This is a genomic window from Pseudomonas sp. FG47 (genome assembly GCF_057809115.1).
This window is the reverse complement of record NZ_JBMDJI010000001.1, coordinates 1-450323: the sequence shown is the minus strand read 5'-3', so window position 1 is coordinate 450323 and position 450323 is coordinate 1. Positions and strand designations below refer to the sequence as shown.

Genomic DNA, 450323 nt, shown 5'->3' with positions numbered 1-450323 from the left:
AGCAAACCGGCGCGGATCTCGTCTTCGCTGCGCCAGACCTTTTCGTTGGCCAGCATCAATTGCGACACGCTCAGGTCGTTTTGCCTGCACAAGCGCAGCAGTTCGGCGGCGCTGTTGAAATCGTAGGGCAGCACGGTCTGGTCGGCATCCAGCACGCCGCTGGCGGCCTGGGCGGCATCGACGACGAAGCCGCCGCCCACCGAATAGTAGGTGTCGCGGTGCAATTCGCCGCCCTGGCCTTGGGCGATCAGGGTCATGGCGTTGGGGTGATACGGCAGGTTCTCGTCCAACAGCAGCATGTCGCGGGCCCAGACAAAGTCGATGGGCAGGCGGTTGTCGAGCTTGAGCACGTTGGTTTCGCGCAGGTCGGCGATACGTGGGGTGATCTGCGCCGGGTCGATGGCGTCGGGCCACTCGCCCATCAGGCCCATGATCGTGGCGCTGTCGGTGCCATGGCCGACGCCGGTGGCCGACAGCGAGCCATACAGCCGCACCTCGATGCGCCGCACCTGCTCCAGCTCGCCGCGTTGGCGCAGCCCCTGGACGAACAGCGCGCCGGCGCGCATGGGGCCGACGGTGTGCGAGCTGGAAGGCCCGACACCGATCTTGAACAGGTCGAACACGCTGATGGCCATTGTCGGATCACCTCTTGCTGGGCTTGTCTGGACGCGCCATACGACACCTTGCGCAACTGCTAGGCTGAATCGTCGAGCCGCCTCGGAATGCTCGCATCATCGGGCTTTTGCCCAGCCCCTCGCCGTCTGCAACCGACGTACTTTTGTCCACCAGCGCCGCTGCTGATCCGCTGCTGCGCGCGCCGTTTTCCAGTGGCCGGACGCCGCAAAAACCCAGGGGTGGGGGTGGAAAAACCCAGTTGCGACATCGTCCGTACTGGATGCGACCCGTCCTGTACTGGATACGACGCCACCAGTAGGCGATTGCCCGACGCTGGAGGATTATCGAAAGCGACTCGTATTGCACGGCCTCGCATCCTGCCCTCTGCAGGCCTGGTCGATCGGCGCCACAGAACGCACCGACGGCCCTCGCGAACCCGAAGATAAAATCACAGGAGTCCACCTATGAAAGCTTCACCCTCGCTGTTGCTGGCTGCGTTGCTATCCACTGCGCTGCTGGCCCAGGCGGCAGAACCCGAGCAATGCCAGACGGTACGTTTTTCCGATGTCGGCTGGACCGACATCACGGTGACCACCGCGACCACCAGCGTCGTGCTCGAGGCCCTGGGCTACAAGACCCACACCACCATGATCTCGGTACCGGTGACCTACAAGTCGCTGGCCACCGGCAAGGACCTGGACGTGTTTCTCGGCAACTGGATGCCGACCATGGAGAACGACATCAAGCAGTACCGCGATGCCGGCACCGTCGAGACCCTGCGCGCCAACCTGGAAAACGCCAAGTACACCCTGGCCGTGCCCCAGGCCTTGTATGACAAGGGCCTGAAAGACTTCGCCGACATTCCCAAGTTCAAGCAGCAGCTCAAGGGCAAGATCTACGGCATCGAACCGGGCAACGATGGCAACCGCACCATCCAGAAGATGATCGACGACAACGCCTTCGGCCTGAAGGACGCCGGCTTCCAGATCGTGCAGTCCAGCGAGGCGGGCATGCTGGCGCAGGTCGACCGGGCGCAGAAGCGTGAAGACGCGATCGTCTTCCTCGGCTGGGAACCGCACCCGATGAACACCCGCTTCAAGATGCAGTACCTGACCGGTGGAGATGCCTATTTCGGTCCCGACTTCGGCAAGGCCACCGTGCTGACCAACACCCGCAAGGGCTACGCACAGGAATGCGGCAACGTTGGCCAGCTGTTGAAGAACCTGTCGTTCGAGCTCAAGGATGAAAGCACCATGATGGGCTATGTCCTGGACGACAAGATGAAACCCGAGGCGGCCGCGAAGAAGTGGCTCAAAGACAACCCCGGCAAGCTCGATACCTGGCTGGCCGGCGTGACCACCGTGGATGGCAAGCCCGGCCTTGAGGCGGCCAAGGCCAAGCTGGCGCAATAACGACTTATGCAATAGCGCTATCTCGGGGCGGGACCGTGCCGCCCCGGACTGATTTCAATCTTTGCAGGTGGAAGCTCGCTATCATGCTTATCGATCAGAAAATACCCCTGGGGCAGTACATCGCCTCATTCGTCGAATGGTTGACCCAGAACGGCGCCAGCTACTTCGACGCCATCGCCCAAGGCCTGGAATTCATGATCCATGGCGTTACCAGTGCCCTGACCTGGTTCAACCCGTTCGTGCTCATCGCCCTGTTCGCCGCCCTGGCGCACCTGATCCAGCGCAAATGGGCGCTTACCGTCTTCGTCGCCCTGTCGTTCCTGCTCATTCTCAACCTGGGCTACTGGCAGGAAACCATGGAAACCCTGGCGCAGGTCACCTTCGCCACGGTGGTCTGCGTGGTCATCGGCGTGCCGCTGGGCATCGCCGCCGCGCACAAGCCAATGTTCTACACAGCCATGCGCCCGGTATTGGACCTGATGCAAACCGTGCCCACCTTCGTCTACCTGATCCCCACCCTGACCCTGTTCGGCCTGGGCGTGGTACCCGGGCTGATCTCCACCGTGGTGTTCGCCATCGCCGCGCCCATCCGCCTCACCTACCTGGGTATCTGTGACGTGCCGCAGGAGCTGCTGGACGCCGGCAAGGCCTTCGGCTGCTCGCGCCGCCAGTTGCTGACCCGCATCGAACTGCCCCACGCCATGCCGAGCATCGCCGCCGGCGTGACCCAGTGCATCATGCTGTCGTTGTCGATGGTGGTGATCGCCGCCCTGGTCGGCGCCGACGGCCTGGGCAAACCGGTGGTCAATGCCCTGAACACCGCCGACATATCCCTGGGCTTCGAGGCAGGCCTGGCCATCGTGCTGCTGGCGATCATGCTCGACCGAATCTGCAAGCAACCGGAGCTGCCGGTAAGGGGTGAGGCATGAGCATCATTCGTTTCGAAGACGTCGACGTCATTTTCTCCAGCAAGCCGCGCGAAGCGCTGGCGCTGCTCGACCAGGGCAGGACTCGCGAAGAGATCCTCAAGCAGACCGGCCTGGTGGTCGGCGTCGAGAAGGCCAACCTGGATATCAAGAAAGGCGAGATCTGCGTGCTGATGGGCCTGTCCGGCTCGGGCAAGTCGAGCCTGCTGCGCTGCATCAACGGCCTCAACACCGTGAGCCGCGGCAAGCTGTTCGTCGAGCATGAAGGCAAGCACATCGACATCGCCCACTGCACCCCGGCGGAGCTGAAGATGATGCGCACCAAGCGCATCGCCATGGTGTTCCAGAAGTTCGCCCTGATGCCCTGGCTGACGGTGCGCGAGAACATCAGCTTCGGCCTGGAAATGCAGGGCCGCCCGGAAAAGGAACGGCGCAAGCTGGTCGACGAGAAGCTCGAACTGGTGGGCCTGACCCAGTGGCGCAATAAAAAGCCGGATGAGCTGTCCGGCGGCATGCAGCAGCGTGTTGGCCTGGCCCGGGCACTGGCGATGGATGCCGACATCCTGTTGATGGACGAACCCTTCTCAGCCCTCGACCCGCTGATTCGCCAGGGCCTGCAAGATGAGCTGCTTGGCCTGCAGGCCAAGCTCAGCAAGACCATCGTGTTCGTCAGCCATGACCTGGACGAAGCCCTCAAGCTGGGCAGCCGCATCGCCATCATGAAAGACGGGCGGATCATCCAGTACAGCAAGCCGGAAGAGATCGTGCTCAACCCGGCCGACGAGTACGTGCGCACCTTCGTCGCCCATACCAACCCGCTCAACGTGCTGTGTGGGCGCAGCCTGATGCGCAGCCTGGACAACTGCAAGCGGGTCAACGGCTCGGTGTGCATCGACCCGGGCATCGATTCCTGGCTGGACTTGGGCGAAGGCGGTTCGATCAAGCGCGCGCGTCAGGGCCAGAACGGCCTGGACCTGCAAAACTGGGCACCGGGGCAGGATGTGGAATTGCTCGATCGGCGGCCAACCCTGGTCAACGCCAATATCGGCATGCGCGAAGCGCTGCAGATTCGTTATCACACTGGCAACAAGCTGGTGCTGCAGGATAACGACAAGGTGGTGGGGATTCTTGGGGATACCGAGCTGTATCACGCGTTGCTCGGCAAGAATCACGGGTGATGCAATTGGGGCCGCTTTGCGGCCCTTTCGCGGCACAAGGCCGCTCCTACAGGGGAACGCGTATCCCTGTAGGAGCGGCCTTGTGCCGCGATAGGAGGGCGAAGCCCTCCCGGCGATCTGTCAGCGCACGACGATCCCACGCGAAGCCATGTAGGCCTTGGCCTCAGGCACCGTGTACTCGCCAAAGTGGAAGATACTGGCCGCCAGCACCGCGCTGGCATGCCCTTCCAGGATGCCATCGGCCAGGTGCTGCAGGTTACCCACGCCACCCGAGGCGATCACCGGGATCCCCAGCGCATCGCTGATGGCCCGGGTAACCCCCAGGTCGAAGCCATTCTTCATGCCATCCTGGTCCATGCTGGTCAGCAGGATCTCGCCAGCCCCCAGGCCTTCCATCTTCTTCGCCCACTCCACCGCATCCAGCCCGGTAGGCTTGCGCCCACCGTGGGTGAAGATTTCCCAACGCGGCGTTTCGCCCGGGCCGGACACCTTCTTGGCATCGATGGCAACCACGATGCACTGCGAACCGAAACGGTCCGCCGCCTCGCCCACGAACTCTGGGTTGAACACCGCGGCGGTGTTGATCGACACCTTGTCGGCACCGGCGTTGAGCAGGTTGCGGATGTCCTGCACGGTGCGCACGCCACCGCCCACGGTCAGCGGGATGAACACCTGGCTGGCCATGCGCTCGACGGTATGCAGGGTGGTGTCACGGCCATCGACGCTGGCGGTGATGTCGAGGAAGGTGATCTCGTCGGCACCTTGCTCGTTGTAGCGCCGGGCGATTTCCACCGGGTCGCCGGCATCGCGGATGTTCTCGAACTTGACGCCCTTGACCACCCGGCCGTTGTCCACGTCCAGGCAAGGGATGATGCGCTTGGCCAGTGCCATGGTCGCTCCTCAGCCTTGGTAGTTGTCGCAGAAGGCCTGGGCCTCGGCGACGTCGAGGGTGCCTTCGTAGATGGCACGGCCGGTGATGGCGCCGATGATGCCCGGGGCCTTGGCGTCCAGCAGGGCCTTGATGTCGCCCAGGTTGTGGATGCCGCCCGAGGCGATCACCGGGATGCGGGTGGCTTCGGCCAGGGCCTTGGTGAAGGGCACGTTGCAGCCTTGCATCATGCCGTCCTTGGCGATGTCGGTGTAGACGATCGAGGAGACGCCATCAGCCTCGAAGCGCTTGGCCAGGTCAATGACCTGCACCGAGCTGACTTCGGCCCAGCCGTCGGTGGCGACGAAGCCGTCCTTGGCGTCCAGGCCGACGATGATCTTGCCCGGGAAGGCCTTGCACGCCTCGGCGACGAACTCAGGCTGCTTGACCGCCTTGGTGCCGATGATCACGTGGCTGACGCCGGCCTTGACGTAGTGCTCGATGGTTTCCAGCGAGCGAATGCCGCCGCCGATCTGGATCGGCAGGTTCGGATAACGCTTGGCGATGGCGGTGACCACCTCGCCATTGACCGGCTGGCCTTCGAAGGCGCCGTTGAGGTCGACCAGGTGCAGGCGGCGGCAGCCACCCTCGACCCATTTGGCGGCCATGCTCACCGGGTCGTCGGAGAATACCGTGGAGTCTTCCATGCGGCCTTGGCGCAGACGCACGCAGGCACCGTCCTTGAGATCGATAGCGGGAATAATCAGCATGTGAGGAACCTGTCTAATCGTTGGAATTCAGGGCTTCTCGAGCGCCCACAGGTCGCTTTCGATGCTCTCGAACCGCTCCTTGAGGTGCAGCTGAACATCGCTAATCGCCCTGTTGTAGTAGTGAGGTGCAATCTCTTTGCTGAACAGCTCGAGGACCTCGGCCACCTCGAACGACCCCAGTTGCAGCTCGAAGCGGTCTTCGAGAAAGCGCTTGAGGGTGTCGAGCGCCTCGCGCTCCTGCTCGGGGGCCAGGGTGATGCTCGGGGCCTTGGTCTTCGCTCTGCTCATTTACCAGCGTCCGTCCCAGGCCACGAAGTTCTGCAGCAACTGCAGGCCATGGGTGTGGCTCTTCTCCGGGTGGAACTGCACGGCAAAGCGCGAGCCCTCGGCCAGCGCGGCGGCGAAATCGACGCCATAGTGGCCGCGACCGACCACCTGGCTCGGCTTGCCGGCATTGATGTAGTAGCTGTGCACGAAATAAAAACGCGCGCGGTCCGGAATGTCATGCCACAGCGGGTGGTCGTTGGTCTGGCTGACTTCGTTCCAACCCATGTGCGGCACTTTCAGGTGCTCGCCGTCTTCCTTCAGGTCCTTGCCGAAGAAGCGCACCTGGCCGGGGAACAGGCCGATGCAGTCGACGCCGTCGTTTTCCTCGCTGTGCTCGAGCAGCGCCTGCATGCCCACGCAAATGCCGAGGAACGGACGGTCCTGGCTGACTTCGCGGACCAGGCTGTCGAAGCCCAGGCGGCGGATCTCGGCCATGCAGTCGCGGATCGCGCCAACGCCGGGGAACACCACGCGGTCGGCTTCGCGAATCACCGCGGCGTCACTGGTCACCAGCACCTTGCCGGCGCCTACATGCTCCAGGGCCTTGGCCACCGAGTGCAGGTTGCCCATGCCATAGTCGATTACGGCTACCGTCTGCATTTACAGGCACCCTTTGGTGGACGGCATCTGCCCGGCCATGCGCTCGTCGAGGGTAATGGCCATGCGCAGCGCGCGGCCGAACGCCTTGAACACGGTTTCGATCTGGTGGTGGGTGTTGTGGCCACGCAGGTTGTCGATGTGCAGGGTCACCAGGGCATGGTTGACGAAGCCCTGGAAGAACTCCTGGAACAAGTCGACATCGAAGCCGCCCACGGTGGCACGGGTGTAGGGCACGTGCATCTGCAGGCCAGGGCGGCCGGAAAAGTCGATGACCACCCGCGACAGCGCTTCGTCCAGCGGCACGTAGGCGTGGCCGTAGCGGAAGATGCCTTTCTTGTCGCCGATGGCCTGGGCGAACGCCATGCCCAGGGTGATGCCGACGTCCTCGACGGTATGGTGATCGTCGATATGCAGGTCGCCCTTGCACTCGATATCCAGATCGATCAGCCCATGGCGGGCGATCTGGTCCAGCATGTGTTCAAGGAAAGGCACACCGATTTCGAATCGGGCCTTGCCACTGCCATCGAGGTTGATCGAGCACTTGACCTGGGTCTCCAGGGTATTGCGCTCGACGGAAGCCTTACGTTCGACCATCACCAGCTCCGCAAAATCATTAGGCGAAAAGGGCTCCATTATAGGCCCAGAACGCGCCGGCTTGAAACGCGGATGACATATGGCAGGGCTAGCAATTACGGGGGTGGGACAGTGCTACAGGTCTATACAACCGGCAGTTCGCCGGCAAGCCGGCTCCTACGAGCATTGCATCACCCCGTAGGAGCCGGCTTGCCGGCGAACCTGCGCTGTCAATCAATGAAACAGGACAGCCGTCTTCTGCAAGGTAACCCACACCCCCCAGGCCAGCGGAATCACCACCACCGCCCAGGCCAGCAGCACCAGCGGCAGGCTGCCCGGCGCCGCATGCCACTCCAGCGCGCGCGCCGAGTCGGCGCCCTTGTCATGGCTCAGCGCCCGCTCGGCCGCCAGCTCGGCGTCGGTCATGAAGTACTTGTCCGCCACCGGCCGCACCAGCAGGTTGCAGACAAAGCCCAGCACCAGCAGGCCGGCGAGGATGTACAAGGTCATGTCGTAGGCCGCGGCGCGCTCCACGCCCGCCGCCAGTTGCGCCTCGCGCAGGTAGGTGATCAGCACCGGGCCGAGCACGCCGGCAGCGGCCCAGGCGGTCAGCAGGCGACCATGGATCGCGCCGACCATCTGCGTGCCGAACAGGTCCGCCAGGTAGGCCGGCACCGTCGAGAAGCCGCCGCCGTACATCGACAGGATGATGCAGAACGCCGCGACGAACAGCGCCACGTTGCCCAGGTGCCCAAGGTTCGGAATCAGGCCGTAGAGCCCCACGCCCAAGGCGAAGAACACGAAGTAGGTGTTCTTGCGGCCGATGTAGTCCGAGCACGACGCCCAGAAGAACCGCCCGCCGATGTTGAACAGGCTCAGCAGGCCGGTGAAACCAGCGGCGATGGCGGCAATTTGCGCCAACTGCGCGGCACTCAGCTCACTGAAGGTCAGCTCGTTGCCCAGCAGCTTGCCGGCGAACACTTCCTGCAGCAGCGGCGAGGCCATGCCAAGGATGCCGATGCCGGCCGAGACATTCAGGCACAGCACCAGCCACACCAAGGCGAACTGCGGGGTCTTCCAGGCCACGCTGACATGCACGTGGCGGTCGGTGACCATGGCGTTGGCCTTTTTCGCCGGCGGCGTCCAGCCTTCAGGCTTCCAGCCGGTCGGCGGCACGCGGTAGGCCAGGGCGCCGGCGGTCATGAACACAAAGTAGATCGCGGCCATGGCGACGAAGCTCTGCCATACCCCCACCTCGGTGCTGCTGCCGAAGTGGCCCATGAGCGCGGTGGCCAATGGAGCGCCCACCATGGCGCCACCACCAAAGCCCATGATCGCCATGCCAGTGGCCATGCCGCGCTTGTCCGGGAACCACTTGATCAAGGTCGACACCGGCGAGATGTAGCCCAGGCCCAGGCCGATCCCCCCGATCACCCCCGAGCCCAGCCACATCAGCCACAGCTGGTGGGTCTTCACGCCGATCGCCGAGATCAGCAGGCCGCCGCACCAGCACAGCGCCGAAACCAGCCCGGCCTTGCGCGGGCCGGCGTGCTCCAGCCAGCCGCCGAGCACCGCGGCCGAGCAGCCGAGGAACACGAAGAACAGGGTGTAGATCCAGCTGAGCATGGAGATCGGCCAGTCGCACTCGGCGCTGAACAGGCGGGCGACGAAGCCCATGTCGGCGGCGCAGGCTACCGGCGCGCTGACGCCCAGGGCCTGGGACAGCGGCAACCAGAACACCGAGAAACCATAGGCCATGCCGATGCACAGGTGGATGGCCAGGGCCGCCGGCGGCACCAGCCAGCGGTTGAAGCCCGGGCGGGCGATGATGCGCTCCTTCGACAGGAAGCCTGGCGCACTCGCCACTGCCCCCGCCGTGATACTGCTATTCATGGATTGTTCCTTTTGTAGGTGGGCTATGCGCGTGGACGGCTCTGTAATTGGCTGCACGCAAGGCAGCCCGGCCGTTTGCGGCATCGCCCGCGACAATGGGTCGCGGGGGCTCCACGGGCGGCGCAAGATTACCAGCAGGCGGTGACATGAAAGCAATCTGATATCGTGTTTTTTTCGACAACTGAAACGGTATTGCAACCGGGTTCGCCGACAAGCCGGCTCCTAGGGGGTTCGGCAGGAGCGGGGTTGCCGGCGAACCGGTCCACCCACGCACGGTCGAAACGTCGAATGCGCAGAGCCAGGCGCCACGGCGCTATACTCGCCGCTGAATTTCACTTTCGGACTACAAGGACTCGCCCATGAAAGCGTTCGGCAAAATCCTGGGGCTGGGGCTTCTCGGGTTGTTGCTGATCATCGTGGCGCTGGGCTTCGCCCTGAGCCACCTCTTCGATCCCAACGACTACAAAGACGAAATCCGCCAGTTGGCCCGTGACAAGGCCCACGTCGAGCTGACCCTCAACGGCGACATCGGCTGGAGCCTGTTCCCCTGGCTGGGCCTGGAGTTGCACGAGGCGAGCATCGCCACGTTGAACAACCCCAAGGTGCCCTTCGCCGACCTGCAGATGCTCGGGCTCTCCGTGCGCGTGCTGCCCCTGCTGCGCCGCGAAGTGCAAATGAGCGACGTGCGCGTCGAAGGCCTGAACCTGACTCTCACCCGCGACGCCAACGGCCATGGCAACTGGGAGGACATCGGCAAGCCGCTGCCCGACCCGACCGAGGCCAGCGCGCCAGCCGCCACGCCAGGTGAAACGCCAGCCAGCGAAGCGGCCAAGCCTGCTACCAGCGAGCGCGCGGTCAAGCTCGACATCGACAGCCTGACCGTGAACAACGCCCGGGTGCAGTACACCGACGAGAAAGCCGGCCAGAGCTACAGCGCCGAAAGCATCCAGCTGAGCACCGGGCCGGTCCACGAAGGCGCCAACATCCCGCTCAAGGCCAGCGCCTTCCTCAGCGCCAGCCAGCCAAACCTCAAGGCACGAACCGAGCTGACCGGCGAGCTGCGCTTCGATCGCAAGCTCAAGCGCTACAACCTCGAGGACATGCGCCTGTCTGGCGAAACCTCGGGCGAGCCGCTGGCCGGCAAGACCATGACCTTCGCCGCCCAAGGCCAGGTGCTGGTGGACCTGGCCGCCAACGTCGCCTCGTGGAGCGGCCTGAAGGTCTCGGCCAACCAGCTGCGCGCCCTGGGCGAGCTGAACCTGCGCGACCTCGACAAGACGCCGCAGGTCAGCGGCGGCCTGTCCATCGCCCAGTTCGACCTGCGCACCTTCCTCGATGGCATCGGCCACCCGCTGCCGGCCACCGCCGACCCAGCCGCGTTCAAGAAGCTGGAGTTGGTCACGCGCCTGCAAGGCACGGTGAACAGCCTGGCCCTCGAAGACCTGGCGGTGAAGCTGGATGACAGTACCTTCAGCGGCCGCGTGGCCGTGGAAGACTTCGCCAAGCAGGCCCTGCGCGTGCGCCTGAAGGGCGACACCTTCGACGCCGACCGCTACCTGCCGGCCAAGAGCGAACAAGCCAAGGGCGCCAGCGCCGCGCGCCAGGCCGAGGTCAAGCAACAAGAGGCCACGGCGGTGGCCGGCGCCGGCTCCACGCCGCTGCCCAACGCCCCGACCCAGGTCGCCTGGAGCACCGACAAGCTGCTGCCAGTCGACCGCCTGCGCGCCCTCGACCTGCAGGCCGAGCTGGCCTTCGGCGCGCTGACCCTGAACAAGCTGCCGATCAGCGATGCCCAGCTCAACGCCAGTGGCCAAGGCGGCCTGCTGACCCTGCAGACCTTGCGCGGCGGCCTGTACAACGGCACCTTCGAAGCCAAGGGCAGCGTCGACGTGCGTCCGGCCGTGCCGCAGCTCGGCATCAACACCAAGATCAACCGCGTGCCGGTTGAGCACTTCATCAAGCGCGAAAGCCCGGACCAGCCGCCGCCGGTCAAGGGCCTGCTGACCCTGAACAGCGACCTCACCGCCACCGGTAACAGCCAGAAGGCGCTGGTCGACACCCTCAATGGCAACGCCAGCTTCACCATCAACGACGGTGTGCTGGTCAATGCCAACCTGGAGCAGCAACTGTGCCAGGCCATCGCCACCCTCAACCGCAAGCAGCTCAGCGGCGAGCCGCGTGGCAAGGACACGCCGTTCCAGGAGCTGCGCGGCAGCCTGGTGATCCGCAACGGCGTGGCCAGCAACCCGGACCTCAAGGCGCGTATTCCGGGCCTGACCGTCAACGGCCACGGCGACCTAGACCTGCGCGTGCTGGGCATGGACTACAACGTCGGCGTGGTCGTCGAAGGCGACCAGCGCGCCATGCCCGACCCGGCCTGCCAGGTCAACGAACGCTATGTCGGCGTCGAAGTGCCGCTGCGCTGCCGCGGCCCGCTGGAGCTCGGCGCCAAGGCCTGTCGCCTGGACCAGGACGGCCTGGGCAAGGTCGCCGCCAAGCTGGCCGGCAACCGCCTGAAAGACAAGATCGACCAGAAGCTTGAAGAAAAACTCGGCGACAAGGTCAGCCCGGAACTCAAGGACGCGCTGAAGGGGCTGTTCAAACGATGAGCCCTCAGCAGTTCTCCAGCGCCGTGCTGGATTGGTACGACCAGCACGGCCGCCATGACCTGCCCTGGCAACAGGGCATCACCCCGTATCGGGTGTGGGTCTCCGAAATCATGTTGCAGCAGACCCAGGTCAGCACCGTGCTCAACTACTTCGACCGCTTCATGCAAGCCCTGCCCACCGTGCAGGCGCTGGCCGAGGCGCCGGAGGACGAGGTGCTGCACCTGTGGACGGGCCTGGGCTACTACACCCGCGCGCGTAACCTGCAAAAGGCCGCGAAGATCGTCGTCGAGCAGCATGGTGGCGAGTTCCCGCGCAGCGTCGAGCAGCTCACCGAGCTGCCCGGCATCGGCCGCTCTACCGCAGGCGCCATCGCCAGCATCAGCATGGGCATTCGCGCGCCGATCCTCGACGGCAACGTCAAGCGCGTGCTGGCCCGCTTCACCGCCCAGGCCGGCTACCCCGGCGAGCCTAAGGTGGCCAACCAGCTATGGGCCAGCGCCGAGCGCTTCACCCCGATGACCCGGGTCAACCACTTCACCCAGGCGATGATGGACATGGGCGCGACGCTGTGCACCCGTAGCAAGCCCAGCTGCCTGATCTGCCCGTTGCAGCGCGGCTGCGAGGCGCACCTGCACGGCGAAGAGACCCGCTACCCCGAGCCCAAGCCGCGCAAGGCCTTGCCCCAGCGCAAGACGCTGATGCCGCTGCTGACCAACCACGAAGGCGCGATCCTGCTTTACCGCCGGCCCTCCACCGGCCTGTGGGGCGGCTTGTGGAGCCTGCCGGAGCTGGACAACCTCGAACAGCTCGACGACCTCGCCTACCAGCACGGGCTGCGCCTGAACGACCGCCAGGCCCTGGCAGGCCTGACCCACACCTTTAGCCACTTCCAGCTGGCGATCGAACCCTGGCTGGTGCGTGTCGACCCCGTCGGCGCGCACGTGGCCGAGCCCGACTGGCTCTGGTATAACCTCGCCACCCCGCCGCGCCTGGGCCTCGCCGCCCCGGTCAAGAAGCTGCTGCAACGCGCGGCCGACGAACTGATTGCAGGAGACAAGCCATGACCCGCACCGTGAAGTGCCGCAAGTACAACGAAGAACTCCCAGGCCTGGACCGCCCGCCTTACCCGGGCGCCAAGGGCCAGGACATCTTCGAGCACATCTCGCAGAAGGCCTGGAAGGAGTGGCAGGACCACCAGACCATGCTGATCAACGAGAAGCGCCTGAACATGATGAACGCCGAGGACCGCAAGTTCATCCAGGCCGAGATGGACAAGTTCTTCGCCGGCGAGGATTACGCACAGGCCGAAGGCTACGTGCCACCCTCGAATTGACCTCAAAAATCGTAAGCGACGGAATTAATTTAAATTTTTTTGAAAAAAGTCGTTGACGGCCTCTGAGAAAATCTATTTAATTCACCCCGTCGCCCAGATAGCTCAGTCGGTAGAGCAGAGGATTGAAAATCCTCGTGTCGGCGGTTCGACTCCGTCTCTGGGCACCACCTTCAGCTTCTGGTGGTTGCAAAGTTACCCGAAGCGACACAAGAAACCCGCCTAGTGCGGGTTTTTTGTTGCCTGCGATTTTTGTCTCACGCTCCTTCACCCGCGGTTGATCGATATCAAAAAGCCACCCGCCCTGCGCTCCTAGGATGACAGGTGGACATTCGAACGACCCCGCAAGGACCTCCATGAGCGAAGAATCCGCCACCCTCCCCCTGCCGTCGCCAAGCGACAGCGCCAGCAGCGTCAAACCCGTTCCGCGCACGCGCCGCCCACGCCAGCGCAAGCCCGCCGCCAGCACCGCCGCGCCAGAGACCATCACCCAGGTAAGCCAGCAACCCGCCGCCCTGGAAGTGGCCAACGCGCGCAAGGGCAGCAGCGAGGACAGCACCTCGGCGCGCCTGCCGGCCAACTACCCGTACCGCACGCGCATGCGCCGCCAGGACTACGAGAAGGCCAAGCACGAGCTGCAGATCGAGCTGCTCAAGGTGCAGAACTGGGTGAAGGAGACCGGCCAGCGCATCGTCGTGCTGTTCGAGGGCCGCGATGCTGCGGGCAAGGGCGGCACCATCAAGCGCTTCATGGAACACCTGAACCCGCGCGGCGCGCGCATCGTCGCCCTGGAGAAGCCTTCCGAGCAGGAAAAGGGCCAGTGGTACTTCCAGCGTTATGTGCAGCACCTGCCCACCGCCGGTGAAATGGTGTTCTTCGACCGCTCCTGGTACAACCGCGCCGGGGTCGAGAAGGTCATGGACTTCTGCACCCCGCTGCAATACCTGGAATTCATGCGCCAGGCGCCGGACCTCGAGCGCATGCTGTGCAATAGCGGCATCCTGCTGTTCAAGTTCTGGTTCTCGGTCAACCGCGAGGAACAGCTGCGCCGCTTCATCTCGCGGCGCGACGACCCGCTCAAGCACTGGAAGCTCTCGCCCATCGACATCAAGTCGCTGGACAAGTGGGAGGACTACACCGCGGCCAAGGAGGCGATGTTCTTCCACACCGACACCGCCGATGCGCCGTGGACGGTGATCAAATCGGATGACAAGAAGCGCGCGCGGATCAACTGCATCCGCTACTTCCTGCATTCGCTGGATTATCCAGGCAAGGACCACAGCGTGGCGCATGCGCCGGATGCGTTGCTGGTCGGGCGCGCCTCGCGAGGGTTCGAGGAAGACGAGCCGGCGGTGCTGGTCAGTTAAGCCCCAGGGGCTGCTGCGCAGCCCTTTCGCGACACAAGGCCGCTCCTACAGAGGTTACGCGATCGCCTGTAGGAGCGGCCTTGTGTCGAGAAAGGGGCGCATGGCGCCCCCGGCGATCTCGAATCCCCCTTGGGTTTCCCTGGCAACTACGCTTCAATACGCGCCTTTACCCGTTACCCCAAGGACCTGCCGCCCATGGCCACCAACAGCAAACAACAGAAACGCGCCAAGCGCGCCGCCACCAAGGCCAAGCAAAACCGCATGGTGCGCAGCGGCCAGGCGGTCAAGACCAGCGCCGGCGACAGCGCCAGCGTCGAGCAGGTGTTCAACAAGGCCATGGAATCGGGCAGCTACAACAGCCTGTTCGACAAGATGAAGGAAGCCCAGGAAAACGGCCTGGTGCCAATGATCTCGGTGTTCCTGGTCGACCCATTGCTGGCACTGGTACTCAAGGGCCACAAGGAAGAACACGCCACCGACTACATCGTCATGGTGTTCACCGCCTACCGCAAATGGCTCGACGGCGCCGACGAGGACGCGACCATGGCCTGGCTGGAGAGCGACGAGTTCCAGGATGCCTACGTTACTGCCTCGGAAGTGGTGGCCAAGCAGCAGCAACAGCAGAAGCAGTTCGGCTGACCTTCCGGGCCCTGTTCGCCAGCAAGCCGGCTCCTACACACGCGCCGCGTAGGAGCCGGCTTGCCGGCGAACAAGGCCCGCCCAGGCAAACAAAAAGGCCGCGCCCCTCACAGGGCGCGGCCTTTTCATTCAACCAGCAGATCAGCTATCCAGCGCCACCCGCGCGGCAGTGCCACGCTTGCGGTGCACCAACAAGCCGGCGGCTACCACGCCGATGCTGAGAATGGCCGTGGCGATGATCTCGGCACGGTGATCCTCACGCAGGGCCATCACCACCAGCACGGCGACGATGAAGGCGATGGTCGCCCAGGTCAGGCCCGGGAACATCCACATCTTGAACGAGATCTTCTCGCCCTTGGCTTCACGCTGGGCGCGCATGCGCAGCTGCGACACGGCGATCACCAGGTACACCAGCAGGGCGATAGCGCCGGAGCTGGCCAGCAGGAACTCGAATACCTCGGCCGGGGCCAGGAAGTTGGCGAACACGCACAGGAAGGCCGCGGCGGTGGACAACAGCACCGCCCAGTGCGGGGTGCCGGCCTTGGTGGTGCGCTGGGCAATGGCCGGGGCGTCGCCACGCTTGCTCAGGGAGAACAACATGCGCGAGGAGGTGTACAGCGCCGAGTTCAGGCAGCTGGTCACGGCGATCAGCACGACGATGTCGACGATCAGCTTGGCGTTCGGCACGCCGATCAGGCTCAGCACGGTCTGGTAGGAGCCTTTTTCCGCCAGGGTCGGGTCGTTCCACGGCACCATGGCCACCACCAGGAAGATCGACACCAGGTAGAACAGGCAGATCCGCCAGATCACCGAGTTGGTGGCCCGGCTGATCTGCTTGCCTGGGTCCTTCGATTCGGCGGCGGCGATGGTGACGATCTCGGTGCCCATGAACGAGAACATGGTGGTCAGCATGGCCGCCAGCACGGCGCCCAGACCATTGGGCATGAAGCCCTGGGTGTCGAACAGGTGGCTGACGCCGCTGACCTGGCTGCTCGGCACCATGCCGAACATGGCCGCGCAACCGACGACGATGAAGCCGATGATCGCCAGCACCTTGAGCAGGGCGAACCAGAACTCGAACTCACCGTAGTTCTTCACGCTGAACAGGTTGGTGATGGTCAGCGCCAGGGTAATGATCAGGGAGAATGCCCACAGGTCCACCGACGGGAACCAGGCATGCAAAATGGCCGCGGCGGCGTTGGCTTCGAGCGGGATCACCAGGACCCAGAACCACCAGTACAGCCAGCCGATGGTGAAACCGGCCCAGCGCCCGATGGCGCGGTCGGCATAGGTGGAGAACGAGCCGGTGTCCGGCGAGGCGACCGCCATTTCACCGAGCATGCGCATCACCAGTACCACCAGGGTTCCGGCGGCGGCGTAGGCCAGCAGCACGGCCGGGCCGGCAGCAGCGATGGCGTGGCCGGAGCCGACGAACAGGCCGGCGCCGATCACACCGGCAATGGACAGCATGGTCACATGCCGTTGCTTGAGCCCCTGAGCGAGGTCATTGGAATTGTTACCGCTCATAAAACTACCTTTGTAAGGAGGTGGACTACACGAATGACTGCCAGCACGCCCGGGATGAAAGTGGGCAACGCTGCATTCAGTGGTTTCCAGATGGCAATAACTGGGCCAGGTGAGAATCGCTTTCGTCTGAAATGCTTCAGCGGCCAATAACGGCGCGGCTTGCAGGGCATAGTGCCAAGGCTTGACCGAAAGGCCATCAAATTGCCGTGCCAAGTGCAGATTACTGAAATACTCACTTACAAACGCACCAAAGGCGCTCCCCGGTAACACCTTTGCACAAATGATGAGCAGAAAAAGAGCAACCCAGCGGCGCAACCCAGCCCAAGGATAACCGGCAAAGCAGTACCACCCGGCCAAAAACGGCTTCCCAGAGCGGGCCAAAACTGGCACCATCGCGCCTTTTTTCATCAAGGCTCCGGTGCTGGGCAAACGCCCTTGCGGATATCCTGGCGACAGTCCACTGCAGCGATGCGACAAACTGTCCCACCAGCGACCAGAGCCCCTCGCGACCCCGTTGGCCGTCGTTGCGCCGCTATGCTAGCTTGGCGCTCGCCAGGAAGGCCGCCAACAGCTGGGAACGCACCCGTATACATGAGGACCGCACATGGCCCAGGCCACGCCCGCGCTGGAAATCCGCAACCTGCACAAACGCTATGGCGAGCAGGAAATTCTCAAGGGCATTTCGCTGACCGCGCGCGACGGTGACGTGATTTCCATCCTGGGGTCGTCCGGCTCCGGCAAGTCCACCTTGCTGCGCTGCATCAACCTGCTGGAGAACCCGCACCAGGGCGAGATCCTCGTCGCCGGCGAGGCGCTCAAGCTCAAGGCGCAGAAAAACGGCGACCTGGTCGCCGCCGACAACCGCCAGATCAACCGCCTGCGCAGCGAGATCGGCTTCGTCTTCCAGAACTTCAACCTGTGGCCGCACATGTCGATCCTCGACAACATCATCGAGGCGCCACGTCGTGTGCTCGGCCAGAGCAAGGCCGAGGCCATCGAGCATGCCGAGGCCCTGCTGAACAAGGTCGGCATCTTCGACAAGCGCCACAGCTACCCCGCACAGCTTTCCGGCGGCCAGCAACAGCGCGCCGCCATCGCCCGTACCCTGGCCATGAAGCCCAAGGTCATCCTGTTCGACGAACCAACCTCGGCGCTCGATCCGGAAATGGTCCAGGAAGTGCTTAACGTCATCCGCGCATTGGCCGAAGAAGGCCGTACCATGCTGCTGGTGACGCACGAGATGAACTTTGCCCGCCAGGTGTCCAGCGAAGTGGTCTTCCTGCACCAGGGCCTGGTCGAAGAGCAGGGATCGCCGCAACAGGTCTTCGAAAACCCGACCTCGGCGCGTTGCAAGCAATTCATGTCCAGCCACCGCTAACGGAGCAACACGAATGCAGACCTACAAGAAATTCCTCCTGGCCGCTGCCGCCACCCTGGTGTTCTCGGCCAATGCCATGGCAGCCGAAAAGCTGAAAATGGGCATCGAGGCGGCCTACCCGCCGTTCAACAACAAAGATGCCAGCGGCCAGGTGGTCGGCTTCGACAAGGACATCGGCGACGCCCTGTGCGCCAAGATGAAGGTCGAATGCGAAGTGGCCGTCTCCGACTGGGACGGCATCATCCCGGCGCTGAACGCCAAGAAGTCCGATTTCATCATCTCCTCGCTGTCGATCACCGACGAGCGCAAGCAGGCCGTTGACTTCACCGACCCCTACTACTCGAACAAGCAGCAGTTCATCGCGCCGAAAAACGTCGACTTCAAGACCGACCGCGCTTCGCTCAAGGGCAAGACCATCGGCACCCAGCGCGCCACCCAGGCGGCTACCTGGCTGGACGATAACGGCGGCATGGACGGCGAGTTCAAGGTCAACCTGTATGACGGCCAGGAAAATGCCTACCTCGACCTCACCTCGGGCCGCGTCGATGCCATCCTCGCCGACAAGTACGCCAACTACGACTGGCTGAAATCCGAAGCCGGCAAGAACTACGAGTTCAAGGGCGACCCGGTGAACGAGAGCGACAAGGTCGGCATCGCGGTACGCAAGGGCGACAACGAGCTGCGTAACAAGCTCAATGCTGCGCTGAAGGAAATCGTCGCCGACGGTACCTACAAGAAGATCAACGACAAGTATTTCCCGTTCAGCATCTATTGATTCGCCCCGACAGGCATCGTCGCCCTGGCGATGCCTGTCCCTTGAACAAACTTACCCATGAATATCGACCTGCACGGATTCGGCCCGGCCATGATGGCCGGCACCCTGATGACCGTAAAACTGGCGCTCTGCGCCTTGCTGCTGGGGCTGGTCCTGGGCCTGCTCGGCGCCCTGGCCAAGACCTCGTCGGTCAAGCCGCTGCAATGGCTTGGCGGCTTCTATTCCACGCTGGTGCGCGGCGTACCTGAACTGCTTTGGGTGCTGCTCATCTACTTCGGCACCGTCGGGCTGATGAACAGCCTGGGCGAAGCCCTGAACATGCCGGGCCTGGAGCTCAGCGCCTTCGCCGCCGGCGTCATCGCCCTGGGCCTGTGCTTCGGCGCCTACGCCACGGAAGTGTTCCGTGGCGCGATCCTGGCCATCCCCAAGGGCCACCGTGAGGCGGGGCTGGCCCTGGGCCTGTCCAAGGGCCGCATCCTGTCGCGGATCATCCTGCCGCAGATGTGGCGCGTGGCCCTGCCGGGCCTGGGCAACCTGTTCATGATCCTGATGAAGGACACCGCGCTGGTGTCGGTGATCGGCCTTGAAGAAATCATGCGCCACGCGCAGATCGGCGTGACCGTGACCAAGGAACCCTTCACCTTCTACGCCGTGGCCGCCTGTATCTACCTGGGCCTGACGGTGATTGCCATGACCGGCATGCACTTCCTGGAAAAGCGCGCCGCTCGCGGCTTCGTGAGGGCTGAATAAATGAACTGGGAAGTCATCATCAAGTGGCTGCCACGCCTGGCCCAGGGCGCGACCCTGACCCTGGAGCTGGTGGCCATCGCCGTGATCGCCGGGCTGATCCTGGCCATCCCGCTGGGGATCGCCCGCTCCTCGCGCCACTGGTACGTGCGCGCCCTGCCCTACGGCTACATCTTCTTCTTCCGTGGCACGCCGCTGTTGGTACAGCTGTTCCTGGTGTACTACGGCCTGGCGCAGTTCGACCTGGTGCGCGACAGCTCGCTATGGCCGTACCTACGCGACCCGTTCTGGTGCACGGTGCTGACCATGACCCTGCACACCGCCGCCTACATCGCCGAGATCCTGCGTGGCGCGCTGCAGGCGATCCCCAAGGGTGAGATCGAGGCGGCCCGGGCACTGGGCATGTCGCGCGCCAAGACGCTGTTCTACATCATGCTGCCGCGCGCCGCGCGCATCGGCCTGCCGGCCTACAGCAACGAAGTGATCCTGATGCTCAAGGCCAGCGCCCTGGCCAGTACCGTGACGCTGCTGGAGCTGACCGGCATGGCGCGGACCATCATCGCGCGCACCTACCTGCCGGTGGAGATCTTCTTCGCCGCGGGCGTGTTCTACCTGGTGATCTCGTTCGGCCTGGTCCAGGGCTTCAAGCTGCTGGAGCGCTGGTTGCGCGTGGATGCCTGCCAGGGGCGATAAGTAAGACAGTGAACCCGGGGCCGCTGCGCGCCCCATCGCGGCACAAGGCCGCTCCTACAGGCGGGACGCAATGCCCTGTAGGAGCGGCCTTGTGTCGCGATGGAGCGCACCGCGCTCCCTCTCGATAGCGCCGCGGTGCTCGCATGCAAACCACTTCCCATCTCCAAGGCCAGCAGCTCATCGAGCGCTTCCAGGCCCTCGACCACTTCCTGACCCAGCACCAGCAGCTGTGGCGCCCACGCCCCTTCACCCAGTTGCGCCTGGACTGGGAAGCCCAGCACCCCGAGCTCGCCACCTGGCTGCGCAACCGCACCCTGGAGCAGGCCGAAGCCGCCCAACAACACCTTGAGCAATTGCCAGCCCCGGCACCCTTCCCGCAGCTGGCCGCCCAGGCCTTGCAGTTGTCCGCCGTCGGCGAACTGCCCGATGCCGGCCTGCATCCAGCCGGCCACCGCCTGGACGTCAACGTCCCTGGCCGCAAATGGCAGCAGATCGAAGCCTTCACTCGGCGCCTGGCCTTCAGCCAGCCCCCGCGCCACTGGCTCGATTGGTGCTCGGGCAAGGGCCACCTGGGCCGCCGCCTGCTGCAACCCGGCCAGCACCTGACCTGCCTGGAGCACGACGGCGAACTGGTCGCCGCCGGCCAGGCCCTGAGTGATCACCACCACCTGCCCGCTCGCCATCTGCGCCAGGACGTGCTGGCAGCCGACAGCGCGCGGCACCTGGACCAGGACAAGAGCGCGGTGGCCCTGCACGCCTGTGGCGATTTGCATGTACGCCTGCTGCAACTGGCCAGCCAGCAAGGCTGCCGGCAAGTGGCGATCGCCCCGTGCTGCTACAACCGCATCCAGGGCAACAGCTACCAGCCGCTGTCCACAGCCGCCCAGCAATCGTCATTGCACCTGTCGGCGGCCGACCTGGGCCTGCCACTCAGCGAAGCCGTCACCTCCAGCGCCCGAGTCCGTCGCCAGCGCGACGCCTCCATGGCGCGGCGCCTGGGCTTCGACCTGTTGCAACGCGCGCAACGCGGGACCGACGATTACCTGTCGACCCCCTCGCTGGCCATCAGCTGGTTGGAGAAACCGTTCGAGCAGTACTGTCGCGACCTCGCCGAGCTGCGCCAGGTACCGCTGCTCGGCGAGCCCGACTGGGCAGCCCTGGAAGCCGCCGGCTGGCAGCGCCTGGCCGTGGTGCGCAACCTGGAGCTGGTGCGCAACTTGTTCCGCCGACCGCTGGAGATATGGCTGGTGCTCGACCGTGCCTTGTACCTTGAAGAACAAGGCTACGCAGTCAATGTCGGGTTGTTCTGCGACTACCCCCTGACCCCACGCAACCTGCTGGTGCTAGGCGAACGCGACGGATAGCCGCACAACGCTTGAAAACCTGTGGATAAGTCTGTGAACAAGCTTGTGATGAAAATCACGAAATCTTGGATCCCGGGGCTATTTGCGGCGCTTTGCTTATTCCGTTGAAATGCTGAAAACCAACAAAAACAGGCCTTTGCGCAAAGACCGGTGGTCACGCCAGTCGGCATGCCTTTCGCGCAACCGGCAAATGCCTCTTGTGCATAAGCGTTTTCGCCAGAGCTGTTTTCACGCCAGTTTCAAGAGGCTCATGCCCACCAGCAACAGCACCAAACCGAGCCAGCCACGCCCGGCCAAACGCTGGCCGAACAACGCCCAACCCATGGCCACGGTGGCGAGAATGCCGAAGCCACCCCAGATGGCGTAGGCCAGCGACAGCTCGATGTCCTGCACAGCCTGGGCCAGGGCGGTAAAGGCCGCCAGCACGGCGATGATCGAGGCCACGCCCAGCCCTTTGCGGCGAAAACCGTCGGAGTACTTGAGCAGCAGGTTGGCCAGCACTTCCAGCACGATGGCCAGGGCCAGCCAGGCGAATGGCATCAGCATGGCAGTGCCTCCCCTTCAGCCGTGGTCGGTTTGCTGCGGGTACCGGCTTTTACCAACAGGATGCCGGCGATCATCACCGCCAGCCCCAGGGCCTTGGTCCAGCCCAGGCTTTCGCCCAGCCACAGCACGCTGACCAGGGTAATCAGGACAATGCCGATACCCTCCCACAACGCGTAGGCCACACCCACCGGCACACGCTTGACCGCCAGGGCGAGGAAGAAATACGACAGGCAGATCATGCCGTACATGACGACATAACCCATCACGGGGAAATGCGTGGCGGCGAATTTCATCGACGCCGTGCCGATCACCTCGGCGGTGATGGCGACGCTCAGATAGATCCAGGAACGCATGATGCCCTCCCATGGGCGACAGCGACCGGGCGCACAGGCACCGGCAGAAAGAAATGTTTACGGCTGCAGAGGGAGGGTGGCGCTAGAGGTCGCCGGTCCAGTGACGTTCACGAGAAACCAGGCGGGAAGAAGCGAGGAGCTTGAAAGCTTTACTGTTCAACATAATGAACACAAGATTAGCTCAGGTGATCGATTAAGTCAAAACGATAGCTAGAGACTAATAATTTCTCGCGCCTGCATTGCGTCTTTCAGAAAATCTCCCTTAAAGCTTGCTGAAAGCTTCGTAAATTATATTCCCCGCCCGGCTTCGTCGGCAGCCCGCGCTTGCGCAGCCGCAGGTTGCGCAAGCAGGGAGCAGGCCTGCTGCCATGCTCGCGCGACACCGCCATGCCCTCGGCGCCCAGCGCCACGGCCCCGCCCTGCGACAAAGCGTCGCCATTGTCACAGATCAAGAATTAATTATTGTTTTACGATAATTTATCAAGAATAATCCGCCCCGTTCATCACTGTACGGAGGCACCCCATGAACAGTAGATCCGTGGCCTATGCGCGTTCGCGCCTACGGGCCATCGGCGTATTCGCCGCTTATATGGCCTGGACCACCGCCGCACTCGAACTGCTCGCCACACCACTGCTGTGCATTTTCGATTACCCGGACATGCAGGCGGCCTATCTGCAAATCCACGGCGAGCACATGCCCTTGCTGCTGGAGCCCGGCTATCAGGCATCGACCCTGGCGATCAGCCTGGTGCTGGCAGTCGAGATGATCCCCACATTCATATCGGTCACCGCCCTGGGCTTGACCGGCCTGTTCTTCCACCGCCTGTCCCGCGGCCAGACCTGGACCTCGGCCAACATCAAGATGCTGTGGTGGGTCGGCCTGCTGTGCATTGGCACGCCATTGCTGTGGCCGGTGACCTACACCCTGCAAGGCCTGGCGCTGGCCATCGACCTGCCGGCCGGCGAGAGAAGCTTCAACGTCTCGATCGGTGTATCATCGCAGGCTGTCTACGAGATCATGAAAGGCATCCTGCTGTGTGCCTTCTCGCTGCTCATGCGTGACGCCAAGACCATCAGCGATGAACACAACTGTTATGTCTAACCGCCTCCTATGCCGATAATCATCCGCCTCGACGTCGTCATGGCCCGGAACAAGATGCGTTCCAAGGACCTGGCGGAAATCATCGGCATCACGGAAGCAAACCTGTCGCTGCTGAAGAACGGCAAGATCAAGGGTTTCAAGATCGAGACCCTGGAGAAGCTGTGTCGCGCCCTGAACTGCCAGCCTGGCGATCTGCTGGAGTTCAGCGACGAATGATCAAGGACTGCAACACCCATGGCACTTTTGCACAATGGCCTGGCCGCCCTGGTACTGGCCTGCCTGGCCCTGGCCCTCACCGGCTGCGGCCCGAGCTACACCTATAGATACTCGCCACCGCCCAGCGCGCATGGCATGAACTGCATCAACAGCTGCTCGATGGAGCGCAACCACTGCAAGCAGATGGCCCGCTTGCAGGAAAACAGCGAACGCGCGCTGTACCAGGCCGAGATGCGCACCTACGAGTACTGCCAGAAAGGCAAGAGCAAAAAAGAAGCGCGTCACAGTTGCCACTACCCGAGCTACCCGTTCAACACGGGCAGCAGCTACAGTTGCGGGTCTGATTACGACTCCTGCTACATGGCCTGCGGCGGCACCATCCAGCGCATTTTGATCAAAGACTGAACCCGGAACGGACTCGAACATCGTGAAACACGTGAAATCCCTCGCCCTGCTGACCGCCCTCCTGGCCATGACCGGCTGCGCCAACGACTTCCCGGCCAGCAAGCCAGCGCCACTGGACTGGAACATGCCCGGCATGCAACTGGGCGGCGACCGCGGCCTGCCGCTGCACAAGGCCGACGGCAGCTGCCGCAAGCGCGGCTGCGACAACAGCAAGCTGATTTTCAACCCCGGCAAAATGGAGCCAGGCGTCAACTCCATGCACCGCGGCTGGTAAGAAAATTCTCCTTTCTGCGCGGTGACTTAGGGGATTGTGCGATGGATGCGAGGAAGTGGTTTACAGCCGCGAATCCATCGCTATAATGACGCCCCTGTGCCGGTATAGCTCAGATGGTAGAGCAACTGACTTGTAATCAGTAGGTCCCGGGTTCGATTCCTGGTGCCGGCACCATTCAAGGTTCCATAGAAAGCTTTCAAAATCTCTGGAACCCCCGGAAAACCCGCCTTCTGGCGGGTTTTTCGTTTTGGCGTTCCGTCGGATTCCGAGGGGAGCCAGCGCTAATAAGGGTAGTTTTAAGGATAGAGGTCCGTTTCTATATCGGAGACTACCCTTATGGCCCGCACCACTGCCCCGCTCACAGACACCACCTGTCGCACCGCAAAGCCCAGAGAGCGCGAGTACAAGCTCTTCGACGGCGACGGTCTTTACCTCCTTGTGCAACCCAACGGCCGCAAAGGCTGGCGGCTCAGATACGTGAAACCCGATGGTCGCGAAGGCCTGACCGCCCTCGGCAGCTATCCGGTGGTCGGGCTTGGCGACGCACGCCGCAAGCGCTTCGAGATCAAGCAGCAGCTCGCCAACGGCATAGATCCCATCCATTACAAGCAGCAAACAAAGACCCAAGCCGTGATCAATGGCCGCACCTTCGAAAGCGTTGCGCTCGACTGGCACGCCAGCATGGTGCCCAAGTGGGCTCCCGGCCACGCCAAGACTGTGCTCAGCCGGTTGAAGACTCACGTATTCCCTTTGTTAGGTGCCAGGGCAATCGTTGAGTTGGACACCCACGACCTCATGCAGCCACTGGAGGCTGTGACGAAGCGCGGCACCATCGACGTGGCGCTCAGGATCAAGAACTACCTGCAAAGCATCATGCGTGAAGCCAAACGGCTGCGACTGATTACGGCGAACCCGGCTCATGACCTCGATGGCTCGATCAAGACACCACGGGTAACTCACCGACCCGCACTACCCTTATCGCGGCTGCCAGAGCTACTGGCATGCATCGAGGACTACAGAGGTCGCCCGCTCACGCGCCTCACGGTGATGCTGTCGTTACATGTATTCGTACGCTCCAGCGAACTGCGTTTCACCCGTTGGAACGAGTTCGACCTCAAGCGCGGAATCTGGGAGATTCCCGACACCCGCCCGGCGCTGGACGGCGTGCCGTTTTCCACAAGGGGTACGAAGATGGCCGGGGACATTCACGTTGTACCCTTATCGCCGCAGGCAGTGGCCTTGCTTGAGCAGATCCACGCGATCACCGGCAAGTTCGAGCTGGTGTTCGCGGGGGATGCCAAACCGTGGAAACCGATGTCCGAGAACACGGTGAATGCCGCGCTCAGGACGATGGGCTACGACACCAAGGTGGATATCTGCGGCCACGGGTTCCGGGCCATGGCGTGCAGTGCGCTAGTCGAGTCCGGGCTGTGGTCGGAGACAGCTATCGAGCGGCAGATGAGCCACAAGGAACGCAACAACGTGCGCGCCGCCTATACCCACAAGGCCGAGTTCCTCGAAGAGCGCCGGATGATCATGACTTGGTGGAGCCGGTTTCTAGAGGCAAACCGTGAGGAGCATGTCACCCCGCATGAGTTCGCCAATCAGTCAGGGGAGAACGTCACGCGCCTTCGCAGTGCCAAGAGGACCGAGTAACCCGCCGCGCCACCGCCTCAACTTGCTGTGAAGTTACCCACAGCACCGCATGAAGCTCCTCCGCGCGGGTCCTTTCAAACGGGGCTGCAAAGCCGCCCCGTTTAAAAGGACCATACCTAAGAAAAAAACTGCTGGCACAGCTTACGTCTGTGGAAAACCACTGATGTCCACCGGGGGATAGTTTTATCCACAGGCGCTAAATCCCTGATATCACGCTGCTTGACGAATATTGTTCACAAGCGTAGACCGGGAGTCGCAAGCGCTGTCGATGACAGCACCCCAGGTGGCCCGAACCTTAAAAGTCACGCCGCTCCCGCGGTGGTTCACCCGCAAGTACGATTCGCGTCCGGCAGCTCGTACGGTCACTACCCATGTGATGGATGCCAACTCAATATCGTTGCCCCTGCGGCAACCACCCTACCCATCTGCTCAGCAGCAACCTATCCGCTTGGCCATTTCGCGTGCGCCAACCTGCGCCCGTCTCTTTCTCCTGGAAAGAGACGGGCGCGTCTAACACTGCTGCAGCCCCCATCGCATTTGGCTTTGCGGCAACTTCACTCGTGACAATCGGCGTGACAAACGCCGATGTCACCAGCAACAGCGCTGTAGATGATGGTGCCGCAGACCAAGGAATGGACTGCACCTGACTGACAGTCAGGCATGCCCCGGCCATCGCACCGCTGCGTTCTCCCGGCTCAGGATCTCGCGGCACTGGTCTCGTCAGCCAATGCAGCCTCCGCCCGCCCGCCGGTAACGGTGCTCAGGAGGCCAGATCATGAGATGCCCTTGCTCCCGGACGTAAGGAGCCGCCAGTCCCACGTTAGAGGACATCCCCACAGGTCGCAGGGGCCTTGATCCCTGATAACACTCAACATTCTTGGCGGGATGACGTGGGGCGAGGATCGGAGAACGGTAGATGAGGTGATCAACATGGCGTTGGTAGGTAGACGCGATGGCCGCAATTTCGGTTACGGCAGGCAACTGAGCTACGCAGGGCCGCAGGCGTTGAAAGACATGTTCGGCGGCGGCCACTACGGCACGGTCAAGGCACACTGTGATCGGTGGCAGGCATTCGTGAAGTGGTGCCGCTCCGAACAGGGACCGGGTATCAACGATGCGCGGCAGATTGATCGGAAGGTATTGGCGGGCTATGCGGCGTATCTGCGCGACATGGTTAGGCGCGGTGACCTTGCCGTCAGCACCGCACAAAATCGGCTATCCAGCGTTAACAGGACCATGGCGGCGCTTCGCGGTGATCATTACCTGAAGTTGCCAAGTCCGAGCAAGGCATTGGGTATGCAGCGCATCGGGGTCCGACATTCAGTGCCGCAGGGCCAAGACCGCGAACAGGTTAAACAGATCGTTGATGCGCTTTGCAATCGTCATCATTTACGAGCCGCTGCGATCGTTCTGTTGGCGCGAGCCACCGGTATGCGCTTGCGAGAGGCCATCTTGGCTGACCTGCCACGGCTTAGCCGAGATGCTAACGCCCTAGGCAGGATCAACATTCAGGATGGCACCAAAGGTGGCCGCGCCGGCGCCTCAGCGCCACGATGGATTGCGGTGGACCACCATGTTCAACAGGCACTTGGATTTGCACGGCAGGTGTCGCCTGCGGGTAGCCGCAACCTGATTGCGCCACACGAAAGTTACCTGAATCTTCTGCAAGTAATCACTCGCCCTGCGCGGGACATCCTGCATGCACACAACCTCAAAGGCTTCCATGAACTACGGGAGGCGTACGCATGCGAGCGATACGAGCAAATCACCCGACACCGCGCGCCTATCAACGGCGGCCAATGTTGCCAGGTAGATCGGAACCTTGATCGTGAGGCCCGGAGGCAAATCAGCTATGAGTTGGGGCACGGTCGAATCGATGTGGTCGCGGCCTATATTGGAGGACGGACATGAGCAAGCCATTCGATATAGAACTATTCATGTCTGCGATGCTGACGGGTTCGCATGCAACCCAGAAGCGACATTTGCGCCAAGCGAAAATCATCCAAGTGGAAATTGCAAAACGCTGGCAACGAGATACACCGTGGGCTTGGCAGAAGAAGCATGTGACCTGGTTCCTCGAACATCGTCTGAATCGTCACAGCAAGGCCACTCGATATTACTATTTGCTGACTGTCCACCTAATCGCTCAGCGCTTGGAAAAAACATGGAAATTCAATCTTTAGCTAATCCCCAGCTACGGTACAGTCACTACTATCACTATCGCACCTAAAGAGACAATCGATCTTTTCTCTAAGCGACAAGCCAAGATCACCAAATTTTTTGGGGTATACTCCCATTCCTCCAGCTCGCACTGTCTAAAGGGTATCAAGGTCCGCCTTGAGTGCTGCAAGAAGCTTTTTATTCAATTCCACTGTACGCTCATTAAGCCCGAGAGCATAATTACTAACCTCAGCAGGAATTCGCTTAGTACGCCTAAAATCTTCACTAAAAACATACCCAACCATTTTTTCAAGGTACAACTTTGACTGACTTATGTTTGTTCGAAGCTCATCCAACAGGTCAAGAATCTCTTGACTTGCATTTAACTTCACACCATTAATCTGAGCAAAAAGCTTAGCTTCCTGGGCCCTGACAGAACCGATGATACTCGTAGCTTTATTATTAGCATCTACAAACAATTGACTCGAAACACCTAAGTCACTTGCGAAGCATGCGGAGATCATCGGCAATAGTTCTTTCTCAATAATTTCAATATTAAGTCCTCGAAACGCATCAATTTCATCCATAAACCTGTGATATTCGCGACTTTTGCTTTCATACTTATACTTCCGCTTCTGCACATCAATTTCATGATCTCTTTTTTGCTTATCAAGCCTTTCAGCACTCTGCTGCTTAAGACCTTCTATTTCTTTAGCGTGAGCTTGTTTAACTCTCTCTGTCTCTAAGGTATATTCATGTATAACTCTCTGTTTTTCTTCCTCGATACGCCCAGCATCTTCGATCAACGCTCTGTTTTTAGCCTTCTCCTTATAAAGCGTTTTAAAAAAAATAACCACGCAGGTCGCAAGCAAGGACAAAACCGCAAAAAACATGTATTCCATAATTAGCATAGCCACTTCGACATATTTTATTTATAGCATGGTTGACAAGGTAAGACTGCAGAAACAAGCCCTTCCGACTGTACGCCATACATACTGACTTTTTCGCTCCATGGCATCTTCTAAAACCAGCGCGGCTTAACGCAAAATCCTGAACACTTGCCCTAGCCGAGTTACAGCGCTTAGATCAGCCACTAACCAAGATCACCCTCAATATCTTTACGACTATAAAATGCCCATTTTTCATATTTCACTGCATCAATTGAAGCTGCTTCATTAATTGCTCCTGCCAACTTCTGCTTGAGTTGCACCGCAGTAAAACCATAAGCAGCCCCTCTCCCATCAATAGCGTCTTGAATTTTACGGACACCTTTCAATCTCGAATGTGGAACAGAAAGCCTAGCTTTATGTGAAATAACACCGGTGATATGGGCTGGCACTCCAAAGCGAAAAATCTTGGTTTTCTCTTTTGCTATTTCATAGCCAAAGCGACTGGCGAGAATTTTTAGTTCGGCTTGAAAGCCTCCAGAAATCTGACCCCCTGAAAAAGTTAGATCATCAATATAACAGGTAAAATTCAATCCATACTTTACCGCCAGCTCCTCACACTTATCAAACAGGCCTTTAGCTGCCCAAAATGAAAGAAGAGGACTGAGTGGGCTTCCGGTCGGCATTACGCCGTTCCAAGTTGTCAGCGAGGCAAGTCTTCCCGCAATATCAGTTGGACAGCACATAACATTAAGAAAGAAGTCGTGCACAAGACAGTAGCGGGTAGATCCATAAAAATCTTTCAGATCAAATGTCGCTGTTTGTCGAGCTCCAAGATGAATAGCTGCGTTCGTTTGGTACGAACGGTGCTTTACTCCGCCTTGAACGTAGTCAGGATATTGGACACGACGAAGTATAAACAATATCCTCTCGTGTAGTTTCCGGAGTCGATACTTAGGCTCTTGAACGGCCCGTTTTTTTCGAGACTTCCCAGTAAATGGATTCGGAGCCAAAACCTTGGTGAATATTTTGTAGTTATTTTGTGACTCAAGTAACTCTTCAAGCTCGATTGCACTAATCTTTAGCAATTCAGCCAGCCGCCTCGGCGAGCCTACTTTATATAAACCACACTGGTGAATTGGAAGTTCATTATCGGGCTTTCGTTTTTTCCTTGTACTTTTCTTTAGCTGCATTTCGATCCTCATTCCATTCAAGTAACGAAATAATAGTTTTCGCCAAGCCGAAACGCAGATTATCAGTAGCTCGAGGAGAATCGATATTCTCAGAAAAAAATAAAATTGAAGATAGCGGTATATCAAAGTATTCGCTATATTTTTTGAGCAACTCAATAGATGGCTGCTTCTTTCCAGACTCGATCTCGGACAAGTGAGAGTTTGATACTCCCAACCGAGAGCACAACTCTGTTTGAGACAAGTCGTAGTAAGAACGAATTAGCTTAAGTGCTTTACCTAACATTTTGCACACCTTTGATGAGTGTGACACCAGCGGGGTAGGCTACTCATGGAAGAATGCGATGATCTTCGTCCAATTCCTGTCAATCATCGACAGTAGCGGCACAAGAATCTTAATCACACCAAAGCAGGTTTTGAGCAACCTCAAACGCTGCTTTCTCTTCCGTTTCACCAGGTACAGTTCTTCGGTTTTCTCGTCACGTGGTTGCATATTGAATGCTCCTGTAAGGGTTTGCGCCAGCCCACAACATGTGGAACCGACCTCTCGATGCAACCTTTACAAGCCAAATGACCGATGTTTGAACTGTATTTTTCCCCCTCGCTGAAATCACCAGGCTTCGACGTCTCGACGAAGCCTACAAGACCGCACCACATACGCGCACGGTAGCGACCGCACACGCCCGGCCCAAAATTTAGAGGTTCAAAATCAACCCCCACAGTGCCTTAGCACCTACAAACAATCGAGAAATCATCGACCGCAAAATCATCTTGGCAGAACATAATGGGCTAGTCAAAAAATATTTTCGCTCACAGCGAAAACGCACGACACTGCCACGCCCACCACCAGACACAGCCCAGATGCTGCTGGGTACTGCGAGGATATAGTGGAACAGAAGCAGGTCTCCCCTCACAGGTTAATGAAGGGGTCGAAAGGCTGCCATGCCTTCAGAACAATCGTGTCTCAGCTCAACTCTTCTTGTATCTAGATGGCTCTGAAGAGGGAAAAAGGATAGTTTTAGAGATATGATAGTGATCCAAGATAGTTAAAATACATAAAAATCAGTTAGTTATAGTATTTTTCGACTCCTGGTGCCCTCCCAAAAGCCTCGCCCTCCATCGACGCTTTTTCGTTTCAGCTCTCCCGCCCCCCTGCGACACATCGCCCACCCCACCCACTTCTTGTTTTCGCTCAATAAACCCTACTTTCAAAGCGGCTATTCCTGTGCCCGACGATTCCGTCAACTTAAGGAGAAGCCCCATGAGTGAGCAAGAAGGCGTTGCCCTGACCCGGCGTGGCATACTCGCCGGCAGTGTGTTGCTGGGCGTCGGCACCTCGGTGCTCGGCGCTGGCCTGGGCCAGGCCGCAACCGCCGCCCCCGCTGCCAGCACCGGCCCCGCCATGGACCTGGCCAAGCTGGAGCGGGTCAGCGTCGAGCTGGTGCCGCCGCCGCAGGTGCATGCCCACAGCCAACGGGCGCCGGGCAAGCCGCGGATCGTCGAGTTCCGCATGGTCATCGAGGAAAAAGAGCTGGCCATCGACACGGCCGGTGCCTACATCCATGCCATGACCTTCAATGGCTCGGTGCCGGGGCCGTTGCTGGTGGTCCACGAAGGCGACTATGTGGAGCTCACCCTGGTCAACCCGGCCAGCAACAGCATGATGCACAACATCGATTTCCACGCCGCCACCGGCGCCCTGGGCGGCGGCGAGCTGACCCATGTGAAGCCCGGCGAGCAGGTGAAGCTGCGCTTCAAGGCCGACCGTGCCGGGGTGTTCGTGTACCACTGCGCGCCGGGCGGGGCGATGATTCCCTGGCATGTGGTGTGCGGCATGAACGGGGCGATCATGGTGCTGCCGCGCGATGGCCTGAAGGATGCCGAGGGCCGGGCGCTGAAGTACGACAAGGTGTGGTACATCGGCGAGCAGGACTACTACATCCCCCGCGACAAGGACGGCAAGTACAAGCGCTACGCCAACCCCATGGCCAGCTTCGGCGACATGAGCCAGTTGATGAAGGGCCTGGTGCCCAGCCATGTGGTGTTCAACGGCAGCGTCGGCGCGCTGACCGGCAAGCAGGCGCTGACCGCCAAGGTTGGCGAGACGGTGCTGATCGTCCATTCCCAGGCCAACCGCGACACCCGCCCGCACTTGATCGGCGGCCATGGCGACTATGTGTGGGCGGCGGGCAAGTTCGCCAACCCGCCGCAACGCAACCTGGAAACCTGGTTCATCCCTGGTGGCGCGGCGGGGGCGGCGTTATACACCTTCCGCCAGCCTGGGTTGTACACCTACCTCAACCACAACCTGATCGAGGCGGTGATGCTCGGCGCGGCGGCGCATGTGCAGGTCGAGGGCCAGTGGAACGACGACCTGATGAGCCAGCTGGAAGCACCGGGGCCGATCCGCTAGCGGCATTGACCCCGGTCAAGCCCCTTGGCCATGCGCGGCATAGCCTGAGCGCAGGCACCCACTTCATGGAGGGAGACCATGGCCAAGAAATTTCCCAGCAACCCCAGCCACCCGGAACGGATCTGCTGGGGCTGCGACCTGTACTGCCCGGCCAAGGCGCTGGCCTGCGGCAATGGCGCGGAGCGGACCATGCACCCGGTGGAGCTGTTCGGCGAGGATTGGGATCAGCTTGATGAGCGGCTGGATCAGCCGATAGCTCTAGCGCAGGATCTCCCAGCCAACAGCGCTCAAAACGCCGTGCTCACCGTCAACGCCAGATTACGCGGATCGCCGTAGATCGCCCCGGCATAGAACCCGTAGCGGGTGTAGTAGTGCTTGTCGAACAGGTTGTTGGCGTTGAGGCTGACGCTGGTGTCGTCGGTGAGCTGGTACTTGGCCATGGCGTTCCAGATGGCATAGCCCGACCAGTTCACATCGCTGGCACTGCGGCTCACGCCGTTGCTCGGCTGGCCGGCCGGCGAGGAGATCGCGCGGATGTTGCTCTGCGCGGTAACGCCAGCGCCCAGGGTCAGGCGCTCCAGCGGGCCGGACAGGCGATAGGTGGTCGAGGCCTTGAACAGGTGCGACGGGTCGCTGCGCCCGTCGCTGTCCAGGCGTCGGAAGTGCAGGTAGGTATAGCCGGCGTAGACATTCCAGTTGGGGCTCAGGGCGCCGGCCACTTCCAGGTCGATACCGTCGGTTTCCTGGCCGGAACCAGCCTTGTAGGCGGTGGCGCCGGTCGGGGTCAGCAGGTCGCCGTCCATGACCGCCTTGTTTTCCTGCTTGGTGCGAAAGTAGGCGGCGGAGGCGTTCAGGCGGCCATCGAACCATTCACCCTTGATGCCGCTCTCGTAGCTCTGCCCACGGATTGGCTCGACCTTGCTGCCGCTGGCGGTCTCTTCGGTCTGCGGGTTGAAGATATCGGTGTAGCTGGCGTACAGCGAGTAGGTGTCGTTCAGGTCGTAGACCACGCCCATGTAGGGGGTGACGATGCCATTGTTCTGCTGGTTGCTGCGCACGCCGCTGACGTTGCGGGCGGTGGCCGAGTAGTCGGTGCTGCGCACGCCGAGGATCACCGACAGCGGGTCGCTGAGGCTCAGGCGGGTGGCGGCATACATCCCTTGCAGGCGGGTGGTGGTCTTGCTGTGCAGGCCGGTTCTCGAGGCCAGCATGGCATAGTCGTCATCCACGCCGTCGAGCCAGTTGCTCAGGCCCAGGCCGTTGTTGGCGCGGAACTGGCAACCGACGCCGCTGTTCACCGTCTTGCCGCCACCGACCATGCTGCAGCTGTACTGCGGCGACCAGGCCACGGTGCGGCTGTCGTTGTAGCCGACCATCGCCTGGTGGGTGCGGCCGAGCAGTTGGAACGGGCCGGACAGGTCGATCTGCGCCGATTGCTGGGTGGTGTCGGTGGAGCTGTGCAGGCCGTTGAGCACCGCGCCGCTGCCATCCTGGTCCCAATAGCCGCCGTAGACGCCACGGCCAGCTGAGTTGACCTTGGCCAGGCCGCGATGGTTGAGGGCCTCGCCGCTGCTCTGGGCGACCTTGAGGTCCAGGCTCCAGTCGTTGTCGAAGCGGTGGGCCAGCGAGCCGAAGGTGGTGCGGGTGATGTATTCGCCGAAGCTCCAGCTCGGCACCAGGTTGGTGCTGCGCGGCAGGTCGGTCTTGCTGCCGTCGCCGTACCAGATCGGGATGTTGGCGCCCCAGCCGCCACCGACCACCTTGTTGTATTCGTACTGGTAGCCAGCGCCGAGGGTGGTGGCGTCGTCCAGGTCGAACTCGAAGTTGGCCAGGGCCGCGCGGGAGCGCTCGGACTGGTTGTCGCGGAACGAGTTGGCGTCCTGCTGGGTCATGACGAAACGCGAGCGCAGGCGACCGTCCTCGCTCAGCGGCAGGTTCAGGTCGGCGCCCAGGCGGCGCTTGTCCCAACTGCCGTAGGTGGCATAGGCGCTGCCGCCGAAGGTCTTGCCCGGCGCCTTGCGGATCAGGTTGACGGTGGCCGACGGGTCGCCGGTACCGCCGAGCAGGCCGTTGGCGCCGCGCACGATATCGATGCGCTCGTACAGGTCCATGTTCAGGGCGTTGCCGCCGCCACTGAAGTCCGAGCCGCCGGGGAACTGCAAGCCGTCGATCTTCCAGTTGCTGATCGAATAGCCGCGGGCGCGGAAGTCGGTGCGCCCACCCACTTCCATCTTGCTCATGCTCACCCCGGGCGTGGTGTCCAGGGCCTGTTCGATGGTGTGGATGTCGCGGTCGTCCATCTGCTGGCGGTTGATGCTGGTGACTGACTGCGGGGTCTGGCGCGGCGTCAGCTTCAGCCCGGTCGAGCTGCGGGTGCTTTCGACGGTGTAGCCGATCTGGCCGCTGTCGTCGGCCAGCGGCAAGGCGCTGCTGTCGATGGTGGTGGCATCCAGCTCCACGGCCTGGTTGGCAGCCGTGGCGGTGGATGACAGCCCAAGGGCAACGAAGAAGGCAAGCGGGGTGAGGCGACTGCCGCCTCGGAGAACGGGGTATGCGTCGGTCATGATGCTCTGTCGTACCATTTGGGAAGGCTTCGTATTCGCAGATGATTTTTTGTTACGATTCTAGGCATCCGCCCCTTCGGCTCCATGGATGGCATGTACGGGGATGTAATCGAACGTAATGAGCGGCCAAGCGCTCCCTTGCACAGGTACCCCCGCACCATGAGCACGACCTTGCTGGTCGTCGACGATGACGACGAGATTCGCGAACTTCTCTGCGATTACCTGGCCGATGCCGGTTACCAGGCCCTGGCCGCCGCCGACGGCGAGCAGATGCGCGCGCAGTTGGCGCGCCATGCCGTGGACCTGGTGGTGCTGGACCTGATGCTGCCCGGCGAGGACGGCCTGAGCCTGTGCCGGCAGTTGCAGGCCCAGCCCGGCCTGGCGGTGATCATGTTGTCGGCCAAGGGCAGCACCCTGGACCGCATCATCGGCCTTGAGGTGGGTGCCGACGATTACCTGGCCAAGCCCTTCGAGCCACGTGAGCTGGTGGCGCGGATCAAGGCCGTGCTGCGCCGCCCGCAACGCCTGGAGGCCGCGTCGGAAGAGCCCGCGGTGGAGCCCCAGCGGTTCGCCGGCTTTCGCCTCGATCACGTCAAGCGCCTGCTCACCCTCCCCGACGGCCAGGCGCTGACCCTGCCCCGCTCCGACTACCGGGTCTTGCGCGAACTGCTCGAGGCCAATAACCGCGTGGTCTCGCGCGATCAACTGACGCGCAGCGCGTTCGGCCGCGAGCATTTACCCGACGACCGTTCGGTGGACATGTGCATCAGCCGCCTGCGCCAGCAATTGCGCCGCGCCTCCAGCCAGGGCGCGCAAATCCTCACCATCCGCAACGAAGGCTACCTGCTGAGCCTGGCCCGCGAAGCCCTGGGTGCCTGAGGTGCGCTGGCTCCGACGGCTGTGGCCACGCACACTGTTCGGCCAGTTGCTGCTGATCATGATCAGCGGCACCCTGGTGATCCAGTTGCTGTCCAGCAGCATCTGGTTCGACGTGCGTTTCGCCCAGGTGCTGGAAGCGCCGGTGCGGCTGATCGCGGCGCGCAGCGCGCCGTTGATCGCCCAGGCCGACTGCCACGGCGCGGCGCTCGCGCTGCCTCGTCACTACCAGGTGCGTTGCGCCGAAGCCGTACCGCCAGCCGAGCATGACGAGCGCCGCGGCCATCGACGGATCGAGCTGCTGCTGCACCAGGCACTGGCCTACGAACTGGGCCGCGACCCTCAGGTCCGCTTGCTCAAGGTGCAGCTCAGCGACGAACAGGGCCAGCCAATCGTCTGGCGTAGCCTGTTCGGCCTGCGCACCGCCCAGGCCCACCTGGAATTCGCCGTGCCCCTGGCCGACGGCCACTGGCTGACCATCGATGGCCAGGAGCTGCAGGGCTGGAGCGGCGAGTCGGCCTGGGTGCTGATCAGCGACTATCTGTTGCGGGTCTATGCCTTGCGCATCGTCGCCGTGCTGCTGGTGTGCCTGCTGGCGGTGCGCTTGTGCCTGCGCCCGTTGCGCCGCCTGGCCGATGCTGCCCGGGGCTTGGGCCACAACCTCGAACAGCCGCCACTGCCGCTGGATGGCCCGGAAGAAGTGCGCCAGGCCGCCCAGGCCTTCAATGCCATGCAGCAACGGCTGATCGGCATGGTCAACGACAAGGCCTACTTCCTCGCCGCCGTTTCCCACGACCTGCGCACCCCGCTGACACGCATGCGCCTGCGCCTGGAACGGCTGGAGGACGGCGAACACAAGGAGCGCCTGCGCCACAATATCGCGCAGATGGACGGCATGATCGGCCAGGTGCTCGACTACCTGCGCGCGGGCGAGCAGCAGAACCTGCAGCAGGTCGATCTCGACCGCCTGGTGGCGCGGCTGTGCGCCGACCTTGCCAGCATCGAGGAACCCTTGCCCATTCATGGCCAGGCGGGCCAGGCACGGGGCGACGCCCTGCTGCTGCAGCGTTGCCTGCAGAACCTGCTGGTCAATGCCCTGCGTTATGCCCAGGATGTGTCGGTCACCCTGGAAAGCACCGGCCATGAGCTGTGCATCCACGTCGACGACCGCGGCCCCGGTATCGCGCCGGGCTTGCTGGCGACCGTCACCGACCCGTTCGTGCGTGGCGAAGGCTCGCGCAACCAGGCCTCCGGCGGTTACGGCCTGGGGCTGAGCATTGCCCAACGCATCGCCGCCAGCCATGGCGGTGAACTGCTGCTGCGCAACCGCGCAGACGGTGGGCTGCGAGTCAGCGTGCGCCTGCCCGCCGGTGGCCCGGCCTGACTACTTGCCCTCGCCCTGGAGGATCTTCAGCGCCGCCTCGGCCAGGAAGCCCGAGCGGCTCTTGTGTTCGGGGTGGTTCTGCACGTAGCTGTCGATGCGGGTGAGCAAGTAGGCCGGCAGGGTGATGTTGAGCTTCTCGGCCTTGCCCAGGTAGCGGGTGATATCGATATCGATCAACGCCCAGGTGCAGCCGGCGTAGGCCGGATTGGCCGCATGCGCGGCGACCTTGCCGGCCTTGGGGATCTCCTGCTGGTCCTGGGCGAGCAGCTCGAGATGGCCCTCGATCGCCTCGCGGGCCATGGCGATGGCGTTGTCGAGGTCTTCACCCGCCGAAAAGCAGCCAGGGATGTCCGGCACTTCAACGCCCCAGGCGTACTGGTCGTCACCGGGAAGGATGGCGATGGGAAACAACATGGGATTAAGCCTCCTCGTCAGCTGGCGTAGACGATCCGCGCCTGGCGCAGGATGCTGGCCGCGGTGGCGGGCAGCAGGTCCTTCTTCGGATGCGGGATGGTTACCAGCCCAGGTTTGTCAGGGTGCTTGAAGTGATGGTGGCTGCCTTTGCAACGCACCAGGTACCAACCATCCGCCTCGATCACCGAAATCATTTCACGGCTGTTCATGAACCCATTCCTTGGGCTGGCCGATTGGTGGTTAGTATAACCACCAACCCGACATTATCAACACCATACCCACTGCGGCGACGAGCGGGCGATCCGTGGGCAAGTATGGTGATGGGAGCCAGAGGCGGGAGCAGAGAAGTAATGCGGGATCTTGCCGCCCCTAGCGACGCGCCTGGCGCCGCTGCTGGCGATACTCCGCCAGCCGCTTGCGCATCTCTTGATAGCGCTGGCTGTTGAGCAGCAGCAAGGCCACCAATGCCGCCAGCAGGCTGCCGGTGTAGATGAACAAGTTCGGTCTGTGGCCATAGGTGGGCAAGGTGATCAGCATGCACGCGATGCACATGCCGGCGATCAGCCAGGTACCCCAGGCCCGCCCACGCACCACGGCGCCATGGCCCAGGGCGAACAACGCAAACAGGCCATAAAGGCCCAGGGGGAACAGGCCATCCTGCGCACAATTACGGCAGTAGGTGCTCCAGGCCAGGGCGAAGGTCCAGGCAACGGCGATGATCGAGGCGAAAAACGCAGCGATGAACACGCCGAAGTAGCGTCGGAGAAAGTCCTTGAGTTGCATCTGATACGTCATGCGTCAGCGCCTCAGCTGACGCAGCTCTATCAGGCGCTGGCGCATTTCCCGATGGCGGCCACTGTTGAAGACCAGCAGCGCGAGCAGAGCAAGCACCAGCATGATCGCCAGCATCAGGGCATTCAAACCGCTGCCGAACAAGCTCAGCGTCATCAACAAGGCCACTGCCGGCACGGGCAGGACCAACCACATGGCCCAGGTAAAGCCACGGACCATCGCCAAATGCCCGGTACACAACAACAAAGTGGAAACGGCACTGGCCAGCAGGGTGTACGAGGGGTTGTCCGGGTGATGACGCCAATGGCTGTCGATCCACAGGGTCGATGACAACGCCGCCGATATCAGGCACATGAAAAAGCCCAGCAAGAACATCGCGAAGTAACGACGCATGAAAGCCTGGAACTCTGCCGGCGTCATCTTCATTCGATTTCCTCGTATAACCCCACGGCGATGCTCTGTACCGTCGCACTGCCCGCCAGTCCCAAGGTGGCGCCGAGCGAGTCGCGCATCAGGGTCTGCGTGGCATGGCTGATCTCGGTCGGCGTGTAGCGCTTGGTCATGGTCCCAGCCGCCTGCTGCAACTTGATCTGCTTGGCCGTCAGGCTCGGGTGCTTGATCGACAGCAGTTCATCGGTCAGCGCCTTGCGCTGCTGACGGCTGAGGGTCCTGGACAACTCCAGCCAGCTACGGCCCGTAGCGGCCTTGTGCACTTGCAGGTACTTCAACGTGGTCAGGCCCGACGCACCGACACCCAGCAGCGAAACACCATCAAGTACCTTCGAGGCGGCTTGATACCACTGGCTTTCATCGAGGGCATCGTTTGCCGCCGGGTTGGTCACTTCACGCACCGTGCGCATCACACCGATGCCGCATTGCAGGCTGCTGGCAGTGGCTGCGGCGCCACCGACATAGGTCAGCACCAGGCTGGTACCTCCGGAAAACGGCGCGGCAATGGTGCCACTGAACACCACGAACCAGCCAATCACGGCACCTGCGCAGGAGAGCGTGGTGTTGACCGCCTCCTTGACCACCCGCGACTCACGCGGGTTGTGCTGCAACTGCTGGGTGTACTGGTCGGGGGTCTGGTACTTCTTGATCTCGCGCAGGATCACGCGCTTGGGGCGGATGCTGCAGATCGGCTGGAACTCACGCAAGGTGATGACGTTGTAGTCGGCGTCGATGTACACCACGCCCGCCCCGACAATCCGTGGGTCGGCATCGATGGCGGCGAACATCTGCGGCAGGTTGATCCGCCCCTGGATGCGCTGACGCGCCATGAATTGCGAGGTGTTGCCCAGGCGGGTGGAAAGCAGGTCTGTCACGAATCGGTTTCCTTACACAAAGATCAGGGCCTTCAGGGCAAGTCGCATCGGCGCACAGCTGCTCCCACAGAAACAGCGCAGGCCGCTGGCACCGAGATTTCTCAATCCGGCGCGATCCCTGCGGGAGCGCTTCAGCCGCGAACACCGGCATAGCCGGTGCCAGCCACCGCGCCGCCTGGTTCGCCAGCAAAGCTGGCTCCTACATGTTCCGCGCGGAGGATGTGGGAGCCGGCTTGCCGACGCGGCCGCGGTATCAGACGTTAGGGCAAGGCACCGGCGCCCAGTCACCCATGTCCGGGTTGCGGCACATGGCGTTGACCTGGTCGGCGCCGGCCTTGGCCACTTGCTGGGCCTCGGTCTTCTTGCCGTTGGCGTTCTGCAGGGTCTTCTCGGTGGCTACCGCTTCCTGTGGCACCTTGGTGTTGGTCTTGGCCGGCTGAACCTTTTTAACGTCCTTCTTCTTGCCGGTGGTTGCCACCTTCGGCGGCTCGGCCACGGCCACCACTTCGGTGCGCTGTACGCCCACTTGCTTGAGGTCCTGCTCGTAGGCCTGGGTGTAGTTGTTGAGGTTCTCACCAAGACGGCCGTTGACCGTGGTCAGCAGGTTGTTCGACTCCTGCAGGCCGGCGACGATCTCGGCCAGGCGCTTGCGGCCCTCGGTGTCGTTGATGCGGCCCGACTTGCGGTTCTGGATCAGGCTGGCGAACTCGCGCTGGTAGCAGCTTTGCGACGACTTGGCGTAGGCGGTGGTGCGGTCCAGGTCGGCAGCGCTCTTGTCGATGTCGGCGGCGTAGGAGGCAATGCGCTGCTTGTCGTCGCTGATCTGCTTCTGACGCTCGGTGTAGTAGCCAGCCGCGCCGCCGACCAGGGCACCACCGGCGGCGCCGATGGCGGCGTTGCGGCCGCGGTTTTCCTTGTCGACCAGGGCGCCGGTCAAGGCACCGCCGACCGCGCCGAGCAGCGCGCCGGTGGTGACCGAGCGGGTCATGTCACCGTCGGTGGAGCGCAGGTGCTGCACCGGCTCGTAGCAGTTGGGGTAGTACTCGACCTTGGTCGTGGCGCCGACCTTGGACGCCGGCGAACTGGCGCAACCGCTCAGCAGCACGGTGCTGAAACCGGCGGCCAGCAGCAGCGCGGTACGGGCCTGGGATGCGGTGATCAGGGGTTTGCGGGTGAACATGGTCTGGTTTCTCTTCTTGGGTTTCTCGGTAACCGGGGGCGTCTGCCGCCCGGGAGTCCTTTCTACGGAAGCTGTCCTTAGGGTCGCGGGGCGGCCGATGCCAGCAGCTCCTTGAGGATCGTCGCCGGATCGGCCCGCCGGTTCTGGCGGTACTCCCCGACGTGGCGGACGAACAGGGTGGCGCGGGTCACCAGGCTGTTGCCCAGGACCGGCTTGCGATTGAGTTCTTCCTTGACCCGCTGGAACTGCGCCTGGATCACCGCATCGGTGTAGCGCGTGCCACTGGCCAGGTTGTCGATGTAGATCGCCACGGCGCCGTCGAGGGCCGCGCGGCCATTGGCGATGGCCGCGCCGTACATGCGCGCGCTGGTCTGGTCGCCGGCAGCCTCGGCCTTGGCCTGGGTGTTCTGCAGGTTGGTCAGGCGGATGTTGTAGTTGTTGACGGTCTCGGCCACCAAGGCGGCGGACTGGATCAGGTTGCCGGCGGCTTCCTCGCGCTGGCGGGCGATCAGCGAGACATTGCGCTTGAGCTCTTCGTTGACCAGCCCCAGCTCGGCTTGCTGGCGTGGGTCACTGGCGGCGGCGATGATGCTGTCCAGGCGCTTGGTCGGGTCCTGGGCGGCGTCGATGTCATCGGTCAGGCTGGCCAGGCGGCCTTCCTTCTGCCACTGCTCGAACAGCTCCTGGTAGCGCGAGCGCGGCGCCGACAAGGCGCCGATGGCGACCCGGAAACCGGTGGTCTCGTTGCGCTGCTCGGTGCCATCGGCGCCGAACAGCGGGTACTCGCGGCGCATGCCGGTGAACAGCGTGCCCTCGCCTTCGAGGTAGTTGCCGCCCTTGACCACAAAGCCGCCGTAGGCGCCTTGCAGGCGGCCGGCATGCACCAGCTGGAACGACTCCTGGACCATCTCGGCGGCGTTGCCGATCACATCGAACAGGCCCAGCGGGTTGGGTTGTTTGCTGCCGATCGGCATCAGCCGCGCCGCCTGGCCGGTGCCGCCGGCCACCTGGTTGAACACCGCGAAATCGCCCAGCGGCCCCTCGCTGTCGGCGCCCTCGACCTTGCGCGGGAACAGACGCCCTTCCAGCTCCTGGCGGCTGACCGCCGAACCACCACGGGCAGCGAACTCCCACTCGACTTCGGTGGGCAGGCGCACGAAGCCCGTGCCGCCATCCTCGGCCTTGCTGCCACGGCCACTGACCGGCAGCAGGTCGCGGTGATGCTTCATCAGCCAGGCGCTGTACACCGCGGCGAAGCGCTCGGCCTCGAAGCGCGACAACTTGACCTTGGGCAGACGCCCCGCCGCATCGTTGCTCGCGTCACAGGCCGGGGCAGCCTCGCCGCTGGCCAGCGACTGCGCCTGGGCCATCACCTGGGCATACTGGCGCGCGGTAACCTCGTACTTGCCGATGAAGTACATCATCGGCGTCAGCGGGCTGCCTTTGTCGACCTTCGGCAAGGTCGGGCCAACGGCCTTCTGCCACTGCGGCGCCAAGTCCTGCAGGCTGAACTGGCCATTGATGAAGTCGCGTCGGTAGCCCGAGATGAACGACTGCTTGTAGCCGGCCTCGCCTTCGCTGAACGGGTAGCCGAGGTTGACCTCACGGTCGTCGAGGCTGCCCTGGGCCAGCACGTAGACACTGCGCAAAACCAGCTCGCCGCCACAGGGCAGCGGCAGGCTGACATCGCCCGGCAGCGGCTTGGGGTTATCAAGCTTGCTCTCACTCCCAGCCTGGGACTGGGCGACCGGCTTGGCCTTGTCGTCGCCATCGGCCTGGGAACAGGCGCCCAGGCTCAGTGCGGTGAGGATCAGGGCAGCGGCCCCGAGGCGGCGGTCAGACATCACGGATTCCTTGGCAAGCCTCGATGCGCGCCACCCGCCAGCCGCCGAGGGCGGCGGCGGCAGTGCTGGCCAGCAGCACGGCGCACAGCGCAACGAGGTAGTGCATGGGTAACAGGTGGCTGGCGAATTCGCCGGGCACCTGCATGAAAAGTCGGTTCAGGCCGTGCTCGGCCAACAGGTACAGCAGGCCCGCCAGGGCGGCGGCGAACAGCCCGCCGTACAGCGCCTGGAGCATCACGAACAACAGCAGCGCGGCGGTGCCGAAGCCCAGCAGGCGCAGCACCGCCAGTTCGCGTTGCTTGCGCTCCACCGCCGCCACCGCGCCCGCGGCGATGGCCGCCACCGCCCCGGCCACGGCCAGGCTGGCGATGATCCAGAACACCAGGTCGAGGTTGCGGCTGAGCGACTGCACCTGGGCGATCTGCGTGGCCTGGGTCGACACCAGCAGCTTGCGTTCGGCGAAGAACTGGCGCAGTGGCTCGACGTCGGTCAGCTCACGGGCGTACAGGCGGAACGCCGGGTAAACCCGCTGCGCCACGGAGCCCTGCGCCTCGCCCTGCCAATCCAGTGCCGGCACCGCGCGGCCATCACGGTAGTCCTCGACTGCCTCGAGCAACTGCAACGATGCGAACAGGCCATCGCGCTCGAACGCGGCCAGGGGTAACACGCTGAGGACCTGCAGGCGCGTCTGCCGCCATTGCATCTGCCCGGCCTGCTGGCGGCTGAAGCTGGCCTGCAGCTCGTCTCCGGCCCTGGCGCCAAGCTTTTGCGCAGCGGTAAAGCTCAGCACCACCTGTTGCAGCCCCGACGGGGGAGCGACCTGGGCCAGCAAGGGATCGCCCTCGGCGCTGGGCAGCATCTCGACCATCAGGCCACGTCCGTGGGCGGGCAGCAGCAGTTCGGCGGTGGCGGCGATCTGCCGGGTCCGGGGGATGACGAAGGCCACTCCCGGGCGTTGTGCCAGTTCCTCGATGAACTCGCCGCGAAAGCGTCCACCGCCCAACGGAATGATCTCGCGCACGCCCGGATCACGCTGCAGGCGCTCGGTCAGGCTGCCGACCAGGCCGAACTTCAGGCCGAACAGCACCAGCAACGGCGCGATCACCGCCACCAGCGCCAGCACGCCACAGGCCGACAGCCGCGCATCGTTGCGGTAGTCCTGCCAGGCCAGCCCGGCGATCAGCAACGGGCGCATCAGGCGGCCCTCGCCAAGGTCGCGGTGACGCCACCGTCGACATCGCGCTGGCAGCTCATGCGCAGCAGGCTCAAGCCCGCCGCGCGGGCCAGGTTTTCATCATGAGTGGCGACCACGCAGGTGACCTGGCGTGCATCGGCCTCGCGCAACAGCAGTTGCATGACCCGTTCGGCGTTCACCGGGTCCAGCGCGGCGGTCGGCTCATCGGCCAACAACAAGGCCGGGCCATGGGCCAGGGCACGGGCGCAACTGACCCGCTGGCGCTGGCCGAGGGACAACGTGGCCGGTTTCTTGGCCAACTGGTCGTGCACATCCAACGCCTCGGCCAGGCGTTCGACGCTGCCGTCATCGCCCAGCCCGAGCAATTGCCGTGGCAGGCGGATATTGCCACGCACATCGAGAAAGCCCAGCAATCCACCGGCCTGCAACACATAACCCAGATGGCGGCTGCGCAACGCCGCCAGGCGGTCGAGCTGGCGTTCGCGCCACAGCCCGGCCACGTCCACGCCGCCGACGCAAAAGCCTGCCGCCGCATCCGGCGCCAGCACCAGCGCCAGCAGGTCGAGCAAGGTGCTCTTGCCACAGCCGCTGGGGCCGACCAACGCCACCCGCTCACCCGCCGCCAGGTGCAGCTGGTCGACCTGCAGGCTGTAACGCTGGGCGCCCTGCCCGCGCGTCTTGCGCACCCCGTCCAGGCGAATCATCACGGCAGCGTCGACAGCGGCACACGGTACAAGGCGTCGCCCGGCTCGGCCTTGCCGAAGCGCACCCAGTTGGCCATGTCGTTGTGGAAGGTTTCGTACAGGCGGATCTTCGAGTCGAGCTCGTCGATGAAGTCCTCCTGCTCGGCCACCGACAGCGACAACCACAGGTCCTGGGTCATCGCCAGGGACTTGCTGCGGTACGGCAGGCCATCGAGATATTCACCGAGCACGCCGCCCTGGGCCAGGTTGGCGCCCTTGCGCAGGGCGCCGGGATCGCGGCTCATGTAGGCGCTGGCGCTGGCGATCTCGTTGAAGAAATCCCCCGGCGAACTGCGGGTCTTGCGCGCGGCGTCGACGATCAGCTTGAGCGACTGCTGCAGGTCGTTGAGCTGCAGCTTGGTCAGCATCACGCACACCTGCAGGGTCGGCAGCGCCGGGTTGGTCAGGTCGCGATCGGCGGTCCAGGCGCTGACCAGTTGCGGCGCCTGGCTGGCGCCGTGCCGGCCGAGGAAGTCCATGTGCATGGCATAGCCGATGGCCTGGGACTTGGCCGTCAGGCCCGAGGCCGAAGTCAGCAGCGGCACCGCCTGCGGTTGCTGGTTGCGCACCTGGTGCACCAGCTCGGCGAAGGTCGAGCCAATCTCGCGCACACGCTCGCCGAACACACCCACTTCGCCGCCCGGCACGCCCACATAGAGGTCGCCAATCTGCGGGTTGCTGTCGGCGGTGAGCACCCGGTACTGGGCCTGCGCCGCGCCATGGTTCTTCACCCCGGCCGGGGTCAGCAGGTGCAGGGCGTAGATCTTGATCTGCTTGCTCAGCGCCGCCTGGCGCACTTCGGCTTCGTTCATCTGGGTGCTGCTGAACGGGTCGTTCTTGCGCAGCGCGCCGGCATCGCTGACCAACAGGATGATGCGCCCACCGTAGCCGGACCAGTCCATGCCTTCGACCGCCTGCATCACGCCGGCGAAGGCGTCTTCGTTGAACGAGTGGCTGGAAACGCTGGTGGCCTTGACCTGGGATGCCGCCTTGAGGAAGCGTGCCGGGTCGCGGCCCTCCTCCAGGCTGACCAGGGTCTTGCTCAGGTAATCGAGGCCGGGGGTGCGCTTGACGCTGTTGCGAAAGCCCACCAGGCCGAAGCTGACGCTGTCCAGTTCGCCACGGGCGGCCAGTTGCTGCTGCAGCTCGCTGACCACCTGGCGCACGCGGTCGATGTAGGGCTGCATCGACACCGAGGTGTCCACCACCAACACGATACCGGTGCGGAAACCTTGCTCGCCCACCGCTGCCACGCCAGCCGCCTTGGGCGCGCTGTCGCGGGCACTGGCGCCAGGGTCGATGGAGGCAATGTTGAGCAACTGCACCGGCTGGCCATCGGCATCGAAGCTCTCGCGGTAGTCGAAGATCGGCATCAGGTAGAACTGGTTCTGCGGCACGGCGCTGGCCGTCGGCTCCAGGGCCATCACCTGCGGCACCTGGTCGGGGCTGTTCTGCGCCTTGAGCAAGCTGTCGCGGGCCTTGGCGGTGTCGTCGAGCAGGTGCTGCACATCGTCCACCTGGCGCATGAACATCACCGGCGCGCGGCCCGAGCGTTCGGTGAACTTGAGCACCAGGCTCTGCTTCCAGTCGCTGGTCTGCTCGGCCGGCAACCAGCCGTCGCGCTGGCCATCGCTGGCGGCGCCCACCTGCAACCAGGCTTTGCCCGCCACGTCCTTGCGCTGATACACGTACAACACGGAAAACGCCGGCAGCTTCTCACCCGAGGCATCGCCGGGCTGGGCCTGCAGTTGTGCGTCGGGCTTGGTCAGCACCCGCTGGAACAGGGTCTTCTTGCCAGGCATCAGCAACGGGCGGCCATCGTCGTCGGGCGCTACCGCTTGCAGCGTTGGCTGGGCGGGGGCGGCGGTGTCCACCGGGGCCTGCGCCAGCGGCGGCTCGAGCGCCGGCTCGTCGCTGCCACCGAGCAACCAGAAGAACGCGCCACCCAGGCCCAGGGCCGCCGCGATGGCCACGGCCAGTACCGCCTTGGCGGGTTTGTTCGAGGCGGATTTCACCAGCGGCGCGGGCTGTGGCCTGGGCTCTGGCTTGGACTTGGGCTCGGGGCGCGGCGCAGGCGCGGCCACGGCGCTGGGGATTTCGATGGACACAGGCTCTGGCGCCAGCGCTGGCGTTACCACCAGCGGGCGAACCACCGTGCTGTCGCGCTCATCCACCGCTGCCGGCAGCGCCAGGCGATCCAGCGCGGCGAGCAAGGCCGCGGCATCGGCAAAGCGCTCGTTGGGGTCCTTGGCCAGCAGGCCACGCAGGATGTCCTGGTAGCGACCGTGCTCGATCGGCAGCTCCGGCAACGGCTCGGTCAGGTGCGCCAGCGCCGTGGACAGCGCATCGGTGCCGTTGTACGGCAGCTTGCCGACCAGGATCTCGTACAGCACCACGCCCAGCGCATACAGGTCGGCGCGCCCGTCGATCTCCATGCCACGGGCCTGCTCGGGGCTCATGTAGCTCGGCGTGCCGACGGCGAAACCGGCCTGGGTGAACTGGGTGCGGTCGTCCAGCGACTTGGCGATGCCGAAGTCCGACAGCACCGCGGTGCCATCGGCGCGGAACAGGATGTTGGCCGGTTTGACGTCGCGGTGCACCAGGCCCTGGGCATGGGCGTAGCCCAGCGCCTGGGCGATCTGGCGCACGTAGACCAGCCCCTGTTCAGGCGAGAGACCTTCGCCGATGCGCTCCTTGAGCGTACCGCTGGGCAGGTACTCCATGGCCATGTAGTACAGCTCGCCGACATTGCCGATGTCGTGGATGGTGGCGATGTTCGGATGCGCCAGCCGCGCCAGGGTGCGGCCCTCGCGCAGGAAGCGCTCGCAGAAGGTCGGGTCGGCGGCCAGGCTCGCCGCCATGATCTTCAGCGCCACCTTGCGCTCGAGCGAGCGCTGGGTGGCCAGGTACACGCTGGCCATGGCGCCCTGGCCAAGCTCGCGGTCGATGTCGAATCCGGGGATCTGCATATTCATGGTGTCTTCAGCTCGCCTTCACGACCACGGCGGTGATGTTGTCGGGGGCGCCCCGGGTCAAGCCCAGGTGCACCAGGCTGCGCACCACTTCGTAGGGGTCGGCGTGACCGAGCACCTCAGCGATCTCGTGGTCCTCGGCGGTCTTGTTCAAGCCGTCGCTGCACAACAGGTAGGTGTCGCCGGGCTGCACTTGCAAGGCGACGGCCTGCAGCTCGATGTGGTCCTCGACGCCGATGGCGCGGGTGACGATGTTGCCGCGAGGATGCACACGGGCTTCGGCTTCGTTGAGCAGGCCGCTGTCCTGCAGCTCCTGGACGTAGCTGTGGTCGTGGCTCAGGCGCTCGATACGGCCGTCGCGCAGGCGGTACAGGCGGCTGTCGCCGGCCCACAGGCCGATGGCCTGGTCGCCTCGGGCGGCCAGCACCACCACGGTACTGCCCATCATCGCCACGCCACGGCGCGCGGTTTCCTCGCGCACGATGCCATTGACCCAGGCGAGACCGTCGCGCACTTCGCCGGCAAAGTCGTCCAGTGAATCGAGCCTCGGCAGGCTGCGCAGGCTATCGACCGCCAGGCTGCTGACGTAGTCGCCGGCGGCATGGCCGCCCATGCCATCGGCCACCGCCCACAGGCCGGCCCAGGTCAGTTCCAGGCAAGCGTCCTCGTTGATCTTGCGCACCATGCCGACATGGCTGTAGCTGGCCGCGGTGTATTGCAGGTCGGTCATGCGTGCGCTGCCTCGCTACCCAAAAGAAACCCGGCGAAATCCTCGCTGCGCGGCAAGCCCGCGCAGCGCATCAAGCCCGGGGCGATACGCTCAGAGCCCCTGCCCCACCACAGGCTCATGCCCTCGCAGGCGCATTCGGCCAAGGCCAGTGCACGCCCTTGCGGGGTGGTCGCATCCAACCGCTGCAAACCACCCACAGCCACACGCGGCCCCTGTAGGAGCGGCCTGGTGCCGTGAAAAGGCGGCAAAGCCGCCTCAAAACGCTCAAAGGCAGCACCTGGCTCAAGGGTCGCCAACAAAGCAGCCTCAACCGCTTCAAACCATTGGTCATCCCCGGCCACCACAGGCGCCAACGGCTGCCCCGGCTCCAGCACCTGGGCCACGGTCAACGGAAAATACCGCCCGACCCGGTCGATGCTCGGCATCAATACCCCAACCACCGCATCCGGCCCACACACACCCGGCGCCAGGGCAAACCGCCACAAGGGGCTGACCAGGTAAGCCTCGAGCCAACGCTCGCCCAGCGCCTGCTGGCTGGCCTGCAACCCCGCCGCCAGCCACTGGTCCCAGGGCTGGATGAAACCTTGTGGCAGGCCACGGCTGACGAAGTCGCCGCGGCTGGCCAGCTTTCCGTAGAAACCCAGGTCGCTCACAGATGCTCCGGCAGGCTGAAACCGCTGAGCACTCGGCTGCGGAACGGGTTGAAGGCGCTGCTGGCACGCAGCTCGTAAGACACGCTGGCGCCATCGACGCGCAGGCGCAGGTTGAAGCGCTCCGGCGAACTGCCGGCCACCAGGTCGGACTGGTCGAGCAGGCGGAACCAGGCCCAGGGCCCTTCCACGGTCAGCCCGGAGCGGCCAGCGGCCGAAGGTGGCGAGATCGACAGGCGCACCACGCCGATGCTGTTGGGGTTGGGCCACTGCAACGCCACTGGCCGGCTCGGCCCGTGGTCGTAGCTGACCTGCTGGCCGTCGAGGTCGAGCAGGAACTGGGTGATGGTGGCATCCATCGCCACCGGCTTGAGCTCGAAGCGCACCCCCGGCTGCACGCCGTTGCTGTTGCGGAAGAACGCATCGCGGATGCTCGCCGCGCGCTGGAAGGTGTACAGCACGTTGCTGCTGATCCCCAGCTTCTGCGCCGCGCCCGGCTGCCAGCTCCAGGGCGTGCTGGAGGTGTTGACGTAGGGTTGCAGGTACTTGCGGAAGTAGTTGTCCATTACCCCGCCAACGCCAAAGAACTGGCCGAAATCTTCCAGCGTGGCGTCGCGCGCGCTACCCGCTACCAGCGGGTAGCGCCCGCTGAGGGACTGGCGGTAGACGCTGACCACTTCGCTGGCCCAGGCGGCGTTGAGCTGGTTGCGCACACCGCCCATGACCAGGTTGTGGGTCGAGCCAAGCACCGAGCCCACCAGGTTCTGCACCACCTTGGGCTGGCGCGCGGCGCCCAGGGCGACCCGCTGCGCCGCGGCCTGGGCCTGGTTCTTGGCCTCGCCCAGCAGCGCGTCGCCGCTGGCGCCGACCATGGCGCTGACTTGCACGTACAGGGCGTTGAGGTCGGTGAGCAGGCCATCGATGGCCGCCGGCTGGCCTTCGCCGGTGTCAACCAGGGCGGCCAGTTCGGCGAAGTGCGCGGTCACCGGGTCGACCTCACGGGCGGCGGGGTTGTCGCTGGGCAGCGGCGCATCGCCCAGCAGGCCGCCGAGGCGCTGGCGCAACTGATCGACGCCGGCCTGCTCGGCCTTGGCCTGGACCTTGTCGAGGGTGGTCGGCTGGGCCAGGTTGGTTTCCTTGGCCACCGACTGCAGCAGCTTTTTCATCGGCGAAGTCGGCCCGGACAGCACCCGCAGCACATCGGCCGCCTGGCCGACGCTGGTGATGGGCACGAAGTCCAGGTCGGCCAGCAGCGCGTCCCAGTTGCGGATGTAGTCCTGGTAATACAGCTGCAGCACATCGTCGGCCAGGCGCTTGGCATCGCCCGCTTCGCTGGCCTCGCGGCCGAGCACCCAGCGCTCTTCGGCCAGGGTCTCGCTGTGGGCCAGGCTGGCGGCGAGGAAGGCCTTGCGGTAGCCCTCGACGGTGAAGATACCCGGCAACGGCTCGCTCAGTGGCTTGCCGTTCTTGAAGCGAAACACCAGGGCGGCGTCGCGCCCGGCGGCATCGCTGACCCGGAAGTCGCTGACCCCAGCCGGCAGTTTCTGCCGTTTGACCCGGTCGTAGACCCGCTGGGCCACCGGCAGTTGCTGCAACTGGCGACGGGTGTCGTCGATCAGGCGTTGGTCGAGGCGGGCATTGGGTGGACGCTTGTCGAACAGCGCCGCCAGGTGCTGCGACAGGGCCTGTCGCAAATCCGGGGCCAGGTCGCGGGGCAGGCTGCGTTCCCAGTCGAGGGTGATCCAGGCCTTGATGAACTCAGGGTCGTAGTGCTCGCCGTCAGCCAGCATCAGGTAGGCCTTGAGCCCTTCGTACAGGTAGTCGGACGGGCCACCGGCGTACAGCTGCTCCTCGATGCGGGTGACCAGGCGCGGGGCGAAGATGGCGATCAGCAACTTGCGGTAGACGCTGTCGGACTCACCTTCGAGCATGTCGCCCTGGTACAAGCCCAGGCCCTCGGCCCAGCCCGGTGGATCGTCGGCCAGCCGGCGCACGGCATTGAGCAGCGGCAGCACCTCGACCACGTTGCGCTGCGCCGGGCTCAGCTCCTGCACGCTCTTGCCCAACGGCTTGAGGCGGCTGTCGACCTCGGCGATATATTGCTGGTTGGCGCGGTAGCTCAGGGTCCACAGGGTGCCGACCACCAGCACCAGGGCCACGCTCAGGGCCAGGGCGCCACGGGCGATCCATTTGCGCCGCTGCTCGACCTTGGGGTTGCTGCCAACCAGGCCGCGCTCGGCGAAGGCCACCGCGCTGAACAGCTTCTCGATGAAGTAGCTGCGCCCGCTGCCGCTCTGGCGCGCCAGGTGCGCGCGGTCCAGGCCCATGCTCTGGGCCATGCTGCCGATCAGGCGGTCGATCGGGCTGCCCTCCTGGGTGCCGCTGGTGAAGTACACACCGCGCAACAGCGCGCGTTCTTCGAAGGCATTGGGCTTGAAGATACCGTCGAGGAAGCTGGTGAGGTTGCCGCGCAGGGCGGCGAACTGCTGGACGAAACCGTACACCAGGTCGCGCCGCGCCGGGTCGCGCTCCTGTTGCAGGCGCTCGACCAGGCGCTGGTTCAAGCGCTGTTCCAGCAAGCCGAACTCGCTGCCGAACCGGGCCAGCGGGCCATCGCCCTGCTGGCCGTCATCCAGGGCGAAGGTCATGCCCCACACCTGGGCCCGCTCTTCCTTGCTCAGGTTGTCGAAGAACTCCATGAAGCCCGGCACCAGGTCGAGCTTGGTCAGCATCAGGTAGATCGGGAAGCGCACGCCCAGCTGGCTGTACAGCTCCTGGATGCGCTTGCGGATGGCCACCGCGTGGGCGGCGCGCTCGGCCTCGCTGCCCAGCAGCAGGTCGGACAGGCTGATGGCGATGAACGCGCCGTCGATCGGGCGGCGCGAGCGCTGGCTCTTGAGCAGGTCGAGGAAGCCCAGCCAGGCGGCCTTGTCCACCTGGGCATGGCTGTCCTGGGTGGTATAGCGCCCGGCGGTGTCGAGCAGCACCGCCTGGTCGGTGAACCACCAGTCGCAATTGCGCGTGCCACCCACGCCGCGAATGGCGCCCTCGCCCATCTGCGCCGCCAGCGGGAAGTGCAGGCCGGAGTTGACCAGCGCGGTGGTCTTGCCCGAACCGGGCGGGCCGATGATCACGTACCAGGGCAGCTCGTACAGGTTGCGCCGCTCGTCACCGCCCAGGCGCGCCTTCTTCAACAGCACCAGGGCCTCGTCCATGCGCTGGCGCAGGGTCGCCAGCTCCTCGGCGGTGGCGGCCCTGGCAGGGTCCGGCGCGGTTTCGGCGGCCAGGCTTTCCATGACTTTCGCCGCCTGCCGACGGGCCTGGACGATGCGCCATACACGGTAGGCGATCCACGCCGCGAACAGCAGGAAGATCAGCACCACGCGCGGCGTGACCGGCGCCAGCACATCCAGCAATGGGCCGACGAACCAGATGATCAGGCTCAGGGCCAGCAGGCCCAGCAGCGGGATCACCCAGCGAATGACAAAACTGAAAAACGCCTTCACTCGACGCCCTCCGCCAGAACGGTGATTTCTACCCGGCGATTCTTCGCCCGGCCCTGCGCGCTGTCGTTCGACGCCAGCGGCTCGGTGTCGCTCAGGCCCTGCGCGGTGAAGCGCCCAGGCTGGCCGGTACGGGCGGCGAGGATGTCCTTGACCTCCTCGGCGCGGGCCTGGGACAGCGCCCAGTTGGACGGGAAGCGCAGCGTGGCGATGCGCTGGTTGTCGCTGTGGCCAGTGACTTTCACGTTGCCTTTCACTTTCGCCACGGCCTCGGCGATGCGCAGCATCAACGGCTCGAAGTCACCCTTGATGCTGGCGCTGGCCGAGGCGAACAGTTCGTCGCCACGGATGGTCACCACCGAACGGTCCACCGCGTCCTCCACGGCGACTCGCCCGGCCTTGATGTCTTCGGCGAGGAAACCGGCCAGGCGCGGACGCTCCACGGGCTTGGGCTGCACCACCGGGCGGTCCATGGCCTGCACCGGGATCTCACCCAGGGCGTGGATGCCGCGGAACACCGGCTCGGCATCGGCGGCCAGCTTCAGGCGCAGGCCGAACAGCACCAGCAACAGCAGCGCCAGGGCCACCGCCAGGCCGACCCAGGGCGGCACGAACTGCGCCAGGCGGTCGCGGGCCACGCTGACACCGCGCCAGTGCGGCGACAGCTCACGCTCGATCTCGCCACGGGCGCTGCGGATGGTCGCGGCGGTGCGCTCGCGCAGGGCCTCGAGCTGGGCGCGACCACCGTTCATCACCCGGTAGCGGCCTTCGAAGCCGAGGCTGGTGCACAAGTACAGCAGCTCCAGCAGGTGCAGACGCTCGCGTGGGCTTTGCAGGCAGTGTTCCATCAGCTGGAACACCTTCTCGCCACCCCAGGCCTCGTTGTGCACGGTGATCAGCAGGCTCTGCTTGCCCCAGTCGCTGGCGCTGCCCCAGGGGGTGCTGAGCACGGCCTCGTCGAGGGCGGTGCACAGCGCATAGCGCGCCAGCAGCACCTCGTTGCGCGGCACCCCTGCGGCTTCGGCGCGTTCTTCGAACTGGCGCAGGTAGGCCAGCAGTTGCGCGCGCAGGCTGGCCGGCGCCGGGTGGGCGATGGTGTTGCGCAGGCGCGTGAGCAGCGCCAGCAAGGGACCGGCCGCCTGCTCCAGCGGGTTGAGGCCCTCGGCCTGGCCGGCGGCCAGCGGCTCGGCGGGCACGTTCAGCGCTGGCGGTGGCGTAGCGGGGGTTGGCGTGGCCGGTTGCGGGCCACGGCCACCGGGGCGCGGCATGAACTGGGTGCGGTCGAAGGCCTGCGGATCGTCTGGTTGCATCGCGGCTTAGTCTCCGTTCCTTGGATAGGGGGTGGCATCGGGGGCCGCGTTGCGGCCCTTTCGCGGCACAAGGCCGCTCCTACAGGCGTTCGCGCTCCCCTGTAGGAGCGGCCTTGTGCCGCGAAAGGACCGCAACGCGGTCCCAGCATCTTCAAACATCACGCCATCACCCCCGAATCGCCCAGAAGGCCAGGTTCAGGCCGGGGAATTCGCCGGCGACGTAGAAGGCAAAACCACCGGAATGCTGCAGCTGCTTCCAGTGTTCGCTGCCCCGGTCGAGCTCGAAGTAGGTGGAACCGGCGTGGAACGGAATCTGCCGTGGCGCCACGGGCAGCGGAAGCAGGCCGATACCCGGCAGTTGCAGGTTGACCAGGTCGCGGATGTGCTCCACCGAGCCGATCTTGCTCTGCTGGCCGAAGCGGCTGCGCAGGGTCTCGCTGGGCACGTCGGCGCGCACCACCAGGATGAAGCTGGCGCTGTCGAGCAAGCTGCGGTCGGCGAGCATGCCGACGTGGATGCCATAGGCCTTCTCGACCAGCGGGATGGCCACCGCCTTGCTGTCGATCAGCATCGACAGCGCCTCGCGCAGAGCCGCCATGACCGGCGCGAAGGTCGCCGCCAGGTCGTCGTGCTGGTACACCGGGAAGGCCTCGGGCCGACGTCCGTCGCGGGTGAAGGTGGCGAACTCGCCGGCCAGCGCCACCAGCTCGCTGTACAGCCGCTCGGGGTGCAGCGGGGTCAGCTGGTTTAGGTGCTCGACCAGCGGCTGGGCGCGGTTGACCAGTTGCAGCAGCATGAAGTCGGCTATCTCCGAAGCGCCGCCGTTGGCCGAGGCCACCACGCGCCCGGCCAAGGCCTCGCCGCGCTGGTGCAGCAGGCCCAGCAACTCGCCGCGAAAACCCGACAACGCGTTATTGGCGGTGACGTCGAGCAGCGGCGGGATGTAGCTGTCGTCCAGCACCAGGGCGCGGTCGGCGCGCTTCTCGCGCACCCGCACCACGCCGAGCGCGGCGTAGTCGCTCAAGCCATCCTCGCCGCGCAGCAGGCGCAGGGCGCGGCTGCCCAGGGCCAGGGGCGCGCGGTTCTCGAACGGCGCGTTGTCGTCGCGCACCTCGCTGACCCGGCTGATGTAGCGCGCAGCGCCCAGCGCTTCACCGTCGTCGACGGTGTCGCGGGCGCCGGCACGCTTGAGCGGCAGGCCCAGGTAGATCACGCCATCGCGCAGCTCGTCGGGAATCTCCAGCGGCGGCGGCGGCAGGTCGTCACGGGGGATGTCGAACGGCGTGCCGTCGGGCAACAGGCCACGGGCACTGAGAATCGCCAGCTTGCCCTGGGCCAGCAGGCCCTGGTCGACGAGCAGCTCGGAGAAGCCCCAGGCAGCGGCGCTCAACGGCCGGCTGCGGGTATCGACGAAGTGCTCCAGGTAGCGGTCGTGCTGCTGGAAGTGCTGGGTCGTGATGAACATCCCTTCCGACCAGACCACGCGATTGTTCCAGGACATGCAGTACTCCGATTGCCTAGCGGGCAGGTTCAGGTTGTGGGGTGGCCACGGCGCTGCGCACGGCGCGCACATCGAGGCTGATCTGATAATCGCGGGGCGGCACCGGCAGCACGCTGCGCCACTGGGCCTGGTCGATCTCGCGGTAGCCGACCACCAGGCCGACCTGGCGGGTGGCCGGGTCGAGCGGGCGTTCCAGGCGCAGTTGCTCGCCAGGTTGCAGCAGCACTTCGTCCTGGTCGATCAGGTCGGCGGCCAGGGTCGCCGAGGCGCGCTCAGCCAGGGCGAAGTAGTCGGCGCGGCTGAACGCGGCGCTGTTCTTCAGCTCGAAGATGCGCACCCGCACCGGCGCCGGGATGCCACCGGCGCCGGGGTTGAGCCCGGCGGCGGCGCTGAAGTACAGGGTGATGCCCGTGGCCGGCGCCGCGGCGGGGGCGGCGGCTTCGAGCGGCGTGTCCTTGCTGCAGGCACTGAGCAGCACGATGGCCAGGGCTGCGATCAGTCTTGTTGCACTCATCCTCGTCCTCATGACGTGTTGTGTTCTTCCTGGCCCCGGCGTTTGCCTCAGGGGCGTTGCATGCGTTGGCTGTGGGCCTGGTAGGCGCGGCTGAACTCGCGGCCGAACAGGTCCTGGAAATCGTCCTCGGCCTCGCGGGAAAGCTGCTGGTACAGCGTGGTGAACTGCTGCCAGCAATGGGCCTGGCGCGAACCGCCGAACAGCTTCGACAACCCGGCGGCAGGGGCCAGGCGCTCTTCCAGGCGCGCCGGCTCGAAGCGCGCCAACAAGTGCTTGAGCGCCGCCTCGACCCCGGCCATCACGGCCAGCTGGTGCGCGCGCAGGTCGTCGAAGCTGTCGCGTACCGCCTGGTCCGGCGCCATGAATGCCTGGCTGGCGTGGCGCAACAGCAACAGCAGCGCCTCGTCGGCATTGGGGGCGAACTTCAGTGGGTTGTTCTGCACCGGGGCGATGCTGGTCTGCTGCATGCGGAACTCGCCCTTGAGGCTGCTGCGCGCGCGCAGTACATCGATCAGGCCCTCGACCATCAAGCGGTAGCTGCGGCCGATGGCTTCCATCTGCGCGGCGGCATCGGCGGCGTCGATGCGCAGGTGCTCGATGCCGGCGCCGCGCAGGAAGGCCTGGAGCAAGGCATCGCCAGCGCCAGCCTGGGCCGCTGCCACAGGGGCCGGCGCCACCGCTGCGGGCGGGGCCGCGACGGGCGCTGCGGGCGGCTCTGGCGCCGGGGCTGGCGGCGCGGCCGGCGTTACCTGGGGTGCCGGTGCCGGGGAGTCATCGAACAACGCCCAGTCGGCGGGAATCACCCCTGGGGCAGCCGGCGCGGCGGCAGGCGCGGGCGGCGGCGCCACAGGCGTTGGTGGACGGAAATCGTGCTGCTGGGCCGGCACATGGTCCGGCTGGCTCACCGGCGCCACGCTGGCCGGGCCAAGAAAATCGAACAGGTCCGGCAGGGTGTCGTGGCTCGACGCCCCTTGCAGGAAGGCCGCTGGCGCGCCGGCGATAGGCGCGCTCGGCGCCGCCACCTGGTTGGCCATCAACGCCTCGAAGCTGTGTACCTCGGGCTGCCCGCCCAGGGGAATGGCCAGGCCGGCATCGATGCGCGCCTGGATTTCGTAATCGCCAATTCGAATAACTTCGCCGTCCATCAACGGTTCGCTGTTACCCCGGCGCAGGCGAATACCGGCGTGTACCAACTCCACGCCGTTGGTGCTGTTGTCGGTCAGGTAGTAACGGCCATCCTTGAACTGGATGACGCAATGTTTCGAAGATACAAGGCGCTCGGGATCGGGCAATACCCAATCATTATCCGTGGCTCTTCCCACCGTAATGGCACCGGTTTCCAGCAACTTCTCCGGACATTGTCCTGGGGTGATCTTGTGGTAACTGGTGATGGTCAGGCAAAGTGCCATCATGCCTCCTTGCATATATATGAAACACTTATCCATCCATTTGAGTGGATGTGCAAGCCCGACCCAGCAAACCGGCCAACCCCGTGTGAACGCTGGGTTATCGCCGAGAAGCCTCATTCCGGAAGGTCGTATTAAACCCTATCGGCAAGGCACTTTGATGGCACCTGACCAATGGACACGAAGGCTTGCCAACTGGTTCACAGTCGCCCCCTCGCGGCGCGTAGCTTACCTTGACAGCAATTTGGAAATAAACCATAAATGCGCAACTTGAGAGTGCCAAAGTGATATCACACTGATATCAACTTCGCATTCTTTGACAAGTTTGTGCGCCAGTTCACAGTTGCAACTTGGCGTATACGAAGCCCGTGCCAAGGGCCGATATGGAGATCGAATTCTGGTGAACTCGCCGCTGCTGCTCGCCGCTGTTTCCGCAGACTTTCCCTGTGGCGACGATCTCGAATACGACGCCGATTTCCTGCAACTGGAACGCGATGCCCAGGGCCGCCCCGAGCGTGTGATGGGCGACGCCGTGCAAGCGGCCGAACCGCCCCAGTGGCGCGCCATCGAACAGTCCTGCAGCGCCCTGTTGCAACGCAGCAAGGACCTGCGTATCACCCATTTCCTGGTCCAGGCCAACCTGGCCTTGCACGGCCTGCCGGGCCTGGCCGCCAGCCTCGAGCTGATCCGCGACCTGCTCGGCGAATACTGGCTGTACCTGCACCCGCAACTGGACGCCGCCGACGACAACGACCCCACAGTGCGGGTCAACGCCTTGGCCGGCCTCACCTGCGACACCAACATCGCCCTGCTGCGCGACGCCGTGCTGGTGCGTTCGCGCGCCTTCGGCCCGGTGACCCTGCGCGCCGCCCTGCATGCCGCCGGCGTGCAGCACTTCGCCAGCGAGCAACTGAGCGCCGAGGAGCTGGGCGCCGCCCTGCGCGACGCCGACCCCGAGCAGCTCGCGCAATGCCGCCAGGCCCTGCAACTGGCCCGCGAAGCGCTGGACAGCATCGAAAGCCGGGTCAACGACCAGGTCGGTTCGGCCAGTGGCGTCGACCTGTCCGCCCTGCGCCAGCCACTGCGTCAGGTCCAGCAGGTGCTCGCCGACTACAGCCCGGAAGGTGCCGCGGCCCCGCTGGACGCCAGCGCCGACGAGACTGCGCCGAGCCCCCAGCACGACCCGCAGCCCACGGCCAGCGCCACTGCCGCCGCGCCGCGCCCAGCCACGCGCCCCGGCGAAGTGAACAGCCGCGACGACGTGCTGCAAAGCCTTGACCGCCTGCTCCAGTACTACGCCCGCCACGAGCCCTCGAGCCCGCTGCCGGTGCTGCTGCGCCGGGCGAAGAACCTGGTCAACGCCGATTTCGCGACCATCGTCCGCGACCTGATCCCCGACGGGATGTCGCAATTCGAGAACCTGCGCGGCCCGGAACACGACTGACGTCGCTCCGGCCGCCTAAACACCGACGCCCGCAACAAGCAGAGCCGCCCTACCGGCGACCAGGAGGAACAACGTGGCGAAAGACAGCTCCCAGAAATTCATCGCGCGCAACCGTGCGCCGCGGGTACAGATCGAGTACGACGTCGAGCTGTACGGCGCCGAGAAGAAGGTCCAGCTGCCCTTCGTCATGGGCGTGCTCTCCGACCTTGCCGGCAAGCCCGCCGAGCCGCTGCCGGCAGTGGCCGACCGCAAGTTCCTGGAGGTCGATGTCGATAACTTCGACTCGCGCCTGAAGGCCATGAAGCCGCGCGTGGCGTTCAACGTTCCCAACGAGCTGACCGGTGAAGGCAACCTGAGCCTGGACATCACCTTCGAGAGCATGGACGACTTCAGCCCCGCCGCCGTGGCGCGCAAGGTCGACGCCCTCAACCAGCTGCTCGAGGCCCGTACCCAGCTGGCCAACCTGCTGACCTACATGGACGGCAAGACCGGCGCCGAGGACATCATCCTCAAGGCCATCAAGGACCCGGCCCTGCTCCAGGCCCTGGCCAGCGCGCCGAAACCCGCCGACACCGAGCCGAAGGCCTGAGGAGACCGACCATGACCGATCCGTTGCGCGACAGCCAGGCCCCACAGGCGGCCACCCAGGACCCGAGCGAGTTCGCCAGCCTCTTGCTGCAGGAGTTCAAGCCCAAGACCGAGCGGGCCAAGGAAGCCGTGGAGAGCGCCGTGCGCACCCTGGCCGAGCAGGCCCTGGCGCAGACCAACCTGGTGTCCAACGATGCCATCGGCTCGATCGAGCAGATCATCGCCGCCATCGACGCCAAGCTCACCGCCCAGGTCAACCAGATCATCCACCACGACGACTTCCAGAAACTGGAAAGCGCCTGGCGTGGCCTGCACTACCTGGTCAACAACACCGAGAGCGACGAGCAGCTGAAGATCCGCGTGCTCAACATCTCGAAGAACGACCTGCACAAGACCCTGAAGAAATTCAAGGGCACCGCCTGGGACCAGAGCCCGGTGTTCAAGAAGCTCTACGAAGAGGAATACGGCCAGTTCGGCGGCGAGCCTTACGGCTGCCTGGTGGGCGACTACTACTTCGACCAGTCGCCGCCGGATGTCGAGCTGCTGGGCGAGGTGTCCAAGGTTTGCGCCTCGATGCACGCGCCGTTCATTTCCGCCGCCTCGCCGACGGTGATGGGCATGGGCTCGTGGCAGGAGCTGTCCAATCCGCGCGACCTGACCAAGATCTTCACCACCCCGGAATACGCCGGCTGGCGCTCGCTGCGCGAATCGGAAGACTCGCGCTACATCGGCCTGACCATGCCGCGTTTCCTGGCGCGCCTGCCCTACGGCGCCAAGACCGACCCGGTCGAGGCCTTCGCCTTCGAGGAAGACACCGACGGCGCCGACAGCAGCAAGTACACCTGGGCCAACGCCGCCTATGCCATGGCGGTGAACATCAACCGCTCGTTCAAGCACTACGGCTGGTGCTCGCGCATCCGTGGCGTGGAATCGGGCGGTGAAGTACAGGGCCTGCCGGCGCACACCTTCCCCACCGACGACGGTGGCGTGGACATGAAGTGCCCGACCGAGATCGCCATTTCCGACCGCCGCGAGGCGGAGCTGGCGAAGAACGGCTTCATGCCGCTGCTGCACAAGAAGAACACCGACTTCGCCGCCTTCATCGGCGCGCAGTCGCTGCAGAAGCCGGCCGAGTACGACGACCCGGACGCCACCGCCAACGCCAACCTGGCCGCGCGCCTGCCGTACCTGTTCGCCACCTGCCGCTTCGCCCATTACCTGAAGTGCATCGTTCGCGACAAGATCGGCTCGTTCAAGGAAAAGGACGAGATGCAGCGCTGGCTGCAGGACTGGATCCTCAACTACGTCGACGGCGACCCGGCGCACTCCACCGAGACCACCAAGGCCCAGCACCCGCTGGCGGCCGCCGAAGTAGTGGTCGAGGACGTCGAAGGCAACCCGGGTTACTACAACTCGCGCTTCTACCTGCGCCCGCACTACCAGCTCGAAGGGCTGACCGTGTCGCTGCGCCTGGTATCGAAGCTGCCTTCGGCCAAAGGGGCCTGACAGCCCAGGGGCCGCTTTGCGGCCCTTTCGCGACACAAGGCCGCTCCTACACAGAGGGCCTGTGTCATGTGCTGAGTGAGAGACCGACGCAGCTTCTGTAGGAGCGGCCTTGCGTCGCGAAAGGGCTGCGCAGCAGCCCCAACTGCACCAAACCGCCAACCTGACGCGAAATCCCGAGGACATCATGGCTGTAGATATTTTCATCAAGATCGGCGACATCAAGGGCGAGTCCCACGACAAGGCCCACAAGGACGAAATCGACGTGCTCAACTGGAGCTGGGGCATGTCCCAGTCCGGCAACATGCACCTGGGCAGCGGCGGCGGCTCGGGCAAGGTCAACATCCAGGACCTGTCGATCACCAAGTACATCGACAAGTCCAGCCCCAACCTGATGGCCCACTGCTCCAGCGGCAAGCACATCGACAAGGTCAAGCTGACCGTGCGCAAGGCCGGCGGTGAAAGCCAGGTCGAGTACCTGATCATCAACCTCGAAGAGGTGATCATCAGCTCGCTGAGCACCGGCGGCTCGGGCAGCGATGACCGCCTGACCGAGAACGTGACCCTGAACTTCGCCAAGGTCACCGTCGACTACCAGCCGCAGAAAGCCGACGGCACCAAGGAAGGCGGCCCGATCAAGTACGGCTGGAACATCCGCTCCAACGTCAAGATCTGATCGACCGCGTGCGCGGCGGCCCACCCGGCGCGCACGCCCCCTCCCACGTCTCACCCGCTCACGGTGAACCTTATGGCCAAGCCTTCTTTCATCAACCTGTGGAATGCCTACCCAAAGGTGTCCTCGCCCTGCGACGGCCCGTGGGACAATCAGTGCGCCATCCGCATGAGCATCGCGCTCAATGGCGAGATGGGCCTGAAGGTCAACAAGTCGACCTACACCGAACCCAAGTGCGCCCATGGCCATGCCCGTGGCGCCGAATCCCTAGCCAACTGGCTGGAGCGCCAGCTCGGCCGCCCGCAGCGCATCGGCGGCAGCGCCCAGGAACGCGAGACGCTCAAAGCCAAGACCGGGATCATCTTCTACAAGGACTGCTTCGCCCGTGCCGGGCAAAGCCAGGAAAACCGCACGGGCGACCATATCGACCTGTGGAACCGCGGCCTGACCAAGGGCTTCTCCGACCAGAACTACCAGTCCAAGCAGGTCTGGTTCTGGGAACTGACATGAGCCGCGCGGCACTGGCAGGCGCCCTGCTGCTGGCCCTGAGCGCCTGCGCCGATGCCGAGCTGCTGACCGAGGCCACGCTCGACGGCCAGCCCGTGACCCTCGCCGAGCGTGCCGGCCAGTGCGTGCTCAGCCGTGGCGAGCAAAGCCTGGCGCTGGACATGCAGTGGCCGTGCAGCCTCAGCCCGGACCGCGCCGGCAAGGCTAGGGTCGAGCAGTTCAACGGCATGCCGATCATACTGGTCACCCACGTGCAGCCGCATCCGACGCTCAAGGGCGAATGCCTGAAGACCTCGCGCGCCGTGCGCCTGACCCAGGCCGGCCTGGAGGCGTCCACGCCGGCGCCGAGCGCCTCGTGCGACACCGGCTTCGAAGACCAGAAAATGTTCACAGGGATGTTCCAGTGGTAGCCGAAATCGCCACCCGCGACCGCCTGCAGCCCTCGCTGCTCGATCGCCTGACCGACGACGACCCGGGCAACCCGCAGGAAGCCCCGGACAAGCGCGTGCTCAGCCTGCAGCAGCTCAAGGCCTCGGTACTGCGCGACCTGGCCTGGCTGCTCAACACCACCTCTTTGCTCGACAGCACCGACACCCTGAACACCCACGCCGGCGCCTCGGTGGTCAACTATGGCCTGCCGGCCCTGGCCGGCAACAGTGCCTCGAACATCGACCTGAACGCCCTGGAGCGCATCATCCACCAGGCCATCGCCACCTACGAGCCACGCATTCTCGCCCATACCCTCAAGGTGCGCGCCCAGGCCGCCCCCGGCGAGATGAACGCCAACGCCCTGAGCTTCGAGATCGAAGGCGACCTGTGGGCCCAGCCGGCGGCGCTGCCGTTGCTGCTGCAGACCGACGTCGACCTGGAGTCCGGCCATGTCCGGGTGGCGCCCGCCGAGCGCCGGAGGCGCGCATGAACCCGCGCCTGCTCGAGCTGTACAACCAGGAGCTGCAGCACATCCGCGAGGGTGCCGCCGAGTTCGCCAAGGAGTACCCGAAGATCGCCGGGCGCCTGACGCTGTCCGGGATCGAGTGCGCCGACCCTTATGTCGAGCGCCTGCTCGAAGGTTTCGCCTACCTCACCGCGCGGGTGCAGCTCAAACTCGACGCCGAGTACCCGACCTTCACCCACAACCTGCTGGAAATCGCCTACCCGCACTACCTGGCGCCGACCCCGTCGATGACCGTGGTGCAATTGCAGACCGACCCCGACGAAGGCTCGCTGGCCGCCGGATTCCAGCTACCCCGTGACAGCGTGCTGCGCGCCAATCTCGGACGCAACTCACAGACACCCTGCGAGTTTCGCAGTACCCAGGACGTCACCCTGTGGCCCTTGCAGGTGGCCCGGGCCGAGTACTTCGGCAACCCCGGCGCTGTGCTCGGGCGCCTGGCCGCCAGCGAACCGAAAGCCCGCGCCGGCCTGCGCCTGAGCCTGCGCAGCGGCGCCGAAATCCCGTTCGCCAGCCTGCCGCTGAGCCACCTGCCGCTGTACCTCAACGGCGCCGACGAAACCCCGTTCCGCCTCTACGAGCAGCTGCTGGGCAGCGCCTGCGCGGTGTTCGTGCGCCAGCCGGGCGCCGAGTGGGTCGAACGCATACCGGTCGAGGACGCCTTGCTGCCATGCGGCTTCGACGACCGCGAAGCGGCGCTGCCGGTGGTGCCCCAGGCATTCCAGGGCTATCGCCTGTTGCAGGAATACTTCGCCCTGCCGCAACGCTTCCTGTTCGTCGATTTCGCCGGCCTGGAGCGAGCAGTGAAACGCTGCAACGGCCAGGATCTGGAGATCATCGTGCTGTTCGAACGCTTCGAGCAGAGCCTGGAAAGCAGTGTCGACGCCAGCCAGTTCGTGCCGTTCTGCACCCCGGCGATCAACCTGTTCCCGCGCCGGGTCGACCGCATCCACCTGACCGACCGGGTGCATGAGCACCACGTGATCGCCGACCGCACCCGGCCTACCGATTTCGAGATTCACTCGTTGCAACGAGTCAGCGGCCACGGCACTGGCCCGGACCAGGAGTTCCTGCCGTTCTATGCCGTGCGCGACCCATCGCGCTATGGCCGCGACCAGGCCTACTACATCGTCCGCCGCGAGCCACGGGTGCTGTCCAGCGAACAGCGGCGCAATGGCACGCGCTCCAGCTACATGGGCAGCGAGACCTTCGTCAGCCTGGTCGACGGCCAGCAAGCGCCCTACCGCCATGATCTGCGCCAGCTGGGCATCAGCGCCTTGTGCAGCAACCGCGACCTGCCGCTGTTCATGAACGTCGGCGACGGGCGCAGCGACTTCAGCCTGGCCGACAGCGCCCCGGTCGCCGCCGTGCGCTGCCTGGCCGGCCCCAGCCGGCCCAAGGCCAGCCATGCCCACGATAATCGCGCCTGGCGCCTGATCAGCCAATTGTCGCTGAACTACCTGTCGCTGGCCGAACAAGGCCAGGGCGCCGCCGCCCTGCGCGAACTGCTGCGCCTGTACGGCGACCCGCAGGACAGCGCCCTGCTGCTGCAGATCGACGGCCTGCGCGAGGTCAGCAGCAAACCCTGCACCCGGCGCCTGCCGATGCCCGGGCCGATCGTCTTCGGCCGCGGCCTGGAGATCACCCTGACCTTCGACGAGAACGCCTTCCGCGGTACCGGGGTATTCCTGCTCGGCGCGGTGTTCGAACGCTTCCTGACCCGCTACGTGTCGATCAACAGCTTCACCGAAACCGTGCTGCGCACCAGCGAACGCGGCGAGATCATGCGCTGGACCGCCAAGCCCGGGCGCAGGCCGACCCTGTGAACACGCTACAGGCCATGCAGGCCGAGCCCTGGGCCTACGATTTCTTCCAGGCGCTGCGCCGCCTCGAGGCGCAGAACCCGGAACTGCCACGCTTCGGCCACTCGCTGCGCCTGGCCGACGAACCGGTGCGCCTGGGCCAGCGCCTGGACTGCGGTTTCGCCCCGGCGACGCTGGCCTCGGTCACCACCCTGGACGACCAGCCGGCGCGCCTGGAGCAGTTTTTCTTCGGCCTCGGCGGCCCCAACGGCCCGCTGCCGCTCCACCTGACCGAGTACATGCGCGAGCGCCAGCGCAACCATGCCGACCCCACCAGCAAGCGCTTTCTCGATATCTTCCACCACCGCCTGTTGAGCCTGTTCTACCGCGCCTGGGCCGAGGCCCGGCCGACGGTCAGCCACGACCGCCCGGGCGACGACTACTGGGCCGCGCGCCTGGCCGCCTTGAGCGGCCGTGGCCAACCGGAGCTGCAAGGCCAGGGGCCGCTGGCCGACACCGCCAAGCTGCACTGGTCCGGTCACCTGGCCGCGCAGACCCGCTACCCCGATGGCCTGTGCAGCATCCTGGCGGGCTACTTCGGCGTGCCGGTGAAGCTCGAGGAGTACGTCGGCCAGTGGCTGGAACTGCCCGAGCGCAGCCAGCTCGGCGTGCGCGCCAACCGCCTGGGCGTGGACCTGTGCCTGGGCCGCTACGTGTGGGACCGCCAACACAAGTTCCGCCTGTGCCTCGGCCCGCTGACCCTCGACCAATACCACGCGCTGCTGCCCGGCGGCCAAGCGTTCGTCGAGCTCGCCGCCTGGGTCGCCGAGTACCTGGGCCAGGAACTGGACTGGGACCTCAACCTCATCCTCGCGCAGGGCGAAGTGCCCGCGCTGCAACTCAATGCCGGCCAACGCCTGGGGTTCGACACCTGGCTCGACCGGCCATCGCACGATGCTCGCGACCTGAAGCTGGCTCGGTACTACGCCGACCAGCCGGTCAACGCCCCGCCAACAAGGAGTCAAGACCATGGGTGAAATCAGCCGCGCCGCGCTGTTCGGCAAACTCAACAGTGTCGCCTACAAGGCCATCGAGGCCGCCACGGTGTTCTGCAAGCTGCGGGGCAACCCCTATGTCGAACTGGCGCACTGGCTGCACCAACTGCTGCAACTTCAGGACAGCGACCTGCACCGCATCGTGCGCCAGTTCAACGTCGAGCCGGCACGCCTGGCCCGCGACCTGACCGATGCCCTCGACCGCCTGCCGCGCGGCTCGACCTCGATCACCGACCTGTCCTCGCAAGTGGAAGAAGCCGTCGAGCGCGGCTGGGTCTACGGCAGCCTGATGTTCGGCGAAAGCCAGGTACGCACCGGCTACCTGCTGGTCGGCATCCTCAAGACGCCGAGCCTGCGCAATGCGCTGCTGGGGCTGTCCAGCGAGTTCGCCAAGCTGAAGATCGAGGCCCTGAGCGAGCGCTTCGACGAGTACGTGGGCGACTCGCCGGAAAACAACCTGGCCGCCAGCGACGGCTTCAGCGCCGCCGCCCCGGGCGAGGCCAGCGGTGCCGTGGCGCCGGCGGCGATGGGCAAGCAGGAAGCGCTCAAGCGCTTCACCGTCGACCTCACCGAGCAGGCCCGCAGCGGCAAGCTCGATCCCATCGTCGGCCGTGACGAGGAGATTCGCCAGTTGGTCGACATCCTCATGCGCCGCCGCCAGAACAACCCGATCCTCACCGGCGAGGCCGGCGTCGGCAAGACCGCCGTGGTCGAAGGCTTCGCCCTGCGCATCGTCGCCGGCGACGTGCCGCCGGCGCTCAAGGACGTCGAGCTGCGCAGCCTGGACGTCGGCCTGTTGCAGGCCGGCGCCAGCATGAAGGGCGAGTTCGAACAACGCCTGCGCCAGGTCATCGAAGACGTGCAGGCCTCGCCCAAGCCGATCATCCTGTTCATCGACGAAGCCCACACCCTGGTCGGCGCCGGTGGCGCCGCCGGCACCGGTGACGCCGCCAACCTGCTCAAGCCAGCCCTGGCCCGTGGCAGCCTGCGCACCGTGGCGGCGACCACCTGGGCCGAGTACAAGAAGCACATCGAGAAGGACCCGGCCCTGACCCGCCGCTTCCAGGTGGTGCAAGTGGACGAGCCGAGCGAAGCCAAGGCGCTGTTGATGATGCGCGGCGTGGCCTCGACCATGGAGAAACACCACCAGGTGCAGATCCTCGACGAGGCGCTGGAAGCCGCGGTGAAGCTGTCGCACCGCTACATCCCGGCGCGTCAGTTGCCCGACAAGTCGGTGAGCCTGCTCGATACCGCCTGCGCCCGCGTGGCCATCAGCCTGCACGCGGTGCCGGCCGAGGTGGACGACAGCCGTCGGCGCATCGAGGCACTGGAAGTCGAATTGCAGATAATCGCCCGCGAAGCGGCCATCGGCGTCAACACCGCGCAACGCCAAGCCCAGGCCAACAGCCTGCTGGCTGAGGAGCGCGAGCGCCTGACCGGCCTGGAAAGTCGCTGGGCCGAGGAGAAAGCCCTGGTTGACGAGCTGCTGGCCACCCGTGCGCAACTGCGCGAGCAAGTGGGCGTGGTCGACCAGGAAGTGGACGTGCAGGGCAGCCATGAACTGCGCGAGAAGCTCATAGACCTGCAACAGCGCCTCACCACCCTGCAAGGCGAGAGCCCGTTGATCCTGCCGACCGTGGACTACCAGGCGGTGGCCTCGGTGGTCGCCGACTGGACCGGCATCCCGGTGGGGCGCATGGCGCGCAACGAGATCGAGACCGTGCTCAACCTCGACAGCCACCTGGCCAAGCGCATCATCGGCCAGGACCACGCGCTGAAGATGATCGCCAAGCGCATCCAGACCTCCCGCGCCGGCCTCGACAATCCGAACAAGCCAATTGGCGTGTTCATGCTCGCCGGCACCTCCGGCGTGGGCAAGACCGAGACCGCCCTGGCCCTGGCCGAGGCCATGTACGGCGGTGAACAGAACCTGATCACCATCAACATGAGCGAGTTCCAGGAAGCCCATACCGTCTCCACCCTCAAGGGCGCCCCACCCGGCTACGTCGGCTACGGCGAGGGCGGCGTGCTGACCGAGGCCGTGCGCCGTCGGCCCTACAGCGTGGTGCTGCTCGACGAAGTGGAAAAAGCCCACCCCGATGTGCACGAGATCTTCTTCCAGGTGTTCGACAAAGGCGTGATGGAAGACGGCGAGGGCCGCCAGATCGATTTTCGCAACACCCTGATCCTGCTCACCACCAACGCCGGCACCGAGCTGATCGCCAACACCTGCAAGGACCCGCAGGCCCTGCCTGACCCGGAAGCCGTGGCCACCTCGCTGCGCAAGCCGCTGCTGGAGATCTTCCCGCCGGCGCTGCTCGGCCGCCTGGTGACCATCCCCTACTACCCGCTCAGCGACACCATGCTCAAGGCCATCACCCGCCTGCAGCTGGAGCGCATTCGCAAGCGCGTGGAGGGCACTCACAAGGTCGGCTTCGCCTACGACGACGACGTGGTCGAGCTGATCGTCTCGCGCTGCACCGAGACCGAGAGCGGTGGCCGCATGATCGATGCCATCCTCACCAACGGCCTGCTGCCGGACATGAGCCGCGAGTTCCTCACCCGCCTGTTCGAAGGCAAGCCGCTGGCCAGCGTCAGCATCAGCCGCCGCGACAACGACCTGCACTATGACTTCGGCGCCGCCGACTGACAGGACCGACCATGCTGTTCAAGCAGTTCACGCGCCTGGCGCAAATCAACAGCCCCCTGGGGCCGGACAAACTGATCCTTGCCGAGATGGGCGGCAGCGAGGAGCTTGGCCGCCTGTTCGACTTCGAGCTGCAGCTGACCAGCGACGACCCGGCCATCGACCTCAACCAGTTGCTGGGCAAACCGATGAGCCTGAGCGTGCAGCAGAGCGTCGGCAGCTCGCGACACTTCCACGGCATCGTCGCCCGCTGCAGCCAGTCGGTGGACCAGGGCCAGTTCGCCGCCTACCGGGTCACCCTGCGCCCCTGGCTGTGGTTGCTGACCCGCACCAGCGACTGCCGGATCTTCCAGCACCTGAGCGCGCCGCAGATCATCAAGCAGGTGTTCCGCGACCTGGGCTTCTCGGACTTCGAGGACGCCCTGAGCCGCAACTATCGCGAGCGCGAATACTGCGTGCAGTATCGTGAGACCAGCTTCGACTTCGTCAGCCGGCTGATGGAGGAAGAAGGCATCTACTACTTCTTCCGCCACGAACAGGAGCGCCACGTGCTGGTGCTCGCCGACGCCTACGGCGCGCACCAGAAGGTGCCCGGCTACGAGACCGTGCCCTACTACCCACCAGACGGCCAGCACCGCGAGCGCGACCATATCAATGACTGGCACCTGGCCCAGGAAGTCCAGCCGGGCTCCCTGGAGCTCAACGACTACGACTTCCAACGCCCCAGCGCGCGCATCGACGTGCGCTCGGCGATGCCACGCCCGCACCAGGCCGGCGACTACCCACTGTACGACTACCCCGGCGCCTACGAGCAGACCCAGGACGGCGAGCACTATGCCCGCACCCGCCTGGAATCATTGCAGAGCCTGCACGAGCGCGTCGAGCTGCGCGGCAATGCCCGTGGCCTGGGCAGCGGCGACCTGTTCAGCTTGAGCAACTTCAGCCGCCAGGACCAGAACCGCGAGTACCTGATCGTCGCCGCGCGCTACTACGTGCACCAGGAACGCCTGGAGAGCGGCGGCGGCAGCGGCGCGGCGCAGTTCGAGAGCAACCTCAGTTGCATCGACGCGCAGCAGAGCTACCGCCAGGTGGGCAGCACCCTGCGGCCGATCGTCAAGGGCCCGCAGACGGCCGTGGTGGTAGGCCCCTCCGGCGAGGAGATCTGGACCGACCAGTACGGCCGGGTCAAGGTGCACTTCCACTGGGATCGCCACGACCAGTCCAACGAGAACAGCTCGTGCTGGATCCGCGTGTCGCAAGCCACGGCGGGCAAGAACTGGGGCTCGATCCAGGTACCGCGGATCGGCCAGGAGGTGATCGTCAGCTTCCTCGAAGGCGACCCCGACCGGCCGATCATCACCGGGCGGGTGTACAACGCCGAGCAGACAGTGCCCTACGACCTGCCCGGCAGCGCCACGCAAAGCGGCATGAAGAGCCGTTCGAGCAAGGGCGGCAGCCCGGCCAACTTCAATGAAATCCGCATGGAGGACAAGAAGGGTGCCGAACAGCTGTACGTGCACGCCGAACGCAACATGGACAGCGTGGTGGAGCAGAACCAGACGTTGTCGGTGGGCATCAGCCGGGTCAAGACCGTGGGCATGATCGAGACCGTGACCATCGGCCAGGATCGCCTGCGCTCGGTGCGCCAGCGCGACATCCTGCTGGTCGGCGGCGACAAGCGCGACAGCGTGCACGGCAACTATGTGATGGATGCCGGCGACCAGATTCGCCTGGTCTGTGGCGACAGCGTGATCGAGCTGAAATCGGACGGCACCATCAATATCAGCTGCACCCAGTTCAACATCCATGCGACGGCGGACGGGATCATCAATACCGATGGCAAGCTCGACCTGAACCTGGGGGGCGGCCCGCAGGCCAAGGCCTCGGGCCAGGGTGACAAGGGCGAGATCGACGGGCGGGTGAAGCAGGTGTTCAAGCAGTAACGCCAAAGGACTCATCGCGGGGCAAGCCCGCTCCCACGCCATGAGCATCGCCACGCGCCTCGTGGGTGCGGGCTTGTCCCGCGACAGGGCGCGAAACCGACAACCCTTTGGCCCCAGGTAATAGTGTTTTACCAATCGGCCTGGTTTTCCGCCGCTGCGCTTTGCCTATCCTAGGCCGGTCACCCTGTCTGCGATGGCCCCATGAAAGACTCGTTCCCCAGCCGCTACGCCTGCCTGGCCCTGTGCCTGCTGTTCACCCTCGCCAGCCTGCCTTTCCTCGCCCAGCACGACTGGCTCTGGCCACTCTCCGTGATCACCGCCCTGCTCAGCCTGGTCGGCCTCAACGATCTGCGCCAACAGCACCACGCGGTGCGCCGCAACTACCCGATCCTGGGCAATATCCGCTACCTGATCGAAACCATCCGCCCGGAGATCCGCCAGTACCTGCTCGAAGGCGACGACGACAAGCTGCCGTTCTCCCGCGCCCAGCGCTCGCTGGTCTACGCCCGGGCCAAGAACGAAAGCGCCGAGAAGGCCTTCGGCACGCTAAACGACGCCTACAAGCCGGGTTTCGAGTTCATCAGCCATTCGATGCTGCCGGTGCAGATGCCCGACCCTGCCTCGTTTCGCATCCGCATCGGCGGGCCGCAGTGCGGCCAGCCGTACTCGGCGTCGATCTTCAATATCTCGGCGATGAGCTTCGGCGCCCTCAGCGCCAACGCCATCGCCGCGCTGAACAAGGGCGCGCACCTTGGTCGTTTCGCCCACGACACCGGCGAAGGCAGCATCAGCCCCTATCACCGCGAGCACGGCGGCGACCTGATCTGGGAAATCGGCAGTGGCTACTTCGGCTGCCGCACCGAGGATGGTCGCTTCGACCCCGAGCGCTTCGCCACCCAGGCCCGCGACGCTCAGGTGAAGATGATCGAGATCAAGCTCAGCCAGGGCGCCAAGCCGGGCCATGGCGGCATCCTGCCGGGGCACAAGGTCAGTGCCGAGATTGCCGCGACCCGCGGTGTACGTGAAGGCGAGGACTGTATCTCGCCAGCGGCGCACAGCGCCTTCCGCACGCCGTTGGAGTTGCTGCAGTTCGTCGCCCGCTTGCGTGAGCTGTCTGGCGGCAAACCGGTGGGTTTCAAGTTCTGCCTGGGCCACCCGTGGGAGTTCATGGGCATCGCCAAGGCCATGCTGGCCACCGGCATCACCCCGGACTTCATCGTCGTCGATGGCAAGGAAGGCGGCACCGGCGCGGCGCCCCGGGAGTTCTCCGACAACATCGGCGTGCCGCTGCGCGAGGGCTTGATGTTCGTGCACAACACCCTGGTCGGGCTGAACCTGCGCGAGCGCGTGCGCATTGGCGCGGCGGGCAAGCTGGTCAGCGCCTTCGACATCGCCAGCGTGCTGGCCATCGGCGCCGACTGGGTCAACTCGGCGCGCGGCTTCATGTTCGCCATCGGCTGTATCCAGTCGCAAAGCTGCCATACCAACAAGTGCCCGACCGGGGTGGCCACCCAGGACCCGCTGCGCCAGCGCGCGCTGGTGGTGCCGGAAAAGGCCGAGCGGGTCGCCAGCTTCCACCGCAATACCCTGCATGCCCTGGCCGAGATGCTCGCCGCCGCGGGTCTGGATCACCCCGCAGAACTCAAGCCCAAGCACCTGGCGCGACGCATCAGCCCCAGCGAGATCAGCCTGTTCTCGCAGTTGCACACTTTCCTCAAGCCAGGGGAATTGCTCAGCGGCGCGATCGCCAGCGAGTTCTACGCGCGGATGTGGCGGATGGCACGCAGCGACAGCTTTGCGCCGGAGACGGGCGAGGCGGCGCAGGCAGCGATCGCTCCGCGCCGCAAAGAAACAGCCCCGGCATAGGCCGGGGCTGCGGGTGACGCGGGATCAGGATCAGAAGATGCTGATCGGGTACTCGACGAATACGCGGACTTCGTTGCCGTCGTCCATGTAGAAGTCGGCGACGTTGCGCGAGGTACGCAGGAAGGAGCTACGCAGCTTGACCGACAGGTCCTTGGCTGGGCCTTCCTGTACGACGTAACGCAGCTGGTTGAAGATTTCGCGCTCTTTACCTTCACCATTGCCGTGGGTGTTGATGTTATCACCACGCACGTAGGCGACCTTGTAGGTCAGGCCGGGCACGCCGAAGGCGCCGAAGTCCAGGCCGTAGCCAATCTGCCAGGAACGCTCGTCTTCTGCGTTGAAGTCGGACCAGTAGGAGTTGGCCAGGTAGATGGTCGAGCCACCGTCGCCGAAACCACGATCATTCTGGTAACCACCGTAGTTGTAGCCGGTATCGCCAGTGCTGCGCTGGTGCGCGATGGTCACCGAGTGAGGGCCGTACGCATAGGTAGCCGCCAGGCTCCAGATGGTGTTGTCCCGGTCACCCTCACGCATGCCCAATTTATTGATGAGCTTCTTGTCGAGCTTGGACTTGTAGCCATTGAAGTCCAAGGTCAGGGACTGGTCCGCCGCAATCGGGTAGACGTAGTTCATGCCCAGGTAGTGCTTCTTCATCACGTCTTCGTTGTCGGCGGTATACAGCGACGCGGTGAAGTTGTCGGTGAACTTGTAGCTACCGCCGAGCACGTTGATCGACTTCAGGCCACCGCCGTCACGGCGTTCGGCACTCTTGCGCGCTTCCTGGGTGAAGCGGCCAGCGTTCAGCTCCAGGCCTTTGATTTCCTTGGAAGTGATGAGGGTGCCGGTGAAGCTTTCCGGCAGCAGACGACCATCGTCGTACTGCAGCACTGGCAGGGTCGGCATCTGGTCACCGTACTTGAGCACGGTGTTGGAGATGCGGAACTTCACGGCTGCGCCACCACGGGCCAGGTCATGCGGACCACTGGCGTTATCGTCGGCGTTCTTGGTGTTGTGTGGCTTGAAGAAGTCGACACCGCCACCACCGTTGTGGCCCTTGCCGCCATCCAGACGCACCGCGTACAGGCCGAATGCATCGACACCGACACCGACGGTACCCTGGGTGAAACCGGAGGAGAAGTTGGCGATGACGCCCTGGCCCCATTCGATCTGGTCGTCGGTATTGTGCTTCTTGTCGCGGTTGATGTAGGCGTTGCGCAGCAGGACGTTGGCGTGGCTGTCTTCGATGAAGCCCTTGCTTTCGGCCTGCTCATTGGCCTGTGCCTGGGTCGCGGCGATCATCGCCAGGGCGACCAGGCTGATCCTGGTTTTCAACATGTTTATTTTCCTTATTAAGTATTCAAAAACGCTCTGCATTAGAACGCCAGGAACCAACGCCCCTTCGTAGGTTCGACGCTATGCGGATCCAAGCCGGAAGGCCCGTCGATGGTCTGCAACGGGCCTTGCAGCCGCATGGCCAAGTCATGGCCAGCAGGCGTAGACGCCGAATCCTAGCCTTGCCTGCTTATACATGTCAAAAAATCGTGAAATGCAGGTTGATATAACCAAAAACCAGGTCGGCGCTGGTGCATTTCCATGCATATCTGCCGTGGGTCAGCGCAAATTTGTCTCTTTTGTGCAAAGCCGGCGACAAACGCACAACTGTCATATGGATCGCGCGACGTTGACCCCTTCGCTGGCAAGGCCAGCGCCTACAAAAAGCATGCATCACGGCGTAGGAGCCGGACTTGCAGGCGAATAGGAGAATTCGCAAAAACCACCCGAACGAATGTTACAAACTGATACATATGTAAAGACAAGCCTTTACAAATAGGCGAGCAATAGCAAATAGCAAGCATTACCATTCGCGCCCAATTTCTCACTAGCCAACCCGGACGCCCGTAATGCTTGCCCCTTGCCGCCTTTCGCCCCTGACCCTGGGCCTGTCGCTGCTGTGCAGCGCCGGCCTGGCCAACGCCGCCACCACGACCCTGCCGGAAACCGCGGTCACCGCCGACAGCACCCGCGAGGAAGACAACCCACGCGTGCGCGAAGTGACCACCGCGACCCGTACCTCGACCCCGGCACGCTACGTGCCCCAGGCCATCGACTCGGTGAAGACGCGCAACGTGCTGGACTACGGCAGCAGCAACCTGGGCAAGGCGCTCGAGGGCATCCCCAACGTCAGCAGCAGCGCCGACACCCGCTTCGACAGCCTGCGCATCCGCGGCTTCGACGCCAGCAACGACTTCTACCTGGACGGCGTGCGCGACGATAGCCAGTACACCCGCGACCTGCACAACATCGAACGGGTCGAGGTGCTCAAGGGCCCGGCGGCGGTGCTGTATGGCCGTGGCAGCCAGGGCGGCATCGTCAACCGGGTGAGCAAGGCCCCGGAACACGGCCGCCGCTCGACCGTCGAGGCCCAAGGTGGCAGCCAGGACCTGCGTAGCCTGTACGCCGACCTCAGCGCCGACCCCAGCGACACCCTGAGCCTGCGCCTGAACCTGGGCAACGAGGACAAGAACAGCTTCCGCGACGGCATCGACGGCAACCACCGCCAGTTGTTCGCGCCGTCCATGAGCTGGCAGCTGAACCCCGACCTGAACTGGCTGGTGCAATACGAGTACAGCCGCTACAACCGCACCCCGGACCGTGGCATCCCAGGCAACCCGCTGACCGGGCGCCCGGCCGACGTCAGCCGCAAGACCACCTACGGTGATACCCAGCGCGACTACATCGACGACCGCGCGCAATCGCTGCGCTCGCGCCTGAACTACGACCTCAACGACCAGTGGCAACTGCGCCACACCTTCAGCCTGTTCAAGCTGGAGAGCGATTTCGACAATACCTACCTCACCGGCTACACCCCCTCGACCGGCATGGTCGGGCGCCAGCGCTGGTTGCAGGACCTGAGCACGCGCAATATCTACAACACCGTGGAGCTCGAAGGGCATGTGCAGACCTACGGTCTGGAGCACACCCTGCTGGTGGGCCTGGAGGTCGGCGAACAACGTCGCCATTCGCGCCTCGACCAGGGCGTCGGTGTGCCTGGCGCGCCGATCAGCGGTTCCACCGCGGGCAATCAACACAACGGGACGATGAAGCTGTTCAGCAACAACGTCACCGATGTCGACAGCACCGGTTTGTACCTGCAGGACCAGATCCGCCTGAACGATCAGTGGCAAGTACTGCTGGGCGGGCGCTTCGACCGCTTCGAGGTGGAAACCACCAACAAGATGCGCGGTATTGCCGAGACACAGAAGGACACTAGCTTCAGCCCACGGGTGGGTGTGATCTATACGCCTTGGCGCGATCACTCCTTCTACGCCTCCTGGAGCAAGAGCTATTCCCCGGTCGGTGGTGGCCTGATCGGCATCACCCCTGGCGCTGCCGGCAATACCAACCAGACCGATCCGGAGCTCACCCGGCAGAAAGAGGTTGGGGTCAAGAGCGAGTGGTTCGATGAGCGCCTGAGCACCACCCTCGCCGTCTACGAACTGGAACTGTACAACCGCCGTACCCGCGACCCGCAGAACCCGGAAATCATTCTGCTGAGCGGCCTGCAGCGCTCGCGCGGCATCGAGCTGACCGCCACTGGCAATGTGGTTGGCAACTGGTACGTACGAGGCGGTATCGGCCTGCAGGATGCCACCATCGTCAAGGACAACAACGGCCAGGAAGGCAACCGCATCAACGATGTGGCCAAGCGCAACGCCAGTCTGTTCGTGACCTGGAAGCCGGAGCTGGGCTGGTACGCCGAGACTGGCCTGACCTTGGTCGGCGACCGCTACGCCGACAACGCCAACAGCATCGTGCTGCCAGGCTATGGCCGCTGGGATGCCCTGGCTGGCTACCGCACCCATGACTGGGATGTACGCGCGGCGCTGAGCAACATCACCGACAAGACCTACTACAGCTCGGCTACCAGCGGTTCGCAGATCCAGTTTGGCGACCCGCGTAGCCTGGTGGTCACCGGCAGCTACACCTTCTGATCGGCCCAACCCAACCTGTAGCAGCGGCCCCCAGCGGCTGGCGGATTGCGCAGCCTGCTGGTCGCCGGGACGCGGACCTCAGCCTAGAAACGAAACGCCACCGCTTGCGCGGTGGCGTTTTTTATTGCAACGGGATCCTTCCCGGTCAGTGCCAGACAGCCAGCAGAGCTTCAAGCTCGGCGTCGCTGATCAGGCCCTGTGGATATCGCCCGTCCAGCAGGCGTCGTGGGTCGGTCGTCCTGACCCGGTTGCTTCCATGGTGTTTCAACCACTGCGCCAACATCTTCAGCGACCGGTGATTCACTGCCAGTGGGCGCAAAGCCGACTCACTTGCTGCATTCATTTCAACACGCACTCCCTGGGGCCGTGAGCGGCTAACTTACGTAAGGTTTGTGACAGAAAGGTGTGCCTCTCCTCTTCCTGAAACACAGGGGAAAGCCAATACAAAAGCTATGCCATTAACCCCGCCAGCGGTCGTCGCCCACAAAAAAGCCCGTCGACGGACGGGCTCTTTGCCACCAGGCAGATCAGCGCTTGAACGGTGCCGGTTGCTGCTGGGTGAGGCAGTGGATATTGCCGCCACCGAGCAGCAGTTCGCGCCCTGGGATCATCACCACTTCGTGGTCCGGGAACACCTTGGCCAGGATCGCTCTGGCCTGGGCATCGGCCGGGTCATCGAAGCTCGGGGCGATGATGCCGCCGTTGACGATCAGGAAGTTCACGTAGGAACCGGCCAGGCGCACCGACGGGTCGCGCTCCTGGCTGCCGACCACCTGGTCGACACCGGCGCATTCCTCGGCCGTGGCGAACAGCGGGCCGGGAATCGGCATCTTGTGCACCACGAATTCGCGGCCCTTGGCGTCGCGGCTGTTTTTCAGCACGTCATAGGCGGCGTGGCAGCGCGCATAGTTGGGGTCCTGGGGATCATCGGTCCAGGCCAGTAACACTTCGCCGGGGCTTACGTAACAGCAGAAGTTGTCGACGTGGCCGTCGGTCTCGTCGTTGTACAGGCCATCCGGCAGCCAGACGATGGTCTGCACCGCCAGGTGCTCGCGCAGGATGTCCTCGATCTGCTCGCGATTCAGGTGCGGGTTGCGGTTGCGGTTGAGCAGGCATTCCTCGGTGGTGATCAGGGTGCCTTCGCCGTCGACATGAATCGAGCCGCCCTCGAGCACGAAGCCTTCGGTGTGGTAGCGCTGCACGCGCTCCATCTCCATGACCTTGGCCGCCAGTTCTTCATCGCGGTTCCATGGCGCGTACAGGCCACCGTCGAAGCCACCCCAGGCGTTGAAGCCCCAGTCCACGCCACGCACCTCGCCTTGGTCGTTGATCACGAAGGTCGGGCCGGTGTCACGCACCCAGGCGTCGTCGTTGCTGATCTCGACCACACGGATGTTGGGCAGGTCGAGCTGGCGCCGGGCGTTCTCGTACTGCCCGGCGGAGACCGCCACGGTCACCGGTTCGAAGCGGGCGATGGCCTTGGCCAGGGTGACATGCGCGGCCTGCGCGGGCTTGCCGCCCAGGCGCCAGTTGTCCGGGCGCTCCGGCCAGACCATCCACACCTGGGTCTGCGGGGCCCACTCGGCGGGCATGTGGAAACCATCGGCGCGGGGGGTCGAGTTGAGGGTCTTCATGGGTAACCTCTGCGAAGGCCCGGGGCCAGGGGCGCCCGGTCGGTGAGCGGATAAGGTGCAGGCCCGCCAGTATAGGCGGCAGGGCATTTGCTCGATATTACAACCGATAAATATCGACTTTAAAGCGCTTTCGTTAAAATATTTTGCCGAAATAAAGCCAGTCTGACCGATAACAATCGAACAGACTGGCTGACAAAAGATCACAGGCCTTCGCTGAGGATCCGCTCCACGCTGTCGACGAAGTAGTCCACGCTCGCCCGCGTGGTGCACATCGGCGGCTTGATCTTGAGAATGTTCAGGTGGTCGCCGGTCGGCTGCATGAAGATCCCCAGATCGCGCAGGCGATCGCACAAGAGCATGGTTTCCTCGGTTGCAGGCTCCAGGGTCTGGCGGTCACGCACCAGCTCCAGCCCCAGGTAGAAACCCGACCCATGGGCCGCGCCGGCCAGCGGATATTTATCGACCAATGCCTGCAATCGCGCCTTGAAGTGGCGCCCCACTTCCCGGGCGTTGTCCCACAGGCCTTCGTCACGCATCACATCGAGCACCGCGATACCGATACGGCAACTGACCGGACTGCCGCCGGCGGACGAGAAGAAATAGCCCTCGGCCTCCAGCGCCTCGGCGATCTCCCGACGGGTGATCACCGCGCCCAGTGGCTGGCCGTTGCCCATGCCCTTGGCCATGGTGATGATATCGGGCACCACGCCTTGCTCCTCGAAGCCCCAGAAGTACTCGCCGAGGCGTCCGTAACCGACCTGCACCTCATCGGCGATGCACACGCCGCCACGCTGGCGCACCTGGGCATAGGCCTGGCGCAGGTAGCCCGGCGGCAGCGAGATGCCTCCGGCATTACCGTAGACCGGCTCGCAGATGATGCCGGCCAACTGGCGGCCACGGGCATCGAGGTCGGCAAGCTTGGCCTCGACATCGCGCAGGTAGTCGGCGGCGCTGTCGGCCCCGCGGAAGCGGCCACGGAAGGTGTTTGGCGCTTGCACCGGGTGCACCCAGTCCGGGCGGGTCTCCAGGGCCTGGGGGTTGTCGGCGATGGAGGTGGAAATCGCATCGGTGGCCACTGACCAGCCGTGGTAGGCCTCCAGCACGCTGAGCAGGTCGCGCCCGCCGCTGTAGGCCCAGGCCAGGCGGATCGCCAGGTCGTTGGCCTCGGTGCCGCTGTTGACCAGGAACACCCGGTCGAAGCCCGGTGGAGCTATCTCCAGCAGGCGCTCGGCAAACTCGGCGATGGCCGCGTAGTGAAACCGCGAGTTGGTGTTGAGCAGCGACCACTGGCGCGCCGATTCGGCGACCATGCGCGGATGGCCGTGGCCCAGCACCGCGACGTTGTTGAGCATGTCCAGGTACGCGCGGCCCTGCATGTCGAACAGGTAGTTGCGCCAACCGCGCTCGATCTGCGGCGGCTGGGCGTAATAGTGCTTCTGCGAGCGGGCGAAGCTGGCATCGCGGCGTGCCAACAGGGCCTGAGGGTCGGCCAGTGGCTCGGCGTCGCAGTCAAAGCCCAGTAACGCCCGTGGCGAGGGGCATAGCGCCAGCCAGGCGGCGGCTCGCGATGGCGTGGTGAAGAACGGCGGTTGCAGCGCCGCCGCCAGGCAGAGCTGCACACTCAGGAAGCCACAGGTCGCGCCTAATGCCTGGCCCTTCGCCAACGCCTGGCCATCGGCCGGCGCCGCTTCCAGGCCATTGAGCCACAGGCTCCAGCGCGCCGTGCGCAGGCAGCCACGGCCATCGCCGCTGCGCTGCCAGGTTCCAGCTGCGGGGGCCTGCAAGGCGGTGCCGGGCGGCAGGTTGAGCTCAACCCCCAGGGCACAGGTGGCCGGTTCTTCGGGGCGGTCGATATGGGTTTGCGACAACCGGTATTGGCCATGCAGGCTACAGGCCGGGCCGGGCTGGGCCGCGAGCAGGCGCTGGTCGAAGCCGGGTTGCTCCCAGTTGCCGGCCTCGCAATGCGGGCTGAGTACGCCCAGGTCGACCCGGGTTACCGCGTGCCCGACCAGGCTCGGCAGCAACCGGGCGCAACCGTTGAGATCCACAGCATCAGGGCCACGCCCCGCCGCCTGCAATATCGCCACCTCCATCAACTCGGCAGGCACCGCGCAGGCGGTCTCGAGGATTTCCCACTCGTGGTCGATGTTGTCGCGGATGTACTGGTTGCCGGGGTCGATCGCCAATTGTTGCTCGCTGCTGAGCACCAGTACCGCGGCACGGTTCAGGACCAGCGGCCACAATGCCCGCAGTTCGGCGTCCTGTAGCGGGTTGAGCGCCTGGTAGGCGCTGACCGCCGGGAGGATCCGTAGTGGGTCGCCTTCGGCATGGTGCAGCAAGGCCGCGCAGGTCACCGACAGGTCGGCAATACGCCAGGTGCGCAGCAGATCGCCGAAATCGATCACGCCCCGCACTTGCCACTGGCGCGCCTGGTCCCGGCTCCAGACCACGTTGTCATCGGTGATGTCCAGGTGCACCGCCTGGATCGGCAACTTATCGAGCAACGGTTGCAAACGTTCGGCGGCCTCACGTGCAACCTGCTCGACCCGGGCTCGGCGCTGGCCATCCTGCACCGCCGGCAGCAAATGGCCGATCAATGCCTGGGCGTGGCGCGGGTCCCATTGCAGCGTGCGCTCAAGGCCCGGGTGGTCGAAGCCGGCCAGCGCCAGGTCGACCTTGGCGCACAGCGCGCCCAGCTCGGCGATCACCCGCGACGGCAAGTGCTTCAGACGCGTCAGCGGCTCGCCGTCGAGGTATTCCAGCAGTCGCACCCGCAATGCCTGGCCCTCGATATCCAGCGCCAGCAGCCCCTCGCCATTGCTGGCCGGGCGCACGGCCGGGACCGGCAGCCCCTGCCCGCGCAGGTACTCCAGCGCCGCATGCTGGGCCTCCAGCTCCACCTGGGCGTAGCTGCCATGGCAGGCCTTGAGCACAAAACGCGCTTGCCCGCAGTCGACCCGCAGGTTCAGGTCCTGCTGGCTACCCAAGGCCTGCAGGCTGCCTTGCAGATCGTAGTGCGCCCGCAACAAGGCATGGGCCTGGGCCTCGCCAAGCAGGGGGGCAGGCAGGCTGGAACGCTGGAGCAGGGTCGAGAGGGACATGCAGGAAGCCTCGTTTTTTCCCTGTATATCGCCATCAGTCAGGCCGCTTGGCAAGCTGCCAGCGGACAATCAGCGCGTCACCCTCGCTGCACAGCCCAACGCCTGGGCTTGCCCTGTCCACGCCATGGACAGGCGCGAGGCCCCATGGCAGCAACACGAAGCGCTGATCGACTGCCTGAAGTAGCGCATAATTGCGCCAGACTTTTCTGGCGCAATGACCGCGATGATTCCAAGACCCACGCCTCCACGCCGCCCGCGCTGGCGCAGCCTGGCCTTGCTGGCGCTGTGCCTGGCACCGCTGCTTTGGCCGCTGCACCACCTGGCGGAGCGTTACTACCAGGACGAACTGGCCTCGCAGAACCGCCAGACCCTCGACCTCTACGTGGCCAACCTGCTCGGCACCCTGCACCGCTACGAGACCCTGCCGCAGATCCTCGGTGACCTGCCGGCGCTGCGCGGCGTGCTGGCCGACCCGTTGCGCCTGGAGTCGGTGACCAACGCCAACCGCCTGCTCAAGGACATCGCCCACCAGACCGGCGCCGAGGTGATGTACCTGATGGACGTCAGCGGCAACACCCTGGCGGCCTCCAACTGGGACAAGCCGGACAGCTTCGTCGGCCGCAACTTCTCGTTCCGCCCGTACTTCATAGAAGCCATGGACGGCCGCCTGGGGCGCTTCTTCGGCCAAGGCACCACCTCGGCCAAGCGCGGCTACTTCTTCGCCGCCGCCGTGCACGACCGTGAGCGGGTGATCGGCGTGCTGGTGGTCAAGGTCGACCTCGATCACACCGAAACCCTGTGGGGCCGCACCCCGGAGCAATTGCTGCTGACCGACCAGAACGGCGTGGTGGTGCTCACTTCGCGACCGGACTGGCGCTTTCGCGCCACCCGCGCGCTGAGCGATGCCGAACGCCAGGCGATCATCGCCATCCAGCCCTACCCGACCCAGGCCCCGCAACCGCTGAGCCTGAACCCTGAGGCCTGGTTGATCCAGACCCGCAACATCCAGGAGACCGGCTGGCAGGTGAGCATCCTCGCCCCACGCCAGCTGGTGGACCGCTCGGTGCAGACCGTCATGGCCATCGGCGCCGGCGCATTGCTGGTGACCATGCTGCTGGCCGGCCTGGTCATGCAGCGCCGACGCCACTACATCGACCGCATCGACTTCGAAGCCCGCGCCCGCCAGGAGCTGGAAAAGCGCGTGATCGAACGCACCGCCGACCTGGAGGGCCTCAACACCCGGCTCAAAAGCGCCGTGCTGGAACGCGAGAATGCCCAGCAGGAGCTGGTGCGCGCCCAGGACGAACTGGTCCAGGCCGGCAAGCTGTCGGTGCTGGGCACCATGTCGGCGAGCATCAGCCACGAGCTCAACCAGCCGCTGGCGGCGATCCGCAGCTACGCCGAGAACGCCGAGATTCTCCTCGACCACCAACGCACCGACGATGTGCGCGGCAACCTCAAGCTGATTGGCGAGCTGACTGGGCGCATGGCCTCGATCATCACCCACCTGCGCGCCTTCGCCCGCCGCGACCAGCACGCCCCGGAAAGCGTGGCCCTGCAACCGGCGCTGGACGACGCCCTGGCACTGCTGGCCAAACGGCGCCGGGCCATGGCCGTGGAGCTGGTGCGCGACCTGCCCGAGGCCACGTTGTGGGTGCAGGCCGGCGAAACGCGGCTGCGCCAGGTACTTGGCAACCTGTTGGCCAATGCCCTCGACGCCCTCACCGAAAAAGCCAACCCGCGCAAGCTGTGGCTGAGTGCCGAACGCCAGGATGACTGCGTCTACCTGTACATTCGCGACAATGGCCCAGGCTTCAGTCGCCAGGCCCTGGAGCACGCCAAGGAGCCGTTCTTCACCACCAAGACCCGCACCCAGGGCCTGGGGCTGGGGCTGGCCATCTGCGAAAGCCTGATGCACGCACTGGGCGGCGAACTGCTGCTGGGCAACCACCCGGAAGGCGGCGCCCTGCTGACCCTGCGCATGCGCGTGGCCAAGCCCGGCGCCAACCTGCAATCCTCGGAGGACACCTCGGCATGACCGAGACACTGATCGACAGCCGCGCCCAGGTGATTCTGGTCGACGATGACCCCCACCTGCGCCAGGCGCTGAGCCAGACCCTCGACCTGGCCGGGCTCAAGGTAGTGGCGCTGGCCGAAGCCCAGGGCCTGGCCGCGCGCATCGAGCAGGACTGGCCGGGGGTGGTGGTCAGCGATATCCGCATGCCCGGTATCGATGGCCTGCAACTGCTCGAGCAACTGCATGCCCGCGACAACGAGTTGCCGGTGCTGCTGATCACCGGCCACGGCGATGTGCCGCTGGCGGTGCAGGCGATGCGCGCCGGGGCCTATGATTTTCTCGAGAAACCCTTCGCCAGCGACGCCCTGCTCGACAGCGTCCGCCGGGCCCTGGCCCTGCGCCGCCTGGTGCTGGACAACCGCAGCCTGCGCCTGGCCCTGAGCGACCGCCAGCAACTGGCCACGCGCCTGGTCGGCCAGTCGCCGGGCATGCAGCGCCTGCGCGAGCAGATCGGCGCCCTGGCCGCAACCCGCGCCGATGTGCTGATTCTCGGCGAGACCGGTGCCGGCAAGGAGGTGGTGGCCCGCGCGCTGCATGACCTGTCGAGCCGCCGCGACGGCCCGTTCGTGGCGATCAACGCCGGCGCCCTGGCCGAGTCGGTGGTCGAGAGCGAGCTGTTCGGCCATGAGCCAGGGGCGTTCACTGGCGCGCAGAAGCGCCGCATCGGCAAGTTCGAGTTCGCCAACGGCGGCACGCTGTTCCTCGACGAGATCGAGAGCATGAGCCTCGACGTACAGGTCAAGCTGCTGCGCCTGCTGCAGGAGCGGGTGGTCGAGCGCCTCGGCGGCAACCAGCTGATCCCACTGGATATCCGCATCATCGCCGCGACCAAGGAAGACCTGCGCCAGGCCGCCGACCAGGGGCGCTTCCGCGCCGACCTGTACTACCGCCTGAACGTCGCGCCACTGCGCATCCCGGCACTGCGCGAACGCGGCGACGACATCCTGGTCTTGTTCCAGCACTTCGCCGACGCCGCCAGCACACGCCACGGCCTGCCGCCGCACAGCCTGCAACCGGCGCAACGCGCGCTGTTGCTGCGCCACGACTGGCCGGGCAACGTGCGCGAACTGCAGAACGCCGCCGAGCGCTTCGCCCTGGGGCTGGAGCTGGCCCTCGACGGCCAGGTGCCGAGCACCAGCGCCGGCACTGCACTGCCCGTGCCCGGCGGCAACCTCAGCGAACAGGTCGAGCAGTTCGAGCGCGCGCTGATCGCCGCCGAGCTGAACCAGCCGCACAACTCCATGCGCAGCCTCGCCGAAGCCCTCGGCATCCCGCGCAAGACCTTGCACGACAAGCTGCGCAAGCATGGCCTGAGCTTCGAAGGCGCAAGCGGCGGGCACGACGACCAGGAGGACAACCGTCAATGAGTAGCGATAGCCAGTACCTGCAAACCGTGCTGCACGGCGATATCCCACTGACCCGCGAGATGGGCATGCAGGTGCTCGACTGGCACCAGCACTGCCTGCGCCTGCAACTGCCGCTGGCGCCCAACGTCAATCACAAGAGCACCATGTTCGGCGGCAGCCTGTACTGTGGCGCGGTGCTGGTGGGGTGGGGCTGGCTGCACCTGCGCTTGCGCGAACTGGGCATCGGTGACGGGCATATCGTCATCCAGGAGGGGCAGATCAGTTATCCGCTGCCGGTCACCGGGGCTGCCGTGGCGCGTTGCCCGGCGCCGGACGAGAAGGCCTGGGCGCGGTTCCTGGCGATGTATCAGCGTCGCGGGCGGGCGCGGCTGACGCTGGAGACGCTGGTGTGCAACGAAGGGAGTGATGAGCCTGCGGTGAGGTTCAGCGGGCAGTACGTGTTGCACCGTTGAGACCTCACAGCCCCCTTCGCCGGCAAGCCGGCTCCTACGTTACCCCTGTAGGAGCCGGCTTGCCGGCGAAGGGCCGCAAAGCGGCCCCGACAATGTCAGCTATTGATCTGAGCAGCCAACCGAACTAACGCGAGGCGCCACTCGGCTCCCCCAGGCAACGCCAGGAAAAACGGATTGAGCAACGATTCGCGCGGCGGATAGCGCAACGGCGATCCATCCAGCCCGATCACCTCGCCGCCAGCGCCTTCCAGCACCCCTTGCGCGGCAGCGGTATCCCATTGCGAAGTCGGCGCCAGGCGCGGATAGCAATCGGCGGCACCTTCGGCGAGCAGGCAGAACTTCAGCGAACTACCGATATTGGCCAGTTCCAGCTCGCCCACCGCAGTCCCCAGCCCCGCCAGCAAGGCTTCCTGCTGCGGGCTGGAATGCCGGCGGCTGGCGACCACGGTGAAGCGACCCTGCGCTGGCGGCGTGTTGCGCACCTGGATCGACTGCGCGGCACCTTTACCCTCCCCACGCCAAGCCCCCAGGTCGCGACCGCCGTAGTAACAGCGGCCACTGGTCGGCATGGCCACCACGCCAAACACCACTTCGCCGCGCTCGATCAGCGCGATGTTGACGGTGAATTCCTCGCTGCCGGCGATGAACTCCTTAGTACCGTCCAGCGGATCGACCAGCCACCAGCGTTGCCAGCTTTCACGGGTCGCCAGCGGGATGTCGCAGTCTTCTTCGGACAGCACAGGGATCTCGGGCGCCAACGCCAGCAGTCCATCGGCAATCACCCGGTGCGCCGCCAGGTCGGCAGCGGTCACCGGCGAGTCGTCGGCCTTGTTGCTCACCGCCACGTCGGCGCGCCAGAACGGCAGGATCGCCTCGCCCGCGCGCAAGGCAAGTTGCACCACGCCCTGCATCAATTGCCGGTCGCTCATACGCTCAGCGCCCCACGCTGGATCAGCAGGTCACGGGCCAGGTACAGCGCCGCCAGCGCCCGGCCCTCGGTGAACTGCGGGTGCATGGCCAGGGCCGACAGTTCGCGCAGGTTGACCTTGTCGACCCGCATCGGCTCGGGCTCGTCGCCCTCCAGGCGCTCTTCGTACAGGTCGGTGGCCAACACCACCTGGATCTTCTGGCTCATGTAGCCGGGCGACAGCGACAGTTCGGTCAGGTGCTCCAGCTGGCGCGCGCCAAACCCGGCCTCTTCCTTGAGTTCGCGGTCGGCGGCGGCCAGCACGTCTTCACCCGGCTCGATCAGGCCCTTGGGCAGGGACAGTTCGTATTCGTCGGTGCCGCCGCAGTACTCCTCCACCAGTACCGCATGCTCGGCGTCGAGCATGGCCACGATCATCACCGCGCCATAGCCGTTGCCACGCCCGACCAGGCGCTCGTAAGTGCGCTCGGCACCGTTGGCGAAGCGCAACTGCACGGCTTCGACACGGAACAGGCGGCTGCTGGCGACAATCTCGCGATTGAGGACGGTGGGTTTCTGGCGCATGGGGCGGCTCCTTGGCGTGAACGGGTTACTATACCGTGGCTTGCCGACTGATCGAGAGTTTCCCATGCCCGTTCTTCCCTGGTCCGCCATCGATACCGTCCTGCTGGACATGGACGGCACCCTGCTCGACCTGCACTACGACAACCGCTTCTGGCTGGAGCACCTGCCCCAGCGCTATGCCGAGCTGCATGGCGTGAGCCGGGCCATGGCCGAGATGGAGCTGCAACCGTTGTTCGAGCGCCACGCCGGCACGCTCAACTGGTACTGCCTGGACTTCTGGAGCCGCGAGCTGCGCCTGCCGATTCGCGCGCTCAAACAGGAGATCGCCGAGTTGATCGCGCTCAAGCCCGACGCTGACACTTTCCTGGCCGCCGTTCGTCAGGCAGGCAAGCGCGTGGTGATGATCACCAATGCGCACCGCGATTCGCTGTCGCTGAAACTGGAGCGGGTCGAGCTGGCGCCGTATTTCGAACGGCTGATCAGCTCCCATGACTACGGCTACCCGAAGGAGAGCCCGCAGTTCTGGGACGCATTGCAGGCGGACATCGGCTTCGACCCGGCGCGCAGCCTGTTCATCGACGACACCCTGGCGATCCTGCGCAGTGCCCGGCAGTTTGGCGTCGGGCATTTGCTGGCGGTGCGTCAGCCGGATAGTCAGGGCAAACCGCGGGATACCCAGGAGTTTGCGGCGGTCGAGGATTATCGGGATTTGTTGACTGGGCTATAGGCCCTATCGCGGGGCAGGCCCGCTCCCACGACGAAGCACTCATGGGAGCGGGCTTGCCCCGCGATGCGATCAATCAGGAATACGCAGCACCTGCCCCGGATAGATCTTGTTGGGGTCCTTCAGCATCGGCTTGTTCGCTTCGAAGATCTTCTGGTACTTGTTCGCATCACCATACACCCGCTTGGAGATGGCACTGAGGGTGTCGCCCTTCTCAACCTCGACGAACCGCGCCGCCTGAGCCACCGGTCCAGTCACGGTGATCTGGTCGTCCACCGAGGCCACGCCGGCGATGTTGCCCGCGGCCAGGATGATTTTCTCCTTCTCTTCCTGGCTGCTCACCTCGCCCTTGAGGATCACCTTGTCGCCCTCTACAGTGGCGGAGATGTTCGGGTTGCCCAGGCCGATGTCCTGGACATGCTTCTTCAACTGCTCCTCGGCATTGGCGTTGCCCGGCGTCAGCAGGTCGATCAACTTCTCGCCGGCTTCCTTCACGAAACTGAACAGGCTCATGTGGCGCTCCTTGATGATGAATCCATGGAAGCAGCAGTCTAGGCCAGGATCGCCCAACCCGCCGCCCTGCGACTGATCGACGCGCTCTATCACGGAATAGACGCTAGCGATTAGACGCCCTCGGCCCAGAGGCCTAGGCTGGTGGGGTCAAACTGCCAGCCGGTATTCGCCCCGATGAACAGCAAGCCACCGGTCTGCGCGGCGTCCACGCCCCTCGCCCTGCCCGCCGCCAGCAACACCTACGACTACGTGCAACTGTCCGACGCAAGCCGCGACAGCACCCCGTTGGCCGAGGAAGTCGCCCTGGCCATCGTCTACAACGGCCTCAACCAGGCGGTGATGCTGGTCAGCCCCACCGACCTGGAAGACTTCGCCGTGGGCTTCAGCGTCGGCAGCGGCATCGTCGCCAGCACCGATGAAATCTACGACGTGAAGCTCTCCGGCAGCGGCTCGGCGTTGTACGCCGACCTGCAGATCTCCAGCCGCGCGTTCTGGAACCTCAAGGACCAGCGCCGCCAGCTGGCTGGCACCAGCGGCTGCGGCTTGTGCGGTGTCGAAGCCTTGGAGCAGGCGCTGCCCGAACTCAAGGTGCTGCCCGGTGCGCCGCTGCCACCAGCGCACTGGCTCAACGACCTGCGCCAGCGCATCGATGCCTTCCAGCCCCTCGGCCAACATTGCGGCGCGGTGCACGCGGCGCTGTTCATGGACCGCGATGGCCAGCTGCTGCTGGGTCGCGAGGATATCGGCCGGCACAACGCCCTGGACAAGCTGATCGGCGCCCTGCTGCGCCAACGCATCGACACCGAAGGTGGCCTTGCCATCGTCACCAGCCGCTGCAGCCTGGAACTGATCCAGAAGGTCCTGCGCGCCGGCATCCAGACCCTGGTCAGCCTCTCGGCCCCCACGGGACTTGCCCTGCAATGGGCACGCAAGCACAACCTCAACCTCATCCACCTGCCCAAACACAGCGCACCGCGGGTCTTCAGCCCAGCGGCGGAGTAGCAACAGCCGTGACCTCGTACGAAAAACTGCCCGACAACGCCCCCGCCGCCTCCCCCCGTTACCAACCCTACCCCGGCCCCGCCGGCGGCTGGGGCGCATTGCGCAGCGTGGCCAAGGCCTGGGTCGGCAGCGACAACGCCCTGAAGAACATCCGCGCCCTGCTCAAGACCAACCAGAACGGCGGCTTCGATTGCCCCGGCTGCGCCTGGGGCGATTCGCCCGAGAGCGGCATGGTCAAGTTCTGCGAGAACGGCGCCAAGGCGGTCAACTGGGAAGCCACCAAGCGCCGCGTCGACGCGGCGTTCTTCGCCCGCTACAGCGTCAGCGCGCTGCTCACGCAGAGCGACTACTGGCTCGAGTACCAGGGCCGGCTGACCGAGCCGATGGTCTACGACCCGCTCAGCGACCGCTACCAGCCGATCGAGTGGGACGCGGCCTTCGCCCTGATCGCCCGTCACCTGAACGACCTGACCAGCCCCGACCAGGCCGAGTTCTACACCTCGGGCCGGGCCAGCAACGAGGCGGCCTACCTCTACCAGCTGTTCGTGCGCGCCTACGGCACCAACAATTTCCCGGACTGCTCGAACATGTGCCACGAAGCCAGCGGCGTGGCCCTGGGCCAGAGCGTCGGCGTGGGCAAGGGCACCGTCACCTACGATGACTTCGAACACGCCGACGCGATCTTCGTCTGGGGCCAGAACCCTGGCACCAACCACCCGCGCATGCTCGATCCGCTGCGCGACGCGGTGAAGCGCGGCGCCCAGGTGGTCTGCGTCAACCCGTTGAAAGAACGCGGCCTGGAACGTTTCCAGCACCCGCAGAACCCGCTGGAGATGCTGACCAACAGCGACCGCCCGACCAACACCGCGTTCTTCCGCCCGGCCCTGGGCGGCGACATGGCGCTGCTGCGCGGCATGGCCAAGTTCCTCCTGCAGTGGGAGCGCGAAGCGCAGGCCAAGGGCGAGCCGGCGATCTTCGACCACGGCTTCATCGCCGAGCACGGCCATGGCGTGGACGACTACCTGGCGGTGGTCGATGCCACCCCCTGGGAACAGATCGTGGCGCAATCGGGCCTGGCCCTGGCCGACATCGAGCTGTCGGCGCGCATGTACTGCAAAGGCAAGCGGGTGATCATGTGCTGGGCCATGGGCATCACCCAGCACCGCCATTCGGTGCCGACCATCCAGGAAATCGTCAACCTCATGCTGCTGCGCGGCAACCTCGGCGTGCCAGGTGCCGGCCTGTGCCCGGTACGTGGCCACAGCAACGTGCAAGGCGACCGCACCATGGGCATCAACGAGCGCCCACCGGTGGCCCTGCTCGATGCCTTGGAACAGCGCTTCGGCTTTGCCGTGCCCCGCCACAACGGCCACAACACGGTGGAGGCGATCCACGCCATGCTCGAAGGCCGGGCCAAGGTGTTCATCGGCCTGGGCGGCAACTTCGCCCAGGCCACCCCGGACACCGAGCGCACCGCCCAAGCCTTGCGCAACTGCGAGCTGACCGTACACATCAGCACCAAGCTCAACCGCAGCCACCTGGTGCACGGCAAGCAGGCACTGATCCTGCCGTGCCTGGGCCGCACCGATATAGACCTGCAGGGCGAAGGCCCGCAGGCGGTGACGGTGGAAGACTCGTTCAGCATGGTCCACGCCTCCAACGGCCAGCTCAAGCCGCTATCGCGGCAGATGCGCTCGGAGCCGGCGGTGGTGGCCGGCATCGCCGCCGCCACCCTGGGCAAGCAGCCGGTGGACTGGCACTGGCTGGTGGCGGACTACGCACGCATCCGCGACCTGATCGCCGACACCATCCCGGGCTTTGCCGACTTCAACCAGCGCCTGGAACTGCCAGGCGGCTTCTACCTGGGCAACAGCGCTGGCAGCCGCCAGTGGAAGACCGCCAGCGGCCGCGCCAACTTCAAGGCCAACCTGCTGCCCGACAGCCTGCTCGATGAGCGCGTGCGCGCCAGCGGCCAGGTGCCCGACCTGATCCTGCAGTCGATGCGCTCGCACGATCAGTACAACACCACCATCTACGGCATGGACGACCGCTACCGCGGCGTGCGCGGCCAGCGCGACGTGCTGTTCGCCAACGAGGCCGATATCGTGCGCCTGGGCTTCCAGCCAGGGCAGAAGGTCGACATCGTCTCGCTGTGGGGCGACGAGCATGTGCGCCGGGTACACGGCTTTACCTTGCTGGCGTTCGATATCCCGGCCGGGCAGGCGGCGGCCTATTACCCAGAGGTGAACCCACTGGTGCCGCTGGAGAGCATCGGCGATGGCAGCCATACGCCAACTTCGAAGTTCATCGCCATCAAGCTGGAGCGTGCGCGGGACGACGGGCGTATTGTCTGAACCGTGCTCCAGACGCACGGTCCCTGTAGGAGCGGCCTTGTGTCGCGATGGGGCGCGCAGCGGCCCTAGATTTCAGCGGCGCCGCGTAGTTTCAGCTGCATCACGTAGTTTCAACTGCGCCGCCTATTTCAGCTGCGCCGTGTAGATGGCCGGGGCCGCTGCGCGGCCCTTTCGCGACGCAAGGCCGCGCCTACAAGGGACCGCCAAGCCCCTTGAACGCCACCCACAAAAAAGCCCTGGTCCGCAACGGCTCAGGGCTTGGTCATAAATACCTCAGACCGCCGAAAATCGTGAAAGTTTCATACATAATTCAATAAGTTAGAGAATTGTGTACAACTCGTGCTACTCGTCGGATTTCCGTTGCAAGCCCATTCGCCGAGCCTCACATTCCGCCTCGTCATCCCCTTGAGGCTCTCTTGATGAAGAAGTACTCCTCGATTCTGTTGTTGTCTTTCAGCTTGCTCAGCGGCGTTGCCATGGCAGGCGGCACCACCGAGGCCGGCATTGGCGGCGCATTGGGTGGGGTACTGGGCTCCGTGGTGGGCAACTCCATCGGCGGTAGCACCGGCGGCGCCATTGGCGCCGGCCTGGGTGGCGCAGCCGGCGGTGCCCTGGGCGCGGACAAGCGCCAGCGTGGCGAAGCCGCCATCGGTGGTGCCCTGGGCGCGGCCGGCGGCAACGTGGTCGGTCGCTCCATGGGCGGCACCACCGGTAGCTATATCGGTGCCGCGGCCGGCGGTGGCGCCGGTGGCGCACTGGGTAACTACATGGGCAACAAAGCCGACGAAGACGAGCGCCATGAGCGTCGCTACCGTCGTGGCTATGACGACGACCGCCGCCACTATGACCGTGGCCACCACTACGGCCACCGCAAGCACAAGCGTCACTGGCGCGACTGATCGCCAGCCTTACGCCTGGCACCTAAGGCCCCGCCCTCACCGGCGGGGCCTTTTCGTTGCTGCCTGCGCCAGGGGATTAAGGGCCACCCCGATATGGAGGCTACTAGCCACTAGTTATCATCCGCCCTTCAAACCATGCACAGGACGCAGGGAATGCGCGTGATCGTCATCGATCCGATCTGTTCGGCCCAGGCCAGGGACACCTGACCGATGCCTGGTCGCCGCCCGCCCCTGCTCAGCGAAGCCGGTTTTGCGAACATTCGCCAACGGGTCGAACAAGCCACCGGCGTGCACCTGGGCGATGACCGCCGCACCGGCGTGGCTGCCCGCCTGCACCAGCGGCTCAAGGCCCTGCGGCTGACGCAGTTCGAGCAGTACCTGGCAGTGCTCGACAGCCACGCTGGCCCGGGCGAGCTCGAGCACCTGCTGCGCCTGCTGGTTGCCCGCGACAGTTATTTTTTCCGTGAACACCGCCACTTCGAATGCCTGGCCCACTGGCTGGCCACGCTGGAACATCCGCCGCGCCTGTGGAGCGCCGCCTGTGCCACCGGCGAGGAGGCCTGGAGCCTGGCCATGGTCGCCGCGCAAAGCTCGCGGCTGCCGGGCTGGCAGGTGCTGGCCAGCGACTTCGACCCTCAGTTGCTGGCGCGCGCCGCCACGGGCATCTACGACATCGCCCAGGCCCGCTACTTCCCCGAAGGCTGGCTGGCCCGCCATTGTCTGTGCGGGGTCGGCGAGACGGCGGGGCGCCTGCGCATCGCGTCTGCGCTGCGTGAGCGGGTACGCTTCGAGGCGATCAACTTGATCCGTGCCTTGCCGGCTCACCTTGGCAGCTTCGATGCCATCCTGTTGCGCAACCTGCTGGCGAACCTGGCGCCGCCATACAAGGCCAAGCTGTTGCCACGCCTGCTGGGGCACCTGCGCCCGGGCGGGCTGCTGATCATCAGCCACAGCGAGAGCATTCACGGGCTGGACCTGCCGCTGCGGCCACTGCTGCCGTCAGTGTTCGAGCGCCTATGATCAGAGGTACTGCCGCGCCGCTCGGCAGACAAGGACTGATCGCGCGCCCGCGCGGCAGTGCGCTTTGGGATCGAGCCAGCCTGCCGCCCCCCTTCCCTTGCGAAACAGGCCTTTATCCATGCCCTGCCGAATCCTCCTTGCCGACCAATCGCCGCTCTTTCGCGCCGGGCTGCGCGCCCTGCTCGAGCAGAAGAAAGACTTCGTCGTGGTGGGCGACACCGGCGATGCCATTGCCGCCGTGAGCCTGGCCGAAAAGCTCAAGCCCGACATCGTGGTGCTCGACATGAGTGGTGAGCTGGACAGCCAGCAGGCCTTGCAGGAGCTGTTCATCCGTGTGCCCGGCAGCCGGGTGCTGATGTTCTCGGCGCGTTCGGAGCTGGACCATGTGATGAACTGCCTGCAACTGGGCGCCCACGGCTTCCTGCTGAAGAACGCGCCGGTGGTCGAGCTCGAACAAGCCCTGCAGACCTTGCGTGGCGGTGGCCAGTACCTGTGTTCGGCGGTATTGCCGATGGTCATAGGCCAGGCCCTCAAGCACAGCCGCAAGCGCACCACCACCCAGGCCCCGGCTCAGCCTTTGACCACCCGCCAGCTGGAGATCCTGCGCCTGATCGCCCGCGGCGAGACCACCCGCTCCATCGCCGACGGCCTGGGCCTGAGCATCAAGACCGTCGAAGCCCACCGCTCGCAGATCATGCACCGCCTGCAGATCCACGATGTGCCCGGGCTGGTGTTGTTCGCCGTGCGCGAAGGGATCATCCGCCTCAACGATTGAGCGACAGCCCGGCGAGGATCAGTTGCAACGCCTCGGGCAGCACTGCCGGCCGTTCCGAGGCACGCTCGATGAACACCTGGACCAGGGTGCCCGCCGCGCAGGCCTCGGCCTCGCCGGGGCGGAACAACGCCAGGCGGAACTCCACCGTGCTGCCGGCCAGACGCGTCACCCCCAGGCCGACCTCGAGCACATCCGGGAAGCCCGGCAAGGCGAAGAAATCGGCCGCCGAGCTGACCACGAAAGCGGCCAGCTCGCCGTCGCGCAGGTCCAGTTCGGCCTGCTCCACCAGGAAGGCCTGGATGGCGGTTTCGAAGAAGCCGTGCACGGTGGAACCGGCGAGGTGGCCGTTGAGGTCGTTGTCCTGCGGGCGGGTGAGGATGGGGTGGAAGTGAGAGAAAGCGTCGCGTTGCGGCGATTCGGTCATGGCAACATCCTGGGCTGTCTTCGACGAGTCGTGGCAGCTTACCATCCCCCCGGCCACGCTCGGCTCAGATATCCGCCACCTTCTGCCACACCTTCGGCCGGAAGAACAACGTCTCGCCCCGCGCCAGCCCGGTCAGGCTGTCGTGGTCCTTGACCACCTCGGCCTCGATCAGCTCGCTCTGCCCTTCTACTTTCAAGGTGACCCGGGTGGTCGCGCCCAGCGGGCGGATATCACGCACTTCGGCGGCATGGTGCCCCTCGGTTTCATGGCGCGACAGCGACACCTCGTGTGGGCGGAACAACACATGCTGCCCCTCGGCCAGCGCCAGGCGGTTGGAATCGCCGAGGAAGTGGTAGACGAAGTCATTGGCCGGCTGCTCGTACACCTCGCCAGGCGAACCTATCTGCTCGATCACGCCCTTGTTCATCACCACGATGCGGTCGGCGACTTCCATGGCTTCTTCCTGGTCGTGGGTGACGAACACCGAGGTCAGGTTGATGTCCTCGTGCAGCCGCGCCAGCCAGCGGCGCAACTCCTTGCGCACCTTGGCATCCAGCGCGCCGAACGGTTCGTCGAGCAACAGCACCTTGGGCTCCACCGCCAGGGCACGAGCCAGGGCGATCCGCTGGCGCTGGCCACCGGAGAGCTGCTCGGGATAACGGTCGGACAGCCAGTCGAGCTGGACCATGTTCAGCAGCTCGTGGACCTTCTCGGCGATCCTGCTCTCGCTCGGGCGCTCGCCCTTGGGCTTCATGCGCAGGCCGAAGGCGACGTTGTCGAACACACTCATGTGGCGGAACAGCGCGTAGTGCTGGAACACGAAACCGACGTTGCGATCACGCACATCGTGGCCCGACACATCCTCGCCATGGAACACGATGCTGCCGTTATCCGGGGTCTCGAGCCCGGCGATGATCCGCAGCAGGGTGGTCTTGCCGCAGCCGGACGGGCCGAGCAAGGCCACCAGTTCGCCGCTGTGGATATCCAGGTTGATGTTGTCCAGGGCCTGGAAACTGTTGAAGCGCTTGCTGACGTTACGTACTTCGATCGACATGAATCATTCCTCCGCGGCGCTGTGGCGCAGGCGGTTAATACGGTTCTCGCTCCACTGCTTGAGCAGCAGGATGAAGAGCGCCAGGATCAGCAACAGGCTGGCCACGCTGAAGGCCGCGACATGGTTGTACTCGTTGTAGAGGATCTCCACGTGCAGCGGCAAGGTGTTGGTGACGCCGCGAATGTGGCCGGACACCACCGACACCGCGCCGAACTCGCCCATGGCCCGCGCGGTGCACAGCACCACGCCGTAGATCAGGCCCCACTTGATGTTCGGCAGGGTCACGTGCCAGAACATCTGCCAGCCGTTGGCGCCGAGCAGGCGCGCGGCCTCCTCCTCCTGGGTGCCCTGCTCCTGCATCAGCGGGATCAGTTCACGGGCGACGAACGGCACGGTAACGAAGATGGTCGCCAGGACGATGCCCGGCAGGGCGAAGACGATCTGGATGTCGTGGTCCTGCAACCACGGGCCGAACAGGCCCTGGGCGCCGAACATCAGCACGTAGACCAGGCCGGCGATCACCGGCGACACCGAGAACGGCAGGTCGATCAGGGTCACCAGGATGCTCTTGCCGCGGAAGCTGTACTTGCTCACGCACCAGGCCGCGGACACCCCGAACACCAGGTTCAGGGGCACCGAGATCAGCACCGCCAGCAAGGTCAGCTTCAGCGCAGAGAGCGCGTCAGCCTCGAAGATCGCCTCGAAGAAGGTGCCGAAGCCGTTCTTCAGCGCCTGGGATACCACGATCACCAGCGGCAGCAGCAGGAACAGCGCGAAGACGATCCAGCCCAGGGTGATCAGCACACGGCGCGAGGTCGCGCTGCCACGCCGGGCGGCGTTGGCGGCGGCGGTCGCGCCAAGGGAAGACGAAGACATTACCGGGGCCTCCTTCAAGGGGTTTCGATGCGCCGCTGCAGCAGGTTGATCAGCAGCAGCAGGATGAAGGAAACCACCAGCATCAGCACGCCGATGGCGGTGGCGCCGGTGTAGTCGTACTGGTCGAGCTTGACCATGATCAGCAGCGGCAGGATCTCGGTCTTCATCGGCATGTTGCCGGCGATGAATATCACCGAGCCGTACTCGCCGACACCCCGGGCGAAAGCCAGGGCAAAGCCGGTGAGCCAGGCCGGCAGCAGCGCCGGCGCCAGCACATGGCGAAACACCTGCAAGGGCTTAGCGCCAAGGCAGGCGGCGGCCTCCTCGACTTCGCGGGGGATGTCCGCCAGCACCGGCTGCACCGTGCGCACCACGAACGGCAGGGTGACGAAGGTCAGCGCCAGGGTGATGCCCAGCGGCGTGTAGGCGATCTTGAAACCGAGGTCGGTGGCGAATTGGCCGACCCAGCCCGAGGGGGCATACAGGGCGGTCAAGGCGATACCGGCGACGGCGGTAGGCAGGGCGAACGGCAGGTCGATCATGGCGTCGATGACCTTGCGCCCGGGGAAGGTATAGCGCACCAGCACCCAGGCCAGCAGGGTGCCGATCACACCATTGATGATGGCGGCGAACAGGGCGGTGCCGAAACTCAGCTTCAGCGCGGCGATGACCCGCGGCGCGCTGACGATGTTCCAGAACTGCTCCCAGGTGAGCTGCGAGGCATGAATGAACATGGCCGCCAGCGGTATCAGCACGATCAGGCTGAGGTACACCAAGGTGTAGCCCAGTGTCAGCCCGAAGCCGGGTATGACGGGGGAAATGCGACGTGACATAAAGGTCCCTGGTTGAACGCACGAGGCCCGGCGGTTATGCCGGGCCGGTGCAGGCTTCTGAATCCTGGGGCTGCTGTGCAGCCCAATCGCCGGCAAGCCGGCTCCTACAGAAAACGCGAGCCCCTGTAGGAGCCGGCTTGCCGGCGATTGGGCCGCACAGCGGCCCCGCTTTTCCTTGGCCCTTACTGTGCCTGATAGATCTGATCGAACACACCGCCGTCGTTGAAGAATTTCGGCTGTGCAGTCTTCCAGCCACCAAAGTCCTTGTCGATGGTCACCAGGTCCAGTTTCGGGAACTGCTTGCCGAACTCGGCGGCGACCTTCTCGTCACGCGGGCGGTAGAAGTTCTGCGCGGCGATCTTCTGCCCGGCCGGGCTGTACAGGTGCTTGAGGTACTCCTCGGCAATCTTCTCGTTACCCTTCTTCTCGGCGTTCTTGCCCACCACCGCCACCGGCGGCTCGGCCAGGATCGACAGCGACGGCACGACGATCTCGAACTTGTCGCTGCCGCCGTCTTCCTTCAGCGCCAGGAAGGCTTCGTTTTCCCAGGCCAGCAGCACATCGCCCTGGCCGTTGTTGACGAAGGTGATGGTCGAGCCGCGAGCACCGGTGTCCAGCACCGGCACATGCTTGAACAGCGCCTGCACGTACTCCTTGGCCTTGTCTTCGCTGCCGCCAGTCTTCAGGCCATAGGCCCAGGCGGCGAGGAAGTTCCAGCGGGCGCCACCGGAGGTCTTCGGGTTGGGAGTGATTACCGAGACATCCTTCTTGATCAGGTCGCCCCAGTCCTTGATACCTTTCGGATTGCCCTTGCGCACCAGGAACACGATGGTCGACGTGTAGGGGGTGCTGGCGTCCGGCAGGCGCTTCTGCCAGTCCTCGGGCAGGGTCTTGCCGAGCTTGGCGATCTCGTCGATGTCACCGGCCAGGGCCAGGGTCACCACATCGGCGCGCAGGCCATCGATCACCGCCCGGCCCTGCTTGCCGGAGCCACCGTGGGATTGCTGGATCTTCACCTTGTCGCCTGGGTGGGCGGCCTGCCAGTGCTGGATGAACTCGGCGTTGTACTGCTGGTACAGCTCGCGGGTCGGGTCGTAGGACACGTTCAGCAGTTCGTAGTCCTTGGCGATCGCGGAACCGGCAAAAACAGCGCTGGCCAGGGCGGCCAGGGCATAACGGCGGATGGACATGGTGAAGCTCCCGATTGGCATTTTTCTAGTTTTGAAGTGATGCGGTATCAGCCGGACTTGTTGCCGGGCTGCTGCAGGCGGAACTTCTCCTTGCGTTCGATCTGCACCACCTGGGCGTTGTGCACGGTGATCTCCACCGCGCCGAAGCGCAGGTCGCGCAGGGCACTCTGGATTTCCCGCAGGATGGTGGTTTCGTCCTGACCGTCGATGCTGCGCAGAGATGCACTCATGCTCGTTCTCCTGTGAGTAAGGGTGCCGGGCAGAGGTTCTGAAGGGGGATTTGCGCCTGGCGTGAAAGCCATACTAGAGAGGCGCGGATATTCTTAAAAATACTGTTTAAGAATGTTTATATAACCAACGATAAGCAGCATTTCTGTAGGAGCGGCCTAGCGCAGCCCGTTCGCGACGCTAGGCCGCTCCTACAGGGGTCAGTGTTGGGTTTTGGAGCTGTGCTCCGGTTCGCGGATCTTGTACCAGGCCACGTACAGCGCCGGCAGGAACAACAGCGTCAGCAGCGTTGCGCTGATGATGCCGCCAATCATCGCGTAGGCCATCGGCCCCCAGAACACTTCCCGGGCGATGGGGATCATGCCCAGGCTCGCCGCCGCCGCCGTCAGCAGGATCGGCCGGCGCCGGTGGTTGGTCGCCTCCACCACCGCGTCCCAGGGCGAATAGCCTTGTTCCTCGAACTCGTCGATCTGGGTCACCAGGATCACCGAGTTGCGGATGATGATCCCGGCCAGGGCCAAAATACCGAGGATCGCCACGAAGCCCATCGGCGTGCCCGTGGGGACCAGCGCCAGCACCACGCCGATCAGCCCCAGCGGCGCCACGCTGACCACCAGGAACAGCTTCTGCACGCTGTGCAACTGGATCATCAGGAAGGTTGCCATCAGGAACAGCATCAACGGGATGACATCGGCGATCGGTCCCTGGGCCTTGCCGCTCTCCTCCACCGTACCGCCGGTGGCCACGCCGTAACCGGGGGGCAGCTTGCTGGCGAATTCGTCGATCTTCGGCTTGAGCTGCGCCACCAGGTTGGTCGGCTGGATATCGCCGACCACCGAGGCCTTGATGGTGATGGTCGGCTTGCGGTCGCGACGCCACACCAACGGCTGCTCCAACTCGTAGCGCACGGTGGCGAAGGCCAGCAAGGGAATGGATACGCCGCTGGGGTTGACGATCTGCAGGTTCTGCAAGGTATCGGGTGAGCCCCGCTCGCTGTCCTCGGCACGGGCGACGACGTCGACCAGGTAGATGTTGTCGTTGACTTGGGTGACCGGCACGCCACTGACGATGCTGTTCATCACATTGGCCACGTCCTCGGACGACAACCCCAGCTGGCGGGCCTTGTCCTGGGCGATCTCGATGCGCAGCACCTTACCGGGTTCGTTCCAGTCGTACATCATGTCGCCGATATGTTCGTTGCCGTCGAGCACCGTGGCCAGTTCGATGGCGTAACGGCGCACCTGGTCGATGTCCTTGCCACTGACCCGGTACTGGATCGGCCGCCCCACCGGCGGGCCCATCTCCAGCGACTGGACGTTGCTGCCGATGCCGACGAACTCCTCGCGCAGCAGTTTCTGCAGGCGCTCGATCATGCCCTGGCGCTCCTCGAAGCCCTTGCTGACGATCACCAGCTGGGCGTAATAGGGGTTCTGCAACTGCTGGTCGAGGGGCAGGTAGAAGCGAATCGCGCCCTGGCCGATGTAGGTACTCCAGCGCACCAGGTCGGGGTCGTCCTTGATCTTCGCCTCCAGGCGGTCGACCACCTTGCGGGTTTCCTCGATCGAGGCGTTCTGCGGCAGGTCGAGGTCGACCAGGATCTCCGGACGATCTGACGATGGGAAAAACTGGTTCTGCACGAAACGCATGCCCAGCACCGACAGCCCGAACAGCACGATGGTGCCGATCACCGTCACCCAACGGTGGCGCATGCACCACAGCAGCCCATGTTCGAACGCCCGGCCGACCCGCCCGGGCTCGGCCTCATGGGGCTTGAGCTTTTCGCTGCTGAGGATATGCACCCCCAGCACCGGGGCGAAGAACACCGCCACCACCCAGGACACCAACAAGGCCACGGCGATCACCGCGAACAAGGTGTAGGTGTACTCGCCTGCGGAGCTGGCATTGAGGCCAATGGGCACGAAACCGGCCACGGTCACCAGGGTGCCGGTGAGCATCGGGAAGGCCGTCGAGGTATAGGCGAACGTCGCCGCCTGCTCCTTGGTCTCGCCCATTTCCAGGCGCGTGACCATCACCTCCACGGTGATCATCGCATCGTCCACCAACAGGCCCAGGGCGATGATCAGCGCCCCCAGCGAGATCCGTTGCATGGTGATGTCGCTGTACTCCATGAACACGAACACCATGGCCAGCACCAGGGGAATCGAGCACGCCACCACCAGCCCCGCGCGAATACCGAGGCTGACAAAACTCACCACCAGCACGATCACCACGGCCTCGAACAACGCGCTGGTGAAGCCGCCGACCGCCTGCTTGACCACCACCGCCTGGTCGGACACCGTGTGCACGCCGACCCCGATCGGCAGTTCGGCGACGATGCTGTCCATCTTCTTCTTCAGCGCCGCACCGAACACTTCAATGTTGCCGCCCGCCTTCATGCCGATGGCCAGGCCAATGGCCGGCTTGCCGTTGTAGCGGAAGATCGGCGCCGGCGGGTCGACATAGCCACGCTCGATATCGGCGATGTCAGCCAGGCGGAAGAAGCGGTCATTGATGCGCAGGTTGACCGTCTCCAGGTCTTTCTCCGAGGCGAACTGCCCGGTCGTGCGCACCGAGATACGTTCCGGCCCGGCCTCGATCACCCCCGCGGGGGTTACCGCGTTCTGCGATTTCAGGGCCTCCATGACCTGCCGCTGGTCAATGCCAAGCGCCGCCAGCTTGCGGGTGGAGAAGTTCAGGTAGAGCACTTCGTCCTGGGTGCCGATCAGCTCGATCTTGCCAATGTTGTGAACCTCGCGCACCTCGGCGCGGGCCTGCTCCACGTAGTCGCGCAGCTGGCGCAGGTTCAAGCCGTCGGAGGTGAAGGCGTAGATCGAGCCGAACACGTCGCCGAACTCGTCGTTGAAGCCAGGGCCCTGCACGCCCTGCGGGAACTGGCCACGGATATCCTGGATCTTCTTGCGCACCTGGTACCAGATATCCGGGATGTCCTTGGCCTTGGTGGTGTCGAGCAGGTACACGTAGACCGTCGATTCACCGGGACGGGTGTAGCTCTTCACGTAGTCGAGCGAGTCGAGCTCCTCGAGCTTCTTCTCGATCCGGTCGGTGATCTGGTACAGGGTCTCGTCCTGGGTCGCGCCCGGCCAACGGGTCTGGATCACCATGGTCTTGATGGTGAAGGACGGATCTTCCTCTCGGCCCAGGTTGAAATAGGAGAACACGCCCATCAGCAAGCCGACGAACATCAGGTACCAGACGAAGGACTGGTGCTTGAGCGCCCATTCGGAGAGGTTGAAGCTTCCTTTCATCGTGCGTCCTCGTCGAAGGTGACTTTCTGGCCGGGCTTGAGGCTGTTCACCCCGGCGATGACGACGCGCTCACCGGGTTGCACGCCGGAGGACAGGATGACACTGTCGGCGCCACGCTCGGCCAGGGTGACGTCGCGGGTGGCCACGGTCTTGCCCTGCGGGTCGACCACCCAGACCAGGGTCTTGCCATCGCGCTCGAGCAGCGCGGAGCGCGGCAACTCGCTGCGCGGCGCCACCGCCGAGGTCAGGGTGACGCTGACCGCGGTCCCCAGGTGGAATGCCTCCGGGGTAGCGGCCAGGGTCAGGCGCGCGCGGCGGGTACGGGTGGTGGCATCGGCCTGCGGCTCCAGCTCGCGCAGGGTCGCGGTGGTGTTGATGCTCGGGTCGAGCTGCGAGGCGACGGTGAAGGTGAGGTTGCGGTTCAGTTGCTCGGCCAGGTAGATCGGCAGGTCGATCACCGCTTCCTTCACGTCCGGGCGGGCCAGGGTGAGCACCGCCTGGCCGGCGCTGACGGTCTGCCCGGCCTCGGCCTGCCAGGCGGTGATCACCGCCGCATGGTCGGTGCGCAAGGTGCTGTAGTCGAGCTGGTCGCGCGCCTGGTTGACCGCCGAGCGGGCCTGCTCCAGCGACGCGCCGGTGGTCTTCAGGTTGGTCTGGGCAATGTCCAACTGGGCCTGGGCGCCAACCCCGCGGTCATACAGCTGTTGCTGGCGATGGGCATCGGCCTGGGCGTTGATCCATTGCGCCTGGACCCGCGCCAGGTCACCTTCGGCGGCGCGCAGCTGGTTCTGCTGGTCGGTCGGGTCGAGGGTGGCCAGGGTGTCGCCTGGTTTGACCTGTGCGCCGACATCCAGCCAGCGTCGGGCGATACGGCCGGATACGCGGAACCCCAGGGTGCTCTCGTAACGTGCCTGGATGTTCCCCGCAAACCGCCCAAGCTGGGCTTGCACCTGGGGTTCGACCACCGTTGACAGCACCGGCCGCACGGGTTCGGGCGGGACGTCCTCGCCGCCACAGGCGGCCAGCAACAAGCAGGCAGAGAACATTGGCAGCAACGGCCTCATGGCGCGACTCCTGTGTTTCTGGCGTCGACCTTCTCGACCTGAATACCAGGGTTCAGCAACTGGCCGCCCCCGACCACCACCACCTCACCGGCCTCCAGCCCCTCGCTGATCACCACCTTGCCGGTCAGGTAGCGTGCCACCTGGACCTTGCGCAATTGCGCCTTGTCGCCCTCGCCGACCACCCACACCGCGGGCTCGCTCAGGGCCTTGGTCAGGGCAGACCAGGGCAGCTCGACACTCGGTTTGCCATGGGCACTGGCCGAAACGGTCACCGGCGCACCCAGGGCCATGCCCTTGGGCACATCGCGCAGGGCCACCTTGACCTGCACCGTGCCGCTCTGGGCCGAGACCGTCGGCGTGATCTCGCGTACATGGCCCTGGGCGGTGATGGCGGGATTGTCGATCATGCTGATGGTCAAGTTCTTCTCGCTGCTGGGCGCCACCAGCAGCGACTCATAGACATTGAACACCGCGTCACGATCGCCATCGACCGCCAGGCCGAAGATCGGCATGGTTGCCTGCACCACCTGGCCGACCTCGGCCTGGCGCGCAGTGATCACGCCATCGGCTTCGGACACCAATGCCGTGTAGCTCAACTGCTCGTTGGCGTTGGCCAGTTGCGCCTGGGCGGCCTTGAGCGCGCTCTGGCTGCTGCGCAGCGCGGCTTCGGCGGAGTCGTATTCGCTCTGACTGGTGTAGCCCTTGGGCAGGAGCTTTTGTTGACGCACGAACGCGGCGCTGGTCTGGGTGACCCGGGCCTGTTCGGCGAAGACCTCGGCCTTGGCCGAATCGACGTTGTTCTGCAGGTCCTTGGGGTCCAGGCGCGCCAGTACCTGATTGGCCTTGACGTGGTCACCGACATCGACACTGCGCGCGATGATCTTGCCGCCCACGCGAAATGACAGGTCGGTCTGCACCCGCGCCTGCACGTCACCGGTGAGGGTGACCCGGGCGGCGAAATCGGTGGCTTGCACCTGTTGCACCGCGACCCGGGGCAGTACCTGGCCGACCTCCTCCTTGCCACAGCCTGAAAGCACGGACAGCAGCCCCAGGCAAACGACCAGCGGCACACGCTCTAGCGTCATGCAGGCTCCTTGCTTCTCTCAGCTGAAAGGGATGCGTTTGAAAGCGTAGATCAGGGATCGACAAACGGCATTGGCCAGGGTTCAACAAAGCGAGGCGGGATCGGCGATACTGCCGTCCGACCGCTCAAGGATGCCGCCCATGCTCAACACCCTGGCCATTGCCAATTACCGCTCGATCAACCAACTGGTGATGCCGCTGGGGCGCTTGAACGTGATTACCGGGGCCAACGGCAGCGGCAAGTCCAACCTGTACAAGGCCTTGCGCCTGCTGGCTGAAACCGCCCGCGGCGGCGTGGTCAATGCGTTGGCGGCCGAAGGCGGGCTGGAGTCCACCTTCTGGGCCGGCCCCGAAACGCTCACCCGCCGCATGCGCAGCGGCGAGGTGCCCGTCGAAGGTGGCCCGCGCCAGCACGCCAAACGCCTGAAGATGGGGTTCGCCAGCGAGGATTTCGGCTACGCGATCAGCCTCGGCCTGCCCGAACCCAGCAAGTCGAAGTTCGCCCTCGACCCGCAGATCAAGCAGGAGACCATCTGGGCCGGGCCGCTGTGTCGCCCCGCCAGCCAGCTGGTGCAGCGCAACGCGGCGATGGTCAAGGCGCGCGACGGCCGCCAGTGGCAAGTGCTGCACCAGCACATGACCGAATTCGACAGCCTGTTCGACCAGGTCGGCAGCCTGCAAGGCTCGCCCGAGGTGCTGCAATTGCGCGAACGAATCCGCAGTTGGCGGTTCTACGACCATTTCAGGACCGATGTCCAAGCCCCTGCCCGCCAGCCCCGGCTGGGCACGCGCACGCCGGTGTTGCACCACGATGGGCGTGACCTTGCCGCCGCGTTGCAGACCATCGACGAAATTGGCGACCTGCAGGCGCTGCAGGATGCGGTCGGCGATGCCTTTCCCGGCGCCCGGCTCAGCGTCGACGCCCAACCCGGTGGCCTGTTCGGTCTACGCTTTCATCAGGCCGGCCTGCTGCGCCCGCTGAGCGCCGCGGAACTGTCCGACGGCACCTTGCGCTATCTGTTGCTGGTGGCCGCCCTGCTCACGCCGCGCCCGCCGAGCATGATGGTGCTCAACGAGCCGGAGACCAGCCTGCACCCGGACCTGCTGCCGGCGCTGGCCCGGCTGATCCGTCGCGCGGCGCGGCACTGCCAGGTGTGGGTGGTGTCGCACGCGCCACGTCTGGTGGCGGCGCTGGAGGAAGATCAGGACTGCAACTCGATCCACCTGGAAAAGACCCTGGGGCAGACCGGCATCGTCGGCCAGGGCCTGCTCGATGAACCGGCCTGGTACTGGCCGGATCAGGGCTGATCAGACGCACGCCGTAGGAGCCAGCCTTGCTGGCGAACCAGGCACCGCGGTGCATGGCACCGGCTATGCCGGTGTTCGCCGGCAAGGCCGGCTCCTACGGTATCACCTGGTTCAGGCCTGCGCGGCGGCCGAGGCCGGGCGACGGGCCTGGGGCTGCGACACGTTCGCCGCTGCGCCCTCTTCGATCGCCAGCTGGATCGCCCGGCGGCGGCGCTCTTCGGCCTGACGGCTGAAGTACCAGACCAGGAAGGTCACCAGCGAAACCGACAGCAGGATCAAGCTGGCCACGGCGTTGATCTCCGGCTTCACGCCCAGGCGCACGGCCGAGAACACTTCCATCGGCAGGGTGGTCGAGCCAGGGCCGGAGACAAAGCTGGCCAGCACCAGGTCATCCAGCGACAGGGCGAACGACATCATGCCGCCCGCCGCCAGCGACGGCGCGATCATCGGGATGGTGATCAGGAAGAACACCTTCCACGGCTTGGCGCCCAGGTCCATGGCCGCCTCCTCGATGGACAGGTCCAGCTCGCGCAGGCGCGCCGACACCACCACCGCCACATAGGCGGCGCAGAACGTGGTGTGGGCGATCCAGATGGTGACGATGCCGCGCTCCTGCGGCCAGCCGATCATCTGCGCCATGGCCACGAACAGCAGCAACAGCGACAGACCGGTGATCACCTCGGGCATCACCAGCGGCGCGGTGACCAGGCCGCCGAACAGCGTGCGGCCCTTGAAGCGGGTGACCCGGGTCAGCACGAACGCCGCCAGGGTGCCCAGCGCCACCGCCGCCACCGCGGTGTACAGGGCGATCTCCAGCGAGCGCATCACCGAGCCCATCAGTTGCGAGTTGTCGAGCAGGCCGACGTACCACTTCACCGACCAGCCGCCCCACACCGTCACCAGCTTCGAGGCGTTGAACGAGTAGATCACCAGGATCAGCATCGGCAGGTAGATGAACAGCAAGCCGAGCACCAGCATCAGCTTGGAGAAACTGAAGCGTTTCATGCGCGGCCCTCCATTTCTTTGGCCTGGCTACGGTTGAACAGCAGGATCGGCACGATCAGGATCGCCAGCATCACCACCGCCAGGGCGGACGCCACCGGCCAGTCGCGGTTGTTGAAGAACTCCTGCCACAGCACTTTACCGATCATCAGGGTTTCCGGGCCGCCGAGCAGCTCAGGGATGACGAACTCGCCCACCACCGGAATGAACACCAGCATGCAGCCGGCGATGATGCCGTTCTTCGACAGCGGCACGGTGATCTTCCAGAAGCTGTTGAAGGTGCTCGAGCCCAGGTCCGAGGCGGCCTCGAGCAGGCTCTCGTCGTGCTTCACCAGGTTGGCGTACAACGGCAGGATCATGAACGGCAGGTACGAATAGACCACGCCGATATACACCGCCAGGTTGGTGTTGAGGATCTGCAGCGGCTGGTCGATCAGCCCCAGCCACAGCAGGAAGCTGTTGAGCAGCCCGTTGTTGCTGAGGATGCCCATCCAGGCATAGACGCGGATCAGGATCGCGGTCCAGGTCGGCATCATGATCAGCAGCAGCAGGACGGTCTGCGATTCCTTGCGGGCCTTGGAGATGGCGTAGGCCATCGGGTAGCCGATCAACAGGCACAGCAGGGTGCTGAAGAACGCCACCTTCAACGAGCCGAGGTAGGCCGAGATATACAGCTCGTCCTCGGTGAGCAGGCCATAGTTGGCCAGGTTCAGCACCAACTGGATCTTGCTTTCGACGTAGGTGTAGATCTCGGTGTACGGCGGGATCGCCACGTCGGCTTCGGCGAAGCTGATCTTCAACACAATGAAGAACGGCAGCATGAAGAACAGGAACAGCCAGATGAACGGCACGCCGATCACCAGGTGCCGCCCCTCCGGCACGATGCGCTGGAACGCTCGCTTGAGCTTGCGCAGCTTCATGACCGCAGTACCACGCCGCTGTCGTCTTCCCACCACACGTAGACTTCGTCGTCCCAGGTCGGGCGGGTGCCCTGGCGCTCGGCGTTGGCGACGAACGACTGGACGATCTTGCCGGTGGGCAGCTCGACGTAGAACACCGAGTGGCCACCCAGGTAGGCGATGTCGTGGACCTTGCCGCGCGACCAGTTGTGCTCGAATTCAGGCTGGGTGGTGGTCACCAGCAGCTTTTCCGGGCGCAGGGCGTAGGTGATGTGCTTGTCCTCGACCGAGGTGGTGACCCCGTGGCCGACGTAGATCTTGCGCTCCAGCTCGGGGCTGGCAATGATCGCGTGGCCTTCGGCGTCGTCGATCACTTCACCTTCGAACAGGTTGACGTTGCCGATGAACTCGCAGACCAGGCGGCTGGTCGGCGTTTCGTAGATATCCACGGGCGAGCCGATCTGGGCGATCCAGCCCAGGTGCATGATGGCGATGCGCTGGGCCATGGTCATGGCCTCTTCCTGGTCGTGGGTCACCATCACGCAGGTCACGCCCACGCGCTCGATGATCTCCACCAGTTCAAGCTGCATCTGCGAGCGCAGTTTCTTGTCCAGCGCGCCCATCGGCTCGTCGAGCAGCAGCAGCTTGGGACGCTTGGCCAGCGAACGGGCCAGGGCCACGCGCTGGCGCTGGCCACCGGACAACTGGTGCGGCTTGCGCTTGGCGTACTGGGTCATGTGCACCAGCTTGAGCATCTCGGCCACGCGGGCGTCGATCTCGGCCTTGGGCATCCGGTCCTGCTGCAGGCCGAAGGCGATGTTCTGCGCCACGGTCATGTGCGGGAACAGTGCGTAGGACTGGAACATCATGTTGATCGGCCGCTCGTAGGGCGGCATGTCGGTGATGTCGACGCCGTCGAGGAAGATCCGCCCTTCGGTCGGACGCTCGAAGCCGGCCAGCATGCGCAGCAAGGTGGACTTGCCGGAACCGGAGCCGCCCAGCAAGGCGAAGATCTCGCCCTTGCGGATTTCCAGGGACACATCGTCCACGGCTACCGTTTCGTCGAACTTTTTCGTGACCCGGTCGATCTTGACCAGCACCTGCTTGGGTTGCTGGCCACCCTCGAGGGCTTTCTTATAGGCACCGGAGGCAACTGCCATGAGTGAAACTCCCAACAAGATTTGTGTGCCCGCCGCTGCGCTGGCGGGCCTGGATTGTTACTTGCCCGACTTGACCTTGGTCCAGCTACGGGTCATCAAACGTTGCACCTTGGGTGGCAACTCGGCGTTGACGAACATCTTGTCCAGCACTTCCTGCGGTGGGTAAACCGCGGCGTCAGTCCTCACGGCCTGGTCCATCAGGTCGCCAGCCTTGGGGTTCGGGTTGGCGTAACCGACGTAATCACTGACCTGGGCGATCACCTCAGGCTTCAGCAAATAGTTGATGAAGGCGTGCGCCTCCTTGACGTTGCGGGCGTCCTTGGGGATCGCCAGCACATCGAACCAGAGGTTGCCGCCTTCCTTGGGAATGGCGTAGGCCAGCTTGACGCCCTTCTTCGCTTCTTCAGCGCGGGCCTTGGCCTGGAACACGTCGCCGGAGAAACCAGCGGCCACGCAGATGTCGCCATTGGCGAGATCGGTGATGTATTTCGAGGAGTGGAAGTAGGTCACATAAGGACGTACCGCCTGCAGTTTCCGCTCGGCCGCCTGGTAGTCCTTGGGATCGCTGCTGTTGGGGTCCAGCCCCATGTAGTTGAGCACCGCCGGCAGCATTTCGTCGGCCGAGTCGAGGAAGGCCACCCCGCACTTGCTGAGCTTCTTCATGTTCTCGGGCTCGAACAGCACCGCCCAGGAGTCGATCTTGTCGATACCCAGCGCCGCCTTGACCTTGTCGACGTTGTAGCCGATGCCATTGGTGCCCCACAGGTAGGGGACAGCGTACTGGTTGCCCGGATCGTTCTTCTCCAGACGCTTCATCAGCGACGGGTCGAGGTTGGCATAGTTGGGCAGCAGGTCACGGTCGAGCTTCTGGAACGCGCCCGCCTTGATCTGCTTGCCAAGGAAATGGTTGGTCGGCACGACCACGTCGTAGCCGCTGCGCCCGGCCAGCAACTTGCCTTCCAGCGTATCGTTGCTGTCGAACACGTCGTAGCGGGGCTCGATGCCGGTTTCCTTCTGGAAATCGGCGAGGGTGGTGGGGCCGACATAGTCGGACCAGTTGTAGATGTGCACCGTGGGCGCCGCTTGGACGCTGCAAGCCAGCGTCAGACCCGCTCCGGCCATCAAGGCCTGGCGAAAAACAGAAATAGACAAGTGGGTGGTCCTCACAATCAGTGCCTTTGCGGGCAGTAGAACTCGGCCGCACACGCAAAACCGGCGCGCAACTTACCTTCACGGCGTGGATGCCGCAAACTTATTTGCCTTTACTGGCCTCTGGGCCGGAAAAGCCCGGCCCAGAGGTTGCCGCATCGGGCTTACTTGCCCGACTTGATCTTGGTCCAGCTGCGGGTGATCACACGCTGGGCGGCAGCCTCGGGGGCGGCGATCGCGTACAGCTGTTTCTTCACCTCGGCCGGCGGGTAGATGCTCGGGTCGCTGGTGATGTCCTTGTCGACGAAGGCGGTGGCGGCCTTGTTGCCGTTCGGGAAGCGCACGGCGTTGGTGATTTCGGCCATGACTTCAGGCTGCATCAGGAAGTCCATGAACTTGTAGGCAGCGTCCTTGTGCTCGGCATCCTTGGGGATGGCGACCATGTCGTAGAAGGTACCGGCGCCTTCTTTCGGAATGATGTAGTCCAGCTTGACCTTGTCGCCGGCTTCGTGGGCGCGGGCCTTGGACTGCTCCAGGTCACCCGAGTAACCGACGGCCAGGCAGATGTTGCCGTTGGCCAGGTCACCGATGTACTTGGAGGAATGGAAGTAGGTGATCGAAGGACGGATGCTCAGGAACAGGTCCTCGGCGGCCTTCAGGTCTTCTTTCTTGGTGCTGTTGCTCGGCTTGCCCAGGTAGTGCAGGGCGGCTGGGAGCATTTCGGTCGGCGCATCGAGGAAGCTCACGCCACAGCTCTTGAGCTTGGCGATGTTCTCGGGCTTGAACACCACGTCCCACGAGTCGATCTTGTCCACGCCCAGCACGGCCTTGACCTTCTCGGGGTTGTAGCCGATGCCGATGGAGCCCCACATGTACGGGAACGCGTGCTTGTTGCCTGGGTCGCTGGCGTCGCCGACGGCCTTGAGCAGGTCTTCGTCGAGGTTCTTCCAGTTGGGCAGCTTGGAGCGGTCCAGCTCCTCGTAGACGCCAGCCTTGATCTGCTTGGCCAGGAAGTTGTTGGACGGCACCACGATGTCGTAGCCCGACTTGCCGGCCAGCAACTTGGCTTCCAAGGTTTCGTTGCTGTCGAACACGTCGTACTTGACCTTGATGCCGGACTGCTTCTCGAACTTGGCGATGGTGTCCGGCGCGATGTAGTCCGACCAGTTGTAGACGTTCAACACCTTGTCTTCAGCCTGAACAGCGGTGGCCATGGCGCCCATCAGGGCGGCGGCCAGCAGCGTCTTGCCCATTTTCTTCATGCGTTATGCTCCAGAATTTATTATCAAGCCATCTGTTCAGCAGCCAGGCCCCACCGGTCACGCGCTGGGCGACTGAAACAGCCGTTAGTCTGGCAAGTTACAAGGCGCTGTTTCAACAAAAGCAGCGCCTGTAACGGACTTAATGTCACCTCGCCAGCCTAGCAGACCGTCATTTGATCGCTTCGTACGTCAAATCCAGGCACTTGCGCGCCTTTTCCACCAGTTCGTCCACCTCTTGGCGGCTGATCACCAGCGGTGGCGCGATGATCATGGTGTCGCCCACCGCGCGCATGATCAGGCCGTTGTCGAAGCAGAAGTTGCGGCAGATCATGCCCACGCCCTTGCCCTCGTAACGGCTGCGAGTGGCCTTGTCCTTGACCAGCTCGATCGCGCCGAGCAGGCCCAGGCCGCGCACTTCGCCCACCAGTGGGTGGTCCTGCAGCTCCCGCAGGCGTTTTTGCAAGTAAGGTGCCACCTCGCTGCGGGCCTTCTCGACGATCTGCTCGTCACGCAGGATGCGCAGGTTCTCCAGGCCCACCGCCGCCGCCACCGGGTGGCCGGAATAGGTGAAGCCGTGGTTGAAGTCGCCGCCTTCGCTGAGCACCTGGGCCACTTTGTCACGCACGATCACACCGCCCATGGGGATGTAACCGGAGGTCAGGCCCTTGGCGATGGTCATCAGGTCGGGGGCCAGGTCGTAGTAGTCGGAGCCGAACCACTCGCCGGTACGGCCGAAGCCGCAGATCACTTCGTCGGCGACGAACAGGATGTCGTACTTGGCGAGGATCTCCTTGACCTTCGGCCAGTAGGTCTCAGGCGGGATGATCACGCCACCGGCGCCCTGGATCGGCTCGGCGATGAAGGCGGCGACATTGTCCTCGCCGACTTCGAGAATTTTCTTTTCCAACTGCTCTGCCGCCCACACGCCGAAGGCGTCCGGGGTCATCTCGCCGCCTTCGCCGAACCAGTACGGCTGTGGGATGTGCACGATGCCCGGGATCGGCAGGCCGCCCTGCTCGTGCATGCCGCTCATGCCACCCAGGCTGGCGCCAGCCACGGTGGAGCCGTGGTAGCCGTTGACGCGGCCGATGATGGTCTGCTTGCTCGGCTTGCCCTTGAGCGCCCAGTAGTGGCGGACCATGCGCAGCACGGTGTCGTTGCCCTCGGAACCGGAACCGGTGAAGAACACATGGGTCATGCCCTTGGGCGCCACCTCGGTGATCGCCTTGGCCAGCTCCAGTGCCGGCGGGTGGGCGGTCTGGAAGAACAGGTTGTAGTACGGCAGCTCGCGCATCTGTTTTTCCGCCGCCTGCACCAGTTCTTCCCGGCCATAGCCGACCGCCACGCACCACAGGCCGGCCATGCCGTCGAGGATCTTGTGCCCCTCGCTGTCCCACAAATGCACACCCTGGGCCTTGGTGATGATGCGCGGCCCCTTCTCCTTCAGTTGCTTGTAGTCACTGAACGGAGCCAGGTGGTGCTCGCCGCTGAGGGCTTGCCATTCACGGGTTTGCGGGTTGTTGACGCTCATGTGCCTCTCCATTTTCCGGTGGCCGCCAACAGGCGGCCTCAGGGTTGATCACACAGCAAACAGCAGGAACTCTCGCTCCCAGGAGCTGATGACGCGTTTGAAGTTCTCGTGCTCGGCGCGCTTGGTGGCGACGTAGCCGGCGATGAATTTCTTGCCCAGGTACTGCTCCAGCGCCCGACTGTTCTCCATGCGCTCCAGGGCGTCCTCGATGGTCAGCGGCAGGCGCAGGTTGCGTCGCTCGTAACCACGGCCCTGTACCGGCGCGCTGGCCTCGATGCCCTCGACCATGCCGATGTAGCCGCACAGCAGGCTCGCGGCGATGGCCAGGTAGGGGTTGGCGTCGGCGCCCGGCAGGCGGTTCTCGACACGGCGGTTCTGCGGGCCGGCATCTGGCACGCGCAGGCCCACGGTACGGTTCTCCTCGCCCCACTCGACGTTCACCGGCGCCGAGGTGTCGGGCAGGAAACGGCGGAACGAGTTGACGTTGGGGGCGAACAGCGGCAACGCCTCGGGGATGAACTTCTGCAGGCCGCCGATGTGATGCAGGAACAGCTCGCTCATGCTGCCATCGGCATTGGAGAAGATGTTCTTGCCGGTGGCCACGTCGACCACGCTCTGGTGCAGGTGCATGGCGCTGCCCGGCTCACCGGTCATCGGCTTGGCCATGAAGGTGGCGGCCACGTTGTGCTTGAGCGCGGCCTCGCGCATGGTGCGCTTGAACACCAGGATCTGGTCGGCCAGGTGCAGCGCGTCGCCGTGACGGAAGTTGATTTCCATCTGCGCCGTGCCGTCCTCGTGGATCAGCGTGTCGAGGTCCAGCTGCTGCAGTTCGCACCAGTCGTAGACGTCTTCGAACAGCGGGTCGAACTCGTTGGCGGCTTCGATGGAGAACGACTGGCGCCCGGTTTCCGGGCGACCGGAACGGCCCACCGGCGGTTGCAGCGGGAAGTCCGGATCTTCGCTACGCTTGGTCAGGTAGAACTCCATCTCTGGCGCGACGATCGGCTGCCAGCCCTTGTCGGCGTAGAGCTTGAGGACCTTCTTGAGGACGTTGCGCGGCGACAGCTCGACCGGGTTGCCCTTTTTGTCATAGGTGTCGTGGATCACCTGGGCGGTCGGCTCGATGGCCCAGGGCACCAGGTACACCGCGTTCTCGTCGGGCCGGCAGATCATGTCGATGTCGGCCGGGTCGAGCAATTCGTAATAGATGTCGTCGTCGACGTAGTCGCCGGTCACGGTCTGCAGCAGCACGCTCTCGGGCAGGCGCATGCCCTTTTCGGCGATGAACTTGTTGGTGGGCGAGATCTTGCCGCGGGTAATGCCGGTCAGGTCGCTGATCAGGCATTCCACTTCAGTGATCTTGTGCTCTTTCAACCAATCGGTGAGCTGGTCGAGGTTGGTACTCATAAATACCTCAGGAGGTAATGTGGCCCGGTTGCGCAGAACCGGCCGCCACTGACGCCGGGCGTCGGGCAAAGTCGGCGCGTGCGACGCCGAGGGGCCTGGACAGGCCCGCGCCTTGATTCTGGATGCTGTGGCTGGCTAAAGCAAAACCCCCCGCGCAGAGCGGCGGCGAATACGCGCGCTGGGCGTGGCCGCAGGTACGGGGCGAAGGGTGAACGGAAAGGAAGTGCTGCGCTAAAGCGTTACGAGGCATGGCCTTTTTATGCGAACCGTCAATTATTGCGGCCAGCGCGACGCCCCTTCGATGCAGGCGCGCAATGACCGGACGGCAACCGGGAGATGTACCTGAACGCACCGTGCATGCGGCGCTGGCAGGTCTCGGCAGGCGGACCATGTGACCCTCGTATTATTGTGTTCTGGGTTGTTGCCGAGCTTAGCCTCGTTCATTTTTTTACACAACTCTTCCGTAAAAAATAAAACACGGCCTGCTCGAGATAACCCTTCAGCACGAAAATAGCGGATAATGGCACGCCCCGATATGCGGCAAAACTGCCGTAGATGTGCCATTTAAGGGCATCATGGGGCTGGCTTGACTTCACCTGGTCTTTCCGATTGACTGGGGTTGCAAGCCCCCCTTGATTGATATTTTTAACAACAAAGGTGTTGCATCATGTCGGTACCCCCGCGTGCCGTTCAGCTTAACGAAGCGAACGCGTTCCTTAAGGAACATCCTGAGGTTCTCTACGTTGACCTTCTGATTGCAGATATGAATGGTGTGGTGCGCGGCAAGCGCATCGAGCGCACCAGCCTCCACAAGGTTTACGAGAAAGGCATCAACCTGCCGGCCTCCCTCTTCGCCCTGGATATCAACGGTTCCACCGTCGAAAGCACCGGCCTTGGCCTGGACATCGGCGATGCCGACCGTATCTGCTATCCGATTCCAGACACACTGTGCAACGAGCCGTGGCAGAAACGCCCGACCGCCCAGTTGCTGATGACCATGCACGAGATCGAAGGCGAGCCGTTCTTCGCCGACCCGCGTGAAGTGCTGCGCCAGGTGGTGAGCAAGTTCGACGACCTCGGCCTGACCATCTGCGCGGCATTCGAGCTGGAGTTCTACCTGATCGACCAGGAGAACGTGAACGGCCGTCCGCAGCCGCCACGCTCGCCGATCTCGGGCAAGCGCCCGCAGTCGACACAGGTGTACCTGATCGACGACCTCGATGAATACGCAGATTGCCTGCAGGACATCCTCGAGGGCGCCAAGGAACAAGGCATTCCTGCCGACGCCATCGTCAAGGAAAGCGCCCCGGCGCAGTTCGAAGTCAACCTGCACCATGTCGCCGACCCGCTCAAGGCCTGTGACTATGCGGTGCTGCTCAAGCGCCTGATCAAGAACATCGCCTACGACCATGAAATGGACACCACGTTCATGGCCAAGCCCTACCCGGGCCAGGCAGGCAACGGCCTGCACGTTCACATCTCCGTGCTGGACAAAGATGGCAACAACATCTTCACCAGCGAGGATCCCGAGCAGAACGCCGCGCTACGTCACGCTGTCGGCGGTGTGCTCGAGACCCTGCCCGCCTCGATGGCGTTCCTCTGCCCCAACGTCAACTCGTACCGCCGTTTCGGCGCCCAGTTCTATGTGCCGAACGCGCCGAGCTGGGGCCTGGACAACCGTACCGTGGCCCTGCGCGTACCGACCGGCTCGCCGGACGCGGTGCGTATCGAGCACCGCGTGGCCGGCGCCGACGCCAACCCGTACCTGATGATGGCGGCCGTGCTGGCCGGCGTGCACCACGGCCTGGTCAACAAGGTCGAGCCGGGCGAGCCGATCGAAGGCAACTCGTACGAGCAGTTGGAGCAGAGCCTGCCGAACAACCTGCGCGATGCCCTGCGCGAGCTGGACGACAGCGAGATCCTCAACAAGTACATCGATCCGAAGTACATCGACATCTTCGTCGCGTGCAAGGAGAGCGAGCTGGAGGAGTTCGAACATTCGATCTCCGACCTCGAGTACAACTGGTACCTGCACACCGTGTAAACGAAAACGCCGCCCACAAGGGCGGCGTTTTTCATTGGCCTTCCACCACTCCGCCCCTGTAGGAGCGGCCTTGCGTCGCGAAAGGGCTGCATAGCAGCCCCGGCGATATCAGCTTGAGCACAAATCCTCGGGGCGCTTCGCACCCTTTTCCGACCGGTCCGATGCCTCGGCAAGGCCGCTCCTACAGGGGCCGTAGTGGCTGTCAGAGCGACTTCTCGAAAATCTTCGAATTACGCTGATAGTTATACAGCGAAGCCCGCGCCGCTGGCAGTTGCTCCACGCCACAAGGGGCGAACCCGCGCTCGCGGAACCAGTGCGCGGTACGGGTCGTCAGCACGAACAGGGTCTTGAGCCCCAACTGCCGCGCCCGCGTCTCGATACGCTCGAGCAACTCGTCACCTCGTCCACCATGCCGGTACTCCGGGTTCACCGCCAGGCACGCCAGCTCGCCAGCTTCGGAATCGGCAATCGGATACAGCGCCGCGCAGGCGATGATCATGCCCTCGCGCTCGACCACGCTGAACTGCTCGATCTCACGCTCCAGCACCTCGCGGGAACGCCGCACCAGAATGCCCTGCTCTTCCAGCGGGCTGATAAGGTCGAGCAAACCACCGACATCCTCGATGGTCGCCTCGCGCACCACCTCGAACTGCTCCTGGGACACCAGCGTGCCGCCACCGCCACGGGTGAACAGCTCGGTGAGCAAGGCACCGTCCTCGGCGTAGCTGACGATGTGGCTGCGCGCCACACCGCCCTTGCAGGCCTCGGCGGCGGCATCGAGCAATTCGGCCTGGTAGTCGCTGCCCAGGCGCAACAGGTGCGGGCCGATGTGCTGCGGACGCAGTTCGCGCACCAGTTGCCCACGTTCATCCAACAAGCCCGGCTCGGCACCGAACAGCAGCAGCTTGTCGGCGCCCAGTTCGATGGCGGCGCGGGTGGCGACGTCCTCGCAGGCCAGGTTGAAAATCTCGCCGGTCGGCGAATAGCCCAGCGGCGACAGCAGCACGATGGAGCGCTCGTCGAGCAGGCGGCTGATGCCCTTGCGGTCGACCCGGCGCACTTCGCCAGTGTGATGGTAGTCGACCCCTTCGAGCACGCCGATCGGCCGCGCGGTCACCAGGTTGCCGGAGGCGACCCGCAGGCGCGAACCCTGCATCGGCGAAGCCGCCATGTCCATCGACAGGCGCGCCTCGATGGCCAGGCGCAGCGCGCCGACCGCATCGATCACGCAATCGAGGGTCGCCGCATCGGTGATGCGCATGCCACGGTGGTAATGCGGGGTCAGGCCACGAGCGGCCAGGCGGCTTTCGATCTGTGGCCGCGAGCCGTGGACCAGCACCAGGCGCACGCCAAGGCTATGCAGCAGCACCAGGTCGTGGACGATATTGCCGAAATTGGGGTGTTCAACGCCGTCGCCGGGCAGCATGACCACGAAGGTGCAGTCGCGGTGGGCGTTGATATAGGGCGAAGCATGGCGCAGCCAGTTGACGTAATCGGGCATGACAGGGCCTGTGGATAAGTGAACGGAGAACGAAAAGGCGCACAACGTTCGAAAGTCATCGTCGGAACAGGCTTGCGGTCACGCGCGGTCTCCTCTAGACAGGAACGAATCAGGTCAATGGACGTTTAGCTCAGGCAATAGTGCCGGATCATCTCACGCAATAGACGCACGGTAGGCTCGATACGTGACATTTCCAGGTATTCGCCGGGCTGGTGGGCGCAAGCGATGTCGCCCGGGCCGAGCACGATGGTCTGGCAGCCAAGCTGCTGAAGATAAGGCGCTTCGGTGCCGAAGGCCACAGCTTGCGCGCGGTGGCCGGTCAGGCGTTCGGCCAGTTGCACCAGTTCGCTGTCGGCGGCCTGCTCGAACGGCGGCACCTCGGGGAACAGCGGCGCGTAGTCGATACGCACGTCATGACGCTCGGCCAGCGGTTGCAGCTTGGCCCGAATGGCGGCGCGCAACGGCTCTGCATCCATGCCTGGCAGCGGTCGCAGGTCGAACTCCAGGGCACACTGGCCACAGATGCGGTTGGGGTTGTCGCCACCGTGGATGCAGCCGAAGTTCAGGGTCGGGGTAGGCACGCTGAACTGGGGATTGCGGTACTTTTCCTGCCAACCGCGGCGCAGGTCCATCAGTTCGGCCATCACCGCATGCATGGCTTCCATGGCGCTGCGGCCCAGGCTGGGATCCGACGAATGGCCACTGCGCCCGAGGATGTCGATGCGCTCCATGAGAATGCCCTTGTGCATGCGGATCGGCTTGAGCCCGGTGGGTTCGCCGATCACCGCTGCACGTCCGAGCGGCTGGCCGGCTTCGGCCAATGCCCGGGCGCCGGACATGGAGCTTTCTTCGTCACAGGTCGCGAGGATCAGCAACGGTTGCTTGAAGTCGTGTTCGAGCAGCGGGATCACCGCGTCGATCACCAGGGCGAAGAAGCCTTTCATGTCGCAACTGCCCAGGCCCACCCAACGACCATCGGTTTCGGTCAGCTTGAGCGGGTCACTGCTCCACAGCTGTGGGTCGTAGGGCACGGTGTCGCTGTGCCCGGCCAGCACCAAGCCGCCAGGGCCACTGCCGCGACTGGCCAGCAGGTTGAACTTGCCGGGCGTGACCTGCTGGATCTCGCAGGCAAAGCCCAGGTCGCCGAGCCAGCCGGCCAACAGCTCGATGACCGGGCGATTGGACTGGTCCAGCGCAGCCTGGGTGCAACTGACCGAGGGCGTGGCGATCAGGGCGGCGAACTGGTCTTTCAGCGACGGCAACGGCATGCGCGAACTCCTCGAAAGCATGAGGGGCATCATAGCAATGCCGCCCCTTCACCTGGCAATCCGCAGAATCCTCTTGGCACAAGTGCGGTAGACTGCCCGACAACGATGCCCCTCCTTCCGAGCCCGCGATGCACAAAGAAACCGAACTCAAACTCCGCGCCAGCCGCGAGACCCTTGCCGCCCTGCGCGAGCACCCTCTGCTGAAGAAGCGCAACAAGTCCGGCTGGCAGACCCGCGAACTGCTCAACCAGTACTTCGACACCCCGGCGCGCGACCTGTCCGCCGCCCGCGTCGCCCTGCGCCTGCGCCGTGACGGCGAGGTCATCATCCAGACCCTCAAGTGCCGTGGCCAGAGCGTGGCGGGCCTGTCCGAGCGCAACGAATTCGAATGGCAGCTGGACAAGGTCAAGCTGGACCTGAAGAAGCTCGACGACAGCTGCTGGCCTGAACAACTGGCCGAGCTCGACAAGAAGACCATCAAGCCACTGTTCACCACCGACTTCACCCGCGAGTACGCCGAGATCGCCTGGGGCCGCGGCAAGGCCAAGGTGGTGATCGAGGCTGCCATCGACCAGGGCTTCGTCGTTGCCGGCAAGCGCAAGGAAGCCATCTGCGAGCTGGAGCTCGAACTGCGCGAGGGCGCCCCGGAGGCGCTGCTGGAACTGGCCGCCGAACTGTCGGCGAGCCTGGCGCTGATGCCCTGCGACATCAGCAAGGCCGAGCGCGGCTACCGCCTGCTCGAACCGGACAGCTACGAACTGGGCCTGCCGGCCACCGAGCTGGACGCCGAAATGCCGCTGGACGATGCCTACGCCGCCCTTGCCTGGCAACTGCTGGGCAGCAGCCAGCGCCTGGCCGAGCAGTATCGCCACAACGGCCACTGGCGCTTGCTGCAGGACTGGGTGAGCTGCCTGGCCGAACTGCGCGCGCTCACCGCCAGCCTGGGCCAGGCCGCGCCGCGCCCGACCACCCGCGCGCTGCGCAGCAGCCTAGACGCGCTGCTGGAAGACTGGCGCCCCCTGGTGCTGGCCGGCAACGATGACGAAGACATCCGCCGCGCCGCACCCGAGCAGTTCGCCGAGGAGCTCGAAGACGTGCGCTGGGGCCAGTTTTCGCTGGAGACCGCACGCTGGCTCAATGCCCGGGCCTGGACCGTGGAGCGCAAGGGCCGCGGCGAACGCCAGGGCAAGGCACAGCTGGGCAGTTGGCTGCAACATCAGCTCGGCGAGGAAGCCCGCGCGCTGAAGCTGCCCCTGTACGTGCAGCGTCCCGAGGACCTGGCCGAGCAGTTGCCACGCATCGAAGGCATCCAGGCCTGGCTGCACCACGCCCGCCAGGTGCTCGAACTGCCGCAGCTGGACCGCCTGTACGGTGAGCTGAACAAGCTGCACCAGTTGGCCGAACAGCCGCTGGGCGAAGAGGACAAGAGCGAGCTACTGGAAGCCCGCATCGAGCAGGCCCGCGCCGTCGAGCAGAACCGCGCCTGGAAGCTGCTGCTCAAGGCCTGATAGCCAATCCTGCCGCCGTAGGAGCCAGCCTTGCTGGCGAACCAGGCGCCGCGGTGGATGGCGCCGGCAAGGCCGGCTCCTACGGTGTGATTGCGCGCAATCCTGTCCCCGTAGGAGCCAGCTTGCTGGCGAACCAGACGCCGTGCTCAGCGTCCCAACGGCAGGCTGGTGGTGCTCTTGATCTCTGACAGCGCCACGATCGAGTTCACCTCCTGGATCCCCGGCACGTTCGATAGCTTTTCGAAGAAAAACCGCTCATATGCCTCGATATCCGAGGTCACGATGCGCAGTAGAAAGTCCACCGCGCCCATCAGCACATAGCACTCCAGCACCTCAGGGAAGCCGCGAATCGCCTCGGTAAACTCGGCGAAGTTCGAACGCCCGTGGGCATTGAGTTTCACCTCGGCGAAGATCTGCGTGTTCAGCCCGACCTTCTTGCGATCCAGCAAGGTCACCTGCCCACGAATCACCCCCTCCTCCCTCAGGCGTTGAATACGCCGCCAGCAGGGTGACTGCGACAGGCCCACACGCTCGGCGATCTGCGCGCTGGATAACGAGGCGTCCTCCTGCAGCAATTCCAGAATACGCCGATCATAAGCGTCCAATTCGCCAAGCATGATCAATTCTCCAAAATAAATTTTGGCGAATAAAACTATTCGCCAAGGCACGAAATTAGCTAAATCATAGCGAAGAAATGCCCCGCCTGAACTGCAAGAATTTCTCCACTTCCGCGGAGACCCAGCATGAACGCACTCGAACGGCCCCTCACCTCACCCCGCCTCGACGCCTGGGCCGCCACCACAGTCCACTGCACCGTGCATTACCGCCTGCAGGCCGATGCCGAACCGGACAGCCTGTGCCGTGTGCTCAACCTGTTCGCCTTGCAGTTCCTTACCCCGCACAGCGTCAACGTCAGCCAATGCGACGACCTGCTGGACGTGGCCATCGGCGTCGGCGGCCTGAGCTGGCACCGCGCCGAAGTGATCGCCCAGAAACTGCGCAACCTGGTCTGTGTCAGCGAAGTGTGCCTGGCGAACCTGCCGCAGCTGTCGGAGGTTGCTCACCGCTGAAGGTGGCGCGCAACGTCCAGAAACCCTTTGCCCCGGCCTCCGCCGCGCTGTCCAGCTAGCCTTGCCCAAGCCTTCGCACTCCGGCAAGGACACCCCCATGCTCGCCAACGATAACCATTTCCTCGATCTCAACCGCCTGCTGGACGCCTTGCTGGCACAGCAACGGATCACCCCCGCTACGGCCCTGGCGGTACTGGAACGCGCCGAGGCCCAGCCTGGCGACCACCCCCTGGAACTGATCGCCGACCTCGCCCCGCCAGACCCGCGACACCCAACCCGGCCATTGGAACTGGACACCCTGTGCCGCTGGCTGGCCGAACAGGTTGGCCAGCCCTTTGTGCTGATCGACCCCTTGCAGGTCGACCTGGTACGGGTCGCCGGGCTGATGCCTGCCGCCTTTGCCCAGCGCCACGGCATCCTCGCCGTGGCCGTGGACGAACACAGCATCACGGTGGCCAGCGCCCAGCCTTATCAACGCGAATGGGAAACGGACCTGCGCCGCAGCCTGGGCAAAACCGTACGCCGGGTCCTGGCCAGCCCGCGGCAGATTCGCCAGCTACGTCCAACCTTCCTCGGCCTGGCCCAGTCGGTGCGCGGCGCGGGCCTTGCCCCGTCGCCGCGCCTGGGCGAACTGGAGCACCTGCTCGAACTGGGCAGCAAGCAGCCGCAGGCCAGCGCCGACGACGCCCATATCGTGCACATCGTCGACTGGATGCTGCAGTACGCCATCGAACAGCGCGCCAGCGATATCCACCTGGAGCCCCGCCGCGAACAGGGCCATCTGCGCTTGCGTATCGACGGCCTGCTGCATGCGGTGTACGCGTTCCCAGCCGGTGTCAGCCTGGCGATGGTCAGCCGCCTGAAGCATCTGGGGCGGATGAACGTCGCCGAGAAACGCCGGCCGCAGGATGGCCGCCTGAAAACCCGCCTGCCCAGTGGGTCCGAGGTGGAGTTGCGCCTGTCCACCCTGCCCACGCCGTTCGGCGAGAAGCTGGTGCTGCGCCTGTCCGATCCCCAGCAACTGCACGTCAGCCTCGAAGCCCTCGGCCTGGAAGGCCCTATACTGGCGCAGTGGCTGGCCCTGCTGCGGCAACGCCAGGGCATCCTGCTGGTGACTGGCCCAACCGGCTCGGGCAAGACCAGCACCCTCTATGCCAGCCTCCGGTACCTGGCCACACCCCAGGTCAATCTGTGCAGCATCGAAGACCCGATCGAGCGTCTTGAGCCGCTGATCAACCAGTTGCAGGTTCAGCCCAGCCTGGAACTGGATTTCGCCAGCGGTGCCCGCGCCCTGCTGCGCCAGGACCCGGACATCATCATGATCGGTGAAATCCGCGACCGGGAAACCGCCCAGGTGGCCGTGCAGGCGGCGCTCACCGGGCACCTGGTGCTCTCGACCCTGCACACCCAGGATGCCTGCGGCGCGATCACCCGCCTGCTGGAGCTTGGCGTGGCCGACTACCTGGTCAAGGCCACCCTGCTCGGGGTCATGGCCCAGCGCCTGGTGCGCACTTTGTGCCCTCTTTGCCACAACCCTGGCCAGCACTGCGAGCAGCCCTGCCCTCGATGCCGGGGCACCGGCTTCCATGGCCGTACCGGGCTGTTCGAGCTGCTTGAGGTCAGTACCGCGCTACGTGAGCGGATCACCCCGGCCTGCGACCTTGCCGGCCTGCGGCAACAGGCCGAGCTAGACGGCCTGCTAGATCTGCGACGGCATGGTCGAGAGCGGGTCGCCCAGGGCAGGACCTGCCTGGAGGAGGTCTTGCGCGTCTGTGGATAAGTAACAAATCCCCTTTATGGGCGGGAACTTGCGGCCAACGCAGACGATCAAAGCAGCATCTCAACCGCCCTCATCCACCGAGGTGATTCATCATGCGTTTCAAAACAGCCATCGCAGCCACCGTCCTGTTCTCGCTGCCCATTGGCTGCGCCATGGCCGACACGTTCTGGCGCAACATCATCTCCTCCGGCGCCACCACTGCCTCGACCTACCTGACCTTCAAGGACCACAAGCTGATCGTCGCCGCCCAGGACGATGCCGGCAGCTTCGTCGCCAGTGACGGCGCCATTCGCGGGCCGTTCCTGGAAGCCGCGATCCGCCAGGTACGCACCGATAACCCGGGCGTCCAGGCCAGCGACATGGAACTGGCCAACGCCATCCTGGCCAAGAACGCCGTGGCCGAGTAATCCCTCGAAACAAACACCCCCTGGAGCAGCGGCCTTGCGTCGCGAAAGGGCCGCAAAGCGGCCCCTACAGGGGATGGTTCCCCTCTCAGCGATATGCCTCCACCGGCACGCACGCACAGAACAGATTCCTGTCCCCATACACGTTGTCGACCCGGTTCACCGCCGGCCAGTACTTGTGCTGGCGCGCGTGAGCGCTGGGGGCGATGCCCTGCTCGAGCGCATAGGGCCTGGTCCACGGCGCCAGCACGTCGGCCAGGGTGTGCGGCGCATGCTTGAGCGGATTGTCCTCGGCCGGCCAGTTGCCCTCCTGCACTTCGGCGATTTCCGCGCGGATCGCCAGCATCGCCTCGACGAAACGGTCCAGCTCGGCCTTCGACTCGCTTTCGGTGGGCTCGACCATCAGCGTGCCCGGTACCGGGAACGACATGGTCGGGGCATGGAAACCGTAGTCCATCAGACGCTTGGCCACGTCTTCCTCGCTGATGCCGGTGACCGCCTTGAGCGGGCGCAGGTCGAGGATGCATTCATGGGCCACGCGCTGATTGCGCCCGCGATAGAGCACCGGGAAGGCGTCGCGCAGCTGGCTGGCCAGGTAGTTGGCCGAGAGAATCGCCACCTCGCTGGCATCGGCCAACTGCGGCCCCATCATGGCGATGTACATCCAGCTGATCGGCAGGATGCTCGCGCTGCCCCAGGGCGCGGCGCTGACCGCGCTGATGTTCGGATCGAGCCCCGGCACTGGCACCACCGGATGGCTGGCGACGAACGGCTTGAGGTGGGCGCGGATACCGATCGGCCCCATGCCCGGGCCACCGCCACCATGGGGGATGCAGAAGGTCTTGTGCAGGTTCATGTGCGACACGTCGGCGCCGATATCCGCCGGCCGCGCCAGGCCCACCTGGGCATTGAGGTTGGCGCCATCCATGTACACCTGGCCGCCATGCTGGTGCACCACCTCGCAGATCTCGCGAATGCCTTCCTCGTACACCCCGTGGGTCGAGGGGTAGGTGACCATCAGGCACGATAGTCGCTCGCCAGCCTCGCGCGCCTTGGCCTTGAGGTCTTCGAGATCGACGTTGCCCGCCTCGTCGCACTCGACGATCACCACGTCCATGCCAGCCATCTGCGCCGAGGCCGGGTTGGTGCCGTGGGCCGACGACGGGATCAGGCAGATCGTGCGCCCGGGCTGATGGCGGCTGCGGTGATAGCGGGTGATCGCCATCAACCCGGCGTATTCGCCCTGGGCACCGGAGTTGGGCTGCATGCAGATGGCGTCGAAGCCGGTAATGGCGCACAACCAGGTTTCCAGCTCGTCGATCATCGCCTTGTAGCCCTGCACCTGCGCTGCCGGGGCGAATGGGTGGGGCTGGGCGAACTCGGGCCAGGTGATGGGGATCATCTCGCTGCTGGCATTGAGTTTCATGGTGCACGAGCCCAGTGGAATCATCGACTGGTTGAGCGCCAGGTCCTTGTTCTCCAGTTGCTTGAGGTAGCGCAGCATCTCGGTTTCGCTGTGGTGCAGGTTGAACACCGGGTGCTGCAGGATCGGTGTGCGCCGCACCAGCGCGCCGGGGATGCCTTCGGGCAGGGCCTGCTGGTCGAGGGCGGCAATGTCCAGGCCGTGGTCGACGCCAAGGAAGATATCGAACAGCTTCAGCACCGTGGCTTCGTCGCAGGTCTCGTCCAGGCTCAGCCCCAGGTGCCCGCGCCCGAGAATGCGCAGGTTGACGCGGGCGTCCTCGGCGCTTTCGATGATCGCCGACTGGGTGCCGCCGACGTCCAGGGTCAGGGTGTCGAAGAAGTGCTGGTTGAGGCGCTTGATGCCTTTGGCTTCGAGGCCGGCGGCGAGGATGAACGTCAGCCGATGCACGCGCTGGGCGATGCGCTGCAAGCCCTCAGGCCCGTGGTAGACGGCGTAGAAGCCGGCGATGTTGGCCAGTAGCACCTGGGCCGTGCAGATGTTGGAGTTGGCCTTCTCGCGACGAATGTGCTGTTCGCGGGTTTGTAGGGCCATGCGCAGCGCGGTGTTGCCGCGGGCATCGCGGGACACGCCGATGATGCGCCCGGGCATCGCCCGCTTGTAGTCGTCGCGGCAGGCGAAGTAGGCCGCGTGCGGCCCGCCATAGCCCATGGGCACACCGAAGCGCTGGGTCGAGCCAAGCACCACGTCGGCACCCAACTCGCCGGGCGGGGTCAGCAGCACCAGGCTGAGGATGTCGGCAGCCACGCAGGCCAGTGCCTGCTGGGCGTGCAGTTGTTCGATCAACGGGCGCAGGTCGCGCACCTCGCCATGGGTGTCCGGATATTGCAGCAAGGCACCGAATACCGAGTGCTTGGCAAGGTTATCCACAGTGTCGACGATCAACTCGAAGCCGAACCCTTCGGCGCGGGTCTTGAGCACCGACAGCGTTTGTGGATGGCAATGCTCGTCGGCGAAGAAGGCGTTGCTCTTGTTGCGCGCCACCCGCTTGGCCAGGGCCATGGCCTCGGCGGCGGCGGTGGCTTCGTCGAGCAGCGAGGCATTGGCCAGGGCCAGGCCGGTGAGGTCGATGACCATCTGCTGGAAGTTCAGCAACGCCTCCAGCCGGCCTTGGGCGATCTCCGGCTGGTAGGGCGTGTAGGCGGTGTACCAGCCAGGGTTCTCCAGCACGTTGCGCAGGATGACCGTGGGCGTGACGGTGGCGTGGTAGCCCATGCCGATCAGGCTGGTCCACAGCTGGTTCTGCGCGGCGTAGCCGGCCAGCTTGGCCAGCGCGGCTTGTTCGTCCAGGGCCGGCGGCAGGTCGAGTGGGCGATTGAAGCGGATGCCCGGTGGCACCGTCTGCTCGATCAGTTCGTTGCGGCTGGCGACGCCGAGGGCTTCGAGCATGGCCTGCTGCTCCTGGGCATCGGGCCCCAGGTGACGACGCAGGAAGGCGTTGGGTTCATGCAGCTGACGCAGGGATGGCGACTGGGACATGGCGATCTTCTCTTCCTGGACCAGTTCTCATGGAGACTTACAAGTCTAGGAAGGGATCGCCGATATTGCGGGGAAAAGTTGCGCAGGGCGCTGTTCGTCAGCAAGGCTGGCTCCTACAAGGATATCGCCGGTAGGAGCCAGCCTTGCTGGCGAATCAAGGTCACTCGCCGATGGCGGCTTTGTAACCAGCCGCATCCAGCAGCTTGTCCAGTTCGGACTTGTCGCTTGGCTTGAGCTTGAAGATCCAGGACTCGTAAGGCTCGGAGTTCAGAAGCTCCGGCGCATCGCTGAGCTCTTCGTTGACCGCGATCACCTCACCACCCACGGGGGCATAGATGTCCGAAGCGGCCTTCACCGACTCCACCACGCCGGCAGCGTCGCCCGCCGCGAACACCTTGCCAACTTCGGCCAGCTCGACGAACACCACGTCACCCAGCGCTTCCTGGGCATGGTCGCTGATGCCCACGGTCACCGTGCCGTCGGCTTCCAGGCGAGCCCACTCGTGGCTTTCGGCAAAACGCAGGTCGGCGGGGATTTGGCTCATAGTCTTGTATTCCTCGTAATGGGTCAGCGGTCGGCCCGCCGTTAAGTGTTCAGATCAGGATCTTGCCATGGCGCACGAAGGTCGGCTGGACCACCCGCACCGGGTACCACTTGCCGCGGATCTCCACCTCGGCGCGGTCGCCGGTGGCCATCGGCACGCGCGCCAGGGCAATGGATTTGCTCAGCGTAGGCGAGAAACTACCACTGGTGATCTCCCCTTCGCCAATCCCGGATACACGGACCACCTGGTGGGCGCGCAATACACCGCGCTCCTCGAGCACCAGGCCAACCAGTTTTTCCTTCACGCCCTGCTCGATTTCCGCCAGCAGCCCGGCACGCCCGATGAATTCTCGGGCCGCCGGTTCCCAGGCGACGCTCCAGCCCAGGTTGGAGGTCAGCGGGGTGTGGGCTTCGTCGATGTCCTGGCCGTACAGGTTCATGCCGGCTTCCAGGCGCAGGGTGTCACGGGCGCCCAGGCCGCTCGGGGCGATGCCGGCGCCGACCAGATCGTTGTAGAACGCCGGGGCTTGCTCGGCAGGGAGCATGATTTCCAGGCCGTCTTCACCGGTATAGCCGGTACGGGCAATGAACCAGTCACCTTCGGCCAGCCCTTCGAACGGGCGCAGCTCGCGGATCAGCGCGGCCCGCGAGGCGCTGAGCAGAGCTGCGACCTTTTCTCGGGCATGCGGCCCCTGGATGGCGAGAATGGCCAGCTCAGGCCGCGCCTTGAAGCTCACCTTGAAGCCTTCGCTGCGGGTCTGCAACCAGGCCAGCACTTTGTCGCGAGTGGCGGCGTTGGCCACCAGGCGGTAGCCATCCTCGGTGCGGTAGGCGATCAGGTCGTCGATGACCCCGCCCTGGTCGTTGAGCAGCGGGCTGTAGAGGGCCTTGCCGGGGCTTTCCAGACGCGTCACGTCATTGGCCAGCAGGTGTTGCAGCCAGGGCGTGGCGGCGCAGCCGTCGATGTCGACGACGGTCATGTGGGAAACATCGAACACCCCGCAGTCACTGCGCACCTGGTGGTGCTCCTCGACTTGCGAGCCGTAGTGCAGGGGCATGTCCCATCCGCCGAAATCGACCGTCTTGGCGCCAAGCGCCAGGTGCAGGTCATACAGAGGCGTACGCTGTCCCATGGGTTTCTCCTTCCGGGCGTGGCGAGGCGGCGACGGTCGGCGATGTTCAAGCATCACCTGTTCTTGTAGGACCCGTCGCTGCGAATGCCGCGCATTGTAGCCGCAAGGGCGCCGCGTGGCACCCTCAGCGCGGTTGCCCCGGGCGTTGAGCCGAACGGCGAATCAGGCCGATCACCGGCAGCAGGCCGACCAGCACCAAGGTCAGCGCCGGCAGCGAAGCACGCGCCCATTCACCCTCGCTGGTCATCTCGAACACGCGCACGGCCAGGGTGTCCCAGCCGAACGGCCGCATCAGCAGGGTGGCCGGCATTTCCTTGAGCACGTCGACGAACACCAGCAACGCGGCGCTCAGGGCACCGGGCACCAGCAACGGCAGATACACCTTGAAAAACAATCGTGGGCCACCGACCCCGAGGCTGCGCGAAGCCTCCGGCAGCGACGGACGGATGCGCTCCAGGCTGCTTTCCAGCGGGCCGTAGGCCACGGCAATGAAGCGCACCAGGTAGGCCAGCAGCAAGGCCGACAGACTGCCCAGCAGCAGCGGCTTGCCCGCGCCGCCCAGCCACTGCGACAACGGGATCACCAACTGGTTGTCCAGGTAGCTGAACGCCAGCATGATCGACACGGCCAGCACCGAGCCGGGCAGCGCATAGCCCAGGTTGGCCAGGCCGACCCCGGCGCGGATACCGGCAGTCGGGGCCTGCCGTCTGGCGAACGCCAGAAGCATGGCCACGCTGACCGTGATCAGCGCCGCCATGGCCCCTAGGTACAGAGTGTGCATGACCAGGCCGACATAGCGCTCGTCGAGGTCGTGCCGCCCGCGCTGCCAGAACCACGCCAGCAACTGCAGCATCGGAATGACGAAGGCACAGGCGAACACCAGCAGGCACCAGCCACTGGCAGCCAACGCCTTGATACCCCGCAAGTGATAAAGCGCCTGCGCCCTCGGGCGCTCATTGCCGCTGCGGCTGGCGCCGCGGGCCCGGCGCTCGCCATACAGCACCAGCATCACCGCCAGCAGTAGCAGGCTGGCCAGCTGCGCCGCGCTAGACAGGCTGAAGAAGCCGTACCAGGTCTTGTAGATCGCCGTGGTGAAGGTGTCGAAGTTGAACACCGCCACCGCGCCGAAATCGGCCAGGGTCTCCATCAATGCCAGGGCGATGCCGGCGCCGATGGCCGGCCGCGCCATGGGCAAGGCCACCCGCCAGAAGGCCTGCAACGGTGACAGCCCCAACACCCGCGCCGCCTCCATCAGGCCCTTGCCCTGGGCCAGGAAGGCGCTACGCGCCAACAGGTAGACATAGGGGTAGAACACCAGCACCAGTACCGTGATCACGCCACCGGTGGAGCGCACCCTGGGCAGGCGCATGGGCCCGAACACCTCGCGCAGCGCGGTCTGCACGGGGCCTGCAAAATCGAGCAGGCCGACGAAGACGAACGCCAGCACATAGGCCGGGATGGCGAACGGCAGCATCAGCGCCCAATCCAGCCAACGCCGGCCAGGGAATTCGCAGAGGCTGGTGAGCCACGCCAGGCTCACCCCCAGCACGGTCACGCCGATACCGACGCCCAGCACCAGGGTCAGGGTATTGCCCAGCAGGCGACTCATCTGGGTGTCGAGCAGGTGCGACCAGATCTGGGTGTCGACCGACTGCCATGACAACAGCAAGACGCTGAGCGGCAGCAAGACCAGGGCGGCGACCAGGAAGACCGGCAGGTACCAGCGGCGTTGAGGGGTATGGGGCAATGCTGGAGTCTCGGTAGCAGGTGGCGACCGCTGCGCGGTCGTTCGCGGCTAAAGCCGCTTCTACAGGCACCGTGCAATACCACGGGCAACACAAAACCTGTAGGAGCGGCTTCAGCCGCGAAGGGGCCCTGGAGGGCCCCGACAGAATAAGCGGTGAAACTCAGTTCCAGCCAGCCCGATCCATCAAGCGAATGGCTTCGGCCTGGCGCTTGCCAGCGACTTCCACCGGGATGCTGTCGGCCTTGAAGCTACCCCAGGCCGCCACTTCCGCCGAGGGTTTCACCTTCGGGTTGGCCGGGAACTCCTGGTTGATATCGGCGAACAGCTTTTGCGCCTCTTCGCCGGTCATCCACTCCACCAGCTTCTTGGCCGCCTCTGGATGCGGCGCGTGCTTGGTCAGGCCAATGCCCGACAGGTTCACGTGCACGCCACGGTCGCCCTGGTTGGGCCAGAACAGCTTCACCGGCAGGTCAGGTTTTTCCTTGTGCAGACGGCCGTAGTAGTAGGTGTTGACGATGCCCACGTCGCACTGACCGGCGGCGATGGCCTGGAGTACCGCGGTGTCGTCGGAGAACACGTCGGTGGACAGGTTGTTGACCCAGCCCTTGACCAGCTTTTCGGTCTCGGCTTCGCCGTGGTTCTCGATCAGGGTGGCGGTGAGCGACTGGTTGTAGACCTTCTTCGCCGTGCGCAGGCACAGGCGGCCTTCCCAATGCTTGTCGGCCAGGGCCTCGTAGGTGCTCAGTTCCTGCGGTTTGACCCGCTCGGTGGAGTAGGCGATGGTCCGCGCGCGCAGGCTCAGGCCGGTCCAATCGTGGGACGAGGCGCGGTACTGCGCGGGGATGTTCTGCTCGATCACGCTCGACTTGATCGGTTGCAGGATACCCATCTGCTCGGCCTGCCAGAGGTTGCCGGCATCGACGGTGAGCAGCAGGTCGGCGACGCCGTTCTGGCCCTCGGCCTTGATGCGCTGCATCAAAGGCGCTTCCTTGTCGGTAATGAACTTGATCTTGACGCCGGTCTTGGCGGTATAGGCGTCGAACACCGGCTTGATCAGCTCGTCGATGCGCGAGGAATACACCACCACTTCGTCCGCCGCCTGGGCGGTACCGCCGAACAGAGTAAGGGCCAGGGCGGCCAGAAGGGGCTTGCGGGGCAACATCGGGGGTACTCCTCGCTGAGTTTAGAGGTGCAAATGGTAGTGAATCCCATTTTGCGACTCATCTGCCGAGCAGTTACCAGATGTTGCAGGGACTGCTACGCAGTCCTTTCGCGACACAAGGCCGCTCCTACAGGGCTTGCACAGTACCTGTGTCGCGAAAGGGCCGCATAGCAGCCCCGCCATCTCAAGCCCTGGCCAGTTCCGGCAGGTCCCCGGACAACCCCAACGCCTGACGCACGAACACCGCCTTGGCCTCGGGCAACTGCTCCACCAGCTTCAAGCCGCTGTTGCGCAACCAGCGCAACGGCAGCGGATTGGCCTGGAACAAGCGCTCGAAGCCCTCCATCGCCGCCATCAACGCCAGGTTGTGCGGCATGCGCCGGCGCTCGAAGCGGCTCAGCACCTTCACATCCGCCAGGCGCTCGCCGCGCTCGCAGGCACGGACCAGCTCCTCGGCCAGCACCGCGGCATCGAGAAAACCCAGGTTGACGCCCTGCCCCGCCAATGGGTGGATGGTATGGGCCGCATCGCCGATCAGCGCCAGCCCTTCCTGCACGTATCGCTTGGCATGCCGTTGACGCAGCGGCACACAGACCCGCGGATCGGCCTCGAGCACCTCGCCCAGGCGCCCTTCGAAGGCCCGTTCGAGCGCCGCGCAGAACGCCGCATCGTCCAGCGCCATGGCCTGTTCTGCCTGCTCCGGCGTGGTCGACCAGACGATCGAGCACCAGTCCTGGCCGCCATCGCGGCGCAACGGCAGGAACGCCAGCGGCCCTTCATCGGTGAAGCGCTGCCAGGCGGTGGCCTGGTGCGCCTGGCTGCAACGCACGCTGGTGACGATGGCGTGGTGCAGGTAATCCCATTCGCGGGTCTGGCAACCAGCCAGACGTCGCACCGCCGAGTTGGCGCCATCGGCGGCGATCACCAAAGGCGCGCGCAGCTTGCGGCCGTCGGCCAGGGTCAGCAGCCAGTCATCGCCGGAGCGGCGCAACTGCTCCAGGCGGGCATTGGGCAGCAAGCCGACATCGCTGTCGTGCAGGCGCTCCAGCAAGCCGTCCTGGACCACCCGGTTCTCGACGATATGGCCCAGCACCTGGGCATGCACACTGGCCGCCGAGAAGTGGATCTCGCCGGTGCCGCTGCCATCCCAGACCTGCATGTCCGAATACGGCGACACCCGCCGCCGGGCGATGCCTTCCCAGGCCCCCAGGCGCTCGAGGATGCGCTGGCTGGCCGCCGACAGGGCACTGACCCGCGGCTCGAACGGCGCCTCGTGGTCAAAAGGCTTGACCGTCAGCGGCCCGCCATCGAGCAGGACCACTTCCAGGCCGCTGTGACGCAGGGCCAACGCCAGGGCGCTGCCGACCATACCGGCACCGACAATCAACAGATCTGCGCGCGTTTCCATGCCTTACGCCTGCCTCGCTTGCGGCTTGAGCCGCACATATAGGGTTTTGTCGACCCGCGCCACCAGCTCGCCGGCACCGTCGCGGATCTCCACCTGCAACCGGGGCAGGTACTTCTTGCCGCTGGCGGTCTGCTGGCGGATCTCGTCCAGCAGCGCGTCGTCGACGTGGAATTGGGCATACACCGGGCCCTTGCCCGGAGCGATGAAATCGATGCTGGCGGCCTTGTCCCAGACGATGTAGTCGCGCCCCAGTTGCTCGATGAGCAGCAGCATGTAGAACGGGTCGACCATGGCATACAGGCTGCCGCCGAACTGGGTGCCGACGTAGTTGCGATTCCACCGCGTCAGCTTCATGCGCACCTTGACGCTGCGCATGTCCGGGCTGATTTCCTGGATATGAATGCCGGCCCCCAGGTAGGGCGGGTAGAGGTTCAGCAGCCAGCGCAGCATTCGGGCGCGGCGCGCAAGCCTGCGCGAATCGCTCATGCCCGGCCTCGCGGGTCAGGGCGGGTGCCCAGGCCCATGGCCTGGCGGGCGAACCAGCTTCTGGCCGGCGGCAGCAGGTCCAGGCCGAGCAGGCCCAGGTTGCGTCCGGCCGCCAGCAGCGGCTGGGCGCTGCCGAACAGGCGGGTGACCTGGTCGGAGAAGCCGATGGTCAGGGCCTGGTCGAGGCGCTGGCGCTGGTGATAGGCCTGCAGGGTCGCCAGGTCGCCGGGGAGCGCCGGGCCGGCCAGCAGCGCCTCGGCCAGCGATTGCACGTCGCGCAGCGACAGGTTGAACCCCTGTCCGGCGATCGGGTGCAGGCTGTGAGCGGCGTTGCCGAGCACCACCAGGTGCGGGCGCACCTGTTCCTCGGCCTCGACCAGCGACAAGGGGTAGAGATGCCGGGCGCCGACCTGGCGCAAGGCGCCGAGGCGATAGCCGAAGGCGTCCTGCAGCTCGCCCAGGAAACTGCGTTCGTCCAGCTCGGCCAGGCGCTTGGCGTCCATCCCCTGACGGGTCCAGACCAGCGCGCAGCGATTTTCCGGCAGCGGCAGCAAGGCCATTGGGCCTTGTTCGGTGAAGCGTTCGAAGGCTTGTCCGGCATGGGCCTCGCCGGGGGTGATGTTGGCGATCAACGCGCTCTGGTCGTAGGGCGTGCGCCGCACATGGATGCCCAACTGCTCGCGCAGGCCAGAACGCCCGCCGTCGGCCAATACCGCCAGGTCGCACTCCAGCGAGGTGTCGTCATCCAGTTGCAGGCGGTAGCCCCCGGCAATGGCCTGCATCGCCTTGACCTCGGCTGGGCAGCGCCACTGGATGACATCGCTGTCGATCGCCTGCCACAGGCACTGGCCGAGCCAGGCGTTTTCCACCACGTAACCCAGCGCCGGCACGCCTTCTTCCTGGGCTTCCAGGCGGGTGGCGCCGAAGCGGCCGCGGTCGGACACCTGGATCTGCAAGATCGGCTCGGCGCGGCGGCTGATGGTTTGCCACAGGCCCAGGTGCTCGTAGATCTGCCGGGTACCGTAGGACAGCGCCGACGAGCGGGCGTCATAACTGGGCTGGAAGCTGTCGCCTGGGGCGAACGGCTCGATCAGCAGGATCTTCCAGCCGCGGGCCTTGGCCGCGCCCTGCAGCGTGAGGGCCAGGCTGGCCCCGACCAGGCCGCCACCGATGATCGCCAGGTTGACCCGGTTCATGCGGCGTCCTTGCGAGCGGCAAGCATCAGCGCCTCGATTTCGGCGACCGTGCGCGGCACGCCTGAAGTGAGGATTTCACAGCCTTGTCTGGTCACTACCACGTCGTCCTCGATCCTTACGCCAATACCGCGCCACTTCTTCGCGACGCTGGTGTTGTCGGCGCCAATGTAGATGCCCGGTTCCACGGTCAGCGCCATGCCCGGCTCGAGCACGCGCCACTGGCCGCCGACCTTGTATTCGCCGACATCGTGCACGTCCATGCCCAGCCAGTGCCCGGCGCGGTGCATGTAGAAGGCGCGGTAGGCCTCGCTGTCGATCAGCGCCTGCACCTCGCCCTTGAGCAGCCCCAGCTCCACCAGGCCGGCGGTGATCACCCGCACGGTGGCCTCGTGGGCGTGGTTCCAGTGCTTGCCTGGGGCGATCTCGGCGAACGCGGCGGCCTGGGCGGCGAGCACCAGCTCGTAGATGGCCTTCTGCTCTGGCGAGAAGCGCCCGCTGACCGGGAAGGTGCGGGTGATGTCGCTGGCATAGCAATCGATCTCGCAACCGGCGTCGATCAGCACCAGGTCGCCGTCCCTGAGCGGCGCGTCGTTCTGCTGGTAATGCAGGATGCAGCCATTGCGCCCGGCGGCGACGATCGAGCCGTAGGCCGGCATCTTCGCCCCGCCCTGGCGGAACACGTAGTCCAGCTCGGCTTCCAGGCTGTATTCGTGCAGCCCGGCGCGGCAGGCCTGCATGGCCCGCACATGGGCACGGGCGGAAATCGCCGCGGCTGCGCGCATCACCTTCACTTCCGCCGCCGATTTATACAGGCGCATGTCGTGCAGCAGATGATCCAGGGCAACGAACTCGTTCGGCGGCTGCGCGCCCAGGCGCGCCTTGGAGCGGATCACGTTGATCCAGTCCATCAGCCGGCGGTCGAATTCGGGGTTGCCGCCCATGTTGCTGTAGACCCGCTCGCGGCCTTCGATCAGGCCGGGGAGGATCTCGTCGATATCGCTGATGGGGAAGGCATCGTCAGCGCCGAAATCACGCACCGCGCCTTCCTGGCCGGCCCGCAGGCCATCCCACTGCTCGCGCTCGGGGTTGCGCTCGCGGCAGAACAACACGTACTCGCCATGCTCGCGGCCAGGGATCAGCGCGATCACCGCCTCGGGCTCGGGGAAGCCGCTCAGGTACTGGAAATCGCTGTCCTGGCGGTAGACGTGCTCGACGTCGCGGTTGCGGATGGCGACCGCGGCGGCGGGCAGGATGGCGATGCTGTTGGGGACCATCTGCGCCATCAGCGCCTTGCGCCGACGGGCGTACTCCGCCTTGGGTATGTGGCTCATGGGCAAACGACCCCGATCAGATCAGTGCAGCGATGGCTTTGGCGCAGGCGCTTCGGGCTTGGCCAACTCGGTGTACAGCAGCAGCGGGGCGACGCGCAGGTACTCCATGACTTCCATGTAGTCGCTCTCGCCGTCCTCGGACTCTTCCAGCGCTTCCTGGACCTGCGAGATGGCCACCAGGTCCTGCAGGACCTCCTTGGCATCGGTGGACAGGTCCTTGCCACCGGCGTTCAGGCCGAAACCGGTGATGAAGCCCTGGCACCACTGGCCCAGCGCGGTGGCGCGGTCGCTGAGTGCGGCATCATCGGAAGGCAGCAGCAGGACGATGGCGACGTCCTCGCCGGTGAGCTCGGCCTTGACCATCTCTTGCAGGCCGACCAGGGCGTTGCGGACAGTGTCACCGGGCTCGGTCTCGAGCAACTGGGCGGCGTCGGCCAGCCAGGCATCGGCATCGAAGCCGGCGCCGGCGCAGCTGCGGCCGATCAGCAGGCCATGCAGCTCGGCGGGGGTGACAGGATGGCCATTGCTCGACAGCAGCATGGCGAAGGCGACGTAGGGCGATTGGGTATTGGGCATGGTCTGCTAGGCGCCAGGCGGCGCAATGACTAGAATGAAGACCTTGTATCCTAGCACCGGCAGGCGCGCCAAGACCATCAGCACTGGCCGCCGGGGGCCCGAGGCAGGCATGATCGGCAGGTGCGTAACGATGGAGCGAATCGAGTGCAACCCATGCAAGAGAACGACCTGCAAGCGCTGATGAGCCGGTTCGAGTCGCTGATCGAGCGCGTCGAGCAACTAAAACGGCAAAACGCACTCTTAGTAGCTCAGGAAAAGTCCTGGCGCGAGGAGCGCGCCCACCTCATCGACAAGAACGAGATCGCCAAACGCAAGATCGAATCGATGATCCTGCGCCTCAAGGCCCTGGAGCAAGACTCATGAGTTCAAGCAATAGCGTCACCGTGCAGATCCTCGACAAGGAATACTCGATCATCTGCCCACCGGAGGAACGCAACAACCTGGTCGGTGCCGCGCGTTACCTGGATGGCAAGATGCGCGAGATCCGCAGCAGCGGCAAGGTGATCGGCGCCGACCGCATCGCCGTGATGGCCGCGCTGAACATCACCCACGAGCTGCTGCACCGCCAGGAGCGCCCGGAAGCCACCAGCGGTGGCGCCACCCGCGAGCAGGTACGCGAACTGCTCGAACGCGTGGATCAGGCGCTGTCCGACGATCCGGTTAGCAAAAACGACTGAGATTGGTATACTGGCGCCACTCCCTGGGGGATGCGCCAGTCGGTTATGTCCCTGAGCCGATACGCACAACCACGGGGGTTGCACGCTGGGGCCGGTGTGCATGTCCGCCCGACGGAAAGCCTTAACGCCCCCTGCAATCTCCACCTTGAACTTTCGGGTTCAAGGGCTACACCGATAGCGGTCTTGTCGGGGAGCCTGCTTCAGAACTGCCCGCCTGCCACGGCGGGCATTTCGTTTTCTCTGGGATCGCCCGTGCCATGACCGACACCGCGCCGCTTACCCGCCCCCAGCTTCGCCGCCTCCTGCGCAACGCTCGTCGCGCCCTTAGCCCCGCCCAGCAACGCCAGGCCGCCGAAGGTCTTTATCGCCAACTGGCGCAGGACCCTTTGTTCCGCCGCGCCCGGCACATCGCCTTGTACCTGCCCAACGATGGCGAGATCGATCCGCGGTTGCTGCTGCGCGAGGCGCACAAACGCGGCAAGCGCGTCTACCTGCCGGTGCTGCACGCCTGGCCGCGCACGCGCATGGTGTTCCAGCGTTTCGAGGCCGGCGAAAAACTGCGCCCCAACCGGTTCGGCATTGCCGAACCGGTGGTCGAGCGCAAGCGCCAACGGCCGATCTGGGCGCTGGACCTGATCCTGCTGCCGCTGGTCGGTTTCGATGAAGTGGGGGGACGCCTGGGCATGGGGGGCGGTTTCTATGACCGCAGCCTGGCCTATCAGAGCCGGCGCAAGGCCTGGAAAAAACCGCTGCTGCTGGGGCTGGCCCATGAGTGCCAGAAAGTCGAGCGACTGAACCAGGCGAGCTGGGATGTACCCTTGCAAGGCACGGTCTCGGACCGTGGCTGGTACCTGGCGCCGAAATGAGCCGGCGCGCGAAGGGGATCAGCGCTGCCGCTGTTGCGCCGGATCGACGGGCGCCTGCTGGTAGGCAGCATCCAGCTTGCGCTCCCACAAGCCTTGCGCGTAACCCGTAGTGACCACGCCCAGCCCGAAAATGAAGGCCAGAATCCAGAGCAGGTCCGGTTTACGTTGTTTCATCGATTGCCCCCCTAGGCAAAAGGTCCAGGCTCGGCGGCTTTCTTGATGGCTGCCGGAGCGTATAGCTTAAAATCGGCGCATTTTCCGACAACATGAGGCGACACGCAAACCTTGGCGCCAACCGACCGTCGGTTTCATGCTACGAGTTATTTCAAACCTTTTCAGGAGCAGCACCCATGGCCTACTGGCTGATGAAATCCGAGCCCGACGAGCTCTCCATCGAAGCCTTGGCACGCCTGGGCAACACCCGTTGGGACGGGGTGCGCAATTACCAGGCGCGCAACTTCCTGCGGGCCATGAGCGTAGGCGATGAGTTCTTCTTCTACCACTCCAGCTGCCCGCAACCGGGGATCGCCGGCATTGCCCGCATCCGCGCCGCGGCCTATCCCGACCCCACGGCCCTGGACCCGAGCAGCCACTACCACGACGCCAAGGCCAGCGCCGAGAAGAACCCCTGGAGCGCGGTGGACGTGGAGCACGTGAAGACCTTCCGCCAGGTACTCGGCCTGGGCCTGCTCAAGCAGCAGGCGGCACTGGAGGAACTGCCACTGGTGCACAAGGGCAGCCGCCTGTCGGTGATGCCGGTGACCGCAGAACAATGGGCGGCGATCCTCGCGCTGAGCTGATTGTGCGTCTATTGTCAGGGGTTTGACCAATATCAACGCGCAAGGAAGCGCGTCGCGCCAGGATAAGGCGTGCAAGCCCCAGGATGCAGACCGAATGAACCGCAAAGCCCCCAGAATTTTCGCTTGTGCCCTGGTTTTACTGCTGTTGGCGGCAGGTGGACTGGGCTACTGGAAGTCCCTGCACGACCGCCTGCCCGAGGGCCTGAGCATGGGCAACGGGCGCCTCGAATCCACCGAAGTGCAAATTGCCACCAAGGTCCCAGGCCGCCTGGCCGAGGTGCTGGTCGACGAAGGTGACAAGGTCACCCGCGGCCAACTGCTCGCGCGCATCGACACCCGTACCATGGAGGCCCAGCGCAGCCAGGCCGAGGCCGAGGTGCTGCGCGCCCGCGAGAACTACGCCGCCGCCCAGGCCAGCGTGCAGCTGCGCCAGAGCGAACTGCTGCTGGCCAGCCAGGAGCTCAAGCGCGTGCGCGAAATCTACCAGCGCAAGTTCGCCAGCCAGCAGTTGCTCGACCAGCAGCAGGCTCGCTACGACACCGCCACCTCTGCCGTGGTCGCCGCCCGCGCCCAGCTGGCGGCGATCAAGGCCGCCATTGGCGCAGCCGAGGCCCAGGTCGCCCAGCTCATCAGCGAAATCGACGACAGCAGCCTGCGTGCCCCCATCGACGGCATCATCCAACTGCGCCTGGCCGAGCCTGGCGAGGTGCTCGGTGCCGGTGGCCGGGTGCTGATGCTGATCGACCCCAGCGACCAGTACATGAATCTCTACCTGCCCGCCGCCACCACCGGTCGGCTGACCGTGGGCGACCAGGCGCGGATCGTGCTCGACGCCCTGCCCGAGCAGGCCCTGCCGGCGAAGATCGCCTTTGTCGCGGCCAAGGCGCAGTTCACCCCGAAACAGGTCGAGACCCGTGACGAACGGCAAAAGCTGGTGTTCCGGGTCAAGCTGCGCCTGACCGAGCCGAGCGCCGTGCCCCAGGCCAAGCCGGGCATGCCCGGCGCCGGGTACGTGCGCACCGCCGAGGTGGACTGGCCGGCCAACCTGCAATGACCATCGCCCCCGCGCTGCTAGCCGCCGGCATCCACCACCGCTACGGCAAGTACCAGGCCCTGGCGGATGTGGCCTTCAGCCTGCCCGCCGGGACTCGCTGCGGCCTGATCGGCCCGGACGGCGCCGGCAAGTCGACCCTGCTCGGCCTGATCGCCGGGGTCAAGCGCCTGCAACAGGGCGAGCTGCAAGTGCTGGGTGGCTCGATTCGCCAGCGTCGCCACCGAACCGCGCTGTACCCCAAGGTCGCGTTCATGCCCCAGGGGCTGGGCAACAACCTGTACCCGGAGCTGTCGATCGCCGAGAACATCCGCTTCTTCGCCACCCTGTTCGGTCTCGACCGCGCCGAGTGCGAGCAGCGCATGGCCAGCCTGCTGCAAGCCACCGACCTGGCGCGCTTCGCCGAGCGCCCGGCTGGCAAGCTGTCGGGCGGCATGAAGCAGAAGCTGGGGTTGTGTTGCGCGCTGATCCACGAGCCAGACCTGCTGATCCTCGACGAGCCGACCACCGGCGTCGACCCGCTGTCGCGGCGGCGCTTCTGGGAACTGGTCGAGCAGGTGCGCGCCCAGCGCCCGCAACTGACCCTGCTGGTGGCCACCGCCTACATGGAAGAAGCCGAGCAGTTCGAGCACTGCCTGATGCTTGATGCCGGCCGCCTGCTGGCTGCGGGCCTGAGCCGTGAGCTGGCAGCGGCCACGCCCAGTGGCAAGCTCGACGATGCCTTCACCCACTTCCAGGGCGCCGGCCGCGAGCAACCCGAGCCGCTGCGCATCCCGCCGCGCCCGGCCAACGATGGCCCGATCGCCATCGAAGCCCACGACCTGACCCTGCGCTTCGGCGACTTCACCGCGGTGAACAAGGTCAGCTTCGCCATTGGCCGTGGCGAGATCTTCGGTTTCCTCGGCTCCAACGGCTGCGGCAAGACCACCACCATGAAGGTGCTTACCGGGCTGATGCCGGCCAGCGAGGGTAGCGCCAACCTGCTGGGCCGCCCGGTGGACGCAGGCGACCTGGCCACGCGCAAGCGGGTCGGCTTCATGTCCCAGAGCTTTTCCCTTTATGGCGAACTGAGCGCCCGACAGAACCTCGAACTGCACGCGCGCCTGTTCGACCTGGCCAAGCCCGACAGCGCGCCACGCATCGCCGAACTGCTCGAGCGCTTCGACCTCGGCGCCATCGCCGATCAACCCTCCGGCGCGCTGCCCCTGGGCCTGCGCCAGCGCCTGTCGCTGGCCGTGGCGGTACTGCACCGCCCGGAGGTGCTGATCCTCGACGAACCGACCTCGGGCGTCGACCCGGCAGCCCGCGACGATTTCTGGCGGCTGTTGGTGGAGCTGTCCCGCGAGCAGGGCGTGACCATCTTCCTGTCCACCCACTTCATGAACGAGGCCCTGCGCTGCGACCGCATCTCGCTGATGCATGCCGGCCGGGTGCTGGCCTGCGACACCCCGCGGGCCCTGCAAAGCCAGTTCGGCGGCGACACCTTGGAAGACGCTTTCGTGCGTTGCCTCGAACAGGCCCAGGACGCGCCCATCCAGACACAAGCCGACGCCACGCTGGAGCAGGCCGCTGCTCCAGCGCCCGCCCTGCGCCAAGCCTTCAGTCTGCGCCGCCTGCTGGCCGTCGCCAGCCGCGAAGGCAAAGAGCTGCTGCGCGACAAAGTGCGTCTGGCGTTCGCCCTGGCGGGGGCATTGTTCATGATGGTGATCTTCGGCTATGGCATCTCGCTGGATGTCGAGAACCTCGCCTTCGCCGTCTATGACCAGGACCAGAGCCCGCAGAGCCGCGCCTACCTAGAGGCTTTCCGTGGCTCGCGCTACTTCGCCGAGCAGCCGCCGATCCGCGATGCCCGCCAGCTGCACCAGCGCCTACAGCGTTCGCAGATCAAGCTGGCCCTTGAGATCCCGCCGGGCTTTGGTCGCGATCTGCATGCCGGGCGCCAGCCGGTGGTTGCGGCCTGGCTTGACGGTGGCATGCCGTTTCGCGCCGAGACCAGCCGCAACTATGTCGAGGCCGTGCACCAGGCCAACCTCGAACAGCTCGCGGCCCTCGGCCCGAATCCTGTCTCGCGCCAACAGCCGGTACGCCTGGAAACGCGCTTTCGCTACAACCAGGACGTGGTCAGCGTGAACGCCATCGGCCCCGGCGTCATGGCGCTGATCCTGGCCTTCATCCCGGCCATGCTCACCGCGCTGGGCATCGTGCGGGAAAAGGAGCTGGGCTCGATCACCAACTTCTACGCAACGCCCCTGACCCGCCTGGAGTTCCTGCTCGGCAAGCAGGCGCCGTACCTGGCGGTGAGCCTGGTCAACCTGGCGCTGCTGGTGGCGATGAACCGCTGGCTATTCGGCGTGCCGCTCAAGGGCAGCCCGCTGGCCCTGGCCTGCGGCGGCCTGGCCTACCTGCTGGCGACCACCAGCCTGGGTTTGCTGATCTCGGCATTTACCCGCACGCAAATTGCCGCGATCCTCGGCACCATGATTCTCACCAGCCTGCCGACCATCCAGTTCTCCGGGCTGATCGTGCCGCGCTCATCGCTGGACGGCGCGGCGGCGTTGATGGGCCAGTTGTTCCCGGCTGGCTATTTCCTCGACATCGCCGTCGGCACCTTCACCAAGGCACTGGGCCTGCGTGAGCTGTGGCCGCAGTGCCTGGCGCTGCTGGGTTTCTTCGCCGCCTTCAGCGGGCTGAGCCTGATCATGCTGAAAAAGCAGGAGGCCTGAAATGAGCCGGCTCTCCCACACCCTGCGCCTGGGTCTTAAGGAACTCACCAGCCTGCGCCACGACAGCGTGTTGTTGCTGTTCCTGTTGTACGCGTTCAGCGTGGCGATCTACATGCCCGCCGCAGGCTCGGTAATAGGCGTGCACAACGCCAGTGTCGCGGTGGTCGACGAGGACCACAGCGCCCTCTCGCGCAAGCTCGCCGAGTCGCTGCAACCGCCCGAGTTCCAGCCCGCCGTGGCACTGCCGGCGAATCGTCTGGACCAGGCCATGGACAGCGGCCAGTACACCTTCGTGATCAACCTGCCGGTGAATTTCCAAGCCGACCTGCTGGCCGGGCGCTCGCCAGAGCTGCAGGTCAACGTCGATGCCACCGCCATGAGCCAGGCCTTCATGGGGGCCGGCTACATCGGGCGGATCTTCGAACGCGAGCTGCTCGAGTACGCAGGCCGCGGCACCAGCAGCCCGGCACTGCTCAACCCGAAGGCACTGTTCAACCCCAACCTCGAAGGGGGCTGGTTCCTGGCGGTGATCCAGATCGTCAACAACATCACCATCCTGGCCATCATCCTTACCGGCACCGCGTTGCTGCGCGAGCGCGAGCACGGCACCCTGGACCACCTGCTGGTGCTGCCGCTGACGGCACTGGAAATCATGCTGGCGAAGATCGCCAGCAACGCCCTGGTGGTGGTGGCCTGTACCTGGATATCGCTGGAAGTGGTGGTCAAGGGCGCCCTGGGCGTGCCGCTGGCGGGCTCGATGGGGCTGTTCCTGGGGGTGACTGCGCTGTACCTGTTCGCCAGCACGGCACTGGGCATCTTCCTCGCCACCCTGGCGCGCTCGACACCGCAGTTCGGCCTGCTGGCGATCCCGGTGATCATCCCGATGCTGCTGCTGTCGGGGGGCAGCACACCGCTGGACAGCATGCCACAGTGGCTGCAGTGGGTCATGCAGGGTTCGCCCTCGACCCACTTCGTCAGCCTCGGCGCCGCGATCCTGTTCCGCGACGCCGGGCTGGCGGTGGTCTGGCCGGACATTGCAGCCCTGGCGGCGATCGGCCTGGTGTTCTTCGGCGTGGCCCTGGCGCGCTTTCGCCGCAGCCTCGCCTCCTGATCACTGCACGATCAGGTTGTTGAACAGCAGGTCCTCGACGATCGGCTTGCCCTCTTCGGACTCCATCACCTGCTGCACCTGCTTCAGGGCTTCCTGGCGCAGTTTTTCCTTGGCCTCGACGTTGCTCATGTTGTCCACGCCTTGCTGGGTGAACAGCGCCACCAGCTGGTTGCGGATCAGCGGCTCATGGTGCTTGACCGCGGCGGCGGCGCTGTCGCCGGTCACGCGCAGGGCGACATCGGCCTTGTACACCCGCAGCTTGGGATTGCCGTCAAGGGCGTAGTTGCCAACGAAGGGCGGGCTGAGGGTGATATAGGCCACCTTGGGCTCGCCTTCCTTTTCCTCGGCCATCGCCGCCGCTGGCAGCATCAGCGCCAGCACCATCAAGATCCACGCTTTCACGAATTCGCTCCTCAATACAGTTGGCGCCAGCTTACCCAGCGCACCGGCCAAACCCAAGCCCGGGCTTATGCCGGTGCATCAGGGCGGGCCATGCTCGTTGACCCGGGGGGCCGCCCTCCTACACTTATCGGCCACCACACGCAAAGGAATAGCCCTGATGAAAGCCTTGTTGTGCAAAGCCCTGGGCCCGGCGCGGGACCTGGTCCTGGAAGAGGTCGCCAGCCCCGTGCCGAAGAAGAACGAGATCCTCCTCGACGTGCACGCCGCCGGGGTCAACTTCCCCGATACCCTGATCATCGAGGGCAAGTACCAGTTCAAGCCACCGCTGCCGTTCTCGCCTGGGGCGGAAGCCGCCGGCGTGGTGGCCGCGGTTGGCGAGAAGGCCGGCGCGTTCAAGGTCGGCGACCGGGTCATGGCCCTGAGCGGCTGGGGCGCTTTCGCCGAGCAAGTGGCGGTGCCGTTCTACAACGTGCTGCCGATCCCGGCGGGCATGGACTTCACCACTGCCGCCGCGTTCGGCATGACCTACGGCACCTCGATGCACGCCCTGACCCAGCGCGGCCAGCTCAAGGCCGGCGAGACCCTGCTGGTGCTCGGCGCCTCCGGCGGCGTCGGCCTGGCGGCGGTGGAAATCGGCAAGGCCCTCGGGGCACGGGTGATTGCGGCGGCCAGCAGTGCCGAGAAGCTGGCGATCGCCAAGGCGGCCGGGGCCGACGAGCTGGTCGACTACAGCCAGGCCAGCCTCAAGGACGAGATCAAGCGCCTGACCGGCGGCCAGGGCGTGGATGTGATCTACGATCCGGTCGGTGGCGAGTTGTTCGACCAGGCTGTGCGTGGGCTGGCGTGGAACGGCCGGTTGCTGGTGGTGGGGTTCGCCAGCGGGACGATCCCGCAGTTGCCGGTGAACCTCGCGCTGCTCAAGGGCGCGGCGGTGGTCGGGGTGTTCTGGGGCGCCTTTGCCCAGCGCCAGCCGGAGGACAACGCCGCCAACTTCCGCCAGTTGTTCGCCTGGCATGCCGAGGGCAAGCTGAAACCGCTGGTGTCGCAGACCTACGCGCTGGCCGAGGGCGGCGCCGCGATCGAACGTCTGGCGCAACGCCAGGCAGCGGGCAAGCTGGTGGTAACGGTTCAGCGCTGACCTTTCGGCCCTGTCACTGGCTCACAGTGCCAGGGCCGACCCCGTAGTTCTTCTATTCATATTCCTAAACGGTAGTTCATAAACTTTTTCTAAACGAATAGGGTATATCGACCGGACCACCGGACCAGCAAATGTCTGTCGCCGTCAGCTGAGGCGACGCTTTCCACTTTGTGAGGTAAGGAATGGTCAGGATCACAATCACCCCAGTGGCCAACGCCAGGGCATTGAGTGCAGCCAAGGAGCGGTACTGATGTCCAGCCAGCCAACTACCCGATACCACAGCGATATCGACAGCTCGCCGCCGTTGCTGCCGGCCAAGGTGCTGCGCAACGACGAAGAGGCCCTGCAGGCCGCCCGCGAACTGGCCGAGGTGGCCCGCGAGCAAGCGGCCAGGCGTGACCAGCAACGCAAGCTGCCCTGGGCCGAGATCGAACGGTTCACCCGCAGCGGCCTGGGCAGCATCAGCGTGCCCAAGGCCTATGGTGGCCCCGAGGTGTCGTTCGTCACCATCGCCGAAGTGTTCCGCCTGATCAGCGCCGCCGACCCGGCGCTGGGGCAGATTCCGCAAAACCAGTTCGGCATCCTGCAACTGATTCGCCTGACCGCCACCGAGGCCCAGCAGGCAGCGATCTTCCGCGCCGTGCTCGACGGCTGGCGCATCGGCAATGCCGGGCCCGAGCGCGGCACCAAGGACACCCTGACACTCAAGGCGCGCATCACCCGCGAGGGCGATGGCTATCGCATCAGCGGCGAGAAGTTCTACTCCACCGGCGCCCTGTACGCCCACTGGGTGGCGGTAAAGGCCCTGGACGATGACGGCCGGCAACGCCTGGCCTTCGTCCGTCGCGGCAGCCCGGGGCTGCGCATCGTCGACGACTGGTCCGGCTTCGGCCAGCGCACCACCGCCAGCGGTACCGTGCTGCTCGACCAGGTGCCGGTGGACGCCGACCTGGTGGTGGACAACTGGCGCCTGGGTGAACAGCCCAGCATCCAGGGCGCCGCCTCGCAGCTGATCCAGGCGGCCATCGACGCCGGCATCGCCGAGGCGGCCATCGAGGACACGATCCGGTTCGTGCGGGAGAAGTCCCGGCCCTGGATCGAGGCCAAGGTCGAACGCAACAGCGACGATCCCTATGTGATCGCCGACATCGGCCGCTTGGAGCTCGAGCTGCACGCCGCCGAGGCCCTGCTGCGCAAGGCTGCCAGGGTGCTCGACGAAGTGAACGCCGGTGTGATCGATGCCGCCGCCGCGGCCCGTGCCTCGATCGCCGTGGCCGAGGCCAAGGTGCTCACCACCGAGATCGCCTTGCAGGCCAGCGAGAAGCTGTTCGAACTGGCCGGCAGCCGCGCCAGCCTGGCTGAGTTCAACCTCGACCGGCACTGGCGCAACGCAAGGGTGCACACCTTGCACGACCCGGTGCGCTGGAAGTACCACGCCGTCGGCGCCTACTACCTCAACGGCGCCTTGCCAGCCCGCCATTCCTGGATCTGATTCACGGCCCAGGGGCTGCGGTGCAGTCCTTTCGCCGGCAAGCCGGCTCCCACAAGGATTTCTGTGAAGTCTCACTGTAGGAGCCGGCTTGCCGGCGAAAGGGCCGCACAGCGGCCCCAAGTGCCCGGAGAGCACAATGACTGCATCCATCATCACCACCGACGCCCAGGCCCTGGACGTCGCCGACGAACTCGCCCAGCACCTGCGCCAGGACAGCGCCCTGCGCGACCGCGAACGCCGCCTGCCCCACGCCGAACTCGAGCGCTTCGTGCAGTCCGGCCTGTGGGGCATCAGCGTGCCCAAGGCCTTCGGCGGCGCTGGCGTGTCCAACGCCACCCTGGCCAAGGTCATCGCCCGCATCGCCCAGGCCGACGCCTCGCTCGGGCAGATCCCGCAGAACCACTTCTACGCCCTGGAAGTGCTGCGGGTAAATGGCACCCCCGAGCAACAGCGCCGCCTGTACGCCGAGGTCCTCGCCGGCCGGCGCTTCGGCAACGCCCTGGCCGAGCTCGGCACGAAGAATGCCCACGAACGCACCACCCGCCTGAGCCGCGACGGCGAGCATTACCGCATCGATGGCCGCAAGTTCTACTGCACCGGCGCGATCTACGCCCAGCGCATCCCGACCCTGGTGATCGACGAGCAGGGCGTATCGCACCTGGCCTTCGTGCCCGCCGACAGCCAAGGCATCGAGGTGATCGATGACTGGAGCGGCTTCGGCCAACGCACCACCGGCAGCGGCTCGGTGGTGTTCAACCAGGTCCCGGTGCGTGCCGAGGACGTGGTGCCGTTCCAGAGCGCCTTCGAGCGCCCAACCACGGTCGGCCCACTGGCGCAGATCCTCCATGCCGCGATCGACACCGGTATTGCCCGCGCCGCCTACGAGGACGCCCTGCATTTCGTGCGCACCCGCAGCCGACCCTGGATCGACTCCGGCCTCGACAAGGCCAGCGACGATCCGCTCACCCTGAAGAGCTTCGGTCACCTGGCAATCCGCCTGCACGCCACCGAGGCCCTGCTCGAGCGCGCGGGTGAAATCCTCGACACCGCCCAGGCCGACAGCAACGCCGAGACCCTGGCCGCCGCCTCGATTGCCGTCGCCGAGGCCCGGGCGATCAGCACCGAGATCTCCCTGGCCGCCGGCACCAGCCTGTTCGAGCTGGCCGGCAGCCAGGCCACCCTGGCCGAACACAACCTCGACCGCCACTGGCGCAACGCCCGGGTGCACACCCTGCACGACCCGGTGCGCTGGAAGTACCACGCCATCGGCAACTACTACCTCAACGACGAGAAACCGCCGCGCCGGGGGACCATCTGATGGCCAAGCAGATCCTGCTCAATGCCTTCAACATGAACTGCATCGGGCACATCAACCACGGTTTGTGGACCCACCCGCGGGACACTTCGACCCAGTACAAGACCCTCGACTACTGGACCGACCTGGCCCGCCTGCTGGAGCGGGGGCTGTTCGACGGGCTGTTCATCGCCGATATCGTCGGCACCTACGATGTCTATGGCCAGTCACTGGACGTGACGCTCAAGGAGTCGATCCAGCTACCGGTCAACGACCCGCTGCTGCTGGTCTCGGCCATGGCCGCCGTTACCAGGCACCTGGGCTTCGGCCTCACCGCCAACCTCACCTACGAGGCGCCGTACCTGTTCGCCCGGCGCCTCTCCACCCTCGACCACCTGAGCAATGGCCGGGTCGGCTGGAACATCGTCACCGGCTACCTCGACAGCGCCGCCCGGGCCATGGGCCTGGCGCAGCAACCCGAACACGACCGTCGCTATGACCAGGCCGACGAGTACCTGCAAGTGCTGTACAAGCTGCTCGAAGGCAGCTGGGCCGACGATGCCGTGGTCGCCGACCGCGCGCAGCGCGTGTATGCGCGGCCGGACAGGGTGCGTAAGGTCGAGCACCATGGCGAGTTCTACGACGTCGAGGGCTATCACCTGTGCGAACCCTCGCCACAGCGCACCCCTGTGCTGTTCCAGGCCGGTAGTTCGCCACGTGGCCTGGCCTTCGCCGGTAATCACGCCGAGTGCGTGTTCATCAGCGGCCAGGACCAGGCTGCCACCCGCGCCCAGGTCGACAAGGTGCGCGCCGCCGCCAAGGCCGCCGGGCGTGATCCGCAGGCGCTCAAGGTGTTCATGGGCATCACCGTGATCGTCGCGCCGAGCGAAGCCCAGGCCCAGGCCAAGCACGCCGAGTACCTACGCTACGCCAGTGCAGAGGCCGGCGTGGCCCACTTCGCCAGCTCCACCGGCATCGACTTCGCGCGCTACGCCCTGGACGAACCCATTGGCTTTGCCAAGGGCAACGCCATTCAATCGGCCACCCGCCAGCTGCAGGAAAGCGCCTGGACCCGCCGCCGCCTGCTCGAGCAGCACGCCCTGGGCGGGCGCTACGTGACCTTGGTGGGCGCCCCCGAACAGGTCGCCGAACAGCTGATCAGCTGGATCGACGCAACCGGCCTGGACGGCTTCAACCTGACCCGTACCGTCACCCCGGAAAGCTACGAGGACTTCATCGAACTGGTGGTGCCCGAGCTGCAACGCCGGGGCCGCTACAAGACCGCCTACCGCGACGGCACCCTGCGCCAGAAACTGTTCGCCGGCGCCCCGGCCCAGCTGCCTGCCGACCACCCCGGCGCCGCCTACCGCCACCCGACCCCTGCCCCGACTGGAGCCTTGCACCATGCTTGAAAAACTGTTCCGGCCCGTCGTGGCCATCGCCCTGGGCCTCGGCCTGTCCGCCGCCGCCTTCGCTGCGCAGCCACTGAAGATCGGCACCACCGCCGCCTTCGCCATCCCGTTGGAAGCGGCGGTGGCAGAAGCCCACAAACAAGGCCTGGAAGTGAAGCTGATCGAGTTCAGCGACTGGATCGCGCCGAATGTCAGCCTCAACAGCGGCGACATCGACGTGAACTACTTCCAGCACATCCCCTTCCTGGAAAACGCCAAGGCCGCCGCTGGCTTCAACCTGGTCCCCTATGCACCGGGGATCATAAACAACGTCGGGCTGTACTCGAAAAAGTACAAAAGCTTTGCCGAGCTGCCCGAAGGCGCCAGCGTGGCCATCGCCAACGACCCGATCAACAGCGGCCGTGGCCTGCAACTGCTGGCCAAGGCCGGCCTGATCACCCTCAAACAGGGCGTGGGCTACAAGGCCACCGAGGACGACATCATCGCCAACCCGAAGAAGATCAAAATTCTCCAGGTAGAAGCGGTGCAGCTGGTGCGCGCCTATGACGACGCCGACCTGGTGCAGGGCTACCCGGCCTATATCCGCCTGGCCAACACCTTTGACGCTACATCGGCGCTGCTGTTCGACGGCCTGGAGAACAAGGAGTACGTGATCCAGTTCGTTATCCGCCCACAGGAGAAAAACGACCCGCGCCTGGCCAAGTTCGTCGATATCTACCAACACTCGCCAGCCGTGCGCGCCGCCCTGGACAAAGCCCATGGCAAGCTCTACCAAGCCGGTTGGGAAGGCTGACATGGCCCAGGCCAGCGCCCTGAGGGCGCCCATCCCGCCCGCCGAACCGCTCAAGGCCGAAGAAACGGCCCTGCGCCCGGAAGTGAACCAGGCGCACATCCGCTTCATCGGCCTGGGCAAGACCTATCCGGGCCAGGTCCAGCCGGCGTTGCAGGGCATCGACCTGAACATCCGCCGCGGCGAGATCTTCGGCATCATCGGCCGCAGCGGCGCCGGCAAGTCTTCGCTGCTGCGCACCATCAACCGCCTGGAACAGCCCAGCCAGGGCCGGGTGCTGATCGACCAGGTGGACATCGCGCCGTTCGACGAGGATCGTCTGGTAGCCCTGCGCCGGCGCATCGGCATGATCTTCCAGCACTTCAACCTGATGTCGGCCAAGACCGTGTGGCAGAACGTCGAGCTGCCGCTGAAGGTGGCCGGCGTGGCCAAGGCCGAACGCCAGCGCAAGGTACGCGAGCTGCTGGAGCTTGTCGGCCTGGCGGAAAAGCACCATTTCTACCCCGCGCAACTGTCGGGCGGGCAGAAGCAGCGCGTCGGCATCGCCCGGGCGCTGGTGCATGACCCCGAGATCCTGCTGTGCGACGAAGCCACCTCCGCGTTGGACCCGGAAACCACGGCCTCGATTCTCGAGCTGCTGCGCGACATCAACCAACGCCTGGGCCTGACCGTAGTGCTGATCACCCATGAAATGGCGGTGATCCGCGATATCTGCCAGCGCGTGGTGGTGCTCGAGCGGGGCGAGATCGTCGAACAGGGCGAGGTCTGGCAAGTGTTCGGCACACCGCGCCACGACGTCACCCGCACCCTGCTCGCACCGCTGCAGACCAAATTGCCGGCCGCCTTGCAGGCCAGCCTGCGTGCCCAGCCGGTCAGCCGCGACGCGGCTGTGGTGCTCAAGCTCGACCTTGTGGGCGAGCCGGAGCTCAGCGCCCTGTTCAGCGATCTGGGCGGGCGCGTGCGGCTGCTCCAGGGCGGCGTCGAGACCATCGGCGAGCATGCCTTGGGGCAACTGATCCTGGCCGTGCGCGGCTCGCCGCTGGACACCCACCAGTTGCTCGAACGCGCCCGCCGCTGGGCCGTGGATGTGGAGGTACTTGGCCATGTGGATTGATCGCCTGCTGCAAGGCTTGCTCGACACCCTGCTGATGGTCGGCGTGTCCTCGCTGGTCGCGCTAGTCGTCGGGGTACCGATGGCAGTGCTGCTGGTCACCAGCGACAAGGGCGGGATCTTCGAGGCCGCCGCGCTGAACCGGGTGCTGGGCGCCATCGTCAACCTGTTCCGCTCGATCCCGTTCCTGATCCTGATGGTCGCGCTGATTCCCTTCACCCGCCTGGTGGTCGGCACCACCTATGGCGTGTGGGCCGCGGTGGTGCCGCTGACCATCGCCGCCACGCCGTTCTTCGCGCGAATCGCCGAGGTCAGCCTGCGCGAAGTCGACCACGGCCTGATCGAAGCGGCCCAGGCCATGGGCTGCCGGCGTTGGCACATCGTCTGGCACGTGCTGCTGCCCGAGGCGCTGCCGGGGATCGTTGGCGGCTTCACCATCACCCTGGTGACGCTGATCAATTCCTCGGCCATGGCCGGGGCGATCGGTGCCGGGGGTTTGGGCGATATTGCCTACCGCTACGGCTACCAGCGCTTCGACAGCCAGATCATGCTGACCGTGATCGTGATGCTGGTGGCGCTGGTGGCGGTGATCCAGCTGGGTGGCGACCGTCTGGCCAAAGGCTTGAACAAGCGTTGATGTGTTACGGATGTAGGAGCGGCTGCACATGACCAAGCGATCTCAGCCCCAGTGCAGCTGTTGAGCCGGCACCGGCCTGCCAAACCAGTACCCCTGCCCCAGCTGGCACTGCTGCTCCAGCAGGAAGCGCGCCTGCTCGGCCTGCTCGATGCCTTCGGCGTGCACCTGCATGCCCATGCTCCGGGCCAGGGCGATAATCACCCGAACGATGGCGATATCGTCATCGTCGAACGGCAGCCCGGCAACGAAACCCTGATCGATCTTGAGCTTCTGCACCGGCAGGCGTTTGAGCCGCAGCAACGACGAGTAGCCCGTGCCGAAATCGTCAATGGCCAGGCTCAAGCCCAGCTCGCGCAGGCGGTGCAACTGCTCCAGCGCCACCTCAGGGTCTTCCATCACTGCGCTTTCGGTCACCTCCAGCTCCAGCAACGCCGGGTCCAGGCCACTGTCGTGCAGCACATCGGCCACTTGCCGGTACAGGTCGCGCTGGCTGAACAGGCGGCTGGAGATGTTCACCGCGACGAATGACAGCTGCCGCCCCTCGGTCTGCCACTGCACCATCTGCCGGCAGGCCTGGCGTAGCACCCAGGCGTCGATCTCGGCGATCAGCCCGGTGCGCTCGGCGATGGGGATGAACTCCCCGGGCGGCACCAGGCCACGCTGAGGGTGTTGCCAGCGCACCAAGGCCTCGACCCCGACCATGCGCGCGGTGAACAGGTCGTGCACCGGCTGGAAGAACACCCGCAGCTCTTGCTGCTCCAGCGCCCGACGCAGTTCGCCGGCCGTCTCGACCCGCTGCTGGGCGTGGGCGGTGAGCTCCTCGGTGTACAACGCATAGCAGGCGCGGCCGTTGCTCTTGGCCTTGAACAGCGCCGAGTCGGCATTGCGCAGCAATTGCTCGCCACCCAGCGCATCGCTGGGGAACAGGCTGATGCCGATGCTGACACTGATGAACAGGCGGTTGCCCTCGAAACAGAAGGGTTCCTTCAAACGCTCGATGATGGTCTGCGCCAGCTTGCCGGCCTGGCCGACCTGCTGGCAATTCTCGGCCAGCACGCCGAACTCGTCGCCGCCCAGGCGCGCCAGCGTCACGCCGTTGCCCAGCACCTCGCGCAGGCGCTCGCCCACCAGCTTGAGCAACTGGTCGCCAATGGTATGGCCGAGGCCGTCGTTGATGCTCTGGAAATGGTCGAGGTCGAGCAGCAGCAGCGCGCAGCCGCGCTTGTTGGCCTGCGCCGCGGCCAGGGCCTGCTCTACCCGGTCATTGAACAACAGCCGATTGGGCAGGCCGGTCAGTGGGTCATGGTGGGCGAGGTAGGCCAATTCTTCCTCGCTATGCTTGATCGCGCTGATGTCGCTGAACACCGCCACGTAATGGCTGAGTGCGCCGCTGTCGTCGCGAATGGCGCAGATCGTCTGCCATTGCGGGTAGATTTCGCCGCTCTTGCGGCGGTTCCAGATCTCCCCGCTCCACTCGCCCTTGTCGGCCAGGGTGGCGTAGATCTGCTGGTAGAACGGCGCGCCATGGCGGCCAGACTTGAACTTGCTCGGGCGCTGGCCGATGACCTCGTCCTGTTGGTAACCGGTGATGCGCATGAAGGCCCGGTTGACGTGCACGATCAGGCCATTGCGGTCGGTTACCAGTACCCCTTCCAGGGTGCTGTCGAACACCGCCGCGGCCATGCGCAAGCGCTCGCGGTCCTCGCTGCGCAGGCGTGCGCCGATGCCGATGAAGTTCAGCAGCCGGGCGCGCGAGACAAAAATCAGCAAGGCGCTGAGCAACACCCAGACCACCACGTTGATCTGCCGCCCCACGGTGAGCGCCAGCGGGTCCTCGGTCATGCTATGCAACACCAGTTCCGAGAGCACCAGCCAGAGGATCGAAAGCACCACATAGAGCCCGGCCATGCGCAAGGCGTCGCGAACGGAAACAGACATGTCGGGTGGATGAGCCCATGAAAAATGAAGGGGCATTATAAGGGCTGAAACACCCTGTGACCTCCTATCAAAAAGGGCGACTGGTTTTATTTCCCCGCCAAGGGATAATGCCAGCGCTGTTCCCCCTGTTTTCCGAGGGTCTTTCCCGTTATGTGGTACTACGGTTTACTCGACTTGTCGGCCTGGCAACTGGTCGCCGTCACCTTGCTGCTGACCCATGTCACCATCGTCAGCGTCACCATCTACCTGCACCGCTACTCGGCCCACCGCGCCCTGGAGCTGAACGCGGGCCTCAAGCATTTCTTCCGCTTCTGGCTGTGGCTGACCACGGCGCAGAACACCCGCGAGTGGACCGCCATCCACCGCAAGCATCACGCCAAGTGCGAAACCCCGGACGACCCGCACAGCCCGGTGCACAAGGGCTTGGCCACGGTGCTGCGCAAGGGCGCCGAGCTGTACCGTGCCGAGGCGCGCAACGAGGAAACCCTGCGCATCTATGGCAAGAACTGCCCGGACGACTGGATCGAGCGCAACCTTTACAGTCGCTACAAGCTTGGCGGCATCGCCCTGATGGCGGTAATCGACCTGCTGCTGTTCGGCACCATCGGCATCACCATCTGGGCCATCCAGATGATGTGGATACCCTTCTGGGCCGCCGGCGTGGTCAACGGCCTGGGCCACGCGGTCGGCTACCGCAACTTCGAGTGCCGCGACGCCGCCACCAACCTGGTGCCCTGGGGCATCATCATTGGCGGCGAGGAGCTGCACAACAACCACCACACCTACCCCAACTCGGCCAAGCTTTCGGTACGCCGCTGGGAATTCGACATGGGCTGGATGTGGATCCGCCTGCTGAGCCTGCTGCGCCTGGCCAAGGTGCAGCGCGTCGCGCCCATCGCCCACCGGGTCGAAGGCAAGGCCTCGCTGGACATGGACACCGCCATGGCCATCCTCAACAACCGCTTCCAGATCATGGCCCAGTACCGCAAGCTGGTGATCGGCCCGTTGGTCAAGCAGGAGCTGGACAAGGTCGACGCCTCGGTGCGCCACCGCTTCCGCCGCGCCAAGCGCCTGCTGTCGCGGGAAACCAGCCTGCTGCAGGACCGCCACCATGTGCGCATCGAATCGATGCTGGCCCACAGCCAGGCACTGAAGACCATCTATGAAAAGCGCCTGGCGCTGCAGCAGATCTGGGCGCGCACCAGCGCCAACGGCCACGACATGCTCGCGGCCATGAAGGACTGGGTACACGAGGCCGAGGCCAGCGGTATCCAATCGCTGCGTGACTTCGCCGAGCAGCTCAAGACCTACTCGCTGCGCCCCAGCGGCGCCTGACCGCCGTTGATCGGCATGCCCCGCAACGGGGCATGCCCACCGGAACTTCCCCCCTAGAAACCGACTCAAATTCGGCATATCGCCCGCGTGGCGGGCCGGTCCGTGGCCGCACGCCCATCGTCGAGAACCGTTCCGTGCTCATGGCCAAAGACCTCCCTCCCACGCATGCGGGCCACGCCCGCCCCGAAGCCGCCCAGACCCTGCTCGCCTTGCTGCATGCCCAAGGCGAGGTGGCGCGCCTGAGCGAGCGCGAGCAGCTGTACAGCTCGCTGCTGGACAGCGTCAATGCCGTACTCTGGGCCTTCGACTGGGAAACCCGCCAGGTGCTCTATGTCAGCCCCGCCTACGAGCGCATTTTCGGCCGCCCCGCCAGCCTGGTGCTGGCCGATTACAACGAGTGGCGCGACGCCATTTACCCGGATGACCTGGAGTACGCCGAGCGCAGTCTGGCCCAGGTGTTGGTCAAAGGCACCGTCGAGGACCGCGAGTACCGCATCCTCAACGCCGCCGGCGAGGTGCGCTGGCTCAGCGACAAGTGCTACATCAACCAGCAGCGCGAAGGCGACCAGCGGGTGATCATCGTCGGCATCGCCGAGGACATCACCGAAAAGAAGCAGCTCGAAGGTGAGTTGCAACGCTTGGCCACTACCGACGTGCTCACCCAGAGCAGCAACCGCAGGCATTTCTTCGAGTGCGCCCAGCAGGCCTTCGACAGCGCCCGCGAGGACGGCACGCCGATGGCCTTTCTGCTGCTGGACATCGACGACTTCAAGCACATCAACGACAGCTATGGTCATCAGGAAGGCGACCAGGTGTTGCAGCGCATCGCCGACAGCGGCAAGGCCGTGCTACGGCGTGGCGATCAGTTCGGGCGCATAGGGGGAGAGGAATTCGCCGCCGTGTTCCCCGGCTGCACCGCGCAGGTGGCCGAACAGATTGCCGAGCGGCTGCAGCGGGAAATACAGCGGTTGAGTTTCAGCCATGGAGAGCACACCTACGGGGTTACTGTAAGCCAAGGGCTGACCGGGCTGCAGGATGAGGATGAAACGCTCGACAACCTGTTCGCCCGGGCGGATGCGGCCATGTACCGTGCCAAGCGCCAGGGCAAGAACCAGATTGTGAAAGGCTGAAGCGGGTCACTTCGCGGCGGCGGCACTCCATTCATAATCGATCGGCCCGCTACGTGGCCCAGCCAGTATCCCCTCAGGCTCTTTCTCCAGGCCTTCCTTGAAGCCAACTTCGAGAAAATGTCGTTGCTGATCGGTGATTTCACCCGCCAGAGCAATAGCCTGGGCTGTGTAGCGCTTGATCAGTGCAGCTCTCTTGGAATCTTTCGAATAGCTCACAGGCACCTCCGAGATATGGAAAGTACGTTGCGGGCTCATTGCCGCAACGGATATCACGAGACTTCCGCCCAGATCGCGAGCGAAGCCAAGCGACTGGTACAGGGGCTCGCCCCCCGGGTCCGGCTGTTGAACCTCAATTCGCGAGTACTTGAGCATCCTTGCGTACTCTGCAACCGCCAACACCGACAGTGACGCCACCAGCCCCCTCAATGGGTTCTCCGGGCCCGGCTTGCCCTCCAGCAGGATGATCTTGATGCAGCGCCTGCTTCGCCGGGGGCTGGCATAGCAGAGCCCACAGAGCTCTCGCGCAGACCACAACGACAGGTCGAAGCCTTTGAGGTCGAAGTCCGTCCATCGCGGCACCTCCTCCCAAGGAAAGTGGTGGGTCTGCTCGCCCCAGCCCTGAAGAGCCTCGAAAGCCCTGTGACCAATAGGTTCGAAACATACCTTGTCGACGTCAAGCCCAGGCCTGGGCACAGGTTGGCTCTCGCAGAATGCTTCCTGGGCCAGCTTTCGCGCTTGCGATCGAAAGACCTGATAGCGCAGACCACGGTGTCTGTACGTACTCATCTTCAGCCGAAACCTTCCTGCCATTCCGTTGGTGGAGTGGAGGGAAAGCTACGCCTGAAGAACTTCTCTGGATACGAACTACCGTCCGCAATACCTGTAGGAATGCTCCCAAGCCTGATGCAATCCCGGCGGCGCGCTGATCAAGCCTGTGGCTCCTCATCTTCGGCCGGGCCTGCATCAGTAGCCGGCGCAATAACCGGGGCAACCTCCGGCTCGCTCGCAGCAGCTTCCGCCACCAGACGCTCAGCCTCCTCCCGCGCCAGCGCCTCCGGATCCACCTTGCGCAGCCGCGACAACTCCGGCAATCCCAGCTTGAGCAACCGCGCCGTCTTGCTGCTGGCGATCTTCTCCAGCCCCTCGCTGGGCCTGAGTCGCGACAGTTGTCCGGCCAGGTTCATCGCCAGGATTTCGCGGGAGTAGACACCGCCGCCCAACTGATACACCGCGGCGATCAGCTCGCGTAGGTCGAGCGGCAAGCGCCAGCGGGTGCGCAGGGCCGAGCCGAACGGGGCGCCGAACTCGTTGAGCGACAGCTCCACCTGGTCCTCGTCCAGCTCGCCACCGGCCAGTCGCCACTCCTGCAAGGTGCGCAGTACCGCCAGGTCGCCCAGGCAATGCAACAAACCCGCGCAGTAGCAGCGCCCTTCGTCCACTTCGAGCATGCGCGCCAGGGTGCGGGCATATTCGGCGGTGTGCAGCGACAGGTTCCAGTAATGCGCGGCATGCCGGGCCAGCAGCGGGTCGCTCAGACGCGCGCTGCGCTTGAGGGTCAGCCCGAGGATGAGGTTCATGCTCTGGGTGCTGCCGAGCTTGTTCAACGCCTGCAGCAAGGTCTGTACCGGCGCTTCGCGGTGCAGGGCGGCGCTGTTGGCGGCGGCGATCAGCACACCGGTGATCTGCGGGTCGTTGCGTAGCTCTTCCTCGAGCACCTTGAGGTTCAGCCCCTGGGGGTTGAGCGCGCGCTTGACCGCCACCTGCACGTCGGCGAACAGCGGGCCGCCGTCGGCCGTGGCGCGACGCTGCTCGAGGTAGGCCGGCAATTGCACGCCGGGCTGCAGCGGCGGCACTGGGCAGGCAATCTGCTCGCCCACTGCCAGCAGCAGGTTTTCCAGGCGCTTGCGCAGGTTGTCCAGGTCGAGCGGCTTGCTGAGGTACGCCGTGGGCTGCAGCGGCACGGCCTCGCGCACGCTGGCGCTGTCGGTGCGGTCGCTCATGAGGATAAATGGCAATCCAGGCCTGTCGCCCTTGGCGCGCACCTTGCGCAGCAGGTCTAGGCCATCGAGGCCGGCGAGTTCGCGGGCGGCGATGATCAGGTCAGGCTTGCTCGCCAGCGCGCTCAGCGCCTGCGAGCCATCGGCGCAAACCTGCAAGCGCGCATCGCAGCGCACGCTGAGCAGCATTTCGCTGAGCATGTCGCGTACCCAGGGGTCGCCCTCGGCAATCAGCACGCAAGGGGGTAGGGGGTCGGCAGCGCTCATGAGCGAGTCTCCAGAAAATGACGCGCGATCCATCGCAGCTTCCACGGATTCCTCGTACAACCTTAGCGCCTGATGACTACGAAGGGCACAAAAAAACCCGCCGAGGCGGGTTTTTTCTGCAGCGTGTCACATGTTTCAGGCCAGTTCGGCGAAGCACTCTTCGATGATGGCCAGGCCTTTGTCCAGCAGCGCATCTTCGGCGGTCAACGGCACCAGGATCCGCAGGACGTTGCCGTAAGTGCCACAGGACAGCAGGATCAGGCCCTTGTCACGTGCCTTGGCGACCACCTGAGCGACGGCGGCGGCGTTCGGGGTATGGGTACCTTTCTCGAAGACTTCCACGGCGATCATCGAGCCCAGGCCACGGACATCGCCAATGATCGGGTGCTTCTTCTGGATTTCACGCAGGCCGGCGGTCAGACGCTCGCCAACGGCCTTGCTGCGATCCAGCAGCTTCTCTTCCTCGAACACTTCGATCACCGCCAGGGCTGCGGCGCAAGCGATCGGCGAACCGGCGTAGGTGCCGCCCAGGCCACCGGGGGCGATGGCGTCCATGTACTCGGCCTTGCCGCACACACCGGCCAGCGGGAAGCCACCGGCGATGGACTTGGCGAAGGTGGTCAGGTCAGGCGCGACGCCCATCTGCTCCATGGCGAAGAAGGTGCCGGTCCGGCCAGCGCCGGTCTGCACTTCGTCGGCGATCAGCAGGATGCCGTGCTGGTCGCACAGGGCGCGCAGGCGCTGCATCAGTTCTTTCGGCGCAGGCAGGAAGCCACCTTCGCCTTGCACCGGCTCGAGGATGATCGCGGCGATGTCACGCGGCTCGGCGTCGTTCTTGAAGATACGCTCGACCGAGGCGATGGCGTCGTCGACGCTGACACCGTGCAGTTCGCTCGGGAACAGGGCGCGGAAGATGCCGCCTGGCATCAGGCCCATGCCGGCGGAGTACGGCACGACCTTGCCGGTCAGGCCCAGGGTCATCATGGTGCGGCCGTGGTAGCCGCCGGTGAAGGCGATCACGCCGGCACGGCCAGTGGCGGCACGGGCGATCTTCACGGCGTTCTCGACGGCTTCGGAGCCGGTGGTGACCAGCAGGGTCTTCTTGTCGAAGTTGCCTGGTACCAGCTTGTTGATCTTTTCGCACAGTTCGACATAAGGCTCGTAGGCCAGCACCTGGAAGCAGGTGTGGCTGACCTTGGTCAGCTGCTCTTGCACCGCGGCAACCACTTTCGGGTGCAGGTGGCCGGTGTTCAGTACGGCGATGCCACCGGCGAAGTCGATCAGTTCGCGGCCTTCAACGTCGAGCACCGTCGAGTTCTTCGCGGTATCGACGAAGATCGGGTGAATCTGGCCAACGCCACGTGGGACGGCGGCGACACGACGTTGCATCAAGGATTCGTTGGTCTTGCTCATAGTGCCCTCAATTGCGCCCATTCCAGGCGCTTTTATTCGGGGGTGGCTGGACGCATGCGCGCACAGTATTCGTTGATCGACTGCCACGAATGCCCTGGCCACCGGGTACCGCTATGTCAAAAAGGCCAGCGAGGCGTCGCTCTCGCGCCCCGCTGGCAGAGGTAAAACCGTTTACCCGGCGATCAGACGCTGATGCACAGGTATTTGATCTCGAGGTAGTCCTCGATACCGTACTTGGAACCTTCGCGGCCCAGGCCCGAGGCCTTGATACCACCGAACGGCGCGACTTCGTTGGAGATCAGGCCGGTGTTGATACCGACCATGCCGTATTCCAGGGCCTCGGCGACGCGGAACACGCGGCTCATGTCACGGGCGTAGAAGTACGAGGCCAGGCCGAATTCGGTGTCGTTGGACATGGCGATGACTTCGGCCTCGTCCTTGAAGCGGAACAGCGGCGCCAGTGGGCCGAAGGTCTCTTCTTTAGCCACCGCAGCGGTTTTCGGCACGTCGACCAGGATGGTCGGCTCGAAGAAGTTGCCTTCGATGAGCTTGCCGCCGGACAGTACCTTGGCGCCCTTGGATACCGCGTCCTCGATGTGCTCCTGGACCTTGGCGACAGCCTTGCCGTCGATCAGCGGGCCAGTGGTGGTGCCTTCTTCCAGACCGTTGCCGATCTTCAGCTTGGCCACGGCGGCCTTGAGCTTCTCGGCGAAGGCGTCGTAGACACCGTCCTGCACGTAGATACGGTTGGCGCAGACGCAGGTCTGGCCGTTGTTGCGGTACTTGGAGATGATCGCGCCCTCGACCGCCTTGTCCAGGTCGGCGTCGTCGAACACGATGAACGGCGCGTTGCCGCCCAGCTCCAGGGAAACTTTCTTGATGTCCTTGGCGCACTCTTCCATCAACTGGCGACCGATTTCGGTCGAGCCGGTGAACGACAGCTTGCGTACCAGTGAGTTGCCGGTCAGCTCGGAGCCGACTTCGCCGGCGCTGCCGGTGATGACGCTCAGCACGCCAGCCGGGATACCGGCACGGGTGGCCAGCTCGACCAGGGCCAGGGCGGAGTACGGGGTCTGCGAAGCGGGCTTGAGCACCATGGTGCAACCGGCGGCCAGGGCCGGGCCGGCTTTACGGGTGATCATCGCGGCCGGGAAGTTCCACGGGGTGATGGCGGCGGTGACACCGATCGGCTGCTTGATGACGATCAGGCGCTTGTCCGGCTGGTGGCCAGGGATGACGTCGCCATAGACGCGCTTGGCTTCCTCGGCGAACCACTCGATGAACGAGGCGGCGTAGGCGATCTCACCCTTGGCCTCGGCCAGTGGCTTGCCCTGCTCGGTGGTCATCAGGCGAGCCAGGTCGTCCTGGTGCTCGATCATCAGCTCGAACCAGCGGCGCAGCTTGCCGGCACGCTCCTTGGCAGTCAGTGCGCGCCAGGCCGGCAGCGCCTTGTCGGCGGCCTCGATGGCGCGGCGGGTCTCGGCGGCGCCCATCTTCGGCACGCTGCCGATCACTTCACCGGTGGCCGGGTTGGTCACCTTGATGGTCTGACCGCTGTCCGCATCCAGCCACTCACCATTGATGAAGGCTTGCTGGCGGAACAACTGAGCGTCTTTGAGCTGCATGTCGGCTTCCCTTAACTGCGAATTTTGATTGTTGAAAAGGCGCCCGCATACAAGGGCGGCCGTCAGGAATTCGTGCACCAGGGTGTTCGACGCCTGGGTGCCGAGCGTTTGAAATCTCAAACGGAATGCTAAGCGGGCGCTGGGGGGTTGGACAATAGGCTGTTCGAAAAAAAGAACGAGTGGTCGAGATTCAGATCAGTGGAAATGCATCGCGGGGCACCTCGCACCGGTGCGCCGATGCGAGGTGCCCCGCGATAGGGCCTTGGCAGGTTAGTCCATCAGAACGCCTTGTCGAGTTCGATCACCAGCGCCCGGTAGCCCACGCTGCCAGGCTGACGACTGTGCACTTTCAGCTCCACGGCCACCTCCTGGGTGCCGCGACGCACTTCATTGAGCACGCTGGTCGTCAGCTTCTGGGGCGTGAGGAAGTTCACCGACGCCGAATAGATGAACTGGGTATCGGTATCGGCCCGATACGCCACCACCGAGGTGATCGGGCTGTACCATTCGTCACCGCGTTCCTTGCCGTACTGCCACACCTGCTCGACCGTGCCCTTGGCCTCGTCGATCTTGTACTCCACCGCCCGGCTGTAGTTGTCCGCCAACTTGGTAGGGCCGAAGTCCCGGCCCCAGCCGTTGTCGAACACGGTCAGCGTGCCGCGTCCGGTCAGCCAGGCAGTGTGCTGGGTCCAGGACCACTCGAAGCCCTCGCCCACGGGTTTGAGCACCTTTTCCTGCAGGCGCGCCGGCCAGCCCTGGGGCGCGGCAAGAATCCACTTCACCTGCTTGTCGCGACCGATCTTTACCACGCCCTGGTGACGAGCTGAAACGATGATGCTGTCGTCATCGGCGTCGTAGTCGATGGCATTGACGTGGGCCCAGTTGCGTCCGGTACCGACGCCGGGCGTGTCGCCGAACGGCAGGTCGCCTTCGGCCAGCTCGTTGGCCAGGCGCTCGTCCTGTTTCTGCACACCGTCCGGCAGCTGGATCGCGGCCTTGCCCAGGGTTTCCAGCAACTCGCCGCGGTACGGGTCGAGGATCTGGTTCAGGTCCCAGAAGTCCAGTACGTCGCCGGCCTCGTTGACCTCGATGATATGGTCGCGGATCGAGCGCACGCGCTTGCCATCCGGGCGGCGGTAGTCGCTGGTGCCGACCCGCAACAGGTAGGTGCCGTTGGGCGTCTCGCGAATCTCGTGGGAGAAGTCGGCGAACTTGTCCGGCAGGTTGCGCTGCCAGATACGCCGGCCAAGCAGGTCGTACTTGGAGTAGGTCTGGCCCTGGCCCCAGATCAGCTTGCCGTCACGGGTCTGGTGGAAGCCCATGGTCCCGCCCAGGCCGTCGCGGTGGTTGGAATCGTGGATCTGCTCGATATCGAGGTACCAGCGCACATCGCCGTTGCTGTCGGCGATCCAGTTGTTGCCCACCGAGTCCCACTCGGCGGCGCCACCCAGGCCGTTCCACTTGAAGGCACGCCCGCCGGGGATCTCGGCCAGCAGGTGGTTGAACAGGTACAGCCGCCGCTCGAAGCCAGGCGCGACCTTGACCGGTTCGACCTCGGGCAGCGCCGCCGTCTGCTTCGCCACCACCGGCAGGCGCACTGCCGGGGCGTAGATTTCGTAACGCTCGCGGATGCGTTCGCCATCGAGCTTGTAGCTCACCTCGATCTCATTGACATGGTCGGGGTACAGGCCGAACACCGGAATGCCGCCGTAGGTCCACAGCGAGCGGTCGGACACGTCGTAGACAATATCGATACCGCGCTCGCCGCGCCCCAGCACCCGCACATGGGCGGCGCTCAGGGTGCGCCCGCCATCACGGATGATCGCGGTCAACGGCGCCAGGCGGTACGGGTTGACCACCACGTCGCCGAGCAGGGCTTGGTCGCGGTCGGGCACCTTGGCGGTGAGGCAGGCGCCCTCGGGCAAGTCATGCGGTTGGGTCTTGGCATTCATGGCAAAGCTCCTTGTGCTCAGAAGTCGTAACGGGCGGTGGCGCCCAGGGTGCGCGGAGTACCCAGCACCCCGGCGTAACCGCCGTTGGCGGAGTTCCACAGGCTGGTGAAGTAGGTCTTGTCGCCGGCGTTTTTCACCCACAGCGACAGGTCGAGCACGCCGTCGCCCTGGTCCAGGCGCACGCCGGTGGACAGGTTGACGATGGCGTAGCTGGGGATCTGCCCGTAATCGGAGTCGTCGATGGTGCCCACGGCCTTGGAACGGAAGGCGTAACTGGCGGTGACATAGGGCTCGATACGCTCGGTCAGCTGCCACTTGTACTGGCCGTTGAGGTTGGCGATGTACTTGGAGGCACCCACCACCTGGTGACCTGACAGGTCGCAGGTGGCGGCGGCATTGGCCAGGCTGATTTCCGGCGGGCACGGCGCGTCGTCGTACTCGGTGTAGCGCACGTCGTTCCACGAACCGTTGAAGTTCAGGGTCAGCCCGCGCAACGGCGCTGCCGTGGCCTCGAACTCCAGGCCGCGGGAGCGCACGCTGCCGGCGTTGGCCAGATACTGCACGCGGTTGACCTGGTCGTAGACGTTGGCCTGGTAGCCGTGGACCTCGGTCCAGAACAGGTTGCTGTTCAGTTGCAGGCGGTTGTCGAACCAGCTGCTCTTGATGCCGAGTTCGGCGTTGTTGGCGCGCTCGGTGCCCACCAGCAACGAATCGGTGCCCAGCCGTGGCGCGGCGCCGACGGTCAGGTTGACGCCACCGGACTTCTCGCCGTGGGACAAGCTGGCATAACCGAGCAGGTCATCGCTGAAGCGGTAGCTCAGGCTGAGCAGCCCGGATGGCGCGAAGCTGTACTGGTTGAGGTCGCCCGAATCGTAGGCGCCCACCCGGCCCTGGCGAGCCGCGGCCGCCGCACCGGTAACGGCCGCGCCGCCGGACGGTGCGTCGCGGGTCACCCAGGCGCTTTTCTCTTCATAGGTGCCGCGCACCCCGGCGGTGAAATCCAGGCGCTCGGTAAGGTGCCAGGTGCCCTGGGCGAACAACGCGTAGCTGTCGGTATCGATATGGCCGTTGCCGATTGTGGTGACGTTGGCCAGGGCGCCAGCCGGGGTCAGGTTCCAGATGTCGGCCTGCGGTCCGTTGTAGGTAAACGATTTGTTGTCCAGGTCCTGCTTGAAGTAGTAGGCCCCGAGTACATAGTCGAAGAAGCCGCCGGTGGGCGAAGCCAGGCGGATTTCCTGGGAGTACTGCTTGTCACGGACTGAAACCCCGGCGCTGTGGAACACCGGCACGTTGAGGCCATCGTCGTTGCGCGGCGTGAAGTCCCACCAGCGGTAGGCGGTGATCGAGGTGAGAGTGAAGTCGTTGGGCAGGGTCCAGTTGGCTTCCACCGAAGTACCGCCCTGGAACACCTTGACCATCTGGTCGGCGTCGAAGTTGACCTTGCGATCCTTGCCCGACACCAGGGTGGCGCCGGCCTGGGCGGCCAGGCTCTCGTAACGGTTCACGCCGTTGATGGTCGGCCCGGTGCTGTACAGGCTGAGGATGCCGTTGTCGGAGTTTTCTTCGTTGTATTCGCCGATCCAGCGCAGATTGAAGGTTTCGCTGGGCTTGAACAGCAACTGGGTGCGGAAGCCCTGGCGCTTGCCACCGTTGAGATCGTGGCCGTTGTAGACGTTCTTCACATAGCCGTCGTCCTCGGTGTGATAAGCGCTGATGCGCCCGGCGAGGGTGTCGGTCAAAGGGCCGGAGAAACTGCCCTGGGTCTGCCAGTAGCCATCCTCGCCCAGCGATGACTGCACGCTGCCCTCCTGGTGGAAGGTTGGCTTGCGCGTGGTGATGTTGAGCACCCCGGCAGTGGTGTTCTTGCCGAACAACGTCCCCTGCGGGCCGCGCAGCACTTCCAACTGTTCGACATCGAGCAGGTCGAACACCGCCATGCCCGGGCGGCCGAGGTAGACGTTGTCGAGGTAGATCCCGACGCTGCCTTCCAGGCCATCGCTGGCGGGGTTGTTGCCCAGGCCGCGGATGGAGATGCTCGACTGGCGGGCGTGCACATAGGCGACGTTGGTGCTCGGCACCAGTTGCTGCAAATCCTGCACGCGGTAGATGCGCTGGGTCTCGAGGGTTTCGCTGCCCAGCACGCTGATCGGCGTGGGCACGCTCTGCGCGGTCTCTTCGCGTCGCCGGGCATTGACGGTGACCGTGCCGAGCTGGGCTTCCTGCGTCACGGCTGGGGCGGCGTTGGGCTCATCGGCAAAGCTGCTGCCGGAAGCGGCCAGCAGCACTCCAGCCGCCAGGGGTTGCAGGGCGAACAACGAGGCGCGCGCGGGCCAACGGGAAAGTCGGGACATGCAGATGCTCCTTGAGGCAAGGGCCCAGGCGAGCATTTCCGTTGGCGGAACCGAATCGCGGTCAGGCTGGCTTATATTCTTTTAAGAGATATAAATATTTGTAATTCATATTTTGTGGAATAAGAGACTCCCTTTATAAGGTTCCCAACCCTTCCCAGCAATTGCATTCCACCGAAAGTTTCCATGTAGAAAATGCATATCGACCTGCGCCAGCTCCGCCACTTCATCGCCCTTGTCGAGCACCGCAGCTTCGTCGCCGCGGCGGCTGCGGTGAACCTTTCGCAATCGGCTTTCAGCCGCAGCATCCAGACGCTGGAGCACAACGTCGGCTGCCGCCTGGTCGACCGCGCCAGCAAGGAACTGGCGCCGACCCGCCAGGGCCTGCTGGTGCTGGAGCATTCGCGGCGCCTGGTGCATGGGGCGCACAATCTGGTCAACGAGATCAACCAGTTCAACGGCGCCACCACCGGCGTGGTGCGCTTTGGCTCGGGGCCGGCGCCCGCCGGTGGGCTGGTGCCGCGGGCGGTTGCACGCTTCGTCGCCGAGTACCCGGCAGCGCGCACCTGCTTCCAGGTGGACAATTGGCAGGCCTTGAACCGCCGGCTGATCGCCGAGGAGATCGAGTTCTTCGTCGCCGACACCCGCCAGTTCGAAGCCGACCCGGATTACCAGGTGCACAAGCTCACGCCACAACGCTGGCATTTCTGTTGCCGCGCCGGGCATCCGCTGACCGAGCGTGGCGAAGTACGGGCGCAGGACCTGTTCGACTATCCGCTGGCGACCACCTTCCGCCCGCCGAACATCCGCAAGATCCTCAGCGACCTCAGTGGGCGCCAGGACTTCCTGCCCAGCGTGGAATGCGAGCATGGCTATGCGCTGCTCAATGTGGTGCTGCACTCGGACACCATCGGCATTGCCTGCGGCGCAAACCTGCGGCCGTATGAAGGGCTGGTGGCGCTCAAGTTGGCGGACCTAGCGGCGGAACAGGAGGAGGCGTTCTACACCCGCTATGGGGTGGTGAGCCGGGTGGGGTATGGCTTGTCGGCGCTGGCGCAGGGATTGGTGAGGCAGTTGCTGACCTGTGACGCCGAGTTGTAGCGAACAGGGGCCGCTTTGCGGCCCCAGCGATCTCAGCCCTTGCGCGTGGTCCGGCTCACTTGCCCATCCACCCCCACCGGCACCTCGCCAGCCAGGGTAACGCGGCGCACGATGCGCGGCTGCGCACCGTAGTCATCCACCGCATAGTGCTGCGTTGCGCGGTTGTCCCAGATCGCCACGTCCCCGGCCTGCCAGCGCCAGCGCACGGTGTTTTCCAGGCGTGTCACATGCCCCTGCAGTACCGCGAACAGATGCTGCGAGTCGGCCAGCGAATAGCCCTTGATGCGTTTGACGAAATGCCCCAGTTGCAGCACGCGCTCGCCACTGACCGGATGCACGCGCACCACCGGGTGCTCGGTCTCGTACACCGTCGAAGTGAACACCTTGCGGTAGCGCTCCAGCTTGGCCGGATCGACATCCGGTTTCACGCTGGCGTAGTCGTACTCGTTGCTGTGCACCGCCCACAGCTGGTCGGCCAGGGTACGCAGCGGTTCGGGCAGCTCCTGGTAGGCCGCGGCGGTGTTGGCCCACACCGTGTCGCCACCGGAGGCCGGGGCCACCACGCTGCGCAGGATCGAAGCCTTGGGGTAGGCATCGACGAAGGTCACGTCGGTGTGCCAGGAGTTGGCCCGCTGCCCCTCGGCGCCATCGAGCTGGAGCAGGTAGCTGGTGCCGTCGACCACGGGCACCGTGGGGTGGGCGATGGGGTCGCCGAGCCGCTGGGCGAAGGCTTCCTGGCCGACGTCGTCCAGATGCTCCTGGCCTCGGAAGAAGATCACCTTGTACTGCACCAGCGCCGCCTGGATGGCATCGACGGTTGCCGGGTCGAGGTCGGCGGACAGCTTGATGCCGCGAATCTCGGCGCCAATGCGCCCGGCAACGGGGTGGATGTCGAGTTCGAGGGGTTGCGGCGCGGTGGCCAGTGCAGCGTTGCTCATGGTCGTGCTCCTCAGGGTTGTTGTCGGGTCAGCGGGCGGCCTGGACGGCTTGGTCCTGTTGCAGGGCGTGATCGATGAAGCGTGGCTCGACCCAGTCGGCCACCTGGAAGCCGCGGCGGATCAGGCGCTCCTTGGCGGCCAGGTCGACGCCCTGTTGCAGCAGGGCGACGAAGCCAGCGTCCAGGCGTGGATCGAAGTACTCGGCAAGGTTTTCCTCGGCCAGGTCGTCGCGCAGGATCGACTTCGGCCAGTTGGCGGTATTGGCCACGAGGTCCACATAGGCCTCGCGGTTACGCTCGTCGCGCAGCCACTTCGCCGCCTGTTCCTGGGCATTGACCAGGCGCTGCACCAGGTCGGGGTGCTGGCGAATGAACGCGCCGGTGCCCAGCAGCACCGCCTGAGTACTGCCGGCCCCTTGCAGGTTGCGTGAGTTGACCGGCAACTCGACCAAGCCCCGCTCGCGCAGCGACAGCAGGTTGGACAGGCCCCAGGTGGCGTCGATCTGCTTGGCGGCCAGGGCGGCATTGGCGGCGTTGAAGTCGAGGTTGATCACTTTCAGTTCACGCTCGGACAGCCCCTGGCTGGCCAGGGCACTGGCAAACGACAGCTGGTTGGCGGTGCCGCGGAACACTGCCACGCGCTTGCCCTTGAGATCCTGCAGGCTGTGGATGCCCGAGCCCGGGACTACGCCGAGGTAGCTCTTCACACCGCGCACCCCTGCCGACAGCACGCGGGTGTCGAGGCCGCTGGCCTTGCCGATGATCGCGGCCAGGTCGCCCAGGTAGGCGAAGTCTGCCTGGCCGTTGGCCAGGGCCTCGTTGACCACGGGGCCTGCGCCCTTGAAGAAGCGCCAGTCGATGCGGATGCCGTCCTTGGCAAACTCTTTCTCCAGCAGTTGCTGGTCGCGCAGCACATCCACCACGCCGCCGGCGCTGGGCTTGCTGCCGGCGCTGAGGTCGGGCACGGCGATACGGATCACATCCGGCTGGGCGGCATGCGCTGCCACGGGCACGGCACTCAACAAGGCGGCGAGCAACGGGCTGAGCAGGTGGCGGAAGGTGGTTTTCATGGCAAGGCTCCTTGGCAGGCTGCCACCGGCGATGGCCGGCGCTATGGGCCAGAAGCTAGGCAGGTCCGGTTAGAACCTACAAAGATCAAAACTTCATTTTTTAGTAACCAGAAGACATAACCCAGGCGCCATGCGGGCCTGCGACGAGCTTGCAGGAAACGCATGGAAAATATGAGGAAAACGCAACGGGACGGGGCTTTCGCATGCACCGGCCGCATGCTCTTATCTCTTGAATGCAATTTATGTGAATTTTTAATTCCATAAATGAATAAACAAGGAACGGTTTGGGAGATGCCCCGATGAGCGAAGTCTTGAGCGCAAGTCCGCGGCGCCTGTGGGGGCCGCTACGCGGCCCTTTCGCGACACAAGGCCGCTCCTACCTGCCGTGGATCGTGCCGTTGTCGGTGGCGGCCTTGTGGGTCGTCGCCAGCCGTGAGCATTGGATGAGCGAACAGATCCTGCCCGCCCCCGCGCTGGTCTGGCAGAGTGCGCTGGAGTTCGGCTCCGGCGAACTCTGGGGTCACCTGTGGATAAGTCTGCAGCGCCTGATCTGGGGGCTGCTGGCAGGAATCGCCAGCGGCCTGCTGCTGGGCACCTGGCTGGGCGGGTCGCGACGGGCGCAGACTCTGGTGCTGCCCACCTTCGTTGCCCTGGCGCAAATCCCAACCCTGGCCTGGATCCCGCTGTTCATGCTGTTCTTCGGCATCGGCGAGCCACTTAAGCTGGTGGTGCTGGTCAAGGCGGTGGTGGTGCCGGTAACGCTACATACCCTGGTCGGGGTGCGCGACGCCCAGCCCAAGCTGCGCGAGGCCGCCGCTGTCCTGCGCCTGCGCCCTCACCTGCTGTTCCTGCGCCTGTTGCTGCCTGCCGCGCTACCGGCGTTTCTCGCCGGTGTGCGGCTGGCCCTGGCCACTGGCTGGACCTCGCTGCTGGCTGTGGAACTGCTGGCCTCCAGCGAAGGCATCGGCTACCTGATGGTCTGGGGGCGGCAGTTGTTCATGCTCGACCTGGTGTTCCTCTGCATCCTGCTGATCGGCCTGGTCGGCGCACTGATGGAGCGCGGCTTCTCGCGCCTGGAACGCAGCCTGTTGCACTGGCCGCAACCGGCCACTGGCGAGCAGTTGCGCGGCCAGGTGCCACGCGGCTGGCAAAGCCTGCTGCTGCCTGCGGGGCTGTTGCTGCTGTGGCAGGCCGCCAATAGCCTTGGCTGGGTCGATGCCAACATCCTCTCTTCTCCGCTGGATGTGCTGCGCAGCCTGTACGCAGGCCTGCTCGACGGTTCGTTACCCGAGGCCCTGCGTTTGAGCCTGCAACGCACCCTGGCCGGTCTGTTGATCGGCGGTGGCGCGGGGTTCGCCTTGGGCCTGCTGCTGGGCCTGTCAGCCAACGCCGAGCGCCTGCTCGGCCCAAGCCTGTCGGCGTTGCGCCAGGTGGCGCTGTTCGCCTGGGTGCCGCTGCTGACCGCCTGGTTCGGCCTGGGTGAAAGCGCCAAGCTGGTGTTCGTCGCACTGGCGGCGTTCTTCCCGATGCTGATCGCCACCCAACGCGGCATCGCCAGCCTTGCGCCACAGCTGGGCGAGGCGGCGCAGGCCCTGCGCCTGGACCTGGTGCACCGGCTGCGTCTGCTGGTGCTGCCCGGCGCCGCGCCGGCGATCTTCGCCGGGCTGCGCCTGGCGCTGATCTACGCCTGGCTCGGCACCATCGGCGCCGAGTACTTCATGCCCTCGGACGGCGGCATCGCCAGCCTGATGATCGGCGCCCAGCAATTGTTCCGCATGGACCAGGTAATGGCCGCCATGGTCCTGATCGGCCTGGTCGGCGCCTTGCTCGGCCACCTCGGGCAATCCCTAGAATCGCGCGCCACGCGCTGGAGAACCGCATGAACGCCTTCATCACCCCGGCCCTGCACGCGGCCAACCAGGCCGACGTCACACCACCGCTGGTCAGTTTCGAACGGGTCGGCAAGACCTTCAGTGTAGACGGCCAGCCGTTCGAGGCCATTCGCGACTTCGACCTGTCGATCAACGAGGGCGAGTTCATCGCCATCGTCGGCTCATCCGGCTGCGGCAAGTCCACCCTGCTGCGCCTGCTGGTGGGGCTGGACACCGACTACAGCGGCAGTATCCAGGTCGATGGACAGCCCGTGCGCGGCATTGGCGGCGAGCGCGGCATCGTGTTCCAGGAGCACCGTCTGTTCCCCTGGCTGAACGTGGAACAGAACATCGGCCTGGGCCTGGTGAACGAGCACCTGACCCAGGGCGAGCGCGCCCGGCGCGTGCATGAGTTCGTGCAGTTGGTGGGCCTGGTCGGTTTCGAGTCGGCCTATCCACACCAGCTGTCTGGCGGCATGGCGCAACGGGTAGCGATCGCCCGGGGGCTTGTGGCCAGCCCGCGGATCCTGCTGCTGGACGAGCCGTTTGGCGCGCTCGACGCCCTGACCCGCCAGCAGTTGCAGGATGAGCTGCTGGCCATTCGCAAGCGCTCGGGTATTACCATCCTGCTGGTCACCCACGACGCCGAGGAGGCGACCTACCTGGCCGACCGGGTAGTGGTGCTGGAGCCGCGACCGGGACGAATCAAGGCGGTGGTGGAGATCGCGTTGCCACATCCGCGCCAACGCACCGGGGTGGCCCTGCATGGGTTGCGCGAGAAAGTGCTGCACCAGATCACCGGCGCCGAGGGTTACTTGAAGCCCAGCGTGCAGCGCGTGGAGGGCTTGCGACCGGAACTGATCGCCCTGTGACCAGGCGGCCCGCGCCCCGGGGAAAAACATCCGCAGATCAAGACCATGGACGCCACCGATACACATGGGTATCATGCGGCCCGTTGCACTCGTAGCTCAGCTGGATAGAGTACTGCCCTCCGAAGGCAGGGGTCGTGGGTTCGAATCCCGCCGAGTGCGCCATCTTCAAAAAGCCCTGGGGCATTGCCCCGGGGCTTTTTCGTTTGTGCGTGACTGCACAGTGCCACCTCTCCCGCGAGAGGGGTCATTGGTGTTAGCGTGGGCACTTCCCGTTTGCGTAAACGGGCACCTTCCCCCACTTGCAAAGGAATGCGCACGCCCATGCCATTTACCAAGCTTTCCGCCGCCTCCGTGCTGCTGGCCAGCGCGGCCATGTTCGCGATCCCGGCCCAGGCCAACCTCACCCAGCAACAGTCCGCCGCCATCGTCAAGGCCTACGACGGCAGCAACCCGGCCGACTTCAAGCAGTTCCTCGGCAAGCTGGCCGGCAGCGACCTGGCCAAGGCCGACAAACTCGACGCGACCCTCAAGGCCTACCTGGCCGGCAAGTCGCTGACCGCCGAGCAGCAGGACGAGATCAACCGCCTGCTGGGCCTGTACACCCGTATCAAGTACGCCAAGGCCGCCACCGAGACCCTGCGCGAACTGGTGGCGATCCCTACCGTGCGCAAGGAGGGCGTGCCGCAGCACGAGAACCCGGAATTCCACAAGATCGCCGACAAGATCAAGGCCCTGGCCGAGGGCTTCGGCTTGCAGTTCCGCAACATCGACAACCGCGTCTACGAAATCACCCTGGGCGAAGGCAAGGAAGTGATCGGCATCCATGCCCACGCCGACGTGGTACCGGTCAATCCGGACAACTGGAAGCTCAAGGACGGCACCAAGCTGGACCCGTTCAAGGTCACCCTGGTAGGCGATCGCATGTACGGCCGCGGCACCGAGGACGACAAGAACGGCATCGTCGTCGCGCTGTACGCGCTGAAAGTGGCCAAGGACGAGAAGCTGCCCCTGGCCCGCCAGTTCAAGCTGCTGGTGGACACCACCGAGGAAACCACCGGCGACGCCATTCCTTACTACTTCGAACGCAACGCCACCCCCGACTACAACCTGGCGCTGGACGGCGGCTACCCGGTGGTGATCGCCGAGAAGGGCTACGGCACCGTGATGGCCACCTTCACCAAACGCGCAGGCACAGGCAAAGGTGCCGAGGTGGTGGGCCTGACCGGTGGCCTGGCCACCAACCAGATCCCCGGCAGCTCGGTGGCGACCTTGCTTGGCGACAAACCGGCAGACCTGGCCAAGGCCCTGGAAAAGGCCGGCGCCGAGTACGTCAAGCAGCACGGTGGCGACTTCAGCATCGACGCCAAGGCCGATGGCAAGCAGGTGCTGCTGACCGTCACCGGCGTGTCGGCGCACTCCTCCGAGCCGGAGTCCGGGGTCAACCCGGTGGCGCGCATGCTCGATTTCCTCAATGGCGTGCAAAAGCAGGTACCGCTCAAGCACAACCACATCACCGACGCGGCCCGCTACGCGGCCGACAACTGGGGGCTGGACTACCTGGGCAACACCCTTGGCGTCGGCTTCAAGGACGACTTCATGGGCCCGCTGACCACCTCGCTGACCTTTGTCGGCCTGGATGACAAGGCCCTCAAGCTGGCGGTGAACCTGCGCATTCCCAAGGGCAAGCCGTTGGAAACCCTCAAGACCGAGATCTCCGACAAGCTCGGTGCCTGGGCGCGCAACAGCCACACTTCGGTGGCCTTCGACTACAGCCTCGACGAGCCGATGTACCGCAACCCGGAAGGCGAGTGGGTCAAGGCGCTGTTGGCGGTGGCTAGCGAGAACCTGGGCATGAAGCACGAGTTCGGCACCTCCGCCGGCGCCACCTCGGTGCATGACCTGCCCAATGGCGTGCAGTTCGGCCTGGCCATGCCGGATGTGAAGTACACCGGGCACAACGACAACGAGTTCAAGACCGTGGAGCAGTTCATGCTCGACCTGCAGGTGGTCAGCGAGATGGTCGCGCGCCTCGGGCAGATGCCGAAACTCTGAGATCCGGGGGCCGCTTGACGGCCCCTCACCCCATGACGTTTTTCAATCACCTCGATGCCGTTTCCGGCATTGCCGTGCAGAGCGCCGTGCCGGATGCTTTATTTACTCCGACACGTCGCGTTTCCATTCACCGAGGCCCGTATGAAGAACGTCGAACAAATCCTCAAAGCCAAAGCCCAGCATCAGACCGTCTACACCATCAGCCCTGACGACTCGGTGCTCGATGCCCTGAAGCTGCTGGCAGAGAAGAACGTCGGCGCGCTGCCGGTGGTGGAGAACGACCAGGTGGTGGGCATCGTCAGCGAACGCGACTACGCCCGCAAGCTGGTGCTCAAGGGTCGCTCCTCGGCAGCCACGCCAGTGCGCGAGATCATGAGCTCGCCGGTGGTCACCGTGGAGCCCAAGCACAACCTCGAGTACTGCATGAACCTGATGACCAATCGCCACCTGCGCCACCTGCCTGTGGTGGACAACGGCAAACTGCTCGGGCTGTTGTCGATCGGCGACCTGGTCAAGGAAACCATCGCCGAACAAGCCAACCTGATCCTGCAATTGGAGCAGTACATTCGTGGCGAATGACCCTGCTCAGTGATAGGCGCGCTCCAGCTCGTCCAGCTGATGGTCGAAGCTGCGCAGGCGCGCCGACCAGGTGTACACCAGCACTTCCAGGTCGCGATTGAGCACGGCGGTATTGCCGCCGTCGCGCGCGGGTGCATCGCACAGGTCGAGCTGATAGCGTTCACGGGCCATGGCCGTGGCCACGCTGGACAGGTCGCGGGCGTTGGCCAGCCAGTGATGATGGTGGTCATGGATTTCCCGGTCGAGCTCACGGCACTGGCGCTTGAGGGCATCGAGGCTCTGCTCCAGGGGCGTGCCCTTGAGTTCGCCCATGACCTCTTCGAAGGTGCGCCCGGAGTGCCAGTAGCTGCCCCAGAAGTAGCGATCGAACACCGTTTCGACCCGGCGCAAGGCAACCTTGGTGTTCCAGATGGTCAGCAACGTTCGCCCCTGGGCCACTTCCCGCCGGTTCAGGTGCAACTGCTGCCAGGCGATCCAAACCAGGCCGCAGAGCGCCACCGCCCCGGTCACGGCGGCGGCGGCATAGAGAAACTGCACGGCATGATTCATCGTGTGGGTGTGCCGGATACCGTAGAAGTAGCCGGCGCTCAGGGTGCCCAGGATCGTCACGGTGCACCAGAAGCCTGGTGCGTAGGGATCTTTCATTGCGCCATCCCCTGTTGTTTTCCCTGAGCATAGCAACGGCCCGATCACCCATCAGGTGCCGCTCGGCGCTTTATTTGCGGGGGCGACGCAAGGCTTCGTTGAGTTGGTCGAACAGCTCCGCCCAATCGGCATCCTCATTGATGCTGTCTCTGAGGAAGGCGCGTTGGGCGTCGTTCCAGAACGGCGCATCCACCAGTTTCACATCTCCCTTGAGCGGGGAATGGCTGGTGATGAACTGGTCGATGCCCTGGGCATCATCGGCCAGGCCCAGTTGCTTGAACAGCTCGGAAAACTTGTGGATCGGCGCTTCCATGATTCACTCCTTTGGCCAGGCCAGTCGTCCACGACGCCAGCCCGGCATGGGTTGCGAGCATCAGCTCAATTCGCGCACTTCGGCGTGCGGCACCAGCTTCAAGTATTGCTCCATGCTCATGTGGATAAGGTGATCGTGGTCACCTGCCTCGAAATAGACATCGCCCTGGCGGGTAAGACTCCGGTCGAGCAGCATCGGAATATCATAGGCGCTGCCCAGCGCCGGGACAGCCCCGCGCTCGCAATCGCCGAACAGGCTTGGCAGGTTGCTCTCGCGGGTCAGTTGCCAGGCACCGGTCATGCGCACCTCGGTCATGTCCAGGTGCCGGTTTGCCGGCAGCACAGCCATGATGTAGTTGCCATGGCGGTCGTCGAGCATCACTGACTTGGCGACCCGCTCGGCGGGTACCCCGGCCGTGCGCGCCGACTCCAGGCTGGTGGCCGAATGGGGATGGGGAATGATGTCGTAGTCGCAGTTGGCCTGGTCCAGGCGCTGCTGCAGGGTCTTGGCCATACGCATGTTGCACCTCCGGTTTAGCCCCCACCCTGAAGTTTAGGCCGTGCCCCGGCAGGCACGGCTAAACTTCAGGAACAGGTCCGCACGAGGTGACGACAGGTGATCGCTCACGGCTGGCGTGTGTTGCTGTTGCTGTTGCTGCTGATGCTTGGCCTGGCGCCGGGCGGGCAGGCCGCGCCCGCCGGCAGCGTCTGGCTGCTCAGTGTCGACGACGCCATCGGCCCGGCCAGCGCCGACTACCTGCTGCGCGGCCTGGAGCAGGCACGCGAGCAGCAGGCGCAACTGGTGGTGATCCGCCTCGACACCCCCGGCGGGCTGGACAGCGCCATGCGCCAGATCATCAAGGCCATCCTCGCCAGCCCCGTGCCGGTGGCCACCTACGTCGCCCCGGGTGGCGCCAGGGCGGCTAGCGCTGGCACCTACATACTCTATGCCAGTCACGTCGCGGCCATGGCACCGGGGACCAACCTCGGCGCCGCGACGCCAGTCCAGATCGGCGCCCCCGGCAAAGATGACCAACCCGCCACGAACAGCGAAGAAGGCACGCTGGCACGTAAACAGGTCAATGACGCCGCCGCCTACATCCGCGGCCTGGCCCAGCTGCGCGGGCGCAACGCCGACTGGGCGGAGAAGGCCGTGCGCGAGGCCGTCAGCCTGTCAGCCAGCGAAGCCCAGCGGTTACAGGTAATCGACCTGGTCGCCGCTGACCTTCCCGACCTGCTGCGCCAGGTCGATGGCAAGTCACTGCTCGTCGCGGGCCAGCCCGTGCAACTGCGCACCCATGCGGCCAGCGTGACCGAACACCTGCCAGACTGGCGCACCCGCCTGCTCGCAGTGATCACCAACCCCAGCGTGGCGCTGATCCTGATCATGATCGGCGTGTACGGCCTGTTGTTCGAATTCATGAACCCGGGCTCCGGGGTCGGCGGCGTGGTCGGTGGCATCTGCCTGCTGCTGGCGCTGTATGCCCTGCAACTGTTGCCGGTGAGCCATGCCGGGGTGGCGTTGATCCTGCTCGGGGTGGCGTTCATGGTCGCCGAGGCGTTCCTGCCCAGCTTCGGCGTGGTCGGCTTCGGCGGTATCGTCGCCTTCGTCGTCGGGGCGGTGATCCTGATGGACACCGACGCCCCCGGCTTCGGCATTCCGCTGGCGCTGATCATCAGCCTGGCGGTGCTCTCGGCGCTGTTGCTCGGCGGCGTGCTGGGCATGGCACTGAAGGCGCGGCGGCGCGCCTTGGTCAGCGGTGATGCCGGATTGCTGGGCAGCCTGGTCACGGTGACGCAGGTGCGCACCGACAACCCGTTCTGCGGCTCGGTACAGGCCCAGGGCGAACAATGGCAGGTGCAGTGCGCGACACCGCTGCAACCTGGCCAGCACGTGCGGGTGACGGCCCGTCATGGCGTGACCCTGGAGGTCAGCGCCACTGCGCCCACGGCGCAAGGAGAATAGACGATGTTCATGCAATTCGGTTTCAGCGCCGTGCTGGTGCTGCTGGCCATACTGCTGCTCTCGGCGCTGCGCATCCTGCGCGAGTACGAGCGCGGCGTGGTGTTCCAGCTCGGGCGCTTCTGGCAGGTCAAGGGCCCGGGGCTGATCATCCTGATCCCCGGCATCCAGCAGATGGTCCGTGTCGACCTGCGCACCGTGGTGCTCGATGTGCCGCCCCAGGACGTGATCACCCGCGACAACGTCTCGGTCAAGGTCAACGCGGTGCTGTACTTTCGCGTGCTCGACCCACAGAAGGCCATCATCCAGGTCGAGGACTTCCTCACTGCCACCAGCCAGCTGGCCCAGACCACCCTGCGCGCCGTGCTCGGCAAGCACGAGCTGGACGAACTGCTGGCCGAGCGCGAGCAGTTGAACATGGACATTCGTGAAGTGCTGGATGCGCAGACTGACGCCTGGGGCATCAAGGTGGCCAACGTCGAGATCAAGCATGTCGACCTCAACGAGTCGATGGTCCGCGCCATCGCCCGCCAGGCCGAGGCCGAGCGCGAACGGCGGGCCAAGGTGATCCATGCCGAGGGCGAGTTGCAGGCCTCGGAAAAGCTGATGCAGGCCGCGCAGATGCTGGGCAAGGAACCTGGAGCGATGCAACTGCGCTACATGCAGACGCTGGGCAGTATCGCCGGGGACAAGAGCTCGACCATCGTCTTCCCGTTGCCGCTGGACCTGCTCAGGGGGTTGGTGGACAAACAACGTTGAGGCCACACGATCCCCTGTAGGAGCCAGCTTGCTGGCGAACAGGGCCATTCGCCAGCAAGCTGGCTCCTACAGGAGGAACAGTATGAAGTTCAGATCGGTGCCCGACGCAGGGTGGCCAGGAAGGTCGCGGCACCGATGAACAGCCCGGCAAAGGTGCGGTTCAAGCGCTTCTGCTGCTTCGGCGTACGCAACAGGCGCAGCACCCGCGAAGCCAGGCCGGTGTAACCCGCCATCACCAGCATGTCGACGCTGATCATGGTCACGGTGATCGCCACGTACTGGGGCAGCAACGCCTGGTGCGGGTTGATGAACTGCGGCAGCACCGCAAGCATGAACACCAGCGCCTTGGGGTTGCTGACGTTGACCAGGAAACCACGGAACACCAGGCTCAGCGGCTTGCCGATCGGCCGCACGCCGGACTCGTCGCTCATGTCCATCGGCAGCGCGCGCCACTGTTTGTAGGCGAGGTAGACCAGGTAGGCAACGCCGAACCACTTGATGACCTGGAAGGCCGTGGCCGAGGCGGCGAGGATAGCGCCCACACCGGCGGCAATGATGGCGATCTGCACGATCAGGCCTAGCTGCAGGCCCAGGGCGTTCCAGTAGCCACGCCAAAAACCGTACTGCAGCCCACTGGACATCGAGGCGATTGCCCCGGCGCCCGGCGACAGGCTGATCACCCAGCACGCGGCAAAGAACGCCAACCACGTTTCCATCGACATCGCACACCTCGCTCGAACAACTTTTGCAAAACGTTAAGCTACGGCGATGGCGAAAAAATAACCAGCGGTTTTTGCGCTTGCAACGATCAGTCGTCGAGGGCCGGTGAGTCCTGCAGCATGACCGCCGCCTCGGCCCCACGCCAGCGGCGCACGGCCTTCTGGAAGAACTGGCTGTTGGGCACCTGCACCAGCGCGCCACCGGCCTCTGGTGTTTCCATCAGCGTGGTGTACAGCAGGTTGATGGCGATCACCCGGCCCTTCACCCCCGGCTTGTCGAGGGTATCGACCAGCTCGACCACATCGCCGATACGAAACGGCCCGACGGTGAAGATCAACACCGCGCACAGCAGGTTGGACAGCACGCTCCAGATAGCGAAGAACGCCACCGCCGCCACCGCGACGAAACCCGACAGCGCGGTCCACAGCACCGTGGCCGAGACGCCCAGGCGCTCGAGCACGAACAGCAGCGCGCTGCCCATGATCAGCCAGCGCAGGGCGCCGCGCACCGGCACCATCAGCTCGTGCGGCAACGGGTAGCGTTCGCCCAGGCTTCTCAACCCGCGAGCGACCATGCGCTGCAGGACGAACGCTGCGATCAGGATCAGCAGAATCTGCAACCCCAGCCACATCGAGTCCATCCATTGCCCCGGCAACAGCGAGCGCAGCTCCTCCATCAGGACAGCGCCTCGAGTTCGGCCTGCATGCTTTCCAGCGTTTCCAAGGCTTCCATCCAGGCTTCCTCAAGCTCGCCTTCGCGTTGCTTGAGCTTGGTCTGGCGGGCCAGCAGGTCGCGCAGCTCATCCTTGCGCGAGGCCTCGTACAACCCGCTGTCGCCAAGGGCGGTCTCGATCTCGGCCAGTTGCTGGTGCACTTGGTTGAGCTCGGCCTCGAGTTTGTCGGCGGCCTTCTTGTGCGGCGCCAACTGCTGACGCAGGGCGGCGGCGGCCTGGCGCTGGGCTTTCTTGTCGGTTTTGTCCGGGTTGACCGAAGTAGTGCTGACCGGCGCGTTGCGCTGACGGTACTCGATCAGCCAGCGGCTGTAATCGTCGAGGTCGCCGTCGAAGGTGTCGACCTTACCCTCGGCCACCAGCAGGAAATCGTCGGTGGTGCTCTTGAGCAGGTGACGGTCGTGGGACACCACCACCACTGCACCGGCGAACTCCTGCAGGGCCATGGTCAACGCCAGGCGCATCTCCAGATCGAGGTGGTTGGTCGGCTCGTCCAGCAGCAGCAGGTTAGGCCGTTCCCAGGCAATCAACGCCAGGGCCAGGCGAGCCTTTTCGCCGCCAGAGAAGTTGACCACCGGCTCGTCGACGCGATTACCGTGGAAGTCGAAGCCACCAAGGAAGTCACGCAGGGTCTGTTCTCGCTCGCTCTGCGCGATGCGCTGCAAGTGCAGCAGCGGGCTGGCCTTGTCGTCCAGCGAATCGAGCTGGTGCTGGGCGAAGTAGCCGACGGCGAGGTTCTCGCCGCGCACCAGGCGCCCGGACAGCGGCTGCAACTCGCCGGCGAGGTTCTTGATCAGGGTCGACTTGCCCGCGCCGTTGGGGCCGAGCAGGCCGATGCGCGCACCGGGCGCCAGTTGCAGCTTGACCTTCTCGAGGATCGCCTTGTCGCCGTAACCCAGGCGGCCTTCGGCGAGATCGAGCAGCGGGCTGGAGATTTTCTCCGACTCGCGGAAGACGAAGTCGAATGGCGAGTCGACATGGGCCGCCGATAGCTCCTCCATGCGCTCCAGGGCCTTGATCCGGCTTTGCGCCTGGCGCGCCTTGGTGGCCTGGGCCTTGAAGCGGGCGATGTACTTTTCCATGTGCGCGCGCTGCGCCTGCTGCTTCTCGTACGCCTGCTGCTGCTGTGCCAGGCGTTCGGCGCGGGTGCGCTCGAAGGCGCTGTAGCCGCCCTTGTAGAGATTGAGCTTGCGCTGCTCGACATGCAGCACATGGTCGACCACGGCATCGAGGAAGTCGCGGTCGTGGGAGATCAGCAACAGCGTGCCCGGGTAGCCCTTGAGCCAGTCCTCGAGCCAGAGGATGGCATCGAGGTCCAGGTGGTTGGTGGGCTCGTCGAGCAGCAGCAGGTCGGACGGGCACATCAAGGCCTGCGCCAGGTTCAGACGCATTCGCCAGCCACCGGAGAAGTCGCCGACCCGGCGGTCCATCTGCTCGTTGCTGAAACCAAGGCCCGCCAGCAGCTTGCGCGCGCGGGCATCGGCGGTGTAGCCGTCGGCGCTGTCCAGCTCACTGTGCAGGCGAGCCAGGGCGGTGCCGTCGTGGGCCTGCTCGGCGGCGGCGAGTTCGGCCTGAACCTTGCGCAGGCGCACATCGCCGTCGAGCACGTAGTCCACGGCGATACGCTCGAGTGTGTCGACCTCCTGGCGCATGTGGGCGATGCGCCAGTCACCGGGCAGCAGGCAGTCGCCGGCATCGGGCGACAGCTCACCGCGCAGCAGGGCGAACAGGCTGGATTTGCCGGCGCCGTTGGCGCCGATCAGGCCGGCCTTGTGACCGGTGTGCAGGGTCATCTCAGCGCCTTCTAGCAGGCGCTGTGGACCACGCTGTAAAGTGAGGTTCGATAGTCTGATCATGATGGTCGCGGAGTCTACCAGCTTCGCCGACCCCTGGCGCGAGTGAAACCATGCACACCGACCTGTGGAATCACGCCCTGGCCCTGTACGCCCGACCGGGTGTCGAAGCGGCCAGCCTGGCCCTTCAGGAACTGGGCGGCGATGTCTGCCTGTTGCTCTGCGCCACCTGGCTGCAGGCCCGTGGCGTGGCCGCCGACGAGCAACGAACGGCCGCCTTGCAGGCCTTGGCCGGCCCCTGGCAACGCGACGTGGTTGCGCCGCTGCGCACGCTACGCCAGCAGTGGCGCGAGCACGCGCTGGCCGACCCGCGGTTGAGCGTGTTGCGTGAACAGGTCAAGGACCTGGAACTACAGGCTGAGCGCGCCTTGCTGGAACGCCTGGAGGCGCTGGCGCGGGAATGGCCTGCGACAGCGGACGCTGGGCAGGATTGGCTGGCCCGACTGGCGCCGGACCAGGCCCGGAACCACGACGCGCTGCATCAGCTGCGCGTCGCGGCCCGTGAGCTTCAGGACGCCGAAGTCGGCGACTGAGCCGGGGTGGCAGTTGCTGCTGGCGCTGCCACGCTGGTTGCCGACGCCGGGGAGGCGCCGTTGGCCGCAGTGGCAGGTTTGCTGTCAGCTGGTTTGCTGGCAACCGGCTTGGCGGCGGCGGGCCTGGACCGCGTCCTGGCGGCAGCAGGCTTGGCGGCCGGTTTGGCTGGCGCTTTGGTGGCAGCAGGTTTGGTCGCCGCAGCTTTCACCGGAGCCTTGGCAGCTGCCGGCTTGGCCGCGGGTTTGACCGCTGCGGTTTTCGCCGTGGCCTTGGCGGCGGCAGGCTTGGCAGCGGCTGGTTTAGCCGCTGGCTTGGCGGCGGGTTTGGCTGCGGCGGTTTTCGCCGGCGCCTTGGCAGCGACAGGCTTGGTCGCAGCGGCTCTGGCCGGGGCCTTGGCCGCAGCGGGTTTAGCCGCTGGCTTGGCAGCAGCAGCCCGAGCCGGCGCCTTGGTGGCTGGCTTGCCAGCTGGTTTTGCTGCCGGTTTGGCCGCGGTGGTTTTCGCCGCAGGCTTGGCGGCGGCTTTCGGTGCTGCCGCACGCGAGTCCAGTGCCTTGGCCGCGGCCTCGCGCACCTTGCCGACACCCTGGGCCAGTTTCAGGCTTTCCTGGGCATCGCGCTTGAGTTGCTGAATATAAGTGCGGGTCTGGGTCTGGCGATCCTTGAGCGAGTCGAGCAAATCTTCAAGTTCGCCCGCGGCTTTTTTCGCCTTGCCCTGCGCCTTGGCTTTACCCGCCTTGGCCGCGTCCTGCAACTTCAAGCGGGCGTTGTGCAGTTTCTCCTGCGCCTTGCCACGTTGTTTTTCCAACTTGGCCAATAGTTTCTCGGCATCCGCCAGCGCTTGGGAGCAGGCATCTTCCAAATGTTCGAGCAGGCTGCCCGAAAGTTGCTGGAGCAGGTGCAACGGCGTACTTACTGGCTTCTTTTTGGCCGACATGGTTTACCTCCTGGCTGACGAGAGTGCGGCTCATACTATGCTTCTGCTGCTACCGCCGCTAGGGCATGTTGACCGTCTCGGTAGCGCCGCGTTGCATGCCTGGGCAAAGTTGTTGTCTTGCAGCTGCAAGCAAGTGTAGTTGCCCGTTAATGTGTTGCCGATATTTACACATCTTTCAGCGACAAGGCTGGCATACTTCGCGCTCATTGCCGCAGGAGTCTTCCATGCATCGCTCTCTGATTTTCGGCCTGTGCCTGGTGCCTGCGCTGTGCCTGGCCAGCACCGATAACCCACCCGCCAATGACGCTGACCTGGCCTACAGCCTGGGTAGCAGTCTGGGCGAACGGCTGCGCCAGGAAGTGCCTGGGCTACAGCTCGAGGTCCTGGTGGAGGGCCTGCGCCAGGCGTATCAAGGTGAGCCACCGCGTATCGCCAAGTCGCGCATGCAGGCCATCCTCGCGCAGCATGAAGAACAGGCCAATGCCGCCGCCGAACAGGCGCAGGTGGACAAGCTACTGACCGAGGAGAAACGCTTCCTCGCCGGCGAACGCGCCCGCAACGGCGTCCACGAGCTGGCCGACGGCATTCTCTACAGCGAGCTGGCCAGCGGCACGGGCGCCCAGCCCAAGGCCAGCGGCAGGGTGCAGGTACGCTATGTGGGACGCCTGCCGGACGGCACGGTGTTCGACCAGAACCTGCAACCGCAATGGTTCAAGCTCGACTCGGTGATCGAAGGCTGGCAGGTGGCGTTGCCGAAGATGAAGGCCGGGGCGAAATGGCGCTTGGTGGTGCCATCGGCCAAAGCCTATGGCGCCGACGGGGCGGGCGACCTGATCGCGCCCTATACCCCTCTGGTGTTCGAAATCGAGCTGCTGGACGTGGCCGACTGAATCAGGCCTGCACCGCGTCTTCTTGCTTGTGGGCGTTGTGCAACACCTCGATCAGGCAATCTTCCAGTTCGAAGCGCTCGTGCAGCAGGCCGCCGAGCTTGGCCAGCTTCTCGGCAAAACGCTCGGTATCCCTGCACTCGCCTTTCTCGCAATGATCATTGAAAGCCAGGGCGATCTGGGTGCTGTCATCGATGCGTGGGTTGATCTGCTTTGCCAGTTCCAACGCACCGGTATCACCAAATGCCTTGGCTTCACTGACCAATTGCTCGCTGACTTCGAAATGCCAGGCCGAGACATAGTCCACCAGCACCGCGCAGAAATCGCGGTTCTTCTCTTTGTCGGCAAACGCCGGCTTTGCATCGCGCAGGGCGCGGAAGGCTTGCACCAGGTCCTGGCGCTCCTCCAGCCAACGATCGATCAGCTTGTGAACTCCGCCCCAGCGTTCCTGGGCGTTCTGGCAACTATCGAGCATGGCAATCTCATCCCTTCTGGGTGGATGCCGCTGCACCTCGCGACACAATACCGTGGCACAAAGGTGACATCAGCAAACGGCATCGAGCAGTTGTATTTTCGGTGGGCGTGCTGGGAGATTATGCCCGCGCGACCTGCCCATCAAGGTACGCAGCAGACAAAGTTCATACAAGCGTTTAATCCCTTTCGCCTGCACCACTGGTCGAACAACGCCACGGGCATTGCCCTGGGTCAACGCAGCGCGCCCTTGCGGAATCGATACGCCACCAGCCAGGACGCGGGCAGCGCGGCCAGCAGCAAAAAGGCCAGCAGGCTCCATTCGGGCAAGGTCAGGTCGAGGAAGCTCCAACTGATGGAGACGCAATCGGGACTGCCCAACACGAACATGCGCAGGATCTCGCCCAGGGGCCGCTGCATGAGCTGCTCCAGCGGCAGGTGGCAACCGGCGATGGGCGATGGGTCGCTCTGCAGCCAGACATGCCGCCCCGCCAGCAACGCCCCGGCCACGGCGGTGGCCAGGGTCAGCCAGGCATAGCCGCGCTTGGCCCATGAGCGGGGGGCGTGCAGCAACGCCGCCAGGCTGGCCAAGGCATACAGGCCGAGCATCAGACGCTGACTGAAACACAGCGCGCAGGGAATCAGGCCAACCACCGATTCGAGCCGGAACGAGGCGACCAGCACCCCCAGGGCAATCAGGAAGGCGGGAAGGTAAAAGCTGCGCAAGCAGGCCAGCGACATGGGCAAGGGGTGTCCGCGAGTCAGGGAGGATGGTGAAAACGGTAGAGGAAAGGTGCGCTTTGTATCAAGGCGCTACAGCGGGGACAAGTCGCTGAATGGGCTCAGAATTGATTCTGTGGCAGGCAGGAAAGTTCTGACAAGGAGGCAGATGCAGTCAACAGCACGGCATTAGCGCGTTGGAAACGTGCGCCAAGGGCATCAGCCTTGCCGGCGAACACCGGCAAAGCGGCGCCTGGTTCGCCAGCAAGGCTGGCTCCTACAAGAAGTGCGAACGGCGGGCGGTCAGGCCCGCACGCCTTCCGGCAAGGGCAAGGCCAGCAGGCGCTCGTCCAACAACCCAAGGCCTTCCTGGAACAGCTGGTTGCTGCGCTCCGTTTCGCCCAGCCCGGCCAACAACCGCGCCAGCTCCGCACAGGCCTCCGGGTTGCGCTCCAGGCGCAGGCTGCTCTCCAGGTAGTCGCGTGCCTTGCCCCACAGACGGTTCTGCAAACTCAGGCGCCCCAGGGTCAACAACAGGCTTGGGTCTTGCGGGTGTTCTTTGAGCCAACCCTCGGCAACCTGCAACTGGCGCGCCGGGTCATCGCCGCGCACCAGGCCATACAAACGCGCCAGATGGCTTTCGTAGCCGCGCTTGAGCGCGGCCCGCAGCACCTGTTCGGCCTCGCCTTGGGCACCGCTCTGACGCAATTGCTCGGCATACGCCGACACCAACTGGGGCTCTTGGCGCTGGGCAGCCGTCAGTTGCTGCCAGGCCCGCTCCAGTGCCTGGCGGGCAGTCTGCAGGTCCTCGCCACGGCTGGCCGCCAGGCCCAGGTTCTGGCCCCAGGCACGCTGCTCCAGATCTGCCAGCTCGGCCGGCGGCAGCACCTTGTGCTTGCGCAGGTCTGGCAGCAGGCGAATCAGCGCCGGCCAATCGCCGCGCTCCAGGTGCAGGCGCTGCAACAGGCGCAGCACCTGGGCATTGTGCGGGTGACGCTCCTGCATGGCCTGCAGGGCTTCGAGCGCACCGTCGTTCTCGCCACGGTCCATTTGCAACTGGGCGTGGGTCAAGGCAATGGCCAACTCGGCCTGGGGCTGGCGCTCCAGGGCGCGCTCGAGCAGATTGTTGCGGTCATCGACACGGCCCTGTTCGTTGGCCGCGCGGGCGGCGCCAAGGTAATACAGCAGGGGCTGGCGGGCGGACTCGGCGGCCCGTTGCAGATGCCGTTGAGCGCTTGCCCAGCGGCCCTCGGCCAGATCCAACTGCCCTTGCTCGACGGCGATGCGGGTCCGCCGGCTGCGATTGCGCCGCGACCATGGATTGACCACACCGCTTGAGGTCAGCACCAGACCGACCAGGTAGCGCAGCACCAACAGCAGCACCACCAACCCGGCCAATGCGCCCAGCGCGGCCCATAGCCCCGACTGGTAACGGAAACCGCCATAGGCGATCAGCACATAGCCGCTGTGCTTGGCGATGGCGATGCCCAGTGCCGCGGCGATCACGATCGCCAGCACCGCCAGCAGGTAGACACGTTTCATGGCTTGGCCCCCTCGGCGCTGACCGGCTGGTGCCGCCGCTGGATATAGGCCTGCACCGCGGCCAGGCTTTCGCTCAAGTCAGGCGTGACCACCGACACCGGTTGTTCGGCCAACTGGTTGAGGCTGTCGAGCATGGCCTTGCTCTGCGGGTTGTCCGCGTTGAAGTTGGCCAGCAGCACGCTGCGCGCATCGTCCAGGGCCTGGGCATACACCTTGGCCTCACCGTTGAGCGCCGCCCACTGGGCCTGCTCGATGGTCAGGCTCAGCGCCAGGCGCAGCTGGTTGAGCGACTGCCCGGACAGCAACGGGCGCACATTGTCGTCGGCGTTGAATTCGATCTGGAAGTACTTGGATATCTCGGCCCACCACTGCGACCAGCGGCTGGCGCCGTCGCCATCGGCCGTCAGCGCGCCCAGGGCATCGGCCTTGCCGTCGAACTCCGGCGACTGGGCACTGAGCTTCTGGACCTGCTCGCGCTGGGCGGCCAGCTTGAGGAACAGCCCGGTGCGGTCCGGCTGCTGGGTGCTGGAGAGCGTGGCCAGGCTGCGCGCCAGCTGCTCACGGGCGGCGAAGGCGCCTGGGTCGCTTTGCTCGCGGAGGATTTCATCGGCGCCTTCGACCAGCGCCCTGGCGCTGGCGATGTCCTGCAGCGCCGACAGGCGCAGGGTCGCCAGGCGCAGCAGATGCTCGGCCTCGGCCAAGCGCCACTCCTTGCGGCTTTCGCCAAGCGCGGTCTCCAGGCGCTGGCTCAGGCGCTGCTGGTCGCCCTGCAGTTGCGCCACCAGGCGCCGACGGTCTTCCAGCTCGCTGGCCGGCGGCAGGCTGGCCAGTTGCGCAGTTAGCTGCTGCTCACGCTGCTGCAAGGCGTCAGCGCGTTGATTCAAGGCTTGCAGGTGCTCGCCCTGGCCTTGCTCGCTGCCTTGCAGCTGCCGCACCTGCCAGGCGCCCCAGCCGCCAACCGCGACCCCGGCGGCGCCCAGCAGCAGCGCAAGCAGCGCCAAGCCGCTGCCGGAGCGTCGGGCGGGCGTGGCGGTAGTGGTGTTCGGCGCTTCGGACGCCTTGGGCTGTTCGGTGTTGGACAAGACAGTTTCGCTCACGTATCCATCCTTTGCAGGGTGCGCATCGCTGTGAAGCTTAGCGCCTTAAGGGGCAGGCGCAGCGGTTCGCTGCACAGCTGCCAGCAAGGCCGCGGCACTGGCGCCACGGCAATCCACAATTTCTCGAGCGCCCAGGGCGCGGGCCTGATCGGCCACACGCGGGCTGGGCACGAACAACGGCAGGCGCGACAGCCTTGGCCAATCCACCCCCGCTAACTGGCGCAGGTGTTCAAGCCCCTGCCCACTGCTGACCACCAGGCCGTTGAGGCGTTCCCCAACGATGCGCTGCACCAGGGTGCCAGGCGGATAATGCGGCAGGTTGCGCCGATACAGTTCCAGATAATCGACACTAGCACCTAGCTTGGCAAGACGCTCGGCCAGCAGTTCGCGACCTCCCTCGCCACGGACAATCACGACACGGGCTGTAGGAAAGCTGGCAGCCTCGCGCAGGGCAGGCAGGCAAAGCAAGGCCTCGCTGTCGTCACCGGCTGTAGGGAAAGTCACCAAAAGCCCACGTTGTTGCAGCACGCGTGCCGTAGCCTCGCCCACCGTGAACCACCCTGTGCGCGGCGCTGCGATGCCCGCGCGGTCCAGGGCCTCGAGCAACAGGCGCGCTGCCGGCTTGCTCACCACGATGATCGCCCGCGCCTGACTGACGGCCTGCAGGCCCAGCCGTTGCGCCGGGCCCTGTTCGAGGGCCTCGATGGTCAGCAAAGGCAAGCTCGCGCTGGCGATGCCCGCCTCTGCCAGGGTCTGCGCCAGTGCCGCGCAGTCCTCTTCGGGGCGGGTCAGCAGCAGGCGCCAGGGGCTCACGGGTGGCCGGCCTCGCCATAGACTTCCTGGAGGATCGCCGCGGCGCCCTGGCCAAGCAGGGCCTCGGCGACCTGCACCCCCAGGGCTTCGGCGCCAGCACGTGGCGCCCGGGCGTCAGCCACCAACAGCGTGCCACCGGACGGTTGCCCGACCAGGCCACGCAGCCACAGTTGATCGCCTTCGAGCACTGCGTAGCAGGCAATCGGCACCTGGCAGCCGCCATTCAGGCGCTTGTTCAGGGCACGCTCGGCGATCACCCGGTCGGCGGTGTCGACGTGGTGCAGCGGCGCCAGCAGCGCATGGATCTCGCGGTCGGCGCTGCGGCACTCGATGCCCACGGCGCCCTGGCCACCGGCCGGCAGGCTGTCGTCGACACTGATGGTGGAGGTGATGCGCTCTTCGAAGCCCAGGCGAATCAGGCCGGCGGCGGCGAGGATGATGGCGTCGTACTCGCCGGCATCGAGCTTGGCCAGGCGGGTGTTGACGTTGCCGCGCAGGAACTGGATTTTCAGGTCCGGGCGGCGTGCCAGCAACTGGGCCTGGCGACGCAGGCTGGAGGTACCGACGGTGCTGCCGGCAGGCAGGGCTTCGAGGCTGGCGAAGGTGTTGGAAACAAAGGCATCGCGTGGGTCTTCACGTTCACAGATGCAGTACAGGCCCAGGCCTTCGGGGAAGTCCATGGGCACGTCCTTCATCGAGTGCACGGCGATGTCGGCCTCGTTGTCCAGCAGCGCGGTTTCCAGTTCCTTGACGAACAGGCCCTTGCCGCCGATCTTCGCCAGCGGCGCGTCGAGCAGCTTGTCGCCGCGGCTGACCATGGGCACCAGGGTCACCTGGATGCCGGGGTGGGCCTGCTCCAGGCGGGCTTTGACATATTCGGCCTGCCACAGGGCCAGGGCACTTTTACGGGTGGCAATGCGGATTTCGCGAGTGGACATGGAGCGCACCGAACCAGAGAAATACCGCCGATGATAACAGCTCCTCCCGGTGTTCCCGCAGATTCAGATCAGCAAAGCGCCACGTGGAGCGGGCTTAAGCCGCCGGACAAACCCGCCCCCAGGCTGTCGAAGGTAAGTCAGTGCAGGGCCTGCATCATCTTGCGCACGCCTGCCACATGCCGCCGGCTTACCGTCAGGGCATCGCCGTCGAGCCCCTTCAGGTAAAGCTGGAAATGCCCCAACGGCGTGCGCTGCAGGCGCTCGATGCGCTCGCGGGCGACCAGCGCGTTGCGGTGGATGCGTACAAAGCGCTCGCCGAACTCGTCTTCCAGCGCCTTGAGCGGTTCGTCGAGCAGCACCTCGCCGGCCTCGTGGCGCAGGGTGACGTACTTGTGGTCGGCAATGAAATAGATCACCTGGGGCAGCGGGATCAGCTCGATGCCCTTGCGGGTACGGGCGCTGATATGGCTGCGCGGACCGCCCCCGGCGTCGCTGGCCGGACGGGTCAAGGCCGCCAGTTGCGCCCGGTTGGGTTTCTCGGCGCGGCGCAGCGCGTCGCGCAGGGCCTGGGGCTGGATGGGTTTGTCGACATGGCTGAGGGTGCTGTCCTTGAAGGCCTGGCTGCCGTATTCGTCATCGCCGGTGCAGAACACCACCGCCGGCGGCGCTTCGCGCTCGCACAGGCGCGCGGCGACCTGCAGGCCGTCCAGGCCGGGCATGCCGATATCCAGCAGCACCACGTCGGGCTTGAGGCTTTCGATCAGGGCCAGGGCCTCCTCGCCGTTGGTGGCGCTGGGTTCCATCACGGTATAGCCCTCCAGCTCGCCGAGCAGCCGGCTCAAGCGCTCGCGGGCCTGGGGTTCATCATCAACGATCAGGACATTCATAATTGCGCTGGATTCCTGAGTGAGTCTCGCACGGGTATAGCGTAGACAAGTGTGGGATGACCGAAATGCGGTCACGCTACAGACCGGTGCGAAGGCCAAAGATTCACTGGGCCGGCAGATTCACCGCCAGTCCTCTGTCCAACTGTAGACGGTCCGTGGAACACTGCCGTTCAATCGTTGAATATGCCGCACCCCCGGCCCTGGGACGTTTCTCACGACCAGCGCCCCCTGCGGTGGCGGGCGCAACCCTGCTATGATCGCGGCACTTTTTCCGTTCACCCCTTCAACGAGTGAATCCATGAGCACCGACAAGACCAATCAGTCCTGGGGCGGCCGCTTCAGTGAGCCCGTCGACGCCTTCGTCGCCCGCTTCACCGCCTCGGTCGATTTCGACAAGCGCCTGTACCGCCACGACATCATGGGTTCGATCGCCCACGCCACCATGCTGGCGCAGGTCGGCGTGCTCAGCGACGCCGAACGCGACACGATCATCGACGGCCTGAAGACCATCCAGGGCGAAATCGAGGCTGGCACCTTCGACTGGCGCGTCGACCTCGAAGACGTGCACATGAACATCGAGGCGCGCCTGACCGACCGCATCGGCATCACTGGCAAGAAGCTGCACACCGGGCGCAGCCGCAACGACCAGGTGGCCACTGACATCCGCCTGTGGCTGCGTGACGAGATCGACCTGATTCTGGCCGAGATCACTCGCCTGCAAAAAGGCCTGCTGGAGCAGGCCGAGCGCGAAGCCGAGACCATCATGCCCGGCTTCACCCACCTGCAGACCGCCCAGCCGGTTACCTTCGGCCACCACCTGCTGGCCTGGTTCGAAATGCTCAGCCGCGACTACGAGCGCCTGGTCGACTGCCGCAAGCGCGCCAACCGCATGCCCCTGGGCAGCGCCGCGCTAGCCGGCACCACCTACCCGATCGACCGCGAGCTGACCTGCAAGCTGCTGGGCTTCGAGGCCGTGGCCGGCAACTCGCTGGACGGCGTCTCGGACCGTGACTTCGCCATCGAATTCTGCGCCGCCGCCAGCATTGCCATGATGCACCTGTCGCGGTTCTCCGAAGAGCTGGTGCTGTGGACCAGCGCGCAGTTCCAGTTCATCGACCTGCCCGACCGCTTCTGCACCGGCAGCTCGATCATGCCGCAGAAGAAGAACCCGGACGTGCCCGAGCTGGTGCGTGGCAAGAGCGGCCGCGTGTTCGGCGCCTTGACCGGCCTGCTGACCCTGATGAAAGGCCAGCCGCTGGCCTACAACAAGGACAACCAGGAAGATAAAGAGCCGCTGTTCGATGCCGCCGACACCCTGCGCGACTCGCTGCGCGCCTTCGCCGACATGATCCCGGCGATCAAGCCCAAGCACGCCATCATGCGCGAAGCGGCCCTGCGCGGTTTCTCCACCGCCACGGACCTGGCCGACTACCTGGTGCGCCGCGGCCTGCCGTTCCGTGATTGCCACGAGATCGTCGGCCATGCCGTGAAATACGGCGTGGACAGTGGCAAGGACCTGGCCGAGATGAGCCTGGACGAACTGCGCCAGTTCAGCGACCAGATCGAGCAGGACGTGTTCGCCGTGCTGACGCTGGAAGGTTCGGTCAACGCCCGTAACCACATCGGTGGTACTGCGCCGGCGCAGGTGCGCGCGGCGGTGGCTCGCGGCAAAACGCTGCTGGCTTCGCGCTAAACCCTATAGGGGCTGCTGTGCAGCCCATCGCCGGCAAGCCGGCTCCTACAGGGATCGGGTACTTTGTAGCGATGGGCCGCACAGCGGCCCCTTGCTTTCTCAGCGCTTGCCGCTCTTGATCATCTCCAGGAACGCCGGCATCGCCGCGTCCTTGTCCGCCACGACCCGCGCCATGTGCGGGTTCTCGCCCAGCAACTGCAACAGCGCCTGCGCTTGCGGGAAGTCCGCCAGGAAGTCGATGTTCAGCACATTCTTGCCCACCGCGCAGGCCAGATCGACCGAGAAGCAGAACATCAGGTCGGCGATGGTCAACTGCTCACCCGCCACATAAGGCGCGAACTCGCCATTGCGCTTGAGGGTGGCAAAGCCCGCCAGCAGGTCCGCGCGCGCACGCTCCTTGATCAGCGGCTCCACCGCCGCGCCAAAGAACGCCTCGGCATAGCAGGTACGCGCCGGCAGTTCGATGTACAGCTCGATCTCCCGCAGCAGCTCGCGCACCTTGGCCTGGCCGAAGGCGTCGGCCGGCAGCAGCGCCTTGCCTGGCTGGGTCTGCTCGATGTAGTCGAGGATGACCCCGGTCTCGCTGATGAAACCGTGCTCGGTCTGCAGCACCGGCACCTTGCCACGGGGGCTGACCGCCAGGGCCTGGGGCGTCTGGCCGCCGAAGAACGGCACCTCCTCGAAGGGCAGGCCTTTTTCCAACAGCGCCAGCTTGACCATGTTGTAGTAATTGCTGACAGCGAATCCATGAAGCTTGAGCATGTGAAGCAGCCTCCAGGGCCGTATGGGGTTGGCCCGGCTGTTATAGCCCCGTTGGCCGGCCCCTGGCCAGCGCCATGCACGCCGTGAATGCCGGGCATTGCCAAGGCAGGCATGGCACACTGTGCGCCTCACCACAGGAGCACCGCCATGAGCGAACCCCAAGACATCGACGGCAATGATGAAGAAGACTTCGCCGAGGCCACGCTGACCCAGGCCATCGAGAACCAGATCGAAAGCGGCGAGCCGCCAGCCGCCAAGGCCACCTTCAACAAGCTGACCCTAGTCGGCTACGAGCGTGAAGACATCCTCAACCTCATGGCCCACGTGCTGGCCATCGAGATCGATGCCATGCTCGACGAAGATCGCCCGTTCGATACCGAGTGGTACGAAACCGCCCTGCGCGCCCTGCCGGAACTACCACCTGAGGCGGATCAAGGCGACATCGAATAAGCCTGACTACACTCCTGACTTCCATCCTTGTCTCGAAGTCAGGAGTTGCCCATGCCTTTTACCCCCGAACTGATCGCCGAACTGGAAGTCCTTTCCCAGTTCAACCTGGACAACCACCAGGAAGGCATCAAGGTTAGCAGCGACGCCTCCCCCGCCCTGGTCGCCGCCGCCAAGCGCCTGCATGACAAAGGGCTCACCGACCAACCCGATGGCGGTTACCTCACCAGCCTCGGTAACGATGCCGCTGAAAGCGTCCGGCTTTTGCTGACCATCCTCAAATCGAAATCCGCCCAGCCGGCCTGAACCCCTGCTCCCGCTCCTGCAGCTCGGCAGACCTGCAGGAGCGGGCTTACCGTCGATGGCTTGCACAGGCGTTGTAAATATGACGTCAAAAAGCCAGCAACCCCTTATCCGACCGCGCCACTCAGGCTAAACTCGCCAGTGCTTCCCCTGGCCTGCCTGAGCGCGCAATGAACCACCGCCACGAAATCCGCCCCGACCTGGAACAAGGCATCGACCGCAAGGAGCTGGCCAAGCTGCGTGCGCGCTTCCTGAGGATCAACCAGGGCCGTATGGCACGGGCGATGGAAGGGTTATCCACACGCCAGCAGCAGGTCCTCACGCTGCTGCCGCTGTTCTTCCACGTCAATCATCCGCTGCTACCAGGCTATGTTTCCGGCACCACCCCCGCCGGTGTCTCCGGTTTCGAGCCCGACGACGAGCTGCTCGCCGAAGCCCTGCGCCTGACCCGCTCGTTCACCTACAAGGCCCGCCATGGCAACCCACCACAGCCGATCCATGGCCTGTTCCTGATGGGCAGCCTGGGCACCCTGGCCCAGGCCGAACAAAGCGACATGGACCTGTGGGTATGTCACGCCCCCGACCTGGGCGAGCAGGCCCTGGCCGAGTTGCGCCGCAAATGCCAGCTGCTCGAGGCCTGGGCCGCCAGCCTGGGCGCCGAGGCGCACTGCTTCCTGATCGAGCCGCAAAGCTTCGTCCAGGGCGAGCGCGACAGCCAGCTCAGCTCGGACGACTGCGGCACTACCCAGCACTACCTACTGCTCGATGAGTTCTACCGCACCGCCATCTGGCTGGCCGGGCGCACTCCGCTGTGGTGGCTGGTGCCGGTCTACCAGGAGCACAACTACCGCGACTACACCCAGACCTTGCTATCCAAGCGCTTCATCCGCGCCCAGGACGGCCTCGACCTCGGCCACCTGGCACATATCCCGCCCGGCGAGTTCGTCGGTGCCGGGCTGTGGCAGTTGTACAAGGGCATCGATTCGCCCTACAAATCGCTGCTCAAGCTATTGCTGACCGAGGCCTATGCCAGCGAACACCCCGACGTGCGCTGCCTGAGCCTGGATTACAAGCAGGCGGTGTTCGCCAACCAGCTGGACCTCGATGAGCTGGACCCCTATGTCATGGTCTACCGGCGGATCGAGCGCTACCTGCAACAGCGCGGCGAAAACGTACGCCTGGAGCTGGTGCGGCGCAGCCTGTACCTGAAGGTGAACAAAAAGCTCAGCGACCGCAGCCGCAGCAATGGCTGGCAGCGCCAACTGCTGGCACGCCTGGCCACGGAGTGGGGCTGGGATGAACGCCAGCTGAGCCTGCTGGACAGCCGCAGCCAGTGGAAGGTGCGCCAGGTGGCGCTGGAGCGCCGCGAGCTGGTGGCCGAGCTCAACCACAGCTACCGTTTCCTGACCCAGTTCGCTCGTCTGCAAAATGCCAACAGCCGTGCCGACCAGCGCGACCTGAATGTGCTCGGACGGCGCCTGTACGCCGCCTTCGAGCGCCGGGCCGGCAAGATCGAAGTGATCAACCCGGGCATCGCCCCGGACCTGGCCGAAGACACCCTGACCCTGGTCCAGTCCGCCAACCGCAAGGAGCCGGGCAGCCACCACTGGGGGCTGTACAACGGCAACCTGGGGGTGCACGAATGGGAGCACTTCAGCCCTCTGAAGCGCTGTCGCGAGCTGCTCGAGCTACTCACCTGGGCCCACCGCAACGGGGTAATCGACAGCAGCACGCGCCTGGCCCTGCACCCCGGGGTCAGCGATCTCAGCGAGTTCGAGCTGTTCAACCTGCTCGGTGCCTTGCAGCAGGGCGTGCCGCTACCCCTGGAACCGGTCAGCGAGGTGCGCCTGCTGCAACCCAGCGTGGCCGACGAAATCCTGCTGCTGGTCAACGTCGCGCTCGACCCCCTGCGCCACCACCGCGACCTGAACATCCTGATGACCACCGAGCGTACCGACTCGCTGAGCTATGCCGGCGTACGCGAGAACCTGGTGCTGACCCTGGACCAGATCACCCTGAACAGCTGGAACGAGGTGCTGGTGCAGCGCTACGACGGCGACCACGCGCTGCTACGCTGCCTGCGCGACTTTCTCAATAGCCTAGGCCAGCGCAGCCACCGCCCGCGGTTGCGGGTGCGCTGCTACTGCCACAACCGCGCCCAGGCCATCAGCCAGCGGGTCGAGGAGCTCTTCGACACCGCGCAATTGCTGCTCGACCAGCAAAGCGATCAGCGCTACCTGGTGCAAGTGGCCGAGCACACCCATGTCTTGGAACTGACACCAGGGCAGGTGACCCTCGCCACCTTCGACGACCACACGCAAGTGCTCGCCGCACTGGGCGAGGAGCGTAGCCGCTACAGCCCGCTGCACCTGGATGGCAACGCCCTGCAGGACGGCGACTTGGCGCTGGTCCTGGCCCAGGGCCAGCCCCACGCCATCCAGGTGTTCTACCGCCTGTACGAGGGCTGGGCCGACCTCTATGTCCTCGATGAGCACAATGCCCTGTGGCAGCAGCGCCTACCGCTGCAGGACGAACGCCACCTGCTGCTGCCGCTGCAGCGCTTCCTGCAATCGATGCTGATGCGCCGCGATGCACAGTTACCGCTGGACAGCCTGCCCCAGGCCGCGCTGGAACTGCGTTACGCCCAATTGCTGCCGTCTGGCGCTGGCAAGGCGCGCGGCATCGAGCCACGCCTGGCGCCGCAGGATGGCCACAACCAGACCTATTATGAGGTTCAGGCGATCCTCCAGGCTGGGATGGGCGATGACATCCACGTAACCCTGTATTGCGACCAGCAAGAGTTTTCCCAGCTGGAGCATGGCGAGCGCCTGTATGCGGTAGTCGCCCGACAGATCCTGCGGCAACGCCAGGGCCCTGGCAGCTACCGCTGCTACATCACCGACCTGGACATGTCCGAACTGCTAGGCGAGGAACCAGGCTCGACCAGCCTCTATCTGCGCTACAAAAGCCAGTTGGAACAAGCGCTCAACGAAGGCCTGGATCGATTGCAGGCAACGTTCGAACCCTGAAACAGTTTCCCGTTCAGGAACAGCTTCCTGCTGCCCAGGCCTGATTTGTAGGAAGCATCCTCTGCGCTCCAACCTGATGAGGAGCGCAACATGAACAAAGAAAACTGGATGGGCGCACACCCGGAGCTGGGATGCCTGCGCATTGACCAACTGATCCTGCCGGGCAGCCACGACTCCGGCATGGACAAGCAGGCGCCAAACTTTTCCATCCCCCAGGAGATCACCCAGGACGTACCGTGCATCGAGCAGATCCGCGCTGGCATCCGCGTGCTGGACCTGCGAGTACAGTCGCACCACTCGTATACACCCGACCAGCCAGCGCGCTACCAGCTGTACCACCTGACGTCCTCAGGACGTACGGTACTGGGCGATGTGGTAATGGCCCTCGAGCAATTCTATGAGAACCCTGCCAACGCCAGGGAGATCATCGTGCTAGATTTCCACGAATTCGACAGGTTCAGTGACGAAGAGCACGCGCGGTTCCAGCAACTGCTCGACGAACACCTGGAGCCACGCATGATCCACTACGACCTGAACACCCTGACACTGGATCAACTCTGGCAGCAATACCCAGGCCGAACCCTGGTCATCGCCTACAACGGACCCGCCCCCTATCGCTACTGGGGGGGCGTTGACCATGGCTGGATAGGCAGGAACACCCCCAGCACCCACGAGCTGAAGGCATTCATGGACGAAATCGCGATGGGCGCGCGGTACCGCCTGCCGCTGAGCTCGATCCAGTGCGCCAAGTACAACAAGTTAATCTTCACCCCCGACGATTTCAGCGACAAGATCGACGAGTGGTTCGAGTCCCGGGACATGGACAGCTATATCCAGCAGTTCCGGATCATCAACACCGACTGGTCACTGCGCAGTCGCATCGTCGAAAACTGCATCCACGCCAGCCGTTACAAAGCGTGGCACATGGGCAGATCCGCAGTTGATGCTCAAAGATCGAAGTCACCGGCCGCTTCCGGCTGATATTCCACTGCCAGCAGTTCGAGCTTGAGGGTCTTGCCGCCCGGGGCCGGCCAATCGATCTGGTCACCCACCGACAGGCCCAGCAGCGCGCAGCCGATCGGCGCGAGGATCGAGACATTGCCTTCTGGCCCGGCATCCTTCGGGTACACCAGGGTCAAGTGGTAGTCCTTGCCACTGGCGATCTCGCGGCAGTGCACGCGGGAGTTCATGGTCACCACGCCGGCGGGCACCTCGTCGTGACCGACCACGTTCTCGGCGCGGTCCAGCTCGTCTTGCAGGGCGAGCACACCCGGGGTGCTTTCATCGAGGGTATCGAGCAGGCGTTCGAGACGCTGTACGTCCAATCGGGTGAGGATGAGGGAAGGCTTGGTGCTCATGATCCAGTCAGACTCCTTTGAACAAACAGTTTTCTACAGGCAGATAAAGCAAAACCCCGCCCAAGGGCGGGGTTTGCGAAAAGCTTTTGGCGTCAGCGACGCAGAACTCGACACTACCACAGCCGGGCAAATACTCAAGCCCGCACCTTCGTTGGGGTTATGCCCGCGCCTGGCTTTTCAGGGCCAACGCTTCCAGGCAGATCTGCCGGCGTCGCTGGTCATCGGCCGAGCGCCACTCGCGGATATGCTCGACATGCCGATGGCAGCCGGTACACACCTTGTGCTCATCCAGCCGACACACATTGATACAAGGTGATGGCACCGCCGGGCTGACATTACTGTAGAGCGGCTTCGCTGGCCGAGGCTGAACGCTCATTTCAGATCTCGTCGAAGTCCAGCTTCTCGCCGGCCCGCTCCCAAACGATGCGTTCGAGCATCTCGCCCAGCAGCTCCTCGGTCTTCTCGCAGGTCCACTTGCCGTTCTCTTCGTCGTAGTCGAAGTGGAAACCGCCGGACTTGTCGGCCAACCACAGCTGACGCAGTGGCTCCTGGCGGCTGAAGATCAGCTGGCTGCCATTGTCGAACTTGACGGTCAGCACACCGCCGGAGTTCTCCATGTCCAGGTCCATGCCGCTCTCGTCGAACAGGTCTTCCAGGGCCTGTTGGGTGGCGTCGACCAGATCGTGGAAACGCGCTTCGCTCAAACTCATTGCAGGGACCTCGAAAAATGGCTTCACACACGCAAGCCGGGCACGATAAGGGCGAAAGCTTCAAGCTACAAGCTAATAGCTGTAAGAAAAAGCCATATGTCCTTCGGTCGCCTAGGCCCGCCGAGCGGGGGCGCCCCTTGCATAGGCAATCAGGTGGGCGCTCGGTATACTCGGGCGCAATACTGCATATTTCCAAGGATTTCACCCATGAAACGCCTGATTTCCTCTCTCGCGGCGCTGGTCGCGGTTGCCTGCCTCGTTTCCGCCTGCGGTCAGAAAGGCCCCCTGTACCTGCCTGAAGACGGCAAGGACGGCAAAGGCCCACGCAAGTCGTCGCACCAGCACCAGCGGGCCCAGCCTGTGCAGCAGCAACAGGACCTGGAGCCGCAAGAGCAGGCTGAGCCGTCGCCCGCTCAGTAAGGAAATCCCATGGATGCATTCAACTACCGCGGCGGCGAACTGTTCGCCGAAGGGGTGGCCCTGGCGGCGCTCGCCGAACGCTTCGGCACCCCCACCTATGTGTATTCGCGCGCCCATATCGAGGCCCAGTACCGTAGCTACACCGAGGCCCTGCAAGGGGTCGACCACCTGGTATGCTTCGCGGTCAAGGCCAACTCCAACCTGGGTGTGCTGAACCTGTTGGCACGCCTGGGCGCTGGCTTCGACATCGTCTCGGGCGGGGAGCTTGAGCGCGTGCTGGCCGCCGGTGGCCGCGCCGATCGCGTGGTGTTCTCCGGGGTCGGCAAGACCCGCGCCGACATGCGCCGCGCCCTGGAAGTCGGCGTGCACTGCTTCAATGTCGAATCCGCCGACGAGCTCGAGCGCCTGCAAGTGGTAGCTGCCGAACTGGGCAAGGTGGCCCCGGTATCGCTGCGGGTCAACCCGGACGTCGATGCCGGCACCCACCCGTACATCTCCACCGGTCTCAAGGAAAACAAGTTCGGTATTGCCATCGCCGATGCCGAAACGCTCTACGTGCGCGCCGCGCAGTTGCCCAACCTCGAGGTGGTCGGTGTCGACTGCCACATCGGCTCGCAACTGACCAGCGTCGAACCGTTCCTCGATGCCCTGGACCGCCTGCTGGTGCTGGTCGACCGCCTGGGCGAATGCGGCATCCACCTGCGTCACCTCGACCTCGGTGGCGGCGTCGGCGTGCGCTACCGCGACGAACAGCCCCCGCTACTGGCCGACTACATCCAGGCCATCCGCGAGCGCGTCGGCGACCGCGACCTGGCCCTGGTGTTCGAGCCGGGCCGCTACATCGTCGCCAACGGCGGCGTGCTGCTGACCCGCGTGGAATACCTCAAGCATACCGAGCACAAGGACTTCGCCATCATCGACGCGGCCATGAACGACCTGATCCGCCCGGCCCTGTACCAGGCCTGGATGGATGTCAGCGCGGTCAAGCCCCGTGACGGCAAGGGCCGTGCCTACGACCTGGTCGGGCCGATCTGCGAGACCGGCGACTTCCTCGCCAAGGACCGCGTGCTCGACCTCGCCGAGGGCGACCTGCTGGCCGTGCGCTCGGCGGGCGCCTATGGTTTCGTCATGAGCTCCAACTACAACACCCGTGGCCGCTGCGCCGAAGTGCTGGTCGATGGTGACCAGGCCTTCGAAGTGCGTCGCCGCGAGACCGTCGCCGAACTGTTCGCCGGCGAAAGCCTGCTGCCGGAGTAAGCCCATGTTGCTGCGCTTTACCAAGATGCATGGGCTGGGCAACGACTTCATGGTCCTCGACCTGGTCAGCCAGCACGCGCATATCCAACCCAAGCACGCCAAGCAATGGGGTGACCGCAACACCGGCATCGGCTTCGACCAGTTGCTGATCGTCGAGGCGCCGAACAACCCGGAAGTGGACTTCCGCTACCGGATCTTCAACGCCGACGGCTCCGAGGTCGAACAATGCGGCAACGGCGCGCGCTGCTTCGCCCGTTTCGTGCTGGACAAGCGCCTGACCGCGAAGAAGCGCATCCGCGTCGAAACCAAGGGCGGCATCATCGAGCTGGACGTGCGCAACGATGGCCAGGTCTGCGTCGACATGGGCCCTCCACGCTTCGCCCCGGCCGAGATCCCGTTCGTCGCCGACCAGCAGGCGCCAAGCTATGCGTTGCAGGTCGATGGCCAGGTGCACCAGATCGCCGCAGTGTCCATGGGCAACCCGCACTCGGTGCTGCGCGTCGACGACGTGCGCAGCGCGCCGGTGCACGAGCTGGGGCCGAAGATCGAGCACCATCCGCGCTTCCCGCAGCGGGTCAACGCCGGCTTCATCCAGGTAGTCGACCGCCACCGCGCCAACCTGCGGGTGTGGGAGCGTGGCGCCGGTGAAACCTTGGCCTGCGGCACCGGTGCTTGCGCCGCTGCCGTTGCGGCCATCAGCCAAGGCTGGATGGATTCGCCAGTGACCATCGACCTGCCCGGCGGCCGTCTGAACATCGAATGGGCCGGCCCCGGCAAGCCCGTCTTGATGACCGGCCCAGCCGTTCGCGTATTCGAAGGACAAGTTCGTCTTTAAGCGAGTATCCGCCATGACCGATCAGCCTAACGTTGCACCCGAGCTCGACGTCGAAACCGTGGTCGCCTACCTGCGCGCCCACCCGACTTTCTTCGCCGAGCACGACGAACTGCTGGTCGAACAGCGCATTCCCCACCAGCGTGGCGACAGCGTGTCGCTGGTGGAGCGCCAGCTCAAGCTACTGCGCGACCGCAACATCGAGATGCGCCATCGCCTGTCGCAACTGATGGATGTGGCTCGCGACAACGACCGGCTGTTCGACAAGACCCGTCGGCTGATCCTCGACCTGCTCGACGCCAACAGCCTGGAAGAGGTGGTAATGGCGGTCGAGGACAGCCTGCGCCAGGAGTTCCAGGTGCCCTTCGTCAGCCTGATCCTGTTCGGTGAAAACGCAGCCCCCGTAGGGCGCTGGGTCTCCGGGGCCGAGGCACAGCAGGCGATCGGTGGCCTGATCGCCGGTGGCAAGACCACCAGCGGCAGCCTGCGCGAACACGAACTGGCGTTCCTGTTCGGTGACGCGCAGTACAAGGAAGTCGGTTCCAGCGCCGTGGCCACCCTGGAGTACCAGGGCCTGCACGGCGTGCTGGCGATCGGCAGCCGCGACCCGCAGCACTACAAGAGCAGCGTCGGTACCCTGTTCCTCAGCTACATCGCCGAAGTGCTCGGCCGCGTGGTGCCGCGCTTCACCCTGACGCTGCGCTCGGTGCGCTGATGGAACGCCAGCTGGAAGCTTATTGCGCACACCTGCGCAACGAGCGCCAGGTGTCCGCGCACACCCTGCTGGCGTACCGCCGCGACCTCGAGAAAGTCATCGAATTCTGCAACACCCAAGGCATCGCCGGCTGGGCCGGGCTGCAAGTCCAGCAGCTGCGCCAGCTAGTGGCGCGCCAGCATCACCATGGCCAATCGTCGCGCAGCCTGGCGCGTCTGCTCTCGGCGGTGCGCGGGCTGTACCGCTACCTCAACCGCGAAGGCCTGTGCCAGCACGACCCAGCCAACGGCCTGACGCCGCCCAAGGGCGAGCGCCGCCTGCCCAAGGCGCTGGACACCGACCGCGCCCTGCAACTGCTCGACGGCGGCGTCGACGATGAGTTCATCGCCCGCCGCGACCAAGCCATTCTCGAGCTGTTCTACTCCTCCGGCCTGCGCCTGTCGGAGCTGACCGGCCTCGACCTAGCCCAATTGGACCTGGCCGCCGGCCTGGTGCAGGTGCTCGGCAAGGGCGGCAAGAGCCGCGTGCTGCCGGTCGGGCGCAAGGCCCGCGAGGCGCTGCAGGCCTGGCTGCGCCTGCGCGGCATCGGCGGCCCGCTGGACGATGCAGTATTCATCACTCGCCAGGGCAAGCGCCTGAGCCCCCGAGCCATCCAGATGCGGGTCAAGACCGCCGGTGAGCGCGAGCTGGGCCAGCACCTGCACCCGCACATGCTTCGCCACTCCTTCGCCAGCCATTTGCTGGAGTCGTCCCAGGACCTGCGCGCGGTGCAAGAGATGCTCGGTCACGCCGACATCAGCACCACGCAGATCTACACCCACCTGGACTTCCAGCACCTGGCCGCGGTGTACGATAGCGCCCATCCTCGGGCCAAACGCAGCAAGGGCACGGACTCATGAGCATCAAGCTGATCACCTTCGACCTCGACGACACCTTGTGGGACACCGCGCCGGTCATCGCCAGCGCCGAAGTCGTCCTGCGCGACTGGCTCGAAGCTAACGCGCCGATCCTCGGCGGCGTGCCGGTGGAGCACCTGTTCGCCATCCGCGAGCGCCTGGTACAGGCCGAGCCGGGCCTCAAGCACCGTATCAGCGCCCTGCGCCGGCGGGTGCTGTTCCACGCCCTGGAAGAGGTCGGCTACAGCGAGAAACACGCCCAGGAACTGGCCAACGAAGGTTTCGAGGTGTTCCTGCACGCCCGCCACCAGGTGGAGGTATTCCCCGAGGTGCTGCCGGTGCTGGAGATCCTGCGCCACCACTACACCCTCGGCGTGGTCACCAACGGCAATGCCGACGTGCGCCGACTGGGTCTGGCAGACTACTTCCGCTTCGCCCTGTGCGCGGAGGACCTGGGGATAGGCAAGCCTGATCCGGCCCCCTTCCTTGAAGCACTGAAGCGTGGCGAGGTGGACGCCGGGGCGGCGGTGCACATCGGCGATCACCCCGGCGACGACATCGCCGGAGCCCAACGCGCCGGGCTGCGGGCGGTGTGGTTCAACCCGCAGCACAGGCCCTGGGCCGGCGAGCAGGCGCCGGATGCCGAGATCCAGCGGCTGTCGCAGTTGCCCGACGTGCTGTCGCGCTGGCGCTGACATTGAGGACGCGGCACAAAACCCAAAGGCACAAAAAAGCCCGCAGCGACGGCGGGCTTTTTTGCGTTCAGCCACTCAGATAGGGCGGCTGCCGTACTTGTTGTCCGGCTTCTTGGGCGGATCGGCGACCACGTTGGCCTCCACTTCCTGCACCTTGCCACCGCGCGACAGAAACTCTTCCATCGCCTTGGCCAGCGCATCGCGCTCTTTCTGCTTGGCTTCCATGCTCGGCATCTCGTCTACCGAGACCGCCGCCTTGGACTTGCCCTTGGCCGCCGGCGCCGGGCTGCTGTCGTCGTCGCCGGAGTCTTCCGCGCCGTCGTCAGCCGCGGCTTCGAGGCCTTCATCACCCTCGTCTTCGTCGCCTACTTCGAGGTCATCATTTTCCAGATCGTCGTCGCTCATGTTCTACCTCATGACTTGCGAAAAGCAGGTTAGTTATAGACCGGCGCAGCCGTAGACCGGCAGCCACCAGTGAAAATTCAACTGGCCGTGGGTTGGCCACTGCCCTGGGTGTCCGCCCCCTGGTGGAGGGCCCGGCACCCTGCAGGCCCTGCTCCTGGCAAGGCCTGACGAAATCGTGTTTGACCCTTGCTGGCCACAGGCTATTGGCAAGCCTAGCAAAGGGTGGCGAAGTGTGTGTGGACGACTCGTCCTTCACTCTTCGGCGCGCATTCTAGCGCGCTCGCGGAAAAAGCAAAGCACCAGAAACGCCCAATGACTTGTAAGTTTTCCGCCCAGGTCGCGAACAGGACAGCGAAACCGTTTGCCCGGCGCCAAGCGACAAACTACGGGCAAAAAAATGCCCGGCGAACCGGGCAAGTTTTCCTACAGGGCGATTACAGGTTGTAGCCGCGCTCGTTGTGCTGAGCCAGGTCGAGGCCGACCGACTCTTCTTCATCGCTGACTCGCAGGCCCATCACCAGGTCGAGTACCTTGAGGATCACGTAGGTGACGATGGCGGTATAGACCACGGTGAAGATCACCCCCTTGGCCTGGATCCAGAACTGCGCGCCGATGTCGGTCACCGCGCCGAAGCCGCCCAGGGCAGGCGCCGCGAACACACCGGTAAGCAACGCGCCGACGATCCCGCCGATACCGTGCACGCCGAAGGCGTCGAGGGAGTCGTCATAACCGAGCTTGCGCTTGAGGCTGGTGGCGCAGAAGTAGCAGATCACCCCCGAGGCCAGGCCGATCACCAGCGCGCCCATCGGGCCGACAGTGCCGGCGGCCGGGGTAATGGCGACCAGGCCCGCGACCACGCCGGAGGCGATGCCCAGGGCGCTGGGTTTGCCGTGGCCAATCCACTCGGCGAACATCCAGCCCAGCGCGGCGGCGGCGGTGGCGATCTGGGTCACCAGCATGGCCATGCCGGCGGTGCCGTTGGCGGCGGCGGCGGAGCCGGCATTGAAACCGAACCAGCCGATCCACAGCATGGCCGCGCCCATCAGGGTGTAGCCCAGGTTGTGCGGGGCCATCGGCGTGGTCGGGTAGCCCTTGCGCTTGCCCAGCACCAGGCAGCAGACCAGGCCGGCGATACCAGCGTTGATGTGCACCACGGTGCCGCCGGCGAAGTCCAGCACGCCCCAGTCCCACATCAGCGCGCCGTCACCGCTCCAGACCATGTGCGCGATCGGCGCATAGACCAGGGTGAACCACACCGCCATGAAGATCAGCATCGCCGAAAACTTCATGCGTTCGGCAAAGGCGCCGACGATCAGCGCCGGAGTGATGATCGCGAACGTCATCTGGAAGGTGATGAACACCGCTTCCGGGAACAAGGCGGTGGCCGAGGTCAGGTTGGCCGGCGTGACGCCGCTGAGGAAGGCCTTGGAGAAGCCGCCAATGAAGGAATTGAGGTTGAGCACGCCCTTTTCCATGCCCGTGGTGTCGAACGCCAGGCTGTAGCCGTAGACGACCCACAGAATGCTCATCAGGCCGGTGATGGCGAAGCACTGCATCATCACCGACAGCACGTTCTTCGAACGCACCATGCCGCCGTAGAACAGGGCCAGGCCAGGGATGGTCATGAACAGCACCAGCGCCGTGGCGGTGAGCATCCAGGCGGTGTCGCCGGAGTTCAGCGCCGGGGCAGCTTCCTCGGCCAGGGCCAGCCCTGGCATTACGAGGGACAATAGGGCTCCTAGCCCTGCGATCTTGCGCAGAGTCATGTTGTTTTCTCCTGGGGCGTTGGGTTTGGTGAGGCGGTGCTGCTGTTTAGATCGCGTCGGTATCGGTTTCGCCGGTACGGATGCGGATCGCCTGCTCCAGATTGACCACGAAGATCTTGCCGTCACCGATCTTGCCGGTATTGGCCGCCTTGGTGATGGCTTCGATCACGCGGTCCAGGTCCTTGTCGTCGATGGCCACATCGATCTTCACCTTGGGCAGGAAATCGACCACGTATTCGGCGCCGCGGTACAGCTCGGTGTGACCCTTCTGCCGACCGAAGCCTTTGACTTCGGTCACGGTGATGCCCTGCACGCCGATTTCCGACAGCGACTCGCGCACGTCGTCCAGCTTGAACGGCTTGATGATGGCAGTGACTAGCTTCATGAAACTCTCTCCCGATTTGGTGGACTTGCCCCAGGAAAACAAACCCGTCTCAAGTCTAAGCGCAGCGCCTGGCTTTGTAACGCGTCGTCGGCACCCTCCCCCGGCTGAAACGCATCACGCGGCTGAAAAGGGGCCTGACGGCGGGCCTGGCACTGCCTGGTCACGACGGCTCGCATCAGTGCATGGCTCGCCAAGGTCTTTGCAGAAACCTTGCCAGCTCAAGCAAAGCGTCCAAAAACAGCGACTTGCGCGAAACAGTCGGGATTGGCCAGTTGCCAGCAGGGAAAAGCTGCACAACTTCGGTGCGCGACCTTCAGCCGCTCTGCGCGAAAAGCGTGCAGAGCAGGCGGGCCCAAGGGGCGTGCTACACTGCAGGCCTTTCACAGATCAGCGGATAGCCACACATGCTCGCCCCCAAAGCCTTTCTCGATGCCCTGAGCGACCAGGCTTCGCGCCTGTTCAGCGGCGACACCGCACAGCCCCGCGCCGAGCTCGAGAGCCAGTTCAAGGTGCTGATGCAGGGCGCCTTCAGCAAGCTCGACCTGGTCAGCCGCGAAGAGTTTGACAGCCAGATGGTGGTGCTGGCCCGCACCCGCGCGCGCCTCGAGGCGCTGGAGAAGCAGGTCGCCGAGCTGGAAGCCCGGATGACACCGCCCGCCGCAGAATAACCCCCGATACACGGAGTGTTCGCCATGAAAGTCAGTGCCCGCAATGTCTTCGAAGGTACCGTCAGCGCCGTCCAGCCTGGCGCGGTGAATGCCGAGGTCGAGCTGACCCTGGGCGGCGGCGAGAAACTGGTGGCAGTGGTCACCATGGCCAGCCTGCACAACCTCAGTATCAACGTCGGCAAGCAGGCCGTGGCACTGGTCAAGGCACCGTGGGTGGTGCTGATGACCGATGCCGCTGGCTACAGGCTGTCGGCGCGCAACAGCCTCGAAGGTGAAGTGCTGCGGGTCGGCGACGGCGCGGTGAATGCCGAGGTGGTGCTGAAGCTGTCCGGCGGCACCGAGGTGTATGCCATCGTCACCCGCGAAGCAGTGCAGGAGCTTGGCCTGAAGCCAGGCGTGAAGGCCACCGCGCTGATCAAGGCCTCGCACATCATCCTGGGTGCCAAGCCCTGATCGAATGCCCGCTTCTACCTTGCCAAGGTAGAAGCGGGATTGCCCCGCGATGCTAATCGCGCGGCACACTGGATTAATTCCCCTCCCAGCAGATGAAACTTGTTTAAGTTACGTCTTCCCGGTTGACTTCCCCGCCATGCTTTGCATAAAGTTCACCCGCCCCAAAAAGCGGGCCTTTATTTCAACTCACGAAGAATTCAATGGACACAATATCTAGTCGCTGTCTGGCAGCCGTTGGCCGCCAGGCACTTGAACCGGAACTCCGGGCCCGCCCCTAGGTCGGGCAAGCCGCGCCAGAGCCTGATGCTCCGCCGTAGCTTGCCGCCCCGGGTGCCCGCCCGGTCGGAGGCAAGCTCATGAACCTCGATATCGCTACCCCTCGCCTGCGCGCCTTTGCGCACAAGGCCCCGTACCGTCCTGTCCGCGGCTGGGGCTTGTCCTCGCCCCTGAAACCGCCCAGTCGATAGCGCGCCCGTTGCTGCCTGCAGTGACGCGCGCGATGCTGTCCGTTCACTGAACTGACGCCATTTAAATCGTCAGAAACTTCCGAACTTTTATTAATTAAAGTTCGCTGGAGTTCTATTGCCCGCCATTTAGCAAATTGGATTAACCGACCATGGAATCAGCCAGTAGAAAGTTCGCTGCCGATCTTATTTCCGGCATTCGCCAGCGAACACGTAAACGTCGGAAAAACCACGTTTTTCATTGTTTGAATCATTGCGACACGGGACACCTTCACTCACCTTCCCCACCGTGAGTCGACTGTGTGTCGTGCCGCCTCCTGCGGCAGGAGCACAGCCAAATGACCGTAAAAGACCGCAACACCCGCAGCAAAGCCGGCGCAGACACCCGCCTGTCCATGCGCGCCGCCCGCGAGGCACGCAACGGCCTGGCCGTGACCCTGGCCAACCTCGACGCCAGCGAACTGGGCCTGACCGAGCACGAAGCCGCCAAGCGCCTGCAGCGCGACGGCGCCAACCAAGTCGCCCATGACAAGCCGCAACCGGCCCTGGTGCAACTGCTCAAGGCCTTGCACAACCCCTTCATCTACGTGCTGCTCACCCTCGCCGGCATCAGCTTCGTCACCGATTACTGGCTACCGGTACGCGCAGGCGACCTGGAAGACGCGGACCTGACCAAGGTCATCATCATCATGACCATGGTCAGCCTCAGCAGCCTGCTGCGCTTCTGGCAGGAGTACCGTTCGGGCAAGGCCGCCGACGCCCTCAAGGCCATGGTCCGCACCACCGCCACCGTGCTGCGCCGCGAGCGCCACGACCAGCCGGCGCGCCTGCGCGAAGTGCCGATGAACGAGCTGGTGGCTGGCGATATCGTGCAACTGGCGGCCGGCGACATGATCCCCGCCGATATCCGCCTGATCGAGTCCCGCGACCTGTTCATCAGCCAGGCGGTACTGACCGGCGAGGCGCTGCCGGTGGAGAAGTACGACACCCTCGGCCACGTCGCGCAGAAGTCCGCCGGGGGCAGCGCCAGCGATGAAAGCGGCCTGCTCGACCTGCCCAACATCGGCTTCATGGGCACCAACGTGGTTAGCGGCCGCGCCCGCGCCGTGGTGGTGGCCACCGGCAAGCGCACCTACTTCGGCTCGCTGGCCAAGGCCATCGTCGGCTCGCGTAGCCAGACTGCCTTCGACCGTGGGGTGAACAGCGTCAGCCGCCTGTTGATCCGTTTCATGCTGGTAATGGTACCGGTGGTGTTCATGCTCAACGGCGTGGTCAAGGGCGACTGGAGCGACGCCTTCCTGTTTGCCCTGGCCGTTGCCGTGGGCCTGACCCCGGAGATGCTGCCGATGATCGTCAGCGCCAACCTGGCCAAAGGCGCCGTGGCCATGGCCCGGCGCAAGGTGGTGGTCAAGCGCCTGAACGCCATCCAGAACTTCGGGTCGATGGATGTCCTGTGCACCGACAAGACCGGCACCCTGACCCAGGACCGCATCATCCTCGAACACCACGTCGACCCCAGCGGCCACAAGGACCCGCGCCTGCTGGAGCTGGCCTGGCTCAACAGCCACCACCAGAGCGGCGTGAAAAACCTGATGGACCAGGCCGTGCTGCGCTTTGCCGGCGAAGACCAGGGCTTCCAGCCCCCCTATGCCTACGCCAAGGTCGACGAACTGCCCTTCGACTTCATCCGCCGGCGCCTGTCGGTGATCGTCAAGGATGCCCTGGGCGACCACCTGCTGGTGAGCAAGGGCGCCGTCGAGGAAATGCTGGCCATCGCCACCCATGTGGAAGAAGGCGGCCAGCGGATCGCTCTGGATGCCGGGCGACGCCAGCAACTGCTGGCCACCGCCAGCAGCTACAACCAGGAGGGTTTCCGCGTGCTGTTGGTCGGCACCCGTGATATTCCGGCCGTTGACGGCAAGCCCCAGTACCACACCGATGACGAGCGCGAGCTGGTGATTCGTGGCTTCCTGACCTTCCTCGACCCGCCCAAGGAAACCGCCGGCCCGGCCATCGCCGCCCTGCGCGAGATGGGCGTGAAGGTGAAGGTGCTGACCGGCGACAACCCGGTGGTCACCTGCAAGGTCTGCCGCGAAGTGGGCCTGGAGCCCGGCCAGCCGCTGCTCGGCCAGGACATCGAACGCCTGGACGACACCCAGCTCAAGGCCCTGGTCGAAGAGCGCACGGTGTTCGCCAAGCTCACACCGCTGCAGAAATCGCGGGTGCTCAAGGCGCTGCAAGCCAATGGCCACACCGTGGGCTTCCTCGGTGACGGCATCAATGACGCCCCGGCGCTGCGCGATGCCGACGTGGGCATCTCGGTGGACAGCGGCACCGATATCGCCAAGGAATCGGCCGACATCATCCTCCTGGAAAAGAGCCTGATGGTGCTGGAGGAAGGGGTGCTCAAGGGCCGCGAAACCTTCGGCAACATCATGAAGTACCTGTGCATGACCGCCAGCTCCAACTTCGGCAACGTGTTCTCGGTGCTGGTGGCCAGCGCGTTCATCCCGTTCATGCCGATGCTGGCGATCCACCTGCTGCTGCAGAACCTGATGTACGACTTCTCTCAGCTGTCGCTACCGTGGGATCGCATGGACAAGGAATTCCTGCGCGAGCCACGCAAGTGGGATGCCCGCAACATCGGTCGCTTCATGCTGTGGATCGGCCCGACCTCGTCGATTTTCGACATCACCACCTTTGCCCTGATGTGGTACGTGTTCGCCGCCAACAGCGTGGAAATGCAGGCGTTGTTCCAGTCCGGCTGGTTCATCGAGGGCTTGCTGTCGCAGACCCTGGTGGTGCACATGCTGCGCACCCGCAAGGTGCCGTTCATCCAGAGCACCGCGGCGCTGCCGGTGATCCTGGCCACCGGCCTGGTGATGTGCCTGGGCATCTATATCCCGTTCTCGCCCCTGGGGGCGATGGTCGGGCTGGTGCCGCTGCCGTGGGAATACTTCCCATGGCTGGCCGCTACCCTGCTCGGCTACTGCCTGGTGGCCCAGGGCATGAAGACCCTGTACATCCGCCGCTTCGGCCAGTGGTTCTGAGGGGGTGGGCATGCGCGTACTGATCTGCGCGGGGCGCAACTACGCCGACAACCAACGCTGCCGCCAGGCGCTGGACGCCCTCCAGCGCCAGCAACCGATCCGGGTGCTGATCCACGGCGGCAGCCAGCACCTGGGCGGCGAAATCGAAGGCTGGGCCCGCGAACAGGGCGCCGACATCGTGCGCTATCCGCCCAACTGGCAGTTGCACGGCAAGCTGGCCGAGCGCCTGCGCAACGTCTTCATGCTGCGCGACAGCCGGCCCGACCTGGTGCTGGCGCTGCCGGGCGGCGACGATACCGAGGAGCTGCTGGCCCGGGCGCGGGGTTCGGGGATTGCGGTGATCTGCGCCAGGCAGCCACGGACGGCGGGCGCCCACGGTCCTGGGGGCCAGGCCGGACAAAATTCGACGCACTCTTCTCGTCCACCTGCACAGGAGCACCACTAAGCTTTGCCAGGCCGCAGGACGCGGCCATCACCTGCAAACACGGAGTGCCCCATGTCCCTCGCCCTAGTCCACAGCCGAGCCCAGGTCGGGGTGCAGGCCCCCGCTGTCAGCGTCGAAACCCACCTGGCCAACGGCCTGCCCACGCTCACCCTGGTCGGTCTGCCGGAGACCACGGTCAAGGAAAGCAAGGACCGGGTCCGCAGCGCCATCGTCAACTCCGGGCTGGACTACCCGGCCCGGCGCATCACCCAGAGCCTCGCCCCGGCCGACCTGCCCAAGGACGGTGGCCGCTACGACCTGGCCATCGCCCTGGGCATCCTGGCCGCCAATGGCCAGGTACCGGTTGCCGCCCTCGACGGCATCGAATGCCTGGGCGAACTGGCGCTGTCGGGTACGTTGCGGCCGGTACAGGGTGTACTGCCTGCGGCACTGGCGGCGCGCGACGCGGGTCGGGCGCTGGTGGTGCCCAGGGAAAACGCCGAAGAGGCGAGCCTGGCCAGCGGCCTGGTGGTGTACGCAGTGGGGCACCTGCGGGAACTGGTCGCCCACCTGAATGCGCAACCTTCGCTGCCACCCTACGCCGCGAATGGCCTGTTGCTTGAGCAACGCCCCTACCCGGACCTCAGCGAAGTGCAGGGCCAGATCGCTGCCAAGCGGGCGCTGCTGGTCGCCGCGGCTGGCGCGCACAACCTGTTGTTCTCCGGGCCGCCGGGCACCGGCAAGACCCTGCTCGCCAGCCGCCTGCCCGGGCTGCTGCCGCCGCTGGACGAGCGCGAGGCGCTGGAGGTGGCGGCGATCCGCTCGGTCAGCGGCCATGCCCCGCTCGATTGCTGGCCACAGCGGCCGTTCCGCCACCCCCACCACTCCGCCTCCGGCCCGGCGCTGGTGGGGGGTGGCAGCCGACCGCAACCCGGCGAGATCACCCTGGCGCACCATGGCGTGCTGTTCCTCGATGAGCTGCCCGAATTCGAACGGCGCGTGCTGGAGGTGCTGCGCGAGCCGCTGGAGTCCGGCGAGATCGTGGTGGCCCGGGCCAAGGACCGGGTGCGCTTCCCGGCGCGCTTTCAACTGGTGGCGGCCATGAACCCCTGCCCCTGCGGCTACCTGGGCGACCCCACCGGCCGTTGCCAGTGCAGCAGCGAGCAGATCCAGCGCTACCGCAACAAGTTGTCCGGCCCCCTGCTCGACCGCATCGACCTGCACCTGACGGTGGCCCGGGAAAGTACCGTGCTGACTCACCAGCCCAGCGGCGAGACCAGCGCCAGTGTTGGCCAGCGGGTGGCCGAGGCACGGGAGCTGCAGCAGCGCCGGCAGGGCTGCGCCAATGCCTTCCTCGACCTCAAGGGGCTGCGCCGGCATTGCCCGCTGGAGCCGGTCGACCAGGCCTGGCTGGAGCAGGCCTGCGAACGGCTGACGCTGTCGTTGCGGGCAGCGCACCGGTTGCTGAAGGTGGCCCGCACCCTGGCGGACCTGGAGGGCACGCAAGCCATAGCCAGGTCGCACCTGGCGGAGGCGCTGCAGTATCGGCCCAGCGCCTGATCCTTTACGGCGGTTTTCCGCGCAATCATCCGCTGTATCAAGGCTGAGCCCCGTCGACAGACCCACTCAATCAGCGTAATAGCGGAAATATATTTTGCGCACTAAATATTTGCGCGCACTATTAATCTCAAGCAGCAAGCAGTCGCCAACCCTACTCAGCAGAACCCGGAGAACGATCATGCCCCTTCGCAAAGCCTTCGCCGTCACCGTCACCACCCTGGCCCTCGGCACCAGCGTCAGCAGCTTCGCCAGCGAAGCCACCCCGTACCGCTACGGCATGGACCTGGACATCGCCAAGGTCGTCAGCGTCGATGCCCCCGCCAGCGCCCAAGGCCAGACCAGCACCGCCACCCTGACCTACCGCGACAGCAGCGGCCAGCTGCGCGCCGTGAGCTACGTGCAACCCACCGTCCTCGCCAACCAGAACTGAGCCGCGGCTTGCCCGCCAAAGGAGCTAGAACATGAAACTGTCCCACACCCTGACCGCCGGCCTGCTGGCCCTTGCCGTGAACAGCGCCTTCGCCGCTGGCAGCCCCGGCGTCGAGCACACCACCCAAGGCTTCCTCGACGCCCTGGCCGCCGGTGGCGGCAAGCCGCTGGAGACCCTCGCACCCAAGGATGCCCGTGCGGTGCTGAGCGGTGCCCAGGCCGGGGTGAAGGTCGATGTGTCGGGGATCCGCGTCGAACGCCGGACCATCCAGGCCGACGGCCAGCCGCTGGAGATCCGCGTGGTGCGGCCCGAAGGATCCAAGGGCGAGCTGCCAGTGTTCATGTTCTTCCACGGCGGCGGCTGGGTGCTGGGCGACTACCCCACCCACGAACGCCTGATCCGTGACCTGGTGGTGGGCTCCGGCGCTGCGGCGGTCTACGTCGACTACACGCCGTCACCGGAAGCGAAGTTCCCCACCGCGATCAACCAGGCCTACGCCGCCACCCGCTGGGTCGCCGAGCACGGCCAGGAGATCGGTGTTGACGGTAGCCGCCTGGCGGTAGCCGGCAACAGCGTCGGCGGCAACATGGCCGCGGTGGTGGCACTGAAAGCCAAGGAGGCCGGCACGCCGAAGTTGCGTTTCCAGGCCCTGCTGTGGCCAGTGACCGACGCCAACTTCAACAACGCGTCCTACAACCAGTTCGGCGAAGGCCACTTCCTGACCCGCAACATGATGCAGTGGTTCTGGAACAACTACACCACCGACCCGCGCCAGCGCGACGACATCCATGCCTCGCCGCTGCGCGCCAGCCTCGAGCAGTTGCAAGGCCTGCCGCCAGCCCTGGTGCAGACCGCCGAGATGGACGTGCTGCGCGACGAAGGCGAAGCCTACGCCCGCAAGCTGGACGCCGCCGGGGTACCGGTGACCGCCGTGCGCTACAACGGCATGATCCATGACTACGGCCTGCTGAATGTGCTGAGCACCGTGCCCGGTGTACGCAGTGCCATGGACCAGGCGGCACAGGCGCTGAAAGCCCATCTGCAGTAAGCAGTTGATCGCCCGCTCCTACGCAGGTATCAGACCTTCGTGGGAGCGAGCTTGCTCCGCGATTGATTCAGCAAAGGTCCGTCTTTCAGAACGCTGCTTCCTGTCACCCCAGGATTGTCCTGTATCCCTTGTCCCCCGAAAATGCCCGCCTCTTTCATCGATGGCATAAGCTGTTGCATCAAGCGCTGCCGCACGCAGTTCAAGGAGTCCGAGCAATGCCACACGAAGGCAGCCTGCTACAAACCGCCGTCATCTTCCTCCTCGCCGCCGTGGTCGCCGTGCCGCTGGCCAAGCGCCTGCAACTGGGCGCCGTGCTCGGCTACCTGCTGGCCGGCGTGGCCATCGGCCCGCAGGCCCTGGGGCTGATCCGCGACACCGAGAGCGTCGCGCACATCTCCGAGCTGGGCGTGGTGTTGCTGCTGTTCATCATCGGCCTGGAGCTTTCACCACGACGCTTGTGGCTGATGCGCAAATCGGTGTTCGGCGTCGGCACCGCGCAGGTGGTCCTGACCGGCGCGGTACTGGGCGCCATCGCCCTGTTCGGCTTCAGCCAGACGCTACCCGCGGCCATCGTGCTCGGCCTTGGTCTGGCCCTGTCGTCCACCGCGCTGGGCCTGCAGAGCCTGGCCGAAAGCAAGCAGCTCAATGCGCCCCACGGTCGGCTGGCCTTCGCCATCCTGCTGTTCCAGGACATCGCCGCCATCCCGTTGATCGCCCTGGTGCCGCTGCTGGCCGCGAGCGGCCCGGACACCAGCCACGGCGACAGCCTCGAGCATGGCCTGAAGGTGTTCGCCAGCATCGCCATCGTCATCGTCGGCGGTCGCTACCTGTTGCGCCCGTTGTTCCGTATCGTCGCCCGCACCGGTTTGCCGGAAGTGTCCACCGCCACCGCGCTATTGGTGGTGATCGGTACCGCCTGGTTGATGGAGGAGGCCGGCGTGTCCATGGCCCTGGGCGCCTTCCTCGCCGGCCTGCTGCTGGCCGACTCCGAATACCGCCATGAACTGGAATCGCAGATCGAGCCGTTCAAAGGCCTGCTGCTGGGCCTGTTCTTCATCAGCGTCGGCATGGGCGCCAACCTGCGCCTGCTGCTGGAAATGCCGCTGGTACTGCTGGGCCTGACCCTGTTGTTGATCGGCGTGAAGCTTACGTTGCTGATCGGCGTCGGCCGCCTGGCCGGTGGCCTGAACAGCGCCAGCGCCCTGCGCCTGGGGATGGTGCTGGCTGCCGGCGGCGAGTTCGCCTTCGTGGTGTTCAAGCTGGGCAAGGACCAGGGCTTGTTCGACACCCAGACCTACGACCTGCTGCTGATGACCATCACCCTGTCGATGGCCCTAACGCCGCTGCTGATGCTCGGCTGCGCCCGCGCCCTGAAGCGCCCGCAACCCGCCCGCGAGGTGCCCGAGCAGTACAAGGCCATCGACGCTGGCACCCCGCGCGTGGTGATCGCTGGCATGGGCCGCATGGGCCAGATCGTCGCGCGCATCCTGCGGGCGCAGAAGATCCCGTTCATAGCCCTAGAGACCTCGGTGGACGCCATCGAGATGACCCGCATGTTCGAACAGGTGCCGGTGTTCTATGGCGACCCACTGCGCCCCGAAGTGCTGCACGCGGCCAAGGTCGGCGAGGCCGAGTATTTCATCATCACCATCGACGACCCGGAGGTGGCCATTCACACCGCGGAGCGGGCCAAGCGCCTGTACCCGCACCTGAAGGTGATCGCCCGGGCACGTAACCGTCAGCATGTGCACAAGCTGATGGACGTGGGTGCCGACCCGATCCGCGAGACGTTCTATTCCAGCCTGGAGATGAGCCGCCGCGCGCTGGTCGGGCTGGGGCTCTCCGAAGCCCAGGCGACAGACCGCATCGCCCGGTTCACCGAGCATGACGAACAGGTGCTGGAAGCCCAGGGGCAGGTCCGCGACGATCGGGCCAAGGTGATGCAGACGGCCAAGGAAGCGCGGGTGGAGCTGGAGCGGTTGTTTGCGTCGGATGAGGATTGAGGGCCAGGCGCAGGAAATACCCTACGAAACCTGTCGATGGCCCTCTGATTGTTCGAGCACACCCTGCTCCCTAGGCTGATCAGGTCGCCGCCATTACAGCGAACCTGATCGCTGCCAGGGATTTCCTTGAGCCCCTACTCTGCGTCCCCGAAGATTACCGAGAAGAAAGGTCAGAGCACTTGGCTGGACCTGCAATTACCCGATCTCAGGACCCTTGATCGGGCATGGCGTGCGCCTACCGTCGAAGAACTCATTGCAGCTGACAATCATCTCGTCGCAGTGGATTTGGTCGCGTATCACCTGGGCCTGAATACATCGTCCATGTATTCGCGGGGCATCGACACCCCTCTTGGTGTGGTCCAGATCCGCCACAGCTGCATCGCCCACATCGTCGAGAAGCGCCAGGATGCCAGAGAACGCTTTGCCAGAGTGGCGCTGGATACACTAACCGGACCATTCGAGGTATGGCGGGTCGCATACAGCAACGACACCCATAGGTTGGCGTTCATCGGCGCCTATGAATCCAAGCGGCAGATGCTGGTGATCGTTACGCTGGAGCAGGGCAAGCTGTTGTGGAATTTCATGCAATGCGATGCGAAAGCACTGAACAAGCACCGTCACGGCGAGCTGCTGTATCAGCGCTATGAGTTTCTGCCAGGCAAAGAAAAGGGCCACTGCGAACAGTGGCCCTGAAGCGATGCTTGATATTCATATACACACCCTCAAGCCGGGGTGTGGAGGTCTCACCCTACGCTGATGATTCAGCCATCGACGGGGTTCCTACGCCAGCTATTGCCGCTGAATGGCAACTGGTTTCGCGCTCATCTGAAACGCTAACAACAGCCGCTAGGCAAGTCAACGGAAGCGGACAAATGGAATGTAGCCAGAAATGGCCGGCTAATAGCGCCAAAACGGGGGGTTCTGGCAATTTCCCACAAGCCTTGAAGAATCTTCTCACTAGGCAGCCTATAAGCCGGGAAATACCCTACGAAGTCTGTCGATGCCCGTCTGATTGTCCGGGGAAATCATGCCCTCTAGGATCTCCCGGTCGCTGTCTGTTCAGCGATCGGACGTGGAAATCCGGTTAGGGTTATTGCCTTCAATGGCAGTTGTGCGCGGGAGGCCGCCTGGCCTGCCGGGTTGACCTCTAACCGGTTTCCACCCCGCGTACGACTGCCACCCTCTGCGTGGAAACGGACGGTTGCGGTTCAACCTTTAGAGGATCACTGCAATGAAAAAAATCGTCCCCGACCCACCCCTTCCCGACACCCGCCACCGCACCTTCGGCAAATGCGACGCCGGCCACCCACCGCTGTTCGCGGTCAACCCCAATATCAACGCCCACGACGCCTTGGTGCATGTCGCCGAGTACCTGCGCAGTGCCTACAACATCGGCTACAAGGCGTTGGAGCATACGGATGAAACCGGCAGGAGCCTGCTGTGGGCCAGCCTGCATGGGATCGAGATGGCCGAGGGCCTGACCGAGGCGATGCTGGAGGGTATCGAGTCGCCCTGAGCGACATTGCCTTCGAGGGAGTTGGATGAAGGCCATCACCGCCCGGTAGACTGCGCCCCACTACCCCGGCGCGCTGTGGAGATCGCCCCTTGGAAGACCTCAACTCCCTCTACTACTTCACCCAGGTGGTCGAGCACGGTGGCTTTGCCCCGGCCGGGCGGGCGCTGGACATGCCCAAATCCAAGCTCAGCCGGCGCATCGCCGACCTCGAGGAGCGCCTCGGCGTGCGCCTGCTGCACCGCACCAGCCGGCATTGCTCGCTGACCGAGATCGGCCAGGCCTACTACAACCGCTGCCTGGCCATGCGCGTTGAGGCCGAGGGCGCTGCCGAGATCATCGAGCGCAACCGCAGCGAACCGAGGGGGCTGGTGCGCATCAGTTGCCCGACCACCCTGCTCAACTCCTGGGTCGGTCCGATGCTCACCCGCTACATGCTCAAGTACCCGCAGGTGGAGCTGTTCATCGAGAGCACCAACCGCCGCGTCGACCTGCTGCACGAGGGCTTCGACGTGGCGCTGCGGGTGCGCTTCCCGCCGCTGGAGAACACCGACATGGTGATGAAGGTGCTGAGCAACAGCACCCAGTGCCTGGTCGGGCATCCGTCGTTTCTCGAACGGCTGGCTGAAGGCTTCGACCCGCAGCAGCTCAGTGAGCTACCCAGCGTCCATTGGGGCAGCGCCCAGCGTGAGTACCAGTGGGAGCTGTTCCAGAGCGAGGACATGAGCCGCAGCCTGGTGATCCCGCACACGCCGCGAATGGTCACCGATGATCTGTTTGCCTTGCGGCACTTCGTGGTGGCGGGCGTGGGGATCGCGCACCTGCCCAGGGTGGCGGTGCGCGAGGACTTGGCGGCGGGGCGCCTGGTGGAGCTTCTGCCGGACTGGCATCCGCGATGCGGCATCGTGCATGCGATCTTCCCGTCGCGGCGCGGGCTGCTGCCGTCGGTGCGGTCGTTGATCGACCATCTGGCGGAAGAATTCGCCATCAGCGACATGGCTTAGATACAGGGGCTGCGTTGCAGCCCCAGGCCCACTCAGAACGCGAAGCAGGAACAGCCCAGCGCGCCCCAGAACCCCTGGTAATCGCTCACCGGCACACTGGAGTGCCGCGCCTTCTCATGGCTATGGGCATGCACCCCGCACGGCCCGACGCACTGGTGCAGCGCCGCCGCCATTGGTGCCCCGGCGCGCCAGTGCCCCGGTACCTTGGCCACCGGCGACCACTCGGGCAACACCGGCACCTGCGCCGGGCCCAGCTTGTCGAACTCGGCGGCGCCGTACACCACCTTGCCATCGACAACAGTGAGCACCGACTCGATGCCCTTGATCGCCTCTTCATCGACGCTGAAGAAGTCCAGCGACAACGCCGCCAAGTCCGCCAGCTGGCCGACCTTGATCTGCCCCTTCTTGCCCTGCTCGCTGGAGAACCAGGCGCTGCCATGGGTGAACAGCTGCAGCGCGGTCTCGCGGCTAAGGCCTTCCGGATACAGTTCCAGCCCGCCGACGGTCTTGCCGCTGACCATCCAGTACAGCGACGTCCACGGGTTGTAGCTGGACACCCGGGTCGCGTCGGTCCCGGCCCCCACCGGCACGCCCATGTCGAGCATGCGCTTGATCGGCGGGGTGTGCTCGGCGGCCTTGGCGCCGTAGCGATCGACGAAGTATTCACCCTGGAAGGCCATGCGGTCCTGGATGGCGATACCCCCGCCCAGCGCCCGCACCCGCTCGATGTTCTGCGGGGTGATGGTCTCGGCATGGTCGAAGAACCATGGCAGGCCATTGAACGGAATGTCGCGATTGACCTTCTCGAACACGTCGAGCATGCGCGAGATCGACTCGTCGTAGGTGGCGTGCAGGCGGAACGGCCAGCGCTGCTCGACCAGGTGGCGTACCACCGGCTCCAGCTCCTGCTCCATAGTCTGCGGCAGGTCCGGACGCGGTTCGAGGAAGTCCTCGAAGTCGGCGGCGGAGAACACCAGCATCTCGCCAGCACCGTTGTGGCGGAAGAAGTCATTGCCGTCGCCCGGCTTGACCTTCTGCGTCCAGTTCTTGAAGTCGATGAGCTCTTCCTTGGGCTTCTGGGTGAACAGGTTGTAGGCAATGCGCACGGTCAGCTGATCGTTGTCGGCCAGTTCCTGAATCACCTGGTAGTCGTCCGGGTAGTTCTGGTAACCGCCGCCGGCATCGATGGCGCTGGTCAGGCCGAGGCGGTTGAGCTCGCGCATGAACTGGCGGGTAGAGTTGACCTGGTACTCCAGCGGCAGCTTCGGTCCCTTGGCCAGGGTGGCGTAGAGGATCGTGGCATTGGGCCGGGCGATGAGCATGCCGGTGGGGTTGCCGAACTTGTCACGCTGGATCTCGCCACCCGGCGGATTCGGCGTGTCCTTGGTGTAGCCCACGGCCTTGAGCGCGGCGCGGTTGAGCAAGGCGCGATCGTACAGGTGCAGCAGGAATACCGGGGTGTCCGGCGCGGCCTGGTTGATCTCTTGCAAGGTGGGCATGCGCTTTTCGGCGAACTGGAATTCGTTCCAGCCGCCGACCACGCGCACCCACTGCGGGCTCGGCGTGCGCTCGGCCTGGTCCTTGAGCATGCGCAGGGCGTCGGCCAGGGACGGTACGCCTTCCCAGCGCAGTTCGAGGTTGTAGTTCAGGCCGCCACGGATCAGGTGCAGGTGCGAGTCATTGAGGCCCGGGATGACCGTGCGCTGTTTGAGGTCGATGATCTGCGTGGCGGCGCCCTTGTGGGCCATGGCTTCGGCGTCGCTGCCCACGGCAAGGAACTTGCCGTCCTTGATGGCAACGGCACTGGCGCGGGGCTTTTCACGGTCAACGGTATGCAGCTTGCCGTTGAACAGGATGAGGTCGGCAGTCATGGCGCTTCCTTGGGTGGCGGCGTGGGCGAAACCGGCGGTGCCGGCGAAGGGCAATGCGGACCAAAGTGCGCCAGCGGCGCCGAGTACCGTGCTGGTGGCCAGAAACTGGCGGCGGCTCTTGTCGTTGGGATCCTGGGACATGGCGTTCTCCCTCGAGGGCGGCAAGCGCGACTGAGCTTGCCACCGATGCATGACAGAGAAGGGGGCTGGGCTGGCCGTGGAAGACTAGCAGCGGGAACAACCAGGCGCCGTTTCCGGCGCCCGGTGTCTTACTTGCCGGCGGTCAGGGCGTTGTAGCTGGTGATCAGGTTGCGGTAGTCAGGGATATGGTTGGAGAACAGCGCCGCCAGCCCTTCGACATCGTTGCGCCAGTCACGGTGCAGCTCACAGGCCACGCCGAACCAGGTCATCAGCTGGGCACCGGCCTGGCTCATGCGGTCATGGGCGGCGTCGCGGGTCATTTCGTTGAAGGTGCCGGAGGCGTCGGTGACCACGAACACTTCAAACTCTTCTTCAAGGGCCGCCAGCGCCGGGAAGGCCACGCACACTTCGGTCACCACGCCGGCAATGATCAGCTGCTTCTTGCCGGTGGCCTTCACTGCCTTGACGAAATCTTCGTTGTCCCAGGCGTTGATCTGGCCGGGGCGGGCAATGTACGGGGCATCCGGGAACAGCTCCTTGAGCTCCGGCACCAGCGGGCCGTTGGGGCCTTGCTCGAAGCTGGTGGTGAGGATGGTCGGCAGGTTGAAGTACTTGGCCAGGTCGGCCAGGGCCAGCACATTGTTCTTGAAGCGGTCCGGCTCGATGTCACGGACCAGGGACAGCAGCCCGGCCTGGTGGTCGACCAGCAGTACGGCGGCGTCGTCTTTGTTCAGGCGGGTGTAAGTGAATTTGCTCATGGTCGTTGCTCCCAAAGGTGTGTGATTGTCGTTGCCATCGGTGTTTCGCGTTGATGGGCAAAGATTAGATTGATCACCTTTGAGCCGGTAGACGGCAAAAATTGGCCCTAGCGTTCTGTTTTATGAACGATAGTTTTCCCTTTACGCAGAGCCGCTCAACGGACCAGCTTCCAGACAATGTGTGAATTGCGACCACTGAGCCTGTACTCGCACCCCTGGAACAACCCCCAGATCAACGGGCCGAACGACAGGGCAAGCAACAGGGGGAACACATAAAGCCCCAGGATGAGCAATAACGAGAGCAGTTTGTGCTCGAAGGTCATGGCCAGCCTGTGGACCTCGCCCGCCCCTTCGAAGGTGTTGATGTCCAGGCCGCGCTGCCTGGCGAAGAACCAGGCATAGATCGCCAGGGCGGATGCGGACACCATCACCCCCCCGAACATGAGCAGATTGATGAGCCTGAGGGTTTCACACAATGTCATTGCTGCTCCTTGCCGGCATGCTCCACCAATTGGATGCCCCATTCGACGGAATCAGACCGGCCGCGCGCCATTGTTTCCAACTCTTCGGCTTACAGCAAGAACGGCATGCCCTCGAAGCAGCCCGTTCTACGCCTCCTGCATGCCCATTGCGTGCCCCTTCAACCTGCTCTATTACTAGCCACAGCCCTCCCCCGCACCGAGACCATCATGCTGGCCTTCATCGAGTCCTCCCCGTTGTTGCTCGGCACCGCCCTGATCTTCCTCGACCTGCTGCTTTGGCACCTGATCCCATTGGAGCGCCGCGCCTGGCGCATCGCGTCGCGGCTGGCGATTTTCCTGCTGTTCAGCTGGCTCTTGCTGGCCGCGGGCATGAGCCCGCTGCAACCACCGCCCTGGGCCGACGATGTCTCGCGCAACCTGATGGCCACAGTGCTGGGGATCGGCTGGTGGCTGTTCGGCGCACGCACGGTGACGGTGGTGTTCGGCTTGTTGCTGGTGGCGCGGGGCAGCCACGGCGGGCGTCTGCTGCAGGATGTGGTCGGGGCGCTGATCTTCCTGGTCGCAGCGGTGGCGGCGGCGGCCTATGTGATGCAACTGCCGGTCAAGGGGCTGCTGGCCACCTCAGGGGTCATGGCCATCGTCATCGGCCTGGCGCTGCAGAGCACGCTGGCCGACGTGTTCTCGGGCATCGTGCTGAACACCACACGGCCCTACCAGATCGGCGATGCGATCTCGATCGACGGCACCGAGGGCAAGGTGGTTGATATCGACTGGCGGGCCACCCGGCTGATCACTGGCAACAGCAGCCTGGCGGTGATCCCCAACTCGGTGGCAGCCAAGGCCAAGATTCTCAACTTCAGCCGCCCGGCCGAGGTGCACGGGGTGTCGATCAGCGTGGTGGTGCCGGCCAAGGTGCGCCCGCAACGGGTGTTCGATGCACTGGAGAAAACCCTACAAGGCACCAGCATCCTGCTGGACAAGCCGGCGCCCAAGGTCACGGTAAAGGCTGCGACACTGGAGTCAGTGGAGTACGAGGCCAGCGGCTTCATCGCCGAGATGTCGCGCAAGACCGAAGTGCGCAACCAGTTGTTCGACCTCGCCCACCGCCACCTGGAAGCCAGCGGCGTGACCTGGAACACCGAGCTGGGCGCCCCGGTGCGCAGCCGCCAGCGCGAGCTGCTGGACGAAGTACGGGTGTTCCGCTCGCTGAGCAACGAAGAACGCGACGCCCTGAGCCAGCGCATGACCACGGTGGAATACCTCGCTGACCAGGTGATCCTCGACATTGGCGAGCGCTCGGAACATGTGCTGCTGATCAGCCGCGGCGTGGTACTGGCGTCGGTGCGCGATGGCGAACGGCTGATCGAAGGCGGGCGCATGGGGCCTGGAGAGGTGCTGGGGCTGGAGGGATTGGTGGACGATGAGGCCTCGCCCGTGGAGTTCCGCGCCCTGAGCGGCTGCATGCTGTATCGCATCGACAAGGAACAGGTGCGCGGTTGCCTGAGCGAAAGCGGCGATGTGAAGTCGGCACTGACCAAGCTGCAACGGTTCCGGCGGCAGAAGCGCGAATCGCTGTTATTGCAGAAGCCGGCGGTGGTGAAGAAAGGCGGGTTCCTGAGCTGGCTGCATAAGTGAGCCTGTCGCGGCGCAAGTCGGGCCGCGATGGCGATTACAGCACTACCCGCAGACACTGCCCGGCGTGATACAGCGAGAACCCCGACTCGTAGAACGCCGTGCGCAACGATGGCGCGCTCACCGGCTTCATCGGCGAGAACGGGATTGGCAGGCGGTCCGGGTCATCCTTGAGCAGAAACTCCGCAAAGGCCCGGCCGATCACCGTGCCGGTGGTGTTGCCGCGGCCATTGTAGCCGGTCACCGCCACCAGCCCCGGCGCCGGCTCGAACAGGCGCATCAGGTGGTCGGGGGTGAAGTCGATGCAGCCGGTCCAATGCATTTCCCACTCCACCTTGCCCAGCTCCGGGTAGTAGTGGCTCTGGATGCGGTCGGCCCAGCTGCGCACGAACCACGCCGGCTTGTTGTCGACCCGGCCGAGGCTGCCCAGCAGCAGGCGGCCCTGGTCGTCGCGGCGGATGCTGCTGAGCACGGTGCGGGTGTCCCACGAGCCCTGGCCATGGGGCAGGACCTTGTCGGCGGCGGCGCCGTGCAAGGGCTTGGAAGCCACCTGGTAGTAGTAGCCACGGAAGAACTGTTTTTGCAGGTTGCTCCAATCCCCTTCGGTGTAGGCGCCGGTGGAGATCACCACCTTGTCGGCGCGCACCGTGCCGCGCGCGGTCTTCACCTGCCAGGTGTCGCCGTCGCGCTCCAGGCCCTCGACAGCGGATTGCTGGAACAACTTGCCGCCCAGGCGCGTCACAGCGGCGGCCAGGCCTTGGGTGTAACCCATGGGGTTGATGGTGCCGGCGCGGCGGTCGAGCAGCGCGGCGGAGATCTTGTCGGTACCGCAGTATTCCTGGCAGTGCGCCCCGGTCAGCAGCTCGACATCGGCGCCGCGCCGGGTCCATTGCTGGTGGCGAGCTTCGAGGTCGGCGATGCCGGTGGCATTGTGCGCCATGTGCAGGGTGCCTTTGTGCTGGGCCTGGCAGTCGATACCTAAACGCTCGATCATGGCGAACACTTCGCCCGGTGCCTCGCCCAGTACCTTGTTCAGGCGGCTGCCTTGCTTGTGGCCGAGGGTGGCCTCGACGTCGTCGGGGCGGATCCAGGTGCCTGCATTGACCAGGCCGACGTTGCGCCCCGAGCCGCCGTGACCGATCTTCCAGGCCTCCAGCAGGATCACCGATTTACCTTGCTCCAGCAGGTGGATCGCCGCGGACAGCCCGGTGATGCCGCCGCCGATCACGCAGACGTCAGCTTTGTGCTCGCCGGCCAGGGCCTGGGCGGCGACGGTCGGCTGGGTGACGTGTTCCCACAGACATTCTTGACGCAGTTCGGACATGGCCCGGCTCCAGCGGTGTTGTTCTTGTTGGGGGCGCGTTGCGCCCCTTTCGCGGCACAAGGCCGCTCCTACACAGGCAACGCAATCCTCTGTAGGAGCGGCCTTGTGCCGCGAAACGGGGGCAGAGCCCCCGCCTGCGATCATCAGTCGAACACGATGCCCTGCGCCAGCGGCAACTCGCGCGAGTAGTTCACAGTGTTGGTCTGGCGACGCATGTAGCCTTTCCAGGCATCAGAGCCCGACTCACGGCCACCGCCGGTCTCTTTCTCGCCACCGAACGCCCCGCCGATCTCGGCGCCGCTGGTGCCGATGTTGACGTTGGCGATGCCGCAGTCGCTGCCCGAAGCACTCTGGAAGCGCTCGGCCTCACGAATGTCGGTGGTGAAGATGCACGACGACAGGCCCTGTGGCACTTCGTTGTTCAGGCGCAGGGCCTCTTCGAAGTCGTCATAGGCCAGCACGTAGAGGATCGGCGCGAAGGTTTCGTGGCGCACCACGTCGCTCTGGGCCGGCATTTCGGCGATGGCCGGGGTCACGTAGTAGGCGTTCGGGTACTGCTCGGCCAGCTGGCGCTCGCCGCCGAACACCTGGCCGCCTTCATCGCGGGCCTTGGCCAGCGCGCCCTGCATGGCGTCGAACGACTGCTTGTCGATCAGCGGGCCGACCAGGTTGTCCTTGCGCGGATCACCGATGCGCACCTTGGCGTAGGCAGCCTTGACCCGGGCCACCACTTCATCCTTGATCGAACGGTGCACGATCAGGCGGCGCAGGGTGGTGCAGCGCTGGCCGGCAGTGCCCACGGCAGAGAACAGGATGCCGCGCACGGCCAGGTCCAGGTCTGCGCTCGGGGCGAGGATCATGGCGTTGTTGCCACCCAGCTCGAGGATGCTGCGGCCGAAGCGTGCCGCCACACGTGGGCCCACTTCCCGGCCCATGCGGGTGCTGCCGGTGGCGCTGACCAGCGGCACACGCGGGTCGTCGACCAGGGCTTCACCGGCTTCACGGCCGCCGATTACCAGCTGGCTCAGGCCGGCCGGCGCGTCGCCGAAGGCCTTGAGGGCTTTTTCGAACAGGGCCTGGCAGGCCAGGGCGGTGAGCGGGGTCTTCTCGGACGGCTTCCACACCACCGCGTTACCGGCCACCAGGGCCAGCGCGGTGTTCCAGGCCCACACGGCGACCGGGAAGTTGAAGGCGCTGATCACGCCGACCACGCCCAGCGGGTGCCAGGATTCACGCATGTGGTGGCCCGGGCGCTCGGAGGCGATGGTCAGGCCGTACAGCTGGCGCGACAGGCCGACGGCGAAGTCACAGATGTCGATCATCTCCTGCACTTCGCCCAGGCCTTCCTGGGTGATCTTGCCGGCTTCGATGGACACCAGCTCGCCGAGGTCGGCCTTGTGCGCACGCAACACTTCGCCGAACAGGCGCACCAGCTCGCCGCGACGTGGCGCTGGCACGCTGCGCCAGGCTTCGAAGGCCTGCTGAGCCTGGTCGATGCGGGCAATGGTGTCGGCCTTGCCGAGCAGCTTCACCGCGGCGATCTGGCTGCCGTCGATCGGGGTGTGAACAGGGTAGTCGCCCTGGGTGTAAGCCGCGGCGGCAACGCCAAGGCGCTCGAGCAGTCCAGCAACCATTGTGCTTCTCCTTTCATCGGGTGAAGGGTTGGAAAATGACGTGGGTCAGTATTAATCCGATTACACAGGTGCAACAAACGACCTTTATTCCGCATATCATTCCGTCAGGTAATGATTTCAGCCGCCGAGACCCTTATGTCCAAACGCCTGGTTCCCTCCATGACCGCCTTGCAGTGCTTCGAGGCCGCCGCCCGCCACCTGAGCTTCACCCGCGCCGCCGAAGAGCTGCACCTGACCCAGAGCGCGGTGAGCAAGCAGGTGGCGCAGCTCGAAGAGATGCTGCGCCATCACTTGTTCCTGCGCATCCGCCGGCGCCTGCAACTGACCCCCGCCGGCGCCCTTTACCTGGCCGAGGTGAACAAGATTCTCACCCAGGTCGACATGTCCAGCCGCTACGTGCTCACCTACGGCACGCAGACCGAAGTATTGAAAGTAGCCACTCAGCCGAGTTTCGGCGTGCGCTGGTTGATCCCGCACCTCAAGGGCTTCGGCAAGCGCCACCCGAACATCCACCTGGACATCCGCAACGAGATGGAGCCGTTCGCCCTTCTGCAGGGCTCCGCCGACGTGGTGTTCTTCTACGGCCATGGGACCTGGCCGGGAGCAACTTGCCTGGAGTTGTTCGGTGAGGAGGTGGTGCCGGTGTGCGCGCCGGAGCTGCTGCAAGGGCGCACGCTGCCCGACGTGGGTGCGCTGGCGGAGCTGGTACTGCTGCAAAGCGCCTCGCGCCCGCAGGCCTGGCACGAGTGGTTCCTGGAGCAAGGGCTGCACACCGACAACAGCTACCACGGGCCGCGCTTCGACACCTTCTACATGGCCCTGAGCGCGGCGCAGGCCGGCTGTGGGGTGGCGCTGGTGCCGCGCTACCTGGTGGCCAAGGAGTTGGCCGAGGGCAGCCTGGTGCTGGCCTGGAACCATGCGATGCGCAGCAACGGCGCGTATTACCTGGCGTTTGCCGAACATGCGGCGGAGGTGCCGAAGGTGCGGGCGTTGGTGGAGTGGGTTCGCGAGCAGCTTCAGGCTTGAGATGGCTGGGGCTGCTGCGCAGCCCTTTCGCGATACAAGGCCGCTCCTACAGGGGTACGCGATCCCCTGTAGGAGCGGCCTTGTGTCGCGAAAGGGCCGCAAAGCGGCCCCATGGCCATCAAGATCGATCAAAAAAGGAATGAAACCCGCACTTTTTTTCGCTTGTACGGTGAGTCCATTCCCAGTTTTCATGTAAGCCTCCTCAACTCACCCCAGGAAGCTTGCGATGCCCGCCCACGATTTCGTCAGCCCCGACCACATCCGCGCGCAGTTCTCTGCCGCCATGTCGCTCATGTACAAGCAGGAAGTGCCGCTATACGGCACCCTGCTCGAGCTGGTGAGCGAGATCAACCAGCAAGTCATGGCCGAACAGCCCAAGGTGGCCGAGGCCCTGCGCTGGACCGGCGAAATCGAGCGCCTCGATCAGGAGCGCCACGGCGCCATCCGCGTCGGCAACGCAGCGGAGCTGGCGACCATCGCCCGCCTGTTCGCGGTGATGGGCATGCACCCGGTCGGCTACTACGACCTGAGCTCGGCCGGGGTGCCGGTACATTCCACCGCGTTTCGCGCCGTGCACGAGCAATCCCTGCACATCAGCCCGTTTCGGGTGTTCACCTCGCTGCTGCGCCTGGAGCTGATCGACAACCCGCAACTGCGCGCACTGGCCCAGGGCATCCTCGACAAACGGCAGATCTTCACCGCCCGTGTGCTCGAACTGATCGCCCAATGCGAACGCGATGGCGGCCTGAGCGCTAGCGATGCCGAGACCTTCGTCCAGGAAGCCCTGCACACCTTCCGCTGGCACCAGGACGCCACCGTTACCGCCGAGCAGTACCAGCAACTGCACGACCAGCACCGCCTGATCGCGGATGTGGTGGCGTTCAAAGGCCCCCACATCAACCACTTGACCCCACGCACCCTGGACATCGACGCCATCCAGCTCGGCATGCCGGCCAAGGGCATTCCACCCAAGGCCGTGGTCGAAGGGCCACCCACCCGTCGCCAGCCGATCCTGCTGCGCCAGACCAGCTTCAAGGCCCTGCAGGAAAGGGTCGCTTTCAGCGATGCCCAGGGCAGCCACACGGCGCGCTTCGGCGAGATCGAACAACGCGGCGCAGCGCTGACGCCCAAGGGCCGCCAGCTGTACGACCGGCTGCTGGACACGACCCGCGCGGCCCTGGGCGGTGTGCCGGCCGAGGCCAATGCCGAACGCTACATGACCCTGCTCGCCAAGCATTTCGCTGACTTCCCAGACGACCTGGGGCAGATGCGCGAACAAGGGCTGGCCTACTTCCGCTATTTCGCCACCGACAAGGGGCTGGCGGCACGCGGGCAGCCTGGCCGCCCCACTACCTTGCAAGGGCTGATCGACGCCGGGCATGTGCATTACGAGGCGCTGGTGTACGAGGACTTCCTGCCGGTGAGCGCGGCGGGGATCTTCCAGTCCAACCTGGGCGACGAAGGCCAGGCCGACTATGGCAGCAATGCCAATCGGGATGCCTTCGAGGCAGCGCTGGGGCTGATGGTGCAGGACGAACTGGCGTTGTATGCCCAGAGCGAGCGCCGCTCATTGCAAGCGTGTGCGCAGGCGTTGGGGCTGTCGGCCCTGTAAACGTCATCGCGGGCAAGCCCGCTCCCACAGGGTCGGTGGGAGCGGGCTTGCCCCGCGAAAGTCTTAGCGGCCCACTCGGAACCGATCCACTTCCTGGCGCAACTGCCCCGCCAGTCCTTCCAGTTCGCGGGCCGTCGTGGCCAGCTCATTGGCCACATCTCGCTGCTCACTGTTGGCCTGGGCGATGCTCTGCAGGTTGCGGCTGAGCACTGTCGCGGTGCTGCTCTGCTCCTGGGTCGCGGTGCTGATCACGGCGAACTGCTCGCCCGCCGCCCTGCTCTGCTCGTCGATCCGCGCCAGTGCCTCGGCCACTTTGTCGTTGCGCGCCAGGCCCTCCTGCATCAGCTGGTTGCCCTGCTCCAGGGTGTTGATGGCATGCCCGGTCTGCTGCTGGATGCTGGCGATCATCCCGGAAATCTCGTCGGTGGCCTGGCGGGTACGCGCGGCCAGGCCGCGCACCTCGTCGGCGACCACGGCAAAACCACGGCCCTGCTCCCCTGCCCGCGCCGCCTCGATGGCCGCGTTGAGCGCCAACAGGTTGGTCTGCTCGGCGATGGCGGTGATCACGCCGACAATCCCGCCAATCTCCTGGGACCGCGCGCCCAGGGTGTCCATCACCGCGGCGGTGCCGCCCAGCGCGTCGGCGATCTGCTTGAGCGAGGCCGACGCTTCGTCCATGGCACCGCGACCAATACGGGTCTGCTGGGCATTGTCGCGGGCCATGCGCTCGGTACCGGCCATGTTGTCGGCGATGTTCATCGAGGTGGCGCTGAACTCCTCCACCGCGCCGGCCATGCTGGTGATCTCGCCGGACTGCTGGTCCATGCCCTCGCAAGCCCCGGACGACAAGCCGGACAACGAACGAGCACGGTCACTGACCTGGTCGGAGGCGCCGCGGATATGCTCGACCATGGTCGCCAGGGCCTCGCCCATCTGATTGAAGCTGCGCGCCAGCTGACCAATCTCGTCGTGGCTGGTGACGCTCAGGCGGGCATTCAGGTCGCCAGCGCCTAGGGCTTCGGCCTGGCGCACCAGCTCGCCCAGCGGGCGCAGCTTGCGGCGCAGCAGCCAGAGCGTGGCGGCGACGGCCAGGAGCATGGCCAGCAGACTGCCGATGGCCAGGCGCAGGCCGACACTCCAGGTCACTTCGCGGATTTCCGCCTTGGGCATGCTCGCCACCACGGTCCATGGGCCTTCGGCGAACGGCGCGCTGACACTGAACAGGTCCCGGTCGGCATTGGCCGGGGGCACCAGCCATTGGCCCTGGTCGTCACGAATGGCCAAGGAGCCGGTCTGGCCGATGCGAAAGCGCTTGAGGTTGGCGAACTGGGCGTTCTGCGCATCGGTGTAGTCGAAGCCGACGAACAGCACGGCGATGACCCGGCCGCTACCATCGCGCACTGGCACGTAGCGGGTCATGTAGTTGCGCTCGAACAGCACCGCGCGGCCAACGTACATCTGCCCGGCCAGCAACTTGGCATAGGCCGGGTGCTGGCGGTCCAGCTGGGTGCCGATGGCGCGGTTGCCATCCTGCTTCTTCAGGTTGGTGCTGATGCGCACGAAATCGTCGCCGCTGCGCACGAACAGCGTCGCGATCCCGGCCGTCATCTGCTGGAATTCATCGACCACCTGGAAGTCGTTGTTCAACAGCCGCTCGCCCAGGTACAGGGCTGGCGTGGCCTGGCCTGCCACCTGCACGGTCTCGCCGGCGTGCAGCGCCAGGCCGGTGGCGAAGCGGCGCTCGAACAGGCCGCTCAGGCGTTGGGTGTTGTCCTTGAGCGAACCGTGGAAGGTGTCGAGCTGGTCGGCCAGCAGCCGCGCCTCGCTGGCCAAGTGTTCCTGGCGAGTGGCGAGGTTGGCGTCGTCCAGCGAACGCAGGGCGAACAAGGTACTACCGGTGATCACCAGCGCCAGCACGATGGCGAGGGCGATGCCGAGCTGCGAGGCGATGCGGGCACGCGGTTGAGACATGGAAAAGCTCCTGGCAAGAGGCCGGGATCATCCTGATCACGCTGACCGCCCGCTTCCAATCGACGGGTAATCGCGCCCTCTTCCGGGACGCTGGTGCAACTTGATCGGCTTGGCGGCGCAATACTTGAGCGTGGAACCTGGATATTCGCAAACCTTTGCCTGGTGCTCGGCGGCAGGCTCCTGTTCGCCGGCAAGGTCGAACGGCTCAATGCTGAGCCGACAGGATCTGCACCGCCGGCAAGTCCATCGCCGCCGCCTCCTCTTGCAAGAACACACTCAACCGACGCAGGCGCTCGCCACCCGGTCGGGTCCGTGGCCATACCAGGTAGTAGTCCATGCCACTGGCCACCGCCGTCGGCCAAGGCAGGCTCAACCGCCGACCGGCCACATCCTCGGCCACCATCAACAGGTCGCCCATGGAAATCCCATAACCCCGGGCGGCCGCGATCATGCCCAGCTCCAGGGTGTCGAACACCTGCCCGCCCTTGAGCGACACCTTGTCGGTCAGCCCCATGCGCGCCAGCCATGCCCGCCAGTCACGCTTGTCGGGGGTGGGGTGCAGTAGCTCGATGCCGCACAAGCGCCGCTCGTCCCACGGCGCGTCGTCCAGCAGGTCCGGCGCGCCGACCGGAATCAACAGCTCGGAGAACAACCGACGCACCTCCCAGTCCGCCGGGAAGCTACCGTCGCTGAGCAACACCGCGCAATCGAACGGTTCCTGGTTGAAGTCCACGTGGTCGACGTCCATCCAGGCGCTGGTCAGTTGTACTTCATTACCTGGCTGCAAATGCCGAAAGCGGCTCAGGCGCGCCAGCAGCCAGCGCATGGTCAGGGTCGACGGCGCCTTCATGCGCAGGATGTCATCTTCGCCGCGCAAGGTATCGCAGGCCCGCTCCAGCGCGGCGAACCCCTCACGCACCCCAGGCAGCAACACCCGCGCCGCCTCGGTGAGTTGCAGGCTACGGCCGTTGCGCACGAACAGGCGGCAGGCGAAATGCTCCTCCAGCGTGCGGATATGCCGGCTGACCGCGCTCTGGGTGATCGACAGCTCTTCCCCGGCACGGGTGAAGGAACTCAGCCGGGCGGCGGCTTCGAATGCGCGCAGCGCATAGAGCGGAGGAAGCTGGCGGGACATGATGCACCTGTCATACGGGGCCGAAACGCGATACCTGGATCATATATCCATGAGTCAAACTCATGCGAGCAATCGCTTTTATCCTTTTGTGCAAAGTTGACCGAGGCTTCAGAATTGCCTGCTCGCACTTTCGCACCATCCAGAAGGACCACCCCCATGCATGTCGCGCCCACCACCGAACTCAAGGCTTTGCTGCGCCTGGCCGGGCCGCTGATCGCCTCGCAGCTGGCGCACATGCTGATGGTGCTCACCGACACCCTGATGATGGCCCGTATCAGCCCGCAGGCCCTGGCCGGTGGCGGCCTGGGCGCGGCCAGCTACTCATTCGTATCGATCTTCTGCCTGGGGGTGATCGCCGCAGTCGGTACCTTGGTGGCCATCCGCAAGGGCGCCGATGACACCGAGGGCGTCACCCGCCTGGCGCAGAGCGGCCTATGGCTGGCCTGGGGCCTGGCGCTGGTGGCGGCGCTGGTGATGTGGAACCTCAAGCCGGTGCTGCTGTTGTTCGGGCAGCAGCCCGAGAACGTCGACTCGGCCATGCAACTGCTGACCCTGTTGCCGCTGGCCCTGCCCGGCTACATGACCTTCATGGCCCTGCGCGGTTTTACCAGCGCCCTTGGCCACTCGACGCCGGTGATGGTCATCAGCCTGGTCGGCACGGTGTTCAACTACCTGTTCAACCACGCGCTGATCGAGGGCATGTTCGGCCTGCCCAAGCTGGGGCTGATGGGTATCGGCCTGGTCACTGCGCTGGTGACCCTGGGCATGGCCATTGCCCTGGCGCTGTACATCCGCTGGCACAAGGCCTATGCCGACTACCCGTTGCGCAAAGGCCTGTCGCGCCCTTCCCTGCCGGCCCTGCGCGAACTGTGGCGGCTGGGCCTGCCGATTGGCGGCACCTACATGGTCGAGGTTGGCTTGTTCGCCTTCGCAGCCCTGTGCATGGGCGTGCTGGGCAGCACCGAGCTCGCGGCGCACCAGATCGCCCTGCAGATCGTCTCCACCGCGTTCATGGTGCCGACTGGGCTGTCCTATGCGGTGACCATGCGCGTCGGCCTCTACTATGGCGCTGGCAACCTGCTGGCGGCGCGCAGTGCCGGGCGCGTGGGCATTGGTTTCGGCGCCTCGCTGATGTTCGCCTTCGCCGCGCTGTTCTGGTTGCTGCCTGATAGCCTGGTGGCGCTGTTCATCGATCGCAACGACCCGGCCTTCGCGGCCATCTTCATGCTGGCAGTACAGTTGCTGATGGTTGCGGCGTGGTTCGAGTTGTTCGATGGCGTGCAGACCATTGCCATGGGCTCTATCCGGGGCTTGAAGGATGCCAAGACCACGTTCCTGATCGGGTTGGTGTGCTATTGGCTGGTGGGCGCGCCGAGCGCATGGTTGTTCGCGTTCACCCTTGGCGGTGGCGCTCCGGGGATCTGGTGGGGGCTGGCGCTGGGCCTGGCGTGTGCGGCAGTGGCGCTGACGCTTGGCTTTGAGTGGCGGATGAAGCGGTTGTTGGGCAAGGCCGGGCGGGCTCGAGGGGTGACGGTTTCGGTTTGAGGGGGTTGGGGATCGCGTAATGGCGGACAGGTGCCTGGCAATGGTCTTGCAGGGCCCTTGAGATCGAGCGCCGCGCGGGCGGCGCTCGATCGCATAGGCGCTGCAACTGTATCGTCGAACACCTTGAAGCATAAACCATCTAAAACTGTACTACTGTACCGCCTCAAACATCACTTCCTGCGTTCCATTTCTCTACCAACACCACAAAATCGCACCAAACCAGTGCGCGCCAGTACAGTTCCCTCAATAACTGGTGCAACAGTCCCTTCCAACAGTTAACTGAGCCATCGCAATACAACTGAACTGTACCTACTGTTCTGGACGAGAGAGGAGGAAGATGGGCACCAGTTAAATCACTACCTAATCCCGCCACAAGCGGAAGGATGACACATCATGGAACGTACCCTCAGTTCCGACCTGGTTTTCGAAAACGCCCAAGCTTCCAACGCTGCCCTGCCGCTGCGCGTTCTGTCCACCCTGGTACTGTGGCAGCGCCGCATGGCCAGCCGCCGCCAGCTGGCGCGCCTGGACTCTCGCCTGCTGGCCGACGCCGGTATCAGCGAGTCGCAGCGCTACGAAGAGCTCAGCAAGCCGTTCTGGCGCTAAGCCCCGGCTGCCGGCCTGGCCCGGCACCGCGAATTCCCAAGAACCCGTCGCAGGTTACTGCGACGGGTTTTTTGTTTGTATGCCCCGAGTTAGAGCGCCTTGGACCTAAACATGTACAGTTCTATAGAGTAAAAATACAACCAGTACAGTTACGTTTTGTGATGTTTACCCAAGCCAAGCGTTAGAACCTGCACGTGTTACGCTTGTCCTACGCGCCTGGCAGATAAAGTACCGTGACGAGCCAAGCGAGCGTCCGATAACCAGAACCACCCAAGACCCTGTGCAGGAGTCCACCGATCATGTCCCGTTATCACCTGTTTGGCGCCGCCTTGCTGCTGTCCCTGGCCGGCGCGGCCAATGCCACCAGCTTCGTCGTCACCACCGATGCCGTGGTCGGCGCGGTGGCCGCTTCCACCGACGCCACCTCCGACATTTCCTCCTCGTTCCGTGACGACAAGATCGTCCAGGCCGCCCGCGACGACGCCGCCAGCTTCGTCGGCAGCCAAGGCGCGATCCGCGGCGCCAAGCTGGAGAGCGCGTTCGTGCATATCCGCCAGCAGTTGCCGGCGCTGCAGGCCAGCGACGCGCAACTGGCAAGCGCCATCCTCGCCCTCTGATCCCGCTATCAGCCCGGATTCACTGGCCCCGGCCGGTGCATCCGGGGTAGCCTTCGCCGCCCGAGACAACTGCTTTCAAGCCAGCCATGCGTTATCTGTTGCCATCATTGTTCGCCCTCACCTGCGTGGGCAGCGCCCATGCCATGGATGCCACCACCCAGAGCCTGGTCATCACCGGCTATGTCACCAGCCAGGTGACCGCCGCGCCGTTCGACCGCAAGCGTATCGTCGCCGCCCGTGACGATGCCGCCGCGTTCGTCGCCAGTGACGGCCTGATCCGCGGCGCGCGCCTGCAAGCGGCGTTCGACACCCTGCGCCAGGGCTGCACCCGGCACTCTGTCGGCGACCGTGAACTGGCCGAAGCGATTCTCGTCCAATAACTACACCTGCTCCTTTTGCATTCCCGGAGATGCTCCATGCGTAAACCGCTGATCGCCGCCACCCTCGGCATGCTGCTGCTCGCCGACCTGGCCCAGGCGCACACCCTGGTGGCCACCAGCAACATCATCGTCCGTGCCTTCGGCCGTTCGATCGACTTCACCTCGGACACCACCACCTCGATCCGCGACTCCAAAGTGGTGCGTGAGGCCCACGACGACGCCGCCAGTTTCGTCGCCAGCAACGGCGACATCCGTGGCGCCCAGCTGGAAGCCGCGTTCGGCACCCTGCGCGCCCGTGTGCCAGAGGCCCGTGACGCCAGCGACCAAGTGCTGGCCGAAGCTATCCTCGCCCTGTGAAGCGCGTGCGTGCCTGGCTGCTGGGCTGCGCCCTGACGCTGCTCGGCACGCCCGCCCTGGCCGACCTGCAACTGCTGTTGCAACGCGACGACCTCGATTCAACCCAACAGCAGGCCAGCCAGGCACTGCTCGACGAGGCCATGGCCAAGCTGCCACCGCGCTTCAAGCAGCAACTCGACCGGCAGATCCTGGTCAGCTGGAGCGCGCGCATGCCCGAGGACGCCTACGGGCAGGCCTCGCCGGTGGCCACCCTCGACCTCAACCGCCGCCTGCTGCCAGGCCTGGTCGATGGCAGCGCCGCCCGTGAACAGACCAACCGCCCCCACGGCACGGTCCGCCAGGAGCTGCTGGCCACCGTGCTGCACGAATTGACCCATATCTACGACCGCGCGCGCCTATGGCCCAGCGCCGAGCGCCGGCTGATCAGCCGTTGCGCGCGCCAGCAGGGCGCCCTGGGCAAGGTCGGCCTGCCGCAGGACTGCCGCGGCCAGGCCGAACGCCGCTTCACCTTGAGCGATGACCCGCGCCTGCTAGACCTGGCCGGCTGGCCGCAGTACGTCGGCCGGCGCGGCGAGCGCGAGCAGCACAATGGCCAGCTGGTGCGCAGCCCGGATCCCTACGAGCTGAGCAGCCCGAAGGAGTTCGTCGCGGTCAACATGGAGTACTTCCTCCTCGACCCCAGCTACGGCTGCCGCCGACCGGCACTGAACCAGTATCTGCGCGAACACTTTGCCTGGGCGCCGCAACAAGATGCCTGCGCCAAGGGCCTGCCGTTCCTCAACGCCGGCAACGACTTCGCCCGCCAGCCCTTGGGCGAGATCGACCCGGAGCGGGTCTACGAGGTGGACTACCTGCTGGCCGAGGCCAACCAGAACTGGGTCAGCCGCTGGGGCCACAGCATGCTGCGTCTGGTGATCTGCGCCCCGGGCCGCCCACGCGGGCCGGCCTGTCGCCTGGACCTCGACCAGAGCCTGGTGCTGTCATACCGCGCCTTCGTCAACGATGTGCAGCTGTCCAGCTGGGACGGCCTGGTCGGTGCCTACCCGTCGCGACTGTTCGTGCTGCCGCTGGGGCAGGTGATCGACGAGTACACCAAGACCGAACTGCGCAGCCTGGCCTCGGTGCCGCTCAAGCTCAGCCGCGACGAAATCGAGAACCTGGTGCGCCAGGCCGCCGAGATGCACTGGAGCTACGACGGCAACTACTACTTCCTGTCCAACAACTGCGCGGTGGAGTCGCTCAAGCTGCTGCGCAGTGGCACGGGCAACCCGCGCCTGAACGATCTCGACAACATCATGCCCAACGGCCTGCTGGAGGTGCTCAAGGGCAGGGGGCTGGCCGATACCAGCGTGCTCGACGACCCACGCGAGGCGTTACGCCTGGGCTATCGTTTCGATTCCTACCGCGAACGCTACCAGGCCATGTTCGACGTGTTGCGCAAGCAGTTGCCGATCAAGCAGACGGCGGTGGAAGACTGGCTGGCGCTGGATGCCGAACAACGCCGCCCGTGGTTCGAGCGTGCCGACCTGCGCACCAGCGCGGCCTTGCTGCTGCTCGAACAGGCCGGCCTGCGCCGCCAGTTGCTGTTGGCCCAGGATGAGGTCAAGCAACGCTACCTGAACGGGCGAGCGCTCAAGGATGGCAGCTTCGACAAGGCCAACGAAACCTTGCAGGCGATGCTGGCCAACAGCGGCTTCCTCAGCCGCCCGGCGGAGTTGCTCGGGGCAGGGGGCTACGGCCTGCCGCAGCCAGACGAGCGCAAGCAACTGGAGCAGGTGAGCAGCGAGCGCCAGGCGCAGCTGCTGCGCCTGAGCACTGACCTCGACCAGCAGGTGAGGGCGCTGCTGGGGCCAGAACGGGGCAAGCAGATCAAGGCGGTGGAGGCCAACATCAAGCAGATCGGCGAGCGCCTGCGGGCACTGCACAAGGCCGCAGGCGGGTTGCAGCTGCCCTGAGGCATGCCAGGTGCACCTTCATTGCTATAGGAGCGGCCTCGTGTCGCGAAAGGGCCGCGAAGCGGCCCCAGATTTCAGCGTCGCAGCAGAGATCGCCGGGGGCTGCTCTGCAGCCCATTCGCGACACAAGGCCGCTCCTACAGAAAGCCTCGCAGCCCCTCACCTCAAAGGCGCTCCTCATCTTCCTCCGGCAACCCTTGATCCACCTGCAACCACGGCAACCGGCTCCCCACCCAGATATGCCGATTGGCCGGCACCCGCTCCGGGTGATCCAGCGTCGCCACGGTTACATCGATCGAATCCGGGCTACGAGTCGTCACCAATGCCACGTGCGCCCCGCAACTGCCACAGAAGTACCGGTTGCAGGTTTCCGGCGCCATGTAGCGCTGCGGTGAGCCCGCCAACCACTGGAAAGCCTCGAAGGGCAGGGTGACCCAGGTCACCAGAGTGCCCCCGCTGACCCGCCGGCAGATCGAGCAATGGCAATGGGCGACATCGCCCAAGGCGCCCGACAAGCGATAACGCAGGGCACCGCAATGGCACCCGCCTTCCACGACATCCACCATCGAAACGACCTCCCGTCGCCTGGCGCCAGCCGAAAGCTGGCTGAAAGCTTGCCCACCTAGGATAGCGCCACCACCGGCAAAGACCGGTCAGCCAGGGCACCCGGAATTTTCCGTGCCCGGCCCAATCAACAACAACAATGGTGATTCCCGATGTTTTCCTGTGCCCGCCTTCCCGCCGTACCCCCGCAGCTACTCCCCGCGCAGCGCCTGACGCGCTGATCCGCCCGAAGCGTCCTTCCTTTCGCCGCGCCACGCCTGGAGTACCGCCATGCTGACCTTCCTCGGCTTCGCCATGGTCATCACCTTCATGTACCTGATCATGACCAAGCGCCTGTCGGCCTTGATCGCGCTGATCCTGGTACCGATCCTGTTCGCCCTGTTCGGCGGCTTCTACAGCGACATCGGCCCGATGATGCTGCAGGGCATCAGCAAGCTCGCGCCCACTGGCGTGATGCTGATGTTCGCCATTCTCTACTTCGCCCTGATGATCGACTCCGGCCTGTTCGACCCCGCCGTGCGCAAGATCCTCAAGCTGGTCAAGGGCGACCCGCTGAAAGTCTCGGTCGGCACCGCGGTGCTGGCCCTGGTGGTGTCGCTGGACGGTGACGGCGCCACCACTTACATGATCTGCTGCGCCGCCATGCTGCCGATGTACAGCCGCCTGGGCATGAGCCCGCGAATCATGGCCGGCCTGATCATCCTCGCCGGCGGGGTGATGAACATGACCCCCTGGGGTGGCCCCACCGCCCGCGCCGCCAGCGCCCTGCACGTGGACCCTTCGGACATCTTCGTGCCGATGATCCCGGCCATGGCCTTCGGCGTGGCGGCGATCCTGGCCATCGCCTACTGGTACGGCAAGCGCGAGCGCGCCCGCCTGGGCGAGCTGCACCTGCCCACCGACGACATCGACCACAGCGAAATCAGCGTGTCGCAGTTCCCGGAAGCACGCCGGCCCAAGCTGATCTGGTTCAACGGCGCGCTGACCGCCGCGCTGATGGTCGCGCTGATCGCTGGCGCGCTGCCGCTGCCGGTGCTGTTCATGATCGCCTTCAGCATCGCCATGATCGTCAACTACCCGTGCCTGCAGCAGCAGAAGGACCGCATCGCCGCCCACGCCTCCAGCGTGCTGGCCGTGAGCGGGCTGATCTTCGCCGCCGGCATCTTCACCGGCATCCTGTCGGGTACCGGCATGGTCGATGCCATGTCCAAGAGCCTGCTGGCGGTGATCCCGGAAGCGTTCGGCCCCTACATGGCGGTGATCACTGCCTTGGTCAGCATGCCGTTCACCTTCTTCATGTCCAACGACGCCTTCTACTACGGCGTGCTGCCGGTGCTGTCGGAGTTCGCCAGCCACTACGGCGTCACCCCGGTGGAAATGGCCCGCGCGTCGATCGTCGGGCAGCCGGTACACCTGCTCAGCCCGCTGGTACCCTCCACCTACCTGCTGGTGGCCCTGGCCGGCATCGAGTTCGGCGATCACCAGCGCTTCACCCTCAAGTGGGCAGTGCTGGTGTGCCTGTGCATAATGTTCGGCGCACTGGCACTGGGGACTTTCCCGCTGTTCAGCAGTCTGTAATACAAGCGCCTCATCCAACCGCAAAGCGCCCGCCATCAGGGCGCTTTGCCTTTACCGCTCGAAGGAATACACATGGAATGGCTGACCAGCCCGGAAATCTGGGTTGCCTTTTTCACCCTCACCGCGCTTGAGATCGTGCTCGGGATCGACAACATCATCATGATCTCGATCCTGGTCAGCCGCATGCCCAAGCACATGCAGCCGCGCACGCGGATCTTCGGCCTGGCCCTGGCCATGGTCACGCGGATCATGCTGCTGCTGTCGATCACCTGGGTCATGCGCCTGACCGACGACCTGTTCCATGTGCTCGGCCAGGGTATTTCCGGCCGCGACCTGATCCTGTTCTTCGGCGGTCTGTTCCTCTTGTGGAAAAGCTCCCAGGAGATCTACCACGGCCTGGAAGGCGAGGACGAAAGTGCCGAGGAACCGAAAGGCGCGGGCGGCAAGTTCTTCTACACCATCATCCAGATCGCCATCATCGACATCGTGTTTTCGCTGGACTCGGTGATCACCGCGGTGGGCATGGTCTCCCACGTGCCGGTGATGATCGCCGCGATCATCGTCGCGGTGCTGGTGATGATGCTCTGCGCCGGCACCATCAGCGACTTCATCGACAAACACCCGTCTCTGAAGATGCTTGCACTTTCGTTCCTGATCGTCGTCGGTACGGTGCTGATCGCCGAATCCTTCGATGTGCATGTGCCCAAGGGCTATGTTTACTTCGCCATGGCTTTCTCGCTGGCGGTGGAGGCGATCAACATCCGCATGCGCACCGCCCTGGCGCGCAAGAAGGGCAAGGAACACGACCCAGTGAAACTGCGCAAGGACATCCCGGGTCAATAAACCCAGGAAGCGCAGAAAGACAAAGGGCCCTTCGCAGGGCCCTTTTTGCGTTCTGGACTGTGCTAGCGCATGTTTCAAATAGGTTTCACCCATGCCAAGCTGGCGCCAGCCAGGCAAAACAACTAAAGCTTCAGTGAGCACTGGAAAAAACAGCCCACCCCCGGGCCAGGCTCACCGCTGCACCCATTGGCCCCGCCCAGGGGCATAGAAGAAAAGGGGGCCCGACCATGCTGACCCTGCTCAACCTGCTCTCCGCCGTGGCGTTGCTGGTGTGGGGCACCCATATCGTGCGTACCGGCATCCTGCGGGTCTATGGCTCGAACCTGCGCCGCGTGCTCGGCCAGAACATGAACAAGCGTCCGCTGGCCTTCATCGCCGGGATCCTGGTCACCGCCATGGTGCAGAGCAGCAACGCCACCGCCATGCTGGTCACCTCGTTCGTCGGCCAGGGCCTCATGGCCATGACCCCAGCCCTGGCGATCATGCTCGGCGCCGACGTCGGGACCGCGCTGATGGCGCGGGTACTGACCTTCGACCTGTCCTGGCTGTCGCCACTGCTGATCTTCCTCGGGGTGATCTTCTTTCTTTCGCGCAAGCAGACCCGCGCCGGGCAACTGGGCCGGGTGGGTATCGGCCTGGGCCTGATCATCCTGGCCTTGCAACTGATCGTCCATGCCGCCGCGCCGATCACCCATGCCCAAGGGGTGAAGGTGCTGTTCGCCTCGCTGACCGGAGACATCCTCCTCGATGCCCTGATCGGCGCGCTGTTTGCCATGATTTCCTATTCCAGCCTGGCCGCCGTGCTGCTCACCGCCACCCTGGCCGGCGCCGAGGTGATCAGCCTGCCGGTGGCCATCGGCCTGGTGATCGGCGCCAACATCGGCAGCGGCCTGCTCGCCTTCCTCACCACCAGCCTGCAGAACAGCGCCGGGCGCCGCGTGGCGCTGGGCAGCCTGTTGTACAAGGTCATCGGCCTGCTGTTGATCATCCCGGTGCTGCACCCGCTGGTGGCTTGGATGGACAACCTGAGCTTCAGCCCGCAGGAGCTGGTGATCGGCTTCCACCTGCTCTACAACACCTTGCGCTGCCTGCTGATGCTGCCGACGGTCAAGCCCATGGGGCGGGTGTGCAATTACCTGCTGCCTGAGCGCGACAATGGCAACGGCCATACCCAGCCACGCCACCTCGACCCGACCGCGCTGAACACCCCCAGCCTGGCCCTGGCCAACGCCGTGCGCGAAACCTTGCGCATGGGCGACATCGTCGACAGCCTGCTCGAGGCCATGCTCGGCGCTCTGCGCGGCACCCAGACCGCCATGCCGCAACAGGTGCGCACCCTGGGCGAGGACGCCGAGGCGCTGTACAACGCCATCAAGCTGTACCTGGCGCAGATGCCCCGCGAAGACCTCGGCGAGCAGGACAACCGGCGTTGGGCGGAAATCATCGAGCTGGCGATCAACCTCAAGCTGGCCAGCGACCTGATCGAGCGCATGCTGCGCAAGGTCCAGCAGCAGAAGACCTCGCAACGCCGGGAATTTTCCCAGGTCGGCCTGGAAGAACTGACCGGCTTGCAGGAACAATTGCTGGCCAACCTGCGCCTGGGCCTGTCGGTATTCCTCAGCGCCGACCCGCACAGCGCGCGCCAGCTGCTGCGTGAAAAACGTCGCTTCCGCGCCCAGGAGCGACGCCTGGCCCACGCCCATGTCAGCCGCCTGCAACGTAAAGTGGTGCAGAGTATCGAAACCAGTTCGCTACACTTGGAGCTGATTGCCGACATGAAGCGTTTGAACTCTTTGTTCTGCAGCAGTGCCTATGTGGTACTGGGCGGCACCGACACCGGCGGGCTGATGCTCGACAGCGTGCCGGACGAAGCCCGTCAGCCCTGAATCGACACACCCCGGAGACCGAAGCTCGCCCATGCGTTGCCTGATGTTCGTTTGCCTGCTGATCTGCAGCCTGCCCACATTCGCCCTCGACCGCTCGCGGGTGGAGGGCTACCTGTTGCCCAACGGCTTGCAGGTGATCCTAAAGTCCGGCTACGAGCGCGACCATGTGTCGATCCGCCTGGTGGTAGGCGTGGGCCTGGACGACTTCGACTGTGACCAGCGCGAGCTGCCACACTTGCTAGAGCACCTGCTGTTCAGCGGTATCGACGAGACGGGCGAGGGCGGCCTGGAGGAACGCATCCAGGCCCTGGGCGGGGAGTGGAACGCCTTCACCAGCAGCGCCGACACCACCTTCGTCATCGAAGCCCCGGCGCGCAACCAGCGCAAGGTGCTCGACCTGCTGCTGGCGGTGGTCCGCGATACCCAAATCGACGCCAAGGCGCTGGCCACCGCGAAAAAGATCATCGAACGCGAGGACGGTGGCCATTACGGCCGACTGCAGCGCTGGCTGGACCGCCAGGACATCGGTCACCCAGCCAGTGACCAGCTGGCTACCGAGCTGGGCCTGAAATGCCCGGAGCGCTCCAACCTCGACGACATGACCCTGGAACAGGTCCAGCAGCTGCGCGAGCACTGGTATGTGGCCAACAACATGTCGCTGATCGTCGTCGGCGGCCTCGACCGCCTGCTGCCGGCCTACCTGGAACGCACCTTTGGCGAGCTGCCGGCGACCGAGCCCGAAGAACGCCGCAACCTCGAAAGCATCAGCCAGCAGGCCGAGCCGCGTCGCGACCTGACCCGCGGCTGGCTGGGCGACAACGTCAAGTTGCACTGGCTGTTCATCGAGCCGACCCTGGAGGAGGGGCACGACCAGACCCTCGAACTGCTGTCGCGCTACCTCGACTGGGCGCTGTACGACCAGTTGCGCCTGCGCCATGGGTTGTCCTACGGGCCGTCGGCGCAACGCGAGAGCTTTGGCGACAGCGGGCTGCTTAGCCTGAATGCCGACCTCGAGCGCCAGGACCTCGACAAGGCACTCAAGGTACTCGAGCAGTTGTTCGACCACCTGCGCAAGCATGGCCTGGACCCGGACACCTTCGCCCGCATCAAGGAGGCGACGATTGCCCGGGAAAGCTGGACCACCCAGGGCAACGCGGCGCTCGCCGACTACTACTGGGGGGCGCTCAACGCCTACGAGGACGGGCGTTTCACCGACCCGGTGCGAGAACTTCGCCAAGTCAGCCTGAAACAGGCCGATGCGGCGCTGCGCGAGCTGCTCAAGGAGCCGGGATACCTGCGCATCGAAAAGCCGTTGCTGGGGTATGACGAGCTGTATGGCTTGGTAGCGTTGTTGCTGGGGTTGATCCTGGCCGCGGGGCTGGTCCGCCGGCGCCGCGTGGTGGCCAATCGCCCCAGTGGCGCTACACGGGAGCCTTGATTCGGCGGTATCCTGTCGGCCAACAGCGTCTGCGTGGGAGCGGGCTTGCCCCGCGATGAGGTCATCGCGGGGCAAGCCCGCTCCCACGACGCCTCGAACACGCCTTTTCCTGTTGTAAACCCATGCCCCCACTCCCCAGCTTCATCCTGCGCATCATCGAGCTGCTCAAGCGCTACCCCGGCATCATCGCGCTCTACGGTTTCCTCTCGGGGATCGGCAGCTTCATCCTGGTCGACCGCCAGGCCGGCCTAGCCAGGTGGATCGCCATCGCGATGCTGGTCAGCTGGGTCTGGCTGATGCTGGAGAACACTCTCACCGAGCTGTTCGCCCGCACCTTCAAGCGCGAGATCCCGCAACCGTTGCTACGCTTCGCGACACAGATGATCCACCAGGAAAGCCTGTTCTTCGTCCTGCCGTTCTTCTTCATCACCACCACCTGGAACAGCGGCCAGCTGGTGTTCACCGGCCTGCTCGGTGCCGCGGGGCTGATCTCGATCGTCGACCCGCTGTACCACAAGTGGCTGGCGCCGCGGCGCTGGCTATTCCTGGCGCTGCACACCCTGACGCTGTTCGCGGCCATGCTCACGGCGCTGCCGATCATCCTGCATCTGACTACCGCGCAAAGTTTCAAGCTAGCACTGATCGCCGCCATGGCGCTGTCGTTCCCGAGCCTGGCCAGCAGCTTCCCGATCAACAACTGGCGCCGCGGCGTGGCCCTGGTGCTGGTCACCCTGGCAGTGGGCGGCGGCGGCTGGCTGCTGCGCTCGTGGGTGCCGCCGGCCACGCTGTGGATGACCGACGTGGCGATCAGCACCGAGGTGCTCAACCGCCAGCCAGGCGCGTCGCTGGAGGAAGTGGCGGCCAGCCGCATCCGCAGTGGTGGGCTGTATGCCTACACCGCCATCAACGCGCCGCGCGGGCTGAACGAGCGCATCTACCATGTGTGGCAGCTCGACGGCAAAGAGGTCGACCGTATCGCCCTGGATATCCACGGCGGGCGCAAGGAAGGCTACCGCGCCTGGACCCACAAGCAGAACTTCCCGCCCAACGCGGTGGGCAAGTGGCAGGTGAGGGTGCTGACCGAGGACGGGCAGGTGATCGGGGTGTTGCGGTTCAAGGTGGTGGAAGACGCCCCAAAGCCCTTGTAGGAATGCACTGCTCATCGCTGCCTGCTGCGCTATGATCTGACTCGCCGCCCATTGTCAGAAGCATGGAGCCCATGACCGTTCCGAGCGCCACCCTGGACACCACCGAGCAGCCCTCGCGCCTGCGCATCGTCGGCGACTGGACCCTGGCCCACTACGCCGAGCTCAAGCGCGAATGCGAGCACCTGGGCAGCCAGTACGGCGAGGATACCCTCGCCGACCTCAGCCAGCTTGGCCGCCTGGACACCGCCGGCGCTTCGCTGCTGGCCGAACTGCTCGGTGCCAAGCGCCTGGCCCACTGCACCGACGAGCTCCCCGAAGCCAGCCGCGCGCTACTGGAGAACGTGTATCGCTCGGTGCAGGACTACTGCATCCCGGTCAAGCAACCCGAACGACCGGTGCTGATCCTACTGCTGGCGCGCATCGGTTGCGCCGTCGATCAGCTCTGGCAGGATACCCTTCAGGTGCTGGGCTTCATCGGCCTGATCCTGCAGACCCTGTTCCTGCGCCTGTTCCAGCCGCACCGCTGGCGTGTAACCCCGGTGGTCGCCCACCTCGAGCAGACCGGCCTGGACGCCGCGCCGATCGTCGCCCTGCTGACCTTCCTGGTGGGCGCGGTGGTGGCTTTCCTCGGCGCCACGGTGCTGGCCGACTTTGGCGCGACCATCTTCACCGTCGACCTGGTGGCGTTCTCCTTCCTGCGTGAGTTCGCCGTGCTGCTGACCGCCATCCTCATGGCCGGGCGCACCGCCAGCGCCTTCACCGCGCAGATCGGCTCGATGAAGGCCAACGAAGAGATCGACGCCATCCGTACCCTGGGCCTGAACCCCATCGAGCTGCTGGTCGTACCGCGGGTACTGGCACTGCTGATCGCGCTGCCGCTGCTGACCTTCGTCGCGATGATCTGCGGCATGGTCGGCGGCGCGGTGGTCTGCGCCCTGACCCTGGACATCTCGCCGGCCATGTTCCTCTCGCTGCTGCAAAGCGACATCGGCGTGCAGCACTTCCTGGTGGGCCTGGCCAAGGCGCCGTTCTTCGCCTTCCTGATTGCCGCCATCGGCTGCCTGGAAGGCTTCAAGGTCAGCGGCAGCGCCGAGTCGGTCGGCGCCCACACCACCTCGGCAGTGGTGCAATCGATCTTCGTGGTCATCGTCCTGGACGCCGTGGCCGCGCTGTTCTTCATGGAGATGGGCTGGTGAGCGAAGCGGTGATCGAAGCCCGGGGCCTGTGCAACCGCTTTGGCAGCCAGAGCGTGCACGAGAACCTCGACCTGGACCTGTACCGCGGCGAGATCCTCGCCGTGGTCGGCGGCTCGGGCAGCGGGAAGTCGGTGCTGCTGCGCAGCATCGTCGGCCTGCGTCGGCCCAACGAGGGCAAGGTAAAGGTGTTCGGCGAGGACCTGGCCACGGCCAGCGAGACGCAACGCTCGCTGATCGAGCGGCGCTTCGGCGTGTTGTTCCAGAAGGGCGCGCTGTTCTCGTCGCTGACCGTGACCGAGAACGTCGCCCTGCCGTTGATCGAGCACGCCGGGCTGTCGCGGGCCGACGCCGAGCACCTGGCCGGGGTCAAGCTGGCTCTGGCCGGGCTGCCGATCAGCGCCGCCGACAAGTACCCAGCCTCGCTGTCCGGCGGCATGGTCAAGCGCGCCGCGCTGGCCCGCGCCCTGGCCCTGGACCCAGACATCCTGTTCCTCGACGAACCCACCGCCGGCCTCGATCCGATCGGCGCCGCCGCCTTCGACCAGTTGATCCTGACCCTGCGCGACGCCCTGGGCCTGTCGGTGTTCCTCATCACCCACGACCTCGACACCCTGTATACCATCACCGACCGCATCGCCGTGCTGGCGCAGAAGAAGGTGTTGGTAGCCGGCCCGCTGGCCGAGGTCGAGCAGACCATTGATCCCTGGATCCATGAATACTTTCACGGCCCGCGCGGCCGGGCGGCCGAAGATGCCGCCCTGCGCGCCCGCCAGGAGCGCTGAACGATGGAAACCCGAGCTCATCATGTCCTGATCGGCCTGGTCACCGTATTGGTGGTGGCGGGCGCCATGCTGTTCGGCCTGTGGCTGACCAAAGCCAGCGTCGACGACACCTTCAAGGACTACGAGGTGGTGTTCAACGAAGCGGTGTCGGGCCTGTCGCGCGGCAGCCCGGTGCAGTACAACGGCATCAAGGTCGGCGACGTCAGCACCCTGCGCCTGGACCCCAAGGACCCGCGCCGGGTACTGGCGCGGGTGCGCCTGAGCGCCGACACGCCAGTCAAGCAGGACACCCAGGCCAAGCTGACCCTGGCCGGGGTGACTGGCAACTCGTTCATCCAGCTCAGCGGCGGCACCCCACAAAGCCCCGAGCTCAAGGGCAAGGACGGCAAGCTGCCGGTGATCGTCGCCTCGCCATCACCAATCTCGCGCCTGCTCAACGACAGCAGCGACCTGGTGACCAACATCAACCTGCTGCTGCACAACGCCAACCAGATGTTCTCGCAAAGCAACGTCGAGCACCTGAGCAACACCCTGGCCAATCTCGACCAGACCACCGGCGCCTTCGCCAGCAAGCGCGGCGGCATCGCCGACGCCCTGGCGCAACTGGCCGAAGTCGGCCGCCAGGCCAACGCCACCCTGGCCGAGACCCAGGCACTGATGCGCAACGCCAACGGCCTGCTCGGCAACCAGGGCAAACAGGCTATCGGCAGCGCCGAGCAGGCCATGCAGTCACTGGCCGAGAGCACCGCGACCATCAACAACCTGCTCAAGGACAACCGCCAGTCCCTCGACGACGGCGCCCAAGGCCTCAACCAGCTGGCCCCGGCCATTCGTGAACTGCGCGAGACCCTCAACGCCCTCAAGGGCATTTCCCGGCGCCTGGAGGCCGACCCCAGCGGCTACCTGCTAGGCCGCGACAACAACAAGGAGTTCCAGCCATGATCCCGTCGCTGCGCCTGGCCGCGCTGGCCGCCACCTTGGGCCTGGTCTCGGCCTGCTCGATCCTGCCGCAGAGCGAGCCTGTGGATGTCTACCGCCTGCCGGTGGGCCAGACCACGGCCAACGCCGCGCCGCTGGACTGGTCGCTGCGCCTGAACAAGCCGCTGACCAGCGAAGCCCTGGCCGGCCCGCGCATCGCGGTGATCCCCCAGGGTGACGTGATCAGCAGCTACAAGGGCGCGCGCTGGAGCGACCCGGTGCCGATGCTGCTGCGCAACCGCCTGCTCGACGGTTTCCAGCGTGACGGCCGAGTACAGCGCCTGAGCGCCGACGACAGCAATCTGCAGGCCGACTACGAACTGGGCGGTGAGCTACAGGCGTTCCAGAGCGAATACCACGCGGGCGCCCAACTGGAAGTGGTGATCCGCTACGATGCCCGGTTGGTGCAGGGGCGCAACCAGCGCATCCTCGCCAGTCAGCGCTTCGAAGTACGCCAGCCACTGAACGACGGCAAGGTACCGGCCGTGGTCGCCGGCTTTGGCGCGGCCAGTGACACACTGACGCGCCAGGTGATCGCCTGGACGGTCGCCCAGGCTCAGGCGAAGAACCAGTAGCAGACGAAGATCGCCGCGATCACCCCGGACAACTCGGCCAGCAGGGCGCAGCCAACGGCGTGGCGCACACGCTGGATACCCACCGCGCCGAAGTAGACGGCCAGCACGTAGAAAGTGGTCTCGGTGCTGCCCTGGATGGTCGCGGCCACCAGCGCCGGGAAGCTGTCGACGCCGTGAGTCTGCATGGTCTCGATCAACATGGCCCGCGCCGCGCTGCCGGAGAACGGCTTGACCAGCGCGGTTGGCAGGCCCTCGACGAAGCGGGTGTCCAGGCCCAGCCAGCCCACCGCATGGCGGATGCCGTCCAGGGCCAGCTCCAGGGCACCCGAGGCACGCAGCACACCAACCGCCACCAGCATCGCCACCAGGTAGGGCAACACCCCCTTGGCCACGTCGAAGCCTTCCTTGGCGCCTTCGATGAAGGCTTCGTACACCTGCACCCGTTTCAACGCGCCAATCACCAGGAACACGATGATCACCCCGAACAGCGTGAGGTTGCCGAGGATCGACGACAAGCCGGCCAGGGCCACGGCTGACAAACTGCCGAGCAACGCCATGAAGCCGCCCAGCAACAACGCGCCGGGGATCAGGTAGGCGAGCACCACCGGGTCCCACAGGCGCAAGCGCTGCATCACCGCCACCGACAGCAGGCCGACCAGGGTAGAAACGCTGGTGGCCAGCAGGATCGGCAGGAACACCAGGGTCGGGTCGGTAGCGCCTTGCTGGGCGCGGTACATGAAGATGGTCACCGGCAGCAGGGTCAGCGACGAGGCGTTGAGCACCAGGAACAGGATCTGCGCGTTGCTCGCCGTGGTGCTGCTGGGGTTGAGCTCCTGCAACGCACGCATGGCTTTCAGGCCGATCGGCGTGGCGGCGTTGTCCAGGCCCAGGCCGTTGGCGGCGAAGTTCATGGTGATCAGGCCCAGGGCCGGGTGGCCCGGCGGTACCTCCGGCATCAGCCGGGCGAACAGCGGGCCAAGGACCTTGGCCAGCCATTCGACGATGCCGGCCTTCTCGGCGATCTTGAGAAAGCCCAGCCACAATGTCAGGGTGCCGAACAGCAGGACCATGACCTCCACCGACAACTTGGCCATGGCGAAGATGCTCTCGACCATGGCGGCGAAGATGCCAGCGTTGCCGCCCACCAGCCACTGGGCCAGGGCGGAGATGGCCGCCACCAGGAAAAAGCCGAGCCACAGGCCGTTGAGCATCCGTGTAGTCCCCCGTGAAAAATGCCCGAATGATAGCGCATGCCGGTGCCTGGCTGGAGGCCGCGTACCTGTAGGAGCGGCCTTGCGCCCCTTTCGCGACGCAAGGCCGCTCCTACAGGGGGAGTGATTGCCTATAAAACAAAAAGCCCCGACCAGGTCGGGGCTCTTCGTTCAGCGCAAAAGGCTTACTGGTTGACGGTCTTGCCCGCCACCGACGCTGGCTGGGCGCCTTTGGCCAGCACCAGCGACTGGTAGTACGCCTCGCCCTTCTCGGCGTCGTACATGCCCTGCCACTTGGCGATGACCACCGCGGCCAGGGCGTTGCCCACCACGTTCAGCGCGGTACGGGCCATGTCCATGATGCGGTCGACACCGGCAATGAAGGCCAGGCCTTCGAGCGGAATGCCCACGCTGCCCAGGGTGGCCAGCAGCACCACGAACGACACGCCCGGCACGCCGGCGATGCCCTTGGAGGTGACCATCAGGGTCAGCACCAGCAGCAACTGCTGGCTCCACGACAGGTCAATACCGTACAGCTGGGCGATGAAGATCGCCGCGATGCTCTGGTACAGGGTCGAGCCGTCGAGGTTGAACGAGTAGCCAGTCGGCACCACGAACGAGCAGATCGACTTCGGCGCACCGAACTTCTCCATCTTCTCGATCACGCGCGGCAGCACGGTCTCGGAGCTGGAGGTGGAGTAGGCGAGGATCAGCTCGTCTTTCATGATGCGCATGATGCGGATGATCGAGAAACCGAACACGCGCGCCACCAGGCCCAGCACCATGAAGGCGAAGAAAGCGATGGCGAAGTACACCAGCAGCACCAGCTTGGCCAGCGGCAGCAGCGAGGCGAAGCCGAAGTTGGCGACGGTGGCGGCGATCAGGGCGAACACGCCGATCGGGGCGTAGTTCATGATCATGTGGGTGACCTTGAACATGGTCTCCGACACACCCTGGAAGGTACGCACCAGCGGCTCGCGCAGGTCGGCGTTGAGGCTCGACAAGCCCATGCCGAACATCACCGAGAAGAAAATGATCGGCAGCATTTCGCCACGCATCAGCGCCGCGAAAATGTTCGACGGGATCAGGTTGAGCAGAGTCTCGATGAACGCGTGCTCATGCTGCACCTCGGCCGCGGTGGCCTGGTACTTGGAGATGTCGACGGTGCCCAGGGTGCTCATGTCGATGCCGGCGCCCGGATGGAACACGTTGGCCAGGACCAGGCCGACGACGATGGCGATGGTGGTCACCACCTCGAAGTAGATGATGGTCTTCAGACCGATGCTGCCCAGTTTCTTCGCGTCGCCAACCCCGGCGATGCCCACGATCAGCGACGAAATCACGATCGGGACGACGATCATCTTGATCAGGCGAATGAAGATGTCGCCGGCAGGTTGGAGGACGTTGCTGATCCACCATGCCTTTTCTGCACTGAAATGATTCAGTAGCGCGCCGACTGCAACGCCCAGCAACAGACCGATGACGATCTGCCAGGCGAGGCTCAGTTTTGCCTTCTTCATGTCATTACCCTTTGTTGTAGTGGTCACGAGCATCGGTCTGAAAAGCGCATCCCAGAGCCTTGGAAAGGATCTTGGATGACAACTTTGCGGGCCGCTGCCCCTCTGTAAGGACACCGCGAGCGAGCTTGGCTGGCGCTCGGGCCGAGGAAAAAGGCGGCAACTATTGCGATGCGGGGAGGGGACAGTCTAATGCCGGAAACGACTACCCTATGCCGAATCGGCATGAGACCGGAAGACAAAATCGGGCATCGCCAAGCCCTTGATTTTCAACGTTCGGATTTCCGAACAAGACCAAAACGCCATTTTTCGGCAGATTTGGCGGGGTGACGATATGGGTGGACGTGGCGTGTTCGACAATCCGAATGGCTGAAATGCCACTCAAGCTGACGTGTCGGACAGGTAAAAAAATTTCGATGTACGGTAGCGACAAAATGTGTCTGAGAAAAATGTCGCCCGTATATAGGAAAGGATTCCTACATAAGGCGCTTCGGAAGCCAGATCAGTCACACCCAAATGCGCGCCAACCGACCTGCAACTTCCGATGCCACCTTCTCCTGACCCGGCCCATGACGGAGGCACTCCCTGTGCCCCTAGGCCACTCCGATCCTGCAACAATCAGAACAGCCCGGCCCCCTGGTCATGCGCTACCCCTCCTCGGGGCGGCGCATCATAGAAGCCAGAAAGATAAAAAGGTTCAGCTTCTATAGCGTTACAGCGCGCGACCGTTGGTCAGTACCAGTTCGGGTCGCGCTTGAGTTGCTCTTGCAACAAGGCCTTCATGCCGTCGTCCGGCTTGCCCAGCCAGCGGTAGTCCGCATGGCGGGTAGGCGACTTGTCCGTGGGCAAGCCTTCGGGCACTTCCACGAGCATCCCGTAGGCATCGTCCTTGTCCCAGCTGAATGCAACGATCAGCCGCTTGTAGGTGCACTTGTCCTCAGCTTCGCATAGCGGTCCGACCAGGTAGCGATCGCCGTCCTCGGTCACCGCCGACATCTGCTGCGCCGAGCTGCCGCTGAGGTTGATCACCCACTCGGGCAAGCGTTCTTCATCCTTGATGGTCTTCTGCCAGGTCTGGCGGTATTCCGGGTCGCTGCCCAGCAGCTGGTTGACCCGGGCCTGGCCGTCGTTGGCGGCCATCGCCGCCGTGCCACCGCCCAGCAACAGGGCGGTGACCAGCAGCTTGGGGAGCATCCTGCCCATGATCGTCAACCCCTGCCGCGGCCAAAGAAGAAGGACGCCACGAACAGCACCAGGAAGACGATGAACAGAATCTTCGCGATGCCGGTCGCGGCGCCGGCGATACCACCAAAGCCCAGAACCGCGGCGATGATGGCGATGATCAGGAAGGTGATAGCCCAACTCAGCATGATGTTTCTCCTTTTCTCGTGCGAAATCGGTATGCGGTGGCAGGATCAGAACACCCAGCGTTCCTGAGGCTCGACACGTTCAAGCACCGCCGGCGCGGCGTCGCCCTGGGGCAGCGGTTCGGCGGCCCGAACCAAGGTGTTGCCGGTAGTGGCCCTCAACTGCGTCAACAGGGCGGTCTGCGCCGCCACCTGCTCGGCCAGCCGAGCGGTCTGCCAGCTGTAGTACGCCTGGCCGGCCGCCAGGGTGAGCAATACGGCCATGCCAAGGAACAGCAGCTGACGCAGCGGCCAGTCGGTGACCTGTGCGCGGTTGACGTTGTGGCGATTCATGCCGGCTCCTCCTGCTGTACTTGTTATCCATGCTGGAAGGACTGTTGCAGGCTGCATGCCAGTGTTTACTATCTAAAAAAATACTTATAAATCAGATGCTTACCTATTAATCAGAAAAACCTAAAGGACGTATCCTGCACGATGCCTGCTAGCGAACCGTGCGAATTGCACGATTCAGCCTTCCACCTTGGTCGCCACCTTCAGCAGGTCGGCGTCCACACCACGCACACCGACTATCTGCCGCGCCACCTCCACGGCGATGGTCTTCTGCTCGCTGCTGACCACCTCGCCGGCCAGCCTGACCAGCCCCTGCTCGCTGGCAACCTTGAGGTTCAGGCCGTCGAGGTTGCGGCTGAAGCGATAGCTGGCCTGGATCTTGTCCACTATCCAGCTATCGCTGGGCTGCGGGCCATCCGGCGCATCCACCGGCACCTCCCGAGCCCTGGCCAGCGCGGTGCTGTCCAGGCTGACCAGGTTGTTGACCAGGTGCACGCCGGTGCTGGTGCGCGCCAACACACCGGCCAGTTCCTTGGCCTGCGGGCTGTCCACCTTGCCGCGCAAGGTCACCACGCCGTCGCGGCTTTGAACCTCGATGGGGGCCTTTTCCGTCACCCGGCTCCACAACAAACGGGCACGAATCACCGCGGCCAAGGTGGCGTCCTCCAGGCGCTGGGCATAAGCCCGCAGCTCCAGTGGCCGCTCCACCAGTTGCGGATTGACCCGCAGTTGGTTGTCGACCTGTTCCACGCCACGGGTGGCCAACGCCACCTGCTCGGCCAAGGCGCGCTCTACCGGGTTCTCGACTTCGCCGGTCAGCCGTGCCCGCTGGCCATCGACCTGCACCTTTATAGAGAAGGGATTGAGCATGCGATTGAGTGACAACGCCGTCTGCAGGGCGCCTTCCAGGCGGGCATCCTGCACCGGGTCGGCCAGCGCCGGGGCAATCATCGGGAGCAGGCAGGCAGCCAGCGCGGTCATTCGGAGGGAACGAAACATGAAGAGATCTCCTTGCGAATAGCTCAACCCAAGGCAGGCGCAAGCGGCGTGCCAGTGCAAAACAGGGAACCATCCTGCGGTTTATCAATCACTTAGCCATCATGAAGGCACTCAGCTAGCATGCATGGCGCGGAATCAATCAGAATCGACCATGCAACTTGCCCGATTTTTCCGACACTAATTGAGACCAATCCCTAAGGAGCGCAGGAAAAATGGAATCAGCCCAGGACAACCAAGGCCGCATTCTGCTGGTGGACGACGAGTCCGCCATCCTGCGTACCTTCCGCTACTGCCTCGAAGACGAGGGCTATAGCGTGGCCACCGCCAACAGCGCCGCACAGGCTGAGACCCTGCTGCAACGCCAGGTGTTCGACCTGTGCTTCCTCGATTTGCGCCTGGGCGAGGACAACGGCCTGGATGTCCTGGCACAGATGCGTATCCAGGCGCCGTGGATGCGGGTGGTGATCGTCACCGCCCACTCGGCCATCGACACCGCGGTGGATGCGATCCAGGCCGGCGCCGCCGACTACCTGGTCAAGCCGTGCAGCCCCGACCAGCTGCGCCTGGCGACCGCCAAGCAGTTGGAGGTGCGCCAGCTGTCGGCACGCCTGGAAGCCCTCGAAGGCGAGGTGCGCAAGCCCAAGGACGGCCTGGACTCCCACAGCCCGGCAATGATGGCGGTACTGGAGACCGCCCGGCAGGTAGCGACCACCGACGCCAACATCCTCATCCTTGGCGAATCCGGCACCGGCAAGGGCGAGCTGGCCCGGGCCATCCATGGCTGGAGCAAGCGGGCGCGCAAGGCCTGCGTGACCATCAACTGCCCGTCGCTGAACGCCGAACTGATGGAAAGCGAACTGTTCGGCCATACCCGCGGCGCCTTCACCGGTGCCAGCGAAAGCACCCTGGGACGGGTCAGCCAGGCGGACGGCGGCACCTTGTTCCTCGACGAGATCGGTGATTTCCCCCTCACCTTGCAGCCAAAATTGCTGCGTTTCATCCAGGACAAGGAATACGAGCGGGTCGGCGACCCCGTCACCCGTCGCGCGGATGTACGCATCCTGGCCGCGACCAACCTCAACCTCGATGAGATGGTGCGCGAAAACCGCTTCCGCGAAGACCTGCTGTATCGCCTCAATGTCATCACCTTGCACCTGCCGCCCCTACGCGAGCGCAGCGAGGACATCCTGACCCTGGCCGACCGTTTCCTGGCGCGCTTCGTCAAGGAGTACTCGCGCCCAGCCCGGGGCTTCAGCGACGAAGCCCGTACCGCGCTGCTGAACTACCGCTGGCCGGGCAATATCCGCGAACTGCGCAACGTGATCGAACGCGCCAGCATCATCTGCCCTCAGGAGCGCGTGGAAATCAGCCACCTGGGCATGGCCGAGGCGCCCGCCAGCAACGCCCCACGAGTCGGCGCCGCACTCAGCCTGGATGAGCTGGAGCGGGCCCATATCGGTGCGGTGCTGGCCGCCAGCGACACCCTCGACCAGGCCGCCAAGACCCTCGGCATCGACGCCTCCACCCTGTACCGCAAGCGCAAGCAGTACAACCTATGAGATGGCCGATGAAGCTGCGCACACGGCTGTTCCTCAGCATCTCTGCGCTGGTGACCGTGGCGCTGCTGGGCTTGCTGCTGGGGCTGGTCAGCGTGCTGCAGATGGCGACCCTGCAGCAGCGCCTGGTGCAGGACACTACCCACACCCTGTCCCTGGGCCTGCAACTGCGACAGAATCTCGGCGAACAGCTGAATCTGATGCTCGATCTGGACACCGATCCAAACAACTTGGTCACCTTGCAGAACCAGTTCCAGCACCTGCTCAACCAAGGCCTGGAGCAGGGTGGCGAGCGCACCGGGTTCAGCAAGGCCAGCAGCAACTACCAGGCCTTCCTCCAGGCCTACCGCGACAGCCCGGTACCGGCCCGCAGCATGGGGGTCGAGCAGCCGCTGGGCGCGGCGTTCAACCAGGTGCGCAACGACCTGATCGACTCGCACAAGCAGGCCCTGGAGCACATCACCCGCAGCGAGGAACAGTCCCGCGACCACGCCCTGCTGGTCGGCGGCGTCCTCGGCCTGATGGGCCTGACCGTGCTGGTCCTGGGTTTCATTACCGCGCACAACATCGCCCGGCGCTTCGGCCAGCCGATCGAGGCCCTGGCCAAAGCCGCCGACCAGGTCGGCCAGGGCAACTTCGACGTGACCCTGCCGGTCACCCAAGCCACCGAGCTCAACCAGCTGACCCGGCGCTTCGGGCTGATGGCCGATGCCCTGCGCAAGCACCAGGCCACCAATATCGACGAGTTGCTGGCCGGGCAGCAGCGGCTGCAAGCCGTGCTTGACAGCATCGACGACGGGCTGTTGATCATCGACCGCCAGGGGCGCCTGGAACACCTCAACCCGGTAGCCCAGCGCCAGCTCGGCTGGGACCCCAGCCGCCTGGGGGTAAGCCTGGCCGAGGCCCTGCAACGCCCAGAGCTGGAGCAGCAACTGCGCCAGGTGCTACGCGGTGGCAGCCTGGATCGCCCGCCCGACGACCTGAGCTTGGAGGTGGACGAGGAAAGCCGCCTGCTGACCTACAGCCTGACGCCGGTCAGCCACCCCGAGGGGCCGATTCTCGGGGCGGTGATGGTGCTGCACGATGTCACCGAGCAACGCGCCTTCGAGCGGGTGCGCAGCGAATTCGTGCTGCGTGCCTCCCACGAGCTGCGCACGCCGGTCACCGGCATGCACATGGCGTTCGGCCTGCTGCGCGAACGCGTCAGCTTCCCGCCCGAAGCGCGCGAGACCGACCTGCTGGAGACCATTGGCGAGGAGATGCAGCGCCTGACCCAGCTGATCAATGACCTGCTGAACTTCTCACGCTACCAGAGCGGCCTGCAGAAACTGGAGCTGCAACCGTGCAACCTCGGCGAGCTGTTCGAGCGCGCCCAGGCGCGCTTCGCCGAGCAGGCCACGACCAAGCAGGTCGAACTGGTTGCCGAACTGGAGCCGCCACTGCCGCGGATCCAGGCCGACATCGCCCAGCTCGACCGAGTGCTGGACAACCTGCTGCACAACGCGATCCGCCATACCGGCAGCGGCGGGCGCATTCGTCTGCATGCGCGTCGGCACGCCGAACGGGTGATCATCAGTGTCGAGGACAGCGGCGAGGGTATCGCCTATGGCCAACAGGGGCGGATTTTCGAGCCCTTCGTGCAGGTTGGCCGCAAGAAAGGCGGGGCGGGGTTAGGCCTGGCGCTGTGCAAGGAAATCGTACAGCTGCATGGCGGGCGCATGGGGGTGTTCTCCCGGCCAGGGCAGGGCACGCAGTTCTACATGGCCTTGCCGGTCTGACATGCCCTGCAGGGTGCCGCTGGCACGCGAGGGTAGCCTCAAGGCTCATCGTCGATGCGCCGGCCCGCCACCCGCCGACCGCGGGTGATCAACTCGGCGAACTGACGGGCATTCAACGGGTGGGCGAACAGCCAGCCCTGGCCATAGTGAACCCCCTCGGCGTTGAGCAGCACTGCCTGGTCCTCGCACTCGATGCCCTCGGCTATCACCCGCAGGTGCAGGTCGTGGGCCATGCGGATGATGTGCGGGGCCACGCCGCTGCTGGCGGCATCGTGACCAAGGGCATCGATGAACGACTTGTCGATCTTCAGGCAATCCACCGGCAAAGTCTGCAGATAAGCCAGGCTGCAATAGCCGGTACCGAAGTCGTCGATCAGCACCTGGTGTCCCACCGTGCGCAGGGCCTGCAGGTTGTCCCGAGCCACCACCACATCGATCAGGCCACGCTCGGTCACCTCGAAGGCTATCTGGCTGGCAGCCACCCGATGCTGCGCCAGCAGGCGCGCCGCCACCCGGCCGATACGCGGCACCATCACATCGCACGCCGCCAGGTTCACCGAGATATACAAATGCCGATTGGCCCGCAGCAACTGCCCCAGCTGCTCCAGCACCCGCTGCAGGACGAAATCGGTGATCTGGCGAATCTGTCCGGTATTCTCCGCCAGCGGGATGAACAGCTCCGGGCTGGTCAGGCTGCCGTCCGGGCGGCGCCAGCGCACCAGGGCCTCGGCGCCCACGCAGCGGCGGCTGTCGAGCTCGAAGATCGGCTGGTACAGCACCTGCAGCTCGCCCCGGCGCAGGGCCTGTTGTAGTTCGGCACTCATCGAGCGCCGTTGCAGGATCAGTTGCAGCACCAGCCAGCCGATACAGCACGCCAGGACCAGGCTGCCGGGAAACAGCAGCCAGAGCATGCCATTGAGCTTTAGCGGCAGGCTGGCCCTGGGCGCGATCAGCACCAGCTGGTAGTCCGGCGACTTGGTCGCCATGCGGTACACCAGTCGGTCGGGCAGCTCGACCAGCGACTTGTCCGAGGGTGGTGGCCAATCGGCGATCGGTGGCCAGTGCTGTGTTGGGCCAAGCACCGGAATGGCGCGGGTGCTATGGTCCAGCACCACCAGCAGGCTGCCGCCGGCTGGCAGGTCGACCACGTCGGTGAGATGGCCCCTGGAGGTGGACACCATGAAATTGCCACGCCCGAGCATCAGCGCGGCGAGGTTCTCGTTGGGTTCGGTGGTGGTGTTGAGCCAGTAGCTGTAGGTCGGTCCCTGGATATCCGGGGTACGCAGCGGTTCGATGTTGCGCTCGCCACCGCGGTTGGAGCAAGCCTGCGTGCCGTTCACGTACGCCGCCTCATAGATGAAGCGCGACTTCAGCGCCACCTGCTGCAACTGCGCCAGCATGGTCGCATCGCAACCGCGCAGGGGCTGCGCCTGCAATTGGTCGACCGCCTCGCGCAACTGGCCGAACACTTGCTCGAGGCGCTCGAGAAAGCGCTCGCCCTGGGCATACATCTGGGCGCTTTCGCTCTGCTTCATCTGTTGCAGGGTCAACCCGACACTGGCGGCCAGCAACAGCGCGGCGCTGGCCAGGGCCGCGAGAGCGGCCAGCAGCCAGGGACGGTGGAAAAATTGACGCACCACGGCGAACAGGGCAGACATGCGCGGCATCCAGTTGAATACCAAAGGTATAGCAACGGATTCCGCGGTTGGCGCGGCCGTTGGGCATCTGCAGTTGGCAAGCGCCAAAACCTGGGCTCGGGGTTACCCCACGATACAGTTGGGGCGACGGGCACGCCCGCCCCCACTACTGTCTGATGGCGCTAGCGCCTACGGTTGAGCACCTGCAACATCGCCGCCGTTTGCGCGTCAGGCATGCCGTCGAAGCGCTGCGGGCGAAAACGCATCTGGAACGCAGCGATCACATGGCGAGTGGCCACATCTAGTTCACCGGTCTGGTCGATGGCATAACCAAAGCGCGCCAACTGTTGCTGGTACCAGGTGATGGTCGGCGGATTGACCTCGAAGTAGGCCTGTTGCCGCGCTACCGCGCTGGCCTCGGGCCAGATGCCCAGGCCGGCGTCGGCCAGGCGTTTCCAGGGGAACAGCGGGCCTGGGTCGAGCTTGCGCAGCGGGGCGATGTCGCTGTGGCCGATGATGTGCCGGGGGTCGATGTTGTTGCGCTTGACGATGTCCTTGAGCAACGCGATCAGCGCCTGCACCTGTGCTTCGCTGTACGGGTGCCAGACCCGCCCGGACGGGGTGTCGGTGTAGCCCGGGTTGACGATCTCGATGCCGATGGAGCTGGAGTTGAGCCAGGTGCGCCCCTGCCATTGGCTGTCACCGGCATGCCAGGCGCGACGGTTCTCGTCCACCAGCTGGTAGACCGTGGCCGGGCCATCGCCGATCAGATAGTGGCTACTGACTTCACCACGGGTGAGCAGGGCGAGCGAGCGCTCCAGCGAGGCATTGGTGTAATGCAGGATAACGAACTGGATACGGCTGTCCTGATTCGCCGAAGGGTGGCTGCGGTCGATGCGCAAACCACTGGAACAGCCGGCCAGGGTCAGGAGCAACAGGGCGGTGATGAGTCTTTTCATTGCAGGGAGCACGTCATGAAATAAGCGACATTAGCGCTACAGTATAACGTGCTCCGCGCCTGGGGTTGCCAGGATCATCGCGCCTCAACGCACGCACAGCACCTGGAACTCCAGCGAGTTGTCGCCGCTGGGGCCTTGCGTATCGACCAGTTGGGTCTGCACGGTCAGCTTGTCGGCCAGTGGCTTGCCAATCACCTTGGCCGCGCCGTGCAACTGACGGTCATAGCTACTGGCATCGAGCGGGGAAACCGAGCAGAAGCCCGGGGCCTGGCGCAGCTGGTCCTTGTCCAGGCTCAGCTTGTACTGGGTGAAGTAGTTGGCTTGGGGCTCGGCCTGCACCTGGCTGATCCACTGCGGCGACTGGCTCAGGACACGGCCATCGGCGGCGATATGGGCGGTAAAGACTCCGTCGTGGGCCATGGCGGAACCTTGGAATACCAGGGCCAGGAGCAACGGCAGGCTGTAGCGGGCAATGTTCATGTTCGACTCCTAATGTCGATCGAGTAAGGGCAAAGCGCTGGACGTCCAGCGCCGGCCCGCAGTGTCGACGACCGTGCAGATGCCGGTGCGGTAGCTATTTATGCCTGCTCGACACGATTGCGGCCATTGCCCTTGGCCCGATACAACGCCTCGTCCGCGCGCTTGAGCACCTGGTCGCCGCGCTCGCCGGAGCGGAAGGCGCTCAGGCCGATCGAGGTGGTGATCACCACCCGCTCCCCCTTGAAGTGAAACGGGCAGGCCTCGATTGCCGCGCGCAACGTTTCGGCCACCTGCGCAGCGGCCGGCGGCGAGGTCTGCGGCATCAGCAACACGAACTCCTCGCCGCCGAAACGGGCGATGAAGTCGTGGCCGCGCAGGCGCTTGCGCAATTGCTCGGCGACGATTTTCAGCACCTTGTCGCCAGCCAGGTGACCGTAGCCGTCGTTGATGCGCTTGAAATGATCGAGGTCGAGGATGGCCATGGCCAGATGGCCACCGTGCTCCTGCCAGTCGAGTACCTCGCGCTCGACCCGTTCAGACCAGGCGGCGCGGTTGGGCAGGCCGGTCAGTGGGTCGATCATCGCCTTCTGCCGTTGTTCCTCAAGGTGCTCGCGGTAACCTTGGGCCTCTTGCTCCATGCTTGCCACCCGCTCGGCCAACCCTTGCAGGCGACCAGCCAGTTCCTGCTCGCGACGGTCGCGCTCATGCTGGTGCTCGTCCATGGTTACCAGCAGGCCTTCGAGGCGACTCTCGAGGATGTGCTTGAGGCTATCGACATCGGCGGCGCCCTGCACGCTGCTTTGCAGCCCATCGACCTGCTCACGCAGCTGGCTGTCCAATTCGCGGGCGGCAGAACTGTTGTCGGCATGGCCGGCGCTGGCTTCGTGCAAGTGGCTCTGGAAGCTCTCCAGACGCCCGTTGAGCTCTTGCAGGTAAGCCTCGAACTCGTGCTGGCCGCTGTCGGTGATCGCCAGCATGAGCACAGCCAGGTCATCCAGCACCGGGATCAGCTCGTACCAGTTCAGGCCTCGCGAGACCCGCTCGCGCATCTGCAGGGCCTGGGCCTTGTGGCGCTCGGGCAGGCTGAGGTCGTCGAGCAGGCCGATCAGGGTCTGCTCGATATGCGCGGCGACCTGGCTGTAGGGCGGCTCGACGGCATCAGGCAGGGCGTAGGGGCCGTCTTCGCCGAGGCTGTCCTCGGGCGGCTGCGCCTCACCCTCCAGCAGGCTTTCCGGTGCCGCTTCGGGGGGCAAGGGTTCAAACTCGGCTTGGCTGAGCTCAGGCTCGGCTGCGACCGGCACGGGGGGCGTCTGCACCTCAGGCTGTGGCAAGGGCTCAGCGGCCACCATCGACGTGGTTTCGACCAGCGCCGGGCCTGGCAACTCGGCCTCGGCTACCGGGGCCGGTGCTTCGAGGGCGGGCGCTACCTGCGCTACTTGTGGTTCCGGTACCAAGGCATGCAGCTCATCGGCATCCTGCGCCGCAGCAACAGGCGCCACGGGGCCAGGTTGCGCAGGCGGGGGCTCGCCTGCAACGGGCAGCGGCGCCAGGTCGGCCAACACCTCGTCACGGCCACCGAACAGGCGCTGCAAGAATCCGGGCCTGGCTTCTTCGTCCGGCCTTTGCACGGCACTCAGGGCACGCCCCTGCAAACCACTGAGCTCGCCCAACAACGGCGGTAGCTCGCGAGACTGGCTGACGCCACCGTCGAGCTTCTTCGCGAGTTTTTTCAAGGGGCGAGCGACTTCGCCCGGCAACGGCAGGGTCTGGAGTTGACTGACCAGCGCCGTCAGCGCTTCGCTGACCTGGTTCATGCGCGTCTCGCGACGCTGCTCGGAGTCGAGCACGGCTTTTTCCAGGCGCGGAATCAGCCCGGCCAGCCCAGCGTCCATGTTGTCGCCACGGATGACCTCGCGCATTTCCTTCATGCACTGGTCGACGATCTTGTCACTACCCTCTGCGGCCAGGGTGCTGCGCACCAGGCCACGGCGCAGCAGGTCGAGGCGGGCTTCCCAGCGCCGCTCGAGCTTTTCCTGCTGCTCGATGCTCTTGAGGTATTTTTCTTTCCAGCGCTCGGCTTCTTCGGTCATGCCTGGTTCCGCAACGGGTGGTGGCATCTAGTCCTGCAATCACTGGATTTCGGCGGAAAAGCCCAACACTTGAGTGCAGGATTCACCCAGGCAGGACTAACTCAGGACCGGCAGCGTATCCACAGTCAGGGCATCAGGCAATCGGATCTCGACGGCGACGGGCAGGTGATCGGAAATTGGCTGCGCCAGCACCTCAACGCGTTCCAGCGTAAGGCTCGGGCTGAGCAGGATGTGGTCAAGGCAGCGCTGGGGACGCCAGCTGGGAAAAGTGGCCTCGACCTGGGGCGCGACAAGCCCGAGATCACGCAGGGGCGAATGGTCGAGCAGGTCGTTGGCATGGGTGTTCATGTCGCCCATGAGGATCTGGTGGCGGTAGCCGCCGATCAGCTCGCGAATGTAGGCCAGCTGGCGGGCACGGGTCTTGGACCCGAGCGCCAGGTGCATCATCACCACGATCAGCGCGTCCTCACCCTCTCCGAAGCGCACCAGGATAGCCCCGCGACCGGCAGGGCCGGGCAATGGGTGGTCTTCCAGGTGCTGGGGCTTGAGCCGGCTGAGCACGCCGTTGCTGTGCTGGGCAAAGCGCCCGAGGTTGCGGTTGAGCTGCTGGTACCAGTAGGGGAAGGCACCCAACTGGGCGAGATGCTCCACCTGGTTGACGTAGCCCGAACGCAGGCTGCCGCCGTCGGCTTCCTGCAAAGCCACCAGATCGAAGTCGCCGAGCAGCTCGCCGATCTTCTGCAGGTTGCCGGCCCGGCCGTTGTGCGGCAGCAGGTGCTGCCAGCTGCGGGTCACGTAGTGGCGGTAGCGTTCGGTGCTGATACCGACCTGGATATTGAAACTGAGTAACCGCAGGCGACCATCGGCCGGCAGGCCAGTGGCCTGCAGGTGATGTTCGTTGACCTGCGGCTGGTGCAGGCCGACGCTTCGGGTTGAGCGAAAGCGGCCCATGGCATTCGCCGCTTACTTAGCGGCGCGCTCCTTGGCGATCAGCTGGTCGGCGACGTTCAGCACGCCTTCCGGACCTTGGGCGGTACCCAGGTCGAAGCGATACTTGCCGTTGACCACCATGCTTGGGACGCCAGTGATTTCATACTTCTTGGCCAGCTCTTTGGCCTGGTTGACCTGGCCCTTGATGGCGAAGGAGTTGAAGGTGGCGAGGAACTTGTCCTTGTCCACACCCTGGGTCGCCAGGAACTCGGCCATTTCTTCAGGTTTGGTCAGGCGCATGCGCTTGTTTTGGATAGCATCGAACACCGCGTTGTGGACGTTGTGCTCAACACCCATGGCTTCAAGCGTCAGGAACATCTGGCCGTGGGCATCCCAGGGGCCACCGAACATCGCTGGAACGCGCTTGAAGTTGACGTCCTTGGGCAGCTTGTCGACCCATGGATTGATGACCGGTTCGAAGTGGTAGCAGTGCGGGCAGCCGTACCAGAACAGCTCGACGACCTCGATCTTGCCAGGCACCGAGACCGGCACCGGGTTGCTCAGCTCGATATATTCCTTGCCGGCAGTGGCAGGTTCAGCGGCCTGCACGGCGGCCATACCGAATACGCTGGCGGCGACCAGCGCAGCGCTGAGAATCAGTTTACGCATGCTTTACTCCTGAGCAGTCTTTGGTCGCCTCGACGCGACCTGAATAGGACAGGCCGGGAAGGGCTCGAGTTCTGTAGTGTAACGGCTATGGACAGAAAAAAGGGCAGCCTGGGCTGCCCTTTTCATCTTTAGCGCTGAAGCATTAACCGAGTGTTAACGCCCGGACCTACAGGATCAGTGCAGGCCCTGGATGTAGCTGGACAGCGCTTCGATGTCCTTGTTGCTCAGTTTGCCGGCGATGGTGCGCATGGTCATGGCGTCGCCGTCGTTGGTGCGGTTGCCTTCGCGGAAGTCGGTCAGCTGCTTGCTGACGTACTGCGCGTGCTGGCCACTGAGGTGCGGGAACTTCGCCAGGGCGATGCCTGCACCATTGGGGGAGTGGCAACCGGTGCAGGCCGGCATGCCTTTCTCCAGGTTGCCGCCGTTGAACAAGGCGCGACCACGCTCGACGAGCTTCGGATCGGCGGCACCCACGCTGCCTTTCTGGCTGGCGAAGTAAGCGGCGATGTCGGCCAGGTCCTGTTCGTTGAAATTGGCCAGCATGCCGGTCATCTCAAGCACGGTACGCTTGCCGTCCTTGATGTCGTGCAACTGCTTGGTCAGGTAGGGCTCGCCTTGGCCGGCGAGTTTCGGGAAATTCGGCGCCAGGCTGTTGCCGTCGGGGTTGTGACAGGCCCCACAGACAGCTGTCTTGGCCTGGCCGGCGGCGGCATCGCCTTTGATGGGTCCCGCAGCAGTTGCCGCACCTGCGACCCCCATGGTCAACAGCAGACTCACGACTAGTTTGTTCATCAGCTAATCCAACACGGCTAAGGGTGAAATGTTATGTATCGGGACTGCCGCTCATCCAAAGGATGACCAAACGGTAGTCCTCGGCACTGCAGTCCATGCACAATCCACGCGGCGGCATAGCCTTGAAACCCTGTGTAACATGTGTCACCAGTCGCTCCATGCCTTGCGCCAGCCTTGGCTCCCAGGCTGCCCGGTCACCCTGCTTGGGCGCCTGTGGCAGTTGTCCGGCGTGACAGGCCGCACAGATGCGGTTGTACAACGCCTCGGGATCCTGTGTAGCCTGTGCGCTGTAAAACGGCAGGAACATACCGACAGCAAGCAGCCATTTCGCCACGCGAAACGACTTGACAGGGTTGGGGGCCGCGCTGCGTTCTGTTGCGCGAGCTATTGTTCGACACCCCATGCTCACATCGCCTGCTTCAGGCGAATGAGCACACAAAAACTGGGGCATTATATACTTCCGCCAGCCAAACGGAAATGACACCGCTTGCCGGGCCTGGTCCTTCGACGCCAGTGCTGGGCGACACCACATCGGAAATCCCATGCAAGTCAAGAACCCCATCCTCGGCCTCTGCCAGAAAGCCAAATTCGCCCTCAGCGCCGCCAAGGTCGAACAATGCCCCCAAGACCAGGGTTACGAGGTGGCTTTCGCCGGCCGTTCCAACGCCGGTAAATCCAGTGCCCTCAACACCCTGACCCACGCCAGCCTGGCGCGTACCTCGAAGACCCCCGGCCGCACCCAGCTGCTGAATTTCTTCAGTCTGGACGATGAACGGCGTTTGGTCGACCTGCCGGGCTACGGTTATGCAAAAGTGCCGATTCCGCTCAAGCAGCACTGGCAGAAACACCTGGAGGCCTACCTGGGCAGCCGCGAATGCCTGCGCGGGATCATCCTGATGATGGACACCCGCCATCCGATGACCGACTTCGACAAGATGATGCTCGACTGGGCCAAGGCCAGCGGCATGCCGATGCACATCCTGCTGACCAAGGCCGACAAGCTGACCCACGGCGCCGGCAAGAACACCTTGCTCAAGGTGCAGTCGGAGATTCGCAAGGGCTGGGGCGACACCGCGACCATCCAACTGTTCTCGGCGCCCAAGCGCCTGGGCCTGGAAGAGGCCTATCGCGTGCTGGCGGACTGGATGGAGCTGGAAGACAAGCCGGCTGCCTGAGGTCGAGTGAGGCTTTCGTGGGAGCGGGCCCAGGCAGACATGACGCCGAATTCCAGGCAAAAAAAACCCCGGACTTCGTATGGGGAGGGGGAAGTTCGGGGTCCAAGTCCGGACCGCTAGGGCGGGGTCCAGATATCTGCCAACACTTAACACAACATAGGAGCATCGAAAGGCTTCACCAGCCATTCAGTACCTCTGAGTGGCGGTTCACCGGTTTAGTTCCGAGTCCCTGGAAACTATTTGCGATAGTTTCATGAAACGCTCGATCTAAGGCCCGAAGCCTGCACCGAATCCGCGACACTACGCCGCAGATCCTACACAGCTTTCACGCGGCGTTTAGTGAGCTTCGTCCCAATTCGAGCCAACGCCCGCTTCCACCAGCAACGGCACATCCAGTTGCGCCGCGCCGCTCATGTGGACCCGAATCTCGGCTTTCACCTGTTCGACCAGGTCTTCGCGCACCTCGAGCACCAGTTCGTCGTGCACCTGCAGGATCACCCGCGCATCCAGCCCGCTCTCGGTCAGCCAGTTGTCCACCGCCACCATGGCACGCTTGATGATGTCCGCCGCGGTGCCCTGCATCGGCGCGTTGATCGCGGTGCGCTCGGCGCCTTTGCGCAAGGCCGGGTTCTTGGCGTTGATGTCCGGCAGGTACAGCCGCCGCCCGAACAGGGTTTCGACGAAGCCCTTTTCAGCGGCCTGGGCGCGGGTGCGCTCCATATAGGCCAGCACCCCTGGATAACGGGCGAAATAGCGGTCGATGTAGTCCTGCGACTGCTTGCGATCGACGCCGATCTGCTTGGCCAGGCCGAAAGCGCTCATGCCATAGATCAGGCCGAAGTTGATCGCCTTGGCGCTACGGCGCTGGTCGGTGGTGACGTTCTCGAGGGCGACACCGAACACTTCCGCGGCAGTGGCGCGGTGCACGTCCAGGTCGTTGCGGAAGGCGTGCAGCAGCCCTTCGTCCTTGGCCAGGTGGGCCATGATCCGCAGCTCGATCTGCGAATAGTCCGCCGCCAGCAGTTTGTAGCCGGGGCTGGCGACGAAGGCCTGGCGAATGCGCCGGCCCTCGGCGGTGCGGATCGGGATGTTCTGCAGGTTCGGGTCGCTGGACGACAGCCGGCCGGTGGCGGCCACGGCCTGCTGGTAGGAGGTATGGATACGCCCGGTGCGCGGGTTGATCTGCCCCGGCAACTTGTCGGTGTAGGTGCTCTTGAGCTTGCTCAGGCTGCGGTACTGCATCAGCACCTTGGGCAGCGGGTAGCCTTGCTCGGCCAAGTCATCCAGCACCGCCTCGGCGGTGGACGGCTGGCCCTTGGCGGTCTTGCTCAGCACCGGCATGCCCAGCTTGTCATAAAGAATCGCGCCAAGCTGCTTGGGCGAGCCGAGGTTGAATTCCTCGCCGGCCAGCTCGAACGCCTCGCGCTCCAGCTCGACCAGCTTGGCCCCCAGCTCGCCGCTCTGCACGCCGAGCAGCGCGGCATCGACCAGCGCGCCCTGGCGCTCGATCTTGGCCAGCACCGGCACCAGCGGCATCTCGATGTCCATCAGCACCGGCAGCACGCTGGGGGTCTTGGCCAGGCGCGCCTGCAAGGCCTGGTGCAGGCGCAGGGTGATGTCGGCGTCCTCGGCGGCGTAGGGGCCGGCCTTGTCCAGTGGGATCTGGTTGAAGGTCAGCTGCTTGGCGCCCTTGCCGGCGATGTCCTCGAAGCCGATGGTGGTGTGGTCCAGGTACTTCTGCGCCAGGCTGTCCATGTCGTGACGGGTGGCGGTGGAGTCGAGCACATAGGACTCGAGCATGGTGTCGTAGGCCACGCCGCGCATGTGGATGGCCGGGCTGCCGTTGGCCAGGATGTTGATGTCGTACTTGGCGTTCTGGCCGATCTTGCCCTTGGCCGGGTCCTCCAGCAGCGGCTTGAGCGCCAGCAGCACTTGCTCGCGGTCCAGCTGGGCCGGGGCGCCTTCGTAGTCATGGGCCAGCGGTACATAGGCCGCCTCGTGCGGCGTTACCGCGAACGACAGGCCGACCAGTTGCGCCTGCTGGGCATCGAGGCCGGTGGTTTCGGTGTCGAAGGCAAACAATGGCGCCTGACGCAGTTTTTCCAGCCAGGCGTCGAAGCGCGCCTGGTCGAGGATGGTTTCGTACTGCGGCTCGACCTTGAGGGCGGGCGCCTCGGCCGCCACGGCGGTGTCTCCAGCCTGGCTGGCCTCGCGCTGCACGTCGGCGACCCAGCTCTTGAACTCCATCTCGGTGTACAACGCCAACAGGGTTTCTCGGTCTGGCGCGCCGCATACCAGCGCATCGACCTCGACATCCAGCTCGACATCGCACTTGATGGTGGCCAACTCGTAGGAGAGGAACGCCGCGTCACGGTGTTCCTGGAGCTTGGCCGGCAGGGTCTTGGCGCCGCGGATGGCCAGCGCCGGGACCTTGTCGAGGTTCTCGTACAAATCGCGCAGGCCGCCGCCGATGCCGGTCAGCAGGCCGACCGCGGTCTTCTCGCCGACGCCCGGCACGCCTGGAATGTTGTCGACCTTGTCACCCATCAGGGCGAGGAAGTCGATGATGTGCTCAGGACCGACGCCGAATTTTTCGTGCACGCCCGCCACGTCCAGCACACTGCCGGTCATGGTGTTGACCAGGGTAACGTGGCCATCCACCAACTGCGCCATGTCCTTGTCACCGGTCGAGATGATCACCGGACGACCGGCCGCCGCGCTGCTGCGCGCCAAGGTGCCGATCACGTCGTCGGCCTCGACGCCCTCGACGCACAGCAGCGGATAGCCCAGGGCGCGCACGCTGGCGTGCAGCGGCTCGACTTGCACCCGCAGGTCGTCGGGCATGCTCGGGCGGTTGGCCTTGTACTCGGCGAACATGGCGTCGCGGAAGGTCCCGCCCTTGGCGTCGAAGACCACCGCGAACAGGCTGTCGGGGTATTGCTTGCGCAGGCTCTTGAGCATGTTCAGCACGCCCTTGACCGCACCGGTGGGCATGCCCTTGGAGGTGGTCAGCGGCGGCAGCGCGTGAAAGGCGCGGTAGAGGTAGGACGAACCGTCCACCAGGACGAGGGGCGCTTGGCTCATGAGGAGAATCAACCTTTTCGGCGGGTCCGGAGCTAGAATAGCCGGATCAATGACGACAAAAGGACTAGGTTATCATGCGCACACTCAATCGCCTGTTACTGCTCGGTCTGCTGGCCACCATGCCAGTCGTCACCCAGGCGGCGGACGAAGCCCCATCGGCCGATCCCGATGTAACCATTCGCACGGAAGGCGATAAAACCATCCAGGAATACCGGCAGAACGGCTTCCTGTATGCGATCAAGGTCACGCCGAAGGGCGGCAAACCTTATTTCCTGGTACGCGCCGATGGCACCGACGCCAATTTCATTCGCTCAGACCAGCCGGACATGCTGATTCCGTCCTGGAAAATCTTCGAGTGGAAGTAGGCTCGCGTACCGTTCATATCAACCAGGCACTTCCCGGCGGAAGTGCCCGCATGGGCAATTCTTCAACATGTCAGTCTTCACCCCTGTGTCCCGGCCTGAGCTGGAAACCTTTCTGGCGCCCTATGAGCTGGGCCGCCTGCTCGACTTCCAGGGTATCGCCGCCGGTACCGAGAACAGCAATTTCTTCGTCAGCCTGGAAAATGGGGAGTTCGTTCTCACACTGATCGAGCGCGGGCCGGCTGAAGACATGCCGTTCTTCATCGAACTGCTCGACGTGCTGCACGATGCCGACATGCCCGTGCCCTACGCCGTGCGCGACCGCGACGGTAATGGCCTGCGCGAACTGTGCGGCAAGCCTGCACTGCTGCAGCCGCGACTGTCGGGCAAGCACATCAAGCTGCCGAACAACCAGCACTGCGCCCAGGTCGGCGAGTTGCTGGCGCACATTCACCTGGCCACCCGCGAGCGCATCATCGAGCGCCGTACCGACCGGGGCCTGGACTGGATGCTCGAATCAGGCGCCGAACTGCTGCCGAGCCTGAACCAGGAGCAAACCGGGCTGCTGCAACCGGCGCTGGCGGAAATCACCGCGCATAAGGCGCAGATCCTCGCCCTGCCCAAGGCCAACCTGCACGCCGACCTGTTCCGTGACAACGTGATGTTCGAAGGCACCCACCTAACCGGCCTGATCGACTTCTACAACGCCTGCTCCGGGCCGATGCTGTATGACATCGCCATCACCGTGAACGACTGGTGCCTGGACGAGCAGGGTGGTATCGACCTGCCGCGCGCCCAGGCATTGCTGGGCGCCTACGCGGCACTGCGACCGTTCACCGCCGCTGAAGCGCAGCTGTGGCCGGTGATGCTGCGGGTGGCGTGCGTGCGCTTTTGGCTGTCGCGCCTGATCGCGGCGCAGGCGTTCGCCGGGATGGACGTGATGATCCATGACCCGAGCGAATTCGAGGTGCGCCTGGCGCAACGCCAGCAAGTGGCGTTGAAGCTGCCCTTCGCCTTGTAGATCGCGCCGGCCTGGCCGCCGGCCAATGTGGATTTCACTGCCGTCCCTACCCCTGTAGGAGCGCCCTTCGCGACACAAGGCCGCTCCTGCAGGGTGCTACAAATAACGACCCTAGAGCTGTTCCAGGCAGCCAGCCAGGTCGCCGCCCAGTTTTTCCAGCAAACGCTCATAGCCCTTGCCATCCACCTTGTCGGTGCCACCCAGCGCATCCAACTCGGCCAACCGCACCGGCAACCCGGCCGTCAGCGTCTCGGCCAAACGCGGGCGCAGTGGCGGCTCGCTGAACACGCAGGTCTTGCCCACTTCCTGCAGACGCTTGCGCATGGCGGCGACGTGCTGCGCGCCCGGCTGCACCTCGGAGGCCACGCTGAACACGCCGGTGTGCTTCAGGCCATAGGCGGCCTCGAAGTAGTCGAATGCCTCGTGAAACACGAAGTAAGGCTTGCCGGCGATGCCCGCCACACGCTGCTTGATGCGCGCATCCAGGGCATCCAGGCGCTCGACGAACTGCTTGAGGTTGGCCTGGTAGCGCGGGGCATTAGCCGAGTCGGCCGCAGCCAGGTCGCCAGCCATCTTCGTCGCGATCACCCGGGCATTCAGCGACGACAGCCACAGGTGCGCATCGAGGCTGCCCGGACGGTGGTCGTGGTCATGATCGTCGTGGTCTTCCTCGTCATGGGAGTGGCTGTCCTCGCCGAAATGACGCAACTGCATGCCCGACAGCGACTGCACGGCCACGGTCGGCTTGGGACGACTCTTCAGCACGCGGGGCAGGAAACCTTCCATGTCCGGGCCGACCCAGTACAGCAGGTCGGCATCGGCGACCTTGCGCACGTCGGAGGGGCGCAGTGCATAGTTGTGCGGGGAGGCGCCCGGCGGCAGCAGCACGTCGGGGCTGCCGACACCGTCCTGCACGGCGGCGGCGATCTGTTGCAGGGGCTTGATGCTGGTCAGCACACGCACGTCGGCGTGCGCCGAAAAAGCGATGAAAGCGACAAAGAGGGCAAGGAATCGGGACACGGTGGATACTCGGGTCGTCAGAAACAGGTAACATAATAACGTCTCCATCCAGAACCGTCGCTGCCCATGTCCATCACGCCGCTGGCCCACCGTCCCCACGATCATTCCCACTGCGTGCACAGCGCGCTGGCCGAGGCCGATGCGCTGTGCAACCGCCAGGGCCTGCGCCTGACCGCCCTGCGCCGGCGGGTGCTGGAGCTGGTGTGGCAGAGCCACAAGCCATTGGGCGCCTACGATATCCTCGCCGTGCTCAGCGAACAGGACGGCCGCCGCGCAGCGCCACCGACGGTGTACCGCGCCCTGGACTTCCTCCTCGACAACGGCCTGGTGCACCGCATCGCCTCGCTCAACGCCTTCATCGGTTGCAGCCACCCCGAGCACGCGCACCAGGGCCAGTTCCTGATCTGTCGCGCCTGCCACGTGGCCATCGAGCTGGAACAGGACAGCATCAGCAACGCCATCGTCGACAGCGCCAAGGCCGTGGGTTTCGCCGTCGAGACCCAGACCGTCGAAGTGGTCGGCCTGTGCGGCAACTGCCGGGGCAAGGCATGAGCGACGCCCTGATCCGCCTCGAGCAGGTCGGCGTCAGCTTCGGCGGCGAGGCGGTGCTCGACAGCATCGACTTGTCGGTGGCCCCCGGCCAGATCGTCACCCTGATCGGCCCTAACGGCGCCGGCAAGACCACCCTGGTGCGCGCCGTGCTGGGCCTGCTCAAGCCACACCGCGGCAAGGTCTGGCGCAAGCCAAGGCTGCGCATCGGCTACATGCCGCAGAAAATCCAGGTGGACGCCACGCTGCCGCTGTCGGTGCTGCGTTTCCTGCGCCTGGTGCCCGGGGTAGACCGCGCGGCGGCCTTGTCGGCATTGCAGGAGGTCGGCGCCGAGCAGGTGATCGACAGCCCGATCCAGACCATTTCCGGCGGCGAGATGCAACGCGTGCTGCTGGCCCGCGCGCTGCTGCGCGAGCCCGAACTGCTGGTGCTGGACGAGCCGGTACAGGGCGTCGACGTGGTCGGCCAGACCGAGTTGTACAACCTCATCACCCGCCTGCGCGACCGCCACGGTTGCGGCGTGCTGATGGTCAGCCACGACCTGCACCTGGTGATGAGCGCCACCGACCAGGTGGTCTGCCTCAACCGCCACGTGTGCTGCTCGGGCCACCCCGAACAGGTCAGCAACGACCCGGCCTTCGTCGAGCTGTTCGGCCAGAACGCCCCGAGCCTGGCGGTCTACCATCACCATCACGATCACAGTCACGACCTGCATGGCGCGGTGATCGCCCCTAGCGCCCATGTCCACGGAGAGCATTGCAAGCATGGCTGATTTTCTTCTCTACGCCCTGCTTGCCGGTTTGTCCCTGGCCCTGGTCGCCGGCCCGCTGGGTTCGTTCGTGGTGTGGCGGCGCATGGCCTATTTCGGCGACACGCTGTCCCATGCCGCGCTGCTGGGCGTGGCCCTGGGCTTCGCGCTGGATGTCAGCCCGGCGCTGGCGGTAACCGTCGGCTGCCTGTTGCTGGCGATCCTGCTGGTCACCCTGCAACAGCGCCAGCCGCTGGCCTCGGACACCCTGCTCGGCATTCTTGCCCCCAGCACCTTGTCCCTGGGCCTGGTGGTGCTGAGTTTCATGCACGACGTGCGCATCGACCTGATGGCCTACCTGTTCGGCGACCTGTTGGCGATCAGCACCACGGACCTGGCCTGGATACTCGGCGGCAGCGCGCTGGTGCTGGCGCTGCTGGCGGTGTTCTGGCGGCCGCTGCTGGCAGTGACCGTGCACGAGGAGCTGGCCATGGTCGAAGGCCTGCCGGTGGCGGGCCTGCGCCTGGCGTTGATGCTGCTGATCGCGGTGGTGATCGCGGTGGCGATGAAGATCGTCGGCGTGCTGCTGATCACTTCGTTGCTGATCATTCCGGCCGCCGCGGCACAACGTCACGCCCGCTCGCCGGAACAGATGGCCCTGGGTGCCAGCCTGCTGGGTGTTAGCGCTGTGTGCGGCGGCCTGGCACTATCGTGGTTCAAGGACACCCCGGCCGGACCGTCGATCGTGGTCTGCGCGGCAGTGCTATTCTTGCTGAGCCTGGCGTTGCCCAAACGCTGAAATATCTGGATGCGCGCAGGCGCATCCTGCAACCTTTTCAGCGGTTGCAGGTCTGTAGGACTTGTTTTCGAGCGTGCGCACCTGGGTGTAGACTTGCTCGCTTTTTGCGCAAATAGAGAGTCGCAGGAATGAAGCCGTTCGCCTCACGTTATCTGCTTGTTGTTGCGTTTTCCCTGTTCCTGGCTGCGTGCTCCAGCACCCCGGCAGAACAGCCGATCGCGCCTGTCCAGCCGGATGCCTGGCAGCAACTGGAGCAAAGCATCGCCAGCAACGAGCTGGCCACCGCCGAGGACCAGTTGGCCGCGCTTGCGGCACAAGCGCCAAACGACCCACGGGTCGAGCCGCACCAGCGCCAGCTAGCCGAAGCCTACCTGCAACGCAGCCAGATCGTGTTGCAAAAAGGTGATGTGAACGCCGCCGCCACCGCCCTGGCGCGTGCCCGTGCGCTGATGCCGCAAGCGCCCGCGCTGACCGGCGGCGACGCCATGGCCCAGGCGCGCAAGGCCGAGCTGGAAAAAGCCGAGGCCGCGCTCAAGGCCGCCGAAGCCAAGCCCCAGGCACGCCTGATCGACCCGTCCGCGCCGTCTACCGTGGTGGCGCTGCAGACCACCGACAGCCGCGCCCTGCGTCGCCAGCTCGATGACATTGCCGCCGATGTGGTGAACTACCGGTGCGAGGTGGTCTTCCAGGTGCCGCGTACCCAGGACGCGCCGTGGCTCAAGACCTTGCTGGGAAAACGCGTGCGCAAGCTCGACAGCGGCTTCGCGTTGCAGCAGACGCATAAGATCCAGCGTTCGCTGCCGGCGCAGGTGGTGCTGGTTCCCCACCAGCAGTGAGATAATCGGGCCCGCTGCGCGCCCCATTGCGACACAAGGCCGCTCCTACAGGTGACCGCGAATCCCTATAGGAGCGGCCTTGCTTACGCGGGAATACCCTCGGCCGCGGCCTCCCGCGCCCACACCCGATGCCCCTCGACCGCCTTGAAGAAGGCTTCGAACGTCTTCTGCTCATCGCCCAGCAATAACCCGGCATCCTCCTGCAAACCCAGCTTGTTCAGCAGCAGCTTGGCATCCATCGCCAGCCCCATGGGCTTGAGGTGCTTGTAGGCCTCGAGCAGGAAGTGCTTGGCCACGCCGCTGTTTTCCAACGCCGCGAGCGACGCCTTGCCAGCCGGCACCCAAACCCCATCGAACATCACCGACGGCATGCCCTCCATTGACGCATCCACCGCCAGCGCCTTGCCCCCCTTGGCCTTGACCGGCGCCGAAGTCGGCCCCAGCAGCATCGGCCGCGCACGTTGCGCCTCCAGCGCCTTGACCAGCTTGTCGACACTCGCCGCGTCCACGCCATCGGCCACCAGCACGGCGACCTTGCGCCCGCTGATGCCGATATCCCCGGGGTGGTTCATCTGGCTCAACGCCTTCGACTGGCCGAGCTTGCTGTCCTTGACCTGAACCGTTCCGGCCTTCGGCGCGGGTAGCCCGAGGTTGGCCGCTACCGCCGCCGCCAGCTTGAGGTCGATGTTGGCCAGGATCTCGTTCACCTCGCGGGCGCGGATCTCCTCACGCTCCACTTTACCCAGCTCGAAGCTGTAGGCCTTGATGATGTGCTGCTGCTCGGTGGCGCTCATGCTGTGGAAGAACAGCCGCGCCTGGGAGAAGTGATCACCGAACGACTCGCTGCGCTGGCGGATCTTGTGCGCGTCGATGCGCTCCTGGTAGCTCTCGAAACCACCATCGCGCGGGGCCGGCGGGGTTTCCCTGGGCCAACCGCCATCGATCGAGTTGGGTTCATAGGAGGCCCGCCCTTTGTCGATGGTCATGCGGTGCATGGCATCGCGCTGGCTGCTGTGGTTGGCGGCAATCGGTCGGTTGATCGGAATTTCGTGGAAGTTCGGCCCACCTAGGCGACTGATCTGCGTATCGGTGTAGGAGAACAGCCGGCCTTGCAGCAACGGGTCATTGGTAAAGTCGATGCCTGGCACGATATGCCCCGGGCAGAAGGCAATCTGCTCCACTTCGGCGAAGAAGTTGTCCGGGTTGCGATCGAGCACCATCTTGCCCAGCGGCGTCACCGGCACCAGCTCCTCGGGGATGAGCTTGGTCGGGTCGAGCAGGTCGAAGTCGAACTTGTGCTCGTCGGCCTCCGGCACGATCTGCACGCCCAGTTCCCATTCCGGGTAGTGCCCAGTCTCGATCGCGTCCCACAGGTCGCGACGGTGGTAATCGGTGTCCTTGCCGGCCAGCTTCTGGGCTTCGTCCCACAGCACCGAGTGCACGCCCTGGCGCGGCTTCCAGTGGAACTTGACGAAGCTGGCCACGCCGTCGGCGTTTACCAGCCGGAAGGTATGCACGCCAAAGCCTTCCATCATGCGCAGGCTACGAGGGATGGCGCGGTCGGACATGGCCCAGATCACCATGTGCGCCGACTCCGGCACCAGCGAGACGAAGTCCCAGAACGTATCGTGGGCCGAGCCGCCGGTAGGCATCTCGTTGTGCGGTTCGGGCTTCACCGCATGGACGAAATCGGGAAACTTGATCGCATCCTGGATGAAGAACACCGGCATGTTGTTGCCAACCAGGTCGAAGTTGCCCTCGTCGGTGTAGAACTTCACCGCGAAACCGCGCACGTCACGCACCGTGTCGCCGGAACCACGCGGCCCCTGCACGGTGGAAAAGCGCACGAATACCGGGGTGATGGTGTCCGGGTCCTGGAGGAAACCGGCCTTGGTCAGCGCGGCGTGACAGCCGTAGCTCTGGAAGTAACCATGGGCACCCGTGCCGCGGGCGTGGACGATGCGCTCGGGGATGCGCTCATGGTCGAAGTGGGTGATCTTCTCGCGCATGATGAAGTCTTCGAGCAGCGAGGGCCCGCGGGCACCGGCCTTCAGGCTGTTCTGGTTGTCGGCGACCTTCACCCCCTGATTGGTGCGCAGCGCCTGGCCGCTGGCGTCGCTGCGGAAGTTTTCCAGGCTCTGCAACTTGGCGTTGGTGTTGGCCCGATCGGGTGTCTGGGTGCCCGCCACCTGGCTTGCTCGTGGCTCCGGCGTGTTCTTGCTGGCCATGTCCGGCTCTCCTCATCAGTCTTCAGGCTGCCCCAGGGGGGCTGGTTGAAGTAGTGACTGAGGCGCCGCGGCGAGCGTTCAATCTGGATTACCGGTTGTCGCGTTATGCCCAACGGATTGGACGAATCGGAAATTAGTGATAAGTACCGCTATTGAAAAAGGCTAAAATGCGCCACCCCGGCACACCGCCAGCCCAATTTCCATGCGCCCCACAAGGTTCGCTCAGTGATCGAGTTTCAAAACGTCCACAAGACCTACCGCGTCGCCGGTAGGGATATCCCGGCCCTGAACCCGACCAGCCTGACCATCGAAGATGGCCAGGTGTTCGGCCTGATCGGCCACTCCGGTGCCGGCAAGAGCACCATGCTGCGCCTGATCAACCGCCTCGAGGAGCCCTCCGGCGGCAAGATCGTCGTCGACGGCGAAGATGTCACCGGCTTCGACGCCAACCAGCTGCGCAGCTTCCGCCAGCAGGTCGGGATGATCTTCCAGCACTTCAACCTGCTGGCCTCCAAGACCGTCGCCGAAAACGTCGCCCTCCCGCTGGTACTGGCCGGCGAGCTGCCACGTGCGCAGATCGACAAGCGCGTGACCGAACTGCTGGCCCGCGTCGGTCTGCAGGACCACGCCAGGAAGTATCCGGCCCAGCTGTCGGGCGGGCAGAAGCAGCGCGTCGGCATCGCCCGTGCCCTGTCCACCAATCCGAAGATCCTGCTCTGCGACGAGGCCACCAGCGCCCTTGACCCGCAAACCACCGCCTCGGTGCTGCAGTTGCTGGCCGAGATCAACCGCGAGCTGAAGCTGACCATCGTGCTGATCACCCATGAAATGGATGTGATCCGCCGGGTCTGCGACCGCGTGGCGGTGATGGATGCCGGGCAGATCGTCGAGCAAGGCCCGGTGGCCGAGGTGTTCCTGCACCCGCAGCACCCAACCACCAAGCGCTTCGTCCAGGAAGACGAGCAGGTCGACGAGAACGAGCAACGCGACGACTTCACCCATGTGCCGGGGCGCATCGTGCGCCTGACCTTCCAGGGCGACGCCACCTATGCGCCGTTGCTGGGCACCGTGGCCCGCGAAACCGGCGTGGACTACAGCATCCTTGCCGGGCGTATCGATCGCATCAAGGACATTCCCTATGGCCAGCTGACCCTCGCCCTGATCGGTGGCGACATGGAGGCGGCGTTCGCCCGCTTCACGGCGGCTGACGTACATATGGAGGTACTGCGTTGATGGATATCCTGAACTATTTTGCCAACGTCGACTGGGTCGAGATCTGGCAGGCGACCAACGACACCCTGATCATGCTGTTCACCTCGCTGGTGTTCATCGTGCTGCTGGGATTGCCCCTGGGCGTGGTGCTGTTCCTGTTCAGCCCGCGGCAGATGTTCGAGCACACCAAGTTCTATGCGGTGCTGGCGACCATCGTCAACATCGTGCGCTCGGTGCCGTTCATCATCCTGCTGATCGTGATGATCCCGGTCACGGTGCTGATCACTGGCACCTCGCTGGGTGTCGCCGGGGCCATTCCGCCACTGGTGGTGGGCACCACGCCGTTCTTCGCGCGCCTGGTGGAAACCGCCCTGCGCGAGGTCGACCGCGGCATCATCGAGGCCACCCAGTCGATGGGCGCCACCACCCGCCAGATCATCTTCAAGGCCGTGCTGCCTGAAGCGATGCCGGGCATCATCGCCGCCATCACCGTGACCGCCATCACCTTGGTGTCCTACACCGCCATGGCCGGCGTGGTCGGCGCCGGCGGCCTGGGCGACCTGTCGATCCGCTTCGGCTACCAGCGCTTCCAGACCGACGTGATGATCGTCACCGTGGTGCTGCTGGTGATCCTGGTCCAGGTGCTGCAGATGATCGGCGACAAGCTGGTTGTGCATTATTCCCGTAAGTAACCCCAATGGGGTCGGCCTGGCCGACCCGTTCGGGGGCCGTCGCGGCCCTCACAAGGAGTGATCAATGAAGAAGCTGCTTGCTGTTGTCGCCGCCGTCGCGGCCTTCTCGGCCAACGCCGAGATCCTGACCGTCGCCGCCACCCCGGTGCCGCACGCCGAGATCCTCAACTTCGTCAAGCCACAGCTGGCGAAGGAAGGCGTGGAGTTGAAGGTCAAGGAGTTCACCGACTACATCCAGCCGAACGTGCAGGTGTCGGAAAAGCGCCTGGACGCCAACTTCTTCCAGCACCAGCCGTACCTCGATGAGTTCAACAAGGCCAAGGGTACTCACCTGGTAAGCGTCGCCGGCGTGCACATCGAGCCGCTGGGCGTGTACTCGACCAAGGTCAAGCAGCTCGACGAACTGCCTTCCGGCGCCGCCGTGGTCATTCCCAACGACGCCACCAACGGCGGCCGCGCCCTGCTGCTGCTGGACAAGGCCGGGGTGATCAAGCTCAAGGACAACACGAACATCCTGTCGACCATCAAGGATATCGCCGAGAACCCGAAAGGCTTGAAGTTCCGCGAACTGGAAGCGGCCACCATCCCGCGCGTGCTGACCCAGGTCGATGCCGCCCTGATCAACACCAACTACGCGCTGGAAGCCAAGCTCAACCCGGAAAAAGATGCCCTGGCCATCGAAGGCAAGGACTCTCCGTACGTGAACATCCTGGTGACCCGCGAGGACAACAAGGACGCGGACGCGGTGAAGAAGCTGGTACAGGCCCTGCACTCGCCTGAGGTGAAGCAGTTCATCACCGAGAAGTACAAGGGCGCCGTGGTGCCAGCATTCTAAGCTGACATCCCCGGGGCCGCTTTGCGGCCCATCGCGACACAAGGCCGCTCCTACAGAGGCAATGCGCTTGCCTGTAGGAGCGGCCTGCGAAGCAGACCTAGCGATGTCAATCGCGCTTGACCAGCCCTGGCAACTGCGCCACCAGCTTCTGGTTGTTGAACGGCGCACGAATGAACCCACGCTGACGCCCGTCCGGCCCGACGATGGCCAGATTGCCGCTGTGATCCACGGTATACCCAGGCTTGCTGGTATCGGCCGGAATGAACGGGATGCTCAAGGCATTGGCCAGCTTCTGGGTATCCTCGATCGACCCCGCCACCCCGAGGAAATCCTTGTCGAAATAGCCCAGGTACTGCTTGAGCTGGTTCGGCGTGTCGCGGTTCGGGTCGACGCTCACCAGCACCACCTGCAGACGCTCCAGCGCCTCCTTGGGCAGCTCGCTCTTCACCTGGCGCAGCTGGGCGAGGGTGGTCGGGCAGATGTCCGGGCAGTAGGTGTAGCCGAAGAACAGCAACGACCACTTGCCCTTGAGCTGGTCCAGCAGCAGCGGCTGGCCGTTTTGGTCGGTCATGCTCACGTCCGGCACGCTGCGGCTCTGCGGCAGCAGGATGATGCCGGCGTCGATCAGTTCGGTGGGGTTCAACTGACCGCGGTCGTTGAGCACCTTGTTGACGGTCAGGCCCATGATCAGCGCGACCAGGGCAACGAGGATGAAGACGGTTTTCTGGGTTCGGGTCATAGGTTCAGCAACAAGTAGTGGTCAACGAGCAGCGCGATGAACAGGGCGAACAGGTAGCCGATAGAGTACTTGAACGTGCCGATCGCCGCGTGCGGCCGGGTGCCACGGTACAACACCCAGGCCCACTGCAGGAAGCGCAGGCCCAACCCCAGGGCACAGGCAAGGTAGAGCGGGCCGCTCATGTGGATGGCATACGGCAGCAGGCTCACGGCCAGCAGAATCAAGGTGTACAGCAGGATATGCAGGGCGGTGTAGCGCTCGCCATGGGTCACCGGCAGCATGGGAATATCGGCCTTGGCGTACTCGGCCTTGCGGTGGATGGCCAGGGCCCAGAAGTGCGGCGGGGTCCAGGCGAAGATGATCAGCACCAGCAGCAGTGGTTCGGCGCTCACATGACCGCTCACCGCCACCCAGCCGAGCAATGGCGGGGCCGCACCGGCCAGGCCGCCAATCACGATGTTCTGCGGCGTGGCACGCTTGAGATAGCCGGTATAGAGCAGCGCATAGCCCAACAGCGAGGCCAGCGTCAGCCAGGCGGTGAGGGGGTTGGTGAACACCAGCAGCAGGCCCATCCCCGCCAAGGCCAGCAGCAGGGCGAACAGCAACGCCGGTAGTGGCGCGACCCGGCCCTGGGCCAGCGGGCGCTTGTGGGTGCGGGCCATCAGCGCGTCGATGCGCCGGTCCAGCACGTGGTTGACCGCCGCCGCGCCCCCCGCGCACAAGGCGATGCCGAGGTTGCCGAACAGCAGCACGCTCCAGGCCACGCCCGCGCGGGTGGCGAGGAACATGCCCACCAGCGAGGTGATCAGCATCAGCACCACCACCTTGGGTTTGGTCAGCTCCATGTAGTCGCGCCAACCGGCGCGTGGGCTATCCGTGCTCAGAAGCGTCGCCACGAGTCGTTCCTCATGTGATGGGAAATGCCCACGCTGGTGATCGGCCGCAGGCGCCAGCCATGGCCCACGCGCACCTTGTCAGCCACGCGGATGCGGTAGTTCACCAGCACCATGGTCAGCAGCAGCAGCACCCCGCCGGCGTTGTGGGCAACGGCCACGCCCAGTGGCAGGTGGAACAATACATTGCTGATGCCCAGGCCCAGCTGCAACGCCAGTGCCAGCAATACCAGGCGCGCCAGGCCGCTCAGGCCATGGCGGTGCAGCTTCCAGCCGAGCATCGATAGAACCGCCAGCACCAGCATTGCGCCGAGCCGGTGGCTGACATGGATGGCCGTACGCGCATCGCTGTCCAGTTGCCCGCCCAGGTAATTGGGGCCGACATGCTGGGTCAGGTGGAAGCCGTTGCTGAAGTCCGCCGCTGGCCACCACTGGCCATGGCAAGTGGGTAGGTCGATGCAGGCCACCGCCGCGTAGTTGGCGCTGACCCAACCCCCCAGGGCGATCTGGCCGATCACCACCAGCAGCGCCAGCGCGGCGATCCGCCGCAGGCTCAGCGGCAGTTTCGGCAAGGGCGCAAAGGCCCGAGATAGACGCAGGGATAGCAGGAAAAGCAGGCTCACCGTGGTGAACCCGCCAAGCAGGTGCGCGGTCACCACCTGGGGCCATAGTTTCAGTGTCACGGTCCACATGCCGAACGCCGCCTGGGCCAGCACCACCCCCAGCAGCAACACCGGCAGGCGATAGGGCTGGCCGTCATGGGCATGCCGGCGTACAGCCTGGAAGGCAAGCAGCGCGATCACCAGCGCCAGGGTGCCGGCGAAATAGCGATGGACCATCTCCGCCCAGCCCTTGGCTTCTTCCACCGGGTGCTCAGGGAAGTGCAGCTCGGCATGGGCCAGTTGGGCATCGGTCTTGGGCACGCTGATGAAGCCGTAGCACCCCGGCCAGTCGGGGCAGCCAAGACCGGCGTGAGTCAGCCGAGTGTAGGCGCCGAGCAGCACGACCAGCAGCGCCAGCAGCGTGGCGAACACAGCAAGGCGGAATCCGGGTCTGGCCATGGCAGCCTCCTAGCCGATGTTGGAAAGCTTGAGCAGGTGACGCAGGTCGTCCAGCACATGCTTGCCCTTGACCTTGGCGTCGTAGCGCAGCACCAGGTTGCCGTGGGGATCGACGATCCACAGTTGCGGGGCAGTGTCGCCCACCTTCTGGATATAGCGCTGGGCGTCCAGCGGATAGCGTTGCAACTGCGGGTACTCACGGCCCAGCAGCGCCTGGTAGTCGGCGGCCAGCGGCTGGGCCGCCGCCAGGGCATGGCTGGCGCGGCCGGCGTCGCGGCCCAGACCGACCTGGATCTGCCGGGCCAGGTACACCAGTTGCTGGCATTCCTCGACACAGGCTCCTGGGACGCTGACCAGCAGTTGCCAACGCTCGTCCTGGGCATCGATGCCGATATCCGCCCGGCCCTCGCCATTGCCGATCATCACACCGTGATAACTGCGACCTTCCGGTACCCAGAACTTGAGCTTGTACATGCTGGTGGCAAGGATCATCGGCCCGAGCACGACGAACAGGATCAACAGCAGTTGCAGGCGCCCGCGGGGCTTGCGGCGGTCAGGCACGTCCAGTGGACTGGTGGCGGCGGCCATGGCGGTTCTCCTTGTCGTTGTGATGCCAGCCGAAATACAGGTAGAGCAGGACCAGCGCGCTGGCCAGGGCGAACCATTGCACGGCGTAGCCCTGGTGCTTTTCCGGGCCCATGGCGACCACCGGCCAGTCCAGGCGGTAGGCACCAGGGCCTGGCTGCAGGCGTAGTTCCTGGGCAAAGCCCTCACGGCCCAGCTGCTGCCAGAGCCCGGCCGGTTCGATTGCCGTCAGCAGTTGCGGCCACTGGCCGTCGGGGTTGTCCGGGTGCAGTTGGAAGGTCTTGCCCGGCGGCACGTAGACCGTGGCGTCCAGCGCCAGCGCCTGGCTCGGCGTGTCGAAGGGCACCGGCACGCGACGGTCGGGCCACGCCAGCCAGCCGCGATTGACCAGCAACCACATGCCGCTGGCCTGGTCGTGGAAGGGCTGCAGCAGCTCGACGCCGGCCTTGCCGTCGCGCATCTGGTTGTCCAGCAACAGGCTGTGACCGGCATCGAACCGGCCATACAGGTGCACGGGGTAGAACGCAGGGTCCGGCAGCTGGCGCAACCGGTCAGCAGTGACCGGCGCCTCGATCTGGCGCTCGGTGTAGGTGGCCAGCAGGTCACGCTTTTCGTCGGCGCGCCGCAGTTGCCAGCAGCCGAGCGCGATCAACCCCGGCAGCAGCGCAAGCACCACCAGGGTCGGTACCAGGCCTGGGCGAAACGGCTTCACCAGGGCCTCGTGAGGTCGAGCGCTATACTTGTATCCATCATCGCATCCCCCGGAGTGTCGCCATGCTCAAGGCCGCAATTGTCCTGATGCTGCTGGCCACCATCGCCAGCCTGTTCAGTGGCCTGGTGTTCCTGGTCAAGGACGACGACCAGTCGACCCGCCTGCTCAAGGCCCTTACCGTGCGCGTCGCCCTCGCCACCCTGACCATCGCCCTGGTGGCCTGGGGCTTCATCAGCGGGCAGTTGGTCTCCCACGCGCCGTTCTGAATTACCTCGGTCCCTGTAGGAGCGGCCTTGCCGCCTTTCAGAGCACATAGACAAAGATGAACAACCCTACCCACACCACATCGACGAAGTGCCAGTACCAGCTCGCCGCCTCGAAACCGAAGTGCTTGTCCGGGTCGAAGTGCCCGCGCAGCACCCGGCAGAACATCACGAACAGGATCAACGTGCCCAAGGTCACGTGCGCGCCGTGGAACCCGGTAAGCATGAAGAACGTCGCGCCGTAGATGCCCGAACCCAAGGTCAGCCCGAGTTTGTTGTAGGCCTCGTGGTACTCGTAGGCCTGCAGCACGAGAAACCCGATCCCCAGCAGGATGGTCAGCCCCAGCCACAGTTTCAGCGCGCCACGGTGCCCCTTGCGCAGGGCGTGGTGGGCGATGGTCACGGTGACGCTGGAACTCACCAGCAGGATGGTATTGATCAGCGGCAGGTGCCACGGATCGATGACTTCCTTAGGTGGCGGGAACAGCTTCGGGTCGGGTGTGTGCAACAACGGCCAGACGAACTCGAAGTTGGGCCAGAGCATGTGCGTCACGCCCTTGGCCCCATCGCCCCCCAGCCACGGCCCGGCCAGCACCCGCACGTAGAACAGCGCGCCGAAGAAGGCCAGGAAGAACATCACCTCGGAGAAGATGAACCAGCTCATGCCCCAGCGGAACGAGCGGTCCATCTGCGCACTGTAGAGCCCGGCGTGGCTTTCCTTGACCACCGCGCCGAACCAGCCGAACAGCATGTAGGCCAGGAACAGCGCGCCGACGAAGAAAATCAGCGGCCCGTGGGACTCCGGGTGGCCGGCCTTGAGGTCGTTGAACCAGGTGCCGAGCCCGAACACCGTGATGAACATGCCGATCGTGGCAATGATCGGCCACTTGCTCTGCGCCGGTACGTAGTAATGCTCGTGGCTTGCCATGATGTATCTCCTTCCCTCAGCGGGCGCCCTCGGTCGCGGCGTGGGCGACCGGGGGGTGGCGAGCGGTGATGTCGAACAGGGTGTAGGCCAGGGTCAGGTGTTTCACCGACTCCGGCAGGTCGCGGTCGACGATGAAGCGCACCGGCATCTCGATGCGCTCACCGGGCTGCAGGACCTGCTGGGTGAAACAGAAGCACTCGGTCTTGTGGAAGTACGCTGCGGCCTCGGCGGGAGTGATGCTGGGGATGGCCTGGGCGCTCATGGGCTGGTTGGTCGGGTTGCGGGCCACGAAGATCATCTGGTTCACCGCCCCCGGGTTGACCTCGATCTGGTCGGCGGTGGAGTGGAACTCCCAGCTCATGTCGCCGGCATTGGTCGACATGAACTGCACCCGCACCGAACGGGTCGGGTCGCTCACCTGGGTGCCGGCGTACTGCCCGCCGGTCTTGCCATTGATGCCGAAGGCCTTGCACATCACGTCGTAGATCGGCACCAAGGCAAAGCCGAAGGCGAACATCACCACGGTCAGCATCAGCAGGCGGCTGACCAGGCGTTTGAGCGACAAGCCGTCCATGGGCGGACTCCTACTTCACTTCAGGCGGCGTCTGGAAGGTGTGGTAAGGGGCAGGTGAAGGGATCGACCACTCCAGCCCCTCGGCGCCGTCCCAAGGCTTGGCCGGTGCCGGCGCACCACCGCGGATGCACTTGATGACGATGAACAGGAAGAAGATCTGCGTGGCGCCGAACATAAAGGCGCCTATCGACGAGACCATGTTGAAGTCGGCGAACTGCAGGTTGTAGTCGGGGATACGCCGGGGCATGCCAGCCAGGCCGACGAAGTGCATGGGGAAGAAGGCCAGGTTCATGCCGATGAACGACAGCCAGAAGTGCAGCTTGCCCAGTGTTTCGTCATACATGTGCCCGGTCCACTTCGGCAGCCAGTAGTAGGCCGAGGCGAAGATGCCGAAGATCGCTCCGGGCACCAGCACATAGTGGAAGTGCGCCACCACGAAGTAAGTGTCGTGGTACTGGAAGTCGGCCGGGGCAATGGCCAACATCAGCCCGGAGAAGCCCCCGATGGTGAACAGGATGACGAAGGCGATGGCGAACAGCATCGGCGTCTCGAAGGTCAGCGAGCCCTCCCACATGGTGCTGACCCAGTTGAACACCTTCACCCCGGTGGGCACCGCGATCAGCATGGTGGCGTACATGAAGAACAGCTCGCCCACCACTGGGATGCCGACCACGAACATGTGGTGGGCCCAGACGATGAATGACAGGAAGGCAATCGCCCCGGTGGCGTAGACCATCGAGGTGTAGCCGAACAGCGGCTTGCGCGAGAACGCCGGGATGATCGAACTGACCGCGCCGAAGGCCGGCAGGATCATGATGTACACCTCGGGGTGGCCGAAGAACCAGAACACATGCTGGAACAACACCGGGTCGCCGCCGCCGGCGGCACTGAAGAAGCTGGTGCCGAAATGGATGTCCATCAGCATCATGGTCACCACGCCGGCCAGCACCGGCATCACCGCGATCAGCAGGAACGCGGTGATCAGCCAGGTCCAGACGAACAGCGGCATTTTCATCAGAGTCATGCCGGGGGCGCGCAGGTTGAGGATGGTGGCGATCACGTTGATCGCGCCCATGATCGAGCTGATGCCCATCAGGTGGATGGCGAAGATGAAGAAGGTCACGCTGGCCGGGGCGTAGGTGGTCGACAACGGGGCATAGAAGGTCCAGCCGAAGTTCGGCCCGCCACCGGGGCTGAACAGGGTCGAGACCAGCAACAGGAACGCCGCCGGCAACAACCAGAAACTGAAGTTGTTCATCCGCGGCAGGGCCATGTCGGGCGCGCCGATCATCAACGGGATCATCCAGTTGGCCAGCCCGACGAAGGCCGGCATCACCGCGCCAAACACCATGATCAAGCCGTGCATGGTGGTCATCTGGTTGAAGAACGCCGGCTCCACGATCTGCAACCCGGGCTGGAACAGCTCGGCGCGTATCACCATGGCGAACGAGCCGCCGAGCAGGAACATGGTGAAGGCGAACCACAGGTACATCGTGCCGATGTCCTTGTGGTTGGTGGTCAGCACCCAGCGCATCAGGCCCTTGGCCGGGCCGTGGGCGTGCTCATGGCCGGGGGCGTGGTCGTCGATCACTGCACTCATGTCCTGTCTCCTGCAATCCGTTGATTGCCGCGAGTGAGCCGGTTCATTGGCCTTCGGCCTGCTTGAGCGCCAGCACGTCCTTCGGCGTGACCATGTCGCCCTTGTTGTTGCCCCAGGCGTTGCGCTCGTAGGTGACCACGGCGGCGATATCGACTTCCGAGAGCTGCTTGCCGAAGGCGGCCATGGCGGTACCAGGCTTGCCGTGGAAGACGATGTTGAGGTGCCCTTCCTTCGGCCCGGTGGCGATCTTCGAGCCCTTGAGCGCCGGGAACATCGGCGGCAGGCCCTGGCCCTCGGCCTGGTGACAGGCCACGCAGGTGGTGTGGTAGACCTTGTCACCGCGCTCGACCAGCTCCTGCAGGGTCCATTCCTTGCTGGTCAGTTCCTTGAGCTTGGCCGCCTCGGCCTTGCGCTCGCCGAGCCAGGTGTCGTAGTCGGCCTTGGACTTCACCTCGACCACCACCGGCATGAAGCCGTGGTCCTTGCCGCACAGTTCGGTGCACTGGCCGCGGTAGATGCCGGGCTTCTCGATACGCGTCCAGGCCTCGTTGACGAAGCCGGGGATGGCATCACGCTTGACCGCGAAGGCCGGCACCCACCAGGAGTGGATCACGTCGGCGGCGGTCACCAAAAAGCGCACCTTGGCGCCCACCGGCAACACCAGCGGCTGGTCCACTTCGAGCAGGTAGTGCTCGTCCTTGGGCGCCTTGTTGTGAATTTGATCGGCGGGGGTGGCCAGGTTGCTGAAGAACTCGACGTCCTGCCCCAGGTACTTGTAGTGCCACTTCCATTGGTAGCCGGTGACCTGGATATCGATGTCCGACTCGCTGGCGTCGTAGATGTCGATCAGGGTCTTGGTCGCCGGGATGGCCATGGCCACGAGGATCAGGAAGGGCACCACGGTCCAGAGGATTTCGACCCAGGTGTGCTCGTGGAAGTGCGCCGGCTGCTGGCCGGTGGAGCGGCGGTGGATGACCATCGACCAGAACATCGCGCCGAACACCACGATGCCGATGATCACGCAGATCCAGAAGATGGTCATGTGCAGGTCGAACACGGCGTGGGAGACGTCCGTCGCCCCGGGGGCCATGTTCACCGTCCATGCGGCGTGTGCCTGTCCGAATACCGACCACAGCAACAGGCCCATCCAGACATGTGGATGTCGCATCATTGCGGGTTCCCCTTATCGTTCTTGTAGTCCCGGAGGCGTGGACGACCTGCTACGACAAAGGGGGGAACGGCGGCCAAGACTGCCTGGCTTCGACGACCGAGCCCCCTGCTAAAGGCAGTCGGGCCTCATCAACGAATCACGTTTCACCGGGAGTATAGCCACCGACCAATGGCGCGCAACGCAGGGCATGAAATCAACTTCATGAAACCAAACGTTTGCACCGAAAGGCCCATGAACACTGGGCTCTGGCACAATGATGGCATAGTGATATAGCGAATTTCCTACACGTGTCTCAGCGATATAACAAATGCGTCTTAGCCATTCTCGTAAGCAAGCTAACTTAGTGTCTTCCGTTTGTAACGCCTTGTCCCTGGAGTTGTCATGAACATCGCTGCTGTACGCGAGCAGATCGAAAACGCCCATCAACATGAGAGCCGCACAGGCCAACTGAAAAATCGTCTCGAGAAACAACTGCCACACCTGCACCCTTCGATCCACCTACCCCAGCAGGACGCCCAGGGTACTTTGGCCCGCTTCGTCGGCGCCTACATCAACGAGGTTCCAGAACTGCTCGAAGCCGCGCACACCGTGGCCCTCGAGGCTGGCATCGAATCGCAGATCAAGCCGGTGCTGAAGATTGCCGAGGCCTATTTCCTGCAGCCGCCAAGCGTGATGACCGGGCAGGTCGGGCTGGATTGCCTGTTGGACGAGGCCTACCTGGCGCATCGCCTGGTCGAAGAGGTCAACGACCTGTATATCCGCCACTTCCAGCAGCCGCTGATTCCGGTGGATACCACCGTCGCCAACCTGATCGCCCACCAGCTGATCGGGGAAACCTTCGCCAACCAGCTGGATGAGGTGGTACATCATTCGGTGGACGAGATGCTCAGCGAGGAGAGCTTTGCCGTGGAGTCGGTGGAGGCCTACCGCGACAAGCTGTCGAGCCCAGAAACCGGCGCGGCGTGGAAGCGCTGGCCGTGCCTGTCGCGCCAGCTGGGTGTGGAGTTGGGGCAATCGGCCTGAGGAACATTCGATATCGCCGGGGCTGCTGCGCAGCCCCGGCAATGCGACAGGCTAAACCCCAACGCCAGCGGTTGTCCTTAACCTACCCTCGACCCGCCGCTTCAACCGCCGCTCTTCCAGCACCAGCCGCGCGCCCTTGGCCGCGCCACTGCGCCCCCAGTCCTCCAGCAACTCCAGGCAGGAGTGGTCGATATAGCTCAGGTTGCCCAACGGCACATGCAGCGTCGTCCCTTCTGGCACGCTCTCTAGCACCTGGGTCAGCGCCGGCACCTTGAGGAACGTCGCCGCCCCGCTCAGGCGCAGCTCCATGTGCCCCGGCGCATCCAGTGCCACCAGGTTGATCTTCAACCGCGCCGCCTTGAACGCCAGCTTCAGCAAGGTGAGGGCAAAGCCCAGCAGCACACCCGTCAACAGGTCGGTGAAGACAATCGCCAATGCCGTGGCGGCATAGGTGAACATCGGCATCCGCCCATAACGGCTCAGGCCACGGAACGCCTTGAAGTCCACCAGCTTCACGCCGGTATAGACCAGCACCCCGGCCAAGCTGGCCACCGGAATCTGCTGCAGCAGGCTGCTCAGCACCACCACGAACGCCAGCAGCCACAGGCCATGCAGGATCGCCGAGGCGCGGGTCTGCGCACCGGCCTGGACGTTGGCCGAGCTGCGCACGATCACCCCAGTCATCGGCAGCGCACCGAGCACACCACAAAGCATGTTGCCGATGCCCTGTGCCGACAGCTCACGATCGAAGTCCGAGCGTTGGCCACTGTGCATGCGATCGACTGCCGCCGCCGACAACAGGGTCTCGGCGCTGGCGATGAAGGCCAGGGCGAAGGCGGCCACCAGCAGCGTCGGATCGGCCAGCTTGAGCAGGTCGTCCGGGCGCAGCCAGTCGATGGCCTCGGACAAGTCGGCCGGCACTTGCACGCGGTTGACCGGCAGCGCCAGCCACAGGCTGATGGCCGTCATCGCCGCCACTCCGAGCAAGGCCCCCGGCACGAACCGCAGCCGCTGCGGTCGCCAACGCTCCCAGCCCCACATGATGGCGATGGTACCCAGGCCCAGGGCGCCGGCCTGCCAGCCATTGCCCGTGCTTTCCAGCGGCAGGGCCGCGGCCAGTGTCGCAGGGAAACCCAGCAGGTTATCCACACCTGAAGGTTGCGGCGCCGAGTCGAGCATCACATGCACCTGGGACAACACGATCAGCACGCCGATACCGGCGAGCATGCCGTACACCACCGCCGGCGCCGTCACCCGGAACCAGCAGCCCAGGCGCAGGCGCCCGGCCAGCAGTTGCAACAGGCCAGCCAGCAACAGGATCGGCCCAAGCATGGCCACGCCGTGCTGGCGCACCAGCTCGAACACCAGCACCGCCAGGCCTGCGGCCGGGCCGCTGACCTGCAGCGGCGAGCCCGCCAGAAAACCCACCACGATACCGCCGATGATGCCGGTGATCAGGCCCTTGGCCGGCGGCATGCCGGAGGCGATGGCGATGCCCATGCACAAGGGCAGGGCGACCAGAAACACCACCACCGAGGCCAGCAATTCGCGCGGCAATGCCGCTTTGATCTGTGTCTTGTTCACCATGACGCTCCTTTCTCAAGTTCACGACCATTCCTCTGGCCGCAGGCACGGGGATCCCTGAATCGCGCGCAGGCGCGGGCCGCCAGCAAGCTTGCCGGCAGGGTGTCCAGGGAAATTCAAGGCAGGCGAAGGCCGCGCCGCACCCATCGGGTGCAGCCGGCAATCAAGGTTGTTGCAGCGTGCTCGGGTCGCTTAGTAGCGGCCTCTCGGAGTAGCGGAGGGGATCGACTCGCCGGCCGTCAGCGGCAGGAAGCGGTCGCTGGCAGCATCGTAGGCTTCGATCTGGCTGGTTTCGATGTCGTAGATCCAGCCATGGATATGCAGCTGCCCGGCAGCCAGGCGCGAGGCCACCGATGGATGGGTGCGCAGGTGATGCAGCTGGGCGATGACGTTTTCCTTGGTCAGCAGTTGCATGCTTTCGTGCTCGCTACCGCAGGAGCAGTTGTCCTCGATCACCGTGCGCGCGACTTCGGCATGGCGCAGCCAGGCGGCGACGGTCGGCATCTTGTCCAGCGAATGCGGGTTGAGCACCGCCCGCATGGCGCCGCAGTCGGAGTGGCCGCAAATGATGATGTGGTGCACGCCCAGGGCCAGCACCGCGTACTCGATGGCGCTCGACACACCGCCGTTCATCTGGCCATAAGGCGGTACGACGTTGCCGACGTTACGGGTGACGAACAGATCGCCCGGCGAGCTCTGGGTGATCAGCTCGGGGACGATGCGCGAGTCGGCGCAGGTGATGAACATGGCGCGCGGCTTCTGCGCGGTGGCCAGCTTCTTGAACAGCTCCTGCTGCTCGGGGAAGACTTCGGTGTGGAACCGCAGGAAGCCGTCGACGATATGCTTCATGGCGGCTTCGGCGCTTTCGGCGGGCGCAGCCGGGACGACCTTGGAGGGGTCCTTGACGGGCATGATTCATCCTCTTGGCGGTTTGTTGAAAGTGAATGCCATGTTACCGGGGAAAGATTGCAGTGACGCGGGGATTTAGATGACACGCACGGGTAAATAATCACAGTCACTGCGGACTGATGACTTACGCTAGCGTAGGAAACTTAACTGAAACTTAATTGCGATCACCCTGGAACTGGCGTCCTAGAGCGGTTTGGCGGGACCTGGATAATAGCAAAAAAGCATCAGTTGCCAAGGGTCATGAGCAGAATTATCGGCTTACCCTAACCCAACTGATGTTGCAGCTGCGCGGTGCTGGCCGCCAACTGGCGCTGACGTAAACGGAAATCAAAACAACGCCATCTGCTCGCCTGGTGGGCAGAAGGCGCTGCAATCGAGCCGCACCTGCTCGCGCCCTTCGAACCCCAATCGCCTGGCAGCCTTGGCAAAGCGCTGCGCCAGCAGTTCGGCAAACACGCCTTCACCGCGCATCCGCGCCCCAAACCGGCTGTCGTACAGCTCGCCGCCACGGCTTTGGCGAATCAGGCTCAGCACATGGGTGGCGCGTTGCGGGTAATGATCGTGCAACCACTGCTCGAATAGCGGCGCCACCTCCAGCGGCAGGCGCAGCAGCATGTACGCCGCACTCTGCGCGCCAGCCTCCCTAGCCGCTTCCAGCAAGCGCTCCAGCTCACTGTCGTTGATCATCGGAATCATCGGCGAACACAGCACGCCCACCGGCACGCCCGCCTCGCGCAATACCCGGATCGCGCGAAGGCGCGCCTTGGGCGCCGCTGCCCGCGGCTCCAGGATGCGCTTGAGTTCGTCGTCGAGGGTAGTCAGGCTGATCATCACCCGCGCCAGGCGCTGGCTGGCCAGCTCGGCCAGCAGGTCGAGGTCGCGCAGTACCAGCGAGCCTTTGGTGACGATGGTCACCGGATGACGGTAGCGCAGCAGCACTTCGAGCAGGCGCCGGGTGAGTTGCTGCTCGCGCTCGATGGGCTGATAAGGGTCGGTATTGGAACCCAGGTTGATCGGCGCACAGACATAGCCCGGCTTGCTCAGCTGTTGTTCGAGCACCTCGGCGGCGTTGGTCTTGGCGATCAGCTTGGTTTCGAAGTCCAGGCCGGGAGACAGGTCCCAGTAGGCATGGCTGGGGCGGGCGTAGCAGTATATGCAGCCATGCTCACAGCCGCGATAGGGGTTGATCGAACGATCGAAGGGCAGGTCGGGCGAGGTGTTACGGCTGATGATGGTTTTGGCTGTCTCGATCCTGACCTCGGTGCCCTGGGTCAGCGGAGATTCCTGGTACCAACCATCATCCTGCACCACCGATTGGCGTGGGGCAAAACGATTGCATGGGTTCTGGACCGTGCCACGGCCTTTTTGCGGCGCTGGAGGAGTCATGACTTAACCCTTTAACTGTATAAACATACAGTACGCATGAGCGATCGGTTCCTCCAGCGCCTTTGATCAGTTCAGTCCATACCAGGCCAGATATGCCTCCAGATCAGGCTCGCGCCCCAGGAAGGTCCGCATGCCTTCAAGTAACGGCTGCGCAGCTCCAGGATCGAGCAAGGCAGTTTGCAGGGCCAGGCCAGTCTGGCGATCTGTCAGGCCATTGGCCTGAAAGCGCGTAAACAGATCAAAAGCATGCACGTCAGACCAGACATAGGCGTAATAGCCCGCGTCGTAGTAGCTCAGCAGGTAGTCGAACCCATGCGCGGGGTTATCGTATGCCTCCAGCGGCCAGAAACCACAGCGGGCACGCGCCTCATCCAGACGCTGGCGCAGCGACCTGCCGTCGTTTGGCGTGGCATGCAGATCCAGGTCGAACAGCGCCAGCGCAAGGTCATTTGCCGCCTTGTCGAGCTCCGCAAAGTGCAGGTTGCCCAGCATGCCCTTGATCTCAGCCTCGGGCAGCTTGCCACCGTGTTGCTGATGCGAAGAAATGCCGGACAGGTAGCCCGCATCCCATACCCAACGCTCGAACAATTTGCTGAATACCTCCACCCCATCGGCGCCTAGCCCGCTGATATTCGAGTTCACATGGTTGGTCGTGCGCACCAGCAGATGGTGCAGCGCATGCCCAAACTCATGGAACAGTTTGCGCAGCGCCAGGTGGTCCAACAACGGCAGGCCGTCCATGGGCGCCTGTGGTATATCGCTGAACACCATGACTACCGCAGGATGGAAGCGCCCGTCGGCATCGACTCGGCGGTTATGCACGTAGCGGGTTTCCACCTGGTCGGGCTGTTTGCCCGGATACTGAACTGCGTCCACGTAGAGATAACCGACCAGCGCGTGATCAAGCCACACTTCAAAGGCCTCGACCGTTGGTTGCCAGACAGCCATCGGCGCGGCTGCCACCGGGCGGACCAGCCGGACTGCGAAAAGTTGCTGCGCCAGCGCTTGCAGCGCCTCGATCACCTTCGGCAACGGGAAGTACTCGCGAAAGCTATCCATGCTCGGCAATCGCGCCGCCTCGCGCTCCAGCCGCTGCACGTAGCGCCGGTCCCAAGGTTGCAGCGGCTCCAGGCCGTACTTGACCGCCAGGCCTTCCAGGGTCGTGCGACGCTGCTCCATGCTTGGCCGCATACGCTCGGCCAGCGCGTGCAGAAAACTGCGGACTTGCTCGAGGGTACCCGCGCTCTTGGTTCGCAGGCTCAGTGCCGCATGGTTGGTAAAGCCAAGCAAGCGGGCTTTCTGGTCTCGCGCCTGGGCCAGCGCCAACAGGAGCTCCCCATTGTCCGGTCGTCCGCCACCGCCCACGCCACGCTGATGATGCCGGCGATAGGTCGCTTCGCGCAGGCTGCGATCAGCGGCTTGCTCCAGTATCACGCGTGTTGTGGCCTTGCTCGTCCCGACCAGCCAGCCAGTTTGTCCTTCCTGCCTGGCCTTGTTCGCCAGTTCGTCCCGCACTCGGGAGGGAAGACCACGCAGCAGCGTTGCATCGGTGATGAGGTTGCCGTCCAGGTACATGTTCTGGCCGAATTGCCTGGCCAACTCAAGGATACGTGCCTGCAGGTGCTCCAGCTGCAGCTTGCCTGCAGGATCGAGCGAGGCGCCCTGCAACACGAAGGCCTGGCGATACCAGTTCAACGTGGCGCGCTCGTGGGCATCGAGGTTCATGCCCATCGGGCTGTCGGCAAGGCGTTGATACAAATCCTGCAACTCTCTGTCGGCCAGCTTTTCATCAAAGCGGGTCAGCAACTGCCCATACAGGGTATTGATCAGATCGGTCCAGTCATCCCCTTTGTAGCTCAATACAGAAGTTGCCGTCATGACCGCTATGAGTCGCGCATCGAGCTCATCCACGGCCAGCACAAGATCATCCCAGGTAGGCAGATCGCGCTGATCCTCGATGATGCTGGCGATACCCTCGCGATGGGCAGCGAGTACGTGGGCGCATGCCTCACGGGCGTTCTCCAGCGTCACCGCATCGTAGTCGACCGGAATAGCACTGGGTTGCAGAAGTGGATTGCTGTGAATCATGGTGCCCGCCTTGCTCGGTTTGAGGAGCAAGGGAGCATGAACGGGCCCCCGCCAGGCGGTGAGTTGACTATCTACCGCCAGGGCAATTCGAGCGTGCCGCCCAGGGACTGGACGGCACGACGACCTCACTCGGCCGGTTTCTTCAACTTCGGATTGGGAAAGAACTGCACGGTCTGCACCTTGGCCGGCGCCGCCTTGGGCGCCTGGTGGTTGACCCGGGTGCCCAATTCCTTGGGTACCGACAACCCCTGTTCGTTGAGGGTATCGGTGAACCCGCAGGCCACGCACTCGCGGTGTGGCACACCGTCCTCGCTCCACATGGTCAGCTTGTCCATCTCGCTGCACGCCGGGCATACCGCCCCGGCGATGAAGCGGCGCTTGCTCTTGTTCACGGCCACCTCGCTCATGCCGCCGCGTCCTCGGTGAGGCCGCTGTGGCGCAACAATGCATCGATGGAAGGCTCGCGGCCACGGAAGTCGACGAACAGCACCATCGGCTCGCGGGAGCCGCCACGGGCCAGGATGGCTTCACGGAAGGCGCGACCAGTCTCGGCGTTGAGCACGCCTTCCTCTTCGAAGCGCGAGAACGCATCGGCCGACAGCACTTCAGCCCACTTGTAGCTGTAGTAGCCCGCCGCGTAACCGCCGGCGAAGATGTGCGCGAAGCTGTTGGGGAAGCGGTTGTAGGCCGGCGGACGCATGACCGAGACCTCGTCGCGAACGCCCTCGAGCACCTGCAGCACGCCGCGGCCATCGCCGTGGGTGGCGTGCAGCTCGAAGTCGAACAGCGAGAACTCCAACTGGCGCACCATCATCATGCCGGACTGGAAGTTCTTCGCCGCCAGCATCTTGTCCAGCAGGTCCTGGGGCAGTGGCGCGCCGGTTTCGAAGTGGCCGGAGATCAGCGCCAGGCCTTCAGGCTCCCAGCACCAGTTCTCCATGAACTGGCTCGGCAGCTCCACCGCGTCCCAGGCCACGCCGTTGATGCCCGACACACCGGCATGCTCGATGCGGGTCAGCAGGTGGTGCAGGCCATGGCCAAACTCATGGAACAGGGTGGTGACTTCGTCGTGGGTCAGCAGCGCCGGCTTGCCAGGCGCGGCCGGGGTGAAGTTGCACACCAGGTTGGCCACCGGGCTCTGCAACTCGCCCGCGGCGGTGCGGCGGCGGTCGCGGGCACCGTCCATCCAGGCGCCACCACGTTTGTTGGCGCGGGCGTAGAGGTCGAAGAAGAAGCGGCCGACGTGTTGACCGTGCTCCTTGATCTCGAACAGGCGCACGTCCGGATGCCAGCTGTCGAAGCCCTTGAGTTCGGCGATCTCGATGCCGTACAGGCGCTGCACGATGCTGAACAGGCCACTCAGCACCTTGTCGATCGGGAAGTAGGCGCGCAGGGCTTCCTGCGACACGCTATAGCGCTGCTCGCGCAGCTTTTCGCCGAAGTAGCCGGCGTCCCAGCTGGCCAGCTCGGCGGTGCCCTGTTCGGCGGCATAGGCTTTGAGCTGCTCCAGGTCCTGGGCGGCGAACGGCTTGGAACGCTTGGCCAGGTCGCGCAGGAAGCTCAACACCTGGTCGCTGGATTCGGCCATCTTGGTGGCCAGGCTCAGCTCGGCGAAGTTCTGGTAGCCCAGCAGCTTGGCCAACTCCTGACGCAGGTCGAGGATCTCTTCCATCACCGGGCCATTGTCGAACTGGCCGGCGTTCGGGCCCTGGTCGGAGGCGCGGGTGCAGTAGGCGGCGTACAGCTCTTCGCGCAGGGCGCGGTCGCGGGCGTAGGTCATCACCGCGTAGTAGCTGGGGAACTCCAGGGTGATCAGCCAGCCGTCTAGGCCCTTGGCCTGGGCGGCGGCGGCCATCTGCGCCTTGGCCGAGTCGGTCAGGCCGGCCAGCGCGGCTTCGTCGGTGACGTGCTTGGTCCAGGCCTGGGTGGCGTCGAGCAGTTGGTTGGAGAAGCGGCTGCCCAGTTCGCTGAGCTTGCTCTGCACTTCGGCGTAGCGCTGTTGCTGGTCGGCCGGCAGGTCGATGCCCGACAGGCGGAAGTCACGCAGGGCGTGGTCGAGGATGGTCTTCTGCGCCATGTCGAAGCCTGCGGCCTCGGGACTGGCGGCCAGGGCCTGGTAGGCTTCGAACAGGGCACGGTTCTGGCCCAGCTCGGTGGAATAGGCGCTCAGGGCCGGCAGGCACGCTTCATAGGCCTCGCGCAGCGCCTGGCTGTTGCACACCGCGTTGAGGTGGCTGACCGGGCTCCAGGCTGCGCCCAGGCGGTCGTTCAGTTCGTCCATGGCCAGCACCAGGCCGGCCCAGGTCGGGTTCTTGCCCTGCTGTTCGAGGATCTCGGCGATAGCCTTGCGGTTGTCGGCGAGGATCTGCTCGATCGCCGGCAGCACATGCTCGGGGCGAATGGCCGAGAAGGGCGGCAGATCATGGGACTGCAGCAGCGGGTTGTTCGTACTCACGGTTCGGGTACCTTGGCAGGAGAAACACGGGACCATCTTAAATTACAATCGACGCCGACCGCAGCAGGCAGTCCGCCTATCGGCATTGCAGAGGAACACTATCATGGCCATCCGCACGTTCCAGGCACACACGCCCAAAGTTGGACCGCGCGCCTTCGTCGACCGTTCGGCGGTGGTCATCGGCGATGTCGAGCTCGGCGAGGACAGTTCGGTGTGGCCGCTGACGGTGGTGCGCGGCGACATGCACCGCATCCGCATCGGCGCGCGCACCAGCGTGCAGGACGGCAGCGTGCTGCACATCACCCATGCCGGGCCGTTCAATCCCGACGGCTTCCCGCTGATCATCGGCGACGAGGTGACCATCGGTCACAAAGTCATGCTGCATGGCTGTACCCTGGGCAACCGCATCCTGGTAGGCATGGGCAGCACGGTCATGGACGGCGCCATCGTCGAAGACGAGGTGATCATCGGTGCCGGCAGCCTGGTGCCGCCGGGCAAGCGCCTGGTCAGTGGCTACCTGTACATGGGCAGCCCGGTGAAGCAGGTGCGCCTGCTGAGCGAGCAGGAGCACGCGTTCTTCGCCTACAGCGCCGGCAACTACGTCAAGCTCAAGGACCAGCACCTGGCCGAAGGCTACGACCAGTAAGGCCCACGTAGGCCGCTCCTACAGAAAGCAGGGCAAAGCAATTGCTTGCACCAAGGCCAACCGATACAGAGAAAACCATGCACCAGCAAAACATCCTCTTCGACCTCGACGGCACCCTGACCGACCCCCGCGAGGGTATCACCCGCTCGATCCAGTACGCCCTGGCCAAGCTGGGCATCGACGAGCCGGACCTCACCCGCCTCGAGCACTTCATCGGCCCACCCTTGCTACAGGCCTTCATGCAGTTCTACGGCTTCGACCAGGCCAAGGCGTGGGAGGCGCTGAACTTCTATCGCGAGCGTTTCAAGGTCACCGGGCTGTACGAAAACCTGCTGTTCGACGGCGTGCCAGAGCTGCTGCAGGCCCTCAACGACCAAGGTCGCACGCTGTACATCGCCACCTCCAAACCTTGGGAATACGCCCGCGAGATCGCCCGGCACTTTGCCTTCGACCATCACTTCAAGGTGATCTACGGCAGCGAGCTGGACGGTACCCGCACCGACAAGGTCGAGCTGATCCGCCACCTGCTGGACGAGGAAGGGCTGGACCCGGCGCAGACCTTGATGGTCGGTGACCGCAAGCATGACCTGATCGGCGCCCGCAGCAATGGCTTGCAGGCGGTGGCGGTGGGGTATGGGTTGGGTAGCCAGGCGGAACTGCAGGCCGAGACGCCAGCGTTCCATTTCGAGACGCTAGCTGAGTTGCACCAAGCTTTCATGCGCTGACCTCTTCGCGAGGCAAGCCCGCTCCCACGCAGGCATCTGATCACGGCGTGGGAGCGGACTTGCCCCGCGATGGCATCAGACGCTCCAACTGCGCCTTGCGCCTATCAATGGGCATTCGCCCCAATTCTTCGACTCGCTGGTAAAACCCCAGCCAATCTTGGCCAACATCCTTGAACAGCTGCGAAAATGCCGGCACCCATTGATCATACAGCCCGAACGGCAGCAACTTGGCATTGTTCAACGGTGCATAGATCCAGGCATCGAACCTTCGATCCCCGGCCCAGTCCCGATCCCGCACATGGCGATATTCCCGCCGCAACTGTTCGAATTCGGCCTGCTTGGCCGCCCGCTTGCCCGCCTCATCCAACGGCCCGGCGTAGATCGCCTGCAAGCGCTCGCGGCTGGCCAGCACCAGGCGGATGAACTGCTCGCGCTGCCGCCCACTGCCATCCTCCGTCGCTGACAGGCCGCGCGTCACCCGCCATTGCCGCGTACCCTCCTGCTCGACGAAGGAAGCGAACGACTCATTGAACTCGGTATCGTCCTGTACATAGAAGCGCTGGTGCGCCAGCTCGTGGAATATCACCGTGGCCAGGCGCTCGTCGCCCCAGCCGACCATGCTCGACAGGATCGGGTCATCGAACCAGCCCAAGGTGGAATAGGCTTCGACACCGCCGATGTAGACATCCAGCCCGTCCGCGCGCATCAATGCCGCCGCGCCGCGGGCCGCGCCCTGCTGGTAATAGCCGCGGTAGGCCACGCAACCGGCAATCGGGAAACAGTGGGTCACCGGTTGCAGCGACAGTTCCGGAGTAGCGAACAGGTTCCACACCACGTAGGGCCGGCCGAGGTCGGCATACACCCGATAGCTGCGGTTGTCCGGCAGCTTGAGCTGCTCACTGGCGAATACCCGGGCCTGTTGCGCCACTTGCAGGTGCTGGCGCAGCAACGGGCGGGTGGCCGGGTCGGCGATCACCTTGTCCACCGGCTGCCGGGCCCGCAGCAGTTGCCACTGCCCCTGGGCCAACTGGCTGTAGTAACCCAGGCTGGAGCAACCGCTCAGCAGGACGCCCAGGGCGACGGGAACCAACCTGGTGAAAACGCGGTCCAGAGCCCGACGGCTGCAGCGCATGAAAAGAAAAAGTCCAAACATCGAGGCTGTCTATCTCGCTTGTCGGCCGAATGCGACCAAGATTATCTCGCCCAGGGGGAGCTTCGCCATGCGTACTCTGTTTGCCGTCGGCACACTCGTGCTGCTGTCCGGTTGTGCCACCTTGCCCGACCCCGACCCAACCCAGGCCTGGGTTGACCTCGCCCCCGGCGACAACGACTCGCTGCACGCCCTCGAGGTCGATGAGCGCGCCTGGGCCGATACCCGCTATTTCCAAGTGCAGCCCGGCAACCACGAGCTGACCGTGCGCTACCAGTTCCCGGTGGCCCCGAGCAATATCGGCCCGGTCGCGCAACCCTTGTGGCGCGACTGCCAGCTCAACCTCAGCTACAAAGGCTTCAGCGCCGGGCAGCGCTATCAGATGCAGGCCGGCAGCATCGGCTTTCGCCCGTGGATCAAGCTGTACGACCAGCAGCAGAAGCTGATCAGCCAGGGCGAACCGGCAGGCTGCCAGCGCACCTGAACAGCGCGAACGGCGCTATGCTTGTAGCCTGTGAACCGCGAGCGGGAGTTTCGCCATGCGCCAGCCCATGATGCTGATGGCCCTCAGTGCCCTGGGGGCTTGCGCCAGCCCCTTGCCCCCCGCCGATCCCGGCAAGGCCTGGATCGACATGTACACCATCACCCCCGGCCGTACGCTCATGGCCGACCGCCTGGACGGCCAGCGCCTGGACGATGGCCGCTACTTCCAGGTGACGCCTGGCAGGCATGAGTTGGTGGTGCGTTTCGATTACGAAATCTATGCCGGCGGCTTCAGCACCGACCCCACAGAGCGCACCTGCTACCTCACCGTGCGCTTCAACGACTTCCAGGCTGGCGAGCGTTATCGCCTGGAAGCCCGGGCACCGGCGATGCAGCCACAGGTGCTGCTGTACGACGGCAAGCGCAAGGTGGTGGTGAACGAACCGAGCAACGTGTTCTGCATTCCTTGAAAACAGCCCGTCCCCCCAGAGAACCCGTCGACTGGCTCCTGCGTGTCGGGGCTATCGATCGTTCTTTTGGTAGACGATCTTCTTCGTGCCGCCATCGCAGCTGCCCACGATCATGTTGGGATCGCTGACCTCGGCGTTAGGCACGATTTCCAGCGTATAGGAGCTGACCCCGCGCGCCTGGATCTTCGCCTCGATCTCGGCCTTCAGTTCTTCGCACGGCTTGGGCGCGGCCAGTGCCGCCGTTGCCAGCAAGGAGGCCAGCACAGCGAGGGTTACGCGGATCATGAGGAACGGCTCCTGATAAGGCAGGCGGGCTGCCGACGCAGGTTAGACTACAGCAAACCGCCGCCGTTGCGCCGCCTAGGCCAATAACGTCGCCTCCAGGCTGATGGTTGCGTTGAGCACCTTGGATACTGGGCAACCCGCCTTGGCCTTGTGGGCGATTTCCTGGAACTGCGCCTCGCTGGCGCCCGGCACGCTGGCCTTGAGGGTCAGGTGCACCGCCGTGATGGCAAAGCCATCAGCCTGCTTGTCCAGGCTTACCTCAGCATGGGTATCAATACGCTCCGCGGTGAAGCCCGCCTCACCGAGCATCATCGACAGCGCCATCGAGAAACACCCGGCATGGGCGGCGCCGATCAGCTCTTCCGGATTGGTCCCGGGGCTGCCCTCGAAACGGGTGTTGAAGCCATAGGGCGCCTGTTTGAGCGCACCGCTTTCAGTGGATATCTGGCCCTTGCCGTCCTTCAGGCCACCTTGCCAAACCGCCGATGCCGACTTTTTCATGCTGCCTCCTGGTCACAGGTTGGGTATGTAAAGTTCTGAGGACAGGGCCCACGTCAAGTTCAGATCAATCCATCGCCAGGCATTGAATCCGCCGAATGTGCCCATACAGAGTCCAGAAGGCCCATGGCCAACCACCTGTAGCGGAGGCTCCGATGACCCACCTGCGAGACCTGAAGATTTCCACCCTCGACCTGGTGCCCGTGCGCGCCGACGGCGGCCCGGCGCAAGCGCTGCGCAACTCGCTGGACCTGGCGCAACAGGTCGAGCGCTTCGGCTACAACCGCTTCTGGGTGGCCGAGCACCACAACATGGATGGCATCGCCAGCTCGGCCACCGCCGTGCTGATCGGCTATCTGGCGGGCGGCACCTCGCGCATTCGCGTAGGCTCCGGCGGGGTGATGCTACCCAACCACGCACCATTGGTAGTGGCCGAACAGTTCGGCACCCTGGCCAGCCTATATCCAGGCCGCATCGACCTGGGCCTGGGCCGCGCCCCGGGCTCCGACCAGATGACCGCCCGCGCCCTGCGCCGCGAGCGTTCCGGCAGCGCCGACGATTTCCCCGACGATGTCGAGGAGCTGTCACGCTACCTGGGCCCGCGCACCGACGACCAAAAGGTCATCGCCGTGCCCGGCCACGACACCGAGGTACCCATGTGGCTGCTCGGCTCCAGCCTGTTCAGCGCCCAACTGGCCGGCATGCGCGGCATGCCCTATGCCTTCGCCTCGCACTTCGCGCCGCGCTACATGCACGAGGCGATCCGCATTTACCGCGACCACTTCAAGCCGTCGACGACGCTGGACAAACCCTATGTGATGCTGGGTATCCCGATGGTGGTGGCCGAGACCGACGAGAAGGCCGAGTACCTGGCCACTTCGGTGTACCAGCGCATTCTCGCGCTGATCCGTGGCCAGAGCCTGATGCAGCGCCCGCCGGTCGAGAGCATGAACGGCCTTTGGCTGCCCCATGAACGTGATGCGGTGAGCAGCTTCCTGGGTCTGGCGATGATCGGCAGCCCGCAGAAGGTGCGGGCGAAGGTCGAGGTATTGCTGGAACAGACAGGGGCAGACGAGCTGATCTTTACCAGTGACCTGTATGAGCACGCCGACCGGATCAAGTCCTATGAGCTGATGGCGCAGGCGCTCAAGGCCGAGTGAAATCAATCGCGGGGCAAGCGGCTGCGCCTTGCCCCGCGAAAAGGATTCGATCAGCCGCGACGGTAGACGATTTCCTTGGTCCCACCCTCGCAACTGCCGATTACCTTGCCGGCCGGCTCGCCCTTGTTGACGATCTCCAGCGAGTACCCCTTCACCCCTTTGGCATCGAGCTTCGCCGCAATCTCAGCCTTGAGTTCCTCGCACGGCTTGCCCGCCGCCATCGCACCGCCAGCCAACACCATCAGCCCCACGGCCAGAATCAATTTCTTCATCGATCGCTTTCCTTGTGCAGATCAAAGACAAAAAGGGCGCGAAGCACGCGCCCTGCAACCTTGATACCCCAACACGCCGGGCAAGCCTAGCCCAGCTTGGTTTCAGCTGTTGGCAATGCGGAACCCAACCTTCAGCGTCACCTGGAAATGCGCGGCCTTGTTGTCACGGATATGCCCGCGGGTGTCGACCACTTCGAACCATTCCAGGTGCTTGATGCTCTTGCCCGCCTCGGCCAGGGCATTGTTGATCGCTTCTTCGATGCTGGTGGGCGAAGACCCGACCAGCTCGATCTTCTTGTAGGTGTGATGATCCGACATGAGCGCTCTCCTTGAGTGGGTAGTGGCTTGAGCCTAGCAGCACAGGCCCGGTTTACCTGCGAGCGATCGCCGCAGGGGAAAGTTCGATCGCACTTTCATCCAGCTGCGCAGTCGCAACCTGTACATCCCACTCAGCAAGGAGAGTCGACATGGCACGCAATGCATTGCGCAAAACCTCACTGGAAAGCATGGAAGCCGAGATCGAAAGCCTCCTCAAGACTCTGGAAGGCCTCAAGCACGATGCGTCGGAAGAAACGCAGAAGACCATGAAGACGCTGCGCGGCAACGCCGAAAGCGCCCTCAAGCACTCACGCAGCCTGCTCAGCGATGCCTACGAGGAAGTGAAGACCCGCACCCGCGAAACTGGCGTAGCCACCCGCGACTATGCCCAGCAACACCCCTGGACCACCGCAGGTGTCGCGGTGGGCGCCCTGGGCCTGCTGGCCGCCTACTTGATGTGCCGCCGCAACTAACCCGTCTGTCGCTGCAGCTCCTGGCGCAGCCATTGCGCCAGTTGCTCGGCGCGCCCGTCCGCGGCGCGCCGGGGTACCCACAAGGCCAGTGCCGCATTGGTGGGGGAGAAGCCCCATGGCGCGGCCAACCGTCCGGCCTTCAAGTCGTCCGCCACCAGCGGTTGCGGGGCGATGGCCACACCCAGCCCAGCCACCGCTGCTTCCAGCAAGTAGTAGAGATGCTCGAAGGCTTGCCCGTAGCTCAGCGCCTCGGGCGCCAGCCCATGCTGTCGCGCCCAGGTAGGCCAAGCCTGTGGCCGCGATGTCGTATGGAGTACGGCAACATGCTGCAAAGCCATGGCTGGCAAGGCTTTCAAACGATCGAAGGCGTCAAAGCGCGGACTCATCACCGGGCCGATGCGCTCCTCGGCGAGCACGTGTACCTGCATGTCCGCCGGCCACGGTGGCTCTGCGTAGACCAGCAGTGCGTCCAGCCCCGGGCGTCGCGGATCAAGGTCACCTTCGCCCGCTGACAGGTGCAGGCGCAGCTCCGGCAGGTCGGCTTTCAGGCGCCCCAGGCGGGGGATGAACCAACGCGCCAGCAAGCTGCCGGAGCAACCGAGCACGAACGGCGCTTCGTCGGCATCGCGGGAAAGCTCGGCGCAGACCCCGCGCAACCGATCGAAGGCCTCGAAGCTGGCATCGCGCAGGCGCACGCCGGCATCTGTGAGTTTGACGCCACGCCCTTCCTTGATGAACAGGGCGACCCCCAGATGCTCCTCAAGCACCTTGATCTGCCGGCTGACCGCGCCATGGGTTACATGCAGCGCCTCGGCCGCCTGGCTGACACTGTTGAGGCGGGCGGTGGCTTCGAAAGCCCGCAAGGCATTGAGGGGGGGGAGATCCTGGGCCATGTTACTTGTGAGTTTTCCTGACATGTTTGCGCAATCTTATCGGTTTTCAGACGCGCGTGTGCTGGTTAGAGTAGACCCCATTGATCAGCGTCTGCCCCTTTATCGAACCTGTCTACGGAGCGCCCCATGACCCAGACCCAATACCGTGCCGGCCCTGACGCCAACGGCCTGTTCGGCTCGTTCGGCGGCCGCTACGTGGCCGAAACCCTGATGCCGCTGGTGCTCGACCTGGCCCGCGAATACGAAGCCGCCAAGGCCGACCCCAAGTTTCTCGAGGACCTGGCCTACTTCCAGCGCGACTACATCGGCCGCCCCAACCCGCTGTACTTCGCCGAGCGCCTGACCGAGCACTGTGGCGGCGCGAAGATCTTCTTCAAACGCGAAGAACTCAACCACACCGGCGCGCACAAGGTGAACAACTGCATCGGCCAGGTGCTGCTGGCCAAGCGCATGGGCAAGAAACGCCTGATCGCCGAGACCGGCGCCGGCATGCACGGCGTGGCCACCGCCACCGTGGCCGCGCGCTTCGGCCTGCCCTGCGTGATCTACATGGGCGCCACCGACATCGAGCGCCAGCAGGCCAACGTGTTCCGCATGAAGCTGCTGGGTGCCGAAATCGTCCCGGTCACCGCCGGCACCGGCACCCTCAAGGACGCCATGAACGAGGCCCTGCGCGACTGGGTCACCAACGTCGAAGACACCTTCTACCTGATCGGCACCGTGGCCGGCCCACACCCGTATCCGGCGATGGTCCGCGACTTCCAGTCGATCATCGGCAAAGAGACCCGCGCCCAGTTGCAGGAGAAGGAAGGGCGCCTGCCCGACAGCCTGATCGCCTGCGTCGGCGGCGGTTCCAACGCCATGGGCCTGTTCCACGACTTCCTCGATGATGCCAGCGTGCAGATCATCGGCGTCGAAGCCGGCGGCCACGGCGTGCACACCGACAAGCACGCGGCCAGCCTGAACGGCGGCGTGCCGGGCGTGCTGCACGGCAACCGCACCTACCTGCTGCAGGATGACGACGGCCAGATTACCGACGCCCACTCGATCTCCGCCGGCCTGGACTACCCCGGCATCGGCCCGGAGCACGCCTACCTGCACGAAGTGAAGCGCGTGGAGTACGTCAGCATCACCGACGACGAGGCGCTGGATGCTTTCCACGCCACCTGCCGCCTGGAGGGCATCATCCCGGCACTGGAGAGCTCCCACGCCCTGGCCGAGGCGATCAAGCGCGCCCCGACCCTGCCCAAGGACCACCTGATGGTGATCTGCCTGTCCGGTCGCGGCGACAAGGACATGCAAACCGTGATGAACCACATGGCCGCCCAGGAGAAACAGGCATGAGCCGTCTCGAACAACGCTTCGCCGAACTCAAGGCCGAAGGCCGCTCGGCCCTGGTCACCTTCGTTACCGCCGGCGACCCAGGCTACGACGCCTCGCTGAAGATCCTCAAGGGCCTGCCAGCCGCTGGTGCCGACGTGATCGAGCTGGGCATGCCGTTCACCGATCCGATGGCCGACGGCGTAGCCATCCAGCTCGCCACCCTGCGCGCCCTGGAAGCCGGCCAGACCCTGGCCAAGACCCTGCAGATGGTTCGCGAATTCCGTGTGGATAACCAGACCACGCCGATCGTGCTGATGGGTTACTACAACCCGATCCACCGTTTCGGCGTGGAGCGCTTCGTCGCCGAGGCAAAAGAGGCCGGCGTGGATGGCCTGATCATCGTCGACCTGCCGCCGGAGCACGATGCCGAGCTGGCCACCCCAGCCCAGGCCGCCGGCATCGACTTCATCCGCCTCACCACCCCGACCACCGACGACGTACGCTTGCCGCGGGTGCTGGAGCGCAGCTCCGGGTTCGTCTACTACGTGTCGGTGGCGGGTGTGACCGGTGCCGGTTCGGCGACCACCGAACACGTGACCGAAGCGATCACCCGCCTGCGTCGGCATACCGATCTGCCGATCAGCGTCGGCTTTGGTATCCGCACGCCAGAGCAGGCGGCAGCCATTGCCCGCCTGGCCGATGGCGTGGTGGTGGGTTCGGCGCTGGTCGACAAGATCGCCCAGGCCAAGGATGCCGAGCAGGCGGTGAAGGATGTGCTGAGCCTGTGCTCGGCGTTGGCCGAAGGCGTACGCGCCGCCCGCCATTGATGTTGTGGGAGCGGGCTTGCCCCGCGATGGAGGCAGTGAAGCCATCGCGGGGCAAGTCCGCTCCCACGTCGCATCAAGCCCCGAAGATAGACAGATCCAACGGCCTGATCGCGCCCATCCAGATTGCATGGTCGCGGTGATCCGCCAGCTCGTCCCCGGTCTCCGGGTGCAGGAACACCACCAACCCCTTGCGGTACAGTGCCAGCCACGGCAGCACCACCCCCACCACCTCCGGCGCGAACGCCAGCTGGCAGCTCCAGTCCGGGTGCGGCCCGACCGGCTTCTGGTGCATGCGCCCCATGGTCACGGGGAACAGCCGCGTCGCCTCTTCGCACAGCTCGCGGGCCTGCTGCATGGTCGATGCGTCGTAGTACACGTGGGCGTGGTAACCCTTGATCCTTTGCACGATGGCTCCTGGTTGCTTTGCGACTTTCGCCTAGCATCCGCGCTGTCCGCTTCGCCGGCAAGCCGGCTCCTACATATCGAGGCCAGCGCGGCTTTCGTAGGAGCCGGCTTGCCGGCGAAAGGCGCCTCAATCACCACGCTCCTGCTCCAGCCAATCCACGAACCGCTCGATCAATGCCCCACGCCGCTTGCGCGGCGGCAGCACCACGTAATACCCGCGCTTCGAGCGTAAACTCCCCTCCAACGGACGACACAGCACGCCTTGCTCCACCAGCCCGTCCACCAGGTGCCCCCAGCCGATCGCTACCCCTTGCCCAGCAATCGCCGCCTGGATCAACAGGGTGTAATTGTCGAACCGCAACTGCCCGGCAGGCGGCGGGCTGTCCACGCCAAACCCACGAAACACCCCCGCCCAGTCGAACCAGCGGCTAGCCTGCTCACCCCGCAAATGGAGCAGCGGAAATCGTTGCAAAGCCACGGCTGACAAGGGTTTGCCATGAGTCAGCCGAGGGCTGCACACCGGGAAAACCTCCTCATCGAACAGCCAGCGGCTCTCGCCCTGATGGAAGCGGCCATCACCGAACAACACCGCCACATCGATGTCCGGGCGCAACATCGCCTGGCTGCGCTCACCGGTCACCAGGCTCACGTCCACCTGTGGATAAGCCTCGTGGAAACGCTGCAGGCGCGGCATCAGCCAGAACGCCGCAAAGGCGAAGTCGGTCGCCACCTGCAGCACCTCGCGCTGGCCGCGCCCACTGGCTTGGGCAACGCCATCGTCCATGGCTTGCAAGCCTTGGTGCACCTGCTCGAACAACAGCACCCCCACCTCGGTCAGCTCGATGCCCCGGTAGATCCGGTCGAACAACCGCGTGCCCAACTGCGCCTCCAGGCGCTTCATCTGCTGGCTGACCGCCGGCTGGGTGGTGCCCAGTTCCACGGCGGCAGCGGTGAAGCTACGCAGGCGGGCGGCGGCCTCGAACACGCGCAGGGTGTCCAGGGGCAGGGCTGCAAGGTGCTCAAACATAAGCTTGGCTAATCCCAGTCATTGCCCGGCATGGGCTTTACCCCTGTTATCCACAGCCGCATGCTGGATTGCAAGTGCTCCCCATAACCCTCGACGATGGAAGGCCCCCATGAAGCGACCCAACATCCTGTTCATCATGGCCGATCAGATGGCCGCGCCTTTGCTGCCGATCTACACCCCATCGCCGATCAAGATGCCCCACCTGGCCCGCCTCGCCGAGCAGGCCGTGGTGTTCGACAGCGCCTACTGCAACAGCCCGCTGTGCGCGCCGTCGCGCTTCACCCTGGTCAGCGGCCAGTTGCCCAGCCGCATCGGCGCCTACGACAACGCCGCCGACTTCCCCGCCGACGTGCCCACCTACGCCCACTACCTGCGCCGCCTCGGCTACCGCACGGCACTGTCGGGCAAGATGCACTTCTGCGGCCCGGACCAGTTGCACGGCTACGAAGAGCGCTTGACCTGCGATATCTACCCGGCTGACTACGGCTGGGCGGTGAACTGGGATGAACCGCACGTGCGCCCGAGCTGGTACCACAACATGTCGTCAGTGCTGCAAGCCGGGCCCTGCGTGCGCACCAACCAGCTGGATTTCGACGAAGAGGTGGTGTTCAAGGCGCGCCAGTACCTCTACGACCATGTGCGCGAGGATGACGGCCGGCCGTTCTGCCTGACCGTCTCCATGACCCACCCCCACGACCCGTACACCATTCCCAAGTACTACTGGGACATGTACGAGGATGTGGATATCCCACTGCCGCGGGACAAGATCGCTCAGGGCGAGCAGGACCCGCACTCGCAACGCCTGCTCAAGGTCTACGACCTGTGGAACAAGCCGCTGCCCGTGGACAAGATCCGCGACGCCCGCCGCGCCTACTTCGGCGCCTGCAGCTACATCGACGACAACATCGGCAAGCTGCTGCAGACCCTCGAGGAGTGCGGCCTGGCCGACGACACCCTGATCGTGTTCTCGGGCGATCACGGCGACATGCTTGGCGAGCGCGGGCTCTGGTACAAGATGCACTGGTTCGAGATGTCGGCGCGGGTGCCGCTGCTGATCCATGCGCCCAAGCGCTTCGGGCCGACCCGCGTCAGCGCCAGCGTATCCACCTGCGACCTGCTGCCGACCCTGGTCGAATTGGCCGGCGGCGCTGTGGATAACCAGTTGCACCTGGACGGCCGCTCGCTGCTCGGCCACCTGCAAGGGCAGGGTGGGCATGACGAGGTAATCGGCGAATACATGGCCGAAGGCACGGTCGGCCCGCTGATGATGATCCGCCGTGGCGCCTACAAGTTCTTGTACAGCGAAGAAGACCCATGGCTACTCTACGACCTGAGCCGCGACCCGCACGAGCGGGAGAACCTCACCGGCAGCCCGGACCACCAGGCGCTGCTGCAGGCATTTGCCGATGAAGCCAAACAGCGCTGGGACATCCCGGTCCTGCGCCAGCAGGTGCTGGCCAGCCAACGACGCCGCCGCCTGGTGGCCGAGGCGCTGGCCATCGGCAAGCTGAAGAGCTGGGACCACCAACCACTGGTGGACGCCAGCCAACAGTACATGCGCAACCACATCGATCTCGACGACCTCGAGCGCAAGGCACGTTATCCACAGCCCGCACCCCTGGATTGAGAAGAGAGGCCGCCATGCACAAGTTCTCCACCGCCGTGCTCGCCCTGGCCCTGAGCCTGAGCACGGCCCACGCCGCCGACAGCGACGCGCAATGCAGCACCGTGAAACTGGCCGACCCCGGCTGGAGCGATATCGCCAGCACCAACGCCCTGGCCCGGCTGCTGTTGGAAAGCCTGGGTTATCAGGTGAAGATCGACAGCCTGGCCGTGCCGATCATCTACGGTGGCCTGAAGGATGGCCGGGTGGATGCCTTCCTCGGCAACTGGATGCCGGCGCACCAGGGCTTCCATGACAAGTTCATCGCCAGCGGTGATGTGCAGCAACTGGCGAAAAACCTCGAAGGCACCGAGTTCACCCTGGCGGTGCCCGACTATGTATGGAACGCGGGCGTGAAGGACTTCGCCGACCTACACAAGCATGCCGAGCAGTTCGACAAGAAGCTCTACGGCATTGGTTCGGGCGCGCCGGCCAACCTGTCGCTGAAAGAGATCATCGACAAGAACGAGTTCGACCTGGGCCAGTGGAAACTGGTCGAGTCCAGCGAGCAGGCGATGCTGGCGCAGGTGGACCGGGCGCTGAAGAAGCAGCAGTTCATCACCTTCCTGGGTTGGACCCCGCACCCGATGAACGTGAAGTTGAAGATGCATTACCTCACGGGTGGGGAGAAATGGTTTGGCAGCAAGGGCGATGTTTACACCCTGACCCGCAAGGGGTATCCACAGGCGTGCCCGAATGCGGCAAAGCTGCTGGGGAACTTGAAGTTCTCGCTGGAGATGGAGAACAGCATCATGGCCGAGGTTGTGGATAAGAAGGTGAGCTTCGATGAGGCGGCCAGGGGTTGGGTGAAGGCCCATCCAGAGCTGTTGGAAGGATGGTTGGCTGGGGTGACCACTAAAACCGGCGGTGGGGCCTCCAAAGCGGTGAAAGCCAAGCTTTGATGTTCGTCTGTTAGGCTGCTGGGGCCGCTTTGCGGCCCTTTCGCGACACAAGGCCGCTCCTACAGGAGAGCGCGTGGCCCGTGTAGGAGCGGCCTTGTGTCGCGAAACGAGGGCGAAGCCCTCGCCTGCAATGTCGAATGTTGCTCGGATACCAGGACCGATAGATGCCTCGCCTTGCTTACCTGCTGCCCTTCCTCACCTGGCTCCCCCGCCAATCGGGCCGCAGCCTGCGCCAGGACCTGCTGGTGGGCCTGAGCGGCGCCATCCTCGCCCTGCCGCAATCGATCGCCTACGCCCTGATCGCCGGCCTGCCCGCCGAGTACGGCCTGTACGCTGCCATCGTACCCGTGCTGATCGCCTGCCTGTGGGGCTCATCCTGGCACCTGATCTGCGGCCCCACCGCGGCCATCTCCATCGTCCTCTACGCCAGCATCAGCCCGCTGGCCGTGGCTGGCAGCGCCGACTATGTAACCCTGGTACTGCTGCTGACTTTCCTTGGCGGTGTCTTCCAGTTGCTGCTGGGGCTGTTGCGCTTCGGTGCGCTGGTCAATTTCGTTTCCCACTCGGTGGTGCTGGGCTTCACCCTCGGCGCCGCCATCGTCATCGCCCTTGGACAGCTGCCGAACCTGCTGGGGATGGACCTACCGAGCCAGGCCACGGCGTTGAAGACCGTACAGGACCTGGCTGGGCACATGGGCGAAGTGGACCTGCCATCGCTGGTCCTGGGCCTGGCCACGCTGGTCATCGGGATTGCCCTGAAACTGTGGCGCCCGCGCTGGCCAAGCCTGTTGATAAGCCTGCTGCTGGTCAGTCTGATGGCTTGGCTGTTACCCGGCGTGTTCGGCCACGTGCCCAGGGTGGCTGCGTTCACCGGGCAGCTCCCGCCCTTCAGCCCCCTGCCGCTGCTGGACGTGGAACTGATGCTGCGCCTGCTACCCAGCGCCGTGGCGGTGGGCATGCTGGGGCTGGTCACCAGCCTGTCGATTGCCCGCTCGTTGTCGGCACGTTCGGAGCAACTGATCGACCCTGACCAGGAAATCCGCGCACAGGGCCTATCGAACATCGGCGGCGCGTTTTTCTCCGGTTACCTGTCTGCAGGTTCTTTCACTCGCTCGGGCCTGAGCTACGACGCCGGCGCCCGCTCGCCCCTGGCCGGGGTATTTTCGGCCTTGTGGGTGGCCCTGTTCGCCGTGACCGGTGCCGGGCTGATCGCCCACCTGCCGATCCCGGCGATGGCGGGGAGCATCCTGCTGATCTGCTGGGGGCTGGTGGACCATCGCGGCATTCGCGCGCTGTTCCGGGTCAGCCGCTCGGAGTTCCTGGTGATGGCGCTGACGGCGGCGGCGACGCTGCTGCTGGAGTTGCAGACGGCGATCTATGCCGGGGTGCTGGCCTCATTGTTCTTTTACCTCAAGCGCACCTCACGGCCACGGGTGCAGCAAAGCCGGGAAGGGGAGGCGGATGTGTTGCGGGTGGGTGGGTCGATCTTCTTTGGCGCGGCGCATTATCTGCAAGTGCGCTTGCAGCGCTGCCAGGGGCCGCATGTGGTGATCGATGCGCGGCAGGTGAACTTCATCGATTACTCGGGTGTGGATATGTTGCACCGCGAGGCGCGACGGCTGATGCGTAGTGGCGGGAGCCTGACGTTGCAGCGGGCACGGCCGCAGGTGGTGGAGGAGTTGCAGAAGCTGGAGGGGGTTGAACTGTGCCCCATCCGGTTTGAGGAATGAGCTTCAGGTCCTGGGGCTGCTGCGCAGCCCTTTCGCGACACAAGGCCGCTCCTACACGGGACCGCGATCTCCTGTAGGAGCGGCCTTGTGTCGCGAAAGGGCCGCAAAGCGGCCCCAAAATCTCGAATTCAGCCGCGAGCTAGCTGCCGGCGCAGCTCATCCAGCACCGGCCCGGTCTCAGGCCGAACCCCGCGCCAGATAAAGAACGCCTCGGCCGCCTGCTCCGCCAGCATCCCCAGCCCATCCAGCACCTTGGCCGCGCCAAGCTTGCTCGCCCACTGGCAGAACGGCGTCGGTTCCTTGCCATACATCATGTCGTAGCAAACGGTACGCCCGGCTTCGACCAAGCTTTCGGCAATCGGCGGCAGCTCGCCAGCCAGGCTCGCCGAGGTGGCATTGATGATCACGTCCACCGGCTCCTGCAACCAGGCAAAACCGCTGGCCACCACCGGCCCCAGCTCATCGAACTCACGGGCCAGCTGCTCGGCCTTCTCCACCGTGCGGTTGGCGATCACCAGCGACTGCGGCTTGTGCGCGAGGATCGGCTCCAGCACGCCACGTACCGCGCCACCAGCACCAAGGATGAGGATGCGCTTGCCGGCCAGCGCGACCCCAGCGTTGACGGTGAGGTCACGCACCAGTCCGGCGCCGTCGGTGTTGTCGCCTTGCAACGTACCGTCGGCCAGCTTGCTCAAGGTGTTTACCGCGCCAGCACGCTGGGCACGCGGGGTGAGGCTGTCGCACAGGCGGTAGGCCTCCTCCTTGAACGGCACGGTGACGTTGGCACCGCTGCCTTGCTTGAAGAAGCCACGGGCGCAGTCACTGAACTCGTCCACCGGCGCCAGCAGGGTGGCGTACTCCAGGTCCTCGCCGGTCTGGTCGGCGAACAGGCGGTGGATCAACGGCGACTTGCTGTGGCCGATGGGGTTGCCGAATACGACGTACTGGTCCATGGGAGCTCCTCGGTTATCCACAGTGTTACTGAGCGAGCCAGTCGCGGTCCTGCAGGAAGTACTCGGTCAGGCGCGCTTCTTCGCTGCCAGGCTCGGCTTTCCAGTCGTAGCCCCAGCGCACTTGCGGTGGCAGCGACATCAGGATCGACTCGGTGCGGCCACCGGACTGCAGGCCGAACAGGGTGCCACGGTCGTAGACCAGGTTGAACTCGACGTAGCGGCCACGGCGGTATTCCTGGAACTCGCGCTGGGCGGGGGTGTACGGGGTGCCCTTGCGGCGCTGGACGATCGGCAGGTAAGCCTCGACGTAGGCGTCACCGATGGCGCGGATGAAGGCGAAGCAGGTGTCGAAGCCCCACTCGTTCAGGTCATCGAAGAACAGGCCGCCGATGCCGCGCGGCTCGCCACGGTGCTTGAGGTGGAAGTAACGGTCGCACCAGGCCTTGTAGCGCGGGTACACGTCGGCGCCGAACGGCGCACAGGCCTGCTCGGCCACGCGGTGCCAGTGCACGCAGTCTTCTTCGTTGCCGTAGTAGGGGGTCAGGTCGAAGCCACCGCCAAACCACCACACCGCCTCTTCGCCCTCTTTTTCGGCGATGAAGAACCGCACATTGGCGTGGGAGGTCGGCACATGCGGGTTGTGCGGGTGGATCACCAGCGACACGCCCAGGGCCTCGAAGCCACGGCCCGCCAGCTCCGGGCGGTGGGCACTGGCCGACGGCGGCAGGCCGGCGCCGAATACGTGGGAGAAGTTGACCCCGCCCTTCTCGATCACCTTGCCTTCGCCGATCACCCGCGTGCGCCCGCCACCACCGGCATCGCGCACCCAGGCATCCTCGACGAAGCGGGCGCCGCCGTCTTCGTTTTCAAGGGCAGTGCAGATGCGGTCTTGCAGGTCGAGCAAGTAGGCTTTTACGGCCTCGGTGCGGCTGGTCATCGGGTCACCTGGAAGGAGCGGGAAAATTCGCCGCGTAGCATACCACCGGCCAAGCCCGCGTCGCAGTTGACGGCGATCAAGCAAAGAGGTCCGATAGAAGACCCTTTGCGACCCGCGACGACAGGAGTGTGTGATGGCCAAGCGTATCCAGTTCAGCCAGCATGGCGGCCCGGAAGTCCTGCAATTAGTGGAATTCGAGCCGGCACCGCCCGGCTCGCAGCAGGTGCGGGTGCGCAACCAGGCGATCGGGCTGAATTTCATCGATACCTATTTCCGCAACGGGCTGTATCCGCCGCCATCCCTGCCTTCGGGGCTGGGCACCGAGGCGGCTGGGGTGGTCGAGGCGGTAGGTGAAGGCGTCACGCGCATCAAGGTCGGCGACCGCGTGGCCTATGCCGGTGGGCCGCTGGGAGCCTACAGCGAGGTGCACACACTGCCCGAGGCCAACCTGGTGAAGCTGCCTGAGGCGATCAGCTACGAACAGGCGGCGGCGGTGATGCTCAAGGGGCTGACCACGCAGTATCTGTTGAAGCAAACCTACGCCGTGCAACCGGGTGATTTCGTGCTGTTCCATGCTGCTGCCGGTGGTGTGGGGTCGCTGGCGTGCCAGTGGGCCAAAGCGCTGAAGGCCAAGCTGATCGGTACTGTCAGTTCCGCCGAGAAGGCTGAGCGGGCCAAGGCGCTCGGAGCCTGGGCCACCATTGACTACAGCCATGAAGACGTGGCTAAACGCGTGCTGGAGCTGACAGACGGTCAGAAGTGCGCGGTGGTGTATGACGGCGTGGGGGCCGATACCTGGCTGACTTCACTGGATTGCCTGAAGCCGCGTGGATTAATGGTCAGCTTTGGCAATGCCTCTGGCGCGGTGACTGGGGTGAACCTGGGGATCTTGTCGCAGAAGGGCTCTCTGTATGTCACCCGACCAACGCTGGCGAGCTATGCCAACAACGCTGAGAACACCCAGGCCATGGCCGATGACTTGTTCGCGATGATCGCCAGTGGCAAGTTGGTGGTGGATATCCAGCAGCGGTATCCGTTGAGTGAGGCGGCCAAGGCACAGAGTGAGTTGTCGGCGCGGCGGACGGTGGGATCGACGGTGCTGCTGCCATGAAGTGTTTTGCTCTGCGTTCTATTTGAGCATGCCTAGGCTGCTTTTTGGCCCACCCCAGCAAGCTGGCTTCGACAGACACGTGACCACACAGTCCACAGACAGAAGCCAGCTTGTCGGCGATGGTGCGCAAAAAAGTTTTATCCAACTTTGCCTTGATCTGAATCAGATCGTCATGCCGAATAACTGAAAAGCCTACAACTGAATCTTATTTTATTTCAAAAATTTGCAATCTTCCTAGAGTATCACTACTAGCCCATTCATTAAAAAATTGCTTGCGAATTACTCTGGCTTGTTTTTTCTCTGGACCAAGCAGCAATAAATCACCCGCAGCCAGATTTTCATAGAGATACTTGGCATCCGGAACATTTATAAGTTCGCCAAAATCGGACCCATCTTCATTTTCTACCAACAGAACTTCGTAAAAATCAAACATGTCACACCTCCCACATATTATTGACAGGATGAATCATGAGATAAGCATTTAGCGTCAACAACTGGTAAAAATGATAGTTGCAAATTTACTAAAGTAAGCTGTAAGTAACTCATGGCTATGACAATGCAGTACCTGCTCAAGCAAATGCCAATGGGCGAAAGCGCCGGGGCCCAATCGCTCGGGGCCGTGGCAACCATCGGCTACAGCCGCGCTCGTTGCTAATCGCGTGCTGGAACTGACCGACGGTCAGAAATGCTCAGTGGTGTATGACGGCGTGGGGGCGGATACCTGGCTGACTTTGCTGGATTGCCTGAAGCCGCGTGGGTTGATGGTCAGCTTCGGCAATGCGTCCGGCTCGGTGACCGGGGTGAACCTGGGGATCTTGTCGCAGAAGGGCTCGCTGTATGTCACCCGGCCGACGCTGGCGAGCTATGCCAACAACGCCGAGAACACCCAGGCCATGGCGGATGACCTGTCCGCGATGATCGCCAGTGACAAGTTGGTGGTGGATATCCAGCAGCGGTATCCGTTGAGTGAAGCGGCCAAGGCGCAGGCGGAGTTATCTGCGCGGCGGGCCGTTGGTTCGACTGTTTTGCTGCCTTGAGGGTCAGCCCTGCGGGGTGTTCGCCGCGAGCGTTGCAGCGTCTATGAAATCGAGCGCAGCCCGCGCGGCGCATCGCGGATGAATCCGCTCCTACATTCGTTGCAACGTGGCCATGACCGATAGGCCATGGTTGTTCGCCTTATGGGTACGACGCGATTTTTCGGCTGGCGCCGCCGCCCAAGCCATGCGCCAAGGCTGGCAACTATGGCCTCACAGGTGCGGCACGTTGCAACAGATGTAGGAGCGGATTCATCCGCGATGCGCCGCGCGGGCGGCGCTCGATCTCAAGAGCACTGCAAAACTATGGCCCTGCACTTGCCCGCCAACACGCGATCAACCTCCCTGCCGGGAATTCCCAGGTGCTTGCGCCGACTCGATGCCATCGAGCATCGCCTCCACCAGTCCCTCAGCCATTTCCAGCGAGTGCAGGCTCGACCAGTACATGCCACGCCCTTCGTCGCACAAATGGTCGAGTGCCTTGATGCCGGTGTCGTAAGCACAGCGCAGGTAAAGCGCGACGTGCACCAGGGCATCGTGGGCTTCGATGTTGGGGTTTACGGTGAAGAGCGGTGGGTGGCCGGCGTCGCAACGGCCGAAGGGGTGGGTTGTGGTATTGGGGAGTGGTGGATCGGGGACAATTTTTCTAGCCATTGGAAAATGCTCCACTAAGCCACTACCAATCACTACCACGTGAATTGGGTGGCGACTGTACGCGAGGTGGTAGACCCGGGCATTTTCCCAATCCAGGCAGGCTCGAAAGCCTCTCGCGCACAGCCGCCATAGGCTGTCATGGGAAGAATGCATCCGGGCTACCACACCCGATCGCCAAGTTATTCGGCGACGGTCTGGAGCCTAGAGGCAGGCGTTCCCACTGAGAAGGTAATGGCGGTCGACAGGCTGCGTAGGATATTTCTCTGAATTCGAAATGGGCAGCCTTGGGAGGAAAAATCAGAAAGTCCTGAGTGCAGAGAATCCTTGTGGAGCGAAACGCGAAAGAAAGGACCTCGCTTGACCGTACCGGCGCTAAGGCGTAGCGTTTCTCTCTGAGGTTGTGCTGGTGCGCCGGTTGAGTTTCAAGTTATCCGGGCGAGTGCATCCTTACCCTTTGGCCGCTTCAGCGGCCGTTATTTTTTGGGCTTGTTTCTATCCCTTTAGGCACAGGCCTTTCAAGGTGTTCGACGACGGGGCTGCAGCGCTCTTGAGATCGAGCGCCGCAAGGTTTGCGGCGGACACCTGGAGGCCCTCATCCGGTCTATAACCCTAAGCCCAAAGGCCTTGAAAGGGGTGCCCTTTCGGCACGAAGCCCTCGCCAGCGGTATCAGCCCGGGCGCACAACCTCGCCGGTTACCAGGTCGCGAATCAAGCTCGGATTCTTCCGCCCCCCCAACGCCCCACCCAGCACCATGTCCAACTGCTTGTGGAAATACTGCTCCACCCGCAACCGGCTCTTGGCCGCCGGGCGCCCGGCCGGGTTGCAGGACGTGGAAATTAACGGGCCCACCAGCGCGCACAGCTCACGCACCTGTGGGTGATCGCTGACCCGCAATGCCACGCTGTCATGCTGCCCGGTCACCCACTCGGGCAGCAGGTCCTGGTGCGGCACCAGCCAAGTGTTCGGCCCCGGCCAGGTGGCGGCCATGCGGTCGATCCAGTCCTGGGGGAAGTCTTCGAACAGGAAGTCGAACTGGTGGATGCTGTCGGCGACCAGGATCAGGCCTTTATCCACAGGCCGCGACTTGAGCGCCAGCAGGCGATACACCGCGTCCTCGTTCCACGGGTCGCAGCCCAGGCCCCAGACCGCTTCCGTCGGATAGGCGATCACCGCACCCGCCTTCACCTCACGCGCGGCTTGTTGCACACGCCAACTGCTCACCATTTCCGTCTCTCCGCATAAACGCCGTGTGCGCAGTGTACTTAGCCGGAACGGGCAAACCAACGCCCGGCTTCATTGCTGACCCGGCCCTCGAGCTCCAGCTCGGTGAGGCTGGCCAATACCTGGGCTAGAGGCTGGCCGCTGCTGTGCGCCAGGCCCTCGCTGGTGTGGGGTGCGGCGTGGAGCAAGGCGAGCAGGGGATGGTCGGCTTTGCCCACAGGTGCGCCCGGCAAGTTCTGCCAGCCGCGCAGGCTGTCGAGGATCTGCTCCACGCTTTCCACCAGCAGCGCACCGTCGCGGATCAGTTGGTGGCAGCCCTTGGCGCCGGGGTGGTGGATCGAACCCGGAATGGCATACACCTCGCGCCCTTGCTCCGCGGCAAGGCGCGCGGTGATCAACGAGCCGCTGGCGATGCTCGCCTCGACCACCAGCACGCCGAGCGACAGCCCGCTAATGATGCGGTTGCGCCTGGGGAAGTTGCCGGCCAGCGGCCCGGCATCCAGCGGGTACTCGGAAACCAGCGCGCTGCCGCTGTCGAGCATCGCTTGGGCAAGGTCACGGTGGCGCTGTGGATAAAGTTTTTGCAACCCCGTGCCGAGCACTCCAATGGTTTGCCCCCCGGCCTTCAGCGCGGCCCGATGAGCGGCACCATCAACGCCCAGCGCCAGCCCGCTGGTGATGGTGAATCCGGCTTGCGCCAGGCAACGCGAGAACGCAGCCGCGGTATCCAGCGCTGGTGGTGAAGCACGCCTGCTACCCACAATTGCCAGCTGCGGATGCTCCAGCAAAGCGGGGTCACCGGCGACGAACAACAGGGGTGGCGGGTCGTCGATTTCACTTAGCAATGCGGGGTAGCCAGGCCCGTCCCACATCAGCAAATGCTGGCCCGGGCGCTCTAACCAGGCCATTGCAGCCAATGCGCCGTCGCGCACCTCAGGGCTGCGACGAGCATCGATACTGGCGGCTGGCAACCCCAGCGCACGCCAGGCACTGGCCGGCGCACTGAGTGCCGATGAGGCATTGCCAAAGGCTTCGATCAGGGTAAGAAAGCGGCGCAGGCCGATGTCGGGGAGACGATGCAGACGCAGCCGCGCCTCCAGTTCGGCAGGCGAGCAAGGCGACGAACGGAGAGTGCTCATGGGTGATCCTCCTTGACCGACAGGGGGCCATCGGCGTGGCACAACCTGTGGATAACTTTGTGGGTAATACTTTGAAAAGCTGTCCATTAAATGGCAGCTATCAAGCCCATAAAGACCCTAGCCGAGCTTTCACAGGTGCCTTGTCCACCTTTTCCCTTTATTATGTGTGCTCAGTTTTCAACCGACCGCACAGTGACTGCCTGACCGCCATGGCCATTTTGAACATCCTCGAATTCCCCGATCCGCGCCTGCGTACCATTGCCAAACCGGTAACGGTGTTTGACGACGCCTTGCGCCAGCTGATCGACGACATGTTCGAAACCATGTACGAAGCCCCGGGCATCGGCCTGGCAGCCACCCAGGTCAACGTGCACCAGCAAGTGGTGGTGATGGACCTGAGCGAAGATCGCAGCGAGCCGCGCGTCTTCATCAACCCCAGCGTCGAAGAGCTGACCCACGACATGGGCCAGTACCAGGAAGGCTGCCTGTCGGTGCCGGGCTTCTACGAGAACGTCGACCGCCCGCTGCGCGTCCGGGTAAAGGCCCAGGACCGCGACGGCAAGCCGTACGAGCTGGAATGCGAAGGCCTGCTGGCGGTCTGCGTGCAGCACGAGTTCGATCACCTCAACGGCAAGCTGTTCGTCGACTACCTGTCGCAGCTCAAACGTGACCGGATCAAGAAGAAGCTGGAAAAGCAGCACCGCCAGCAAGCCTGATCCCCACCTTCCAGAAGGCTTGCTCCGGCAAGCCTTTTTCTTTTTCAAGAAGCGAGAACTCCATGCGCATCGTCTTCGCAGGCACCCCAGAGTTTGCCGCCGAACACCTCAAGGCTTTGCTCGACAGCCCGTACCAGATCGTGGCCGTCTACACCCAGCCCGACCGCCCGGCCGGGCGTGGCCAGAAGCTGATGCCAAGCGCGGTCAAGGCGCTGGCCGTGGCCCACGATATCCCGGTGTACCAGCCGCAGACCCTGCGCAACGCCGATGCCCAGGCCGAACTCGCCGCGCTGAAGCCGGACCTGATGGTGGTGGTCGCCTACGGCCTGATCCTGCCCCAGGCGGTGCTGGATATCCCGCGCCTGGGTTGCATCAACAGCCACGCATCCTTGCTGCCACGCTGGCGCGGCGCCGCGCCGATCCAGCGCGCCGTTGAAGCCGGTGACGCCGAGAGCGGCGTGACCGTGATGCGCATGGAAGCGGGCCTGGACACCGGCCCGATGCTGCTCAAGGTGGTCACCCCGATCAGCGCCGAGGACACCGGCGGTACCCTGCACGACCGCCTCGCCGCGATGGGCCCGGGCGCCGTGGTGCAGGCCATTGCCGGCCTGGCCGATGGCAGCCTGCAAGGTGAAGTGCAGGACGATGCCCTGGCCACCTACGCCCACAAGCTGAACAAGGACGAAGCGCGCATCGACTGGAGCCGCTCGGCCGTGGAGCTTGAGCGCCTGATCCGCGCCTTCAACCCCTGGCCGGTGTGCCACAGCACCCTGGACGGCGAAAGCGTGAAGGTGCTGGCCGCCAACTTGTCCACAGCCCAGGGCGCCCCCGGCGAAATCCTGTCGGCCAGCAAAGATGGCCTGGTGGTCGCCTGCGGTGACCAGGCCCTGAGCCTGACCCGCCTGCAACTGCCGGGTGGCAAGGCCCTCAACTTCGCCGACCTGTTCAACAGCCGCCGCGAGAAATTCGCCAGTGGCAAGGTGCTCGGCCAATGAACCCACGCCTGGCTGCCGCCCGTGCCTTGGCCGCTGTGCTCAGCGGCAAGGCTTCGCTGAACAGCTCGCTGCCGGCGCAACTGGACAAGGTCGAGGAGCGCGACCGTGGCCTGACCCAGGACCTGGCCTTCGGCACCGCTCGCTGGCAGCCGCGCCTGGACCTGCTGGCCGCGCAACTGTTGCAGAAGCCGTTCAAGGCCGCCGACGCCGATGTGCAGGCGCTGCTGCTGGTCGGCCTGTACCAGCTGTTCTACAGCCGCATGCCGGCCCACGCAGCCATCGGCGAGACCGTCGGGTGTGCCGACAAGCTCAAGAAGCCTTGGGCAAAGGGCCTGCTCAACGCGGTGCTGCGCCGCGCCCAGCGTGAAGGGGAGGCACTGTTGGCCGACATGGAGCGCGACCCGGTGGTGCGCACCGCCCACCCGCGCTGGCTGCAGAAGTCGCTCAAGGCCTTCTGGCCTGAGCAGTGGGAGGCCATCTGCGCCGCCAACAACGCCCACCCGCCGATGATCCTACGGGTCAACCGCCGCCATCACAGCCGCGACGCTTACCTCGCGCTGCTGGACGAGGCTGGTATCGGCGCCAGCGCCTGCCAGTACAGCCGTGACGGCATTGTCCTGGCCGAGGCTTGCGACGTGCGCGGCCTGCCAGGCTTCGCCGACGGCTGGGTGAGCGTGCAGGACGAAGCCGCGCAGCTGTCCGCCGACCTGCTGGAACTGGCCCCCGGCCAGCGCGTGCTCGACGCCTGCTGCGCCCCGGGCGGCAAGACCTGCCACCTGCTTGAAGCCGAACCGGGCTTGGCGCACATGGTCGCCATCGACCTCGAGGCCAAGCGCCTGACCCGCGTGCGCGAGAACCTCGAGCGCCTCAAGCTCGATGCCGAGCTGATCGCCTGCGACGCCCGCGACACCGCCAGCTGGTGGGACGGCAAGCCATTCCAGCGCATCCTGCTCGACGCCCCGTGCTCGGCCACCGGCGTGATCCGCCGCCACCCGGATATCAAGCTAACCCGCCAGGCCGACGACATCCCGGCCCTGGCCACGCTGCAAGGCGAGTTGCTCGATGCCCTGTGGCCAACGCTGGAGGTGGGCGGCATGCTCCTGTATGCCACCTGCTCGAGCCTGCCGACCGAGAACACCGAAGTCATCGACGCCTTCCTCGCCCGCACCCCAGGTGCCCGCGAGCTGGACCTGGCCACCGAAGCCGGCCTGCGCCAGCCCCACGGCCGCCAGCTGTTGGCCCAGGAAGGCGGCCATGACGGTTTCTACTATGCCAAGCTGATCAAGATCGCCGCTTCGCGCGGATAAGACCAAGGGTAGGGAGTAGCGGATGAAGATCATCATCCTCGGCGCAGGACAGGTCGGCGGCACGCTGGCCGAGCACCTGGCCAGCGAAGCCAACGACATCACCGTGGTCGACACCGATGGCGAACGCCTGCGCGACCTCGGCGATCGCCTCGACATCCGCACCGTGCAGGGCCGCGCCTCGCTACCGACGGTGCTGCGCCAGGCCGGTGCCGACGACGCCGACATGCTGGTGGCGGTGACCAACAGCGACGAGACCAACATGGTCGCCTGCCAGGTGGCGTACTCGTTGTTCCACACCCCGACCAAGATCGCCCGGGTGCGCGAGTCGGCCTACCTGACCCGCGAAGAACTGTTCGACAACGACCATATTCCGGTGGATGTGCTGATCAGCCCCGAGCAAGTGGTGACCAACTACATCAAGCGCCTGATCGAACACCCCGGCTCCCTGCAGGTGATCGACTTCGCCGAGGGCAAGGCCCAGCTGGTGGCGGTCCGGGCCTACTACGGCGGGCCGCTGGTCGGCCAGCAACTGCGCCAGATCCGCGCCCACATGCCCAACGTCGACACCCGCGTGGCGGCTATCTTCCGCCGCGACCGGCCGATCACTCCACAGGGTGACACGGTGATCGAAGCCGACGACGAAGTGTTCTTCATTGCCGCGAAAAAGGACATCCGCGCGGTGATGGGCGAACTGCGCCGCATCGACGAGAGCAACAAGCGCGTGGTCATCGCCGGTGGCGGGCAGATCGGTGAGCGCCTGGCCGAGGCCATCGAGAGCCGCTACCAGGTGAAGATCATCGAGATGAACCCGGCTCGCTGTCGCCAGCTCTCCGATACCCTGGAAAGCACCGTGGTGCTGCAGGGCAGCGCCTCGGACAAGGACCTGATGCTCGAGGAGAACATCGCCGACGCCGACATCTTCCTGGCCCTGACCAACGACGACGAGGCCAACATCATGGCGTCGCTGCTGGCCAAGCGCCTGGGCGCGCGCAAGGTGATGACCATCATCAACAACCCGGCCTATGTCGACCTGGTGCAGGGCGGCGACATCGACATCGCCATCAGCCCGCAGTTGGCCACCATCGGTACACTGCTGGCCCATGTGCGCCGTGGCGATATCGTCAGCGTGCATTCGCTGCGCCGTGGCGCGGCCGAGGCCATCGAGGCCGTGGCCCATGGCGATTCGAAGTCGAGCAAGGTGGTGGGCAAGGCCATCGAGGACATCAACCTGCCGCCGGGCACCACCATCGGCGCAATCATCCGCGAGGACGAAGTGATGATCGCCCACGACGACACGGTGATCGAGTCGGGCGACCATGTGATCCTGTTCGTTGTGGATAAAAAGCATATTCGGGACGTGGAGAAGCTGTTCCACGTGGGCTTGAGTTTCTTCTAGGAGGGAAGGGCATGCGTGAATCGCTGGAGAAGATGCTGGCCAAGGGTGTGGATAACCCGCTGCTGCGCTTTGGCTTGGGCAAGGCCTGGCTGGACGAGGGCAATGGCGCAGAGGCGGCGGTGCACCTGGCCAGCTGCGTGAAGCAGGACCCCAAGTATTCGGCGGCGTGGAAGCTGCTGGGCAAGGCGTATCAGCTCAGCGGCGATCTGGCTGGGGCGCGCAAGGCCTGGGAAGAGGGGATCGTCGCGGCACAGGCCCATGGCGACAAGCAGGCCGAGAAGGAGATGGCGGTATTCCTGAAGAAATTGAACAAGGTCAGCAACTGAGCTTCGTGCTGTAGGAGCCAGCCTTGCTGGCGAACCAGGCGCGGCGGTGGATGGCACCGGCTTCGCCGGTGTTCGCCGGCAAGGCCGGCTCCTACAGGGATTGCGCCAGCCTATGGGCCTTGAGACGCCTCAATACCAGCGCGCCTCACCCGCCGGGCGCTTCTTGAAGCGCTTCATGCTCCACATGTACTGGCTCGGGTACTCGCGCACATAACGCTCGACCACCTTGCTCATGGCCGCCGCCGACTCATTCACATCGGTGCTGTACATGGCCTCTGGCGCCGCCTCCAGGAATACCTTGAAGCCCGAACCATCGGGCAGGCGCAGGGCATGCAGGAACACACCTACCGCCTTGCCGCCGGCGAGCATGTTCGGCACGAACTTGCTGGTCAGCGCCTGGGTGCCGAGGAACGGCACGAACACGCCTGCCGACTCGGCCGGCTCCGGATCCGCGGGAATCCCCACCTGACCACCCCGACGCACTTCCTTGATCACGCTGAGGATGCCTTCCTTGGTCGAAGGCGCCACGCGGTTGCCCATCTGCACCCGCTGCTCGCGCAGCAAATCATCCACAGCCTTCAGCTTGGGCGGGCGGTAGAAGATGATCGGTTTGCACTGGTTGCAATAGAAGTGGTTGAGCACTTCCCAGTTGCCCAGGTGGCTGGTGATGCCGACCACGCCCTTGCCCGAGGCCAGGGCCTGCTCCAGTACTTCCAGGCCGTGCACTTCCTTGACCAGGTCGAGCGAGCGCTGCGGCGGCCAGATCCAGGCGCAGGCGCTTTCGACGAACGACTTGCCGATGTCCTTGAGCGCGCGACCGACCAGTTGCTCGCGCTCGGCCGGGTCCATCTCCGGGAAGCATTTGGCCAGGTTGATGCGCACGACATTGCGCGAGCCGTTGGGGATTTTCCACATCAGCCAGCCGATACCGGCGCCGACGCGCTGCACGGCGCCCCAGGGCAGCTTGGCAAACAGGCGCAGCACCCCGACCATCAGGGCGCCCTTGAACTTTTCCACAGGCGAATTCCTTATTTCAGCAAGGCGCGCATTGTACCCCGTCAGCGCACCAGCGCGGCGTAGCGATCGCAGTCGGTGGTGTGGTCCATGACCATGCCGGTGGCCTGCATGAAGGCGTAGCAGATGGTCGGCCCGACGAAAGTGAAGCCAGCCTTCTGCAAGGCCTTGCTCATCGCCTTGGCCTCGTCGGTGACCGCTGGCACGTCGCCACGCCCCTGGAAATGGTTGATCTTCGGCGCGCCGCCGACGAACGACCATAGCCACTCGGCGGGGTTATCCACAGCCAGCCAGGCCTGGGCGTTGCGGCGCACGGCCTTGAGCTTGAGGCGGTTGCGAATTATGCCGACGTCCTGCATCAGCTCTTCGATGCGTTCGTCGCTCAGACACGCCAGTTTCACCGGGTCGAAACCTTCCAGCACCTGGCGATAGCGCTCGCGTTTCTTCAATACCGTGATCCACGACAACCCCGCCTGGAACCCTTCGAGCAAAAGCATCTCGAAGAGCAACGCCGGGTCGCGCTGCGGCGTTCCCCACTCGTGGTCGTGATAGGCCTGATACAACGGATCGTCGGAACACCAAAAGCAGCGTGGCATAAGGCTCCAATAACGTAGAGGGCGAGGCGAATCGGGTTATACTCCCGCTCTTTACATCCGCATCCCCAGATACAGGTGAATTTCGTGAGCCAGCCTACGCCAGCCGTGCGTACCTTCCAAGACCTGATCCTCGCCCTGCAGAACTACTGGGCCGAGCAAGGTTGTGTGGTGCTTCAGCCCTACGATATGGAAGTAGGCGCCGGCACTTTCCACACCGCGACCTTCCTGCGCGCCGTGGGTCCAGAAACCTGGAACGCCGCCTATGTGCAGCCCAGCCGTCGCCCCGCCGACGGGCGGTATGGCGAAAACCCAAACCGCCTGCAGCACTACTACCAGTTCCAGGTGGTGCTCAAGCCGAACCCGGCCAACTTCCAGGAGCTGTACCTCGGCTCGCTGAAAGCCATCGGCCTGGACCCGCTGGTTCACGATATCCGCTTCGTCGAAGACAACTGGGAATCGCCGACCCTCGGCGCCTGGGGCCTGGGCTGGGAAATCTGGCTGAACGGCATGGAGGTGACCCAGTTCACCTACTTCCAGCAGGTCGGCGGCATCGAGTGCTACCCGGTCACCGGTGAGATCACCTATGGCCTGGAACGCCTGGCCATGTACCTGCAAGGCGTGGACTCGGTCTACGACCTGGTATGGGCCGACGGCCCGTTCGGCAAGGTCACCTACGGCGATGTGTTCCACCAGAACGAAGTGGAGCAGTCGACCTACAACTTCGAGCACGCCAACGTCGAGAAGCTGTTCGAACTGTTCGACTTCTACGAAAGCGAAGCGAACCGCCTGATCAAGCTCGACCTGCCGCTGCCGACCTACGAAATGGTCCTGAAGGCTTCGCACACCTTCAACCTGCTGGATGCCCGCCGCGCCATCTCGGTAACCGAGCGCCAGCGCTACATCCTGCGCGTGCGTACCCTGGCCCGGGACGTGGCGCAAAGCTATCTGCAAGCCCGCGCACGCCTGGGCTTCCCGATGGCCTCTCCCGAACTGCGTGACGAAGTGTTGGCTAAGCTGGAGGCTGCACAATGAGTGCTCAAGATTTCCTGGTTGAACTGGGCACCGAAGAGCTGCCGCCGAAGGCACTCGCTTCGCTGGGCGACGCCTTCCTCGCCGGCATCGAGAAAGGCCTGCAGGCCGCTGGCCTGAACTACACCGGCAAGCAGGTCTATGCCGCGCCGCGCCGTCTGGCGGTATTGATCCGCCAGCTGGACGTGCAGCAGCCGGATCGCAGCATCAACATCGACGGCCCGCCCCTGCAGGCCGCATTCAACGCCGAAGGCCAACCGACCCAAGCGGCCCTGGGCTTCGCCAAGAAGTGCGGCGTGGAGCTGTCGGACATCGACCAGAGCGGCCCGAAGCTGCGCTTCTCCCAGCACATTCCTGGCAAGGCCACCAGCAGCCTGCTGCCGACCATCGTCGAAGATTCGCTCAACGACCTGCCGATCCCCAAGCGCATGCACTGGGGCGCCAGCCGCGAAGAGTTCGTGCGTCCGACCCAGTGGCTGGTGATGCTGCTGGGCGATCAGGTGGTCGACTGCACCATCCTCGCGCAGAAGGCCGGCCGTGAATCCCGTGGCCATCGCTTCCACCACCCGGAAAACGTACTCATCACCACCCCGGCCAACTACGTCGAGGACCTGCGCAAGGCCCACGTGCTGGCCGACTTCGCCGAGCGTCGGGAGCTGATCAGCAAGCGCACCGCGGAGCTGGCCATGCAGCAGGAAGGCACGGCCATCGTGCCACCGGCGCTGCTGGACGAAGTAACCGCCCTGGTCGAGTGGCCAGTGCCGCTGGTGTGCTCGTTCGAGGAGCGTTTCCTCGAGGTGCCGCAGGAAGCCCTGATCACCACCATGCAGGACAACCAGAAGTACTTCTGCCTGCTGGACAGCGAAGGCAAGCTGCTGCCGCGCTTCATCACCGTGGCCAACGTCGAAAGCCGCGATCCGAAACAGATCGTCGAAGGCAACGAGAAGGTCGTGCGCCCGCGCCTGACCGACGCCGAGTTCTTCTTCAAGCAAGACAAGAAGCAGCCGCTGGAAAGCTTCAACGAGCGTCTGAAGAACGTGGTGTTCCAGGCACAACTGGGCACCGTGTTCGACAAGGCCGAGCGCGTCTCCAAGCTGGCCGCGTTCATTGCCCCGCACATCGGCGGCAGCACCGCCAACGCCGGCCGTGCTGGCCTGTTGTCCAAGTGCGACCTGGCCTCGGAAATGGTCGGCGAATTCCCTGAAATGCAGGGTATTGCCGGCTACTACTACGCCCTCAACGATGGCGAGCCGCAAGACGTCGCCCTGGCGCTGAACGAGCAGTACATGCCGCGCGGCGCTGGCGCCGAGCTGCCGCAAACCCTCACCGGTGCCGCCGTGGCCATCGCCGACAAGCTCGACACCCTGGTCGGCATCTTCGGCATCGGCATGCTGCCCACCGGCAGCAAGGACCCGTATGCCCTGCGCCGCGCCGCCCTGGGCGTGCTGCGCATCCTGATCGAAAAACAACTGGACCTGAATCTGACCGCCGCGGTCGAGTTCGCGGTCAAGCAGTTCGGTGCCAAGGTCAAGGCCACCGGCCTGGCCGAGCAGGTGCTGGAGTTCATCTTCGACCGTCTGCGTGCGCGTTATGAAGACGAAGGTATCGACGTCGCCACCTACCTGTCGGTGCGTGCCCTGAAGCCGGGCTCGGCGCTGGACTTCGACCAGCGCGTGCAGGCCGTGCAGGCGTTCCGCAAGCTGCCGGAAGCCGAGGCCCTGGCTGCGGCGAACAAGCGCGTGTCGAACCTGCTGGGCAAGGCCGAAGGCGCCATCGCCGAGCAGGTCGAACCGAAGTACTTCGACAACGCCAACGAGTTCTCGCTGTACTCGGCCATCCAGCAGGCCGACCAGGCCGTGCAACCGATGGCCGCCGCGCGTCAGTACAACGAAGCGCTGGCACGCCTGGCCGCGCTGCGCGACCCGGTCGACGCCTTCTTCGAGGCGGTGCTGGTGAACGCCGAGGACGCCAAGGTACGCGCCAACCGTTATGCCCTGCTCAGCCGCCTGCGCGGTCTGTTCCTGGGCGTGGCCGATATCTCGCTGCTGGGGTAAGCCGTTGAAACTGCTGATTCTTGATCGAGACGGAGTGATCAACCATGACTCCGACGCCTACATCAAGTCGCTGGAGGAGTGGATCCCCATTCCCGGCTCGATCGAGGCCATCGCGCAGTTGAGCAAGGCGGGCTGGACGGTGGCCGTGGCCACCAACCAGTCCGGCATTGCCCGTGGCTACTACTCGCTGGCAACCCTCGAGGCCATGCACGCGCGCCTGCGCGCGCTGGTGGCCGAGCAGGGTGGCGAGGTCGGTTTCATCGTGTATTGCCCGCACGGCCCGGACGAAGGCTGCGATTGCCGCAAGCCCAAGCCCGGCATGCTGCGGGCGATTGCCGAGCACTACCAGGTTTCCCTGGCCGGCGTGTGGTTCGTCGGCGACAGCAAAGGTGACCTGGAGGCGGCCCTGGCCGTCGATGCACAACCCGTGCTGGTAAAAACCGGCAAGGGCGAGCGGACCCTGGAAAAGGGCGTTGCGGAAACTACACTGATTTTCGACGATCTGGCAGCCATCGCCAGAGAACTTATTTAAATGGGTGCGCCTTGACCGGCGCACTTTTCATTAGGCGGGCCATGCCCCGCAACGGTACATGCCACTATGTCGATCCTGCAGGCGATCAGAATCTTTCTTTTTTACCTGCTGTTGGGCACCAGTTCGCTGCTGTGGTGCTCGCTGAGCTTCTTCGTCGCGCCTTTCCTGCCGTTTCCCAAGCGCTACAAGTTCATCAACGTGTACTGGTGCCGCTGCGCGTTGTTTTTGGTGCGCACGATCCTGGGCATCGACTACAAGATCACTGGCGCTGAGAATGTGCCGAAAGTGCCTTGCGTGATCCTGTCGAACCACCAGAGCACCTGGGAGACGTTCTTCCTCTCGGCCTACTTCTCGCCACTGAGCCAGGTGCTCAAGCGCGAGCTGCTGTATGTGCCGTTCTTTGGCTGGGCCATGGCGATGCTGCGGCCGATCGCTATCGACCGGAAGAACCCGAAGGAGGCCTTGCGCCAGGTCGCCAGCCAAGGCGATGAGTTACTCAAGCAGGGCACCTGGGTGTTGATCTTCCCCGAAGGCACCCGTGTACCCCATGGCCAGATCGGCAAGTTCTCCCGTGGCGGTACCGCGTTGGCAGTGAACGCCGGGCTGCCCGTGCTGCCGATCGCCCACAACGCCGGCAAGTTCTGGCCGCGTGAAGGCTGGGGCAAGCGCCCAGGCACCATCGAGGTGGTGATTGGCGAGCCGATGTACCCCGAAGGCAATGGGCCACGGGCCATCGCCGAGCTGAACGACCGTGCCCAGGCGTGGAACGAAGCGGCCCAACGGGCCATGGGCTCGTTGCCGCCAGCGGCGGAAAAACCAGAACAGCAGCCCGCCTGACGTTCTGTGGATAAGTTGTTAGTAGTTTTTGGATTAAACGTCTCGATTGATAGCTAAGTGATTGAAATAGAAACTTATTTCTCTGTATGACGTTTTTTCAAAAATCGTGCATAAGTTTTTTCGCGCGATAAAAAAACCGGCTTTTACGCCGGTTTTTTTGTGGGAGCGCACTTGCTCAAAGGCCTCGCACGATTTTTCGTAGGAGCCGGCTTGCCGGTGAACCAGACAGCCCGGTACCTGGCACCGGCTACGCCGGTGTTCGCCGGCAAGCCGGCTCCTACGGGGATCGTGCAAGCTACTACCCGTTGGTTCAGACCTTATCGATATCCACATCCTTGGTTTCTTTCAAGCAGAAGATCCCCACCACCAGGCTCACCCCGGTGATCAGTACCGGGTACCAAAGGCCGTAGAAGATATCCCCGGTGTACACCACCAGCGCGAACGACACCGTCGGCAGGAAGCCACCGAACCAGCCATTGCCGATATGGTAGGGCAGGGACATCGAGGTGTAGCGAATGCGCGTGGGGAACAGTTCGACCATCACCGCCGCCAGTGGCCCGTAGGTCATGGTGGCAATCAGGATCATGGCGACGATCAGCACCACCACCATTACCTGATTGACGTGGGCCGGGTCCGCCTTGGCCGGGTAGCCGGCAGCATCGATGGCACTGCGCATGGCCGCCTCGTCGAAGCCACTGATGGTCTTGTCGCCAATGCTCACGCTGACCCCACTGCCAGTGGCATCCACCGAACTGTAGGGCAGGCCCTGCTTGACCAGGAACGTCTTGACCTTGTCGCAGGGGCTGTCGAAACGCGCCTTGCCTACCGGGTCGAACTGGAAGGTACAGCCTTGCGGGTCGGCGCTGACCACGATCGGTGCCTGGCGGCTGGCCGCGTCGATCTGCGGGTTGGCGTAGTGGCTCAGGGCCTTGAACATCGGGAAGTAGCACACCGTCGCCAGCAACAGGCCGACCATCAGGATCGGCTTGCGCCCGATGCGATCCGACAGCCAGCCGAAGAACACGAAGAACGGCGCGCCGATCACCACGCTGATGATCAGCAGGGTATTGGCCTGGGCCGGATCCATCTTGAGCATCTGGGTCATGAAGAACAGCACGTAGAACTGCGCGGTGTAGAAGGTCACTGCCTGCCCGGCGTTGATGCTGAACAACGCCGTGAGCACCACCTTGAGGTTCGGCCAGGAGGTGAAGGACTCGCGGATCGGCGACTTGCTCACCTTGCCTTGGGCCTTCATTTTCACGAAGGCCGGCGACTCGTGCATGCTCATGCGGATCCAGGTGGAAATCGCCAGCAGGAAGATCGACAGCAGGAACGGCAGGCGCCAGCCCCAGGTCTCGAACTGATCGCCACTGATGTAACGGCTGGCGAGCACCACGGTCAGCGACAACAGTAAGCCCAGGGTGGCGGTGGACTGGATGAAACCGGTGTGGAAACCGCGCTTGCCAGGTGGCGCGTGCTCGGCCACATAGGTGGCGGCGCCGCCGTACTCTCCGCCCAGGGCCAGGCCCTGAAGCATGCGCAGTACGACGAGGATGATCGGCGCGGCGATACCGATGCTGGCGTAGGTGGGCAGCAGGCCGACCGCGAAGGTCGACAAGCCCATCAGTACGATGGTCACCAGGAAGGTGTACTTGCGCCCGATCATGTCGCCCAGCCGACCGAACACCAGCGCGCCGAATGGGCGCACCAGGAAGCCGGCAGCGAAGGCCATCAGGGCGAAGATGAAGGCAGTGGTGTCATTGACCCCTGCGAAGAACTGCTTGCTGATGACCGCGGCCAGCGCGCCATAGAGAAAAAAGTCATACCACTCGAACACCGTCCCGAGGGATGACGCGAAAATGATCTTGCGTTCCTCACGGCGGCTGTCGCGGGTGACCGCCGCGCCTTGCTCCTGGATGTAGTCCGACATCGTTGCTGTCCTCGGCCCGTGGGCCACAGTGATTATTCTTGTTGTTCCACTGTCGGCGACCTCTGACCGCGGGTCGCCGGTGTTGCACACACCCGGGTCAGGGCGTCGGTATCGCGTTGCTGTCGCTGAGGTTGGTCTGGGTGTTGGCCTCCTTGAGGATCAGTTGTGCCGCCTTTTCGGCAATCATCAACGTGGGTGAACAGGTATTGCCGGAGACGATCTGCGGCATGATCGAGGCATCCGCCACGCGCAGGCCCGGAATGCCGTGCACGCGCAGCTGGTTATCCACAACATCGAGCGTGCCACTGCCCATGCGGCAGGTACCTACCGGGTGGAAGATGGTGGTGCCGATCAGGCCGGCGGCCTGGTGCAGGTCTTGTTCGCTCTGCAGGGCAGGGCCTGGCAGGTACTCGCGGGGTTCGAAAGCGGCCAGGGCAGGGGTCTGGACGATGCGCCGGGTAAGGCGGATGGCGTCGGCGGCCACGCGCAGGTCCTCGGGGGCGCTGAGGTAGTTAGGGTCGATCAGCGGCGCGGCATTCATATCCGCCGAGCGGATATCGATCCGTCCACGGCTAGCCGGGCGCAGGTTGCATACCGACGCGGTGAAGGCCGGGAACCGGTGCAGCGGCTCGCCGAAGCGCTCCAGCGACAAGGGCTGGACGTGATACTGAAGATTGGCGGTTTCTTGCTCTGGGCTCGAACGGGCGAAGGCGCCCAACTGGCTTGGCGCCATGGCCAGTGGTCCACTGCGGTCGTAGGCATAGCGCAGGCCCATGCCCAGCTTGCCCCACAGGCTGTTGGCCATCTGGTTGAGGGTACGCGTGTTCTGGATCTGGTAGATCAACCGCAGCTGCAGATGGTCCTGCAGGTTGCCGCCGACACCAGGCATGTCGTGGCGCACGGCGATGCCCAGCCCTGCGAGCAGATTGCGTGGGCCGATCCCCGAGCGCTGCAGGATGCCGGGCGAACCGACCGAACCTGCGCAAAGAATAATCTCGCGGCGTGCCGCGAACTCATGCCATGCACCTTGCCATAGCGCCCTAACAGCCCGGGCGCGGGTGTTGCCAAGCAACACCTGGTCGACCTGCACGCCGGTCAGCACGGTCAGGTTCGGGCGCTTGAGAATGGGCCTGAGAAATGCCTTGGCCGAGTTCCAGCGCACACCGCTGCGCTGGTTGACCTGAAAGTATCCACACCCTGCGTTGTCACCGGTGTTGAAGTCAGCGACCTTGGCTATGCCGCTCTGCTCGGCGGCATCGCGGAAAGCATCTAGGATCGGCCAGCTGTAGCGCTGCTGCTCGACCCGCCACTCGCCATCGGCGCCGTGGCTGTCGCTGGCGCCGGCAAAGTGGTTTTCGCTGGCCTTGAACAGCGGTAGTACATCCTTCCAGGCCCAGCCGTCGTTGCCTTGCTCGGCCCAGCGATCGTAATCGGCGGCCTGGCCACGCATATAGATCATGCCGTTGATCGATGAGCAGCCGCCCAGCACCTTGCCCCGTGGATAACCCAAGGCACGCCCGTTCAGGCCGGGCTGGGCCTCGGTCTTGAAGCACCAGTCGGTGCGTGGGTTGCCGATGCAGTAGAGGTAACCGACCGGGACGTGAATCCACGGGTAGTTGTCGCGGCCACCGGCCTCGAGCAACAGGACGCGGCAGGCAGGGTCGGCGGACAAGCGGTTGGCCAGCAGGCAACCGGCGGGACCGGCACCCACGACCACATAGTCGTAGACAGAATCGGCTGATGGCATGTGCAACCTCGCGCCTGATTATTATTCTTGTCCCGACCCATCTTATTGATTAATTTCGCCGAGGAAACACGAGATTTCGCGCAGCCGTTGTGCGTTTTAGCACAGCGACTATCCGATTGTGGGAGCGGGCTTGCCCCGCGATGGCTTCGACAGCCAGCACATCCAAGGACGCCCATGTTCGACTGGAACGATCTGCGGTTTTTCCTCGAGTTGCAGCGCAGCGGCCGTCTGCTGACGGCCGCCAAGCGCCTCAACACCACCCACAGCACCGTGGCCCGACATATCGAGAGCATCGAAAAACAGCTGGGCACCGCGCTGTTCGTCCAGCATGCCCAAGGCTACGAACTCACGCCTTCTGGCCAAGCCCTGCTCAAGCACGCCGAAGCCATGGAAAACGTCGCCCTGCTGGCGCAGGAAGAGATCACCCAGGCCATCACCCCGCTGGGCAAGATCCGCCTGGGAGTGACCGAGGGCATCGGCATCATGTTCTTCACCCCGCGCATGAACGCCTTGTTCCAGCGCTACCCGGGGCTCGAAGTGGAACTGGTGGCGGTGCCGCGTTTCGTCAGCATCCTGAACCGCGAAGCAGAGATCAGCATCCACCTGGAACGCCCCAACGCCGACATGCTGATAACCCGCAAGCTCACCGACTATCGCCTGGCCCTGTACGCCAGCCAGGACTACCTGGACCGCGCACCACCACTGCACAGCCGCGAGGATCTGGCCCGGCACAGCTGGATCGGCTATGTCGACGATCTGCTGTTCAGCCAGGAGTTGCTGTTGCTCAACAGCTTCTGTCGAGCGCCCAACGTGGTGTTCCGCAGCACCAGTGTGATCGCCCAGCAGCATGCCGCCCAGGCCGGGCTGGGCATCGCCGTGCTGCCCAACTACATGGCCGGGCACGACCCGAAGCTGGTGCGCGTGCTACCCAGCGAAACCATCCAGCGCAGCTACTGGATCTGCACCCGCCGCGAACTGCACAAGTCAGTACGCCTGCGGGTGGTCTGGGACTATTTGCTGGCGCTGTGCGCCGCCGAGCAGGACCAACTGCTAGCCCAGTAGCGCCTTGCCGGCCAGCAACACGGCAGCGCAGCAACCTGCGACCGCGAACAACTGCTGCAGGCGTGGACCGGCAAGCTTGCTGGCCAAGGGCCTGGCCAGCAACAGACCGAGCACCGCGCCCACGGCGAACGGCGCGCCGACCCACCAGTGCATGACCCCAGCCACGCTGGCACTGACCACGCTGCCGGTGGACACCAGGGCGATCACCGCCAGCGAGGTGGCGACGATGCTTTTCATGTCCAGGTTGGTATAACGGTTCAAGGCCGGGATGATGACGAAGCCCCCCCCCACGCCCAGCAACCCCGACAACAAACCCGAGAGCATCCCGGTGAATGCCAGCGCCCGAGCGCAGGGCAGGGTCCAGCGCAGGCGACCCTGCACAGGGTTGAGCACGCAGGGCATGATCTGCCGCTCACCGCAAGGCAGCTGCCCACGCAACTCACGCGCGGCCTTGCGCCAGATGCGCAGGCAGGCATGGACCAGTACAACGGCGAAGACCAGCGCCAATGGTGTGTTGGGTAACTGGTGCGCCAACATCAGCCCAAACGGTGCACAGGCGATTCCGATCAGCGCAATGAACAGCGCCGCCCGGTAGCGCACCAAGCCTTGGCGCAGGCCGAGCACGGCGCCGACCGCAGCCGCCAGGCCTACGGCCAGCAAACCGATCGGCGCCGCCTCGACCATGCTCAGGCCAAGCCCGAACACCAACAGCGGCACGGCAAGGATCCCACCACCGGCACCGGTCAACGCCAGCACCGCGCCAATGATCGCGCCGAGACCGGCGCCCAGCAGTTGCTGTTCGATCACTGCGACGCCTCGACTAGCAACGGCTGTGGCTTGGCCAACCATTCACGGCCCTTGAGCATGGCTTTCCAGTACAGCGGCGGCAGGATCTGCGCCTTCAGCAACCAGGCCAGGCGGGTGGGCTTGCGGCCATCGAGCAACCAACGCGGGAAGCTCGGCGCGACCTTGCCGCCGTAGGTGAACTCGGCCAGGACGATCTTGCCGCGCTCCACGGTCAACGGGCAGGAGCCGTAGCCATCGTACTGAGCCAAGGTCGACAGACGGCCGAGCGCCACCAGCACATTGTTGGCCACCACCGGCGCCTGCTTGCGGGCGGCGGCAGCAGTCTTGGCATTGCTGGTATTGGCCACGTCACCCAAGGCGTGGACATTGCCGAAATGGCGGTGGCGCAGGGTATGCGGGTCGACGTCCACCCAGCCGCCGGCATCGGCCAGCGGGCTCTGGCGGATGAAGTCCGGCGCGACCTGTGGCGGCACCACGTGCAGCATGTCGAAGGTTTCGACGCGGGTCTCGCTGCTGCCGTCGGGGAGGGTACGGATGAACGTGGCGCGCTTGTTCGGACCATCCACCGCCGTCAGGCGATGCTGGTAGTTCAGGTCCACGCCGTACTTGTCGATGTAGCTCATCAGCGCCGGCACATAGTCGGCCACCCCGAACAGCACGGCACCGGCATTGAAGAAGCTGGCGCGCACGTTGCCGAGATGGCCGTGGCGCAACCAGTGGTCGCAGGACAGGTACAACGCCTTCTGCGGCGCACCGGCGCACTTGATCGGCATCGGCGGCTGGGTGAACAGGGCCCGGCCTTGCTTGAGGTTCTGTACCAGTTGCCAGGTATAGGGCGCCAGGTCGTAGCGATAGTTGGAGGTGACGCCATTGCGCCCGAGGGTTTCGCTCAGGCCTTCGATAGCCTGCCAATCCAGCTTCAATCCTGGGCAGACCACCAGTTGTTCATAGCTGACGGCGCGGCCATCGTCGAGGATGACCAATTGCCCTTGCGGGTCGAAGCCCTCGACCCGCGCCTTGATCCAGCGCACGCCGCGGGGCAGGGTGGCAGCCATGGTGTGGGCGGTGCTCGGCGCCTTGAACACGCCGGCACCGACCATGGTCCAGCCGGGTTGGTAGTAGTGCACCTCGGCAGGATCGACCAGGGCTATGTCCAGCGAAGGGTCGCGGGCGATCAGGCTGGAGGCGGTGGCGATGCCAGCGGCACCGGCGCCGACGATCACCACCTTATGGTGGTCGGCACGGGAGGTATCGGTAGGGGGCAGCAGGGCAGGCATGACAAGTGTTCCTTTGAATCTCGTTATGGGTGCAGCGTGGCTTACAACTTGTTCAGCGGAATTTTCAGGTAGCTCACGCCGTTCGCTTCGGGCTCGGGGAACTGTCCGCTGCGCATGTTGATCTGCACCGAGGGCAGGATCAGCACGGGCATGTCGAGGGTCTTGTCGCGGGCTTCGCGCATCTCGACGAAACTGTCTTCGCTGACGCCTTCATGGATATGAATGTTGTCGGCGCGCTGTTCGGCTACGGTGGTCATGTAGCGAAGTTCGCGGCCACCGGGCAGGTAGTCGTGGCACATGAACAGCCGGGTCTGGTCGGGGAAGGCCAGCAGACGACGGATCGAGCGGTACAGGGTTCGCGCGCTGGCGCCGGGGAAATCGCAGCGGGCAGTGCCATAGTCCGGAGTGAACAAAGTATCGCCGACGAACACGGCGGTCTCGCCCGCGTCCTCGACCATGTAACTCATGCACGCCGGGGTATGCCCAGGGGTGTGCAGGGCACGGGCATGCAGGTTGCCGATGCGAAAGCCTTCTTCATCAACCAGCAGCACATCGAACTGGCTGCCATCGCGGGCGAAGCCTGGTTCGGCGTTGAACAGGGTGCCGAAAACTTTCTGCACCTGGGTAATCTGCGCGCCGATGGCGATGCTGCCGCCGAGTTTTTCCTTGAGATAGGCCGCTGCGGACAGATGGTCGGCGTGCACGTGGGTATCCAGAATCCATTGCACCTTGGCACCCAGCGCCTCGACCCGGGCGATCAGTGTGTCTGCCGAATCGGTGCGGGTACGTCCAGACTTGGGGTCGTAATCCAGCACGCTGTCGATCAGCGCGCACTGGCGGGTCTCGCCATCCATGACCAGGTAGCTGATGGTCGAGGTCGCTTTGTCGAAGAACTCTTCGACGTGAAGGTTGTTGCCGATGATCATTGCACTCTCCAGTTATCCACCGGGCCTCCTTGAAGGCATAGGCAGTGGAGGATGCTTTATCAAGATGCATGCCATGCCTTTCCGATGACCGCTGCCCCCTGTAGGGGCGGCCTTGTGCCGCGATGGGCTGCGCAGCAGCCCCCGGTCTGCCAGCCGAGGGTGACAGTTGCTGGCAGTCGACTGTCAGCCAATGGCAGTGTTTGGCAGTCCTTGCTACCCTCGCCAGGTCCTTCATCTGGTGCTGTCATGCTAGCCGCTTCCCATCCTGCCATCTTCGCGCTGGTGTCCTACCTCGAACACGATGTGCTGCCCAGCATCGTGCTCGATACCGACTACAACATCCTCGCCGCCAACGCCGCTTATCGCCGCCAGTTCGGTAGCGAGGCCCATGCGCCCATCGGCGAGAAATGTCATCGGGTTTCGCACCACTATGCCGTACCTTGCGACCAGGCAGGCGAACACTGCCCGCTGCGCAAGTCACTGGACAGCAAGTTGCCCGAGCGCGTACTGCACATCCATCACACGCCGCGTGGTCCGGAGCATGTGGACGTGGAGCTGCGGCCAATCCTCGATGACCAGGGCAGGGTGGTGGCCTTTGTCGAACGCCTGACCAGCGTCACCCTGGCGTCCGCCCAACCAAAGGAGCAAGGCCTGGTCGGGCGGGCTCCCGCGTTCAAGACCGCGGTGGCCAGTTTACAGCGAGCCGCTCCGGCGCAGATCCCGGTACTGCTGCAAGGTGAGTCGGGCACCGGCAAGGAACTGTTCGCCCGCGCCTTGCACCTGGGTAGCCCCCGAGCCAACGGTCCCCTGGTGGTGGTGGACTGTACCGGGCTGACCGAGTCGTTGTTCGAGAGCGAGCTGTTCGGCTACGAGAAGGGTGCCTTCACCGGTGCGACCCAGCGCAAGATAGGCCTGGCCGAGGCCGCTCACGGTGGCACGTTGTTCCTCGACGAAATCGGCGAGGTGCCACTGGCCATGCAGGTGAAGTTGCTGCGCCTGATCGAGTCCGGCAGCTTCCGCCCGGTGGGCAGCACCCGCACTGTTCATTCGGATTTCCGTCTGGTGTCGGCGACGCACAAGCCATTGAAAGAGATGGCCAGCGCAGGGACCTTCCGTGAAGACCTGTATTACCGTATCAGCGGGTTTCCGATTCGGCTGCCATCATTGCGCGAACGAGTGGAGGATTTGCCGTTGCTCTGTGAGAGCCTGTTACAGCGCATGGCGGGCAAGCAGTCGCCCAAGGTGTCGAGCGAAGCGCTCGAACGGCTTGGTCTGCACAAATTCCCAGGTAACATCCGTGAGCTGCGCAACATCCTCGAGCGCGCCCGGTTGTTCGCCGATGACGGTTTGATCCGCCCCGAGCATCTTCCCGAAGATGTCTATTCTGTGGCCAAAGCGTCCGGCGCACGCAGCCGTGGCATCAGCGAAATGGGCGACCTGGCCCATGCCCTGGAAACCTTCAAAGGCTCACGCAGCGACCTGGCCGAGCATTTGGGCATCAGCGAACGCACGCTTTACCGTCGATTGAAAGCACTTGGTTTATCGTAGTTCCACGTGGAACATTCTTGCAGATGAAAAAAAACCAATCCGAAAGGATTGGTTTTTTTGTTCCGCCTGCAACTGATCAGAAGTCCAGGTTGGACACCGACAGCGCGTTGCTTTCAATGAAGTCGCGACGTGGCTCAACCGCATCACCCATCAGGGTGTTGAACAGCTGGTCGGCGGCGATGGCATCTTCGATGGTCACCTTGAGCATGCGGCGCACGGTTGGGTCCATGGTGGTTTCCCACAGCTGGTCCGGGTTCATCTCACCCAGTCCTTTGTATCGCTGGATAGTGTGACGCTTGGTGCTCTCGTTCATCAGCCAGTCCAGGCCTTCCTTGAACTCGGTGACCGCCTTGCGACGTTCACCACGCTGCACGTAAGCGCCTTCACCCAGCAGGGTGCCGAGCTTGGCACCGAGGACGACCACGGAACGGTAATCGTTGCTGCCGAAGAACTCGCGGTTGAAGGTGACGTAGCTGGCCAAGCCATGGGAGGTGATTTCCACTTCAGGCAGCCAGATATTGCGTTCCTTGTCTTCGCGCAGGCGGGTCACGTAGCTCAGGCCAGACTTCTGGCTGCTGTTCAGACGCTCCTGGAACTTGTCCAGCCAGGCTTGCATGTCTACCTGGTTGGCCAGTTGCTCCTGGGTGACTTCCGGCATGTAGATGAAGTGCTCGGTCAGCTCCTGCGGATACAGGCGCGACAGGCGCTTGAGCGTTTTCATCACGTTGCGGAACTCGTTGACCAATGCCTCGAGCTGAACACCGGATACCGCTGGCGCCGACTCGTCCAGGTGCAGGCTGGCATCTTCGAGGGCCGACTGGGTCATGTATTCTTCCATGGCCTCGTCGTCCTTGATGTACTGCTCCTGCTTGCCTTTCTTCACCTTGTACAGCGGTGGCTGGGCGATATAGATGTAGCCACGCTCGACCAGCTCTGGCAACTGACGGAAGAAGAAGGTCAGCAGCAGGGTACGAATGTGCGAACCGTCGACGTCAGCATCGGTCATGATGATGATGTTGTGATAACGCAGCTTGTCGATGTTGTACTCTTCGCGACCGATGCCACAGCCCAGGGCGGTGATCAACGTACCGACCTCCTGCGAGGAGATCATCTTGTCGAAGCGCGCCTTCTCGACGTTGAGGATCTTGCCCTTCAGCGGCAGGATCGCCTGGGTACGACGGTTACGGCCTTGCTTAGCCGAACCACCTGCGGAGTCACCCTCCACCAGGTACAGTTCGGAAAGGGCAGGGTCCTTCTCCTGGCAGTCGGCCAGCTTACCCGGCAGGCCGGCGATGTCCAGCGCGCCTTTGCGGCGGGTCATTTCACGGGCCTTGCGCGCAGCTTCACGGGCACGAGCGGCATCGATCATCTTGCCGACCACGGCCTTGGCTTCGTTGGGGTTCTCCAACAGGAAGTCGGCGAAGTACTTGTTCATCTCCTGCTCCACGGCGGTCTTCACCTCCGAGGAAACCAGTTTGTCCTTGGTCTGCGAGCTGAACTTCGGATCCGGCACCTTGACCGAAATGATCGCGGTCAGACCTTCACGGGCGTCGTCACCGGTGGTGGCAACCTTGTTCTTCTTGGCCAGGCCTTCCTGCTCGATGTAGCTGTTCAGGCTACGGGTCAGCGAGGAACGGAAGCCTACCAGGTGCGTACCACCGTCGCGCTGCGGAATGTTGTTGGTGAAGCACAGCAGGTTTTCGTTGAAGCTGTCGTTCCACTGCAGAGCAACTTCAACACCCACGCCATCGTCACGCTGGACATTGAAGTGGAAGACTTGGGAGTTCACCGGGGTCTTGTTGGTGTTGAGGTACTCGACGAATGCGCGCAGGCCCCCTTCGTAACGGAAGAACTCTTCCTTGCCGGAGCGCTCGTCCTTCAACAGGATGCCAACGCCGGAGTTCAGGAACGACAGTTCGCGAATACGCTTGGCAAGGATGTCCCAGCTGAAGTGGATATTCTTGAAGGTCTCGGCCGAAGGCTTGAAGTGGATGTGGGTACCGGTGGTTTCGCTATCACCCACCACTGCCATTGGCGCTTGTGGCACACCGTGCACATAGGTCTGTTCCCAGATCTTGCCGCTACGGCGAACGGTGAGCACCAGTTTCTCGGACAGCGCGTTCACCACCGACACACCTACACCGTGCAGACCGCCGGATACCTTGTAGGAGTTGTCGTCGAATTTACCGCCGGCGTGCAGCACGGTCATGATGACCTCGGCTGCGGAAACGCCTTCTTCTTTATGCACGTCGACCGGAATACCACGGCCGTTGTCACGGACGCTGATGGATTCGTCCGGGTGAATGATGACGGTGATGTCATCGCAGTGCCCGGCCAGGGCTTCGTCGATCGAGTTGTCGACCACCTCGAACACCATGTGGTGCAGGCCGCTGCCGTCATCGGTGTCGCCAATGTACATGCCGGGACGTTTGCGTACGGCATCCAGCCCTTTCAGCACCTTGATGCTGGAGGAGTCGTACGTTTGATTTTCGCTCATGCCTTCACTCCCGATGGTCGTGGGTCTGGGTGATACGGCCTTGTTCCACGTGGAACAAGGCGACTGGCGTTTCCGTCTGCCAGCCTTCCCTCAGAAATTCGTGGTCTACACAGGTGATGAACACCTGGCAGTTCAATTCTTCAAGCAAGCGGCACAGGGCACGGCGATGCTGCTCGTCCAGTTCGGACGGCAAGTCATCCACCAGATAAATACACTGGCCGCGGCGAACCTGGCTGACCAGATGCCCTTGGGCAATTCGCAGGGCACACACAACCAGCTTTTGCTGGCCCCGCGAGAGAATGTCAGCCGCGTTGTTCGCGCCCAATCGCAGGCGTAGATCGGCGCGCTGGGGACCGGCCTGGGTATGGCCCATCTGCTGATCGCGAAACAGGGAGGCGGCGAGGACTTCGTTAAGTTCCCGGTCCTTGTCCCAGCCGCGGTAATAGCTCAGGGTCAGCCCATCCAGTTCGACCAGCTCGCTCAGGGTCTGCTCGAAGACGGGCTTCAAGGCCTTGATGTAGTTGCGACGGTATTCATCTATTTCCGCACTGGCGAGGCAAAGCTCCCGATCCCAGGCGGCTTGCGAAACGGCGTCCAGTGTACCATGCCGCAGCCATGAGTTCCGCTGCCGCAAGGCCTTCTGCAGGCGCTGCCAGGTGGCCATGAAGCGCGGTTCCACGTGGAACACACCCCAATCGAGGAACTGACGACGCACCTTCGGCGCGCCTTCAAGCAACCTGAAACTGTCCGGGTTGATCAGTTGCAGTGGTAGCATTTCGGCCAGTTGCGCGGCACTGCGCGCATTCTGTCCATCAATGCGAATGGTGAAATCACCTTGCCGCTCCCGCGAAACCCCAAGGTTGCTGGTGCCACCTTCGGCCAGTTCGACTTGGCCGAACACTGTGCAGGTCGGTTGCTCGTATTGAATGACCGGGTTCAACCGGGTACTGCGGAACGAGCGCGCCAGCCCAAGCAAGTGCACGGCTTCGAGCACGCTGGTCTTGCCACTGCCGTTGGCGCCATAAAGGATATTGATGCGGGGGGAGGGTGAGAGGGTCACCGGGTGCAGGTTGCGCACCGCGGTGACCGAAAGACGTCGAAGGGACATGTCGCCTGCTTAGGTTACAGACGCATCGGCATGACAACGTAGGACGAGTCGTCATTGCCTGCTTCCTGCAGCAAGGCACTGCTGTTGGAGTCAGACAGAATCAGGCGAACCTGTTCGGTGGTCATGACACCCAGCACGTCCAGCAGATAGCTGACGTTGAAACCGATCTCCAGCGAGCTGCCGTTGTAGTCGACGCTGATCTCTTCTTCCGCTTCTTCCTGCTCCGGGTTGTTGGCCTGGATTTTCAGCTGGCCGGCGGCCAATTGCAGGCGAATACCACGGTACTTCTCGTTGGACAGGATCGCGGTACGGCTGAACGCTTCGCGCAGGGCCTGGCGATCACCGATCACCAGCTTGTCACCGCCCTTGGGCAGGACGCGCTCGTAGTCCGGGAACTTGCCATCGACCAGCTTGGAGGTGAAGGTGAATTCACCGGTGGTCGCACGGATGTGGTGCTGGCCCAAGACGATGCTGACCATGCCTTCCGGGTCGGTGAGCAGACGCGCCAATTCGAGAATACCCTTGCGTGGCACGATGACCTGGTGACGATCAGCCTGGCCAATCGGCGCCTGCATGGCACACAGGGCCAGACGGTGACCGTCGGTGGCAACGGCGCGCAGGGTGTCGGTGGACACCTCCAGCAGCATGCCGTTGAGGTAGTAACGCACGTCCTGCTGGGCCATGGCGAAGCTGGTGCGCTCGATGAGGCGACGCAGCTTGCTCTGTTCCAGGTTGCAGGTCAGCGAGCCTGGGCCTTCTTCCACGGTCGGGAAGTCGTTGGCCGGCAGGGTCGACAGGGTGAAACGGCTGCGACCGGCCTTGACCAGCAGTTTCTGCTCGTCGACCTTGATGTCGATCAGCACGTCGCTGGGCAGGCTCTTGCAGATGTCCATCAGCTTGCGCGCTGGGACGGTGATCTCGCCTGGCTCCGCAGGCTCTTCCAGCTGGACGCGGCCAACCAGTTCGACTTCCAAGTCGGTACCGGTCAACGACAGTTGCTGGCCTTGCACGACCAGCAGCACGTTGGACAGTACCGGCAAGGTCTGGCGGCGCTCGACGACGCCGGCGACCAGTTGCAGGGGTTTCAACAGGGCTTCGCGTTGAATGGTGAAATGCATGGTCTAGTCCCTTGCCTTCAATAAGCTGCGCAGACGGCCATCAGGTCGTCAGCGTACGCAGCAGGTTCTTGTAGTCCTCGCGGATGTCCGCGTCGGATTCCTTCAATTCGTTGATCTTGCGGCAGGCGTGCAGCACGGTGGTATGGTCGCGGCCGCCAAACATGTCGCCGATTTCCGGCAAGCTATGGTTGGTCAGCTCCTTGGACAACGCCATGGCCACCTGGCGCGGGCGCGCCACCGAACGCGAACGGCGCTTGGACAGCAGATCGGCGATCTTGATCTTGTAGTACTCGGCCACGGTGCGCTGGATGTTATCCACACTGACCAGTTTGTCTTGCAGCGCCAGCAAGTCCTTGAGCGACTCGCGGATCAGCTCGATGGTGATGTCACGGCCCATGAAGTGCGAATGGGCGATCACCCGCTTCAGGGCGCCTTCCAGCTCACGCACGTTGGAGCGGATGCGCTGGGCGATGAAGAACGCGGCATCATGCGGCAGTTCGACCTTGGCCTGGTCGGCCTTCTTCATCAGGATCGCCACGCGAGTTTCCAGCTCGGGCGGCTCGACCGCCACGGTCAGCCCCCAACCGAAGCGCGACTTCAGGCGTTCTTCCAGGCCTTCGATTTCCTTCGGATAGCGGTCACTGGTGAGGATCACCTGTTGGCCGCCTTCGAGCAGGGCGTTGAAGGTGTGGAAAAACTCTTCCTGGGAACGCTCTTTGCGGGCGAAGAACTGGATATCGTCGATCAGCAGCGCATCGACCGAACGGTAGAAGCGCTTGAATTCATTGATGGCGTTGAGCTGCAAGGCCTTGACCATGTCGGCGACGAAGCGCTCCGAGTGCAGGTACACCACCTTGGCGTTCGGGTTCTTCTTCAGCAGATGGTTACCCACAGCGTGCATCAAGTGGGTCTTACCCAGGCCGACACCGCCATAAAGGAACAGCGGGTTGTAGCCGTGCTTGGGGTTGTCGGCCACCTGCCAGGCTGCGGCGCGAGCCAGCTGGTTGGACTTACCCTCGACGAAGGTTTCGAAGGTGAAGGTGCGGTTCAGGTAGCTGGTGTGCTTGAGCGCGCCCTCGACCTGCACCGTGCGCTGCTCGCTACGCCCGCCGGTGGCCGGCGTTGGCGCAGTTTCGGCCATGCTATCGAAACTGTCGCGAGAAGTCGGTTCCTCGATGGTTTCGGCTACCTGTGCCGGCTCGGCCACAGGCGCGCTGACCGGCTCGACCGGGCGCGCGACCTGGGCGCTCTGCTGTGCCTGTTGCGCGGCAACCGCGGCGCTGACCGGAGCATTGGGGGCGGCACGTGCCGCCGAGCTGCGGCGGCTGCCTATTAATAAGGAAAGGGCAGGCGCAATACCGCTGCCTTTTTCGCCAAGCAGCTCAAGCAAACGGCCAAGGTACTTTTCATTGACCCAATCGAGAACGAAGCGGTTGGGCGCATAGACGCGCAACTCGTCGCCTTCGGCTTCGACCTGTAGCGGACGGATCCAGGTGTTGAATTGCTGGGCAGGCAGTTCATCGCGCAGAAGCTCCACGCACTGCTGCCAAAGTTCCACTGACACGGATATCCCCTGAGTTGAAAGCCGGATGAGGCAAAAACAAACCGCCATTGTACCGGGCACAGGGTAACTTATCCACACGTAGCGACCTCCACAGGCAGGGTAAAGACGCCAAAATCTGACGGGAATACCGGCTCCGCCGTGTGAATAAGCCCTGTGGATAAACGCACCTGAGGGCTATGCACAACCCTGAGCCCAACCCTGTGGATAAAGCAGCTGTGGATAAACAGGCTTTTGCTGCACAGGTTGTACCCATGCCCAGCACAGCCAGAGCACCCGTTACCGACAAGGTTGTGAAACTCTGTACATACCATGGATATTGGGCTGTACTAGGTTATCCACAGAAGGTTATGCAGCTAAACTCTTTAAGATCTTCAGAAAAGCTTTTTATATGCCTCTTTGTTTTTTTCAATAACCTGCGTGTTCCGATGACCCGGTGCCCATTGCACAGCGTTGGCCCATTCGACCTTCCATAAGGAAAGGCTGGTTGGAAATTGACCTATTGCCTTGCTTTCTCTAGAATCGCCGATCTCTTAAAAAGGGGGCCCTTCCGGCCCGTTGTCGACCAACCCAGGTAACACGCCATGAAACGTACTTTCCAACCAAGCACCATCAAGCGCGCCCGCACCCACGGTTTCCGTGCCCGTATGGCTACCAAGAACGGCCGCGCCGTACTGTCGCGTCGTCGTGCCAAAGGCCGTAAGCGTCTGGCCATTTGATTTTCCGGCACAGGTGGTGAGTCAGGACTTCAGTCGGGAAAAGCGACTGCTTACACCCCGGCATTTCAAAGCGGTCTTCGACTCCCCAACCGGCAAGGTTCCAGGGAAAAACCTGCTTATCCTTGCCCGCGAGAACGGCCTCGATCACCCACGCCTCGGCCTGGTGATCGGCAAGAAGAGCGTCAAGCTCGCCGTTCAACGCAATCGCCTGAAACGCCTGATGCGCGATTCGTTCCGCCTGAACCAGCAGTTGTTGGCTGGTCTGGATATCGTGATCGTCGCGCGCAAGGGGTTGGGCGAAGTGGAAAACCCAGAATTGCACCAACACTTTGGCAAGCTCTGGAAGCGACTGGTTCGCAGTCGGCCCTCTCCAGCGGTCAATGCCGATACCGCAGGGGTAGACAGTCACGATGCGTAAACTGGCACTCGTTCCGATCCAGTTTTATCGTTACGCCATCAGTCCACTGATGGCCAGTCACTGTCGTTTCTATCCCAGCTGTTCCTGTTACGCCTATGAAGCCATCGAAAACCATGGCCTCTTGCGTGGTGGGTGGCTGGCCGTTCGTCGCCTGGGGCGTTGTCATCCGTGGAACGACGGCGGTTTCGATCCCGTTCCACCAGCTCCTTCCTCCCGAACTTCTTCGATAGCCGAGTAATCATGGATATTAAACGCACGATCCTGATCGTCGCCCTGGCAATCGTGTCCTATGTCATGGTCCTCAAGTGGAACCAGGACTACGGCCAGGCTGCATTGCCGACTCAGCATGCTGCCGCCAGCAATGCCAATGCGTCCCTGCCGGACAGCGTGCCCGCCAGCAACAACGGCGCCAACGCCGATTTGCCGAGCGTCGATGCCCAAGCCGGCAACACTGGCGTGGCGCCAGCGCCCGTTGCGGTCAGCAAGGACCTGATCCAGGTCAAGACCGATGTCCTGAACCTGGCTATCGACCCGGTTGGCGGCGATATCGTCCAGCTGACCCTGCCCCAGTACCCACGCCGTCAGGACCATCCTGAAATTCCGTTCCAGTTGTTCGACAACGGCGGCGAGCGTGTCTACCTGGCCCAGAGCGGCCTGATCGGCAACAACGGCCCGGACCGCGCCAGCGGCCGTCCGCTGTATGCCACCGAACAGAAGAGCTACCAGCTGGCCGACGGTCAGAACCAACTGGTGGTCGACCTGAAGTTCAGCGAAAACGGCATCAACTACATCAAGCGCTTCAGCCTCAAGCGCGGCGAGTACGACCTGACCGTCAGCTACCTGATCGACAACCAGAGCGCCCAGGCCTGGAGCGGCAACATGTTTGCCCAGCTCAAGCGTGACGCCAGCTCTGATCCGTCGTCGAGCACCGCTACCGGCACCGCCACTTACCTGGGCGCGGCCCTGTGGACAGCTTCCGAGCCGTACAAGAAAGTGTCGATGAAGGACATGGACAAGGGCGGTTTGCAAGAAAATGTGTCCGGCGGCTGGGTCGCCTGGCTGCAGCACTACTTCGTCACCGCCTGGATCCCGAGCAAGTCTGATAACAACGCAGTCCAGACCCGCAAGGACAGCCAGGGCAACTACATCATCGGCTACACCGGCCCGGCCCTGAACGTGCCGGCCGGCGGCAAGGTCGAAACCAGCGCCATGCTGTACGCCGGACCGAAGATCCAGTCCAAGCTCAAGGAGTTGTCCCCAGGCCTGGAACTGACCGTCGACTACGGCTTCCTGTGGTTCATCGCCCAGCCGATCTTCTGGCTGCTGCAACATATCCACAGCCTGTTGGGTAACTGGGGCTGGTCGATCATCGTCCTGACCATGCTGATCAAGGGCCTGTTCTTCCCGCTCTCGGCCGCCAGCTACCGCTCGATGGCGCGCATGCGTGCCGTGGCGCCGAAGCTGGCCCAGCTCAAGGAACGCTTCGGTGACGATCGCCAGAAGATGTCCCAGGCGATGATGGAGCTGTACAAGAAAGAGAAAATCAACCCGCTGGGCGGCTGCCTGCCGATCCTGGTGCAGATGCCGGTATTCCTGGCCCTGTACTGGGTGCTGCTGGAAAGCGTAGAGATGCGCCAGGCCCCATGGATGCTGTGGATCACCGACCTGTCGATCAAGGATCCGTTCTTCATCCTGCCGATCATCATGGGCGCCACCATGTTCATCCAGCAGCGCCTGAACCCAACGCCGCCGGATCCGATGCAGGCGAAGGTGATGAAAATGATGCCGATCATCTTCACCTTCTTCTTCCTGTGGTTCCCGGCTGGCCTGGTGCTGTACTGGGTTGTGAACAACTGCCTGTCGATCGCGCAGCAGTGGTACATCACCCGTAGCATCGAAGCGGCAACCAAGAAAGCTGCCGCTTGACGGGCAACCCGGTTTGCCTGTGAATAAAAACGCCCCCTAGTGGGGCGTTTTTGCTATCTGACGAATTCGTTGTAGAGGCTTTCGAGCATGAACACTGTGCGTGAAACCATTGCCGCCATCGCCACCGCCCAGGGCCGTGGCGGGGTCGGCATCGTCCGCTTGTCCGGGCCCTTGGCCAGCCAGGCCGGGCTGGCCCTCACCGGCCGCACCTTGACCCCGCGGCATGCCCACTATGGCCCGTTTCGCGATACCGACGGCCTGGTGCTGGACGAAGGCATCGCGCTGTTCTTCCCTGGGCCGAACTCGTTCACCGGTGAGGACGTGCTCGAGCTACAGGGACACGGCGGCCCGGTGGTCATGGACATGCTGTTGCAGCGCTGCCTGCAGCTGGGTTGCCGGTTGGCGCGCCCGGGCGAGTTCAGCGAGCGTGCATTCCTCAACGACAAGCTCGACCTGGCTCAGGCCGAGGCCATCGCCGACCTGATCGAAGCCAGCTCGACCCAGGCCGCGCGCAATGCCCTGCGCTCGTTGCAAGGCGCGTTCTCCAAGCGTGTACACAGCCTGACTGAGGCACTGATCGCCCTGCGTATCTACGTCGAGGCGGCTATCGACTTCCCCGAGGAAGAAATCGACTTTCTCGCCGATGGCCATGTACTGCGCATGCTCGATGAGGTACGCAACGAACTGTCCAGTGTGCAGCGTGAAGCCGGACAGGGCGCCTTGCTGCGCGACGGCATGACCGTGGTCATCGCCGGTCGGCCGAATGCCGGCAAATCGAGCCTGCTCAACCAGCTGGCCGGGCGAGAGGCGGCAATCGTCACCGATATCGCCGGTACTACCCGGGATATCTTGCGCGAACATATCCACATCGACGGCATGCCACTGCACGTGGTCGACACTGCAGGTTTGCGCGACACCGACGACCATGTGGAAAAGATTGGCGTGGAGCGGGCGCTCAAAGCCATCGGCGAAGCCGATCGCGTGCTGTTGGTGGTGGACTCCACAGCCCCGGAGGCCAGTGATCCGTTCGCCTTGTGGCCGGAGTTCCTTGACCAGCGGCCGGACGTGGCCAAGGTCACGCTGATCCGTAACAAGGCTGACCTAAGCGGCGAGCTGGTGGGAATGGAGCAGAGCGACGACGGTCATGTGACCATTACCCTGAGTGCCCGAGATAGCGACATGGGCCTGGAGCTGCTGCGCGACCACCTCAAGGCATGCATGGGCTATGAACAGACCGCCGAGAGCAGCTTCAGCGCCCGTCGGCGCCACTTGGAGGCACTGCGCCAGGCCAGCGACCACCTTGAGCATGGCCGGGCACAGTTGACCCTGGCCGGTGCGGGTGAGCTGTTGGCGGAAGATCTGCGCCAGGCACAGCAGGCGTTGGGGGAAATTACCGGGGCGTTCAGCTCGGATGACCTGCTGGGGCGGATCTTCTCGAGTTTCTGCATCGGCAAGTAATCCACAGCTCAGTGGACAAGGCCGCGCCCATTCGGGCGCGGCTTTTTTTTGCCTGCCACTCGGGCCTTGCTGCAGAGCGCGACCCTTTTTACAGCAGCGAACGCCATCAACAGGTGCAATGGCAAGCGCATAAGCTTTGTGGAAAACTCATCTTCAGCTCGGTTGATAACCAGGCTTTTTTTCTGAGGACAAACCCACCTGTGGGTAACCATCACTTTCATCCACAGCTTACACGCGGTTATCCATACCCCTCAGGCCCCTTCCGACACAGGGTTATGAAATCCTGAAAGCTTTGCCATTCCTAGGCTATAGATACTTATCCACATGTGGATAGGCCTCTAAGAATAAACATAAAAACAAAGCTTTTTTAAATTTTTCCTCTTTGTTTTCTTTTACCTGCCACTCATCCACAGCCTGGTCAAATTTTGCTCAGAAGGTTTATCGAAGGGGACTAAGCCCCTATACTGGTCCGCTTCCCTTCTCTATTTGCAAAAACAGGCACGAGGTGCGTGGTGGATTTCCCTTCCCGTTTTGAAGTGATCGTCATCGGCGGCGGCCATGCCGGTACCGAGGCTGCGCTTGCGTCCGCACGCATGGGTGTGAAAACCCTGCTGCTGACCCATAACGTGGAAACCCTCGGTCACATGAGTTGCAACCCGGCCATCGGTGGCATCGGCAAGAGCCACCTGGTCAAGGAAATCGATGCGCTCGGCGGCGCCATGGCCCTGGCCACCGACAAGAGCGGCATCCAGTTCCGCATCCTGAACAACCGCAAGGGCCCGGCGGTGCGCGCTACCCGCGCGCAGGCCGACCGCGCCATCTACAAGGCGGTGGTACGGGAAATCCTGGAAAACCAGCCGAACCTGTGGATATTCCAGCAGTCCTGCGATGACCTGATCGTCGAGCAGGACCAGGTCAAGGGCGTGGTCACGCAAATGGGTCTGCGCTTCTTCGCCGACTCCGTGGTGTTGACCAGTGGCACCTTCCTCGGCGGGCTTATCCACATCGGTTTGCAGAACTACTCCGGTGGTCGCGCCGGCGATCCACCCGCCAACGCCCTGGCCAGCCGCATGCGTGAATTGCCGCTGCGCGTCGGCCGCCTGAAAACCGGCACACCGCCGCGTATCGATGGCCGTTCGGTGGACTTCTCGGTGATGACCGAGCAACCCGGCGATACCCCTATCCCGGTGATGTCGTTCATGGGCGACGCGCAGATGCACCCACGCCAGGTGAGCTGCTGGATCACCCACACCAATGCCCGCACCCACGAGATCATCGCGTCGAACCTCGACCGTTCGCCGATGTACTCCGGGGTGATCGAAGGCATCGGCCCACGCTACTGCCCGTCGATCGAGGACAAGATCCACCGCTTCGCCGACAAGGAAAGCCACCAGGTGTTCATCGAGCCGGAAGGCCTGACCACCCACGAGCTGTACCCCAACGGCATTTCGACTTCGCTGCCGTTCGACGTGCAGTTAGAGATCGTCCGCTCGATCCGCGGCATGGAAAACGCCCACATCGTGCGCCCGGGCTATGCCATCGAGTACGACTACTTCGACCCGCGCGACCTCAAGTACAGCCTCGAGACCAAGGTCATCGGCGGCTTGTTCTTCGCCGGCCAGATCAACGGCACCACCGGCTACGAAGAAGCCGGCGCCCAGGGCCTGCTGGCCGGGACCAACGCGGCGTTGCGCGCGCAGGGCCGCGAAAGCTGGTGTCCACGCCGCGACGAGGCGTACATCGGGGTACTGGTCGACGACCTGATCACCCTGGGTACCCAGGAGCCGTACCGCATGTTCACCTCGCGCGCCGAGTACCGGTTGATCCTGCGCGAGGACAACGCCGACCTGCGCCTGACCGAAAAGGGCCGCGAGCTGGGCCTGATCGACGACGCCCGCTGGGCGGCGTTCTGCGCCAAGCGCGAAGGCATCGAGCGGGAAGAACAACGCCTGAAGAGCACCTGGGTGCGTCCAGGCACCCCGCAGGGCCAGGCCATTGTGGATAAGTTCGGCACGCCGTTGGCCCATGAGTACAGCCTGCTGAACCTGTTGGCCCGTCCGGAGGTCGACTACGCTGGGCTGATCGAAGCGACTGGTGGCGAGGTAATCGATCCACAGGTCGCCGAGCAGGTCGAGATCAAGACCAAGTACGCCGGCTACATCGACCGTCAGCAGGAAGAGATCGCCCGTCTGCGGGCCAGCGAGGACACCCGCCTGCCTGTGGATATCGACTACACCACGATTTCCGGCCTGTCCAAGGAGATCCAGGGCAAACTCGAGCAGACCCGTCCCGAGACCCTGGGCCAGGCGTCGCGTATCCCGGGCGTTACCCCGGCGGCGATTTCCCTGTTGCTGATTCACTTGAAAAAACGCGGCGCAGGCCGCGAATTGGAGCAAAGCGCTTGAGTTCCCTGGTCACCCCGCAACATGCCGAAGAGTTGTCCACAGGTGCGCGCCAGCTTGGTGTCGAGCTGAGCGCGCAGCAGCATCAGTTGCTGTTGGGCTACCTGGCCCTGTTGATCAAATGGAACAAGGCCTACAACCTGACCGCGGTGCGCGACCCGAACGAGATGGTTTCGCGCCATCTGCTCGACAGCCTCAGCGTCATGCCGTTTATCCACAACGACACCCTGCGCTGGCTGGATGTCGGTAGTGGCGGCGGCATGCCGGGCATCCCGCTGGCCATCCTGCACCCGCACAAGCAGGTGACGGTGCTCGACAGCAACGGCAAGAAGACGCGCTTCCTCACCCAGGTGAAGATGGAGCTGAAACTGGACAACCTGACGGTTATCCACAGCCGGGTGGAAGAGGTCCAACCCGAGCAGCCGTTCTGCGGGATCATCTCCCGGGCCTTCAGCAGCATGGAGAATTTCACCAACTGGACCCGCCACCTGGGTGACGCCCGCACGCAATGGCTTGCAATGAAGGGGCTGCATCCTGCCGATGAACTGGTAGCATTGCCCGCAGACTTCACAGTGGAAAGCGAGCAGGCCCTGACCGTTCCAGGTTGCCAGGGCCAGCGCCATCTGCTGATACTGCGCCGCAAGGCATGACTGGGAACACACGCAACAATGGCTAAGGTATTCGCAATCGCGAACCAGAAGGGTGGTGTGGGCAAGACCACCACCTGCATCAATCTCGCCGCATCGCTGGCCGCGACCAAGCGTCGCGTGCTGCTGATCGACCTCGATCCACAGGGCAACGCCACCATGGGCAGCGGTGTGGATAAACACGAGCTCGAGCATTCGGTGTACGACCTGCTGATCGGGGAATGCGACCTGGCCCAGGCCATGCACTATTCCGAGCATGGCGGCTTCCAACTGCTGCCGGCCAACCGCGACCTTACCGCCGCCGAGGTAGTGCTGCTCGAGATGCAGATGAAGGAGAGCCGCCTGCGCAACGCGCTGGCGCCGATCCGCGAGAACTACGACTACATCCTCATCGACTGCCCGCCGTCGCTGTCGATGCTGACGCTCAATGCCCTGGTCGCCTCCGATGGCGTGATCATCCCCATGCAGTGCGAGTACTACGCACTGGAAGGCTTGAGCGACCTTGTGGATAACATCAAGCGCATCGCCGCCCGGCTGAACCCGGAGCTGAAGATCGAGGGCCTGCTGCGGACCATGTACGACCCGCGCCTGAGCCTGAACAACGATGTTTCGGCACAGCTCAAGGAGCACTTCGGCGACCAGCTGTACGACACGGTGATACCGCGCAACATCCGCCTGGCCGAGGCGCCGAGCTTCGGCATGCCGGCACTGGCCTACGACAAGCAGTCCCGCGGCGCCCTGGCCTACCTGGCCCTGGCCGGGGAACTGGTACGTCGTCAGCGCCGTCCATCACGCACTGCACAAACAACTTAAGGAATCCGCATGGCCATCAAGAAACGCGGTCTCGGACGTGGGTTGGATGCACTGCTCAGTGGTCCTTCCGTCAGCGCGCTGGAAGCGCAGGCTGTCAAGATCGACCAGAAGGAACTGCAACAACTGCCAGTCGAGCTGATCCAGCGCGGCAAGTACCAGCCGCGTCGCGACATGGACCCCGAGGCGCTCGAGGAACTGGCGCATTCGATCCGTCTGCATGGCGTCATGCAACCAATCGTGGTCCGCCCGATCGGCGACAACCGCTACGAGATCATCGCCGGTGAACGGCGCTGGCGCGCCACCCAGCAGGCCGGCCTGGACACCGTGCCGGCCATGGTCCGCGAAGTGCCCGACGAAGCCGCCATCGCCATGGCGCTGATCGAGAACATCCAGCGCGAGGACCTCAACCCGCTGGAAGAAGCCCTGGCCTTGCAGCGCCTGCAGCAAGAGTTCGAGTTGACCCAGCAGCAAGTGGCCGATGCCGTCGGCAAGTCGCGGGTGACCGTGGCCAACTTGCTGCGCCTGATTTCGCTGCCCGAGGCGATCAAGACCATGCTCGCCCACGGTGACCTGGAGATGGGCCACGCCCGCGCCTTGCTCGGCCTCGGCGAAGATCGCCAGGAAGAAGGGGCGCGTCATGTTGTCGCACGCGGCCTTACCGTGCGCCAGACCGAGGCACTGGTGCGCCAGTGGCTCAACGGTAAACCTGAGCCGGTCGAATCGAGCAAACCTGATCCGGACATCGCGCGCCTCGAGCAGCGTCTGGCAGAGCGGCTGGGCTCCGCGGTGCAAATCCGCCATGGCAACAAGGGCAAGGGCCAGTTGGTTATCCGCTATAACTCGCTCGACGAGTTGCAAGGCGTGCTTGCTCACATCCGCTGAAACAATTCCCGTTGTAGCGCGCAGTCGGAAATCACTACCGAAGAGTTGAATAGGGGTTAATCCACCCCTATACTCTGCGCGCATTTTGTCGGCACAAATTATGCCAAGTCATTGCTGACGAGGCGGTCGACTTTCGAGGAGCAGTTGTGATGGAAATCCGCACGCCAAACCGCCTGCCTTTCCATCGCTGGGCGGTTTTCCCGGTTCTGCTGGCTCAATTTGTTGTGCTGCTGCTGGCAACCTTGGTGTTGTGGCAGTGGAAAGGGGCGGTCAGTGGATATTCAGGCCTTTGCGGAGGTTTGATTGCCTGGCTGCCCAATGTGTATTTCGCCTGGAAGGCATTTCGCTTCAGCGGAGCCCGGGCGGCGCAGGCCATCGTCAAGTCGTTCTACGCAGGCGAGGCAGGCAAGATGATTTTGACGGCAGTGCTGTTTGCACTGACCTTCGCAGGAGTGAAGCCATTGGCGCCGTTGGCAGTATTCGGCGTCTTCGTGCTGACCCTTTTGGTCAGCTGGTTCGCGCCCCTGCTGATGAATAAAAGACTTTCGAGACCTTAGGGCGTTTGAGGCAACCATGGCAGAAGAAACCGCTTCGGGTTATATCCAGCACCACTTGCAGAACCTGACCTACGGTCAACTACCAGACGGCAGCTGGGGCTTCGCCCATTCGGCTGCAGAAGCCAAGGCAATGGGCTTCTGGGCGTTCCACCTGGACACCCTGGGCTGGTCCGTTGCGCTGGGTCTGATCTTCCTGTTCATCTTCCGCATGGCGGCCAAGAAGGCGACTTCCGGGCAACCGAGCGGTCTGCAGAACTTCGTGGAAGTGCTGGTGGACTTCGTCAACGGCAGCGTGAAGGACTCCTTCCACGGCCGCAGCCCGGTGATCGCCCCACTGGCGCTGACCATCTTCGTCTGGGTGTTCCTGATGAACGCCATCGACCTGGTACCGGTCGACTGGATTCCGCAGCTGGCCATCCTGATCTCCGGTGATCCGCACATTCCGTTCCGCGCCGTGTCGACCACCGACCCGAACGCGACCCTGGCCATGGCCTTCAGCGTATTCGCCCTGATCATCTTCTACAGCATCAAGGTCAAGGGCCTGGGCGGCTTCATCGGCGAGCTGACCCTGCACCCGTTCGGCAGCAAGAACATCTTCGTGCAGATCCTGCTGATTCCGGTCAACTTCCTGCTCGAATTCGTCACCCTGATCGCCAAGCCGATCTCGCTGGCACTGCGTCTGTTCGGCAACATGTACGCCGGCGAGCTGGTGTTCATCCTGATCGCGGTGATGTTCGGCGCCGGTATCCTGTGGCTCAGCGGCCTGGGTATCGTGCTGCAGTGGGCGTGGGCAGTGTTCCACATCCTGATCATCACCCTGCAAGCTTTCATCTTCATGATGCTGACCATCGTCTACCTGTCGATGGCCCACGAAGATAACCATTAAGACCGCCTGGCGTGTCTGATAGCCTTCCCCGCCGGTTTGGGGGGAGGGCTTAAAAAGTCCGCAAGGGCATGCTGTACCAAACGATTTGTTTTACCGCTTCAAACTAAAAACCTAACCAATACGACGTAAAAGTCGGGAGGAAAGATGGAAACTGTAGTTGGTCTGACCGCTATCGCTGTTGCTCTGCTGATCGGCCTGGGTGCTCTGGGTACCGCCATTGGTTTCGGCCTGCTGGGCGGCAAATTCCTGGAAGGCGCTGCTCGCCAGCCAGAAATGGTTCCGATGCTGCAGGTCAAAATGTTCATCGTTGCCGGCCTGCTCGACGCCGTGACCATGATCGGTGTTGGTATCGCTCTGTTCTTCACCTTCGCAAACCCCTTCGTTGGTCAGATCGCCGGCTAATCACTCGTTTTTTACGAGTTGATTGCTGTGATGAACAAAGACCGAGCGAGGTGTTGGCGTGAACATTAATGCAACCCTGATTGGCCAATCCGTTGCTTTCCTGATTTTTGTACTCTTCTGCATGAAGTACGTATGGCCTCCGGTCATCACTGCTCTGCAAGAGCGCCAAAAGAAGATTGCCGACGGCTTGGACGCTGCCAACCGCGCAGCTCGCGACCTGGAGCTGGCCCAAGAGAAAGCGGGTCAGCAACTGCGTGAAGCGAAGGCACAGGCAGCCGAAATCATTGAGCAAAGCAAGAAGCGCGCTGCTCAGCTTGTCGAGGAAGCCCGTGAACAGGCCCGCGTCGAAGCTGACCGTGTGAAGGCTCAGGCTCAAGCCGAGATCGAACAGGAACTGAACAGCGTCAAAGACGCCCTGCGTGCCCAAGTGGGTGCCCTGGCCGTTGGCGGTGCTGAAAAGATCCTTGGCGCCACAATCGATCAAAACGCGCATGCGGAGCTGGTTAACAAACTGGCCGCTGAAATTTAAGCGAGGGCGATCATGGCAGAACTGACCACGTTGGCCCGACCTTACGCTAAGGCTGCCTTCGAGCATGCCCAGGCCCATCAGCAACTGGCCAATTGGTCAGCCATGCTCGGCCTGGCTGCTGCGGTGTCGCAAGACGACACCATGCAGCGCCTGCTCAAGGCCCCGCAACTGACTAGCGCAGAAAAGGCCGCCGCATTCATTGAAGTGTGCGGTGACAAGTTTGACGCCAAGGCACAGAATTTCATTCATGTTGCCGCGGAAAACGAACGTCTCCTGCTTCTGCCGGAGATTTCGACTCTGTTCGACCTGTACAAGGCCGAGCAAGAGAAGTCCGTGGACGTGGAAGTCACCAGTGCTTTTGCGTTGAACCAAGAACAGCAAGACAAACTCGCCAAGGTTCTCAGTGCACGGTTAGGCCAGGAAGTGCGCCTGCACGCGTCGGAGGATGCCAGCCTGATCGGCGGCGTCGTCATCCGCGCTGGCGACCTGGTAATCGACGGTTCGGTTCGCGGCAAGATCGCGAAACTGGCCGAAGCCTTGAAATCTTGAGTTTGAAGGGGCAGCAGAGCAATGCAGCAACTCAATCCTTCCGAAATTAGTGAAATCATCAAGGGCCGCATCGACAACCTCGATGTCGGCTCCCAAGCCCGTAACGAAGGTACCGTCGTTTCGGTTTCCGACGGCATCGTGCGGATCCACGGTCTGGCCGACGTCATGTACGGCGAAATGATCGAGTTCCCGGGCAGCGTATTCGGCATGGCCCTGAACCTGGAGCAAGACTCCGTAGGTGCAGTGATCCTGGGTGCCTATGACACCCTCGCCGAAGGCATGAGCGCCAAGTGCACCGGCCGCATCCTGGAAGTTCCGGTTGGTAAGGAACTGCTGGGTCGCGTCGTCGACGCACTGGGTAACCCGATCGACGGCAAGGGTCCTCTGGGCAACACCCAGACCGACGCGGTCGAGAAAGTAGCTCCAGGCGTGATCTGGCGTAAGTCGGTAGACCAGCCTGTACAGACTGGCTACAAGTCCGTCGACGCCATGATCCCTGTCGGCCGTGGCCAGCGCGAGCTGATCATCGGTGACCGTCAGATCGGCAAGACCGCCATGGCCATCGACGCCATCATCAACCAGAAAGACTCCGGTATTTTCTGTGTTTATGTTGCAGTCGGCCAGAAGCGTTCCACCGTTGCCAACATCGTTCGCAAGCTGGAAGAAGCCGGCGCCCTGGCCAACACCATCGTGGTCGTTGCCAGTGCTTCGGAATCCGCCGCACTGCAGTTCCTGGCACCTTACGCCGGCTGCACCATGGGCGAGTTCTTCCGTGACCGCGGTGAAGACGCGCTGATCGTTTACGATGACCTGTCCAAGCAGGCCGTTGCCTACCGTCAGATCTCCCTGCTGCTGCGCCGTCCACCAGGACGTGAAGCGTACCCAGGCGACGTGTTCTATCTCCACTCCCGTCTGCTGGAGCGTGCATCGCGCGTTTCCGAAGAGTACGTCGAGAAGTTCACCAACGGTGCCGTAACCGGCAAGACTGGCTCGCTGACCGCTCTGCCGATCATCGAAACCCAGGCTGGCGACGTTTCCGCGTTCGTTCCGACCAACGTGATCTCGATCACCGACGGTCAGATCTTCCTGGAATCGGCCATGTTCAACGCAGGCATCCGTCCTGCCGTTAACGCCGGTGTGTCGGTATCCCGTGTTGGTGGTGCCGCCCAGACCAAGATCATCAAGAAGCTGTCCGGTGGTATCCGTACCGCCCTGGCCCAGTACCGTGAACTGGCGGCCTTCGCCCAGTTCGCTTCGGACCTGGACGAGGCTACCCGCAAGCAGCTGGAGCATGGTCAGCGCGTTACCGAGCTGATGAAACAGAAGCAGTACGCGCCAATGTCGATCGCCGACATGGCCCTGTCGCTGTACGCCGCTGAGCGTGGTTTCCTGACCGACGTAGAAGTCTCCAAGGTTGGCAGCTTCGAGCAAGCGCTGATTGCCTACTTCAACCGTGATCACGCCGAACTGATGGCCAAGATCAACGTGAAGGGTGACTTCAACGACGAAATCGACGCTGGCATGAAAGCCGGTATCGAGAAGTTCAAGGCCACCCAGACCTGGTAAGCCGCAGCGGGGGCTCCGGCCCCCGCTTGCTAACCTGATAGGTGATACATGGCAGGCGCAAAAGAGATTCGCAGTAAGATTGCGAGCATCAAAAGCACGCAAAAAATTACCAGCGCCATGGAGAAAGTGGCGGTCAGCAAGATGCGCAAGGCACAAATGCGCATGGCTGCTAGCCGTCCTTACGCGGAGCGTATCCGCCAGGTGATCGGTCATCTGGCCAACGCCAACCCGGAATACCGCCACCCGTTCATGATCGAGCGCCCTGTAAAGCGCGCCGGTTATATCGTGGTGAGCAGTGACCGTGGTCTGTGCGGTGGCTTGAATACCAACCTGTTCAAGGCCCTGGTCAAGGACATGAACGAAAACCGCGAACAGGGCGTGGAAATCGACCTGTGCGTGATCGGCAGCAAGGGTGCGACTTTCTTCCGCATCTTTGGCGGTAACGTCGTAGCCGCGATCAGCCACCTGGGCGAAGAGCCATCGATCAACGATCTGATCGGCTCCGTCAAAGTGATGCTGGACGCCTACCTGGACGGCCGCATCGATCGCCTCTCGGTGGTTTCGAACAAGTTCATCAACACCATGACCCAAAAACCGACGGTAGAGCAGTTGGTACCGTTGGTGGCAACCCCGGATCAGGAACTCAAGCACCACTGGGACTACCTGTACGAACCCGACGCAAAAGAGCTGCTGGACGGCTTGATGGTGCGTTACGTGGAGTCGCAGGTGTACCAGGCGGTGGTCGAGAACAACGCTGCTGAACAAGCGGCCCGGATGATCGCCATGAAGAACGCCACAGACAACGCCGGTGATTTGATCAAAGAGCTTCAGTTGATCTACAACAAGGCGCGTCAGGCTGCGATCACCCAGGAGATCTCGGAAATCGTCGGCGGCGCTGCCGCGGTTTAACGGTTCAAAAATTCAGAGGATCCAGCTATGAGTAGCGGACGTATCGTTCAAATCATCGGCGCCGTCATCGACGTGGAATTCCCACGTGATGCCGTGCCGAGTGTTTACAACGCGCTGAAAGTACAAGGCGCGGAAACCACCCTGGAAGTTCAGCAGCAGCTGGGCGACGGCGTGGTTCGTACCATTGCGATGGGCTCGACCGAAGGTCTGAAGCGCGGTCTGGATGTCGTCGACACCAAGGCTGCCATCTCGGTACCTGTCGGCAAGGCAACCCTGGGCCGTATCATGGACGTCCTGGGCAACCCGATCGACGAAGCCGGCCCGATCGGCGAAGAAGAGCGTCGCGGTATCCACCAGCCAGCGCCTTCGTTCTCGGACCAGGCAGGCGGCAACGACCTGCTGGAAACCGGCATCAAGGTTATCGACCTGGTCTGCCCGTTCGCCAAGGGTGGTAAGGTTGGTCTGTTCGGTGGTGCCGGCGTCGGCAAGACCGTCAACATGATGGAACTGATCCGTAACATCGCCATGGAACACAGCGGTTATTCCGTGTTCGCTGGTGTGGGTGAGCGTACTCGTGAGGGTAACGACTTCTACCACGAGATGAAGGACTCCAACGTTCTCGACAAGGTAGCTCTGGTCTACGGTCAGATGAACGAGCCACCAGGAAACCGTCTGCGCGTAGCGCTGACCGGCCTGACCATGGCTGAGAAGTTCCGTGACGAAGGTAACGACGTTCTGCTGTTCGTCGACAACATCTATCGTTACACCCTGGCCGGTACCGAAGTATCCGCACTGCTGGGCCGTATGCCTTCGGCAGTAGGTTACCAGCCGACCCTGGCCGAAGAGATGGGTGTTCTGCAAGAGCGCATCACTTCGACCAAGGAAGGTTCGATCACCTCCGTCCAGGCCGTATACGTACCTGCGGACGACCTGACCGACCCGTCGCCAGCGACCACCTTCGCCCACTTGGACGCCACCGTCGTTCTGTCCCGTGATATCGCTTCCCTGGGTATCTACCCAGCGGTCGACCCACTGGACTCGACTTCGCGCCAGCTGGACCCGAACGTGATCGGCACCGAGCACTACGAGACCGCTCGTGGCGTTCAGTATGTTCTGCAGCGCTACAAAGAGCTGAAGGACATCATCGCGATCCTGGGTATGGACGAACTGTCCGAAGCCGACAAGCAACTGGTTGCCCGCGCTCGTAAGATCCAGCGCTTCCTGTCGCAGCCGTTCTTCGTGGCCGAAGTCTTCACCGGCTCGCCAGGCAAGTACGTTTCGCTCAAGGACACCATCGCTGGCTTCAGCGGCATCCTCAAAGGTGACTACGACCACCTGCCAGAACAAGCGTTCTACATGGTCGGCAGCATCGACGAAGCGATCGAGAAAGCCAAGAAACTGTAATCCCGGCGCCCCGCAAGGGGCGCTAATCAGGTTGAGGCAAGCAGATGGCTATGACAGTCCATTGCGATATCGTCAGCGCGGAAGGAGAGATCTTTTCCGGCCTGGTCGAGATGGTAGTAGCGCACGGCAACCTGGGCGATCTTGGTATCGCTCCAGGCCACGCGCCGCTGATCACCAATCTCAAGCCTGGTCCGATCACGCTGACCAAGCAAGGTGGCGATCGTGAGGTGTTCTACATCTCCGGTGGTTTCCTCGAAGTGCAGCCGAACATGGTCAAGGTTCTTGCCGACACCGTGCAGCGCGCTGCCGACCTGGACGAAGCTCAGGCTCAGGAAGCCCTCAAGGCTGCTGAGAATGCTCTGAATGCGAAAAGCTCGGACTTCGACTACGGTGCTGCTGCCGCGCGTCTGGCCGAGGCTGCAGCTCAGCTGCGTACTGTCCAGCAATTGCGCAAAGGCAAGTAATTCGGCCCTGGCCGCTTACTTTCGCCGCGATTGAGTTAAAGGGTAGCCTCGGCTACCCTTTTTCTTTTTCTAAAAATTTCCTTTTTGGTCAGGTCCCTGACCGCCCAGGATTGGTAGCCAGTCAATGTCCCTCGATATCGTCATCCTCGCCGCCGGTCAAGGCACCCGCATGCGTTCGGCGCTGCCCAAGGTGCTGCACCCGATAGCCGGCAACTCCATGCTCGGCCATGTTATCCACAGCGCGCGCCAACTGCAGCCCAAGGGCATTCACGTGGTCATTGGCCATGGCGCCGAGCTGGTGCGCGAGCGCCTGGCTGCGGACGACCTGAATTTCGTCATGCAGGACAAGCAGCTGGGCACCGGCCATGCCGTGGCCCAGGCGCTGCCTGCCATTACCGCCGACACCGTGCTGGTGCTGTACGGCGATGTGCCGTTGATCGAGGTGCAAACCCTGCAGCGCCTGCTGGCCAAGGTCAGCGCCAGCCAGTTGGGCCTGTTGACCGTTAACCTGGCTGACCCCAGCGGTTATGGCCGGATCGTTCGAGATGCGCAGGGCCAGGTCACGGCGATCGTCGAGCACAAGGACGCCAGCGAGGCGCAGAAGGCGATCAAGGAAGGCAACACCGGCATCCTCGCCATGCCAGCGGCGCGCCTGGCCGACTGGATGGGACGCTTGTCCAACAACAATACCCAGGGCGAGTACTACCTGACCGATGTGATCGCCATGGCCGTGGCCGACGGCCTGGTGGTCGCCACCGAACAGCCCCACGACCCGATGGAAGTGCAAGGCGCCAATGACCGTCGCCAGTTGGCCGAGCTTGAGCGCCATTACCAGCTGCGCGAAGGCCGCCGTCTCATGGCCCAGGGCGTGACCCTGCGTGATCCGGCGCGCTTCGATGTGCGCGGCGAAGTGATCGTGGGCCGCGATGTGCTCATCGATATCAACGTGATCCTCGAAGGCCGGGTGGTCATCGAGGACGACGTGCAGATCGGCCCCAACTGCGTGATCAAGGACAGCACCTTGCGCAAGGGCGTGGTGATCGAGGCCAACAGCCATATCGAAGGCGCGGTGATGGGCGAGGGCAGCGATGCCGGTCCGTTCGCGCGCCTGCGTCCGGGTAGCGTGCTGGAGGCCCGTGCCCATGTGGGTAACTTCGTCGAGCTGAAGAACGCGCATCTGGGCGAGGGCGCCAAGGCCGGTCACCTGACCTACCTGGGCGATGCCGAGGTCGGTGCACGCACCAACATCGGTGCTGGCACCATCACCTGCAACTACGACGGCGCCAACAAGTTCCGCACGGTGATGGGCGAGGACGTGTTCATCGGCTCCAACAATTCGCTGGTGGCACCTGTGGAAATCCAGGCGGGGGCCACTACCGCGGCGGGCTCGACCATCACCCAGACGGTGGAAGCCGGCCAATTGGGCGTGGCCCGTGCGCGCCAGCGCAACATCGAAGGCTGGAAGCGGCCGGAGAAGATCAAGAAGAGCTGAGTTATCCACAGAACTTTCGATCGAAAGCCGGCTTATGTGAATAAGCCGGCTTTTTATTGGTTGCCGTATCGCGGTCCCTGTAGGAGCGGCCTTGTGTCGCGAAAGGGGCGCGTAGCGGCCCCAGGATCTCAGCGCCAAGGCAGAAATAGCTGGGGCCGCTTTGCGGCCCTTTCGCGACACAAGGCCGCTCCTACAGGGACCGTGTCAGTGCAGAGAAACTTGACGAATCGTTCATCTTAGGCTTTGATTGCACTACTTATCTTTCGAATCGAAACTTAAAGCCGAAATGTCGAAACGTAATACCCCCCAGCGCCGCCACAACATCCTGTCCTTGCTCAACGAGCAGGGCGAAGTGAGCGTCGATGCCCTGGCCAAGCGTTTCGAAACTTCCGAAGTGACCATTCGCAAGGACCTCGCAGCGCTGGAAGCCAACGGCTTGCTGCTGCGCCGCTATGGCGGCGCGGTGACCATGCCCCAGGAGCTGCTCGGCGACAACGTCCAGCCAGTGTCCCTGTACAAGCAGGCCATCGCCCGCGCGGCGGTGGGGCGCATTCGCGAACACGCGCGCATCATCATCGACAGTGGCAGCACCACGGCAGCGATGATCCCGCAGCTCGGGCGCCAGCCAGGGCTGGTGGTGATGACCAACTCGCTCAATGTGGCCCGGGCCATCAGCGAACAAGAGCACGAGCCGGTGCTGCTGATGACCGGCGGCACCTGGGACCCGCACTCGGAGTCGTTCCAGGGCCAGGTCGCCGAGCAGGTACTACGCTCATACGACTTCGATCAACTGTTCATCGGTGCCGATGGCATCGACCTGGAGCGTGGCACCACCACCTTCAACGAACTGCTGGGGTTGAGTCGGGTCATGGCCGAAGTGGCCCGCGAGGTGATCGTCATGGTCGAGTCGGACAAGGTCGGCCGCAAGATCCCCAACCTCGAGCTGCCCTGGGGCAGCGTCAATACCCTGATTACCGATGACCGCCTGCCCGTCGAGGCACGCGAGCGGATTCAAGCCCGCGGTATCAACCTTATCTGTGCCGCTATCAGCTAGGAGCAACAACCTATGTGTGGAATCGTCGGTGCCGTAGCCGAGCGTAATATCACAGCCATCCTCATCGAAGGCCTCAAGCGCCTGGAATACCGCGGTTATGACAGCGCCGGCCTGGCCGTGCTGACCGCGCAGGGCGGGCTTGAGCGTCGTCGCCGCATCGGCAAGGTCAGCGAGCTGGAGGCCGCCGTGGCCGCCGAGCCACTGGCCGGGCAACTGGGCATCGCCCATACCCGCTGGGCGACCCATGGCGCACCGACCGAGGGCAATGCCCACCCGCATTTTTCCGCCCAGGAAGTAGCGGTGGTGCACAACGGCATCATCGAGAACCACGAAGCGCTGCGTGAAGAGCTCAAGGGCCTGGGCTACGTGTTCAGTTCGCAGACCGACACCGAGGTGATCGTCCACCTGATCCATCACCTGCTCAAGAGCATCCCGGACCTGGCCGACGCGCTCAAGGCCGCGGTCAAGCGCCTGCACGGCGCCTACGGCCTGGCGGTGATCTGCGCCAGCCAGCCAGACCGCCTGGTCGCCGCCCGTAGCGGCAGCCCGTTGGTGATCGGCCTCGGTCTGGGTGAGAACTTCCTGGCCTCCGACCAGTTGGCCCTGCGCCAGGTCACCGACCGCTTCATGTACCTGGAAGAAGGCGACATCGCCGAGATCCGCCGTGAGCAGGTCAGCATCTGGGACCAGGCCGGTCGCCCGGTACAGCGCGAGACCGTGCAGTACCACGAAGGCGCCGAAGCCGCTGACAAGGGTGTGTACCGCCATTTCATGCTCAAGGAGATCCACGAACAGCCGAGCGTGGTGCAACGCACCCTCGAAGGCCGCTTGGGCAAGGATCACGTGATGGTCCAGGCCTTCGGCCCAAATGCCGCCGAGCTGTTCGCCAAGGTGCGCAACGTGCAGATCGTCGCCTGCGGCACCAGCTACCACGCCGGCATGGTCGCCCGTTACTGGCTCGAAAGCCTGGCCGGCATCCCGTGCCAGGTGGAAGTGGCCAGTGAATTCCGCTACCGCAAGGTGGTGGTGCAGCCGGACACCCTGTTCGTCTCCATTTCCCAGTCGGGCGAAACCGCCGATACCCTGGCGGCCCTGCGCAATGCCAAGGAGCTTGGCTTCCTTGGCAGCCTGGCGATCTGCAACGTCGGCATCAGCTCGCTGGTGCGAGAATCCGACCTGACCCTGCTGACCCTGGCCGGCCCGGAGATTGGCGTGGCCTCGACCAAGGCCTTCACCACCCAGCTGGTTTCCCTGATGCTGCTGACCCTGGCCCTTGGCCAGGTGCGCGGCACCTTGGCCGCCGGCGTCGAAGCCGAGCTGGTGGACGAATTGCGCCGCCTGCCGACTCGCCTGGGTGAAGCCCTGGCCATGGACGCTGTGGTCGAGAAGACCGCCGAGCTGTTCGCCGACAAGCACCACACCCTGTTCCTCGGCCGCGGCGCGCAATACCCGGTGGCGATGGAAGGTGCGCTCAAGCTCAAGGAAATCTCCTATATCCATGCCGAAGCCTACCCGGCCGGTGAGCTCAAGCATGGCCCGCTGGCGCTGGTAGACAGCGACATGCCGGTGGTCACCGTGGCGCCGAACAACGAGCTGCTGGAAAAGCTCAAGTCGAACCTGCAGGAAGTCCGCGCCCGCGGTGGTGAACTGGTGGTATTCGCCGACGAGCAGGCTGGCATGAGCAACGGCGAGGGCACCCACGTGATCAACGTTCCGCACATCAACGATGCGCTGGCGCCGATCCTCTACACCATCCCGCTGCAGCTGCTGTCGTACTACGTTGCCGTGCTCAAGGGCACCGACGTCGACCAGCCGCGCAACCTGGCCAAGTCGGTTACGGTGGAGTAACGCTGCGGCAGTGGTTGTGCCGTATAAATCACAACCCCCGGTCAGCCGGGGGTTTTTCTTTCTCAGGATGAGCAATAAAGATGTTGATGAAACTGGCGCCAAAAAGGCCGCGTAGCCTGCGCAAATTCTACCTGTCGATAGGCGCGACGCTGGTAATCATGGTGGTCGGACGCTATTTCGCGCTCGAGGCCGAGGAACAACGAGCCAAGCAGCAGTCGCAATGGATAGAACAGGTGTTGCAGGTGAACAGCACGCTGCCCAGGCAGATCGATGCAGTTACCCAGCTTGAGCGGGTCGAGTTCGTTTGGGGGGATACGTTCCTCTATGTATATCGGGTCGGACTGAGCGCCAAGCTGCCGTGGGAACGCCGTGCGAAGATGCAGGAGCGAGCCGGCCAGCAACTGGAACAACTGGCCTGCAAGGAGCCGAAAATGCTCGAAGCGATGCACAGGTTCAAGTTCCGCCAGAAACATCTCTATGTCGGGGACGAAGGAGGCGAGTTGTTCCACGTCGAGTTGCAGCCTGACAAGCTAGCCTGCGCGAACTGACGAGCGCCGTGATGTTCATCGCAAGCTCGTCGTTCTAGGAAAATTCTGTACGCCGTATCAGGCATGGATCAATGTTTTCCCCCGGTGTTTGCCCTAACGTCCCCCGACCCATCAGTCATCAAGGACGACAGGAAATGCAGACGCTGCAACGAAAGCACGATATCCAGCCATTGGAAGGCAATGAAATGACCCTCCTGGTCAATGGCCTGCCCGCGGTCGCCAGTGCCGGCGAAACCGTACTCAGCGTGCTCAACGCCGTTGGCCTGCGCCAGGTGGCGCGCAATGATCACGGCCAGCTTAGCGGTGCCTACTGTGGCATGGGCGTCTGCCATTGCTGCCTGGTCCAGATCGATGGCCGCCCCAAGCGGCGCGCCTGCCAGACCGTGGTGCGGCCCGGCATGCGTATCGAGACCGAGGTGAACCGCGTGCAAGAGGAGGCCCATTCATGAGCCTTCGTCCAGTGATCGTTGGCGGTGGTTCGGCCGGCATGGGCGCGGCCATCGAGTTGGCCGACCATGGTGTGGACTGCCTGCTGTTCGACGAGGCTTCCCGTCCCGGTGGCGTGGTCTATCGCGGCCCGCTGCGCGCCGGTGTCGACCTGGGCTACCTCGGGCCACGCTACACCAAGGCACTGAATAAACTGCACGAAGATTTCGCGGCGAGTGCCGCGCATGTCGACCTGCGTTTGAACCACCGGGTGGTCGGTGGTGACGATCAGCGCCTGATGGTGCTCGACGCCGACGAGCGCCTGCACGAGATCGAATACTCGCACCTGCTGCTGGCCGCCGGTTGCCACGAGCGCAACGTGCCGTTCCCCGGCTGGACCCTGCCTGGGGTGATCCTGCTCGGTGGCCTGCAGCTGCAGATCAAGAGCGGCGTGGTCAAGCCGCTGGGCAGCACCTTGATCGCCGGTACCGGGCCGCTGCTGCCGTTGGTGGCCTGCCAGTTGCACGCCGCTGGCGCCAAGGTCGCGGGGGTGTACGAAGCCTGCTCGTTCAACCGTATCGCCAAGGAAAGCCTGGCGCTGATGAACAAGCCGCAGCTGTTCCTCGATGGCCTGAGCATGCTTGCCTACATGAAGCTCAACGGCATCCCCATGCACTACGGCTGGGGCGTGGTGGGCGCCACTGGCGAGGATGAACTGCAAGAGGTCAGCGTCGCGCCCTACACCCAGGACTGGAAACCGGACATGTCCCGCGTCCAGCGTGAGCAGGTGCGTACCCTGGCGGTCGGCTACGGCTTCATTCCGCGAACCCAGCTCAGCCAGCAGTTGGGCCTGGAACATGGCTTCAGCGAAGACGGCTACCTGCGTGCCGAGTGCAACGTCTGGCAGCAGAGCAGCCGGCCGAACATCCACCTGGCTGGCGACATGGCCGGGATTCGCGGGGGCGAGGCGGCGATGCTCACCGGGCGAATCGCCGCGGTGTCGATGCTCCAGCAAATGGGCAAGCTCGATGCCGAGCAGGCCATCGAATTGCGTGAGCGCTACCTGGGCAAGCTGGCGGCGATCAAGCGCTTCCGCTCCGGGGTGGAGCGCTACACCGCCCGCGGCGCCGCGCAGGTCGAGCTGCCGCAAGCCGACACGGTGATCTGCCGGTGCGAGCACGTCACCCGTGAGCAGATCGACCTGGCCCTGGAGCAGGGCGTCGAGGACATGGCCAGCCTGAAGATGCGCACTCGGGTGAGCATGGGCGACTGCCAGGGCCGCATGTGCGTCGGCTACTGCAGCGATCGCCTGCGCAGCAGCACCGGGCGCAAGGATGTGGGTTGGCTGCGTCCGCGTTTCCCGGTCGACCCGATTCCGTTTTCCGCATTCGAACAACTGGGCACGGAGGCCTGAGCATGAACAAGACCTACGACATCATCATTGCCGGCGGTGGCGTGATCGGCGCGTCCTGCGCCTACCAACTGTCCAAGCGCGGCAACCTGAAGATCGCCCTGATCGACTGCAAGCGCCCGGGCAATGCCACCCGAGCCTCGGCCGGCGGGCTGTGGGCGATCGGCGAATCGGTGGGGCTGGGTTGCGGAGTGATCTTCTTTCGCATGATGTCTTCGCGCAACAAGCGCGAGGCCAACGGCGCGGCGGTGGTGGTCGACTCGAGCACCCCGCACATCCTGCCGGAATGCTTCTTCGACTTCGCCTTGCAGTCCAACGCGATTTATCCACAGCTGCACCAGGAGCTGATAGAGCGCCACGGCATGGACTTCAAGTTCGAGCGCACCGGCCTCAAGTACATCATCCAGGACGAAGAGGACCAGCTGTACGCCGAGCATATCGTCAAGCAGATCCCGCACCTGGCCGACCAGGTGCGCTGGCTCGACCGTGATGCGTTGCGCGCGTCGGAGTCGGCGGTGACCCTCAAGGCCAACGGCGCGCTGGAGTTCCTCTGCGATCACCAGGTCAGCCCGTTCCGCCTGGGCGATGCCTACATGGAGGCGGCGCGGCAGAACGGTGTCGACCTCTATCCCAACGTGAACATCACCGGCGTGCTGCATGAGGGGCCGCGGATCAAAGGCGTGCGCACCGCCGAGGCCGGCGAGTTCCACTGCCAGACACTGATCAATGCCGCTGGCGCCTGGGCGGCGGAACTGAGCGAATGGGCGACCGGGGAGAGCATCCCGGTAAAACCGGTGAAAGGCCAGATCGTGCTGACCGAGCGCTTGCCCAAGCTGCTCGATGGCTGCATCACCACCAGCGATTGCTACATGGCGCAGAAGGACAACGGTGAGATCCTGATCGGCAGTACCACCGAGGAGAAGGGCTTCGATGTCACCAACACCTTCCCGGAGATCAACGGGTTGGTGCAGGGGGCGATCCGCTGCGTGCCACAGCTGGCGCAGGTGAACCTCAAGCGCACCTGGGCCGGTCTGCGGCCTGGGTCACCGGACGAGCTGCCGATTCTCGGGCCTGTGGATAATATTCAAGGGTATTTCAACGCCTGTGGACATTTCCGTACCGGCATCCTCACCTCGGCAATTACCGGGGTGTTGCTCGATAAAGTTGTCCACAATGAGGCGTTGCCGCTGGATATCACGCCGTTCCTGGCGTCGCGCTTCCGTGAGGCTGTGGGTAAACAGCAAGCCCACGGCTGACGGGGCCGCTAGCAAGGTCGACGCCTATCCATCCGATAGGGACCGGCCTTGCTGGCGAAACAAGCACCACGGTAGTAGATGGCCACCGGCTGCGCCGGTGTTCGCCGGCAAGGCCGGCTCCTACACCGCAGTGCGAGACCTTGGATCAGATCTGCATCGCCTTGCCATCCACATTCATCGCTGCCTGGCGCAAGGCCTCGGAGCGGGTCGGGTGCGGGTGGCAGGTGAGGGCGATGTCTTCGGCCGAGGCCGAGAACTCCATGGCCACGCAGAACTCGCCGATCATCTCGCTCACGCTCGGACCGACCAGGTGCACGCCCAGCACTTCATCGGTCGTGGCATCGGCGATGACCTTGGCGAAGCCTTCGGTCTCGTGGTTGATCTTCGCCCGGCTGTTGGCGCTGAAGGGGAACTTGCCGACCTTGTAGGCACGGCCTTCGGCCTTGAGCTGCTCTTCGGTCTTGCCGACGCTGGCCAGTTCCGGGCGGGTATAGATGACGCCCGGGATGAGGTTGTAGTTGACCTCATGGGCCTTGCCGGCGATGCGCTCGATGCACGACACCGCTTCGTCTTCGGCCTTGTGTGCCAGCATCGGGCCGGAGGTGACGTCGCCGATCACCCAGATGCCCGGCACCGCGCTGCGGTGATGGTCGTTGGCGAGCATGCCGCGCTTGTCGGTTTCCAGCCCGGCGCTTTCCAGGTTCAGGCCCTGGGTGTAGGGGCGGCGGCCGATGGCTACCAGCACGTAGTCGGCCTGCAGGGTTTCGGCGGTACCACCGGCGGCGGGTTCCAGGGTCAGTGTGACGCCGTCGGCCGCGGCCGTGGCCTGGGTCACCTTGCTGCCGAGCTTGAAGGTCATGCCTTGCTTGGCCAGGGCTTTCTGCAGGGTCTTGGCGGTTTCTTCGTCGGTGCCAGGGCAGATACGGTCCAGATACTCGATCACCGTGACTTCGGCACCCAGGCGACGCCATACCGAACCCAGCTCCAGGCCGATCACCCCGGCACCGATGACGATCAGGTGCTTGGGCACCTGGGGCAGCGACAGGGCACCGGTGGAGTCGATGATGCGCTGGTTGTCGATGGTCACGCCAGGCAGCGGCGTAGGTTCCGAGCCAGTGGCGATGACGATGTCGTTGGCCTGCAAGGTGGTTTCGCTGCCATCCTCGGCCTTGACGATCACCTTGCCAACCCCGTCCAGGCGGCCCCAGCCCTTGATCCAGTCAACCTTGTTCTTGCGGAACAGGTATTCGATGCCCTTGGTCAGGCCAGTCACGCTTTCGTCTTTCTGCTTCATCATCTGGCTGAGGTTGAGGGTCGGCTTGACCTCGATCCCCAGGTGGGCGAACTCGTCGCCGCTGGCGGCCTCATACAGCTCGGAAGCGTGCAGCAATGCCTTGGACGGCATGCAACCGACGTTCAGGCAGGTACCGCCGAGGGTCGAGCGCCCCTCGACGCAGGCCACGCTCAGGCCCAGCTGGCCGGCGCGAATCGCCGCGTTGTAGCCGCCGGGGCCGCCGCCGATGATCACCACGTCATAGGATTTCATGGGTTTTACTCCGAGAGTGTGAGGAAGCGAAGAGGGCCACAAGGTTAATCTGCGCAAGCCAGATTGTATACAATCTGTTGTGCGCGGCGTTGCATCGGGCGCTAGACCATGGTCGCGATTAACGGAAACTTCCTACGAATGAACTACCCTGATCCGGTGGCGTCCGAAAATTAAGCTGCGGCGTCCGGTTTCAATGAAAGGGAGGGTCATGAATGCTTGCGCAACTTCCACCTGCGTTGCAGAGCTTGCACTTACCTTTGCGCGTCAAGCTGTGGGACGGCAACCAGTTCGATCTGGGGCCGAGCCCGCAAGTCACCATCGTGGTCAAGGAACCACAACTCATTACCCAGCTTACCCACCCCAATCTCAACGAGCTGGGATCAGCCTTCGTCGAGGGCAAGCTGGAGCTGGAAGGCGATATCGGCGAAGTCATCCGGGTTTGTGACGAGCTCAGCGATGCCTTGCTTCAAGATGAAGACGAGGCAGTGCCGGCACGCACTGCCCATGACAAGGCCACCGATGCCGAAGCCATTTCCTATCACTACGACCTGTCCAACGAGTTCTACCAACTGTGGCTCGATCCGGACATGGTCTATTCCTGTGCCTATTTCAAGGAGCCGGACAACACCCTGGCCCAGGCTCAGCAAGACAAGTTCGACCACCTGTGCCGCAAGCTGCGCCTGCAGGCTGGCGATTACCTGCTGGATGTCGGTTGTGGCTGGGGCGGGCTGGCGCGCTTCGCCGCTCGTGAGTACGGCGCCAAGGTATTCGGCATCACCTTGAGCAAAGAGCAGCTGAAGCTTGGTCGTCAACGGGTCCAGGACGAAGGCCTGGGTGACAAGGTCGAGCTGCAGATCCTCGACTACCGCGACCTGCCCCAGGATGGCCGCTTCGACAAAGTGGTCAGCGTCGGCATGTTCGAACATGTCGGCCACGCCAATCTCGAGTTGTACTGCAAACGGCTGTTCGGTGCCGTGCGCGAAGGCGGCTTGGTGATGAACCATGGCATCACTGCCAAGCATGTCGATGGCCGCCCTGTCGGCCGCGGCGCGGGCGACTTCATCGACCGCTATGTGTTCCCCCATGGCGAGCTGCCGCATATCTCGATGATCACTGCACGGATTTGTGAGGCGGGCCTGGAGGTGGTCGACGTCGAAAGCCTGCGGCTGCACTACGCCAAGACCCTCAACCATTGGAGCGAGAACTTGGAGAACCAGCTGCATCGCGCCGCCGCGCTAGTGCCGGAAAAGACCTTGCGTATCTGGCGCCTGTACCTGGCAGGTTGCGCCTACGCCTTCACCAAGGGCTGGATCAACCTGCACCAGATCCTCGCCGTGAAACCTTACGCCGACGGCCACCACGACCTGCCGTGGACCCGTGAGGACCTCTACCGCTAGCCGTTACAGAATCGGTGAAATCAGCCGTGCGATGCGCATTCCCAGTTGTTGCAGGCGGTGCGTGTCGCGGCTGTCCTCTGCGGTGATCTCCCTGGCCAGCTCGAAATCCCGCTCCAGCATCTGCTCGACCTGATCGGCGAAGGCGCGGTCCACGGTCAGCAGGGTGATCTCGAAATTCAGGCGGAACGAGCGGTTGTCCAGGTTGGCGCTGCCGATGGCGCTGATTTCGTCGTCCACCAGTACCACCTTCTGGTGCAGGAAGCCCGGTTGATACCTGAACATGCGCACCCCGGCACGGACTGCTTCGAAGGCGAACAGGCTGGAGGCGGCGTAGACGATGCGGTGGTCGGGGCGCGAGGGGATCAGGATGCGTACATCCACGCCGCGCAGCACCGCCAGGCGCAGGGCGGCGAAAATCGCCTCGTCAGGGATGAAATAGGGGCTGGTGATCCATACCCGTCGGCTGGCCGAATGGATCGCCTCGAGGAAGAACAGCGCGCAGGTTTCCTGGGGGTCGGCCGGGCCACTGGCCAGGGCCTGGCACAGCACGCCGTCCTCGGGGTAGGTGTCTGGCAGGATCAACGGTGGCAGCTGGCGCGTGGCCCAGTACCAGTCCTCGGCGAACGATTCTTGCAGGCAGGCCAGCACCGGGCCGCTGATTTGCACATGGGTGTCGCGCCATGGCGACAGCTTTGCGTGGGCGCCGAGATACTCGTCGCCGACATTGTGGCCACCGAGGAAACCCAGCAGGCCATCGACCACCACGATCTTGCGGTGGTTGCGGAAGTTGACCTGGAAGCGATTGAACAAGCCCCGGCGCGTGGCGAAGGCCTGGATCTGTACACCACCATCGCGCAGCGCCTGGCTGTAGCTGGCCGGCAGGGCATGGCTGCCGACCCGGTCATATAGCACGAACACCCGCACGCCTTCGGCAGCCTTGCTCAGCAGCAGTTGTTGCAACTCCCGGCCCAGGGCGTCGTCGTGGATGATGAAGAACTGCACTAGCACGGTATCGCGGGCGGCGCGGATCGCCGAGAAGATCGCCTCGAAGGTGGCCTCGCCGTCGATCAGCAACTTCACCTCGTTGTTGGCCAGGCACGGCATGCGGCCCAGCTTGGGCATCGCGCGCAGGGCCGCGTAGCTGTCCGACTCGCGGGCGGTGAGTGCTTCCTCCACCCAGGGCCGCCAGTTCAGGTTGGCCATGGCCACGTGCATTTCCTGGTTGGCCTGACGCCGCGCCTGGATGTAGGCATAGAAGGAACGGGCGCCGAACACCAGGTAGGGGATCAGGGTGAAGTAGGGAATGAACAGCAAGGACATGGCCCAGGCGATAGCACCCTGGGCGGTGCGCACGGTGAACACCGCGTGCAGCGCGGCGGCGATGCCGAGCAGGTGAATCAGGCCGAGCACGTAACCGAAGAAGTAGGGGCTGTGGTAATCCATACGCATCCTGCTTGCCGTGAGCACTGCCGCTAACAGACCACGTTCCAGGGGTCGCCTGCAACCTGCAGGCGATTTCGGCGTCTAACGGCTAGTCCGGCCAGAGCCGGTATTTTTTGGAGCTTTGACCCATGAAGATTCGCCTGCCATTGCTTGCCCTGATGTTCGGCCTGGGCAGCCCGCTGGTTCACGCGCAGATGCTGCAACCTGGCTTGTGGGAGTTGACCACCAGCAACATGCAGGTCGATGGCAAGCCACTGCCGGACATGGCTTTCATGCTCGGGCAGTTGAAGAACCTGCCACCTGAGCAACGGGCGATGATGGAAGGGGCATTGGCCAAGCAGGGCATCACCGTGGGCGGCAAGGGTGTGCGCTCCTGCCTGACCCCGGAGCAGGTCAAGACCGATGACATTCCGTTACAGGACCCGCAGTCGGGCTGCACGCAGAAGATCACCGAGCGCACGGGCAATGTCTGGAAATTCCAGTTCAGTTGCCCGAAAGCCCAGGGTCAAGGCCAGGCTACTTTCCTCAGTGATCGTGAGTTCCTGACCAAGGTCAATGGCACCTTCAATGCGTCCGGTGTGCAGCAGCAGGGCAGCATGGACACCCGGGCCGTGTGGTTGGGCAATGACTGCGGGGGCGTCAAACCTCGAAGTTGAGCGGCCTATGCCGAGCCATCGAGCCAGGCATAACGACTCTCGGCCACCGCATCGTGGGCATGCAGGCTCTCTGCATGTTCCACGCGCACGCTGAACCCCCGCACCCACTTCAGTTGACGCAGCGCCTGGTGCAGGCGCCGCGCGGCATCCTCGCAGAACATCAGGTTCTGGCCGTTGGCCAGGGCGAAGGCTTGTTCATCGGCGCGCTTTACCGCTGTCTGCACCGCAGTACCCAGTGCCGCCTCGGCGTGGTCGATCAGCTCCGCGAGCCTGATATCGTCCTCGGCAAGTCGCACCTGCAACTTGGCCAGGCTTCGCTGGCTATGGGGCGTGGCGACAATTCCGTTACTGCTGCCAAGCCACCGGCGAACCTCGTCCCGATTCAACGGCTGATCGGCAAAGTCTTTGTCGAACTGCGCCTGAATCAGTTGCCTGGCCAGCGCCGCCGAGCAAGGGCAGGTCGAGGAATAGGGAATGTGCACAGATAGTTCCACGTGGAACATTCCATTTTCCAAACGGGCATCCAGGCTCACCGGGTAGCGTTTCCAGCCGGACAGGGGGCTGACCAGCGCCGGTCGCTTGAGCAGATGATCGAAGGTCAGGCGCAGGTAGGCCCTGTGCGACAGGCCGGCGTGGCTGGCCAGAAACTGGTCGAGAATGTCGCGCAACCGTTGCGCTGCCAGTGCTTGGTGTTCAAGCGCCTCCAAGGCCAGGTACAGCCGTGACATATGTATGCCCCGCGAAGCGCCATCGTCGAGGCTTACGCCAGCATCGGCGTAGGCTGTCACGTTGCGCCCATCGATCAACAGCGGCAGGGCGATGCCGCACATGCCGACCCAGTCCAGAGCCAGGGTTTGCTGGCTGTTCTGGGCGGCGATATCGGGGAGGGTAAGGGTGGTCATGGAAGCATCCTGTGGGTGGTTCAACGGCAACCGCCGATGAGGCTGCAATGCAGGTTGAAACGCTCGCCGCTGGAACTGGAGACTCGATTGCGTGTGGTCCAGCCGATGCGTTGGCTATAACCGACCCAGGCTTCACCATCACTGGCCAGTCCGCTGAAAAAGGTCAGGCCGCCATAACGGCTGTTGGTTTGCGCCCAGAGGCGTTTGCTCGCCGCTTCATAGCCGCGCAGGTAGAAAGTGCTGCCTTCGGTGCGCACGCTGTAGTAGTTGCCCTTGCTGTCCTGGCAGGCGAGCAGGGTGGCGCTGCGTGTGCACAAAGCCAGGTCACTGCGAGGCATGGCGGGGAGTTGCAGGGGCAATGCGAGCAATAGCATGGCGACGATGCCAGGTAGTTTCATGACGCTCTCCAGTCGACCGTTCGGCAACACGGCTTGGCGAAATTGTATTGTTATAATATAACATTATGCAATGCATCGCTTCGAATGCGCCTGCCCGATGAGGTCCGTCATGCCCAACCGTCTTCCTGTCACCGTGCTGTCCGGCTTCCTTGGCGCCGGCAAGAGCACGCTGCTCAACCATGTGCTGCGCAACCGCGACGACCTGCGTGTCGCGGTGATCGTCAACGACATGAGCGAAATCAACATCGACGCCAGCGAGGTGCAGCGCAACGTCAGCCTTAACCGCGCCGAAGAGAAACTGGTGGAGATGAGCAACGGTTGCATCTGCTGCACCTTGCGTGAAGACCTGCTGGAAGAAGTGGCCCGCTTGGCCGGTGAAGGTCGCTTCGACTACCTGCTGATCGAGTCGACCGGCATCTCCGAGCCGCTGCCGGTGGCCGAAACCTTCACCTTCCGTGACGAGCAGGGCCGTAGCCTGAGCGACATGGCGCGGCTGGACACCATGGTCACGGTGGTTGATGGCCTCAATTTCCTGCGCGACTACCAGGCCGCCGACAGCCTCGCCAGCCGCGGGGAAACCTTGGGTGAGGAAGACGAACGTTCGATCAGCGACCTGTTGATCGAACAGGTCGAGTTCGCCGATGTGCTGCTGCTGAGCAAGATCGACCTGATCAGCCAGGCCGAGCGCGAGGAGTTGCTTGCCATTTTGCGCAGCCTCAATGCCCGGGCGCAGATCGTGCCGATGGTGATGGGCCAGGTGGCGTTGTCACGGATCCTCGACACCGGGCTGTTCGACTTCGACCAGGCGGCCCAGGCGCCAGGCTGGTTGCAGGAACTGCGCGGCGAGCATGTGCCCGAAACCGAGGAGTACGGCATCGCCGCGACCACCTGGCAGGCACGCCGGCCGTTCCATCCGCAGCGTTTCTTCGACTTTATCCACAGACCGTGGAGCAATGGGCGGTTGCTGCGTTCCAAGGGCTTCTTCTGGCTGGCCAGCAAGTTCCAGGAGGCCGGCAGTTGGTCCCAGGCCGGCGGCATGATGCGCCATGGTCTGGCCGGGCGCTGGTGGCGGTTCGTGCCACGCGAACAATGGCCGCAGGATGAAGAGAATACCGCGGCGATCCTCAAGCAGTGGACGGTGGAATCCGGCGATTGCCGGCAGGAACTGGTGTTCATTGGGCAGAACATCGATTTTGCGCAGTTATCCACAGAGCTGGAGGCTTGCCTGCTGACCGATGAAGAAATGGAACTGGGGCCGATGGGCTGGCTGCGCCTGGCGGACCCGTTCGGTGCCTGGCATGAGGAAGCGGCGGCATGAGCCTTGTGGACCGCCGTCAGGTGTTCGCGGATTCGCCGCGGGTACTGACCGAGATCCTCGCCGATGACGTCAATCTGGCCACTTGGCAGCGCCGCCTGCCGGCCCAGGTGGAGGACTTTGCCGGGCTGCTGCTGAGCCAGGGCCAGTTGCTGGCCGATGAGCGGGTGGTCGAGGTGAACGAACAGCAGGTGCCGGTTTTGCCGGGGCTGCTCAAGGAGGCCTCGGACCTGCATGGCTATGAGGGGTTCGTCGCCGATGTGGTGTGGCTGGTCGAGGCCTTTACCTGCTTGCTCGGGGCGCGTCGTATCGGTTTGCGTTTGCGGGTGCTGGAGGGCGCCATGTGCCCGCGTTTTCACGTGGATCATGTGCCGTTGCGGTTGTTGAGCACATACGCCGGGGCCGGCAGCGAGTGGCTGGAGGAGGGGCGGTTGGATCGGTCGCGGTTGCAGTTCGAGCCGCCGCCTGTGGATAACATTCAGCGGCTGGTAGCGGGAGAGGTGGCGCTGCTCAAAGGGGAGCGTTGGCTGGGCAATGAGGGTGGTGGGCTTATCCACCGTTCGCCACCGACGCCTGCGGGTGAGCGGCGCTTGTTGTTAAGCCTGGATTGGCTGGCGTGAGTGCCATCGTGGGACCAGCCACCCTGGCACAGGTTAGACTGACGCAATCTTCTTCGCCGATAGCCAATCATGCTGCGTAACATCCCCACCCATGTGATCGCCGGCCCCCTGGGCGCTGGCAAGACCAGCCTGGTCCATCACCTGCTCGACCAGCGCCCGGCGAACGAGCGCTGGGCAGTGCTGGTAAACGAGTTCGGTCAGATCGGCCTGGACGCCGCCTTGCTCAGTCGTGACGACGCCGGTATCGCCATTGGCGAGGTAGCCGGCGGTTGCCTGTGCTGCGTCAATGGCGCGCCATTTCAGGTCGGCCTGGCCCGCCTGCTGCGCCAGGCTCGCCCCGATCGGTTGTTGATAGAGCCATCCGGCCTTGGCCATCCGCTACAACTGTTGGAACAACTGGGCCAGGCGCCATGGACCGGGGTACTGGCGGTACAGCCGCTACTGATGGTGCTGGATGGCGCGGCGCTGGCGCGTGGGGAGGTTTTGCCGCCTGCCCAGCAACAGGCGCTGGAGCGGGCGGGGCTGCTGGTTATCAACAAGGCGGATGCTGTGGATGAGCCCACACGCTTGTTGATAACTGCCCAGTTGCCCGAGGTGCCGGCCATCTGGGCCGAGTTTGGTGCGCTTTCCCTCGAGGAGTTGCCAGCATCGCTGGCGCAAGCTTCGGTAGCGCCGGCCACTTTGCCTGTGGACAACGGCACGGCGCCGTTACCTGCCTTGTGGGCAGACCCTCGCCAGCCGATCCGCCAGGACCAGCAAGGTGATGGCGGCTGGAGCATCGGCTGGCGCTGGCACCCCAGTCAGCGCTTCGATGAGACGGTATTGGGCCGGGTCCTTGAACAATGGCCGTGGCGCCGGGCCAAAGGGGTTATCCACAGCGCGGCTGGGTGGATGTCGTTCAACGGCCTGGAGAGGGGCGCACTGGACTGGCGTGCGAGCGAATGGTGCAACGACTCGCGGATCGAGCTGATCTTCGCCCGGCCGCAACCGTTGCAGGCCCTGCACGCTGCGATCGAGGCCTGTCGCCTGGACCACTGATCAGTTGCGCCAGCGGTTATGCTCCTGGCGCCACTGCTGCATCTCGATGACATTGTCGGTGCGAGGCGGGGTCTTGATCTCGAAGGGGTAGGGCGCCAGTTCGATCTGCATGGTGTGGGCACCGAACTGGGTGACGGTGCCGGGGTGGCGCTGTTCGCCGGTGACGGTGAACTCGAAGTTGTAAATGCGCGCCAGGCGCTTGCGGCCATTGGCGTCACGGACCAGGCCGATGCGCTTGAGCGCCACGGCGTCGTCGAGTAGTTCCAGGTCGAGCTTGGCGCAATGCTGCTTGACCCGCGCCAGGGCCTTTTCGCGAAGCCCGTGGTTGTGCCACAGCCAGGCGCCTGCGGTCGCCACCAGCATCAGGACGAAAAGGTTTTCCAGGGTCAGCATTTGCGTAAGCTCCAGACAGGTCGATCCAGCTTAACTGCGTCTCTGGCCTGTCGTACAGATGGCAATCGGGTTCATACTGCGGGCCGCACACTTATTCACACAGTTTCGGAATTGTCCTGCATGAAACGTACGCCGCACTTGCTCGCCATTCAGTCCCATGTGGTCTTCGGACACGCTGGCAACAGCGCTGCGGTATTTCCCATGCAGCGGGTCGGGGTCAATGTCTGGCCGCTCAATACCGTGCAGTTCTCCAACCACACTCAGTATGGACAGTGGTCGGGGGAAGTGCTTGCCCCGGCGCAAATTCCAGCGTTGGTGGAAGGCATTTCCAACATTGGCGAGCTGGGCCACTGCGACGCGGTGCTGTCGGGTTACCTGGGCAGCGCCGAGCAAGGCCGGGCGATCCTCGCCGGTGTCGAGCGTATCAAGGCGGTGAACCCCAAGGCCCTGTACCTGTGCGATCCGGTCATGGGGCATGCCGAGAAAGGCTGCATCGTGCCGGCCGAGGTCAGTGAGTTCCTGCTCGAGCAGGCCGTGGCCAAGGCCGATATCCTGTGCCCCAACCAGCTCGAGCTGGACAGTTTCTGTGGCCGTCGCGCGCAGTCGCTGGAGGATTGCGTGGGCATGGCGCGCGGGTTGTTGGAGCGTGGGCCGCAGGTTGTGCTGGTCAAGCACCTGAATTATCCACAGCGCGCGGACGATGCCTTCGAGATGCTCCTGGTGACCCGCGAAGCCAGCTGGCATCTGCGTCGGCCACTGTTGGCGTTCCCGCGTCAGCCGGTAGGGGTGGGCGACCTGACGTCAGGGTTGTTCCTCGCCCGGGTGCTGCTTGGCGACAACTGGCTGCAAGCCTTCGAGTTCACCGCCGCTGCCGTGCATGAGGTGTTGCTGGAAACCCAGGCCTGCGCCAGCTATGAACTACAGCTGGTGCGGGCCCAGGATCGCATCGCCCACCCACGGGTACGCTTCGAGGCGCAGCGCCTGAACTTCTAGATCGAATCGGTCTTGAGGTTCTGGTAGCGCTGTTCCAGCTCCTGGCGGATCTGCCGGCGCTGCTGGCCTTGGAGGAAGCGGCGCTTCTCTTCGCTGCTCTGCGGTTGGCGCGGCGGCACTTTCACCGGACGGCGATCGTCGTCCACCGCGACCATGGTGAAGAAGCAGCTGTTGGAGTGGCGTACCGAGCGCTCGCGAATGTTCTCGGTGACCACCTTGATGCCCACTTCCATCGAAGTGTTGCCGGTGTAGTTGACCGATGCCAGGAAGGTGACCAGTTCACCGACATGCACTGGCTCGCGGAAGATCACCTGGTCCACCGACAGGGTCACCACATAGGTGCCGGCATAGCGGCTGGCGCAAGCATAGGCGACCTCGTCGAGGTACTTGAGCAGGGTGCCGCCGTGTACGTTGCCAGAGAAGTTGGCCATGTCCGGTGTCATCAGGACGGTCATGGTCAGCTGGGCGTTTCCAGGTTCCATAGAGAGCTCACGGTGAATTTGCGCTGAATCGGGGCGGGTATCTGCAGACACTTCTGTTCCCCTTTTTGAGGTTTCCCATCCTGGTACGGGACGTCGGCTGACGCTCCATCGTCACGCTGATTTTGCCATCGGCGGTGTCGGATCTGCCGATCTGTTTCTGCATATTGCATCGGCATTTTGCGGCAAGGCGCGATGTTAACCTGACGGGGCCCACGCAATGTGGGCTTTATGCGTCTATCACATCAGTATGTGCCTGCTCCGCGCCCTGGGCTTTTCCAGGGGAGGAGCGGTTCGCCCCCTGCACCCTACAAGGAGTATCACGCCATGCATGCCATCAGCTTCATCCAGGATCTGGCGGTGATCATGCTGGTCGCCGGGGTGGTCACCATTCTCTTCCACCGGCTCAAGCAGCCGGTGGTGCTGGGCTACATCGTCGCTGGCTTCATCATCGGCCCGCATACGCCGCCATTCGGCTTGATCCACGATGAAGACACCATCAAGACCCTTGCCGAACTGGGGGTGATCTTCCTGATGTTCTGCCTGGGCCTGGAATTCAGCCTGCGCAAGTTGTTCAAGGTTGGCGCCACGGCATTCATCGCCGCCTTCCTGGAAATCGTCCTGATGATCTGGATCGGTTTCGAGATCGGCCGCTGGTTCGGCTGGAACACCATGGACTCGCTGTTCCTCGGCGCGATCCTGGCGATCTCCTCGACCACCATCATCGTCAAGGCGCTCAACGACCTGAAGATGAAGAACGAGCGCTTCGCCCAACTGATCTTCGGTGTGCTGATCGTCGAGGACATCCTCGGTATCGGCATCATCGCCCTGTTGTCGGGCATAGCGGTCAGCGGCACGGTGAGTTCCGGCGAGGTGTTCTCGACGGTGGGCAAGCTGTCGCTGTTCATGATCGTCGCGCTGGTCGTTGGCATCCTGTTGGTACCGCGGCTGCTGGCCTACGTGGCCAAGTTCGAAAGCAACGAGATGCTGCTGATCACCGTGCTGGGGCTGTGCTTCGGTTTCTGCCTGCTGGTGGTCAAGCTGGAGTACAGCATGGTGCTGGGCGCCTTCCTGATTGGCGCGATCATGGCTGAGTCGCGCCAGTTGCTGAAGATCGAGCGCCTGATCGAACCGGTTCGCGACCTGTTCAGCGCAATTTTCTTCGTTGCCATCGGCCTGATGATCGACCCTTCGATCCTGCTCGAATACGCCTGGCCAATCGTGGTGATCACCCTGGCGGTGGTGCTGGGCAAGATGCTCTCGTGTGGGCTGGGCGCGTTCATTGCCGGCAACGACGGACGCACGTCGCTGCGGGTGGGCATGGGCCTTTCGCAGATCGGTGAGTTCTCTTTCATCATTGCCGCCTTGGGCATGACCTTGCAGGTCACCAGTGACTTCCTCTATCCGGTGGCAGTCGCGGTGTCGGCCATCACTACCTTGCTCACGCCTTACCTGATCCGCGCCGCCGACCCGTTGTCGCTGAGGCTTGGCAAGGTGGTGCCCAGCCGCCTGGCGCGGGTGCTGTCGCTGTATGGCGAGTGGCTGCGCAGCATTCAGCCCCAGGGCGAAGGGGCCATGCTGGCGGCGATGATCCGGCGCATTTTGCTGCAGGTGGGGGTCAACCTGGCGCTGGTCATCGCGATCTTCTTCAGTGGCGGTTACTTCGCCGGGCGGATCGGCGCCTGGCTCAGCGAGTGGGTCGTTGATGCCGGTCAGCAGAAGGCGCTGATCTGGGGCGCGGCGTTGCTGCTGTCGCTGCCGTTCCTGATTGCCGCATATCGCAAGCTCAAGGCGCTGTCGATGCTGTTGGCAGAGATGGGGGTCAAGCCGGAGATGGCCGGGCGGCACACCCAGCGGGTCCGGCGGGTGATTGCCGAGGTGATTCCGCTGTTGTCGCTACTGGTGATCTTCCTGCTGCTGTCGGCCTTGTCAGCGAGCATCCTGCCGACCAGCGAGCTGTTGCTGGTCATCGCGGTGGTGGCGGCGGTGGTGGTGGCGTTGCTGTGGCGCTGGCTGATTCGCGTGCATACACGCATGCAGGTGGCCTTGCTGGAAACCCTGGAAAACAACCGCGAGCCGCACTGAGCGGTAATCGCTTTCTGCGCGAGTTTTCACCGTCGTCCGAGGGGATGGAGCGGTAGCGATGTCGCCAGGCGCAGAAAGCCTGGCGATAGTAGGCGCTTTAATGGCTATAAGCCATTATTTTTCCTGTGTTTATTCTGTTCATGACATGCCATTACACAGGGGCGCAAGGATCAGCTCTCCAGCCAGACATCCCGCGCCCAATGCCACACCGATTCCCAGCTTTCCTCGGTGACGATCTCCTCTGCGCCAGACCACAGCACCACGGTGCCGTCCTCTTCGACGCAGTAGAAATCGTCTCCGTCCTGGCAGATCGGAATGAGGTCGCGGGGCACGCCGGCGTCCCAGGCATTGGCTGCGACCTCCGGCAGGTAGGTATGGGATTGCGGGTCGGTCACGGTCACCGGCTCGAGGCTGCCGTATACCACGTCACTGACGGTCAGCAGGTATTCCTTGAACACGAAGGGGATGTTGATGAACAGCTGTTCCTCGATCTCCACCAGTTGATCTTCGTCCGGCAGTTCCAGCGGCACCGGTACCGGCTCGTTGGCTTCACGGAGTTGTTCGATCACTTCTTCCACGGTTCACATCCTCTGACCTTATGACAACGCTGCGCGTTATACCCTAGTAGGCCGCTCTGGCAAAAGCAAAAACCCCGGGACAGGCCCGGGGTTTTTTCTGCAACGTGCGACGGTTAACCGTTTTGACGGATACCGGCCAGCAGCCAAGGCTGGTTTTCGCCATGGGCGCGAACCATGTGCCAGCTTTCGCTGAAGGCTTCGCCCTGGTCGAAACGCGAGGTCTTCGACACGCCACGGAAGGTCAGGGTAGCGTCGGTTTGGTCGGTGCGCTCGTCGACGCCGTCCAGTTGCACATCGAGGTCGTCGATGTAGGTGGACTGGAAGCCTTCACCCTGTTCAGCGCGCTCGCGCTTGAGGAAGTCGAGCATCTGCGGGGTGACGAACTCGGCGATCTTGTCCATTTCGTTGGCGTCCCAGTGCTGCTGCAGCGACTGGAAGTGCGAACGGGCGGCCGCCAGGAAGCTGGCTTCGTTGAACCAGGCCGGGGCGTTGATCGCCGGGGCGGCGGCCGGAGCGGCGGAACCACCGAAGATCGACTGCGGGGCGGCCTGCGGCTGGGCTTCGCGCTGGTACGGAGCGTGGCCGGCGGCAGCGTGTTGCGGCTGCTGTTGGCGACGGCGCGCGGCGATGAAGCGGAACACCAGGAAGGCGATCAGGCCCATGATCAGGAAGTCGAGGATCTGCATGCCCTGGAAGCCGTCGCCCATGAACATGGAGGCCAGCAGGCCGCCAGCGGCGAGGCCGGCCAGCGGGCCCAGCCAGCGCGAAGCGCCACTGGCGGCTGCCGGTGCGCGGCCTGGAGCGGTAGGTGCGGCGGCAGGCGTGGTCGGGGTGGCCTGGCGGGTCTGGTGGATAGGCGCGGAGCCCGAGCTCTTGCCACCACCGAAGCGCTTGGCGTTGGCGTCGAGGCTCAGCGTCAGGCCGACGCAGAGCGCCAGAGCGATGCTAAGAAAACGTTGCATAAGATGGGGATTCCCGTTTGTGTGGATTGCACGCGCGTCATGGTGCACATGAACTGACAGACATAGCCAGCGACAAGATGTTTCGAGCTTTTGCCTGATTGGCCGGAAGTGCGTGTTACCTGTAGGAGCGGCCTTGTGTCGCGAAAGGGCCGCAAAGCCGCTCCTACAGAGGTATGCCGTTCAGTTCGGTCATATGGCTTCCAGCTTGGCGTAACCGAGCATCAGCCACTTGCTACCTTCGGAGAAATTCACCTGCACCCGGGCCTGGGCGCCGGACCCCTCGAAGTTGAGGATCACCCCCTCGCCGAATACCGCATGCTGCACCCGTTGGCCCAGATTGAATGCGGTCTGCGGGATGTTGGCATTGGCGAACAGGCTGCTGGCGGGTGTCTTGGCGCCGCCGAACGGGCGGCTGACAGTGTTCGACAGGCGCACTTCCTGCACCAGCCCGGCCGGAATCTCGCGGACGAAACGCGACACCTTGTTGTAGGTCTCGCTGCCATACAGGCGACGGGTCTCGGCGTAGGTCATCACCAGCTGACGCATGGCCCGGGTGATGCCGACATAGGCCAGGCGGCGCTCCTCTTCGAGGCGCCCGGGTTCTTCCAGGCTCATCTTGTGCGGGAACAGGCCTTCCTCCATGCCCACCAGGAACACGTAGGGGAACTCCAGGCCCTTGGCGCTGTGCAGGGTCATCAGCTGGATGCTGTCCTCGTGCTCGTCGGCCTGGGTGTCGCCGGCCTCCAGCGATGCGTGGCCGAGGAAGGCCGACAGCGGCGACAGGTCGGCGTCTTCGTCGCTGGTTTCGAAGTTGCGCGCGGCGCTGACCAGTTCCTCAAGGTTTTCCACCCGGGCCTGGCCTTTCTCGCCCTTTTCTTCCTGGTGATAGATGATCAGCCCGGATTGCTCGATGACGGTCTGGGTCATCAGGTGCAGCGGCATGTCCAGGACCTTGGCCGCGAGGTTCTCGAGCAGTTCGATGAATGCCCCCAGGGCGCTGGCGGCACGGCCCTTGAGGGCCTTGGCGGCAAGCAGCTGGCACATGGCGTCCCACATCGACAGCTGGCTGTGCCGGGCGTGTTCGCGGATCGCCTCGACGGTTTTCTCGCCGATGCCGCGCGGCGGCACGTTGATCACCCGCTCCAGCGCGGCGTCGTTGCCGCGGCCTTCGAGCAGGCGCAGGTAGGCCATGGCGTTCTTGATCTCGGCGCGCTCGAAGAAGCGCTGGCCGCCATAGATGCGGTAGGGCACGCGCTCGCGCAGCAGGGCCTCTTCCAGCACCCGCGACTGGGCGTTGGAGCGGTACAGGATGGCGATCTCGTTGCGCGCGCTGCCCTGCTTGATGATGCTTTCGATGGTCTCGACCACGTAGCGCGCTTCGTCGTGCTCGTTGTACGCGGCGTACAGCGTGAGCGGTTCGCCCTCGCCCATGTCGGTCCACAGTTCCTTGCCCAGGCGCCCGCTGTTGTTGGCGATCAAGGCGTTGGCGGCCTTGAGGATGCCGCCGGTGGAGCGGTAGTTCTGCTCCAGGCGGATCAGCTCGGCGTCGGGGAAGTCGGCGGTGTACTGGTGGATGTTCTCGATCTTGGCGCCGCGCCAGCCGTAGATCGACTGGTCGTCGTCGCCCACCGCCATCAGGCTGTCGCCGCCGCAAGCGAGCAGGCGCAACCAGGCGTATTGCACGGCGTTGGTGTCCTGGAACTCGTCCACCAGGATGTGCCGGAAGCGGCGCTGGTAGTGGTGCAGCAGGTCTGGCTGGTCGCGCCACAGGTCGAGGGCGCGTAGCAGCAGTTCGGAGAAATCGATGACCCCGGCGCGATCACAGGCCTGTTCGTAGGCCACATAGATGTCGCGCATGGTGGCCAGGAACAGGTCGCCGCTGGCCTGGATGTGGCGCGGGCGCAGGCCCTCGTCCTTCTGCCCGTTGATGAACCACTGGACCTGGCGCGCCGGCCACTTTTGCTCGTCCAGGCCCATCTCGCGGATCACCCGCTTGATCAGGCGCTGCTGGTCGTCGCTGTCGAGGATCTGGAAGTTCTGCGCCAGGCCTGCTTCCTGCCAGTGGGCGCGCAGCAAGCGATGCGCCAGGCCGTGGAAGGTACCCACCCACATGCCGGCTGGGTTGATACCCAGCAGTTGCTCGATACGCTGGCGCATTTCCGCCGCGGCCTTGTTGGTGAAGGTCACCGACAGGATCGAATGCGCCGAGGCCTGTTCGACCTGGATCAGCCAGGCGATACGGTGCACCAGCACCCGGGTCTTGCCCGAGCCGGCGCCGGCCAATACCAGTTGGCGCCCCTGCGAGGCGGCTACGGCCTGGCGTTGGGCGTCGTTGAGGGAGTTCAGCAGGAGGGAGAGGTCATCATTGTGCATCCGGGCATTCTATGGCCGCGCGCAGGCAGGGGCAAACGCCGGCGGCGCAAATCGCCACGGGTTCGTCCAACCGTTCATCGGCGCCGCTGGCCAGGGCCCGTGGTTGAGCGGTCGCAGTTAGACGGATGGGACATTTTCGAAATCATGACGCAGAGCAGTTTGGTCCGAGGCGACGCTTGTGTATGCTCGCTGCACATTTGCGGTTTGCCATAACAAGAACACCACAAGAACCCAGGCCATATGACCCAGGATTGCATGGCGATCGGAGCATCGCCGCAGACGACACGGAGCGTTCGCAGGCAATTCGCCACGCAGCTGTCGATCGAGCGTACCCGCCTGCTTTATCAGGGCTCCTTGCTGCCCACGTTGTTCATGCTGCTCAACGGCTTGCTGTGCGCCTGGTTGCTTTGGAGCCCTGGGCGCTACCTGCTGGTGGGCGTGTGGTTGGCCTGGCTGCTGGCGTTGGTGGCGCTGCGGGTGATTCAGGTGGCGGCGTTCGAGCGCGCCACCCCGGTACGTCAGGCCAGGCCGGCTTGGCGACGGATGTTCCTGCTCGGCTCGGCCTTCAGCGGCCTGACCTTGGCCTGCGCGGCGATTGCCCTGGCGCCGGTGGACAACTTCGTGCAGCAGGCCTGGGTGTTCGGCCTGCTCGGCGCGGCGGCGCTGTCGGCCAGCGTCGCCTACGCCGTCAGCCTGCCGGCGTTTCTCAGTTTCGCCCTGCCTTGCCTGTTGCCGCCGGTCGCTTTTCTGTTCGTCTACGACGCCGGCCACCTGCGGGGCTGGGGCTGGCTTGGATTGATCCTGCTGGCGGCGTTCGTGGTGGTGGCCTGGCAGGTCAACCGGTTGATCGAGCGCGGCCTGCTGCGGCGGTTTCAGAACCAGGCGCTGATCGAGCACCTGCAAAGTGCCCAACGGCACGGCGAGGACCTCAATCACCAACTCAGCGCCGAGGTGCGTCAGCGCCGTCAGGCCGAGGACGAACTGCGCCAAGCCCAGGCTGGCCTGGAGCAGCGGGTGGCCCAGCGCAGCCACGAGCTGGACCTGGCCATCCAGGCCCTGAGCAAGAGCGAGCAACGCCTGGCCCTGGCACTGCAAGCCAGCGAGCTGGGCCTGTGGGACTGGAACCTGGAGACCGACGAGGTCCACCACACCCAACTGCACGCGCTGTTCGGCCTGGACGCCGAGCAGGTGCGCACGGTGGCCGCCGACCTCAAGCCGCGCCTGCACCCCGATGACCTGCCGCTGTTGCGCCGGACCCTGGTCGAACACCTCAAGGGCCGCACCGAGGACTATCGCGTCGAGTACCGCGTGCGCCACGCCCAGGGCCACTGGTGCTGGATCGAGGACCGCGGCCGGGCGGTGGAGAGCGACGCCGCGGGCAAGGTCCTGCGCATGCTTGGCACGCGCCGCGACATCACCGCGCAAAAAGAACAGGAAGAGCAGCAACGCCTGGCGGCCACGGTGTTCGAGGCGGCCAGCGAAGGCATCGCCATCCTTGATGCCGAGTTCCAGTTGTTGGCGGTCAACCAGGCGTTCTGCGACGTCACCGGCTATGGCCGCGCCGAACTGATCGCCCGCAACGCCCTGGAGCTGCCTTGCAGCCGCGATGCGCGGCGCCACAGCCAGGCCATCGACCAGGCGCTGGAGCAGCAGGGACGCTGGCAGGGCGAGCTGGTCGAGGCGCGCAAGAACGGCGAGCTGTACCCGCAATGGCTGCAGCTCAACAGCGTGCGTGACGGCCGGGGCAAGATCGTCAATATCGTCGGCTTCTTCACCGACCTGTCGGCGCGCCGTGAGTCGGAAGAGCGGCTGCGCTACCTGGCGCACTACGACGAGCTCACCGGCCTTGCCAACCGCGCGCTGTTCCGCCTGCGCCTGCACGAGGCGGCGCAGCGCATCCGCCTGAACGGCCGGAGCCTGGCGCTGCTGCATGTCGACCTGGACCGCTTCAAGCTGCTCAACGAAAGCCTGGGCCACGAGCTGGCCGACCAGTTGCTGAAGAAGATGGCACAGCGCCTGGCCAATGCGGTACCCGAGGCCGACACCGTGGCGCGGCTGTCCGGCGACGAGTTCGCGGTGTTGTTCGATGGCTACACCAACCTGTCCAGCCTGGTGCGCGTCACCAGCCGTTTGCTGGACAAGCTGCGCGTACCGCAGCGGGTGGGCGGGCACGAGGTCGTGATCAGCGCCTCGGTGGGTATCAGCCTGCTGTCTGACGCCAACTTCGACCTCAATGCGCTGCTCAGCCAGGCCGACATGGCCAAGCAGCACGCCAAGCACCTGGGCGGCGACAGCTTCCAGTTCTACACCGAGAGCCTGCGCGCCAGCACCCTGGAGCGACTGCAACTGGAGAACCAGTTGCGCAAGGCGATCGACGAGGGGCAGTTGCTGGTCTACTACCAGCCCAAGCTGTGCTTGCGCACCGGGCAGTTGCACGCGGCCGAGGCGTTGGTGCGTTGGCAGCACCCTGACTGGGGCATGGTGCCGCCCAGCGAGTTCATCGGCTTGGCCGAGGAAACCGGGCTGATCGCGCCGATGGGTGAGTTCGTCCTGCGCCAGGCTTGCTGGCAGGCTTGCGAATGGTTGCGCCAGGGCATGGAAGTGCGGGTTTCGGTGAATTTGTCGGTGTATCAATTGCGCCAGGGCAAGTTGGTCAGCCTGGTGCGCCAGGTCCTGCAGGAGTCGGGGCTGGCGCCACATCTGCTGGAGCTGGAACTGACCGAAAGCCAGTTGATCGACAGCGTCGAGCACATCATCGTCACTTTCGAGCAGTTACATGCCTTGGGCGTGAAGCTGGCCATCGACGATTTTGGCACCGGTTATTCGTCGTTGAGTTATCTCAAGCGCTTCCCGGTGGACTACGTCAAGATCGATCAGGCGTTCATCCGCGGTCTGCTCGACGGCAGCCAGGACGCGGCCATTACCCGGGCGATCATCGCCATGGCCAAGAGCCTGCAATTGAAGGTCGTGGCCGAGGGCGTGGAAACCCTGGAGCAACTGGCATTCCTGCGCGAGCACGGCTGCGATGAAGTCCAGGGTTACCTGATCAGCAGGCCGGTGGACGCCGCTGCGTTCAAGGCCTTGTTGCAGCAACCACACACTCAATGGAAAGCCTGAGAGGTGGTTGCAACACGTTGATCAGTGGGTTTCGGTGATTTCGGTGATGCTGGTGATCAGCTTGCCATCGTGGAAGATATCCACTTTAGGAATGTTGCCGTGATCGCCCGGCAGTTCAAGGCTGACGGTCTTGTCGGTCACCACTTGAATGAAGAAGCCATCAGCCTTGCTGACGTTAAGGTCCAGCGCCAGGGCCAAGGACTTGTCCTGGCGTGCGCGGACACTCAGTTCGGCATTGATGCCTGGGTGGCCGACGGTGACGGTGCCGGAAACCACAAAGCGGGCGTTGCCTGGCATCTTGTCGTTCTGTGCGGTCCAGTTCTTGGTTTCGATATACATGGCTTTGCTGCCTCGTTTGGTAGGGCGACGTGGAATACGTCGCCTGGGGTGAGGATCAGCGAATCAGGGGTACCCTCGGCAGAGGGAGATCTTTCAGCTATGCCAATGGCTCCCTTGGCGTGCCAACAAGCTGTTGGCCTGCTCCGGGCCATTGCTGCCAGCGGGGTAGGGGCGCGGGGCCTGGAAGTGCTCTTGCCAGCCTTGCAGGATCGGGTCGATCCAGGCCCAGGCGGCCTCGACTTCGTCGCGGCGCATGAATAGCGTCGAATCGCCTTCCAGCACATCCAGCAGGAGGCGTTCGTAGGCCTCCCAACGGCGAGTCTGGGCGAAGGCCTGGGCCAGGTTGAGGTCCAGCTCGACCGGTGCCAGGCGCATGCCCTTGCCCGGGCTCTTGGTCATCATGCGCAGGCTGATGTGCTCGTCCGGCTGCAACTGGATCAGCAACTGGTTGACCTGCCCGCCACTGAACAACTCATGGGGCACGGGCTTGAACTGGATGACGATCTGCGACGAGCGCCGCGCCATGCGCTTGCCGGTGCGCAAGTAGAACGGCACCCCGGCCCAGCGCCAGTTCTCGACGTGCGCCTGCACCGCGACGAAGGTCTCGGTATCGCTGTCGTTGTCCACATCCTTCTCGAAGTAGTAGGCAGGGACTTCCTGGCCGCCAATCTTGCCAGTGGCGTATTGTCCGCGCACGGTCTTGTCCTGTACGTCTTGGCCGGTGATCGGCTTGAGCGCGCGGAGGACCTTCACCTTTTCGTCGCGTACCGCCTCGGCCTCGAACTGCGCCGGCGGCTCCATGGCCACCAGGCACAGCAGCTGCAGCAGGTGGTTCTGCAGCATGTCGCGGGTGGCGCCGGCCCGGTCGTAGTAGGCGCCGCGGTTTTCCACGCCAAGGGTCTCGCACACGCTGATCTGCACATGATCGACCTGGCTGTTGCGCCACACCGGCTCCAGCAGGGCATTGGCGAAGCGCAGGGCCATGAGGTTCTGCACTGTCTCCTTGCCCAGGTAGTGGTCGATGCGGAATACCTGGGACTCGTCGAACACCGCGCCGATCGCCTCATTGATGGCGGTGGCCGATTCCAGCGAATGGCCGATGGGCTTCTCCAGCACGATGCGCGCCTCGCTGTCGGCCAGGCCGGCGATGCGCAGGTGGTTGGCGATGGGGACGAACAGCTTGGGCGCGGTGGCCAGGTAGTAGATACGGGTCAGCCCGCCGGGCTCGCCCAGATAGCGGGCCAGGCGACCGAAGTCGGCGCTTTGCGCGGCATCCATGGGGAAGTAGTCCAGCCGCGCCGAAAAGCGCTGCCAGACATCCTCGTCGAAATCCTGGCGGGCGATCTGTGCCCGGCAATGGCGCTCGGCGAGCTTGACGTAGTCGTTGCGCGGCAGTGGCCGCCGAGCCAGGGCAATGATCCGCACGGCGTTGTGTAGACGGGCCTCGCGATACAGGTGGTAGAGCGCCGGCAGCAGTTTGTGCAGGGCCAGGTCGCCCGTACCGCCGAAAACCAGGATGTCGCAAGGAATAGTCAAACCACCACTCTCCACGTTCGTTTAGCTGGGCGGGTTGGCAAGCATGTAGTATAACTACAAGAAAGCTACATCCCGGCACGCCGATCATAACCGAGTCCAGCCCGTGAATCTGTTGCAACATATCGACCAATCGCGGCACCTGCTGCGCAAATCGGAACTCAAAGTGGCCGACCACGTGCTGCTAGATCCGGCTGCCGTCATGCACAGCTCGATGGCCGACCTGGCGCACAGCGTGGGAATCAGCGAGCCGACCATCGTGCGTTTCTGCCGGGCGATCGGTTGCTCGGGCTTCCAGGACCTCAAGCTCAAGCTGGCGCAGAGCCTGGCCGCCGGGGCCAGTTTCGGCCAGTTCGCCATCCATGAAGACGACTCGGTCGCCGACTACAGCCTGAAGATCTTCGACACCACCCTGCACACGCTGATGGAGGTGCGCGAGCACCTCGATCCACAGGCCTTGCAGCAGGCGGTGACGGCCATGGCCCAGGCCCAGCGTGTGGAGTTCTACGGTTTCGGTGCGTCCGGGGCGGTGGCGGCCGATGCCCAGCACAAGTTCTTCCGTCTGTTGCTCAGCGCCGCGGCCTATTCCGACCCGCACATGCAGGCGATGTCGGCGGTGACCTTGAAACCGGGCGACGTGGCCGTGTGTATCTCGCAGTCGGGGCGTTCGAAGGATCTGCTGATCACCGCCAACCTGGTGCGCGAGAGCGGCGCCAACCTGATCACCCTGTGCCCGAGTCAGACACCGCTGGCCGAACTGTCGACGGTCAACCTGGCCATTGACGTGCACGAAGACACCGAGATCTACACCCCGCTGACCTCGCGCATCGCCCACCTGGTGGTGATCGACGTGCTGGCCATGGGCGTGGCCATGGCCCGCGGGCCGAGCCTGGTCAACCACCTCAAGAGCGTGAAGCGCAGCTTGCGCAGCCTGCGCCTGTCGCCCAAGTCGATCAAGGCCACCGACGACTGACCTGCACGCTGTTCGTGCATGCGACTGGCGTGGGAGCGGGCTTATCCTCAAGCTTCACGGTTTTGTCACCCTTTCACCACCAAACCGTAAACCCCAAGGCCCACCCTGAAACTCCCCGCATCCTTTCTGGGAGACAGGCAATGGCACGTGATCACGACGGTGTGTACCAACCCAACGCCAAGGCTCGCAAGCAGCAGGAAAAGGATCAGCGCCGCATGGAGTTCCGCCGCGCGATCGAATGCTACTGCGACCAGCGCCAGTTGCTGCGCGAGCTGGCCGACTACCCCGACCTGCAGGACCTCACGGTGTGGCAGGTATCGGCGGCAACTTCCCAGAGAAACGCTCAACAAGCCCGCTGATCATTGCACGTTCGCTGCGGATGAACGCTTGAAACGCCAGCGCCACCGGCGATTGCCGCTTGCTCTTGGACTGCACCAGGCACCAGCTGCGGTACAGCGGCAGCTCTTCGACCGGCAGCTCGCGGAGCACGCCGGTGGCCAGTTCCAGGTTCACCGCATGGCGGGTCAGCAGGGCGATGCCCAGCCCGGCCACCACGCATTCGCGCTGTGAATCGGTGGAGGCTACCTCCAGGGTCTGGCTGAAGTGCACGCGTTTGTCCTTGAAGTATTCCTCGCAGGCCTTGCGTGTCCCCGAGCCCTGTTCGCGGACCAGCAAGGTATGAGGCTCGAGATCTTGCAGGCGCAGGCTCGGCAGTTGGCACAGCGGATGCTCCGGCGGCGCCACCGCGATGATCGGGTTGTTGAGGAAGGGCAGGAACTCCAGGCCCATGTCCTGGGGCACCATCGACATGATGATCAGGTCGTCGCGGTTGTCCGACAGCCGTCGGATCGCCTGGGCCCGATTGACCACCGTCAAGGTGAGGTTGACCTCCGGGTGGCGCTGCTTGAAGGCGGCGAACAGGTGTGGCACGAAGTACTTGGCGCTGGATTCGATCGCCAGTTTCAGCTGGCCCTGCAGTGAGCCCTGTAGATCCGACAGCTGCATGTCGAGGTTCTCCAGGCGCCCGAAGATATCCCGGCTGGCGCGTTGCAGCGCCTCGGCGGCTTCGGTCAGGTAGAGCTTCTTGCCGACGTACTCGAACAGCGGCTGGCCCACCAGCTCCTCGAGCTGGCGGATCTGTAGACTAACGGCGGGTTGCGTCAGCGCCATCTCTTCGGCGGCCCGGCTGTAGGAGCGCAGATCACACACCTCGTTGAAGATCTGCAATTGACGCAAAGTCATACGCATCAAGGACTTACGCATTTTTTCCGGGGCTCCGGCAAAACCTTGTTACCGAACTATAAGCCTTTGCTAATACTACCTCTAACAAATATTGATTTTTGTTTATCGACCTTCAGCGCTAGGGTGAATACGCGACTGGCCAGCGACGTCTGGTCACGCGCCGACCGGTAGAACCGGATCGTCTGTTCCTACGGCTTTGGGAAGACTCCAGTGATAAAAAAAATCCTGATCGCCAACCGGGGTGAAATCGCAGTTCGGATCGTGCGTGCCTGCGCCGAAATGGGCATTCGCTCCGTGGCGATCTATTCCGACGCCGACCGTCACGCCTTGCACGTCAAGCGCGCCGACGAGGCCTACAGCATCGGTGCCGAGCCGCTGGCCGGCTACCTGAACCCGCGCAAGCTGGTGAACCTCGCTGTGGAAACCGGCTGTGACGCCCTGCACCCGGGCTATGGTTTCCTGTCGGAAAACGCCGAACTGGCGGAGATCTGCGCTGAACGCGAAATCAAGTTCATAGGCCCGTCCGCCGAGGTCATTCGCCGCATGGGCGACAAGACCGAAGCGCGCCGCACCATGATCCAGGCCGGGGTGCCGGTGACCCCAGGCACCGAAGGCAACGTTGCCGATATCCACGAAGCCCTGCGCGAAGGCGACCGCATCGGTTACCCGGTGATGCTCAAGGCCACCTCCGGCGGCGGCGGGCGCGGCATTCGTCGGTGCAACAGCCGCGAGGAACTGGAACAGAACTTCCCCAGGGTGATTTCCGAGGCCACCAAGGCCTTTGGCTCGGCGGAAGTGTTTCTCGAGAAGTGCATCGTCAACCCCAAGCACATCGAGGCGCAGATCCTCGGTGACAGCTTCGGCAACGTGGTGCACCTGTTCGAGCGCGACTGCTCGATCCAGCGGCGCAACCAGAAACTCATCGAAATCGCCCCAAGCCCACAGCTGACCCCAGAACAGCGCGCCTACATCGGCGACCTGGCGGTGCGCGCGGCCAAGGCGGTGGACTACGAGAACGCCGGTACCGTGGAGTTCCTGCTCGCCGATGGCGAGGTGTATTTCATGGAGATGAACACCCGGGTGCAGGTGGAACACACCATCACCGAGGAAATCACCGGTATCGATATCGTCCGAGAGCAGATTCGTATCGCTTCCGGCCTGCCGCTGTCGATCAAGCAGGAAGACATCCAGCACCGCGGCTACGCCCTGCAGTTTCGCATCAACGCCGAAGACCCGAAGAACAACTTCCTGCCCAGCTTCGGCAAGATCACCCGCTACTACGCCCCGGGCGGCCCGGGCGTGCGCACCGACACGGCCATCTACACCGGCTACACCATCCCGCCGTTCTATGACTCCATGTGCCTGAAACTGGTGGTCTGGGCGTTGACCTGGGAAGAGGCCATGGACCGCGGCCTGCGGGCCCTGGACGACATGCGCGTGCAGGGGGTGAAGACCACCGCCGCGTACTACCAGGAGATCCTGCGCAATCCGGAATTCCGTAGCGGCCAGTTCAACACCAGCTTCGTCGAAAGCCACCCCGAACTGACCAACTACTCGATCAAGCGCAAACCCGAAGAGCTGGCCCTGGCCATCGCCGCCGCCATCGCCGCCCACGCAGGCCTGTGAGGAACCGAATAATGTCCAAGAAAATCTTTGTTACCGACACGATCCTGCGCGACGCCCACCAGTCCTTGCTGGCCACCCGCATGCGCACCGAAGACATGCTGCCGATCTGCGACAAGCTCGACAAGGTCGGCTACTGGTCGCTGGAAGTCTGGGGTGGCGCAACCTTCGACGCCTGCGTGCGCTTCCTCAAGGAAGATCCGTGGGAACGCCTGCGCAAGTTGCGCAACGCGCTGCCCAACACCCGTCTGCAGATGCTCCTGCGTGGGCAGAACCTGCTGGGCTACCGTCATTACAGCGACGATGTGGTCAAGGCCTTCGTCGCCAAGGCCGCGGTCAACGGCATCGACGTGTTCCGCATCTTCGACGCCATGAACGATGTGCGTAACCTGCGCGTGGCCATCGAGGCGGTCAAGGCCGCTGGCAAGCACGCCCAGGGCACCATCGCCTACACCACCAGCCCGGTGCACACCATCGACGCCTTCGTGAAGCAGGCCAAGCAGATGGAAGCCATGGGCTGCGACTCGGTGGCGATCAAGGACATGGCCGGCCTGCTGACCCCGTTCGCCACCGGCGAGCTGGTCAAGGCGCTGAAGGCCGAGCAGTCGCTGCCGGTGTTCATCCACTCCCATGACACCGCCGGCCTGGCCGCCATGTGCCAGCTCAAGGCGGTGGAAAACGGCGCCGACCATATCGACACGGCGATCTCCAGCTTCGCCTGGGGCACCAGCCATCCGGGCACCGAGTCGATGGTCGCCGCGCTCAAGGGCAGCGAGTTCGACACCGGCCTGGACCTGGAGCTGCTCCAGGAGATCGGCCTGTACTTCTACGCCGTGCGCAAGAAGTACCACCAGTTCGAAAGCGAATTCACCGCTGTGGACACCCGCGTGCAAGTCAACCAGGTGCCGGGCGGGATGATTTCCAACCTGGCCAACCAGCTCAAGGAGCAGGGCGCGCTCAACCGCATGAACGAAGTGCTGGCGGAGATCCCGCGGGTGCGCGAAGACCTTGGCTTCCCGCCTTTGGTCACCCCGACCTCGCAAATCGTCGGGACCCAGGCGTTCTTCAACGTGCTGGCCGGCGAGCGCTACAAGACCATCACCAACGAGGTGAAGCTGTACCTGCAGGGCGGCTACGGCAAGGCCCCGGGTGTGGTCAACGAGCAACTGCGGCGTCAGGCCATCGGCAGCGAGGAGGTGATCGACGTGCGCCCGGCCGACCTGCTCAAACCGGAAATGGCCAAGCTGCGCGCCGATATCGGCGCCTTGGCCCAGAACGAAGAGGATGTGCTGACCTTCGCCATGTTCCCGGACATCGGGCGCAAGTTCCTCGAGGAGCGTGCCGCCGGCACCCTGACCCCTGAAGCGTTGCTGCCAATTCCGGAGGCCGGCGGCGTGGCTTCGGTGGGGGGCGAGGGTGTGCCCACCGAGTTCGTCATTGACGTGCACGGTGAGACCTACCGCGTCGACATCACCGGTGTCGGCGTCAAGGCCGAAGGCAAGCGTCACTTCTACCTGTCCATCGACGGCATGCCGGAGGAAGTGGTGTTCGAGCCGCTCAACGAGTTCGTCGGCGGTGGTGGCAGCAAGCGCAAGCAAGCCAGCGCGCCGGGCCATGTCAGTACCAGCATGCCGGGCAACATCGTCGATGTGCTGGTCAAGGAAGGCGATGTGGTCAAGGCCGGCCAGGCTGTGCTGATCACCGAGGCGATGAAGATGGAGACCGAAGTGCAGGCGGCTATCGCCGGCAAGGTGGTGGCTATCCATGTGGCCAAGGGCGACCGGGTGACCCCGGGCGAGATCCTGATCGAGATCGAAGGCTGACCGAAGCCTTCATCTGTAAGCGGTTAACCTCTGGGGAGCTTAGGCTCCCCTTTTTTTGCTGGAGAAGTGGCATGTTCGCCGGCAAGCCGGCTCCTATAACCATGGCACTGCCCTTGTAGGAGCCGGCTTGCCGGCGAACAGATCATCAGCCTTTGCGGCAAGCTTCCAGCGATCGCACCTGACCTTCAGGTTGCTGGTTATCCATACTCAACCAGCGTTCGAACCCTGCGGCTACCGCTGGCCATTCACCGTTGGTAATCGAATACCAGGCCGTGTCGCGGTTGCGCCCCTTCACCACCATGTGATTGCGGAATACCCCTTCGAAGACAAAGCCAAAGCGCTCGGCCGCACGCTTGGAGCGGGCGTTGGCGTCGTTGCACTTCCACTCCAGCCGGCGGTTGCCCAGCGCGAAGCCCAGCTGGCTCAGCAGGTAGACCGCCTCGGTGCCTTTGGGCGTGCGCTGCATGGCCGCGCCGAAGGCGATGTGGCCGATCTCGAAACGGCCCTGCTCGGGCACGATCGACATGTAGCTGAGAATGCCCTGCACCTGGCCGCTGGCAAGGTCGATCACGCTGTAGAACAGCGGGTCGCGGCTGGCGGCGTTGCCGTCGAGCCAACGCTGGAAGCTGGCGCGTTCGGCGAACGGGCCATAGGGCAGGTAGTCCCACAGCAGCGGGTCCGAGCCCGGCCCTTGCAGCACGTCCCATAGATCGTCGCCATGGCGCGCCGGGTCGAGCTTTTCCAGGCGGATGAAACGGCCTTCGAGGGGCTCGGCCTTGGGTGTACCGGCAGGTGTCCAGTTCAATGCATCGCTCATGATCGGCCTACAGTGCCTTGCGAAATTGGATGAAGCCCGGGCGCTCGGCAACCTGCTCGTACAGGCTGATGGCGGTGGCGTTGGTTTCGTGGGTCAGCCAGTGCACTTTGCTGCAGCCGGCGGCCTTTGCCGTGGCGTACACCTGCTCGATCAGTTGGCGGCCGATGCCCAGGCCGCGCTGCGCGTTGTCGACATAGAGGTCCTGCAGGTAACAGGAATGCTCGATGCTCCAGTTGGAACGATGGTAGATGAAGTTGACCATGCCCACCGCCTTGCCATCGACCCAGGCGAGGGTCGAGTGGGTCGGCTCGTTGGGGTCGAGCAGGCGCTGCCAGGTGCTGGCGCTGACGCTGTCGGCCAGTTCGGTCTGATAGAAGCGCAGGTAGGCCTGCCACAGTGGCAGCCAGGCTGAGTGATCGTCGGCGCCGACCGGGCGCAAGGTAACGCGGGTCATGGGGCTTTTCCTTTAGAAATCGCGCATCTGCGCGGCGAGTTGGTTGTCCAGGTAGTCGGTGCTGGCCGCCAGGCCCGCGTGCACGCCAGCGATATCCTCGGCCGAACGGTTCTGGCTGAGTTTGCGCGCGCCTTGCAGACGGGTGATGGGCAGGCGGATGCCGACGATGGCGCGGAGCATGCCGTCGAGGTAGTCCGCAGGGGCGTCGGTGGTTTTCCAGGGGGTGTCGCGCCCCTGCTCGTGGCGATCGGTCAGGCGGCTGACGATCGCCAGCAGCGTTGTGGCGTCGTGGATCACTTCGACCGGGCCGTGGGCGTGAACCGCCGTGTAGTTCCAGGTAGGCACCGTTCTGGGGTTGCCGTGCTTGCTTGGGTAGTAGCCTGGGCTGACATAGGCATCGGCACCGGGAAACACCAGCAGTGCTTCACCGCCCTGCGTCAGGTCCTGCCACTGGCGATTGGCCCGTGCCAGGTGGCCGTAGACGGTGCCGAACTCACCTTCGTCCGGGGCGAGCAGCACCGGCAAGTGGCTGGCCAGCAGGCCCTGTTCGCCGTGGCTGACCAGCATGGCCAGCCGGGTCTGCTGCATGTGCAGGTGCAGCCGGCAGAGGTCGTGTTCCTGGTGCGCTTTGCTGTTGTACATGGGATGGGTCCTTGTCGAATGACCTCATGCTAGGCAGGCTATTGGTTCTGTGTAAGAGCCATTCACGGTAGTTTTCATAGGTCCAATACCATGCGCGAAGCGTCCCATGCCTTGCCGTTCGATCCTGCCGGCATCGTCCTTGACCGGCGCCGCGGCCTTAGCCAGCAGCTGTACCAGGCCTTGCGCGCGCGGGTGCTGGACGGTCGGCTGGGCAGTGGTACGCGCTTGCCCGCCACCCGCGACCTGGCGGCGATCCTGGGGTTGTCGCGCAATAGCGTGGTGCGGGCGTACGACCAGTTGTACGCCGAAGGTTTCATTGAAAGTCGGGTGGGCGACGGCACCTATGTCAGCCAGCTGGAAAAACTATCCACACAACTGTCCACAGGGTTATCCCTGGGTTTATCAACAGAGTTATCCACAATTTCTCCTTTTGATACTGAGGATTTATCCAGCTTGGCAGCTTCCAGCGTGCCGTTGCAGCGTCTGCAAAAGCACCATTTGCCGCCGCCAAAAAATGGCGCTCCCCGTGCTTTCCGGGTGGGCGTGCCGGCCTATGACCTGTTCCCGTTCGAGGTGTGGGCCAAGCTGCATGCGGGTTTCTGGCGAAACCCCGATCCTTCGGCTCTCGGCTACGGCGACCCGGCGGGGGAGCTGGCGCTGCGTGAGTTGATTGCCACTTACTTGCGCCGGTCGCGGGGGCTCTCCTGCACCGCTGAACAAATTTTGATCACCCATGGCGCCCAGGAGGCCATCAGCCTTTGTGCACAGTTGCTGCTGCAGCCAGGTGATGCCGTGGCTGTGGAAAACCCTGGGTACCGCGCGGCGGGGCACGCGTTTGCCTTGGCCGGGGCACAGCTCAGGGGCATGCCGGTGGACGACGAGGGCATGGATTGCACGGGCCTGGCGGACTGCCGCTTGGCCTATGTGACGCCAGCCCACCAGTACCCGACGGGTGTCACCATGAGCCTGGCAAGGCGTCTGGCGCTGCTGGCCTGGGCAGAGCGGGAACAGGGCTGGATCATCGAGGACGACTATGACGGCGAGTACCGCTACAGCGGCGCGCCACTGGCACCGCTGGCGACCTTGGATCGGCAAGGCCGGGTGCTGTATGTCGGCACCTTCGGCAAGATTGCCTTCCCCGCGCTGCGCCTGGGTTACCTGGTACTGCCCGTGCACCTGGTGCAGGCATTCAGCCGTGGTCGGGCCTTGGCGGTGCGTCACTCGGAGGTGGGTACCCAGTGGGTAATGGCGCAGTTCATGGCCCAGGGGCATTTCCAGCGGCATATCCGACGGATGCGGCGGGCGGCGTTGGCGCGGCGCGATGTGCTGATGGCCGGCTGGCCGCTGGATGTGCCGGGGTTGGGGGCGATGCCCGAGGTGGCGGCGGGGCTGCATGTGAAAGTGGATGTGGATAACTTTGCGCGGGAGCAGGCACTGGTAGCGCAGGCGCAGGCGGTTGGGGTGGAGGTGAATCCGCTGAGCTCATTCTGGCTGGAGGACAGTCAAGTGCCTGTGGATAACCGCGCAGGGCTGGTGCTGGGGTTCGCCGCAGTGCCGCAAGCCCAGGTTGCGGACGCCTTGATGCGCCTGCGCAAGGCCTGGCGACGCTGAACTGGGGCTGCAGAGCAGCCCCAATAACGTCAAGTGCCCGACTTGATCCGGGTCCAGGCCCGGGTCCGCGCCCGCTCGGCATCCCGTGGCAACGGCTTCAGGGTATACAGCTTGGCCATCGCCTCTGCGGTCGGATACAGGTTCGGGTTGTCGCGGATCGCCGGGCTGACCTTGTCGGTGGCGTCCTTGTTCGGGTTGGGGTACCCGACGAAATCGCTGATCGGGGCGATGACCTCTGGGCGCAGCAGATAATTGATGAAGGCGTGGGCATCCGCGGGGTTGGCCGCGTTCTTCGGGATCGCCAGCATGTCGAACCAGATCGGCGCGCCTTCCCTGGGCAGGCGCATGTCCACCACCACGCCGTTGTTCGCCTCGCGCGCCCGGTTGGCGGCCTGGGAAAAGCTGCCCGAATAACCCACCGCCACGCAGATGTCGCCATTGGCCATATCGGCCATGTACTTGGAGGAGTGGAAGTAAGTGATGTACGGGCGAATCTGCAGCAACAGGTCCTGGGCCTTTTGGTAGTCCGCCGGCTTGCCGCTGTTGGGGTCCAGGCCCAGGTGCGCCAAGGCCAGCGGCAGGATCTCCGACGGTGAGTCGAGCAGCGCGACGCCGCATTGCTTGAGCTTGGCAATGTTCTCTGGCTTGAAGATCAGGTCCCAGCTATCCACCGGCGCGTCGTCGCCGAGCGCGGCCTTGACCTTGGCCGGGTTGAAGCCGATCAGCACGGTGCCGTACATGTAGGGCACCGCATGCCGGTTGTCGGGGTCGTTGGCCTCGATCAGCTTCATCAGCGCCGGGTCCAGATGCTGCCAGTTGGGCAGCTTGGCGCGGTCCAGCGGTTGGAACACGCCGGCTTCGATCTGCTTGGCGAGGAACACATTGGAGGGCACCACCACGTCGTAGCCGGAGTTGCCGGTGAGCAGCTTGGCCTCCAGCGCCTCGTTGGTGTCGAAGATGTCGTAGACCAGCTTCACGCCGCTGTCTTGCTGGAAACCGCTGAGGGTCTGCGGGGTGATGTAGTCGAACCAGTTGAAGACCCGCAAGGCGCGCTGTTCGGCATGGGCCTGGAGCGCGCCGGCGAGCAGGCCGGCGGTGACGAGCGGGGCGAGCAACGTTTTCAGTCTGGCCATGATCAGGCTCCTGGCTGGGCGCGCTGGAAGCCTTCCAGCACATTGACCGCGTTGATACCGATTTGTGCTACGGCATAGCCGCCTTCCATCACGAACAGGGTGGGCTTGCCGAGCCGGCCGATGCGCTCGCCCATGGCCAGGTAGTCCGGGCTGTCCAGCTTGAACTGGGAGATCGGATCGTCCTTGAATGTATCCACGCCAAGGGAGATCACCAACACCTCGGGGTCATAGCGGTCGATGCGCTGGCAGGCGTCTTCCAGGGCGCCGCTCCAGACGCTCCAATCGCTACCGGCGGGCAGTGGGTAGTTGATGTTGCAACCTTCACCCGCGCCTTCGCCGGTTTCGTCGGCATAGCCGAGGAAAAACGGGAATTCGTCTTGCGGGTCGCCGTGGATCGAGGCGAAGAACACATCGCCACGGTGGTAGAAGATGTCCTGGGTGCCGTTGCCGTGGTGGTAGTCGACGTCGAGGATGGCCACTTTGCGCCGGCCCTGGTCGAGGAAGGCTTGGGCGGCGATGGCAGCGTTGTTCAGGTAGCAGTAGCCGCCCATCACCTCGGCGGCGGCGTGGTGCCCAGGCGGGCGGCACAGGGCGAAGGCCGCTGGGGCGCCCTGCTGGATCGCGGCCTGGGCGGTCAGGGCCACTTGGGCGGCGCTGTAGGCGGCCTGCCAGGTGCCGGCGGTGATAGGCGCGCCGGCGTCGAAGCTGTAGTAGCCGAGCTCGCCGTGCAGGCCGCTGGGCTTGAGCTGGCGCAGGGTGCGCGCGGGCCAGGTGAACGGCAGCAGGTCGCCTTGCTGGCCGAGGGCCGCCCAGCGTGCCCAGGCGCCTTCGAAGAAGTTCAGGTAGTCGGCGCTGTGAATGCGCTGCAACGGGGCACGACCGAAATCGCTTGGACCCTGCACGGGGCCGAGATTGCGCTGCTTGACCTGCTCCAGGACGTGGTCGGCACGGGAGGGCATTTCGAAGCAGGGCATCAGCTTGCCGTCGATCAGCTCGCAGCGGCCATGGTGCAGGCGGTGGTCATCGGAATAGATCGTCAGCATTTATTGTTCTCCGGGTGGGGCTGGCGTGGACCAATTCTGCTGGGCAGCCAGGTGAGGGAGAACGATGGCAACGGCCAAAAGGGGATCGATGTGGCCAAGCCATCCTGGCCGACCTATCGCGGGGCAGGTCAACCGCGAAAATGGCTGGGCGCCACGCCGCTCCAGCGCTGGAAGGCATGGCGAAAACTGGCGGTTTCGCTGAAGCCGAGGCTTTCGGCGATGCGATAGATCGGCATCTGGTCCTCGGCCAGCAATTGCTTGGCCCGTTCGAAGCGCAGCTCGTCGAGCAGCTGTTGATAACTGCTGCCCAGCGCCTGCAAGTGCCGGCGCAAAGTGCGCGACGAGCAGTTCATCTGCCGCGCCAAGCCCTCCAGCCCGGGCGCCGCATCCAGCTGCTGGAGCAGCAGCTGGCGAATCCGCCCCAGCCAGGCCTGGCGCCCGGTGAACTCCAGGTTCAGGCGCCGGCAGCGCTCGCTCATCGCCTTGTGGGTGACCGGGTCGGCCAGCGGCAGCGGCATGTCCATCCAGCGGCGCTCGAAGGCGAACGCGTTGTCGCTCGCCGAGAAGCCCAGGGGGCATTGGAATGCACTGTCGTAGAGCGGGTGATAGCGGGGGCGGGGGTGTTCGAAGCGGGCCGCCAGCAATGGTAGCGGGCGCCCTAGCAGGTCGTCGCAGATCACCTTGAGCGACCCCAGGCAGAACTCGGCATTGAATGCAGCCAGACCCGGCGCGTCGTAGTGCTCGCTGGCGCTGACCCAGATACGCTGGCCATCGTCCACCAGGCGGAGCTGGAAGACTGTTCCCAGCAGTGCCGGAAAGCGCAACGCCAGGCGTAGGGCGTCACCCAAAGTGGCACTGGAGAGCAGGGCGTAACCGAGCATGCCGTAGCACGACACATGCATGCGCCGGCCCAGCTCCAGGCCGATGTCCGCGCGGCGGGCCACGGCGTTGGCGCAGACTTGCAGTTCCTGCTGGGTGGTGATGCGGGCGTCGGCATGGCCCAGGTCGGCCGGGCCTATGCCGCTGCCGGCGAGCATCTGCTGCGGGTCGACGCCGTCCTCCTGGAACACCGTGAGGATCAGCGAAACCGCGTTGAGGGTGGTGAGGTGGCTGTGCAACATGCTCGGCGTCCCGTTGGGCTGAGAAGCTTTAGCGAGCAAGTTATATGCCGCTCCTACAGAGATGGCACAGGGTTTGAAGCGCAGGCATAAAAAAAGGGCCCGGAGCGTGCGCTCGGGCCCTTGAAAGGTTGAGAGGTGTCTAGTCCCTCGACCTGGTGAGACTGTTTGCAGCGGCCTGGGTTACGCCTTCAGCGGAACCAGACGGGGAGCGATCATGTTTTCCGGACGCAGGATGTCGTTGAGCATCGCTTCGTCCAGCAGCTTCTCTTCGCGCACCAGTTCCAGCACGCCGCGGCCGGTTTCCAAGGCGACGCGGGCGATACGGGTGGCATTTTCGTAGCCGATGTACGGGTTCAGGGCGGTGACCAGGCCGATCGAGTGCTCGACCAGTTCACGGCAGCGCTGTTCGTTGGCGGTGATGCCGACGATGCAGTGCTCGCGCAGCATGTCCATGGCGCGTTGCAGCAGGCGAATCGAGTCGAAGATCTTGTAGGCGATCAGCGGCTCCATCACGTTCAGCTGCAGTTGGCCACCTTCGGCGGCGACGGTCAGGGCCAGGTCGTTGCCCATGATGGCGAAGGCCACCTGGTTGACGGCCTCGGGAATAACCGGGTTGACCTTGCCTGGCATGATCGAGCTGCCTGGCTGGCGCGCCGGCAGGTTGATCTCGTTGATGCCGGTGCGTGGGCCGCTGGACAGCAGGCGCAGGTCGTTGCAGATCTTCGACAGCTTGACCGCGGTGCGCTTGAGCATGCCGGAGAACAGCACGAAGGCGCCCATGTCGGAGGTGGCTTCGATCAGGTCGGCGGCCGGGACCAGCGGCTGACCGCTGATGGTCGCCAGGCGCTGCACGGCCAGGGCCTGATAGCCAGGGTCGGCGTTGATGCCGGTGCCGATGGCGGTGCCGCCCAGGTTGATTTCGGTCAGCAGTTCCGGGGCCAGCGAGCGCAGGCGCTGCAGGTCTTCGGTCATGGTGGTGGCGAAGGCGCGGAATTCTTGGCCCAGGGTCATCGGCACGGCGTCTTGCAGTTGGGTACGGCCCATCTTCAGGACGTGGTCGAACTCTTTACCCTTGGCGGCGAAGGCCTGGATCAGGCTGTCGAGGCTGGCCAGCAGGGCGTCGTGGCCCAGCAGCAGGCCCAGACGGATCGCGGTCGGGTAGGCGTCGTTGGTCGACTGCGCCATGTTCACGTCGTTGTTCGGGTGCAGGTACTGGTACTCACCTTTCTGGTGGCCCATGTGCTCCAGCGCGACGTTGGCGATGACTTCGTTGGCGTTCATGTTGGTGGAGGTGCCAGCACCGCCCTGGATCATGTCCACCACGAACTGTTCGTGGAAGTCACCCTTGATCAGGCGGGCGCAGGCTGCGCTGATGGCAGCGTGCTTGGCATCGCTCAGGTGCCCCAGCTCACGGTTGGCGTCAGCAGCGGCCTGCTTGACCATCGCCAGGCCGACTACCAGTTTCGGGTAGTGCGACAGCGGAACGCCGGAGAGGTGGAAGTTGTTGGCAGCGCGCAGGGTCTGGATGCCGTAGTAGGCATCGGCAGGGACTTCAAGGGTACCAAGCAGATCTTTTTCGACGCGGAACGATGCAGCGGAAGACATGATAGATATCATCTCGATTTTGACCCGGCACCTGCCGGAATGGCGCCAATCCTAGGGCTGCCCAGATTTTGCGGCCAATGCTGTTGCACGCTAACCTATGCGCAAACGGCATACGGTTTGATGTGACGCCGATTGACAATCGAGCGTGTTCCATTTTGGTGCACGCGTTGCGGAGTAGTCGATGAACCTCGAAAGCAAGTGGCTGGAAGACTTCAGTGCCCTGGCCTCTACCCGTAGTTTTTCGCAGGCGGCCGAGCGCCGCTTCGTTACTCAGCCTGCCTTCAGCCGGCGCATTCGCAGCCTGGAGGCGGCGCTGGGGCTGACCTTGGTGAATCGTTCCCGCACCCCCATCGAATTGACCGAGGCCGGGCAGCTGTTTCTGGTAACCGCGCGCACCGTTGTCGACCAGTTGAGCGAAGTGCTGCGCCACTTGCACCACCTCGAAGGTGGCCAGGGCGAGGTGATCCAGGTGGCCGCCGCGCACTCGCTGGCATCGGGCTTTTTCCCCCGTTGGGTGGCACAGCTGCGCAACGATGGGTTGAACATCGCCACCCGCCTGGTTGCGACTAACGTCGGAGATGCCGTGCATGCCCTGCGCGAGGGTGGCTGCGACCTGATGCTGGCGTTCTACGACCCGGACGCGGCGTTGCAGATGGACGCCGAGATCTTCCCGTCCTTGCATATGGGCAACACCGAAATGCTTCCGGTGTGCGCGGTGGGCACCGACGGCAAGCCGTTGTTCGACCTGGAAGGCGAGGGCAGCGTACCGCTGCTGGCCTACAGCGCCGGTGCCTTCCTTGGTCGTTCGGTCAACCTGCTGCTGCGCCAGCGCAACCTGCGCTATACCACGGTCTATGAAACCGCCATGGCCGACAGTCTCAAGAGCATGGCCCTGGAAGGCATGGGTATCGCCTGGGTGCCGAAGTTGTCGATGCGCGGCGAGCTGGAGCGGGGCGAGCTGGCGATCTGCGGTGGCAGTCAGTGGCATGTGCCGCTGGAAATCCGCCTGTACCGTTGCGCCCTGGTGCGCAAGGCCAACGTGCGCTTGCTGTGGCGCAAGCTGGAGGGTGGCTCAGTTGACCCGAAAGTCAGCCAAACCCCCGAAAAATAAGGGCGACAGTTGGTCGCCAGGGGTGCCGTGATCGTCCATCGTTACGCTATACTGCGCGGCCCCTCGACCGGATAGATCCGGTCATGATCAGCAAACAAGCCACGCCGGTCGTCCCGCGTGGCTTGTTGTTTTTTGACGCGCCTGCGGGCGCACAAGCGAAGAGGCTCGACGATGAGTGCACTGGTTGGCGTGATCATGGGCTCCAAGTCCGATTGGTCCACCCTTAGCCACACCGCCGATATGCTGGAAAAACTCGGCATTCCCTACGAAGTGAAGGTGGTTTCCGCCCACCGCACGCCGGACCTGCTGTTCCAGTACGCCGAGGAGGCCGAGGGCCGCGGCATCGAGGTGATCATCGCCGGTGCCGGTGGCGCAGCCCACCTGCCAGGCATGTGCGCCGCCAAGACCCACTTGCCGGTGCTGGGTGTGCCGGTGCAGTCGTCGATGCTGTCGGGCGTCGACTCGCTGCTGTCGATCGTGCAGATGCCGGCCGGCGTGCCGGTTGCCACCCTGGCCATCGGCAAGGCCGGCGCGATCAACGCGGCGTTGCTCTCGGCGAGCATCCTCGGTGCCAAGCACCCGCAGTTCCACGCGGCGCTCAAGCAGTTCCGCACCGAGCAGACCGACACCGTGCTGGACAATCCAGACCCGCGTCAGGCTTGAGGCTGAATATATGAAGATCGGTGTAATCGGTGGTGGCCAGCTGGGCCGCATGCTGGCCTTGGCGGGCACCCCGCTGGGCATGAACTTCGCCTTCCTCGACCCGGCGCCGGACGCCTGCGCCGCACCACTGGGCGAGCATCTGCGCGCCGACTACGGCGACCAGGACCACCTGCGCCAACTGGCCGACGAAGTCGACTTGGTGACCTTCGAGTTCGAGAGCGTGCCGGCCGAAACCGTTGCCTTCCTCTCGCAGTTCGTGCCGGTGTACCCGAGCGCCGAAGCGCTGCGGATCGCCCGCGACCGGCTGTTCGAAAAGAGCCTGTTCCGCGACCTGGGCATCCCGACCCCGGCGTTCGCCGATATCCTTTCGCAAGCCGATCTCGACGCCGCCGTGGCCAGCATCGGCCTGCCGGCCGTGCTCAAGACCCGCACCCTGGGTTACGACGGCAAGGGCCAGAAGGTCCTGCGCAAGCCCGAGGATGTGGTCGGCACCTTCGCCGAGCTGGGCAGCGTGCCGTGCCTGTTGGAAGGCTTCGTGCCGTTCACCGGCGAGGTCTCGCTGGTGGCTGTGCGTGCCCGTGATGGCGAAACGCGCTTCTACCCGCTGGTGCACAACACCCACGACAGCGGCATCCTCAAACTGTCGGTGGCCAGTGAGGGGCACCCGCTGCAGGCCCTGGCCGAGGACTATGTCGGCCGTGTGCTGCAAAAGCTCGACTATGTCGGCGTGATGGCCTTCGAGTTCTTCGAGGTCGACGGAGGCCTGAAGGCCAACGAGATCGCCCCGCGCGTGCACAACTCCGGGCACTGGACCATCGAAGGCAGCGAGTGCAGCCAGTTCGAGAACCACCTGCGCGCCGTGGCCGGCCTGCCGCTGGGCTCGACCGCCAAGGTCGGCGAAAGCGCCATGCTCAACTTCATCGGTGAGGTGCCGGCGGTGGACAAGGTCATCGCCATCGACGACTGCCACCTGCATCACTATGGCAAGGCGTTCAAGGTCGGACGCAAGGTCGGTCATGCCACCCTGCGCTGCGCCGACATGGCCACGCTCAAGGCCAAGATTGCCGAAGTAGAGGCGTTGATCGCCGGCTGATCGAACTTCTGCCAGGCAATGCCGCTCTGAGATGGCAACATGCCAAAGCGCTGACTAGGCTTTGGCTTGTTCCATCTTCACCACAGAGGGATTGCCATGGGCATCATTGGAACCATCTTCATCGGCCTGATCGTCGGCCTGCTGGCGCGTTTCCTGAAACCAGGGGACGACAGCATGGGCTGGATCATGACCATCCTCCTCGGCATTGCCGGCTCGCTGGCCGCCACCTATGGCGGGCAGGCACTGGGCATCTACCAGGCCGGGCAGGCCGCAGGCTTCTTCGGCGCCCTGGTTGGCGCGATCATCCTGCTGGTGATCTACGGCTTCATCAAGAAACGCTGAATTCCCGCTAGAATGCCCGGCAATTCATCCTGAGTTGCCGAGCATGCGTGCGTTATTTCTCCTTCCCCTGCTGCTGGCCAGCACCCTGGCCCATGCCGAGCTGCCTGAGACCGACTGGCTGGAGTTGATGCCCAAGTCGGACCAGAAGGCCCTCGAGCAGATGCCCGAGATCGACCACAACTCCCCGGAAGCCCTGGGCACCTTCACCGCCAAGGGTGGGCTGAAGCAGAGCAAGGGCCTGCCGGCGGTGATGTATTCGACCAAGACCGTCGCTGCGATGAACGGCAAGCAGATTCGCCTGGGTGGCTACCCGGTGCCGTTGGAAAGCGATGCCAAGGGCAACAGCACGCTGTTCTTCCTGGTGCCCTACCCAGGGGCATGCATCCACGTGCCGCCGCCGCCACCGAACCAGCTGGTGCTGGTGCGCTATCCAAAGGGGCTGAAAATCGACGATATCTACACGCCGCTGTGGGTGACCGGCACGCTGAAGGTGGAGACGGTCAGCAATGACCTGGCGGATGCGGCGTATGCCCTGGATGCCGGGCAGGTGAGGGTGGTGGAAGACGCCGATCTGTGAAGCCTGTTCGCCGGCAAGCCAGCTCCTACAGAACACATGTAGGAGCCGGCTTGCCGGCGAACAGGCCCCTGCCGACAGCTGAAACTATTGAATCAGAGCGCTTCGCTACCGATCGCCACGCTCATCGAATGACTGGCCCCCGGCCTCAGCGTCACCACATCATCCATCACATTCGCCGTCTCGATGCACAGCATGCGCTGCCAGCCATCGTCGGCCATGTCCGGCAGGTCGCGGGCGCGGTCGATCCAGGGGTTCCAGATCACCGCGGTGCGTGAGCCGCCAGCGGTGAGGGTGATGCGTCGGTTCCAGTGCGGATCGACAATCGCCAGTCGCTCAGGCGCGTTCAGGTAGATGCGATCAGTCTCGCCGGCAAAACCCAGGTTGCCCTGCTGCTTGCGTTGTTCCCAGTTGGCCAGGGTTTCGATATAGGCCAACCCGTCCACGCCTTCCACTTGTACCTGGCGCACATCGCTCACCGCGAAGTAGCTGTGCAGGGCTTGGCTCAGGGTGACATCGGTGTTGCCAAGGTTATAGCTGGTAAGGGTCAGCTGCAGTTGCTGGCCCAGTTCCACCACCAGCTTGAGCTCGACTTCGTGCGGCCAACCCGGCAGATCGCCCAGGGCTTCGGGCTGCGCGAACTCGATGCGCAGGGTGTCGCCGGTTTCCTCGACATTCAGCAATTGCCAGTCGCGCCCGCGCACCAGGCCGTGGGCCGGTGCTTGCCCGCCTGTGTACATGGCTTTGACCGAATCGGGGTTGCGCTCGAAGATGCCGAACCATGGCCAGCACACCGGGGCGCCGGCGCGCACCGACTTGCCCTGGCGGAAGATGGCCTGGTCGCTCAGCCACAGCAGCGGCGGTTCGCCGATCCGCTGGTAGCTGAGGACTTGCGCGCCCTGCTGGGCGATCAGTAGTTCGGCATGGTCGCTGGTGATGCGCCAGCAGTTGAGTTCGCCGTGTAGCTCGGTGTCGACCTGGAAGTTAGCCATTGCGCTCGTCTCATGGATTGCCTGTCGGGTCGTTGGACCCGGTGACGTGCAATGAGTTTACCGCTCGCTCGGCTCAGCGACGAGGCACCGAACGGGTACGGCCACTGCCATCGATGGCGACGAACACGAACACCGCCTCGGTAACCTTGCGCCATTCGCTGGACAGCGGGTCGTCGCTCCATACCTCGACCATCATCTGGATCGAGCTGCGGCCAATTTCCAGGGTCTGGGTATAGAAGGACAGCTGCGCGCCCACGGCTACCGGCACCAGGAAAGCCATGCGGTCGATGGCCACAGTGGCCACTCGGCCACCGGCGACGCGGCTGGCCATGGCGGTGCCGGCCAGGTCCATCTGGGCGACCAGCCAGCCGCCGAAGATATCGCCGAAACCGTTGGTTTCGCGTGGCAGCGCGGTGATCTGCAAGGCCAGGTCGCCCTGCGGGATAGGATCTTCTTGTTCGAGCTCAATCATGCGGTGGGGCCTCTGACCCGTGACGCTTCGTTGGTGGCGCAGTAATGGACGCCGTAAAAACGATTCAGCAACACGCATACTACGCTGATTTCGCTTCGGGAGGCGGCCGAAGGGAGACTCTGCGAAACAGTCCGACGATACTGACCGACGTTTTCGCACAATATCCCTCAGTAGAAGCAACCTTTTCCTACGAACGGGCAGTATATATACCCGCACAGCCAGCGACGACCGCACATTCATGAATATCTGTATGGATTTTGTACCGCTATGAGCGCGGCTCGGCAATTTGCTATCTTCGCTGCCTGACCTCCGAGAAGCCGCATGCCAAGCGGTCCGCAGACCTATAAGAGAAACAACAGCGATGACCTCCGCGCAGACCCGTATCGAGCAGCCATCCCGGCCGCTGTCCCGCAGTGACTACAAGACTCTCTCGCTGTCCGCCCTTGGCGGTGCCCTGGAATTCTACGACTTCATCATCTTCGTGTTCTTCGCCACGGTGGTAGGCAAGCTGTTCTTCCCGGCCGACATGCCCGAGTGGCTGCGCCTGATGCAGACCTTCGGCATTTTCGCCGCCGGCTACCTGGCGCGGCCGCTGGGCGGCATCGTCATGGCCCACTTCGGCGACCTGCTCGGGCGCAAGAAGATGTTCACCCTGAGCATATTCCTGATGGCCGTGCCGACCCTGGTGATGGGCCTGCTGCCGACCTATGCGCAGATCGGCCTGTGGGCGCCGATCCTGCTGCTGCTGATGCGGGTTATCCAGGGCGCGGCTATCGGTGGCGAGGTGCCTGGCGCCTGGGTGTTCGTCTCCGAGCACGTACCGGCGCGCAACACCGGTTATGCCTGCGGCACGCTGACCGCCGGCCTGACCTCGGGCATCCTGCTGGGCTCGCTGGTGGCGACGCTGATCAACACGGTCTACAGCCCGGAGGAGGTGGCGGACTACGCCTGGCGGATCCCGTTCCTGCTCGGTGGGGTGTTCGGCTTCTTCGCCGTCTACCTGCGCCGCTGGCTGCACGAAACCCCGGTGTTCGCCGAGATGCAGGAGCGCAAGGCGTTGGCCGAAGAGCTGCCGCTGCGCGCGGTGCTGCGCGACCATCGTGGCGCGATCATCCTGTCGATGTTGCTCACCTGGCTGCTGTCGGCCGGCATCGTGGTGGTGATCCTGATGACCCCGGCGCTGCTGCAGAGCCTGTACCATGTCAGCCCCACCGATTCGCTCAAGGCCAACAGCCTGGCCATCGTCCTGCTCAGTGTCGGTTGCATCGGCGCCGGCAGCCTGGCCGACCGCTTTGGCGCGGGGCGGGTGTTCATCGTCGGCAGCCTGGCGTTGCTGGCCTCTTCCTGGGCCTTCTACCACAGCCTGCCGACCCGTCCGGACCTGCTGTTCCCGCTGTATGCCCTGACCGGCCTGTGCGTGGGCATCGTCGGCGCCGTGCCCTATGTGATGGTCAAGGCGTTCCCACCGGTGGTGCGTTTCAGTGGGTTGTCGTTCTCCTACAACCTGGCCTACGCGATTTTTGGTGGGCTGACGCCGATGGTGGTGACCGCGCTGCTGAAGTTCAGCCCGATGGCGCCTGCGTACTATGTGGCTTGCCTGTGTGCCGTTGGTCTGGCCGTGGGTATCTACCTGCTGGCCAGGAAACGCTGACGGTTCGCCGGCAAGCCGGCTCCTACAAGGGCGCGTAATACCTGTAGGAGCCGGCTTGCCGGCGAATGGGCCAAACCTGCCTGCCCCCTCCTGAAACATCCTGAAAAGGCCATCCCGGTAACCGGTGATGGCCTTTCATCCAATTGTCACATTCGAGTCATAGAGTGTTCATGCGGCCTGCAGATACTTGGGCCCGTTCCATCACAACCCCTACGATATTCCTGCTAGGAGCAAGGCATGAAACTGAAGCGTTTGATGGCGGCCCTGACCTTTGCCGCCGCTGGCGTCGCTGCCGCCAATGCGGTCGCCGCTGTCGATCCTGCAATCCCGACCTACACCAAGACCACCGGTGTATCGGGCAACCTCTCCAGCGTCGGTTCCGACACCCTCGCGAACCTGATGACCCTGTGGGCCGAGGCCTACAAGAAGGAATATCCGAACGTAAATATCCAGATCCAGGCCGCCGGCTCCTCCACCGCGCCACCCGCGCTGACCGAAGGCACCGCCAACCTGGGCCCGATGAGCCGCAAGATGAAGGACGTCGAGCTGCAGGCCTTCGAGCAGAAGTACGGCTACAAGCCGACCGCCATTCCGGTTGCCGTCGACGCCCTGGCCGTGTTCGTGCACAAGGACAACCCGATCAAAGGCCTGACCATGGCTCAGGTCGACGCCATCTTCTCCTCCACCCGCCTGTGCGGTGGCAAGGCTGACGTGAAGACCTGGGGCGACGTGGGCGTGACCGGCGACCTGGCCAACAAGCCAGTGCAGCTGTTCGGCCGCAACTCGGTATCCGGCACCTACGGCTACTTCAAGGAAGAAGCCCTGTGCAAAGGCGACTTCAAGCCTAACGTCAACGAACAACCTGGCTCGGCTTCGGTCGTGCAGTCGATCAGTTCGTCGCTGAACGGCATCGGCTACTCGGGCATCGGCTACAAGACCGCCAGCGTCAAGACCGTGCCACTGGCCAAGAAAGAAGGCGGCGCCTTCGTTGAAGACAACGAGGCCAACGCCCTGAACGGCACCTATCCGCTGTCGCGCTTCCTGTACGTCTACGTCAACAAGGCGCCGAACAAGCCGCTGGCCCCGCTGGAAGCCGAGTTCGTCAAGCTGGTGCTGTCGCAAGCCGGCCAACAGGTCGTGGTCAAGGACGGCTACATCCCGCTGCCTGCCAAAGTGGTCGACAAGACCCTGGCTGACCTGGGCCTGTCCCACGCTGGCAACGTTGCAAAGAAGTAATTAGGCAGTAACCGGAAGAGGTCGGCAGCGAATGCGCCGGCCTCTTTCCATGAATTCGTCAGTCCGAGGCCAGGGCTCCTGCGCGTCGGGCTTTGTTGCGTCACTGCACTGTCATGTTTTTGTCATACGGGACCGCTAGGGTGTGCGCATGAATGATCTGGCCAACTCCACCATGACCCAAAATTCTCCTCCCGTGCGGATTGACTTCAATACGCCCGAGTTGCAACGCAAGCGCCGCCTGCGCGCGCTCAAGGATCGCCTGACCCGCTGGTACGTCCTGGTGGGCGGGCTGGCCGTGCTGGCGGCGATCACGCTGATCTTCTTCTACCTGGCCTACGTGGTGCTGCCGTTGTTCCAGGGCGCCGAACTGACCAGCAAGAAAGCCCTGGAGCCGACCTGGCTGCAGCAGGATGCTGGCAAGCCGCTGCTGATCGCCCTCGAGGAACAGAACCTCGTGGGCATGCGCGTTTCCGATAAGGGCCAGGCGCTGTTCTTCGACACCAAGACCGGTGCCGAGGTGAAGCGCGTCGACCTGCCGCTGCCGGCCGGCGCCCAGGTCAGTTCGATCAGCACCGACCAACCGGGTAGCCCGTTGGTGGTGCTGGGCCTGTCCAACGGCCAGGCGATCGTGTTCCACCACACCTACAAGATCACCTACCCGGACAACAAGAAGACCATCGAGGCGGGCATCGACTTTCCCTATGGTCAGGACGCCTTCACCCTCGACGATCAGGGCCGTGCTCTGGAACACGTGAGCGTCAACGTCAATGGCGAGACCTTGCTGCTGGCCGGCTCCACCGGTTCGCACCTGCAGGTCATCGAGCTGGCGCGCACCGAGAACATGATGACCGGCGAGGTCACTACCGAGCAGAACCGCATCGAGCTGCCGCAGATGACCGAGACGGTGAAGAACATCTTCATCGATCCGCGTCAGCAGTGGCTGTACGTGGTCAACGGCCGGGCTACCGCCGATGTCTTCAACCTGCGCGACAAGAGCCTCAACGGGCGCTACAAGCTGTCCGAGAACGGCGACACCGAAATCACCGCGACCGCCCAGCTGGTCGGCGGCATTTCGCTGATCTTCGGCGATTCCAAGGGTGGCCTGAGCCAGTGGTTCATGGCCCGCGACCCGGATGGCGAGTCGCGCTTCAAGCTGATTCGCAGCTTCCAGCTGAGCAAGGCGCCGGTGGTGCAGATCGACGCCGAGGAGCGCCGCAAGGGCTTCATCGCCCTGGACAGCGACGGCAAGCTCGGCGTATTCCACAGTACCGCGCACCGTACCCTGCTGGTCGAGTCGGTGGCTGACGGCGCGGGTGTCCTCGCCCTGTCGCCGCGCGCCAACCGCGTCATCATCGAGGCGGGCGGCAAGCTGCTGCCCCTGAGCCTGCGCAACCCGCACCCTGAGATCTCCTTCAGCGCGCTGTGGGGCAAGGTCTGGTACGAGAACTACGACGAGCCCAAGTACGTCTGGCAGTCGACTGCCTCGAACACCGACTTCGAACCCAAGCTGAGCCTGTCGCCGCTGACCTTCGGTACGCTCAAGGCCGCGTTCTACGCGATGATCCTGGCCGCGCCGCTGGCCATCGCCGCCGCCATCTACACCGCCTACTTCATGGCCCCGGGCATGCGCCGCAAGGTCAAGCCGGTGATCGAGCTGATGGAAGCGATGCCGACGGTGATCCTTGGTTTCTTCGCCGGCCTGTTCCTCGCGCCGTACCTCGAAGGCCACCTGCCGGGCGTGTTCAGCCTGTTCCTGATCATGCCGATCGGCATCCTGGTGGCGGGCTTCAGCTGGAGCCGCTTGCCGGAGTCGATCCGTCTGCGCATCCCGGATGGTTGGGAAGCGGCGATCCTGATCCCGGTCATTCTCGCGATCGGTTGGTTCGCCCTGTACATGAGTCCGTTCCTCGAAAGCTGGTTCTTCGGCGGCGACATGCGCCTGTGGATCAGCCACGACCTGGGCATCACCTACGACCAGCGCAACGCCCTGGTGGTGGGTATCGCCATGGGCTTCGCGGTCATCCCGAACATCTACTCCATCGCCGAAGACGCCGTGTTCAGCGTGCCGCGCAGCCTGACCCTGGGCTCCCTGGCCCTGGGCGCGACGCCCTGGCAGACCCTGACCCGCGTGGTCATCCTCACCGCCAGCCCGGGTATCTTCTCGGCGCTGATGATCGGCATGGGCCGCGCGGTGGGTGAGACCATGATCGTGCTCATGGCCACCGGCAACACCCCGGTGATGGAGTTGAACCTGTTCGAGGGCATGCGCACCCTGGCCGCCAACGTGGCCGTGGAAATGCCTGAGTCGGAAGTCGGCGGCAGCCACTATCGTGTGCTGTTCCTCGCCGCCCTCGTGCTGCTGATGTTCACCTTCGTGATGAACACCTTGGCCGAGCTGATTCGCCAGCGCCTGCGCAAGAAATACTCGTCGCTTTGATAGAAAGGTAGAGATCCGTGAAAAAGGATTCCCTCAAAGGCTGGTTCAAGAGCGGCGCCCCTGGCGTCTGGATCAGCGGTGGCGCGGTGGCCATGGCGGTCATCATGACCGTCGGCCTGCTGGCCGTGATCGCCGTCCGTGGCCTGGGCCACTTCTGGCCGGCCGACCTGATCCAGGCCACCTACAAGGTACCCGGCCAGGCCGACCATGTGATCATCGGCGAAGTGGTGCAGAAGGAAGAGGTACCGCGTGAACGCCTCAAGGGCGCCGGTTTGCCGGTGCCCGACCAGGGCCCGGAGTTCATGACCCGCGAGCTGGTCAAGATCGGCAACCGCGACCTCAACGGCAGCGACTTCACCTGGCTGGTCGGTGACTGGCTGGTGGACCAGCAAAAACCGACCGACCTGATCGCCCTGGAACGCCGCGAGTGGGGCAACTTCTACGGCTACCTGGTCAGCGTCAAGGAAGAAGGCCGCGTGGTCGCCCAGGGCCCCGAGGCCTGGAACGAACTGCAGGCCCGTCTCAAGCGCGCCAGCGAGCTCAACGACCAGTTGGTGAAGCTGGAGAAGAAGGACATCGGCGCCATCAACCATGGTCTCGAGCGTCTGCGGCTGCAAGCGCGCAAGCTCGAGCTCAACGGTAAGCTGGATGCCGCCGCCCAGGCCGACATGGATGCCGAGCGCGCCGAGCTGAACAACCGCTACAAGGCCATCGAGGAGCGCCTGACCGGCCTGCACCAGGCCTTCGCCCGCGACAGCCTGGTGGCCCGTGACGGCAACGGCCGCGAAGTGGAGATCAACCTGAGCAAGGTGGTCCACGCGATCCAGCCGAACGCCATGTCCGGCCTGACCAAGATGGGCGCCTACTTCAGCAAGGTGTGGGAGTTCCTCAGCGACGACCCGCGTGAGGCCAACACCGAAGGCGGTATCTTCCCGGCTATCTTCGGCACCGTGATGATGACCCTGATCATGGCCGTGATCGTCACACCGTTCGGTGTGCTGGCTGCGGTGTACTTGCGCGAATACGCCAAGCAGGGCCCAGTGACCCGGCTGATCCGCATTGCGGTGAACAACCTGGCGGGTGTTCCGGCGATCGTCTATGGCGTGTTCGGCCTGGGCTTCTTCGTCTATGTGCTGGGCGGCTCGATCGACCGGTTGTTCTTCCCCGAGTCGCTGCCGGCGCCGACCCTGGGCACTCCTGGCCTGCTGTGGGCCTCGCTGACCCTGGCGTTGCTGGCGGTGCCGGTGGTGATCGTGGCCACCGAGGAAGGCCTGGCGCGGATCCCGCGTACCGTGCGCGAGGGCTCGCTGGCCCTGGGCGCGACCAAGGCCGAGACCCTGTGGAAGATTGTCCTGCCGATGGCCAGCCCGGCCATGATGACCGGCATGATCCTCGCCGTGGCTCGCGCCGCTGGCGAAGTGGCCCCGCTGATGCTGGTGGGGGTGGTGAAGCTGGCGCCGTCGTTGCCGCTGGATGGCAACTACCCGTACCTGCACCTGGACCAGAAGATCATGCACCTGGGCTTCCACATCTATGACGTCGGCTTCCAGAGCCCCAACGTCGAGGCCGCGCGGCCGCTGGTGTACGCCACCGCGTTGCTGCTGGTGCTGGTGATCGCCACCCTCAACCTCTCGGCGGTGTGGATCCGTAACCACCTGCGCGAGAAGTACAAGGCCCTCGACCACTGAGTTCAGCTTTAAGCCACAAGCGGCAAGCTCCAAGCAGATTGCCGCTCTGTCCAAACTTGCAGCTAGCAGCTTGAAGCTTGCAGCTTCAAATGGAGTAAGAACATGCAACACGAAGCTCATACCCACGGCATCGACATGTCGGCCCTGGGCCGCGACAAGCAGAGCCTGCGCCTTGCCGAAGAGACCGTGGCCATCGAAGTTCCCGGCCTGTCCCTGTTCTACGGCGACAAGCAAGCGCTGTTCGACGTCAGCATGAACATCCCCAAGCAGCGCGTGACTGCCTTCATCGGCCCGTCCGGCTGCGGCAAGTCCACGCTGCTGCGCACCTTCAACCGCATGAACGACCTGGTCGACGGTTGCCGCGTCGAGGGCGCCATCAACCTGTATGGCAACAACATCTACCGCAAGGGCGAGGACGTGGCCGAGCTGCGCCGCCGCGTGGGCATGGTGTTCCAGAAGCCCAACCCGTTCCCCAAGACCATCTACGAGAACGTGGTCTACGGCCTGCGCATCCAGGGCATCAACAAGAAGCGCGTGCTCGACGAGGCCGTGGAATGGGCGCTCAAGGGCGCCGCGCTGTGGGATGAAGTGAAGGATCGCCTGCATGACTCGGCCCTGGGCTTGTCCGGCGGCCAGCAGCAGCGTCTGGTGATCGCCCGGACCATAGCCGTGGAGCCGGAAGTGCTGTTGCTCGACGAGCCGTGCTCGGCACTGGACCCGATCTCGACGCTGAAGGTTGAAGAGCTGATCTACGAACTGAAATCCAAGTACACCATCGTCATCGTGACCCACAACATGCAGCAGGCGGCCCGGGTTTCGGACTACACCGCGTTCATGTACATGGGCAAACTGGTCGAATTCGGTGATACCGACACCCTGTTCACCAACCCGGCGAAGAAGCAGACCGAAGACTACATCACCGGGCGCTACGGCTAACCACCGACCATAGGGTGCCTGTGTAGGAGCGGCCTTGTGTCGCGAAAGGGCCGCGAAGCGGCCCCGGGATCTCAGCCGTGATGTACACATTGCCGGGGCTGCTTTGCAGCCCTTTCGCGACACAAGGCCGCTCCTACAGGCCAAGGAACGACACGAATCACATTAGGCTGCCTGAAGCTTGCAGCTTCTTCGCGGAGCGAAACGATGATCAACAAAGAAAGCCTTACCCACCACATCTCCCAGCAGTTCAACGCCGAGCTCGAAGAGGTGCGCAGCCACCTCCTGGCCATGGGCGGCCTGGTCGAGAAACAGGTGAACGACGCCGTCACCGCGCTGATCGAGGCCGACTCGGGCCTGGCCCAGCAAGTGCGCGAAGTCGACGAACAGATCAACCAGATGGAGCGCAACATCGACGAGGAGTGCGTGCGCATCCTCGCCCGTCGCCAGCCGGCGGCCTCCGACCTGCGCCTGATCATCAGCATCTCCAAGTCGGTGATCGACCTCGAGCGCATCGGCGACGAGTCGACCAAGATCGCCCGCCGCGCCATCCAGTTGTGCGAGGAAGGCGAGTCGCCACGCGGCTATGTCGAGGTGCGCCATATCGGCGACCAGGTGCGCAACATGGTCCGCGACGCGCTGGACGCCTTTGCCCGCTTCGACGCCGACCTGGCGCTGTCGGTGGCCCAGTATGACAAGACCATCGACCGCGAGTACAAGACCGCGCTGCGCGAGCTGGTCACCTACATGATGGAAGATCCGCGTTCGATCTCCCGCGTGCTCAGCGTGATCTGGGCCCTGCGTTCGCTGGAGCGCATTGGCGACCACGCACGCAACATCTCCGAGTTGGTGATCTACCTGGTGCGCGGCACCGACGTGCGCCACATGGGCCTCAAGCGCATGAAGGCCGAGGTGCAGGGCGAAGCGTTCGATGAGGGCGAAATCGCTAATGTTCCGGCTGAACCGGACGATAAATAAGGTTGCTCCCGAGCATGAACGCCCGGCACTCGCCGGGCGTTTTCGTTTGCGGTCGAGCACCAGCAGGCACCCGCGAACCGTGTGAGAAGTCCCGGCGTGACCAGTGGTTTGGCAAATGGCCATCAGTCGGCGGTATGCTAGTCGGGATTCAAGAGGAGTATCGATGAGTAAAGTCAATGTACTGGTTGTGGATGACGCGCCGTTCATCCGCGATCTGGTGAGGAAGTGCCTGCGAAATGCCTTCCCGGGCATGGTGATCGAGGACGCGGTCAACGGCCGCAAGGCCATGGCCATGCTGAGCAAGGAACGTTTCGACCTGGTCCTGTGCGACTGGGAGATGCCGGAGATGTCCGGCCTCGAACTGCTGACCTGGTGCCGCCAGCAGGAAGAGATGAAGACCATGCAGTTCATCATGGTGACCAGCCGTGGTGACAAGGAGAACGTGATACAGGCCATCCAGGCCGGCGTCTCCGACTTCGTCGGCAAGCCGTTCACCAACGAGCAGCTGTTGACCAAGGTGAAGAAGTCCCTGACCAAGATCGGCAAGCTCGACAGCCTGATGGCCAGCGCGCCGGCGCGAGTCAACTCGGCGTTCGCCAACGACTCGCTGAGCGCCCTGACCGGCGGTCGCCCGGAAGTGGCCAAGGTCGCCGCGCCGGCGGTGGCAGCGGCACCGGCGGCCAAGCCGCTGATCAACGCGCCGACGCCCAAGAGCGCCGCCGCTTCTGCGCAGAGCGGCCGTGGCCAAGGCCAGTTGCGCCTGGCCAGCGGCACCCAGCCGTGCGTGATCAAGGCCCTGAGCCTCAAGGAGGCGTTGCTGGTGGTGCGACGCAGCGCCAACCTGCCGCAGGTGCTCGAAGGTGCGGTGCTGGATCTGGAGCAGGGCGAGAACGCCGAGACCGCGCGGCTGAACGGCTACCTGCACGCCATCGCGGCGCTGGAACCCAAGCCTGAGAGCGACTGGCTGCAACTGACCTTCAAGTTCGTCGACCAGGATGCGCAGAAGCTCGACTACCTGTCGCGGCTGATCGCCCGGGGCACGGCGCAGAAGCACTTCACCCCAGGCGCCTGATATCGGTTTGCTGCCCTGACCCCGTAGGAGCCGGCTTGCCGGCGAACACCGGCGCAGCCGGTGCCAGGCACCGCGACGCTTGCTTCGCCAGCAAGGCGGGCTCCTACTTGTCACCCGACCAACTGTCATATCCCTCTCAAATCCGGCTGCTAGGCTTCGACAGAACGCAACTGTCAAAAAGCCACCATCATGCCGCCCTCCCGACTGCTGCTGTTCTGTGCCTTGCTCACGGCCTCGGCGTCGAGCCTGGCCATGACCATCTACAAGACCACCGATACCTATGGCGTGGTTTCCTATTCCGACCGACCCAGCGTGGGCGCCAAGGTTTTCGTGTTCCGCGAACCCATGGTCGAGCGCCTGGACGGCCAGGTGCGGCTGAAGACCGAGGATTTCGCCGGCGGCGTGCGCTTTGTCGCGCGCAATGAGCTGTTCGTGCCGATGGAAGTTGAACTGCGTGTGGAGCGCCTGGCCAATGCCCAGGGCGGTAACGCCCCGCGCATCGTCCGGCGCCTGGTGCCGCCGCGCTCAAACCTGATCCTCAGCGTGGTGCAGGCTCGCCAAGGGGCTCGCCTCAAGTACGACACCAAGTTCCGCTACGCCATGGGCGATCCGGGCCAGCGCCCGCAGGGCTACCGTTATCCGTTCCCCTGGAAGGGTGGGCCGTTCCGCCTGAGCCAGGGCCCCAACGGGCGTTTCAGCCACTTCGGGCCCAAGGGCCGCTATGCCATGGACATCGCCATGCCCGAAGGCACGCCGATCATCGCGGCACGCGGTGGAGTGGTGGTGAAGATCGAGAACAACCAGAGCGGGCGGGGCAACAATCCGGCGGGCAATTTCGTCAGGATCCTGCACCCGGACGGCACCATGGGGGTTTACCTGCACCTGATGCGCGGTTCGGTGGTGGTGGGCGAGGGGCAGCGAGTGACCCAGGGGCAGGCGTTGGCCAAGTCGGGCAACACCGGCAACAGCAGCGGGCCGCACCTGCATTTCGTGGTGCAGCGCAATGTGGGGCTGGCGCTTGAGTCGATCCCGTATCAGTTCGACCGGCCAATCGGTGGTTTGCCGGACTTTACCGCAGGGAATCCATGACGCCTTGCGGAGCAAGCCCGCACCCACGGATGTAGGCGCGGGCTCTCGGGTCAATCGAGCTTCAGCACCTTGGCCAGCACGATCTTCGGCCCTTTCATCTTCTTGATGATGATGCGCAGGCCTTCGACCTCCAGCACTTCCTCTTCCTCGGGCACCCGCTTGAGGGTCTCGTAGACCAGGCCGGCCAGGGTTTCCGCCTCGATATGGTCAAGGTCCACGCCCAGCAGGCGCTCGACCTTGAACAGCGGCGTATCACCGCGCACCAGCAGCTTGCCCGGCTGGTAGGCGAGGATGCCGCGCTCGGTCTTGCGGTGTTCGTCCTGGATATCACCCACCAGCACTTCCAGCACATCTTCCATGGTCAGGTAGCCGATGACCTTGCCGTCGGCTTCCTCGACCAGCACGAAGTGCGCGCCGCCCTTGCGGAACTGCTCCAGCAGCTGGGACAGCGGCATGTGCCGGGAAACGCGCTCCAGCGGGCGCGCGAGGTCTTCGAGGTCGATGGTCTCGGGCAGGTGATCCAGCTCGGCCAACTCCAGCAGCAGGTCCTTGATGTGCAGCAGGCCGGTGAACTCTTCGCGCTCGGCGTCGTACACCGGGTAGCGGCTGAACTTGTGCCGGCGCAGCAGCGCGAGGATCTCCTTGAGCGGCGCGCGGGCATCGATGCTGACCATGTCTTCGCGCGAATTGGCCCAGTCGACCACTTCCAGCTCGCCCATTTCCACCGCCGAGGCCAGCACGCGCATGCCCTGGTCGCTCGGGTCCTGGCCACGGCTGGAGTGCAGGATCAGCTTGAGCTCCTCGCGGCTGTAGTGGTGCTCGTGGTGCGGGCCAGGCTCGCCTTGCCCGGCGATGCGCAGGATGGTGTTGGCGCTGGCGTTGAGCAGGTAGATGGCTGGGTACATAGCCCAGTAGAACAGGTACAGCGGCACGGCGGTCCACAGCGACAGCAGCTCGGGCTTGCGGATCGCCCACGACTTGGGCGCCAGCTCGCCGACCACGATATGCAGGTACGAGATCACGAAGAAGGCGACGAAGAACGAGATCGCCTTGATCAGCTCGGGGGTGTCGACACCGATATAGGCCAGCAGTGGCTCGAGCAGGTGGGCGAACGCCGGCTCGCCGACCCAGCCCAGGCCCAGCGAGGCCAGGGTGATACCCAGCTGGCAGGCCGAGAGATAGGCGTCGAGCTGGTTGTGCACCTTGCGCAGGATGCTGCCGCGCCAGCCATGCAGCTCGGCGATGGACTCGACGCGGGTGGCGCGCAGCTTGACCATGGCGAACTCGGCGGCGACGAAGAAGCCGTTGAGCAGCACCAGGAACAAGGCGAAGAGAATCATGCCGAAATCGGCGAACAACGAGGTGAGGCTGATACCAGGGGAAGGGTCCATGATGGGGTTTTTACGGGGTCCGTCTTTGAGAATGGGAGAAAAAAAGTGCCAGCGATGGCTGGCACAGGGGATCCAATGTAGCGGCTGAAGCCGCAAAAGCAAAGGGGCGTGCTGCCATTGGCAACTGTAGGAGCCGGCTTGCCGGCGAACCACCACGTCGCTTGGTTCGCCGGCAAGCCGGCTCCTACGGGTCAATTCTTGCCAGGTACCAACTGTGCCGGCGCAAAATGACAGGTGAAGGTGCTGCCATGTCCAGGCACGCTGCTGATTTCCAGGCGGCCGCGGTGGCGCATCAGCACGTGCTTGACGATCGCCAGGCCAAGCCCGGTGCCGCCGGTGTTGGAGGCGCGGCTGGAGTCGACTCGGTAGAAGCGCTCGGTCAGGCGCGGCAGGTGCTTGGCGTCGATGCCCACCCCTGAGTCCTGCACGCTCAAGTGCGCGCCTTGTTCGTCGGCCCACCAGCGGATGTGGATATTGCCTTGGTCCTGAGTGTACTTGACCGCGTTGAACACCAGGTTGGAGAAGGCGCTGCGCAGCTCCGACTCACTGCCTTTGAGGCGAATGCCGGGGGCCGCTTCCAGGGTGATGCTCTGGTTGCGCGGGCCGGACAGCGCCTGGGCGTCGTTCTTGATCGCCCCGAGCAGGGTATCGACCAGCACTGGCTGGTTGTCCGACGGGTAGTCGGTGGCTTCGAGCTTGGCCAGCAGCAACAGGTCGTTGAGCAGGGTCTGCATGCGCGCGCCTTGCTGGTTCATCTGTTGCAGGGCGCGGCTCCAACGCGGGTTCACGTCCTCGACGTTGTCCAGCAGGGTTTCCAGGTAGCCGGTGATAACCGTCAGCGGCGTGCGCAGCTCGTGGGAGACGTTGGCGACGAAGTCCTTGCGCATCTGCTCGAGCTGGTGGATGCGGGTGACATCGCGCACCAGCATCAGGTGTTCGTTGTTGCCATAGCGGGTGAGGTGCAGTTGCACGCGCAGGCGGTCGTTGATCGGCGAGGGGATTTCCAGCGGCTCGGCGTAGTTCTGCGACTCGAAGTACTCCTTGAACCGGGGGTGGCGGACCAGGTTGGTCACCGGTTGGCCACCGTCCTGCGGGGTCTTGAAGCCCAGCAGGGTCTCGGCTGCGCGGTTCCACCATTCAAGGTTGCCGTCGCTGTCGAGCATGATCACCGCGTCGCGCAGCGCCGCGGTGGACTCCTGGACCCGGTCGATCACCGCCTGCAGGCGGCCGCGCACGCGCTGGTCGCGGCGTTGCAGGTGGTAGATGCTGTCGAACACCTCGCCCCACAGGCCGTAGCCGTCGGGTGGTGCTTCGTCGGGTTGGTGATTGCGCAGCCAATCGTGCAGGCGCAGCAGTTGCTTGAGCGTCCAGGCCAGGTAAAGCGCCAGGCCGATGGCCAGGCTCCAGCCGTAATAGCCGCTGATCAGGCCGCCGATCAGGCAGGCGGTGATCAGCAGCAACATGTGGCGAATCAGGGTCGCGTGCCAGTTCTGGTTCAATTGACAGTCCTTGTACAGCGGGTGCCAGGGGCTTCGCTCAGCTTTTTGTCGAGAAGCGATAACCGGTGCCGCGGACGGTTTGTACCAGATTTTCGTAGGCTTCACCCAGTGCCTTGCGCAGGCGCCGGATGTGCACGTCGACGGTGCGCTCCTCGACGTAGACGTTGCCGCCCCAGACCTGGTCGAGCAGCTGCCCGCGGGTGTAGGCGCGCTCCTGGTGGGTCATGAAGAACTGCAACAGGCGGTATTCGGTGGGCCCCATCTCGGCGGGCTTGCCGTCGATGGTCACGCGGTGGCTGATCGGGTCGAGCAGCAGCCCGCCCACCTCGATGGGTGCCTCGCTGTCGCTCGGCCCGGTGCGGCGCAGCACGGCTTTAAGGCGCGCGACCAGTTCGCGGGGCGAGAACGGCTTGGTGATGTAGTCGTCGGCACCAACTTCCAGGCCCTGGATCTTGTTGTCCTCTTCGCCCTTGGCGGTGAGCATGATGATCGGGATGTCGCCGGTCAGCTCGTCGCGCTTGAGGCGCCGGGCCAGTTCGATGCCCGAGGTGCCCGGCAGCATCCAGTCGAGCAGGATCAGGTCCGGCTTGCGGTCGACGATGATGGCGTGGGCCTGCTGCGAGTTCTCTGCCTCGAGGCAGTCATAGCCGGCCATTTCCAATGCAACGGCGATCATCTCGCGGATAGGCGCTTCGTCGTCGACGATCAGAATGTTTCTGCCAACCATGCTCAATTACCTCTCCCAGGAACGATGTCTTGGCCCGCATTAGATAACGGAATTATTGCAGCTGTGTGACAGCTCATGGGCGGTTCTGGCGCCATTGCGTGACTGGACTAGGCTTCAAGGGGCCGCCATGGCGGCGGGCAACACTTCTTCCACCCCCGAAACGATGGTGATTCCAATGACACGACATACGCTGAGCTGGATGGCCCTTTGCGCTGCGCTGGCAGCGCCGGGGGTGGCGTCGGCTCATCACGCCATGGAGAAGGACGGCATGTGGGTCGACCACGACGGCATGACCCTGTATACCTTCGACAAGGATGCTGGCGGCAAGTCCATGTGCAGTGGCGAGTGCGCCAAGAACTGGCCGCCGCTGATGGTCAAGAAGGACGACGAGGCGCCGAAGGACAAGTGGAGCCACGTCACCCGCGACGATGGATCGATGCAGTGGGCCTACGATGGCAAGCCGCTGTATACCTTCGTCAAGGACAAGAAGGCCGGGGATACCACCGGCGATGGCATGAAGGACGTCTGGCACGTGGCCAAGCCCTGAGCCAGTGATGCCCTGTTCACCGGCAAGCCGGCCCCTACAACACCACCCTGTAGGAGCCGGCTTGCCGGCGAACGAGGCCGCCGGCGTCAGCGCAAGGCGTAATCCAGTACCACCCCGATGAAGATCAGCATCCCCGCCCAATGGTTGTGCAGGAATGCCTTGAAGCAGGCGTCGCGGTCCAGCGTGCGCGTCGTCCAGAACTCCCAGGCAAAGCACAGCGCCGCTGCCAGCAGCCCCAGATGGAACCAGCCGCCCAGTTCGAAGCGGTTGCCGGCCAGCAACAGGCAGCCCAGCGACAGCAGTTGCAGGGTCAGGATGATCACCCGGTCGGCCTCGCCGAACAGGATCGCGGTGGATTTCACCCCGATCTTCAGGTCGTCGTCACGGTCGACCATGGCGTAGTAGGTGTCGTAGCCCACCGTCCACAGCAGGTTGGCCAGGTACAGCAGCCAGGCACTGGCCGGCAGCTCGCCGCCAGCAGCGGTGAAGGCCATGGGGATGCCCCAGGAGTAGGCCGCGCCCAGCACCACCTGTGGGTAGTAGGTGTAGCGCTTCATGAATGGGTAGCAGAACGCCAGGGCCACGGCGCCGAACGACAGCCAGACGGTGCTGGCGTTGGTGCACAGCACCAGGAGGAAGCTCACCGCCACCAGCAGCGCGAACAACCCCAGGGCCTCGCGCGGCTTGACCCGGCCACTGGCCAGTGGTCGGTCGGCGGTGCGCTTGACGTGGCCATCGACCTTGCGGTCGGCGAAATCGTTGATGCAGCAGCCCGCGGCGCGCATCAGCACCACGCCGAGGGCGAAGATCAGCACGTTTTTCACGCTGGGTGCGCCGTTGCCGGCGATCCACACCGCGACCAGGGTCGGCCACAGCAGCAGGTAGATGCCGATGGGCCGGTCCATGCGACTGAGCTGGATGAAGTCCCAGGCCCTGGGGTGCAGGCGATTGAGCGACTTGAGCAGGTTCAGGTACATCAGCGGTTCGCCTCCTGGGCCGCGGCCCACAGGGTCGGCAGGAAGATCTCGGCCACCAGCAGGTCGAGGCCGGCGCGCTCGAAGCGCGAGCGCCGGCCCCAGAGCCCGGCCTGGGCAGCCTCGGTGGGGAGCCAGGCCTGTGGATAACGGCAGGCCTCGATGGGGTGACGGACGAATGCCTGGTCGCAGAACAGCAGCTCACCGAGCGAGCGGCTGCCCAGGGTTTCCAGGTCGAGGCCACCGCGCTCCAGGACACTGCGCCCGGCCACGCTGCGGGCGAACACCCACGGCTGGCCATGGCCACGCAGGTACACCTCGCGCACCCAGCCTTGCGCGCCAGGCGCCAGGCCCAGGGCCGCGCATTCGTCGTCGCGCAGCGCCTGCCAGCCCTCGAACAGGGGCGTGACGCTGAAGTGGTCATGGGAGAGGCGGGTCAGGCGGCGGGTCAGGGAGCCTTCGTCGAACAGCCAGTCCAAAGTCGGCTGGTCGAGCGTGCTCGCCAGCTGTGGATACGGCAGCCACGCGACAGCGGCTGCTTGCGGGGTTTCGTACGGCACGTCGGTATGCTTGATACAGGCCAGAGAGGCGGCGAGCTTAGCATGTTTGCCCTTGTGGCTTGCATCCTGCCAGCAGGGCCAGTAAAAAAGCCCACCAAAGATTGCGCGATGGTCTTGCCGCGGGTTGTCCCGCGCCAACCATCAGCGGCAACGCACTCCCGAGCCTGACCAAGGAACAGCACCGAATGAAGAAGTGGCAATGTATTGTCTGCGGCCTGATCTACGACGAAGCCGAAGGCTGGCCGGATGACGGCATCGCCCCCGGCACCCGCTGGGAAGATGTGCCGGAAGATTGGCTGTGCCCCGACTGCGGCGTGGGCAAGAGCGACTTCGAAATGATCGCCATCGGCTGATCGCCCCCTCAAGTTCTGAAGAAGGAATGCACGACATGACGTCCCCTGTGGTGATCATTGGCACCGGCCTGGCCGGCTACAACCTGGCGCGCGAGTTTCGCAAGCTCGATGGCGACACGCCGCTGCTGCTGATCACCGCCGATGACGGTCGCTCGTATTCCAAGCCCATGCTCTCCACCGGCTTTGCCAAGCACAAGGACGCCGACGGCCTGTGCATGGCCGAGCCTGGCGCCATGGCCGAGCAGCTCAAGGCCGAAATCCGCACCCACACCCGCATCAGCGGCATCGACCCGGGCCACAAGCGCCTGTGGATCGGCGAGGAGGCGGTCGAGTACCGTGACCTGGTGCTGGCCTGGGGGGCGCAAACCGTGCAGGTGCCGGTCGAAGGCGATACTGGCGAGTTGATCTTCCCGATCAACGACCTCGAGGACTATGCCCGTTTTCGCGCAGCGGCCGCCGGCAAGCAGCGGGTGCTGATCCTCGGCGCCGGCCTGATTGGCTGCGAGTTCGCCAATGACCTGACCTTGGGCGGCCTGCATTGCGAAGTGGTGGCACCGTGCGAGCAGGTCATGCCGACCCTGCTGCATCCTGCGGCGGCTGGCGCTGTGCAGGCCGGCCTGGAAGGGTTGGGCGTGCGTTTCCACCTGGGGCCGATACTGACCCGTCTGCAGCGGGTCGGCGAAGCGCTCGAGGCGCACCTGTCCGATGGCCGCGTGATCCCCTGCGACCTGGTGGTGTCGGCCATCGGCCTGCGTCCACGCACCGACCTGGCTGCGGCGGCGGGTTTGCAGGTCAACCGTGGCGTGGTGGTCGACCGCCAGCTGCGTACCTCCCACGCCAATATCTTCGCCCTGGGCGACTGCGCCGAGGTCGACGGCATCAACCTGCTGTATGTGATGCCCTTGATGACCTGCGCCCGTGCCCTGGCCCAGACCCTGGCCGGCAACCCAACCACGGTCAGCTACGGGCCGATGCCGGTCACGGTGAAGACCCCGGCTTGTCCCTTGGTGGTCTCGCCACCGCCTGTCGGCCATGAGGGTACCTGGGTGGTCGAAGGTAGCGGCGCCGATCTGAAAGTGCTCTGCCACGGCGCGGATGGGCAGTTGTTGGGCTATGCCCTGACCGGTGGCGCGGTCATGGAAAAACTCGCGTTGAATCGGCAGTTGCCGGCCCTTATGGCGTAAATAGCGGGCGTTCTGTCGGAATTATCCTGTTCTTGCCGCGACAATGGCCGCCCAGATACTGGCGCGGTCCTGGCCGGCATGCCATCCTCACTGACGTCTACCGCAGGCTAGAGCCTGCGGTGCCTTGAGCGCTGCTCTGTTCGGCAGCACGGCATAACAACAAGAAATCCCGTCAAAGAGGCTTCACTATGCGTAAACCAGAACTCGCCGCCGTCATCGCCGAAAAGGCCGATCTGACCAAGGAAAAGGCCAATATTGTCCTGAACGCGATTCTCGACAGCATCACCGGCGCGCTCGACAAGGACACCGTCACCCTGGTTGGTTTCGGGACCTTCGAAAAACGCCATCGTGGCGCCCGCACCGGCAAGAACCCCCAGACCGGCGAGCCGGTGAAGATCAAGGCCAGCAATACCGTCGCCTTCAAGCCAGGCAAGAACCTGCGTGACAGCGTCAACGCTCCGGCCAAGCCTGCCAAGAAAAAGTGATTTGCAGGTCATCCTGACGGGCGCCGAGAGGCGCCCGTTGCGTTTCTGGTAACCAAATGCGGCGAACTTGCATAAACAGGGCGGGAAACGGATAAACTGCGCGTCTCAGTCATTTTTCATTCGAGGGGCGTTGATGAAGTTTCGTTTTCTTCTCTGGGCCATGGGCTTGCTGATGGCCAAGGCCAGCCGCAACAACCCGGCGTTCCAGCAGCAGCTGCAGGACAAAGACCTGGTCTTCCAGATGCAGACGCTCGACGGCAAGGTTGCCCGGCACTTCATCGTCAAGGACTTGCGCATCACCAGCCAGGGGGGCCTGCACCCGCAGCCGGCGTTCGCCATTGCCTTCAAGGATGCCGCGTACGGCTTTGCCACGCTGCAGGCGGGCAACAAGCAGCTGGCGTTCATGCAGGGGATTCAGGAGAAGAACATCCAGATCAAGGGTAATCCGGCGCTGGTGATCTGGTTCCAGGGCTTGATGAAGTACCTGAAACCGAAGAAGAAAGCCTGAGATCGTATGTGACGGGTTCGCCGGCAAGCCGGCTCCTACAGGGGGACGCATCTTCTGCAGGAGCCGGCTTGCCGGCGAATGGGGCGCCAAGCACCCCTCGACTTAATGCTGCACGTGGAACTGCGACGCCAATTCGCGCAGCAGCGCTTCGGCCTCCAGCACCTTGTTCACCACTTCTTCGGCCTTGTCGCGGGTCAGCCCCAGGCGCTCGAGCAGGGCATCCGGGATCTCGTCCTGCGGGCCCGAGCCGATACCCCGCGAGCGCAGCAGGCGCACTGCCAGGCACACCAAGTTGGGGAAGGCCGCATACTCACCATCGTACTCCGGGTCGTGCTGGAAGCGCAGGGCCGTGGATAGTTCGTCCGGCATGTCCCAAAGCTTCATCAGCCAGGCACCGATCTGTTCGCGGCTGATACCCAGCAGGTGCTGTTCCACATAGCTGTGGCACAGGTGCGGGTTGACCTCCAGGTGTCGGCAGATCAGCGAGAAGTGCGGTGGGAAGACGTGGGCCAGTAGCAGGTAGCCGAAGTTGTGCAGCAGGCCGGCCAGGTAGGTCAGGCCGGCCTCCGGGCGTTCGGCGCGCGGCATGGCGCGGGTCAGGCCCTCGATTATCGCGGCGGTGTAGATAGACTGCTGCCAGTACGGCGTGGCCTGCTGCGGGTGGTCCTTGGGCAGGCTCAGGGTCTTGCCCAGGGCCAGGCCCAGGGCCAGGTTTATCACCAGGTCGAAGCCCAGCACGCGCACGATCGCGTCCTCCACCGAGCGAATCTTGCCGGGTGAGGCGTAGTAGGGCGAGGCTGCCCAGCTGACCACCTGCGCGGCCAGGGCGGGGTCGGTCTCCACCACGCCGGTGATGTCGTCGATGCTGGCGTTGGGGTCGACGCGCAGCTTGATGATTTTCTGCGCGGTGTCGGCCAGCGGTGGGATCTCGATGGTCTGCTCCAAGCGCTGCTGGATGCGACGGGCGGTGAAGGCCTGGACGGCGCGGATGACTTCCTTGGGCGGGCCGTCCAACTGCTCGAAACTGAGGCGAATATCACTGATCGGCTGGCCGAAGGTGCTGGCGCTGGCCTTGGCCAGCATCTTCTTGAAGGCGGTACGGCCGATTTCCAGGAGCAGCCCGGCTTCACCCGACTGGATCAACAGGGTCTCGTTGTCCAGCAGGCTCTTCTCGTACTGGCACGGCGAGCTGGTCAGCGCCGGGATGGCGGGCAGGGTCTTGAGGTGATGCTTGTCGAGCATGTGCTTGAGGCGCGCCAGGGGCACGGCGGTCAGCTTACGGCCGGTCAGCTCTTCAAGGCGCTTGAGGTCCAGCAGCTGACTGTGCGGGAACAGCACCATCAGTGCGCCGATCTCGTCGTCGAGCAGCACCGCCTGGACCCGCGAGGCGGCTGGCAACCCAGGGTGCTCGGCGACCTCGCGGTAGGTCACGCCGAGTTTTTCGAGCAACAGCCGGATGACAGACGGTGCGTGTGGGGTTGCGGTATCCAGGGCAACTTCAGTCATGGTCTGTATCCATTGATTCTTTTAAACGCGAAGTATAACCAGCCTGACCGGCAAGCTGGATCCATAATGGGACGGGCGTCACACCTGGCCATATTGCTGGCCGTGGCGTAGCCAGCGGTCGAGCAGCGGGCTGACGTGCGCCGGCCAGCGTGCCAGCAGGGCCTGGGCGGCGTCGCGCACGGCCGGCAGCAGGTCGGCGTCGCGCATCAGGTCGGCGACCTTGAACTGCAGCAAGCCGGTCTGCCGGGTACCGAGCATCTCGCCGGGGCCACGCAGCTCCAGGTCCTTCTCTGCAATGACGAAGCCATCGTTGGTTTCGCGCATGATGCCCAGGCGCTCGCGACCGATCTGCGACAGTGGCGGATGGTAGAGCAGCACGCAATGGCTCACTGCGCTGCCTCGGCCAACCCGACCGCGCAACTGGTGCAGTTGGGCCAGGCCCAGGCGCTCGGGGTTCTCGATGATCATCAGGCTGGCATTGGGTACGTCGACGCCGACCTCGATTACCGTGGTAGCCACCAGCAGTTGCAGCTCGCCAGCCTTGAACTCGGCCATCACCGCCGCTTTTTCCGCAGGCTTCATGCGCCCGTGGATCAGGCCCACGCGCAGTTCGCCCAGGGCGCTGCCCAGCTCTTCGAAGGTGCTCTCGGCGGCCTGGCAGGTCAGCTCCTCGGATTCTTCGATCAGGGTGCACACCCAGTAGGCCTGACGACCTTCGGCACAGGCGGCGCGGACTCGCTCGACCACCTCGAAACGACGGCTGTCGGCGACCAGCACGGTGTTCACCGGTGTACGACCGGGCGGCAATTCATCGAGGACCGAGGTGTCCAGGTCGGCGTAGGCGCTCATGGCCAGGGTGCGTGGGATCGGGGTGGCGGTCATGATCAACTGGTGCGGGCACAGCTGGCCCATGACGCCTTTCTTGCGCAGGGCCAGGCGCTGCTGCACGCCGAAGCGATGTTGTTCGTCGATGATCGCCAGGGCCAGGTGCTTGAACTGTACTTCTTCCTGGAACAGTGCGTGGGTGCCGACCACCATTGGCGCGCCGCTGGCGATCTGCTCCAGGGCGCTGGCACGGGCCTTGCCCTTGAGCTTGCCGGCCAGCCAGGCGACCTCGATGCCCAGCGGTTCGAGCCAGCGCTTGAAGGTGATGAAGTGCTGTTCGGCGAGAATCTCGGTAGGCGCCATCAATGCCACCTGGTAGCCGGCCTCCAAGGCCTGCAGGGCGGCCAGCGCGGCGACCACGGTCTTGCCCGCGCCGACATCGCCCTGGACCAGGCGCATCATCGGCTCTGGCTGGCTGAGGTCGTAGGCGATCTCGTTGCCGACCCGTTGTTGCGCGCCAGTTGGCTTGAAGCCGAGGTTGGCCAGGTACTGCGCCGGCAGGCGGCTGGCCTTGGGCAGCACCGGCGCGCGCAGGCTGCGCAGGCTTTCGCGCAGGCGCTGTTGGGATAGTTGGTGGGTCAGCAGCTCTTCGAAGGCCAGCCGGTGTTGGGCCCAATGGTGCCCCTCAGCCAACTCGTCGAGGTCGGCATCGGCCGGCGGGTTGTGCAGGTAGCGGATGGCGTCGCTCAACGGTGCCAACTGATAGTCACGGGCCAGCTCGTCAGGCAGCCAGTCGGGCAGGCTGCGCGGACCGAGCAGGCCGAGGCTCTGCTGGCACAACAGGCGCAGACGCTGCTGGGTCAGGCCCTCGGTGGTCGGGTAGATCGGCGTCAGGGTCTGTTCCACCGGCGGTGGCGCTTCGTCGCCGTTGAGCGCGCGGTATTCCGGGTGGTAGATCTCCAGGCCCGAGGCGCCCGGGCGCGCTTCGCCGTAGCAACGCAGGTGGGTACCGCGCTTGAGGCCTTCCTTCTGCGCGTTGCTGAAGTGGTAGAAGCGCAGGCTCAGCGAGCCGCTGCCGTCGCCCAGGCGTACCACCAGGCTGCGGCGCTTGCCCATGGTCACGTCGGCGCCGCTGACCACACCCTCGATCACTGCGTCCTGGCCTGGGCGCAACTGGCCGATGGGCACCACCCGGGTGCGGTCCTGATAGCGCAACGGCAGGTGGAACAGCAGGTCTTGCAGGTTCTCCAGGCCAACCTTGGCGAGTTTTTCCGCCATGGCATCGCCTACGCCCTTGAGCGTGGTGACCGGGACGTTCGACAGCTCGGTCATGGGCTCAGGCCGGTTGTTCCACGGGCGGCTTGGCCACCGAGCAGAGGCGGATCGAGTCGGCGAGGATCTCGATGGCCTTCGGCCGCGGGAAGCTGGCGCGCCAGGCAATGGCGACGGTACGGAATGGTGCGGGCGCGGTCAGTGGGCGCACTTCGATCACCCCCGGGGCGTAATGATGGCTGTGCACCGCCGACAGCGGCAGGATCGACACGCCCAGGCCCGAGGCGACCATGTGGCGGATGGTTTCCAGCGAGCTGGATTCGACCGTGGTGTGCTTGGCGCCTTCGCCACCCTTGTTCAGGGTCGGGCAGGCTTCGAGCACCTGGTCGCGGAAACAGTGGCCCTCGCCGAGCAGCAGCAGGCTCTTGTCGTTGAGCAGCGCGGTGTCGATGGTGTCCTTGGCGGTCCACGGGTGGTCGGCCGGCATCAGCGCGCAGAACGGCTCGTCGTACAGCGGCAGGGTCAGCACGTCGGCCTCGTTGAACGGCAGGGCGATGATCACTGCGTCCAGTTCGCCATTGCGCAGCTTCTCGCGCAGCACGTGGGTGAAGTTTTCCTCGATGTACAGCGGCATCTGCGGTGCGACCCGGTGCAACTGCGGAATCAGGTGCGGGAACAGGTACGGGCCCACGGTATAGATGGCGCCGACCTTGAGCGGGGCGGTGAGCTGGTTCTTGCCGGCCTGGGCCAGTTCGCGGATGCCCTGGGCTTGCTCAAGGACCTTCTGCGCCTGGGCGACGATGCTCTCGCCGACCGGGGTCAGGCGCACCGCGCTCTTGCTGCGCTCGAAGATCAGCACGCCGAGTTCATCCTCGAGCTTCTTCACGCCCACCGACAGAGTCGGCTGGCTGACGTGGCAACGCTCGGCCGCGTGGCCGAAGTGCTGCTCTTGCGCGAGGGTGACGATGTAGCGGAGTTCGGTGAGGGTCATAACGTGCGTCCATGAAGTTGCGGCCCCAGCATAGCGGCTGCAATCGATAGACGCACGTTATCAGACTTGCCGTTTTGTGACAGAAACAAAAACGTCAGCGTCGGTCCAGCGAGTAGACGAACGGCGCGACCACCTCGATCGTGCCATTGTTCAGCAGCTCTGCTGGCGGCTTGGGTACCGTGCCGGCGCGGCGGATCATCTCCAGCGTCGCCCGGTCCAGGGCCGCACTGCCGGAACCACCGGCCAGCGAGTACGACACCACCTTGCCCTCGGCATCGACCACGAAGCGCAGGCGGTTGATGCCCTGCAGCCCGCGACGGCGAGCGTCCTCGGGGTACTTCTTGTACTTGGCCAGGTGGCGCAGCAGGTCGCTTTGCCAGCTCGGCAAGGCGTTGCTGTTGGAGGCGATGCTTGGCTGTGGCGCCGCCGACTTCTGCGGTGGCGAGTTGCTCGGCGGCGTGTCCGCGACATCGTCCTTGGCTGGTGGCTCGTCCTTTGGCGGCTCAGGCTTTTTCTCAGGCTTGGGCGGCTGTGGCTTGGCCTTGGGCTTGGGCGGCTTGGGGATGGCGATCTTCGGCTTGGGCGCCTCGGCCAGTTTCGGCAGCGGCGGTTCCTCGACCGGCGTCGGTGGTTTCGGGGCGGCCTTCGGCGGCGGCGGCGGCGCGGGCTCGGGCAGCGGTGCCAGCTCAACCATCATCGCTGCCGGTGGCAGTTCGATGGCCTGGGGCACCGACCAGTTGAGCGTCAGCAGCACGGCGACCGCGTGCACACCCAGCACCAGTGCCAGGCTGCCACCGTAGCGCGCCATGTTCGAGCGCGTTTTCGTCATTTCTTGGCTGCCGTCTCGAGTCCGACCAGGCCGACCTTCAGGTAACCGGCGGCACGCATGGTGTTCATCACCTCCATCAGGTCGCCATAGTCGACGCCCTTGTCAGCCTGGAAGAAGATGGTGGTTTCCTTGTCGCCCTTGGTCTTGGCATCGAGCATGCTGCCAAGCTGGTCGGGCTGGGCCACCTGGTCATCGCCGACATACAGCTTCTTGTCGGCCTTGACGCTGACGAACACCGGCTTCTCGGGCCTCGGCGCAGGCTTGGCGGTCGAGGCGGGCAGGTCGACCTTGATGTCGACCGTGGCCAAGGGGGCAGCAACCATGAAGATGATCAGCAGCACCAACATCACGTCGATGAACGGCGTAACGTTGATTTCGTGGTTTTCGGCGAGATCGTCGCCACCTTCGTTGAGATGCAGGCCCATGGCTTACCCCACTTTCACCATGTGCGGGGCGGCGCGCTCGCCACCCTGGTGGTCCAGATCACGGCTGACCAGCAGCAGGACCTGCGCGGAGGCGTCGGACACCTGGGCCTTGTAGCCGGCGATGGAGCGGGCGAAGACGTTGTAGATGACCACGGCCGGGATCGCCGCGACCAGGCCCAGGGCGGTGGCCAGCAGGGCTTCGGCGATACCGGGGGCGACCACGGCAAGGTTGGTGGTCTGGGTCTTGGCGATGCCGATGAAGCTGTTCATGATGCCCCAGACGGTACCGAACAGGCCGACGAACGGGGCGGTGGAGCCAATGGTGGCCAGCACGCCGGTGCCGCTGCTCATGGTACGGCCGCTGGCGGCGACCAGGCGCTCGAGGCGGAAGCTGACGCGCTCCTTGATGCCTTCTTTCTCGCGGGCGTTGGCCGAAAGGCGCATTTCCTCGAGGGCGTCATGCACCAGGGTGTGGGCCAGGGTGCCTTCCTTGTTCGACACCTCGCTGGCCTCTTTCAGGCTCACCGAGCGTTTCAGGGCGGCGATCTCGCCACGCAGGCGACGCTTGGCGCCCATCAGCTCGAAGCCTTTGGCGATCCAGATGGTCCAGGTGATGATCGAGGCGATGGCCAGGCCGATCATCACGGCCTTCACCACCACGTCGGCGTTCTTGTACATGCCCCAGGGGGACAGGTCGTGGGCCATGCCCAGCGAAGTGTCTTCGACCATCGCCTGGACGTTCTCGTCGGTCGGGGCCTGGCCTTCCAGCGGAGCAGTCGCGTCGGTCGGTGCGGCAACCGGGGCCTGGCCTTCGGCGGCAGGCGTGGCCGGGGCGGCGACAGCGGCGGCTGCCGGGGTAGCGGCGACAGGCTCTTCGGCCATGGCTGCCGGGGCCAGTACCAGGCTGAACATCAGCGCGGCAATGGCGCGCCAGGCGCGCGACGGGGTTGGCGAAGCGGAAGGTTGAGTGCGTGTCATGCTGGCCGGACCTGATGAAGAGAAATGGGTTGAGTTCTTCAAGGCCTCGAAGCAGGCCGAGAACAGACAAGGCGGCCATTATTGCAAGTAATTCTTGTTAACAAAAGTAATGAGATTGCTTTTTTTGACCTTGGTATAGCCGTTGATCGCGTTAACCCGATAGCCTGCGCCTTTCGCATTGGGAGATTTGGTATGTCAGACGTTTCAGCTTTGATCGTGGGTTGCGGTGATGTGGGCAGCCGCCTGGCCCGCCAACTGCTTGCTCAAGGCTGGCAGGTCAGCGGCTTGCGGCGTTCGGTCGATCAACTGCCCGAAGGCGTGCGGCCCATTGCCGCCGATCTTTCTGATCGCCGCCAACCTGAGGCCTGGCCCGAGTGCGCGCCTGACTACCTGGTGTACTGCGTGGCCGCCAACCAGCATGACGAGGCCGGCTACCAGGCCGCCTATGTCGAGGGGTTACGCCATGTGCTGGGGTGGCTTGAGCGCAACGGCCAGGCGCCGCGCCGCCTGCTGTTCGTTTCCAGCAGCAGTGTCTATGCGCAGCAGGATGGCGAGTGGATCGACGAGACCGCCAGCACCGCGCCTGAAGGCTATTCCGGCAAGGTGATGCTGGAAGCGGAGCGTCTGGCCCTTGAAAGTGACATCCCTGCCAGCATCGTGCGCCTGACCGGTATCTATGGCCCGGGCCGAGAGTGGCTGCTGAGTCAGGTTCGTCAGGGCTATCGTGTAGCCGAGGAGCCGCCCTTGTATGGCAACCGGATCCATGCCGAGGATGCCGCGAGCCTGCTGGCGCATCTGCTGCAGTCTGATGCCCAGGGTGTAGCGCTCGATGATTGCTATATCGGCGTGGATGACGACCCGGCGCCGCTGGCTGACGTGGTGGCTTGGTTGCGCGGGTATCTTGGGGTGACCGAATGGTCGGATGAGCAACGCGTGCGGCGTACCGGCAGCAAGCGCTGCAGCAATGCGCGGGCGCGGGCGCTAGGCTGGGTGCCGCAGTATCCGAGTTATAAAGAGGGGTATGCGGCCATTCTGGCAGGGCGTTGAGTGGCAGTTCGCCGGCGAGCCGGCTCCTACAGGTGAAGCGTAATCTGTAGGAGCCGGCTTGCCGGCGAATGGGCTGGATCTGTCAATCCTTCTCCAGCAGCCACTGCCGCGCACCGGGCGTCAGCTGCGGTTTTTCATCGGGCTGGGCAAGATTCACCGCCTGGTAGATTTCCAGGGTGTCGCCGTCACGTTTGAACATCCACGGTGCGCCGCGTTGGTTGCGTTCAAGCCACAGGCTGTCGTTGCTACCCCCCATATCGGCGCAGTCGCCGGCCAGGCACAGGGCGAAACGATCCGGGCCGGGCAGGCCGGTCACGCTGCCAGTGTCGCTGAAGCGCACCACGGCGCCTTTGCCCTGGCCTTCGACGATCTTCCAGTCGCCCCCCAGGTAGGCCTGGTACAGCGCCCTCTCGAAACTGCCGCCCAATGGAGCGTTGCCCGCGGTTTTGCTGCGCACGAACCGCTGTTTACCGACCTCCGGGTCGTTGGTGGTCAACGTGTCGCCGGAGAGGCCGAGTTGCTGGCCTTGATCACCGGAAAACCTGACTTCCCAAGGCTCCTTGGCGGTTACCAGGTGGCCGTCAACGGCTTCGAACCCGTTGGTATAACTGGCAGCCTGCTTGGCCACATCCAGCTTCCATTCCAGGGCGAGGCCGTGTTTGTTCAGGGTCTGGGTGATTCGGCCGCTCTTGACGGCGGAGTCGATGGCGTCCTGGTTGATCCAGGTGCCGTCGAGGTCTTCAGGTTTGTGGCTGGCGCAGCCGCCCAGGATCAGGGCTGCCAGCGCGAGGGGCAGGGCATGACGCATGGTGGGGACCTTCAGGCAGGAAAGGCGGCAGGCAGGGCGCCGGCCGCCTGGGGCATCACTCGATGACGAGGATGGCGTCCATCTCGACTTGCGAGCCCTTCGGCAGGGCTGCCACGCCGATGGCGGCGCGGGCCGGATAGGGCTGCTCGAAGTAGCGACCCATGACTTCGTTGACCTTGGCGAAGTGGCTGAGGTCGGTGAGGAAGATGTTCAGCTTGACGATGTCCTTGAACGAACCGCCGGCGGCCTCGGCTACAGCCTTGAGGTTTTCGAACACCTGCACGGTCTGGGCTTCGAAGCCTTCGACCAGCTCCATGGTCTTTGGATCGAGCGGAATCTGGCCCGACATGTAGACGGTATTGCCGGCCTTGATCGCCTGCGAGTAAGTGCCGATGGCGGCAGGGGCCTTGTCGCTGTTGATGACGGTCTTGCTCATGATGACTCCTTGCGGTTGGCGGACTACGCACGCGTCCGGGTGATGCGGACCACGCCGGTGAGGGTGCGCAGTTTCTTGATCACACGGGCCAGGTGCACGCGGTCGCGCACGCTGACCACCAGTTGGACCACGCTGATACGGCCGTCGCGTTCGTCCATGCTGATTTTCTCGATGTTGCCGTCGGCGGCGTTGACGCTGCTGGCCAGCAGGGCGATCAGGCCACGCTGGTGCTCCAGCTCGACGCGCAGCTCGACATTGAACTCGCCGGTGATGTCCTTGGCCCAGGAGAGCTGCAGGCACTTCTCTGGGTTGTGGCGGATTTCACTGATGTTGCGGCAGTCTTCCAGGTGCACGACCATGCCCTTGCCCGCCGACAGGTGGCCGACGATGGCATCGCCCGGGATCGGCGTGCAGCACTTGGCGTAGCTGAGTACCAGGCCCTCGGTGCCGCGGATCGCCAGTGGGCCTTCCGGCGCCGGCAGTTGCTCGCCCTCGGCGGACAGCAGGCGGCGGGCCACCACGTAGGCCATGCGGTTGCCCAGGCCGATGTCTTCAAGCAGGTCCTCGATCAGCTCCAGGCGGTACTCGCTGAGAATGGCCTGGATACGCTCCTGGGGAATCAGCTCCAGGCTGCTGTCGAAGCCGGTCAGCACCTTGTTCAGCAGGCGCTCGCCAAGGCTGATGGACTCGGAGCGGCGCTGCTGCTTGAGGGCATGACGAATATGCGTGCGCGCCTTGCCGGTGACCACGAAGTTGAGCCAGGCCGGGTTCGGCCGTGCGCCCGGCGCGCTGACGATCTCGACGGTGGAGCCGCTCTGCAGCGGCTCGGACAGCGGTGCCAGGCGGCGATTGATGCGGCAGGCGATACAGCTGTTGCCGACGTCGGTGTGCACCGCGTAGGCGAAGTCGACGGCGGTGGAGCCCTTGGGCAGCTCCATGATCCGGCCTTTCGGGGTGAAGACGTAGACCTCATCGGGGAACAGGTCGATCTTCACGCTCTCGATGAACTCCAGCGAGTTGCCAGCGCGCTGCTGCAGCTCGAGGATGCCCTTGACCCATTGGCGGGCACGGGCGTGGCTGCCCTTGGGCTGCTCCTGCTCGTTGGACTTGTACAGCCAGTGCGCGGCAATGCCGTTGTTGGCCATCTCTTCCATCTCGCGGGTGCGGATCTGGATTTCGATGGGCACGCCGTGCATGCCGAACAGCGTGGTGTGCAACGACTGGTAGCCGTTGGCCTTGGGAATCGCGATGTAGTCCTTGAAGCGCCCCGGCAGCGGTTTGTACAGGTTGTGCACGGCGCCGAGCACGCGGTAGCAGGTGTCGACCTTGTCGACGATGATGCGGAAGGCGTACACGTCCATGATCTCGGTGAAGGCGCGGCGCTTGCCGCGCATCTTCTTGTAGATGCCATAGAGGTGTTTCTGCCGGCCGCTGACTTCGCCCTCGATGCCGTCGGCGGCCAGGCAGTTGGCCAGCGAGGTCTCGATCTTGGCGACGATCTCCTTGCGGTTGCCACGGGCGGCCTTGACCGCGCGGTGGATCAACGTCGAGCGCATCGGGTGCATGGCCTTGAAGCCGAGGTCCTCGAACTCCACGCGCACGGTGTGCATCCCCAGGCGGTTGGCGATGGGGGCGTAGATCTCGAGGGTTTCCTTGGCGATGCGCCGGCGCTTCTCGCCGGACAGCACCTCCAGCGTGCGCATGTTGTGCAGGCGGTCGGCCAGCTTGACCAGGATCACGCGGATATCGCGGGCCATGGCCATGGCCATCTTCTGGAAGTTCTCGGCCTGCGCCTCGGCCTTGGTCTCGAAGTTCATCTGGGTCAGCTTGCTGACCCCGTCGACCAGCTCGGCGACAGTCTCGCCGAATTGCTGGCTCAAGGCTTCCTTGGCGATGCCGGTGTCTTCGATCACGTCGTGCAGCATGGCCGCCATCAGGCTCTGATGGTCCATGTGCATGTCGGCGAGGATGCTGGCCACGGCCAGCGGGTGGGTCACGTAGGGCTCGCCGCTGCGGCGGCGCTGCCCATCGTGGGCCTGTTCGGCGTAGAAGTAGGCGCGCCGGACCAGGTTGACCTGTTCGGGGCCTAGATAGGTCGACAGCCGTTCGGCGAGGGCTTCTATACCCGGCATGGGTTCACCTCTTGCTGAAGAAGAGGGCCTTGCGCCGCACGGTGTCGACTGGGCATCAATCAGACCGCCTCGTTGTTCTCGTCCTCGAATGCGGCGAACACCGGATCTTCGGTGACGATCTCTTCGGCGGCGATGAATTCAGGAGTGACGATACCTTCGGCGATCTCACGCAGGGCGACGACGGTGGGCTTGTCGTTTTCCCATGCAACGCGCGGCTCTTTGCCGCCGGTCGCCAGCTGGCGGGCGCGCTTGGTCGAGAGCATGACCAGCTCGAAGCGGTTATCCACGTGTTCCAGGCAGTCTTCAACAGTTACGCGGGCCATGGTCTTCCTCAGTAGCAAATGCGGTAGGCGTGCGCCCAGAATGGGCAGGCGGACTCGATAGTTTAAAAAATCACCAGCCAATAGGGAAGGGCTGTTTTATCGGGTGTACCTGTGGCGCCTGTATCGCGGGGCAAGCCTGCTCCCACGCATGTGTTCCCGAATCGGGGCAAGGTGGGGGCGGGCTTGACCCGCGATAGGGCCGATCCAGGCAATTGGAGCCAACCGCCGATGCCCGACAATAGCTTGCCGTCCATCGCCGACACAACCGCCCTTGACGCGTTAACGCAACATTGCGTCGCGCAGGCGCGGGGTCAACTCCTCGAACAGCGTCTGCACCGAACGCAAGGCCCGGCAATCCGGGCGGGTCAGCAGCCACAGCTGGGTGTCGCAGCCCGGTAGTGGGCCGCTCAGCGCCTCTACCCCCGGCAGGGCGTGAACCATGTAGTCGGGCAGCGCCGCCACGCCCAGGCCGGTGGTCACCAACTGGGCGATGGTCGACATGCCGCTGCACTGGTAGCGCGGGATCAGCCCTGGGTGATACTGGTTGCGCCAGACCACGGTGGCGTGGTCCTGCATGGAGTCGTCGGGGGCGATCCACGGCACGCTGGCGGGCGAGGCATCGAGCCGCTCGCGCAGCTGCGCACGCCCACAGATCACGTAGCTGGTCGAGCCCAGGCAACGGCCCACCAGGTGCTCCGGTGGCGTATTGGTCAGGCGCAGGGCAATGTCGGCGTCGCGTCGGCTGAGGTTGGCGAAGGTGTTGGAGGTGCCCATTTCCAGCGACAGCGCTGGGTAGTTGGGCATGAACTCGGCCAGCGCCGGCAGCAGCAGGCTGTGCAGCACCGCCTCGGTACAGGTCAGGCGCACCGTGCCGCTGACCACCTGCTCGCCGCTGGTCAGGGCGATACGCGCGGCGTCCAGCGCCTGCTCGGCGCGTTCGGCCTGCTCGGCCAGGGCCTGGGCGGTGTCGGTGGGCAGGTAGCCCTTGCGGCTCTTGACGAACAGCGCGGTGCCCAGTGCCGATTCCAGTCGCCGGATCGAGCGGAACACCGTGGAAACGTCGACCTTGAGCAGCTCGGCGGCCTTGGCCAGGGAGCGCCCGCGTTCCAGCGCCAGGACCAGGGCGAGGTCCGCATGGTTGATCTGATATTGCATCGATGCACGCTCTGCTTGCCGAAATGCCAATGTCTGTTGCGTGGGGGCCATTTTATAGTGAAACGGCCCCCCGGAATCAATGCACCCGGTCGGCGACCAGCCCCCAACGATGGGCCAGTGAAAAGAACAACAGCAGCACCATCGTCGCCTTTCGAGGCGTCATCCGCAGTTCCCACATCGCCGCTCCAAATCGAAGGATGTACAGCCATGACGTCGGTCTCCCCGTGCGCCAGTTCTTCCCGCGAGATGAATGAGTTCCTGGATGCCCATCCGGATACCCAGTACGTCGACCTGCTGATCTCCGACATGAACGGGGTGGTGCGCGGCAAGCGCATCGAGCGCGCCAGCCTGCACAAGGTGTACGAAAAGGGCATCAACCTGCCGGCCTCGCTGTTCGCCCTCGACATCAACGGCTCGACCGTCGAAAGCACCGGCCTGGGCCTGGACATCGGCGACGCCGACCGTGTCTGCCACCCGATCCCCGGCACGCTGTCCGACGAGCCGTGGCAGAAACGCCCGACCGCCCAGTTGCTGATGACCATGCACGAGCTGGACGGCGCGCCGTTCTTCGCCGACCCGCGGGAAGTGCTGCGCCAGGTGGTGGCCAAGTTCGATGCCCTGGGCCTGGATATCTGCGCGGCCTTCGAGCTGGAGTTCTACCTGATCGACCAGGACAACCTCAACGGCCGGCCACAGCCGCCACGCTCGCCGCTTTCGGGCAAGCGCCCGCAGTCGACCCAGGTGTACCTGATCGACGACCTCGATGAATATGCCGACTGCCTGCAGGACATGCTCGAGGCTGCCAAGGAACAAGGCCTGCCGGCCGACGCCATCGTCAAGGAAAGCGCCCCGGCGCAGTTCGAGGTCAACCTGCATCATGTCGCCGACCCGCTCAAGGCCTGCGACTACGCGATCTTGCTCAAGCGCCTGATCAAGAACGTCGCCTATGACCATGAGATGGACACCACCTTCATGGCCAAGCCCTATCCGGGCCAAGCGGGTAACGGCTTGCACGTGCACATCTCGCTGCTGGACAAGAAAACCGGCAAGAACATCTTCGCCAACGACGACCCGCTGCAAAGCGACGCGCTGCGCCATGCCATCGGCGGCGTGCTGGAGACCATGCCGGCGTCGATGGCCTTCCTCTGCCCGAACATCAACTCCTATCGCCGCTTCGGCGCCCAGTTTTACGTGCCCAACGCACCGAGCTGGGGCCTGGACAACCGTACCGTGGCCGTGCGCGTGCCCACCGACAGCAGTGACAACGTGCGCATCGAGCACCGCGTGGCCGGTGCCGATGCCAACCCGTACCTGATGCTCGCGGCGATCCTTGCCGGCATCCACCACGGCCTGACCCACCAGGTCGAGCCGGGCGCGCCGATCGAGGGCAACTCCTACGAGCAGTTGGAGCAGAGCCTGCCGAACAACCTGCGCGACGCCTTGCGCGCGCTGGACGACAGCGAAGTGCTCAACCAATACATCAGCCCGGACTACATCGATATCTTCGTGGCCTGCAAGGAGAGCGAGCTGGCCGAGTTCGAAGTGTCGATCTCCGACCTCGAGTACAACTGGTACCTGCACACGGTGTAAGCCCATGAGCGCAATTGCGGTCCCCTTGATCGGTGTCAGCGCCTGCCGCCAGCAGGTGGGGAAGAACTCGTCGCACACGGTGGGTGACAAGTACGTCGAGGCCGCGGGCTTCGCCGGGCTGCCGCTGATCCTGCCGGCGCGTGATGGTGGCAGCGACCCGCAGGCGCTGCTGGCACGCCTGGATGGCATTCTTTTTACCGGTTCGCCTTCAAATGTCGAGCCGCATCATTACAATGGCGCGCCCAGCGTGGAAGGTACCCGCCATGACCTGGCGCGCGACCGGCTGACGTTGCCCCTGCTGCAGGCGGCGATCGTCGCCGGCGTGCCGGTGTTGTGCGTCTGCCGTGGTTTCCAGGAGCTGAACGTGGCCCTGGGTGGCAGCTTGCACCAGCGGGTGCAGGAACTGCCCGGCTACCTGGATCACCGCGAACCTGAGGACGCCCCCCTGGAGGTGCAGTACGGCCCTCGGCACCCGGTCGGCATTGAGCCTGGCGGAGTGTTCGAGCGCCTGGGCCTGGCTGCGCAGTTCGAGGTCAACTCGCTGCACAGCCAGGGCATCGACCGCCTGGCCCCGGGCCTGCGTGTCGAGGCACGGGCCCCGGATGGCCTGATCGAAGCGGTGTCGATGCCTGACGCGCCGGGCTTTGTGCTTGGCGTGCAGTGGCACCCTGAATGGCGTTTCGCCGAAAACCCGGTTTCGCTGCGCCTGTTCGAGGCGTTCCGCGAGGCTTGCATTGCCCATGCTGCACGGGAGGGGGCGCGTCGGGAAACACCCTGACGTTAGCCGAAGGTCCTGGATGACCGTGCCCCCACCGCGAGCTTTCAATGAGTGAAAGCGGGCCCTCTACGGCGGGCCTGTGAAAACAATTCCAATAGTTACGGCGCAGACTCATGAATGAATACACAGAAGCCGGGCGTCCACCCGACGCGGCGTCCGACTCGGGCAACACCCAGCGCAGCAAGGGCCTGGCCAAGGGGCGGCTCGGCCTGTTGGCCAGCGTCGTGCTGGGCATCTCCACCATCGCCCCGGTCTACACCCTGACCGGCGCGCTTGGCCCGACCGTGCGCGAAGTCGGCGCTCACCTGCCCGCGGTGTTCATCGTCGGCTTCCTGCCGATGCTGCTGGTGGCCCTGGGTTACCGCGAGCTTAATTCGGCGGAGCCTGATAGTGGCACCTCCTTTACCTGGTCGGCCCGCGCCTTTGGCCCGATGATCGGCTGGATTGGCGGCTGGGGGCTGGTGGTGGCCACCACCATCGTGCTGTCCAACCTGGCGGGCGTGGCGGTGGACTTCTTCTATCTGTTCCTCGCGCAGATCACCGGCAACCAGGCGCTGGCGGCCCTGGCCGACAACCTGTTGGTCAACGTCAGCACCTGTTGCGTGTTCATCGCCCTGGCGGTGTGGATTTGTTGCCGCGGCATGGCCACTACCATGACGGTGCAATATGGCCTGGTGGCCTTGCAGCTCTTGGTGTTGATCGGTTTTGCCTTCGCCGCCTTCGGCGAAACCACCGCGCCGCCGCCGCTGGCGTTCGACCTGGCCTGGTTCAACCCGTTCGGTGTCGAGTCGTTCTCCGCCTTTGCCGCCGGCCTGTCGCTGTCTATTTTCATCTTCTGGGGCTGGGACGTGTGCCTGACCGTCAGCGAAGAGTCGGTGGGTAGCGAAGAGGTGCCGGGCAAGGCCGCCACCTGGACTGTGCTGCTGATTCTCGGCTTGTACCTGCTCACCGCCATCGCCACCTTGCAGTTCGCCGGGATCAGCGATCAAGGCCTGGGCCTGGGCAACCCGCGTATCCAGGAAAACGTCTTCGCCCACCTGGCCGGCCCGGTCATGGGGCCGCTGGCGATCCTGATGTCCATTGCCGTGCTGGCCAGTACCGCCGCCTCGCTGCAGTCGACCTTCGTGTCGCCGGCGCGCACGCTGCTGGCCATGGGGTATTACGGTGCCGTGCCACAGCGCTTCGCCAAGGTCTGCCCGCGTTCGCAGACGCCACGCTACGCGACCATTTGCGCCGGTATCGCCGCGGGCGTGTTCTACGTGACCATGCGCACCCTCAGCGAGAACGTGCTGGCCGACACCATCACCGCGCTGGGCATGATGATCTGCTTCTATTACTCGCTGACCGCGTTCGCCTGTGTCTGGTATTTCCGCCACAGCCTGTTCGACAGCGTGCGGCACTTTTTCATGCGCGGCGTGTGCCCGCTGGTGGGTGGGGTGATCCTGTCGGTGATCTTCGTGCGCACCGCCATCGACAGCGCTTCGCCGGACTTCGGCAGCGGCTCGCATGTGGCTGGGCTGGGGTTGGTGTTCGTGATCGCGGCGATCATCTCGGCACTGGGGATCGTGCTGATGATGCTGTCCCGCCTGCGGGCGCCGGCGTATTTCCTGGGGGCTACCCTGCGTCAGCAGGCGACCATCCCACTGCAGGAATGAAGAATGGGGCTGCTTGGCAGCCCTTCGCCGGCAAGCCGGCTCCTACAGGTTTGGCGTCGCGCCCGGAGGAGCCGGCTTGCCGGCGAATGCGCGTTCAGCCGATCAGCTGTTTCAGCAGCGCGCCATGGCGTTGTTGCTGCTTTTCCAGCAGCAAGCGGTTCGAGGCGAACACCGCCTTCATCTCTTCCAGGGCCACGGCGAAGTCATCATTGATGATGACGTACTCATATTCGTCGTAGTGCACCATCTCGCTGACCGCTTCCTTCATGCGTCCGGCAATGATTTCCTCGCTGTCCTGGCCGCGACCGTCCAGGCGCTGGCGCAGGGCCTCCTGGCTTGGCGGCAGGATGAAGATCGAGCGCGCCTCGGGCATCAGCTTGCGTACCTGCTGGGCACCTTGCCAATCGATCTCGAGGATCAGGTCGTAGCCCTGGTCGAGGGTTTCCTGCAGCGCGCTGCGCGAGGTGCCGTAGAAGTTGCCGAACACCTCGGCGTGCTCAAGGAAGTCGCCTTGGGCGATCAGTGTCTTGAACTCTTCGTGAATCACGAAGTGGTAGTTCACCCCGTGCACCTCGCCCGGGCGCATGGCTCGGGTGGTGTGGGAGACCGATACGCGTACGCGCGGGTCGTCCTTGATCAGGGCCGTGACCAGGCTGGTCTTGCCGGCGCCGGACGGGGCCGAGACGATGTAGAGGGTGCCGCTGCTGTGGTTCATGGTAGGGGTGGCCTTACTCGATGTTCTGTACTTGTTCACGCATCTGCTCGATCAGCACCTTGAGGTTGACCGCCGCTTGGGTGCTGCGCGGGTCGAACGCCTTGGAGCCGAGGGTGTTGGCTTCGCGATTGAGCTCCTGCATCAGGAAGTCCAGGCGCCGGCCAGCAGCGCCGCCGGACTTGAGCACTCGGCGCACCTCGGTGACGTGGGTGCTGAGACGGTCGAGTTCCTCGGCGACGTCGCTCTTCTGCGCCAGCAGGACCATCTCTTGCTCCAGGCGCTGTGGGTCGAGCTCGGCCTGCATGTCGCTAAAACGGTCGAGGACTTTCTGCCGTTGCGCCGCCAGCATCTGCGGCACCAGGGCGCGCAGGGTGGTGACTTCGCTGGCCATGCTGTCCAGGCGTTCGTTGATCAGCCGGGCCAGTTCGGCACCTTCACGCTGCCGGCCAGCCTTGAGCTCGGCCAGGGCCTCGTCGAACAGCGCGATGGCTTCGGCGTTGAGCGCCTGGGGGTCGGTTGCATCGGCCACCAGCACGCCAGGCCAGGCCAGCACTTCCAGGGGGTTGAGCGGGGCTGGCTGCTTGATCAGGCCGGCGACGGTCTCGGCGGCGGCGACCAGTTGCGCAGCGCGCTCGCGGTCGACCTGTAGCGGCTTGCCGGCGTTGTCCTCGCTCAGGCGCAAGGTGCATTCGACCTTGCCGCGCGACAGGCCTTGGCGCAGGCCTTCACGCACCGCGCCCTCGAGGTCGCGCAGGGCCTCGGGCAGGCGCAGGTGGGGTTCGAGATAGCGGTGGTTGACCGAGCGCAGCTCCCAGGCCAGGGTGCCTTGGCTGCCTGCGCGCTCGACACGGGCAAATGCGGTCATGCTGTGCACCATGGGGCGTACCTCGCGACTTCAGGTGAATAGGGGGAGAGCCTTCCGGCTGCAAGGCGCAGGATTGTAGCGCAGTGCGGCCCAGGCGCCCATGCTACCGGCAGGTGCGTAAGTCGATGGGAAAAGGCGACAGGTAGCGCGGGTACGACGATAGGCATGTCTTCAGCGGGCGTCGGGCTCTATAATGCTCGACAGATTCAAATGTCCCGGTACAGGTATCCCAGATGAAACGTCCAAGTGGTCGCGCCGCCGATCAGCTCCGCTCGATCCGCATTACCCGCAACTACACCAAGCACGCCGAGGGGTCGGTACTGGTCGAGTTCGGTGACACCAAGGTCATCTGCACGGTCAGCGTCGAAAATGGTGTTCCCCGCTTCCTCAAGGGCCAGGGCCAAGGCTGGCTGACCGCCGAGTACGGCATGCTGCCGCGTTCCACTGGCGAACGTAACCAGCGCGAAGCCAGCCGTGGCAAGCAGGGCGGGCGCACCCTCGAGATCCAGCGCCTGATCGGCCGCTCGCTGCGCGCCGCACTGGACATGAGCAAGCTCGGCGACATCACCCTGTACGTCGACTGCGATGTCATCCAGGCCGATGGCGGTACCCGCACCGCCTCGATCACCGGTGCCATGGTCGCCCTGTGCGACGCCCTGGCGGTGATCAAGAAGCGCGGCGGCCTCAAGGGCGGCAACCCGCTCAAGCACATGATCGCCGCGGTGTCGGTGGGCATGTACCAGGGCGAGGCGGTACTCGATCTCGACTACCTCGAAGACTCCGCCGCCGAGACCGACCTGAACGTGGTCATGACCAGCGCCGGTGGCTTCATCGAGGTGCAGGGCACCGCCGAAGGCGCGCCGTTCCAGCCTGAAGACTTCAACGCCATGCTGGCGCTGGCGCAAAAAGGCATGAGCGAGATCTTCGAGCTGCAGAACGCCGCCCTGGCTGACTGACAGATAGCAATCGGGGCCGCCTTGCGGCCCATCGCCGGCAAGCCGGCTCCTACAGGTTTTGCACGATCCATGTA

418 protein-coding genes, 3 tRNA genes, 1 other RNA gene and 2 pseudogenes (1 of these 424 running past the window's edge) are annotated in these 450323 nt (G+C 64.4%); 220 read left to right on the top strand and 204 right to left on the bottom strand.

The window, feature by feature from the left end; genetic code table 11:
* Nucleotides 1–635, bottom strand: partial view of an L-serine ammonia-lyase gene (locus ACODS5_RS02120; RefSeq protein WP_134689909.1) — the 5' end (the start) only. Its footprint begins 742 nt before the window's first position; only the first 635 of its 1377 coding nucleotides appear in the window; its start codon is at nucleotides 633–635; its stop codon lies beyond the left edge, outside the window.
* Between the two features lie 444 nt (nucleotides 636–1079).
* Here ACODS5_RS02120 and ACODS5_RS02115 point away from each other — a divergent pair, with 444 nt between their 5' ends.
* The 3 genes from ACODS5_RS02115 (at nucleotide 1080) to choV (ending at nucleotide 4131) form a co-directional block, all read left to right on the top strand.
* A complete protein-coding gene (locus ACODS5_RS02115) occupies nucleotides 1080–2027 on the top strand; it encodes a choline ABC transporter substrate-binding protein (protein WP_134689910.1) in 948 nt (315 codons plus the stop codon).
* Between the two features lie 80 nt (nucleotides 2028–2107).
* On the top strand, nucleotides 2108–2956 hold the full coding sequence (gene choW, locus ACODS5_RS02110) for a choline ABC transporter permease subunit (protein WP_177414200.1): 849 nt from the start codon (nucleotides 2108–2110) through the stop codon (nucleotides 2954–2956).
* The gene (gene choV, locus ACODS5_RS02105; protein ID WP_134689912.1) at nucleotides 2953–4131 is read left to right on the top strand and encodes a choline ABC transporter ATP-binding protein; all 1179 of its coding nucleotides are present in this window, start codon (nucleotides 2953–2955) and stop codon (nucleotides 4129–4131) included. Before choW ends, choV begins: the two co-directional genes overlap by 4 nt.
* Before the next feature lie 120 nt (nucleotides 4132–4251).
* Here the strand turns inward: choV and hisF are convergent, their stop codons facing one another.
* From hisF to ACODS5_RS02075, 6 genes are all read right to left on the bottom strand, one after another.
* Nucleotides 4252–5022 carry an imidazole glycerol phosphate synthase subunit HisF gene (hisF, locus tag ACODS5_RS02100; RefSeq protein WP_008091498.1) on the bottom strand — a complete coding sequence of 257 codons (771 nt, stop codon included), beginning with the start codon at nucleotides 5020–5022 and terminating at the stop codon, nucleotides 4252–4254.
* 9 nt (nucleotides 5023–5031) lie between these two features.
* Nucleotides 5032–5769 (bottom strand): 1-(5-phosphoribosyl)-5-[(5-phosphoribosylamino)methylideneamino]imidazole-4-carboxamide isomerase, encoded by a 738-nt coding sequence (gene hisA / locus ACODS5_RS02095; RefSeq protein WP_134689913.1) that lies wholly within the window; start codon nucleotides 5767–5769, stop codon nucleotides 5032–5034.
* Nucleotides 5770–5796: 27 nt separating this feature from the next.
* The gene (locus tag ACODS5_RS02090; RefSeq protein ID WP_489107791.1) at nucleotides 5797–6057 is read right to left on the bottom strand and encodes a DUF2164 domain-containing protein; all 261 of its coding nucleotides are present in this window, start codon (nucleotides 6055–6057) and stop codon (nucleotides 5797–5799) included.
* Nucleotides 6058–6696, bottom strand: coding sequence for an imidazole glycerol phosphate synthase subunit HisH (gene hisH, locus ACODS5_RS02085; RefSeq protein WP_134689915.1), 639 nt, complete (start codon nucleotides 6694–6696; stop codon nucleotides 6058–6060). It abuts the gene before it with no gap.
* Nucleotides 6697–7290 carry an imidazoleglycerol-phosphate dehydratase HisB gene (gene hisB, locus ACODS5_RS02080; protein WP_084941144.1) on the bottom strand — a complete coding sequence of 198 codons (594 nt, stop codon included), beginning with the start codon at nucleotides 7288–7290 and terminating at the stop codon, nucleotides 6697–6699.
* Nucleotides 7291–7503: 213 nt separating this feature from the next.
* The gene (locus ACODS5_RS02075; RefSeq protein WP_134689916.1) at nucleotides 7504–9162 is read right to left on the bottom strand and encodes an OFA family MFS transporter; all 1659 of its coding nucleotides are present in this window, start codon (nucleotides 9160–9162) and stop codon (nucleotides 7504–7506) included.
* Nucleotides 9163–9521: 359 nt separating this feature from the next.
* On the opposite strand from ACODS5_RS02075, the gene ACODS5_RS02070 reads away from it, so the two are divergent.
* The 6 genes from ACODS5_RS02070 to ACODS5_RS02045 all read left to right on the top strand — a co-directional run bounded on the left by ACODS5_RS02070 (nucleotide 9522) and on the right by ACODS5_RS02045 (nucleotide 15107).
* Nucleotides 9522–11771, top strand: a complete 2250-nt coding sequence (locus ACODS5_RS02070) for an AsmA family protein (protein WP_489107790.1) — start codon at nucleotides 9522–9524, stop codon at nucleotides 11769–11771.
* A complete protein-coding gene (gene mutY, locus ACODS5_RS02065) occupies nucleotides 11768–12835 on the top strand; it encodes an A/G-specific adenine glycosylase (RefSeq protein ID WP_134689918.1) in 1068 nt (355 codons plus the stop codon). The genes ACODS5_RS02070 and mutY overlap by 4 nt, the downstream gene beginning before the upstream one ends.
* The gene (locus ACODS5_RS02060) at nucleotides 12832–13104 is read left to right on the top strand and encodes an oxidative damage protection protein (protein WP_011536185.1); all 273 of its coding nucleotides are present in this window, start codon (nucleotides 12832–12834) and stop codon (nucleotides 13102–13104) included. The genes mutY and ACODS5_RS02060 overlap by 4 nt, the downstream gene beginning before the upstream one ends.
* Nucleotides 13105–13195: 91 nt before the next feature.
* Nucleotides 13196–13271: transfer RNA gene (locus ACODS5_RS02055), tRNA-Phe, on the top strand.
* Between the two features lie 186 nt (nucleotides 13272–13457).
* Complete coding sequence (ppk2, locus tag ACODS5_RS02050) at nucleotides 13458–14468, top strand: polyphosphate kinase 2 (RefSeq protein WP_134689919.1); 1011 nt, start codon at nucleotides 13458–13460, stop codon at nucleotides 14466–14468.
* Between the two features lie 195 nt (nucleotides 14469–14663).
* A complete protein-coding gene (locus tag ACODS5_RS02045) occupies nucleotides 14664–15107 on the top strand; it encodes a hypothetical protein (protein ID WP_134689920.1) in 444 nt (147 codons plus the stop codon).
* A 141-nt stretch (nucleotides 15108–15248) separates the two neighbouring features.
* Here the strand turns inward: ACODS5_RS02045 and gabP are convergent, their stop codons facing one another.
* Nucleotides 15249–16634: a GABA permease gene (gene gabP, locus ACODS5_RS02040; RefSeq protein ID WP_489107789.1), complete on the bottom strand. Its 1386-nt coding sequence runs from the start codon at nucleotides 16632–16634 to the stop codon at nucleotides 15249–15251.
* A gap of 604 nt (nucleotides 16635–17238) precedes the next feature.
* Here gabP and ACODS5_RS02035 point away from each other — a divergent pair.
* The 5 genes from ACODS5_RS02035 (at nucleotide 17239) to ACODS5_RS02015 (ending at nucleotide 21591) form a co-directional block, all read left to right on the top strand.
* On the top strand, nucleotides 17239–18012 hold the full coding sequence (locus ACODS5_RS02035; RefSeq protein WP_489107788.1) for an ABC transporter ATP-binding protein: 774 nt from the start codon (nucleotides 17239–17241) through the stop codon (nucleotides 18010–18012).
* A gap of 13 nt (nucleotides 18013–18025) precedes the next feature.
* Complete coding sequence (locus ACODS5_RS02030) at nucleotides 18026–18787, top strand: ABC transporter substrate-binding protein (RefSeq protein ID WP_110734354.1); 762 nt, start codon at nucleotides 18026–18028, stop codon at nucleotides 18785–18787.
* A 57-nt stretch (nucleotides 18788–18844) separates the two neighbouring features.
* Entirely contained in the window at nucleotides 18845–19537 is a 693-nt protein-coding gene (locus ACODS5_RS02025; protein ID WP_134689923.1) for an ABC transporter permease, read from the top strand.
* Nucleotides 19538–20227: an ABC transporter permease gene (locus tag ACODS5_RS02020; RefSeq protein ID WP_134689924.1), complete on the top strand. Its 690-nt coding sequence runs from the start codon at nucleotides 19538–19540 to the stop codon at nucleotides 20225–20227.
* 143 nt (nucleotides 20228–20370) lie between these two features.
* Nucleotides 20371–21591 (top strand): methyltransferase, encoded by a 1221-nt coding sequence (locus ACODS5_RS02015; RefSeq protein WP_489107787.1) that lies wholly within the window; start codon nucleotides 20371–20373, stop codon nucleotides 21589–21591.
* Nucleotides 21592–21819: 228 nt separating this feature from the next.
* Here ACODS5_RS02015 and mdtI read toward each other — a convergent pair whose 3' ends face one another.
* Nucleotides 21820–22137 carry a multidrug/spermidine efflux SMR transporter subunit MdtI gene (mdtI, locus tag ACODS5_RS02010; protein WP_134689926.1) on the bottom strand — a complete coding sequence of 106 codons (318 nt, stop codon included), beginning with the start codon at nucleotides 22135–22137 and terminating at the stop codon, nucleotides 21820–21822.
* Nucleotides 22131–22490: an SMR family transporter gene (locus ACODS5_RS02005; protein ID WP_134689927.1), complete on the bottom strand. Its 360-nt coding sequence runs from the start codon at nucleotides 22488–22490 to the stop codon at nucleotides 22131–22133. The genes mdtI and ACODS5_RS02005 overlap by 7 nt, the downstream gene beginning before the upstream one ends.
* Before the next feature lie 523 nt (nucleotides 22491–23013).
* Between ACODS5_RS02005 and ACODS5_RS02000 the strand changes: the two genes are divergently transcribed.
* The 8 genes from ACODS5_RS02000 (at nucleotide 23014) to ACODS5_RS01965 (ending at nucleotide 28326) form a co-directional block, all read left to right on the top strand.
* Nucleotides 23014–23592 carry a hypothetical protein gene (locus ACODS5_RS02000; protein ID WP_134689928.1) on the top strand — a complete coding sequence of 193 codons (579 nt, stop codon included), beginning with the start codon at nucleotides 23014–23016 and terminating at the stop codon, nucleotides 23590–23592.
* A 9-nt stretch (nucleotides 23593–23601) separates the two neighbouring features.
* Nucleotides 23602–23808, top strand: a complete 207-nt coding sequence (locus ACODS5_RS01995) for a helix-turn-helix domain-containing protein (protein WP_023629980.1) — start codon at nucleotides 23602–23604, stop codon at nucleotides 23806–23808.
* 18 nt (nucleotides 23809–23826) lie between these two features.
* Nucleotides 23827–24213, top strand: coding sequence for a hypothetical protein (locus tag ACODS5_RS01990; protein WP_134689929.1), 387 nt, complete (start codon nucleotides 23827–23829; stop codon nucleotides 24211–24213).
* Between the two features lie 22 nt (nucleotides 24214–24235).
* Nucleotides 24236–24487 carry a hypothetical protein gene (locus tag ACODS5_RS01985; protein WP_372239478.1) on the top strand — a complete coding sequence of 84 codons (252 nt, stop codon included), beginning with the start codon at nucleotides 24236–24238 and terminating at the stop codon, nucleotides 24485–24487.
* Between the two features lie 98 nt (nucleotides 24488–24585).
* Nucleotides 24586–24661, top strand: a tRNA-Thr gene (locus tag ACODS5_RS01980).
* A gap of 162 nt (nucleotides 24662–24823) precedes the next feature.
* Complete coding sequence (locus ACODS5_RS01975) at nucleotides 24824–26143, top strand: tyrosine-type recombinase/integrase (protein WP_489107786.1); 1320 nt, start codon at nucleotides 24824–24826, stop codon at nucleotides 26141–26143.
* 930 nt (nucleotides 26144–27073) lie between these two features.
* Nucleotides 27074–28054, top strand: a complete 981-nt coding sequence (locus ACODS5_RS01970; RefSeq protein WP_489107785.1) for an integrase domain-containing protein — start codon at nucleotides 27074–27076, stop codon at nucleotides 28052–28054.
* Nucleotides 28051–28326: a hypothetical protein gene (locus ACODS5_RS01965; RefSeq protein ID WP_489107784.1), complete on the top strand. Its 276-nt coding sequence runs from the start codon at nucleotides 28051–28053 to the stop codon at nucleotides 28324–28326. The genes ACODS5_RS01970 and ACODS5_RS01965 overlap by 4 nt, the downstream gene beginning before the upstream one ends.
* A 132-nt stretch (nucleotides 28327–28458) precedes the next feature.
* Here the strand turns inward: ACODS5_RS01965 and ACODS5_RS01960 are convergent, their stop codons facing one another.
* The 3 genes from ACODS5_RS01960 to ACODS5_RS01950 all read right to left on the bottom strand — a co-directional run bounded on the left by ACODS5_RS01960 (nucleotide 28459) and on the right by ACODS5_RS01950 (nucleotide 30666).
* Nucleotides 28459–29214: a hypothetical protein gene (locus tag ACODS5_RS01960; RefSeq protein ID WP_489107783.1), complete on the bottom strand. Its 756-nt coding sequence runs from the start codon at nucleotides 29212–29214 to the stop codon at nucleotides 28459–28461.
* A gap of 182 nt (nucleotides 29215–29396) precedes the next feature.
* The gene (locus ACODS5_RS01955) at nucleotides 29397–30383 is read right to left on the bottom strand and encodes a reverse transcriptase family protein (protein WP_489107782.1); all 987 of its coding nucleotides are present in this window, start codon (nucleotides 30381–30383) and stop codon (nucleotides 29397–29399) included.
* The gene (locus tag ACODS5_RS01950) at nucleotides 30340–30666 is read right to left on the bottom strand and encodes a helix-turn-helix transcriptional regulator (RefSeq protein ID WP_196173660.1); all 327 of its coding nucleotides are present in this window, start codon (nucleotides 30664–30666) and stop codon (nucleotides 30340–30342) included. Before ACODS5_RS01950 ends, ACODS5_RS01955 begins: the two co-directional genes overlap by 44 nt.
* A gap of 1035 nt (nucleotides 30667–31701) precedes the next feature.
* On the opposite strand from ACODS5_RS01950, the gene nirK reads away from it, so the two are divergent.
* Nucleotides 31702–32793, top strand: a complete 1092-nt coding sequence (nirK, locus tag ACODS5_RS01945; RefSeq protein ID WP_489107844.1) for a copper-containing nitrite reductase — start codon at nucleotides 31702–31704, stop codon at nucleotides 32791–32793.
* A gap of 78 nt (nucleotides 32794–32871) precedes the next feature.
* The gene (locus ACODS5_RS01940; RefSeq protein ID WP_256660309.1) at nucleotides 32872–33129 is read left to right on the top strand and encodes a DUF3079 domain-containing protein; all 258 of its coding nucleotides are present in this window, start codon (nucleotides 32872–32874) and stop codon (nucleotides 33127–33129) included.
* Here the strand turns inward: ACODS5_RS01940 and ACODS5_RS01935 are convergent.
* Nucleotides 33081–35375, bottom strand: a complete 2295-nt coding sequence (locus ACODS5_RS01935) for a TonB-dependent siderophore receptor (protein ID WP_489107781.1) — start codon at nucleotides 35373–35375, stop codon at nucleotides 33081–33083. The two genes, ACODS5_RS01940 and ACODS5_RS01935, sit on opposite strands and share 49 nt — an antisense overlap.
* Before the next feature lie 141 nt (nucleotides 35376–35516).
* Here ACODS5_RS01935 and ACODS5_RS01930 point away from each other — a divergent pair, with 141 nt between their 5' ends.
* Nucleotides 35517–36236 (top strand): response regulator, encoded by a 720-nt coding sequence (locus ACODS5_RS01930; protein ID WP_134693263.1) that lies wholly within the window; start codon nucleotides 35517–35519, stop codon nucleotides 36234–36236.
* A gap of 1 nt (nucleotide 36237) precedes the next feature.
* Nucleotides 36238–37617, top strand: a complete 1380-nt coding sequence (locus ACODS5_RS01925; RefSeq protein ID WP_489107780.1) for an ATP-binding protein — start codon at nucleotides 36238–36240, stop codon at nucleotides 37615–37617.
* Here the strand turns inward: ACODS5_RS01925 and ACODS5_RS01920 are convergent, their stop codons facing one another.
* The 17 genes from ACODS5_RS01920 to tagH all read right to left on the bottom strand — a co-directional run bounded on the left by ACODS5_RS01920 (nucleotide 37618) and on the right by tagH (nucleotide 57699).
* Nucleotides 37618–38031, bottom strand: coding sequence for a type II toxin-antitoxin system HicB family antitoxin (locus ACODS5_RS01920; protein WP_134693261.1), 414 nt, complete (start codon nucleotides 38029–38031; stop codon nucleotides 37618–37620).
* Nucleotides 38032–38048: 17 nt separating this feature from the next.
* Complete coding sequence (locus tag ACODS5_RS01915) at nucleotides 38049–38240, bottom strand: type II toxin-antitoxin system HicA family toxin (protein WP_134693260.1); 192 nt, start codon at nucleotides 38238–38240, stop codon at nucleotides 38049–38051.
* A 160-nt stretch (nucleotides 38241–38400) separates the two neighbouring features.
* A complete protein-coding gene (locus tag ACODS5_RS01910) occupies nucleotides 38401–38826 on the bottom strand; it encodes a hypothetical protein (protein WP_489107779.1) in 426 nt (141 codons plus the stop codon).
* 3 nt (nucleotides 38827–38829) lie between these two features.
* Nucleotides 38830–39249 carry a hypothetical protein gene (locus ACODS5_RS01905; RefSeq protein ID WP_134693258.1) on the bottom strand — a complete coding sequence of 140 codons (420 nt, stop codon included), beginning with the start codon at nucleotides 39247–39249 and terminating at the stop codon, nucleotides 38830–38832.
* Nucleotides 39246–40103, bottom strand: coding sequence for an Ssp4 family T6SS effector (gene ssp4 / locus ACODS5_RS01900; RefSeq protein WP_134693267.1), 858 nt, complete (start codon nucleotides 40101–40103; stop codon nucleotides 39246–39248). Before ssp4 ends, ACODS5_RS01905 begins: the two co-directional genes overlap by 4 nt.
* Nucleotides 40104–40401: 298 nt before the next feature.
* Entirely contained in the window at nucleotides 40402–41328 is a 927-nt protein-coding gene (gene tagQ, locus ACODS5_RS01895; RefSeq protein WP_489107778.1) for a type VI secretion system-associated lipoprotein TagQ, read from the bottom strand.
* A gap of 77 nt (nucleotides 41329–41405) precedes the next feature.
* A complete protein-coding gene (locus tag ACODS5_RS01890) occupies nucleotides 41406–43172 on the bottom strand; it encodes a formylglycine-generating enzyme family protein (protein WP_489107777.1) in 1767 nt (588 codons plus the stop codon).
* Entirely contained in the window at nucleotides 43165–44367 is a 1203-nt protein-coding gene (locus ACODS5_RS01885; protein WP_489107776.1) for an FtsX-like permease family protein, read from the bottom strand. The genes ACODS5_RS01890 and ACODS5_RS01885 overlap by 8 nt, the downstream gene beginning before the upstream one ends.
* Nucleotides 44367–45071 carry an ABC transporter ATP-binding protein gene (locus tag ACODS5_RS01880; protein ID WP_134693266.1) on the bottom strand — a complete coding sequence of 235 codons (705 nt, stop codon included), beginning with the start codon at nucleotides 45069–45071 and terminating at the stop codon, nucleotides 44367–44369. Before ACODS5_RS01880 ends, ACODS5_RS01885 begins: the two co-directional genes overlap by 1 nt.
* Entirely contained in the window at nucleotides 45071–48085 is a 3015-nt protein-coding gene (locus tag ACODS5_RS01875) for a serine/threonine-protein kinase (protein ID WP_489107775.1), read from the bottom strand. Before ACODS5_RS01875 ends, ACODS5_RS01880 begins: the two co-directional genes overlap by 1 nt.
* Before the next feature lie 7 nt (nucleotides 48086–48092).
* Nucleotides 48093–48812, bottom strand: coding sequence for a PP2C family protein-serine/threonine phosphatase (locus ACODS5_RS01870; protein ID WP_489107774.1), 720 nt, complete (start codon nucleotides 48810–48812; stop codon nucleotides 48093–48095).
* Nucleotides 48809–49465, bottom strand: coding sequence for a type VI secretion system-associated protein TagF (tagF, locus tag ACODS5_RS01865; protein WP_134693252.1), 657 nt, complete (start codon nucleotides 49463–49465; stop codon nucleotides 48809–48811). Before tagF ends, ACODS5_RS01870 begins: the two co-directional genes overlap by 4 nt.
* Nucleotides 49462–52968 (bottom strand): type VI secretion system membrane subunit TssM, encoded by a 3507-nt coding sequence (gene tssM / locus ACODS5_RS01860; RefSeq protein WP_489107773.1) that lies wholly within the window; start codon nucleotides 52966–52968, stop codon nucleotides 49462–49464. Before tssM ends, tagF begins: the two co-directional genes overlap by 4 nt.
* Nucleotides 52965–54275 carry a DotU family type VI secretion system protein gene (locus tag ACODS5_RS01855; RefSeq protein ID WP_134693250.1) on the bottom strand — a complete coding sequence of 437 codons (1311 nt, stop codon included), beginning with the start codon at nucleotides 54273–54275 and terminating at the stop codon, nucleotides 52965–52967. Before ACODS5_RS01855 ends, tssM begins: the two co-directional genes overlap by 4 nt.
* A gap of 166 nt (nucleotides 54276–54441) precedes the next feature.
* Nucleotides 54442–55776 carry a type VI secretion system baseplate subunit TssK gene (gene tssK, locus ACODS5_RS01850; protein ID WP_489107772.1) on the bottom strand — a complete coding sequence of 445 codons (1335 nt, stop codon included), beginning with the start codon at nucleotides 55774–55776 and terminating at the stop codon, nucleotides 54442–54444.
* A gap of 16 nt (nucleotides 55777–55792) precedes the next feature.
* The gene (gene tssJ, locus ACODS5_RS01845; RefSeq protein ID WP_489107771.1) at nucleotides 55793–56290 is read right to left on the bottom strand and encodes a type VI secretion system lipoprotein TssJ; all 498 of its coding nucleotides are present in this window, start codon (nucleotides 56288–56290) and stop codon (nucleotides 55793–55795) included.
* 47 nt (nucleotides 56291–56337) lie between these two features.
* Complete coding sequence (gene tagH / locus ACODS5_RS01840) at nucleotides 56338–57699, bottom strand: type VI secretion system-associated FHA domain protein TagH (RefSeq protein WP_489107770.1); 1362 nt, start codon at nucleotides 57697–57699, stop codon at nucleotides 56338–56340.
* A gap of 397 nt (nucleotides 57700–58096) precedes the next feature.
* Here tagH and tssA point away from each other — a divergent pair, with 397 nt between their 5' ends.
* The 12 genes from tssA to ACODS5_RS01780 all read left to right on the top strand — a co-directional run bounded on the left by tssA (nucleotide 58097) and on the right by ACODS5_RS01780 (nucleotide 72676).
* The gene (tssA, locus tag ACODS5_RS01835; RefSeq protein ID WP_489107769.1) at nucleotides 58097–59140 is read left to right on the top strand and encodes a type VI secretion system protein TssA; all 1044 of its coding nucleotides are present in this window, start codon (nucleotides 58097–58099) and stop codon (nucleotides 59138–59140) included.
* A gap of 73 nt (nucleotides 59141–59213) precedes the next feature.
* Nucleotides 59214–59729, top strand: coding sequence for a type VI secretion system contractile sheath small subunit (gene tssB / locus ACODS5_RS01830; RefSeq protein WP_134693245.1), 516 nt, complete (start codon nucleotides 59214–59216; stop codon nucleotides 59727–59729).
* An 11-nt stretch (nucleotides 59730–59740) separates the two neighbouring features.
* On the top strand, nucleotides 59741–61234 hold the full coding sequence (gene tssC, locus ACODS5_RS01825; RefSeq protein WP_134693244.1) for a type VI secretion system contractile sheath large subunit: 1494 nt from the start codon (nucleotides 59741–59743) through the stop codon (nucleotides 61232–61234).
* A gap of 184 nt (nucleotides 61235–61418) precedes the next feature.
* Nucleotides 61419–61907 (top strand): Hcp family type VI secretion system effector, encoded by a 489-nt coding sequence (locus ACODS5_RS01820; RefSeq protein ID WP_023632508.1) that lies wholly within the window; start codon nucleotides 61419–61421, stop codon nucleotides 61905–61907.
* 72 nt (nucleotides 61908–61979) lie between these two features.
* Complete coding sequence (locus ACODS5_RS01815) at nucleotides 61980–62414, top strand: type VI secretion system amidase effector protein Tae4 (protein WP_134693243.1); 435 nt, start codon at nucleotides 61980–61982, stop codon at nucleotides 62412–62414.
* On the top strand, nucleotides 62411–62821 hold the full coding sequence (locus ACODS5_RS01810) for a hypothetical protein (protein WP_489107768.1): 411 nt from the start codon (nucleotides 62411–62413) through the stop codon (nucleotides 62819–62821). The genes ACODS5_RS01815 and ACODS5_RS01810 overlap by 4 nt, the downstream gene beginning before the upstream one ends.
* Entirely contained in the window at nucleotides 62815–63330 is a 516-nt protein-coding gene (gene tssE, locus ACODS5_RS01805; protein WP_134693241.1) for a type VI secretion system baseplate subunit TssE, read from the top strand. The genes ACODS5_RS01810 and tssE overlap by 7 nt, the downstream gene beginning before the upstream one ends.
* Nucleotides 63327–65189 (top strand): type VI secretion system baseplate subunit TssF, encoded by a 1863-nt coding sequence (tssF, locus tag ACODS5_RS01800; RefSeq protein WP_489107767.1) that lies wholly within the window; start codon nucleotides 63327–63329, stop codon nucleotides 65187–65189. The genes tssE and tssF overlap by 4 nt, the downstream gene beginning before the upstream one ends.
* Nucleotides 65153–66202: a type VI secretion system baseplate subunit TssG gene (gene tssG / locus ACODS5_RS01795; RefSeq protein WP_489107843.1), complete on the top strand. Its 1050-nt coding sequence runs from the start codon at nucleotides 65153–65155 to the stop codon at nucleotides 66200–66202. The genes tssF and tssG overlap by 37 nt, the downstream gene beginning before the upstream one ends.
* Nucleotides 66195–68870: a type VI secretion system ATPase TssH gene (gene tssH / locus ACODS5_RS01790; RefSeq protein ID WP_489107766.1), complete on the top strand. Its 2676-nt coding sequence runs from the start codon at nucleotides 66195–66197 to the stop codon at nucleotides 68868–68870. Before tssG ends, tssH begins: the two co-directional genes overlap by 8 nt.
* Nucleotides 68871–68881: 11 nt before the next feature.
* Entirely contained in the window at nucleotides 68882–70810 is a 1929-nt protein-coding gene (locus tag ACODS5_RS01785; RefSeq protein WP_489107765.1) for a type VI secretion system Vgr family protein, read from the top strand.
* A 201-nt stretch (nucleotides 70811–71011) separates the two neighbouring features.
* The gene (locus ACODS5_RS01780) at nucleotides 71012–72676 is read left to right on the top strand and encodes an FMN-binding glutamate synthase family protein (protein WP_489107764.1); all 1665 of its coding nucleotides are present in this window, start codon (nucleotides 71012–71014) and stop codon (nucleotides 72674–72676) included.
* 30 nt (nucleotides 72677–72706) lie between these two features.
* On the opposite strand, the gene ACODS5_RS01775 is transcribed toward ACODS5_RS01780, so the two are convergent.
* Nucleotides 72707–74011, bottom strand: a complete 1305-nt coding sequence (locus tag ACODS5_RS01775) for an OprD family porin (protein ID WP_134693235.1) — start codon at nucleotides 74009–74011, stop codon at nucleotides 72707–72709.
* A 566-nt stretch (nucleotides 74012–74577) separates the two neighbouring features.
* On the opposite strand from ACODS5_RS01775, the gene ACODS5_RS01770 reads away from it, so the two are divergent.
* Nucleotides 74578–76668, top strand: coding sequence for a TonB-dependent receptor (locus tag ACODS5_RS01770; RefSeq protein WP_489107763.1), 2091 nt, complete (start codon nucleotides 74578–74580; stop codon nucleotides 76666–76668).
* Between the two features lie 145 nt (nucleotides 76669–76813).
* On the opposite strand, the gene ACODS5_RS01765 is transcribed toward ACODS5_RS01770, so the two are convergent.
* From ACODS5_RS01765 to ACODS5_RS01755, 3 genes are all read right to left on the bottom strand, one after another.
* Nucleotides 76814–77011 carry a hypothetical protein gene (locus tag ACODS5_RS01765; protein ID WP_489107762.1) on the bottom strand — a complete coding sequence of 66 codons (198 nt, stop codon included), beginning with the start codon at nucleotides 77009–77011 and terminating at the stop codon, nucleotides 76814–76816.
* 184 nt (nucleotides 77012–77195) lie between these two features.
* Nucleotides 77196–78302, bottom strand: a complete 1107-nt coding sequence (aguA, locus tag ACODS5_RS01760; RefSeq protein WP_134693232.1) for an agmatine deiminase — start codon at nucleotides 78300–78302, stop codon at nucleotides 77196–77198.
* A gap of 200 nt (nucleotides 78303–78502) precedes the next feature.
* Nucleotides 78503–81403, bottom strand: a complete 2901-nt coding sequence (locus ACODS5_RS01755) for an aminotransferase (RefSeq protein WP_134693231.1) — start codon at nucleotides 81401–81403, stop codon at nucleotides 78503–78505.
* A 223-nt stretch (nucleotides 81404–81626) separates the two neighbouring features.
* Here ACODS5_RS01755 and ACODS5_RS01750 point away from each other — a divergent pair, with 223 nt between their 5' ends.
* From ACODS5_RS01750 to ACODS5_RS01740, 3 genes are read left to right on the top strand one after another with little or no spacing between them, the layout of a single operon-like run.
* Nucleotides 81627–83441 carry a sensor histidine kinase gene (locus tag ACODS5_RS01750; protein WP_134693230.1) on the top strand — a complete coding sequence of 605 codons (1815 nt, stop codon included), beginning with the start codon at nucleotides 81627–81629 and terminating at the stop codon, nucleotides 83439–83441.
* On the top strand, nucleotides 83438–84847 hold the full coding sequence (locus ACODS5_RS01745; RefSeq protein ID WP_489107761.1) for a sigma-54-dependent transcriptional regulator: 1410 nt from the start codon (nucleotides 83438–83440) through the stop codon (nucleotides 84845–84847). The genes ACODS5_RS01750 and ACODS5_RS01745 overlap by 4 nt, the downstream gene beginning before the upstream one ends.
* A complete protein-coding gene (locus ACODS5_RS01740; RefSeq protein ID WP_489107760.1) occupies nucleotides 84844–85299 on the top strand; it encodes a YiiD C-terminal domain-containing protein in 456 nt (151 codons plus the stop codon). The genes ACODS5_RS01745 and ACODS5_RS01740 overlap by 4 nt, the downstream gene beginning before the upstream one ends.
* 95 nt (nucleotides 85300–85394) lie before the next feature.
* Here ACODS5_RS01740 and cysQ read toward each other — a convergent pair whose 3' ends face one another.
* Both cysQ and nudE read right to left on the bottom strand, forming a co-directional pair.
* Nucleotides 85395–86228, bottom strand: a complete 834-nt coding sequence (cysQ, locus tag ACODS5_RS01735) for a 3'(2'),5'-bisphosphate nucleotidase CysQ (protein ID WP_489107759.1) — start codon at nucleotides 86226–86228, stop codon at nucleotides 85395–85397.
* Nucleotides 86225–86791, bottom strand: a complete 567-nt coding sequence (gene nudE, locus ACODS5_RS01730; RefSeq protein WP_134693226.1) for an ADP compounds hydrolase NudE — start codon at nucleotides 86789–86791, stop codon at nucleotides 86225–86227. Before nudE ends, cysQ begins: the two co-directional genes overlap by 4 nt.
* Nucleotides 86792–86855: 64 nt before the next feature.
* Here nudE and yrfG point away from each other — a divergent pair, with 64 nt between their 5' ends.
* On the top strand, nucleotides 86856–87518 hold the full coding sequence (yrfG, locus tag ACODS5_RS01725; protein ID WP_134693225.1) for a GMP/IMP nucleotidase: 663 nt from the start codon (nucleotides 86856–86858) through the stop codon (nucleotides 87516–87518).
* Nucleotides 87519–87587: 69 nt separating this feature from the next.
* Here yrfG and lysM read toward each other — a convergent pair whose 3' ends face one another.
* On the bottom strand, nucleotides 87588–88028 hold the full coding sequence (lysM, locus tag ACODS5_RS01720) for a peptidoglycan-binding protein LysM (protein WP_134693224.1): 441 nt from the start codon (nucleotides 88026–88028) through the stop codon (nucleotides 87588–87590).
* Between the two features lie 174 nt (nucleotides 88029–88202).
* On the opposite strand from lysM, the gene fdhD reads away from it, so the two are divergent.
* The 5 genes from fdhD to ACODS5_RS01695 all read left to right on the top strand — a co-directional run bounded on the left by fdhD (nucleotide 88203) and on the right by ACODS5_RS01695 (nucleotide 94078).
* Nucleotides 88203–89030, top strand: coding sequence for a formate dehydrogenase accessory sulfurtransferase FdhD (gene fdhD / locus ACODS5_RS01715; protein WP_489107758.1), 828 nt, complete (start codon nucleotides 88203–88205; stop codon nucleotides 89028–89030).
* 8 nt (nucleotides 89031–89038) lie between these two features.
* Entirely contained in the window at nucleotides 89039–91384 is a 2346-nt protein-coding gene (locus tag ACODS5_RS01710) for an FdhF/YdeP family oxidoreductase (protein ID WP_489107757.1), read from the top strand.
* Nucleotides 91385–91803: 419 nt separating this feature from the next.
* Nucleotides 91804–92283, top strand: coding sequence for a YMGG-like glycine zipper-containing protein (locus ACODS5_RS01705; protein ID WP_134688899.1), 480 nt, complete (start codon nucleotides 91804–91806; stop codon nucleotides 92281–92283).
* A 210-nt stretch (nucleotides 92284–92493) separates the two neighbouring features.
* Nucleotides 92494–93303, top strand: coding sequence for a CheR family methyltransferase (locus ACODS5_RS01700; protein ID WP_134688900.1), 810 nt, complete (start codon nucleotides 92494–92496; stop codon nucleotides 93301–93303).
* Between the two features lie 118 nt (nucleotides 93304–93421).
* On the top strand, nucleotides 93422–94078 hold the full coding sequence (locus ACODS5_RS01695) for a LuxR C-terminal-related transcriptional regulator (protein WP_489107756.1): 657 nt from the start codon (nucleotides 93422–93424) through the stop codon (nucleotides 94076–94078).
* Here ACODS5_RS01695 and ACODS5_RS01690 read toward each other — a convergent pair.
* The 9 genes from ACODS5_RS01690 to ACODS5_RS01650 all read right to left on the bottom strand — a co-directional run bounded on the left by ACODS5_RS01690 (nucleotide 94068) and on the right by ACODS5_RS01650 (nucleotide 104098).
* Nucleotides 94068–94502, bottom strand: a complete 435-nt coding sequence (locus ACODS5_RS01690) for an acyl-CoA thioesterase (RefSeq protein ID WP_134688902.1) — start codon at nucleotides 94500–94502, stop codon at nucleotides 94068–94070. The genes ACODS5_RS01695 and ACODS5_RS01690 overlap by 11 nt on opposite strands.
* A gap of 64 nt (nucleotides 94503–94566) precedes the next feature.
* The gene (locus ACODS5_RS01685; RefSeq protein WP_489107755.1) at nucleotides 94567–95556 is read right to left on the bottom strand and encodes a sulfate/molybdate ABC transporter ATP-binding protein; all 990 of its coding nucleotides are present in this window, start codon (nucleotides 95554–95556) and stop codon (nucleotides 94567–94569) included.
* Nucleotides 95557–95559: 3 nt separating this feature from the next.
* Nucleotides 95560–96432, bottom strand: coding sequence for a sulfate ABC transporter permease subunit CysW (gene cysW, locus ACODS5_RS01680; protein ID WP_134688904.1), 873 nt, complete (start codon nucleotides 96430–96432; stop codon nucleotides 95560–95562).
* A gap of 14 nt (nucleotides 96433–96446) precedes the next feature.
* Nucleotides 96447–97265 (bottom strand): sulfate ABC transporter permease subunit CysT, encoded by an 819-nt coding sequence (cysT, locus tag ACODS5_RS01675; RefSeq protein WP_134688905.1) that lies wholly within the window; start codon nucleotides 97263–97265, stop codon nucleotides 96447–96449.
* 182 nt (nucleotides 97266–97447) lie between these two features.
* Nucleotides 97448–98455 carry a sulfate ABC transporter substrate-binding protein gene (locus tag ACODS5_RS01670; RefSeq protein WP_489107754.1) on the bottom strand — a complete coding sequence of 336 codons (1008 nt, stop codon included), beginning with the start codon at nucleotides 98453–98455 and terminating at the stop codon, nucleotides 97448–97450.
* Between the two features lie 47 nt (nucleotides 98456–98502).
* Nucleotides 98503–98685, bottom strand: coding sequence for a sulfur starvation response protein OscA (gene oscA / locus ACODS5_RS01665; RefSeq protein WP_134688907.1), 183 nt, complete (start codon nucleotides 98683–98685; stop codon nucleotides 98503–98505).
* Nucleotides 98686–98883: 198 nt separating this feature from the next.
* A complete protein-coding gene (locus ACODS5_RS01660; protein WP_134688908.1) occupies nucleotides 98884–101949 on the bottom strand; it encodes an efflux RND transporter permease subunit in 3066 nt (1021 codons plus the stop codon).
* Nucleotides 101946–103013 carry an efflux RND transporter periplasmic adaptor subunit gene (locus ACODS5_RS01655; protein WP_134688909.1) on the bottom strand — a complete coding sequence of 356 codons (1068 nt, stop codon included), beginning with the start codon at nucleotides 103011–103013 and terminating at the stop codon, nucleotides 101946–101948. The genes ACODS5_RS01660 and ACODS5_RS01655 overlap by 4 nt, the downstream gene beginning before the upstream one ends.
* Nucleotides 103010–104098, bottom strand: coding sequence for an efflux RND transporter periplasmic adaptor subunit (locus ACODS5_RS01650; RefSeq protein ID WP_489107753.1), 1089 nt, complete (start codon nucleotides 104096–104098; stop codon nucleotides 103010–103012). Before ACODS5_RS01650 ends, ACODS5_RS01655 begins: the two co-directional genes overlap by 4 nt.
* 139 nt (nucleotides 104099–104237) lie before the next feature.
* On the opposite strand from ACODS5_RS01650, the gene ACODS5_RS01645 reads away from it, so the two are divergent.
* On the top strand, nucleotides 104238–105404 hold the full coding sequence (locus ACODS5_RS01645) for an AAA family ATPase (RefSeq protein WP_489107752.1): 1167 nt from the start codon (nucleotides 104238–104240) through the stop codon (nucleotides 105402–105404).
* Nucleotides 105405–105515: 111 nt separating this feature from the next.
* Here ACODS5_RS01645 and ACODS5_RS01640 read toward each other — a convergent pair whose 3' ends face one another.
* From ACODS5_RS01640 to ACODS5_RS01610, 7 genes are all read right to left on the bottom strand, one after another.
* Nucleotides 105516–106409, bottom strand: coding sequence for an ABC transporter permease subunit (locus ACODS5_RS01640; protein ID WP_134688912.1), 894 nt, complete (start codon nucleotides 106407–106409; stop codon nucleotides 105516–105518).
* The gene (locus ACODS5_RS01635) at nucleotides 106406–107287 is read right to left on the bottom strand and encodes an ABC transporter permease subunit (protein ID WP_177414182.1); all 882 of its coding nucleotides are present in this window, start codon (nucleotides 107285–107287) and stop codon (nucleotides 106406–106408) included. The genes ACODS5_RS01640 and ACODS5_RS01635 overlap by 4 nt, the downstream gene beginning before the upstream one ends.
* A 35-nt stretch (nucleotides 107288–107322) precedes the next feature.
* Nucleotides 107323–108465 carry a polyamine ABC transporter ATP-binding protein gene (gene potA / locus ACODS5_RS01630; protein WP_134688914.1) on the bottom strand — a complete coding sequence of 381 codons (1143 nt, stop codon included), beginning with the start codon at nucleotides 108463–108465 and terminating at the stop codon, nucleotides 107323–107325.
* Nucleotides 108466–108522: 57 nt separating this feature from the next.
* On the bottom strand, nucleotides 108523–109617 hold the full coding sequence (locus ACODS5_RS01625; RefSeq protein ID WP_489107751.1) for a polyamine ABC transporter substrate-binding protein: 1095 nt from the start codon (nucleotides 109615–109617) through the stop codon (nucleotides 108523–108525).
* Between the two features lie 161 nt (nucleotides 109618–109778).
* Nucleotides 109779–110876, bottom strand: a complete 1098-nt coding sequence (locus ACODS5_RS01620; protein WP_134688916.1) for a polyamine ABC transporter substrate-binding protein — start codon at nucleotides 110874–110876, stop codon at nucleotides 109779–109781.
* 169 nt (nucleotides 110877–111045) lie between these two features.
* Complete coding sequence (locus tag ACODS5_RS01615; protein ID WP_134688917.1) at nucleotides 111046–112407, bottom strand: aspartate aminotransferase family protein; 1362 nt, start codon at nucleotides 112405–112407, stop codon at nucleotides 111046–111048.
* A 48-nt stretch (nucleotides 112408–112455) separates the two neighbouring features.
* On the bottom strand, nucleotides 112456–113814 hold the full coding sequence (locus ACODS5_RS01610; RefSeq protein WP_134688918.1) for a glutamine synthetase family protein: 1359 nt from the start codon (nucleotides 113812–113814) through the stop codon (nucleotides 112456–112458).
* Nucleotides 113815–114481: 667 nt separating this feature from the next.
* On the opposite strand from ACODS5_RS01610, the gene ACODS5_RS01605 reads away from it, so the two are divergent.
* Nucleotides 114482–115858: a glutamine synthetase family protein gene (locus tag ACODS5_RS01605; protein WP_134688919.1), complete on the top strand. Its 1377-nt coding sequence runs from the start codon at nucleotides 114482–114484 to the stop codon at nucleotides 115856–115858.
* A 202-nt stretch (nucleotides 115859–116060) separates the two neighbouring features.
* On the opposite strand, the gene argA is transcribed toward ACODS5_RS01605, so the two are convergent.
* Together argA and argE are read right to left on the bottom strand one after the other, a co-directional pair.
* Nucleotides 116061–117359, bottom strand: coding sequence for an amino-acid N-acetyltransferase (gene argA / locus ACODS5_RS01600; protein ID WP_134688920.1), 1299 nt, complete (start codon nucleotides 117357–117359; stop codon nucleotides 116061–116063).
* Nucleotides 117360–117484: 125 nt separating this feature from the next.
* On the bottom strand, nucleotides 117485–118627 hold the full coding sequence (gene argE / locus ACODS5_RS01595) for an acetylornithine deacetylase (protein ID WP_489107750.1): 1143 nt from the start codon (nucleotides 118625–118627) through the stop codon (nucleotides 117485–117487).
* 128 nt (nucleotides 118628–118755) lie between these two features.
* On the opposite strand from argE, the gene ACODS5_RS01590 reads away from it, so the two are divergent.
* Complete coding sequence (locus ACODS5_RS01590; protein WP_489107749.1) at nucleotides 118756–120135, top strand: CYTH domain-containing protein; 1380 nt, start codon at nucleotides 118756–118758, stop codon at nucleotides 120133–120135.
* Between the two features lie 146 nt (nucleotides 120136–120281).
* Here ACODS5_RS01590 and ACODS5_RS01585 read toward each other — a convergent pair whose 3' ends face one another.
* The gene (locus ACODS5_RS01585; RefSeq protein WP_134688923.1) at nucleotides 120282–120752 is read right to left on the bottom strand and encodes an Lrp/AsnC family transcriptional regulator; all 471 of its coding nucleotides are present in this window, start codon (nucleotides 120750–120752) and stop codon (nucleotides 120282–120284) included.
* A gap of 126 nt (nucleotides 120753–120878) precedes the next feature.
* On the opposite strand from ACODS5_RS01585, the gene ACODS5_RS01580 reads away from it, so the two are divergent.
* The 3 genes from ACODS5_RS01580 (at nucleotide 120879) to ACODS5_RS01570 (ending at nucleotide 123392) form a co-directional block, all read left to right on the top strand.
* A complete protein-coding gene (locus tag ACODS5_RS01580) occupies nucleotides 120879–121205 on the top strand; it encodes a hypothetical protein (RefSeq protein ID WP_489107748.1) in 327 nt (108 codons plus the stop codon).
* Between the two features lie 97 nt (nucleotides 121206–121302).
* Nucleotides 121303–122985 (top strand): GspE/PulE family protein, encoded by a 1683-nt coding sequence (locus ACODS5_RS01575; protein WP_489107747.1) that lies wholly within the window; start codon nucleotides 121303–121305, stop codon nucleotides 122983–122985.
* Between the two features lie 92 nt (nucleotides 122986–123077).
* Entirely contained in the window at nucleotides 123078–123392 is a 315-nt protein-coding gene (locus ACODS5_RS01570) for a DUF2388 domain-containing protein (RefSeq protein WP_134688926.1), read from the top strand.
* Between the two features lie 85 nt (nucleotides 123393–123477).
* On the opposite strand, the gene gcvP is transcribed toward ACODS5_RS01570, so the two are convergent.
* The 10 genes from gcvP to ACODS5_RS01520 all read right to left on the bottom strand — a co-directional run bounded on the left by gcvP (nucleotide 123478) and on the right by ACODS5_RS01520 (nucleotide 135933).
* Nucleotides 123478–126351, bottom strand: a complete 2874-nt coding sequence (gcvP, locus tag ACODS5_RS01565; protein ID WP_489107746.1) for an aminomethyl-transferring glycine dehydrogenase — start codon at nucleotides 126349–126351, stop codon at nucleotides 123478–123480.
* A gap of 160 nt (nucleotides 126352–126511) precedes the next feature.
* Nucleotides 126512–126895, bottom strand: a complete 384-nt coding sequence (gene gcvH / locus ACODS5_RS01560) for a glycine cleavage system protein GcvH (RefSeq protein ID WP_134688928.1) — start codon at nucleotides 126893–126895, stop codon at nucleotides 126512–126514.
* A gap of 49 nt (nucleotides 126896–126944) precedes the next feature.
* Complete coding sequence (gcvT, locus tag ACODS5_RS01555; protein ID WP_134688929.1) at nucleotides 126945–128027, bottom strand: glycine cleavage system aminomethyltransferase GcvT; 1083 nt, start codon at nucleotides 128025–128027, stop codon at nucleotides 126945–126947.
* A 124-nt stretch (nucleotides 128028–128151) separates the two neighbouring features.
* Nucleotides 128152–129774 (bottom strand): ABC transporter permease, encoded by a 1623-nt coding sequence (locus ACODS5_RS01550; RefSeq protein WP_134688930.1) that lies wholly within the window; start codon nucleotides 129772–129774, stop codon nucleotides 128152–128154.
* 160 nt (nucleotides 129775–129934) lie between these two features.
* A complete protein-coding gene (locus ACODS5_RS01545; protein ID WP_134688931.1) occupies nucleotides 129935–130936 on the bottom strand; it encodes an extracellular solute-binding protein in 1002 nt (333 codons plus the stop codon).
* Between the two features lie 184 nt (nucleotides 130937–131120).
* Nucleotides 131121–132344, bottom strand: a complete 1224-nt coding sequence (locus tag ACODS5_RS01540) for a 2-octaprenyl-3-methyl-6-methoxy-1,4-benzoquinol hydroxylase (RefSeq protein WP_134688932.1) — start codon at nucleotides 132342–132344, stop codon at nucleotides 131121–131123.
* A gap of 3 nt (nucleotides 132345–132347) precedes the next feature.
* Nucleotides 132348–132830: a DUF4442 domain-containing protein gene (locus ACODS5_RS01535; protein ID WP_134688933.1), complete on the bottom strand. Its 483-nt coding sequence runs from the start codon at nucleotides 132828–132830 to the stop codon at nucleotides 132348–132350.
* A complete protein-coding gene (ubiH, locus tag ACODS5_RS01530; protein WP_134688934.1) occupies nucleotides 132827–134026 on the bottom strand; it encodes a 2-octaprenyl-6-methoxyphenyl hydroxylase in 1200 nt (399 codons plus the stop codon). Before ubiH ends, ACODS5_RS01535 begins: the two co-directional genes overlap by 4 nt.
* A complete protein-coding gene (gene pepP, locus ACODS5_RS01525; protein ID WP_489107745.1) occupies nucleotides 134023–135357 on the bottom strand; it encodes a Xaa-Pro aminopeptidase in 1335 nt (444 codons plus the stop codon). The genes ubiH and pepP overlap by 4 nt, the downstream gene beginning before the upstream one ends.
* Nucleotides 135358–135378: 21 nt before the next feature.
* Nucleotides 135379–135933, bottom strand: a complete 555-nt coding sequence (locus ACODS5_RS01520) for a YecA/YgfB family protein (protein ID WP_134688936.1) — start codon at nucleotides 135931–135933, stop codon at nucleotides 135379–135381.
* 153 nt (nucleotides 135934–136086) lie between these two features.
* Between ACODS5_RS01520 and ACODS5_RS01515 the strand changes: the two genes are divergently transcribed.
* The 4 genes from ACODS5_RS01515 to ACODS5_RS01500 all read left to right on the top strand — a co-directional run bounded on the left by ACODS5_RS01515 (nucleotide 136087) and on the right by ACODS5_RS01500 (nucleotide 137476).
* Nucleotides 136087–136296 (top strand): TIGR02449 family protein, encoded by a 210-nt coding sequence (locus tag ACODS5_RS01515; protein ID WP_134688937.1) that lies wholly within the window; start codon nucleotides 136087–136089, stop codon nucleotides 136294–136296.
* Nucleotides 136293–136610: a cell division protein ZapA gene (locus tag ACODS5_RS01510; protein ID WP_134688938.1), complete on the top strand. Its 318-nt coding sequence runs from the start codon at nucleotides 136293–136295 to the stop codon at nucleotides 136608–136610. The genes ACODS5_RS01515 and ACODS5_RS01510 overlap by 4 nt, the downstream gene beginning before the upstream one ends.
* Nucleotides 136611–136627: 17 nt before the next feature.
* Nucleotides 136628–136807: non-coding RNA, 6S RNA (ssrS, locus tag ACODS5_RS01505), on the top strand.
* 60 nt (nucleotides 136808–136867) lie between these two features.
* Complete coding sequence (locus ACODS5_RS01500) at nucleotides 136868–137476, top strand: 5-formyltetrahydrofolate cyclo-ligase (protein ID WP_134688939.1); 609 nt, start codon at nucleotides 136868–136870, stop codon at nucleotides 137474–137476.
* 18 nt (nucleotides 137477–137494) lie between these two features.
* On the opposite strand, the gene ACODS5_RS01495 is transcribed toward ACODS5_RS01500, so the two are convergent.
* Nucleotides 137495–137650, bottom strand: coding sequence for a hypothetical protein (locus ACODS5_RS01495; RefSeq protein WP_167659415.1), 156 nt, complete (start codon nucleotides 137648–137650; stop codon nucleotides 137495–137497).
* A gap of 176 nt (nucleotides 137651–137826) precedes the next feature.
* Here ACODS5_RS01495 and ACODS5_RS01490 point away from each other — a divergent pair, with 176 nt between their 5' ends.
* From ACODS5_RS01490 to ACODS5_RS01475, 4 genes are all read left to right on the top strand, one after another.
* Nucleotides 137827–138276: an EVE domain-containing protein gene (locus ACODS5_RS01490; RefSeq protein WP_134688940.1), complete on the top strand. Its 450-nt coding sequence runs from the start codon at nucleotides 137827–137829 to the stop codon at nucleotides 138274–138276.
* Between the two features lie 94 nt (nucleotides 138277–138370).
* Complete coding sequence (locus ACODS5_RS01485) at nucleotides 138371–139330, top strand: HlyD family secretion protein (protein WP_489107744.1); 960 nt, start codon at nucleotides 138371–138373, stop codon at nucleotides 139328–139330.
* The gene (gene rbbA / locus ACODS5_RS01480) at nucleotides 139327–142050 is read left to right on the top strand and encodes a ribosome-associated ATPase/putative transporter RbbA (RefSeq protein ID WP_489107743.1); all 2724 of its coding nucleotides are present in this window, start codon (nucleotides 139327–139329) and stop codon (nucleotides 142048–142050) included. Before ACODS5_RS01485 ends, rbbA begins: the two co-directional genes overlap by 4 nt.
* Nucleotide 142051: 1 nt before the next feature.
* Nucleotides 142052–143161: an ABC transporter permease gene (locus ACODS5_RS01475; protein WP_489107742.1), complete on the top strand. Its 1110-nt coding sequence runs from the start codon at nucleotides 142052–142054 to the stop codon at nucleotides 143159–143161.
* On the opposite strand, the gene ACODS5_RS01470 is transcribed toward ACODS5_RS01475, so the two are convergent.
* Nucleotides 143162–143563: a flagellar basal body-associated protein FliL gene (locus tag ACODS5_RS01470; RefSeq protein ID WP_134688944.1), complete on the bottom strand. Its 402-nt coding sequence runs from the start codon at nucleotides 143561–143563 to the stop codon at nucleotides 143162–143164.
* Between the two features lie 157 nt (nucleotides 143564–143720).
* Between ACODS5_RS01470 and ACODS5_RS01465 the strand changes: the two genes are divergently transcribed.
* The 7 genes from ACODS5_RS01465 (at nucleotide 143721) to ACODS5_RS01435 (ending at nucleotide 151437) form a co-directional block, all read left to right on the top strand.
* A complete protein-coding gene (locus tag ACODS5_RS01465; RefSeq protein WP_489107741.1) occupies nucleotides 143721–144701 on the top strand; it encodes an NADPH:quinone oxidoreductase family protein in 981 nt (326 codons plus the stop codon).
* 250 nt (nucleotides 144702–144951) lie between these two features.
* The gene (locus ACODS5_RS01460; protein ID WP_489107740.1) at nucleotides 144952–146193 is read left to right on the top strand and encodes an SfnB family sulfur acquisition oxidoreductase; all 1242 of its coding nucleotides are present in this window, start codon (nucleotides 144952–144954) and stop codon (nucleotides 146191–146193) included.
* A gap of 136 nt (nucleotides 146194–146329) precedes the next feature.
* Entirely contained in the window at nucleotides 146330–147511 is a 1182-nt protein-coding gene (locus ACODS5_RS01455) for an SfnB family sulfur acquisition oxidoreductase (protein WP_489107739.1), read from the top strand.
* Nucleotides 147511–148899, top strand: coding sequence for an LLM class flavin-dependent oxidoreductase (locus ACODS5_RS01450; RefSeq protein ID WP_134688949.1), 1389 nt, complete (start codon nucleotides 147511–147513; stop codon nucleotides 148897–148899). The genes ACODS5_RS01455 and ACODS5_RS01450 overlap by 1 nt, the downstream gene beginning before the upstream one ends.
* On the top strand, nucleotides 148892–149692 hold the full coding sequence (locus ACODS5_RS01445) for a MetQ/NlpA family ABC transporter substrate-binding protein (RefSeq protein ID WP_134688950.1): 801 nt from the start codon (nucleotides 148892–148894) through the stop codon (nucleotides 149690–149692). The genes ACODS5_RS01450 and ACODS5_RS01445 overlap by 8 nt, the downstream gene beginning before the upstream one ends.
* A gap of 1 nt (nucleotide 149693) precedes the next feature.
* The gene (locus ACODS5_RS01440; protein ID WP_489107842.1) at nucleotides 149694–150803 is read left to right on the top strand and encodes a methionine ABC transporter ATP-binding protein; all 1110 of its coding nucleotides are present in this window, start codon (nucleotides 149694–149696) and stop codon (nucleotides 150801–150803) included.
* Entirely contained in the window at nucleotides 150793–151437 is a 645-nt protein-coding gene (locus tag ACODS5_RS01435; protein WP_023632119.1) for a methionine ABC transporter permease, read from the top strand. The genes ACODS5_RS01440 and ACODS5_RS01435 overlap by 11 nt, the downstream gene beginning before the upstream one ends.
* 42 nt (nucleotides 151438–151479) lie before the next feature.
* Here ACODS5_RS01435 and dibA read toward each other — a convergent pair whose 3' ends face one another.
* The gene (gene dibA, locus ACODS5_RS01430) at nucleotides 151480–153375 is read right to left on the bottom strand and encodes a phosphodiesterase DibA (RefSeq protein WP_134688951.1); all 1896 of its coding nucleotides are present in this window, start codon (nucleotides 153373–153375) and stop codon (nucleotides 151480–151482) included.
* Between the two features lie 150 nt (nucleotides 153376–153525).
* On the opposite strand from dibA, the gene desA reads away from it, so the two are divergent.
* Nucleotides 153526–154710, top strand: coding sequence for a delta-9 fatty acid desaturase DesA (gene desA, locus ACODS5_RS01425; RefSeq protein ID WP_489107738.1), 1185 nt, complete (start codon nucleotides 153526–153528; stop codon nucleotides 154708–154710).
* Nucleotides 154711–154850: 140 nt separating this feature from the next.
* Nucleotides 154851–155840 carry a GGDEF domain-containing protein gene (locus ACODS5_RS01420; protein ID WP_134688953.1) on the top strand — a complete coding sequence of 330 codons (990 nt, stop codon included), beginning with the start codon at nucleotides 154851–154853 and terminating at the stop codon, nucleotides 155838–155840.
* A gap of 6 nt (nucleotides 155841–155846) precedes the next feature.
* Here ACODS5_RS01420 and ACODS5_RS01415 read toward each other — a convergent pair whose 3' ends face one another.
* The 6 genes from ACODS5_RS01415 to ACODS5_RS01390 form a co-directional block, all read right to left on the bottom strand.
* On the bottom strand, nucleotides 155847–156626 hold the full coding sequence (locus tag ACODS5_RS01415) for a hypothetical protein (RefSeq protein WP_489107737.1): 780 nt from the start codon (nucleotides 156624–156626) through the stop codon (nucleotides 155847–155849).
* Nucleotides 156627–156766: 140 nt separating this feature from the next.
* Nucleotides 156767–158104 carry a response regulator gene (locus ACODS5_RS01410; protein ID WP_256660207.1) on the bottom strand — a complete coding sequence of 446 codons (1338 nt, stop codon included), beginning with the start codon at nucleotides 158102–158104 and terminating at the stop codon, nucleotides 156767–156769.
* Between the two features lie 135 nt (nucleotides 158105–158239).
* Nucleotides 158240–159517: a 4-aminobutyrate--2-oxoglutarate transaminase gene (gabT, locus tag ACODS5_RS01405; RefSeq protein ID WP_134688954.1), complete on the bottom strand. Its 1278-nt coding sequence runs from the start codon at nucleotides 159515–159517 to the stop codon at nucleotides 158240–158242.
* Nucleotides 159518–159699: 182 nt separating this feature from the next.
* Nucleotides 159700–161142, bottom strand: coding sequence for an NADP-dependent succinate-semialdehyde dehydrogenase (gene gabD / locus ACODS5_RS01400; protein ID WP_023632033.1), 1443 nt, complete (start codon nucleotides 161140–161142; stop codon nucleotides 159700–159702).
* A gap of 278 nt (nucleotides 161143–161420) precedes the next feature.
* Nucleotides 161421–163094 (bottom strand): aryl-sulfate sulfotransferase, encoded by a 1674-nt coding sequence (locus ACODS5_RS01395; protein WP_489107736.1) that lies wholly within the window; start codon nucleotides 163092–163094, stop codon nucleotides 161421–161423.
* 17 nt (nucleotides 163095–163111) lie between these two features.
* Nucleotides 163112–165445, bottom strand: a complete 2334-nt coding sequence (locus ACODS5_RS01390) for a TonB-dependent receptor (RefSeq protein ID WP_489107735.1) — start codon at nucleotides 165443–165445, stop codon at nucleotides 163112–163114.
* A gap of 192 nt (nucleotides 165446–165637) precedes the next feature.
* On the opposite strand from ACODS5_RS01390, the gene ACODS5_RS01385 reads away from it, so the two are divergent.
* Nucleotides 165638–166543, top strand: coding sequence for a LysR family transcriptional regulator (locus ACODS5_RS01385; protein ID WP_489107734.1), 906 nt, complete (start codon nucleotides 165638–165640; stop codon nucleotides 166541–166543).
* 32 nt (nucleotides 166544–166575) lie between these two features.
* On the opposite strand, the gene ACODS5_RS01380 is transcribed toward ACODS5_RS01385, so the two are convergent.
* The gene (locus ACODS5_RS01380; protein WP_489107733.1) at nucleotides 166576–167481 is read right to left on the bottom strand and encodes a TauD/TfdA dioxygenase family protein; all 906 of its coding nucleotides are present in this window, start codon (nucleotides 167479–167481) and stop codon (nucleotides 166576–166578) included.
* A 28-nt stretch (nucleotides 167482–167509) separates the two neighbouring features.
* Nucleotides 167510–168550: an ABC transporter substrate-binding protein gene (locus ACODS5_RS01375; RefSeq protein ID WP_134688959.1), complete on the bottom strand. Its 1041-nt coding sequence runs from the start codon at nucleotides 168548–168550 to the stop codon at nucleotides 167510–167512.
* A 299-nt stretch (nucleotides 168551–168849) separates the two neighbouring features.
* On the opposite strand from ACODS5_RS01375, the gene ACODS5_RS01370 reads away from it, so the two are divergent.
* From ACODS5_RS01370 to ACODS5_RS01350, 5 genes are all read left to right on the top strand, one after another.
* Nucleotides 168850–170433 (top strand): ABC transporter permease, encoded by a 1584-nt coding sequence (locus tag ACODS5_RS01370; protein ID WP_489107732.1) that lies wholly within the window; start codon nucleotides 168850–168852, stop codon nucleotides 170431–170433.
* Entirely contained in the window at nucleotides 170430–171293 is an 864-nt protein-coding gene (locus ACODS5_RS01365) for an ABC transporter ATP-binding protein (RefSeq protein ID WP_489107731.1), read from the top strand. Before ACODS5_RS01370 ends, ACODS5_RS01365 begins: the two co-directional genes overlap by 4 nt.
* A gap of 85 nt (nucleotides 171294–171378) precedes the next feature.
* Nucleotides 171379–171455 (top strand) — tRNA-Arg (locus tag ACODS5_RS01360).
* Between the two features lie 159 nt (nucleotides 171456–171614).
* Nucleotides 171615–173345 carry a dipeptidase gene (locus tag ACODS5_RS01355; protein WP_489107730.1) on the top strand — a complete coding sequence of 577 codons (1731 nt, stop codon included), beginning with the start codon at nucleotides 171615–171617 and terminating at the stop codon, nucleotides 173343–173345.
* Between the two features lie 141 nt (nucleotides 173346–173486).
* Nucleotides 173487–173924 carry a CBS domain-containing protein gene (locus ACODS5_RS01350; RefSeq protein ID WP_489107729.1) on the top strand — a complete coding sequence of 146 codons (438 nt, stop codon included), beginning with the start codon at nucleotides 173487–173489 and terminating at the stop codon, nucleotides 173922–173924.
* 6 nt (nucleotides 173925–173930) lie between these two features.
* Here ACODS5_RS01350 and ACODS5_RS01345 read toward each other — a convergent pair whose 3' ends face one another.
* The 3 genes from ACODS5_RS01345 to ACODS5_RS01335 form a co-directional block, all read right to left on the bottom strand.
* Complete coding sequence (locus tag ACODS5_RS01345) at nucleotides 173931–174569, bottom strand: NADH:ubiquinone oxidoreductase subunit N (protein ID WP_134688964.1); 639 nt, start codon at nucleotides 174567–174569, stop codon at nucleotides 173931–173933.
* Nucleotides 174570–174639: 70 nt separating this feature from the next.
* Nucleotides 174640–174882 (bottom strand): DUF2789 domain-containing protein, encoded by a 243-nt coding sequence (locus ACODS5_RS01340; RefSeq protein WP_134688965.1) that lies wholly within the window; start codon nucleotides 174880–174882, stop codon nucleotides 174640–174642.
* A 60-nt stretch (nucleotides 174883–174942) separates the two neighbouring features.
* Nucleotides 174943–175401, bottom strand: coding sequence for an aminoacyl-tRNA deacylase (locus ACODS5_RS01335; RefSeq protein WP_134688966.1), 459 nt, complete (start codon nucleotides 175399–175401; stop codon nucleotides 174943–174945).
* A gap of 96 nt (nucleotides 175402–175497) precedes the next feature.
* Here ACODS5_RS01335 and ACODS5_RS01330 point away from each other — a divergent pair, with 96 nt between their 5' ends.
* Together ACODS5_RS01330 and ACODS5_RS01325 are read left to right on the top strand one after the other, a co-directional pair.
* Nucleotides 175498–176847, top strand: a complete 1350-nt coding sequence (locus ACODS5_RS01330) for an NfeD family protein (RefSeq protein ID WP_489107728.1) — start codon at nucleotides 175498–175500, stop codon at nucleotides 176845–176847.
* A 3-nt stretch (nucleotides 176848–176850) separates the two neighbouring features.
* Nucleotides 176851–177603 (top strand): slipin family protein, encoded by a 753-nt coding sequence (locus ACODS5_RS01325; RefSeq protein ID WP_134688968.1) that lies wholly within the window; start codon nucleotides 176851–176853, stop codon nucleotides 177601–177603.
* Nucleotides 177604–177692: 89 nt separating this feature from the next.
* Here the strand turns inward: ACODS5_RS01325 and ACODS5_RS01320 are convergent, their stop codons facing one another.
* The 3 genes from ACODS5_RS01320 to ACODS5_RS01310 all read right to left on the bottom strand — a co-directional run bounded on the left by ACODS5_RS01320 (nucleotide 177693) and on the right by ACODS5_RS01310 (nucleotide 180909).
* Nucleotides 177693–178325 (bottom strand): LysE family transporter, encoded by a 633-nt coding sequence (locus tag ACODS5_RS01320; protein WP_134688969.1) that lies wholly within the window; start codon nucleotides 178323–178325, stop codon nucleotides 177693–177695.
* A gap of 86 nt (nucleotides 178326–178411) precedes the next feature.
* On the bottom strand, nucleotides 178412–178999 hold the full coding sequence (locus tag ACODS5_RS01315) for a mechanosensitive ion channel family protein (protein WP_134688970.1): 588 nt from the start codon (nucleotides 178997–178999) through the stop codon (nucleotides 178412–178414).
* Nucleotides 178999–180909: an ATP-binding cassette domain-containing protein gene (locus tag ACODS5_RS01310; protein WP_489107727.1), complete on the bottom strand. Its 1911-nt coding sequence runs from the start codon at nucleotides 180907–180909 to the stop codon at nucleotides 178999–179001. The genes ACODS5_RS01315 and ACODS5_RS01310 overlap by 1 nt, the downstream gene beginning before the upstream one ends.
* 50 nt (nucleotides 180910–180959) lie before the next feature.
* On the opposite strand from ACODS5_RS01310, the gene ACODS5_RS01305 reads away from it, so the two are divergent.
* A complete protein-coding gene (locus ACODS5_RS01305) occupies nucleotides 180960–181439 on the top strand; it encodes a TIGR02444 family protein (RefSeq protein WP_489107726.1) in 480 nt (159 codons plus the stop codon).
* Here ACODS5_RS01305 and ACODS5_RS01300 read toward each other — a convergent pair.
* A complete protein-coding gene (locus ACODS5_RS01300; RefSeq protein ID WP_489107725.1) occupies nucleotides 181415–182374 on the bottom strand; it encodes an AlgP family protein in 960 nt (319 codons plus the stop codon). The genes ACODS5_RS01305 and ACODS5_RS01300 overlap by 25 nt on opposite strands.
* Before the next feature lie 224 nt (nucleotides 182375–182598).
* Between ACODS5_RS01300 and ACODS5_RS01295 the strand changes: the two genes are divergently transcribed.
* The gene (locus tag ACODS5_RS01295) at nucleotides 182599–183264 is read left to right on the top strand and encodes an FKBP-type peptidyl-prolyl cis-trans isomerase (protein WP_489107724.1); all 666 of its coding nucleotides are present in this window, start codon (nucleotides 182599–182601) and stop codon (nucleotides 183262–183264) included.
* A gap of 1 nt (nucleotide 183265) precedes the next feature.
* Here ACODS5_RS01295 and rsd read toward each other — a convergent pair whose 3' ends face one another.
* The 7 genes from rsd to ACODS5_RS01260 all read right to left on the bottom strand — a co-directional run bounded on the left by rsd (nucleotide 183266) and on the right by ACODS5_RS01260 (nucleotide 189729).
* Nucleotides 183266–183736 carry a sigma D regulator gene (gene rsd / locus ACODS5_RS01290; RefSeq protein ID WP_134688975.1) on the bottom strand — a complete coding sequence of 157 codons (471 nt, stop codon included), beginning with the start codon at nucleotides 183734–183736 and terminating at the stop codon, nucleotides 183266–183268.
* 230 nt (nucleotides 183737–183966) lie between these two features.
* Nucleotides 183967–184473 (bottom strand): disulfide bond formation protein B, encoded by a 507-nt coding sequence (locus tag ACODS5_RS01285; protein ID WP_134688976.1) that lies wholly within the window; start codon nucleotides 184471–184473, stop codon nucleotides 183967–183969.
* Nucleotides 184474–184755: 282 nt separating this feature from the next.
* The gene (locus ACODS5_RS01280; protein WP_489107723.1) at nucleotides 184756–185994 is read right to left on the bottom strand and encodes a heme biosynthesis HemY N-terminal domain-containing protein; all 1239 of its coding nucleotides are present in this window, start codon (nucleotides 185992–185994) and stop codon (nucleotides 184756–184758) included.
* Nucleotides 185991–187091, bottom strand: coding sequence for a uroporphyrinogen-III C-methyltransferase (locus ACODS5_RS01275; RefSeq protein WP_489107722.1), 1101 nt, complete (start codon nucleotides 187089–187091; stop codon nucleotides 185991–185993). Before ACODS5_RS01275 ends, ACODS5_RS01280 begins: the two co-directional genes overlap by 4 nt.
* Before the next feature lie 45 nt (nucleotides 187092–187136).
* Nucleotides 187137–187904: a uroporphyrinogen-III synthase gene (locus ACODS5_RS01270; RefSeq protein WP_489107721.1), complete on the bottom strand. Its 768-nt coding sequence runs from the start codon at nucleotides 187902–187904 to the stop codon at nucleotides 187137–187139.
* Entirely contained in the window at nucleotides 187901–188842 is a 942-nt protein-coding gene (gene hemC / locus ACODS5_RS01265) for a hydroxymethylbilane synthase (protein ID WP_489107720.1), read from the bottom strand. Before hemC ends, ACODS5_RS01270 begins: the two co-directional genes overlap by 4 nt.
* Nucleotides 188843–188979: 137 nt before the next feature.
* Entirely contained in the window at nucleotides 188980–189729 is a 750-nt protein-coding gene (locus ACODS5_RS01260; RefSeq protein ID WP_134688979.1) for a LytR/AlgR family response regulator transcription factor, read from the bottom strand.
* Nucleotides 189730–190027: 298 nt separating this feature from the next.
* Here ACODS5_RS01260 and argH point away from each other — a divergent pair, with 298 nt between their 5' ends.
* Nucleotides 190028–191422 carry an argininosuccinate lyase gene (gene argH, locus ACODS5_RS01255; protein ID WP_134688980.1) on the top strand — a complete coding sequence of 465 codons (1395 nt, stop codon included), beginning with the start codon at nucleotides 190028–190030 and terminating at the stop codon, nucleotides 191420–191422.
* 99 nt (nucleotides 191423–191521) lie between these two features.
* Here the strand turns inward: argH and ACODS5_RS01250 are convergent, their stop codons facing one another.
* Entirely contained in the window at nucleotides 191522–192184 is a 663-nt protein-coding gene (locus tag ACODS5_RS01250) for a glutathione S-transferase (protein ID WP_489107719.1), read from the bottom strand.
* A gap of 147 nt (nucleotides 192185–192331) precedes the next feature.
* Between ACODS5_RS01250 and ACODS5_RS01245 the strand changes: the two genes are divergently transcribed.
* The 4 genes from ACODS5_RS01245 to ACODS5_RS01230 all read left to right on the top strand — a co-directional run bounded on the left by ACODS5_RS01245 (nucleotide 192332) and on the right by ACODS5_RS01230 (nucleotide 196944).
* Nucleotides 192332–192634, top strand: a complete 303-nt coding sequence (locus tag ACODS5_RS01245; protein ID WP_134688982.1) for a hypothetical protein — start codon at nucleotides 192332–192334, stop codon at nucleotides 192632–192634.
* Between the two features lie 51 nt (nucleotides 192635–192685).
* On the top strand, nucleotides 192686–192937 hold the full coding sequence (locus ACODS5_RS01240) for a TIGR02647 family protein (protein WP_028688612.1): 252 nt from the start codon (nucleotides 192686–192688) through the stop codon (nucleotides 192935–192937).
* A gap of 167 nt (nucleotides 192938–193104) precedes the next feature.
* Nucleotides 193105–195963 carry a class I adenylate cyclase gene (locus ACODS5_RS01235; RefSeq protein WP_489107718.1) on the top strand — a complete coding sequence of 953 codons (2859 nt, stop codon included), beginning with the start codon at nucleotides 193105–193107 and terminating at the stop codon, nucleotides 195961–195963.
* 90 nt (nucleotides 195964–196053) lie between these two features.
* The gene (locus tag ACODS5_RS01230) at nucleotides 196054–196944 is read left to right on the top strand and encodes a PI-PLC domain-containing protein (protein ID WP_489107717.1); all 891 of its coding nucleotides are present in this window, start codon (nucleotides 196054–196056) and stop codon (nucleotides 196942–196944) included.
* Here ACODS5_RS01230 and rnk read toward each other — a convergent pair.
* The 3 genes from rnk to cyaY all read right to left on the bottom strand — a co-directional run bounded on the left by rnk (nucleotide 196911) and on the right by cyaY (nucleotide 198031).
* Entirely contained in the window at nucleotides 196911–197321 is a 411-nt protein-coding gene (gene rnk / locus ACODS5_RS01225; protein WP_134688985.1) for a nucleoside diphosphate kinase regulator, read from the bottom strand. The two genes, ACODS5_RS01230 and rnk, sit on opposite strands and share 34 nt — an antisense overlap.
* Nucleotides 197322–197478: 157 nt before the next feature.
* Entirely contained in the window at nucleotides 197479–197697 is a 219-nt protein-coding gene (locus tag ACODS5_RS01220) for a DUF1289 domain-containing protein (protein WP_134688986.1), read from the bottom strand.
* 1 nt (nucleotide 197698) lies between these two features.
* Nucleotides 197699–198031, bottom strand: coding sequence for an iron donor protein CyaY (gene cyaY / locus ACODS5_RS01215; RefSeq protein ID WP_134688987.1), 333 nt, complete (start codon nucleotides 198029–198031; stop codon nucleotides 197699–197701).
* A gap of 207 nt (nucleotides 198032–198238) precedes the next feature.
* On the opposite strand from cyaY, the gene lptM reads away from it, so the two are divergent.
* The 6 genes from lptM to ACODS5_RS01185 are packed head-to-tail and all read left to right on the top strand — an operon-like array spanning nucleotide 198239 to nucleotide 202846.
* Nucleotides 198239–198451, top strand: coding sequence for an LPS translocon maturation chaperone LptM (lptM, locus tag ACODS5_RS01210; RefSeq protein WP_489107716.1), 213 nt, complete (start codon nucleotides 198239–198241; stop codon nucleotides 198449–198451).
* A gap of 9 nt (nucleotides 198452–198460) precedes the next feature.
* The gene (gene lysA / locus ACODS5_RS01205; RefSeq protein WP_489107715.1) at nucleotides 198461–199708 is read left to right on the top strand and encodes a diaminopimelate decarboxylase; all 1248 of its coding nucleotides are present in this window, start codon (nucleotides 198461–198463) and stop codon (nucleotides 199706–199708) included.
* A gap of 4 nt (nucleotides 199709–199712) precedes the next feature.
* A complete protein-coding gene (gene dapF / locus ACODS5_RS01200; protein WP_489107714.1) occupies nucleotides 199713–200543 on the top strand; it encodes a diaminopimelate epimerase in 831 nt (276 codons plus the stop codon).
* Between the two features lie 13 nt (nucleotides 200544–200556).
* Nucleotides 200557–201255 (top strand): DUF484 family protein, encoded by a 699-nt coding sequence (locus ACODS5_RS01195; protein ID WP_134688991.1) that lies wholly within the window; start codon nucleotides 200557–200559, stop codon nucleotides 201253–201255.
* Nucleotides 201255–202154: a tyrosine recombinase XerC gene (gene xerC / locus ACODS5_RS01190; RefSeq protein ID WP_489107713.1), complete on the top strand. Its 900-nt coding sequence runs from the start codon at nucleotides 201255–201257 to the stop codon at nucleotides 202152–202154. The genes ACODS5_RS01195 and xerC overlap by 1 nt, the downstream gene beginning before the upstream one ends.
* Nucleotides 202151–202846, top strand: coding sequence for an HAD family hydrolase (locus tag ACODS5_RS01185; protein WP_489107712.1), 696 nt, complete (start codon nucleotides 202151–202153; stop codon nucleotides 202844–202846). The genes xerC and ACODS5_RS01185 overlap by 4 nt, the downstream gene beginning before the upstream one ends.
* Nucleotides 202847–202921: 75 nt before the next feature.
* On the opposite strand, the gene sutA is transcribed toward ACODS5_RS01185, so the two are convergent.
* The 3 genes from sutA to glnK form a co-directional block, all read right to left on the bottom strand.
* A complete protein-coding gene (gene sutA / locus ACODS5_RS01180; RefSeq protein WP_134688994.1) occupies nucleotides 202922–203251 on the bottom strand; it encodes a transcriptional regulator SutA in 330 nt (109 codons plus the stop codon).
* 434 nt (nucleotides 203252–203685) lie between these two features.
* Nucleotides 203686–205017, bottom strand: coding sequence for an ammonium transporter (locus ACODS5_RS01175; protein ID WP_134688995.1), 1332 nt, complete (start codon nucleotides 205015–205017; stop codon nucleotides 203686–203688).
* Nucleotides 205018–205063: 46 nt separating this feature from the next.
* Nucleotides 205064–205402, bottom strand: a complete 339-nt coding sequence (glnK, locus tag ACODS5_RS01170; RefSeq protein ID WP_002555808.1) for a P-II family nitrogen regulator — start codon at nucleotides 205400–205402, stop codon at nucleotides 205064–205066.
* 404 nt (nucleotides 205403–205806) lie between these two features.
* On the opposite strand from glnK, the gene ACODS5_RS01165 reads away from it, so the two are divergent.
* The 11 genes from ACODS5_RS01165 (at nucleotide 205807) to ACODS5_RS01115 (ending at nucleotide 218019) form a co-directional block, all read left to right on the top strand.
* Nucleotides 205807–206070 (top strand): accessory factor UbiK family protein, encoded by a 264-nt coding sequence (locus ACODS5_RS01165; RefSeq protein WP_489107711.1) that lies wholly within the window; start codon nucleotides 205807–205809, stop codon nucleotides 206068–206070.
* Between the two features lie 24 nt (nucleotides 206071–206094).
* Nucleotides 206095–206523: a TOBE domain-containing protein gene (locus ACODS5_RS01160; protein ID WP_110697037.1), complete on the top strand. Its 429-nt coding sequence runs from the start codon at nucleotides 206095–206097 to the stop codon at nucleotides 206521–206523.
* An 802-nt stretch (nucleotides 206524–207325) separates the two neighbouring features.
* Complete coding sequence (mgtA, locus tag ACODS5_RS01155) at nucleotides 207326–210037, top strand: magnesium-translocating P-type ATPase (protein WP_489107710.1); 2712 nt, start codon at nucleotides 207326–207328, stop codon at nucleotides 210035–210037.
* Between the two features lie 10 nt (nucleotides 210038–210047).
* Nucleotides 210048–210482 carry a DUF2493 domain-containing protein gene (locus ACODS5_RS01150; protein WP_489107709.1) on the top strand — a complete coding sequence of 145 codons (435 nt, stop codon included), beginning with the start codon at nucleotides 210048–210050 and terminating at the stop codon, nucleotides 210480–210482.
* Between the two features lie 51 nt (nucleotides 210483–210533).
* Entirely contained in the window at nucleotides 210534–212021 is a 1488-nt protein-coding gene (locus ACODS5_RS01145) for a YifB family Mg chelatase-like AAA ATPase (RefSeq protein ID WP_489107708.1), read from the top strand.
* Nucleotides 212022–212199: 178 nt separating this feature from the next.
* Entirely contained in the window at nucleotides 212200–212451 is a 252-nt protein-coding gene (locus ACODS5_RS01140; RefSeq protein WP_134689000.1) for a DUF2790 domain-containing protein, read from the top strand.
* 31 nt (nucleotides 212452–212482) lie between these two features.
* Nucleotides 212483–213499, top strand: a complete 1017-nt coding sequence (locus tag ACODS5_RS01135) for an alpha/beta hydrolase (RefSeq protein ID WP_489107707.1) — start codon at nucleotides 212483–212485, stop codon at nucleotides 213497–213499.
* 215 nt (nucleotides 213500–213714) lie between these two features.
* The gene (locus ACODS5_RS01130) at nucleotides 213715–215502 is read left to right on the top strand and encodes a monovalent cation:proton antiporter-2 (CPA2) family protein (protein ID WP_489107706.1); all 1788 of its coding nucleotides are present in this window, start codon (nucleotides 213715–213717) and stop codon (nucleotides 215500–215502) included.
* Between the two features lie 126 nt (nucleotides 215503–215628).
* Nucleotides 215629–216195, top strand: a complete 567-nt coding sequence (locus ACODS5_RS01125; protein WP_489107705.1) for a PBECR2 nuclease fold domain-containing protein — start codon at nucleotides 215629–215631, stop codon at nucleotides 216193–216195.
* A 538-nt stretch (nucleotides 216196–216733) separates the two neighbouring features.
* Nucleotides 216734–217018 carry a DUF3077 domain-containing protein gene (locus ACODS5_RS01120; RefSeq protein WP_489107704.1) on the top strand — a complete coding sequence of 95 codons (285 nt, stop codon included), beginning with the start codon at nucleotides 216734–216736 and terminating at the stop codon, nucleotides 217016–217018.
* A gap of 89 nt (nucleotides 217019–217107) precedes the next feature.
* Entirely contained in the window at nucleotides 217108–218019 is a 912-nt protein-coding gene (locus tag ACODS5_RS01115; RefSeq protein ID WP_489107703.1) for a LysR substrate-binding domain-containing protein, read from the top strand.
* A gap of 32 nt (nucleotides 218020–218051) precedes the next feature.
* Here ACODS5_RS01115 and ACODS5_RS01110 read toward each other — a convergent pair whose 3' ends face one another.
* From ACODS5_RS01110 to ACODS5_RS01100, 3 genes are all read right to left on the bottom strand, one after another.
* Nucleotides 218052–219890 (bottom strand): amidohydrolase, encoded by a 1839-nt coding sequence (locus tag ACODS5_RS01110; RefSeq protein WP_167659418.1) that lies wholly within the window; start codon nucleotides 219888–219890, stop codon nucleotides 218052–218054.
* Nucleotides 219891–220159: 269 nt separating this feature from the next.
* The gene (gene ycaC, locus ACODS5_RS01105) at nucleotides 220160–220789 is read right to left on the bottom strand and encodes an isochorismate family cysteine hydrolase YcaC (RefSeq protein ID WP_134689007.1); all 630 of its coding nucleotides are present in this window, start codon (nucleotides 220787–220789) and stop codon (nucleotides 220160–220162) included.
* 155 nt (nucleotides 220790–220944) lie between these two features.
* The gene (locus tag ACODS5_RS01100; RefSeq protein ID WP_134689008.1) at nucleotides 220945–221271 is read right to left on the bottom strand and encodes a hypothetical protein; all 327 of its coding nucleotides are present in this window, start codon (nucleotides 221269–221271) and stop codon (nucleotides 220945–220947) included.
* A gap of 207 nt (nucleotides 221272–221478) precedes the next feature.
* Between ACODS5_RS01100 and ACODS5_RS01095 the strand changes: the two genes are divergently transcribed.
* Entirely contained in the window at nucleotides 221479–222906 is a 1428-nt protein-coding gene (locus ACODS5_RS01095; RefSeq protein WP_134689009.1) for a mechanosensitive ion channel family protein, read from the top strand.
* 34 nt (nucleotides 222907–222940) lie between these two features.
* Here the strand turns inward: ACODS5_RS01095 and amaA are convergent, their stop codons facing one another.
* On the bottom strand, nucleotides 222941–224227 hold the full coding sequence (gene amaA / locus ACODS5_RS01090; RefSeq protein WP_134689010.1) for an L-pipecolate oxidase: 1287 nt from the start codon (nucleotides 224225–224227) through the stop codon (nucleotides 222941–222943).
* Between the two features lie 143 nt (nucleotides 224228–224370).
* Nucleotides 224371–225861 carry an L-piperidine-6-carboxylate dehydrogenase gene (gene amaB / locus ACODS5_RS01085; protein WP_489107702.1) on the bottom strand — a complete coding sequence of 497 codons (1491 nt, stop codon included), beginning with the start codon at nucleotides 225859–225861 and terminating at the stop codon, nucleotides 224371–224373.
* Between the two features lie 135 nt (nucleotides 225862–225996).
* On the opposite strand from amaB, the gene ACODS5_RS01080 reads away from it, so the two are divergent.
* Nucleotides 225997–226887 (top strand): LysR family transcriptional regulator, encoded by an 891-nt coding sequence (locus ACODS5_RS01080; RefSeq protein ID WP_134689012.1) that lies wholly within the window; start codon nucleotides 225997–225999, stop codon nucleotides 226885–226887.
* A 226-nt stretch (nucleotides 226888–227113) separates the two neighbouring features.
* Nucleotides 227114–228499, top strand: coding sequence for a 2-oxoadipate dioxygenase/decarboxylase HglS (hglS, locus tag ACODS5_RS01075; RefSeq protein WP_489107701.1), 1386 nt, complete (start codon nucleotides 227114–227116; stop codon nucleotides 228497–228499).
* Nucleotides 228500–228562: 63 nt separating this feature from the next.
* Here the strand turns inward: hglS and ACODS5_RS01070 are convergent, their stop codons facing one another.
* The 3 genes and pseudogenes from ACODS5_RS01070 to ACODS5_RS01060 form a co-directional block, all read right to left on the bottom strand.
* Nucleotides 228563–229294: a methyl-accepting chemotaxis protein gene (locus ACODS5_RS01070; RefSeq protein WP_489107841.1), complete on the bottom strand. Its 732-nt coding sequence runs from the start codon at nucleotides 229292–229294 to the stop codon at nucleotides 228563–228565.
* A gap of 135 nt (nucleotides 229295–229429) precedes the next feature.
* Nucleotides 229430–230470 (bottom strand): annotated as a pseudogene (locus ACODS5_RS01065) (Cache 3/Cache 2 fusion domain-containing protein); the annotation flags it as partial.
* 205 nt (nucleotides 230471–230675) lie between these two features.
* Complete coding sequence (locus ACODS5_RS01060) at nucleotides 230676–231605, bottom strand: LysR substrate-binding domain-containing protein (protein ID WP_134689016.1); 930 nt, start codon at nucleotides 231603–231605, stop codon at nucleotides 230676–230678.
* Nucleotides 231606–231761: 156 nt separating this feature from the next.
* Between ACODS5_RS01060 and ACODS5_RS01055 the strand changes: the two genes are divergently transcribed.
* From ACODS5_RS01055 to ACODS5_RS01030, 6 genes are all read left to right on the top strand, one after another.
* The gene (locus ACODS5_RS01055; protein ID WP_134689017.1) at nucleotides 231762–233150 is read left to right on the top strand and encodes a NorM family multidrug efflux MATE transporter; all 1389 of its coding nucleotides are present in this window, start codon (nucleotides 231762–231764) and stop codon (nucleotides 233148–233150) included.
* A gap of 393 nt (nucleotides 233151–233543) precedes the next feature.
* Nucleotides 233544–233756 carry a DUF1127 domain-containing protein gene (locus tag ACODS5_RS01050; RefSeq protein WP_011531561.1) on the top strand — a complete coding sequence of 71 codons (213 nt, stop codon included), beginning with the start codon at nucleotides 233544–233546 and terminating at the stop codon, nucleotides 233754–233756.
* 299 nt (nucleotides 233757–234055) lie between these two features.
* Nucleotides 234056–234373 (top strand): DUF2388 domain-containing protein, encoded by a 318-nt coding sequence (locus tag ACODS5_RS01045; RefSeq protein ID WP_134689018.1) that lies wholly within the window; start codon nucleotides 234056–234058, stop codon nucleotides 234371–234373.
* A gap of 86 nt (nucleotides 234374–234459) precedes the next feature.
* The gene (locus tag ACODS5_RS01040) at nucleotides 234460–234753 is read left to right on the top strand and encodes a DUF2388 domain-containing protein (RefSeq protein ID WP_134689019.1); all 294 of its coding nucleotides are present in this window, start codon (nucleotides 234460–234462) and stop codon (nucleotides 234751–234753) included.
* Nucleotides 234754–234789: 36 nt separating this feature from the next.
* Nucleotides 234790–235110, top strand: a complete 321-nt coding sequence (locus ACODS5_RS01035; RefSeq protein ID WP_134689020.1) for a DUF2388 domain-containing protein — start codon at nucleotides 234790–234792, stop codon at nucleotides 235108–235110.
* Nucleotides 235107–237065 carry a DUF7844 domain-containing protein gene (locus ACODS5_RS01030; RefSeq protein ID WP_489107700.1) on the top strand — a complete coding sequence of 653 codons (1959 nt, stop codon included), beginning with the start codon at nucleotides 235107–235109 and terminating at the stop codon, nucleotides 237063–237065. Before ACODS5_RS01035 ends, ACODS5_RS01030 begins: the two co-directional genes overlap by 4 nt.
* Before the next feature lie 164 nt (nucleotides 237066–237229).
* On the opposite strand, the gene ACODS5_RS01025 is transcribed toward ACODS5_RS01030, so the two are convergent.
* Nucleotides 237230–237631, bottom strand: a complete 402-nt coding sequence (locus ACODS5_RS01025) for a GFA family protein (protein WP_134689022.1) — start codon at nucleotides 237629–237631, stop codon at nucleotides 237230–237232.
* Nucleotides 237632–237899: 268 nt separating this feature from the next.
* Between ACODS5_RS01025 and ACODS5_RS01020 the strand changes: the two genes are divergently transcribed.
* The 9 genes from ACODS5_RS01020 to ACODS5_RS00980 all read left to right on the top strand — a co-directional run bounded on the left by ACODS5_RS01020 (nucleotide 237900) and on the right by ACODS5_RS00980 (nucleotide 248053).
* Nucleotides 237900–239207, top strand: coding sequence for a CitMHS family transporter (locus ACODS5_RS01020; RefSeq protein WP_489107699.1), 1308 nt, complete (start codon nucleotides 237900–237902; stop codon nucleotides 239205–239207).
* 72 nt (nucleotides 239208–239279) lie between these two features.
* Nucleotides 239280–240050: a TerC family protein gene (locus ACODS5_RS01015; protein WP_134689024.1), complete on the top strand. Its 771-nt coding sequence runs from the start codon at nucleotides 239280–239282 to the stop codon at nucleotides 240048–240050.
* 227 nt (nucleotides 240051–240277) lie between these two features.
* Nucleotides 240278–241936, top strand: coding sequence for a Na/Pi cotransporter family protein (locus ACODS5_RS01010; RefSeq protein ID WP_489107698.1), 1659 nt, complete (start codon nucleotides 240278–240280; stop codon nucleotides 241934–241936).
* A 31-nt stretch (nucleotides 241937–241967) separates the two neighbouring features.
* Complete coding sequence (locus tag ACODS5_RS01005) at nucleotides 241968–243374, top strand: M16 family metallopeptidase (RefSeq protein ID WP_489107697.1); 1407 nt, start codon at nucleotides 241968–241970, stop codon at nucleotides 243372–243374.
* A 122-nt stretch (nucleotides 243375–243496) separates the two neighbouring features.
* Nucleotides 243497–244522 (top strand): DUF5924 family protein, encoded by a 1026-nt coding sequence (locus ACODS5_RS01000; protein WP_489107696.1) that lies wholly within the window; start codon nucleotides 243497–243499, stop codon nucleotides 244520–244522.
* 62 nt (nucleotides 244523–244584) lie between these two features.
* Nucleotides 244585–245718, top strand: coding sequence for an ABC transporter permease (locus ACODS5_RS00995; RefSeq protein WP_489107695.1), 1134 nt, complete (start codon nucleotides 244585–244587; stop codon nucleotides 245716–245718).
* Nucleotides 245715–246500, top strand: a complete 786-nt coding sequence (locus ACODS5_RS00990) for an ABC transporter ATP-binding protein (RefSeq protein ID WP_489107694.1) — start codon at nucleotides 245715–245717, stop codon at nucleotides 246498–246500. The genes ACODS5_RS00995 and ACODS5_RS00990 overlap by 4 nt, the downstream gene beginning before the upstream one ends.
* Nucleotides 246501–246503: 3 nt before the next feature.
* Entirely contained in the window at nucleotides 246504–247442 is a 939-nt protein-coding gene (locus tag ACODS5_RS00985) for an MlaD family protein (RefSeq protein ID WP_134689030.1), read from the top strand.
* The gene (locus ACODS5_RS00980; protein WP_489107693.1) at nucleotides 247439–248053 is read left to right on the top strand and encodes an ABC-type transport auxiliary lipoprotein family protein; all 615 of its coding nucleotides are present in this window, start codon (nucleotides 247439–247441) and stop codon (nucleotides 248051–248053) included. Before ACODS5_RS00985 ends, ACODS5_RS00980 begins: the two co-directional genes overlap by 4 nt.
* Here ACODS5_RS00980 and ACODS5_RS00975 read toward each other — a convergent pair.
* The 6 genes from ACODS5_RS00975 to ACODS5_RS00950 all read right to left on the bottom strand — a co-directional run bounded on the left by ACODS5_RS00975 (nucleotide 248035) and on the right by ACODS5_RS00950 (nucleotide 253477).
* Nucleotides 248035–249264: a nucleoside recognition domain-containing protein gene (locus tag ACODS5_RS00975; RefSeq protein ID WP_489107692.1), complete on the bottom strand. Its 1230-nt coding sequence runs from the start codon at nucleotides 249262–249264 to the stop codon at nucleotides 248035–248037. The genes ACODS5_RS00980 and ACODS5_RS00975 overlap by 19 nt on opposite strands.
* A 185-nt stretch (nucleotides 249265–249449) precedes the next feature.
* The gene (gene gltP / locus ACODS5_RS00970; protein WP_134689033.1) at nucleotides 249450–250784 is read right to left on the bottom strand and encodes a glutamate/aspartate:proton symporter GltP; all 1335 of its coding nucleotides are present in this window, start codon (nucleotides 250782–250784) and stop codon (nucleotides 249450–249452) included.
* Nucleotides 250785–251513: 729 nt separating this feature from the next.
* Nucleotides 251514–251984: an inhibitor of vertebrate lysozyme family protein gene (locus ACODS5_RS00965; protein WP_489107691.1), complete on the bottom strand. Its 471-nt coding sequence runs from the start codon at nucleotides 251982–251984 to the stop codon at nucleotides 251514–251516.
* A gap of 5 nt (nucleotides 251985–251989) precedes the next feature.
* Complete coding sequence (locus ACODS5_RS00960) at nucleotides 251990–252151, bottom strand: DUF1328 domain-containing protein (RefSeq protein WP_008092060.1); 162 nt, start codon at nucleotides 252149–252151, stop codon at nucleotides 251990–251992.
* Nucleotides 252152–252196: 45 nt separating this feature from the next.
* Nucleotides 252197–252481 carry a hypothetical protein gene (locus ACODS5_RS00955; RefSeq protein ID WP_134689035.1) on the bottom strand — a complete coding sequence of 95 codons (285 nt, stop codon included), beginning with the start codon at nucleotides 252479–252481 and terminating at the stop codon, nucleotides 252197–252199.
* Between the two features lie 174 nt (nucleotides 252482–252655).
* Nucleotides 252656–253477: a BON domain-containing protein gene (locus ACODS5_RS00950; protein WP_134689036.1), complete on the bottom strand. Its 822-nt coding sequence runs from the start codon at nucleotides 253475–253477 to the stop codon at nucleotides 252656–252658.
* 212 nt (nucleotides 253478–253689) lie between these two features.
* Here ACODS5_RS00950 and algB point away from each other — a divergent pair, with 212 nt between their 5' ends.
* Both algB and ACODS5_RS00940 read left to right on the top strand, forming a co-directional pair.
* Complete coding sequence (gene algB, locus ACODS5_RS00945) at nucleotides 253690–255036, top strand: sigma-54-dependent response regulator transcription factor AlgB (RefSeq protein ID WP_134689037.1); 1347 nt, start codon at nucleotides 253690–253692, stop codon at nucleotides 255034–255036.
* Complete coding sequence (locus ACODS5_RS00940; RefSeq protein ID WP_134689038.1) at nucleotides 255033–256811, top strand: KinB sensor domain-containing domain; 1779 nt, start codon at nucleotides 255033–255035, stop codon at nucleotides 256809–256811. Before algB ends, ACODS5_RS00940 begins: the two co-directional genes overlap by 4 nt.
* 38 nt (nucleotides 256812–256849) lie before the next feature.
* Here ACODS5_RS00940 and ACODS5_RS00935 read toward each other — a convergent pair whose 3' ends face one another.
* The 8 genes from ACODS5_RS00935 to ACODS5_RS00900 all read right to left on the bottom strand — a co-directional run bounded on the left by ACODS5_RS00935 (nucleotide 256850) and on the right by ACODS5_RS00900 (nucleotide 264702).
* Nucleotides 256850–258469 (bottom strand): EAL domain-containing protein, encoded by a 1620-nt coding sequence (locus ACODS5_RS00935; RefSeq protein WP_489107690.1) that lies wholly within the window; start codon nucleotides 258467–258469, stop codon nucleotides 256850–256852.
* A 161-nt stretch (nucleotides 258470–258630) separates the two neighbouring features.
* Nucleotides 258631–259407: an N-acetylmuramoyl-L-alanine amidase gene (locus tag ACODS5_RS00930; RefSeq protein ID WP_489107689.1), complete on the bottom strand. Its 777-nt coding sequence runs from the start codon at nucleotides 259405–259407 to the stop codon at nucleotides 258631–258633.
* A gap of 84 nt (nucleotides 259408–259491) precedes the next feature.
* The gene (locus ACODS5_RS00925) at nucleotides 259492–259887 is read right to left on the bottom strand and encodes a hypothetical protein (protein WP_489107688.1); all 396 of its coding nucleotides are present in this window, start codon (nucleotides 259885–259887) and stop codon (nucleotides 259492–259494) included.
* Nucleotides 259888–259985: 98 nt separating this feature from the next.
* Nucleotides 259986–261977, bottom strand: coding sequence for a GGDEF domain-containing protein (locus ACODS5_RS00920; RefSeq protein WP_489107687.1), 1992 nt, complete (start codon nucleotides 261975–261977; stop codon nucleotides 259986–259988).
* A gap of 96 nt (nucleotides 261978–262073) precedes the next feature.
* Nucleotides 262074–262928: an endonuclease/exonuclease/phosphatase family protein gene (locus ACODS5_RS00915; protein WP_134689043.1), complete on the bottom strand. Its 855-nt coding sequence runs from the start codon at nucleotides 262926–262928 to the stop codon at nucleotides 262074–262076.
* Nucleotides 262929–262940: 12 nt separating this feature from the next.
* Nucleotides 262941–263576: a thiol:disulfide interchange protein DsbA gene (gene dsbA / locus ACODS5_RS00910; protein ID WP_134689044.1), complete on the bottom strand. Its 636-nt coding sequence runs from the start codon at nucleotides 263574–263576 to the stop codon at nucleotides 262941–262943.
* 174 nt (nucleotides 263577–263750) lie between these two features.
* Nucleotides 263751–264368 carry a c-type cytochrome gene (locus ACODS5_RS00905; RefSeq protein WP_134689045.1) on the bottom strand — a complete coding sequence of 206 codons (618 nt, stop codon included), beginning with the start codon at nucleotides 264366–264368 and terminating at the stop codon, nucleotides 263751–263753.
* 31 nt (nucleotides 264369–264399) lie between these two features.
* A complete protein-coding gene (locus tag ACODS5_RS00900; RefSeq protein WP_134689226.1) occupies nucleotides 264400–264702 on the bottom strand; it encodes a c-type cytochrome in 303 nt (100 codons plus the stop codon).
* A gap of 208 nt (nucleotides 264703–264910) precedes the next feature.
* On the opposite strand from ACODS5_RS00900, the gene yihA reads away from it, so the two are divergent.
* Nucleotides 264911–265543, top strand: coding sequence for a ribosome biogenesis GTP-binding protein YihA/YsxC (gene yihA / locus ACODS5_RS00895; RefSeq protein ID WP_134689046.1), 633 nt, complete (start codon nucleotides 264911–264913; stop codon nucleotides 265541–265543).
* Between the two features lie 336 nt (nucleotides 265544–265879).
* Here the strand turns inward: yihA and polA are convergent, their stop codons facing one another.
* Nucleotides 265880–268627, bottom strand: coding sequence for a DNA polymerase I (polA, locus tag ACODS5_RS00890; protein WP_489107686.1), 2748 nt, complete (start codon nucleotides 268625–268627; stop codon nucleotides 265880–265882).
* Between the two features lie 74 nt (nucleotides 268628–268701).
* Here polA and ACODS5_RS00885 point away from each other — a divergent pair, with 74 nt between their 5' ends.
* On the top strand, nucleotides 268702–268992 hold the full coding sequence (locus ACODS5_RS00885; RefSeq protein ID WP_134689048.1) for a DUF2782 domain-containing protein: 291 nt from the start codon (nucleotides 268702–268704) through the stop codon (nucleotides 268990–268992).
* A 67-nt stretch (nucleotides 268993–269059) separates the two neighbouring features.
* Nucleotides 269060–270010 carry a homoserine kinase gene (locus ACODS5_RS00880; RefSeq protein ID WP_134689049.1) on the top strand — a complete coding sequence of 317 codons (951 nt, stop codon included), beginning with the start codon at nucleotides 269060–269062 and terminating at the stop codon, nucleotides 270008–270010.
* A gap of 111 nt (nucleotides 270011–270121) precedes the next feature.
* Here ACODS5_RS00880 and ACODS5_RS00875 read toward each other — a convergent pair whose 3' ends face one another.
* Nucleotides 270122–271078: a zinc ABC transporter substrate-binding protein gene (locus ACODS5_RS00875; protein WP_134689050.1), complete on the bottom strand. Its 957-nt coding sequence runs from the start codon at nucleotides 271076–271078 to the stop codon at nucleotides 270122–270124.
* Between the two features lie 18 nt (nucleotides 271079–271096).
* Here ACODS5_RS00875 and zur point away from each other — a divergent pair, with 18 nt between their 5' ends.
* The 4 genes from zur to ACODS5_RS00855 all read left to right on the top strand — a co-directional run bounded on the left by zur (nucleotide 271097) and on the right by ACODS5_RS00855 (nucleotide 273963).
* On the top strand, nucleotides 271097–271582 hold the full coding sequence (zur, locus tag ACODS5_RS00870) for a zinc uptake transcriptional repressor Zur (RefSeq protein WP_134689051.1): 486 nt from the start codon (nucleotides 271097–271099) through the stop codon (nucleotides 271580–271582).
* On the top strand, nucleotides 271579–272352 hold the full coding sequence (gene znuC / locus ACODS5_RS00865; RefSeq protein WP_489107685.1) for a zinc ABC transporter ATP-binding protein ZnuC: 774 nt from the start codon (nucleotides 271579–271581) through the stop codon (nucleotides 272350–272352). Before zur ends, znuC begins: the two co-directional genes overlap by 4 nt.
* Entirely contained in the window at nucleotides 272345–273127 is a 783-nt protein-coding gene (gene znuB / locus ACODS5_RS00860) for a zinc ABC transporter permease subunit ZnuB (protein WP_134689053.1), read from the top strand. Before znuC ends, znuB begins: the two co-directional genes overlap by 8 nt.
* A 128-nt stretch (nucleotides 273128–273255) precedes the next feature.
* Nucleotides 273256–273963, top strand: coding sequence for a PA5502 family lipoprotein (locus tag ACODS5_RS00855; protein ID WP_489107684.1), 708 nt, complete (start codon nucleotides 273256–273258; stop codon nucleotides 273961–273963).
* Between the two features lie 83 nt (nucleotides 273964–274046).
* Here ACODS5_RS00855 and katE read toward each other — a convergent pair whose 3' ends face one another.
* Nucleotides 274047–276191, bottom strand: a complete 2145-nt coding sequence (gene katE, locus ACODS5_RS00850) for a catalase HPII (RefSeq protein ID WP_489107683.1) — start codon at nucleotides 276189–276191, stop codon at nucleotides 274047–274049.
* Between the two features lie 225 nt (nucleotides 276192–276416).
* Here katE and ACODS5_RS00845 point away from each other — a divergent pair, with 225 nt between their 5' ends.
* From ACODS5_RS00845 to ACODS5_RS00835, 3 genes are all read left to right on the top strand, one after another.
* Nucleotides 276417–277424: a methionine ABC transporter ATP-binding protein gene (locus ACODS5_RS00845; RefSeq protein WP_134689056.1), complete on the top strand. Its 1008-nt coding sequence runs from the start codon at nucleotides 276417–276419 to the stop codon at nucleotides 277422–277424.
* Nucleotides 277424–278095, top strand: coding sequence for a methionine ABC transporter permease (locus ACODS5_RS00840; RefSeq protein WP_134689057.1), 672 nt, complete (start codon nucleotides 277424–277426; stop codon nucleotides 278093–278095). Before ACODS5_RS00845 ends, ACODS5_RS00840 begins: the two co-directional genes overlap by 1 nt.
* A gap of 64 nt (nucleotides 278096–278159) precedes the next feature.
* Nucleotides 278160–278930, top strand: coding sequence for a MetQ/NlpA family ABC transporter substrate-binding protein (locus tag ACODS5_RS00835; protein WP_489107682.1), 771 nt, complete (start codon nucleotides 278160–278162; stop codon nucleotides 278928–278930).
* Nucleotides 278931–279036: 106 nt separating this feature from the next.
* Here ACODS5_RS00835 and ACODS5_RS00830 read toward each other — a convergent pair whose 3' ends face one another.
* The 5 genes from ACODS5_RS00830 to ACODS5_RS00810 are packed head-to-tail and all read right to left on the bottom strand — an operon-like array spanning nucleotide 279037 to nucleotide 282920.
* Nucleotides 279037–279669 (bottom strand): SCO family protein, encoded by a 633-nt coding sequence (locus ACODS5_RS00830; RefSeq protein ID WP_489107681.1) that lies wholly within the window; start codon nucleotides 279667–279669, stop codon nucleotides 279037–279039.
* A complete protein-coding gene (gene cyoE / locus ACODS5_RS00825) occupies nucleotides 279666–280565 on the bottom strand; it encodes a heme o synthase (RefSeq protein WP_134689060.1) in 900 nt (299 codons plus the stop codon). The genes ACODS5_RS00830 and cyoE overlap by 4 nt, the downstream gene beginning before the upstream one ends.
* Nucleotides 280550–281623 carry a COX15/CtaA family protein gene (locus tag ACODS5_RS00820; RefSeq protein ID WP_134689061.1) on the bottom strand — a complete coding sequence of 358 codons (1074 nt, stop codon included), beginning with the start codon at nucleotides 281621–281623 and terminating at the stop codon, nucleotides 280550–280552. Before ACODS5_RS00820 ends, cyoE begins: the two co-directional genes overlap by 16 nt.
* Before the next feature lie 9 nt (nucleotides 281624–281632).
* The gene (locus ACODS5_RS00815; protein WP_134689062.1) at nucleotides 281633–282211 is read right to left on the bottom strand and encodes a hypothetical protein; all 579 of its coding nucleotides are present in this window, start codon (nucleotides 282209–282211) and stop codon (nucleotides 281633–281635) included.
* The gene (locus tag ACODS5_RS00810; protein WP_134689063.1) at nucleotides 282177–282920 is read right to left on the bottom strand and encodes an SURF1 family protein; all 744 of its coding nucleotides are present in this window, start codon (nucleotides 282918–282920) and stop codon (nucleotides 282177–282179) included. The genes ACODS5_RS00815 and ACODS5_RS00810 overlap by 35 nt, the downstream gene beginning before the upstream one ends.
* A gap of 62 nt (nucleotides 282921–282982) precedes the next feature.
* Here ACODS5_RS00810 and ACODS5_RS00805 point away from each other — a divergent pair, with 62 nt between their 5' ends.
* Complete coding sequence (locus ACODS5_RS00805; protein WP_028688692.1) at nucleotides 282983–283186, top strand: twin transmembrane helix small protein; 204 nt, start codon at nucleotides 282983–282985, stop codon at nucleotides 283184–283186.
* Nucleotides 283187–283223: 37 nt separating this feature from the next.
* Here the strand turns inward: ACODS5_RS00805 and ACODS5_RS00800 are convergent, their stop codons facing one another.
* The 4 genes from ACODS5_RS00800 to coxB are packed head-to-tail and all read right to left on the bottom strand — an operon-like array spanning nucleotide 283224 to nucleotide 287456.
* Nucleotides 283224–284111, bottom strand: coding sequence for a cytochrome c oxidase subunit 3 (locus ACODS5_RS00800; RefSeq protein ID WP_134689064.1), 888 nt, complete (start codon nucleotides 284109–284111; stop codon nucleotides 283224–283226).
* Nucleotides 284112–284127: 16 nt separating this feature from the next.
* Nucleotides 284128–284685 carry a cytochrome c oxidase assembly protein gene (locus ACODS5_RS00795; RefSeq protein WP_038707108.1) on the bottom strand — a complete coding sequence of 186 codons (558 nt, stop codon included), beginning with the start codon at nucleotides 284683–284685 and terminating at the stop codon, nucleotides 284128–284130.
* Nucleotides 284686–284695: 10 nt separating this feature from the next.
* A complete protein-coding gene (ctaD, locus tag ACODS5_RS00790; protein WP_134689065.1) occupies nucleotides 284696–286285 on the bottom strand; it encodes a cytochrome c oxidase subunit I in 1590 nt (529 codons plus the stop codon).
* 43 nt (nucleotides 286286–286328) lie between these two features.
* Nucleotides 286329–287456, bottom strand: a complete 1128-nt coding sequence (coxB, locus tag ACODS5_RS00785) for a cytochrome c oxidase subunit II (RefSeq protein WP_489107680.1) — start codon at nucleotides 287454–287456, stop codon at nucleotides 286329–286331.
* Between the two features lie 381 nt (nucleotides 287457–287837).
* On the opposite strand from coxB, the gene ACODS5_RS00780 reads away from it, so the two are divergent.
* Nucleotides 287838–288479: a hypothetical protein gene (locus tag ACODS5_RS00780; protein ID WP_134689067.1), complete on the top strand. Its 642-nt coding sequence runs from the start codon at nucleotides 287838–287840 to the stop codon at nucleotides 288477–288479.
* Between the two features lie 51 nt (nucleotides 288480–288530).
* Here ACODS5_RS00780 and ACODS5_RS00775 read toward each other — a convergent pair whose 3' ends face one another.
* The 6 genes from ACODS5_RS00775 to prlC form a co-directional block, all read right to left on the bottom strand.
* On the bottom strand, nucleotides 288531–290066 hold the full coding sequence (locus tag ACODS5_RS00775; protein WP_167659416.1) for a SulP family inorganic anion transporter: 1536 nt from the start codon (nucleotides 290064–290066) through the stop codon (nucleotides 288531–288533).
* A gap of 189 nt (nucleotides 290067–290255) precedes the next feature.
* Nucleotides 290256–290975 (bottom strand): carbonic anhydrase, encoded by a 720-nt coding sequence (locus ACODS5_RS00770; protein WP_134689069.1) that lies wholly within the window; start codon nucleotides 290973–290975, stop codon nucleotides 290256–290258.
* Between the two features lie 324 nt (nucleotides 290976–291299).
* The gene (locus tag ACODS5_RS00765) at nucleotides 291300–292358 is read right to left on the bottom strand and encodes a PA0069 family radical SAM protein (RefSeq protein WP_489107679.1); all 1059 of its coding nucleotides are present in this window, start codon (nucleotides 292356–292358) and stop codon (nucleotides 291300–291302) included.
* Between the two features lie 66 nt (nucleotides 292359–292424).
* Entirely contained in the window at nucleotides 292425–294446 is a 2022-nt protein-coding gene (locus ACODS5_RS00760; protein ID WP_489107678.1) for a M3 family metallopeptidase, read from the bottom strand.
* A gap of 125 nt (nucleotides 294447–294571) precedes the next feature.
* A complete protein-coding gene (locus ACODS5_RS00755) occupies nucleotides 294572–294853 on the bottom strand; it encodes a YheV family putative zinc ribbon protein (protein WP_489107677.1) in 282 nt (93 codons plus the stop codon).
* A complete protein-coding gene (gene prlC / locus ACODS5_RS00750; RefSeq protein WP_489107676.1) occupies nucleotides 294850–296937 on the bottom strand; it encodes an oligopeptidase A in 2088 nt (695 codons plus the stop codon). Before prlC ends, ACODS5_RS00755 begins: the two co-directional genes overlap by 4 nt.
* A 67-nt stretch (nucleotides 296938–297004) precedes the next feature.
* On the opposite strand from prlC, the gene ACODS5_RS00745 reads away from it, so the two are divergent.
* Both ACODS5_RS00745 and ACODS5_RS00740 read left to right on the top strand, forming a co-directional pair.
* Nucleotides 297005–297547 carry a gamma carbonic anhydrase family protein gene (locus ACODS5_RS00745; protein WP_134689074.1) on the top strand — a complete coding sequence of 181 codons (543 nt, stop codon included), beginning with the start codon at nucleotides 297005–297007 and terminating at the stop codon, nucleotides 297545–297547.
* Nucleotides 297548–297624: 77 nt separating this feature from the next.
* Nucleotides 297625–298272, top strand: coding sequence for an HAD family hydrolase (locus ACODS5_RS00740; RefSeq protein WP_489107675.1), 648 nt, complete (start codon nucleotides 297625–297627; stop codon nucleotides 298270–298272).
* A 40-nt stretch (nucleotides 298273–298312) separates the two neighbouring features.
* Here ACODS5_RS00740 and ACODS5_RS00735 read toward each other — a convergent pair whose 3' ends face one another.
* Nucleotides 298313–299404, bottom strand: coding sequence for an aminopeptidase (locus ACODS5_RS00735; RefSeq protein ID WP_134689076.1), 1092 nt, complete (start codon nucleotides 299402–299404; stop codon nucleotides 298313–298315).
* An 88-nt stretch (nucleotides 299405–299492) separates the two neighbouring features.
* On the opposite strand from ACODS5_RS00735, the gene ACODS5_RS00730 reads away from it, so the two are divergent.
* Nucleotides 299493–299906 carry a PA0061/PA0062 family lipoprotein gene (locus ACODS5_RS00730; protein WP_134689077.1) on the top strand — a complete coding sequence of 138 codons (414 nt, stop codon included), beginning with the start codon at nucleotides 299493–299495 and terminating at the stop codon, nucleotides 299904–299906.
* Nucleotides 299907–299961: 55 nt separating this feature from the next.
* A complete protein-coding gene (locus ACODS5_RS00725; RefSeq protein WP_134689078.1) occupies nucleotides 299962–300375 on the top strand; it encodes a PA0061/PA0062 family lipoprotein in 414 nt (137 codons plus the stop codon).
* Nucleotides 300376–300426: 51 nt separating this feature from the next.
* Here ACODS5_RS00725 and ACODS5_RS00720 read toward each other — a convergent pair whose 3' ends face one another.
* Together ACODS5_RS00720 and ACODS5_RS00715 are read right to left on the bottom strand one after the other, a co-directional pair.
* Nucleotides 300427–300660 (bottom strand): DUF1161 domain-containing protein, encoded by a 234-nt coding sequence (locus ACODS5_RS00720; RefSeq protein ID WP_134689079.1) that lies wholly within the window; start codon nucleotides 300658–300660, stop codon nucleotides 300427–300429.
* A gap of 75 nt (nucleotides 300661–300735) precedes the next feature.
* Nucleotides 300736–301161, bottom strand: a complete 426-nt coding sequence (locus tag ACODS5_RS00715; protein WP_134689080.1) for an OsmC family protein — start codon at nucleotides 301159–301161, stop codon at nucleotides 300736–300738.
* Nucleotides 301162–301313: 152 nt separating this feature from the next.
* On the opposite strand from ACODS5_RS00715, the gene ACODS5_RS00710 reads away from it, so the two are divergent.
* A complete protein-coding gene (locus tag ACODS5_RS00710; RefSeq protein ID WP_134689081.1) occupies nucleotides 301314–302318 on the top strand; it encodes an LLM class flavin-dependent oxidoreductase in 1005 nt (334 codons plus the stop codon).
* Between the two features lie 50 nt (nucleotides 302319–302368).
* Here the strand turns inward: ACODS5_RS00710 and ACODS5_RS00705 are convergent, their stop codons facing one another.
* Nucleotides 302369–302590 (bottom strand): DUF1161 domain-containing protein, encoded by a 222-nt coding sequence (locus tag ACODS5_RS00705; RefSeq protein ID WP_023632600.1) that lies wholly within the window; start codon nucleotides 302588–302590, stop codon nucleotides 302369–302371.
* Between the two features lie 102 nt (nucleotides 302591–302692).
* Nucleotides 302693–302908: a dodecin gene (locus tag ACODS5_RS00700; RefSeq protein WP_011531496.1), complete on the bottom strand. Its 216-nt coding sequence runs from the start codon at nucleotides 302906–302908 to the stop codon at nucleotides 302693–302695.
* A 149-nt stretch (nucleotides 302909–303057) separates the two neighbouring features.
* Between ACODS5_RS00700 and ACODS5_RS00695 the strand changes: the two genes are divergently transcribed.
* Entirely contained in the window at nucleotides 303058–303381 is a 324-nt protein-coding gene (locus ACODS5_RS00695; protein ID WP_134689082.1) for an ElaB/YgaM/YqjD family protein, read from the top strand.
* Here the strand turns inward: ACODS5_RS00695 and ACODS5_RS00690 are convergent.
* Complete coding sequence (locus ACODS5_RS00690; RefSeq protein ID WP_489107674.1) at nucleotides 303378–304274, bottom strand: LysR family transcriptional regulator; 897 nt, start codon at nucleotides 304272–304274, stop codon at nucleotides 303378–303380. The genes ACODS5_RS00695 and ACODS5_RS00690 overlap by 4 nt on opposite strands.
* Before the next feature lie 126 nt (nucleotides 304275–304400).
* Between ACODS5_RS00690 and trpB the strand changes: the two genes are divergently transcribed.
* Nucleotides 304401–305618 carry a tryptophan synthase subunit beta gene (trpB, locus tag ACODS5_RS00685; RefSeq protein ID WP_134689084.1) on the top strand — a complete coding sequence of 406 codons (1218 nt, stop codon included), beginning with the start codon at nucleotides 304401–304403 and terminating at the stop codon, nucleotides 305616–305618.
* The gene (trpA, locus tag ACODS5_RS00680) at nucleotides 305615–306424 is read left to right on the top strand and encodes a tryptophan synthase subunit alpha (RefSeq protein WP_134689085.1); all 810 of its coding nucleotides are present in this window, start codon (nucleotides 305615–305617) and stop codon (nucleotides 306422–306424) included. Before trpB ends, trpA begins: the two co-directional genes overlap by 4 nt.
* A gap of 73 nt (nucleotides 306425–306497) precedes the next feature.
* Here the strand turns inward: trpA and ACODS5_RS00675 are convergent, their stop codons facing one another.
* Together ACODS5_RS00675 and ACODS5_RS00670 are read right to left on the bottom strand one after the other, a co-directional pair.
* Nucleotides 306498–306830, bottom strand: coding sequence for a DOPA 4,5-dioxygenase family protein (locus ACODS5_RS00675; RefSeq protein ID WP_134689086.1), 333 nt, complete (start codon nucleotides 306828–306830; stop codon nucleotides 306498–306500).
* A 126-nt stretch (nucleotides 306831–306956) separates the two neighbouring features.
* Nucleotides 306957–307856 (bottom strand): choline sulfate utilization transcriptional regulator, encoded by a 900-nt coding sequence (locus ACODS5_RS00670; protein ID WP_489107673.1) that lies wholly within the window; start codon nucleotides 307854–307856, stop codon nucleotides 306957–306959.
* 109 nt (nucleotides 307857–307965) lie between these two features.
* Here ACODS5_RS00670 and betC point away from each other — a divergent pair, with 109 nt between their 5' ends.
* The 3 genes from betC (at nucleotide 307966) to ACODS5_RS00655 (ending at nucleotide 312151) form a co-directional block, all read left to right on the top strand.
* Nucleotides 307966–309483: a choline-sulfatase gene (betC, locus tag ACODS5_RS00665; RefSeq protein WP_489107672.1), complete on the top strand. Its 1518-nt coding sequence runs from the start codon at nucleotides 307966–307968 to the stop codon at nucleotides 309481–309483.
* Between the two features lie 14 nt (nucleotides 309484–309497).
* The gene (choX, locus tag ACODS5_RS00660; RefSeq protein ID WP_489107671.1) at nucleotides 309498–310421 is read left to right on the top strand and encodes a choline ABC transporter substrate-binding protein; all 924 of its coding nucleotides are present in this window, start codon (nucleotides 309498–309500) and stop codon (nucleotides 310419–310421) included.
* Nucleotides 310422–310585: 164 nt separating this feature from the next.
* Nucleotides 310586–312151, top strand: coding sequence for a SulP family inorganic anion transporter (locus ACODS5_RS00655; RefSeq protein WP_134689090.1), 1566 nt, complete (start codon nucleotides 310586–310588; stop codon nucleotides 312149–312151).
* A gap of 128 nt (nucleotides 312152–312279) precedes the next feature.
* Here the strand turns inward: ACODS5_RS00655 and aroE are convergent, their stop codons facing one another.
* A complete protein-coding gene (gene aroE / locus ACODS5_RS00650) occupies nucleotides 312280–313104 on the bottom strand; it encodes a shikimate dehydrogenase (RefSeq protein WP_489107670.1) in 825 nt (274 codons plus the stop codon).
* A 25-nt stretch (nucleotides 313105–313129) separates the two neighbouring features.
* Complete coding sequence (hemF, locus tag ACODS5_RS00645; protein ID WP_489107669.1) at nucleotides 313130–314041, bottom strand: oxygen-dependent coproporphyrinogen oxidase; 912 nt, start codon at nucleotides 314039–314041, stop codon at nucleotides 313130–313132.
* A gap of 133 nt (nucleotides 314042–314174) precedes the next feature.
* On the opposite strand from hemF, the gene ACODS5_RS00640 reads away from it, so the two are divergent.
* Entirely contained in the window at nucleotides 314175–315152 is a 978-nt protein-coding gene (locus ACODS5_RS00640; protein ID WP_489107668.1) for an NADPH:quinone reductase, read from the top strand.
* A 205-nt stretch (nucleotides 315153–315357) separates the two neighbouring features.
* Here the strand turns inward: ACODS5_RS00640 and ACODS5_RS00635 are convergent, their stop codons facing one another.
* Entirely contained in the window at nucleotides 315358–315585 is a 228-nt protein-coding gene (locus tag ACODS5_RS00635; RefSeq protein ID WP_489107667.1) for a hypothetical protein, read from the bottom strand.
* Between the two features lie 214 nt (nucleotides 315586–315799).
* On the opposite strand from ACODS5_RS00635, the pseudogene ACODS5_RS00630 reads away from it, so the two are divergent.
* Nucleotides 315800–316189, top strand: a pseudogene (locus ACODS5_RS00630) (zinc-binding dehydrogenase); the annotation flags it as partial.
* A 333-nt stretch (nucleotides 316190–316522) separates the two neighbouring features.
* Here ACODS5_RS00630 and ACODS5_RS00625 read toward each other — a convergent pair.
* From ACODS5_RS00625 to dprA, 3 genes are all read right to left on the bottom strand, one after another.
* On the bottom strand, nucleotides 316523–316840 hold the full coding sequence (locus ACODS5_RS00625; RefSeq protein ID WP_489107666.1) for a hypothetical protein: 318 nt from the start codon (nucleotides 316838–316840) through the stop codon (nucleotides 316523–316525).
* A 667-nt stretch (nucleotides 316841–317507) separates the two neighbouring features.
* Nucleotides 317508–318065 (bottom strand): L-threonylcarbamoyladenylate synthase type 1 TsaC, encoded by a 558-nt coding sequence (gene tsaC, locus ACODS5_RS00620; RefSeq protein WP_489107665.1) that lies wholly within the window; start codon nucleotides 318063–318065, stop codon nucleotides 317508–317510.
* Nucleotides 318066–318103: 38 nt separating this feature from the next.
* Nucleotides 318104–319201, bottom strand: a complete 1098-nt coding sequence (gene dprA, locus ACODS5_RS00615; protein WP_489107664.1) for a DNA-processing protein DprA — start codon at nucleotides 319199–319201, stop codon at nucleotides 318104–318106.
* 209 nt (nucleotides 319202–319410) lie between these two features.
* Between dprA and def the strand changes: the two genes are divergently transcribed.
* The 5 genes from def to ACODS5_RS00590 all read left to right on the top strand — a co-directional run bounded on the left by def (nucleotide 319411) and on the right by ACODS5_RS00590 (nucleotide 323941).
* Nucleotides 319411–319917, top strand: coding sequence for a peptide deformylase (gene def / locus ACODS5_RS00610; RefSeq protein ID WP_038707094.1), 507 nt, complete (start codon nucleotides 319411–319413; stop codon nucleotides 319915–319917).
* 62 nt (nucleotides 319918–319979) lie between these two features.
* Nucleotides 319980–320912 carry a methionyl-tRNA formyltransferase gene (gene fmt, locus ACODS5_RS00605; RefSeq protein WP_489107663.1) on the top strand — a complete coding sequence of 311 codons (933 nt, stop codon included), beginning with the start codon at nucleotides 319980–319982 and terminating at the stop codon, nucleotides 320910–320912.
* On the top strand, nucleotides 320909–322219 hold the full coding sequence (gene rsmB, locus ACODS5_RS00600; protein ID WP_489107662.1) for a 16S rRNA (cytosine(967)-C(5))-methyltransferase RsmB: 1311 nt from the start codon (nucleotides 320909–320911) through the stop codon (nucleotides 322217–322219). Before fmt ends, rsmB begins: the two co-directional genes overlap by 4 nt.
* A gap of 22 nt (nucleotides 322220–322241) precedes the next feature.
* On the top strand, nucleotides 322242–323615 hold the full coding sequence (gene trkA / locus ACODS5_RS00595; RefSeq protein WP_023629849.1) for a Trk system potassium transporter TrkA: 1374 nt from the start codon (nucleotides 322242–322244) through the stop codon (nucleotides 323613–323615).
* Between the two features lie 11 nt (nucleotides 323616–323626).
* Complete coding sequence (locus ACODS5_RS00590; RefSeq protein WP_489107661.1) at nucleotides 323627–323941, top strand: tetratricopeptide repeat protein; 315 nt, start codon at nucleotides 323627–323629, stop codon at nucleotides 323939–323941.
* 129 nt (nucleotides 323942–324070) lie between these two features.
* Here the strand turns inward: ACODS5_RS00590 and ACODS5_RS00585 are convergent, their stop codons facing one another.
* On the bottom strand, nucleotides 324071–324958 hold the full coding sequence (locus ACODS5_RS00585; protein ID WP_023629851.1) for a lysophospholipid acyltransferase: 888 nt from the start codon (nucleotides 324956–324958) through the stop codon (nucleotides 324071–324073).
* Nucleotides 324959–324999: 41 nt separating this feature from the next.
* Nucleotides 325000–325551, bottom strand: coding sequence for a DNA-3-methyladenine glycosylase I (locus ACODS5_RS00580; protein ID WP_134689099.1), 552 nt, complete (start codon nucleotides 325549–325551; stop codon nucleotides 325000–325002).
* An 84-nt stretch (nucleotides 325552–325635) separates the two neighbouring features.
* Here ACODS5_RS00580 and glyQ point away from each other — a divergent pair, with 84 nt between their 5' ends.
* From glyQ to ACODS5_RS00560, 4 genes are all read left to right on the top strand, one after another.
* Nucleotides 325636–326583 (top strand): glycine--tRNA ligase subunit alpha, encoded by a 948-nt coding sequence (glyQ, locus tag ACODS5_RS00575; protein ID WP_011531473.1) that lies wholly within the window; start codon nucleotides 325636–325638, stop codon nucleotides 326581–326583.
* On the top strand, nucleotides 326580–328634 hold the full coding sequence (gene glyS / locus ACODS5_RS00570; protein ID WP_489107660.1) for a glycine--tRNA ligase subunit beta: 2055 nt from the start codon (nucleotides 326580–326582) through the stop codon (nucleotides 328632–328634). Before glyQ ends, glyS begins: the two co-directional genes overlap by 4 nt.
* 4 nt (nucleotides 328635–328638) lie before the next feature.
* A complete protein-coding gene (gmhB, locus tag ACODS5_RS00565; RefSeq protein WP_134689101.1) occupies nucleotides 328639–329166 on the top strand; it encodes a D-glycero-beta-D-manno-heptose 1,7-bisphosphate 7-phosphatase in 528 nt (175 codons plus the stop codon).
* A gap of 66 nt (nucleotides 329167–329232) precedes the next feature.
* Nucleotides 329233–330003: a lysophospholipid acyltransferase family protein gene (locus ACODS5_RS00560; RefSeq protein ID WP_489107659.1), complete on the top strand. Its 771-nt coding sequence runs from the start codon at nucleotides 329233–329235 to the stop codon at nucleotides 330001–330003.
* A gap of 310 nt (nucleotides 330004–330313) precedes the next feature.
* Here ACODS5_RS00560 and ACODS5_RS00555 read toward each other — a convergent pair whose 3' ends face one another.
* Together ACODS5_RS00555 and ACODS5_RS00550 are read right to left on the bottom strand one after the other, a co-directional pair.
* Complete coding sequence (locus ACODS5_RS00555) at nucleotides 330314–331933, bottom strand: MFS transporter (RefSeq protein ID WP_489107658.1); 1620 nt, start codon at nucleotides 331931–331933, stop codon at nucleotides 330314–330316.
* Between the two features lie 97 nt (nucleotides 331934–332030).
* Nucleotides 332031–333680, bottom strand: coding sequence for a GMC family oxidoreductase (locus ACODS5_RS00550; protein ID WP_489107657.1), 1650 nt, complete (start codon nucleotides 333678–333680; stop codon nucleotides 332031–332033).
* A 174-nt stretch (nucleotides 333681–333854) separates the two neighbouring features.
* Here ACODS5_RS00550 and ACODS5_RS00545 point away from each other — a divergent pair, with 174 nt between their 5' ends.
* Complete coding sequence (locus ACODS5_RS00545) at nucleotides 333855–334742, top strand: LysR family transcriptional regulator (RefSeq protein ID WP_489107656.1); 888 nt, start codon at nucleotides 333855–333857, stop codon at nucleotides 334740–334742.
* Here the strand turns inward: ACODS5_RS00545 and ACODS5_RS00540 are convergent.
* From ACODS5_RS00540 to ACODS5_RS00530, 3 genes are read right to left on the bottom strand one after another with little or no spacing between them, the layout of a single operon-like run.
* A complete protein-coding gene (locus tag ACODS5_RS00540; RefSeq protein ID WP_489107655.1) occupies nucleotides 334731–335549 on the bottom strand; it encodes a sulfite exporter TauE/SafE family protein in 819 nt (272 codons plus the stop codon). The two genes, ACODS5_RS00545 and ACODS5_RS00540, sit on opposite strands and share 12 nt — an antisense overlap.
* Nucleotides 335546–336826 carry an NAD(P)/FAD-dependent oxidoreductase gene (locus ACODS5_RS00535; RefSeq protein WP_489107654.1) on the bottom strand — a complete coding sequence of 427 codons (1281 nt, stop codon included), beginning with the start codon at nucleotides 336824–336826 and terminating at the stop codon, nucleotides 335546–335548. The genes ACODS5_RS00540 and ACODS5_RS00535 overlap by 4 nt, the downstream gene beginning before the upstream one ends.
* Nucleotides 336827–336867: 41 nt before the next feature.
* The gene (locus ACODS5_RS00530) at nucleotides 336868–337752 is read right to left on the bottom strand and encodes an MBL fold metallo-hydrolase (protein ID WP_489107653.1); all 885 of its coding nucleotides are present in this window, start codon (nucleotides 337750–337752) and stop codon (nucleotides 336868–336870) included.
* A gap of 246 nt (nucleotides 337753–337998) precedes the next feature.
* Here ACODS5_RS00530 and ACODS5_RS00525 point away from each other — a divergent pair, with 246 nt between their 5' ends.
* Nucleotides 337999–339300 (top strand): sigma-54 interaction domain-containing protein, encoded by a 1302-nt coding sequence (locus tag ACODS5_RS00525; RefSeq protein WP_489107652.1) that lies wholly within the window; start codon nucleotides 337999–338001, stop codon nucleotides 339298–339300.
* Nucleotides 339301–339376: 76 nt separating this feature from the next.
* On the opposite strand, the gene gyrB is transcribed toward ACODS5_RS00525, so the two are convergent.
* Genes gyrB through dnaA form a run of 4 tightly spaced genes read right to left on the bottom strand, consistent with a single transcriptional unit; the run spans nucleotide 339377 to nucleotide 345587 of the window.
* Nucleotides 339377–341797, bottom strand: coding sequence for a DNA topoisomerase (ATP-hydrolyzing) subunit B (gene gyrB / locus ACODS5_RS00520; RefSeq protein ID WP_134689110.1), 2421 nt, complete (start codon nucleotides 341795–341797; stop codon nucleotides 339377–339379).
* A 4-nt stretch (nucleotides 341798–341801) separates the two neighbouring features.
* The gene (recF, locus tag ACODS5_RS00515) at nucleotides 341802–342905 is read right to left on the bottom strand and encodes a DNA replication/repair protein RecF (protein ID WP_489107651.1); all 1104 of its coding nucleotides are present in this window, start codon (nucleotides 342903–342905) and stop codon (nucleotides 341802–341804) included.
* A gap of 14 nt (nucleotides 342906–342919) precedes the next feature.
* Nucleotides 342920–344023, bottom strand: a complete 1104-nt coding sequence (gene dnaN, locus ACODS5_RS00510) for a DNA polymerase III subunit beta (RefSeq protein WP_134689112.1) — start codon at nucleotides 344021–344023, stop codon at nucleotides 342920–342922.
* A gap of 40 nt (nucleotides 344024–344063) precedes the next feature.
* Entirely contained in the window at nucleotides 344064–345587 is a 1524-nt protein-coding gene (dnaA, locus tag ACODS5_RS00505; protein ID WP_489107650.1) for a chromosomal replication initiator protein DnaA, read from the bottom strand.
* A 581-nt stretch (nucleotides 345588–346168) separates the two neighbouring features.
* Here dnaA and rpmH point away from each other — a divergent pair.
* From rpmH to hcnC, 25 genes are all read left to right on the top strand, one after another.
* The gene (gene rpmH, locus ACODS5_RS00500; RefSeq protein WP_003253163.1) at nucleotides 346169–346303 is read left to right on the top strand and encodes a 50S ribosomal protein L34; all 135 of its coding nucleotides are present in this window, start codon (nucleotides 346169–346171) and stop codon (nucleotides 346301–346303) included.
* Nucleotides 346304–346316: 13 nt separating this feature from the next.
* Nucleotides 346317–346721 (top strand): ribonuclease P protein component, encoded by a 405-nt coding sequence (gene rnpA, locus ACODS5_RS00495; RefSeq protein ID WP_134689227.1) that lies wholly within the window; start codon nucleotides 346317–346319, stop codon nucleotides 346719–346721.
* On the top strand, nucleotides 346714–346959 hold the full coding sequence (yidD, locus tag ACODS5_RS00490; protein WP_011536514.1) for a membrane protein insertion efficiency factor YidD: 246 nt from the start codon (nucleotides 346714–346716) through the stop codon (nucleotides 346957–346959). The genes rnpA and yidD overlap by 8 nt, the downstream gene beginning before the upstream one ends.
* Nucleotides 346960–346961: 2 nt before the next feature.
* A complete protein-coding gene (gene yidC / locus ACODS5_RS00485; protein WP_134689114.1) occupies nucleotides 346962–348647 on the top strand; it encodes a membrane protein insertase YidC in 1686 nt (561 codons plus the stop codon).
* An 87-nt stretch (nucleotides 348648–348734) separates the two neighbouring features.
* The gene (mnmE, locus tag ACODS5_RS00480; RefSeq protein ID WP_134689115.1) at nucleotides 348735–350105 is read left to right on the top strand and encodes a tRNA uridine-5-carboxymethylaminomethyl(34) synthesis GTPase MnmE; all 1371 of its coding nucleotides are present in this window, start codon (nucleotides 348735–348737) and stop codon (nucleotides 350103–350105) included.
* Nucleotides 350106–350617: 512 nt separating this feature from the next.
* A complete protein-coding gene (gene mnmG / locus ACODS5_RS00475) occupies nucleotides 350618–352510 on the top strand; it encodes a tRNA uridine-5-carboxymethylaminomethyl(34) synthesis enzyme MnmG (RefSeq protein WP_134689116.1) in 1893 nt (630 codons plus the stop codon).
* Entirely contained in the window at nucleotides 352507–353157 is a 651-nt protein-coding gene (rsmG, locus tag ACODS5_RS00470) for a 16S rRNA (guanine(527)-N(7))-methyltransferase RsmG (protein WP_134689117.1), read from the top strand. Before mnmG ends, rsmG begins: the two co-directional genes overlap by 4 nt.
* A gap of 18 nt (nucleotides 353158–353175) precedes the next feature.
* Nucleotides 353176–353967 (top strand): ParA family protein, encoded by a 792-nt coding sequence (locus tag ACODS5_RS00465; protein ID WP_134689118.1) that lies wholly within the window; start codon nucleotides 353176–353178, stop codon nucleotides 353965–353967.
* Nucleotides 353968–353976: 9 nt separating this feature from the next.
* On the top strand, nucleotides 353977–354849 hold the full coding sequence (locus ACODS5_RS00460; protein ID WP_134689119.1) for a ParB/RepB/Spo0J family partition protein: 873 nt from the start codon (nucleotides 353977–353979) through the stop codon (nucleotides 354847–354849).
* A gap of 149 nt (nucleotides 354850–354998) precedes the next feature.
* A complete protein-coding gene (locus tag ACODS5_RS00455; protein ID WP_008092225.1) occupies nucleotides 354999–355406 on the top strand; it encodes a F0F1 ATP synthase subunit I in 408 nt (135 codons plus the stop codon).
* Nucleotides 355407–355422: 16 nt separating this feature from the next.
* A complete protein-coding gene (gene atpB, locus ACODS5_RS00450) occupies nucleotides 355423–356292 on the top strand; it encodes a F0F1 ATP synthase subunit A (RefSeq protein ID WP_134689120.1) in 870 nt (289 codons plus the stop codon).
* 144 nt (nucleotides 356293–356436) lie between these two features.
* Nucleotides 356437–356694 carry a F0F1 ATP synthase subunit C gene (atpE, locus tag ACODS5_RS00445; protein WP_003097235.1) on the top strand — a complete coding sequence of 86 codons (258 nt, stop codon included), beginning with the start codon at nucleotides 356437–356439 and terminating at the stop codon, nucleotides 356692–356694.
* A 58-nt stretch (nucleotides 356695–356752) separates the two neighbouring features.
* Nucleotides 356753–357223, top strand: a complete 471-nt coding sequence (locus ACODS5_RS00440; protein WP_023383136.1) for a F0F1 ATP synthase subunit B — start codon at nucleotides 356753–356755, stop codon at nucleotides 357221–357223.
* Nucleotides 357224–357235: 12 nt separating this feature from the next.
* Nucleotides 357236–357772 carry a F0F1 ATP synthase subunit delta gene (locus tag ACODS5_RS00435; protein ID WP_023628561.1) on the top strand — a complete coding sequence of 179 codons (537 nt, stop codon included), beginning with the start codon at nucleotides 357236–357238 and terminating at the stop codon, nucleotides 357770–357772.
* A 21-nt stretch (nucleotides 357773–357793) separates the two neighbouring features.
* Nucleotides 357794–359338 carry a F0F1 ATP synthase subunit alpha gene (gene atpA, locus ACODS5_RS00430; RefSeq protein WP_038707082.1) on the top strand — a complete coding sequence of 515 codons (1545 nt, stop codon included), beginning with the start codon at nucleotides 357794–357796 and terminating at the stop codon, nucleotides 359336–359338.
* Between the two features lie 48 nt (nucleotides 359339–359386).
* On the top strand, nucleotides 359387–360247 hold the full coding sequence (gene atpG / locus ACODS5_RS00425; RefSeq protein WP_028690020.1) for a F0F1 ATP synthase subunit gamma: 861 nt from the start codon (nucleotides 359387–359389) through the stop codon (nucleotides 360245–360247).
* Nucleotides 360248–360274: 27 nt separating this feature from the next.
* The gene (atpD, locus tag ACODS5_RS00420) at nucleotides 360275–361651 is read left to right on the top strand and encodes a F0F1 ATP synthase subunit beta (protein WP_028690019.1); all 1377 of its coding nucleotides are present in this window, start codon (nucleotides 360275–360277) and stop codon (nucleotides 361649–361651) included.
* Between the two features lie 44 nt (nucleotides 361652–361695).
* Nucleotides 361696–362115 (top strand): F0F1 ATP synthase subunit epsilon, encoded by a 420-nt coding sequence (locus tag ACODS5_RS00415; RefSeq protein WP_011536500.1) that lies wholly within the window; start codon nucleotides 361696–361698, stop codon nucleotides 362113–362115.
* Nucleotides 362116–362239: 124 nt separating this feature from the next.
* The gene (glmU, locus tag ACODS5_RS00410) at nucleotides 362240–363607 is read left to right on the top strand and encodes a bifunctional UDP-N-acetylglucosamine diphosphorylase/glucosamine-1-phosphate N-acetyltransferase GlmU (protein ID WP_489107649.1); all 1368 of its coding nucleotides are present in this window, start codon (nucleotides 362240–362242) and stop codon (nucleotides 363605–363607) included.
* A gap of 286 nt (nucleotides 363608–363893) precedes the next feature.
* Nucleotides 363894–364661, top strand: a complete 768-nt coding sequence (locus ACODS5_RS00405; RefSeq protein ID WP_489107648.1) for a DeoR/GlpR family DNA-binding transcription regulator — start codon at nucleotides 363894–363896, stop codon at nucleotides 364659–364661.
* 12 nt (nucleotides 364662–364673) lie between these two features.
* The gene (gene glmS / locus ACODS5_RS00400) at nucleotides 364674–366509 is read left to right on the top strand and encodes a glutamine--fructose-6-phosphate transaminase (isomerizing) (RefSeq protein WP_489107647.1); all 1836 of its coding nucleotides are present in this window, start codon (nucleotides 364674–364676) and stop codon (nucleotides 366507–366509) included.
* Nucleotides 366510–366589: 80 nt separating this feature from the next.
* On the top strand, nucleotides 366590–367057 hold the full coding sequence (locus ACODS5_RS00395) for a hypothetical protein (protein ID WP_489107646.1): 468 nt from the start codon (nucleotides 366590–366592) through the stop codon (nucleotides 367055–367057).
* A gap of 134 nt (nucleotides 367058–367191) precedes the next feature.
* Complete coding sequence (gene hcnA / locus ACODS5_RS00390) at nucleotides 367192–367506, top strand: cyanide-forming glycine dehydrogenase subunit HcnA (RefSeq protein ID WP_134689125.1); 315 nt, start codon at nucleotides 367192–367194, stop codon at nucleotides 367504–367506.
* On the top strand, nucleotides 367503–368897 hold the full coding sequence (gene hcnB / locus ACODS5_RS00385; RefSeq protein WP_134689126.1) for a cyanide-forming glycine dehydrogenase subunit HcnB: 1395 nt from the start codon (nucleotides 367503–367505) through the stop codon (nucleotides 368895–368897). Before hcnA ends, hcnB begins: the two co-directional genes overlap by 4 nt.
* Before the next feature lie 2 nt (nucleotides 368898–368899).
* Complete coding sequence (gene hcnC, locus ACODS5_RS00380) at nucleotides 368900–370150, top strand: cyanide-forming glycine dehydrogenase subunit HcnC (protein ID WP_489107645.1); 1251 nt, start codon at nucleotides 368900–368902, stop codon at nucleotides 370148–370150.
* Nucleotides 370151–370295: 145 nt separating this feature from the next.
* Here the strand turns inward: hcnC and lpdA are convergent, their stop codons facing one another.
* On the bottom strand, nucleotides 370296–371696 hold the full coding sequence (gene lpdA / locus ACODS5_RS00375) for a dihydrolipoyl dehydrogenase (protein ID WP_489107644.1): 1401 nt from the start codon (nucleotides 371694–371696) through the stop codon (nucleotides 370296–370298).
* A gap of 212 nt (nucleotides 371697–371908) precedes the next feature.
* Here lpdA and cfaB point away from each other — a divergent pair, with 212 nt between their 5' ends.
* A complete protein-coding gene (cfaB, locus tag ACODS5_RS00370; RefSeq protein WP_489107643.1) occupies nucleotides 371909–373093 on the top strand; it encodes a C17 cyclopropane fatty acid synthase CfaB in 1185 nt (394 codons plus the stop codon).
* A gap of 3 nt (nucleotides 373094–373096) precedes the next feature.
* On the opposite strand, the gene cls is transcribed toward cfaB, so the two are convergent.
* Nucleotides 373097–374536: a cardiolipin synthase gene (cls, locus tag ACODS5_RS00365; RefSeq protein WP_489107642.1), complete on the bottom strand. Its 1440-nt coding sequence runs from the start codon at nucleotides 374534–374536 to the stop codon at nucleotides 373097–373099.
* 128 nt (nucleotides 374537–374664) lie between these two features.
* On the opposite strand from cls, the gene ACODS5_RS00360 reads away from it, so the two are divergent.
* Nucleotides 374665–375192, top strand: a complete 528-nt coding sequence (locus ACODS5_RS00360; RefSeq protein ID WP_134689131.1) for a DUF3617 domain-containing protein — start codon at nucleotides 374665–374667, stop codon at nucleotides 375190–375192.
* Nucleotides 375193–375197: 5 nt separating this feature from the next.
* On the opposite strand, the gene folE2 is transcribed toward ACODS5_RS00360, so the two are convergent.
* Both folE2 and ACODS5_RS00350 read right to left on the bottom strand, forming a co-directional pair.
* Nucleotides 375198–376094, bottom strand: coding sequence for a GTP cyclohydrolase FolE2 (gene folE2, locus ACODS5_RS00355; RefSeq protein WP_489107641.1), 897 nt, complete (start codon nucleotides 376092–376094; stop codon nucleotides 375198–375200).
* A gap of 20 nt (nucleotides 376095–376114) precedes the next feature.
* Nucleotides 376115–376492 (bottom strand): glutamine synthetase, encoded by a 378-nt coding sequence (locus ACODS5_RS00350; RefSeq protein WP_134689133.1) that lies wholly within the window; start codon nucleotides 376490–376492, stop codon nucleotides 376115–376117.
* 109 nt (nucleotides 376493–376601) lie between these two features.
* Between ACODS5_RS00350 and zigA the strand changes: the two genes are divergently transcribed.
* From zigA to ACODS5_RS00335, 3 genes are all read left to right on the top strand, one after another.
* Nucleotides 376602–377810, top strand: a complete 1209-nt coding sequence (gene zigA / locus ACODS5_RS00345) for a zinc metallochaperone GTPase ZigA (protein WP_134689134.1) — start codon at nucleotides 376602–376604, stop codon at nucleotides 377808–377810.
* On the top strand, nucleotides 377807–378427 hold the full coding sequence (locus tag ACODS5_RS00340; RefSeq protein WP_134689135.1) for a DUF1826 domain-containing protein: 621 nt from the start codon (nucleotides 377807–377809) through the stop codon (nucleotides 378425–378427). Before zigA ends, ACODS5_RS00340 begins: the two co-directional genes overlap by 4 nt.
* A 69-nt stretch (nucleotides 378428–378496) precedes the next feature.
* Nucleotides 378497–379465 carry a CobW family GTP-binding protein gene (locus ACODS5_RS00335; protein WP_489107640.1) on the top strand — a complete coding sequence of 323 codons (969 nt, stop codon included), beginning with the start codon at nucleotides 378497–378499 and terminating at the stop codon, nucleotides 379463–379465.
* Here ACODS5_RS00335 and ACODS5_RS00330 read toward each other — a convergent pair whose 3' ends face one another.
* Nucleotides 379466–379858, bottom strand: coding sequence for a DUF3301 domain-containing protein (locus ACODS5_RS00330; protein WP_134689137.1), 393 nt, complete (start codon nucleotides 379856–379858; stop codon nucleotides 379466–379468).
* Between the two features lie 120 nt (nucleotides 379859–379978).
* Here ACODS5_RS00330 and pdxY point away from each other — a divergent pair, with 120 nt between their 5' ends.
* Nucleotides 379979–380851, top strand: a complete 873-nt coding sequence (gene pdxY / locus ACODS5_RS00325) for a pyridoxal kinase PdxY (protein ID WP_134689138.1) — start codon at nucleotides 379979–379981, stop codon at nucleotides 380849–380851.
* On the opposite strand, the gene ACODS5_RS00320 is transcribed toward pdxY, so the two are convergent.
* A complete protein-coding gene (locus ACODS5_RS00320; RefSeq protein ID WP_023629682.1) occupies nucleotides 380848–381333 on the bottom strand; it encodes an acyl-CoA thioesterase in 486 nt (161 codons plus the stop codon). The genes pdxY and ACODS5_RS00320 overlap by 4 nt on opposite strands.
* A 324-nt stretch (nucleotides 381334–381657) precedes the next feature.
* On the opposite strand from ACODS5_RS00320, the gene ACODS5_RS00315 reads away from it, so the two are divergent.
* Nucleotides 381658–383415, top strand: coding sequence for a cation:proton antiporter (locus ACODS5_RS00315; protein ID WP_134689140.1), 1758 nt, complete (start codon nucleotides 381658–381660; stop codon nucleotides 383413–383415).
* A 170-nt stretch (nucleotides 383416–383585) separates the two neighbouring features.
* On the opposite strand, the gene ACODS5_RS00310 is transcribed toward ACODS5_RS00315, so the two are convergent.
* The 3 genes from ACODS5_RS00310 to uvrD all read right to left on the bottom strand — a co-directional run bounded on the left by ACODS5_RS00310 (nucleotide 383586) and on the right by uvrD (nucleotide 387328).
* Nucleotides 383586–383993, bottom strand: coding sequence for an SMI1/KNR4 family protein (locus tag ACODS5_RS00310; protein WP_134689141.1), 408 nt, complete (start codon nucleotides 383991–383993; stop codon nucleotides 383586–383588).
* A 113-nt stretch (nucleotides 383994–384106) separates the two neighbouring features.
* Nucleotides 384107–384955 carry a Tim44 domain-containing protein gene (locus ACODS5_RS00305; RefSeq protein WP_134689142.1) on the bottom strand — a complete coding sequence of 283 codons (849 nt, stop codon included), beginning with the start codon at nucleotides 384953–384955 and terminating at the stop codon, nucleotides 384107–384109.
* A gap of 189 nt (nucleotides 384956–385144) precedes the next feature.
* Nucleotides 385145–387328, bottom strand: a complete 2184-nt coding sequence (gene uvrD, locus ACODS5_RS00300; protein WP_134689143.1) for a DNA helicase II — start codon at nucleotides 387326–387328, stop codon at nucleotides 385145–385147.
* 255 nt (nucleotides 387329–387583) lie between these two features.
* Between uvrD and ACODS5_RS00295 the strand changes: the two genes are divergently transcribed.
* Nucleotides 387584–390445, top strand: a complete 2862-nt coding sequence (locus ACODS5_RS00295; protein WP_134689144.1) for a GGDEF domain-containing phosphodiesterase — start codon at nucleotides 387584–387586, stop codon at nucleotides 390443–390445.
* Nucleotides 390446–390466: 21 nt separating this feature from the next.
* Here the strand turns inward: ACODS5_RS00295 and ACODS5_RS00290 are convergent, their stop codons facing one another.
* Nucleotides 390467–390784 carry a hypothetical protein gene (locus ACODS5_RS00290; protein ID WP_489107639.1) on the bottom strand — a complete coding sequence of 106 codons (318 nt, stop codon included), beginning with the start codon at nucleotides 390782–390784 and terminating at the stop codon, nucleotides 390467–390469.
* A gap of 93 nt (nucleotides 390785–390877) precedes the next feature.
* Nucleotides 390878–392320, bottom strand: a complete 1443-nt coding sequence (gene zwf, locus ACODS5_RS00285; protein WP_134689146.1) for a glucose-6-phosphate dehydrogenase — start codon at nucleotides 392318–392320, stop codon at nucleotides 390878–390880.
* 103 nt (nucleotides 392321–392423) lie between these two features.
* Between zwf and hexR the strand changes: the two genes are divergently transcribed.
* Together hexR and ACODS5_RS00275 are read left to right on the top strand one after the other, a co-directional pair.
* A complete protein-coding gene (gene hexR, locus ACODS5_RS00280) occupies nucleotides 392424–393290 on the top strand; it encodes a transcriptional regulator HexR (RefSeq protein ID WP_023630201.1) in 867 nt (288 codons plus the stop codon).
* Nucleotides 393291–393430: 140 nt separating this feature from the next.
* The gene (locus tag ACODS5_RS00275; RefSeq protein ID WP_134689147.1) at nucleotides 393431–393649 is read left to right on the top strand and encodes a PA3496 family putative envelope integrity protein; all 219 of its coding nucleotides are present in this window, start codon (nucleotides 393431–393433) and stop codon (nucleotides 393647–393649) included.
* Here ACODS5_RS00275 and ACODS5_RS00270 read toward each other — a convergent pair.
* Nucleotides 393591–394538: a LysR family transcriptional regulator gene (locus ACODS5_RS00270; protein WP_167659419.1), complete on the bottom strand. Its 948-nt coding sequence runs from the start codon at nucleotides 394536–394538 to the stop codon at nucleotides 393591–393593. The two genes, ACODS5_RS00275 and ACODS5_RS00270, sit on opposite strands and share 59 nt — an antisense overlap.
* Nucleotides 394539–394742: 204 nt before the next feature.
* On the opposite strand from ACODS5_RS00270, the gene ACODS5_RS00265 reads away from it, so the two are divergent.
* Nucleotides 394743–396158 carry an acetyl-CoA carboxylase biotin carboxylase subunit gene (locus ACODS5_RS00265; protein WP_134689149.1) on the top strand — a complete coding sequence of 472 codons (1416 nt, stop codon included), beginning with the start codon at nucleotides 394743–394745 and terminating at the stop codon, nucleotides 396156–396158.
* Between the two features lie 11 nt (nucleotides 396159–396169).
* Complete coding sequence (gene oadA / locus ACODS5_RS00260; RefSeq protein ID WP_134689150.1) at nucleotides 396170–397978, top strand: sodium-extruding oxaloacetate decarboxylase subunit alpha; 1809 nt, start codon at nucleotides 396170–396172, stop codon at nucleotides 397976–397978.
* A gap of 145 nt (nucleotides 397979–398123) precedes the next feature.
* Here oadA and ACODS5_RS00255 read toward each other — a convergent pair whose 3' ends face one another.
* From ACODS5_RS00255 to ACODS5_RS00245, 3 genes are read right to left on the bottom strand one after another with little or no spacing between them, the layout of a single operon-like run.
* Nucleotides 398124–398795 (bottom strand): GNAT family N-acetyltransferase, encoded by a 672-nt coding sequence (locus ACODS5_RS00255; protein WP_134689151.1) that lies wholly within the window; start codon nucleotides 398793–398795, stop codon nucleotides 398124–398126.
* 7 nt (nucleotides 398796–398802) lie between these two features.
* On the bottom strand, nucleotides 398803–399249 hold the full coding sequence (locus tag ACODS5_RS00250) for a GNAT family N-acetyltransferase (RefSeq protein ID WP_134689152.1): 447 nt from the start codon (nucleotides 399247–399249) through the stop codon (nucleotides 398803–398805).
* A gap of 12 nt (nucleotides 399250–399261) precedes the next feature.
* On the bottom strand, nucleotides 399262–399891 hold the full coding sequence (locus ACODS5_RS00245; protein ID WP_489107638.1) for an FMN-binding negative transcriptional regulator: 630 nt from the start codon (nucleotides 399889–399891) through the stop codon (nucleotides 399262–399264).
* Between the two features lie 90 nt (nucleotides 399892–399981).
* Between ACODS5_RS00245 and pdxR the strand changes: the two genes are divergently transcribed.
* A complete protein-coding gene (gene pdxR, locus ACODS5_RS00240) occupies nucleotides 399982–401502 on the top strand; it encodes a MocR-like pyridoxine biosynthesis transcription factor PdxR (protein WP_489107637.1) in 1521 nt (506 codons plus the stop codon).
* A gap of 29 nt (nucleotides 401503–401531) precedes the next feature.
* On the opposite strand, the gene ACODS5_RS00235 is transcribed toward pdxR, so the two are convergent.
* From ACODS5_RS00235 to aspA, 4 genes are all read right to left on the bottom strand, one after another.
* Entirely contained in the window at nucleotides 401532–402635 is a 1104-nt protein-coding gene (locus ACODS5_RS00235; RefSeq protein ID WP_489107636.1) for a polyamine ABC transporter substrate-binding protein, read from the bottom strand.
* Between the two features lie 2 nt (nucleotides 402636–402637).
* A complete protein-coding gene (locus ACODS5_RS00230) occupies nucleotides 402638–403678 on the bottom strand; it encodes a histone deacetylase family protein (RefSeq protein ID WP_134689156.1) in 1041 nt (346 codons plus the stop codon).
* A 128-nt stretch (nucleotides 403679–403806) separates the two neighbouring features.
* A complete protein-coding gene (locus tag ACODS5_RS00225) occupies nucleotides 403807–404799 on the bottom strand; it encodes an AraC family transcriptional regulator (protein WP_134689157.1) in 993 nt (330 codons plus the stop codon).
* 180 nt (nucleotides 404800–404979) lie between these two features.
* Nucleotides 404980–406404 (bottom strand): aspartate ammonia-lyase, encoded by a 1425-nt coding sequence (aspA, locus tag ACODS5_RS00220; protein ID WP_134689158.1) that lies wholly within the window; start codon nucleotides 406402–406404, stop codon nucleotides 404980–404982.
* 181 nt (nucleotides 406405–406585) lie between these two features.
* On the opposite strand from aspA, the gene ACODS5_RS00215 reads away from it, so the two are divergent.
* The 5 genes from ACODS5_RS00215 to ACODS5_RS00195 all read left to right on the top strand — a co-directional run bounded on the left by ACODS5_RS00215 (nucleotide 406586) and on the right by ACODS5_RS00195 (nucleotide 410190).
* On the top strand, nucleotides 406586–407515 hold the full coding sequence (locus ACODS5_RS00215; RefSeq protein ID WP_134689159.1) for a LysR substrate-binding domain-containing protein: 930 nt from the start codon (nucleotides 406586–406588) through the stop codon (nucleotides 407513–407515).
* 171 nt (nucleotides 407516–407686) lie between these two features.
* The gene (purE, locus tag ACODS5_RS00210; protein ID WP_134689160.1) at nucleotides 407687–408178 is read left to right on the top strand and encodes a 5-(carboxyamino)imidazole ribonucleotide mutase; all 492 of its coding nucleotides are present in this window, start codon (nucleotides 407687–407689) and stop codon (nucleotides 408176–408178) included.
* Nucleotides 408179–408188: 10 nt separating this feature from the next.
* Nucleotides 408189–409271, top strand: coding sequence for a 5-(carboxyamino)imidazole ribonucleotide synthase (locus ACODS5_RS00205; RefSeq protein WP_489107635.1), 1083 nt, complete (start codon nucleotides 408189–408191; stop codon nucleotides 409269–409271).
* A gap of 96 nt (nucleotides 409272–409367) precedes the next feature.
* Nucleotides 409368–409613 carry a GlsB/YeaQ/YmgE family stress response membrane protein gene (locus tag ACODS5_RS00200; RefSeq protein ID WP_023629866.1) on the top strand — a complete coding sequence of 82 codons (246 nt, stop codon included), beginning with the start codon at nucleotides 409368–409370 and terminating at the stop codon, nucleotides 409611–409613.
* Between the two features lie 43 nt (nucleotides 409614–409656).
* On the top strand, nucleotides 409657–410190 hold the full coding sequence (locus tag ACODS5_RS00195) for a DUF3299 domain-containing protein (protein ID WP_134689162.1): 534 nt from the start codon (nucleotides 409657–409659) through the stop codon (nucleotides 410188–410190).
* A 92-nt stretch (nucleotides 410191–410282) separates the two neighbouring features.
* Here ACODS5_RS00195 and ACODS5_RS00190 read toward each other — a convergent pair whose 3' ends face one another.
* Nucleotides 410283–411179: a D-hexose-6-phosphate mutarotase gene (locus ACODS5_RS00190; protein ID WP_134689163.1), complete on the bottom strand. Its 897-nt coding sequence runs from the start codon at nucleotides 411177–411179 to the stop codon at nucleotides 410283–410285.
* Nucleotides 411180–411252: 73 nt separating this feature from the next.
* A complete protein-coding gene (locus ACODS5_RS00185; protein WP_003253317.1) occupies nucleotides 411253–411651 on the bottom strand; it encodes an acyl-CoA thioesterase in 399 nt (132 codons plus the stop codon).
* 361 nt (nucleotides 411652–412012) lie between these two features.
* Here ACODS5_RS00185 and ACODS5_RS00180 point away from each other — a divergent pair, with 361 nt between their 5' ends.
* The 8 genes from ACODS5_RS00180 to ACODS5_RS00145 all read left to right on the top strand — a co-directional run bounded on the left by ACODS5_RS00180 (nucleotide 412013) and on the right by ACODS5_RS00145 (nucleotide 422735).
* Entirely contained in the window at nucleotides 412013–413302 is a 1290-nt protein-coding gene (locus ACODS5_RS00180) for an MFS transporter (protein ID WP_134689164.1), read from the top strand.
* A 237-nt stretch (nucleotides 413303–413539) separates the two neighbouring features.
* Nucleotides 413540–414538: a phosphate ABC transporter substrate-binding protein PstS gene (locus ACODS5_RS00175; protein ID WP_134689165.1), complete on the top strand. Its 999-nt coding sequence runs from the start codon at nucleotides 413540–413542 to the stop codon at nucleotides 414536–414538.
* 148 nt (nucleotides 414539–414686) lie between these two features.
* Nucleotides 414687–416975: an ABC transporter permease subunit gene (locus ACODS5_RS00170; RefSeq protein ID WP_489107634.1), complete on the top strand. Its 2289-nt coding sequence runs from the start codon at nucleotides 414687–414689 to the stop codon at nucleotides 416973–416975.
* Nucleotides 416976–416992: 17 nt separating this feature from the next.
* On the top strand, nucleotides 416993–418663 hold the full coding sequence (pstA, locus tag ACODS5_RS00165; RefSeq protein ID WP_134689167.1) for a phosphate ABC transporter permease PstA: 1671 nt from the start codon (nucleotides 416993–416995) through the stop codon (nucleotides 418661–418663).
* Between the two features lie 102 nt (nucleotides 418664–418765).
* Nucleotides 418766–419599 carry a phosphate ABC transporter ATP-binding protein PstB gene (gene pstB, locus ACODS5_RS00160; RefSeq protein ID WP_134689168.1) on the top strand — a complete coding sequence of 278 codons (834 nt, stop codon included), beginning with the start codon at nucleotides 418766–418768 and terminating at the stop codon, nucleotides 419597–419599.
* Nucleotides 419600–419803: 204 nt separating this feature from the next.
* Nucleotides 419804–420574, top strand: coding sequence for a phosphate signaling complex protein PhoU (gene phoU, locus ACODS5_RS00155; protein ID WP_023630537.1), 771 nt, complete (start codon nucleotides 419804–419806; stop codon nucleotides 420572–420574).
* 163 nt (nucleotides 420575–420737) lie between these two features.
* The gene (locus ACODS5_RS00150; protein WP_489107633.1) at nucleotides 420738–421646 is read left to right on the top strand and encodes a response regulator; all 909 of its coding nucleotides are present in this window, start codon (nucleotides 420738–420740) and stop codon (nucleotides 421644–421646) included.
* Nucleotides 421647–421835: 189 nt separating this feature from the next.
* Nucleotides 421836–422735 carry a peptidoglycan DD-metalloendopeptidase family protein gene (locus ACODS5_RS00145; RefSeq protein WP_134689170.1) on the top strand — a complete coding sequence of 300 codons (900 nt, stop codon included), beginning with the start codon at nucleotides 421836–421838 and terminating at the stop codon, nucleotides 422733–422735.
* Between the two features lie 50 nt (nucleotides 422736–422785).
* On the opposite strand, the gene ACODS5_RS00140 is transcribed toward ACODS5_RS00145, so the two are convergent.
* From ACODS5_RS00140 to phoB, 3 genes are all read right to left on the bottom strand, one after another.
* Nucleotides 422786–424126: a hemolysin family protein gene (locus tag ACODS5_RS00140; RefSeq protein ID WP_134689171.1), complete on the bottom strand. Its 1341-nt coding sequence runs from the start codon at nucleotides 424124–424126 to the stop codon at nucleotides 422786–422788.
* A 191-nt stretch (nucleotides 424127–424317) separates the two neighbouring features.
* Nucleotides 424318–425589 (bottom strand): phosphate regulon sensor histidine kinase PhoR, encoded by a 1272-nt coding sequence (phoR, locus tag ACODS5_RS00135; RefSeq protein WP_489107840.1) that lies wholly within the window; start codon nucleotides 425587–425589, stop codon nucleotides 424318–424320.
* Nucleotides 425590–425662: 73 nt separating this feature from the next.
* Nucleotides 425663–426352: a phosphate regulon transcriptional regulator PhoB gene (gene phoB, locus ACODS5_RS00130; protein WP_003253341.1), complete on the bottom strand. Its 690-nt coding sequence runs from the start codon at nucleotides 426350–426352 to the stop codon at nucleotides 425663–425665.
* A 175-nt stretch (nucleotides 426353–426527) separates the two neighbouring features.
* Between phoB and ACODS5_RS00125 the strand changes: the two genes are divergently transcribed.
* Entirely contained in the window at nucleotides 426528–426899 is a 372-nt protein-coding gene (locus ACODS5_RS00125) for a COG4315 family predicted lipoprotein (protein WP_134689173.1), read from the top strand.
* An 86-nt stretch (nucleotides 426900–426985) separates the two neighbouring features.
* Here ACODS5_RS00125 and ubiA read toward each other — a convergent pair whose 3' ends face one another.
* Both ubiA and ACODS5_RS00115 read right to left on the bottom strand, forming a co-directional pair.
* On the bottom strand, nucleotides 426986–427876 hold the full coding sequence (gene ubiA / locus ACODS5_RS00120) for a 4-hydroxybenzoate octaprenyltransferase (protein WP_134689174.1): 891 nt from the start codon (nucleotides 427874–427876) through the stop codon (nucleotides 426986–426988).
* Nucleotides 427876–428433, bottom strand: coding sequence for a chorismate--pyruvate lyase family protein (locus ACODS5_RS00115; RefSeq protein ID WP_134689175.1), 558 nt, complete (start codon nucleotides 428431–428433; stop codon nucleotides 427876–427878). Before ACODS5_RS00115 ends, ubiA begins: the two co-directional genes overlap by 1 nt.
* Nucleotides 428434–428618: 185 nt before the next feature.
* Here ACODS5_RS00115 and ACODS5_RS00110 point away from each other — a divergent pair, with 185 nt between their 5' ends.
* The 4 genes from ACODS5_RS00110 (at nucleotide 428619) to ACODS5_RS00095 (ending at nucleotide 430963) form a co-directional block, all read left to right on the top strand.
* Nucleotides 428619–428786 carry a rubredoxin gene (locus tag ACODS5_RS00110; RefSeq protein WP_011536423.1) on the top strand — a complete coding sequence of 56 codons (168 nt, stop codon included), beginning with the start codon at nucleotides 428619–428621 and terminating at the stop codon, nucleotides 428784–428786.
* A gap of 35 nt (nucleotides 428787–428821) precedes the next feature.
* Nucleotides 428822–429970, top strand: coding sequence for an NAD(P)/FAD-dependent oxidoreductase (locus tag ACODS5_RS00105; protein ID WP_134689176.1), 1149 nt, complete (start codon nucleotides 428822–428824; stop codon nucleotides 429968–429970).
* 188 nt (nucleotides 429971–430158) lie between these two features.
* Nucleotides 430159–430455, top strand: coding sequence for an HU family DNA-binding protein (locus ACODS5_RS00100; RefSeq protein WP_134689177.1), 297 nt, complete (start codon nucleotides 430159–430161; stop codon nucleotides 430453–430455).
* A 133-nt stretch (nucleotides 430456–430588) separates the two neighbouring features.
* Nucleotides 430589–430963 (top strand): helicase, encoded by a 375-nt coding sequence (locus ACODS5_RS00095; RefSeq protein WP_134689178.1) that lies wholly within the window; start codon nucleotides 430589–430591, stop codon nucleotides 430961–430963.
* 102 nt (nucleotides 430964–431065) lie between these two features.
* On the opposite strand, the gene ACODS5_RS00090 is transcribed toward ACODS5_RS00095, so the two are convergent.
* The 6 genes from ACODS5_RS00090 to exbB all read right to left on the bottom strand — a co-directional run bounded on the left by ACODS5_RS00090 (nucleotide 431066) and on the right by exbB (nucleotide 437789).
* Entirely contained in the window at nucleotides 431066–432469 is a 1404-nt protein-coding gene (locus tag ACODS5_RS00090) for an aminoacyl-tRNA deacylase and HDOD domain-containing protein (RefSeq protein WP_134689179.1), read from the bottom strand.
* A gap of 78 nt (nucleotides 432470–432547) precedes the next feature.
* Nucleotides 432548–434626: an ATP-dependent DNA helicase RecG gene (gene recG / locus ACODS5_RS00085; RefSeq protein ID WP_134689180.1), complete on the bottom strand. Its 2079-nt coding sequence runs from the start codon at nucleotides 434624–434626 to the stop codon at nucleotides 432548–432550.
* A gap of 4 nt (nucleotides 434627–434630) precedes the next feature.
* On the bottom strand, nucleotides 434631–435557 hold the full coding sequence (locus tag ACODS5_RS00080) for a hydrogen peroxide-inducible genes activator (protein ID WP_134689181.1): 927 nt from the start codon (nucleotides 435555–435557) through the stop codon (nucleotides 434631–434633).
* A 94-nt stretch (nucleotides 435558–435651) separates the two neighbouring features.
* Complete coding sequence (locus ACODS5_RS00075; RefSeq protein WP_134689182.1) at nucleotides 435652–436386, bottom strand: energy transducer TonB; 735 nt, start codon at nucleotides 436384–436386, stop codon at nucleotides 435652–435654.
* Nucleotides 436383–436811 (bottom strand): TonB system transport protein ExbD, encoded by a 429-nt coding sequence (gene exbD / locus ACODS5_RS00070; RefSeq protein WP_134689183.1) that lies wholly within the window; start codon nucleotides 436809–436811, stop codon nucleotides 436383–436385. Before exbD ends, ACODS5_RS00075 begins: the two co-directional genes overlap by 4 nt.
* A 3-nt stretch (nucleotides 436812–436814) precedes the next feature.
* Complete coding sequence (exbB, locus tag ACODS5_RS00065; protein ID WP_134689184.1) at nucleotides 436815–437789, bottom strand: tonB-system energizer ExbB; 975 nt, start codon at nucleotides 437787–437789, stop codon at nucleotides 436815–436817.
* A gap of 192 nt (nucleotides 437790–437981) precedes the next feature.
* On the opposite strand from exbB, the gene ACODS5_RS00060 reads away from it, so the two are divergent.
* Entirely contained in the window at nucleotides 437982–438836 is an 855-nt protein-coding gene (locus ACODS5_RS00060) for an SDR family oxidoreductase (RefSeq protein WP_134689185.1), read from the top strand.
* An 82-nt stretch (nucleotides 438837–438918) separates the two neighbouring features.
* Here the strand turns inward: ACODS5_RS00060 and ACODS5_RS00055 are convergent, their stop codons facing one another.
* The 5 genes from ACODS5_RS00055 to ACODS5_RS00035 all read right to left on the bottom strand — a co-directional run bounded on the left by ACODS5_RS00055 (nucleotide 438919) and on the right by ACODS5_RS00035 (nucleotide 443690).
* Nucleotides 438919–439644: a hypothetical protein gene (locus tag ACODS5_RS00055; RefSeq protein ID WP_134689186.1), complete on the bottom strand. Its 726-nt coding sequence runs from the start codon at nucleotides 439642–439644 to the stop codon at nucleotides 438919–438921.
* A gap of 55 nt (nucleotides 439645–439699) precedes the next feature.
* Entirely contained in the window at nucleotides 439700–440080 is a 381-nt protein-coding gene (locus tag ACODS5_RS00050) for a RidA family protein (protein WP_003253379.1), read from the bottom strand.
* A gap of 23 nt (nucleotides 440081–440103) precedes the next feature.
* Nucleotides 440104–442212 (bottom strand): bifunctional GTP diphosphokinase/guanosine-3',5'-bis pyrophosphate 3'-pyrophosphohydrolase, encoded by a 2109-nt coding sequence (spoT, locus tag ACODS5_RS00045; RefSeq protein ID WP_134689187.1) that lies wholly within the window; start codon nucleotides 442210–442212, stop codon nucleotides 440104–440106.
* 59 nt (nucleotides 442213–442271) lie between these two features.
* A complete protein-coding gene (gene rpoZ / locus ACODS5_RS00040; RefSeq protein WP_008091595.1) occupies nucleotides 442272–442535 on the bottom strand; it encodes a DNA-directed RNA polymerase subunit omega in 264 nt (87 codons plus the stop codon).
* Nucleotides 442536–442814: 279 nt separating this feature from the next.
* On the bottom strand, nucleotides 442815–443690 hold the full coding sequence (locus ACODS5_RS00035; protein ID WP_134689188.1) for a LysR family transcriptional regulator: 876 nt from the start codon (nucleotides 443688–443690) through the stop codon (nucleotides 442815–442817).
* A 207-nt stretch (nucleotides 443691–443897) separates the two neighbouring features.
* Between ACODS5_RS00035 and ACODS5_RS00030 the strand changes: the two genes are divergently transcribed.
* From ACODS5_RS00030 to ACODS5_RS00020, 3 genes are all read left to right on the top strand, one after another.
* The gene (locus tag ACODS5_RS00030; protein WP_134689189.1) at nucleotides 443898–445280 is read left to right on the top strand and encodes a glutamine synthetase family protein; all 1383 of its coding nucleotides are present in this window, start codon (nucleotides 443898–443900) and stop codon (nucleotides 445278–445280) included.
* A 4-nt stretch (nucleotides 445281–445284) separates the two neighbouring features.
* The gene (locus tag ACODS5_RS00025) at nucleotides 445285–446058 is read left to right on the top strand and encodes a gamma-glutamyl-gamma-aminobutyrate hydrolase family protein (RefSeq protein ID WP_489107632.1); all 774 of its coding nucleotides are present in this window, start codon (nucleotides 445285–445287) and stop codon (nucleotides 446056–446058) included.
* A 113-nt stretch (nucleotides 446059–446171) separates the two neighbouring features.
* A complete protein-coding gene (locus ACODS5_RS00020) occupies nucleotides 446172–447713 on the top strand; it encodes an APC family permease (RefSeq protein ID WP_134689191.1) in 1542 nt (513 codons plus the stop codon).
* A gap of 94 nt (nucleotides 447714–447807) precedes the next feature.
* Here the strand turns inward: ACODS5_RS00020 and gmk are convergent, their stop codons facing one another.
* Nucleotides 447808–448428: a guanylate kinase gene (gene gmk / locus ACODS5_RS00015; RefSeq protein WP_134689192.1), complete on the bottom strand. Its 621-nt coding sequence runs from the start codon at nucleotides 448426–448428 to the stop codon at nucleotides 447808–447810.
* Nucleotides 448429–448441: 13 nt separating this feature from the next.
* A complete protein-coding gene (locus ACODS5_RS00010; protein ID WP_134689193.1) occupies nucleotides 448442–449305 on the bottom strand; it encodes a YicC/YloC family endoribonuclease in 864 nt (287 codons plus the stop codon).
* A 221-nt stretch (nucleotides 449306–449526) separates the two neighbouring features.
* On the opposite strand from ACODS5_RS00010, the gene rph reads away from it, so the two are divergent.
* The gene (gene rph, locus ACODS5_RS00005) at nucleotides 449527–450249 is read left to right on the top strand and encodes a ribonuclease PH (protein WP_134689194.1); all 723 of its coding nucleotides are present in this window, start codon (nucleotides 449527–449529) and stop codon (nucleotides 450247–450249) included.
* Nucleotides 450250–450323: the final 74 nt, after the last annotated feature.

Excerpts from the sequence above, each read along its gene's own strand:
- ACODS5_RS02115 (WP_134689910.1), top strand. The coding sequence starts at position 1,080 with ATGAAAGCTTCACCCTCGCTGTTGCTGGCTGCGTTGCTATCCACTGCG.
- choV (WP_134689912.1), top strand. The coding sequence starts at position 2,953 with ATGAGCATCATTCGTTTCGAAGACGTCGACGTCATTTTCTCCAGCAAG.
- hisF (WP_008091498.1), bottom strand. The coding sequence starts at position 5,022 with ATGGCACTGGCCAAGCGCATCATCCCTTGCCTGGACGTGGACAACGGC.
- hisA (WP_134689913.1), bottom strand. The coding sequence starts at position 5,769 with ATGCTGATTATTCCCGCTATCGATCTCAAGGACGGTGCCTGCGTGCGT.
- ACODS5_RS02090 (WP_489107791.1), bottom strand. The coding sequence starts at position 6,057 with ATGAGCAGAGCGAAGACCAAGGCCCCGAGCATCACCCTGGCCCCCGAG.
- hisH (WP_134689915.1), bottom strand. The coding sequence starts at position 6,696 with ATGCAGACGGTAGCCGTAATCGACTATGGCATGGGCAACCTGCACTCG.
- hisB (WP_084941144.1), bottom strand. The coding sequence starts at position 7,290 with ATGGTCGAACGTAAGGCTTCCGTCGAGCGCAATACCCTGGAGACCCAG.
- ACODS5_RS02075 (WP_134689916.1), bottom strand. The coding sequence starts at position 9,162 with ATGAATAGCAGTATCACGGCGGGGGCAGTGGCGAGTGCGCCAGGCTTC.
- ACODS5_RS02070 (WP_489107790.1), top strand. The coding sequence starts at position 9,522 with ATGAAAGCGTTCGGCAAAATCCTGGGGCTGGGGCTTCTCGGGTTGTTG.
- mutY (WP_134689918.1), top strand. The coding sequence starts at position 11,768 with ATGAGCCCTCAGCAGTTCTCCAGCGCCGTGCTGGATTGGTACGACCAG.
- ACODS5_RS02060 (WP_011536185.1), top strand. The coding sequence starts at position 12,832 with ATGACCCGCACCGTGAAGTGCCGCAAGTACAACGAAGAACTCCCAGGC.
- ppk2 (WP_134689919.1), top strand. The coding sequence starts at position 13,458 with ATGAGCGAAGAATCCGCCACCCTCCCCCTGCCGTCGCCAAGCGACAGC.
- ACODS5_RS02045 (WP_134689920.1), top strand. The coding sequence starts at position 14,664 with ATGGCCACCAACAGCAAACAACAGAAACGCGCCAAGCGCGCCGCCACC.
- gabP (WP_489107789.1), bottom strand. The coding sequence starts at position 16,634 with ATGAGCGGTAACAATTCCAATGACCTCGCTCAGGGGCTCAAGCAACGG.
- ACODS5_RS02035 (WP_489107788.1), top strand. The coding sequence starts at position 17,239 with ATGGCCCAGGCCACGCCCGCGCTGGAAATCCGCAACCTGCACAAACGC.
- ACODS5_RS02030 (WP_110734354.1), top strand. The coding sequence starts at position 18,026 with ATGCAGACCTACAAGAAATTCCTCCTGGCCGCTGCCGCCACCCTGGTG.
- ACODS5_RS02025 (WP_134689923.1), top strand. The coding sequence starts at position 18,845 with ATGAATATCGACCTGCACGGATTCGGCCCGGCCATGATGGCCGGCACC.
- ACODS5_RS02020 (WP_134689924.1), top strand. The coding sequence starts at position 19,538 with ATGAACTGGGAAGTCATCATCAAGTGGCTGCCACGCCTGGCCCAGGGC.
- ACODS5_RS02015 (WP_489107787.1), top strand. The coding sequence starts at position 20,371 with ATGCAAACCACTTCCCATCTCCAAGGCCAGCAGCTCATCGAGCGCTTC.
- mdtI (WP_134689926.1), bottom strand. The coding sequence starts at position 22,137 with ATGCTGATGCCATTCGCCTGGCTGGCCCTGGCCATCGTGCTGGAAGTG.
- ACODS5_RS02005 (WP_134689927.1), bottom strand. The coding sequence starts at position 22,490 with ATGCGTTCCTGGATCTATCTGAGCGTCGCCATCACCGCCGAGGTGATC.
- ACODS5_RS02000 (WP_134689928.1), top strand. The coding sequence starts at position 23,014 with ATGAACAGTAGATCCGTGGCCTATGCGCGTTCGCGCCTACGGGCCATC.
- ACODS5_RS01995 (WP_023629980.1), top strand. The coding sequence starts at position 23,602 with ATGCCGATAATCATCCGCCTCGACGTCGTCATGGCCCGGAACAAGATG.
- ACODS5_RS01990 (WP_134689929.1), top strand. The coding sequence starts at position 23,827 with ATGGCACTTTTGCACAATGGCCTGGCCGCCCTGGTACTGGCCTGCCTG.
- ACODS5_RS01975 (WP_489107786.1), top strand. The coding sequence starts at position 24,824 with ATGGCCCGCACCACTGCCCCGCTCACAGACACCACCTGTCGCACCGCA.
- ACODS5_RS01970 (WP_489107785.1), top strand. The coding sequence starts at position 27,074 with ATGGCGTTGGTAGGTAGACGCGATGGCCGCAATTTCGGTTACGGCAGG.
- ACODS5_RS01965 (WP_489107784.1), top strand. The coding sequence starts at position 28,051 with ATGAGCAAGCCATTCGATATAGAACTATTCATGTCTGCGATGCTGACG.
- ACODS5_RS01960 (WP_489107783.1), bottom strand. The coding sequence starts at position 29,214 with ATGCTAATTATGGAATACATGTTTTTTGCGGTTTTGTCCTTGCTTGCG.
- ACODS5_RS01955 (WP_489107782.1), bottom strand. The coding sequence starts at position 30,383 with ATGCAGCTAAAGAAAAGTACAAGGAAAAAACGAAAGCCCGATAATGAA.
- ACODS5_RS01950 (WP_196173660.1), bottom strand. The coding sequence starts at position 30,666 with ATGTTAGGTAAAGCACTTAAGCTAATTCGTTCTTACTACGACTTGTCT.
- ACODS5_RS01940 (WP_256660309.1), top strand. The coding sequence starts at position 32,872 with ATGGCCAAGAAATTTCCCAGCAACCCCAGCCACCCGGAACGGATCTGC.
- ACODS5_RS01935 (WP_489107781.1), bottom strand. The coding sequence starts at position 35,375 with ATGGTACGACAGAGCATCATGACCGACGCATACCCCGTTCTCCGAGGC.
- ACODS5_RS01930 (WP_134693263.1), top strand. The coding sequence starts at position 35,517 with ATGAGCACGACCTTGCTGGTCGTCGACGATGACGACGAGATTCGCGAA.
- ACODS5_RS01920 (WP_134693261.1), bottom strand. The coding sequence starts at position 38,031 with ATGTTGTTTCCCATCGCCATCCTTCCCGGTGACGACCAGTACGCCTGG.
- ACODS5_RS01915 (WP_134693260.1), bottom strand. The coding sequence starts at position 38,240 with ATGAACAGCCGTGAAATGATTTCGGTGATCGAGGCGGATGGTTGGTAC.
- ACODS5_RS01910 (WP_489107779.1), bottom strand. The coding sequence starts at position 38,826 with ATGACGTATCAGATGCAACTCAAGGACTTTCTCCGACGCTACTTCGGC.
- ACODS5_RS01905 (WP_134693258.1), bottom strand. The coding sequence starts at position 39,249 with ATGAAGATGACGCCGGCAGAGTTCCAGGCTTTCATGCGTCGTTACTTC.
- ssp4 (WP_134693267.1), bottom strand. The coding sequence starts at position 40,103 with ATGGCGCGTCAGCGCATCCAGGGGCGGATCAACCTGCCGCAGATGTTC.
- tagQ (WP_489107778.1), bottom strand. The coding sequence starts at position 41,328 with ATGTTCACCCGCAAACCCCTGATCACCGCATCCCAGGCCCGTACCGCG.
- ACODS5_RS01890 (WP_489107777.1), bottom strand. The coding sequence starts at position 43,172 with ATGTCTGACCGCCGCCTCGGGGCCGCTGCCCTGATCCTCACCGCACTG.
- ACODS5_RS01885 (WP_489107776.1), bottom strand. The coding sequence starts at position 44,367 with ATGCGCCCGTTGCTGATCGCCGGGCTGGCCTGGCAGGACTACCGCAAC.
- ACODS5_RS01880 (WP_134693266.1), bottom strand. The coding sequence starts at position 45,071 with ATGATTCGCCTGGACGGGGTGCGCAAGACGCGCGGGCAGGGCGCCCAG.
- ACODS5_RS01875 (WP_489107775.1), bottom strand. The coding sequence starts at position 48,085 with ATGAATATGCAGATCCCCGGATTCGACATCGACCGCGAGCTTGGCCAG.
- ACODS5_RS01870 (WP_489107774.1), bottom strand. The coding sequence starts at position 48,812 with ATGACCGACCTGCAATACACCGCGGCCAGCTACAGCCATGTCGGCATG.
- ACODS5_RS01855 (WP_134693250.1), bottom strand. The coding sequence starts at position 54,275 with ATGCAACCAGACGATCCGCAGGCCTTCGACCGCACCCAGTTCATGCCG.
- tssK (WP_489107772.1), bottom strand. The coding sequence starts at position 55,776 with ATGTCCTGGAACAATCGCGTGGTCTGGTCGGAAGGGATGTTCATCACG.
- tssJ (WP_489107771.1), bottom strand. The coding sequence starts at position 56,290 with ATGAGTGCAACAAGACTGATCGCAGCCCTGGCCATCGTGCTGCTCAGT.
- tagH (WP_489107770.1), bottom strand. The coding sequence starts at position 57,699 with ATGGCACTTTGCCTGACCATCACCAGTTACCACAAGATCACCCCAGGA.
- tssC (WP_134693244.1), top strand. The coding sequence starts at position 59,741 with ATGACCGATCCGTTGCGCGACAGCCAGGCCCCACAGGCGGCCACCCAG.
- ACODS5_RS01820 (WP_023632508.1), top strand. The coding sequence starts at position 61,419 with ATGGCTGTAGATATTTTCATCAAGATCGGCGACATCAAGGGCGAGTCC.
- ACODS5_RS01815 (WP_134693243.1), top strand. The coding sequence starts at position 61,980 with ATGGCCAAGCCTTCTTTCATCAACCTGTGGAATGCCTACCCAAAGGTG.
- ACODS5_RS01810 (WP_489107768.1), top strand. The coding sequence starts at position 62,411 with ATGAGCCGCGCGGCACTGGCAGGCGCCCTGCTGCTGGCCCTGAGCGCC.
- tssF (WP_489107767.1), top strand. The coding sequence starts at position 63,327 with ATGAACCCGCGCCTGCTCGAGCTGTACAACCAGGAGCTGCAGCACATC.
- tssH (WP_489107766.1), top strand. The coding sequence starts at position 66,195 with ATGGGTGAAATCAGCCGCGCCGCGCTGTTCGGCAAACTCAACAGTGTC.
- ACODS5_RS01785 (WP_489107765.1), top strand. The coding sequence starts at position 68,882 with ATGCTGTTCAAGCAGTTCACGCGCCTGGCGCAAATCAACAGCCCCCTG.
- ACODS5_RS01780 (WP_489107764.1), top strand. The coding sequence starts at position 71,012 with ATGAAAGACTCGTTCCCCAGCCGCTACGCCTGCCTGGCCCTGTGCCTG.
- ACODS5_RS01775 (WP_134693235.1), bottom strand. The coding sequence starts at position 74,011 with ATGTTGAAAACCAGGATCAGCCTGGTCGCCCTGGCGATGATCGCCGCG.
- ACODS5_RS01770 (WP_489107763.1), top strand. The coding sequence starts at position 74,578 with ATGCTTGCCCCTTGCCGCCTTTCGCCCCTGACCCTGGGCCTGTCGCTG.
- ACODS5_RS01765 (WP_489107762.1), bottom strand. The coding sequence starts at position 77,011 with ATGAATGCAGCAAGTGAGTCGGCTTTGCGCCCACTGGCAGTGAATCAC.
- aguA (WP_134693232.1), bottom strand. The coding sequence starts at position 78,302 with ATGAAGACCCTCAACTCGACCCCCCGCGCCGATGGTTTCCACATGCCC.
- ACODS5_RS01755 (WP_134693231.1), bottom strand. The coding sequence starts at position 81,403 with ATGTCCCTCTCGACCCTGCTCCAGCGTTCCAGCCTGCCTGCCCCCCTG.
- ACODS5_RS01750 (WP_134693230.1), top strand. The coding sequence starts at position 81,627 with ATGATTCCAAGACCCACGCCTCCACGCCGCCCGCGCTGGCGCAGCCTG.
- ACODS5_RS01745 (WP_489107761.1), top strand. The coding sequence starts at position 83,438 with ATGACCGAGACACTGATCGACAGCCGCGCCCAGGTGATTCTGGTCGAC.
- ACODS5_RS01740 (WP_489107760.1), top strand. The coding sequence starts at position 84,844 with ATGAGTAGCGATAGCCAGTACCTGCAAACCGTGCTGCACGGCGATATC.
- cysQ (WP_489107759.1), bottom strand. The coding sequence starts at position 86,228 with ATGAGCGACCGGCAATTGATGCAGGGCGTGGTGCAACTTGCCTTGCGC.
- nudE (WP_134693226.1), bottom strand. The coding sequence starts at position 86,791 with ATGCGCCAGAAACCCACCGTCCTCAATCGCGAGATTGTCGCCAGCAGC.
- yrfG (WP_134693225.1), top strand. The coding sequence starts at position 86,856 with ATGCCCGTTCTTCCCTGGTCCGCCATCGATACCGTCCTGCTGGACATG.
- lysM (WP_134693224.1), bottom strand. The coding sequence starts at position 88,028 with ATGAGCCTGTTCAGTTTCGTGAAGGAAGCCGGCGAGAAGTTGATCGAC.
- fdhD (WP_489107758.1), top strand. The coding sequence starts at position 88,203 with ATGAACAGCAAGCCACCGGTCTGCGCGGCGTCCACGCCCCTCGCCCTG.
- ACODS5_RS01705 (WP_134688899.1), top strand. The coding sequence starts at position 91,804 with ATGAAGAAGTACTCCTCGATTCTGTTGTTGTCTTTCAGCTTGCTCAGC.
- ACODS5_RS01700 (WP_134688900.1), top strand. The coding sequence starts at position 92,494 with ATGCCTGGTCGCCGCCCGCCCCTGCTCAGCGAAGCCGGTTTTGCGAAC.
- ACODS5_RS01695 (WP_489107756.1), top strand. The coding sequence starts at position 93,422 with ATGCCCTGCCGAATCCTCCTTGCCGACCAATCGCCGCTCTTTCGCGCC.
- ACODS5_RS01690 (WP_134688902.1), bottom strand. The coding sequence starts at position 94,502 with ATGACCGAATCGCCGCAACGCGACGCTTTCTCTCACTTCCACCCCATC.
- ACODS5_RS01685 (WP_489107755.1), bottom strand. The coding sequence starts at position 95,556 with ATGTCGATCGAAGTACGTAACGTCAGCAAGCGCTTCAACAGTTTCCAG.
- cysW (WP_134688904.1), bottom strand. The coding sequence starts at position 96,432 with ATGTCTTCGTCTTCCCTTGGCGCGACCGCCGCCGCCAACGCCGCCCGG.
- cysT (WP_134688905.1), bottom strand. The coding sequence starts at position 97,265 with ATGTCACGTCGCATTTCCCCCGTCATACCCGGCTTCGGGCTGACACTG.
- ACODS5_RS01670 (WP_489107754.1), bottom strand. The coding sequence starts at position 98,455 with ATGTCCATCCGCCGTTATGCCCTGGCCGCCCTGGCCAGCGCTGTTTTT.
- oscA (WP_134688907.1), bottom strand. The coding sequence starts at position 98,685 with ATGAGTGCATCTCTGCGCAGCATCGACGGTCAGGACGAAACCACCATC.
- ACODS5_RS01660 (WP_134688908.1), bottom strand. The coding sequence starts at position 101,949 with ATGAAAGGAAGCTTCAACCTCTCCGAATGGGCGCTCAAGCACCAGTCC.
- ACODS5_RS01655 (WP_134688909.1), bottom strand. The coding sequence starts at position 103,013 with ATGAGGCCGTTGCTGCCAATGTTCTCTGCCTGCTTGTTGCTGGCCGCC.
- ACODS5_RS01650 (WP_489107753.1), bottom strand. The coding sequence starts at position 104,098 with ATGACGCTAGAGCGTGTGCCGCTGGTCGTTTGCCTGGGGCTGCTGTCC.
- ACODS5_RS01645 (WP_489107752.1), top strand. The coding sequence starts at position 104,238 with ATGCTCAACACCCTGGCCATTGCCAATTACCGCTCGATCAACCAACTG.
- ACODS5_RS01640 (WP_134688912.1), bottom strand. The coding sequence starts at position 106,409 with ATGAAACGCTTCAGTTTCTCCAAGCTGATGCTGGTGCTCGGCTTGCTG.
- potA (WP_134688914.1), bottom strand. The coding sequence starts at position 108,465 with ATGGCAGTTGCCTCCGGTGCCTATAAGAAAGCCCTCGAGGGTGGCCAG.
- ACODS5_RS01620 (WP_134688916.1), bottom strand. The coding sequence starts at position 110,876 with ATGAAGAAAATGGGCAAGACGCTGCTGGCCGCCGCCCTGATGGGCGCC.
- ACODS5_RS01615 (WP_134688917.1), bottom strand. The coding sequence starts at position 112,407 with ATGAGCGTCAACAACCCGCAAACCCGTGAATGGCAAGCCCTCAGCGGC.
- ACODS5_RS01610 (WP_134688918.1), bottom strand. The coding sequence starts at position 113,814 with ATGAGTACCAACCTCGACCAGCTCACCGATTGGTTGAAAGAGCACAAG.
- ACODS5_RS01605 (WP_134688919.1), top strand. The coding sequence starts at position 114,482 with ATGTCGGTACCCCCGCGTGCCGTTCAGCTTAACGAAGCGAACGCGTTC.
- argA (WP_134688920.1), bottom strand. The coding sequence starts at position 117,359 with ATGCCCGATTACGTCAACTGGCTGCGCCATGCTTCGCCCTATATCAAC.
- argE (WP_489107750.1), bottom strand. The coding sequence starts at position 118,627 with ATGCCGTTGCCGTCGCTGAAAGACCAGTTCGCCGCCCTGATCGCCACG.
- ACODS5_RS01590 (WP_489107749.1), top strand. The coding sequence starts at position 118,756 with ATGCACAAAGAAACCGAACTCAAACTCCGCGCCAGCCGCGAGACCCTT.
- ACODS5_RS01585 (WP_134688923.1), bottom strand. The coding sequence starts at position 120,752 with ATGCTTGGCGAATTGGACGCTTATGATCGGCGTATTCTGGAATTGCTG.
- ACODS5_RS01580 (WP_489107748.1), top strand. The coding sequence starts at position 120,879 with ATGAACGCACTCGAACGGCCCCTCACCTCACCCCGCCTCGACGCCTGG.
- ACODS5_RS01575 (WP_489107747.1), top strand. The coding sequence starts at position 121,303 with ATGCTCGCCAACGATAACCATTTCCTCGATCTCAACCGCCTGCTGGAC.
- ACODS5_RS01570 (WP_134688926.1), top strand. The coding sequence starts at position 123,078 with ATGCGTTTCAAAACAGCCATCGCAGCCACCGTCCTGTTCTCGCTGCCC.
- gcvP (WP_489107746.1), bottom strand. The coding sequence starts at position 126,351 with ATGTCCCAGTCGCCATCCCTGCGTCAGCTGCATGAACCCAACGCCTTC.
- gcvH (WP_134688928.1), bottom strand. The coding sequence starts at position 126,895 with ATGAGCCAAATCCCCGCCGACCTGCGTTTTGCCGAAAGCCACGAGTGG.
- gcvT (WP_134688929.1), bottom strand. The coding sequence starts at position 128,027 with ATGGGACAGCGTACGCCTCTGTATGACCTGCACCTGGCGCTTGGCGCC.
- ACODS5_RS01545 (WP_134688931.1), bottom strand. The coding sequence starts at position 130,936 with ATGTTGCCCCGCAAGCCCCTTCTGGCCGCCCTGGCCCTTACTCTGTTC.
- ACODS5_RS01540 (WP_134688932.1), bottom strand. The coding sequence starts at position 132,344 with ATGGAAACGCGCGCAGATCTGTTGATTGTCGGTGCCGGTATGGTCGGC.
- ACODS5_RS01535 (WP_134688933.1), bottom strand. The coding sequence starts at position 132,830 with ATGAGCGATTCGCGCAGGCTTGCGCGCCGCGCCCGAATGCTGCGCTGG.
- ubiH (WP_134688934.1), bottom strand. The coding sequence starts at position 134,026 with ATGAACCGGGTCAACCTGGCGATCATCGGTGGCGGCCTGGTCGGGGCC.
- pepP (WP_489107745.1), bottom strand. The coding sequence starts at position 135,357 with ATGAGCCACATACCCAAGGCGGAGTACGCCCGTCGGCGCAAGGCGCTG.
- ACODS5_RS01520 (WP_134688936.1), bottom strand. The coding sequence starts at position 135,933 with ATGCCCAATACCCAATCGCCCTACGTCGCCTTCGCCATGCTGCTGTCG.
- ACODS5_RS01515 (WP_134688937.1), top strand. The coding sequence starts at position 136,087 with ATGCAAGAGAACGACCTGCAAGCGCTGATGAGCCGGTTCGAGTCGCTG.
- ACODS5_RS01510 (WP_134688938.1), top strand. The coding sequence starts at position 136,293 with ATGAGTTCAAGCAATAGCGTCACCGTGCAGATCCTCGACAAGGAATAC.
- ACODS5_RS01500 (WP_134688939.1), top strand. The coding sequence starts at position 136,868 with ATGACCGACACCGCGCCGCTTACCCGCCCCCAGCTTCGCCGCCTCCTG.
- ACODS5_RS01495 (WP_167659415.1), bottom strand. The coding sequence starts at position 137,650 with ATGAAACAACGTAAACCGGACCTGCTCTGGATTCTGGCCTTCATTTTC.
- ACODS5_RS01490 (WP_134688940.1), top strand. The coding sequence starts at position 137,827 with ATGGCCTACTGGCTGATGAAATCCGAGCCCGACGAGCTCTCCATCGAA.
- ACODS5_RS01485 (WP_489107744.1), top strand. The coding sequence starts at position 138,371 with ATGAACCGCAAAGCCCCCAGAATTTTCGCTTGTGCCCTGGTTTTACTG.
- rbbA (WP_489107743.1), top strand. The coding sequence starts at position 139,327 with ATGACCATCGCCCCCGCGCTGCTAGCCGCCGGCATCCACCACCGCTAC.
- ACODS5_RS01475 (WP_489107742.1), top strand. The coding sequence starts at position 142,052 with ATGAGCCGGCTCTCCCACACCCTGCGCCTGGGTCTTAAGGAACTCACC.
- ACODS5_RS01465 (WP_489107741.1), top strand. The coding sequence starts at position 143,721 with ATGAAAGCCTTGTTGTGCAAAGCCCTGGGCCCGGCGCGGGACCTGGTC.
- ACODS5_RS01460 (WP_489107740.1), top strand. The coding sequence starts at position 144,952 with ATGTCCAGCCAGCCAACTACCCGATACCACAGCGATATCGACAGCTCG.
- ACODS5_RS01455 (WP_489107739.1), top strand. The coding sequence starts at position 146,330 with ATGACTGCATCCATCATCACCACCGACGCCCAGGCCCTGGACGTCGCC.
- ACODS5_RS01450 (WP_134688949.1), top strand. The coding sequence starts at position 147,511 with ATGGCCAAGCAGATCCTGCTCAATGCCTTCAACATGAACTGCATCGGG.
- ACODS5_RS01445 (WP_134688950.1), top strand. The coding sequence starts at position 148,892 with ATGCTTGAAAAACTGTTCCGGCCCGTCGTGGCCATCGCCCTGGGCCTC.
- ACODS5_RS01440 (WP_489107842.1), top strand. The coding sequence starts at position 149,694 with ATGGCCCAGGCCAGCGCCCTGAGGGCGCCCATCCCGCCCGCCGAACCG.
- ACODS5_RS01435 (WP_023632119.1), top strand. The coding sequence starts at position 150,793 with ATGTGGATTGATCGCCTGCTGCAAGGCTTGCTCGACACCCTGCTGATG.
- dibA (WP_134688951.1), bottom strand. The coding sequence starts at position 153,375 with ATGTCTGTTTCCGTTCGCGACGCCTTGCGCATGGCCGGGCTCTATGTG.
- desA (WP_489107738.1), top strand. The coding sequence starts at position 153,526 with ATGTGGTACTACGGTTTACTCGACTTGTCGGCCTGGCAACTGGTCGCC.
- ACODS5_RS01420 (WP_134688953.1), top strand. The coding sequence starts at position 154,851 with ATGGCCAAAGACCTCCCTCCCACGCATGCGGGCCACGCCCGCCCCGAA.
- ACODS5_RS01415 (WP_489107737.1), bottom strand. The coding sequence starts at position 156,626 with ATGAGTACGTACAGACACCGTGGTCTGCGCTATCAGGTCTTTCGATCG.
- ACODS5_RS01410 (WP_256660207.1), bottom strand. The coding sequence starts at position 158,104 with ATGAGCGCTGCCGACCCCCTACCCCCTTGCGTGCTGATTGCCGAGGGC.
- gabT (WP_134688954.1), bottom strand. The coding sequence starts at position 159,517 with ATGAGCAAGACCAACGAATCCTTGATGCAACGTCGTGTCGCCGCCGTC.
- gabD (WP_023632033.1), bottom strand. The coding sequence starts at position 161,142 with ATGCAGCTCAAAGACGCTCAGTTGTTCCGCCAGCAAGCCTTCATCAAT.
- ACODS5_RS01395 (WP_489107736.1), bottom strand. The coding sequence starts at position 163,094 with ATGAATGCCAAGACCCAACCGCATGACTTGCCCGAGGGCGCCTGCCTC.
- ACODS5_RS01390 (WP_489107735.1), bottom strand. The coding sequence starts at position 165,445 with ATGTCCCGACTTTCCCGTTGGCCCGCGCGCGCCTCGTTGTTCGCCCTG.
- ACODS5_RS01385 (WP_489107734.1), top strand. The coding sequence starts at position 165,638 with ATGCATATCGACCTGCGCCAGCTCCGCCACTTCATCGCCCTTGTCGAG.
- ACODS5_RS01380 (WP_489107733.1), bottom strand. The coding sequence starts at position 167,481 with ATGAGCAACGCTGCACTGGCCACCGCGCCGCAACCCCTCGAACTCGAC.
- ACODS5_RS01375 (WP_134688959.1), bottom strand. The coding sequence starts at position 168,550 with ATGAAAACCACCTTCCGCCACCTGCTCAGCCCGTTGCTCGCCGCCTTG.
- ACODS5_RS01370 (WP_489107732.1), top strand. The coding sequence starts at position 168,850 with ATGAGCGAAGTCTTGAGCGCAAGTCCGCGGCGCCTGTGGGGGCCGCTA.
- ACODS5_RS01365 (WP_489107731.1), top strand. The coding sequence starts at position 170,430 with ATGAACGCCTTCATCACCCCGGCCCTGCACGCGGCCAACCAGGCCGAC.
- ACODS5_RS01355 (WP_489107730.1), top strand. The coding sequence starts at position 171,615 with ATGCCATTTACCAAGCTTTCCGCCGCCTCCGTGCTGCTGGCCAGCGCG.
- ACODS5_RS01350 (WP_489107729.1), top strand. The coding sequence starts at position 173,487 with ATGAAGAACGTCGAACAAATCCTCAAAGCCAAAGCCCAGCATCAGACC.
- ACODS5_RS01345 (WP_134688964.1), bottom strand. The coding sequence starts at position 174,569 with ATGAAAGATCCCTACGCACCAGGCTTCTGGTGCACCGTGACGATCCTG.
- ACODS5_RS01340 (WP_134688965.1), bottom strand. The coding sequence starts at position 174,882 with ATGGAAGCGCCGATCCACAAGTTTTCCGAGCTGTTCAAGCAACTGGGC.
- ACODS5_RS01335 (WP_134688966.1), bottom strand. The coding sequence starts at position 175,401 with ATGCGTATGGCCAAGACCCTGCAGCAGCGCCTGGACCAGGCCAACTGC.
- ACODS5_RS01325 (WP_134688968.1), top strand. The coding sequence starts at position 176,851 with ATGTTCATGCAATTCGGTTTCAGCGCCGTGCTGGTGCTGCTGGCCATA.
- ACODS5_RS01320 (WP_134688969.1), bottom strand. The coding sequence starts at position 178,325 with ATGTCGATGGAAACGTGGTTGGCGTTCTTTGCCGCGTGCTGGGTGATC.
- ACODS5_RS01315 (WP_134688970.1), bottom strand. The coding sequence starts at position 178,999 with ATGGAGGAGCTGCGCTCGCTGTTGCCGGGGCAATGGATGGACTCGATG.
- ACODS5_RS01310 (WP_489107727.1), bottom strand. The coding sequence starts at position 180,909 with ATGATCAGACTATCGAACCTCACTTTACAGCGTGGTCCACAGCGCCTG.
- ACODS5_RS01305 (WP_489107726.1), top strand. The coding sequence starts at position 180,960 with ATGCACACCGACCTGTGGAATCACGCCCTGGCCCTGTACGCCCGACCG.
- ACODS5_RS01300 (WP_489107725.1), bottom strand. The coding sequence starts at position 182,374 with ATGTCGGCCAAAAAGAAGCCAGTAAGTACGCCGTTGCACCTGCTCCAG.
- ACODS5_RS01295 (WP_489107724.1), top strand. The coding sequence starts at position 182,599 with ATGCATCGCTCTCTGATTTTCGGCCTGTGCCTGGTGCCTGCGCTGTGC.
- rsd (WP_134688975.1), bottom strand. The coding sequence starts at position 183,736 with ATGCTCGATAGTTGCCAGAACGCCCAGGAACGCTGGGGCGGAGTTCAC.
- ACODS5_RS01285 (WP_134688976.1), bottom strand. The coding sequence starts at position 184,473 with ATGTCGCTGGCCTGCTTGCGCAGCTTTTACCTTCCCGCCTTCCTGATT.
- ACODS5_RS01280 (WP_489107723.1), bottom strand. The coding sequence starts at position 185,994 with ATGAAACGTGTCTACCTGCTGGCGGTGCTGGCGATCGTGATCGCCGCG.
- hemC (WP_489107720.1), bottom strand. The coding sequence starts at position 188,842 with ATGTCCACTCGCGAAATCCGCATTGCCACCCGTAAAAGTGCCCTGGCC.
- ACODS5_RS01260 (WP_134688979.1), bottom strand. The coding sequence starts at position 189,729 with ATGAATGTCCTGATCGTTGATGATGAACCCCAGGCCCGCGAGCGCTTG.
- argH (WP_134688980.1), top strand. The coding sequence starts at position 190,028 with ATGAGCACCGACAAGACCAATCAGTCCTGGGGCGGCCGCTTCAGTGAG.
- ACODS5_RS01250 (WP_489107719.1), bottom strand. The coding sequence starts at position 192,184 with ATGCTCAAGCTTCATGGATTCGCTGTCAGCAATTACTACAACATGGTC.
- ACODS5_RS01245 (WP_134688982.1), top strand. The coding sequence starts at position 192,332 with ATGAGCGAACCCCAAGACATCGACGGCAATGATGAAGAAGACTTCGCC.
- ACODS5_RS01240 (WP_028688612.1), top strand. The coding sequence starts at position 192,686 with ATGCCTTTTACCCCCGAACTGATCGCCGAACTGGAAGTCCTTTCCCAG.
- ACODS5_RS01235 (WP_489107718.1), top strand. The coding sequence starts at position 193,105 with ATGAACCACCGCCACGAAATCCGCCCCGACCTGGAACAAGGCATCGAC.
- ACODS5_RS01230 (WP_489107717.1), top strand. The coding sequence starts at position 196,054 with ATGAACAAAGAAAACTGGATGGGCGCACACCCGGAGCTGGGATGCCTG.
- rnk (WP_134688985.1), bottom strand. The coding sequence starts at position 197,321 with ATGAGCACCAAGCCTTCCCTCATCCTCACCCGATTGGACGTACAGCGT.
- ACODS5_RS01220 (WP_134688986.1), bottom strand. The coding sequence starts at position 197,697 with ATGAGCGTTCAGCCTCGGCCAGCGAAGCCGCTCTACAGTAATGTCAGC.
- cyaY (WP_134688987.1), bottom strand. The coding sequence starts at position 198,031 with ATGAGTTTGAGCGAAGCGCGTTTCCACGATCTGGTCGACGCCACCCAA.
- lptM (WP_489107716.1), top strand. The coding sequence starts at position 198,239 with ATGAAACGCCTGATTTCCTCTCTCGCGGCGCTGGTCGCGGTTGCCTGC.
- lysA (WP_489107715.1), top strand. The coding sequence starts at position 198,461 with ATGGATGCATTCAACTACCGCGGCGGCGAACTGTTCGCCGAAGGGGTG.
- dapF (WP_489107714.1), top strand. The coding sequence starts at position 199,713 with ATGTTGCTGCGCTTTACCAAGATGCATGGGCTGGGCAACGACTTCATG.
- ACODS5_RS01195 (WP_134688991.1), top strand. The coding sequence starts at position 200,557 with ATGACCGATCAGCCTAACGTTGCACCCGAGCTCGACGTCGAAACCGTG.
- xerC (WP_489107713.1), top strand. The coding sequence starts at position 201,255 with ATGGAACGCCAGCTGGAAGCTTATTGCGCACACCTGCGCAACGAGCGC.
- ACODS5_RS01185 (WP_489107712.1), top strand. The coding sequence starts at position 202,151 with ATGAGCATCAAGCTGATCACCTTCGACCTCGACGACACCTTGTGGGAC.
- sutA (WP_134688994.1), bottom strand. The coding sequence starts at position 203,251 with ATGAGCGACGACGATCTGGAAAATGATGACCTCGAAGTAGGCGACGAA.
- ACODS5_RS01175 (WP_134688995.1), bottom strand. The coding sequence starts at position 205,017 with ATGACTCTGCGCAAGATCGCAGGGCTAGGAGCCCTATTGTCCCTCGTA.
- glnK (WP_002555808.1), bottom strand. The coding sequence starts at position 205,402 with ATGAAGCTAGTCACTGCCATCATCAAGCCGTTCAAGCTGGACGACGTG.
- ACODS5_RS01165 (WP_489107711.1), top strand. The coding sequence starts at position 205,807 with ATGCTCGCCCCCAAAGCCTTTCTCGATGCCCTGAGCGACCAGGCTTCG.
- ACODS5_RS01160 (WP_110697037.1), top strand. The coding sequence starts at position 206,095 with ATGAAAGTCAGTGCCCGCAATGTCTTCGAAGGTACCGTCAGCGCCGTC.
- mgtA (WP_489107710.1), top strand. The coding sequence starts at position 207,326 with ATGACCGTAAAAGACCGCAACACCCGCAGCAAAGCCGGCGCAGACACC.
- ACODS5_RS01150 (WP_489107709.1), top strand. The coding sequence starts at position 210,048 with ATGCGCGTACTGATCTGCGCGGGGCGCAACTACGCCGACAACCAACGC.
- ACODS5_RS01145 (WP_489107708.1), top strand. The coding sequence starts at position 210,534 with ATGTCCCTCGCCCTAGTCCACAGCCGAGCCCAGGTCGGGGTGCAGGCC.
- ACODS5_RS01140 (WP_134689000.1), top strand. The coding sequence starts at position 212,200 with ATGCCCCTTCGCAAAGCCTTCGCCGTCACCGTCACCACCCTGGCCCTC.
- ACODS5_RS01135 (WP_489107707.1), top strand. The coding sequence starts at position 212,483 with ATGAAACTGTCCCACACCCTGACCGCCGGCCTGCTGGCCCTTGCCGTG.
- ACODS5_RS01130 (WP_489107706.1), top strand. The coding sequence starts at position 213,715 with ATGCCACACGAAGGCAGCCTGCTACAAACCGCCGTCATCTTCCTCCTC.
- ACODS5_RS01120 (WP_489107704.1), top strand. The coding sequence starts at position 216,734 with ATGAAAAAAATCGTCCCCGACCCACCCCTTCCCGACACCCGCCACCGC.
- ACODS5_RS01110 (WP_167659418.1), bottom strand. The coding sequence starts at position 219,890 with ATGACTGCCGACCTCATCCTGTTCAACGGCAAGCTGCATACCGTTGAC.
- ycaC (WP_134689007.1), bottom strand. The coding sequence starts at position 220,789 with ATGAGCAAATTCACTTACACCCGCCTGAACAAAGACGACGCCGCCGTA.
- ACODS5_RS01100 (WP_134689008.1), bottom strand. The coding sequence starts at position 221,271 with ATGACATTGTGTGAAACCCTCAGGCTCATCAATCTGCTCATGTTCGGG.
- ACODS5_RS01095 (WP_134689009.1), top strand. The coding sequence starts at position 221,479 with ATGCTGGCCTTCATCGAGTCCTCCCCGTTGTTGCTCGGCACCGCCCTG.
- amaA (WP_134689010.1), bottom strand. The coding sequence starts at position 224,227 with ATGTCCGAACTGCGTCAAGAATGTCTGTGGGAACACGTCACCCAGCCG.
- amaB (WP_489107702.1), bottom strand. The coding sequence starts at position 225,861 with ATGGTTGCTGGACTGCTCGAGCGCCTTGGCGTTGCCGCCGCGGCTTAC.
- ACODS5_RS01080 (WP_134689012.1), top strand. The coding sequence starts at position 225,997 with ATGTCCAAACGCCTGGTTCCCTCCATGACCGCCTTGCAGTGCTTCGAG.
- hglS (WP_489107701.1), top strand. The coding sequence starts at position 227,114 with ATGCCCGCCCACGATTTCGTCAGCCCCGACCACATCCGCGCGCAGTTC.
- ACODS5_RS01070 (WP_489107841.1), bottom strand. The coding sequence starts at position 229,294 with ATGGCCGGCGCGGTGGAGGAGTTCAGCGCCACCTCGATGAACATCGCC.
- ACODS5_RS01060 (WP_134689016.1), bottom strand. The coding sequence starts at position 231,605 with ATGTCCCGCCAGCTTCCTCCGCTCTATGCGCTGCGCGCATTCGAAGCC.
- ACODS5_RS01055 (WP_134689017.1), top strand. The coding sequence starts at position 231,762 with ATGCATGTCGCGCCCACCACCGAACTCAAGGCTTTGCTGCGCCTGGCC.
- ACODS5_RS01050 (WP_011531561.1), top strand. The coding sequence starts at position 233,544 with ATGGAACGTACCCTCAGTTCCGACCTGGTTTTCGAAAACGCCCAAGCT.
- ACODS5_RS01045 (WP_134689018.1), top strand. The coding sequence starts at position 234,056 with ATGTCCCGTTATCACCTGTTTGGCGCCGCCTTGCTGCTGTCCCTGGCC.
- ACODS5_RS01040 (WP_134689019.1), top strand. The coding sequence starts at position 234,460 with ATGCGTTATCTGTTGCCATCATTGTTCGCCCTCACCTGCGTGGGCAGC.
- ACODS5_RS01035 (WP_134689020.1), top strand. The coding sequence starts at position 234,790 with ATGCGTAAACCGCTGATCGCCGCCACCCTCGGCATGCTGCTGCTCGCC.
- ACODS5_RS01025 (WP_134689022.1), bottom strand. The coding sequence starts at position 237,631 with ATGGTGGATGTCGTGGAAGGCGGGTGCCATTGCGGTGCCCTGCGTTAT.
- ACODS5_RS01020 (WP_489107699.1), top strand. The coding sequence starts at position 237,900 with ATGCTGACCTTCCTCGGCTTCGCCATGGTCATCACCTTCATGTACCTG.
- ACODS5_RS01015 (WP_134689024.1), top strand. The coding sequence starts at position 239,280 with ATGGAATGGCTGACCAGCCCGGAAATCTGGGTTGCCTTTTTCACCCTC.
- ACODS5_RS01010 (WP_489107698.1), top strand. The coding sequence starts at position 240,278 with ATGCTGACCCTGCTCAACCTGCTCTCCGCCGTGGCGTTGCTGGTGTGG.
- ACODS5_RS01005 (WP_489107697.1), top strand. The coding sequence starts at position 241,968 with ATGCGTTGCCTGATGTTCGTTTGCCTGCTGATCTGCAGCCTGCCCACA.
- ACODS5_RS01000 (WP_489107696.1), top strand. The coding sequence starts at position 243,497 with ATGCCCCCACTCCCCAGCTTCATCCTGCGCATCATCGAGCTGCTCAAG.
- ACODS5_RS00995 (WP_489107695.1), top strand. The coding sequence starts at position 244,585 with ATGGAGCCCATGACCGTTCCGAGCGCCACCCTGGACACCACCGAGCAG.
- ACODS5_RS00985 (WP_134689030.1), top strand. The coding sequence starts at position 246,504 with ATGGAAACCCGAGCTCATCATGTCCTGATCGGCCTGGTCACCGTATTG.
- ACODS5_RS00980 (WP_489107693.1), top strand. The coding sequence starts at position 247,439 with ATGATCCCGTCGCTGCGCCTGGCCGCGCTGGCCGCCACCTTGGGCCTG.
- ACODS5_RS00975 (WP_489107692.1), bottom strand. The coding sequence starts at position 249,264 with ATGCTCAACGGCCTGTGGCTCGGCTTTTTCCTGGTGGCGGCCATCTCC.
- gltP (WP_134689033.1), bottom strand. The coding sequence starts at position 250,784 with ATGAAGAAGGCAAAACTGAGCCTCGCCTGGCAGATCGTCATCGGTCTG.
- ACODS5_RS00965 (WP_489107691.1), bottom strand. The coding sequence starts at position 251,984 with ATGGGCAGGATGCTCCCCAAGCTGCTGGTCACCGCCCTGTTGCTGGGC.
- ACODS5_RS00960 (WP_008092060.1), bottom strand. The coding sequence starts at position 252,151 with ATGCTGAGTTGGGCTATCACCTTCCTGATCATCGCCATCATCGCCGCG.
- ACODS5_RS00955 (WP_134689035.1), bottom strand. The coding sequence starts at position 252,481 with ATGAATCGCCACAACGTCAACCGCGCACAGGTCACCGACTGGCCGCTG.
- ACODS5_RS00950 (WP_134689036.1), bottom strand. The coding sequence starts at position 253,477 with ATGTTTCGTTCCCTCCGAATGACCGCGCTGGCTGCCTGCCTGCTCCCG.
- algB (WP_134689037.1), top strand. The coding sequence starts at position 253,690 with ATGGAATCAGCCCAGGACAACCAAGGCCGCATTCTGCTGGTGGACGAC.
- ACODS5_RS00940 (WP_134689038.1), top strand. The coding sequence starts at position 255,033 with ATGAGATGGCCGATGAAGCTGCGCACACGGCTGTTCCTCAGCATCTCT.
- ACODS5_RS00935 (WP_489107690.1), bottom strand. The coding sequence starts at position 258,469 with ATGTCTGCCCTGTTCGCCGTGGTGCGTCAATTTTTCCACCGTCCCTGG.
- ACODS5_RS00930 (WP_489107689.1), bottom strand. The coding sequence starts at position 259,407 with ATGAAAAGACTCATCACCGCCCTGTTGCTCCTGACCCTGGCCGGCTGT.
- ACODS5_RS00925 (WP_489107688.1), bottom strand. The coding sequence starts at position 259,887 with ATGAACATTGCCCGCTACAGCCTGCCGTTGCTCCTGGCCCTGGTATTC.
- ACODS5_RS00920 (WP_489107687.1), bottom strand. The coding sequence starts at position 261,977 with ATGACCGAAGAAGCCGAGCGCTGGAAAGAAAAATACCTCAAGAGCATC.
- ACODS5_RS00915 (WP_134689043.1), bottom strand. The coding sequence starts at position 262,928 with ATGGGCCGCTTTCGCTCAACCCGAAGCGTCGGCCTGCACCAGCCGCAG.
- dsbA (WP_134689044.1), bottom strand. The coding sequence starts at position 263,576 with ATGCGTAAACTGATTCTCAGCGCTGCGCTGGTCGCCGCCAGCGTATTC.
- ACODS5_RS00905 (WP_134689045.1), bottom strand. The coding sequence starts at position 264,368 with ATGAACAAACTAGTCGTGAGTCTGCTGTTGACCATGGGGGTCGCAGGT.
- yihA (WP_134689046.1), top strand. The coding sequence starts at position 264,911 with ATGCAAGTCAAGAACCCCATCCTCGGCCTCTGCCAGAAAGCCAAATTC.
- polA (WP_489107686.1), bottom strand. The coding sequence starts at position 268,627 with ATGAGCCAAGCGCCCCTCGTCCTGGTGGACGGTTCGTCCTACCTCTAC.
- ACODS5_RS00885 (WP_134689048.1), top strand. The coding sequence starts at position 268,702 with ATGCGCACACTCAATCGCCTGTTACTGCTCGGTCTGCTGGCCACCATG.
- ACODS5_RS00880 (WP_134689049.1), top strand. The coding sequence starts at position 269,060 with ATGTCAGTCTTCACCCCTGTGTCCCGGCCTGAGCTGGAAACCTTTCTG.
- ACODS5_RS00875 (WP_134689050.1), bottom strand. The coding sequence starts at position 271,078 with ATGGAGACGTTATTATGTTACCTGTTTCTGACGACCCGAGTATCCACC.
- zur (WP_134689051.1), top strand. The coding sequence starts at position 271,097 with ATGTCCATCACGCCGCTGGCCCACCGTCCCCACGATCATTCCCACTGC.
- znuC (WP_489107685.1), top strand. The coding sequence starts at position 271,579 with ATGAGCGACGCCCTGATCCGCCTCGAGCAGGTCGGCGTCAGCTTCGGC.
- znuB (WP_134689053.1), top strand. The coding sequence starts at position 272,345 with ATGGCTGATTTTCTTCTCTACGCCCTGCTTGCCGGTTTGTCCCTGGCC.
- ACODS5_RS00855 (WP_489107684.1), top strand. The coding sequence starts at position 273,256 with ATGAAGCCGTTCGCCTCACGTTATCTGCTTGTTGTTGCGTTTTCCCTG.
- katE (WP_489107683.1), bottom strand. The coding sequence starts at position 276,191 with ATGGCCAGCAAGAACACGCCGGAGCCACGAGCAAGCCAGGTGGCGGGC.
- ACODS5_RS00840 (WP_134689057.1), top strand. The coding sequence starts at position 277,424 with ATGGATATCCTGAACTATTTTGCCAACGTCGACTGGGTCGAGATCTGG.
- ACODS5_RS00835 (WP_489107682.1), top strand. The coding sequence starts at position 278,160 with ATGAAGAAGCTGCTTGCTGTTGTCGCCGCCGTCGCGGCCTTCTCGGCC.
- ACODS5_RS00830 (WP_489107681.1), bottom strand. The coding sequence starts at position 279,669 with ATGACCCGAACCCAGAAAACCGTCTTCATCCTCGTTGCCCTGGTCGCG.
- ACODS5_RS00820 (WP_134689061.1), bottom strand. The coding sequence starts at position 281,623 with ATGGCCAGACCCGGATTCCGCCTTGCTGTGTTCGCCACGCTGCTGGCG.
- ACODS5_RS00815 (WP_134689062.1), bottom strand. The coding sequence starts at position 282,211 with ATGGCCGCCGCCACCAGTCCACTGGACGTGCCTGACCGCCGCAAGCCC.
- ACODS5_RS00805 (WP_028688692.1), top strand. The coding sequence starts at position 282,983 with ATGCTCAAGGCCGCAATTGTCCTGATGCTGCTGGCCACCATCGCCAGC.
- ACODS5_RS00800 (WP_134689064.1), bottom strand. The coding sequence starts at position 284,111 with ATGGCAAGCCACGAGCATTACTACGTACCGGCGCAGAGCAAGTGGCCG.
- ACODS5_RS00795 (WP_038707108.1), bottom strand. The coding sequence starts at position 284,685 with ATGGACGGCTTGTCGCTCAAACGCCTGGTCAGCCGCCTGCTGATGCTG.
- ctaD (WP_134689065.1), bottom strand. The coding sequence starts at position 286,285 with ATGAGTGCAGTGATCGACGACCACGCCCCCGGCCATGAGCACGCCCAC.
- coxB (WP_489107680.1), bottom strand. The coding sequence starts at position 287,456 with ATGATGCGACATCCACATGTCTGGATGGGCCTGTTGCTGTGGTCGGTA.
- ACODS5_RS00780 (WP_134689067.1), top strand. The coding sequence starts at position 287,838 with ATGAACATCGCTGCTGTACGCGAGCAGATCGAAAACGCCCATCAACAT.
- ACODS5_RS00775 (WP_167659416.1), bottom strand. The coding sequence starts at position 290,066 with ATGGTGAACAAGACACAGATCAAAGCGGCATTGCCGCGCGAATTGCTG.
- ACODS5_RS00770 (WP_134689069.1), bottom strand. The coding sequence starts at position 290,975 with ATGCCCGTCAAGGACCCCTCCAAGGTCGTCCCGGCTGCGCCCGCCGAA.
- ACODS5_RS00765 (WP_489107679.1), bottom strand. The coding sequence starts at position 292,358 with ATGACTCCTCCAGCGCCGCAAAAAGGCCGTGGCACGGTCCAGAACCCA.
- ACODS5_RS00760 (WP_489107678.1), bottom strand. The coding sequence starts at position 294,446 with ATGATTCACAGCAATCCACTTCTGCAACCCAGTGCTATTCCGGTCGAC.
- ACODS5_RS00755 (WP_489107677.1), bottom strand. The coding sequence starts at position 294,853 with ATGAGCGAGGTGGCCGTGAACAAGAGCAAGCGCCGCTTCATCGCCGGG.
- prlC (WP_489107676.1), bottom strand. The coding sequence starts at position 296,937 with ATGGTCCCGTGTTTCTCCTGCCAAGGTACCCGAACCGTGAGTACGAAC.
- ACODS5_RS00745 (WP_134689074.1), top strand. The coding sequence starts at position 297,005 with ATGGCCATCCGCACGTTCCAGGCACACACGCCCAAAGTTGGACCGCGC.
- ACODS5_RS00740 (WP_489107675.1), top strand. The coding sequence starts at position 297,625 with ATGCACCAGCAAAACATCCTCTTCGACCTCGACGGCACCCTGACCGAC.
- ACODS5_RS00735 (WP_134689076.1), bottom strand. The coding sequence starts at position 299,404 with ATGCGCTGCAGCCGTCGGGCTCTGGACCGCGTTTTCACCAGGTTGGTT.
- ACODS5_RS00730 (WP_134689077.1), top strand. The coding sequence starts at position 299,493 with ATGCGTACTCTGTTTGCCGTCGGCACACTCGTGCTGCTGTCCGGTTGT.
- ACODS5_RS00725 (WP_134689078.1), top strand. The coding sequence starts at position 299,962 with ATGCGCCAGCCCATGATGCTGATGGCCCTCAGTGCCCTGGGGGCTTGC.
- ACODS5_RS00720 (WP_134689079.1), bottom strand. The coding sequence starts at position 300,660 with ATGATCCGCGTAACCCTCGCTGTGCTGGCCTCCTTGCTGGCAACGGCG.
- ACODS5_RS00715 (WP_134689080.1), bottom strand. The coding sequence starts at position 301,161 with ATGAAAAAGTCGGCATCGGCGGTTTGGCAAGGTGGCCTGAAGGACGGC.
- ACODS5_RS00710 (WP_134689081.1), top strand. The coding sequence starts at position 301,314 with ATGACCCACCTGCGAGACCTGAAGATTTCCACCCTCGACCTGGTGCCC.
- ACODS5_RS00705 (WP_023632600.1), bottom strand. The coding sequence starts at position 302,590 with ATGAAGAAATTGATTCTGGCCGTGGGGCTGATGGTGTTGGCTGGCGGT.
- ACODS5_RS00700 (WP_011531496.1), bottom strand. The coding sequence starts at position 302,908 with ATGTCGGATCATCACACCTACAAGAAGATCGAGCTGGTCGGGTCTTCG.
- ACODS5_RS00695 (WP_134689082.1), top strand. The coding sequence starts at position 303,058 with ATGGCACGCAATGCATTGCGCAAAACCTCACTGGAAAGCATGGAAGCC.
- ACODS5_RS00690 (WP_489107674.1), bottom strand. The coding sequence starts at position 304,274 with ATGGCCCAGGATCTCCCCCCCCTCAATGCCTTGCGGGCTTTCGAAGCC.
- trpB (WP_134689084.1), top strand. The coding sequence starts at position 304,401 with ATGACCCAGACCCAATACCGTGCCGGCCCTGACGCCAACGGCCTGTTC.
- trpA (WP_134689085.1), top strand. The coding sequence starts at position 305,615 with ATGAGCCGTCTCGAACAACGCTTCGCCGAACTCAAGGCCGAAGGCCGC.
- ACODS5_RS00670 (WP_489107673.1), bottom strand. The coding sequence starts at position 307,856 with ATGTTTGAGCACCTTGCAGCCCTGCCCCTGGACACCCTGCGCGTGTTC.
- betC (WP_489107672.1), top strand. The coding sequence starts at position 307,966 with ATGAAGCGACCCAACATCCTGTTCATCATGGCCGATCAGATGGCCGCG.
- choX (WP_489107671.1), top strand. The coding sequence starts at position 309,498 with ATGCACAAGTTCTCCACCGCCGTGCTCGCCCTGGCCCTGAGCCTGAGC.
- ACODS5_RS00655 (WP_134689090.1), top strand. The coding sequence starts at position 310,586 with ATGCCTCGCCTTGCTTACCTGCTGCCCTTCCTCACCTGGCTCCCCCGC.
- aroE (WP_489107670.1), bottom strand. The coding sequence starts at position 313,104 with ATGGACCAGTACGTCGTATTCGGCAACCCCATCGGCCACAGCAAGTCG.
- hemF (WP_489107669.1), bottom strand. The coding sequence starts at position 314,041 with ATGACCAGCCGCACCGAGGCCGTAAAAGCCTACTTGCTCGACCTGCAA.
- ACODS5_RS00640 (WP_489107668.1), top strand. The coding sequence starts at position 314,175 with ATGGCCAAGCGTATCCAGTTCAGCCAGCATGGCGGCCCGGAAGTCCTG.
- ACODS5_RS00635 (WP_489107667.1), bottom strand. The coding sequence starts at position 315,585 with ATGTTTGATTTTTACGAAGTTCTGTTGGTAGAAAATGAAGATGGGTCC.
- ACODS5_RS00625 (WP_489107666.1), bottom strand. The coding sequence starts at position 316,840 with ATGGCTAGAAAAATTGTCCCCGATCCACCACTCCCCAATACCACAACC.
- tsaC (WP_489107665.1), bottom strand. The coding sequence starts at position 318,065 with ATGGTGAGCAGTTGGCGTGTGCAACAAGCCGCGCGTGAGGTGAAGGCG.
- dprA (WP_489107664.1), bottom strand. The coding sequence starts at position 319,201 with ATGAGCACTCTCCGTTCGTCGCCTTGCTCGCCTGCCGAACTGGAGGCG.
- def (WP_038707094.1), top strand. The coding sequence starts at position 319,411 with ATGGCCATTTTGAACATCCTCGAATTCCCCGATCCGCGCCTGCGTACC.
- fmt (WP_489107663.1), top strand. The coding sequence starts at position 319,980 with ATGCGCATCGTCTTCGCAGGCACCCCAGAGTTTGCCGCCGAACACCTC.
- rsmB (WP_489107662.1), top strand. The coding sequence starts at position 320,909 with ATGAACCCACGCCTGGCTGCCGCCCGTGCCTTGGCCGCTGTGCTCAGC.
- trkA (WP_023629849.1), top strand. The coding sequence starts at position 322,242 with ATGAAGATCATCATCCTCGGCGCAGGACAGGTCGGCGGCACGCTGGCC.
- ACODS5_RS00590 (WP_489107661.1), top strand. The coding sequence starts at position 323,627 with ATGCGTGAATCGCTGGAGAAGATGCTGGCCAAGGGTGTGGATAACCCG.
- ACODS5_RS00580 (WP_134689099.1), bottom strand. The coding sequence starts at position 325,551 with ATGCCACGCTGCTTTTGGTGTTCCGACGATCCGTTGTATCAGGCCTAT.
- glyS (WP_489107660.1), top strand. The coding sequence starts at position 326,580 with ATGAGTGCTCAAGATTTCCTGGTTGAACTGGGCACCGAAGAGCTGCCG.
- ACODS5_RS00560 (WP_489107659.1), top strand. The coding sequence starts at position 329,233 with ATGTCGATCCTGCAGGCGATCAGAATCTTTCTTTTTTACCTGCTGTTG.
- ACODS5_RS00555 (WP_489107658.1), bottom strand. The coding sequence starts at position 331,933 with ATGTCGGACTACATCCAGGAGCAAGGCGCGGCGGTCACCCGCGACAGC.
- ACODS5_RS00550 (WP_489107657.1), bottom strand. The coding sequence starts at position 333,680 with ATGCCATCAGCCGATTCTGTCTACGACTATGTGGTCGTGGGTGCCGGT.
- ACODS5_RS00545 (WP_489107656.1), top strand. The coding sequence starts at position 333,855 with ATGTTCGACTGGAACGATCTGCGGTTTTTCCTCGAGTTGCAGCGCAGC.
- ACODS5_RS00535 (WP_489107654.1), bottom strand. The coding sequence starts at position 336,826 with ATGCCTGCCCTGCTGCCCCCTACCGATACCTCCCGTGCCGACCACCAT.
- ACODS5_RS00530 (WP_489107653.1), bottom strand. The coding sequence starts at position 337,752 with ATGATCATCGGCAACAACCTTCACGTCGAAGAGTTCTTCGACAAAGCG.
- ACODS5_RS00525 (WP_489107652.1), top strand. The coding sequence starts at position 337,999 with ATGCTAGCCGCTTCCCATCCTGCCATCTTCGCGCTGGTGTCCTACCTC.
- gyrB (WP_134689110.1), bottom strand. The coding sequence starts at position 341,797 with ATGAGCGAAAATCAAACGTACGACTCCTCCAGCATCAAGGTGCTGAAA.
- recF (WP_489107651.1), bottom strand. The coding sequence starts at position 342,905 with ATGTCCCTTCGACGTCTTTCGGTCACCGCGGTGCGCAACCTGCACCCG.
- dnaN (WP_134689112.1), bottom strand. The coding sequence starts at position 344,023 with ATGCATTTCACCATTCAACGCGAAGCCCTGTTGAAACCCCTGCAACTG.
- rpmH (WP_003253163.1), top strand. The coding sequence starts at position 346,169 with ATGAAACGTACTTTCCAACCAAGCACCATCAAGCGCGCCCGCACCCAC.
- yidD (WP_011536514.1), top strand. The coding sequence starts at position 346,714 with ATGCGTAAACTGGCACTCGTTCCGATCCAGTTTTATCGTTACGCCATC.
- yidC (WP_134689114.1), top strand. The coding sequence starts at position 346,962 with ATGGATATTAAACGCACGATCCTGATCGTCGCCCTGGCAATCGTGTCC.
- mnmE (WP_134689115.1), top strand. The coding sequence starts at position 348,735 with ATGAACACTGTGCGTGAAACCATTGCCGCCATCGCCACCGCCCAGGGC.
- ACODS5_RS00465 (WP_134689118.1), top strand. The coding sequence starts at position 353,176 with ATGGCTAAGGTATTCGCAATCGCGAACCAGAAGGGTGGTGTGGGCAAG.
- ACODS5_RS00460 (WP_134689119.1), top strand. The coding sequence starts at position 353,977 with ATGGCCATCAAGAAACGCGGTCTCGGACGTGGGTTGGATGCACTGCTC.
- ACODS5_RS00455 (WP_008092225.1), top strand. The coding sequence starts at position 354,999 with ATGGAAATCCGCACGCCAAACCGCCTGCCTTTCCATCGCTGGGCGGTT.
- atpB (WP_134689120.1), top strand. The coding sequence starts at position 355,423 with ATGGCAGAAGAAACCGCTTCGGGTTATATCCAGCACCACTTGCAGAAC.
- atpE (WP_003097235.1), top strand. The coding sequence starts at position 356,437 with ATGGAAACTGTAGTTGGTCTGACCGCTATCGCTGTTGCTCTGCTGATC.
- ACODS5_RS00435 (WP_023628561.1), top strand. The coding sequence starts at position 357,236 with ATGGCAGAACTGACCACGTTGGCCCGACCTTACGCTAAGGCTGCCTTC.
- atpA (WP_038707082.1), top strand. The coding sequence starts at position 357,794 with ATGCAGCAACTCAATCCTTCCGAAATTAGTGAAATCATCAAGGGCCGC.
- atpG (WP_028690020.1), top strand. The coding sequence starts at position 359,387 with ATGGCAGGCGCAAAAGAGATTCGCAGTAAGATTGCGAGCATCAAAAGC.
- atpD (WP_028690019.1), top strand. The coding sequence starts at position 360,275 with ATGAGTAGCGGACGTATCGTTCAAATCATCGGCGCCGTCATCGACGTG.
- ACODS5_RS00415 (WP_011536500.1), top strand. The coding sequence starts at position 361,696 with ATGGCTATGACAGTCCATTGCGATATCGTCAGCGCGGAAGGAGAGATC.
- glmU (WP_489107649.1), top strand. The coding sequence starts at position 362,240 with ATGTCCCTCGATATCGTCATCCTCGCCGCCGGTCAAGGCACCCGCATG.
- ACODS5_RS00405 (WP_489107648.1), top strand. The coding sequence starts at position 363,894 with ATGTCGAAACGTAATACCCCCCAGCGCCGCCACAACATCCTGTCCTTG.
- glmS (WP_489107647.1), top strand. The coding sequence starts at position 364,674 with ATGTGTGGAATCGTCGGTGCCGTAGCCGAGCGTAATATCACAGCCATC.
- ACODS5_RS00395 (WP_489107646.1), top strand. The coding sequence starts at position 366,590 with ATGTTGATGAAACTGGCGCCAAAAAGGCCGCGTAGCCTGCGCAAATTC.
- hcnA (WP_134689125.1), top strand. The coding sequence starts at position 367,192 with ATGCAGACGCTGCAACGAAAGCACGATATCCAGCCATTGGAAGGCAAT.
- hcnB (WP_134689126.1), top strand. The coding sequence starts at position 367,503 with ATGAGCCTTCGTCCAGTGATCGTTGGCGGTGGTTCGGCCGGCATGGGC.
- hcnC (WP_489107645.1), top strand. The coding sequence starts at position 368,900 with ATGAACAAGACCTACGACATCATCATTGCCGGCGGTGGCGTGATCGGC.
- lpdA (WP_489107644.1), bottom strand. The coding sequence starts at position 371,696 with ATGAAATCCTATGACGTGGTGATCATCGGCGGCGGCCCCGGCGGCTAC.
- cfaB (WP_489107643.1), top strand. The coding sequence starts at position 371,909 with ATGCTTGCGCAACTTCCACCTGCGTTGCAGAGCTTGCACTTACCTTTG.
- cls (WP_489107642.1), bottom strand. The coding sequence starts at position 374,536 with ATGGATTACCACAGCCCCTACTTCTTCGGTTACGTGCTCGGCCTGATT.
- ACODS5_RS00360 (WP_134689131.1), top strand. The coding sequence starts at position 374,665 with ATGAAGATTCGCCTGCCATTGCTTGCCCTGATGTTCGGCCTGGGCAGC.
- folE2 (WP_489107641.1), bottom strand. The coding sequence starts at position 376,094 with ATGACCACCCTTACCCTCCCCGATATCGCCGCCCAGAACAGCCAGCAA.
- ACODS5_RS00350 (WP_134689133.1), bottom strand. The coding sequence starts at position 376,492 with ATGAAACTACCTGGCATCGTCGCCATGCTATTGCTCGCATTGCCCCTG.
- zigA (WP_134689134.1), top strand. The coding sequence starts at position 376,602 with ATGCCCAACCGTCTTCCTGTCACCGTGCTGTCCGGCTTCCTTGGCGCC.
- ACODS5_RS00340 (WP_134689135.1), top strand. The coding sequence starts at position 377,807 with ATGAGCCTTGTGGACCGCCGTCAGGTGTTCGCGGATTCGCCGCGGGTA.
- ACODS5_RS00335 (WP_489107640.1), top strand. The coding sequence starts at position 378,497 with ATGCTGCGTAACATCCCCACCCATGTGATCGCCGGCCCCCTGGGCGCT.
- ACODS5_RS00330 (WP_134689137.1), bottom strand. The coding sequence starts at position 379,858 with ATGCTGACCCTGGAAAACCTTTTCGTCCTGATGCTGGTGGCGACCGCA.
- pdxY (WP_134689138.1), top strand. The coding sequence starts at position 379,979 with ATGAAACGTACGCCGCACTTGCTCGCCATTCAGTCCCATGTGGTCTTC.
- ACODS5_RS00320 (WP_023629682.1), bottom strand. The coding sequence starts at position 381,333 with ATGGAACCTGGAAACGCCCAGCTGACCATGACCGTCCTGATGACACCG.
- ACODS5_RS00315 (WP_134689140.1), top strand. The coding sequence starts at position 381,658 with ATGCATGCCATCAGCTTCATCCAGGATCTGGCGGTGATCATGCTGGTC.
- ACODS5_RS00305 (WP_134689142.1), bottom strand. The coding sequence starts at position 384,955 with ATGCAACGTTTTCTTAGCATCGCTCTGGCGCTCTGCGTCGGCCTGACG.
- uvrD (WP_134689143.1), bottom strand. The coding sequence starts at position 387,328 with ATGCACAATGATGACCTCTCCCTCCTGCTGAACTCCCTCAACGACGCC.
- ACODS5_RS00295 (WP_134689144.1), top strand. The coding sequence starts at position 387,584 with ATGGCGATCGGAGCATCGCCGCAGACGACACGGAGCGTTCGCAGGCAA.
- ACODS5_RS00290 (WP_489107639.1), bottom strand. The coding sequence starts at position 390,784 with ATGTATATCGAAACCAAGAACTGGACCGCACAGAACGACAAGATGCCA.
- ACODS5_RS00275 (WP_134689147.1), top strand. The coding sequence starts at position 393,431 with ATGGCACGTGATCACGACGGTGTGTACCAACCCAACGCCAAGGCTCGC.
- ACODS5_RS00270 (WP_167659419.1), bottom strand. The coding sequence starts at position 394,538 with ATGCGTATGACTTTGCGTCAATTGCAGATCTTCAACGAGGTGTGTGAT.
- oadA (WP_134689150.1), top strand. The coding sequence starts at position 396,170 with ATGTCCAAGAAAATCTTTGTTACCGACACGATCCTGCGCGACGCCCAC.
- ACODS5_RS00255 (WP_134689151.1), bottom strand. The coding sequence starts at position 398,795 with ATGAGCGATGCATTGAACTGGACACCTGCCGGTACACCCAAGGCCGAG.
- ACODS5_RS00250 (WP_134689152.1), bottom strand. The coding sequence starts at position 399,249 with ATGACCCGCGTTACCTTGCGCCCGGTCGGCGCCGACGATCACTCAGCC.
- ACODS5_RS00245 (WP_489107638.1), bottom strand. The coding sequence starts at position 399,891 with ATGTACAACAGCAAAGCGCACCAGGAACACGACCTCTGCCGGCTGCAC.
- pdxR (WP_489107637.1), top strand. The coding sequence starts at position 399,982 with ATGCGCGAAGCGTCCCATGCCTTGCCGTTCGATCCTGCCGGCATCGTC.
- ACODS5_RS00235 (WP_489107636.1), bottom strand. The coding sequence starts at position 402,635 with ATGGCCAGACTGAAAACGTTGCTCGCCCCGCTCGTCACCGCCGGCCTG.
- ACODS5_RS00230 (WP_134689156.1), bottom strand. The coding sequence starts at position 403,678 with ATGCTGACGATCTATTCCGATGACCACCGCCTGCACCATGGCCGCTGC.
- ACODS5_RS00225 (WP_134689157.1), bottom strand. The coding sequence starts at position 404,799 with ATGTTGCACAGCCACCTCACCACCCTCAACGCGGTTTCGCTGATCCTC.
- aspA (WP_134689158.1), bottom strand. The coding sequence starts at position 406,404 with ATGTCTTCCGCTGCATCGTTCCGCGTCGAAAAAGATCTGCTTGGTACC.
- ACODS5_RS00215 (WP_134689159.1), top strand. The coding sequence starts at position 406,586 with ATGAACCTCGAAAGCAAGTGGCTGGAAGACTTCAGTGCCCTGGCCTCT.
- purE (WP_134689160.1), top strand. The coding sequence starts at position 407,687 with ATGAGTGCACTGGTTGGCGTGATCATGGGCTCCAAGTCCGATTGGTCC.
- ACODS5_RS00205 (WP_489107635.1), top strand. The coding sequence starts at position 408,189 with ATGAAGATCGGTGTAATCGGTGGTGGCCAGCTGGGCCGCATGCTGGCC.
- ACODS5_RS00200 (WP_023629866.1), top strand. The coding sequence starts at position 409,368 with ATGGGCATCATTGGAACCATCTTCATCGGCCTGATCGTCGGCCTGCTG.
- ACODS5_RS00195 (WP_134689162.1), top strand. The coding sequence starts at position 409,657 with ATGCGTGCGTTATTTCTCCTTCCCCTGCTGCTGGCCAGCACCCTGGCC.
- ACODS5_RS00190 (WP_134689163.1), bottom strand. The coding sequence starts at position 411,179 with ATGGCTAACTTCCAGGTCGACACCGAGCTACACGGCGAACTCAACTGC.
- ACODS5_RS00185 (WP_003253317.1), bottom strand. The coding sequence starts at position 411,651 with ATGATTGAGCTCGAACAAGAAGATCCTATCCCGCAGGGCGACCTGGCC.
- ACODS5_RS00180 (WP_134689164.1), top strand. The coding sequence starts at position 412,013 with ATGACCTCCGCGCAGACCCGTATCGAGCAGCCATCCCGGCCGCTGTCC.
- ACODS5_RS00175 (WP_134689165.1), top strand. The coding sequence starts at position 413,540 with ATGAAACTGAAGCGTTTGATGGCGGCCCTGACCTTTGCCGCCGCTGGC.
- ACODS5_RS00170 (WP_489107634.1), top strand. The coding sequence starts at position 414,687 with ATGAATGATCTGGCCAACTCCACCATGACCCAAAATTCTCCTCCCGTG.
- pstB (WP_134689168.1), top strand. The coding sequence starts at position 418,766 with ATGCAACACGAAGCTCATACCCACGGCATCGACATGTCGGCCCTGGGC.
- phoU (WP_023630537.1), top strand. The coding sequence starts at position 419,804 with ATGATCAACAAAGAAAGCCTTACCCACCACATCTCCCAGCAGTTCAAC.
- ACODS5_RS00150 (WP_489107633.1), top strand. The coding sequence starts at position 420,738 with ATGAGTAAAGTCAATGTACTGGTTGTGGATGACGCGCCGTTCATCCGC.
- ACODS5_RS00145 (WP_134689170.1), top strand. The coding sequence starts at position 421,836 with ATGCCGCCCTCCCGACTGCTGCTGTTCTGTGCCTTGCTCACGGCCTCG.
- ACODS5_RS00140 (WP_134689171.1), bottom strand. The coding sequence starts at position 424,126 with ATGGACCCTTCCCCTGGTATCAGCCTCACCTCGTTGTTCGCCGATTTC.
- phoR (WP_489107840.1), bottom strand. The coding sequence starts at position 425,589 with ATGTTGCTGCTGATCACCGCCTGCCTGATCGGCGGCCTGATCAGCGGC.
- phoB (WP_003253341.1), bottom strand. The coding sequence starts at position 426,352 with ATGGTTGGCAGAAACATTCTGATCGTCGACGACGAAGCGCCTATCCGC.
- ACODS5_RS00125 (WP_134689173.1), top strand. The coding sequence starts at position 426,528 with ATGACACGACATACGCTGAGCTGGATGGCCCTTTGCGCTGCGCTGGCA.
- ubiA (WP_134689174.1), bottom strand. The coding sequence starts at position 427,876 with ATGTACCTGAACCTGCTCAAGTCGCTCAATCGCCTGCACCCCAGGGCC.
- ACODS5_RS00110 (WP_011536423.1), top strand. The coding sequence starts at position 428,619 with ATGAAGAAGTGGCAATGTATTGTCTGCGGCCTGATCTACGACGAAGCC.
- ACODS5_RS00105 (WP_134689176.1), top strand. The coding sequence starts at position 428,822 with ATGACGTCCCCTGTGGTGATCATTGGCACCGGCCTGGCCGGCTACAAC.
- ACODS5_RS00100 (WP_134689177.1), top strand. The coding sequence starts at position 430,159 with ATGCGTAAACCAGAACTCGCCGCCGTCATCGCCGAAAAGGCCGATCTG.
- ACODS5_RS00095 (WP_134689178.1), top strand. The coding sequence starts at position 430,589 with ATGAAGTTTCGTTTTCTTCTCTGGGCCATGGGCTTGCTGATGGCCAAG.
- ACODS5_RS00090 (WP_134689179.1), bottom strand. The coding sequence starts at position 432,469 with ATGACTGAAGTTGCCCTGGATACCGCAACCCCACACGCACCGTCTGTC.
- recG (WP_134689180.1), bottom strand. The coding sequence starts at position 434,626 with ATGACCGAGCTGTCGAACGTCCCGGTCACCACGCTCAAGGGCGTAGGC.
- ACODS5_RS00080 (WP_134689181.1), bottom strand. The coding sequence starts at position 435,557 with ATGACCCTCACCGAACTCCGCTACATCGTCACCCTCGCGCAAGAGCAG.
- ACODS5_RS00075 (WP_134689182.1), bottom strand. The coding sequence starts at position 436,386 with ATGACGAAAACGCGCTCGAACATGGCGCGCTACGGTGGCAGCCTGGCA.
- exbD (WP_134689183.1), bottom strand. The coding sequence starts at position 436,811 with ATGGGCCTGCATCTCAACGAAGGTGGCGACGATCTCGCCGAAAACCAC.
- exbB (WP_134689184.1), bottom strand. The coding sequence starts at position 437,789 with ATGACACGCACTCAACCTTCCGCTTCGCCAACCCCGTCGCGCGCCTGG.
- ACODS5_RS00060 (WP_134689185.1), top strand. The coding sequence starts at position 437,982 with ATGTCAGACGTTTCAGCTTTGATCGTGGGTTGCGGTGATGTGGGCAGC.
- ACODS5_RS00055 (WP_134689186.1), bottom strand. The coding sequence starts at position 439,644 with ATGCGTCATGCCCTGCCCCTCGCGCTGGCAGCCCTGATCCTGGGCGGC.
- ACODS5_RS00050 (WP_003253379.1), bottom strand. The coding sequence starts at position 440,080 with ATGAGCAAGACCGTCATCAACAGCGACAAGGCCCCTGCCGCCATCGGC.
- spoT (WP_134689187.1), bottom strand. The coding sequence starts at position 442,212 with ATGCCGGGTATAGAAGCCCTCGCCGAACGGCTGTCGACCTATCTAGGC.
- rpoZ (WP_008091595.1), bottom strand. The coding sequence starts at position 442,535 with ATGGCCCGCGTAACTGTTGAAGACTGCCTGGAACACGTGGATAACCGC.
- ACODS5_RS00035 (WP_134689188.1), bottom strand. The coding sequence starts at position 443,690 with ATGCAATATCAGATCAACCATGCGGACCTCGCCCTGGTCCTGGCGCTG.
- ACODS5_RS00030 (WP_134689189.1), top strand. The coding sequence starts at position 443,898 with ATGACGTCGGTCTCCCCGTGCGCCAGTTCTTCCCGCGAGATGAATGAG.
- ACODS5_RS00025 (WP_489107632.1), top strand. The coding sequence starts at position 445,285 with ATGAGCGCAATTGCGGTCCCCTTGATCGGTGTCAGCGCCTGCCGCCAG.
- ACODS5_RS00020 (WP_134689191.1), top strand. The coding sequence starts at position 446,172 with ATGAATGAATACACAGAAGCCGGGCGTCCACCCGACGCGGCGTCCGAC.
- gmk (WP_134689192.1), bottom strand. The coding sequence starts at position 448,428 with ATGAACCACAGCAGCGGCACCCTCTACATCGTCTCGGCCCCGTCCGGC.
- ACODS5_RS00010 (WP_134689193.1), bottom strand. The coding sequence starts at position 449,305 with ATGGTGCACAGCATGACCGCATTTGCCCGTGTCGAGCGCGCAGGCAGC.
- rph (WP_134689194.1), top strand. The coding sequence starts at position 449,527 with ATGAAACGTCCAAGTGGTCGCGCCGCCGATCAGCTCCGCTCGATCCGC.